375 protein-coding genes, 5 tRNA genes, 1 pseudogene and 2 riboswitches (2 of these 383 only partly in view) are annotated in these 461,373 nt (G+C 48.4%); of the genes and pseudogenes, 265 read left to right on the forward strand and 116 right to left on the reverse strand.

Annotated elements, in window-relative coordinates; genetic code table 11:
• The 6 genes from ACFQ3W_RS00815 to ACFQ3W_RS00840 form a co-directional block, all read left to right on the forward strand.
• Positions 1-1,776, forward strand: partial view of a 5'-nucleotidase C-terminal domain-containing protein gene (locus tag ACFQ3W_RS00815; protein WP_379315635.1) — the 3' portion only. The gene continues 363 nt to the left of window position 1, outside the view; the window shows 1,776 of its 2,139 coding nt (coding positions 364-2,139); the start codon falls outside the window, past its left edge; its stop codon occupies positions 1,774-1,776.
• Between the two features lie 203 nt (positions 1,777-1,979).
• Positions 1,980-2,156 (forward strand): hypothetical protein, encoded by a 177-nt coding sequence (locus ACFQ3W_RS00820; RefSeq protein WP_379315637.1) that lies wholly within the window; start codon positions 1,980-1,982, stop codon positions 2,154-2,156.
• 338 nt (positions 2,157-2,494) lie between these two features.
• Entirely contained in the window at positions 2,495-3,010 is a 516-nt protein-coding gene (locus ACFQ3W_RS00825; RefSeq protein ID WP_379315639.1) for a hypothetical protein, read from the forward strand.
• Between the two features lie 521 nt (positions 3,011-3,531).
• Positions 3,532-4,446, forward strand: a complete 915-nt coding sequence (locus ACFQ3W_RS00830) for a hypothetical protein (RefSeq protein ID WP_379315641.1) — start codon at positions 3,532-3,534, stop codon at positions 4,444-4,446.
• An 87-nt stretch (positions 4,447-4,533) separates the two neighbouring features.
• Positions 4,534-5,058, forward strand: a complete 525-nt coding sequence (locus ACFQ3W_RS00835; RefSeq protein WP_379315643.1) for a GNAT family N-acetyltransferase — start codon at positions 4,534-4,536, stop codon at positions 5,056-5,058.
• Between the two features lie 28 nt (positions 5,059-5,086).
• Positions 5,087-5,755: a nucleotidyltransferase domain-containing protein gene (locus ACFQ3W_RS00840; RefSeq protein ID WP_379315645.1), complete on the forward strand. Its 669-nt coding sequence runs from the start codon at positions 5,087-5,089 to the stop codon at positions 5,753-5,755.
• Positions 5,756-5,866: 111 nt separating this feature from the next.
• Here ACFQ3W_RS00840 and ACFQ3W_RS00845 read toward each other — a convergent pair whose 3' ends face one another.
• The 3 genes from ACFQ3W_RS00845 to ACFQ3W_RS00855 form a co-directional block, all read right to left on the reverse strand.
• Positions 5,867-6,760: a hypothetical protein gene (locus ACFQ3W_RS00845; protein WP_379315647.1), complete on the reverse strand. Its 894-nt coding sequence runs from the start codon at positions 6,758-6,760 to the stop codon at positions 5,867-5,869.
• Positions 6,761-6,851: 91 nt separating this feature from the next.
• The gene (locus tag ACFQ3W_RS00850; protein ID WP_379315649.1) at positions 6,852-8,246 is read right to left on the reverse strand and encodes a sensor histidine kinase; all 1,395 of its coding nucleotides are present in this window, start codon (positions 8,244-8,246) and stop codon (positions 6,852-6,854) included.
• Positions 8,243-8,896, reverse strand: coding sequence for a response regulator transcription factor (locus ACFQ3W_RS00855; RefSeq protein WP_379315651.1), 654 nt, complete (start codon positions 8,894-8,896; stop codon positions 8,243-8,245). The genes ACFQ3W_RS00850 and ACFQ3W_RS00855 overlap by 4 nt, the downstream gene beginning before the upstream one ends.
• A gap of 587 nt (positions 8,897-9,483) precedes the next feature.
• Between ACFQ3W_RS00855 and ACFQ3W_RS00860 the strand changes: the two genes are divergently transcribed.
• Positions 9,484-17,532, forward strand: coding sequence for a right-handed parallel beta-helix repeat-containing protein (locus ACFQ3W_RS00860; RefSeq protein WP_379315653.1), 8,049 nt, complete (start codon positions 9,484-9,486; stop codon positions 17,530-17,532).
• Between the two features lie 487 nt (positions 17,533-18,019).
• Here the strand turns inward: ACFQ3W_RS00860 and ACFQ3W_RS00865 are convergent, their stop codons facing one another.
• Positions 18,020-19,243: an ROK family transcriptional regulator gene (locus tag ACFQ3W_RS00865; protein ID WP_379315655.1), complete on the reverse strand. Its 1,224-nt coding sequence runs from the start codon at positions 19,241-19,243 to the stop codon at positions 18,020-18,022.
• Between the two features lie 399 nt (positions 19,244-19,642).
• On the opposite strand from ACFQ3W_RS00865, the gene ACFQ3W_RS00870 reads away from it, so the two are divergent.
• The 8 genes from ACFQ3W_RS00870 to ACFQ3W_RS00915 all read left to right on the forward strand — a co-directional run bounded on the left by ACFQ3W_RS00870 (position 19,643) and on the right by ACFQ3W_RS00915 (position 29,100).
• On the forward strand, positions 19,643-21,283 hold the full coding sequence (locus ACFQ3W_RS00870; RefSeq protein WP_379315657.1) for a peptide ABC transporter substrate-binding protein: 1,641 nt from the start codon (positions 19,643-19,645) through the stop codon (positions 21,281-21,283).
• Between the two features lie 91 nt (positions 21,284-21,374).
• A complete protein-coding gene (locus ACFQ3W_RS26045) occupies positions 21,375-22,313 on the forward strand; it encodes an ABC transporter permease (RefSeq protein ID WP_449290204.1) in 939 nt (312 codons plus the stop codon).
• Between the two features lie 7 nt (positions 22,314-22,320).
• Positions 22,321-23,247, forward strand: coding sequence for an ABC transporter permease (locus ACFQ3W_RS00890; protein WP_379315659.1), 927 nt, complete (start codon positions 22,321-22,323; stop codon positions 23,245-23,247).
• A 12-nt stretch (positions 23,248-23,259) separates the two neighbouring features.
• On the forward strand, positions 23,260-24,282 hold the full coding sequence (locus ACFQ3W_RS00895; RefSeq protein ID WP_379315661.1) for an ABC transporter ATP-binding protein: 1,023 nt from the start codon (positions 23,260-23,262) through the stop codon (positions 24,280-24,282).
• Positions 24,275-25,252, forward strand: a complete 978-nt coding sequence (locus tag ACFQ3W_RS00900; RefSeq protein ID WP_379315663.1) for an ABC transporter ATP-binding protein — start codon at positions 24,275-24,277, stop codon at positions 25,250-25,252. The genes ACFQ3W_RS00895 and ACFQ3W_RS00900 overlap by 8 nt, the downstream gene beginning before the upstream one ends.
• A gap of 22 nt (positions 25,253-25,274) precedes the next feature.
• A complete protein-coding gene (locus tag ACFQ3W_RS00905; RefSeq protein ID WP_379315665.1) occupies positions 25,275-27,809 on the forward strand; it encodes a transglutaminase domain-containing protein in 2,535 nt (844 codons plus the stop codon).
• A 163-nt stretch (positions 27,810-27,972) separates the two neighbouring features.
• A complete protein-coding gene (gene rbr / locus ACFQ3W_RS00910; RefSeq protein WP_379315667.1) occupies positions 27,973-28,536 on the forward strand; it encodes a rubrerythrin in 564 nt (187 codons plus the stop codon).
• Between the two features lie 48 nt (positions 28,537-28,584).
• Positions 28,585-29,100, forward strand: coding sequence for a GNAT family N-acetyltransferase (locus ACFQ3W_RS00915; RefSeq protein ID WP_379315669.1), 516 nt, complete (start codon positions 28,585-28,587; stop codon positions 29,098-29,100).
• Between the two features lie 60 nt (positions 29,101-29,160).
• Here ACFQ3W_RS00915 and ACFQ3W_RS00920 read toward each other — a convergent pair whose 3' ends face one another.
• The 9 genes from ACFQ3W_RS00920 to ACFQ3W_RS00960 all read right to left on the reverse strand — a co-directional run bounded on the left by ACFQ3W_RS00920 (position 29,161) and on the right by ACFQ3W_RS00960 (position 42,293).
• Positions 29,161-30,516 carry a DegT/DnrJ/EryC1/StrS family aminotransferase gene (locus ACFQ3W_RS00920; protein WP_379315671.1) on the reverse strand — a complete coding sequence of 452 codons (1,356 nt, stop codon included), beginning with the start codon at positions 30,514-30,516 and terminating at the stop codon, positions 29,161-29,163.
• Positions 30,517-30,881: 365 nt separating this feature from the next.
• On the reverse strand, positions 30,882-31,796 hold the full coding sequence (locus ACFQ3W_RS00925) for a Gfo/Idh/MocA family protein (RefSeq protein WP_379315673.1): 915 nt from the start codon (positions 31,794-31,796) through the stop codon (positions 30,882-30,884).
• Positions 31,793-33,043 (reverse strand): DegT/DnrJ/EryC1/StrS family aminotransferase, encoded by a 1,251-nt coding sequence (locus ACFQ3W_RS00930; RefSeq protein ID WP_379315675.1) that lies wholly within the window; start codon positions 33,041-33,043, stop codon positions 31,793-31,795. Before ACFQ3W_RS00930 ends, ACFQ3W_RS00925 begins: the two co-directional genes overlap by 4 nt.
• A gap of 2 nt (positions 33,044-33,045) precedes the next feature.
• The gene (locus ACFQ3W_RS00935; protein ID WP_379315677.1) at positions 33,046-34,800 is read right to left on the reverse strand and encodes a hypothetical protein; all 1,755 of its coding nucleotides are present in this window, start codon (positions 34,798-34,800) and stop codon (positions 33,046-33,048) included.
• Positions 34,801-34,863: 63 nt separating this feature from the next.
• Entirely contained in the window at positions 34,864-36,480 is a 1,617-nt protein-coding gene (locus ACFQ3W_RS00940; protein ID WP_379315679.1) for an ABC transporter substrate-binding protein, read from the reverse strand.
• A gap of 98 nt (positions 36,481-36,578) precedes the next feature.
• Positions 36,579-37,448, reverse strand: a complete 870-nt coding sequence (locus ACFQ3W_RS00945) for a carbohydrate ABC transporter permease (RefSeq protein WP_379315681.1) — start codon at positions 37,446-37,448, stop codon at positions 36,579-36,581.
• Positions 37,449-37,481: 33 nt separating this feature from the next.
• Positions 37,482-38,426, reverse strand: a complete 945-nt coding sequence (locus ACFQ3W_RS00950) for an ABC transporter permease (protein ID WP_379315683.1) — start codon at positions 38,424-38,426, stop codon at positions 37,482-37,484.
• A gap of 28 nt (positions 38,427-38,454) precedes the next feature.
• Positions 38,455-40,125: a hypothetical protein gene (locus ACFQ3W_RS00955; protein ID WP_379315685.1), complete on the reverse strand. Its 1,671-nt coding sequence runs from the start codon at positions 40,123-40,125 to the stop codon at positions 38,455-38,457.
• Between the two features lie 785 nt (positions 40,126-40,910).
• The gene (locus tag ACFQ3W_RS00960; protein WP_379315687.1) at positions 40,911-42,293 is read right to left on the reverse strand and encodes an extracellular solute-binding protein; all 1,383 of its coding nucleotides are present in this window, start codon (positions 42,291-42,293) and stop codon (positions 40,911-40,913) included.
• 193 nt (positions 42,294-42,486) lie between these two features.
• Here ACFQ3W_RS00960 and ACFQ3W_RS00965 point away from each other — a divergent pair, with 193 nt between their 5' ends.
• Together ACFQ3W_RS00965 and ACFQ3W_RS00970 are read left to right on the forward strand one after the other, a co-directional pair.
• A complete protein-coding gene (locus tag ACFQ3W_RS00965) occupies positions 42,487-43,362 on the forward strand; it encodes a dihydrodipicolinate synthase family protein (RefSeq protein WP_379315689.1) in 876 nt (291 codons plus the stop codon).
• Entirely contained in the window at positions 43,362-44,015 is a 654-nt protein-coding gene (locus ACFQ3W_RS00970) for a cyclase family protein (RefSeq protein ID WP_379315691.1), read from the forward strand. The genes ACFQ3W_RS00965 and ACFQ3W_RS00970 overlap by 1 nt, the downstream gene beginning before the upstream one ends.
• 16 nt (positions 44,016-44,031) lie before the next feature.
• On the opposite strand, the gene ACFQ3W_RS00975 is transcribed toward ACFQ3W_RS00970, so the two are convergent.
• Positions 44,032-44,796: an IclR family transcriptional regulator gene (locus tag ACFQ3W_RS00975; RefSeq protein WP_379315693.1), complete on the reverse strand. Its 765-nt coding sequence runs from the start codon at positions 44,794-44,796 to the stop codon at positions 44,032-44,034.
• A 201-nt stretch (positions 44,797-44,997) separates the two neighbouring features.
• Between ACFQ3W_RS00975 and ACFQ3W_RS00980 the strand changes: the two genes are divergently transcribed.
• The 11 genes from ACFQ3W_RS00980 to ACFQ3W_RS01030 all read left to right on the forward strand — a co-directional run bounded on the left by ACFQ3W_RS00980 (position 44,998) and on the right by ACFQ3W_RS01030 (position 57,861).
• Positions 44,998-46,878, forward strand: a complete 1,881-nt coding sequence (locus tag ACFQ3W_RS00980; RefSeq protein WP_379315695.1) for a beta-N-acetylhexosaminidase — start codon at positions 44,998-45,000, stop codon at positions 46,876-46,878.
• 224 nt (positions 46,879-47,102) lie between these two features.
• Positions 47,103-48,422, forward strand: coding sequence for a M20 family metallopeptidase (locus tag ACFQ3W_RS00985; RefSeq protein ID WP_379315697.1), 1,320 nt, complete (start codon positions 47,103-47,105; stop codon positions 48,420-48,422).
• Positions 48,423-48,450: 28 nt separating this feature from the next.
• Complete coding sequence (locus ACFQ3W_RS00990; protein WP_379315699.1) at positions 48,451-48,825, forward strand: Rid family detoxifying hydrolase; 375 nt, start codon at positions 48,451-48,453, stop codon at positions 48,823-48,825.
• Positions 48,797-49,597 (forward strand): SDR family NAD(P)-dependent oxidoreductase, encoded by an 801-nt coding sequence (locus ACFQ3W_RS00995; protein WP_379315701.1) that lies wholly within the window; start codon positions 48,797-48,799, stop codon positions 49,595-49,597. Before ACFQ3W_RS00990 ends, ACFQ3W_RS00995 begins: the two co-directional genes overlap by 29 nt.
• A 17-nt stretch (positions 49,598-49,614) precedes the next feature.
• A complete protein-coding gene (locus tag ACFQ3W_RS01000; protein ID WP_379315703.1) occupies positions 49,615-50,718 on the forward strand; it encodes an alanine racemase in 1,104 nt (367 codons plus the stop codon).
• Between the two features lie 11 nt (positions 50,719-50,729).
• The gene (locus tag ACFQ3W_RS01005; RefSeq protein ID WP_379315705.1) at positions 50,730-51,761 is read left to right on the forward strand and encodes a zinc-dependent alcohol dehydrogenase; all 1,032 of its coding nucleotides are present in this window, start codon (positions 50,730-50,732) and stop codon (positions 51,759-51,761) included.
• Positions 51,762-51,824: 63 nt separating this feature from the next.
• Positions 51,825-52,730 carry a fumarylacetoacetate hydrolase family protein gene (locus ACFQ3W_RS01010; protein WP_379315707.1) on the forward strand — a complete coding sequence of 302 codons (906 nt, stop codon included), beginning with the start codon at positions 51,825-51,827 and terminating at the stop codon, positions 52,728-52,730.
• Between the two features lie 22 nt (positions 52,731-52,752).
• Entirely contained in the window at positions 52,753-53,640 is an 888-nt protein-coding gene (locus ACFQ3W_RS01015) for an SMP-30/gluconolactonase/LRE family protein (protein WP_379315709.1), read from the forward strand.
• A gap of 586 nt (positions 53,641-54,226) precedes the next feature.
• Positions 54,227-55,483: a helix-turn-helix domain-containing protein gene (locus ACFQ3W_RS01020; protein ID WP_379315711.1), complete on the forward strand. Its 1,257-nt coding sequence runs from the start codon at positions 54,227-54,229 to the stop codon at positions 55,481-55,483.
• A 78-nt stretch (positions 55,484-55,561) separates the two neighbouring features.
• Positions 55,562-56,704 carry a hypothetical protein gene (locus tag ACFQ3W_RS01025; RefSeq protein ID WP_379315713.1) on the forward strand — a complete coding sequence of 381 codons (1,143 nt, stop codon included), beginning with the start codon at positions 55,562-55,564 and terminating at the stop codon, positions 56,702-56,704.
• Between the two features lie 2 nt (positions 56,705-56,706).
• Positions 56,707-57,861: a hypothetical protein gene (locus tag ACFQ3W_RS01030; RefSeq protein ID WP_379315715.1), complete on the forward strand. Its 1,155-nt coding sequence runs from the start codon at positions 56,707-56,709 to the stop codon at positions 57,859-57,861.
• A gap of 379 nt (positions 57,862-58,240) precedes the next feature.
• Here ACFQ3W_RS01030 and ACFQ3W_RS01035 read toward each other — a convergent pair whose 3' ends face one another.
• Together ACFQ3W_RS01035 and ACFQ3W_RS01040 are read right to left on the reverse strand one after the other, a co-directional pair.
• Positions 58,241-60,016, reverse strand: a complete 1,776-nt coding sequence (locus tag ACFQ3W_RS01035; RefSeq protein ID WP_379315717.1) for an oleate hydratase — start codon at positions 60,014-60,016, stop codon at positions 58,241-58,243.
• A 120-nt stretch (positions 60,017-60,136) separates the two neighbouring features.
• Positions 60,137-60,712: a TetR/AcrR family transcriptional regulator gene (locus tag ACFQ3W_RS01040; RefSeq protein ID WP_379315719.1), complete on the reverse strand. Its 576-nt coding sequence runs from the start codon at positions 60,710-60,712 to the stop codon at positions 60,137-60,139.
• A gap of 127 nt (positions 60,713-60,839) precedes the next feature.
• On the opposite strand from ACFQ3W_RS01040, the gene ACFQ3W_RS01045 reads away from it, so the two are divergent.
• Positions 60,840-61,739: a MerR family transcriptional regulator gene (locus tag ACFQ3W_RS01045; protein ID WP_379315721.1), complete on the forward strand. Its 900-nt coding sequence runs from the start codon at positions 60,840-60,842 to the stop codon at positions 61,737-61,739.
• Positions 61,740-61,798: 59 nt separating this feature from the next.
• Here the strand turns inward: ACFQ3W_RS01045 and ACFQ3W_RS01050 are convergent, their stop codons facing one another.
• Entirely contained in the window at positions 61,799-62,302 is a 504-nt protein-coding gene (locus ACFQ3W_RS01050) for a hypothetical protein (RefSeq protein ID WP_379315723.1), read from the reverse strand.
• A gap of 111 nt (positions 62,303-62,413) precedes the next feature.
• On the opposite strand from ACFQ3W_RS01050, the gene ACFQ3W_RS01055 reads away from it, so the two are divergent.
• Together ACFQ3W_RS01055 and ACFQ3W_RS01060 are read left to right on the forward strand one after the other, a co-directional pair.
• Entirely contained in the window at positions 62,414-63,007 is a 594-nt protein-coding gene (locus tag ACFQ3W_RS01055) for a GNAT family N-acetyltransferase (protein WP_379315724.1), read from the forward strand.
• A gap of 14 nt (positions 63,008-63,021) precedes the next feature.
• Entirely contained in the window at positions 63,022-63,537 is a 516-nt protein-coding gene (locus tag ACFQ3W_RS01060) for a hypothetical protein (protein ID WP_379315726.1), read from the forward strand.
• 66 nt (positions 63,538-63,603) lie between these two features.
• Here ACFQ3W_RS01060 and ACFQ3W_RS01065 read toward each other — a convergent pair whose 3' ends face one another.
• A complete protein-coding gene (locus ACFQ3W_RS01065; protein ID WP_379315728.1) occupies positions 63,604-64,089 on the reverse strand; it encodes a hypothetical protein in 486 nt (161 codons plus the stop codon).
• Between the two features lie 167 nt (positions 64,090-64,256).
• On the opposite strand from ACFQ3W_RS01065, the gene ACFQ3W_RS01070 reads away from it, so the two are divergent.
• The 13 genes from ACFQ3W_RS01070 (at position 64,257) to ACFQ3W_RS01130 (ending at position 85,623) form a co-directional block, all read left to right on the forward strand.
• Positions 64,257-65,981, forward strand: a complete 1,725-nt coding sequence (locus ACFQ3W_RS01070; protein WP_379315730.1) for a histidine kinase N-terminal 7TM domain-containing protein — start codon at positions 64,257-64,259, stop codon at positions 65,979-65,981.
• Between the two features lie 36 nt (positions 65,982-66,017).
• A complete protein-coding gene (locus tag ACFQ3W_RS01075; protein WP_379315732.1) occupies positions 66,018-67,115 on the forward strand; it encodes a response regulator in 1,098 nt (365 codons plus the stop codon).
• A gap of 484 nt (positions 67,116-67,599) precedes the next feature.
• Entirely contained in the window at positions 67,600-71,208 is a 3,609-nt protein-coding gene (locus ACFQ3W_RS01080) for an S-layer homology domain-containing protein (RefSeq protein WP_379315734.1), read from the forward strand.
• A 321-nt stretch (positions 71,209-71,529) separates the two neighbouring features.
• Entirely contained in the window at positions 71,530-72,900 is a 1,371-nt protein-coding gene (locus ACFQ3W_RS01085; RefSeq protein ID WP_379315736.1) for an ABC transporter substrate-binding protein, read from the forward strand.
• Between the two features lie 312 nt (positions 72,901-73,212).
• A complete protein-coding gene (locus ACFQ3W_RS01090; protein ID WP_379316357.1) occupies positions 73,213-76,206 on the forward strand; it encodes an extracellular solute-binding protein in 2,994 nt (997 codons plus the stop codon).
• A complete protein-coding gene (locus ACFQ3W_RS01095; protein ID WP_379315738.1) occupies positions 76,203-77,114 on the forward strand; it encodes a carbohydrate ABC transporter permease in 912 nt (303 codons plus the stop codon). The genes ACFQ3W_RS01090 and ACFQ3W_RS01095 overlap by 4 nt, the downstream gene beginning before the upstream one ends.
• A gap of 71 nt (positions 77,115-77,185) precedes the next feature.
• Entirely contained in the window at positions 77,186-78,034 is an 849-nt protein-coding gene (locus ACFQ3W_RS01100; protein ID WP_379316359.1) for a carbohydrate ABC transporter permease, read from the forward strand.
• Positions 78,035-78,045: 11 nt separating this feature from the next.
• Positions 78,046-79,578, forward strand: a complete 1,533-nt coding sequence (locus ACFQ3W_RS01105) for an SMP-30/gluconolactonase/LRE family protein (RefSeq protein WP_379315740.1) — start codon at positions 78,046-78,048, stop codon at positions 79,576-79,578.
• Entirely contained in the window at positions 79,575-80,195 is a 621-nt protein-coding gene (locus ACFQ3W_RS01110) for a Yip1 family protein (protein ID WP_379315742.1), read from the forward strand. The genes ACFQ3W_RS01105 and ACFQ3W_RS01110 overlap by 4 nt, the downstream gene beginning before the upstream one ends.
• A gap of 12 nt (positions 80,196-80,207) precedes the next feature.
• On the forward strand, positions 80,208-82,787 hold the full coding sequence (locus ACFQ3W_RS01115) for a DUF5696 domain-containing protein (RefSeq protein WP_379315744.1): 2,580 nt from the start codon (positions 80,208-80,210) through the stop codon (positions 82,785-82,787).
• Positions 82,784-83,683, forward strand: a complete 900-nt coding sequence (locus ACFQ3W_RS01120) for a carbohydrate ABC transporter permease (RefSeq protein ID WP_379315746.1) — start codon at positions 82,784-82,786, stop codon at positions 83,681-83,683. Before ACFQ3W_RS01115 ends, ACFQ3W_RS01120 begins: the two co-directional genes overlap by 4 nt.
• Before the next feature lie 16 nt (positions 83,684-83,699).
• Positions 83,700-84,695: a carbohydrate ABC transporter permease gene (locus tag ACFQ3W_RS01125; RefSeq protein ID WP_379315748.1), complete on the forward strand. Its 996-nt coding sequence runs from the start codon at positions 83,700-83,702 to the stop codon at positions 84,693-84,695.
• A gap of 418 nt (positions 84,696-85,113) precedes the next feature.
• Positions 85,114-85,623, forward strand: coding sequence for an AAA family ATPase (locus ACFQ3W_RS01130; protein WP_379315750.1), 510 nt, complete (start codon positions 85,114-85,116; stop codon positions 85,621-85,623).
• Here the strand turns inward: ACFQ3W_RS01130 and ACFQ3W_RS01135 are convergent.
• Positions 85,610-86,977: an MATE family efflux transporter gene (locus ACFQ3W_RS01135; RefSeq protein WP_379315752.1), complete on the reverse strand. Its 1,368-nt coding sequence runs from the start codon at positions 86,975-86,977 to the stop codon at positions 85,610-85,612. The two genes, ACFQ3W_RS01130 and ACFQ3W_RS01135, sit on opposite strands and share 14 nt — an antisense overlap.
• Before the next feature lie 91 nt (positions 86,978-87,068).
• The gene (locus tag ACFQ3W_RS01140) at positions 87,069-87,635 is read right to left on the reverse strand and encodes a TetR/AcrR family transcriptional regulator (RefSeq protein ID WP_379315754.1); all 567 of its coding nucleotides are present in this window, start codon (positions 87,633-87,635) and stop codon (positions 87,069-87,071) included.
• A 173-nt stretch (positions 87,636-87,808) separates the two neighbouring features.
• Here ACFQ3W_RS01140 and ACFQ3W_RS01145 point away from each other — a divergent pair, with 173 nt between their 5' ends.
• The 3 genes from ACFQ3W_RS01145 (at position 87,809) to putP (ending at position 91,132) form a co-directional block, all read left to right on the forward strand.
• Positions 87,809-88,234 (forward strand): MarR family winged helix-turn-helix transcriptional regulator, encoded by a 426-nt coding sequence (locus ACFQ3W_RS01145; RefSeq protein ID WP_379315756.1) that lies wholly within the window; start codon positions 87,809-87,811, stop codon positions 88,232-88,234.
• A 12-nt stretch (positions 88,235-88,246) separates the two neighbouring features.
• Positions 88,247-89,491 (forward strand): MFS transporter, encoded by a 1,245-nt coding sequence (locus ACFQ3W_RS01150; protein WP_379315758.1) that lies wholly within the window; start codon positions 88,247-88,249, stop codon positions 89,489-89,491.
• Positions 89,492-89,599: 108 nt separating this feature from the next.
• On the forward strand, positions 89,600-91,132 hold the full coding sequence (gene putP / locus ACFQ3W_RS01155) for a sodium/proline symporter PutP (protein ID WP_379315760.1): 1,533 nt from the start codon (positions 89,600-89,602) through the stop codon (positions 91,130-91,132).
• A gap of 465 nt (positions 91,133-91,597) precedes the next feature.
• Here the strand turns inward: putP and ACFQ3W_RS01160 are convergent, their stop codons facing one another.
• Both ACFQ3W_RS01160 and ACFQ3W_RS01165 read right to left on the reverse strand, forming a co-directional pair.
• Positions 91,598-92,221 carry a hypothetical protein gene (locus ACFQ3W_RS01160; protein ID WP_379315762.1) on the reverse strand — a complete coding sequence of 208 codons (624 nt, stop codon included), beginning with the start codon at positions 92,219-92,221 and terminating at the stop codon, positions 91,598-91,600.
• 32 nt (positions 92,222-92,253) lie between these two features.
• Positions 92,254-92,670 carry a hypothetical protein gene (locus ACFQ3W_RS01165; RefSeq protein WP_379315764.1) on the reverse strand — a complete coding sequence of 139 codons (417 nt, stop codon included), beginning with the start codon at positions 92,668-92,670 and terminating at the stop codon, positions 92,254-92,256.
• A 279-nt stretch (positions 92,671-92,949) separates the two neighbouring features.
• Here ACFQ3W_RS01165 and ACFQ3W_RS01170 point away from each other — a divergent pair, with 279 nt between their 5' ends.
• Entirely contained in the window at positions 92,950-96,015 is a 3,066-nt protein-coding gene (locus tag ACFQ3W_RS01170; RefSeq protein WP_379315766.1) for a hybrid sensor histidine kinase/response regulator, read from the forward strand.
• Positions 96,016-96,269: 254 nt separating this feature from the next.
• Here ACFQ3W_RS01170 and ACFQ3W_RS01175 read toward each other — a convergent pair whose 3' ends face one another.
• Complete coding sequence (locus tag ACFQ3W_RS01175; RefSeq protein WP_379315768.1) at positions 96,270-96,812, reverse strand: GNAT family N-acetyltransferase; 543 nt, start codon at positions 96,810-96,812, stop codon at positions 96,270-96,272.
• 294 nt (positions 96,813-97,106) lie between these two features.
• Here ACFQ3W_RS01175 and ACFQ3W_RS01180 point away from each other — a divergent pair, with 294 nt between their 5' ends.
• From ACFQ3W_RS01180 to ssuE, 10 genes are all read left to right on the forward strand, one after another.
• A complete protein-coding gene (locus tag ACFQ3W_RS01180; protein WP_379315770.1) occupies positions 97,107-97,985 on the forward strand; it encodes a LysR family transcriptional regulator in 879 nt (292 codons plus the stop codon).
• A gap of 142 nt (positions 97,986-98,127) precedes the next feature.
• Positions 98,128-98,958 (forward strand): transporter substrate-binding domain-containing protein, encoded by an 831-nt coding sequence (locus ACFQ3W_RS01185; RefSeq protein ID WP_379315772.1) that lies wholly within the window; start codon positions 98,128-98,130, stop codon positions 98,956-98,958.
• 33 nt (positions 98,959-98,991) lie between these two features.
• Complete coding sequence (locus ACFQ3W_RS01190) at positions 98,992-99,774, forward strand: amino acid ABC transporter permease (RefSeq protein WP_379315774.1); 783 nt, start codon at positions 98,992-98,994, stop codon at positions 99,772-99,774.
• Positions 99,771-100,481, forward strand: coding sequence for an amino acid ABC transporter permease (locus ACFQ3W_RS01195; RefSeq protein WP_379315776.1), 711 nt, complete (start codon positions 99,771-99,773; stop codon positions 100,479-100,481). The genes ACFQ3W_RS01190 and ACFQ3W_RS01195 overlap by 4 nt, the downstream gene beginning before the upstream one ends.
• Entirely contained in the window at positions 100,478-101,230 is a 753-nt protein-coding gene (locus ACFQ3W_RS01200; protein ID WP_379315778.1) for an amino acid ABC transporter ATP-binding protein, read from the forward strand. Before ACFQ3W_RS01195 ends, ACFQ3W_RS01200 begins: the two co-directional genes overlap by 4 nt.
• 13 nt (positions 101,231-101,243) lie before the next feature.
• Positions 101,244-102,275, forward strand: a complete 1,032-nt coding sequence (locus ACFQ3W_RS01205) for an LLM class flavin-dependent oxidoreductase (protein ID WP_379315780.1) — start codon at positions 101,244-101,246, stop codon at positions 102,273-102,275.
• 11 nt (positions 102,276-102,286) lie between these two features.
• The gene (locus tag ACFQ3W_RS01210) at positions 102,287-103,471 is read left to right on the forward strand and encodes a M20 peptidase aminoacylase family protein (protein ID WP_379315782.1); all 1,185 of its coding nucleotides are present in this window, start codon (positions 102,287-102,289) and stop codon (positions 103,469-103,471) included.
• A 5-nt stretch (positions 103,472-103,476) separates the two neighbouring features.
• Positions 103,477-103,941: a DinB family protein gene (locus ACFQ3W_RS01215; protein ID WP_379315784.1), complete on the forward strand. Its 465-nt coding sequence runs from the start codon at positions 103,477-103,479 to the stop codon at positions 103,939-103,941.
• A gap of 34 nt (positions 103,942-103,975) precedes the next feature.
• Complete coding sequence (locus ACFQ3W_RS01220; protein WP_379315786.1) at positions 103,976-105,316, forward strand: LLM class flavin-dependent oxidoreductase; 1,341 nt, start codon at positions 103,976-103,978, stop codon at positions 105,314-105,316.
• Between the two features lie 47 nt (positions 105,317-105,363).
• Positions 105,364-105,936, forward strand: a complete 573-nt coding sequence (gene ssuE, locus ACFQ3W_RS01225) for an NADPH-dependent FMN reductase (protein ID WP_379315788.1) — start codon at positions 105,364-105,366, stop codon at positions 105,934-105,936.
• A gap of 44 nt (positions 105,937-105,980) precedes the next feature.
• Here the strand turns inward: ssuE and ACFQ3W_RS01230 are convergent, their stop codons facing one another.
• The 3 genes from ACFQ3W_RS01230 to ACFQ3W_RS01240 all read right to left on the reverse strand — a co-directional run bounded on the left by ACFQ3W_RS01230 (position 105,981) and on the right by ACFQ3W_RS01240 (position 110,204).
• Positions 105,981-106,451 carry a hypothetical protein gene (locus ACFQ3W_RS01230; protein WP_379315790.1) on the reverse strand — a complete coding sequence of 157 codons (471 nt, stop codon included), beginning with the start codon at positions 106,449-106,451 and terminating at the stop codon, positions 105,981-105,983.
• Between the two features lie 212 nt (positions 106,452-106,663).
• On the reverse strand, positions 106,664-108,439 hold the full coding sequence (locus ACFQ3W_RS01235; RefSeq protein WP_379315792.1) for an ABC transporter ATP-binding protein: 1,776 nt from the start codon (positions 108,437-108,439) through the stop codon (positions 106,664-106,666).
• A complete protein-coding gene (locus ACFQ3W_RS01240) occupies positions 108,426-110,204 on the reverse strand; it encodes an ABC transporter ATP-binding protein (protein WP_379315794.1) in 1,779 nt (592 codons plus the stop codon). The genes ACFQ3W_RS01235 and ACFQ3W_RS01240 overlap by 14 nt, the downstream gene beginning before the upstream one ends.
• Positions 110,205-110,498: 294 nt before the next feature.
• Between ACFQ3W_RS01240 and ACFQ3W_RS01245 the strand changes: the two genes are divergently transcribed.
• A complete protein-coding gene (locus ACFQ3W_RS01245) occupies positions 110,499-111,605 on the forward strand; it encodes a glycerol dehydrogenase (protein ID WP_379315797.1) in 1,107 nt (368 codons plus the stop codon).
• Between the two features lie 422 nt (positions 111,606-112,027).
• Here the strand turns inward: ACFQ3W_RS01245 and ACFQ3W_RS01250 are convergent, their stop codons facing one another.
• Together ACFQ3W_RS01250 and ACFQ3W_RS01255 are read right to left on the reverse strand one after the other, a co-directional pair.
• Entirely contained in the window at positions 112,028-113,173 is a 1,146-nt protein-coding gene (locus ACFQ3W_RS01250; RefSeq protein ID WP_379315799.1) for a VanZ family protein, read from the reverse strand.
• Positions 113,174-113,326: 153 nt separating this feature from the next.
• Complete coding sequence (locus tag ACFQ3W_RS01255) at positions 113,327-114,067, reverse strand: hypothetical protein (RefSeq protein ID WP_379315801.1); 741 nt, start codon at positions 114,065-114,067, stop codon at positions 113,327-113,329.
• Between the two features lie 164 nt (positions 114,068-114,231).
• Here ACFQ3W_RS01255 and ACFQ3W_RS01260 point away from each other — a divergent pair, with 164 nt between their 5' ends.
• The 13 genes from ACFQ3W_RS01260 (at position 114,232) to ACFQ3W_RS01320 (ending at position 127,351) form a co-directional block, all read left to right on the forward strand.
• Complete coding sequence (locus ACFQ3W_RS01260; RefSeq protein ID WP_379315803.1) at positions 114,232-115,293, forward strand: suppressor of fused domain protein; 1,062 nt, start codon at positions 114,232-114,234, stop codon at positions 115,291-115,293.
• Positions 115,294-115,336: 43 nt separating this feature from the next.
• Positions 115,337-116,014 carry a hypothetical protein gene (locus ACFQ3W_RS01265; protein WP_379315805.1) on the forward strand — a complete coding sequence of 226 codons (678 nt, stop codon included), beginning with the start codon at positions 115,337-115,339 and terminating at the stop codon, positions 116,012-116,014.
• A 44-nt stretch (positions 116,015-116,058) separates the two neighbouring features.
• The gene (locus tag ACFQ3W_RS01270; protein ID WP_379315807.1) at positions 116,059-117,243 is read left to right on the forward strand and encodes a DUF4272 domain-containing protein; all 1,185 of its coding nucleotides are present in this window, start codon (positions 116,059-116,061) and stop codon (positions 117,241-117,243) included.
• Between the two features lie 14 nt (positions 117,244-117,257).
• Positions 117,258-118,028, forward strand: a complete 771-nt coding sequence (locus tag ACFQ3W_RS01275; RefSeq protein WP_379315809.1) for a YoaP domain-containing protein — start codon at positions 117,258-117,260, stop codon at positions 118,026-118,028.
• 70 nt (positions 118,029-118,098) lie between these two features.
• Positions 118,099-118,506 (forward strand): hypothetical protein, encoded by a 408-nt coding sequence (locus ACFQ3W_RS01280; protein WP_379315811.1) that lies wholly within the window; start codon positions 118,099-118,101, stop codon positions 118,504-118,506.
• Between the two features lie 47 nt (positions 118,507-118,553).
• Positions 118,554-118,928 (forward strand): VOC family protein, encoded by a 375-nt coding sequence (locus ACFQ3W_RS01285; protein WP_379315813.1) that lies wholly within the window; start codon positions 118,554-118,556, stop codon positions 118,926-118,928.
• A gap of 107 nt (positions 118,929-119,035) precedes the next feature.
• Entirely contained in the window at positions 119,036-121,816 is a 2,781-nt protein-coding gene (locus tag ACFQ3W_RS01290) for a cation-translocating P-type ATPase (protein WP_379315815.1), read from the forward strand.
• A 19-nt stretch (positions 121,817-121,835) separates the two neighbouring features.
• On the forward strand, positions 121,836-122,486 hold the full coding sequence (locus ACFQ3W_RS01295) for a potassium channel family protein (protein WP_379315817.1): 651 nt from the start codon (positions 121,836-121,838) through the stop codon (positions 122,484-122,486).
• 17 nt (positions 122,487-122,503) lie between these two features.
• A complete protein-coding gene (locus ACFQ3W_RS01300; RefSeq protein WP_379315819.1) occupies positions 122,504-123,178 on the forward strand; it encodes a potassium channel family protein in 675 nt (224 codons plus the stop codon).
• Between the two features lie 138 nt (positions 123,179-123,316).
• Positions 123,317-123,823 (forward strand): phosphohydrolase, encoded by a 507-nt coding sequence (locus ACFQ3W_RS01305; protein ID WP_379315821.1) that lies wholly within the window; start codon positions 123,317-123,319, stop codon positions 123,821-123,823.
• A gap of 83 nt (positions 123,824-123,906) precedes the next feature.
• The gene (locus tag ACFQ3W_RS01310) at positions 123,907-124,674 is read left to right on the forward strand and encodes a putative ABC transporter permease (protein WP_379315823.1); all 768 of its coding nucleotides are present in this window, start codon (positions 123,907-123,909) and stop codon (positions 124,672-124,674) included.
• A 292-nt stretch (positions 124,675-124,966) separates the two neighbouring features.
• The gene (locus tag ACFQ3W_RS01315) at positions 124,967-126,667 is read left to right on the forward strand and encodes a methyl-accepting chemotaxis protein (RefSeq protein WP_379315825.1); all 1,701 of its coding nucleotides are present in this window, start codon (positions 124,967-124,969) and stop codon (positions 126,665-126,667) included.
• A 99-nt stretch (positions 126,668-126,766) separates the two neighbouring features.
• Positions 126,767-127,351, forward strand: coding sequence for a TetR/AcrR family transcriptional regulator (locus ACFQ3W_RS01320; protein WP_379315827.1), 585 nt, complete (start codon positions 126,767-126,769; stop codon positions 127,349-127,351).
• Between the two features lie 354 nt (positions 127,352-127,705).
• On the opposite strand, the gene ACFQ3W_RS01325 is transcribed toward ACFQ3W_RS01320, so the two are convergent.
• The gene (locus ACFQ3W_RS01325; RefSeq protein ID WP_379315830.1) at positions 127,706-129,619 is read right to left on the reverse strand and encodes an FAD-dependent oxidoreductase; all 1,914 of its coding nucleotides are present in this window, start codon (positions 129,617-129,619) and stop codon (positions 127,706-127,708) included.
• Between the two features lie 223 nt (positions 129,620-129,842).
• Here ACFQ3W_RS01325 and ACFQ3W_RS01330 point away from each other — a divergent pair, with 223 nt between their 5' ends.
• The 5 genes from ACFQ3W_RS01330 to ACFQ3W_RS01350 all read left to right on the forward strand — a co-directional run bounded on the left by ACFQ3W_RS01330 (position 129,843) and on the right by ACFQ3W_RS01350 (position 137,383).
• Positions 129,843-130,262, forward strand: coding sequence for an NUDIX domain-containing protein (locus ACFQ3W_RS01330; RefSeq protein WP_379315832.1), 420 nt, complete (start codon positions 129,843-129,845; stop codon positions 130,260-130,262).
• Positions 130,263-130,426: 164 nt separating this feature from the next.
• Positions 130,427-130,894 (forward strand): hypothetical protein, encoded by a 468-nt coding sequence (locus ACFQ3W_RS01335; RefSeq protein WP_379315834.1) that lies wholly within the window; start codon positions 130,427-130,429, stop codon positions 130,892-130,894.
• A gap of 30 nt (positions 130,895-130,924) precedes the next feature.
• A complete protein-coding gene (locus tag ACFQ3W_RS01340; protein WP_379315836.1) occupies positions 130,925-131,755 on the forward strand; it encodes an MBL fold metallo-hydrolase in 831 nt (276 codons plus the stop codon).
• A 303-nt stretch (positions 131,756-132,058) separates the two neighbouring features.
• Complete coding sequence (locus tag ACFQ3W_RS01345; protein ID WP_379315838.1) at positions 132,059-136,903, forward strand: S8 family serine peptidase; 4,845 nt, start codon at positions 132,059-132,061, stop codon at positions 136,901-136,903.
• 132 nt (positions 136,904-137,035) lie between these two features.
• Positions 137,036-137,383, forward strand: a complete 348-nt coding sequence (locus ACFQ3W_RS01350) for a hypothetical protein (RefSeq protein ID WP_379315840.1) — start codon at positions 137,036-137,038, stop codon at positions 137,381-137,383.
• A gap of 21 nt (positions 137,384-137,404) precedes the next feature.
• Here the strand turns inward: ACFQ3W_RS01350 and ACFQ3W_RS01355 are convergent, their stop codons facing one another.
• Positions 137,405-137,938 carry a chromate transporter gene (locus ACFQ3W_RS01355; protein ID WP_379315841.1) on the reverse strand — a complete coding sequence of 178 codons (534 nt, stop codon included), beginning with the start codon at positions 137,936-137,938 and terminating at the stop codon, positions 137,405-137,407.
• Between the two features lie 13 nt (positions 137,939-137,951).
• The gene (locus ACFQ3W_RS01360; RefSeq protein ID WP_379315843.1) at positions 137,952-138,587 is read right to left on the reverse strand and encodes a chromate transporter; all 636 of its coding nucleotides are present in this window, start codon (positions 138,585-138,587) and stop codon (positions 137,952-137,954) included.
• Between the two features lie 258 nt (positions 138,588-138,845).
• On the opposite strand from ACFQ3W_RS01360, the gene ACFQ3W_RS01365 reads away from it, so the two are divergent.
• Positions 138,846-140,048, forward strand: coding sequence for an ROK family protein (locus ACFQ3W_RS01365; protein ID WP_379315845.1), 1,203 nt, complete (start codon positions 138,846-138,848; stop codon positions 140,046-140,048).
• A gap of 925 nt (positions 140,049-140,973) precedes the next feature.
• On the opposite strand, the gene ACFQ3W_RS01370 is transcribed toward ACFQ3W_RS01365, so the two are convergent.
• Both ACFQ3W_RS01370 and ACFQ3W_RS01375 read right to left on the reverse strand, forming a co-directional pair.
• Positions 140,974-141,630: a transcriptional regulator gene (locus tag ACFQ3W_RS01370; protein ID WP_379315847.1), complete on the reverse strand. Its 657-nt coding sequence runs from the start codon at positions 141,628-141,630 to the stop codon at positions 140,974-140,976.
• A gap of 170 nt (positions 141,631-141,800) precedes the next feature.
• A complete protein-coding gene (locus ACFQ3W_RS01375; protein ID WP_379315849.1) occupies positions 141,801-142,394 on the reverse strand; it encodes an NAD(P)H-dependent oxidoreductase in 594 nt (197 codons plus the stop codon).
• Positions 142,395-142,625: 231 nt separating this feature from the next.
• Here ACFQ3W_RS01375 and ACFQ3W_RS01380 point away from each other — a divergent pair, with 231 nt between their 5' ends.
• From ACFQ3W_RS01380 to ACFQ3W_RS01395, 4 genes are all read left to right on the forward strand, one after another.
• Positions 142,626-143,237, forward strand: a complete 612-nt coding sequence (locus ACFQ3W_RS01380; RefSeq protein ID WP_379315851.1) for a TetR/AcrR family transcriptional regulator — start codon at positions 142,626-142,628, stop codon at positions 143,235-143,237.
• Positions 143,238-143,309: 72 nt separating this feature from the next.
• Entirely contained in the window at positions 143,310-143,570 is a 261-nt protein-coding gene (locus ACFQ3W_RS01385) for a zinc ribbon domain-containing protein (protein WP_379315853.1), read from the forward strand.
• Complete coding sequence (locus ACFQ3W_RS01390) at positions 143,567-143,827, forward strand: TfoX/Sxy family protein (RefSeq protein WP_379315855.1); 261 nt, start codon at positions 143,567-143,569, stop codon at positions 143,825-143,827. The genes ACFQ3W_RS01385 and ACFQ3W_RS01390 overlap by 4 nt, the downstream gene beginning before the upstream one ends.
• Before the next feature lie 135 nt (positions 143,828-143,962).
• Positions 143,963-145,243 carry a hypothetical protein gene (locus ACFQ3W_RS01395; protein ID WP_379315857.1) on the forward strand — a complete coding sequence of 427 codons (1,281 nt, stop codon included), beginning with the start codon at positions 143,963-143,965 and terminating at the stop codon, positions 145,241-145,243.
• Between the two features lie 374 nt (positions 145,244-145,617).
• On the opposite strand, the gene ACFQ3W_RS01400 is transcribed toward ACFQ3W_RS01395, so the two are convergent.
• From ACFQ3W_RS01400 to ACFQ3W_RS01425, 6 genes are all read right to left on the reverse strand, one after another.
• The gene (locus ACFQ3W_RS01400; RefSeq protein WP_379315859.1) at positions 145,618-146,439 is read right to left on the reverse strand and encodes a methyltransferase domain-containing protein; all 822 of its coding nucleotides are present in this window, start codon (positions 146,437-146,439) and stop codon (positions 145,618-145,620) included.
• A 520-nt stretch (positions 146,440-146,959) separates the two neighbouring features.
• Positions 146,960-147,217 carry a hypothetical protein gene (locus tag ACFQ3W_RS01405; RefSeq protein WP_379315861.1) on the reverse strand — a complete coding sequence of 86 codons (258 nt, stop codon included), beginning with the start codon at positions 147,215-147,217 and terminating at the stop codon, positions 146,960-146,962.
• A 16-nt stretch (positions 147,218-147,233) separates the two neighbouring features.
• Positions 147,234-147,890 carry a YitT family protein gene (locus ACFQ3W_RS01410; RefSeq protein ID WP_379315863.1) on the reverse strand — a complete coding sequence of 219 codons (657 nt, stop codon included), beginning with the start codon at positions 147,888-147,890 and terminating at the stop codon, positions 147,234-147,236.
• 186 nt (positions 147,891-148,076) lie between these two features.
• The gene (locus ACFQ3W_RS01415; RefSeq protein WP_379315864.1) at positions 148,077-148,889 is read right to left on the reverse strand and encodes an ABC transporter ATP-binding protein; all 813 of its coding nucleotides are present in this window, start codon (positions 148,887-148,889) and stop codon (positions 148,077-148,079) included.
• 28 nt (positions 148,890-148,917) lie between these two features.
• Positions 148,918-149,679, reverse strand: a complete 762-nt coding sequence (gene ssuC, locus ACFQ3W_RS01420; RefSeq protein WP_379315866.1) for an aliphatic sulfonate ABC transporter permease SsuC — start codon at positions 149,677-149,679, stop codon at positions 148,918-148,920.
• An 8-nt stretch (positions 149,680-149,687) separates the two neighbouring features.
• The gene (locus tag ACFQ3W_RS01425) at positions 149,688-150,683 is read right to left on the reverse strand and encodes a sulfonate ABC transporter substrate-binding protein (RefSeq protein WP_379315868.1); all 996 of its coding nucleotides are present in this window, start codon (positions 150,681-150,683) and stop codon (positions 149,688-149,690) included.
• Between the two features lie 256 nt (positions 150,684-150,939).
• Between ACFQ3W_RS01425 and ACFQ3W_RS01430 the strand changes: the two genes are divergently transcribed.
• The 5 genes from ACFQ3W_RS01430 to ACFQ3W_RS01450 all read left to right on the forward strand — a co-directional run bounded on the left by ACFQ3W_RS01430 (position 150,940) and on the right by ACFQ3W_RS01450 (position 157,920).
• Positions 150,940-152,259 (forward strand): ATP-binding protein, encoded by a 1,320-nt coding sequence (locus ACFQ3W_RS01430; RefSeq protein WP_379315870.1) that lies wholly within the window; start codon positions 150,940-150,942, stop codon positions 152,257-152,259.
• An 89-nt stretch (positions 152,260-152,348) separates the two neighbouring features.
• The gene (gene htpG, locus ACFQ3W_RS01435) at positions 152,349-154,226 is read left to right on the forward strand and encodes a molecular chaperone HtpG (protein WP_379315872.1); all 1,878 of its coding nucleotides are present in this window, start codon (positions 152,349-152,351) and stop codon (positions 154,224-154,226) included.
• 108 nt (positions 154,227-154,334) lie between these two features.
• On the forward strand, positions 154,335-155,807 hold the full coding sequence (locus tag ACFQ3W_RS01440; protein ID WP_379315874.1) for an aminotransferase-like domain-containing protein: 1,473 nt from the start codon (positions 154,335-154,337) through the stop codon (positions 155,805-155,807).
• Complete coding sequence (locus tag ACFQ3W_RS01445) at positions 155,804-156,730, forward strand: D-alanine--D-alanine ligase (RefSeq protein ID WP_379315876.1); 927 nt, start codon at positions 155,804-155,806, stop codon at positions 156,728-156,730. Before ACFQ3W_RS01440 ends, ACFQ3W_RS01445 begins: the two co-directional genes overlap by 4 nt.
• Entirely contained in the window at positions 156,727-157,920 is a 1,194-nt protein-coding gene (locus tag ACFQ3W_RS01450) for a pyridoxal phosphate-dependent aminotransferase (protein WP_379315878.1), read from the forward strand. Before ACFQ3W_RS01445 ends, ACFQ3W_RS01450 begins: the two co-directional genes overlap by 4 nt.
• A 554-nt stretch (positions 157,921-158,474) precedes the next feature.
• On the opposite strand, the gene ACFQ3W_RS01455 is transcribed toward ACFQ3W_RS01450, so the two are convergent.
• The 3 genes from ACFQ3W_RS01455 to ACFQ3W_RS01465 all read right to left on the reverse strand — a co-directional run bounded on the left by ACFQ3W_RS01455 (position 158,475) and on the right by ACFQ3W_RS01465 (position 161,195).
• Positions 158,475-158,663, reverse strand: a complete 189-nt coding sequence (locus ACFQ3W_RS01455; protein ID WP_379315880.1) for a hypothetical protein — start codon at positions 158,661-158,663, stop codon at positions 158,475-158,477.
• Positions 158,653-159,786: an alanine dehydrogenase gene (gene ald / locus ACFQ3W_RS01460; protein ID WP_379315882.1), complete on the reverse strand. Its 1,134-nt coding sequence runs from the start codon at positions 159,784-159,786 to the stop codon at positions 158,653-158,655. The genes ACFQ3W_RS01455 and ald overlap by 11 nt, the downstream gene beginning before the upstream one ends.
• A 176-nt stretch (positions 159,787-159,962) precedes the next feature.
• Complete coding sequence (locus tag ACFQ3W_RS01465; protein WP_379315884.1) at positions 159,963-161,195, reverse strand: PucR family transcriptional regulator; 1,233 nt, start codon at positions 161,193-161,195, stop codon at positions 159,963-159,965.
• 298 nt (positions 161,196-161,493) lie between these two features.
• Between ACFQ3W_RS01465 and ACFQ3W_RS01470 the strand changes: the two genes are divergently transcribed.
• Positions 161,494-162,870: an MATE family efflux transporter gene (locus tag ACFQ3W_RS01470; RefSeq protein ID WP_379315886.1), complete on the forward strand. Its 1,377-nt coding sequence runs from the start codon at positions 161,494-161,496 to the stop codon at positions 162,868-162,870.
• Positions 162,871-162,955: 85 nt separating this feature from the next.
• On the opposite strand, the gene ACFQ3W_RS01475 is transcribed toward ACFQ3W_RS01470, so the two are convergent.
• Positions 162,956-163,885 carry an S-layer homology domain-containing protein gene (locus tag ACFQ3W_RS01475; RefSeq protein WP_379315888.1) on the reverse strand — a complete coding sequence of 310 codons (930 nt, stop codon included), beginning with the start codon at positions 163,883-163,885 and terminating at the stop codon, positions 162,956-162,958.
• Positions 163,886-164,125: 240 nt separating this feature from the next.
• Here ACFQ3W_RS01475 and ACFQ3W_RS01480 point away from each other — a divergent pair, with 240 nt between their 5' ends.
• Together ACFQ3W_RS01480 and ACFQ3W_RS01485 are read left to right on the forward strand one after the other, a co-directional pair.
• Positions 164,126-165,082, forward strand: coding sequence for an alpha/beta fold hydrolase (locus tag ACFQ3W_RS01480; RefSeq protein WP_379315890.1), 957 nt, complete (start codon positions 164,126-164,128; stop codon positions 165,080-165,082).
• 46 nt (positions 165,083-165,128) lie between these two features.
• Positions 165,129-166,721 (forward strand): amidohydrolase, encoded by a 1,593-nt coding sequence (locus ACFQ3W_RS01485; RefSeq protein ID WP_379315892.1) that lies wholly within the window; start codon positions 165,129-165,131, stop codon positions 166,719-166,721.
• A gap of 339 nt (positions 166,722-167,060) precedes the next feature.
• On the opposite strand, the gene ACFQ3W_RS01490 is transcribed toward ACFQ3W_RS01485, so the two are convergent.
• The 4 genes from ACFQ3W_RS01490 to ACFQ3W_RS01505 all read right to left on the reverse strand — a co-directional run bounded on the left by ACFQ3W_RS01490 (position 167,061) and on the right by ACFQ3W_RS01505 (position 171,744).
• Positions 167,061-168,917: a methyl-accepting chemotaxis protein gene (locus ACFQ3W_RS01490; RefSeq protein WP_379315894.1), complete on the reverse strand. Its 1,857-nt coding sequence runs from the start codon at positions 168,915-168,917 to the stop codon at positions 167,061-167,063.
• A 220-nt stretch (positions 168,918-169,137) separates the two neighbouring features.
• Positions 169,138-170,499, reverse strand: a complete 1,362-nt coding sequence (locus ACFQ3W_RS01495; RefSeq protein ID WP_379315896.1) for a sensor histidine kinase — start codon at positions 170,497-170,499, stop codon at positions 169,138-169,140.
• On the reverse strand, positions 170,486-171,220 hold the full coding sequence (locus ACFQ3W_RS01500) for a response regulator transcription factor (protein ID WP_379315898.1): 735 nt from the start codon (positions 171,218-171,220) through the stop codon (positions 170,486-170,488). Before ACFQ3W_RS01500 ends, ACFQ3W_RS01495 begins: the two co-directional genes overlap by 14 nt.
• 131 nt (positions 171,221-171,351) lie before the next feature.
• Positions 171,352-171,744 carry a hypothetical protein gene (locus ACFQ3W_RS01505; RefSeq protein WP_379315900.1) on the reverse strand — a complete coding sequence of 131 codons (393 nt, stop codon included), beginning with the start codon at positions 171,742-171,744 and terminating at the stop codon, positions 171,352-171,354.
• Positions 171,745-171,929: 185 nt separating this feature from the next.
• Between ACFQ3W_RS01505 and ACFQ3W_RS01510 the strand changes: the two genes are divergently transcribed.
• Positions 171,930-172,436, forward strand: a complete 507-nt coding sequence (locus tag ACFQ3W_RS01510) for a CYTH domain-containing protein (RefSeq protein WP_379315902.1) — start codon at positions 171,930-171,932, stop codon at positions 172,434-172,436.
• A 105-nt stretch (positions 172,437-172,541) separates the two neighbouring features.
• On the opposite strand, the gene ACFQ3W_RS01515 is transcribed toward ACFQ3W_RS01510, so the two are convergent.
• On the reverse strand, positions 172,542-173,270 hold the full coding sequence (locus tag ACFQ3W_RS01515; RefSeq protein WP_379315904.1) for an SGNH/GDSL hydrolase family protein: 729 nt from the start codon (positions 173,268-173,270) through the stop codon (positions 172,542-172,544).
• A 240-nt stretch (positions 173,271-173,510) separates the two neighbouring features.
• On the opposite strand from ACFQ3W_RS01515, the gene ACFQ3W_RS01520 reads away from it, so the two are divergent.
• From ACFQ3W_RS01520 to ACFQ3W_RS01550, 7 genes are all read left to right on the forward strand, one after another.
• Positions 173,511-174,494, forward strand: coding sequence for a Gfo/Idh/MocA family protein (locus tag ACFQ3W_RS01520; RefSeq protein ID WP_379316361.1), 984 nt, complete (start codon positions 173,511-173,513; stop codon positions 174,492-174,494).
• Positions 174,495-175,075: 581 nt separating this feature from the next.
• Complete coding sequence (locus ACFQ3W_RS01525; protein ID WP_379315906.1) at positions 175,076-176,062, forward strand: sugar-binding protein; 987 nt, start codon at positions 175,076-175,078, stop codon at positions 176,060-176,062.
• The gene (locus ACFQ3W_RS01530; protein WP_379315908.1) at positions 176,059-177,498 is read left to right on the forward strand and encodes a sensor histidine kinase; all 1,440 of its coding nucleotides are present in this window, start codon (positions 176,059-176,061) and stop codon (positions 177,496-177,498) included. The genes ACFQ3W_RS01525 and ACFQ3W_RS01530 overlap by 4 nt, the downstream gene beginning before the upstream one ends.
• Before the next feature lie 24 nt (positions 177,499-177,522).
• Positions 177,523-179,088: a helix-turn-helix domain-containing protein gene (locus ACFQ3W_RS01535; protein ID WP_379315910.1), complete on the forward strand. Its 1,566-nt coding sequence runs from the start codon at positions 177,523-177,525 to the stop codon at positions 179,086-179,088.
• A gap of 233 nt (positions 179,089-179,321) precedes the next feature.
• On the forward strand, positions 179,322-180,422 hold the full coding sequence (gene xylF / locus ACFQ3W_RS01540) for a D-xylose ABC transporter substrate-binding protein (RefSeq protein ID WP_379315912.1): 1,101 nt from the start codon (positions 179,322-179,324) through the stop codon (positions 180,420-180,422).
• A 114-nt stretch (positions 180,423-180,536) separates the two neighbouring features.
• Entirely contained in the window at positions 180,537-182,048 is a 1,512-nt protein-coding gene (locus tag ACFQ3W_RS01545; protein WP_379315914.1) for a xylose ABC transporter ATP-binding protein, read from the forward strand.
• 2 nt (positions 182,049-182,050) lie between these two features.
• Positions 182,051-183,244 (forward strand): sugar ABC transporter permease, encoded by a 1,194-nt coding sequence (locus ACFQ3W_RS01550; RefSeq protein ID WP_379315916.1) that lies wholly within the window; start codon positions 182,051-182,053, stop codon positions 183,242-183,244.
• A 510-nt stretch (positions 183,245-183,754) separates the two neighbouring features.
• Here ACFQ3W_RS01550 and ACFQ3W_RS01555 read toward each other — a convergent pair.
• Together ACFQ3W_RS01555 and glgP are read right to left on the reverse strand one after the other, a co-directional pair.
• Complete coding sequence (locus ACFQ3W_RS01555) at positions 183,755-184,918, reverse strand: phosphodiester glycosidase family protein (protein WP_379315918.1); 1,164 nt, start codon at positions 184,916-184,918, stop codon at positions 183,755-183,757.
• Between the two features lie 216 nt (positions 184,919-185,134).
• Positions 185,135-186,751, reverse strand: coding sequence for an alpha-glucan family phosphorylase (gene glgP / locus ACFQ3W_RS01560; protein ID WP_379315919.1), 1,617 nt, complete (start codon positions 186,749-186,751; stop codon positions 185,135-185,137).
• Positions 186,752-187,132: 381 nt separating this feature from the next.
• Here glgP and ACFQ3W_RS01565 point away from each other — a divergent pair, with 381 nt between their 5' ends.
• From ACFQ3W_RS01565 to ACFQ3W_RS01585, 5 genes are all read left to right on the forward strand, one after another.
• Positions 187,133-188,101 carry an SIS domain-containing protein gene (locus ACFQ3W_RS01565; protein ID WP_379315921.1) on the forward strand — a complete coding sequence of 323 codons (969 nt, stop codon included), beginning with the start codon at positions 187,133-187,135 and terminating at the stop codon, positions 188,099-188,101.
• A 62-nt stretch (positions 188,102-188,163) separates the two neighbouring features.
• On the forward strand, positions 188,164-188,979 hold the full coding sequence (locus ACFQ3W_RS01570; RefSeq protein WP_379315923.1) for a fructoselysine 6-kinase: 816 nt from the start codon (positions 188,164-188,166) through the stop codon (positions 188,977-188,979).
• A gap of 95 nt (positions 188,980-189,074) precedes the next feature.
• Positions 189,075-189,788: a GntR family transcriptional regulator gene (locus ACFQ3W_RS01575; protein ID WP_379315925.1), complete on the forward strand. Its 714-nt coding sequence runs from the start codon at positions 189,075-189,077 to the stop codon at positions 189,786-189,788.
• A gap of 197 nt (positions 189,789-189,985) precedes the next feature.
• Entirely contained in the window at positions 189,986-191,575 is a 1,590-nt protein-coding gene (locus ACFQ3W_RS01580) for an amidohydrolase (RefSeq protein ID WP_379315927.1), read from the forward strand.
• Between the two features lie 69 nt (positions 191,576-191,644).
• On the forward strand, positions 191,645-193,075 hold the full coding sequence (locus ACFQ3W_RS01585; RefSeq protein ID WP_379315929.1) for a YfcC family protein: 1,431 nt from the start codon (positions 191,645-191,647) through the stop codon (positions 193,073-193,075).
• 60 nt (positions 193,076-193,135) lie between these two features.
• Here ACFQ3W_RS01585 and ACFQ3W_RS01590 read toward each other — a convergent pair whose 3' ends face one another.
• Positions 193,136-193,708 carry a DUF1273 domain-containing protein gene (locus ACFQ3W_RS01590; protein ID WP_379315931.1) on the reverse strand — a complete coding sequence of 191 codons (573 nt, stop codon included), beginning with the start codon at positions 193,706-193,708 and terminating at the stop codon, positions 193,136-193,138.
• Between the two features lie 265 nt (positions 193,709-193,973).
• Between ACFQ3W_RS01590 and ACFQ3W_RS01595 the strand changes: the two genes are divergently transcribed.
• Positions 193,974-194,825 carry a DUF6612 family protein gene (locus tag ACFQ3W_RS01595; RefSeq protein WP_379315933.1) on the forward strand — a complete coding sequence of 284 codons (852 nt, stop codon included), beginning with the start codon at positions 193,974-193,976 and terminating at the stop codon, positions 194,823-194,825.
• 377 nt (positions 194,826-195,202) lie between these two features.
• Here ACFQ3W_RS01595 and ACFQ3W_RS01600 read toward each other — a convergent pair whose 3' ends face one another.
• Entirely contained in the window at positions 195,203-195,709 is a 507-nt protein-coding gene (locus ACFQ3W_RS01600) for a hypothetical protein (RefSeq protein WP_379315935.1), read from the reverse strand.
• 169 nt (positions 195,710-195,878) lie between these two features.
• Here ACFQ3W_RS01600 and ACFQ3W_RS01605 point away from each other — a divergent pair, with 169 nt between their 5' ends.
• The 6 genes from ACFQ3W_RS01605 (at position 195,879) to ACFQ3W_RS01630 (ending at position 205,277) form a co-directional block, all read left to right on the forward strand.
• A complete protein-coding gene (locus tag ACFQ3W_RS01605) occupies positions 195,879-196,289 on the forward strand; it encodes a MerR family transcriptional regulator (RefSeq protein WP_379315937.1) in 411 nt (136 codons plus the stop codon).
• Complete coding sequence (locus tag ACFQ3W_RS01610; protein ID WP_379315939.1) at positions 196,286-197,206, forward strand: DMT family transporter; 921 nt, start codon at positions 196,286-196,288, stop codon at positions 197,204-197,206. The genes ACFQ3W_RS01605 and ACFQ3W_RS01610 overlap by 4 nt, the downstream gene beginning before the upstream one ends.
• 103 nt (positions 197,207-197,309) lie before the next feature.
• Positions 197,310-197,930: an SGNH/GDSL hydrolase family protein gene (locus tag ACFQ3W_RS01615; RefSeq protein WP_379315941.1), complete on the forward strand. Its 621-nt coding sequence runs from the start codon at positions 197,310-197,312 to the stop codon at positions 197,928-197,930.
• A gap of 532 nt (positions 197,931-198,462) precedes the next feature.
• On the forward strand, positions 198,463-200,778 hold the full coding sequence (locus ACFQ3W_RS01620; RefSeq protein WP_379315943.1) for a glycoside hydrolase family 3 N-terminal domain-containing protein: 2,316 nt from the start codon (positions 198,463-198,465) through the stop codon (positions 200,776-200,778).
• Positions 200,775-203,933, forward strand: coding sequence for an alpha-mannosidase (locus ACFQ3W_RS01625; RefSeq protein WP_379315945.1), 3,159 nt, complete (start codon positions 200,775-200,777; stop codon positions 203,931-203,933). The genes ACFQ3W_RS01620 and ACFQ3W_RS01625 overlap by 4 nt, the downstream gene beginning before the upstream one ends.
• Positions 203,934-203,957: 24 nt before the next feature.
• A complete protein-coding gene (locus tag ACFQ3W_RS01630) occupies positions 203,958-205,277 on the forward strand; it encodes a glycoside hydrolase family 125 protein (protein WP_379315947.1) in 1,320 nt (439 codons plus the stop codon).
• A 171-nt stretch (positions 205,278-205,448) separates the two neighbouring features.
• Here the strand turns inward: ACFQ3W_RS01630 and ACFQ3W_RS01635 are convergent, their stop codons facing one another.
• Positions 205,449-206,486: a LacI family DNA-binding transcriptional regulator gene (locus ACFQ3W_RS01635; protein ID WP_379315949.1), complete on the reverse strand. Its 1,038-nt coding sequence runs from the start codon at positions 206,484-206,486 to the stop codon at positions 205,449-205,451.
• Positions 206,487-206,698: 212 nt separating this feature from the next.
• Here ACFQ3W_RS01635 and ACFQ3W_RS01640 point away from each other — a divergent pair, with 212 nt between their 5' ends.
• Entirely contained in the window at positions 206,699-208,111 is a 1,413-nt protein-coding gene (locus tag ACFQ3W_RS01640; RefSeq protein WP_379316363.1) for an alpha-L-fucosidase, read from the forward strand.
• A gap of 431 nt (positions 208,112-208,542) precedes the next feature.
• Here ACFQ3W_RS01640 and ACFQ3W_RS01645 read toward each other — a convergent pair whose 3' ends face one another.
• Entirely contained in the window at positions 208,543-210,855 is a 2,313-nt protein-coding gene (locus ACFQ3W_RS01645) for an AraC family transcriptional regulator (RefSeq protein WP_379315951.1), read from the reverse strand.
• 548 nt (positions 210,856-211,403) lie between these two features.
• On the opposite strand from ACFQ3W_RS01645, the gene ACFQ3W_RS01650 reads away from it, so the two are divergent.
• The 8 genes from ACFQ3W_RS01650 (at position 211,404) to ACFQ3W_RS01685 (ending at position 222,204) form a co-directional block, all read left to right on the forward strand.
• The gene (locus ACFQ3W_RS01650; RefSeq protein ID WP_379315953.1) at positions 211,404-212,342 is read left to right on the forward strand and encodes an ABC transporter permease; all 939 of its coding nucleotides are present in this window, start codon (positions 211,404-211,406) and stop codon (positions 212,340-212,342) included.
• A gap of 19 nt (positions 212,343-212,361) precedes the next feature.
• A complete protein-coding gene (locus tag ACFQ3W_RS01655) occupies positions 212,362-213,267 on the forward strand; it encodes a carbohydrate ABC transporter permease (protein WP_379315955.1) in 906 nt (301 codons plus the stop codon).
• 40 nt (positions 213,268-213,307) lie between these two features.
• Positions 213,308-214,942, forward strand: coding sequence for an extracellular solute-binding protein (locus tag ACFQ3W_RS01660; RefSeq protein WP_379315957.1), 1,635 nt, complete (start codon positions 213,308-213,310; stop codon positions 214,940-214,942).
• Positions 214,943-215,057: 115 nt separating this feature from the next.
• Positions 215,058-216,086, forward strand: coding sequence for a carbohydrate-binding family 9-like protein (locus ACFQ3W_RS01665; protein ID WP_379315959.1), 1,029 nt, complete (start codon positions 215,058-215,060; stop codon positions 216,084-216,086).
• Between the two features lie 5 nt (positions 216,087-216,091).
• Entirely contained in the window at positions 216,092-218,704 is a 2,613-nt protein-coding gene (locus ACFQ3W_RS01670) for a transglutaminase domain-containing protein (protein WP_379315961.1), read from the forward strand.
• Between the two features lie 19 nt (positions 218,705-218,723).
• On the forward strand, positions 218,724-219,764 hold the full coding sequence (locus tag ACFQ3W_RS01675; RefSeq protein WP_379315963.1) for a glycoside hydrolase family 18 protein: 1,041 nt from the start codon (positions 218,724-218,726) through the stop codon (positions 219,762-219,764).
• 231 nt (positions 219,765-219,995) lie between these two features.
• On the forward strand, positions 219,996-220,811 hold the full coding sequence (locus ACFQ3W_RS01680; RefSeq protein WP_379315965.1) for a DUF6492 family protein: 816 nt from the start codon (positions 219,996-219,998) through the stop codon (positions 220,809-220,811).
• Positions 220,812-220,824: 13 nt separating this feature from the next.
• Entirely contained in the window at positions 220,825-222,204 is a 1,380-nt protein-coding gene (locus ACFQ3W_RS01685) for a sugar phosphate nucleotidyltransferase (RefSeq protein ID WP_379315967.1), read from the forward strand.
• A gap of 258 nt (positions 222,205-222,462) precedes the next feature.
• Here the strand turns inward: ACFQ3W_RS01685 and ACFQ3W_RS01690 are convergent, their stop codons facing one another.
• Together ACFQ3W_RS01690 and ACFQ3W_RS01695 are read right to left on the reverse strand one after the other, a co-directional pair.
• Entirely contained in the window at positions 222,463-223,467 is a 1,005-nt protein-coding gene (locus ACFQ3W_RS01690) for a CobW family GTP-binding protein (RefSeq protein WP_379315969.1), read from the reverse strand.
• 239 nt (positions 223,468-223,706) lie between these two features.
• Positions 223,707-223,919, reverse strand: coding sequence for a hypothetical protein (locus ACFQ3W_RS01695; protein WP_379315971.1), 213 nt, complete (start codon positions 223,917-223,919; stop codon positions 223,707-223,709).
• Positions 223,920-224,098: 179 nt separating this feature from the next.
• Here ACFQ3W_RS01695 and ACFQ3W_RS01700 point away from each other — a divergent pair, with 179 nt between their 5' ends.
• From ACFQ3W_RS01700 to ACFQ3W_RS01710, 3 genes are all read left to right on the forward strand, one after another.
• Positions 224,099-224,443, forward strand: a complete 345-nt coding sequence (locus ACFQ3W_RS01700) for a sigma-70 family RNA polymerase sigma factor (RefSeq protein ID WP_379315973.1) — start codon at positions 224,099-224,101, stop codon at positions 224,441-224,443.
• Positions 224,392-224,613, forward strand: a complete 222-nt coding sequence (locus ACFQ3W_RS01705) for a hypothetical protein (RefSeq protein WP_379315975.1) — start codon at positions 224,392-224,394, stop codon at positions 224,611-224,613. Before ACFQ3W_RS01700 ends, ACFQ3W_RS01705 begins: the two co-directional genes overlap by 52 nt.
• A gap of 92 nt (positions 224,614-224,705) precedes the next feature.
• Positions 224,706-225,131, forward strand: a complete 426-nt coding sequence (locus ACFQ3W_RS01710; protein WP_379315977.1) for a hypothetical protein — start codon at positions 224,706-224,708, stop codon at positions 225,129-225,131.
• A gap of 48 nt (positions 225,132-225,179) precedes the next feature.
• On the opposite strand, the gene ACFQ3W_RS01715 is transcribed toward ACFQ3W_RS01710, so the two are convergent.
• Genes ACFQ3W_RS01715 through ACFQ3W_RS01725 form a run of 3 tightly spaced genes read right to left on the reverse strand, consistent with a single transcriptional unit; the run spans position 225,180 to position 226,806 of the window.
• On the reverse strand, positions 225,180-225,749 hold the full coding sequence (locus ACFQ3W_RS01715; RefSeq protein WP_379315979.1) for a DUF4825 domain-containing protein: 570 nt from the start codon (positions 225,747-225,749) through the stop codon (positions 225,180-225,182).
• Complete coding sequence (locus ACFQ3W_RS01720; protein ID WP_379315981.1) at positions 225,746-226,432, reverse strand: permease prefix domain 1-containing protein; 687 nt, start codon at positions 226,430-226,432, stop codon at positions 225,746-225,748. The genes ACFQ3W_RS01715 and ACFQ3W_RS01720 overlap by 4 nt, the downstream gene beginning before the upstream one ends.
• Positions 226,432-226,806 (reverse strand): PadR family transcriptional regulator, encoded by a 375-nt coding sequence (locus ACFQ3W_RS01725; protein WP_379316365.1) that lies wholly within the window; start codon positions 226,804-226,806, stop codon positions 226,432-226,434. Before ACFQ3W_RS01725 ends, ACFQ3W_RS01720 begins: the two co-directional genes overlap by 1 nt.
• 165 nt (positions 226,807-226,971) lie before the next feature.
• On the opposite strand from ACFQ3W_RS01725, the gene ACFQ3W_RS01730 reads away from it, so the two are divergent.
• From ACFQ3W_RS01730 to ACFQ3W_RS01775, 10 genes are all read left to right on the forward strand, one after another.
• Positions 226,972-227,388 (forward strand): hypothetical protein, encoded by a 417-nt coding sequence (locus tag ACFQ3W_RS01730; protein WP_379315983.1) that lies wholly within the window; start codon positions 226,972-226,974, stop codon positions 227,386-227,388.
• Between the two features lie 137 nt (positions 227,389-227,525).
• Positions 227,526-228,413: an ArsR/SmtB family transcription factor gene (locus tag ACFQ3W_RS01735; protein ID WP_379315985.1), complete on the forward strand. Its 888-nt coding sequence runs from the start codon at positions 227,526-227,528 to the stop codon at positions 228,411-228,413.
• Between the two features lie 217 nt (positions 228,414-228,630).
• Positions 228,631-229,962 carry an ABC transporter substrate-binding protein gene (locus tag ACFQ3W_RS01740; RefSeq protein ID WP_379315987.1) on the forward strand — a complete coding sequence of 444 codons (1,332 nt, stop codon included), beginning with the start codon at positions 228,631-228,633 and terminating at the stop codon, positions 229,960-229,962.
• A gap of 78 nt (positions 229,963-230,040) precedes the next feature.
• Positions 230,041-230,922 carry a carbohydrate ABC transporter permease gene (locus ACFQ3W_RS01745; RefSeq protein ID WP_379315989.1) on the forward strand — a complete coding sequence of 294 codons (882 nt, stop codon included), beginning with the start codon at positions 230,041-230,043 and terminating at the stop codon, positions 230,920-230,922.
• Positions 230,923-230,938: 16 nt separating this feature from the next.
• Positions 230,939-231,778, forward strand: coding sequence for a carbohydrate ABC transporter permease (locus ACFQ3W_RS01750; RefSeq protein ID WP_379315990.1), 840 nt, complete (start codon positions 230,939-230,941; stop codon positions 231,776-231,778).
• A 14-nt stretch (positions 231,779-231,792) separates the two neighbouring features.
• Complete coding sequence (locus tag ACFQ3W_RS01755) at positions 231,793-234,534, forward strand: glycoside hydrolase family 2 protein (RefSeq protein WP_379315992.1); 2,742 nt, start codon at positions 231,793-231,795, stop codon at positions 234,532-234,534.
• Positions 234,535-234,952: 418 nt separating this feature from the next.
• Positions 234,953-236,383, forward strand: coding sequence for an ABC transporter substrate-binding protein (locus ACFQ3W_RS01760; protein WP_379315994.1), 1,431 nt, complete (start codon positions 234,953-234,955; stop codon positions 236,381-236,383).
• A gap of 167 nt (positions 236,384-236,550) precedes the next feature.
• Positions 236,551-237,612: a carbohydrate ABC transporter permease gene (locus ACFQ3W_RS01765; RefSeq protein WP_379315996.1), complete on the forward strand. Its 1,062-nt coding sequence runs from the start codon at positions 236,551-236,553 to the stop codon at positions 237,610-237,612.
• Positions 237,613-237,616: 4 nt separating this feature from the next.
• Complete coding sequence (locus ACFQ3W_RS01770) at positions 237,617-238,729, forward strand: carbohydrate ABC transporter permease (RefSeq protein ID WP_379315997.1); 1,113 nt, start codon at positions 237,617-237,619, stop codon at positions 238,727-238,729.
• A gap of 254 nt (positions 238,730-238,983) precedes the next feature.
• Positions 238,984-239,181, forward strand: coding sequence for a hypothetical protein (locus ACFQ3W_RS01775; RefSeq protein WP_379315999.1), 198 nt, complete (start codon positions 238,984-238,986; stop codon positions 239,179-239,181).
• Positions 239,182-239,302: 121 nt separating this feature from the next.
• On the opposite strand, the gene ACFQ3W_RS01780 is transcribed toward ACFQ3W_RS01775, so the two are convergent.
• From ACFQ3W_RS01780 to ACFQ3W_RS01790, 3 genes are read right to left on the reverse strand one after another with little or no spacing between them, the layout of a single operon-like run.
• The gene (locus tag ACFQ3W_RS01780; protein WP_379316001.1) at positions 239,303-239,845 is read right to left on the reverse strand and encodes a phage tail protein; all 543 of its coding nucleotides are present in this window, start codon (positions 239,843-239,845) and stop codon (positions 239,303-239,305) included.
• Positions 239,846-239,865: 20 nt separating this feature from the next.
• Complete coding sequence (locus ACFQ3W_RS01785; RefSeq protein ID WP_379316003.1) at positions 239,866-240,363, reverse strand: phage tail protein; 498 nt, start codon at positions 240,361-240,363, stop codon at positions 239,866-239,868.
• Between the two features lie 20 nt (positions 240,364-240,383).
• Entirely contained in the window at positions 240,384-240,884 is a 501-nt protein-coding gene (locus tag ACFQ3W_RS01790) for a phage tail protein (protein ID WP_379316005.1), read from the reverse strand.
• A 416-nt stretch (positions 240,885-241,300) separates the two neighbouring features.
• Between ACFQ3W_RS01790 and ACFQ3W_RS01795 the strand changes: the two genes are divergently transcribed.
• Both ACFQ3W_RS01795 and ACFQ3W_RS01800 read left to right on the forward strand, forming a co-directional pair.
• Complete coding sequence (locus ACFQ3W_RS01795; RefSeq protein WP_379316008.1) at positions 241,301-245,692, forward strand: cadherin-like beta sandwich domain-containing protein; 4,392 nt, start codon at positions 241,301-241,303, stop codon at positions 245,690-245,692.
• 354 nt (positions 245,693-246,046) lie between these two features.
• Positions 246,047-247,402, forward strand: a complete 1,356-nt coding sequence (locus ACFQ3W_RS01800; protein WP_379316010.1) for an amidohydrolase family protein — start codon at positions 246,047-246,049, stop codon at positions 247,400-247,402.
• 70 nt (positions 247,403-247,472) lie between these two features.
• Here ACFQ3W_RS01800 and ACFQ3W_RS01805 read toward each other — a convergent pair whose 3' ends face one another.
• The 5 genes from ACFQ3W_RS01805 to ACFQ3W_RS01825 form a co-directional block, all read right to left on the reverse strand.
• On the reverse strand, positions 247,473-249,059 hold the full coding sequence (locus ACFQ3W_RS01805) for a response regulator transcription factor (protein ID WP_379316012.1): 1,587 nt from the start codon (positions 249,057-249,059) through the stop codon (positions 247,473-247,475).
• Entirely contained in the window at positions 249,037-250,857 is a 1,821-nt protein-coding gene (locus ACFQ3W_RS01810) for a sensor histidine kinase (protein ID WP_379316014.1), read from the reverse strand. The genes ACFQ3W_RS01805 and ACFQ3W_RS01810 overlap by 23 nt, the downstream gene beginning before the upstream one ends.
• Positions 250,858-250,971: 114 nt before the next feature.
• A complete protein-coding gene (locus tag ACFQ3W_RS01815) occupies positions 250,972-252,660 on the reverse strand; it encodes a hypothetical protein (protein ID WP_379316016.1) in 1,689 nt (562 codons plus the stop codon).
• A gap of 71 nt (positions 252,661-252,731) precedes the next feature.
• Complete coding sequence (locus ACFQ3W_RS01820; protein WP_379316018.1) at positions 252,732-253,628, reverse strand: carbohydrate ABC transporter permease; 897 nt, start codon at positions 253,626-253,628, stop codon at positions 252,732-252,734.
• Position 253,629: 1 nt separating this feature from the next.
• The gene (locus tag ACFQ3W_RS01825) at positions 253,630-254,523 is read right to left on the reverse strand and encodes an ABC transporter permease (RefSeq protein ID WP_379316020.1); all 894 of its coding nucleotides are present in this window, start codon (positions 254,521-254,523) and stop codon (positions 253,630-253,632) included.
• A gap of 133 nt (positions 254,524-254,656) precedes the next feature.
• Between ACFQ3W_RS01825 and ACFQ3W_RS01830 the strand changes: the two genes are divergently transcribed.
• The 5 genes from ACFQ3W_RS01830 (at position 254,657) to ACFQ3W_RS01850 (ending at position 259,134) form a co-directional block, all read left to right on the forward strand.
• Positions 254,657-255,142, forward strand: coding sequence for a low molecular weight protein-tyrosine-phosphatase (locus tag ACFQ3W_RS01830; RefSeq protein WP_379316022.1), 486 nt, complete (start codon positions 254,657-254,659; stop codon positions 255,140-255,142).
• Positions 255,143-255,644: 502 nt separating this feature from the next.
• On the forward strand, positions 255,645-256,271 hold the full coding sequence (locus ACFQ3W_RS01835; RefSeq protein WP_379316024.1) for a hypothetical protein: 627 nt from the start codon (positions 255,645-255,647) through the stop codon (positions 256,269-256,271).
• A 305-nt stretch (positions 256,272-256,576) separates the two neighbouring features.
• Positions 256,577-257,290, forward strand: a complete 714-nt coding sequence (locus ACFQ3W_RS01840) for an ABC transporter permease (RefSeq protein WP_379316367.1) — start codon at positions 256,577-256,579, stop codon at positions 257,288-257,290.
• Positions 257,287-258,087: an ABC transporter permease gene (locus tag ACFQ3W_RS01845; protein WP_379316026.1), complete on the forward strand. Its 801-nt coding sequence runs from the start codon at positions 257,287-257,289 to the stop codon at positions 258,085-258,087. The genes ACFQ3W_RS01840 and ACFQ3W_RS01845 overlap by 4 nt, the downstream gene beginning before the upstream one ends.
• 21 nt (positions 258,088-258,108) lie before the next feature.
• Positions 258,109-259,134 (forward strand): ABC transporter ATP-binding protein, encoded by a 1,026-nt coding sequence (locus tag ACFQ3W_RS01850; protein ID WP_379316369.1) that lies wholly within the window; start codon positions 258,109-258,111, stop codon positions 259,132-259,134.
• Between the two features lie 373 nt (positions 259,135-259,507).
• Here the strand turns inward: ACFQ3W_RS01850 and ACFQ3W_RS01855 are convergent, their stop codons facing one another.
• The gene (locus ACFQ3W_RS01855; protein WP_379316028.1) at positions 259,508-265,048 is read right to left on the reverse strand and encodes a S8 family serine peptidase; all 5,541 of its coding nucleotides are present in this window, start codon (positions 265,046-265,048) and stop codon (positions 259,508-259,510) included.
• A 546-nt stretch (positions 265,049-265,594) separates the two neighbouring features.
• A riboswitch (glycine riboswitch) is annotated at positions 265,595-265,703 on the forward strand.
• 214 nt (positions 265,704-265,917) lie between these two features.
• Between ACFQ3W_RS01855 and sdaAB the strand changes: the two genes are divergently transcribed.
• From sdaAB to ACFQ3W_RS01905, 10 genes are all read left to right on the forward strand, one after another.
• On the forward strand, positions 265,918-266,583 hold the full coding sequence (gene sdaAB / locus ACFQ3W_RS01860; RefSeq protein ID WP_379316030.1) for an L-serine ammonia-lyase, iron-sulfur-dependent subunit beta: 666 nt from the start codon (positions 265,918-265,920) through the stop codon (positions 266,581-266,583).
• Positions 266,584-266,651: 68 nt separating this feature from the next.
• Positions 266,652-267,533, forward strand: coding sequence for an L-serine ammonia-lyase, iron-sulfur-dependent, subunit alpha (gene sdaAA / locus ACFQ3W_RS01865; RefSeq protein WP_379316032.1), 882 nt, complete (start codon positions 266,652-266,654; stop codon positions 267,531-267,533).
• 416 nt (positions 267,534-267,949) lie between these two features.
• Positions 267,950-268,639, forward strand: a complete 690-nt coding sequence (locus tag ACFQ3W_RS01870; RefSeq protein WP_379316034.1) for a response regulator transcription factor — start codon at positions 267,950-267,952, stop codon at positions 268,637-268,639.
• Positions 268,636-269,667 carry a sensor histidine kinase gene (locus tag ACFQ3W_RS01875; RefSeq protein ID WP_379316036.1) on the forward strand — a complete coding sequence of 344 codons (1,032 nt, stop codon included), beginning with the start codon at positions 268,636-268,638 and terminating at the stop codon, positions 269,665-269,667. The genes ACFQ3W_RS01870 and ACFQ3W_RS01875 overlap by 4 nt, the downstream gene beginning before the upstream one ends.
• Before the next feature lie 108 nt (positions 269,668-269,775).
• The gene (locus tag ACFQ3W_RS01880; protein WP_379316038.1) at positions 269,776-270,471 is read left to right on the forward strand and encodes an ABC transporter ATP-binding protein; all 696 of its coding nucleotides are present in this window, start codon (positions 269,776-269,778) and stop codon (positions 270,469-270,471) included.
• Entirely contained in the window at positions 270,468-272,990 is a 2,523-nt protein-coding gene (locus ACFQ3W_RS01885; protein WP_379316040.1) for an ABC transporter permease, read from the forward strand. The genes ACFQ3W_RS01880 and ACFQ3W_RS01885 overlap by 4 nt, the downstream gene beginning before the upstream one ends.
• Before the next feature lie 218 nt (positions 272,991-273,208).
• Positions 273,209-274,549, forward strand: coding sequence for an S-layer homology domain-containing protein (locus ACFQ3W_RS01890; RefSeq protein ID WP_379316042.1), 1,341 nt, complete (start codon positions 273,209-273,211; stop codon positions 274,547-274,549).
• A gap of 144 nt (positions 274,550-274,693) precedes the next feature.
• Positions 274,694-275,980, forward strand: coding sequence for a LysM peptidoglycan-binding domain-containing protein (locus ACFQ3W_RS01895; protein WP_379316044.1), 1,287 nt, complete (start codon positions 274,694-274,696; stop codon positions 275,978-275,980).
• Positions 275,981-276,084: 104 nt separating this feature from the next.
• Positions 276,085-276,258: riboswitch (FMN riboswitch) on the forward strand.
• 125 nt (positions 276,259-276,383) lie between these two features.
• Complete coding sequence (locus ACFQ3W_RS01900) at positions 276,384-277,451, forward strand: DMT family transporter (RefSeq protein ID WP_379316046.1); 1,068 nt, start codon at positions 276,384-276,386, stop codon at positions 277,449-277,451.
• Positions 277,452-277,735: 284 nt separating this feature from the next.
• Positions 277,736-278,890: a GGDEF domain-containing protein gene (locus tag ACFQ3W_RS01905; RefSeq protein ID WP_379316047.1), complete on the forward strand. Its 1,155-nt coding sequence runs from the start codon at positions 277,736-277,738 to the stop codon at positions 278,888-278,890.
• A 315-nt stretch (positions 278,891-279,205) separates the two neighbouring features.
• Here ACFQ3W_RS01905 and ACFQ3W_RS01910 read toward each other — a convergent pair.
• Positions 279,206-281,329: pseudogene (locus ACFQ3W_RS01910) on the reverse strand (glycoside hydrolase family 52 protein).
• A gap of 181 nt (positions 281,330-281,510) precedes the next feature.
• Between ACFQ3W_RS01910 and ACFQ3W_RS01915 the strand changes: the two are divergent.
• From ACFQ3W_RS01915 to ACFQ3W_RS01955, 9 genes are all read left to right on the forward strand, one after another.
• Positions 281,511-282,395, forward strand: a complete 885-nt coding sequence (locus ACFQ3W_RS01915; protein ID WP_379316370.1) for an AraC family transcriptional regulator — start codon at positions 281,511-281,513, stop codon at positions 282,393-282,395.
• A gap of 63 nt (positions 282,396-282,458) precedes the next feature.
• Complete coding sequence (locus ACFQ3W_RS01920) at positions 282,459-283,985, forward strand: glycoside hydrolase family 43 protein (RefSeq protein WP_379316049.1); 1,527 nt, start codon at positions 282,459-282,461, stop codon at positions 283,983-283,985.
• A gap of 413 nt (positions 283,986-284,398) precedes the next feature.
• On the forward strand, positions 284,399-286,117 hold the full coding sequence (locus ACFQ3W_RS01925; protein WP_379316372.1) for a GDSL-type esterase/lipase family protein: 1,719 nt from the start codon (positions 284,399-284,401) through the stop codon (positions 286,115-286,117).
• A 168-nt stretch (positions 286,118-286,285) separates the two neighbouring features.
• Positions 286,286-291,460: a choice-of-anchor I family protein gene (locus ACFQ3W_RS01930; protein ID WP_379316374.1), complete on the forward strand. Its 5,175-nt coding sequence runs from the start codon at positions 286,286-286,288 to the stop codon at positions 291,458-291,460.
• Between the two features lie 216 nt (positions 291,461-291,676).
• Positions 291,677-292,207: a GNAT family N-acetyltransferase gene (locus tag ACFQ3W_RS01935; RefSeq protein WP_379316051.1), complete on the forward strand. Its 531-nt coding sequence runs from the start codon at positions 291,677-291,679 to the stop codon at positions 292,205-292,207.
• 195 nt (positions 292,208-292,402) lie between these two features.
• A complete protein-coding gene (locus ACFQ3W_RS01940; RefSeq protein WP_379316053.1) occupies positions 292,403-293,173 on the forward strand; it encodes an amino acid ABC transporter substrate-binding protein in 771 nt (256 codons plus the stop codon).
• Between the two features lie 104 nt (positions 293,174-293,277).
• The gene (locus tag ACFQ3W_RS01945) at positions 293,278-293,937 is read left to right on the forward strand and encodes an amino acid ABC transporter permease (RefSeq protein WP_379316055.1); all 660 of its coding nucleotides are present in this window, start codon (positions 293,278-293,280) and stop codon (positions 293,935-293,937) included.
• A 14-nt stretch (positions 293,938-293,951) separates the two neighbouring features.
• Positions 293,952-294,695, forward strand: a complete 744-nt coding sequence (locus ACFQ3W_RS01950; protein ID WP_379316057.1) for an amino acid ABC transporter ATP-binding protein — start codon at positions 293,952-293,954, stop codon at positions 294,693-294,695.
• 45 nt (positions 294,696-294,740) lie between these two features.
• Complete coding sequence (locus tag ACFQ3W_RS01955) at positions 294,741-295,937, forward strand: SGNH/GDSL hydrolase family protein (RefSeq protein WP_379316059.1); 1,197 nt, start codon at positions 294,741-294,743, stop codon at positions 295,935-295,937.
• A 421-nt stretch (positions 295,938-296,358) separates the two neighbouring features.
• On the opposite strand, the gene ACFQ3W_RS01960 is transcribed toward ACFQ3W_RS01955, so the two are convergent.
• Positions 296,359-297,993, reverse strand: coding sequence for a response regulator transcription factor (locus tag ACFQ3W_RS01960; protein WP_379316061.1), 1,635 nt, complete (start codon positions 297,991-297,993; stop codon positions 296,359-296,361).
• Positions 297,990-299,807 (reverse strand): cache domain-containing sensor histidine kinase, encoded by a 1,818-nt coding sequence (locus ACFQ3W_RS01965; protein ID WP_379316063.1) that lies wholly within the window; start codon positions 299,805-299,807, stop codon positions 297,990-297,992. The genes ACFQ3W_RS01960 and ACFQ3W_RS01965 overlap by 4 nt, the downstream gene beginning before the upstream one ends.
• A 156-nt stretch (positions 299,808-299,963) precedes the next feature.
• Between ACFQ3W_RS01965 and ACFQ3W_RS01970 the strand changes: the two genes are divergently transcribed.
• From ACFQ3W_RS01970 to ACFQ3W_RS01985, 4 genes are all read left to right on the forward strand, one after another.
• Positions 299,964-300,821 (forward strand): carbohydrate ABC transporter permease, encoded by an 858-nt coding sequence (locus tag ACFQ3W_RS01970; RefSeq protein WP_379316376.1) that lies wholly within the window; start codon positions 299,964-299,966, stop codon positions 300,819-300,821.
• A complete protein-coding gene (locus ACFQ3W_RS01975; protein WP_379316065.1) occupies positions 300,821-301,651 on the forward strand; it encodes a carbohydrate ABC transporter permease in 831 nt (276 codons plus the stop codon). Before ACFQ3W_RS01970 ends, ACFQ3W_RS01975 begins: the two co-directional genes overlap by 1 nt.
• Positions 301,652-301,710: 59 nt before the next feature.
• Entirely contained in the window at positions 301,711-303,027 is a 1,317-nt protein-coding gene (locus ACFQ3W_RS01980) for an ABC transporter substrate-binding protein (RefSeq protein WP_379316067.1), read from the forward strand.
• Between the two features lie 140 nt (positions 303,028-303,167).
• A complete protein-coding gene (locus ACFQ3W_RS01985; protein ID WP_379316069.1) occupies positions 303,168-305,192 on the forward strand; it encodes a beta-galactosidase in 2,025 nt (674 codons plus the stop codon).
• A 32-nt stretch (positions 305,193-305,224) separates the two neighbouring features.
• Here the strand turns inward: ACFQ3W_RS01985 and ACFQ3W_RS01990 are convergent, their stop codons facing one another.
• From ACFQ3W_RS01990 to ACFQ3W_RS02000, 3 genes are read right to left on the reverse strand one after another with little or no spacing between them, the layout of a single operon-like run.
• Entirely contained in the window at positions 305,225-306,337 is a 1,113-nt protein-coding gene (locus tag ACFQ3W_RS01990; RefSeq protein WP_379316071.1) for a Ger(x)C family spore germination protein, read from the reverse strand.
• On the reverse strand, positions 306,324-307,421 hold the full coding sequence (locus ACFQ3W_RS01995) for a GerAB/ArcD/ProY family transporter (protein WP_379316073.1): 1,098 nt from the start codon (positions 307,419-307,421) through the stop codon (positions 306,324-306,326). The genes ACFQ3W_RS01990 and ACFQ3W_RS01995 overlap by 14 nt, the downstream gene beginning before the upstream one ends.
• Before the next feature lies 1 nt (position 307,422).
• Entirely contained in the window at positions 307,423-308,913 is a 1,491-nt protein-coding gene (locus ACFQ3W_RS02000) for a spore germination protein (protein WP_379316075.1), read from the reverse strand.
• On the opposite strand from ACFQ3W_RS02000, the gene ACFQ3W_RS02005 reads away from it, so the two are divergent.
• Positions 308,912-309,061 carry a hypothetical protein gene (locus tag ACFQ3W_RS02005; protein ID WP_379316076.1) on the forward strand — a complete coding sequence of 50 codons (150 nt, stop codon included), beginning with the start codon at positions 308,912-308,914 and terminating at the stop codon, positions 309,059-309,061. The genes ACFQ3W_RS02000 and ACFQ3W_RS02005 overlap by 2 nt on opposite strands.
• Positions 309,062-309,399: 338 nt before the next feature.
• On the opposite strand, the gene ACFQ3W_RS02010 is transcribed toward ACFQ3W_RS02005, so the two are convergent.
• Entirely contained in the window at positions 309,400-310,125 is a 726-nt protein-coding gene (locus tag ACFQ3W_RS02010; protein ID WP_379316078.1) for an HAD family hydrolase, read from the reverse strand.
• Positions 310,126-310,384: 259 nt separating this feature from the next.
• Here ACFQ3W_RS02010 and ACFQ3W_RS02015 point away from each other — a divergent pair, with 259 nt between their 5' ends.
• Positions 310,385-310,561 carry a hypothetical protein gene (locus ACFQ3W_RS02015; RefSeq protein ID WP_379316080.1) on the forward strand — a complete coding sequence of 59 codons (177 nt, stop codon included), beginning with the start codon at positions 310,385-310,387 and terminating at the stop codon, positions 310,559-310,561.
• Positions 310,562-310,587: 26 nt separating this feature from the next.
• Here the strand turns inward: ACFQ3W_RS02015 and ACFQ3W_RS02020 are convergent, their stop codons facing one another.
• Positions 310,588-311,511, reverse strand: a complete 924-nt coding sequence (locus tag ACFQ3W_RS02020) for an AEC family transporter (protein ID WP_379316082.1) — start codon at positions 311,509-311,511, stop codon at positions 310,588-310,590.
• A gap of 138 nt (positions 311,512-311,649) precedes the next feature.
• Between ACFQ3W_RS02020 and ACFQ3W_RS02025 the strand changes: the two genes are divergently transcribed.
• Complete coding sequence (locus ACFQ3W_RS02025; RefSeq protein WP_379316084.1) at positions 311,650-312,495, forward strand: GNAT family N-acetyltransferase; 846 nt, start codon at positions 311,650-311,652, stop codon at positions 312,493-312,495.
• Positions 312,496-312,937: 442 nt separating this feature from the next.
• Here ACFQ3W_RS02025 and ACFQ3W_RS02030 read toward each other — a convergent pair whose 3' ends face one another.
• Together ACFQ3W_RS02030 and ACFQ3W_RS02035 are read right to left on the reverse strand one after the other, a co-directional pair.
• The gene (locus ACFQ3W_RS02030) at positions 312,938-313,387 is read right to left on the reverse strand and encodes a threonine/serine exporter family protein (protein WP_379316086.1); all 450 of its coding nucleotides are present in this window, start codon (positions 313,385-313,387) and stop codon (positions 312,938-312,940) included.
• Positions 313,388-313,417: 30 nt separating this feature from the next.
• A complete protein-coding gene (locus ACFQ3W_RS02035; protein WP_379316088.1) occupies positions 313,418-314,176 on the reverse strand; it encodes a threonine/serine exporter family protein in 759 nt (252 codons plus the stop codon).
• A 212-nt stretch (positions 314,177-314,388) separates the two neighbouring features.
• Between ACFQ3W_RS02035 and ACFQ3W_RS02040 the strand changes: the two genes are divergently transcribed.
• Both ACFQ3W_RS02040 and ACFQ3W_RS02045 read left to right on the forward strand, forming a co-directional pair.
• Positions 314,389-315,459: a GGDEF domain-containing protein gene (locus ACFQ3W_RS02040; protein WP_379316090.1), complete on the forward strand. Its 1,071-nt coding sequence runs from the start codon at positions 314,389-314,391 to the stop codon at positions 315,457-315,459.
• A gap of 142 nt (positions 315,460-315,601) precedes the next feature.
• Positions 315,602-317,587, forward strand: a complete 1,986-nt coding sequence (locus ACFQ3W_RS02045) for a methyl-accepting chemotaxis protein (protein ID WP_379316092.1) — start codon at positions 315,602-315,604, stop codon at positions 317,585-317,587.
• 276 nt (positions 317,588-317,863) lie between these two features.
• Here ACFQ3W_RS02045 and ACFQ3W_RS02050 read toward each other — a convergent pair whose 3' ends face one another.
• Positions 317,864-318,079 (reverse strand): hypothetical protein, encoded by a 216-nt coding sequence (locus tag ACFQ3W_RS02050; RefSeq protein WP_379316094.1) that lies wholly within the window; start codon positions 318,077-318,079, stop codon positions 317,864-317,866.
• A 184-nt stretch (positions 318,080-318,263) separates the two neighbouring features.
• Between ACFQ3W_RS02050 and ACFQ3W_RS02055 the strand changes: the two genes are divergently transcribed.
• From ACFQ3W_RS02055 to ACFQ3W_RS02065, 3 genes are all read left to right on the forward strand, one after another.
• The gene (locus ACFQ3W_RS02055; protein ID WP_379316096.1) at positions 318,264-319,268 is read left to right on the forward strand and encodes a LacI family DNA-binding transcriptional regulator; all 1,005 of its coding nucleotides are present in this window, start codon (positions 318,264-318,266) and stop codon (positions 319,266-319,268) included.
• Positions 319,269-319,360: 92 nt separating this feature from the next.
• On the forward strand, positions 319,361-322,585 hold the full coding sequence (locus ACFQ3W_RS02060) for a cellobiose phosphorylase (RefSeq protein ID WP_379316098.1): 3,225 nt from the start codon (positions 319,361-319,363) through the stop codon (positions 322,583-322,585).
• Positions 322,586-322,855: 270 nt separating this feature from the next.
• Positions 322,856-324,766, forward strand: a complete 1,911-nt coding sequence (locus tag ACFQ3W_RS02065; protein WP_379316100.1) for an ATP-binding protein — start codon at positions 322,856-322,858, stop codon at positions 324,764-324,766.
• Positions 324,767-324,800: 34 nt separating this feature from the next.
• Here the strand turns inward: ACFQ3W_RS02065 and ACFQ3W_RS02070 are convergent, their stop codons facing one another.
• The gene (locus ACFQ3W_RS02070) at positions 324,801-325,043 is read right to left on the reverse strand and encodes an NHLP leader peptide family RiPP precursor (protein ID WP_379316102.1); all 243 of its coding nucleotides are present in this window, start codon (positions 325,041-325,043) and stop codon (positions 324,801-324,803) included.
• A 68-nt stretch (positions 325,044-325,111) separates the two neighbouring features.
• Positions 325,112-326,053, reverse strand: coding sequence for a hypothetical protein (locus ACFQ3W_RS02075; protein WP_379316104.1), 942 nt, complete (start codon positions 326,051-326,053; stop codon positions 325,112-325,114).
• Between the two features lie 104 nt (positions 326,054-326,157).
• Between ACFQ3W_RS02075 and ACFQ3W_RS02080 the strand changes: the two genes are divergently transcribed.
• A complete protein-coding gene (locus ACFQ3W_RS02080) occupies positions 326,158-327,009 on the forward strand; it encodes an SDR family oxidoreductase (protein WP_379316106.1) in 852 nt (283 codons plus the stop codon).
• 473 nt (positions 327,010-327,482) lie between these two features.
• On the opposite strand, the gene ACFQ3W_RS02085 is transcribed toward ACFQ3W_RS02080, so the two are convergent.
• The 5 genes from ACFQ3W_RS02085 to ytaF form a co-directional block, all read right to left on the reverse strand.
• Complete coding sequence (locus tag ACFQ3W_RS02085) at positions 327,483-328,718, reverse strand: M24 family metallopeptidase (RefSeq protein ID WP_379316108.1); 1,236 nt, start codon at positions 328,716-328,718, stop codon at positions 327,483-327,485.
• A 27-nt stretch (positions 328,719-328,745) separates the two neighbouring features.
• Positions 328,746-329,390, reverse strand: coding sequence for an amino acid ABC transporter permease (locus tag ACFQ3W_RS02090; RefSeq protein ID WP_379316110.1), 645 nt, complete (start codon positions 329,388-329,390; stop codon positions 328,746-328,748).
• A gap of 32 nt (positions 329,391-329,422) precedes the next feature.
• On the reverse strand, positions 329,423-330,295 hold the full coding sequence (locus tag ACFQ3W_RS02095) for a transporter substrate-binding domain-containing protein (RefSeq protein WP_379316112.1): 873 nt from the start codon (positions 330,293-330,295) through the stop codon (positions 329,423-329,425).
• A gap of 44 nt (positions 330,296-330,339) precedes the next feature.
• Positions 330,340-330,939 carry a TetR/AcrR family transcriptional regulator gene (locus ACFQ3W_RS02100; RefSeq protein ID WP_379316114.1) on the reverse strand — a complete coding sequence of 200 codons (600 nt, stop codon included), beginning with the start codon at positions 330,937-330,939 and terminating at the stop codon, positions 330,340-330,342.
• 235 nt (positions 330,940-331,174) lie between these two features.
• Positions 331,175-331,786, reverse strand: a complete 612-nt coding sequence (ytaF, locus tag ACFQ3W_RS02105) for a sporulation membrane protein YtaF (RefSeq protein ID WP_379316116.1) — start codon at positions 331,784-331,786, stop codon at positions 331,175-331,177.
• A 181-nt stretch (positions 331,787-331,967) separates the two neighbouring features.
• Between ytaF and ACFQ3W_RS02110 the strand changes: the two genes are divergently transcribed.
• Positions 331,968-332,180, forward strand: a complete 213-nt coding sequence (locus ACFQ3W_RS02110) for a twin-arginine translocase TatA/TatE family subunit (protein ID WP_379316118.1) — start codon at positions 331,968-331,970, stop codon at positions 332,178-332,180.
• A gap of 151 nt (positions 332,181-332,331) precedes the next feature.
• Here ACFQ3W_RS02110 and ACFQ3W_RS02115 read toward each other — a convergent pair whose 3' ends face one another.
• Positions 332,332-333,306: an MraY family glycosyltransferase gene (locus tag ACFQ3W_RS02115; protein WP_379316120.1), complete on the reverse strand. Its 975-nt coding sequence runs from the start codon at positions 333,304-333,306 to the stop codon at positions 332,332-332,334.
• A 203-nt stretch (positions 333,307-333,509) separates the two neighbouring features.
• Here ACFQ3W_RS02115 and ACFQ3W_RS02120 point away from each other — a divergent pair, with 203 nt between their 5' ends.
• The 3 genes from ACFQ3W_RS02120 (at position 333,510) to thpR (ending at position 335,584) form a co-directional block, all read left to right on the forward strand.
• A complete protein-coding gene (locus ACFQ3W_RS02120; protein ID WP_379316122.1) occupies positions 333,510-333,890 on the forward strand; it encodes a DivIVA domain-containing protein in 381 nt (126 codons plus the stop codon).
• 509 nt (positions 333,891-334,399) lie between these two features.
• The gene (locus ACFQ3W_RS02125; RefSeq protein WP_379316124.1) at positions 334,400-334,864 is read left to right on the forward strand and encodes a Dps family protein; all 465 of its coding nucleotides are present in this window, start codon (positions 334,400-334,402) and stop codon (positions 334,862-334,864) included.
• A gap of 156 nt (positions 334,865-335,020) precedes the next feature.
• On the forward strand, positions 335,021-335,584 hold the full coding sequence (gene thpR, locus ACFQ3W_RS02130; protein WP_379316126.1) for an RNA 2',3'-cyclic phosphodiesterase: 564 nt from the start codon (positions 335,021-335,023) through the stop codon (positions 335,582-335,584).
• A gap of 6 nt (positions 335,585-335,590) precedes the next feature.
• Here the strand turns inward: thpR and ACFQ3W_RS02135 are convergent, their stop codons facing one another.
• On the reverse strand, positions 335,591-336,772 hold the full coding sequence (locus tag ACFQ3W_RS02135; RefSeq protein ID WP_379316128.1) for an MGDG synthase family glycosyltransferase: 1,182 nt from the start codon (positions 336,770-336,772) through the stop codon (positions 335,591-335,593).
• Positions 336,773-337,209: 437 nt separating this feature from the next.
• Here ACFQ3W_RS02135 and ACFQ3W_RS02140 point away from each other — a divergent pair, with 437 nt between their 5' ends.
• The 5 genes from ACFQ3W_RS02140 (at position 337,210) to ACFQ3W_RS02160 (ending at position 347,158) form a co-directional block, all read left to right on the forward strand.
• Positions 337,210-337,800: a TetR/AcrR family transcriptional regulator gene (locus ACFQ3W_RS02140; protein ID WP_379316378.1), complete on the forward strand. Its 591-nt coding sequence runs from the start codon at positions 337,210-337,212 to the stop codon at positions 337,798-337,800.
• A 48-nt stretch (positions 337,801-337,848) separates the two neighbouring features.
• Positions 337,849-340,125: a YhgE/Pip family protein gene (locus tag ACFQ3W_RS02145; RefSeq protein ID WP_379316130.1), complete on the forward strand. Its 2,277-nt coding sequence runs from the start codon at positions 337,849-337,851 to the stop codon at positions 340,123-340,125.
• Between the two features lie 579 nt (positions 340,126-340,704).
• Positions 340,705-345,300 carry a glutamate synthase large subunit gene (gene gltB, locus ACFQ3W_RS02150; protein WP_379316380.1) on the forward strand — a complete coding sequence of 1,532 codons (4,596 nt, stop codon included), beginning with the start codon at positions 340,705-340,707 and terminating at the stop codon, positions 345,298-345,300.
• Positions 345,301-345,468: 168 nt separating this feature from the next.
• Positions 345,469-346,389, forward strand: a complete 921-nt coding sequence (locus ACFQ3W_RS02155; RefSeq protein WP_379316132.1) for an ABC transporter ATP-binding protein — start codon at positions 345,469-345,471, stop codon at positions 346,387-346,389.
• Positions 346,373-347,158, forward strand: a complete 786-nt coding sequence (locus ACFQ3W_RS02160; RefSeq protein ID WP_379316134.1) for an ABC transporter permease — start codon at positions 346,373-346,375, stop codon at positions 347,156-347,158. Before ACFQ3W_RS02155 ends, ACFQ3W_RS02160 begins: the two co-directional genes overlap by 17 nt.
• Before the next feature lie 71 nt (positions 347,159-347,229).
• Here the strand turns inward: ACFQ3W_RS02160 and ACFQ3W_RS02165 are convergent, their stop codons facing one another.
• Together ACFQ3W_RS02165 and ACFQ3W_RS02170 are read right to left on the reverse strand one after the other, a co-directional pair.
• Positions 347,230-347,652: a bactofilin family protein gene (locus ACFQ3W_RS02165; RefSeq protein ID WP_379316136.1), complete on the reverse strand. Its 423-nt coding sequence runs from the start codon at positions 347,650-347,652 to the stop codon at positions 347,230-347,232.
• 39 nt (positions 347,653-347,691) lie between these two features.
• Complete coding sequence (locus ACFQ3W_RS02170; protein WP_449290205.1) at positions 347,692-348,633, reverse strand: peptidoglycan DD-metalloendopeptidase family protein; 942 nt, start codon at positions 348,631-348,633, stop codon at positions 347,692-347,694.
• Positions 348,634-348,847: 214 nt separating this feature from the next.
• On the opposite strand from ACFQ3W_RS02170, the gene cls reads away from it, so the two are divergent.
• Entirely contained in the window at positions 348,848-350,278 is a 1,431-nt protein-coding gene (gene cls / locus ACFQ3W_RS02175; RefSeq protein WP_379316140.1) for a cardiolipin synthase, read from the forward strand.
• Between the two features lie 33 nt (positions 350,279-350,311).
• Here the strand turns inward: cls and ligD are convergent, their stop codons facing one another.
• Complete coding sequence (gene ligD / locus ACFQ3W_RS02180; protein WP_379316142.1) at positions 350,312-351,196, reverse strand: non-homologous end-joining DNA ligase; 885 nt, start codon at positions 351,194-351,196, stop codon at positions 350,312-350,314.
• Positions 351,197-351,298: 102 nt separating this feature from the next.
• On the opposite strand from ligD, the gene ACFQ3W_RS02185 reads away from it, so the two are divergent.
• A complete protein-coding gene (locus tag ACFQ3W_RS02185; RefSeq protein WP_379316144.1) occupies positions 351,299-352,246 on the forward strand; it encodes an ATP-dependent DNA ligase in 948 nt (315 codons plus the stop codon).
• 10 nt (positions 352,247-352,256) lie between these two features.
• On the opposite strand, the gene ku is transcribed toward ACFQ3W_RS02185, so the two are convergent.
• Complete coding sequence (ku, locus tag ACFQ3W_RS02190) at positions 352,257-353,183, reverse strand: non-homologous end joining protein Ku (protein WP_379316146.1); 927 nt, start codon at positions 353,181-353,183, stop codon at positions 352,257-352,259.
• 229 nt (positions 353,184-353,412) lie between these two features.
• Between ku and tsaE the strand changes: the two genes are divergently transcribed.
• The 4 genes from tsaE to tsaD are packed head-to-tail and all read left to right on the forward strand — an operon-like array spanning position 353,413 to position 356,247.
• Entirely contained in the window at positions 353,413-353,814 is a 402-nt protein-coding gene (gene tsaE / locus ACFQ3W_RS02195; protein ID WP_379316382.1) for a tRNA (adenosine(37)-N6)-threonylcarbamoyltransferase complex ATPase subunit type 1 TsaE, read from the forward strand.
• A gap of 2 nt (positions 353,815-353,816) precedes the next feature.
• Positions 353,817-354,674 carry a tRNA (adenosine(37)-N6)-threonylcarbamoyltransferase complex dimerization subunit type 1 TsaB gene (gene tsaB, locus ACFQ3W_RS02200; RefSeq protein ID WP_379316148.1) on the forward strand — a complete coding sequence of 286 codons (858 nt, stop codon included), beginning with the start codon at positions 353,817-353,819 and terminating at the stop codon, positions 354,672-354,674.
• 14 nt (positions 354,675-354,688) lie between these two features.
• Positions 354,689-355,213, forward strand: a complete 525-nt coding sequence (gene rimI / locus ACFQ3W_RS02205; RefSeq protein ID WP_379316150.1) for a ribosomal protein S18-alanine N-acetyltransferase — start codon at positions 354,689-354,691, stop codon at positions 355,211-355,213.
• Positions 355,210-356,247, forward strand: coding sequence for a tRNA (adenosine(37)-N6)-threonylcarbamoyltransferase complex transferase subunit TsaD (tsaD, locus tag ACFQ3W_RS02210; protein WP_379316152.1), 1,038 nt, complete (start codon positions 355,210-355,212; stop codon positions 356,245-356,247). Before rimI ends, tsaD begins: the two co-directional genes overlap by 4 nt.
• A 363-nt stretch (positions 356,248-356,610) precedes the next feature.
• Here the strand turns inward: tsaD and ACFQ3W_RS02215 are convergent, their stop codons facing one another.
• Entirely contained in the window at positions 356,611-357,021 is a 411-nt protein-coding gene (locus ACFQ3W_RS02215; RefSeq protein WP_379316154.1) for a bactofilin family protein, read from the reverse strand.
• A complete protein-coding gene (locus tag ACFQ3W_RS02220) occupies positions 357,018-358,034 on the reverse strand; it encodes a peptidoglycan DD-metalloendopeptidase family protein (protein ID WP_379316155.1) in 1,017 nt (338 codons plus the stop codon). The genes ACFQ3W_RS02215 and ACFQ3W_RS02220 overlap by 4 nt, the downstream gene beginning before the upstream one ends.
• Before the next feature lie 204 nt (positions 358,035-358,238).
• Here ACFQ3W_RS02220 and ACFQ3W_RS02225 point away from each other — a divergent pair, with 204 nt between their 5' ends.
• Genes ACFQ3W_RS02225 through ACFQ3W_RS02235 form a run of 3 tightly spaced genes read left to right on the forward strand, consistent with a single transcriptional unit; the run spans position 358,239 to position 360,093 of the window.
• Entirely contained in the window at positions 358,239-359,042 is an 804-nt protein-coding gene (locus tag ACFQ3W_RS02225) for an aminoglycoside N(3)-acetyltransferase (RefSeq protein ID WP_379316157.1), read from the forward strand.
• A gap of 37 nt (positions 359,043-359,079) precedes the next feature.
• Positions 359,080-359,562: a hypothetical protein gene (locus ACFQ3W_RS02230; protein ID WP_379316158.1), complete on the forward strand. Its 483-nt coding sequence runs from the start codon at positions 359,080-359,082 to the stop codon at positions 359,560-359,562.
• 12 nt (positions 359,563-359,574) lie between these two features.
• Complete coding sequence (locus ACFQ3W_RS02235) at positions 359,575-360,093, forward strand: hypothetical protein (protein WP_379316160.1); 519 nt, start codon at positions 359,575-359,577, stop codon at positions 360,091-360,093.
• 366 nt (positions 360,094-360,459) lie between these two features.
• On the opposite strand, the gene ACFQ3W_RS02240 is transcribed toward ACFQ3W_RS02235, so the two are convergent.
• Positions 360,460-362,430, reverse strand: a complete 1,971-nt coding sequence (locus tag ACFQ3W_RS02240; protein WP_379316162.1) for an ABC-F family ATP-binding cassette domain-containing protein — start codon at positions 362,428-362,430, stop codon at positions 360,460-360,462.
• A 205-nt stretch (positions 362,431-362,635) separates the two neighbouring features.
• Here ACFQ3W_RS02240 and ACFQ3W_RS02245 point away from each other — a divergent pair, with 205 nt between their 5' ends.
• The 31 genes from ACFQ3W_RS02245 to ACFQ3W_RS02395 all read left to right on the forward strand — a co-directional run bounded on the left by ACFQ3W_RS02245 (position 362,636) and on the right by ACFQ3W_RS02395 (position 392,774).
• On the forward strand, positions 362,636-363,346 hold the full coding sequence (locus ACFQ3W_RS02245) for a 5-formyltetrahydrofolate cyclo-ligase (protein WP_379316164.1): 711 nt from the start codon (positions 362,636-362,638) through the stop codon (positions 363,344-363,346).
• A gap of 20 nt (positions 363,347-363,366) precedes the next feature.
• Positions 363,367-363,831 (forward strand): cyclic pyranopterin monophosphate synthase MoaC, encoded by a 465-nt coding sequence (gene moaC / locus ACFQ3W_RS02250; protein WP_379316166.1) that lies wholly within the window; start codon positions 363,367-363,369, stop codon positions 363,829-363,831.
• A gap of 42 nt (positions 363,832-363,873) precedes the next feature.
• Positions 363,874-364,359 carry a MogA/MoaB family molybdenum cofactor biosynthesis protein gene (locus ACFQ3W_RS02255; RefSeq protein WP_379316168.1) on the forward strand — a complete coding sequence of 162 codons (486 nt, stop codon included), beginning with the start codon at positions 363,874-363,876 and terminating at the stop codon, positions 364,357-364,359.
• A 147-nt stretch (positions 364,360-364,506) separates the two neighbouring features.
• Positions 364,507-364,725 (forward strand): twin-arginine translocase TatA/TatE family subunit, encoded by a 219-nt coding sequence (locus tag ACFQ3W_RS02260; RefSeq protein ID WP_379316170.1) that lies wholly within the window; start codon positions 364,507-364,509, stop codon positions 364,723-364,725.
• A gap of 94 nt (positions 364,726-364,819) precedes the next feature.
• On the forward strand, positions 364,820-365,566 hold the full coding sequence (tatC, locus tag ACFQ3W_RS02265; RefSeq protein WP_379316172.1) for a twin-arginine translocase subunit TatC: 747 nt from the start codon (positions 364,820-364,822) through the stop codon (positions 365,564-365,566).
• 14 nt (positions 365,567-365,580) lie between these two features.
• Entirely contained in the window at positions 365,581-366,060 is a 480-nt protein-coding gene (locus tag ACFQ3W_RS02270; protein ID WP_379316174.1) for a hypothetical protein, read from the forward strand.
• A gap of 215 nt (positions 366,061-366,275) precedes the next feature.
• Complete coding sequence (groES, locus tag ACFQ3W_RS02275) at positions 366,276-366,557, forward strand: co-chaperone GroES (RefSeq protein WP_379316176.1); 282 nt, start codon at positions 366,276-366,278, stop codon at positions 366,555-366,557.
• A gap of 48 nt (positions 366,558-366,605) precedes the next feature.
• Entirely contained in the window at positions 366,606-368,234 is a 1,629-nt protein-coding gene (gene groL / locus ACFQ3W_RS02280) for a chaperonin GroEL (RefSeq protein ID WP_379316178.1), read from the forward strand.
• A gap of 525 nt (positions 368,235-368,759) precedes the next feature.
• Positions 368,760-369,341, forward strand: a complete 582-nt coding sequence (locus tag ACFQ3W_RS02285; RefSeq protein ID WP_379316180.1) for a class I SAM-dependent methyltransferase — start codon at positions 368,760-368,762, stop codon at positions 369,339-369,341.
• Positions 369,338-370,006, forward strand: coding sequence for a phosphatase PAP2 family protein (locus tag ACFQ3W_RS02290; RefSeq protein ID WP_379316182.1), 669 nt, complete (start codon positions 369,338-369,340; stop codon positions 370,004-370,006). Before ACFQ3W_RS02285 ends, ACFQ3W_RS02290 begins: the two co-directional genes overlap by 4 nt.
• Entirely contained in the window at positions 369,984-370,670 is a 687-nt protein-coding gene (locus ACFQ3W_RS02295) for a response regulator transcription factor (RefSeq protein WP_379316384.1), read from the forward strand. The genes ACFQ3W_RS02290 and ACFQ3W_RS02295 overlap by 23 nt, the downstream gene beginning before the upstream one ends.
• Complete coding sequence (locus tag ACFQ3W_RS02300) at positions 370,660-371,724, forward strand: sensor histidine kinase (RefSeq protein WP_379316184.1); 1,065 nt, start codon at positions 370,660-370,662, stop codon at positions 371,722-371,724. The genes ACFQ3W_RS02295 and ACFQ3W_RS02300 overlap by 11 nt, the downstream gene beginning before the upstream one ends.
• 93 nt (positions 371,725-371,817) lie before the next feature.
• Complete coding sequence (locus tag ACFQ3W_RS02305; protein ID WP_379316186.1) at positions 371,818-372,150, forward strand: MmcQ/YjbR family DNA-binding protein; 333 nt, start codon at positions 371,818-371,820, stop codon at positions 372,148-372,150.
• 150 nt (positions 372,151-372,300) lie between these two features.
• On the forward strand, positions 372,301-373,674 hold the full coding sequence (locus ACFQ3W_RS02310; protein ID WP_449290206.1) for an ABC transporter substrate-binding protein: 1,374 nt from the start codon (positions 372,301-372,303) through the stop codon (positions 373,672-373,674).
• A 104-nt stretch (positions 373,675-373,778) separates the two neighbouring features.
• Positions 373,779-374,660 carry a carbohydrate ABC transporter permease gene (locus tag ACFQ3W_RS02315; protein WP_379316188.1) on the forward strand — a complete coding sequence of 294 codons (882 nt, stop codon included), beginning with the start codon at positions 373,779-373,781 and terminating at the stop codon, positions 374,658-374,660.
• Positions 374,660-375,484, forward strand: a complete 825-nt coding sequence (locus ACFQ3W_RS02320; RefSeq protein ID WP_379316190.1) for a carbohydrate ABC transporter permease — start codon at positions 374,660-374,662, stop codon at positions 375,482-375,484. Before ACFQ3W_RS02315 ends, ACFQ3W_RS02320 begins: the two co-directional genes overlap by 1 nt.
• A 76-nt stretch (positions 375,485-375,560) precedes the next feature.
• On the forward strand, positions 375,561-376,550 hold the full coding sequence (locus ACFQ3W_RS02325; protein WP_379316192.1) for a LacI family DNA-binding transcriptional regulator: 990 nt from the start codon (positions 375,561-375,563) through the stop codon (positions 376,548-376,550).
• A 147-nt stretch (positions 376,551-376,697) separates the two neighbouring features.
• Positions 376,698-378,176, forward strand: coding sequence for a serine hydrolase domain-containing protein (locus tag ACFQ3W_RS02330; RefSeq protein ID WP_379316194.1), 1,479 nt, complete (start codon positions 376,698-376,700; stop codon positions 378,174-378,176).
• 9 nt (positions 378,177-378,185) lie between these two features.
• Complete coding sequence (locus tag ACFQ3W_RS02335) at positions 378,186-379,118, forward strand: alpha/beta hydrolase (RefSeq protein WP_379316388.1); 933 nt, start codon at positions 378,186-378,188, stop codon at positions 379,116-379,118.
• Positions 379,119-379,142: 24 nt separating this feature from the next.
• Entirely contained in the window at positions 379,143-380,099 is a 957-nt protein-coding gene (locus tag ACFQ3W_RS02340) for a carbohydrate kinase family protein (RefSeq protein WP_379316195.1), read from the forward strand.
• A gap of 10 nt (positions 380,100-380,109) precedes the next feature.
• Positions 380,110-381,573, forward strand: a complete 1,464-nt coding sequence (gene gtfA, locus ACFQ3W_RS02345; protein ID WP_379316197.1) for a sucrose phosphorylase — start codon at positions 380,110-380,112, stop codon at positions 381,571-381,573.
• Between the two features lie 36 nt (positions 381,574-381,609).
• Positions 381,610-382,416 carry an alpha/beta hydrolase gene (locus tag ACFQ3W_RS02350; protein WP_379316390.1) on the forward strand — a complete coding sequence of 269 codons (807 nt, stop codon included), beginning with the start codon at positions 381,610-381,612 and terminating at the stop codon, positions 382,414-382,416.
• Positions 382,417-382,535: 119 nt separating this feature from the next.
• Positions 382,536-384,269, forward strand: coding sequence for a sensor histidine kinase (locus tag ACFQ3W_RS02355; RefSeq protein ID WP_379316392.1), 1,734 nt, complete (start codon positions 382,536-382,538; stop codon positions 384,267-384,269).
• A gap of 1 nt (position 384,270) precedes the next feature.
• Positions 384,271-385,869, forward strand: a complete 1,599-nt coding sequence (locus ACFQ3W_RS02360; protein ID WP_379316199.1) for a helix-turn-helix domain-containing protein — start codon at positions 384,271-384,273, stop codon at positions 385,867-385,869.
• 118 nt (positions 385,870-385,987) lie between these two features.
• The gene (locus ACFQ3W_RS02365; protein WP_379316201.1) at positions 385,988-387,532 is read left to right on the forward strand and encodes an ABC transporter substrate-binding protein; all 1,545 of its coding nucleotides are present in this window, start codon (positions 385,988-385,990) and stop codon (positions 387,530-387,532) included.
• A 26-nt stretch (positions 387,533-387,558) separates the two neighbouring features.
• Positions 387,559-388,479, forward strand: a complete 921-nt coding sequence (locus ACFQ3W_RS02370; RefSeq protein ID WP_379316203.1) for an ABC transporter permease — start codon at positions 387,559-387,561, stop codon at positions 388,477-388,479.
• Between the two features lie 11 nt (positions 388,480-388,490).
• A complete protein-coding gene (locus ACFQ3W_RS02375; RefSeq protein WP_379316205.1) occupies positions 388,491-389,384 on the forward strand; it encodes a carbohydrate ABC transporter permease in 894 nt (297 codons plus the stop codon).
• A 21-nt stretch (positions 389,385-389,405) separates the two neighbouring features.
• Positions 389,406-390,212 (forward strand): Nif3-like dinuclear metal center hexameric protein, encoded by an 807-nt coding sequence (locus tag ACFQ3W_RS02380; RefSeq protein WP_379316207.1) that lies wholly within the window; start codon positions 389,406-389,408, stop codon positions 390,210-390,212.
• A gap of 718 nt (positions 390,213-390,930) precedes the next feature.
• Complete coding sequence (locus ACFQ3W_RS02385; protein ID WP_379316208.1) at positions 390,931-391,110, forward strand: hypothetical protein; 180 nt, start codon at positions 390,931-390,933, stop codon at positions 391,108-391,110.
• A 285-nt stretch (positions 391,111-391,395) separates the two neighbouring features.
• Entirely contained in the window at positions 391,396-392,277 is an 882-nt protein-coding gene (locus ACFQ3W_RS02390; RefSeq protein ID WP_379316210.1) for a glycosyltransferase family 2 protein, read from the forward strand.
• A 56-nt stretch (positions 392,278-392,333) separates the two neighbouring features.
• Positions 392,334-392,774 (forward strand): 2-oxoglutarate dehydrogenase E1, encoded by a 441-nt coding sequence (locus ACFQ3W_RS02395; protein ID WP_379316212.1) that lies wholly within the window; start codon positions 392,334-392,336, stop codon positions 392,772-392,774.
• Positions 392,775-392,839: 65 nt separating this feature from the next.
• Here the strand turns inward: ACFQ3W_RS02395 and ACFQ3W_RS02400 are convergent, their stop codons facing one another.
• Positions 392,840-393,019: a YjfB family protein gene (locus tag ACFQ3W_RS02400; RefSeq protein WP_379316214.1), complete on the reverse strand. Its 180-nt coding sequence runs from the start codon at positions 393,017-393,019 to the stop codon at positions 392,840-392,842.
• A gap of 164 nt (positions 393,020-393,183) precedes the next feature.
• Here ACFQ3W_RS02400 and ACFQ3W_RS02405 point away from each other — a divergent pair, with 164 nt between their 5' ends.
• Positions 393,184-394,509: a glycosyltransferase family 2 protein gene (locus ACFQ3W_RS02405; protein ID WP_379316216.1), complete on the forward strand. Its 1,326-nt coding sequence runs from the start codon at positions 393,184-393,186 to the stop codon at positions 394,507-394,509.
• A 309-nt stretch (positions 394,510-394,818) separates the two neighbouring features.
• Positions 394,819-397,722: a family 10 glycosylhydrolase gene (locus tag ACFQ3W_RS02410; RefSeq protein ID WP_379316218.1), complete on the forward strand. Its 2,904-nt coding sequence runs from the start codon at positions 394,819-394,821 to the stop codon at positions 397,720-397,722.
• A 203-nt stretch (positions 397,723-397,925) separates the two neighbouring features.
• On the opposite strand, the gene ACFQ3W_RS02415 is transcribed toward ACFQ3W_RS02410, so the two are convergent.
• Both ACFQ3W_RS02415 and ACFQ3W_RS02420 read right to left on the reverse strand, forming a co-directional pair.
• Positions 397,926-400,232, reverse strand: a complete 2,307-nt coding sequence (locus ACFQ3W_RS02415) for a poly(ethylene terephthalate) hydrolase family protein (protein WP_379316220.1) — start codon at positions 400,230-400,232, stop codon at positions 397,926-397,928.
• Between the two features lie 76 nt (positions 400,233-400,308).
• A complete protein-coding gene (locus tag ACFQ3W_RS02420) occupies positions 400,309-401,655 on the reverse strand; it encodes an amino acid permease (RefSeq protein WP_379316222.1) in 1,347 nt (448 codons plus the stop codon).
• A gap of 222 nt (positions 401,656-401,877) precedes the next feature.
• Here ACFQ3W_RS02420 and ACFQ3W_RS02425 point away from each other — a divergent pair, with 222 nt between their 5' ends.
• Positions 401,878-403,134, forward strand: a complete 1,257-nt coding sequence (locus tag ACFQ3W_RS02425; protein ID WP_379316394.1) for an MDR family MFS transporter — start codon at positions 401,878-401,880, stop codon at positions 403,132-403,134.
• Between the two features lie 102 nt (positions 403,135-403,236).
• Here the strand turns inward: ACFQ3W_RS02425 and ACFQ3W_RS02430 are convergent, their stop codons facing one another.
• The 3 genes from ACFQ3W_RS02430 to ACFQ3W_RS02440 form a co-directional block, all read right to left on the reverse strand.
• Positions 403,237-405,159: an FAD-dependent oxidoreductase gene (locus ACFQ3W_RS02430; protein WP_379316224.1), complete on the reverse strand. Its 1,923-nt coding sequence runs from the start codon at positions 405,157-405,159 to the stop codon at positions 403,237-403,239.
• A gap of 316 nt (positions 405,160-405,475) precedes the next feature.
• Complete coding sequence (locus ACFQ3W_RS02435) at positions 405,476-407,038, reverse strand: MurR/RpiR family transcriptional regulator (protein ID WP_379316226.1); 1,563 nt, start codon at positions 407,036-407,038, stop codon at positions 405,476-405,478.
• A 98-nt stretch (positions 407,039-407,136) separates the two neighbouring features.
• The gene (locus ACFQ3W_RS02440) at positions 407,137-407,700 is read right to left on the reverse strand and encodes a hypothetical protein (protein ID WP_379316228.1); all 564 of its coding nucleotides are present in this window, start codon (positions 407,698-407,700) and stop codon (positions 407,137-407,139) included.
• Between the two features lie 111 nt (positions 407,701-407,811).
• Between ACFQ3W_RS02440 and ACFQ3W_RS02445 the strand changes: the two genes are divergently transcribed.
• Positions 407,812-408,402, forward strand: a complete 591-nt coding sequence (locus ACFQ3W_RS02445; protein ID WP_379316229.1) for a TetR/AcrR family transcriptional regulator — start codon at positions 407,812-407,814, stop codon at positions 408,400-408,402.
• A 10-nt stretch (positions 408,403-408,412) separates the two neighbouring features.
• Here the strand turns inward: ACFQ3W_RS02445 and ACFQ3W_RS02450 are convergent, their stop codons facing one another.
• Entirely contained in the window at positions 408,413-409,267 is an 855-nt protein-coding gene (locus tag ACFQ3W_RS02450) for an ABC transporter permease (protein ID WP_379316231.1), read from the reverse strand.
• On the reverse strand, positions 409,267-410,181 hold the full coding sequence (locus ACFQ3W_RS02455) for an ABC transporter ATP-binding protein (RefSeq protein ID WP_379316233.1): 915 nt from the start codon (positions 410,179-410,181) through the stop codon (positions 409,267-409,269). Before ACFQ3W_RS02455 ends, ACFQ3W_RS02450 begins: the two co-directional genes overlap by 1 nt.
• A gap of 243 nt (positions 410,182-410,424) precedes the next feature.
• Here ACFQ3W_RS02455 and ACFQ3W_RS02460 point away from each other — a divergent pair, with 243 nt between their 5' ends.
• The 14 genes from ACFQ3W_RS02460 (at position 410,425) to ACFQ3W_RS02525 (ending at position 422,055) form a co-directional block, all read left to right on the forward strand.
• Positions 410,425-411,711 (forward strand): hypothetical protein, encoded by a 1,287-nt coding sequence (locus ACFQ3W_RS02460; RefSeq protein ID WP_379316235.1) that lies wholly within the window; start codon positions 410,425-410,427, stop codon positions 411,709-411,711.
• A 116-nt stretch (positions 411,712-411,827) separates the two neighbouring features.
• Positions 411,828-412,964, forward strand: coding sequence for an outer membrane lipoprotein-sorting protein (locus ACFQ3W_RS02465; protein ID WP_379316237.1), 1,137 nt, complete (start codon positions 411,828-411,830; stop codon positions 412,962-412,964).
• A 204-nt stretch (positions 412,965-413,168) separates the two neighbouring features.
• Positions 413,169-414,350 carry an alanine racemase gene (gene alr, locus ACFQ3W_RS02470; RefSeq protein WP_379316239.1) on the forward strand — a complete coding sequence of 394 codons (1,182 nt, stop codon included), beginning with the start codon at positions 413,169-413,171 and terminating at the stop codon, positions 414,348-414,350.
• A 253-nt stretch (positions 414,351-414,603) separates the two neighbouring features.
• Positions 414,604-414,885, forward strand: coding sequence for a CopG family ribbon-helix-helix protein (locus ACFQ3W_RS02475; protein ID WP_379316241.1), 282 nt, complete (start codon positions 414,604-414,606; stop codon positions 414,883-414,885).
• A gap of 3 nt (positions 414,886-414,888) precedes the next feature.
• Positions 414,889-415,239 carry a type II toxin-antitoxin system PemK/MazF family toxin gene (locus ACFQ3W_RS02480; RefSeq protein ID WP_059046614.1) on the forward strand — a complete coding sequence of 117 codons (351 nt, stop codon included), beginning with the start codon at positions 414,889-414,891 and terminating at the stop codon, positions 415,237-415,239.
• A gap of 409 nt (positions 415,240-415,648) precedes the next feature.
• Positions 415,649-416,194, forward strand: coding sequence for an RNA polymerase sigma factor SigY (gene sigY, locus ACFQ3W_RS02485; RefSeq protein ID WP_379316243.1), 546 nt, complete (start codon positions 415,649-415,651; stop codon positions 416,192-416,194).
• Positions 416,181-416,507: a YxlC family protein gene (locus ACFQ3W_RS02490; RefSeq protein ID WP_379316245.1), complete on the forward strand. Its 327-nt coding sequence runs from the start codon at positions 416,181-416,183 to the stop codon at positions 416,505-416,507. Before sigY ends, ACFQ3W_RS02490 begins: the two co-directional genes overlap by 14 nt.
• Entirely contained in the window at positions 416,504-416,731 is a 228-nt protein-coding gene (locus tag ACFQ3W_RS02495) for a transcriptional regulator (RefSeq protein ID WP_379316247.1), read from the forward strand. The genes ACFQ3W_RS02490 and ACFQ3W_RS02495 overlap by 4 nt, the downstream gene beginning before the upstream one ends.
• Before the next feature lies 1 nt (position 416,732).
• Positions 416,733-416,945, forward strand: coding sequence for a PLD nuclease N-terminal domain-containing protein (locus ACFQ3W_RS02500; RefSeq protein WP_379316249.1), 213 nt, complete (start codon positions 416,733-416,735; stop codon positions 416,943-416,945).
• A 48-nt stretch (positions 416,946-416,993) separates the two neighbouring features.
• On the forward strand, positions 416,994-417,884 hold the full coding sequence (locus ACFQ3W_RS02505) for an ABC transporter ATP-binding protein (RefSeq protein WP_379316396.1): 891 nt from the start codon (positions 416,994-416,996) through the stop codon (positions 417,882-417,884).
• Positions 417,881-418,660 carry an ABC transporter permease gene (locus ACFQ3W_RS02510; RefSeq protein ID WP_379316251.1) on the forward strand — a complete coding sequence of 260 codons (780 nt, stop codon included), beginning with the start codon at positions 417,881-417,883 and terminating at the stop codon, positions 418,658-418,660. The genes ACFQ3W_RS02505 and ACFQ3W_RS02510 overlap by 4 nt, the downstream gene beginning before the upstream one ends.
• A 134-nt stretch (positions 418,661-418,794) precedes the next feature.
• Positions 418,795-419,082: a hypothetical protein gene (locus tag ACFQ3W_RS02515; RefSeq protein WP_379316253.1), complete on the forward strand. Its 288-nt coding sequence runs from the start codon at positions 418,795-418,797 to the stop codon at positions 419,080-419,082.
• Positions 419,083-419,325: 243 nt separating this feature from the next.
• A complete protein-coding gene (locus ACFQ3W_RS02520; protein WP_379316255.1) occupies positions 419,326-419,679 on the forward strand; it encodes a DUF4190 domain-containing protein in 354 nt (117 codons plus the stop codon).
• A 132-nt stretch (positions 419,680-419,811) separates the two neighbouring features.
• Positions 419,812-422,055 (forward strand): Tex family protein, encoded by a 2,244-nt coding sequence (locus ACFQ3W_RS02525; protein ID WP_379316257.1) that lies wholly within the window; start codon positions 419,812-419,814, stop codon positions 422,053-422,055.
• Between the two features lie 555 nt (positions 422,056-422,610).
• Here the strand turns inward: ACFQ3W_RS02525 and cmpA are convergent.
• The 3 genes from cmpA to ACFQ3W_RS02540 form a co-directional block, all read right to left on the reverse strand.
• On the reverse strand, positions 422,611-422,748 hold the full coding sequence (cmpA, locus tag ACFQ3W_RS02530) for a cortex morphogenetic protein CmpA (protein WP_379316259.1): 138 nt from the start codon (positions 422,746-422,748) through the stop codon (positions 422,611-422,613).
• 395 nt (positions 422,749-423,143) lie between these two features.
• A complete protein-coding gene (locus tag ACFQ3W_RS02535) occupies positions 423,144-423,491 on the reverse strand; it encodes a hydrolase/acyltransferase (protein ID WP_379316261.1) in 348 nt (115 codons plus the stop codon).
• 128 nt (positions 423,492-423,619) lie between these two features.
• Positions 423,620-429,514, reverse strand: a complete 5,895-nt coding sequence (locus ACFQ3W_RS02540; RefSeq protein WP_379316263.1) for an endo-beta-N-acetylglucosaminidase — start codon at positions 429,512-429,514, stop codon at positions 423,620-423,622.
• Between the two features lie 383 nt (positions 429,515-429,897).
• Between ACFQ3W_RS02540 and ACFQ3W_RS02545 the strand changes: the two genes are divergently transcribed.
• Together ACFQ3W_RS02545 and ACFQ3W_RS02550 are read left to right on the forward strand one after the other, a co-directional pair.
• Positions 429,898-430,374, forward strand: coding sequence for a SprT family protein (locus ACFQ3W_RS02545; protein WP_379316265.1), 477 nt, complete (start codon positions 429,898-429,900; stop codon positions 430,372-430,374).
• Between the two features lie 56 nt (positions 430,375-430,430).
• A complete protein-coding gene (locus ACFQ3W_RS02550) occupies positions 430,431-430,670 on the forward strand; it encodes a hypothetical protein (RefSeq protein ID WP_379316267.1) in 240 nt (79 codons plus the stop codon).
• Here ACFQ3W_RS02550 and ACFQ3W_RS02555 read toward each other — a convergent pair.
• Both ACFQ3W_RS02555 and ACFQ3W_RS02560 read right to left on the reverse strand, forming a co-directional pair.
• A complete protein-coding gene (locus tag ACFQ3W_RS02555) occupies positions 430,616-431,176 on the reverse strand; it encodes an ArsR/SmtB family transcription factor (RefSeq protein WP_379316269.1) in 561 nt (186 codons plus the stop codon). The genes ACFQ3W_RS02550 and ACFQ3W_RS02555 overlap by 55 nt on opposite strands.
• A gap of 101 nt (positions 431,177-431,277) precedes the next feature.
• The gene (locus ACFQ3W_RS02560) at positions 431,278-432,543 is read right to left on the reverse strand and encodes an MFS transporter (RefSeq protein WP_379316271.1); all 1,266 of its coding nucleotides are present in this window, start codon (positions 432,541-432,543) and stop codon (positions 431,278-431,280) included.
• Positions 432,544-432,760: 217 nt separating this feature from the next.
• Here ACFQ3W_RS02560 and ACFQ3W_RS02565 point away from each other — a divergent pair.
• From ACFQ3W_RS02565 to ACFQ3W_RS02580, 4 genes are all read left to right on the forward strand, one after another.
• Positions 432,761-432,836, forward strand: a tRNA-Asn gene (locus tag ACFQ3W_RS02565).
• A gap of 7 nt (positions 432,837-432,843) precedes the next feature.
• Positions 432,844-432,932, forward strand: a tRNA-Ser gene (locus ACFQ3W_RS02570).
• A 205-nt stretch (positions 432,933-433,137) separates the two neighbouring features.
• Positions 433,138-433,212 (forward strand) — tRNA-Glu (locus tag ACFQ3W_RS02575).
• A gap of 46 nt (positions 433,213-433,258) precedes the next feature.
• Positions 433,259-433,341: transfer RNA gene (locus ACFQ3W_RS02580), tRNA-Leu, on the forward strand.
• Positions 433,342-433,443: 102 nt separating this feature from the next.
• Here ACFQ3W_RS02580 and ACFQ3W_RS02585 read toward each other — a convergent pair.
• Positions 433,444-434,295, reverse strand: coding sequence for a Cof-type HAD-IIB family hydrolase (locus tag ACFQ3W_RS02585; RefSeq protein ID WP_379316273.1), 852 nt, complete (start codon positions 434,293-434,295; stop codon positions 433,444-433,446).
• Between the two features lie 187 nt (positions 434,296-434,482).
• Between ACFQ3W_RS02585 and ACFQ3W_RS02590 the strand changes: the two genes are divergently transcribed.
• Both ACFQ3W_RS02590 and ACFQ3W_RS02595 read left to right on the forward strand, forming a co-directional pair.
• Positions 434,483-434,812: an AzlD domain-containing protein gene (locus ACFQ3W_RS02590; RefSeq protein WP_379316275.1), complete on the forward strand. Its 330-nt coding sequence runs from the start codon at positions 434,483-434,485 to the stop codon at positions 434,810-434,812.
• An 11-nt stretch (positions 434,813-434,823) separates the two neighbouring features.
• Positions 434,824-435,555 carry an AzlC family ABC transporter permease gene (locus ACFQ3W_RS02595; protein WP_379316277.1) on the forward strand — a complete coding sequence of 244 codons (732 nt, stop codon included), beginning with the start codon at positions 434,824-434,826 and terminating at the stop codon, positions 435,553-435,555.
• Between the two features lie 8 nt (positions 435,556-435,563).
• On the opposite strand, the gene ACFQ3W_RS02600 is transcribed toward ACFQ3W_RS02595, so the two are convergent.
• Positions 435,564-436,190: a PAS domain-containing protein gene (locus tag ACFQ3W_RS02600; RefSeq protein WP_379316279.1), complete on the reverse strand. Its 627-nt coding sequence runs from the start codon at positions 436,188-436,190 to the stop codon at positions 435,564-435,566.
• 257 nt (positions 436,191-436,447) lie between these two features.
• Here ACFQ3W_RS02600 and ACFQ3W_RS02605 point away from each other — a divergent pair, with 257 nt between their 5' ends.
• The 4 genes from ACFQ3W_RS02605 (at position 436,448) to ACFQ3W_RS02620 (ending at position 439,175) form a co-directional block, all read left to right on the forward strand.
• On the forward strand, positions 436,448-436,768 hold the full coding sequence (locus tag ACFQ3W_RS02605) for a helix-turn-helix domain-containing protein (RefSeq protein ID WP_379316398.1): 321 nt from the start codon (positions 436,448-436,450) through the stop codon (positions 436,766-436,768).
• Between the two features lie 59 nt (positions 436,769-436,827).
• Positions 436,828-436,910 (forward strand) — tRNA-Leu (locus ACFQ3W_RS02610).
• Positions 436,911-437,076: 166 nt separating this feature from the next.
• Positions 437,077-437,457, forward strand: coding sequence for a BlaI/MecI/CopY family transcriptional regulator (locus ACFQ3W_RS02615; protein ID WP_379316281.1), 381 nt, complete (start codon positions 437,077-437,079; stop codon positions 437,455-437,457).
• Positions 437,454-439,175 (forward strand): M56 family metallopeptidase, encoded by a 1,722-nt coding sequence (locus ACFQ3W_RS02620; RefSeq protein WP_379316283.1) that lies wholly within the window; start codon positions 437,454-437,456, stop codon positions 439,173-439,175. Before ACFQ3W_RS02615 ends, ACFQ3W_RS02620 begins: the two co-directional genes overlap by 4 nt.
• A 121-nt stretch (positions 439,176-439,296) precedes the next feature.
• On the opposite strand, the gene ACFQ3W_RS02625 is transcribed toward ACFQ3W_RS02620, so the two are convergent.
• The 4 genes from ACFQ3W_RS02625 to ACFQ3W_RS02640 form a co-directional block, all read right to left on the reverse strand.
• A complete protein-coding gene (locus ACFQ3W_RS02625; RefSeq protein WP_379316285.1) occupies positions 439,297-440,379 on the reverse strand; it encodes an outer membrane lipoprotein-sorting protein in 1,083 nt (360 codons plus the stop codon).
• Positions 440,369-441,865: a HAMP domain-containing sensor histidine kinase gene (locus tag ACFQ3W_RS02630; protein ID WP_379316287.1), complete on the reverse strand. Its 1,497-nt coding sequence runs from the start codon at positions 441,863-441,865 to the stop codon at positions 440,369-440,371. The genes ACFQ3W_RS02625 and ACFQ3W_RS02630 overlap by 11 nt, the downstream gene beginning before the upstream one ends.
• Positions 441,862-442,599, reverse strand: coding sequence for a response regulator transcription factor (locus ACFQ3W_RS02635; protein WP_379316289.1), 738 nt, complete (start codon positions 442,597-442,599; stop codon positions 441,862-441,864). Before ACFQ3W_RS02635 ends, ACFQ3W_RS02630 begins: the two co-directional genes overlap by 4 nt.
• A gap of 163 nt (positions 442,600-442,762) precedes the next feature.
• Positions 442,763-444,106: an Nramp family divalent metal transporter gene (locus ACFQ3W_RS02640; protein ID WP_379316400.1), complete on the reverse strand. Its 1,344-nt coding sequence runs from the start codon at positions 444,104-444,106 to the stop codon at positions 442,763-442,765.
• A 335-nt stretch (positions 444,107-444,441) separates the two neighbouring features.
• Between ACFQ3W_RS02640 and ACFQ3W_RS02645 the strand changes: the two genes are divergently transcribed.
• The 12 genes from ACFQ3W_RS02645 to ACFQ3W_RS02700 all read left to right on the forward strand — a co-directional run bounded on the left by ACFQ3W_RS02645 (position 444,442) and on the right by ACFQ3W_RS02700 (position 455,997).
• A complete protein-coding gene (locus ACFQ3W_RS02645; protein ID WP_379316290.1) occupies positions 444,442-444,720 on the forward strand; it encodes a hypothetical protein in 279 nt (92 codons plus the stop codon).
• A gap of 182 nt (positions 444,721-444,902) precedes the next feature.
• On the forward strand, positions 444,903-445,307 hold the full coding sequence (locus tag ACFQ3W_RS02650) for a thiol-disulfide oxidoreductase DCC family protein (RefSeq protein WP_379316292.1): 405 nt from the start codon (positions 444,903-444,905) through the stop codon (positions 445,305-445,307).
• A 149-nt stretch (positions 445,308-445,456) separates the two neighbouring features.
• Positions 445,457-446,608 carry a hypothetical protein gene (locus tag ACFQ3W_RS02655; RefSeq protein WP_379316294.1) on the forward strand — a complete coding sequence of 384 codons (1,152 nt, stop codon included), beginning with the start codon at positions 445,457-445,459 and terminating at the stop codon, positions 446,606-446,608.
• Positions 446,605-447,855: a CpaF family protein gene (locus ACFQ3W_RS02660; RefSeq protein WP_379316296.1), complete on the forward strand. Its 1,251-nt coding sequence runs from the start codon at positions 446,605-446,607 to the stop codon at positions 447,853-447,855. The genes ACFQ3W_RS02655 and ACFQ3W_RS02660 overlap by 4 nt, the downstream gene beginning before the upstream one ends.
• Positions 447,846-448,649 (forward strand): type II secretion system F family protein, encoded by an 804-nt coding sequence (locus tag ACFQ3W_RS02665; RefSeq protein ID WP_379316298.1) that lies wholly within the window; start codon positions 447,846-447,848, stop codon positions 448,647-448,649. The genes ACFQ3W_RS02660 and ACFQ3W_RS02665 overlap by 10 nt, the downstream gene beginning before the upstream one ends.
• A gap of 16 nt (positions 448,650-448,665) precedes the next feature.
• Complete coding sequence (locus ACFQ3W_RS02670; protein WP_379316299.1) at positions 448,666-449,544, forward strand: type II secretion system F family protein; 879 nt, start codon at positions 448,666-448,668, stop codon at positions 449,542-449,544.
• Between the two features lie 33 nt (positions 449,545-449,577).
• A complete protein-coding gene (locus tag ACFQ3W_RS02675) occupies positions 449,578-449,772 on the forward strand; it encodes a Flp1 family type IVb pilin (RefSeq protein ID WP_379316301.1) in 195 nt (64 codons plus the stop codon).
• Between the two features lie 2 nt (positions 449,773-449,774).
• On the forward strand, positions 449,775-450,431 hold the full coding sequence (locus tag ACFQ3W_RS02680) for a TadE/TadG family type IV pilus assembly protein (protein ID WP_379316303.1): 657 nt from the start codon (positions 449,775-449,777) through the stop codon (positions 450,429-450,431).
• A 112-nt stretch (positions 450,432-450,543) separates the two neighbouring features.
• Positions 450,544-452,769, forward strand: a complete 2,226-nt coding sequence (locus ACFQ3W_RS02685; RefSeq protein ID WP_379316305.1) for a TadE/TadG family type IV pilus assembly protein — start codon at positions 450,544-450,546, stop codon at positions 452,767-452,769.
• Complete coding sequence (locus ACFQ3W_RS02690; RefSeq protein ID WP_379316307.1) at positions 452,738-453,754, forward strand: TadE/TadG family type IV pilus assembly protein; 1,017 nt, start codon at positions 452,738-452,740, stop codon at positions 453,752-453,754. Before ACFQ3W_RS02685 ends, ACFQ3W_RS02690 begins: the two co-directional genes overlap by 32 nt.
• Positions 453,755-453,767: 13 nt before the next feature.
• Positions 453,768-454,277, forward strand: a complete 510-nt coding sequence (locus ACFQ3W_RS02695; protein ID WP_379316309.1) for an A24 family peptidase — start codon at positions 453,768-453,770, stop codon at positions 454,275-454,277.
• Positions 454,278-454,293: 16 nt separating this feature from the next.
• Positions 454,294-455,997, forward strand: coding sequence for a DUF6382 domain-containing protein (locus tag ACFQ3W_RS02700; RefSeq protein ID WP_379316311.1), 1,704 nt, complete (start codon positions 454,294-454,296; stop codon positions 455,995-455,997).
• 88 nt (positions 455,998-456,085) lie between these two features.
• Here the strand turns inward: ACFQ3W_RS02700 and ACFQ3W_RS02705 are convergent, their stop codons facing one another.
• Positions 456,086-457,027, reverse strand: a complete 942-nt coding sequence (locus ACFQ3W_RS02705; RefSeq protein WP_379316313.1) for a TIGR01777 family oxidoreductase — start codon at positions 457,025-457,027, stop codon at positions 456,086-456,088.
• A 35-nt stretch (positions 457,028-457,062) separates the two neighbouring features.
• Positions 457,063-457,530 carry a DUF2621 domain-containing protein gene (locus tag ACFQ3W_RS02710; protein WP_379316315.1) on the reverse strand — a complete coding sequence of 156 codons (468 nt, stop codon included), beginning with the start codon at positions 457,528-457,530 and terminating at the stop codon, positions 457,063-457,065.
• 167 nt (positions 457,531-457,697) lie between these two features.
• Here ACFQ3W_RS02710 and ACFQ3W_RS02715 point away from each other — a divergent pair, with 167 nt between their 5' ends.
• From ACFQ3W_RS02715 to ACFQ3W_RS02725, 3 genes are all read left to right on the forward strand, one after another.
• Positions 457,698-458,810 (forward strand): deoxyribonuclease IV, encoded by a 1,113-nt coding sequence (locus ACFQ3W_RS02715; protein ID WP_379316402.1) that lies wholly within the window; start codon positions 457,698-457,700, stop codon positions 458,808-458,810.
• 42 nt (positions 458,811-458,852) lie between these two features.
• Positions 458,853-459,752, forward strand: a complete 900-nt coding sequence (purU, locus tag ACFQ3W_RS02720) for a formyltetrahydrofolate deformylase (protein WP_379316317.1) — start codon at positions 458,853-458,855, stop codon at positions 459,750-459,752.
• 165 nt (positions 459,753-459,917) lie between these two features.
• Positions 459,918-461,373: the 5' portion of a DUF7408 domain-containing protein gene (locus tag ACFQ3W_RS02725; RefSeq protein WP_379316319.1), read on the forward strand. It continues 917 nt past the right edge of the window; only the first 1,456 of its 2,373 coding nucleotides appear in the window; the start codon lies at positions 459,918-459,920; its stop codon lies off the right edge, out of view.

Here is a 461,373-nt window from a genome sequence, read left to right on the forward strand (position 1 = left end):
GCCTACATGGTGGGGAACCACGAGTTTGACGAGGGCGACAAACGCCTGGCTGAATTGATTGATATGGCCAAATTCCCCATTCTGTCGGGTAACATTAAACCGAATTCGAAAACCCCGCTATATGGAAAACTGAACAAGCCATACATGATCAAAGAGGTAAATGGTCAAAAGGTGGCCATCATCGGTGTCATCAAAATCGATAAAACGAAAGGCTCATCCCTGGTGAGCGACGACGTGGACTTTATTAAGGAAGTCGATTTTGTAAAGTCGACCGTTGAAGAAGTGAAGAAGCAGGGCATCAATAAAATCATTTTGCTCAGCCATTTGGGTTATGATTTCGACCAAGTGATGGCAGCTCAAACCACCGACATCGACTTGATTGTAGGTGGAGATACGCATAACCTGCTGGACTCTTCGGGCGAAGCAAAAGCGCTGGGCTTGCCTGTAACCGGTGAATATCCAACGGTGGTTAAGAACGCGAATGCGAAAGACACCTACATTGTGCAAGCCTGGGAATATGCCAATGTATTGGGCAAGATTGACGTGAAATTTAATGAGCAAGGCGAAGTCATTAGTGCCGTAGGGGGACCGATTGCTCCTGTGGGAGGCCCATATCAAATCAACAAGGACAAAAAATGGGTTGATGCCGACGAAGCCACATCGGCTAAAATCAAGGATGCTATCACAAAAAGCAAAATTCTCGTAGAGGGAAAAGCAAATCCTGCGGTTGAGGACATTATTAAGCCTTACCGGGAGGCCGTAAAGGCCAAAATGGCGGAAGAAATCGGCTCGGTTCAGGAAACCTTGTCCAATGAGCGCATACCTAAGCCTTTTACAGATGCAAAAGACGCTAACGGCAGCTTTGCCGCTCAAGTGGTTGCGGACTCTTTTCTTTACAACGTGCCAAACGCTGACGTGGCCATTCAAAATGCCGGTGGTGTTAGAGAAAACTTCCTGCAGGGCAAATATACCATGGCCGATGCCTACACGATGCTGCCTTTTTCTAATACCATTACCACGCTTAAAATAACCGGCGAAGAAATTTGCAATGTCCTGGATGAAGCCATTCGTTATTCACAAGGCGTTTCGCAATCAACAGGTTCGTTCCCGTATTCCTCATACTTGAGATATGACGTTTACTTGAATGCGGGCGATGGCGTCAAGAGCGCATACAATGTTGAAATCAAAGACAAGAAGACCGGCAAATGGTCGCCTATTGATATGAAAAAGAAATATGTCGTAGTAACCAACTCCTTCACGGCACTCGGCAAGGACGGCTACGTCACTTTTGCCAAGGCCATTGAAAAAGACCCTAACGCGAAAGATGAAACGCACGTTGAATATGCGGTACCACTTGTGGAGCTGTTCACTAAACATCTTAAAGGCGGGGAGCTTGCTAAACCGGATACCGACGACTACAGCATTAAATCGGTCAAAGAATGGAAGCCGGAAATGGCAAAACCAGCCGAAACCGAAACTCCGGCCGTCGAGCCTATTGTAAAGCCTGCAAGACCCACTGTAAAACCTGCCGAGCCAAAGGTTACTGCGGATAGTGCAAAGACGGATAAAGAGATTAAAAAGACGAATGCAGCAGGAACAAAGGCTAACACCAAAAGTACAAAGACTTACACGGTAGTCAAGGGAGACTCCCTTACGAAAATAGCTGAGAAAGCTTTTAACGATACCAAGCAGTGGAGAAAGATTTATGAGTTAAACAAGGGTACCATCAAGAATCCGAACTTCATTTATCCGGGGCAAGTAATTGTGATTCAGTAGGTTTTATCGAAAAATCCCGCTTCTTCAGTGAAGAGAAGCGGGATTTTTATGCGCTTTTGAAATTTGATACATACTTTATACCATGAATCAGGAATAACCAGAGCAGCAAGTTGAATGAAGTGCCTTCAGTCATCCCTAAAATAGATCCTATGTTATAATGAGCGAAAGTACTTATCTAAGTCCAAGATTAGGGTGGTGAAGAGATGGAAGTAGATCGGGAAGAATTGGATACTTCATTCTTGGAAGAAGATGCAGATTTAATCCGACAAGTTGAGCACAGCCGTGAAGATCGTAAACTTGGACGTCTATATGGAAAAGAAGCTGGGCTTGAATACTTGCGTAACAAGGTGAAGGATTTCGAGCATGGACAAAATATATAGCGTTTACTGGACGCAAACCGCTTTAGATGAATTTGAAGTTGATACGGAAGCAGCAAGTGTGTAGGTCTTCGGTATTAAGCACAAGCGTGAAAATGTTTATTGGAAGCGTGGTAAAAAATGAACTAAACAACGACATGTATTGAACTCCTCCTTCGTGGTGGAGTGAATTATGATTAAATTCCGCTTTTCGTTATATCGAGAAGCGGAATTTTTTTGTTATAAATCATCCGTGACTCTATCAGGCGGAATCCATAAATAAAAATCGATGGGAAAGGTTAAACTTGGTAAAATTGGTAATGTAAACTCAACTTTTATTGAATCCAAAGGAGAGATGTGCATTGACTAGAGTAATGAAAATCGCACTGTCATTGATCATTTTTCTAGGAATAGGATCGGCCATATTCTTATACTTCTTCCCCTTCGCCAAGGAAATCGATGTTGATCGTCCTGCCGTATTTTTTTACGAACAAAAGCCCTCTTCCCTCGAGCACATATCCATCCATATATCTGGAACATTATATCGCCCATTTCTAAGGCAGCATAAATTTGTCGGTTCCATTAGAATTGACGGGTTTGACGTAACGAAAGAATATGATCCGTTTGACACCTATGTTCTTGAAAGAAAGAAAGGAATAAATTCTGGAAATCTGGTGTATTTGAAGTCTAAAAAACATAGGGACATTTTGATGGCAGGTATGATTTGGTTCGATGACGACTTCAAAGAGATAAGCATCTGGTGGAATAACAAAAATCTGCACCAATTTATCGTTACTGCAGATTCCTATAAAGAGGCGCTAATTGTGCAGCAAAAGATGAGGGAAGTGTTTGGTTCGTCTTTTGTGCCGAAGATATAGCCTAAGTAGCTCCTTTAATCACGAAAGTAGACTACTTACATGTTAGGGGCCTGTGAGTAAATAATAGCCAAGCCACCAATTGCGAGTCTTGAACGGTTGGAAGGTATTTCAGAGGTTAAGCGTAGATAGCCAGGTAGTAGGCCTGGAAGTGCATATTATCTGGATCTGTCGAAACTTAGTTCAGCCTTATGATGTTGTATTTTATGCCAAAATAGAAGAAGAGGCCCAATGTAATAAAGCATCCTGCGATTAATAACACAAGGACAACTATTGACTTATCGGTAAAGGTCAAATTTTTTTTCATTATTTCTAACTCCTTAAAAAATGGAATATTTTCCGGCTAGCAACCAATTATAACGTAATATTAATATATACACTAATATATGGTTGTTAAGATCACTAATTTACACTTTCTCTAGGTTCACTTTAGCCACTTTGGAAGGGATTGGGTTCTAAGTTGTCGAATATAGGCTCATCTATGTTAACGGGAAGCAATGTTGATGTAACTTGGGGGAGCGAAAATGTACAATATAAAAAATAAAAAGGCATCTAAGGTCGAGGCTTTTACGTTTGCAGAACTGGGAATGCTGGAAAATGACATCGAGGAGATTCTCAGAAATAGTATTGACATCCTTTGCGATGATGAGGAGTCGATGCTTATCGTTGGACGTCAGGTCAAGAATGAAAGTCTTGGAAGAAGCGATCTAACAGCCGTTGATAATAACGGAAGTATTGTATTGATCGAAATCAAGCGGGATCGAAAAGATATCCAAAATCGCAAAGAGGCATTTGAATTTCAAGCTATCCGATATGCGGCAAGTTATGCAACAATCGCAGATGTTGACGACCTTGTGAAGAAGGTCTATGCCCCTTACATAGAAAAATACCGGAATGAATTTGAGCTTGGTGAGCTGACCTCATATGAGCTTGGACTTAGAAAGTTAAATGAGTTTTTGAAAGCCAATGGGGCTGAGAATCGTTTTAATCAAAAACAAAAGATTATCCTTGTAGCTTCAGAATATGATGATCAGACATTATCCGCCGTGGCTTGGCTAAATAGCAATAATGTTGACATAAGCTGTGTAAAACGTACGCCTTATAAAATAAATGACGGACTATTCTTAAATCCTGAAAAGTTGCTGCCGCTAACCAACTATGAAGATTACTACGTTAATTTGATGGAGAAAACTGCTCCTGGAATAAAACAGCACAAGGACATAAAAAGACGGACATTGCCTAAAATTGATGAAATGCTTCAATGGGGTGTTGTTAAAGAGGGGGATATTATTGCAGCAAAAGGTAGAGAAGATGAGGGGATCTTACAAGGTAACGGAAATGTACTCGTAAATGGAAAAGAGAAATCTTTGCTTGCTTGGCTTAAAGAGGTATTTGGCTGGTCCAATATAGCAACGTACGATTTTTCAGTGTTAAAATAAAATGGAAAAACTCTTTCTCAAATTCGAGAGGACTATATGAATCAGCAAGTTGCTGAAATGGCAGAAGAATTGTGAGGTATGGTAAATATGGATCAACTTTTGTTGATTAAGCCAAAATTAGCACTTGAAGCGGAAATAGAAGAATATAAGAGAGAGCATTTTGAAAAAGGTGAATATGAATTGCATGGTAGTGCTCTTCTGGATAAGCTTTCATTTGAGAAATGGCTTGAACTGGTAGAGAATAATTCCTATGAAAATACAGTTCATCCAGATTGGGTGGTATCCTCCACATTCCTTGTTATACGAAAAAGTGACAATAGAATTGTGGGAATGCTGGATATTCGGCATTCTTTGAACGAATTCCTCAAAAATTACGGTGGACATATAGGCTACGGTGTGCGACCAACGGAAAGGCGCAAAGGTTACGCCACACAAATGCTTAAGCAAGGATTGGAGTTTTGCAAAACAATAGGATTGGAAAAAGTGATGCTCGCTTGCTATAAAGACAATTTAGCTTCGAGCAGAACTATTATCAAATGTGGCGGTACATTAGAAAGAGAATTTGCCCATTCAGATGGTAAAACGGTGCAAGTGTTTTGGATTATGTTATAGATTAAAAATACAATTTCGAGGTGAGAAGATGAGCTTTTCTATAGAGGATTGGATAGATGAACTTGTTTCGAAGATAAAAGATGAATTTGGCGATAGAGTAGCTTTTATCGGTTTGCAAGGGAGCTACCAACGGAAAGAAGCCAGTGACAGCAGTGATATAGATATTGTTATGATCCTGGACGAGCTGGCAATGAGTGATTTGAAAAAGTATCGAGCTATCATCTCCCAAATGCCTTATAAGGAAAAAGCTTGCGGATTTATTTCTGGGAGAAATGAAATTTTATGCTGGGAAAAATCTGATTTATTTCAATTCTATCATGATACCCAGCCCATCTACGGCAGTTTAGACGATTTGCTGTCGCTGATCGACAAAGCGGATATTAAGCGCGCTATAAAAATAGGTGCGTGCAACCTGTACCATGCGTGCTGCCACAACTTCATTTATGATAACAGCTCGGAAATGTTAGCGGCACTCTACAAGTCGGCCTTTTTTATTTTGCAGGCCAAGTATTTTGATGAAACGAACCAATACCTTAGCAGTAAGGCAGAAATGATGACACATGTAGAGGGCATAGATAAAGAGATTTTGAAGATTTGCATGGATAGAAACAGGCTAACTGTAATGGATGAAGCGGACTTGGGCCCATATTATGAAAAAATGTTCTCTTGGAGCAGTGATCTTATTCAAGTCTATTGATGAGGGGAGTTTGAAGAGGAAAGGCGTACTATGATCTTCAAAGAGGATAGCTGGCTATACGAAAGCCCAGGCTGTCATGTTGTTATGTGGCAGCCTGAACTATAAATTATTTTAATTGCCTGATGTTATTGTAAGAGAAGGAGCCTGATTTCTACTGTCAGAGGGCGCTGATTTCTGTCTCTGTGCGTCTCTATCCTTAATCTCTTGTTCAATTCTTTCAATGGTTTTCAGCGTATACTGATATTCCGCATTATAGCTGACTGCAAGCAAAGCCTTGTCGTATCTTGAGAAAGTCATCGAGGCAACCTCACCATTTTCGCCCTTGATATTGAATGTGATATCAGGGTCGTTATTGCTGTAGCCCTGGCAGTTGTATGCAACCGATGCGACAGCGCCGTGAACGACATTGAGCTTCTCGGCAGTTTTCTTTGCCAGAGCCGCATATTCCTGCGGGTTCTTGGCAAGTGCTGCATCATAAGCTACGGAAACATTTTTGTCCAGCGTTCTGCTGCGGGTCACAGAGAACAGATCACCTGTTACGGAATCGACCTCAAAGCTGTAACTGCGCTTACCGTTTATCAGAACATCGGCGTACCATGTCGAACGGGGAATACTGTCGGTTGCTGACTGATAACCCATTTCCACCACCTGCCCCTTCAGGCTTAGGCCATATACGCTCCACAGGGCCTGTGCTCCAATCTCGGCAGCATCTTTCTTTGCCATGTCCTTGCTAGTCGGTGTTTGATTGCGATAATACTCAAGGTCAATGTTCCTTACCGTATAATTGGCTTTTTTGTAGCCTTCCGGCAGGCTGTTCTTCGCTGTATTGGATGATTGATTCACGTAACTTACGTAGCTTGTGGGAACCGTATTCGTCTTGTTATATTCCGCCGCTGTGGATACCTGTGTAAATCCCTGAAACATCATTGTGCTGGTCCCGATGATCAGCGTGGCTGCTAAAACAGACTTTTTAACATGTTTACCTTCCGATCTGTTTGTTTTCATCTGAATCTCTCCTTTATTGTTTTATAGTTTATTTGTGATCACAGGATCTAGTATATGGGCCCTGAATTATAGAATCGTAACCAAGTTATTATTAAGTTGTAAAAGTTATTTTTGCCGTTGTCCCTTCGCCGGGACGGCTGCTAAAGCTCAGCTCCGCCTCGTGGCTCGAAGCTATCTGCTTGCAAAGAGCAAGTCCCAATCCGGCACCGCCGTCGCTCCGGTTCCGCGATTTTTCTCCCCGGTAGAAGGGTTCCGTGATTTGCGAAAGTATATCGGGAGTCATACCTTTCCCGTTGTCCCGGACACTGATCGTTTTCCTTTCGGCTTCCATGGCCGCACTTACCATAATATGTCCACCCTTACCGCACGCCTTTATCGCGTTGTCAATCAGATTGATTAACATGCTTTCCATCAGGCAGGAGTCTCCACGGATGGTCTCTATTTCACTGCTGAATTCGATTTGAATATCGTTTCCCGCAAGCTTGCCGTTCAGCGTTTGACGGACCGTCTCAAAGAGGCTGTATACCTTCAATTCTTCACAGTTTATCTGATTGTTCTGCAAATCTGCCAGTTTCAGCAATTGAAACGCTACCGTCTGCAGTCGGCGGCTTTCGGACATAATATAATTCAGTGCCGAAAGTCTGTCGTCCTCAGACAAAACGGCTTTTTGCATGTATTCTGCATATCCGTAGATTGCTGTCAGCGGCGTGCGGAGCTCGTGAGCGAAATTATCGACGAACTGCTGCTTTTTATCTGCGGCGTCCTTCAGCTCCGTCATCTGGCGCTGGATTTCCTCCGCCATGTGATTGAAACTCTGCGACATTTTTGCAAGCTCGTCATGTCCGGATACCGGAAGTCTTGTTTGATACGCTCCATCCGCGATATCCTTGGAGGTCTGGGATATCTGCTTAAGAGGCCTGAATATCCGGTTCAGCACGAGAAGAAGGCCGAAAGCGAACAGAATGGAGAGAACAAATCCCGCGAAGAATAATATGTTTTTCAAGCGGCTCCATGAGTTTATGGCTTCCGTCGTATCGTAAGAATAAACCAGTGTGTAGGAAGCATATGGGGCAGGAAATTTTCCTGAGACGATAACATAAGTTTTATCTTCAACTTTCCGTATCGTTGCCAGGCGATTACCGTTGCCTGGCGGCTCCAGGGAATTGTTCCGAAGCACAGTCGCGTCTTTACTGGAATAGACAAGTTGATTATTTTTGTAAAATGCGAGTCCCGCCTTGTTATCCCCGGACAGGTAGCTGTAAGGCTGAAGCAGTGAATTTAAAGAACCGTCTATGTCGGTTCCACGACCTTGCACGGCTTGGAGATCCTTTATCAGGGCGGACGCTATAAAATAGTGTTCGCTAAGACTCCTATCCTCCGCACGATTCACCGTATCCCTGAACATTGCGACAGAAACAATGAAGATTCCGAGGTTAAAGAAGAAGAGAAAAAGAGCTAGAGTTGTTAAAAAAGTCCGCTGCTTCATCGGCCTGCCTCCAGACGGTAACCCAGCTTGTACACGGTTTTTATCCGATCTTCCCAGCCCAGCTTTTTCCGCAGCTTTTGGATATGTACGTCCACGGTCCTAGTGTCTCCTTCAAAATCGTAACCCCAAACCAACTCCAGCAGTTTTTCTCTTGAGAGCGCAATATTGCGGTTGTTCACAAGAACCTCCAGCAATTCATATTCCTTTGGGGTACATTCTACCAGCTGCCCGTTATGGAATACCTGATGGCTACTAAAATCAATTTTTACGTTTCCTGCTTCAAAACAACTTGCTGTTTTCTGCGTCCGCCTTAAGACTGCTTCCACACGAGCCAGCAATTCCAGCATTTCAAAAGGTTTTGTCAGGTAATCATCCGCTCCCATTGAAAAGCCCTTGATGCGTTCAGGTAAACTATTTCGTGCTGTCAGGAAGATCGTGGGCGTTCCATTCGCTTTTTTGAAAACCTCAAACCCGTCAAGTTCGGGAAGCATGATATCTAAAATCATCAGGTCGTAGGTATGGCATTGCATTTCGGAAACCGCAGTTTTCCCATCAAAAACCGAGGTGCAGCGATGCCCCACAAGCTGCAAATTTCTTTTAACCAGCTCATTGATTGATATTTCATCCTCAACAATCAAGATAGATGCCAATTGATCACCTCCTCATTTCTAACAATATTATCAATGCTTTGTTATGAAGTTGTATCCTAGATTCTCAAAAACTCATAACGAGGATAGCGTTTCGATTCCCAAGCTGAAATAGATTTCCTAACGGCATCCATCGCTTCATTCGTCATCAAAGCAAAGTAACTAACCATAGTACCGTGTGGCAGTAGAGCTCGTACTTCTCATTATAGTGCTCAAAGGTGCGAAGGCGGTCATAGATGCTGTCCAATTCTTGGCGGAGTTCTGCATTGACACCTCCACATTCCCGATGCTATATTATCCTTAATATTCACTATTAAAAAATACTTTTCAGTATCTTGAAAGGGACTCACTCGAACTCTCTGCAAACCCCACACCACCTTCCGAAAGGGGGAATCGATAATACCTTCGAGCGTTTGATCCACGATCGTCCGAGCAATCTCTTCTATTTAACCCAAGACAATCACCACTCAACACACTCCAACACCTTTGCATTTCACCCATTTTCTCACAGAGTTACTCCTTCAAATCATACCTCAAAGCCCATACTCACTTTCCATATCATTTCATTTCACTCAATCAGGAGGTCCTTGATGAAGAAAACGATCAGCGTTTGTTTGGCAACGATATTGATGGTTATGTCTTTGATTAGTGCTGTGCCGCAAGGGATTGCGCTGGCAGATGGCGCAGGCGGGGGGACGACGTATTACGTTTCCACGGATGGAGATGACGCCAATTCGGGAACCTCGGATGCTCCGTTTAAGACGTTTGCTAAAGGGGGTTCGCAGTTGCAGCCCGGCGATACGCTGTTGATTAAGGCGGGCAATTACTCTGAGGCGCTTGTGTTGAATGGTTTAAAAGGAAGTGCGGATGCGCCGATTACCATTCGCGGGGAAGCAGGAACGAATATCACGGCTGGCGCTTATGTGAACTCGCCGTTTTGGAAGAACTTTGCGCTTAGCGTGGCGAATAGCGAGTATGTGAATATTAGCAATATTCGCTTTACTTTCAGCGGGACGCCCGAAACGGGGGACAGCTACACGGTCGGAGTGAGCGGTGCGAAAAATGTGAAGCTGCAAAATAACCATTTTGCAGCGGACGGCCCGGCTTATGCGGTTTTTTATCTCGATACGAATAATGAAAACTTGATCCTGGATGGCAACTATGTCGAAGGGTCTGACAATGCTTTTTACGGCTACGGGATTCATGATACGACGATTACCAACAATATTTTTACGCAGTGGTGGACTTTCCATTTTGAATCCAGCACCTCTACCCATAACACGATTAGCAATAATGTGTTTGCCGGGGCGGGGGAGCATTTTTATGGGGGGACTTACGAGAACAGCATTATTACGAACAATATTTTCTTGGGGAACCCGAAGATGAGTTTGGGAACAGGCAATACGGTTGGGTATAACAGTGTGACCGACGGCAGCCTGAAAACGTCCGCCACGGATGTGGTGGGTACGGCCGCGGATACGTTTGTGTCGGCGACGGATTACCATCTCAAGGAGGGCAGTCCGAGCATTGATGCCGGTACCGAGATCGGCCTGCCGCCAGTTGATCGTGACGGGAAAACGAGAATCGGTCCTGCCGATATTGGCGCGTACACGTATGGTAAGTTTTTTTACCTGGATGCGAGTGCTCCATCTGGCGGGGACGGTTTGAGTGAGGCTACCGCGTTTAACAACCTTTCGGATGCAGGCGCCGCGATTGTACCTGGTGCGACATTACTCGTCAAACCGGGCAGTTACACGGGGAATCTCGCGATTACGGGGACCGGAGCTGCGGATACCAAATCCATCACGATTCAAAAGCTAGGCGATGGGGTGGCCAGCATCGATGGTGGTGCAGGTCCTGCAATTACGCTAAAAGATATCGCCAACGTAAACATTGCCGGGCTAACGCTGGCAAGCCGCGGAAATACGGCGCTTCTCGTAGACGGCGCTATGCATAGCGAGATCTCACAATCCACCGTGACTTCAGCCACCTACGGCATTGAAATCACCGGTCATACCCAGGGCTCGAAGTTCCATAACCTCGCCTTCCAGAAGCCGGATCAAACCGGGATTTTGTTGAGGAATTCCACGGGGAATGAGATTTACAACAATATTTTTGACAACACCCAAGGCATCTTGAACGAAGGAGGCAGCTTTACCGATACGCGGATCATGAACAATGTGATGATTTCGCATGGCAGTGAGGGAGCCAACATCGTCCTGAAGGGGACGAATAATACGGGCAACACGATTGCGAACAATATTTTTAGAGCGGAAGGCCCGACGGCCATTGCGACGGTGAGCTCGGCGGTGTACTTTAATGAGCCCGGAACTAATAACATCGTGGACTACAACTTATATGACAGCACAAGTACAGGTTTATCTAACGGAGCACCGGAGAATGAGCCGTACAGCGTATACGGTGATCCCAAGTTTGTGAGCGATTCGGACTATCATCTGCAGCTCGGAAGCGCGGCCATCGACAAGGGGAGGAATGTGAATGCTCCTGCGTTGGACCGCGACGGGCGGATTCGATTCGGGGCCACGGATATCGGCGCTTACGAATATGTCGGGAATTCCACGGTTTTTCGGGTGGTGGGTCAGTCTCCGCAAGGCAACGGGATCAAGATCGATTCGGTGATCAACGTGACCCTGTCCGAAAAAACGAGCGATAACCAAGGCAATATTTCGAGCAATATCTCCGTGACGACCGTCGTAGATGGAAAAACGGTAAACGTCCCCGGCAGCTTCAGCACGGCCGACGAGGGAGAAGGGACGAAGATTACGTTTACGCCGGCGGCAAAACTGAATTATGACTCCACCTATACGGTAACGGTCAAAAAAGACCTGATGAGCACGAACGGGAATTATCTCCCGGCCGACGTGGCGTGGCAATTCAGCACGGAAGCCTTCATTATGAACGAATACTACATTTCTCCGAACGGCAGCGATTCGAATCTTGGCACGATCGACAGCCCGAAGAAGACGGTATCAACATCCCTGATCGCCAAGCTGAAGGCGGGGGATACGGTTTATTTTAGGGAAGGAACTTACAACGGCATTATTGTTTTGCAGACGTTCTCGGGTACGGCGGACAAACCGATCACCTTCAAAAGCTACCAGAATGAAAAGGTCGTCCTAACGTCGGATCACCCGGATTACATCATCTACCTGGGACACAGCCAGCACATCCGCATTGAAGGGCTGACCTTTGCCCCGAACGCCTCGCAGAACGGATCGCGCGGCACTGCCTTGCGGATCGATAACCATACAAAGGGCCGGCAGGCGAGCTCGGACATCGTCGTAACCGGCAACAGTTTTGAGAACTGCGGCACGGCGATTGCCACGCGAGATTTGGTGAATGTCGGGTTCGGCGATTTCGAGTTTTCGAACAATGAGATCATTTCCGACGACGGCTGGGGACTGTATTTCCAGGAGGTCCGCGAAAAGCCGGGCAGCTACGGCAAAATTTTCAACAACGTCATTTACGGCGCAAACCGCAGCTTGAATTTATGGGGCAAAAGCTCCAATCTCTTGTTTTACAACAATACTTTTGCCGATAAGTACGATCCGGCGGGCGGAAGCGGCAGATATGATCTTTACCCGGTACAGGGCACCTATGACAGCGCAGCAAATCCGATAAACATTTCCACGGACCTGGTGTTCAAAAATAACATCTTCACCAAACCGATCCGTACACAGCTGGAGGGCGGCAAATCGATTATCGACGCGGCGCAAAATGTAGTCTTCGACCACAATGTGTACTCGATCGCCGGAACGCAAAGAGTCACCTACAACGGGGGAGGCGAAGGCCCCGTCCTGACGCTGGCGCAATTGCAGAGCGGAACGGCCTGGGCCAACCAGGGCAGACCGCTTGAGACGAACGGGAAGTTTGGCGATGTCGCTTTTGTGGATGTGCTGAGCGACGCCAGAATTATTTTTCCGACCAATCCTGCCATTGGTACAGCTACGACCACCATTATCCCCGGGGTGGAGGCTCCGGCCACCGATATCAACGGGAATGCCAGAGCGAAGAATGAAGCCGGCGCTTACGCTTACGACGAGACATTTGCTTTTGTCGGAAAAAATACCGGACCCGCCGACGGCTCTCCGCTGCACCCGTATCCGTCCATCGAGGCTGCGGTGAAGGCCGGGGCCAAGAGCATTCAGGTGATGGACGGCAGCTACGACGCCGACGAGAGCATCGATATGGCGGCATCGGCCGGAGCGGGAGATGTGAAGGTCATGCCGTATAACGGCGAGGTGACCTTGAACGGCGAGTTGAGCATCAAAGGCTCGGCGGAAAAAGCCATTTCCATAGAGCGGCTTACTCTGGTCGGGAACGTGGCGTTGTCCGGGAAGAGGGTGACGGTGAGTGGCAACCGAATCAAAGGCGACTTAGCTTTGAGCCAGGCGGATGGAGCTGTGGTGACGGGCAACGTTTTTGCTCCGAAGGCGGCGGATGCAGTTCAGCTCAGCGGCAGTGTGAACAGCTTGATCACTAATAACGTCATTTCGGAACGTCAGACGGCTATTCGTTTCGCAGCTTCATCTACAGCGAACAAAATCTATAACAACACACTGTATGGTAACGGCCAAGACGCTGTTTTTAGCGGCGATTCCACCGGGAATATTTTTAAAAACAACATTTTCTCCACGCGCTTAAGCAGCTACGCCAATAATGAATTTGACTACAATCTGTACAATGCGGACACGATTGCCAAGGCGGATTTGGATGCCATTACAGCAGACCTGCATGCCGTTAAAGCTCCCGCTGGATTCATCAACGCCAAGGCGAAGGATTACAGGCTTTACAAGCTGAGTCCAGCCGTAGGCGCAGGCATTACGGATAACGATACGCCGGCCAAGGATATCAACGGAATTTCCAGAAAAAATCCCCCGGACATCGGTGCCTATGCCGCAGTCGCCGTGGATGTGAGCTACTACGTCGATGCGGTGAACGGCGATGATAGCCGCGCAGGAACGGCGGAAGCTCCGTTTAAGACGATCGGTGTCGCGCTGCAGGCGCTGCGGAACGGGGAGGGCGTGGTGGTCAAGGCGGGAACCTACCATGAAAACATCGCGCTTGCGGACCGGGCGGGAAGCGAAGCGGACAGCTATGTGATCAAAGCGGATGGAGCCGTTATTGTGGACGGCAGCATTACTTTGGAAGGCGCAACCGGAGTGACGTTAGACGGTTTTATGGTAAATGCCGGCGACGGAAACACGGCCGTCACTTTAAAGGCTTCTCCGAAAGCGGCTTTGAAGAATTTGACCATCAGCCAGGCAAAAATCGGCATAAGTGCTTTGGACAGTCCAGAATTGTCCTTGAGCAAGATAAGCATCAGCCAGGTCGAAAAGGGCATTGTGCTGGATGGCGCGGGTAAGGTCAGCCCGGTAACGGTATCGCGGACGAAGGTTGACCAGGCGAGCGTCACCGCGATTGAAGCGGCAAACCAAGTTGCTTTGAACCTGACCAGCAGCTTGATTACCCATTCAGGTAAAGGCGTGGTCGGAACGGGCGGGTCCCGGTTCACCCTCATGAACAATACCTTCTACGACAATAGCGGATATAGCGTTCAGATCTCAGGAGCAGAGGGAAATGGCGACAATCCGGTTATCGTTAACAATATCTTTTCACGCAGCGCTAGAGGGCAAGGGGTATTCACCCGCATCGACACGAGTGGAAGCTTCTTCGCCAACTATAACCTGTACGACGCTGCGGCGGATGAGGACATTATTCGGTTGAACGGCAGCGGTCAGTCCTTGGCGGAAGCAGCTGCCAACGGAATGGAGACCAAGGGGCTCCTCGGAGCGCCTATGTTCAAGGATGCGTCAAACGGTGATTTCAGTCTGGCCAAAGGAAGTCCTGCCGCGAGAAAAGGGACGAAATCCATTAACGTGAAGGCAGCCGACGATTCGCAAAAAGAACTCCCGGCTCCTTCCGCAGATTACGCAGGAACGCCGTACAGCGCTTTAGGGCAGGACATCGGCGCATATTATTCGCCTTACAGCATGAGAACGATTCATCTGGCCGGTGACAATGCGGGCTCGGTGAATGGCGATGGTTCGGCGGAGCATCCGTTCCGGACCTTTGCGCAAGCGATTAACGCCGCCGATTCTGGCGACACGATTATTGTTCATAAGGGCATATACAAGGGCCGCTATGATATCAACAACAAGCACGGTGCTCCTGATGCACCGATTATCATCAAGGCTAGCACCAATCCGAACGATCCGCTGGACCTTGTGAACGCGGCGCTACCCGGGCCTATTTTTACAGGAAAAACGAATTACGAAGACCGTAATGAAGAAGCGAAAGACGAGGTTATGACGAAAATTACGAACAGCTCTTACCTTACTTTTGAAGGGCTGAATATTACGGGCTTCCGAGGCGCCGGGATCTGGGCGATGGACAGTGACCATCTGGTGCTGAAAAACCTGAAAATATGGGATATCGACACGCCGCAGGACATCACCTCTGGTGTGGAAGGCCTGCTGATTAGCGGCACGACCGATTCTTTATTCAAAGACATACAGATCTGGGATATCGGCCAGACCCGCAAAAGCCAGGCGGACCACGGGGCGTATATCGGCCACAGCTCCAATCTGGTGTTTGACGGCATGAAAATCTCCAATTCACCGGGCGGAGGCATCCAGTTCTATGCCGGCGACAATTACGACATTCATTCGACCGATATTGTGATCAAGAACAGCGTGTTTTCCGAATCGAAATACGGCTTGATCCTGGTCGGCATCCAAGACTTCACGGTGACGAACAACACGTTCCATAACAGCTGGGAAAACGATTTGTACCTGGATTGGAACGTAAGGGGGAACCTGTTCCAGAACAATGTTTTTTACAATGATCGGACGAAGGAATACGACTCGGTTTACGGTAAAGTGAAGCCAGTCATTATCGGTTATCAGTACAATGTGATTCGAACCAATCCCGACCAAACCAAGACTCACATGGTCGTGGACAATACGTTCCGGAACAATCTGTATGATTACAGAAAATTCCCTGCGAACGCACAGTTCGTCGCTGACGTGATGCCGATTGAGCAGTTTATAGCCACCGAAAACGCCGCAGAAACCAACAACCGTTACACCAACATGTACAATGGAAAAATGAGCTTTAAAGGCTCGTTTCAGGATGCGGCAGATGACTATGTAAGAGCGCAGCAAATCTTTGACGATATTCTGGACGTGAAGAGCGGCAGCGCCAGTATTGACAAAGGGGTTAGCGAGAACGCGCCGACCATTGATATTTTGGGACGCAGCCGAGTGAATGCGCCTGATTTGGGGGCGTATGAGTATATTCCCGGCGGGACCAATGGTGGTGGTAATGGAAACGGGAACGGTAACGGCGGTGGCAGTGACAACGGCAGTGGTAATAGCAGCGGCGCTGGCAGTAGCAATAGCGGGAATAACAGCAATGGCGGCGAAAACAGCGATACTAACGATACCAACAGCACCACGCTGGTTCAGAATGGAAAATTAGACGAGAGCGGCGCCGTCCATGCGGAAGTTACATCAGACCAACTCGCCGACTTATTTGGCAAGGCGAAAGAGGATGCTCGCGGGACCAAGGCCATCACGTTAAAAGTGGCAAAGGCCGACGGAGCCGTGAAATACGTGCAAAAGCTCCCCGTTAATGCGCTCACCCAAGCCAAGGGAGACAAGAGAATCACCATTGAAACACCGATCAGTACCCTCACGGTTCCTTCAAACATGCTGACTCCGAATTCCATAGGAAATGCTGCTAAAGTAGAACTGAGCATTGGACGCGCGGATAAGTCGAAGCTCAGTAAAGAACTGCAAGCACAAATAGGGGATAAACCCGTGATCGAGCTGATCCTCCTGGGCGATGGAAAACCGGTAGCCTGGAACAATTCAGAAGCTCCGGTAACCGTAGCTATGGACTATGCTCTACCCACCTATGAACGCGTAGATGTAGAGTATATCGTCGTCTGGCATGTGGATGACCAGGGCCATGTATCAGCAGTGCCAAGCGGACGGTATGACCATGCATCCGGCAAAATCACGTTTACCACGACCCATTTCAGCAAGTATGCCGCCGCCTTTGTGCACAAGGCATTCAAGGATACCGCGAAATACGCATGGGCGGAGAAACAAATGAATGTCCTGGCCTCAAAAGGAATCATTAACGGCACATCCGACACCACGTTTGCTCCGGGCGCGAACGTCACGAGAGCCGACTTTATCAAGCTGCTGGTGAGCGGACTTGGACTTACCGCGAAGGTGGATTCCAACTTTAGTGATGTCAGCCCAACGGATTACTACTATGAGTCGGCAGGCATCGCGAAAAAATTAGGCATCACGGGCGGAATCGATGGAAGCCGCTTTAACCCTCGAGCCTACATCACAAGGCAGGATATGATGGTGATGGTCCATCAAGCGCTCATCGCCGCGGGTAAGCTGTCCGAGAATGACGAAACCGTCGATGTGCTTGCCAAATACAGCGACACTTCCAAGATAGCACCTTATGCAACCGGCAGTGTGGCCGCCCTAGTAAAAGAAGGCATCGTCAAAGGCAGCGGCAACCGCATCAACCCGCTGGGTCATGCGACACGGGCTGAAATCGCAGCGCTCATCTATACGGTGTATAACAAGTAATAGGTGAAATGCGAGTTCTGTTCCATTTTAGACATCCATACACGCGATTAATCGGGTAGGGCTAGCTTAAGGGATCAGAATAGCTGCATTTTATACATCTAATTCCTGGGATTTATCCAGATTTGAGTATTTAATTGTAAAAAGTGCATCTAAAATGGTTAAAAGCGAAGAGGAGTGTAAATTTACCTCGATTTAACTGCACTTTCTGCATTTATTTACGCGGTGGACGCCCAAACACTAAAAATAAATGTACAAAATACATTTAAACACCAGCCCGTACACGCACCAGCCCATGCACCACCCCACACACCGTACCGCCCTACCCGCCACGCATGTCGCGACGCGATCCTCCCAGAGGATGGCAATATATGAGTTCCATGCACGCATGATTTTCCAACATAGAAAAGGTAAAAAAAGCCCCGGATATTCGCTGAATATCCAGGGCTTTTACCATTAACGGCCACTTTGCATCAAGCTGACTTAGGATTTATTTTGATAGGTCCGATTGGCACAGCTTATTGAATATGAAATCTCTAGAGAGTGCGAAAAGGCCGTAAATCCCCGAGTTTTCTTCCAGTTCAGCAGGTACTACGTCAATCGGCATAAAAGCATTTTCCTTCACGATCCGGTTGATGTTCGGAAGCATCTGAGAATTAAATACCGAATACTCTCCTCCGAAAATGACTAAATCGCAATTGAGGAGGCAGACGATATTGGAAATCGTTCCTCCGATGATTACGGATATGTCTTCTATGCATTGCGTCAGGAAAGGATCGCCGCTTTGCCAAACCTTAACCAGGTCTTTGAAATTGAACGTATCCAGCGTTTTTCCCAGAGCAGCAAAGGCATCTTCTGTTTTTTTGGGGCTATCCTGTTTAACTCTGGTTGTCAGCGCGTTTATATTGGTCGATCCGCCCAAATTGTTGAAGGCGTATTTCCGCGCTTGTTTTATGTCATTTTCTATGGTGATTTCATGAGCTATTTCCCCCGCACTGTTGGAGGTCCCACCGTAAATCGAGCCATTCAGGATCAAGCCGGCGCCAAGTCCCAAACCGCCGCTGATGTATACTAAGTCCTTTGAAGCCTTCCCCGCGCCATAGGTGAATTCGCCAAGCGCCGCGGCGTTTACGTCATTGGACACAAGCACCGAGGTTTCGAAGTGGGACTCCAATTGCTGCGAAAGGTCACCCATGTTCCAGTTCGCAAAGTTAGCGTTGGCAAGAAAGCTTCGGCTTTCAGGATTATAGATACCGGGACAGGAAATCGCGATGATCGCCAGGTCGCTATGGGTCAAGTTGCTGGACGAAATCAGGAAATTGACTGCGTTAAGCACCAGTTCCAATCTGGCAGGGTAGGACGAGGAACCGGGGATGTTCATAGTAATCTTATTCAGTATTTTCCCATCCAGATCAGCCAGCACAAACAGGGGATCTTCAAATTTCAACTCGATGGAGATTATGTACTGATACGTGTTGCTGAACTTCAGTAAAATCGGCTTTCGGCCGCCGGAGGCCATGGAGACCCCTGTACCGACCTCTTGAATGATTCCTTTGCTTAACAAGGACGCAATATTTTCTGTTACAGCGGCTTTGCTGATGCGTAACTCCCGTGCTAGCTCGGCCCTTGATATGAGCTGCTTACTATATATTTTGTCCAATATGATTCTTTGATTGATCGACCGGATGTGAGTTTGGTCTACAGCATATTTCATTATATAATACCCACTTTATAATAAAGTTAGTAAACTTTGTGAACTTACTCCAATATAGCATAGCGGATTTCCAATTACAATGTAATACATAAAGCATATTGATGTCACAAATAAAGAAATTTAATATGCATACTGTGGTAAGAACTCCTCAATGATTGATAAAAGACCAATAGAGCAAATAAACGGCTACGCTGCAGGCTTTTTGTCCGTTGTGAGTTGGAGCTCCATTAGAAAAAGATGGGCTTTTCCGGCAGAGTTTAATGGTTTGACAATTTCAAAAATCCATAGTAATGTATTTGCAACTTAGTAAGTTCGGAAAGTAAACAAACTAACACCAGTTGTCAATTTGCTTCATATATATTGCTTAATCATTTTAAGATGGAGAGGAAGAGGTGTGTTATGAAAATTTGGAAACTGGTTGTGTTGTCCATGGTCTTAATTGTGGGGATGACGGGCTGTAATTTTAGCTCCTCGGCCCCAAGCGCAGACACAGGCTCGAACACAAGCAAGAACTCGGACAAGGCATCAAATGAGGGCACCATCACAGTCTATGATACGAATGAAATCAGAACGATGGTGCAGTGGGCCGCTTCAGACAGCAATTCCTTTACGATTCTGAACAACGTGTCCGAAGGACTTTACCGGCTGAATGCCAAACATGAACCGGAGCCAGCCTTGGCTGAAAGCTACAAAGTATCGGACGATAAGCTGACTTACACCTTTACCCTAAGAAAGGACCTGAAGTGGAGCAACGGCACCCCGCTTACCGCGAAAGATTTCGTGTACGCCTGGCTTAAACAGATGAGCGTCGACGCTACCAACGGATATTCCTTCATCATGACGGATTATATCGTAAACGGCGCCGAGTATTTGGACAACAAGGCTGATGCGGCTTCCGTTGGTGTAAAAGCGATCAACGATACTACGCTGGAAGTTAAACTCAAACAGCCTACCCCTTATTTTGTCAGATTGACGGTTCTCCCGATGTTCTTCCCTCTGAATGAGGAATTTGTGAAATCCCAGGGCGACCAGTACGGGCTGAAAGCAGAAAACATGATTTACTGCGGACCTTATGTCCTGGCCACTTATGATCCCGCAAGCGGCAGCACTTTGAAAAAGAATGACAGCTACTGGGATGCAGCAAACGTCAAAGTGCCAAACGTGAGTGTCCGCATTATCAAGGATCAAGCCACTGCACTGAACGCTTACAAATCCGGACAACTTTCCAGAGTTACTCTTTCCTCCTCAGATGTACCTTCTATGAAATCGAACCCGGAATTCAATTCTACCAGTGAATTCAGAACGACCTATATTCAGTACAATTTGAAAGATAATGCTCTTACCAACAAAAACATCCGTCTTGCCCTTGGATACGCGATTGACCGCGTAACCCTCGCAGATAAGATTCTGGGTGACGGTTCCGCACCGGCTCCAGGCCTCATTGCAAATTCCATGTACGGTGACGGCACGAAGTCCTTCCGGGATTTGAACGGCAATTTGACTACCTTTGATGCTGCAAAAGCGAAGGAATACTGGGACAAGGGAACGGCCGAGCTTGGCAAGGCGCCTTCTCTGACGTTACTTACGGAGGATGACTCCGTTACGAAAACGGTAGCTACCTATGTACAGGATCAGTTCAAGCAAGTTCTGGGCGTTGATGTGAAAATCGACTCCAAGACGAAAAAAGCAAAGAATCAGTTGATGGACGACAACAATTATCAAATGGCCATCACCGCCTGGGGAGCCGACTATGACGACGCCATGACGTATTTGGATCTTTGGACCAACGGCACGCCATACCGCGGTAATTACACGAGCGAAACATATAACGGCCTGATTGCCGATGCGAAACAGCAGAAGGATGATGCGAAACGCCTTCAGGATATGCTGGATGCGGAAAAGACACTGCTGACCGATGATGCGGTAGTATCACCGCTGTTCTACAGAGGTTTTGCTTATCTGACGAAGCCGAATGTGGAGAATTTGGTGACTCATCCTTTCGGAACGCCGATTGAGTTTAAATACGCTTCCTTAAAGTAGCATTACAAAAATAGAGGGACAGAACAAAACCTCGGGTGGATGGAATAGAGTCCTCCCGAGGTTTGTCATAGAAGCAAGGAGGATGCATGGAATGGCCTCGTATATAGGCAAACGGATTTTGTACCTGATGATTACGCTGCTGATCATCCTTACCGCCACATTTTTTCTGATGAAAAAGCTGCCCGGCACTCCCTTTGACTCGGAGCGTTTCGCCTTATTATCGCAAGTTCAGCAAACGCAGTTTCTGGAAAAATACGGATTGAACGATCCGGTGATCGTGCAATACGGAAAATATATTTTAAATGTTTTCAAAGGTGATTTGGGGACCTCCTTTTTCTATTCGGGCAGCCCGGTGACCGGTGTTATTTTGGGCCGGATCGGCCCATCTGCTCTGATCGGGACTCAAGCGATTCTGCTCGGGCTTTCCGTCGGGCTGGTGCTCGGCATCGTCGCCGCATGGTGGCATAACAAAGCAATAGATTATCTTACGATGATATTGGCGGTTTTGGGGGTTTCGGTCCCGAATTTCGTGGTAGCCGCATTGCTGCAGTATTTCATCGGCCTCAAATGGGGGATTCTTCCTGTTGCCTTCTGGGAGAGCTGGGAGAACTCCATTCTGCCTTCCATTGCTTTGTCTTTTGGGGTTACGGCCATGATTGCGCGGTTTATGAGAACGGAAATGCTGGATGTGCTGTCACAAGACTATATAGTAACTGCAAGGGCAAAAGGGCTCAGCCAATTTAAAGTGGTCATGCAGCATGCCGTGCGGAACTCTATCATCCCGGTCGTTACCATCCTGGGTCCGATTATTGTCAATCTGCTGACGGGTTCCCTGGCCGTAGAAAATATTTACAGCATCCCGGGGATCGGGAGCCTTTTCGTCGATTCTATTAAAACCAATGATTATTCCACGATCATGGGGATCACTGTTTTTTATAGTGCGTTTTATATTTTTGTCGTCATGATTGTAGACATTTTATATTCGATCATTGATCCAAGAATTCGTCTTGCGGCAGGAAAGGGGGACTAATGGTCATATGGCACAAAAAATAGATATCCCTCTGGAGCTTTTTGAAAAAGCGGTAGTGGGCGAGGATGAGAAGGAGCATATTGCCAGTCCCAATTTGACGGCATTTCAGGACGGCTGGCTTCGGTTGAAAAAAAATAAGGCCGCTGTCGTAAGCTTGGCGGTGTTAATCGTTATTTTCCTGCTCGCGATTTTCGGCCCGATATTTTCGAAGTATTCTTACTTTGTCACCGACTACCAGCATACTTTTCAAAAGCCAACGATGGCGCATCCCTTCGGAACGGACCAGTTTGGGCGGGATCAATGGGCTCGTATCTGGCAGGGGACGCGGATATCGCTGCTGATTGCTACTGCGGCGGCCTTCATTGACCTGTTCATAGGGGTTACTTTTGGCGCGGTGTCGGCTTTGTTTGGCGGCAAAGTAGATGCTGTCATGCAGCGGATTATCGAAATTCTTGTAGGAATTCCCCAACTGATCATTGTCATTTTGCTGATGATGGTGATGCCTGCGGGAGTTTGGACGGTGGTGCTGGCGCTCTCCATCACCGGCTGGGTCAATATGGCACGGCTTGTGCGGGCGCAGATTCTCAAGCTGAAAAATCTGGAGTTCGTCATGGCTGCCCGGATTTTGGGCACCAGCAGCAAGGGGATCATCCTGAAGCATTTAATCCCCAACACTGTCGGAGTCATTGTCATTAATGTCATGTTTACGATTCCTTCTGCGATTTTTACCGAAGCTTTCTTAAGCTTTATCGGCATTGGTCTTGCGGAGCCGAAGGCCTCGCTGGGCGTTTTGATTAACAACGGATATCAGGTCCTTCAGAATTATCCGCATCTGCTGATCTTTCCTGCGGTAATCATTGTATTGATTATGGTTTGCTTCAGTATTTTGGGCGATGGGCTTCGCGATGCGCTGGATCCCAGAATGAGACGGTAAGGAGGCTGCAAAATGGGGAATCTGTTGAAAGTTGAAAATTTGAATATAGACATTGAGACGCAGCACGGAAAAGTGAAGGCGGTCCGCGGGGTGGACTTCACCTTGAAAAAGGGCGAAACCTTGGCCATTGTCGGCGAATCCGGCTCCGGGAAATCCATTATGATGCGGGGGATTATGGGGCTGCTGCCCTCCAATGGCAAAATCGCCGAAGGCTCCGTATATCTTGAAGATAAATGCCTTTCCGAACTCAATGAGCATCAGATGCGGAAAATTCGCGGCTGCGACATTTCCATGATATTTCAGGATCCGATGACTTCGCTCAATCCGACCATGTCTATTGGAAAGCAGATCGTTGAAGTGCTGCATGAGCACCGCCGTGACCTTTCGAAGAAGCAGTTAAAGGAGATCGCGATCAAGCAAATCGAGCTGGTAGGCATATCCAATCCCGAAACCAGATTCAATCAATATCCGCATCAACTGTCCGGGGGTATGAGACAGCGCGTCATCATTGCCATCGCATTGGCCTGCAGCCCCAAGGTGCTGATTGCCGACGAGCCCACCACCGCGTTAGATGTAACCATTCAGTCGCAGATTCTGGACTTGATGAAAGACTTGCAGGGGAAAATAGACACCTCCATCATCATCATCACCCATAATTTAGGGGTCGTTGCTAACATTGCCGACCGTGTCGCCGTCATGTATGGCGGCAAGCTGGTGGAGATCGGCAGCGCGCGGGAGCTGTTCTATGAAACCGCCCACCCTTATACCAAGGGACTTCTGGCTTCTATCCCGAAAATGCATGAATCCGACCAGCAGCTGTCGTCCATTCCCGGCACGCCGCCCGATCTGATGGACCCGCCGGCAGGTTGTCCTTTCGCAGCGCGATGTGAAAAGACCATGAAGGTGTGTCAGCAATATATGCCGGAGTATACAGAGCTTTCGAATACACATCATGCAGCCTGCTGGCTGCTGGACGACCGTGCAAAGGCAAAAGTACAGGCACAGGCTGCAAAAGGCGGTGAAATGTATGTCTGATAAAGAGGTACTGCTGCAGGTAAAAAACCTGAAAAAATATTTTAACGTAGGCAAAAATAAGCTGCTAAAAGCGGTGGATGACGTCAGCTTCGATATTTACAAGGGCGAAACCTTTGGGCTGGTTGGCGAATCCGGCTGCGGCAAATCCACATTGGGACGCACCGTGATTAGGCTTTATGAAACAAGCGGCGGAACCGTTGAATTTGAAGGAACGGATGTGCACGGCAATCTGAATACGGCGCAAAGACACGGGCTTTCTCGGCGTATGCAAATGATATTTCAAGATCCCTACGCTTCATTAAACCCCCGGATGAAAGTCATGGACATCATTGCGGAGGGAATTGATGCCCATGGACTGGCAAAATCCGCCGAGGAGCGTACCCGGATGGTGGTGGAGCTTCTGGAGACCGTAGGCCTAAGCCGTGAACATGCCAACCGATTCCCGCATGAGTTCTCCGGCGGGCAAAGACAGCGCATAGGCATTGCCCGCGCACTCGCGGTCAATCCGGATTTTATCATTGCGGATGAAGCGATTTCGGCACTGGACGTTTCCATTCAGGCTCAGGTGATCAATCTTTTGAAGGTGCTGCAGGAGAAACGGAATTTGACCTATCTTTTTATCGCGCATGATCTGTCCATGGTCAAGCATATCAGCGACCGTGTAGGCGTCATGTATCTGGGCAGCATGGTAGAGCTGGCTACCAGCAGCGAATTGTTTGAGCATCCGATGCATCCTTACACGGAGGCGCTGATTTCGGCGATCCCTCTTCCTGACCCGGATTTGGAGAAGTCGCGCAGCCGTATCGTGGTGGAAGGCTCGATTCCAAGCCCCATAAATTTAGCTGACAATTGCCGTTTCTGCACACGTTGTCCCAAAGCGATGGATATCTGCAGAAAGCAGGCGCCGGAAATGAAGGAGCAAAGACCCGGGCACTGGGTTGCTTGCCATTACGTTGAGCAGATGAAATAAGGCCTAAATTGGAGGGAAACGAATGCTGCTTTCGAAAACCTTGCGAAATGCAATTCATGATAGATTTATAGAAAACATGCCGCCGCGGCTGCTTAACAGAGAAATTCAGGGCCGGCTGCAAGAATGCAATGAAGATGTACGGACGATGATGGAGTTTTTTTATAGTACGATGCCGGCGTCTGATATCGGGGATTACGATTTTTCGCTATATCTGAAATTTGCGGAATTCGGCCTGTTTCTTGCCGACAACTCTCCATGGAACAAGCAGATTCCGGAGGAAATTTTCTTTAATTTTGTACTGCACTACCGGATCAACAACGAGGGAATTGAAGATTGCCGGCCCTTTTTTTATGGTGCCCTCAAGGAAAGAATCAGCGGGAAAAGCATGAAGGAAGCTGCGCTTGAGGTGAACATCTGGTGCGCCGAGCATGTGACTTATCAGGCTACGGACCAAAGAACCGCTTCTCCGTTGACCGCACTCAGATCCTCTTACGGAAGATGCGGGGAGGAGTCGACATTGGTAGTCACCGCCATGCGCAGCGTAGGTATTCCCGCACGTCAGGTATACACGCCAAGATGGGCCCATTGCGATGATAATCATGCCTGGGTGGAAGTGTGGTGCGATGGGGACTGGTACTATTTGGGGGCCTGTGAGCCGGAGCCCGTCCTGAACAGAGGATGGTTTAACAATGCCTCTGCACGGGCCATGCTGGTGGACGGCAAGGCTTTTCTTCCGGTTGAGGGAGAAGAGGTCATTGCCCAAAACGGACAAACCCTTATTTTAAATGAGTTAAGCCGTTATGCAGACTCCAGACGTTTCACCGTGACCTTAAAAGATTCGCAGCCCGTCTCTGACGTTACCGTGCATTTTGAGATGCTGAACGGCTCGGAGTTTTTCCCGCTTGCGTCCATAACGACTGATGAGGCAGGGCGTGCGGGGCTCACCCTTGGCCTGGGAAGCATCCATATTCACGCTGTGAAGGACTCCCGCTTTGTTGAAGCCCTTGTTCATACGGGGGACACGGATTCTTTCACGCTCGATTTCTCAAAGGCTAAGCCATACGAACCGGAGCATCAGGAAGATTTCAACTTTATTGCGCCGAAGGACAGCACGAGAAACAGTATGCCACTTTCGGAAGAGCAAAAAGAGCTGCGCAGCCGGGTGCTAAGAGGTGCGGATTGTAAGCGCAAAGCGTATGCCAAAGGATTTTATCAGCAGGAAGAGGCGGAGAAGCTGGCTGCCGAGTTCAGTCGTCCGCAGGACGCTTTGCGCATTCTGAAAGAGGCCGAAGGAAACTTCCGGGAGATTGCTGATTTTCTTGCCATGGATTTCGGTGCAGGGAGCAAGGAGCTGCAATTGCGAATGCTTGAAGCCCTGCCGAAAAAAGACTACAGGGACGTACAGTGCAGCGTTCTTGCCGAACATTTCGGATCGGGGCTGGAATATCAAAAGGATTATCCTTTGGACATATTCGTGCCCTATATCCTGTCGCCCCGGGCGTATTTTGAACAGCTTACCCCTTACCGCAGACTCCTCTCCTCCGTCTTTGATGAACAGACAAAGGAAGATTTCCGGACATTGCCGCAGCGGGCATGGGCGTATGTTTCAAAATTTGAATCGGGCTCGGGCCGGGATCATGAGCGGTTGTTCGGAACCCCTGAAGGTATTCTTCGCAGCGGACTTGCGGGAGCAATGGGGCAGAAGGTCCTGTTTGTAGCGATTTGCCGAACACTTGGCATTCCTGCCCGTATCGATCCGGTCGATCTGACGGCTCAGTATTATGAGGATGGCAGCTTCAGAATCGTTGGCGACTGTTCAGATAAAGGCAAAGGACACGCCGGACTTATCCTGATGGGCGGCGCGGAAAAGTGGTTCTATTTGAACAACTGGGCCATTGCTGTTTTAAAGGATGGCTCGTACCAAACCCTGGAGCTTGCCGATTATCCTTGGAACGACGGGAAGCTTGAGCTTTCACTTCAGCCGGGCAGCTATCGGCTGATCACCTCCAACAGAACGCCAAACGGCAATCAGTTTGCGAGGAAATATGTTTTTCAGCTTGAAGCGGGCGAAACTAAAACCTTGGTCATCTCATTGCGTGAGGTCGAGATTTCGGATTTGGTGACCGATATATCCTATGCGCCTTTCGAGCTGTACGATGAAAACCATGTCGCGATTTCAACGGAAGCCGTGTGCGGGGACAGAGATGCCGTGCTTGTCTGGCTGGAAGAGGGGCATGAGCCAACAGAGCATGTTCTAAATGAATTTATTCAGGCGCAGGATGTGCTGGGCAAAGCGGACTGTGAAATTATTTTTATCATACGCGATCAACAAGCACTGGATAACGAAACCTTTAAGAAGGCGTGCATGGCGATCCCTCGGGCAAAGGTATATTATTCCGATTTTTCCGATACAGCAGTAACTATAGCGCGCAGAATGTATGTTGACCCGGACAATCTGCCGCTTACCGTAGTGTCACGAGGCGGCCGCGGCATCTACGCCTGCAGCGGTTATAACGTGGGTATTGTCGGGCTGATGATAAAAATCATTAATTTGTAGTAAAGTGCAAAAAATGAAAGAGGTGTAGCAGACGGTTGCTATACCTCTTTTATATTTAAATCTATGACATATTTGCTTTCGTTGCTTCCAAATCATTCTATAGAATTAAGGAGGAAGGTTGTACGGAAACAACGAAATCAATCGGAAAACGGAGGAAATGGACATGTCAAATGAAGAAAAACAAGCCGCACAGAATTCCTATGCAGGCACGAAGACTGAAAAAAACTTGATGGAAGCTTTTGCCGGGGAAAGTCAGGCCAGAAATAAATACACTTACTTTGCATCGGTGGCTCAGCGGGAGGGCTATGACCAACTGGCCGAGATATTCCTAAAGACCGCTCGCAACGAACAGGAGCACGCTCGCGTCTGGTTTGAAGAGCTGGGTAATCTGGGCTCTACAGCTGAAAACCTGCTGCACGCTGCCGAAGGGGAAAATTACGAGTGGACGGATATGTACGACCGCTTTGCTAAAGAAGCCGAAGAGGAAGGCTTTAAGAAGCTGGCTGCCAACTTCCGTAGAGTGGCTGCGATCGAAAAGGCTCATGAAGAGCGCTATCGTGCTTTGCTGAACAATGTAGAAATGCAGCAAGTGTTTGAAAAGGGCGAAGAAACGATGTGGGAATGCCGGGTTTGCGGTCATCTGGTGATGGGCAAAAAAGCGCCAAAGGTATGTCCGGTCTGCATGAGCTCGCAAAGCTTTTTTGAAGTGAGAAAAGAGAACTATTAAATATTAACTCGCTATGCTCTCGGATTTTGTAAGAGAGGGGGAGTTAAGATGGACATCATCCAGACGAATCGGTTGGTTTTTCGAGAATTCGCGCAAGCCGATCTTGAACCATTGTTTCTTCTTTTAAGCGACCCCACGGTGATGAAGTATTGCTCAGGGCCTATGGATTTGACCGGTGCAACGAAATGGTTGAATGCAGCCATGGCATGCTATAAACAATATGGTTATGACTACTGGGCCGTATATGAAAAGAATACAGGCGATTTTATAGGCCAAATAGGGATATTAAACCAGCAAATTGCCGGTAAATACGAGGATTGTTTGGCGTTTATGATCGGACAGAAATATTGGAATAAAGGGTACGCCACCGAAGGGGCTTTGGCTTGTATTGATTATGCTTTTGGCCCATTAAAGCTTGATAGACTCATAGCGACCGTTGAACCGGAAAACCTGCCGTCCATCAGGGTATTGAAGAAAATCGGAATGAAGTTTGATGGGGAGACAACCTATGCTGATAAAAAAGCGTATGTTTATTCCATCCAAAAGGGTGAGTTCCGAGAATAGTAAATTAAAAAAGTGTCCTCTAGCCAGCACATGGCTCTAAGGGACACTTTTTGTTTTGGATCAATCCGCCTTCACGGATTTGCGAGGCTTAAACATATTCCACCCGCCCATCGTGGCAGGGTTGCCCGGATCGTCTGCCAGCAGATCTTGGTAATGAGTTGCAACTTTGCGGAAGGCGAGAGCGTACTGCTCGATGACTTCCGGGCGGTAATGCTTGAACCATGGTATGCTGTACACCTTGGCGGAAATGCTGCTGCTAACCGGTAGGCCAGAATCCATATTCCGTACATCGTGCGGGGAATTGGCGATTCGGGTTGGCCTTCCATGCCCGTAAATATCTGCATCCTTGAACAAGGGGTGAGTATGCAGCGGCAGGTTGCAGCCCGGAAAGCAGTCCTCGACGCCCTCGGCTCTGACTGCCTCGCAGAAGCGAGAAACGGACAAGCCGCCAAGCTCCTCGGAGCGGTAGTGCCCGTGGGCAGCATACCAACCTCCCATCAGGTTGCCGGAATCTTTAACGGTGCGATGCGCACGCAGTCCCGGAACGTCCTCCAGCAGATCCCAAAAGTAGTTCATCGCCCGGCGGATTTCAGCCTGTCGTTCCTCATAATGATGCAGCTGTACGCGTCCCACCGCCGAGCTTAACTGATGCATCCTGTATTTGTATCCGCCGAGCGGCAAGCCGATGAAAGGCCGGAGCGCTTCGGACTGGATTCGGTCATTGAAGCGCTCGTAGTGGCCGAGGGCAATCGCTCTCTCATAGATTTCCCGGTCATTCGTCACCAGCATGCCCGCTTCGCCGACGGCCAGGGATTTCCCGGCCATGAGGGACATGGCGCCGACATGCCCGATCGTTCCGAGCTGTCGTCCCTTGTAGATGCCGCCGTGTGCATGCGATACATCTTCAATTACCTTAATGCCATGCCGCTCAGCAATTTCCATAATCGGGTCCATATCGGCGGGATGCCCGAAGTAGTGAACGACGATGATTGCTTTCGTTCTGTCGGTGATCCGATGCTCAATGTCTTCGGGATCAAGGCATAATGTAACCGGATCGATATCCGCGAATACGATCGTCGCTCCCAGCGAATAAGCTGGGACGCCGGAAGCCCAATAGGTGATGCTAGGGCAAATGATTTCATCACCGAGCCCTACGCCGCAGCCGTACATGGCTGCCTGAAGAGACGCCGTCCCGTTATTGAAGCCGAGCGCGTAGCTGGTCCCCAGCCACTCACGGAAATCGGCTTCGAATTGTTCGGTGACATCGGTCCCGGACATGGCTCCCCTGCGTAAAACCTCCAAGGCCGCTTCCTCATCTTCCTGCGTAATGATCGGCCAGGTAAACATATTTCCGGGCGGCTCGGTTACGGATTTGGGACCGCCTAGAAATGCCAACTGCTCAGTGTTAACGGACATGAGCAATACCTCCATCGATTTTTTAAAGATTATTGGTACCCATGCTGTGGGTGCGGCATCATTTGATGATCAAAATGAAAAATAGGTACATAAAATGGACTTATTTCAGAAAAAAGGGTGCTCAAGCTGAAAATAGGGGAATTTAATGTACCTATTTTCCATCGAAAACACCCAAATAGCGATTTTTCCAGCCCCAGCACGAAAATAAGACCACAGAATTCCCTTATTTTTTAGGGAAGAGGCTAAAATGCATAAATAAGGCCATAAAATTCCCTTATGGGATCGCCTTATTGACACCCATACGGGCTAGATGTGGCACGCTAAAATGGTGAACCTACGCTACGGTCGGTCGAATATCGTTTGCCTTACAATCTAACCGCTGTCCCCGTTTCCCGGCTCATATTCGCACACTCCATAAACCGAATGATTTCCCACGTTTCCTCATGATCAATCGCGGCCTCGCCGGTTTGAAAAAGGTGCATGACCTTCTCAAGCATCGACACGTAAAACGGCTTCGGATGGTCGCTGAGATTGGCATAGCGCGTCGACTTATCCCCGTGCACTAAAGCGCCAAATTTGTAGTTGCCTTTGCGGTTGCCGCGAACCGTTCCAATCCTACCGTCCGCCCACGTTCCGATGACGAAATCAAAGTCATCATTGGTGAACGTTCTGACGGAGACGCAGCCTTTTCCAAGCACGCGATAAAGCATTTCCACCATATGAACGCCGTACCAGAACAGTCCCGGCTGGGTAGGTTCAATCGCCATAGGGCCATAACAATCGGCGCCGATGATGGATTCCCCCTGCTTCATCTCCTGCAATTGCTCGGATAAAGCTTCTCCGAAGCGGAGCGAGGAACAGCTCATGAAAGGGACTCGGTACTTTTCTGCGAGCTCGAACATTTCCGTGGCTTCCCGAGTACTTAGTGCCAGAGGTTTATCGACGAACACCGGTTTTCCGTAAGGGGCGATACGTTTGAACTGCTCCAGATGGACCCGTGCATCCACTGATTCCAGTAAAATCGCGTCGCATTCTTCGGCAACCTCCTCCTCGGAGTGAGCCAACCGAACCTGATAATCGCGAACCAGTTCGTCGGTAAAGCCTTGGATTCTTCCGTAGCTCAACTCAAAATCAGAGGAGGGGACGCCCGGATAAGCGACCTGAATCGTTCCCCCCTCGATGTGATGCGGATGCTGAGGATCGTTCAAGATGGCGGTAAATTCCGTAACGTGCGAGGTGTCCAGCCCGATGATTCCTATTTTCAGCGGTGGTATGCTCAAGATTTCGTCACTCCAGCCGTCATAAAATATGCCGCGACCTTTCGGATGGACGCAATAATATCCTCGATGTCGGACTCCGTGTAAAACTCGCTAATTCCAAAACGAACAGAGGATTTCAAAATTCGCTCGGCCTCCGGACAAATCCCTTCCTCGTAGGAAACCTCCGATAGGCTGAAGGGATAATGAGTTCCCGGATAAGCCTCTTTTTTCTGGAACAAAGGCTGCATATACACCGGCTGCGGAATATAGCCCCGCACGCTCGAGATCCCCTCCGCATTAAGTGCTGCCACAAATTCATCCACGGTTCCGTTCAGCATTTTCATATCCAAGCGGAAAAGAAAAAACCAGAAAGAACTCGTTCCTCCATCTGTAATTTGCGGCGGGTAAACCCCTGGAATTCCTGTCAGGCCGTCGATCAGCATTGTTCCGTAGTCACGCCGTTTCTCGCAGATCCAAGGGAGTTTATCCAACTGGGCGATGCCTACAGCGCCTTGAAGCTCTGTCATTCGGTAGTTGGGCGCAATATGATGAATGTCACGGGCGACGATATGATCGAAGCGCTGATAGTTTTTATCGGCAAAAGCATGGACAACAGCATAATCCTCGTCATCTCCCGAATTCACGGTGACCATACCGCCATCCCCGGTGGAAATATGCTTGAAATCATTCGTGCTGAAGCATCCGTAATCGCCGAAGGTGCCGACCAGCTTGCCTTTGTACATACTCAAATAACTCTGCGCGCAATCTTCGATTACTTTTAACCCATATTTACGGGCAATGGTCATAATAGCATCCATATCGCAGGGGTTTCCGGCTAGATGGACTACCACTATCGCTTTGGTCCGTTCCGTGATACACGCCTCAACCGAAGCCGGGTCGAGATTGTACGTGTTTGGAAGCACATCGGCAAAAACGGGAATCGCATTTTGATACAAAATGCCAATAACCGTGCCCTGATCAGTGATCGGGCTGGTGATGACTTCATCTCCGGCCGTCACGCCGGCCGCCCCCAAGGCGACGTGTATTGCCGCGGTTCCCGAGGAGGTAGCTACGCTGTACTTTACGCCATACATCTCATTAAACTTTTGCAGGAACTGCTTCACCTTTTGACCATAATGATAGAAAAGAGTATCCTGCTCGATCGCCTCGCGAAGCTCTTTCAATTCCGCCTCTCCGAACCTTTTGCCTGATCCAAATGGAGTCGCTTTGACCTTAGGTCCGCCATGAATGGCTAATTTCTCCACCATATTCACCTCTTTGGAATCAATCTGTGAAACACATACAAGTCCGCGTTCACCGCAAAATAAAGCTTTCCGCTATGGATCACGGCGGCCCTTACAAAGCCCGGCAATGTGCAGACAAATCGCGATACACCGGTATCTACATCTACTTCCCAGTATTGGTCGCCGCAAAAAGCGCCCGCCGTCTGCGAATCAATTGCTACCAGCCACTGACAGCTGTTCTCCACGGAAGCGGTATGGATGAATGATCGGGATTCCCGGTCAAAAATACAAATTCGCGCTCCAACCCCGCAAGCAACTTTACCTCCAAGGGCAACGATCGCATTCCCAGCTTCCTGTTCTTCGGGAAAAATCTCCTCATGGACCAGCCCCTTGCCCGGGGCCCATATGCCGAACCGGCATGGCACAGCTCGATGGGGCAGCCCGCTCGCGCCGCCATTCGTCGTAAAATAGATGAATTTATCATCGGAGGCAACGCCTGCGATTTGCTGCTGTGGAACAGGATCAAGCCAGCATTCGACCTCAAACGTAACGGGATCAACACGCGACAAGCCGCCGCCGTACACTCCGTATTTCGCGGACCACCCGGTCCAAAAGCCACCGTCCGGGCCAATAACGCTTCGGCCTTCCGGACGAATCAGCTCAGGGCCGACAGAACGCAGCGTTTGCGGGTTGAGGTTGTTCAGTTGGTCCCAAGGCTTAGCCGGGTCATAAACGACATGATCGCCGCCTACATAGGAGCTCAGGAACAAGCAGTCCCGAATGAACTGCACACCGTATACTTCACCGCCGGCATCGCAAACCGAAGGGGAATTCCAAAACGTTCCGCCTACCGGATCAAAGCTGAAGATCGTCTGACCGAACCCGCTTGAACCCCACAAAAGCTCTTTACCATCCGACTGCAGAGTAAAAATGGCGGTTGGGGGAGCTTCGACAGGGATGGGCTTTAGCACAACAACGACTGTATCTTCATTACCTTCTGAATGGTGTTCGGGTGTCGCCACAATGAAATATTCCTGCCCTCTTACTCCCGCAAGCCGGTTATCGGCTAATTGCCGAACGGGGATGGATTGCCCGTTCGGCAGCGTCACCGTTAGCCGGGGAATGAGCTGTGCCGGAATAGTTTCAGTCAGAGGTTGGAGGGTGGCGGCATCATAATAAATGAGTCTGCCGTTGTCACCGTTCTCCGCACAGATCAACTCGGAAGTCACCCATTTGATCTGTGACCCTGGAGCACCGAAATCGACAAACTCGCCGCTTTCGATTCGGTAAGCCTTCATCCCGCAGGTATCGAAGCCATAGTTCACGAGAATATATCCGGGTGCTTCTCCCCAAACCGGGCGGCTGTACTGGTTCCCCGTATTAGCAGATACTTTGCCGAGATTGTTCAAAGTGTGGTTAACCGGGTCGTATTGGAGCAAGGAACATCCCGGGTAGGTGCCCCCGTAAACTTTTCCGTCCGAACCCAGTGTCATTCCCCAGAAATAAGCCTCCCCCTGCGGTTCAAGCGTCTCGCTCCACTTACGTGCCCGCAAATCCAAAACATGCAAATAAGCTTGATCCACACAGGTGCCGACGACGAGCTTCTCATTGTGCCAGTTTACCAGGCCCCAGGCTCCCGGGCCTTTAGGAAGCTTGATGCTTTCGCCTTCACCGGACTCCGTGTCGATAAAGAGGATACTTCCGGTCTCGCCCATGGCGTAATTGGAGAGCACCAGCTTCTCCCGTCCGTCCAAAGGATCGGTTATGACCATAGTTGCCAAAATATTAAAATTGCGACAGGGCTGCCCTAAATGTACGTATGATGGCTCAGTCACTTGGAACCTCTATTTGCTCATATTTTTATAGCCAACCAGTTCTTTACCCTTCAGGCTTTCGTTCATTTCCTTGATGATGTCAGAGCCGCCGCTCTTCATAAAGGTGTCGACCATCTTATCCCAGTCCGATATCGGCGTTTCGCCCATGATCATCTTCACCTGCGTATCGGTGGCTTTAGTTGCCGCATCGTTGCCTTTTGCGCTGTTCAGTGTGGCGGAGTATCCGTAATAGCTTGGGTCCACATACGATTCGTACTGTGCGTACTGTTCTTCAAGCTGTTTGATGAGTGGTTTTAAAAGTGGGTTCTTTTGCGTATCGGCATATTTGTTGTCCAGCACGCTTGGAGCCCACATGACGGAATCCGGAAGGTAGGTGAAGGGCATCAGGCCTTGATCCGGTTGAGAGAAGGTAACTACGCTGTTTTCATACTTATAGCCAACGCCAGCTTTGCCGGAACGGAAATCAAAAATTTCGTTGTCCGGGTTTTGTTGGTCAACCGGAATAAAGGTACGCCCGTAATCGATCATGGACAGGATCCGGTCGATCTTGCCTTCATCACCTTTCAGCTTTCCGTTCAATACGGTAATCCGGTAGTATCCACGCTGGGCGGTGTAGCCTTGGGAACCATCCGGCGCTTTAAAAGGAGGGATCGAGGAGAGCTTGGCATTTGGCGCAATGGAGAGCAGGGAGTTCGCTAAGTTTTCGTCCATCCCGCGAATGCCGGCCACATAGATCCCGGCTTTGTTATTGTAGAAGTCGGTCTGCCCGACCTCGAAGCTTGCATTGGCGCCGAAGCCCTTGGTAATCGCCCCTTGTTTGTACAAATCGGCAAACAGCTGTACAACCTCTTTGCGGGCATCCGTAATATAACCCGGGATGAAATTGCCGTCCTTATCTTTGTGATACCAGGAATCTCTTTCCCAATATGCGCCCATGCCATAGTTCGGATGGCCGCCCGGATTCATGACGAGACCGTAAGTGTCGTTTTTGCCGTTCTTGTCGGGGTCATCCTTGGTGAAAGCGAGGGCCACCTTGCCAAGCTCTTCATAGCTGGTAGGCATTTTAAGTCCGAGATTATCAAGCCAGTCTTGACGAATCGCCCAGTTCCAAACGGGAGTGTTGGGGTAGTAGCGCGGAATTCCCCAAATCGTGCCATCCTTGGTTGTTACGGCTTCCCAAACTTCCTTAGGAACCATCGCCAGGGTAGGGTACTTTTGAATATAATCGTTCAGCTTCAGGAACGCCCCTTGCTCGGCCCACTTTTGCAGAGAGCCGGCAGCCATGTATTCTTCAATGCCTAAGACGTCGGGCATGTCGCCGCCGGCAATGGTGGCAGACATTTTCTCAAGATAACCGTCATAAGGCACGATTGTCGTTTTGTAATCGACGTTGAACTTCTCGTTGATCAACTTAATGCCGGGTCCGTCGGTAGGCGGAATTTTTCCGTACGTGAAATCCATCATCGTAATGGTGTATTTTTTGTTTTTATCCCCGTTTGCTGAAGGATCGGAGGACTTGTTAGAAGGGGAGCTCTCGGAATTTTTTTCGCCTGAGGAACACGCGGCTGTTGCCAAAACAAAAACCAAAGCGAGCGTACCGAACAACACTTTTCTGAGATTTCTCATCAATTGATCCCCTCCATAAAATAAGTATCGATTGGCGTTACAAGCACCTTGCTGAAAAAGCATCTTTCTCTAAAAGACAACGCTGGTTTGTGAATGGATCATCCTTTTACAGATCCGAGCATCACCCCTTTGGCAAAGTGCTTTTGCAGAAACGGATAAATGACAAGTATAGGGAGCGTAGTGACGAGTACGGCCGCCATTTGAACGGTTTGCGCCGGAGGCGGGTCCCGCAGCAAGCTGGACAGCAAGTTGTTGTCAGGCGGCGAGACGATGACCATCTGCCGAAGAACGACCTGAATCGTCCACTTGGTTGTGTCGTTGATATACAAAATGACGTTAAAGTAAGCGTTCCAAGCATCGACGGCATAGAAAAGGGTAAATGCGGCTAAAGCCGGTTTAGAAAGAGGGAGGGCAATACGCCCAAAAATCTGCAGTTCATTGGCCCCGTCGATCTTGGCCGCTTCGAAAATTTCCCGGGGCAGCTCTTGAAAAAATTGCCGGATGACAATGAGATTAAATGTGCTGATCGCCCCAGGCAATATGAGCGCCCAGTAGGTGTCGATTAATCCAAGCGATTTTACCATTAGGTAACCTGGGATGAGGCCGGGGGAAAACAATAGCGTGAATACGACCATTCTGATCACGAATTTAGAGCCGGTAAAGCGGAATGTAGCAGCGAACGCCATCGTAGTCGTCATGAACAGGTTGAAGAAGGTAATGACCGCAGTTAGACAGACGCTGACGATCATAGCTCGGCTGAAGGTTGGCGTTGAGAAGATGTAGCGGTACGCGCCGAGATCCCAATTGGAGGGCCATAATATAATATTTTTCTTCAGATAATCATCCATGGTGGAAAAGGAGACGGAGAAAATGTAGAGCAGCGGAAAAATCATACATAGGGCGACGATGACCAGCAGAAGGTAATTGAAAAAGTCAAACCACCTGTCTGCTCTCGTTTTGAAGAGCATAGCGAACACTCCTTTTTCGCAAATGGCTGTAGTTTAAAATAATCCTTCATGCCCAAACTTCTTGACGATCTTATTGGCGCCCAGGACTAGTACGAAACCGACAATGCCCTTAAACAGGCCAACCGCCGTACTAAAGCTGAAGTCGCTCTGCTTAATCCCTTTTTCGTAGACAAAGGTATCCAGCACGTCACCGATTTCTTTGTTGAAGGGATTGAGCATTAGAAAGATTTGTTCGAAGCCGGAATCAAGGACGGAACCCAGACGCATAATGAGCAAAATCGTGATGGTACCGCCGATGGACGGGAGGATAATGTGACGGATTCTTTTCCAGCGGTTGGCTCCGTCAATCGTTGCCGCCTCCAGCAGCTCATGATTGATCGAAGCGAGCGCAGCGAGGAAAATAATCGTGGACCATCCGGTTTCTTTCCAAATGAGCTCCACGATGACGATCGGGACGAACAGCTCCGACTTCGACATGAACGAAACCCAGTTAAAGCCTAAGCTCTGGAGGACCTGATTGATCAGCCCTTCAGGCTCGAGGAAGATCATGGCGATGCTGATAATAACAACCCAAGAGAAGAAGTGGGGCAAATATACGATGGATTGAATGATGCGTTTGATTTTTTCGTGGGCCACCTCGTTCAGCATAATGGCAAGGATGATCGGGGCGGGGAAGACGAACACGATCTGCATGAAGGAAATGTACAGCGTGTTTCGGAGGACGCGCAGGACTTCGCTATCCTCAAAGATTCGCTTGAAGTTATCCAGGCCGATAAAATCGCTGGCCCAGATGCCCTTGAAAGGGTTATAGTCCTGGAAGGCGATGACATTGCCGAAAATAGGTATGATCTTAAAGGCTAGAAAATAAATCAGACCGGGCAGCAGCAGGATGAACAGATAACGCTCGTGCCAAAGCTTGGTACGCAGCGATCTATGAATATTCACCCGGCTTGCCGGTTTAACTTCGAGTGGTTCCATCGCTTCTTTCGGCATTGTACCTCTCCTTTCACCCTACGATATATTTTTGGCAGATGACTCCAAATTTGGTCTCATAAGTCCCGTCAGATGAAGGCTCGGCGTCCGTCACGGGGATGTATACGGCTGTAGGAAAGGATAGGTGAGCCCCCTCCAGCACAGGGTGTCCGTCGTTGTCCACTCCGGCGATCCATACATTTCGGCGAGATCTTTCCCACTCGTTAATTTCGGCGATGGTCCACAGGGCGAACCCGCGCTTCTTGGCTCCGTTTACGACTTCCCGTACCGCCTGCCTTACGGATTCATGGGTGTGAATGTGGGCCTGGTGAAAAAGAAAGTGGGCGACGCCTTCGTTTTGCTGCACCGTATCGAGAAACGGCTCGGCTACGGTTGCGTCATACAATTCGGGATGGTTTAAGTCTTGGCTGAGGAAGCCGATTTCGAGTACGTCGTAGAAGCGATTGTCTTCGGTGAAGTCGCTGATTGGGAAGTAAGGGTGGCATGTGCCGAAGAGAAATCCGATGTTGCCTTTCTTGCTGGGTCCCCTTGTTTGATCTGCTTCAATACGATAGCGCTCACACCACCGGAACAATTCTCCCCAGCCCTCGAAGCAGGTGTAATGATTTTTGTTGGAGGGAATTCGCCCGATCTGGGCAGAACGCCTGAGCCACAAGCTTTGCTTGCGGAAGGCCTCTTCCTCCCAGATTCCGCCGTCCATTTCCAAAGCGTTGTAATGGAGAGCTAGATCGTGGCCGTCTTCTTTAACCTGATCATAGATCGGTGCGGAGTATCCTGGTTCCAGCATGCACCATGTTGTCTGGATGCCGATTTCGCGCAGCAACTGCAGCGTGGCCTTGGCATGATCATCTACGTTCAGGTCGCTGTCATGGGAAATGGCTAGCACAGCCGGAACCCCTTCAGGCCAATATCCGAGGAAGGGGAGGGCTTTACCCTTGGCGACACTAACGGAAACCAAATGTCCAATTAGTGCGTCTCTCCACCAATCCGCATAGGGGAAGGCGTAGTAATTCATCCCTGTTTCGGTAGTCTGACGATCGTATTTCCAGTCCATTGCGCAGCGGTCATCCGCTTTTAAAATACCCTCTCGGGTAGGGATTGTTCCATCTTGCGCTTCCGGGCCGTCATCGTATACGGGTCCTGTGCCTTGCTGCAAGCTAACGACGGAAGCGGCGATATTGACCGACCAGCGCTCAATCGTTCCCCGGCCGACCTTAATCGATAATAATGCGGGGCCGGATTCCTTTCCTGCGGGTTCTTCTTGATGAAGCAGCCCTGTCTGTACGACGTTTGTACTCCCATTGTTATTAGGACTTGGACTCCATGGATGAGCCGACAGGAAACGAAGCGGATGGCTAAACTGCGGAAGCACTGCATATCCGGCGCCAAGCAGACCTTCCTCGTAAAACCCGAGCTCGCGGGCCAGGATGTTCAGGCCTCCGTAAGATATAACGGTTCCGCCTTCCTCTGCGTACAGCTTCAGCTTGCGGCCGTTTTCCTCGTTTTCTTCGCATATCGCAGCGATGAGCAGATCCGGTTTATAAGCTAAAGCTTCATCCAATGTGTCGAAACTCTTGAAAGGAAGCCGAAGTTGTTGTAGAATCTCCTCAACATAACCTTCGAAAGCGTTTACACCGTATCTCCACCGTCGCAGCCGAACGGACCGCTCATTTACAATTGCCAATCTGCTTATTTCCACCTGATCTCACTCCCCTCTGAATGAATGAATTTGTCAACTGTGCGTCATGTAATCTAACAATTTGTCGATTTTCGCGTTAGACAATATAACACCGATTACTGTAAAATTGGTATAGGTTTAGTATAGGTCCCATTATATCATGACGATATTGTGAAAAGTCAATATTTAATGTTAATGAAATTTACATTAAAATAATAAATGAGCCTGTGAACAAACCTATCCGAGCACAAATAATGAGTTAAATGTAAAAAGTGCATTTAAAAGTAGCTCATATCGAGTTTTTTGACTTGTTAAGCTCAAATAGATGTACTATTTACATCTATTTTCTTCAAAACGTGGGAATAGGTCGAAATAACTGTACTAAATACATCTAAACCACCAGTTATTTACCACCGCAGCTGCAGTAAACCGCACGCTGTACGCTACACGCAACGCAGAACACATCACGCAACACACAACAGCACACAGGGAGTAATGGCAACAACACACGATACGCAACACACAATACCCGGCATGCAACACTCAACAGAACGCAATACACGGCCACACGACACGCGCTTCACAACACACACATGCACATAACACTAAAAACAAACGCACAGCATCGCATAACACAGAGAACATTCAAGACCATCGCCAGCGTCGCATCTATCATCTGAAAATATGAACCCCGAGCAGTCTAGCAAACGGAGGAGGAAACGCACACGGCGGCTCCAAACAAAGAAGAAACCGCAAGCAATAAATTGCTCTGCGGTTTCTATTAAGCGATATTAGCGGCTTTCGGCGAATATCTGGTTTAATCTAGCGGTTAGCTCATCAGGAGTCTCGAACCCTGCCCAGAACTTCACCATCTCTTGAGAAATGCGCCGTTCCGTAGAATTCGGCAGCATTTCGTTCATGAAGTAGGACGGCTCCAGGTTATCCTGGTTCAGGCCCAGAGCACGAAGCTCTAAATCCGTCCATACTTCTTCGTTTATCTGATGATAAACGGACAGGAACTTCGCTTCTCTCGCCATTCGCAGCTGAAAATCCATGCGCAGCGAGAATTGCGCGAACAGCTTGGCCAATTTTAGATTGCCACTGGTTTGGGGAATCATCATCCCGTTGGCGATCGTAAGATTGCCTTTTGCCGCCTTCGGGCTTTTGGGCAGGGGAATGACCGTAACCGGGAAATGCTCGTTGCGCATGCTTGTCGTCAGCGTTGTCGTTAGGAACATGCCGAGCCGCCCCTCGTCGAACAGCTGCGCCAGCAAATCCCAATCATTCATGGCGATGATCGGGCTTATGCCGTCCTGGTAAATGAGCTTCAACGCAAACTTCAAAAACTCCGGCAGCCCATACGTATTTAACCTGCCAGATGGCTCCTGGCGGAGCAAACAGCCATATTTTCTAGCGAGCACAGGCCAGCGATACAAGGAGGTGGACAACCCAAAGCCGTAGATATCTTTTAAACCGTCCCCATTAGAGTCAAGGGTCATTGCCTTGCCAGCCGCTGTGAACTGCTCCCAGTTCCAGTCCTTTTTTGGAACGTCCAGCCCGTAATCCGCAAATAGCTTCGGATTGCAGGCCAGAAATACGGGCGAATAAGTTAGCGGAACGGCATACAAACGTTTTTGACGGCTGAATACGCTGATTAATTGCTCATTCTGAATATTTTGCTCGGGTAAAACGTCATCAAGCTCTACGTATTCCTCCAGAGGAAGACGTTCCATATCGCTATCACTCATAATGACGAGGTCCGCACGAATGCCGAAACCGGATAAATCCTTTAGCACCTGTTCGTTGCCCAGATCGGTTTTAAATTGACGGAATTCCACATTGGGATAATGTTCCTTGAACATGTCGATCAAGATGGGGAGGGCCTTAATCACGTAAGAGGAATGCTGTGGGCAAATAATGTTGAGCACATTGGTTTCGTACTTCGTAATGTCGAGATCCTTAGGAACCATCGTTCCTCGGCCGACCATTTTGATGAGAATCCCTTCACTCGTCAATAAGTCCAACGCCTGGCGCAATGAATTCCTGCTGATGTTGTAAATCTGGCAAAGCTCTTTCTCGGGAGGAAGAAACTGACCCGGCTTTAGAAAGCCTGATAGAATCTCCATCCGTAAAATATCCGCCATTTCGATATATCGAAAATTTTTCTTGATCAAACAAGATCCCTCCATACTCATCCCAGAAATATTCCCAGATAAGTTATTATAATATGCCCAGCGTTTTTGGTACAGGTTTGGGACAATAATCCTTCACTCCGCATTGACACTAGCAAGAATTGGATGCTATATTTGTTGATATTCAGCTGATTGAAATTATTTTCAGTATTCGGAAATAGGGAGGGGCTTTGCAATGAAAATGAAGGGGAATATACCTGTCATACCTACGCCATTTTCGGGCGGCAAAATCGACTATTCTGGCTTTGAAAAGCTCATCGGGTACACGTCAGACTACATGGATGGTTATGTCATCGGGGGGAGCACTGGGGAATCGCCGGCGCTGTCTACGCAGGAACGAATTGAAATCGCGGAGTTTTTTGCGCGGTCTGTGCCAGATAAACACAATGTGATTGGCCTCGGCCACACTCATTTGGGAGAAGCTGTCCAGATCGGGAAAGCGGCGGCAGATGCAGGAATTCGTACGGCGCTGGTGCCTAGTCCTTATTATTTTCCAAACTCGCTGGAGATGGTGAAGGAATACATCGGGGAGCTTGCCGAAAGAACCGGGCTGCAGATTGTTTTCTATGACAATCCGGTCACGACAAAAACGTTCTATACCGCTCAGCAGCTCATGGAACTGGCGGCGGCTGTTTCGGCGATTAAGGCGATCAAGATGACTGATCACAATATGGGCAAAATCCGCACGTTAAAGCGGGACACTGCGCTTTCGGTATTTGGCGGAGACGATATTATCTGTTTTCGGGCAATTGAGGCGGGCGTAGACGGGAACATGATTATCGCCCCGATTATTTTTCCGAAGGAATTCAAGGAAGGCTGGGACCTGTACCAGGCCGGAAAGCGGGAGGAGAGCTTCGCGGTATTTTCGCGTAACATTTTGCCGTTTATTCACATGTTTGGGCCAGGCGACGAAATCCCTACGACGAAAGCTTTGTATCATCATCTTGGTCTATTCGAGAGCGCCGAGACGCGCTTGCCGCTGCTTCCCGCGGATGAGAACAGGGTGAGAGAAACGCTGCTAGGATATGAAAACAGTTTGAGGATCTCGTGATGCAACAATGGCTTGACCTGACCGGAAAGCTGGAAAACGGCATGTGGAATTACGGCGAACCTTTTCCAGAGATTGCAGTAGAGCAGGCTGCCCATCTTACATCCGACGGATATGAAGGCCATGCTTTCCATCTGCATTCCCTTGCCGGGACGTACCTTGAGACTTCGAATCATCTATTCCTGGGACGGGAGAAGATCGGCGATGTGGGGTTGGACCGGCTGATGCTTCGGGCATGGGTGGCCCAGCTGCCGGATAAGCAGCTTTTTGAGCCAATTACTGCGGATGAGCTGCAGCAGGCGGTTGGCGAGGTCCTGTCACCGGGAGACGCGTTGCTCATTGCCACAGGCTGGGATGCCTATTGGAATTTGCCCGGATATATCGAATCAAGTCCTTATTTTGAATCAGAGGCGATGGACTGGATTATTTCTCGTGATATCAGCCTGCTTGGACTTGATATTACTTCTATCGAGGACCCGCGCAAACCAGGCGGGAAAATGACGTTATTGCAGCGCTATTATGCCAAGGATCGGCTGATGGTCGCGCCTCTGGTGAATTTGCGTGAAGCCGGGGAGGGCCCATGGACACTGCTGGCGCTGCCGCTCCATATTCCAAATGTGTGTGCAGCGCCGGCGAGGGTGATGCTGTTCCGATGATGAGCCACCTTGTTTATCAAGGGTTATAGCCCAGCTTTTTGGACACGGCCAGCGCTTTTTCCCGAAGCTGGGAGCCATAATCATCATATGAGGCGCTTGGCAGTTCATCTCTTAATGCAGTGATGCCTAAGGCGCCAACGGTTTTGCCTTTATGGTCGAAGATCGGGGCAGCCAGGCAGCGGATCCCTACTTCACCTTCTTCGTCCTCAACGGCATACCCTTTCTCCCGCACACTTGCCAGAAACGACTTTAAAATATCGGGTGATGTCATGGTACGGTCCGTTGTCTTGGACATTCCGTGCTTTTGAATCGCGCGATCCAGCACCTCCTCCGTTAAATAGGCGGCGAGCACTTTGCCGACACCGGAGTTGTGCAGGAATTGGCTCTGCCCGATTTCCGTGTTGAACTGAACGAAGCCGGGACCGCGCAGCTTATCGATGTAAAGTGCTTTGCCATCCTCAAGCATCGCTAAGTGCACGGTAAATTTCATATTTGTGGCGATCCATTCTATTTCCGGTCTGGCGGCCTGACGTATATCCAGCTTGGATAACCGCTCCAGTCCAACGTTGTATAGCTTCAGCGTAAGCTGATATTTGCCTTCCTCTGTCTTGATCACATACCCCAGGTTTTCCAACTCGCTTAGAATCGTGAAAATAGACGATTTTGGCAAACCGTTTCGTTCATAAATATCGGTAATCCCAAGCGCCTCCTTGGAGGAGGCCAACATTTCGATGATCGCCATCCCTTTGGCCAGGGCGGGAACGCTATATTGTTTTTTCATAGAGTCACCTCGTCACACCTTTTCAATATACTGAAACAATTATCGACCCACTAATTAAAGCATAAACTTAAGCAAGTAGCAATCATGATCCGTTTTGACTATATAAGTTGAACTAATGATTGTACAGATAGGGGCAGGCGGTTCAACCTATATAGTTGTCTAGTAAGAAATAGGTTCCGATCGATATAAGGAGGGGTGTGCATGAAACTGAGCTTTGTCGGTGATTTGGACGGGGTGCGCGAAGGACTTGCGGCGTTGGCGGGTGAAGCGGGGATTGAGCTTTCCCCTGAGGGGCGTGTAGTTGAGGTGGTCCGCCATTCAGAACCGAGGATCATCGTAGAGGCCGATGGGGAAAAACTGCTGATTCAATATAATAGAAGGATTCATTTTTTTCGCGCTATCGGTTTGCTTGTAGAAAACCTGAGAGAGAAGGATACATTTGATATCGAGGAAAAGCCTCAGTTCGATATGAACGGGCCGATGTTCGACGTTTCCCAGGGAGGGGCCGTGCTTCGGACGGAGTCGGTGAAGGCTTTTTTGCGCAAGATGGCACTGATGGGTCTAGATATGATCATGCTCTATGCCGAGGACAGCTTTGATGTCAAAGAGCAGCCATTCTTCGGCTATATGCGGGGACGTTATTCCCAGGCCGAAATCAAAGAGATGGATGACTACGCCTACCAATTCGGCATCGAGGTGATCCCCTGCATTCAGACGCTCAGCCATCTGGCGGACGTCCTGAAATGGCATGCCTTCGGCGATATTCGCGATGACCATGAGACTTTGTTGGTCGGCCACGAGCGCACCTATGAGTTCATCGAGCAAATGATCGTGGCTGCATCAACACCGGTTCGCTCCAAACGGATCCATATCGGCATGGATGAGGCATGGCGGCTTGGACTGGGCGAGTATCTGGTGCAAAACGGGCTGCACTCGAAATTTGATATCATGAATGCTCACCTGAAAAGGGTTATGGAAATCGTAGAGCGGCTGGGGTTATCTCCTATGATGTGGAGTGATATGTATTTTCGCGCCGGGTCGGCCGTGGGCGATTACTATGATAAGGATTGCGTCATCTCGGATGAAGTTATTCAGGGGATGCCGAAGAACATCCAGTATGTTTACTGGGACTATTACCACTACGATGAGGAATTTTACGAGGATTGGATTCGCAGGCACAAGCGATTCGGCTCGACGCCAATTTTTGCCGGAGGGATCTGGAACTGGAAGGGCTTCGTCCTCAACTACGGCGCTACCATCGATTCTACCAATGCAGCGCTGAACGTGTGCAAACGCGAAGGAGTAAGAGAAGTCATTGCCACGCTATGGGGGGATGACGGAACGGAGTGCGATTGGTTCTCCGCGCTGCTTGGGCTGCAGCTATTTGCAGAGCACGGGTATGCAGAGGTGTTGGACGATGCCAAGCTGAGCCGGCGTTTCCGCTATTGTACGGGGGCTAGCATGGACGATTTCATGGCGATCAAAAACGTCGATGAACCGCCGGGCATCAAGCCGGGCAACCATGAGACGTACAACCCGTCCCGCTATATGCTTTGGCAAAACGTGATGATGGGCCTGTTCGATGAGAACCTGCGCGGTCTGGAGGTAGCTGCCCATTATGCAGAAATGGAGCGGGAAATGGCAGTGTATGCGGTGCGCAATGGGGAGTACGGCTTTGTGTTTGAAGTGTTGAAGCGGCTGTGCAGCGTGCTTGCCCTGAAGGCGGATGCGGGCGTCCGGATTACGGATGCTTATCGGAGCGGGAACAAACAGGAGCTGGCGTATATGGCCGAGGACGTGCTTCCGGAAATCCGGCGTAGGGTCGAAGCGCTTCATGCCTATCATTTTGAACGCTGGCACAAAGTCAACAAGCCGTTCGGCTGGGATATTATCGATTTGCGTTATGGCGGACTCCTGATGAGTCTGGGCACGGCCATCGCGCGGATATCCGCGTATCTTGCTGGAAACGTGGAGCGTTTGGAGGAGCTTGAAGAGAAACGGCTGCCGTTTCAAGGACAGGAGGGCCTGGTGGACTGCTATTTATATAAAAATATGCCGACGCCAAGCCGGATTTCTCAGTAACTATATAGGTTGAACTAAAGAAATGCGGAATCCAGGCAGGAGGGAGAAATGATTCTGAAGAAGCGAAGCGTTCGCCTTTGTTCCCGGATTTCCACCACTATTTAATCTTAACCATAGAAATCCGGGAACAACAGCGATCGTAAGAACATTTCACCCGTCTGCCCTTAACCGTACAATTATTAGTTCAACTTATATAGGAGTGTACTGCGGAGGAGGTGGCTGCTGTGGAAAAAAAAGAACCGAATCTGCCATTACTGATTCGGGACTGGGTGGAGCGTCATCGCGGAGAAATGGTAGATATGCTGTCCGAGCTCATTCGCTTTGATACGGTGAACCGCGTCGTTACCGGCACCGAAAAAGAGTGCCAGCAAGCGTTGTATCGCTTGCTGAAGGAGCTTGGAATGGAAGCGGAGCTGTACATTCCTGAAGAGACCGCCGGCTTTCATGATCACCCGGCCTATTATCCGGGAAAGGACTACAGCGATCGACCGAATGTGAGCGCTGTGTGGCGCGGAACTGGCGGCGGGAAATCGTTGCTGTTCTCCGGGCACATCGATACCGCGGCGGTGGCTCCGGGCTGGTCGTCGAGTCCCTTTGATCCGATTGTCACGGACAATAAGCTGTATGGCCTCGGAGCCTACGATATGAAGGGTGGCCTGGTCGCCGCCGTCATGGCTGTGAAGTGCTTGATGGAGCTTGGTATCAAGCAGCGGGGCGATGTGCTGATCGAGTCTGTCATCGATGAGGAATTCGGCGGGGCGAATGGCACGGTGGCAGGGCGTGCCCGCGGCATTGCTGCCGATGCGGTGATCATCCCCGAGCCGACAAATTTGGCGTTGTATCCGGCGACCCGGGGCGGCGCGTTATGGCGCGTTACCTTCCGGGGAACGACCGGGCTGTCGTTCAGCGGCGAGGTCACACGCAATCCGGCTAATGATGCGGCGAGGTTCATCGTGTTTTTGGAGCAGTACGAGCGGGAGCGGGCTCGTGAGGCGGGACCTGCCCCGTGGTACGCGGACTGCAAGGAGCCGCTTCCGATCATCGTGACCCGGCTGGAGGCGGGAGATTTAAGCTCTCCGCTATGCGACGTCGGCCCCGTGGAATGTCATGTAGACATCTGGGTGGAATGTTATCCCGGCGTGGACGAAGAAGGGCTGCGCGAGGAACTGTTAGCAGGTTATGAGCGGTTCTGCGGCCGCAGCTATGGAGATGATTTGGCAAGGCCCGAGTTTCGACGGATGATCCGCTTTTTGCCGGGCAGCTCGGTAACGCCGGATTTTCCGCTGTTACGGCTGCTGGTTGAGGAAATCGAGGCGGCGACGGGACAAAAAGCGGAGGTGACGGGAGCGCCGTTTGCTTGCGATGCCTTTGTGTTTAACGAATACAGCGCCTCTCCGGCGCTGATATTGGGGCCGTCGGGAGGTAATGCGCACGCACCGGGAGAGTTCGTGGACCTGGACAGCATGGCTGCTCTGATCGAGATCTATGCCGGGGCTATCCTTCGCTGGTGCGAACCGGCTACAGCGCTACCCCGTAACAATTGAGAAGAATTTTTAGTGAGGTGAGCCTAAAGTGAGAAAAGCGGTTAGTACGAATTACGCATCCATAGGCAGCGGTCCGTATTCCCAGGGAATCGCCGCCGGGAATATGCTGTTTGTTTCCGGTCAGGGGCCGCTGGCTCCGGATGGACGCATCGTGAGCGGGGACATCGAAGCGGAAACGAGGCTGACGATGGACAATATCCAAGCGATCGTGGAGGCGGGAGGCTGCACGATGGACGACGTCGTCAAGGTTACGGTCTTTTTGGCGGACTTGTCCGATTTTGACCGGTTTAACGAGGTTTATAAAACGTATTTCAAAGCGCCTTATCCTGCGCGTACCTGCGTGGAGGCTGGCTTGGACGGAATCAAGGTCGAGATTGACGCTATCGCCTGTAAGCCGGATTAACGGGAAGGAAGTGCTAATGATGCAGCGTTTTTCAGGTCGTACGGCGCTGGTAACAGGAGCCGGGCAGGGAATCGGGTTTTCGATTGCGGAACGGTTTGCCGCAGAAGGGGCGCATGTCGTATTGGCGGACATTCAAGAGCCACTGTTATTAGATGCGGAGGAGCGGCTGAAGTCGAGCGGTTACTCCGTATCACGCCGGAGGCTAGATGTATCCCAACCCGATCAGGTCGATCAGGTGGTCGAAAGCATTGCCCAGGAGCGGGGGACTATCGATATTTTGGCTAACAATGCCGGGATCGCCTGGGAGGAGCCGTTTCTTGAGATCAAGGACGACAACTGGCGAAAAATGCTCGACGTCAATCTGAACGGGATGTTTTATGTGGCGCAGCGGACAGCTCGTCATATGAAGGATCATGGTGGCGGGGTCATTATCAATATGGCCTCCACCAACGGGTTGGTCGGGGAGGCCAAATATGCGCACTATAACGCCTCCAAGGGCGGGATCGTTTTGCTGACCCGGACGATGGCGCTTGAACTGGGGCCGGTGGGGATTCGCGTGAACGCCGTGTGCCCCGGCTATATCCAGACGCCGATGTCGGAGGCCATCGATGATCCGGAATTCGTCAGCGGCTACGTGAAACACCATATCCCGTTGGGCCGCGTAGGAAAACCACAGGACGTCTCCGGGGTATTCGCCTTTCTTGCTTCGGATGATGCGGCTTTTATTCACGGCGAATGCATCGTCGTGGACGGAGGCCAGCTCGCATTTTAATGGGAGGGGAACGAAGCGTGCAAAACAAATACGATTTGGATACGCCCTGCATTATCGTTGATCGGGTTAAAATGCTAGAGAATATCCACCGTTATCAAGCGATAGCAAATGAAGCCGGAATTACGCTACGGCCGCATGCCAAAACGCATAAAACTCCGCAAATCGCCCGCTTGCAGATCGAGGCTGGAGCGGTCGGGGTCACGGTAGCGAAGCTCGGAGAAGCCGAGGTGATGGCGGACGGCGGGATTCGCAATATCCTGATTGCATATCCCATCGTAGGCAGCGCGAAGTTGGAGCGATTAATCAGGCTTGCGCAGCGTGTAGAACTTACCGTAGCCTGCGATAGCTATGAGGTCGCCGCTGCCATATCCGAAGCAGCCCTTAAAGCTGGCACAGTGATCAATGTCTGGATTGAGATCGACCCGGGGTACGGCCGGGTAGGCGTTCAGCCGGAGGAGGCTTTGCTGCAACTTGCCCAATCACTAAAGCCGCTTATAGGCATACGAGTGACGGGCGTGATGGAGTTTGCCGGCCATTCTTATGACGCGCAAACGGACGAAGCACGTGTAGAGATCGCGGCGCATGAAGCGGCCATTGCTGCGCGTTCGGCGGAAACCCTGCGCAGCTTAGGTTTTCCAATTGAAACGGTCAGCGGGGGTTCGACGCCGGTCAGCCGCTTTGCCTCCAGCATGAAAGGGATCACGGAAATCCGCCCCGGTACATATGTATTCGGAGATTTAACGCAGGTAAAGGCGGGGGCATTATCCATAGAGCAATGTGCGCTAACGGTCCTGGCCACCGTGATCAGCCGGCCTGCCCCGGACCGGGCGGTTATCGACGCAGGAACCAAAGTGTTCACGATGGATGGTGAAGAGTCTGTGATTGGGACTGGTAGGGGTTATGTTGTTGGTCACCCTGACATTACCGTGTCCTGGTTCAATGAGGAGCATGGGGTGCTGACTTTGCCGCCTTCGGAACAGGGGCTTCGTGTTGGCGACAAGCTGGAGATCATTCCCGTACATTGCTGCGCTGTCGTAAATATGCTGGACGAACTTCATGTAACAGAGGACAATCAGGTTCAGGAAGTGTGGCCGATTGCCGCCAGAGGAAAGGTAAAATAGGGGGGATCTACGTGAAAGCATTGATGTACACGGGGCCTGAGAAAATGGAGCTGACGGATGTACCGATTCCAGTTCCCGACCGGGGAGAGGTACTAATCAAAGTAGCTTATTCCGGGATTTGCGGCTCCGAGCTAAGTGGTTATTTGGGTCACAATGCGCTGCGCAAGCCGCCGCTGATTTTTGGCCATGAATTTTCCGGCACCATCGTTGATCCCGGCAGTGGAGGTGAGCTTCCTTGCGGCCTCCGCGAAGGGATGCGTGTAACTGCGAATCCATTAATTACATGCGGCAAATGCTCATATTGTATGAACGGTGTAGAATCTCTATGTCCTGACCGCAAGCTGTTAAGCGCGGCACTGCCGGGCAGCAATGCGGAGTACGTAAAGGTGCCAGCCGAATTCGTCCACCCGCTGCCTGATCACGTTACGCTGGAAAATGGCGCATTAACCGAGCCGGCCGCTTGCGGCGTACGCGTTGCGGAATTGACTGCGGCCGGGCCAGAGGATACCGTGCTGGTGGCAGGGATGGGCCCGATTGGTTTGTTTGCGCTGCAAGCGGTGCTGCTGCGGGGCAGCAAAAGGGTTATCGCGATGGATCTTAGCGAGGAGCGACTGGCTTTTGCCTCTTCTTTGGGAGCGGATGTCATAAATCCGCGCGAGCACCATGTACAAGAACGTATCATGGAGCTGACGCACGGCAAAGGGGTCCAGGCTGCGATTGACGCGGTTGGAGCTTCCATTACACGCCAGCAGTGCGTTTCCTCTGTATCTAATGGAGGCAAGGTCGTGTTCACTGGACTGCATCAGGCGGAAACCGCTTTGGATTTTAATGATGTCGTACGGCGGGAAATCAAAATATTCGGTTCGTTCGCCTACTCCAAAAGCAACTTTCAACAGGCATTAGAATGGATATCCGCCGGGAAAATCGGCTTGGCAGATCGAATTACGATAGCCCCTCTAAGCGAAGGGGCACACTGGTTCGAGACTTTGACCCGCAATTCCAGTGCCGCCATTAAGGTGCTTCTGAAAGTCAGCGAGCTATAGACCGGTGCCGGTCAATTTACTCTCAGAATACGAAATTTTTCGATTATTGAAAGGGGTATTCATATGAAGCTACTCACTTATCTCAAGGATCAACAGTATCGATTAGGCATCCGCTCAGACAAAGGGGTACTCGACGTAGCCTATTTTGCCGAGCAATTATCGGTACAGGACGTTCCGCAGACCATTCATGATGTGATCGAAAACGGCGCATCTGCCATCGACGCCCTTCATGCGCTCGCGAACCAAGCTGAAGCTGCTCAGGATACGTTATCCTCCGGTTGGCTGAACGAGGAGGATCTACAATTCGGACCTTGCGTGACGAATCCGGGGAAAATCATTTGCGTTGGCCTCAATTACCGCAAGCATGCCGAGGAAACCGGCTCTCCGATCCCTGGGTCCCCGATCCTGTTTAACAAATTCAACAACACCCTAGCGGGGCATATGGAAGACATTGCCCTCCCAAAGCCGTCGGAGAAGGTCGATTATGAGGCGGAGCTTACTATTGTTATAGGCAAGACGGCGAAGGATGTTTCTAAGGAAGAAGCGCTAGATTACGTCTTTGGGTACTGCAACGCGAATGACTTATCCGCACGGGATTTACAAATGCGCACTTCGCAGTGGCTGCTGGGTAAATCCTGCGATGGTTTTGCACCTTTGGGGCCATATCTGGTTACGGCAGACGAGGTTGGTGATCCGAACAATCTGGGCATCAAGGCGATGGTAAACGGTGAACTGCGGCAAAACTCCAATACAAACGACATGATTTTTTACTGTGATGAAATTGTAAGTTATATTTCTCAGCATCTCACACTGCAGCCGGGGGATGTCATACTGACGGGAACCCCGGAAGGCGTTGTGTTGGGGTATCCACCTGAACAGCAGGTTTACTTGAAAGACGGGGATGTCGTTACCATCGAAATTGAGAAGCTGGGTTCATTAACCAACCGTCTGGTTGCGGAAAAGAATTGATCGATCCGAGGGAGGAATTGACGTGGTGAACCAACAACCGGAAGTGCTGGCGGTTGAGCCGGCGCTGCTTGGTGAAGGGCCGCTTTGGCTGCCAGAAAGCAAACAGCTCGTCTGGGTTGATATTGAGGGTAAGTGCATCCATATGCTCTCTCCCGGCACAGGGGCACAACGAGTCATAATGGTGGGCGAGCGGATCAGCGCGATCGTTCCCGCGGAGGATGGTCGGCTGGTTTGTGCGTTGCAGAGCGGCTTCTATTTTCTGGATTTGCAGAAAGAGGGATTGGAATGGATTGCTGACCCTGAATCCGATCAGCCTGGTAATCGCTTCAACGATGGAAAATGCGATCCGGCGGGACGCTTCTGGGCCGGGACGATGCCTCTTGAAGGCAATGAGCCCGTTGGTTCGCTCTATCGCCTGGACCAAGACGGAAGCGTCCGTCGCATGCTGAGCGAAGTTCGCTGCTCTAATGGCCTTGCTTGGAACCCGGATGCCGCGGCCATGTACTTTATCGACACCTACACGAGGCGAATCGATCGATTTGATTATGATGCCCGGACCGGAAGCATCGGTAACCGGCGCGCTGTGGTGCATATTCCGCCCGAGCAGGGACTTCCCGACGGGATGACGATTGACGCCGAAGGCATGCTGTGGGTAGCATTTTGGGGCGGTTCCTGCGTGGCTCGCTTGAACCCCGGTTCAGGCGAGTGGTTGCAGAGGGTTGAACTGCCGGTTTCCCAAGTTACCTCCTGCTGCTTCGGCGGCGATGGGCTGGAAGAGCTCTATATCACATCGGCCAGAACCGGACTAAGTGAGGAGCAATTGCAGAAGGAGCCGCTGGCCGGCAGCGTGTTCAGATGTATTCCAGGGGTGCGGGGACTTCCGGCAAATGTGTATAAGCTGCAAGCGTAACTCTTGAGGGTGAATACTTTACCGATTGGCACGAATTGGAAAGAATTTGGCACGAAACGGTAGTGATAAGCGAGTGCTCGCTAGATTTTAAATGTATTTTATACATTTATTTTTCGCCTCCCCCGGGTAATCGAAAAAGTAAATGCAAAAAGTGCAGCTAAATCGGCCTGATAGGCCGACTAAAGCGGAATAGGCTACTTTTAGATGTACATTTTACAACTACTGCTGAGGAATTGGAGAAATCGGGCGAAATAGCTGCACTTTTTACATCTACTCGGCAGGGCGGACGCGAACGCGGGCGCAGGCGCGAGAGGGAAGAAGTTTACGAATGGCGCCGTTCAAGCGTGATGGAGGATTTACGTTCGGTGGGGCGAATCTGTGACTTTAGGTGCATTTGCGAGAAAGAATGACGAATCCAGACGCCCTGCGGGCGTTCTTTTTTTTGTCAAAAAAGGCTGCCCTCCATTAGTATTCACTATGGAAAAAGCAGGAATTGGCGCAGGGAAGGTGAAGATGTTAAGCGAGAAGCATCTGAGTCGGGGCTAACGTTGCTAGCGTTGGAATTTACGAGCATTGAGGTGATTGCATGGATATCAAACCACATATTAGGTCGGCATTGGAGCATATCGAAAGCCATCTCTACGAACCGCTGAACATCGATAGCATTTCCCGGGCGGGCATGGTTTCCGCAATGCAGCTTTACCGGGATTTTTATAATATAACGGGACACTCCGTGAAGGAATATATGCGAAAACGCCGATTATCCAACGCGTTGGCGCTCCTGAAGCATTCGGACCAGACGATAGCCGATATCGCTTATACTTGCGGATACAGCTCTCAGCAGGCGTTCTGCAAATGCGTCAAATCCTCCACCGGGCAAACGCCGCTGGAATACAGGGAGAGTGACTGCTTCTACTATTTTCCCAAGTTTGACGGGGGCACTTTGCATCAGATCCATGTCGCAGCCGAGCAAATCCCGGAAACGACCCTTGTCAGGTTTGACCATCATCAGTATCGCGGAATCGAAGATCGAGCCGTGAAGTATTTGTTCTCGCTTCTGCCGGATTATAGCGGCCGGATCTTTGGCAGAAACGGAAAGCAGGAGGGCTCCCGATTTTATTATGAGCTGTATTTGACGGATGCCGAGAGGTACGTGGAGAATTTGCAAAACAGCAAGTTTGACTATATAGGAACAAGGCCCGCATACTCGGCAACTTTAGCGGCGGCGCCCGCCCAAAACGACGACAACCGAATCAACGCGGCATGGGACTACTTATATACGGATTGGTTGAAAACGAGCATGTTCGAACAGGCGGATCTGCCTTATTTTGAGGAATACATACATAAGAACGGAACTATTAAGAAGCTGGTATTGTACTTGCCTGTGGTAAGACGGAACGATTACGACAAAATTCGAATCAGAGACTGCGAAGGGATGGTTTTTCTGGTGTCCCGACAAAGGGGTAAAAATGCGGAAGAGCTGGCCTCCAAAGCAGTCATGGATTTCCTAAGCAGCCACTATCCGTATCTGGTGAAGAGTGCAACAATATTTTATGTCGTCAAAAAAGATCTCGAGTGCATTTGCGGCGTAAAGCTGGAACAAGAGCTGCGTCTCCCCCAAGGCAAGGAACTTGAAATGTTGCATCTACCCGGTGGGCGCTATGCGATTCTTGAGGGCAGCTGCTGCAGCGACAGCAGCATTTTTGAAACGATTTTACTTTCCTGGGTGACGGAGATGGGGATTGAAAGGGAGCCGGCGGCGGAGGTATTCACCCTATACGAAACGGATGGCGGTTTTGAACAAGAGAATATTAAAACGCTACTCTTTTGCAAGCTCCAATGATGTTATAAATGGATAATACAACAATAGACCCTTCTGGTAGATTGAAGGTATCAAATGAAAAGTGAGGAGAGTGTAAAAATGAGCGCTGAGCATAAGCCGATTTCTGAACAGCCCCAGCCTCCGGAAAGCTATAGCCCAAAGGGGAAGCCCGCTATTTTGAGTATGGCAGCGTATATGCAGGGGATGAACTATCCCGATAAGAAATTGATCGAAGGAATGGCGAGCATCAAAACCCAGGACCCTGCGGTGCAAGAAAACTTTCATTTCTGTGCTTGCATGCGTTCCTGTATGCAGTATTTATGCAAAGACCCTTCGTACGACTTTATCTTTTTTGCCGGGCTAACCGGGGCGTTATTCTTCAACATATGGGATAAAAAAGAGCCATGGACCTATATGGAATCGGTTACAGGCGGCAGGTTCCCCGAAAACAACCGGGCGATTGAGCTTGCCTTTCATGCCGTTGGATATGCTTGTGAAATTATTGACGATGTACAGGGGATTCAGCAAAATAAAGACCATTATATTCAAAAGATTATCGCTTCTATTAACGAAGGTTATCCGGTATTTACCTATGGAATCGTTGGACCTCCAACCTGTTCGATGATTACGGGCTATGAGAAAAACGGTCAAATTCTGCTTGGCTGGAGCGCATTCCAGGAGGATGACAGTCAATATTTTTCAAAAGAAGCTGGCCTTGATGAATCGACGAAGCTAGTCTTTTTCACTAGAAAAACATATGAAATCGATAGGAATGAGCAAGCTGTATCCGCTCTAAAGCAAATTGCGTCCGTATCCAGCATGCGTCAAACAGAGCAATTTGCTTATGGAGCAGACGCCTATACGGAGTGGGCGAACGCCCTGCTTCGTGATGAGGATTTTACGGCGGATTGCACGGAATATTTAGATCAGGTGACGGATGCCCACTGCGGGCAGAAAAACATCGTTATGACCGGCCGCGAATACGGCGCTGCCTTCTTAAGCAGACTGCTGCCTTATGTCCCACAATATAAAGAGCAAATCGAAAAGGCGTGTGCACTTTGCAATGCGGAAAAAGAAATTTTGAGCAGGTTCTGGCAGCTTGAACCGGGATTCTTCTTCGACAGTAAGCAACTTCTGAACCCTGAATATCGCAGACAGCAAGCTGACATTATTTTGGCGGCTCGTGATGTGTTTGTCCAAATGACGGAAGTCCTTAATAGGCTTGATTGCATAGGAGGGTAAGTATGAATTTCGCAAAAAAGCCAGCTGCGTACCGCGACCTATCGGAGGGAATTAGTCCAAAGCCGCTTCAGAGAAACCAAGGTTCAGAGGGCTACTCCCCCAAGGAGATGCCGCTCATACTCAGTAAAGCGAAGGAGGCAAGTCTTAATATGCCTGTTAGTGAGGTACTGGTTGAAGAAGTCACCCCCTTTTGTACGATTGTTGATCGAAGCGAGATGAAGATCGTAGGCGTGAAGGTTGAGCTTAACCCTTACAGCGATTATGATGCGATCTCCATCGTCCAGAAATATATTAAGGACGGAACCTGCAAGCTGCTTGAGGATTTGCTGGAAACGAAGACAATGACAAAGGGGGAGTATATCGCGGCGGTCATAGAGGCCAAGTCGGGCATTGATTACACCTATATTATTGGAGTAGAAGTCAATAGCTTTGATAACCTGCCAGCCTATTTACCTCCAGGTACGACGATATTCACCTGCCCTCCCGCGCGTTACGGCAAGGTTGTGCGAAATGCGAGCGACCCGGGCGAAAAGCACCCGCAGGCCAAGCAAGCCATTTGCTATCTGTCTTCTTCGGAGTTTCGTGGCAGTACCGGTTATGCCTATGACATGGAGTCTGTATCCTTCAGAGTCTTTGATGAGGCTAGCGAGATGATTTTCGCTTATGAACCCGTGAAGAAACCAGCAAGCGACGAGGAGAAATTTGCCCAGGTTAGCTATGAGGTTGTGATGCTGCCGGAGATCAAGGTCATTGGCTGTTTTGGCGAGGGAATTGATTGTATGTGGAATCTCTTTAATATCGAGAACGATATCGATTGGAAAGCCGCGGGATGTCTCAATGAAAAGCAATACATCTCCTTTGGCTGCAAGGATGACCAGGGCCAGGATACGACGATTTTTGGCAGACCGGTTGCCAGCTTTGAAAATGTACCCGGTGCCTTGTCCGCTAGAGTGATGCCTTCCGGTTTATGGCTGAAGCTCTACCAGAAACAGATCAACAATGACGATACCTCCATCTTTTTTGAAGGCTCCAAAGAGGTCGTTTTCTTTAACAAGCATCCGGAGTTCGAAGAGGATTATTCGGAGCGAGGTTTCGTGTATGTGGCGCAGTACGAGCAGGGCGGGTATATTTTGTTTCCTGTTAGACTGAAGAAGTGATAATAGATCATACCAAGAAAGCCGAAGAGACTCCTGAATAGCTGCATTTCCTACATCTAATTTTGGACTTTATCGCCCTTTGATTCATTTAATTGTAAAAAATGCATCTAAATTGGCATAAAACGAAGGGAGAGGGGAAATTGCCTCGATTTAAATGTACTTTTTACATTTATTTACTCGGGGGACGCTCAAATGGTTAAAATAAATGTACTAAATACATTTAAACAACCATGCTGCTGATACGGCAACGACTGCTGGGGAAGATATTACGGGCGGTTATGCCGCCTAACAACAACATTATCCAACTAAAACAGGCCTGTAAAGTTTTTGTGCAAGCTTAATCCACCGCACAGAAAACCTTACAGGCCTTTTAGATTGGCTAAATCAGCTTATATCTCTCCAGCAGCTCCTCAATAACCGTGCCGGACACTTTCTTGAGCGCCTTCTTCTCAATCAGGTTAGCGATAAAAGGCAGCTTGATATCGGTCAGCTTTCTACCGTCGAGCATTTTGGCGGTAGAATCGAGCAGCACCCGGACATCGTAGCAGGAGCCGAATACTTCGGGAACGCCCCGGTCTACGTCAAGCAGGGTATAGACGGCTTCCATCGCGGTTCTGACCGAATATTCGGTGGTGAACACCGTATCGCGCACCGTATTGGAGAATTGTCCAATGAAGGCGAAGTTCACGCAGCCGTCGGGAACGACCTGCGGACGGTCTCCCTCCGTTCTTGGCATGAAGAAGGCAGTGATATACGGCATCATGCAAGGAATGCAGTGCGCACCCGTTTTGGCCATTTCCGGAATTTCCGCTACAGGCACGCCCATATGATACAGCCATTCCTGCACGATTTCCGTACCGGTGCATTCCTTCATCGGCTTCTTCACATAATCCCCGGGCACGTCGGTGTACAGCCCATAGACCCATACGACAAGCTGATTTTTCGGCTGCTCCTTGAAATGCGGCTGGCGGTTAAGAGTGTAGCTCATGAGCCAGCTCGAATCCTTGACGGTGATGATCCCGCCAGTAACGACTTTACCGGAGAACGGGTCGCGTTTGCACATTTTTTCAATATATTTCGGAATTCGATCATCGAGTGTAGTCACTGTGGCCGATTCCCAGTTGGTCGCATGGATGTTGCTGCAGAATTTTTCAGGACGGCCGAAGGATGGATCCTGTTTGGCGATGTTTTTCCACAGCTGCCAGCAGCCGCCTTCGCCTGGCTGGGTATTCATGACCGGCGCATGGTCGTCGTCGCCCAGCGAGGAGTTTTCGGTGCAGCTTCCGTTCGTGACAAACACGAGGTCATCCTCGATCAGATCAATCGTTTCTTCCTTGCCGCCGCGCTTGAACACAATTTGTCGGGCAATCTTTTTCCCCCCGGTAATCTCAAAAATGACGTTGGTCACCTGGGTATCATACTGGAAGTTGACGCCATGCGCTTCGAGGTATTTCACCATCGGCAATATCAGCGATTCGTACTGATTGTATTTGGTGAATTTCAGCGCGGAGAAATCGGGCAATCCGCCGATATGGTGGATAAAGCGCTGAATGTACAGCTTCATCTCCAGAGCGCTGTGCCATTTTTCAAAAGCAAACATCGTTTGCCAATACAGCCAGAAGTTCGATGCGTAAAATTCGTCGTCAAACACATCGTTGATCGTTTTATCGTATAAATCCTCGTCTTTGGTAAAAAACAGCTTGATAATCTGCATGGCTGCTTTATCAGAAAGTGCAAATTTTCCATCGGTGTGGGTATCTTCCCCTCGGTTTACGGAAGCGCGCATCAGCGAATAGTTGGGATCATGCTTATTGAGCCGATAAAATTCATCGAGTACGGATACGCCTTCTGTTTCAATGGAGGGAATGGAGCGGAACAGGTCCCATAGGCATTCAAAGTGATTTTCCATCTCGCGGCCGCCGCGGATGATGAAGCCCTTTTGCGCGTCATTTATCCCGTCACAGGCACCGCCGGGAAGCTTCATTTCTTCGAGAATATGAATGCGTTCGCCTTTCATTTGACCGTCACGAACGAGGAAACAAGCTGCTGCCAATGAGGCAAGCCCGCTGCCCACCAGGTAAGCGGATTTCTTCTCTACGCCTTTCGGTTTTTCCGGTCGGGCAAAGGCTTCATAGTTTCCGTTGGAATAATACATATCTAATCCCTCCAGTATTTGTTCGTCTACTGGAAGTATAGATCGTTCATATGGCTGTCGAAATAGACAATGAAGGCGCTGTGCCTAAACTTTAGACACAACGCCCTTATTGTCTAATTTTTATACAAGGTGGTTTCGATGATCCAGTCCATATTTTTCGAGGGCTCTTCGGATATCTCCATGGATCAGCACACTGAGCCGGTCGATCGTTTTTTGCGGATCATCCTTCATCCCGCGCTTAATCCAGTCCAGCATAAGACCGACAAACGCAAATTTATAGAAGTCGGCAACGAATTTTTTGTCTTCCTCCCTAACCGATAAATCGGTCGATTGTTCATCCACTACGCCCATGAGAAGATCATATGTGACGTCATAGAGGTAACGTTCCAATTGGTCGCGGCTCATCGAGTGGTACACATTGATGACAAGCGAACGATTGCGCAGGACGTATTCAAAAATGTGCAGAAAACCTTGCTGCCAGGTATCGTAGGTTTTTTTGCCATCTAGCGCGGTTGTTGCCTCTGTGAAAAACACCCATTCGACCAAGTCATAAATATCTTGGAAATGGTAGTAAAAGGTCTGCCGATTGACCCCACAGTCTTCCACAATATCGATGACCGTAATTTTATCGAGAGGTTTTTCGCTTAGAAGCCTTTTTAAGGAAGCGGCCAGAGCCTTTTTCGTGATTTGTGCCATAGGATCACCCAGATCACTTAGTTTTTTAAATTATGATACCATATTATTTCAAAAAAACATTGACCCTCACGCCACGTCATAGTGCAATCTATACATAGAGTTTGACGTCAAACTTGGAGGTGCAACGATGAGAACCGTAAAAGAAGTTTCCGATTTAACCGGAATTAGTGTGCGCGCACTGCATTATTACGATGAAATCAGTCTGCTGAAACCAAGCAAAATTACCGATGCAGGCTACAGACTTTATGACGATGAAGCTCTGGAGGCCTTGCAGCAGATTATGTTTTTTCGAGAGCTGGATCTGCCCCTGAAGGAAGTGCAGGACATGATGACCAGTCCTTACTTTGACAAAGAGAAGGCTTTGGAAAACCATAAAAAGCTGCTCATTTTAAAACGGAACCGGTTGGACGATCTTATAGAGCTCGTCAATCAAACCTTAAAAGGAGAAAACAACATGAGTTTTAAAGAATTTGATATGAGTAAATATTTTGAAGCCTTGGAACAGTTCAAGCAGGAGCATACCGATCAAGTGATTCAGTATTTTGGCGGGGTAGAACAATTCGATGAAATACTGAATGAGCAAAAATCGAAGGAAGCCTCCATTGCTCAAATGGCGGTCAAGGAATTCGGAAGCATCGAAAAATACACGGAAACGATGAAGAAAAATATAAGCAGACTTCCAGCGATCATGGAGAAATCGGAGCAGTTTAAACAAGAGATGCTGGAGGAATCTCTCCGAAAAAGCAATGAGCTGCACCAGAAGCTAACCGCTGACTTAAGTAAAGATCCAACCTCCGAGGAGATCCAACAAATCGTTGAGAAGATCGTGAACCTGAGCAAGGAAAACTACCAATTCCTCAGCATGGAGATGGGGGACAACCACTGGGGACTGATGGCGGAGCTTTTTTTAACAAACCCCACGCATATTGAAGTTACAGACAAGAAATATGGACCGGGTGCTGCCAAGTTTATTGGGGGTGCACTCCAATATTACAGCGAAAACGAAAATCGTGAAACATCGCGTTGAAATGGATAAGTGGGATATTAGGAAGAGATGTTTATGGGCACCTCTTCCTTTCTTTTGCCCTAATCTATGTATTTTCCACCAAATATCGTACCTCCCGATTTATCATAGGACGCACTATGCTTTTCAGCTTCATGTAAAAAATCTTGATTGCGAAAGTGCTCGTAGTAATATTCTTTCATCGTAATTAAGTCTTTCTTATATTTCTCGACTTCCATGGCACATACACGCATCAATAATAGTCGGTCTAACGATACCATTAGTAAGTTCCCTTCATCTATGGCATCCTTGAGGAAAAAATTATAGTCTAGCAGAGCAATGCTTCTCCAGATTTCAAATTCGCCAATGACCATACCCAAATCGCCATAAATATCTTTTCGCTGATCTGGATACTTTTCAGCAAGAGCAAGGTAATCTTCGCTGGATATTATCAGATCAATATCTGCACCTGATTTTCGCATTCCGTAATACTCCATAGCCATGCCGCCAATTACGATAGGCTTCTTATTAAACAACAAACCATTGTCTTTTAAACTTGATTCTATTTTATCAATTACCTGATTCATAAATATTCCTCCTTTCGTTTCCTATTATACTCCTCATTGCTAAGTATGAGATTGTGGAGGTAAAATATGGGATGGCCCGACACTAAAAAAACAGCACGGGAGGGTTCTTAAATGGATATCAAATTGAGACTTGAAGAAGAAAAAGATTGGCGAGAGGTGGAGCATCTCACTCGGGAAGCATTCTGGAAAAAAGAGAAAGCGGCCGAAAAAGGGATTGGGTGCAATGAGCACTATCTCGTACATACGCTAAGAACATCGAAGGAATTTGTACCAGAGCTTGATTTTGTGGCAGAGATAGACGGACGTTTGGTAGGTAACGTCATGTATAGCATGGCTTATGTCGAGCGGCCGGATGGCACGCGTCATGACGTACTTAGTTTTGGCCCGCTTAGTGTTTTGCCTGAGTATCAGAACCAGGGCGTGGGTAGCGCCTTAATGCGTCATTCTCTAAAAATGGCGGCTAAGCTAGGATACGGCTCGGTTCTTATTTTTGGACACCCGACGTATTATCCGAGATTTGGCTTTAAAGAAGCTGAAGAGTTTGGGATTACTACCAGCTGGGGAGATAATTCCCCTGCCTTTATGGCCATGGAATTGATCGAGGGCGATTTGAACGGCGTGACGGGGAAATTTTATGGGTCTCCGCTGTTCAATGTGGATGACGAGAAGGCCGTAGAGTTCGATAAGCTTTTTCCTAATAAGTGACGGAGGTTTTGATCGTGAAGTACAGAAACTTAGTAAAGTGGGCAGGCTTATTGGCCATGGTGCTTACTGTCACTATAGGCTTTGGAGATTTCGCTTCTTCGGTAGATGCGAAACCCCAAAAACAATCGGTTACGATGAAAACAAGTACGATCGGTAAAGTGAAGTATTATCTGGTGAACGATGAAAACGATTTGCGGGCCATCGGTAAAGGCAATTATCCTCTTTCCGCCAATTACATGCTTAACCATGATATTAAGCTAACAAAAGAGTGGGTTCCGATCGGCAGCGAAGAGCATCCTTTCACCGGCAAATTTGAAGGAGATGGGCATGTCATCGATAAATTACATATTAAAAGTGGTAAAGTGAAATATGCCGGATTGTTCGGATGGGTTGAAGGAGCTACTATTCACAATGTAACGTTAACGCATCTAAACATTTCAGCAAAAGCCGGCGGAGCAAAAAAATCTGCGGGTGCCATAGTTGCCATTGCATTAGACAGCAAAGTTTCCGACTGCACGATTAAAAAGTAAGCCATTTATGATTTCGTATGCAGCAGAAAAGGTCGCTCCTTTCTCAAGGGGCGACCTTTTCCAATACTAAAACATCGGCGTAATTTTACCGGTAAATTTATCGACGTCATACCAGTTAAAGGTTGCGGTATGCCCTACCCCCGTCGCCGGATCATCGATGACGGCCTCATAAACATGAACCGTGTATGTAGTTTGTGTCTCATGATCCACCTCTACGGTGTATACGGGGGCGAAGGGACCATACTTATCATCTACCAACTTCATAGCTTGAGCAGCAGTCACTTTCGGGGATGGCTGCTTTCCTATGTATAGATTGTCTCCGTATAATCCGACTTGCTTTCCGATGGCGGTGCCGGTACTTTTTATCGGTACATACGTCGTGCCTTTGTAAATAAACGCATCCGCCGAGGTTTTCTTCGCTCCGTCCATATAGATGGCGAGCTTCTTGGCCACCACGTTAATGTTCACTCCCGTTGCCGCAAAGGCGGTGGCTCCTGTAAGCATCGTGCCGATCATGGCTCCGATCAGGATGCCTTTCACTTTATCATTCACTAGTAAACTCCTCCCTATTTGTTTCTGCCTATGACTTGGCTTGTTAATACGAAGTATATGAAAACTTTCTTTCGCAGAATATGAGAAAAGTCCAGCATTCAAACCCTATTCCGGGCTGCCGATATAGTAAGGGTCAATACAAATTATTAATACGAGGCGAAAAGCTGATGAATGTAACACTTATCGTACTTACAGCGTTGCTTTCAGCGACCGTGATATGCGCGGTTTATTTGATTTCATACGCATCCAAGAGGCGAAATATGCCGGGAGCGAAACCTTTTATCCTGTTGATGATTGCAGCCATCATGTATAGCGGCGCCTACATGGGCGAGGTATGCTCGGGTGATTTGGAATCTGCAAAGTTCTGGTTTTATCTGGAGCATATACCCATTCCCATTCAGCATTATTTATGGATGATTATGAGTCTGGAGTACTGTAAGGTGTCCAGGAAAAGTTTAAATATAGCAAAATACTTCGGACTATACCATCCCATCCTGTATCTCCTCATCTTTTTCACAAATCATTTGCACCATGCCTACATCGGATCGTACAGCTATCAGAGTAATGGGTTTTTCCATGTGATTGTTTCTGCGAAGGGGCCTTTATTTGCCTTGATGATTGCTTCCGGCACGTTGATTGGAATAGCAACCACGGCTTTCTATATTAGAGGTCTCATCAAATCCTCAAACATTCACAAGTATGGATACGTCATTATGATGATCGCATCCGTATTCCCATGGATCGCCGTATACTTGGGCGCAGCTAACGAGAACTACCTCGGCATAGATTACTTCCCTGTAGTTTCCGTCATTTCAGGGATTTTATATCTACTTGGCATTTTTAAGTTTAATATGTTCAATGTCATTCCCCTAGCTACGGAGATTGTTTTTCGTCAGTCCAAGGAGGGGGTTATGATTGTTGATATGGCGGGGAATATCGTGGATATCAATGATGCAATGACCCGTTTGTATCCGGAGATGAAAGGTCTTAATTCCAACTACGTACTTAACGATTTTGTGCGGAAGCACCCGGAGCTGCATAGGTTGAGCGAGGGTGACGCGGGCTTCCAATATCAGGTCGAGCAGCAAGGCTGCGAGCGGCACTATTCTGTTCAGGTCACTCCCATTGTGATGGAGGACGGGGTTGAGGCGGGAAAAATCGTAACCCTGAGTGATATATCGGTTTATGTGGAAAACCAGAGAATCTTGGAATCCGTTGCTACGGATGCCATCCAAAAAGCAGAGACGAATGAGGTCTCCTTTTTACAGGCGCAGATAAAACCTCATTTTATTAACAATATCCTCAGTGTAATAGGATCAATGATTACGAGAGACCCCCGCGGGGCGCGAGAGCTTATCGGCAATTTGGGAGAGTATCTGGCCAACTGCTATTATTTTGACAGCTCATCCCCATTTGTCCAACTTGAACAGGAGCTTGAAACGATAAACACCTATGTGACGATTGAAAAAGCCAGATTCGGCGAGAGATTGAACTATCATGTTTCCTGTGAAAAGATTCCGAATATCCCCATACCCAGACTTATTCTACAGCCGCTAATCGAAAATGCCATTCGGCATGGCATCCTGAAGAAAGCAGAAGGAGGAAATGTGTGGCTATCCATCGTCCTCGAAGAGACATCGCTCTCTTTTGAAATCAGGGATGATGGGGTGGGCATGTCGGATGAGAAGTTGGCCGAAATATGGGGAGAGGTAAGGACAAATCACGGAATAGGCATCTCAAATATCCATAGAAGACTTGCAAAATACTACGGGAATGGTTTAAAAATATTCAGCGTGAAAGGGCAGGGAACCACAGTGGCTTTTACCATCCCTTTGGAGAGTCAGTATTCGAATGAGGGGCTGTCAGAATCCTGTCAGAAACCAACTTTATAATAAAATATGATCTTCGATGAACGGGGGGTGAGGGATATGGTTCGAGCTATCGTAGTTGATGATGAATGGTATAACCTTGAGGAGACGAGCGAATACATTGAACAGACGAGCTTGTTTGAAGTTGCCGGCAAGTATCAGAACCCTTTGAAAGCGCTGGAGGAGGCCGCGAAGCTTTCGCCAGCTGTAGCGTTTATCGATATTGAGCTTCCGGAGATGGATGGAATTACCCTTGCCGAAAAACTGCTGGAGCTTCACTCTTCGATGATCATTGTATTCATAACCAGCTATAATCAGTACGCTGTTCAAGCCTTTGATTTGAATGCGATCGACTACATTTTAAAGCCAATTAAGAGGGAACGCTTTAACCGAATGGTGGAAAAGATTAAAAATGAACTCGGCGTTAGTACGAGAAATACGATACATACCTTGAATATGAAGTGCTTCAGCGCCCTGAACGTGGCCATCGGAGATAACCTCGTGAAATGGGAAAGAGCCAAGGCTGAGGAGCTGTTTGCTTACCTTCTGATGCACCACGGCAGTTATATTCATAAGGAAAAAATCATTGAGGAGCTTTGGCCCGGATACGAACCGGAAAAGGCGCTGCAAATTTTGCAGACTTCTGTCTGTAAAATCAGAAATTTGTTTGCTTCCATTAAAAATATACTGCATTTGGATTATAGCAGCAGCCGGTACGGATTGTTTGTGGACGGAGGGGAATGCGACCTTTTCCAGGTTGAAGAGGCACTCCATCGGTTTAAGGCTAGTGAAGCATCTACCTATGCTGCTGTGGAAGAAGCATCCGTTTTGTATGGAAAGGGCTTTTTGGCGGAAGAAGGATATTTATGGGCTGTGGAAAAAGATAGACAGCTTCAAGAAAGCATCGTTACCGCACTGCATGACATATCAAACTTTTATGATGAAGAAGGAATCATCGACAAGGCTATAAAGGTTTTGAAAATGGTGGTGAAGCTCGCTCCTTACGATGAAGAGGCCAATTGCCGAATGATCAAGCTGTATCTCGAATCCGGGGATATGCAGGCGGCTCTTCAACATTATGAATGGCTGGAGAATATTTTAAGCAAGGAATATGATACGGCACCCTCTGAGAAAATCAGAGCTTTGCTGACTCACTGACGGTGGGCCTGTTGTAGCCCGAATTTGCGGGGTGTGGCTAACCAAGATAGCACAATTTTTGAGTCCCGGCGATGAAAGCATCATTGCCGGGACTCTTTTTAACGCCTTCTTCCGGCCACCTCGCACGTAGTAATTGCATTTTGTACATTTAAACCTTGTCATTATAGGATGCACAATATGCATTTAGTGGTGTAATTCACGCCGCAACAGCCACACCCTTACGCTATGATCCTTCCATAAAAACAAGATCTGTCAGAATCCTGTCAGAGTCCCTATTTATAATAGGATTTGATGGATGGATAGGGAACGCTTCAAACAGAATGTCGAGCAGATGAAGTCAAATTGCACGTTTGAACGAAAAGTGCGGCAAAAGGGGGCCAATTGCGTTGTAAGAAATTTTAGTTTTTTTATGGAAGTCTATGAGAATAGTTGTGAAATTCGTAACGAATAATGACACGAACAAAAAATGAGGAGGAGTCAGAAATTGAGTAGATCAAGGTCTAGAGGTAAGCTGCGTTTCCTGTCGCTGTCATTGGCGGTTATCCTTGCGATCATGTCTCTGCCTTTCGGGATACACCAGGCAAAGGCTGAACCAGCGACAACGAATATTCCTGTCGGAGGACACCCCCGTGCGGTAGCGGTGAATCCTGTCACCAACAAAATCTACGTGGTTATTCAAGGTGACCAGGGTAAAGTGGCGGTGCTCGATGGAGCGGATAACACAACGACAATGGTTGACGTTGGGGCTAGTCCGGTTGATATTGCCATCAACGTAAGAACAAATAAAATCTGTGTGGTGAATCAAGGCAGCAATAATGTAACTGTAATTGACGGGACGGATAACAAGACGGAAACGGTGCAGGTTGGAGAGAATCCCGTTGCGGTAGCGATAAATTCCATTACAGACAAAATCTATGTAGCCAATTCGATTAGCAACAACATAACGGTTATTAGCGGCACTAACCATTCGACGGAAACCGTTAGCGCAGGAATTCAGCCTTTTGCATTGGCCGTAAACCCGTTGACAGATACCATTTATGCAGTGAATTCCGGCAGCGATAACGTAACCGTGATCAATGGAATAAATAACACTACATCTACCGTAAAGGTAGGATCATTTCCACTTGGTGTAGCTGTGAATTCAGCTACGAATAAAATTTATGTGGCTGATTTAGGTGAAACAAACGTAACGGTGATTGACGGTAATAGTAACTTGACTCAGACCATTGATATAGGTGTATCGCCTTACGGATTGAAATCCAATCCCACAACAAACAAAATTTACGTCTCCCACTTTTACGATAATGACTTCACAGTTATCAATCAGGATGGAAGTCACTCAGACATTTCAATGGGACATACAAATCTTCCGGGAAGTGTTCCTCCAAGCCTGACCGTAAACCCGATGACTAACCGGGTCTATGGGACCAATCTGGCAACGGGTGAAATAGCGGTGATTGACGGGATTAGCAACACAGCCACAAACATCAACGCAGGAGGAAAAACACCGTCAGCCATAGGGGTGAACCCTATTACGAAAAAAGTATATGTTGCTAATTACGAAAGCCAAAATGTAACCGTGTTTCAAGACACTGCCCCATCCACTGTGCCCCCGCTTATTACTCAGCCTAGCATCTTACCTGAGGGTACCAGAGGGACGAGCTATAACGGCGGTGCAATGAACGCTTCCGGCGGAGTTCCACCGTACAATTGGAGCGCCACCGGGCTTCCTGAGGGTCTTGGTGTAAACCCGGTGACGGGCGAAGTATATGGCACGCCGACGACACCAGGAATCTTCAATGTCGACTTTACAGTGGAGGACGGCACTGGGATGATTGCCATCATGAAACTTCCCATAACCATTAATCAAGCCAATGCAGCAGCACCTTTCATTGAGGTTTTTGGGCCTCAAGGCCCCGGAATCTACACGAAACATCCCTCGATCGATTTGAAATTTTCTGAAAGTGTGACGCCTGTCGCAGGAGGGAAAATTAACGTTACTGTTAGCGGAGCTGTGTATTCAGCTGACGTACTAAGCTCCTCGCAACAAGTCAGTGATAATCCGTTTATCAATTTCCGCGATTTTAAGGACAGCAGCGGAAATGAACTTGTCCTTGATTATGGTAAGCAGTATCACGTAAATGTACCTTACGGTGTTTTTAAGGATGCGGATGGTAATGGCACACCGGAAATAAGCTGGACATTTTTCACGCCCGCAAATCCCGATTCCCCAACACTGTATCCCTATGGTTTGAAACTAGTTAAAGGAAAGGAAGCAAGTTTTACTATATTTCTTGGTCAGGGCAGCAGTGGGGCTACCTCAGCCCAAATATCTAGTATAGATCAAGGAAAAATCGTATCCATTACTCCGACGACCTTAAATAGTACCGAGGGGACAGCAGGTCTCATAAAAGTCACTGGCTTGTCGGAAGGGATGACGAACATCAATGTATTTTTTGGTGGCCCGGGTAAACCGATAATTACCTTTCCGGTAACTGTCGAGGTCATCTCTCCCATATGGCCTATAGGCAGCAGTATGACCGCTGCAAGCATCAGTTCAGCGGAGGTTACTCTTCATTGGACGGAAGCGTTGGATCCAACAGGCGTCACTGGCTATAAGCTGTTTCGGAATGGAGTAGAGGTGGCCGTGGTACCTGGTAATGTCAACAGTTATAAAGTAACCGGACTTTCAAGTGCTACAGCCTATACTTTTCAGGTGCAGGCTGTAAATACCGCCGGTGGTTGGACGACGAATGGGCCATCGGCACTGGTTACTACCCTACCATCCGTGAGTCCTGGCGGTAATCCAGGAGGAAATTCCTCTGACAATAATTCTGCCGGTGGCTCGACTAACACTCCTGCCAGCAGCGGTACGGCTGTAACACCAGCAGTGCCATCTACCGTAACCCTGGGGGCGGGGGAGTCTAAGCAAGCCTTGAATGCGAAGATCGATACCCGAAAAGGCGTTGCCACGGCAATCCTTGAAGCAGATGCATTAAATAAAGTCTTTGACAAGGCTGAAGCAGACAGCCATGGTTTGAAGAAAATACAGGTTCAGATGCCGAAAGTGCAGGGAGCAAATACCTATGCGTTGGAGGTGCCAGCAGCAGCACTTGCTGGAGAGAACCTAAACAGAAGGATAGAGTTTACAAGTGACCTTGGCGGCATAACCTTACCCGGGAACATGTTAAAGGATACGAAGCTGGATAGCGCAGAAAATGTCGGAATCAGCATGGAGAAAGCAGATATGTCGAAGCTTCCGCAGGATGTGCAGAATGCTGTCGGCTCACGGCCGGCCATCAAGCTGAAGCTTACAGCGGGTCAAAAAACGATGGAGTGGAATAACCCGGATGCACAGGTAACAATATCGATCCCTTATACCCCGACAGCCAAAGAACTCGCCGATCCTGACCACATCGTTGCCGGATACATTGACGGAGACGGTCATTGGAATACCATTCCGAGTGGAAGATATGATGCAAAAACCGGCAAGCTGACGTTTTCAACGACACATCTCGGCCTTTATGCTGTAGGTTATCAAAACAAGACCTTTGACGATCTATTAAGCGTGGCATGGGCGAAAGATGATATTGAGGTACTTGCATCCAAGGGTATATTAAGAGGAGTATCGGATACAGAATATGCTCCCAAGAGCCATATCACCCGTGCAGATTTTCTATTCTCTCTAATCAAAGCTTTGGGTATAGACGCCAAAATAGACTCGAATTTTGAGGATATAGGCAATAATGCTTATTACTACAGGGAAATCGCTATAGCCAAAAAGCTTGGCATCGCCACCGGCGATGGGAGCAATCAATTTAACCCGGATGAGAGTATTTCAAGACAGGACATGATGGTGCTCACCGCAAAGGCCTTAATGAAGCTGGACAAGCTTGGACAGAAGAACCTAGCTACCTCGAACCTGGAGCATTTTGCCGACAAGTCGCTTGTGGCCGGCTATGCGGTAGACAGTGTGGCTTCGCTTGTAAAAGAAGGTCTAATTAACGGGGATAAAGACAAGTTAAATCCTCAGGGCTTGACCACCAGAGCGGAGGCGGCAGTATTTTTGCATAGAATATATAATATGCTTTGAGTCATAGTCTTTGTTCCCTAACAAAAACTAACAAACAGAAGAGCCTGCGGTTAGTGGTATAAAGAACATAGTCACTATATTCAGCGGACATTTGGAGTCCCAGCGATGAAACGTTCATCGCGGGGGCTCTTTTTCATAAATACGGATATGTTAGCATGAAAATATATTTGTTAGCATAATTATTTGTTGACGAATACAATGCATGACAGTATATTATTTTGCAAACGAAAGATTACAAATGGTGGTGATAAATCCAAAATAAATATTCAATAACAAATTATAGTTAATAGCATACTTTAGAAATTAAAGGGAGGTTTCGTAATGAGGAAATTGAAAGGGCTTTCTTTAGTGCTATTTTGTTTCATTTTTCTATTTTCTGCTTGCAGTGGAGGCAGCAACTCGGCCAAAACTGTGACGGAGCCATCACCGCCTTCGGAGGCTAACACGACCACTAAGACGCCGGAAAAAACCGAACCCGAACAGACAGAAGCTCCTCCGGTGGATCTGGGAGGACGGGTGATCAAGGTGGCCGCTTGGTGGGACTTGAAACCGGCAGGGACGACGGCAGGTGAGAAAGCGCGCCTTGAAAAGATCGCCGAGGTAGAAAAGAAATATAACTGCAAATTTGAATTCGTGAACGTGCCATTTAAGGAATACATGAATAAATTTACGACGAGCGTACTCGCTGGCGAGCCATTTGCCGACATCGTTCAGATGGAATATAAATCGGCGCTGCCTGCCATTATAAAAGGCCAACTGCTTCCGATCAGCGAGTTCACTACGGAAAAGAGCAACATTAACAACAAGGGAGATTTGATAACGAAATCCCCATCGATCGGCGGCGGAGAATACGCCTTTGACAACCCGGGAACGATCGGTCTTGGGCTTCACTACAATCGTGATTTGTTCAAGAAGCTGGGATTGCCGGATCTGCAAGAGCTTTATAACAAGGGCGAGTGGAATTGGGAGAAGCTTCTGGAAATCGCTAAACAAGCCACCAAAGATACGGATAACGACGGAAAAACGGATGTTTGGGGTTACTCCGGCTGGGCGATCGATGCGATCAAACATTTTACGGCAGCCAACGGCGGGAAACTCGTCGATGACGAGAATAGCAAAGAGATGCTGTCCGACCCACGCACGATTCAAGCTGCGGAATTTGTGAACCGTCTGTATAACGTTGACAAGGTGGTCAGAGTGAAAACCGGCAACAAAACGAATTGGGAAGAAACGAATACCTTCAAAGACGGAAATGTGGCCATGTTCACGGCGGCGGAGTGGCAGCTTAAGGACTTGACCTTCGAGGTTGGCATCGTACCGATTCCAAATGGACCGCAAGGCTCCCCGAAGCAAACCTACGCGAACACAGCTCAAGCCTCTAAATTCATCCCGAAAGGGGTCAAGGATCCAGCCGCGGTGTATCAGGCTTATGAAGAAACCTTTAATATCCCGCCAACCGAGGAATACCCGGGGCAGGATTATCTTGAAAGCATTTACACCAACCAGGAAGACATCGACATGATTCGTGAGCATATTGCAGGAACGGGGGTCATAACGATTGACGAAGCTTATGCCGGTTATCCTACAGGCGCTTTTGTAGAAGACATTATTGTTAAAAATCAGTCCGTCACCGCTACGGCGGAAAAATACAAGCAGCAGGCGCAAGCAGCGGTCGATAAGCTGGGCAAGTAACCGGCCATATAAGTTGAACTAATGAAAAGAGCGGAAAACAGGCAAGAAGGGGAAATGATTCTGAAGAAGCGAAGCGTTCGCCTTTGTTCCCGGATTTCTACTCTGCTTAGTTTAATCATAGAAATCCGGGAACAACAGCGATCGTAAGAACATTTCACCCGGTTGCCTCTATCCGTACAATCATTTGTTCAACTTATGTAGACTACTGCAAGCTTCAATAGACACGGAGACGGGGACGTAAGCAACAGCCGCGTCCTTTTCCTGTATTTAACGCCGGAGTAGCGAGGGGGATGAACATTGTCAGAAATCCAGATGCTGATCAAGGAGCGGGGCTGGCTGCTGTTTATGGCATTCGCAGTTCTGGCGGTGGTAGGACTGTGGATTTACGGCGGAATTTCAGGCGATTCCAGGCTCACAAAGGGCAAGGGTCAAGCTGTAAAAGAGCTTCCGGTTATTAAGCTGGTGACTGGGGTGAAGGGGAAATCCACCGCTCCTCCCTATGCGGAGTATTTGGCCGGGTTTACCGGAAAAGCCGCTCTAACCCGCACCGAAAAGCAAATCGTTATTCAAGCCAAAGATTACAGTCTCACTACTGAAGACGCCGAGGTAAGACAACTTCAAAATTATGAGGGTATGGAGGGAACCTCCGTTTTTACCGGTGAAAAAGGGGAAGTCGAATGGACAGTAACCGTGGCGGAGGCGGGCTTATATAATCTATCCGTGCTTTATTATCCGGTGGAAGGTAAAAGCTCCTCCATAGAGCGAGCTTTGAAAATTGACGGTAGCCTACCCTTTGAGGAGGCCGAGTATTTACAATTCGACCGCATTTGGGACAACGAGAAGCCCAAGATCGAACAGGATAATCAGGGGAACGACCTCAGGCCGAAGCAGGTGGAGCGGCCGGTATGGCGGGAGGCTATTCTAAAAGATTCGGGAGGATACGTCACGGAGCCTTTTGGGTTCTATTTGACTGAGGGAGAGCACAAGCTTACCCTGGCTGCATCCCGCGAGCCGATGGTGATTCACCGCTTGAAGCTGTTCCGGCATTCAGAGACCCTATCGTACGAACAGGCTAAGGAGCGGTATGAAGCGGAAGAAATTAAAGAGACGAAGGGGCAGTTGGTGGTCGTCCAAGGCGAAGAAGCCATCGCCAAGTCGTCGCCGACCTTGTATCCGCTTAGCGAGCGATCAAGTCCTGGGGTTACCCCATATAGCGCATCAAAAGTTCGAGTTAACACGATTGGCGGCTACAACTGGCGGCTGCCGGGACAGTGGATTGAATGGGAGGCGGAGGTACCCGAAACCGGCTTATACAGCATCGCGCTCAGGTCGCAGCAAAATTTCGTGCGCGGCATTTATGCGACCCGCAAGCTGACGATTGATGGTGAGATGCCTTTTGAAGAGATGAACAGGGTTCCGTTTCGCTACAAAAGCGGCTACCGGGTTGATGTCCTGGGGAAGAGTGCAGTGGATGGTGCTGATGCAACCGGCGATGGAGCCTACCTATTCAAGCTGGAAAAAGGCAAGCATACGTTGCGACTGGAAGCGACACTCGGTGAATTTGCTCCGCTCATAAGGCAGGTGGAGGACAGCTTGTTGAACTTAAATGCGATGTACCGAAAAATATTGATGATTACCGGCACCAAGCCGGATGAATTCCGGGATTACCGCGTGGAACAGCGCATTCCCGAGCTGTTGGAGGTGTTTCAGGCGGAGAGCGAGCGACTTCGCGCAGTAGGTGTCAGGCTCGTGGAGCTGTCGGGGCAATCCAGCGACCAGGAGGCGCTGCTCAAAACGATGGCGATCCAGCTGGAAGAGATGGTGCAGGAGCCGGATACGATTCCGCGAAGGTTGGGAGCTTACAAGACGAACACCGGGGGCTTGGGCACCTGGCTGCAGCAGGCCAGGGAGCAGCCGCTGGAGATCGATGAAATCTATATCGCATCTCCCGGAGTGAAGCTGCCGAGCGGAGGACTTAGCGGTGGAGACAAGGTCGTGCACGAGATGTCCACCTTTGTGTCCTCGTTCTTCATCGACTATAACCGGATTGGCAACGTAACGGACGAGAAAAATCAGCGGACTGTGACGGTATGGATCGGCAGTGGACGCGACCAGGCCAATGCGATCAAAGCGATGATCGATGAAACCTTTACGCCGCAGACCGGCATCAATGTCAACTTGAAGCTGGTCAACATGGGGACGATCCTTCCCGCAACGCTGGCCGGACAAGGGCCGGATGTGGCGATGCAGATCGGTAACGATCTGCCGGTCAATTTCGCCATGCGAAGGGCAGCAGCGGATTTGACGCAGTTCAGCGGCTATGACGAAGCAGCCGCGCGTTTCCGTGAGAGTGCTATCGTACCCTACAAATATCGCGGCGGTGTGTACGCCCTACCGGAAACACAGACGTTCAACATGCTGTTTTACCGGAAGGATGTACTGGCCGAGCTTGGTCTTGAAGTGCCGAATACCTGGGAAGATGTGGCTAATCTGCTCGCTGTTTTGAACAAAAATCATATGGGCTTCGGGCTGCCGGTCGTGGCTCAGGCCCCGAATCAGTGGACGACGCTTCCGCCAAACTCCATGTATGCCACCCTGCTGATGCAGCGCGGCGGCCAGTTCTACCGCAAGGATGACACGGAATCCGATCTCGATTCCAAAACAGGCATTGAGGCGTTCAAGCAATGGACGGAGTATTACACGGATTACAAGCTGGAGCGCGAGTATGATTTCGCCAACCGCTTTCGTACCGGACAGATGCCGATTGGCATCGCCGATTACACCACATACAACCAACTGTCCGTATTTGCACCGGAAATTCGGGGAATGTGGGGATTTGCACCCGTACCCGGAACGGTTAAGGAGGACGGCAGTATCGACCGCACCGTACCTTCTGGAGGCAGTGGCGTGATGATGCTGCAGAACGCGAAGGACAAGGAAGCGGCATGGGAGTTTATGAAGTGGTGGACGAGCGACGAGACGCAAACGAGCTATGGCCGCGAAATGGAAGGCTTGATGGGCGCAGCCGCCCGTTACCCGACGGCGAATATCAACGCATTGGAGCGCCTGCCCTGGCCGGTGAGTGATTTCGAAAGTCTGGAGGAGCAGTTTAAATGGGTGGAAGGCATTCCCGAGGTGCCTGGCGGTTATTCCACAGGAAGACATCTGTTCAACGCTTTTTACCGGGCGGTCGTCGGCGGGATTGAACCGCGCGAAGCGATCATGGACTCGGTGCAGTACATCCATGATGAAATCCGCAACAAGCAGGAAGAATTCGGACGGCTGCGGGAACAGGGGGGATCATGATGCATAATGCGTGGTGGACTTTAAAGTGGCGGGAAATGAAGGCCAGCAAGCACTCTTACTTTTTGCTGGCGCCATATATGGTTTTGTTCATGCTGTTTACGGTGCTTCCTGTCATCATCTCCATTATCCTCAGCTTTACGTATTTCAATATGCTGGAATTCCCCCGGTTTGTCGGTTGGCAAAATTATACCCGGCTGTTCCTGGAAGACGATATTTTTCTGACCGCGATGAAAAATACGCTGATGTTTGCGGCGATCACCGGCCCTGTCAGCTACCTCGCCTGCTTTATATTTGCATGGATTATCAACGAGCTCAGCCCGAAGGTTCGGGCGTTCATGACCTTGGTGTTTTACGCACCTTCCATTTCGGGGAACGTGTATTTCATTTGGTTGATCATTTTCTCTGGGGACCGTTACGGGATAGCCAACGGCCTCCTGCTTAAGCTTGGAGTCATTCTGGAACCCATCCTTTGGCTGAAGACCGAAAGCTACATTATGCCGATCATCATTCTCGTCCAGCTGTGGCTGAGCCTGGGCACGGGCTTTCTGGCCTTTATCGCCGGGCTGCAAACGGTCGACACGACACTCTACGAGGCCGGCGCTGTGGACGGTATTCGCAATCGCTGGCAGGAGCTGTGGTACATTACGCTGCCGTCCATGCGGCCTCAGCTCATGTTCGGGGCGGTTATTCAGCTGACAACGTCGTTTGCCGTTGCCGATGTGTCGATTGCGCTGGCCGGTTTTCCAAGCGTCAATTATGCGGCCGAAACGATTGTGACCCACCTCATCGATTATGGGACGACCCGGTTCGAGATGGGCTTTGCTTCTGCCATTGCGACCGTTCTGTTCGTTTTAATGGTCGGTATGAATCTGATCGTCCAGAAACTTTTGCACAAGGTGGGTGAGTGAACTTGAAGGTCGAGACCAACATTCCCGGGCGGGGGCGAACACTTTCATGGAGCCTGCGGCTACGGCTGCGCATGACCAAGAAGCGGGTCAACCGCTCATTTGCCGGCACCTTGTTCCTGTTTTTGCTGCTGGCGGTGTTCGGCACGTTCATGGCCCTGCCGCTGGTGTACGCGATCAATAATGCGTTTAAGCCGCTTGACGAAATCTTCCTGTTTCCGCCGACGCTGTTCGTCCGCAACCCGACATGGAACAACTTTATTGAGCTTATGAACCTGCTGAGCCAGTCGTGGGTGCCGTTTTCCCGCTACATTTTCAATACGGTATTTATTACCGGAGGGGGCATCGTCGGCCATGTCATCCTGGCTTCGGCGGCGGCTTACCCGCTAGCTAAACACAAGTTTCCCGGGAAAAAGCTGCTGTTCACGATCGTCGTGCTGTCGCTTATGTTTACGCCAGTCGTGACGCAGACGCCGAACTACATGATTCTGTCCTGGCTTGGCATGATCGATACGTACTGGGCGGTCATCATTCCGGCATTCGCCTATTCGCTTGGCCTGTATTTGATGAAGCAGTTCATGGAGCAAATTCCGGATGCCTTGCTGGAAGCCGCCAAGATCGACGGGGCGAGCGAGTATCGGATTTTCTGGTCGATCGTCATGCCGAACGTCAAACCAGCCTGGCTGACGCTGATTATTTTGCTATTCCAGATGCTCTGGGGGACGGACGGCAACGGGTTTATTTACAGTGAACAGCTCAAGACGCTCCATTATGCCGCAAACCAGATCATTCTGGGCGGGATTGCCCGGGCCGGGGCGGGGGCGGCGGTTGCGCTCATTCTGATGAGTGTACCGATTACGCTGTTTTTGTTTTCGCAGAGCCGGATGATTGAAACGATGGCCACCTCGGGCATGAAGGATTAGGAGGGAAGCGCATGACATTGAAAAAGTGGATCATCTCCATGATTGTTGCAACACTTTCCCTGCTGCCCGCCACTGAAATTTTCGCTTCATCACTTGAGGCTTCAACAAGAGTCCAAGTGGATGGCGATGCGCCCGCTTTTCCTGATTCAGCTAATCCCGCGCCGCCCGCTCCCGGCAAGGCTCCGTACGAAAGCTACAACTACAACTTTTGGAAGGAAGCGGTGCCGATGCCGGCGGCCTATTTGCCGAGCCGTTACATTACAGGCAAGGAGCTGGGGGTCGGGGATTTTCTGGAGCCGGCGGACTTGCATATTTCGGTGAAAGGCATGCTCTATGTGCTGGATACCGGGCATCAGCGGATCGTGCAGGTGAATCAGGATTGGACGGAGGCCAAGGCCATTTCCTCCTTTGACAATGAGGGCAAGCAGGACGGTTTCGCCAACCCTTCAGGAATTTTCACCGATAACGAAGAGCGGATTTACGTAGCCGACACCGATCACCAACGGGTCGTGGTTTTAAGCCCGGAGGGAAAGCTGGTTCAAATCATTCAAAAACCGCAGTCCGAGGTGCTCCCGGAAGGCTTCAAGTTCGATCCACTCAAGGTGACGGTCGATGCGGCGGGGCGAGTTTATGTGGTGGCGCGCGGGGTATACGAAGGCATTATGCAGTTCGATGAGCAGGGGGCTTTTCTCGGCTATGTCGGCACAATCAAGGTGAAACGAAATTACGCTGACTATTTTTGGCGGCTCGTGTCCACGAAAGCGCAGCGAGCGCAGATGTCTCTTTTTATCCCGACTGAGTTTTCCAATCTGGATATCGACCACAAGGGCTTTGTATATGCGACCAATATCGATATCGGGTCCAAGGAGCCGATTAAACGGCTGAATCCGTCCGGCGAGGATGTGCTCAAGCGGTTCGGGTACTATGAGGTGGCCGGAGATATCTACTACCGAAGAACAGTAGGGCCTTCCAAATTTGTGGACATCAATGTGCTGGGGGACGGGATGTACAGTGCGCTGGATTCCACGCAGGGACGGGTGTTTACCTATGACGAATCCGGCACCCTTCTTTATATTTATGGGGGGCACGGAAATCAGCTTGGTCTGTTCAAGACGCCGGCAGCGATCGATCATGTTGGGGAAAGACAGCTCGTGCTTGACCGGGGAAAGGGGAATATCGTCGTGTTCGAACCTACGGCATTCGGTCTTAACGTTAACCAGGCTGTTCGGCACCATTACCGAGGTGAGGACACGGAGGCGGAATCCTACTGGGACCGAGTTCTCCAGCTGAATTCCAATTACGACCTCGCCTATTCAGGGATCGGCAAAGCGAAGCTGATGCAGAAGCAGAACAAGGAAGCGCTAACGTATTTCAAGCTCGGCATGGATCGAAAAAACTATTCGGTTGCTTATAAAAGATACCGCCGTGAAGTGATGAAGGAGCACTTCGGCGCGGTAATGTCACTGCTTGTAACAGCCGCATTGGCCTTTGCCGCATATAGGGCTATTAGACACTGGAGGCATAGGGGGGACCTCAGGCCATGAAGCGGGACGATCTAAAATTTCCTCTCCATGTCATCGTGCATCCGTTCGACGGCTTTTGGGATATGAAATATGAGAAAAGAGGCAAGCTGCGCGTGGCGCTTGGTATTGTAGCCCTGCTGGTTCTCGCGATCATTGTGCAAAAACAATTTGCCGGTTTTCTCGTAAATTTCAGCGACCCGCGCCGGTTGAACAGCTTAGGCGAGCTCGTTTTTGTCGTACTGCCGTTTCTGCTGTGGTGTATTTCGAACTGGTCGGTCACGACGCTAATGGGAGGCGAAGGCAAGTTCAAAGAGATTGTGATGGCGACCTCATACGCGCTCGTTCCGATGGTGCTGATCTACCCGCCCATGACGCTGGTCAGCCGGTTTATGGTACAGGAGGAGACCGCTTTTTATTATTTGCTGAACACGGTCGCCGTCATCTGGTTTCTCGGTCTCCTGTTCGTCGGCATCATGACCGTCCATCAGTATACGGCGGCCAAGACGATCCTGACGATGTTGCTAACGGTGATCGTGATGGGCATCATCGTTTTCCTGGGTACGCTCATTTTCAGCATGCTGCAGCAAATCTACGAGTTTGTTGCCAACATTTATCGAGAAATCATTTTTCGGGTATAGGGGGCGGATCGTGTGAAAAAGCGGCCACGAAAAGGGATCATTTTGCTGCTTGCCTGTGCCGCCGTTTTGGTTCTCGCGGGAGGATTGGTGCTCTTTGGCCGAGGGGCGCCGGCGGTTGACCCGTCCGTTTACCGTAAGGCTGCTGCCGCACCGGAGGCTGGAAAGAAACTGGCACCGCTGAAGGATGAAACGGCAGGCGTCTCCGGGATGAAGCTGGTGGCGCAGAATGAAGCTTTGGCACTGTACTATAACGAAAAAACAGCCGAAGTGGCCCTTTCAGAGAACAAGAGCGGAGAGATCTGGTACAGCAACCCCGCAGCTCGGGGCGACGATAAAATCGCTTCCCCGTTTGAAAAGGAGGTACTCTCCTCTCAGCTCGGCGTTTCCTTTCGTGATGAAATCGGGACGCTGGAAACTTATTGGAGTCAGCCCTGGAGTGTGGCAAGCGGCAATTTTTCGGCGGAAAGCCTGGAGAACGGGATACGGGTGACGTATACGCTGGGAGATGTATCGCTTGGTATCGATGCCCTGCCCAAATACATTACAAAAGCAAGGTTGAAGGAAAAGGTGCTCAGCAAGCTGAAAGGGAACTTGGCCACATACGTGGAAGCCCGCTATTATCCGGCCAAGAACAATCCGGACCTGCTGGAACGGCTTGACGAACAAGTGAAGAAACCGCTGGTGCTGAAAAAAATGCTGGCCGCGTTCGAGGAAGCCGGATACACGGCGGAGGACTTGGCCGCGGATAATGAGCAGAGCGGCACTCAAGCTGGCGTCGGCTCGGGCAAGCCAAACTTCACGGTGGCGCTCGAGTACCGGCTGGATGGAGATTCACTAGTCGTATCGGTCCCGCTCGGCCAGGTCAAGGAAAGCGAGAAGCATCGCATCCGCAGTATTGATCTGCTGCGCTTCTTCGGCGCTGCGGGCGTGAAGGATGAAGGATACATGCTGGTGCCTGACGGAACCGGGGCCCTGATCCGGCTGAATAACGGCAAAGTCAAGGAGGAGCAATACGTGCAGCGGGTGTACGGCGATGATCCGAACGATAACAGCCGGAGCCGGGGGCAGGTAGCCCGGAAGGCATCCATGCCGGTGTTTGGCATGAAGGCCGGGGACACGGGATGGTTGGCGGTGATTGAGGAAGGAGATGCGATGGCGAGCATTACCGCGGACATTAGCGGCAAGCAAAATTCCTATAACTACGTGTTCAGCAGCTTTAGCGTACGCGGGGAGGATGAGCTTGAGCTTTACACGGGGGATAAAATTCAGGAAATCCAATTGCTGAATGATCAGTTATACAGAGGCAACCTGACGGTGCGTTATCGCTTTTTGACCGGCGAGGATGCGAGCTACTCGGGCATGGCGCGGGCGTATCGGGAGCAACTCGCGGAGAGCGGCAAGCTTCGGCCTTTGGAACCGGGGGCTGATTTGCCATTTTACGTAGACGTACTGGGCAGCATCGACAAGCAGAGGTCTTTGCTTGGCGTTCCTTATGATGCGGTGGTGTCGATGACGAGCTTCCAGGAAGCTGAACAAATGGCGCGAAAGCTGGCTGATGACGGCGTATCCAATGTGCGGATGCGTTATCTCGGTTGGTTCGGCAAGGGCGTCCATCACAAGCCGCCGGTAAAGGCGAAGCCGGATCGGGTGCTCGGCAGCGGCGATGAGCTTAAGAAGCTGGCCGCACAGCTTGCCGAGCAAGGGGGCGGGCTGTACCCGGATGTGGCGTTCCAGCACATTTACCGGGATGACGGCAATTTTCATCCTTCCTCGGATGCATCCCGTTTTGTGACCCGCGAAGTCGCAAAGCTGTATCCTTACGACCGTAATATGAACCGGATGGATTCTTATTACGGTTCATATACGCTGCTGTCGCCCGCGAAGCTTCCTTACTATGTAGGAAGGTTTGCAAGGAGCTACGACAGCTACGGAATCCATGCCCTGTCACTGCGTGATCTCGGGGGTGTGCTCAACTCTGATTACAGGGTGCAGCGGGTGGTGTTTCGGGAGGAAGCCAAGGCCATCGTTACAAAGCAGCTTGAAGCGCTGGGGCGCGCCTATCCCGATTTGATGGCGTCTGAAGCAAATGCCTACAGCTGGCCTTACGCCAAGCATATTGTCGATGCGCCAACGTCGAGCAGCCGGTTCAGTATCACGGATGAAGAGGTGCCTTTTTATCAAATGGTCATACACGGGTATCTCGATTATGCGGGAGAGGCGCTGAACCTTGGAGACGAGCAAAGCTTGCGGCAGCGGCTGCTGACCTCAGTGGAGCTTGGAGATGCCCCACATTTTTTGTGGTCCTGGAAGCCCTCCTCGGAGCTTAAGTTTACGCGGTTCGATGCGCTGTACTCGTCCGCCTACAGCGACTGGTACGAGGAGGCTGTGGCTTATTACAACAAAGTAAATAAGGTGCTTGGTCCGCTTCGCACTCGCCAGATGGTTGAGCACATTCGCCATCCGAACGGGGTTGTCGAGGTGGGATATGAGGGCGGGAAGTCGGTGCTGATCAACTACACGAACGAGGCCGCCGTAGTGAATGGGGTTCGAGTGGAGGCGCTGGATTTTGTAATGGGGGGTGACGGGGCATGAAAGTGAAGCTGTCTTTATCGCACAAAAGATCCATGCTCGGCCTCCTATTCATCGCGCCGTGGCTGATCGGTTTTATCTTTTTATTTGCAGGGCCGCTCGCCCAGTCGATCCGCTTCAGCTTTAACAAGCTGGTGGTGTCTCCGGCGGGATTCGAACTGCAAAGCGTCGGCTGGAACAATTTCACCGATGCCCTGTTTGTCGATGCGAACTTTAATCGTATCTTGACCGAGTCGATCGTCGGCATGGCGGTGGATGTGCCGCTGATCCTGTTCTTCAGCCTGTTCTCAGCCGTCCTGCTGAACCAAAAATTTCGCGGCAGGGGAGTTGCGCGAGCGATCTTTTTTCTCCCGGTCATACTTGCGTCGGGAGCGATTGCGGCGGCGGAAAGCTCAGGCCTGATCAATCTCGTCGGCAATGCACAGGTAGCGGAGGAACTGGGGCAGGCATCCTCGCAGTTTAATGTGCGCTCCATGGTGATGATTTTGTCGGAGGCGGGATTCCCGCTCGGGTTTATCGATTATATTGTGGGAGCGGTTATGCGCATTTATGAAATCATCAGTCATTCGGGTGTGCAGATTTTGATTTTTCTGGCGGCACTGCAGTCCGTCCCTGGGTCGATGTACGAGGTGGCCCGCATCGAGGGGGCGACCGCTTATGAAACGTTCTGGAAGGTGACGTTCCCGATGGTCAGTCCGTTAATCCTGACGAACATCATCTATACGATCATCGATTCGTTCTCGGACAGTGAGGTAACCCGATTGATCTATGAAACGGCGTTTAAGACGCAAAACTTCGGACTTAGCTCTGCTATGGCTTGGCTGTATACGATAGTTGTCAGTTTATTGCTCGTTGTCATGGGCTACATCGTGTCGCGAAAAACGTTCTATCATAACTAGTAAGGGGGCTTGAGGGATGGCAAGCATCTGGAACCCGGTGGATGAAGCGGCTCATAACCGATTAAGTCGGGTAAGAAATAAAATGGCAGCCTGGCTCTGGTCTTTTTGCCGTTTTTTGCTCATCATTGGGATTGCGTTTGTGATCATTTATCCGTTATTAATGAAGTTTTCGGTTGCGTTCAAAGCGAAGGAGGACATTTACAACCCGACGATTTACATGATTCCGGTGCATTTCACGCTGGACAATATCAAACTGGCGCTCGATTTGCTGGACTATTGGCCGCTGCTGCTCAACACGTTTGTTTACGTGTCCATAACGATGCTGCTGACGACGATGTCGACTGCACTAGCGGGCTACGGCTTTGCCCGGTTCAACTTTCCGGGGAGCAGCCTTCTGTTCGGGCTTGTGATCCTGACGATTCTCATCCCGACGAGCACGCTGATGGTGCCGATGTACCTGCATTTCAGAAGCTTTGATGTGCTGGGATTAGTCCACCTGTTTACGGGTAAGGAAGGCATAAACCTGCTAAACAGCTATTGGCCGTCGATCATTACCTCAGCTACGGCGACGGGACTTAAGGCGGGCTTGTTCATTTATATTTTTCGCCAGTTCTTCCGGGGAATTCCGAAGGAGATTGAGGAGGCGGCGCTCATTGACGGGGCGGGAGGCATTAAAACGTTCTTCTTGATCATGCTGCCGAATGCAATTCCACCGCTGATTACGGTGACGTTGTTCTCGTTCGTGTGGCAGTACAACGACACATTCTATACTTCGCTGTTCATGAGCGAAAGCGCACTCATGCCGCTCAAAATCGCTTCTTTACCGGCCGATGCCAGCCAATTCCTGCCTACTCTCATGGGACTTGGCGATACCGCCAAATCGGACCCGAACTACGTTGCGCTCGTGGTGGATACCGGCATTTTGCTGGCGATTCTGCCGCTCATCATCCTGTACTTGTTCGTGCAGCGCCATTTTGTGGAGAGCGTCGAACGGACCGGGGTGGTGGGATAGCGATGGGATAGCCCATGCAGGTTTGGGATAGCCCGTCATTAGTACTCGTGCGGCGATTAAGGGTAAAAAACGGCCTTATTTCAGGGATTTTATGGTTTTATTTTAAAATAAGGGAAATTTTTGGACTTATTTCCGGTAACTGAGCCCCAAAACCTCGTTATTCCAGGGGCAAACCGGAAATAAGTCCTTTTTTTACCCCTATTCCGTATCAAAAGGGCTATAAACCTAAAATAAGGCCGAAAAGTACCCTTATTTTTTTGTGAGGCGGCAGACACTGAAAAAGCTTCTGCTCTATCGTCCTAGTTGGATATGTAGTAGCAGCCTAACTTGTACATTGTAAATCGACACCAGCAAAACGTTCATTCATAATTATAGCTGAAAGACAGCCAATGAACTGAGGAGGCAGTGAGACGCGAGCATGAAGAAGCTTATTATGATTAACGGTACAATGGGTGTCGGTAAGAGCGAGGTCAGCAGACAACTGCTCAAGATAATGACGCCTGGTGTATGGCTGGACGGTGACTGGTGCTGGAACATGAACCCGTTTGTCGTCTCGGATGAAAACAAAGAGATGGTGCTGGATAACATCTGCTATTTGCTCAAAGCATTTTTGCAGAATACAGGCTACGAGTATATTATTTTCTGCTGGGTCATTCACCAAGAGGACATTTTCGATCAATTATTGACGCGTCTTATAGAAGTGGAATTTGAACTCTATAAAATTTCGCTGATTTGCTCTAAGAAGGCGCTGACCTCCCGGCTGCAAAACGATGTGAACGCTGGAATCCGCACCCCGGATGTGATAGAAAGAAGCATCCCTCGGCTTGCTTTATACCGTCATATGGACACGCATAAAATTGATGTTAGCGATATTACGGCGGAACAGGCGGCGCAAGAAATTAAGCAGTTTTTGCTTAACCAAGCTTAAGGTTCACTGGGCCATTGGGTAGTCCATCATCTCGATGTTTATTAGCACGAAGGAGCAACACCCTAGCTAGAAAAGCTGCGGTGACAGCTGCAACCCCGTGGCTCAACAGCACCGCCCACCATACGCCGTTTAGTCCCAGTGTGGTATGGGAGAGTAGGTCGGCGAGGGGCATTCTAACCAGAATGTAGTAAAAAATCATCAAATACATGCCCATGCCCGGTTTTCCGAGTCCGTTGATCGTTCCCGTAAAGCAGCTCGTTGTCGTGTTGAGGATGTAACCGACACTAACAATTAGAAAATAGGTTTTTACAATAGAAGCGGCTTCGGTACTATTCAAGAACAGATGCGAGAGATTTCCGGAAAAGACGACGACGAAGAGAGACAGAACAACGAGTAAACCTGTGCTGTAAATTAAGGAGGTTTTCAAATATTCCTTTGCCCGGTCAAGCCGTCCTGCACCCACACACTGCCCGATAATGGCGGTAATCGCCATGTTTAGAGCCATAGCCGGATAGAACAGAATCGTTTCCAGCTTACCGGTAATCCCGTAGGCTGCGATGGAGGTTACGCCAAAACCGCTGACGATAGAAGTCAAGACACTGGTGCTTAGTGCAGGGATACTTTGTTGAATAACGGAGGGGAGGGCTTTGCTGAGCAAAGCCTTTTCTTCTACCCAATGCACAAAAGAAAAGCTGAAGCTAAACAGTTTTTTTCGAGCGATATAGCAGACCATTAGAATTAAAGCAATAAATTGGGACAGAAGCGTCGCTACGGCCGCACCTCGAAATCCCATCATATGAATAAAAAACGGATCCAATACCGTGTTCAGAATGGTACAGGAAAGAATCGCGAGCACTTGGAATTTCGTATTTCCATAGCTGCGCAAAACGGCGGTAAAGTACAAGTACAGATAGACAGCGATAAAGCCAAGCATATATAGGGAGATATAGTCTTTTGCCATCGGAAAAATTGATGCCGGCGTCTTCAGCAGCTTGAGAATCTCATCCATGCCAAATTCACAGATGACCGTAAGCACTAAGCTAAAAATGACAGAGCTGATCAACGAAGTCGATAATATAGTTTTTGCTTTTAGGTCATCCTTGGCCCCGATCGCCTGAGACAATAAGATCGCGAGCCCATTGGTTGCTCCCATCCCGATAGAGGTGAGCAGTAAGATAATCGGCGTAGCATTGGTCAGCGCCGCCATCGCATTTTCCCCGAGTAAATTGCCGATCCATATGCTGTCCACCAGATTGTAAGCCATATTCAGCAGCATGGCGATCATGAGAGGGACGGCCATTTGGAGCAGTCCTGTGCTCGTTTTTCCGTTTACAAAGTCAATTTTTGCGTTCATCAATCATCTTTCCTTTCATATAAAGTGAATGAATATCATTCATTTGTAGTTCAAATATTACCCCTGCCCATTTACGGACAGGGGTTCTATATTAATGCAACAATTGCAGAAGAAATGCTCGGATCCGCTCAATCTTTTCCTCGCCGGTTAGATCCTCCCGCAGCAAAATGCCTAGCTGACCGTATGTACAGAAGCTTGCCGCAGTTTCCGCATCGGCTATATGAAGCTGCCCCGCATCGATTTCCCGCTGAATTTGCTCGGTGATGAGAGGGACGAGCTTGCTGCAAATTTTCATCGAGAGTTGGTCATGAATTTTGTGGCTGTTTGCGCCATGAAATACTTTGTAATAAAAGCTGTTATCCTGCTCGGTCTCCATGAAGGTGGGGGTGTCGAACAATTTCTGCTTTAATGTTTTGTTCAGGTCGCTCAGGAAGGGCCGCATCTCGTTGACCTGTTGTTCGGAGTAATAGTCTACCGCAGAGTCAAAAAGCTCTTCCTTGGATTTGAAATAACGGTAGCACAGCCCCTGCGCAATGCCGATTTTTGCCGCAATATCGCTGATGGACGTTTTGTCATATCCATTCAAGTAGAAAAGTTCAATAGCCGTATCCATAATTTCCTGTCTTCGTACTTCGGGTTCCTTCGTAATGCGAGTCATGGTTTTTCCTCCTCACTCGTACAGTGAATATATTAGTTGGGGTGTTAGGATTTGTCAATGAATAATATTCATTCAGTATTGTTTCCCACCCCAAGCACACTTGACAAAAAACGACAAAATCATATACTAGTAAATAATTAACTAGTATACTAATTAATATTTCGAGGTGCTTTATGAATTCAGATCAGTTAATCCATTTGCTTTATCAAACAACGCGTGCGATTTCTCAGGGGTTAAATCAAGCTCTTACGGATCATGGACTGTATAGTTCGGAATGGTCCGTGATTAAGGCCATCAAAGAAAAAGGCACGATTTCGCAAATTATGTTGGCGAATTATTTAAATATTGAACCGGCGGCTATATCTAAAACCCTTGTCAAATTGGAGGAAAAAGGATTCGTCGAGAGGGGAACTGGAAGTGATAAGCGCGAAAAAAAGGTATTTCTAACGGAGAAGGGGCAAAGCGAGTTTCCTGTTTGGGAAAAGGTTGTGGAGAAACACAGACAAGCTATTCTTGCGGATTTATCTGAAGAAAAACAAAACCAGCTATATGAGATGGTGCAGTCCATTTATGTGAACACGCAAAAGTATAAAGACTAAGGGGACTTCATTTTGACGAAGAAGAATGCATCTTTGATAAATGTTAACGAAAAGCTGTGGACCAAAGACTTTATCTTGCTTACCATTTCCAACACTTTTTTGTTCAGTGGATTTCATATTTTTCTACCTACACTTCCGATCTATGTTCTAAAACAAGGCGGGTCCAGCACCGATGTAGGTTTATTATCTGCCATTTTTGTTTTCTCGGCCATATTAATTCGTTTTCTCACGGATTTTGGAATCAGAAAATGGGGTAAAAAATACTACTTATACGTCGGGTGCATACTTTGCTTTATAGCGAGTCTAAGTTATATTTTAGCGACATCGGTTCCCCGGTTGCTTTCCTTACGGGTCGTTCATGGCTTAGGCTTTGGTATAGCTACCACTTTATACGCTACTATTGTGTCTGATATCCTTCCAAAGTGGCGGCGTGGTGAAGGCATGGGCTATTTTGGTCTAGGAACAACGCTTGCCATGGCTGTGGCTCCAGGCCTCGGTGTATGGATTGTTGACAACTTTTCCTTTAGCACTCTATTTATTGTAGCCACGCTCAGCCAGGTGATTGGGCTTGGTTGTTTGTTAATGTGCTCCATTTCCAATGATCGGACCGTCCGCTCAAATCCTAAGGATAAATCATCTATATTGGACAAGCTGGTTGATAAGCGGCTTCTATTTCAAGCCTTTCTTACCTTACTGTTCGGTGTTTGTATCGGTGGAGTTCTAAACTTCATTGCTTTGCTAGCTAAGGAAGCCCATATCGCTAATTCAGGGTATTTTTTCTTGGTATGCACCGTATGCATCTGTTTGTCGCGTATTGTGACTGGAAGAGTATTTGATAGTAAGGGTCCAGCCTGGGTGATCACCCCTGGTGCCATATTATTTCTGCTGGGCTTCATCGTGCTGGCGAAAAGCAAGAGTATGGGCTCTTTCCTCACGGCTTCTGCTTTTTACGGTTTTGGCTATGGCACGATTTTCCCGGCCCTTCAAACCTGGATGTTTAACCTGGTTCCCGCATCCAAACGCAGTGCGGCAAGCTCAACTTTTTATAATATGGTTGACGTCGGCAATGGAATTGGCTCCGTCGGTTTAGGCATGCTAGCCGGAAAGCTGGGATACGCCTCGGTTTATGCGTGTTCCTCCATCATCATGTTTGTTTTTTTAGTCAGCTATATTTATTTCGTAGTCATCTGGAGAAAAAAGCAAGACTCCGCTAATGATCAGCGCTCGAAAGTAGTGAAGATAGAGGAGCTTAATTAGCTTTCGAACTAAATCGTCTGAGTATGCTCGTCCAGCTCTGTTGAGAAATCAATAGAGCTTTTTTTAACTGCATTTTATCCTTTACTCCTTTAAGTCTTTTATAGTATAATGCGGTACTATAGCAAAGCAAAGACAACTAGAAGGGGATGCATCGCTATACAACTTCAACTTTTGTTATCTGTTCTGGTCTATATGCTGGGGCTTTTGTGGATCGGTTATTACTCTTATAAAAAAACGACGAACTTGTCGGACTACGTACTTGGCGGAAGAAATATGGGACCTGCGGTAACGGCGTTAAGTGCAGGTGCCTCGGATATGAGCGGTTGGCTCCTTATGGGGCTGCCTGGAGCGATGTATGTGCAGGGACTTAGCGCAGGGTGGATTGTTGTTGGACTAACGCTGGGGGCTTTTGCTAACTGGACGTTTGTTGCTCCGCGGTTAAGGGTTTATACCGAAATAGCTCATAACTCGATGACGATTCCTTCTTTCTTGGAAAACCGCTTCGGCGACGGGACGCGAATCTTGCGATTAACCTCAGCCCTCGTCATTATTGTGTTCTTTACCATCTACATTTCGTCGGGTTTTGTATCGGGTGGAGTTCTCTTTGAGACGACGTTTCATTTGGATTATCATTATGGCTTATGGATTATAGCCGTCGTAGTTATCGCTTATACGTTGTTCGGCGGGTTTATGGCTGTCAGCTTAACCGACTTCGTGCAGGGAATTATCATGGTAGTGGCACTGGTCTTGGTACCCTTGGTTACGGTCATCGAGGTTGGCGGTATCGGACCAACAATAAGCGAAATACACGCGATTAATCCGGCGATGTTTGATGTATTAAAAGGGACTAGCTTCCTCGGGATTATCTCTTTTATGGCTTGGGGTCTTGGTTATTTTGGACAGCCGCACATCATCGTGCGCTTTATGGCCATCTCATCTATTCAGGAAATTCGTAAAGCTCGCCGAATTGGCATGAACTGGATGGTCTTCTCTGTAGTGGGGGCGATGCTCACCGGTTTTGTCGGAGCGGCTTACATGTCCAGCAAAGGAACGAACTTGGCCGATCCGGAGACGATTTTCATTGAGCTTAGTAAAATTTTGTTCCACCCGATCATTACCGGCTTTTTGCTATCTGCCTTGCTGGCGGCGGTGATGAGTACGATTTCCTCTCAGCTGCTTGTTACGGCCAGTTCACTGTCGGAGGACTTGTACAAGCTCTTGTTCCGCCGCTCGGCATCTGACCGAGAAGCAACCTTGGTAAGCCGCCTTGCCGTGCTCGTTGTTTCGCTGATTTCTCTTGGCATGGCGTATACGAAGGATGATACGATTTTGGATCTGGTTGCTTATGCATGGGCTGGTTTCGGGGCCTCCTTCGGGCCTTTGGTTTTGCTGAGCCTGTATTGGAAGCGGCTGACCCGTTGGGGGGCATTATCCGGGATGATTTCCGGCGCGGTGACGGTCTTGATCTGGGCTAACGTTCCAGCCTTGACCGGAACGCTCTATGAGATGATTCCTGGTTTCGCCGTCAACCTAGCCGTCGCCTATATCGTCAGTGTTCTGTCACCGGCTCCATCTCAAGGGGTGAGGCAGCTATTTGAAACCTATGAGCAGCATTTGCAGAGCGGCCGGAATAAAGCTTGATTTCGAGCAAAGCCGAGTGGTCTTTCCCTAATCTCTTTGGGGGAGATCTCCCGGCTTTTTTTACAAATTAGAATCTCAGGTAGGGAGCGCTCTTTAACAATATCCGGGGTGGAAATCCAAGCTTTTTCTTAAGCGGCCAATAAGGGGAAGCACTTTGTAAAATAACACCAAATGTGTAGATCAACAACAAGTGTGAAAAGTGAGGTGCCGTCAGGACCTCCTATGATCGCAGAACTTAATAAATGTATTTTGTACAGTTAAACATCGGCTTGCCCGGAGACTTAACCATTTAGATGTAAAAAGTGCAGCTAAAAAGAGCAAAATAACCCTCTCAAGCCAATTTGACCCGTTTTAGATGTAGGAAATGCAGTTAAATCTCAAAAATCCGCAATTTGCCCAAAAATAGCTGCACAAAATGCATTTAGTGCCAATTCTTCTAAGAAGATACGTCGATGGACATTTTTCTTAAATGGAGTTAATCGCAATACTTTCTACAACAGCACCCACCAGCATTAGTAAAATTCCGCCAAGAAATGCGACCTTTTCCCCGGTTGACGGATGGATATCCTTGAATTTTCGCGTGACCGTCGTTTTTCCGCTGGTCCGTACCGTAGCGATTTGAGCAGCGGCGCAAGTGACAACCAACTGTCCTAACATTTCCCACAGTCCAGCTCGATGCGCAAGGTCAAACGTGCGCGTGAATCTGCCAAGCAGGGGGACGGCTTCGCTCGTCACGGAGAAAGACCACGTTCCAAGGACTATGGCGTTGATGCAAATAAACATGAAAAAGGCGGTGTAGCCGATAGATAGGTAGTTCTTTTCCCCGTCTTTCTTCTTCGCAAATAAACTGCCTAGCAGGATCACCAACACCGACAGCTGATTATAAAAAAAGATTTGTAACGTGAGGATTAACGTATTATCGGAGTTTTCCCAGTTTTGTAGCGGATTTTTGTTTTTCAACAGCCCTTCGGGAAGAAGGTAATAACTGATGGTCATGACGCCGAAAAACAGAATGAAGAATAAAATAAGTGCAACTATGATTCTTACCCCCACACGCTCGCTGCTTAGTCTTTCACGAAGGTATTTCATCGCTTTGCTTTCCTCCTTATTTCCTCAGCTAGCTACATTTCTTTTTGATACTTGCCCATAAAATATAGCGTTAGGATGTAATAGGCCAAAAAAACAGCTACTACCGTCATGGTGACCCATAGAGGCGCCGAAATGAGGATCGTAATGTACGCGATGACCATGATCAGCCACTGGGTAATGTCCCCGGCTTTCGCTTTGGCTCGTTGGCGAATCATCGTATTTCGCTCGTCATTTTCTTCGATTATTTTTATTTTCTCGAGTTCAGGGTTATTACGCTCGATTCGTCTCATCAACAGATTGGCAATTCCCATGCCAAACAAACCCGCCCCGACACCGATTACCACGCCGGATATCGTCTTCATGTCCTCGCTTCTAAACAAGAAGCTTGCAGCAATGAGGCAAATTCCTATAACAACCGTAGCGACATTAACGAAATTTTTCTTTTTCACGGTGGTTCCCCCTATAGTGAATACATTAAATTTAATGGAAAGTTAACTTTACATCCATAAAATAGCACAAAGTCGTATTGATGTAAAGTAAACTTTCCATAGGATTTCTATGCGCGGATTGAACTTTTCATGCTCCTTAAGATATACTTGTCAATGATTTAGTAGGGTCCAGGATTTGGATACACCCCTGCATAAGAGCTTGAGGTAAGGAGTCGGGTTGTTTTGATTAAGGTGGTTAGCAAAACCGCAAAATGGAAAATGATAGCTTTGTTGTGCCTAATGGTTATAACACTATTTGTGTTTCGAATAATTTGGATTACAGCGTTTCAAAGCTCAGACCAGCCGTATGCATCAAATGGACAACTGGATTTGCGAGCTTGGAACGCTGTTGATCATCGGACGATATCCCTGGATGGCGAATGGGAGTTTTATCCTCATACTTGGCTTATGGGTAGCGAACATCCGGGAGCTCGATATGAACAAAAGCCAGCCTTCCTGCAGGTTCCTGGAAATTGGAATAAATTAATGAAGCCGGGGAAGGGCAGTCCCTACGGTTACGGTTCTTATCGACTGCGTATTTCCGTTAATCCGGAGCAGCGGATCAATTACAGCCTTCGAATCCCCAGCGTTCGGAGTTCGTCCTCGTTATACGTGAACGGGCGTTTGCTATATGCATCGGGGAAACCAGGAGATAGTAAAGAAAAATATGTACCTCTTAACCTTCCTTATACATCAACCTTCACGGCAGATGATAGCGGCAATATAGATATTGTTATTGAAGCGGCAAATTATGAGGATCCTCGGGAAAGCGGGATTGTTCGTTCGATTAAGTTCGGAACTGAAAAAGCGATCACTCGGGAGGCGCAGCTGTCCATAGCCATGCAGCAGCTGGCTGCGGTAGTTTTTCTGATGCATGCTGGGTATGCTTTCATCCTTTATATAGTAGGTAACAGGGACAAAAGATTGCTTTATTTTTCCCTGCTGGGCGCTAGCGCCATGATGATGCAGCTGCTTGGCAGCGATGAGAAACTGTTGTCCTTCTGGCTACCGATCAATTATGAGTGGGGATTTAAGCTAGTCCACCTTTCGATGATTGGCATTGCGTATTCGCTGCTTCAATGCATCAAGCATCAACTCCCGAAATTGATCCGGAGGGCGTTCCCTTGGTTTGCTGTGATTTGTGCTGTGGCTGGTCTATTCGCTGCACTCTTACCTGTACGTTACTTGGTAGGGGTGCAACCAGCATATGGGCTGCTTATGGGGGCCTCGATTCTCATAACCATCGTCTCCATGCTGCGTACGTCTATCAAGGGTATTCAGGAAAATGCATGGCTGCTGCTGTCCTTGATCGCATTTACAAGCAACTTTGCTTGGTGGGCTTACTTTCTTGCGAGTGGTATTAAGGTGGTTTATTACCCGTTTGATCTGATCGTATCTATGGCCTGTTTTGTTGCGGTTTGGTTTAGAGAGTATTTTCAGGTGCATTCCGAGACTAAGCGGCTCGCCTCGAAGCTGCAAAAAGCGGACAAGCTGAAGGATGAGTTTCTGGCGAATACGTCCCATGAGCTCCGAAATCCGCTCCATAGCATACTCAACATTTCGCAAGCGGTTCTGGAAAGAGAACAGAAGTCTCTTCATGAGAGCAGCATCAAGGATCTGGGGATCGTGCTGACGGTAGGGCGACGTATGTCGCTCATGTTGAATGATCTACTGGATGCGATGAGCCTGAAGGAAGGAAATCCTCATCTGCAGCTTCGCCATTTTTCCCTCCAAACCATTGTTACTGGCGTCATGGATATGCTTCGCTTTATGACGGAAGGCAAAGCGGTTCAGCTTGTAAACCGGATTCCTGAACATTTTCCGCTGGTTGTAGCCGATGAGAACCGGGTGATCCAAATCCTGTTCAACTTGATTCACAATGCGCTGAAATTTACAGACGAAGGTGAAGTTTCGATAGCGGGATACGTCAAAGACGGCCTGGCACATATCGTCGTTGCGGATACGGGGATAGGCATGGATAAAGAGACGATCCGGCGCGTGTTCGAGCCATATGAACAGGCAGAGGCTGGAAAAACAATGGTCGAAGGGGGATTTGGACTTGGTTTAAGCATTAGCAAAAAATTGGTGGAACTGCACGGAGGAACATTACGGGTGGAATCCGCTCCAGGCGAAGGCTCCGAGTTCGTTTTTACGCTGCAGCTCGTGGAGGAGGCGGCTTCTTTCCCGCAGGAAGGAACCGTTACAGGGCAGCTTGCTGCGAAGGCCATCGAGGAATCGGCTGCGGCTCAGGCGGATTATAAAGCGGGGATTGAGCCGATATCCGAGGGCGATTCATTGTCTCTTTCAGCGGAACGGCCTAGAATCCTGATCGTGGACGACGATCCTGTAAACCTGAAGGTATTAGAATCGCTGCTCTCCCTGGAGCAATACGATATCATGACAGTCACAAGCGGCAAGAAAGCGCTGGAGACGCTGGATCTTAAGGAATGGGATTTGCTTATTTCCGATGTGATGATGCCGCAAATGTCCGGTTACGAGTTGACCCGTAAAATCCGCCAGCGATTCACCGTGACGGAGCTGCCAATCCTGCTGCTAACGGCAAGAAGCCAGCCGGAGGATATCGAAAACGGATTCCTGGTGGGAGCTAATGATTATGTCACCAAGCCGGTAGATGCGCTTGAAATCAGATCGCGGGTCAAAGCGCTAACCGGCGTGAAGCAATCGGTAAACGAGCTGCTGCGAATGGAAGCGGCGTGGCTTCAGGCGCAGATTCAGCCGCATTTCCTGTTTAACACGCTGAGTGCAGTTGCTGCGCTGAGCGAAGTCGATTTGGATCAGATGCGCCACCTGCTGGACGTGTTCGGCGATTTTTTGCGAGACAAATTTAAGCTGCAAAATAAAGATGAACTGGCGCCCATCGAGGAGGAGCTGAGCATTGTCCGCTCCTACCTGTATATCGAGCAGGTGCGGTTTGATGACAGGCTGAAGGTAGTATGGGAAATCGATGAATGCAAGGAATTAAAAATCCCGCTGCTCACCATTCAACCCCTCGTTGAAAATGCCGTAAGACATGGTGTGATGAAGCGTTCCCGGGGCGGAACCATTGCGATTCGGATATCCGACCACGGGGCGTATGCTGAAATTACGGTTGAGGATGACGGCGTGGGGATGGAGGAGGCGGTATGGCGAAGACTTCTGCAAAACAGATCGGACAGCCGCTCAGGCGTCGGCCTGCTGAACACGGATCTTCGGCTCAAACGTCGCTATGGCAAGGGGCTGCAAATTAGAAGCGAGCCGGGGCAAGGAACATCGATCTCGTTTATCGTGAACAAACCAGTAGGATAGGGCCATAAATTGGACAAGTGTCCCTGACCATTAGCCCACGATAGGCATATTAGAGGCGTTAATGCGCGCTCGCACAGCGTGTTGAGCGGTTGGAACGCCAAATTCGACGGATTAATCGTCTGGATCAAAGAGTAAGACAATCATTTAACTCTCCGTCATCGAAAAATGGGTTTGACAGACTAAAGTCTGCAGACCCATTTTTTTGTTTATGGTCATGGTCAAGCCCATCCAATATTAGGCTGCTTACAAATATACTAAATGGCGTTTTGCAGCAGCAGCGATCCCGGCAGTTCAATGCGATAGCCTTTAACAAGCGTTTCTCCATTGGTTGTATCCGTTTCATAGGCTCGCTCAAACCCCAGCTTTTCATACAGCTTCACAGCCGCCGCCATCATGTCGGAGGTATGAAGATTTAGTGTGGTTGCGCCAAGCCGAACAGATTTGCGGGCTGCTTCCTGAATGAGAAGTTTAGCTATTCCGCGTCCGCGGGTGTATGGAGATACAGCAAGGAGACGGATGATGGGGGAGTCGATGCCCATTTCCGGTTTACCATATGCAGCTTCCGAGGAGAGAAACAACTGAACGCTGCCGACAATCTCACCCCCGAGCTCTGCCACAATCCGGGCGTATGGGGCGTTCCCAAATACGGAGTTCCGAATTGCATCGCGATATTCCTCCCAGCGAGGCCTTGGCATTTCAAATGCATACTGTTGATAAGCCTCCAATATGAGTTTTGCAATAGCCTCCCGCTCCTCGCTCCGAGCCTCACGTATGATGACTTCTTGAACTGCGTTCATGTTTTCTCACTCCTTCTTTGGTATATAGGTTTCTGAGGATTTAACCCACTTTCTGAGGTAAGGTGTGATTAGTATACCAGTTAAATAATACTAAACACATCGGAAAACAAAATTTTCGATAAACTTATCAAAAATGTCTATATTAAGGCTTCCATGAAAGATATCAGTAAAGGGCGAGCCGAATATTGGATTGACAAAAACTTAGTGTCTGCCTAAGATAAGGATAATTTATCCTTAATTAAAACAATTATTAATAATCGGAATAATAGGATTTATGCTATAGGAGGTGTTCCTTTGAACATAGATAACATCGAAGCCTTTGTTTACATCAACCATTACGGCAGCTTTAACAAGGCCGCGGAAGTCCTTTTTCTCTCGCAGCCGACAGTAACCGCCCGCATTCAGTCGTTAGAGCGCGAGCTTGACTGCAGAGTGTTCGATCGTCTGGGGAAGCAGATTCATCTGACGGACAAAGGCAGGCAGTTCCTTCCCTATGCCCAGCAAATCCTCCAGACCTATCAGAAAGGGAGGCATCATCTTCATGCCAAAAGAGCCATGCCCAATGAAGTAAGAATCGGCAGCACTGTTTCGGTATCCAATTATTTGATGCCTCAATTGCTTATGGTTTTAAGCCAGCGTTTTCCCAAGATCAATTTCAAATTAACGACAGCTCCCACAGACATCCTTGCTGCAAAACTATCCGCCAAGGATATTGATTTGGCTTTCGTCCGCAAGCTAATGAATCCGGCGTTCCAGTCCTATCCTTTCTATGAGGACCCCATCCGCCTTTATGTTTATAAGGATCACCCTCTAGCCTCTGCCGGAAGGGCATCGATTCGTGAGATTCGGAAGGAGCCGCTGGTATTCTTCGAATGCGGGTCACTGGATTGGCTGCGGATTCACCGGGGATTTGAGACGTTGGAGCAGCCTCCGAATATCGTGTTTCAGGTAGATAATGCCGAAACCGCGAAGAAGCTTGTGCTGGGGCGGGCGGGAATCTGTTTTCTGCCCGGGCTGTGCGCCCGCGAGGAAGTTGAGAATGAAAGGCTCATTCCGGTCGATATTACAGAGACGTCAGGCGTTTCATTACAGACCGACCTAATCTCCCTTGCTGGCGAAAGCAGCGAGTTTATTGAAACTTTACTGGAGATGAGAGATAGCTTTTCCTATTAATGAAATGCATTAATGTATAGAAAAACTCTATTAGACGGGGATGCAAAATCCTTGTAAAGTAAATGACAACATAATTCTGACTAAGCACATTGGAATTATAAAAATAAAATGTGGGAGATTTAGAGAAAGGGGAGAGTTCAACATGAAAAAGTCATTTGCCATTGCTATGGCATTCCTTCTGACGGGGGTGATTGCTGGCTGCGGAAGCGGCGCAAAGGACGGTGAGGGAGCCCAGGCAAGTACGGCCAGTGCAGCTCAAGGAGAGGTCAAAAAAATCATCGTGGGTACAGGAACCGGATTTCCGAAGGTTTGCTTTATTGACGAAAACGGTAAGCTGACCGGATTCGATGTCGAGCTCGTCCGGATCATTGATGAACGTCTCCCGGAATATGAATTCGACATCCAAACCCAGGAGTTTTCTAATCTGCTGCTGAGCCTGGAGACGAAGAAAATCGACTTTGTAGCTCACGAGATGGAAGAGAACCCGGAAAGATCAGCAAAGTATTTGTTCAATAAGGAGCCTTACGCCCACTGGAGAAATAAAATTATCGTCGCTAAGGACAACAATACGATTCATTCTCTGGACGACCTAAAGGGGAAAAAAGTACTAACCAGTGCCACCAGTGCACAGGCTCAAATTCTGGAAAGCTACAATAAGGAGCACGACAACGCCATTAACATTGTCTATCAAAACGGCGCGGCCAACGATACTGTAAGCCAACTGACGACCGGCCGCGTGGATGCGACGCTGGGTGCGGACTTCTCCTTGTCGCTCATCGATCCACAGGGGAAGCTGAAGATCACAGGAGAGGACCTCTCGGAGGCCGACATCTTGTTCGTATTCCGCAAAGATGATCCGGAAGAGCAGAAGCTGGCCGATGCGATCGACGGCGTTTTGAAGGAGCTGAAATCCGACGGCACACTCGGCAAGTTGAGCAAGGAATGGCTAGGTTCCGATTTCACCGCAGATTAATGGAGAAAAACGGGTAGAGGGGGGGAGGAATATATGGGAGCACCGTTCGATTTCTCATTTGTGGTGGACTCTTTTTCAAAGCTTGCTTCAACCATGGGCATTACCTTGCTGATTGTGGCAAGCTCGTTGATCTTGGGGGTGATCGTCGGGTTTCTTATCGCTCTTCCCCGTTTGTACCGGATTCCGGTGCTGAATGCGTTCTTCAAAGTGTACGTTTCATTTTTTCGGGGAACGCCCATTTTGATTCAACTGTTTTTATTTTATTACGGTCTGCCGGAAATGTTTAAGCTGGTTCACATCGACATCACCCGTGCGCCAGTACTTTTCTTCGTTATCCTGACCTATGGGCTCCATACCGGCGCTTTTATGTCGGAAACGATCCGGGCATCGGTAACTGCGGTTGATCGTGGGCAAGTGGAGGCCGCCTATGCCATTGGTATGAACAGGTATCAGGCGTTTACCCGTATTGTACTGCCCCAAGCCTTGGCGGTTGCTGTTCCAGTATTCTCCAATCAGGTTATTGCCCTGCTGAAGGATACTTCGCTGGCTTTTACGTTAGGCGTGATGGAGATGACAGGAAAAGCGCAGACGCTTGGCACCGTGACTCAACATTTTATCGAGGCCTATATCGCTTTGGCTTTTCTATATTTAATCGTCAGCTTCATCCTGGAGAGACTGCTGAAGCTGGCGGAATTGCGGCTCTTGAAGCATGAGCCAGCGGAAACAGTGGCGAGAAAGCAGTTCAGTTTGGGGAGAAAATGGTTCTACAACCGTCTGGCAGGCGTGGAAACCGATAAGGGAGGCGTAAATCTGTGAAAATAGACCCTTCATTCCTCTGGACAGCTTTTGTGAAATTGCTGGCAGCGGTTCCGACCACGCTTCTTATTACCGCCGTGTCTGTGACGGCTGGCTTTGTCATCGGTCTGATTGTGGCTATCGTTCGAATTTATAAAGTTCCGGTACTTAGCCAGATTGCAGCCGCGTACGTCACTTTTATCCGCGGTACGCCCATGATTACGCATTTGTTGCTCATATATTTCGGCCTACCGGCGCTTCTTGATGCGATATCCACTCAATTAGGCTTGGGCTTTAGATCGGCCTCAATTCCGATGATCACCTTTGCTTTTATATCATTCTCTATTACGGCTGGGGCTTATATGGCCGAGGTGATCCGTTCCGGGCTGCTTGCGGTTAGCCGTGGACAGTTGGAAGCCGCCTATTCGATAGGCATGACTACGACTCAGGCTCTGCGGCGGATTGTGTTTCCCCAGGCATTGGCCGCGAGCCTCCCGAACCTGTCGAATTCCGTCATCGGCATGCTGCACGGCTCCACGCTTGCTTTTACCGTTTCCGTTGTCGAGATTAACGCCAAGGCGCAAATTGTGGCGTCCACCAACTGGAAGTTTTTCGAGGCGTATTTGGCGGCTGCGGTTATTTACTGGGGACTCACGCTTCTGATCGAAAAGGTAACGGCGCTGCTGGAGAAACGAATCAATCTATACAATCGGGGGGGAGTGGCATGATCAAGCTGAGCCATATTTCAAAGTCTTTCGGACGGAATCAGGTGCTGAAGTCGATCGACCTGACTGTGAACAAAGGGGAGGTTGTGGTGATTCTTGGACCAAGCGGATCTGGAAAAACCACGCTGCTTAGGTGCCTGAATTATTTAGAGAAGCCCAGCGGCGGCGAAATTGCGATCGGTGATTTTAAACTGAACTGCAAGCAGGCGACCAAGAAAGAAATCCATACCCTTCGCCAAAAGTCGGCCATGGTGTTTCAGCAATACAATCTATTCAGGCACAAAACTGCCTTGGAGAATGTTATGGAAGGCCTAGTTATAGTGAAGAAGCTTCCGAGGGAGGAGGCCAGAGAACGAAGCGCTGCTTTGTTGGAAAAAGTGGGCCTTGCGGATAAGCTGGACGCCTATCCGAGCCAGCTCTCGGGTGGACAGCAGCAGCGGGTGGGAATCGCCCGGGCCCTGGCGCTCGAGCCGGAAGTGATTTTGTTTGACGAGCCCACGTCGGCTTTGGACCCGGAGCTTGTCGGGGAGGTCCTGGAAGTAATTCGCAAGATTGCGAATGAAGGCATTACGATGATCGTCGTGACCCATGAGATCAGCTTTGCGCAGGACGTGGCCAATCATGCTGTGTTTATGGACGGGGGGATTATTGTAGAGGAAGGTCCTCCGGCCGAACTGATCTACCATCCCCGCGAGGAGCGGACGAGACAGTTTCTGAAGCGGATTACGCCGGAACTCAATTTTAGCATTTAGGAGGCCATCACATATGGGTATTACCATAAGCATACTGGATCAAAGCCCGATTTATCCCGGGGAGACGGGGGAGGAAGCATTGGCACACACGGTGGCGCTGGCCCAAGCCGCAGAGGCGCTTGGCTTTCGGCGGTTTTGGGTGTCGGAGCATCACGACTCGGATCAAGTTGCGGGGTCCTCACCGGAAGTTCTCATCTCTTATTTGCTGGCCAAAACCAAATCTATTCGAATCGGTTCCGGAGGCGTTATGCTTCAGCACTACAGTCCCTACAAGGTTGCGGAAAATTTTAACGTGCTGGCTTCTCTTGCTCCCGGACGTGTAGATTTAGGGATCGGGCGCGCTCCTGGAGGGCTGCCGCGCAGCACGCAGGCGCTCCAGCGGGGGACACAGGACCAAGCCTCATTGACGGATAAAACGGTGGAGCTCGTGAATTATGTTCATAACAACCTGGAGGAAGACCATCCGCTTTCGGGTTTGCGTGCTACCCCGCTGCCTGCGCAGGTACCAGAGCTGTACATACTCGGGGCCAGTGTCGGGAGTGCCGAAATCGCTGCCGGACTGGGTCTCCCTTATGTGTTTTCCTTATTTATCAACGGGGACGAATCCGCAGCAATGGAGGCCATTAGGGCGTATCGCCGTGCTTTTGATTCTTCTCATGGGACGAAGCCTCAAGTCATCCTGGCGCTTTCGGTTATTGTAGCGGCGTCAGAGGAGGAAGCAGCCGAGCTTGCGGGATCGCAAAAAGTAGTGAAAGTTCATTTGGCGAGCGGGAAGATCTTGACGTTAGGGACGCGGGAGCAGGCGGAAGAATACGGACGTCAGGCCGGGGAGCCTTATACGATCGAGGAGCAGGAGCCCTTTATTACCAAGGGCACCAAGGAGTCCGTCCGCCGGAGGCTGCTTGAACTGCAGCAGGCATCCGGTGTCGATGAGTTTGTCATCACCTGCAATATCCAGCCCTTTGACAAGCGGGTGCGCTCTTATGAGCTGCTGAACGAAGCTTTGGCGGAGGTGCCTGCGGAAGTAGCCGCGGAAAAAGTATAGGGGGTCTAAGCATGCCAAGTCCTACGTTTAGTTTATTTGCTGGCGGGACCGGAGTTGAACGGTTTATCGAATACCGGCGCGAGCTGCATCGGTTCCCGGAGTTGTCGAATGAGGAATTCGAAACGACCCGCCGGATTCTCGGCTGGCTCAAGGAAGCTGAAATCCGGATTTTGGACTATCCGCTCACAACCGGGGTGATTGCCGAAGTCGGAGGTCTTCGGGAAGGGCCGGTGATCGCTCTAAGAGCTGACATCGATGCACTTCCGGTCCTGGAGGAGACCGGATTGCCCTTTGCATCCACGGCTCCTGGCAAGATGCATGCCTGCGGGCACGATTTTCACACCGCAGCCCTGATTGGAACGGCCTATGCATTAAAGGAACGGGAAGCTCAGCTTAAGGGAACCGTCCGGCTGATTTTCCAGCCGGCGGAGGAAAAAGCCAAGGGCGCGAGACAGGTGATCGACAGCGGCGCGCTGGATGGGGTGCAGGCCATATTCGGCATGCACAATAAGCCGGATCTTCCCGTCGGAACGATCGGCATTAAGAGCGGTCCGCTGATGGCGGCCGCCGACGGCTTCGTCGTGGAGGTGGCCGGCAAGGGAACGCACGCGGCCGTTCCGGAAGCCGGCCTTGATCCGATTGTGACGGCCTCGCATATCATTACGGCGCTTCAATCGATTGTGAGCCGGAATGTAAGCTCCCTGGAGAGTGCCGTCATCAGCGTGACGAAGCTGCACAGCGGAACGGCATGGAACGTGGTTCCCGACAAGGCGCTGCTAGAGGGAACGATTCGCACCTTTAGCGAGGAGGTGCGGCGGGAGGTGCTGGATCGCTTCACTCAAATCGTGGAGGGCATAGCGGCGGCATTTGCGACGACGGCCTCCATCCGCTGGATCGAGGGTCCTCCGCCGGTCAACAACGACCCTGTGCTGGCTGATCTCGGGTTTGCGGCGGCCGGGGCCACTGGTTATAAGGCTGTTGCCCCAATTCCTTCACCTGCTGGTGAGGATTTTGCAGTATATCAGCGGGAGATTCCCGGACTGTTCGTTTTTATGGGGACGGCGGGTCCGCAGGAGTGGCATCACCCTGCCTTCGACGTCGATGAGCAGGCGATTCCGGTCAGCATCGCCTTTTTCACGGAGCTGGCAGAACTTGCGCTGGAGCATTACAGCTTAAACGGAGGTGAGTCTTCATAGCCGCCATGAAATCCTATATTGAAGATTTTTTAAACACCCATGGGCTGCTGGTTGCGGCCGTCGATGGCTTAAGCGAGGAGCAGGCAAGATGGAAGCAGAAGCCGGAGGTATGGAGCGTGCAGGAGGTGCTCGCACATCTGGTGGACCACAGCATTGTGACCTCGTTCCGAATTCGGGACATTCTTGCGGGCACCACGGTTCAGCTGCCGGCGTTCCAGCAGGATGCGTGGGTGAGCGGGCAATATGCCAACGACGGGAACGTGTCCGATATTCTCCAAGCATTTCACGCGCTGCTGCAGTACAACGGGTTGCTGCTCCGTCGCTTAACCGCTGCCGATAAGGCAAAAACCGGCGTTAATTTTAAAGGTGAGACCGTCAGCATAACGGATCTCATCGGCGCATTTATACGTCACGTGCACCGTCATCTGGATCAAATCGAACGCATTAAACAAGCTGCCATGTTGGCGTAATAAAATTTCGTTAACGGATAAGGGGGATAAAAAAATGGCGAAGCCAAGACGATTGAAATTGGGGGCTATTTTGCACGGTGTGGGCGGCGGAACCTCCATGTGGCGGCATCCGGACGCAAAGCCTGATGCTAGCGTAAATTTTGACGTTTACAAACGGTGGGTGCAAAAAGCGGAAGAAGGCAGGATGGATCTGATCTTTATTGCGGACGGTCTCTATATTAATGAAAAATCGATTCCTCATTTTTTGAACCGGTTTGAACCGATTACCCTGCTCAGCGCCCTGGCTGGGGTCAGCCAGCATATCGGTCTTGTTGGAACCTTATCCACCTCTTATAGCGAGCCCTTTACTGTGGCCCGGCAGTTCGCCTCGCTGGATGTGATCAGCGGAGGCCGCGCCGGGTGGAATGTCGTGACGTCCCCGCTTGAAGGCTCGGCTTTGAACTATGGGAAAAAGGAGCATCCGGATCATGACAAGCGCTACCGGATCGCAAGCGAATTTCTTGATGTCGCCCGGGGCCTTTGGGACTCCTGGGAAGACGATGCGTTCGTGCGAAACAAAGAAACCGGCGTATTTTTCGATCCACAAAAAATGCATGCGCTGAACCACAATGGCGAGTTTTTTTCGGTAAAAGGGCCTTTGAACATTGCCCGTTCCAAGCAGGGGCAGCCGGTTATCTTCCAGGCCGGAGCCTCCGAGGTGGGCAAAAATTACGCCTCGAAGTATGCGGATGCCGTATTTACAGGACACGAGACAATAGAAGAGGCAGCCCGGTTCTATCAGGATGTTAAGTCGCGTGCCGCATCGTTTGGCCGGAACCCGAGCGAGGTGTTAATCTTTCCGGGCATCAGCCCTATTATCGGTCGTACTCCAGAGGAGGCGGAGCAAAAATATCAGGAGGTGGCCAGTTTGGTCACTATCGAGAACGCCCTGGATTATTTAGGAAGATTTTTTGAGCATCACGACTTCTCCCAATATCCGCTGGATGATCCTTTCCCTGAACTGGGAGACCTCGGGAAGAACAGCTTCCAGAGCGGCACGGACAAAATCAAAAAAGACGCGCAGGAGAAGGGACTGACGCTTAGACAAGTAGCGCTCCAGGCAGCTACTCCGCGCAGCAGCTTTATCGGCACGCCCGAACAGGTGGCAGATCAAGTTCAGGCTTGGTTCGAGGCGGAAGCCGCCGACGGATTTATGATTGCCGCCGCTGTTCCTCACGGCCTGGAGGAATTTGTCGATCAGGTTGTGCCTATTTTGCAGGAGAGAGGAATATATAGAAAAGAGTATGAGAGTGACACACTTCGCGGTAATTTGGGATTAGCGAAGCCGGAGAACCGCTACACGCTTCATAAGAAAACGGTAAGCGCCGGCTTATAAAGGCACGGACGTATGGATATACGTGACGATCATGAAAGGAGGACAGTATGGCAAATATCGCAATAATTATAGGGAGTCCGAACGGAGGATCGCGTTTATACGGATTGACGGAGTTTGCGGGAGAGCGTTTGGCGGAAGCCGGCTTCACTTTGGAATGGATCGCCGCGACAGATCTTCCAGCAGAGGATTTGCTACAGGCTGATTTCGGGAGTCCAGCTATTAAGCGGATCATTGCTTCCGTGGAGGAGGCTGATGCCGTCATCATCGCCAGTCCGGTTTTCAAAGCTGCTTATTCGGGGGCTCTAAAGACCATTTTGGATGTGATCCCGCAAAAGGGGCTGCAAGGTAAGGTAGTGCTTCCGCTGTTCATCGGAGGGACTATCGCGCATTTTCTGGCTGTTGACTATGCACTGAAGCCGGTTGTGGCGGCACTGGGAGGAACTCACATTTTGGGCGGTGTGTTTGCTGTAGATGAATGGGTCACCAGACGGGAAGGCGGCGGATTCGAGCTGACAGAACTGCTGCAAGAACGATTGGACGTTGCAATAAACGAACTTATTGCAGTGCTAACCCAAGATACACGGATTGGACGGGGAGACCGGGAAGAACGGACAATTTAGACGCTATGAAGGCTCTATGCAACATATGTTTGTTTTGGGTATCCTTACGGTTTGTCAGTAGCAAATCCGTTATATTGAACATCTACAGCTCCTTCCGAGGAATGAAATTGGACGGTATATTTACCAGCGCGCACACCTTGCGGGTAATCAGTGGCGCTATACCAAATATCTTGTGAATTGCCTAAGAGCGTTTTTGAATAATATTCTTTGCCGGACTCATGTCTTAAAGTAATCGTAACTGATTTCGAATCTTTATTGTGAAACCACATTTTCACATATCCAAAACCGCCAGGCACACTAAATGCAGATTGAGTGGAATTATTAGCTGCAACACTGCCGTCCCACTTATTTCCGTATTCCACTGACCTAACCATTCCACCTGCGATATTGGGTGCTTTTGCTGCAGGAAGGTTATCCGTTACCCTTGCAGAGTCTCCGCTTGAAGCAAAGTTAATGGACGTTGCAAACACGGCAACTGCTGCAATGACTATTGAAACCGCTAATATTTTTTTCATTTTTTACCTCATTAATGTTATTCAGGAAATATGATCATATATATAGACAACGGATACATCAGGAAAGTTACGGAGCTTTTTGAGAAAATATCCAAAAAATTGTAATTAGAGTACTTTTAGAAACATTTGAAAAATGGTCGATATATTAAAGGGGCTTACCTCTGTCATCTTTGATGACTTTAGGTACAGCCCCTTTTTGAACTTTATTTTTTTTAAGCTTCCATCTTCTGCGCAGAGTAGAGCCGATAATAAAGTCCACGCCGGGCCATCAGCTCGTCGTGGGAGCCGCATTCCGCAATGCCTTTGTCGGACACGTACATGATGCGGTCGCAGTTCTTTACGGTGGACAGCCGGTGCGCGATGATGAACGAGGTCCGGCCCTTCAACAGCTCGTTTAAGCCCTGCTGCAGCAACCGTTCAGTTTTTGCGTCAATCGACGAGGTCGCTTCGTCCAAAATCAGAATGCGCGGGTCGGCCAATAACGTCCGGGCAAAAGAGATCAGCTGCCGCTGCCCCTGGGACAGCTTCGAGCCGCGTTCGTTGACCTCCGTCATATAGCCTTCGTCAAACTCACGGATAAACTCGTCGGCACATACCGTTTTTGCAGCAGCCACGATTTCCGCTTCGGTGGCGTCCAGCCGCCCGTAACGAATATTGTCCAGGATCGAGCCGGAGAAAATAAAGCTGTCCTGCAGCATGATGCCCATTTGGCTGCGCAGCGATTTTAGCGTGACCTCCGAGATGTCGTGACCGTCGATTAGAATTTTGCCGCCGGTCAGGTTATAAAACCGCGAAATTAGGTTGACGACCGTGGTTTTGCCAGCCCCTGTCGGTCCAACGAGCGCGATGCTTTCTCCTGCCTTGACCTCGAACGAGAGATTCTCAAGAACGTTGACTCCTTCGTCATAACCAAAGGTCACATCGTCGAAGGCTACATCACCCTGAACAGGCGGAAGCTCCTTCGCTCCTGGGATATCGCTGACGGTAACCGGCTCATCGAGCGTTTCGAAAATCCGCTCCAGATAAGAGACAGCGTTGATGAAGCTGTTGTACAAGTTCGAAAGGTTCAGGATCGGCTGCCAGAAGCGCGCCGCGTAGCTGCTCATTGCCAGAATGACACCAAAGGTGACATCCTTCGGATCGAGCGCGAGCAGACCGACTAAATAAATCATCGTTGTAACGATCGTCGCCAGATTGTCGACCGTGAACGGAATCAAAGCGTTGTAGCGTAGAGCATGCATCCATGCCCCCCGGTAATTACCGGCAAGACGGGTAAAGATGCCTTCATTGCGCTGCTCGCGAGAGAAAATTTGCGTCACGCCGATGCCGCTGATGCTTTCCTGCAAATAAGCATTCATATTTGAGTTTTTATTGGATACGGCCTGCCACGCCCGCCGCTGCCGGGTCTTGATTAGCAGCATGATTCCAAGGAATACCGGCAGACCTGCAATAATGATAAGCGAAAGCCGGACATCTACGGCGAACATGAACGCAGCGATAAAGATCAAGTTTAATAATTCAAGTATGAAGTTGATAATACCGTTGGATAACACATCGGAAACGGAATTGACATAGTTCACGACCCGGATCAGAATTTTGCCCTGCGGTCGGTCGTCATAATATTTGAACGGAAGCTCCTGCAAATGCTTGAACAAATCCGTCCGAATGTCGAAAATGATGTCCTGCCCAACGCTAGTCATAATGCGCGAACGGATCGTTGCCAAAACAACGCTGATCACGATCGTTGCCAGCATTAGCGCTGACCAGCCTACTAGCGCTCCTACCGCTTTTTCAGGAATGGTTACGTCGACGACATGCTGCAAAATCAAAGGTGCAGATAGCGCGACAGCCGCTGAAATCATGCTGAGCAAAAACGCCACGATCATCGGCTTCTTCTGCCGCTTAATGTAAACCATGGCTCGGCGGAAGTGTTTTATATCAAAAGGCGACTCCAGATTTTCATCGACGTCGAATTTATTTCTGGCCATGTTCGGTCACCTGCCCTCTGCCAATACCCTCATTCTGAAGCATAAACACATCGTAGTAATAACCGCGCTTCGCCAGCAGCTCGGCGTGGGTACCTTCCTCGATCAGGCGGCCGTTATCCAAAATAAGGATACGGTCGGCTTTAGCGGTGGTGGATACACGCTGCGCGATGATGATTTTCGTGCAAGGATAATCGAGCTCATTCAAGCTTTTCTGGATATGCTCCTCGGTTTCCAAATCGACCGCAGATGTCGTATCGTCCAGGATCAGAATTGGCCGCCGGACCGCCATAGCCCGGGCCAATGCAATGCGCTGTTTCTGTCCGCCGGACAGGCCGACGCCGCGTTCCCCAACAATCGTGTCATACCCTTCGGGCATCTTCGTAATAAATTCATGCGCAGCCGCGAGCTGGGCATATTCCTCCGTCTTCTCCTCCGGAAGATCGGGGTCGCCAAAGGCAACGTTCCCGTCAATCGTATCGGAGAACAAGAGGACATCCTGGGTCGCTACGCCGATATTTCCCCGCAGCTCGTCAAGCTCCAGCTTGCGTACATCGACGCCATCCACCAGCACCTGCCCCTTTGTCACGTCGTAAAAACGAGGGATGAGGTTGACGAGCGTTGTTTTGCCCGACCCTGTTGACCCCATAATAGCGACGGTCTCTCCGGGCTTAATCGTAAAGCTCACATCGTCGAGCACTGTTGCGCTTTCATACTTGAAGCTGACGTGATCGAACGCGATCCGGCCTTCGTAGCGGCGTTTCTCTACAGCGTTATGCTCGTTGGCGATATTAGGCCGCGCGTAATAGATTTCGACGATTTTGGTCAAGCTTGCAAAAAAGCGCTGAATATCGTTGATGATGATCCCAATGTTGCGCATCGGGTTGGAAATGGCCCATATCAGTGATGAGAAAGCCGAAAATTCACCGAAGGTGATCCGGCCCTTCATGACGAATATACCGCCGGCCAGCATCAGAATAACGTTGAAGGCTTGAGCGAACGTTTCCAGGTAAGGAAAATAGTCAAGCCATACGAGAGCCGCCGTTTTGTTTGCTTTGGAGTAGTTGATGTTCTTGTCGGTGAACTTCTCGATTTCGTATTCCTCGCGGGCGAATGCCTTAACGACACGGTTTCCTGCAATGTTCTCCTGCGTCGTCGAGTTCAGCTGAGACAGCCGCTCGCGCAGATCGACATACATCGGCCGAACGCGTTTGGCAAATATGTATGCGACCACAAAGATGGGCGGTGATAGGATAAGCAGCCACAGCGTTAGTTCAACATCGATGGTGAAAAAATAGATCACAGCGGCCACGAAGATCGTCAGCGATTCGATGATCGTTTTGATAATCCATGCCATCGAGTGCCGTACCATGTCCAGATCGCCTGTCATCTTGGTCATGAGGTCGCCGGTACGGTTGTGGTCGTAATACTTCATATCCTGCCCTTGGATCTTGTTGTACAGGAAAATACGGATACGATACATCATGTTCTGCGAGGATTGCTCGTATTGCATCGTTGTTACATAAGATAAACCCGTGCGCAGCAAGGAAAATGCGATCATGCCCAGGCAGAGCATAATAAGCAATCCCCGCTCCTGTGTCAAATTTTGCAGCGCGTTGTCGCCAGTAATGAAGGTGTCGACAATACGCTGACCGATGTACGGGTTTACAATCGTGAGCGACGAGCACACCACGGATAGGAAGAGCGCTGTAACATACCTTGTTCGGTCTCCCTCCAGGTTCTGCCATAGCCATTTTAGTTCAAACATCTGATCTGATCACCTGTTTCTGTTTGTACTTGCACTCTCGGTTGAAATGAAATTTTATCCATCCAACGACAAACGTGATTATACCATAATAAACGTTTCGTGAAGATTAAGGTTTAGCATCTTTCTTGTTACATACAATTGAACTTTTTTGTCACATTATAAACATTTCAAATCGTTATTATTGTTAGTCTTGAGGAAACCCCTTGACGGTGCTATATGAGGGATTTAACGTTAATTTTAAATGGAAAAAGTATGAGAAAAAGATGGTGTTTCATTACGCGAAGGAGTGAGGATATGAACGAGAGAATTTTCATCAGCCCGGCAAAATACGTCCAAGGCAAAAACGTGCTCGACAAAGCCGGCTTATATATGAAAGGTTTGGGAAACAAAGCTCTGATTATCGCTGATGATTTCGTTTGGAGTATGGTGGGAGACCGGGTGTCGGCCAGCCTGGAAGCCGAAGGCATTACAGTACATAAAGCCAAATTTGAGGGGGAGAGCTCACCCGAAGAAATCAAGCGTATTGCGGACGGGGCTCGCAGCGAGAACATAGATCTGGTGGTGGGATTAGGAGGAGGAAAGACGCTTGACACCGCGAAGGCGGTTAATCATTGGTTGAACGCAGCATGTGCTATCCTACCGACCACCGCATCTACCGACGCGCCGACCAGCGCGATTTCGGTGCTATACACGCCGGAGGGAGCCTTCGACCAATATACATATTATCGGAAAAACCCCGAGCTGATTTTGGTGGATACCAAAATCATTGCTGGTGCGCCGCCGCTGATGCTGGCCTCCGGGATCGCCGATGCGATGGCGACATGGATTGAATGCCGCGCCGTGATCGAAGCCCGCTCTCAAACGCTCGCGGGTGGATTGCCAACCCTTGCCGCTGAAGCTATCGCGCGAAAATGCGAGGAGACGCTGTTCGACTACGGCCTTCTCGCTTATGAATCCGTTAAGCGCAAGGTGGTGACTCCCGCACTGGAGGCGGTCATCGAAGCCAATACGCTGCTGAGCGGGCTGGGCTTTGAGAGCGGCGGCTTGGCAGTAGCCCATGCTATTCATAACGGCTTCTCGGTGCTCGAAGGAGAGATTAGACGGCTTACCCATGGGCAAAAGGTCGCCTTTGGTGTATTGGTGCAGCTTGCGCTCGAGCAGCGCCCTCAGGCGGAAATCGAGCGTTACATCGATTTCTTCCTGCAGCTTGAGCTTCCGGTTACGCTGGAGGATCTGAAGCTGGGTGGCGCACCAAGGGAAGATCTGTATCACGCCGCCCAAGCGGCAACCAAACCGAGTGAAACCTCGCAGCGCCTTGCGTTTCCGATCACGGCGGAGGACATGCTGGATGCGATTCTGGCGGCGGACCAGTATTCTTTAGCCTACAAACGAAGAAGATAAGAGAGCAATTCCGCCCTTCGTAAGTTATTAAAAGGTCTGACTCAGGAGGATCACTCCGGAGTCAGACCTTTTTTTGACAAATCAGAAAGTAGATAATAACTGGGTAAATGAACCTTGCAGACGATCAGCAAAAGAGTAATACGGGCGAGTGAAACATGGGTGTCGGCCAAAATGGGCTGATATCCTCGTAGTTCCCTTGGCCTTCTCACCCGTAGTAATTGCATTTTATGCAGTTAATCCTTGTCATTATGGCAGTCTTAGAAACCTAGTTGTAAAAAGTGCAGTTAAAAGAGGGGGAATCGCCTCTTCTGTGCGGTTGGCCCATTTTAGTTGTAGGTTTTACAGTTAAAATCCAGAAATCCGCAGTTTGCCCGAAAATAGATGTATAAAATGCAGTTAGTGGTGTAGAAGTCTTTGCCAACTCAAAGGACGTCGTCAGGCGATTTTTCCCTATCGTTTTGATTGTCTTCTGTATGTGTTTTTGGCTTCCAGCTGATCTTTTGCGCTGTATGACTCAGCTTTTCATAGAACAGAAGGGAGTCCTTCCGAAAAATGTGAATCACGATGTGGATGAAGAACCAACCATATAGAATAAGCTGGGCGAGTACGTAGGCGTATCCTAGAAGGTAATGCTCGCTGAAAATGCCGGGCATGAAGCGAATGAAGCCAAATACAACCCAATACAACAAGCCATACCGGACGACCAGTGCCCGTAACGAAGGATTCTCATGTTCAGGCTCGCTTACGACCCGAATCCGAACGACCCATTTTCCCAGCGTCTGACCGTGCGTGAAATACGGTATGAGAATGAAATAAATGCCGGTCGAAATCCAGAAATCCCCGGGGATTCCGAAAAGATAGATTATGGATTGCAGCGGAGCCCACGCGCATCCGTCGATCAGAAGGGCAACACCCCGTCTAGTAAAGCTGACCCTCTTAGCCTCCACATCCACATTTTCGTCCAGTCGTTCAATTCTCGGCAGCAGCCCGGACAGCCATTCGGCAAACAGAATTCCCAGCATTCCGCCTAGCGTGTTCATCAGGAGATCATCTACATCGAAAACCCGGTAAGGATGGTCGTAAAATCCGAAAATCGCCGTGACCTGAGTAATCTCAAAGAACAATGAGAGGAAAAAGGAGCACAGTGTCGCGCGAACCCATTTTGCTCGAAAATAGTAGCGGAGGATCATCCCGAAAGGAACCGTCAGCAAGATGTTGAATACGACCTGGAGAAAAGCTCGCTCTTTGAGTAGATGCAAGTAAGTGGACGGATGACTTGCGGACACGGAGGTTTCTCTCATGATGTCGGCAATGAAATGAAGCGGTATCCATTGCAGGGCGCCGCCGTGCAGCGGGGCATTATGCCTTGACGCAGGTAGCGGCAGCAGCACAAGGAACAGGGCATTCATCAGGTATAACAAGAAAAGATAGAGTACCAAAGCCCGAATTTTATTAACATATCCGTATTTACGGTACTGCACGAGCAGAAAAGGCAGCGTAAACAGCAGCGCCGCAAATGGAAATGATAGAAATGCATATTTGATTGGAAACAGATACGAGGTAAGCATAAATAACACACCTGCCATAAACAAGATGAACGCTAAAAATTGATTCTATAAAATAACGGATTACCCGTCAAAAAAGTTACTTTTCATTAAATCACTGCCAGAAATAAGAGGGGCCGTGCCTTGTTCACACGGTCCTCTGGCTTCCCGGATAGATCACTTGATTTCGACTTGCTTGGCTAATTTCTCGAACTCTTTCAGCTGCGGGGTTACCTGCGCTGTGATCTTCTTCAAATATTGAATCGTTTGCTGTCTGGCGCGTTCCTTGGTTTTCGTCTCCCCTGGGATATCCCAGCATTCCTTGCTGATTGAACCCTTCTGGTATTTCACATAAAATAAGGTACCTTTTTTCCAGGAGTTGACCATATCCTTGGGAGTACCCATGACATACAGCGTTTCCTTGCCGTCCTTATAAGTAAAAGCGTAATCCGGATCGGACAAAGCGCGCTGCGCGAGGTAGCCGCTTTGGAGCTGATTATCCTTGAACTTACCGTTCATAAATAACTTAACAGTAACTCTTTGGTAGGTATCGGTCACTTTTTCGGTGTAGATGCCTTTGAACATCATGTCCTTGCTCCAGGTTCCGTCGAAAGCCACCTCGTGTGTGCTCCCTTGATCGTCCACGTATTCGTTGACGAATTTGCCTTCCCCAGAGCGCTGACCATTCGCGAAATGCCCGGTATACTGCTTCTTTGCTCCCCAGGAAATCGTGCCTTCTCCATGAGGTTTGCCGTTTAGCACTTCACCTATGTAGCTTGCACCCCCGGATAGCTGAATCTGCTCCTTAGCAGCTTCCGCACGGGCAACTGGTGCATTCATCATTGCAGCGGCTACGAGCGTGAATGTAAGAACGGCTGGCATCACGATCGCTGCTGCTTTTTTTACTAGCTTTTTCATTATTTCTCCTTCTCTGATCCAGTGTTCAGGTAAAACTTGCCATGACCATTATACAACGTGATGGGGAAATCGGAAGTCGATACTTTTGTCACTATAAGTCCCGGCCCATCCATGATACCATTACAGTTAATTATTGGTTTTAGTACATAGAAGGAGTGAATGGAATGAGTGAAGAAGTAGAGGCACGTGGATGGGATGCAATAGACCAGGAGATGGAAAGGCTGTATGGGACCCAGGAGCCTAAACATTACGGAACGATTATTCCTTATGCACTGGGTGGCAATGATCCGCTGAATGGAATCAGCGCTTACAAGGTGGAGACACCAGTCCCACATTGGCACTTCGTCACCTATGGCTTCAGCGAGCTTTATGAGAAGGAGTCGGAGGATCTGGAGTACAGCGGCTACGGATTTGAATTGACGTTCCGATTAAACCGGGGACCGGATGAGGAAGAACCACCGGCATGGGCACTCAATTTGCTGCAAAATATGGGCAGATACGTGTTCCGCAGCGGAAACGTCTTCCAATCGGGCGATTATCTCGATGCTAACGGTCCGATCTGTCTGAATGCGGATACCGCGCTAACAGCGCTCGCTTTTACTGAGGATCCCGACCTTCCGACGATCGATACGCCAAACGGAAAGGTGCAATTTATCCAAATGGTGGGGATCACCAAAGATGAGCTACAGGCGATGCAAACGTGGAATACACTGGGGCTGCTTGAGGTTTGCCAGCCTTACATGCCTTATTACATAACTGATTTGACTCGTGTTTCACTTTTGGAAACGCCTGCTGTTGCCGAAGCGGTGAATGCAGGCCGGGAAAGAGACGGCTCGAATACCGGATTTTTATTTGTAGATCAGCTTGCCTGGGAGCCGGAGAAGAAATCCTTGTTCAAGAAAACGCCAGCGAAGCTCACGCTGGGAGCAAAGCAGGCAGACATCGTTGGAAAGCTGCTGCGCGGGCGCCTTTTAAAAGGGAAAGACCTGACTCTTGTTAGTTCCGGTTTGCGGGTTGTTTTTGAACCTGGAGAGCAAGCCGGGTGGAAAACGGAAGCGGAAGAAGTCCATATCACGCTGCATGATGCGGCGGCTGCCGAGCTATCCCAAAAGCTGCTGCCTAAGGCTGGTGCCTTTGAAGTTGCTTCCTTACCAGGTGCTGTTATTGAAGTTGTAAAGACCCACATCAAGGATAATGAGGGGAACGTAGTCGAGACCATTGGTTAATAACCAAAAGGGGGACATTAGCCTGCCTGAAAGGATGAGAGGTTTGGACCAACAGGAGTATGCACGGTATTTACTTGGACTTTTAGGAGAAAGCGCCGAGGAGGGCGAGAAAATCGATGAAGATCGATTCTACGGCTACTTCCAATGCTACATGCCTAGCGGGAAAGGTGTAGAGCGAACATTTGAACCGCTCGCAAATGGCGGCGAGTACTTGAATAGAATTCGGCCCATTTATGAAATGCTGGATCCGCGAGATTTCGAAGGGGATACGGTCCCGGGATACTTTAATGGAGAAACAGAGGAGCTTTCTGAGGAGAAGCTGAAGGAACTTGGCGAAAATTTGCTTGGCAGGCTTATCGCACTGTTTTCCGAACATACCCAGGAGGAGCCGGATGAGGCTGCTGAATATCTGAAAAGCATTTCGAATATAACGGTCCTCCCCAAAGAGAAAATTGAAGCTTACCGAGATGATCAGGAAGAGTCGGTCTATGAAGAATTAAGTGATCTCATCAGCGACTGCACCGATTACGATGAGCCCATCAGCATACTAAGAGAAGCCTATTATTCCATTGCCTGCGATTATTGGGTCTCCTACTATTTGCAATGGCCCCAGTACGAAGAGCTGAAGGATTCTGACCCGCTGGCTCCTTATTTTGAATTGTACCGATGCGGTTATAGCGTATCCTTTAATGAGCAAGCATTGTACATTGGTAGGCTCTAAAGACAATAGAGTGCGTTAGGAATGAACGGCGCCGGAAGGAGTAAATGATGAAAAATTGCGCTTTATACAGTTCAACCTTTGATCTGGATCAAGTGGTGGAACGGATTAAATCGATTTATCCGAATGACAAGGTAACGGTGAACGAGTCAAAAACTAAAATTCAAATCACGAGCGGCGGCTGGTTCAGTAAAAAAGTCAAAGGCTTCAATATCATGACCAGCCGGACGGAGCCCGAGGAATTCACCGCGATGATTCAGGGTATGGGCAACTTCTTCCGCCAGATTCCGGCGGAGAACGAGTCGGTTCATGAGAAGCTGCTGATTAAGATCAGCACACTCAACATGGTCATCGGCGTTGAGACGGAGGAGGACATTTCGGACAAGTTTTTTGCCGAGTTGTTGTCGATCATTGAGCCGCTGGATGGGCTGGTGTTCTGGGGCGGCGGTGCTTTGCTGGACCCTAGCGGCAGACTGCTGCTCGACGTGAACGGGCGCTCCGAGGTGGAGGATTACAATGTCACGGCTCACGTCAGCTATTTGCATGAGGAAGATGCGGAAACGGAATCCGGTAAAGCGCGCAAGCTTCGTTCGGAGCGCTTGATATCGGCCAAAGGCATCTCCAAAATGCCACCGATGGCCGGATACATCGGCGATGAAGCGGCGAAGGGCATTCGATCCTTGGACGAAGTCGCAAAGCGGACGGTAGCGTTATGCATCATCGCACTGAAGGGTGAATGTGTCTGCTCCGGTGAAACCGTAGAAGATACCAAGCGGTTGGTAGGCAACGTCACAGAGCGTTACGGGGCGGCGGGTTTCTTTTCGCCAAAGGAAAGGGAGTTTCTAAGTAACGATGAGGCTGGGGATAATGAGGCGATACCGTTCTCCTGGTGTTACGAAGGATATTGGACGCTGCTGTGGGCGCTCGGCCATGTCGAGGAGCTGGATGATCCGGTTGGCTTGTGTGATGTCGCGCTTGCGGTGTCCAAACTGCAGCAGTTCGATAATTTCGAAGAGTTTCTTGCAGGCTCGCGGCTGCGGAGTAACCAGGAAATTCTGGATGAAGCCGATTTGATCTATCGTTACGATTGGCTCTGTGTGGATAGCCGGATTCACAGCGAGGATGCGCCTGGGAATTTGGAAGGTGGCGTTGTATACGAACGGCATCGTGCGCTGAATTGGCTCATCGGTTATATGGGGCAGGAGTGGGACGAGGTTCGTACGGATACGTAAAGGAGGTAAGCAGCATGGACATTATTACGGTGACCCGGGAAAATCTAGAGCAGGAGCATATTTGCTGTGCAATTTCCAGTAATGAGGACTGTCAGGTCGCTTCGAAAAAGTCGTGGCTGGCTGAGCGCTTTGACGAAGGTCTCGTCTTCAAAAAAGGGAATGTCCGGGGCAAATGCTTCATCGAATATATCCCGGCCGAAAACGCCTGGTGCCCCATTGAAGCGGACGGATATATGTACATCAACTGCTTTTGGGTTTCCGGACAGTATAAAGGTCAAGGAAATTCGAATTTGCTGCTGAACGCGTGCATTGAGGACAGTAAGGCCAAGGGCAAACACGGGCTTGTCATATTATCGTCATCACGAAAAATGCCCTATCTTTCGGATCCCAAGCATTTGCGGTACAAGGACTTTGAGCTTGCGGATACGGCTGAGCCTTATTTTGAGCTGCTTTATTTGCCCTTTGATAAGTCTGCACCTGTACCGCGCTTTATGAAGCATGTGAAATCTCCGGCGATTCAGGATGAAGGCTTTGTGCTGTTTTATGCCGACCAGTGCCCGTTTACCGCCAAATATGTACCGCTGATTGAAGGGATCGCCAAAGCCAAGGGGGTTCCCTTCAAGGCCGTTCACATCGAGACAACAAATCAGGCTAAGCAGGCCCCTGCACCAACAACGACCTACAGCCTTTTTTACAATGGACGGTTTGTCACTCATGAAATTTTGTCAGAGAAAAAGTTTGAGAAGATCCTGGCGGAAATCGTGACAGATTCGAAAACTATATAGTAGGAAAAAATTGCCTGTGATACAGTGTGGGTATACATACAAATTCAAGAAAACTACATTGGAGGACAAGATGGACCCGATAAAATATGAAGTTCAACAGCAGCCGCAACCCCAATCCCAATACCAATCCCAATACCAATCCCAATACCAATCTCAATACCAATACCAAACTCAATTCAATCCACAACCCCAGAATGCTGCTGACAGGTATGTCTTTGCAGTTACATCATTTATCGTATCGCTCATCAGTATATTTATGTTTGTTGGTATGTTGGCAATGAGTGTGAACGACATGAGCGATGCAGCTGTCGGATTAATATTCGTAGCAAACCTGTTTTTCCTGGTTCTTGGAATCATATTCGGTGCGATGTCACTAAAATCAACGAGAGGCAAAGGACTGGGGATTTCGGGCTTCGTCGTCAGCTTGATTGTATTAGTATTATTGCTCTTACTCCTGCTGATCGGCAGTATGGTGTAGGTTAGTGCACTCCTTAGGACCTGAAAATTAGGAGGTACATTAACATTATGAAAAGGGTCATGATGCAAGTTTATGTAAAGAATAGCTGCGAGGCTGTAGGACTGTATTTAAAAGCATTTAATGCCACCTTGGGCTTTAATGTAAAAAGCTCTGATGAAACATATTATCATGCCGAGCTGGATATTTGTGGTCATACCTTAGCAATAGCTGAGGCGAATGACGGCATGGATGAAAGAATTACTGGCAACACCATGCAGTTCTGCTTTCATTATGGTGAAGGCAATGAGGAACAGGTTAAAAGGGCTTATGAGATTCTTAAAGAAGACAGTGAGATCCTCTTTCCGTTAGGTCCTTGTGATTTTAGTTCATTGTGTGCAGATTTTATTGATAAGTTTGGTGTCAGATGGTGTCTTTTTGTATAACTGATTCTACTTGGTTAAAAGCAAGGGCAAACGTTTAAATAATAATTAGGACCACTAATTCGTCCGTCAGTATGGATACTCCATATGGAAAGAAGAGTCCGATTATTATGGAACAAATTCATAAGCTTTCGGTCGCTCAGGTCTTTGAAGCGTTTAACGTAACCACTAAGGGGCTAACGGCCGCCCAGGCTCAAGAGAAACAACAGATTTATGGAAAAAACGTCATCGATGAGAAGAAAAAGCAGTCGCTGCTGCTAAATTTTCTTAAAAATTTTACCAACCTCATGGCCATTTTGCTGTGGGTTGGCGGTATTATTGCCCTGTTTGCGGACATGCTCCAATTGGCGGTAGCCATTTGGCTCGTAAATGTCATCAACGGGGTTTTTAGCTTTTGGCAGGAGCACCGGGCCAGCAAGGCAACGGAAGCTTTGAAAAATATGCTGCCTTCTTATGCCCGGGTTATTCGTGACAATACGGAACAAAAAATTTTGGCCGAGGATTTAGTGGTTGGCGATTTGATGCTGCTTGAGGAAGGGGACAAAATTTCCGCGGATGCGCGTTTGGTCGATTGTAGTGATCTGCAAGTGAATCAATCCACGCTTACGGGAGAATCGAATCCTGTTCGTAAGATAAAAGAAGCTGTGCTTAGAGACGACTTAACACAAGCGGAAACCCCTAACCTGATTTTTGCGGGAACCACCGTTTCAGGCGGGAACGGCAAAGCGGTTGTTATGGAAATCGGGGCAGGAACAGAATTCGGGAAAATTGCTAATTTAACGCAAAATATGGGCGAAGAAACAAGCCCGCTGCAAAAAGAACTGGACCGCTTAACGAAACAAATTTCAATCATTGCCATCACTTTTGGGGTTGTTTTCCTGCTCGCCGCCATGCTGCTTGTAAAACAGACCTTTGCTTCATCGTTTATTTTTGCTTTAGGCATGATCGTCGCCTTCATTCCGGAGGGCTTACTGCCTACGGTGACCCTGGCGCTAGCCATGGCCGTGCAGCGGATGTCGAAACGCAATGCACTCGTTAAGAAGCTGTCTTCCGTTGAAGCACTTGGGAGCACATCTGTAATTTGTACGGATAAAACGGGGACCTTGACGCAAAACGAAATGACCGTGAATCACCTTTGGCTCGCAAAGCAGCAATATGAAGTCACCGGTGTCGGTTATGGACCGGAGGGAAGTATACTTCGTGAAGGCAAAACCGTTACGGCCAATGACAATTTGGACATCAAGCTGCTGCTGACGGCCGCTGCCTTATGCAGTAACGCCCGCATTTTACCCCCTAATGAACAATCTGCCCGTTACACCGTGCTTGGCGACCCAACGGAGGCTTGCCTTGGTGTCGTAGCGCAAAAAGCCGGTATCGATATGCAGCACCAAGCTGCCACAACACCCCGCTTAAGAGAATTGCCATTTGATTCCCGTCGTAAAAGAATGTCAACGATTCATCGACTTTTACAGCCTATAGAAGGAGCCCACAGTATTGCCTACATCAAGGGGGCTCCAAAGGAAGTTATGGAATTGAGCCGGTCCATTCGGATTAACGGTGAAGTCAAACCGCTGACGGATGAGCTGCGGAGAGAAATTATGGTTGCCAACGATGGCTATGCCAGAGACGGATTACGTGTCTTGGCCGTAGCCTACCGCCTGCTTCAGGAGGAAGACCGGCTGCCAGCAGCTATGAGCGCTTATACCCCTGAACTGATCGAACAAAATTTGGTTTTTGTCGGCTTAGTCGTCATGGCCGATCCACCTCGGCCGGAAGTGAAGGAAGCGGTATGCAAGTGCCGTCAGGCCGGGATACGAATCATTATGATTACCGGCGACTACGGCTTGACTGCAGAGAGTATTGCCAAGCGGATTGGTATCGTCACCGGACCAAAACCACGGGTTATATCCGGCGTGGAATTGGAAAAGCTCTCTGACGAGCAGCTCAAGCAATATTTGAAGGATGAAATCATATTTGCCCGGGTGGCGCCTGAACAGAAGCTGCGGATTGTTTCGAACCTACAGGAAATGGGCGAAATCGTGGCCGTAACCGGCGATGGCGTTAATGACGCTCCAGCCCTGAAAAAGGCGGATATCGGCGTGGCGATGGGTATCGCCGGAACCGATGTCGCCAAAGAGTCCGCTGACATGATCCTCACGGACGACAACTTTGCCTCGATCGTACATGCCATTGAAGAAGGGCGTGCCGTTTATAGCAATATCCGCAAATTTTTGCTGTACATCCTTAATTCGAACATGCCGGAGGCTGTACCTTCTGCGTTGTTCTTGTTTTCACGAGGGGCTATCCCTTTGCCGTTGACCGTGATGCAGATTTTAAGTATCGATCTGGGCACGGATATGCTGCCTGCACTGGGGTTAGGGACGGAAAAACCGGAGAAGGACATTATGAACAGGCCGCCGCGCAATCCTAAGGAGACATTGCTGAACAAGAAATTGTTGATCAAAGCGTTTCTGTGGTATGGCTTACTGGGGTCCATCACTTCGGCGGTTTCCTATTTCTTTGTCAATGTACAAAATGGGTGGCCTCGTGTGCCGCTGGCTGATGGATCAGACCCGATCTACATCAAGGCGACCACCATGGCGCTCGCCGCCATCGTATTCAGCCAAATCGGAGCTGTGTTTAATTGCCGTACCGAAAGACAATCCGTCTTTAAGGTAGGGCTGCTTAGCAATCACCAAATCAATTTTGGCATTGCTTTTGAAATTGCTTTAATCGTGATTCTGGTTTATTGTGCACCGCTGCAAGCTGTTTTCCATACGGGAGCGCTGGATGTATCCGATTGGTTATTCCTGTGTATTTGGCCACCGGTCGTTCTGCTTCTGGAAGAGGCAAGAAAAGCATGGGCTAGAAAAAAATCTTTAGAATCATGAAGAAAACAAGGTGAGAGGAATGAAAATCATTGTAGTGGGCTGCGGGAGAATGGGGACGGGACTATCCCTAAATCTCGCAAAGAAGGGACATCACATCACGGTGATTGACTCCAACCCTGAGGCATTTGAAACCTTGGGCGTACATTTTACGGGTGACAAGATTGCCGGCAATGGCTTCGACCGGGAGGTGCTTACCGAGGCCAAAATCGATCAGGTGGATGCAGTAGTATGCTGCACCAAAAGCGATGAAGCGAATGCCGTCATAGCAAGGGTAGCTCGGAATGTATACCACGTTCCTTGTGTAATCGCTCGGCTGTATGACCCGCTCAAGGCGGATATTTACCAGCGGCTCGGTATCCAAACGATCTCGACCACATCTTGGGGGATTGAAAAGGCGGCGGAAATCATTACGTATAACCAATTTGACAGTGTATTCCGGATCGGTAACGGTGATGTCGATTTGCTGCGTATCGAGGTTCCCTCCGGTTTAGTAGGGCATACCGTTGATGATGTCACGGCGCTGGGCGAGATTCAGGTTGTCTCTATCAGTCGCGCAAACCGAACTTTTATTCCTACCCTAGGCACAATTCTCGAAGAAGGAGACATTCTATATATTTCCACTATCGCATCAGCAACTAAAAAACTAAAATCCATGCTGGCTTTAGCATAGAAAAGGGGGAATAGAAGGTGAAAATCATCATTATTGGTGGAGGTCAAGTGGGAGCCTATCTTTCTTCTTTGCTATGTTCGAATGGTCATGATTTACGGATTATTGAACATCGGAAGGCGGTCTATGACAGTCTGCTAAAGCAATTGCCGGCTGAGTTGGTCTTGTTCGGAAACGGCTCAGATCCCGCCATCTTGGAGAAAGCGGGGATTACCTCAGCCGATGTGGTGGCAGCGGTTACGGATGCGGATGAGATCAACCTTGTTGTCTCGACACTTGCCAAGATGGAATTTGGCGTTCCACGGGTGGTTGCCCTCGTCAACAATCCGAACAATTCTTGGCTGTACAATAGTGGAATGGGCGTCGACGTAGGAGTGAATCAGGCGGAAGTTATGGCCCATATCGTGGTTGAGGAAATGAGCTTAAACGATATGTTTACCATTCTAAAGCTCAGCCGCGGGAACTACTCGATTATTCAAATGCAGGTTCACCAAAATGCCAAAGCTGTCGCTCGGTGTCTGAAGGAGCTGCCTCTTTCCAGAGATATGCTGCTGATCGCAATTATGCGCGGAGAAGCTCTTATTATTCCGAAAGGAGATACCCCCATTTTGGCGGGCGATGAAATACTGGCTTTGGCGGATGAGGCGGGACGCTGCACGCTGGAGGAAATATTAAGCGAACCGCGGAACGTCTAGGCACCTACACTAAGTACGATGGTAACGATGGACTGAAGCGGGGGAGACCTCGCTTTCTTTTTTTTGCGGGAGTTGGAAATTAAGAACTTAAAATGAGTATAATGAAGGAAAATGCAGCCTAATAAAGGAGTTTGACGAATGTTATTGAAATCCAGCTTGGAGCAGGAGTCCTGTGCGGTTAGGGAGTACTTGGAATGTGTCCGCGACCTGATTGATCATGAATTGGTCCGATCGATGAAGGAGTACATTCAGCATAGTGATATTGACTGCTTCGAGCACAGCCTTTATGTGTCGTTCAGCAGCTTCCGTTTGTGCAAATGGCTTGGCTTTGACTACCGTTCGGCGGCTCGAGGGGGACTGCTTCACGACTTTTTTCTGTACGACTGGCATCAAAGCAAGCCTTATGAAGGCTGGCACGGTATCATGCACCCTCGAATCGCATTGGAAAACGGGAACCGGCATTTTCATTTGAATAAGCGGGAACAGGATGTCATTCGCAAGCATATGTGGCCATTGACCTTAACGCCTCCAAGATATAAAGAAGCCTGGATAGTCATGTTAGTAGACAAATATTGCGCGCTTATGGAAATTTTCAAGTTTGGGAAGAGAAGAAGCTTGCGCCGCATTCAAAGCCTGATCGCCTAAAATATGTTTGATGTCACTGCATTACGTAGGGTGACCCTCTAAAATAGGAGTGTCATTCTGTGCGAATGGAGTAGTGATGGTTTATGCTGATAGTTGAGTGGTTTTTGTGGCTTGTGGCCTACAGTTTTATCGGCTGGGTGTACGAATCTACCCTATGCTCTATTACAGGAAAAAGATTGGTCAATCGTGGATTTCTCAATGGTCCCTTGTGTCCTGTATACGGCTTTGGAGCCCTGGTCACGCTTCTGTTCCTCGATCAGAGGGTAGATAACATTGTACTGCTGTTCATCGCAGGGATGTTCTTGACTTGCACCGTAGAATATATCACTGCTGTGCTGCTGGAAAAGCTGTTTCACGCCAAATGGTGGGATTATTCATACATGCGGTTCAACATCCAAGGGCGAGTCAGTCTACTGGGGGCTATCGTTTTCGGGCTGTTGGCCGTGCTGCTTATCAAGGTCGTTCATCCGTTTGTTGGAGGGCTGATCAGCAGACTGCCAAGTGCGGTTCAAATCGGCATGTCCATGATTTTATTTGTCATAATAATGATTGATTTATATATTACTGTGCGGCATATTCTGGAGCTGAACGGCAGGCTCCGGGAAATTCAATTGGCGATCAACGGTTATTTAGGACAATATGCTAAACGGGCGGAAGAACTGAAAAAATCGCTCATGGATAACTTTGAAGAAAGTAAATTTTACAGTGAGCATGTCAAAACTTTGTTTCATCAAAATCGGTTTCAGAATCGGCGGATCTTAAGAGCGTTTCCTAAATTAAGATCGATCAAGTATGACGATGCCTGGCAAAAGCTCAAAGATACGCTGCTGCGTGCAAACGATAAGGATTAAAGGCGAGCTGACAGATTTATCTGTCAGCTTTTTCGTTGTTACAACGCCGCCTTTTAGAGGGCTAAAAAATATTTCAACCTGTACGACTTTTTTACTAAATGTGTGTCGAAAATTGAAGAATTGTGTTGTTTTTAGTGTTATTATAGGGCTAATTGGAAAAAGAAAAATTGGGGGAAAGTGGAGAATAAAGAGGAAGAAGGGGAAAAAGGAAGAGGGTAAATGAGGAAGTAGGAACTAGGAATTTTTTTATACTTCAACAATGTGAAAAATAATACAAAGGTGGCGTTTTAAAATGCTAAGGTCATTAACAGGAAGAATTTTAGCGATCATTATCGTGTTGATTACAGTATGCGCCGTTTCATTTACGGTAGTCTCTTATTATGAGATTCAAAAATCGGTAACCCGCCAAATGAAAAGCGATGGAACAACTCTCGTTACAAATATAAAGCGAGATATCATCAAGGATAAAATATCGAATCCGGCGGATTTGCAAAAGATCTTCCAAACGATTAAGCAAGAAAGCGAAGGAAATATCACTTATATATCACTTTCCGATGTAAACTCCAAAGTTATCGTTTCGGACAACTGTGTAGCGCAGCAGAATGGGAGCGGCAGTAGTACGGACGCCACAGCCTCCGCCTCGAAGTCAAAGGGGGGCGATGTATCCGATGTGGTCCAAAAGCAGCAGACGAAAGGCAGCATTTTAAAAACGTCTACCGGCGAAAAGGTGTATAACATATCTACAGACTTTACATACAACAAGGAGCTAACTGGGGCCTTAAACGTAGGAATTTCTCTTAAAAGCATGTACAGCGAAGTCCAGCAGTCTCTAATTCAAACAATCGTCATTTCGCTAATCATCTTGGTTTTTGCCGTCGGCATCGGAATTTTCATGGCTGGAAGAATGACCAAGCCGCTGTCTCACATGTCAGAACGGATCAAAGCTTTTGCCAAGGGGGATTTTACCGCCGAGTTTATACATCATAGAAAAGATGAGATCGGAGCGATGTCGGCCGACTTAAGTCATATGCAGCAGACCTTGGGAGGAATGGTGAATCATATAAAGAGCAACGCCAATCAGGTATCCACGAGCTCTCAAAAGCTAGCAACAATGATTAATGAAACGTCATGCTCGGCGGAAGAAATTTCCAAGGCGACGGATGCCGTGGCCGCAGGGGCCAGTGATCTGGCTAACAATTCACAGGAAGGTTTGGAGAAACTAAATCGACTGGCTGGTGAAATTGTGAGGTTGTCAGAGCGTGCCGATCGGATGAAAGAAAGCATCGAACAGACGCGGAATGCCAATCACACCAGCTTATCCAGTATGAAGAATTTACAGCAGGCAATTAGCGATAATGCTGAGGTTACATCGAAAATCAAAGAACAAGTTAAGGATCTTAGCACGAAGTCCGAAGCGATCACACAGATTACTACTGTCATTAACGCCATTGCTACCCAAACAAATCTACTGGCTCTAAACGCCATGATTGAAAGCGCACGGGCAGGAGAGCAAGGAAGAGGATTCGCTGTCGTGGCGGAGGAAATTAGAAAATTGTCCGAGCAAACGACAGATTCCATCCAAGGTATTGAACAAATTGTACAGGAAGTAAGCTGTGCCATCGAGAAAACACAGGGCTATATGGAGCAAGGTACGGAGGTTATAGCCAGAACGACTGCTGTGTCCAAGGAAACGGGCAAAGCCTTTGAGATGATTGACCAAAGTGTAGGACATATTATTTCTGAAATTCACGAAATGGTAGAAGGTGTGAATCAGGTCAACCATGACAAGAATGAAGTGATCGGTACGATTGACAGTATTTCGTCGATAGCCCAAGAAACTACGGCATCTACTGAAGAAATTTCGGCATCGATTGAACAACAGCTGGCCAGTATGAAAGAGGTATCTCAATTTGCGGACGAGCTAAAATCGATTGCATCCGAGCTTCACCGATTAATCGGTCAGTTTAAATTGAGTCAGGGGGAAGTAGCATAGTCTCTGAAAACTTGCGTGCCGTTCATCCATCCGTTAAACTTGAATGTGGAAAAGTTATTATTTTCACATAAAAAATGGAATCGATGAAGGAAGAGAACTATGACATTGAAGAAGCGGGAACAGCAATCGCTGCTTACCAAGGAGAAGATACTTCGCAACTCTATTGAGCTGATTTCTACCTATGGCTACAACGACGTAACCGTCTCGCAAATCTGCAAGGTAAGTCAGGTCGCCAAAGGCTCCTTCTATACGCATTTCAGCTCCAAAAGCGATATAGCGATTGAAATTTTGAAGGATATTAACGTGCAGTTGTTCAGCGACTTAAACGTGAAACCAGATGAACCGGCCGAGCAGCAGCTTCGAATTTATGCGGAGCATTATTTTAAAACGGTATTGCATTGCGGCCCTGCCATGTCGAGAGAAATTTTCAGAATTATTTATACTGTACAGTTCACAAGTAAACAGGTGCATTCTGATTTGCATAACAGCTACATTGAGGATTGCATCCGGCTCGGTCAGGAGCAAGGGACGTTTCGGTCTGATCTGGACGCCGGGAAAATCGGCTTTTACTGGTCTGACGGTAATTTAGGGCTGGTGCGATTATGGATTAACGATGTGGAGAACTACGATTTAATGAAAGAGGGGATGGAGTTCTTTGACTTCATTCTTAGGGCGCTTCGGTAATTAGTAATTGTAAAAGGCGTGCTATCACAGGTAGCACGCCTTTTAGCTACATATCTATGCTGCTGTAGAAATTATTCATTACTCCACCATTCCTCACTATGGGGCAAATATCCCAAGCAGCCATTGGTGTATCCGTTTAGAAAAAGGTAAGGCGAGTGTGCTCGTTCTGATGCCTCAAGAGCAATCTCGCAGAAAATTTCATCTGGCACCCCACACAAGCAACCGTTGTTCAAAAGAAAAAAAATGAATTACTCCTTCTTGAACCTGTACCGGCTCTAACTCAAGTATGCAAAATTCAGGCAAAAAAAAGCAGCGATATCTCATTTCTAAGATATCGCCACAAATATTGAGTCCTTATTTTGCGGCAGACGCGTTCTCACCGGCAATCCGTCCGGAGTTCATCGCGAAAGCCATCGTTATGCCTTCCACATCTGGATAAGTATTGTCGTACATTCCGCCGGCGTCGTTGCCGACAGCGTACAGTCCAGGAACCACTTTTCCTTCAGGAGTAATGGCTTGAAGGTCTTCATTGACGCGTACACCACCGATGGAACCGTAAGTGGAGCCGCTGACGCGGATCGCGTAGAATGGTCCCTTTTCCACCTTAAATTGCAGGTAAGCCATATCTTTGTAATATTGGGTATCTAACTTAGTTTCTACCGCTTGATTGTATTTATCTACCGATTTTTTCAGCTTCGCGGCATTCATTCCGGTAACGTCAGCCAGATCATCCAGCGTTTTACCGGTTTTGACGACGCCGGATTTAGCGAAGATTTCGAGGTCCGCTTGCAGATCTTTGATCGGAGCGGTTTTCAGTTGGTTCACATCGTACCGCCCTTTTGAGAACAAGCCGGCTCCATTCACTTGGTATGCGCCAGGCAGGTTGGTGCCTTCTTTGGTCAGCTTATCGACAGTCGCTTGGTCGAGTATGGAGTAATATTCACCGCCTACAGAGTAAGCAGCATTCCCCCACAGTACGTTATCGTAAACGACGCCTTCATCGACGAACCGGGTTCCTTCCTTGTTCACCCAGAACAGCGGAAGATCTTTTACCTTAAAGGTTGGACGTCCGTTGTAATTATCAAAGATTCCTTTGGATCCCGAAAGGTCACCAAGGTGGATTTGGATGACGCCGCTTCCGATTTCGTCAGCACCGGCAGCCCAACCCATTTTAACGCCTTCTCCTTTGTTGCCCCAACCGAAATAGTTGTAGTAGTTGACGCCCGTTTTTTGCTTGAACATTTCTTCATTTCCACCAAAGCCGCCGCAGGCCAGAATCACATTTTTGGCGTTTACGGTCAGTGTGCTTCCGTCTTCTCTCGTCGCCTTGACACCGGTCACGCGTCCGGTGCTGTCCTGAACCAGGGATTGGCCGGTTGTGTTAAAGTAAACTTTAACCCCGAGCTCCTTTTGCATCCGGGCATGCAGCTTTGCGAAGTCTTCCTTGGAGTTGGTCCACAGATGGTAAGTCTTTGGCGAATTCAAGTGTATCTTTTGGTTGACGCCAAGGCTAAGCTTGAGGCCGATGCCGTTATTGCGGAGCCAATCGATCGTGCTTCCCGATTTTTCCAGAATCGCTTTTAACAGCGCGGCATTGCTGCGGTAATGGTTGTATTTTTCCAAGTAGTTGAAGAGGTATTCCGTCGTGACGGTTTCGCCTGCTTCCTTCTGGAGGGAGGTTTCCGTACCGGCAATTCCCATCGCGTAATTAAGCAATCCGCCCATTGCGGATGTTTTCTCTATAACGACGACTTTGGCGCCGCCTTGTGCGGCTGCCAGTGCTGCGGCTGTACCGGATGTACCGCCACCAACGACAACGACATCTGCTGATGCGGTTTCATCTTGCCCTTTCGTTGTTACCTTTTGCAGGTCGGAAGGCTTCAAGCCTGTCTGTGCCAAAGCGGCTTTGGCTGCAGCAATGACAGCGGCTGAAGTATGGGATGCACCGGCAACGGCATCCGGCTCAACGTCCTGCTTGGCAAGAATTTGCTCTTGAAGTTTTTTGGCGGCAGCGCCCCCAACTCCCGGTGTTTCTTTGTCAGCCTGGATGACGACGTTCGTGATTTTGCTGCCATCCACCGTCAGAGTTACTTTGACATCTCCCCCAAAGCCTTTTTCCGTGGCGGTACCCGTTTTAGTGCTTGACGCTTGGGCCAAATCATCAGATTTAGCGTACGTCGTTGCTGCGTAGCCTCCGATTTGGGCGCCTCCAAGAATAAGCGAAGCACCGAGGAGGCCTACAGTAAGCGGTCTCAAGAATGATTTCATAGCCTAAAACTCCTCTTCTTAATTTTAACCGAGTTCATCGACCAAAGTCACTGACCGCGGTCAATTATATAGTAAACCTTTTCACATGCGATATGAGTGAATAAATTCACAAATTCAAAAAAATAGTTACGCCTTATAATAGAAGAGCAGCAAGACGGTTGTACAAAAAGTGTATCAGCCTCATGCCTGCGATTTTATATTGGAAAGGTACAGGTGAACGGGAATGGAATCTACAGTGAAAAATCCGCGGCTTGGAGTTGGTGCCGTCATTTTAAACGATAACCACGAAATTTTGTTGGTGCTGCGAAACAGGGAGCCTGAAAAGGACACATGGAGCATTCCGGGCGGGAAAATTGAACTTTATGAAACGTTGGAAGAGGGCGTCGTTCGCGAAATTAAGGAGGAAGTGAACCTGGAGGTTGAAGTAAAAGAGTTGCTCTGTCTAGCGCAAACGATTCGGCCCGAGAATGCGGAGCATTGGGTGTCGGCAATTTATGAAGTTTCTATTAGAGGCGGAGAGCTTCGCAACATGGAGGAGGGGGGTGCCATCGGGGCGGTACAATGGTTTCCGCTTGACCGGCTTCCGGTGAACCTTGCGTGTTTTACGGTACCGGCGATTGAGAAGCTGGCGTTAAGAGAGTAATTTTTTAAACAATAAATAAGTAAATTGGCGAGATGGTAAGCATTTTTGGACGGATTTGCGACTTGCGTTAATCATGATAATCGTATTACTGTTATCCCAAAAGAAATATTTCGAGGGTGATTCAAGGGACCAACGAGCGGAAGAGGAAAAGAACGGGCTCAGCATTGTCCATTCAACTTACCATGGTTTTACCGATCATAAATCTTGTAGGGGTATATTTGTCTAGTTTCTTAAATAAGCATGTATTTAAAAATGAGCTGGTAACAGCTGCTTTTTTCTTCGGGGTTACCGTTTTGGCGATTTTGACGCTGATTTACTTTGGCCATGCCAGCATCGTTTTATCGCTAATTGTTTTAGGCGTCATTACCTCGGCGATGCTCGGCGTGAACACCATGCTGATCAGTCTGATTCCTCATTATTTTAATAAAACCGGCAAAGTTTCTACGGTATCAGGCATGTTAAACTCTACCACCTATATAGGCAGCGCGGCATCAAGTTACGGAATTGGGGCTGTGGCACAGCATTTCGGTTGGGGGTTTACCCGGATCTCCTGGGGTGTGCTTGCTTTTTTGGGAGCAGGGATATGCCTATTTGCCAGCAGGAAGTGGCAGCAATTTTCGAAAAGCAGGTAAGCTACAAGACCAAATAAGGGAGGGTATTGTATGAACATTCAGTATTTAGGAACCGCCGCGTATGAGGGGTGGCCGGCGCTATTTTGCAAATGCGAAGCGTGTGAAGAGGCCAGAATGGCCGGGGGAAGGAATATTCGGACTCGATCCCAAGCGGTCATTGACGGTACATTGCTCATCGATATGCCGCCTGATACATACTACCATGCATTAACCTACAATATCGACTTATCGGCGATCGGCCATCTGCTGATAACCCACTCCCACGAGGATCATTTCTATCCGTCCGATATGATCGCGAAGGCGGAGCCGTATGCTTTTGACGGGAGTGCACCTTCCTTGCAGGTATACGGAAACGAGGCGATTGTTAAAATGCTGGAGCAAGCGCTGGATAGCAGCGGACTTGACGACGTACGGAAGTTCATTACCCCGGTGTACCTTAAGCCTTTTGTTCCAGTAGAGATTGGTGAATATGTGGTGACACCTTTGCTGGCCGATCATATGCCTCAGGAAAAATGCTATATCTATATCATTGAAAAAGACGGAAAACGTCTGCTGTACGGGCATGATACCGGCGTATTTCCGGAGGCCACGTTCGAGTATATCAAAGGTCGTCGATTTGACTTGGTCAGCCTGGACTGCACCTTTGGGCCAACGCTGTGGGAGCACGGAGGACATATGGGATTACCGAACAATTTGGCGGTAAAGCAGCGCATGGAGCAAATGGGGAGCGCGGATGGGCAGACTCAATTCGTGATTAATCATTTTTCCCATAACAGCAAAGTCATTCACGATCAGCTTGTGCCTCATGCGGAGAAGCATGGTATTATCACCGCCTACGATGGGATGATGCTTTGCGTTTAACTGCCACAAACAAAAACTAGTTGCACATCAAAGGACCTGGCGATGATTTTTCGCCAGGTTTTTCTTTTTGCTCAGCAAGTATATTTGATAGGTTTGATAATACCGTTTCTTTAAAACTATCCTGTCTCCCTTTCCCCAAGCTTCCTCCTTCCTTGTTATATGAATGTAAAAAAAGACTCTTCCTTTTTTAAAAAAATCATGATTTTTGTAAATCCAATTGGAATTAATTGAGAGCCCAAAAATAAATATAATATGTCAGCTTGGTTCACGGCTGAAACAAAATAGAGTGAAGGAGATGGGAGTTTGAGTAGTGGAAGTAGGAAAATCATCGCCGGTTTATTAAGCTTCTTGTTAGCCTTTACGTTGCTTCTTCCTGCTGCGGGGGCTAATGATAATGCCACGCAGGAAAGCGGCGGTGCCAAAAGCATTGTTTCCAGGCTCGATCAGCAGGTTTTATCGGCCAAGACGCTGGAAACGGCGGGGGAAATCGATGTACAAAGCAAGCATCATGCTGCAGGGTCAAACTCGTCAAAAAGCCCCCTGACCAGCGAAAAGCCATTTACCATGGAACCTCAGGAATCCTCTCTATCATCAGAAAGTACACCGCAGAGCTATGTTCCTCTCTCCGACAGTACTGAGTCTATATCCGTCATTGTAGAGCTTGAGAAAGAGCCCGTAAAAGTATTTGAGGCAAACGAAAGCAAAAAGCGGAGCATAAATTCTATCACTTCGCATAAGCAGAGCTTAAAACTGGAGCAGCAATCGTTCAAACAGCAGGCGACAAGCAAGCTGGGGGTAAAAATCAGCCGCGAATATTCCGAAATTTTCAACGGATATTCCTTAACTATTGCGGCGGACCGTGTGAACGACTTGCTGCAGCTTCCCGGCGTCAAGGCCGTATATCCGAACAGCACGGTCTATGCGACTGCGGATTCGCAGGCGTCCGACACGCCTGAAGATAGCGTCCCGTTTATCGGCAGCCGGGATTTGTGGAATAAAGGGATCAAAGGGCAAGGCATTAAAGTCGGGGTTATTGATACCGGCGTCGCCAAGGATCATCCTGATCTGGCAGGGGCGATTCCATCCGGTGACTGGGGTTATGACTTCGTAAACGATGATTCCGAGCCCTATGAAACGACGAAGGAAGATTACTATAAAGCGAAAGAGAAAGACCCGACACTGCCGGAGGTCAATGATAAAGGGAAACCTTACTGGACCTCACATGGTAGCCATGTATCCGGCATCGTGGGAGGACGCAGCGTCGGTGCAGCCGGTCAGCCCGGGGTTGTAGGCGTAGCACCGGAAACGGAAATTCACGCTTACAAAGTGCTTGGTCCATATGGAAGCGGCTCGACGGAAGACGTGATCGCAGGCATTGAAAAGGCGGTCACGGACGGCATGGATGTGATTAACCTTTCGCTCGGTTCCGAAGGCAACAATCAGCAATCGGCCGACTCCGTTGCGGTGAACAATGCTGTGAAAGCAGGAGTGATCGCATCCGTATCGAGCGGCAATTCGGGCCCTGCCGAAGCGACGGTGGGCGATCCGGGAACCTCCGAGCTGGCCATTACGGTCGGCGCTTCCAAGCCGCCATTAGTCACGCCTATCATGAAGGTAACTGAAATGGACGGCGAGCAATTTTATACGGACTCTTTTGATAAATCGACGGGAATTGAGACGTTAACGGATTCCTACCCGCTGGTGGATGTCGGTTTAGGGAAGCCGGCCGACTATGCGGGCAAGGACCTCACTGGAAAAATTGCATTCATCAAGCGCGGGGAAATCTCTTTTGCGGATAAAGCGAAAAATGTGATGGCTTCAGGCGCTGCAGGCGCCATTGTATACAACAACGCTCCCGAAGCTTTGGAAAGCGGGACGTTAGGTGACGCCGTAGTGACGATTCCAATCTATGCCCTTTCCGGCGTCTATGGGGAAAAGATCAAGGCTGCGCTAAGCCAGAAGCCGCTGTCTGTAACATTCAGCAAAACGATCGAGCAGGACATTATGGGAGCCTTCAGCTCGCGTGGACCGGCTAAGCCCGCCTATGACATTAAACCGGATATTTCTGCGCCGGGGATCAGTATTCGTTCGAGTGTACCTGAGTATGAAGGCTGGTATAAAGCTCAGAACGGTACGAGTATGGCTGCCCCGCACGTAGCGGGAGCTGTCGCATTGCTGAAACAGTATTATCCCGAGCTTGAACCGTACGAAATTAAAGCCTTGTTGATGAACAATGCGAAAAAGCTGGTGGATCGGAACGGCAATCGCTATACCCACATGGATCAAGGGGCTGGCCGGATTGCACTGGATCAAGTGATTCAAGCAAAAGCGATCGCGATGACTGAGGACACGACGAGTGCGGTGAATGGAAACATGCCGACGCCTTATTTTACGGGCAGCCTTTCGTTCGGATATGTCAGTATCGGCTCGTCCGCACAGCGTCAAGTTGTCGTGAAGGGTATCGATGGGCAGGCATCGAAATACAGCGTTACTACCAAATGGTTTGGCGAGACGCCGCTTGAACTGTCCGTCTCGAAAAATGAAGTATTAGTTGGTGCTAAGGGACAGGATTCGTTTACCGTTACCGTAAACGTTCCGGCACAAGCAGCGGGGCAGCGGTATGAAGGGGAGCTTATCCTTACCGAGACAGGATCCGGTCATGTCTTGAGCATGCCGATTTCGGTGTATGCCGGGGAGGCCCCGCATGTAGACATCGTAACGGATTTGCAGGTTAAGCCTAATGCATTTTCGCCCAACGGGGACGGCTCTTCCGACACGTCCGACATTACTTTTAAAATCAATGAATACACGAACTATTTCTCGCTCGATGTCTATTCTTTAGGTGGAAAATGGTTAGGATCAATCATGGAGGAAATAGATGGGGTTAAAGCAGGAAGTTATATAATACGAGGCTGGAAAGTTTCGGGGCTTCCTGACGGTGGTTATCTGCTGGTTCCATGGGTAGGAAATAGTCCAGTTGATTCCGTACCTATTGAAAATCAGCTCACCAAGTTCATTATAGATACGGAAGCCCCGGTTTCGCAGCTCAGCAACCCGGCCGTTTCCGTAGCCTATGGCCAAGGGACGATTTCCGGGCAGGTCACCAAGGATACGCTAATCGATTTACTCGTGTCGGAAAAGGGCCTAAGAATTAGCGATGTGATTGGTGTTGCCGCATTGGTCGATGCGAATGGCGACGGGAATCAGGAACAGGTTGACGGGACTATTGACGATACCGGACATTTCACCATCAACGTGCCGGTTGCTCCAGGGGATAACACCTATGAGGTGTATGTCTACGATCTGGCGGGGAATGGTTTGCTCACCCCGGCTCATACCGTAAATTACAAATATACGATAAGCAGCTATGTTGCTCCTTCCGTGAAGCCGGACAAAGTACGTCCGAATCAACCGTTTACGGTCGATGCAGCTTTCTCTGTAACAGATGAGGTATACTCGGCTAAATTCGACTTGCTGTACAGCAAAAAACTCGGGAATGCCTCCGTCACGCCGAGCCCAGAGCTCAGCAAGCATCAAGCAGAGGGAGCGCCGGGTAAGCCGCTCACCGTTACGGAAACCGTATATGAGCAAACGGCAGATATGACGCGGCACTCGTACTTTATAAGCCTGAACGATACGGCAGGCTACAAGGGCAGCGGCTCTCTGGCTACCTTCTCCTTTGCCGGGGCACCGATGGGCCAGTATTCTTTTGAAATTGCGAATTTAGTGCTGCTTGGAAGAGACGGGCATGAGGTTCCAGTGGATTTGAAGCCGAGCGTTCAGGTTGATGTTCGCGAGCAACCCGTGCTGCGCGCTGAGCCGAAAGCTTTATCGTTGCTGGAAGGCGCCAGCGGGAAATTGACCGTAAGCTACACCGGAGAGGATGGATCGAAATCCGACGTTACGGATGCGGTTTACTATACAGTGAAAAATCCACAAATTGCGACGGTGTTGAAAGGTGTAGTCACTGGTAAGGGGGCCGGTAGCACCTCGGTCGAGATCACCTATAAAAACCTTACGGAAACCGTGAATGTGACGGTAACGAAAGCAGTGACTCCACCAGGTGGAGGCGGTGGCGGAAGCAGCAGTGGCGGTAGCTCATCGACCCCGACTCCAAAGGTGACGACCCCACTGTCAAGCGGAGCTGTGAAGACGGAAATCAAGAAAAATGAGCCGACGGTTGTTACTTTGCCAAACGGCTTTACGTTAACGATTCCAGCAGGTGCGATCAGTCCGGCAGAGGCCGTCTATGTGCAGGTCACGCCAGCCAGCGAAGCCGAAGCGAAAATGTTAGTTTCGAGCTTGAAGCTCGGGCTGCCTAATAAGACGTTTGGCACCTATTATGATATCGCCGTGCTGGATAAAGCCGGCAAGGTAATAGAAAATGCTTCGTTAAGCCAGCCAGGCACCGCTTCCATTCCTTTGGAGGCTTTGGCTGCAGGGCAAACGAACGGGGAAAAGATCAGCTTGTTTAAAGTTGGAACGGGCGAGAAGCTGACTCAGCATATCGGACGATTGGTTGCAAACAAGGTTATAGCCCAAGTCAACAGCTTTAGCCGATATATGTACATGGCTAAGGACATCTCGTTCTCCGATGTGACGAAGGCGAATTTCCCGTGGGCCGTGAATCAAATCGAAGTGCTGGCGTCTAAAGACATTATCACCGGGACCGATGCCAACTTGTTCGCGCCGAATACCCAAGTGACCCGGGCCGAGTTCATTTCCCTGCTGGTCTGGACGCTGGAGCTGAAGGCCGATAAGAGCGAAACGGCCAAGGTGAAATTCAGCGATGTTCCGGCGGGAAGCTGGTACGAGGAAGCGGTTCAAATCGCTGCGGCAAAAGGGCTGATCGGCGGCTACGAGGGCGGCAAGTTTGCGCCGAATAAGCCGATTACCCGCGCCGAAATGGCGGTCGTGCTGTCCAAAGCGCTGAGCGCTTCGGGCGGATCGCAAGCGGCTACGACTACGGCTGCCAGCTTTGCCGACCAGTCTCAAATCCCGGCCTGGGCGAAGGAAGCTATCGCCAAAGTGACGGGACTCGGTACGATGCAGGGCCGGGCGGATAACCGGTTCGACCCGCACGAGGTTACAACCCGGGCAGAAGCGGCTGTCGTCATGTATCGTATTTTTAAAGGAACGCAAAAATAGATCTTTAGTTTTTAAAGCAGCTGTCGGTGGTGGTTTTGCCGACAGTTGCTTTTTTGCATGTTCGCCTCGCGAAGGGGTGGTCGTAAATAAGCTTTTCCTTCATATACATGGGGGGAAGGAGCGTGAAAACGGATGGACAAAAAAGTGAAGCGATACTATCAACTGAAGCAGCAGCAAAAGGAGACGGAGCAGGAGCTTGCGGTGCTGCGCGAAGAAATTCTTAGCCATTGTGGCGCCTTAGGAGTAACCGAGCTTGAAATCGGCAGCTACCGGGTGCGAGCGATCCGCCAGGAACGTAAGGAATATGACGATCAGCTCCTCTATGAGGCACTGCCTGAGCCGGGCCTATGGCGGTTAGCCTCCAGAGCAGATACCGGCAAGGTCGCCGGTCTGATCAAGCTTGGCGTCCTCTCTGAGGAAATGGTCAAGGAAGCCGTATCGGTTAAGCCAATTACCTTGCTGCAGATCGAAAGAAAGTAGAGGGATGCTTTGGGCTGGTCGCTAAAACACCACTATCCCTGCACAGGCGGATAGGAGGATCACAAGCAATGGATGCACTTTATATTTGACGATCGATAGAAAAGCTGCGGCGGCGATCACAAGGGTAATGAGCGTTGTCCAATTGAAAATGTTGCCCGAGGGGCTGGGAAAGCCAAAATGGATGGCCGCATAAACAATAAGTCCGGTAACTACCGGCCGTAAACCATAGAAAGAGGATTTAACCCAGAAGTTCGTATGGATCCGGTAAAAAAACGCGGCGATCAAAATGACCACTATGAGGGAAGGAAGCACAATCCCGCTCGTTGCGACAATAGCACCCGGCCAGCCGGCAATATGAAAACCGATGAGAGTGGCGCTGTTAGTAGCGATTGACCCGGGGGATATGCTGGACAAGGCAACAATATGTTGAAATTCCTCCGCTGGGAGCCAGCCGTGGCTGTTCACTTCATACTGAATCATGGAGATGACGGCATACCCACCCCCGAAGGACAGGAAGCCGATCTTAAGAAATGAGAAAAACAACTGCCATAGCAACACGTTTCCACCTCTAAATGTAATATTCAATGATGCCCGCATTGGAATTGTCTGCGGGTTGTTCTTTTTCCGTCACAATTTTCAACCCCAACCACTTCTTGACCCGCACGATGATAATCCCTAGGACAAGACCGATCAGTATCAAAAAAATCGGATTCCAGCCCGTGAGCAGCAATACGGCGAGTGAACCGACAGCTACAGCGACGGTGGAACGGTCGAATAAGGCGCTTTTGCCCATTTTATAAGCCGCGACAGCAATTAACCCGATGACAGCGCCGTGGATTCCCTTGAGAGCCGCTTGAATTTTTGGTTCGCTTTGCAGATGTGTATAAGCAAGACTTAATCCGAATAGCAGCAAAAAGGTAGGCAGCGTAATGCCTAGGACTGCAATGATGGCACCGGGGATTTTTCCCAATCGATAACCGATGAATGCCGAGGCGTTGACTCCCACACCACCAGGAGCGGATCCGGATATGGATAGCAGATCACTTACTTCATGCTCATCCATCCATCGCCGCTTCTCCACGACTTCACGTTCGATGACCGCCATCATCGCATACCCGCCTCCAAAGGTAGAGGGGCCGATTTTGAAAAATACCCAAAACAAATTCCATAGCAGAATCATTTTATTTTTAAGTCCGTTTTCCATCTCATTCTCTCCCTGAGCGATGCAGTGTTACGGATTAAGTATAGCATCTTTTTTTCAAAATGAAATTAACTTAACCGTAGAACATCGTTAAACTTGTCAGTAAAGGTGATGAAGAGGGTGATTACTTTAGAATATATAGGGGAAATGGCGCTGTTTATTCCATATAGAAAAAAAGTAATGCTGGTCAATTGCAGTACAAATCGCTATAATGAAAACGAATATCCGATAAGAATAATGTGATATAAATGGGGCGATCCGATGAATAAGCCTGGTATAGCCGTATTTACAACCAAAAAAGCGATTTATGAGCGAGTCGCCCGTCAATCCGGCAGCATTTCCAAAGCAAAGCTGATGGAAGAGTTTATGCTGACGAGCAGCAGTTTGACAAGGCTATTGGAAGAGTTAACGAATGAGGGCTGGATTCGGGAGGCTGGCCTGGGGCCATCCACCGGCGGAAGAAAACCGTATCTGTACCAGGTTAATCCGCTGCACCGGGTTATTTTTGGGCTGGAGATTTCTCGCTTGTATTCTGCACTGGGCTTATACGATATGGAGTTGAATCCTTTGGCGTTCTGCAGATGGAGCATGGATGAGGGGATGACCCCAAGACGGCTGGTCCAGTACGTGAGCGGAAAAATCAGCTCGATGCTGGAAGAGCATGGACTGGATCGGGAGAAGGTGGCGGGAATAGGCGTTGGAGCCGTTGGGCCCTTAGATCGGGGGAAAGGGCTGATATTGAACCCGCTCTATTTTTCGGCGGAGGGCTGGCTGAATATCCCGATTTGCGAATGGCTGGAGCAGGAAACCGGGATTGTGGCCACGCTCGAAAACGGTGCGAACACCGCCTTAATGGGCGAGCATTGGGCTTTGCGCGATGACAGCATTCAGCATATGCTGTATGTTCATGCGGGGACAGGGCTCCGCTCCGCCATGATGTCCAACGGTCAGTTGGTGCACGGCGCAGTCGATATGGAGGGCTCTATCGGCCAGATGATTATCCAAACAGACGGACCCCGGCTTCATGATGCGGGAAACTATGGGGCGCTCGAAGCGTTTGCCTCCGTGCAGGCCTTGGAGAAACAGGTGCGAGCTCAGCGGAAAATGGGGCGTCGTCCGTGGCCCGATGCGGAAGTGCAGCACCCCGAGGCGATTCATTTTGATATGATGGTGGAGGCGCTGAACCGGGGAGAACCGTTCATACGTGAGATTTTTGATCAATCGGCGGCTTATATGGGTATCGGCCTGGCTAACTTAATCAACATTCTGCATCCTGAAGCCGTCATTTTAGGCGGAGCCTTGATGAACGCGCACCCCAGCTACTATGAGACCGCGATTTCCGTCGCGCAAAAAAATATCTACTACTTCCCCGAATACCAGCCGGTTTTCTCCAAAGGACTTTTGCAGGAAAATGCGGTAGCCACCGGCGCAGCTGTGCTTGTATTCAAAAGCCTAAGCCTGTAGGACACCAGCTTCATAGCCAACGAACTCATTGCTGGTGACTGCGTCCTCTTACTGCGCCAACGAACTCATTGCCGGTGACTGCGTTCTCTTACTACGCCAACGAACTCATTGCCACTCACTGCGTTCTCTTATTGCGCTAACGAACTGAATAGCGCTTATTTGAGGAAAAAACGGACTTTGGTTGATCTAACGAACTCCAGCGGCCTTATTTGGCCAAAAAGCAGCAAAAAAGTAGTCAAATGCCGCAAATAACGTTACTGGAGTTCGTTAGAATTTTTAAAAGGCACTTTCGCCCCAAATAGCGCTTAATGGGTTCGTTAGCCGGACGAACGCTGCACATTATGGCTTGGCTCGCTGGGACTTAATTTCGCTGAGTCATTCCTATGTATGACTTAACTCGCTAAACCTATTTTCGCTGAGTCATCAAACAAACGTACGCATGTATATTTAGACTCACTGAGACTAGTTTCTATTATTCCGATTAGATAGGAACCTGTGGACTTTTGTTACTTCATGCGAGACGACAGAAGAGGGAGAAAATCTGGCCTCAAGACCAGAAGTCTCCCTCAGTTGCTCTAACGAACTGAATAGCGCTTATTTGTGGAAAAATGGGGCCTTGGCAAATCTAACGAACTCCAGCGGTCTTATTTGACCCCAAAGCAGCAGAAAAGTAGTCAAATGCCGCAAATAGCGTTACTGGAGTTCGTTAGAATTTTAAAAAGGCACTTTCTCCCCAAATAGCGCTTAATGGGTTCGTTAGCCGGACAAATGAATGTTATACTTGCAAGGCTTCGCTTACCAGGGCTAGCTTCGCTGAGTCGTTAGTCGAGCGGCACGCATGCATTACTTAACTACTAAAGCAAGCGTCAAGCTGGGCTCAACACGGTGAGTATGGGCTCGCTCGGATTGTTCGAACACAAGCTGCTCAATAACTTCGTAGGACGTAGGTGCGGTAACGATGCTTTCCGCTAGCTACCTCCAATAACTCAAGCTCCACCAGTCTGTACAAAATACGCCGTGCATGTTGATCGGTCACCCTCAGGTGCCTGGACATATCCGGTGGTGCAAAGGGGCGAAGCACCCTTCTCGCGTAACGAAGGGCTTCTGCTTCAAGCCAGTTCAACTCCTGCGGCACCTCGGTCGTCACAAATTTTCCGATAAAAGCCAGCACTAACTGCTGACAGCGTTTAGGCTCATCTGTAATCGAAGGGTATGCGATGGGGAGAAACTGCCAATCGTCTAAAGCCAGCAAGCAATGGCGCCAGCACAGATCCTTGAAACGCCTCACATCCAGATCTCTGGCATGCGGCCCGTAGCCTTGAATTTCGATGCCTCCTTTCACATTGCCGCCCGGCAGGTAGGCAAGATCCAAATACCGATAGCCGTTGTTGAAATCACGCACTTCCCATTCGGGATACAGGTGATTGAAATTTTTGACCACAGGGAACCAGATCGTACGCAAAAATTCTAATGTACCGTGGCCCAACCCTTTTTGCAGCAGCTCCAATCTTCTAGGGTTTTGCTCCTCAGCTAACTGTAGACTCAGCCAATCCTCATAAGCTTCTTCGAATATAGTAATCATCCTCACCTCAATCCCCAAATAGTCGTTGGTTGCACAAACAAAAAGCCGCCTCGACCTGACTGACCCATTGAAGGTGCAGCATAAGTCAAAGCGGCGTGTGCTTCACAGCCGATTCATTAAGTTTTATTATAGCTGGATTTTTAGGGAAATACCAAATATGCTCGAAAAAATCAACGCAGGCTGCTGCCCAGTTTTTTCACTTGACTCAGCCATTTTGTGCGTTGCTCGGCTGAGGATGTTTTTACCGGACTGATCTCGGTAACTCGTACTGGCTGTATGCCGCAAAATTTCAAAATGTTGCGTTTCATAACTAGATGGCCAGCGCGCCAATAAACCAAGCGATAGTACCAGGCGGGGGTATCCATCGTTACAATTAGACGGGCCGTTTTCCCTGTGAGCAGCTTATCCCAGAGTGGGGAGTTTTCACGGTACTTAAAGGCAAATCCCGGCAAAAAGACTCGGTCGATAAAGCCTTTTAAAATCGCCGGCATCGCCCCCCACCATGTCGGATAAACGAACACAAGATGATCCGCCCAGCGAATAAGCTCCTGCGCCTCCTTCAGTCCATCCTCCAGCTCCGTTCGCTGACGGTAACCATACTGCAAAATCGGGTTGAACTGCAGCCGACTTAAATCAATACTGCGAACCTCCACAGAGTCTTGCTCTTGAGCTCCCTCAGCATAAGCGTCTGCTAAAGCCAAGCAGAAGCTTTGCGGGTCAGGGTGTCCGTTGATTATCAGAATTTTTCGATTTGCACTCATCATAAGCTCCTCCCTAATATGTATTGAGTGTTCTATCCTCAGAATATACGGTAAACGACTAAAAAGATATCACCAAGGTGGCTAAGAGACTATGCTGAAATGAAGGTCCCCCCTAAAATTTGATCATGTTGCCCGAGCTTTATAGCCAACGTTATGCTCTTGAAAGCAATACTTGACATCTTTTATTAGGAGTATTATATTGAGTTTAAAGTCAATGAGTTTGGAGTCAACAAAATGAACAATAATCAACCCAAAGCTAAAACACAGCGTCAGCTGCAAAAGGAGCAAACAAGAAAGCAGCTTATTGAAGCGGGGCTTGAGCAATTTGCCCTTAAGGGCCTGACGACCACCAGAACCGCCGACATCGCAAATGCTGCAAAAGTGTCGCACGGAACGGTGTTTGCGCACTTTCCGACTCAGGAAGCTTTGCTGGAAGCAGTTATGGAGGAATTTGGAGCAAGAGTGTCGGCAAGACTTCATGAATTGGCCACTGGCAACAGCAGTTTGAGGGACGTGCTTAAAGCACACCTCATTGGACTGGCCGAGTTTGAGGCCTTTTACACTCGCTTGGTCATTGAGGGAAGGCTGCTGCCGGAGAGTGCTCGGAACGTCTTTGTCATGATTCAGTCCACGATTTCTTTCCACATCAGTCAAGCGGCTGAGCGGGAAATGAAGGCAGGGGTGATCGTTTCATGTCCGCTGCACCTGCTGTTTAACACATGGATTGGATTGGTCCATTATTATTTGGCCAACGACGACCTTTTTGCCCCGGGTGCTTCTGTATTGAATCGTTATGGAGAAGAGCTGTTAGAGCATTTTTTACATTTGATCACGGCTCAAACATGAATCAACTCCGCTCGCTGGCTTGGCAGGAAAAGAAACTTAACTTAATTTCATTAAAAAAGGAGCTGTATCACCATGAAAGTATGTATTGCATGCGGAATGCCAATGAACGAACCTGCTGATTTTGCGATGAGTGACTCTGAAAAAGACTATTGCGTGCATTGCGCGCGGCCGGACGGTTCAATGCAATCCTATGAAGAGAAAATGGACTCTTTAACAGGATTTATCGTTAGAACACAGGGCCTGGACCGAGACGCGGCAAAAGAGGCTGCCCGGAAAATGATGTCCCGGCTGCCAGCTTGGCGGGAGAGTGCTGCGGAAGGTAAAAGATCATGACGAGGCAGCTAATGCTGCATGATCTTCCCAACATTAGCAAGGTGATTAAGAGTAGGCTGTTGAAGGCGGGCATAAATACGCCATCGCAGCTGTTAGCCATCGGCAGCCAAGAGGCTTTTTTGAGGCTAAAGCTTCAGGATCCTAGTTGCTGTGTTAATATGCTCTACGCCCTGGAAGGAGCTATTGAAGGAATACGTTGGCACCATCTGTCTGATGAGAAAAAGCGGGAGCTCAAGGCGTTTTATAAGTCATTTTAATTTTCGGTAAAATGTGCTATGAGTTGGGAAGTTACTATTTTCACATGGAAGCATGCGGACAGCTACTCGACATCTTACAAAAACTTACACAATTGATTTTCGTCTGCGACATGACCGCTTAGGAGATGAACCAACTTGGGGAAAGTGGGCAGAATTAAAGCGGAGTCCTTTGACCTTATGCAGTATTTTTATCGAACCGTACACGAACCGCTGATTCATGGACTAATTACTTTTTATGGACACTTGGATGAAGCGGCCTTCATCGAAGCTGTAACTTTATCCGGTCAAGCAATCCCGTTGATACGTTGTACTTTTGAAATGGGGGGCGGGCGTCCTTACTGGAAGGATCGGGGCTTTACGGGCAAGGACATCGTTCATGTAATGGAGAGCCAGGCAACTTACTTGGAGAATGAGGTCCCAGAATGGTTAGCTGCATCCATAGATATTCACAACGAGCCGCAGCTCAAAATTGTTCTCATCAAAGGTCCTGAAACGGATACCCTATGCATCATCATGAATCACATGGTGTGTGATGGTGCTGGCTTTAAGCAATACATCTATCTGCTCGGTGAACTGTACACGGCATGCTGCGGGGAGGCGGGGGATTTGCTGCGGGTCCGTCCCGATACCACCGCTTATTCACGCGGAACGGGGCAGCTTTTTTCTGGCTTGCGCTGTTACGAAAAGATAGGCCTGCTGTTTGCAGAATATGATCTATCTAAACAAAAGAAGCAGGCGACTGTACATATGGAAGGGGATAGCGGCAATCCCTTCTTTGTTATGCGCCGTATGGATCCGGCAGACTTTTGCCGATTGAAAGAGCGGGCGAAGAGGAAGGACGCGACGATCAACGACATGATCTTGACCTCCTATGCCAGAGCCTTGAGCAGAGAAACGGGAGCGGAGCAAATTGTCATTCCATGCCCCGTCGATCTGCGGAAGTTTATTCCCTCTGGAGGAAATCCCGGCATATGCAACCTGACGAGTAATTTTATTTGCGACGTAACCGTTTGGCGGGGTGATTTGTTTGAAATGACCTTGGAGCAGGTGTCGAGCCAGATGAAGGTGCAGAAGGAGAGTCCCAGCTGTCTGAAATCGGTCATCATGCTGGAAATGTTTTTTCATCTTCTGCCGTTTCGGGTCATTCGAAAGGTATTCGGCAAGCTTTTTACGATCCCTGTCACTTCATATACCAACTTGGGCGTGATTGATAAACGTGTGCTTCGGTTTGGACAAATCGGCATTGCCGATGCTGTGCTAACCGGTGCGATCAAATACGCGCCTTATTTTCAGATCGCCGTGTCAACCTATGACGATGCTTGCACGCTGAGCTGTAATTTACATAGCACTCCCCATGATCAGGTGCGGATTGAACGTTTTTTGGAGGGGATGATTAGTGAATTGCTGGAGCAGTAGCTTGAGGGAGCCTAAGGTGGCACCATAGCACCGTTATCAGGGCGAACGGGGACTCTCGGCTGGTTCTTTTCCCAGGAAGGGGGCCATTAGGCGTTCTCTATTTGGTCTACATTCGCTCTAACGAACTCAATAAGCGCTATTTGGTGGAAATGCGTGGATTTAAAATTGTAACGAACTCCAGAAACGTTATTTGAGGCAAAACGCGGTGTTTTCTCTGATTTTCGCCCAAATAAGGCCGCTGGAGTTCGTTAGAATTGTCCAGGGCCTGATTTTCCGTAAATAAGCGTTATACAGTTCGTTAGAGCACGTAAGGAAGGGTGCAATGCAATTCGTTCGTTAATGCTGACATCGGCACTCTACAAATTGATTCAATCTCAGTTTATTTTCTTTGCGATAATCTTCGACATGGCATGCTGGTGGGGGATACCCGAGGAATTGCAATCAAAGATAATCTCCGAGCTGTCCCAAATCAGCCAGTCGGTATAATGAGAAAGTAATTCGCCGGACGACCACATATATGAATGCGGCTCATTTTCAGGAGGCGGAGCGATAAAAGGCTTTTGTACAAATGCATTAAAGACATGAACGCCATTAACATTTGTAAACTGCTTATAGTTGCTAAATATCTCATTGCGATACTCCGGTTTGATATAGTGCAGCACGCCGCTAGAATGTAAAATATCGAAGCTTGTGTCCAAACGAAAATCCATGATATCTGCTTTAAATACACGTACGTGAACTTTCGCCCGATCTGCTAGTCTTTTTGTTTTATCTAAGCCCGCGTCGGTTATATCAAATGCTGTGACATCGTATCCGTTTCTGGCAAAAAATACAGCATCTTTTCCTTCTCCGCAGCCAATATCGAGTAATTTGAGCGGACGAGTAGGCGGTATGCACTGGAGAACCTGATAACATGAGGAATTAGGCTCCACACCCCAGTAGTAGTCGGAGCCTTGGTATTGTTCCTCATAAATCGTCACCTGCTCTGACCTAGGAACATACCCTAACATTTTATCGACGCTAATGCCCAATATGCTCGACAGCTGCGGAAGCAAACTGATATCCGGCATTGTTACGGCATTTTCCCATTTGGATACGGCTTGAAAGCTAACGCCTAGGATTTGAGCGAGTTCGTCTTGAGTAAGCCCCTTCTCTTTGCGATATCTGCTTATGTTTCTAGCCAGATGTTCCTTCATTCAACTCACTCCTTCTGTAGCCTTATTTTAGGAGTTGATTATGTTATGGGCAATAACCTGATTCTAGAATTGTTCAGTACATTCAACCAGCAGTTGATACAGTAGGTCTCACCTTGCGAGCCACGTTGGCTCTAACTTGTGTATCTGTCTTTCGGAACTAAATTTTCGCCAACCTCGATCTATCTCGAATGTCTTGATCTCGTTTTCTCCGCCACCTTGCAGATTCTTAGCCTAAGCAAAGTCCTCTCTCTGTGCTGAAGGTCCTTACTTGATTCTCCGTCCCGCTCTAACGAACTCAATAAGCGCTATTTGGTGGAAATGCGTGGATTTAAAATTGTAACGAACTCCAGAAACGTTATTTGAGGCAAAACGCGGTGTTTTCTCTGATTTTCGCCCAAATAAGGCCGCTGGAGTTCGTTAGAATTGTCCAGGGCCTGATTTGGCGAAAATAAGCGCTATACAGTTCGTTAGAGCACGAAGGGATGGGTGAGAAGGGAGTTGTGGATGCCGGATGGCCCATTCAAACAAGACTTTGAGCGTCCCGCTGCCCCAGCGCCGCTCTGGGCACATTTGCCACCCACTCCAGCACTGCTCCAGGTACATTTGTCATCCGCTCCGGCGCCGCTCTGGCCCATTTGCAACCACCCCAGCGACGTTCGGTCGCTTTTGCCCAGTTGCTCCAGCGCTTGCTGGGTCGCTCCTGACCCCGACCGGCGTATTGGTTCGGCCTGTCGTCATTAGGCCCTGCCCGGGCGCATTTGCCTACCACGCCTTCCAAGCCCTGCTCCCAATCCTCACTTCCTCCGCCACGCCAACGGATAAAATAGCCTTTTCATCAAAAAGGCTTGCGAATACAGCAGGTTGATCACCCGGGTGGCCAGCCATTGGCACAGGATCGCTTGGATGATGATTTTCCAATCAATGACGTAGGCCGTGATCAGAAAGATGCCCCCGTTCATCAGGAACAGGGAGGTTCCCGGGTTGATCCGCCGGTATTTGGAAATCGCCAGTGCGACAAAGCCGATTCCGCCATTTGAGACCCTTTGCCGCAGCAGGATTGCGATGCCGATGCCTAGAAACAGGGAGCCCATCAATAGGTTTACCCATACGTTTGAAAAGGGCGTGTCCACATATACCTCAAAAAAATTAACGGAAACCGAGGTCATCGTAATGACCATGATCGTTCCAACAGCACTGAATTTCCCCAGGTAGTGTACGGCGAACAGCAGGAATGTGAAGTTCGTAAGCCATAATCCAAGGCTCATCGGAAGATCGAGCCAATAATGCAGCAGCACCGCAAGACCGGCCCCACCGCCCGAAGGGATGGAATGCGGGAACAGAAACACCCCCATGGCAAACCCTTGGATGATGGAACCGGCGATGATCAGGGGGATTTTGGTGAGCGAGCGGCGGATGCGATATCGTCTTAAGGCCGGGGAAGCGATTTTCACGGAAGATCATCCTTCATTGGAATGGAGTGGCAGGCTAGTCCTGCTTATACAACTTATGCTTTCGGGAAGATCGCCATGCCACATTTATAGCCCCTAGGCTACAGACAGGTGTGATTAAGCAGCTCCGCAAAAAATGTACCTTCCGCCAAACAGAAATCGAAGGCGAAAGGTACGGGTTAAAAAAATTTAATCCACATTGCTGACCCGAACACTCGGAACTGCATGAAAGGGGCGGCCCGTCTCTTCCTCAAGGCCGCGCCCCTGGGCTGCACGCGGAAGCTCCAAAATTTGCTCCAGAATAAAATTGACGATTGAAGCGAATGTGGATTGGTCCCTTTTTCTAGGCCGCTTCAGCGGAATGGGGATGTTCTGTGTAATCTTGCCTTCATGCAGTAGAACTACACGATCAGCAAGGGAAACGGCTTCCTCGACATCATGGGTGACGAGCAGCGAGGTAAATCGCTGAAATGACCAGATTTCTTCAATCAGGCTCTGCATTTCGATTCGCGTCAGCGCATCCAGTGCACCCAGCGGCTCATCGAGCAGCAGCAGGCTCGGCTTATGAATGAGCGCCCGGGCCAAGGCGACTCTTTGCTTCTGACCGCCGGAGAGCTTCGCGGGCCATTCGTCCTTTTTATGATCCAGTCCTACCTGTCGCAACACCGCCTCTGCTTCCTCACGGTGGTCTCCCTTGAGTCCCAAGCTCACATTGTCGAGCACGCGTTTCCACGGTAAAAGTCGTCCATCCTGGAACATCATGCAGGCCTCGCGGTTAAGACCGGTAAGCGGCTTTCCTTCAAGCCGGATTTCCCCGCCGCTCGGTTGTTCAAGCCCGGCCAAAAGGCGGAGCAGAGTGCTTTTACCGCAGCCACTTTTGCCAACGATCGCGATAAACTCTCCTTTATGAATCTGAAGATTTAAACGATCCAGCACCGCCGTAGGGTGATAGCTTTTCTGCAAATTTACCAATTCCAAATGCGATGTTTTTACAACTTTCATGCTGTTGACCACTCCCTTCGTTTCCCTACTAAGAAACGTTCTCGTAGCTCGGATGCCATTTCAGCCATCTTCGCTCGAGCAAACGGGCGATTACATCCGACAGCTTACCCAGCAGCGCATATAACAAAATGCTCAGTACGATGACGTCCATTTGCATAAACTCCCTTGCATTCATGGCCATGTAGCCGATGCCCGAGGTCGAGGAAATCGTCTCGGCGACGATCAGGGTAATCCACATGATCCCAAGGGAGAAGCGGATTCCGACTAATACTGAAGAGAGGGCTCCGGGAAAAATAATGTGCAAAAAGAGGGGGATTCCTTTCAATCCGTACATTCTCCCCATCTCAATCAGCCCTTGATCGACCGACTTGATGCCATGAAATGTATTCAGGTATACCGGGAAAAGCACCCCTAAAGCGACCAGAAATATTTTGGCCTCTTCTCCAATGCCGAACCAAAGAATAACAAGCGGAATTAGAGCAAGGTGTGGAATGTTTCTCAGCATTTGGACTGAGGTGTCGAGCAGCATCTCCGACGTCCTGAACAACCCGTTGAACAAGCCAAGTAGAAACCCGATTGCACCGCCAATCAAAAAGCCGGCTGAAGCCCGCCAAAGGCTGATCCAAACATGTTGAGCCAGCTCACCGGTCTGTAGGAGATGGACAGCTGCCCAGTATACGTCAGTGGGAGCGGGGAGAATTTTACTCGAAACTACGCCAAGCTTGGTGAAAAGCTGCCATCCGATGAGCAGCAAAATCGGAATGCCCCAGGGAATGATTTTTTTAATCACCGAACGCTTCACCGCTTCTCATCCTTTTTATCCACATGATAGATTTGCTCTGCGACGTTCACCTTTTTCGGGATCATCTTCAGGTCATAGAACGTGTCGGCAATTTGCTGCTGTTCCTGAATGATCTCGTCGTCTAAATCCACCAGTCCGTATTCTCTTCGCTCCACCGCAAGCTTCATCGACGCCTTGTCGATACCCAAAGCTGTGGATAGCATTTCCGTCAGTTCTTCGGGGTGCTGGTTTGCCCAATCTGAAACGTTTTGGATTTCCTCGATGATTATTTTGATGATGTCACCATGCTCCTTCGCGAATTTTTCCGAGGCAAGAAAAAGGTCGCGGTCGGTCGCCAGGCCTTCCCCGCTCGTAAGTATTCGGGCTTTCGCGGTTATTTCCGCATCGGCGGTGAAGGGGTCCCACACAACCCAGGCGTCAATTTTTCCTTGCTCAAAGGCGACTCGCGCGTCTCCCGGCGACAAATACGCCGGCTTAATGTCTTCCAGTCCCAGCCCCGCTTTCTTCAGTGCCTTTACGAGTAAGTAATGAGAGCTCGAACCCTTGGCAAACCCGATTGTTTTTCCTTTCAAATCCTCGAGCGTACGTATGGGGGAGTTTTCTTTGACCAGGACTGCGGAGCCGTCAGATTTTGGTTTGCCAACTGCCGTATATACGAGGGAGGAACCGGCGGCCTGTGCAAATATCGGAGGCGAATCCCCCGTTCTTCCGAAATCAAGGCTTCCTGCGTTTAATGATTCAAGGATCGGCGGTCCCGCCTGGAATTGCACCCACTCCACGGAAAAACCAAGTGGCTGGAGTTTCTTTTCCAAAGTGCCTTTGTTTTTCAAAATAATGAGCGGACCGTTTTTTTGATAACCGATGCGGACAGTTTGCTTCACATCCTTGCTGGTCGACTTGGAGTTTGCCATGGGGGAACAAGCGGACAAAAGCAGAGTTATGATGACCAGCAGCAAACCGCAAAAGGATGGGCCGAACTTTTTCTTGCTCAATGCTGTTACACTTCCCTTCAAAAAATGAGAATTGCCGTAAGAAGGCCGTAAACCGTGTGCGGACGATGAACTGGCTCCTCTTATAGGGTATGCGTCATAGGAAATTAGGTACCCGTCTAGATGAGTTAGGGCCAGAAAACAGAATGCACAAAAATCGGAGTATAAAAACTTAATCATTTCATCTTGCTGAAAAAGGGTTTATTGAAATAAATATGGAATAAACAGGGGAGAGAATGCCGTACAAAGGGGGACACGAATGTATTTTCTCAAGGAAATCATTCTTCAGCTTTTTTTCGGCTTAATGCCGCTTGTCATGTTCAACATCTACTATCGGGATCAGCCTCGGAATTATTCGCAAAAATTTATTGTCATCACCAGCATGCTATGCTTATTTTTTTCGATGACCTTTGGGGCGAGCGCCGTTAGCGGGTATTTTTATGACATTAGATACATCATTATGTTTTTCGGGATGATTTTCGGGGGCATTCATACAGGTCTGATCCTGCTTGCAGAGTTCGTATTGTACCGGCTGTACCTGGGGGGAGAAGGCATGTGGGTCGCGATGGCTATATTGACCGTGACGTTCCCTCTTTCAATCCTGTTGTACAGGCTGTATGAACGGGCAAAAAGGAAACTGATAATTACAATTACTGCTGGTGCTTTTTTTTCTTTCGTCCCCATCGTGTTCGTGTATATGTACAACCCTCAGTCGATATTGGATCACCTGGTATTTCATATTTTTGTCGTTCCTATACAGAATTTGTTAGGGTGCTGGCTGCTCATTTCTTTGTTTAACAAAGCGGTCTTAGACAAGCAGCTCTTTATTGAATACGCGCAAAATGAACGGGTCAAAGCGATCGGGCATGTCGCCGCCTCGCTCGTCCATGAGGTGCGCAATCCGCTAACAGCGATCAAAGGGTTTCTGACGCTGATGCGTGGAAGCCGCCTTGAGCCGGGGAAGACCGAGCGCTATATTGACATTTGCATGAGCGAAATCGAGCGTACGGAATACATATTATCCGAGTATTTATCCATTTCCAAGCCAAATAGCGATGAGCAGGTGCCTTCGGATTTACAGGCCATTTTACATATCACTAGAGACGTCATGAACCCTTATGCCAACCTGAACAATGTTGTTCTGGAAATCGAAAGCCCACCCGAGCCAGTATGGATATTGGCCAATCCTGATAGAATGAAACAGGTACTTGTCAATTTCATTAAAAATGCTGTAGAGGCCTGTGCGGATACACCTCACGGCGACGGAAGGGTGGCCTTAAATCTGCAGATCAGTACCCGGAAAGTTACGCTAAAGATAAGTGACAATGGCGTGGGGATGACCCAGGAACAGCTCAATCACTTGGGCTCGATTTATTTCTCTACGAAATCCAGCGGTACCGGATTAGGAATGACATTTTCTTATCAAGCCGTCCATACCTTTGGAGGCACCATTTCCGTAGAAAGCACTCAGGGGGCCGGTACAGAATTTACGATTAAGCTCCCTTTATATCGCAAAAAGGAACAAGGTGAACCATGGCGGAGCGGCGTTCATATTGACATTAAAAATAAGGATATATAATATAAAAAATAGAGATTAGCACTCTTATTAATGGAGTGCTAACAAACTGATATTGATCCAGATGTATTTCGTGAAAGGAGATCCGTTACATGGCCAAACAACAGTTTAAAGCGGAATCGAAAAGATTGCTGGAGATGATGATTAACTCCATCTATACGCAGCGCGAGATTTTCCTGCGGGAGCTGATTTCTAACGCCAGCGACGCCATCGATAAAATCTACTACCGGGCGTTAACTGACGATAAGCTGGTATTTAACAAGGACGACTACTTTATTAAAATTACCGTCGACAAGGATAGCCGGACGCTGACGATTACAGATACCGGGATCGGCATGACGAAGGAAGAGCTAGAAAACAACCTGGGGGTTATTGCCAAAAGTGGCTCGCTCGCGTTTAAGAACGATAACGAGGCGAAGGACGGCTACAATATTATCGGGCAATTTGGCGTCGGATTCTACTCGGCCTTCATGGTAGCTGATGACGTGACGGTGATCAGCCGCGCGCTCAGCAGTGACGAAGCGTACAAGTGGGAGTCAACGGGTGCAGACGGTTACACGATCGAACCGTGCGAGAAGGATTCGGTCGGCACGGAAATCATTTTGAAAATAAAGCAAAACACCGAAGATGATACGTACGAAGAGTACTTAGAAGAATATCGTTTGAAGTCCATTATTAAGAAGTATTCGGATTTCATCCGTTACCCGATCAAGATGGATGTGACGGAGCATCGTCCGCAGGAAGGCAGTGAGGGCGAATTTGAGGAATACAAGGAAGAGCAAACCGTCAACAGCATGGTGCCGATCTGGCGGAAGAACAAATCCGAGCTGACACCGGAGGATTACGAGAACTTCTATATGGAGAAACGCTATGGCTTCGACAAGCCGGTGTCCCATATCCACATTAAAGCCGACGGCGCGGTAGTGTACAACGCGATCCTCTACATTCCGGAGAAAACGCCGTTCGATTATTACACCAAGGAATATGAAAAAGGGCTGGAGCTGTACTCCAATGGCGTGCTGATCATGAACAAATGCGCAGACCTGCTGCCGGATTACTTCAGCTTCGTTAAAGGGATGGTCGATTCGGAGGATTTGTCGCTGAACATTTCGCGGGAAATGCTTCAGCATGACCGTCAGCTTAAGCTCATTGCAAAGAACATTCAAAGTAAGATCAAGAGCCAGCTGCAGACGCTGCTTAAGGACGAACGGGAAAAATACGAGCAGTTTTATGCGTCCTTCAGCCGTCAATTGAAATTCGGCGTGTACAATGACTACGGCATGAACAAGGATGTGCTGCAGGATCTGCTGCTGTTCACCTCCTCGAAGGAGAAAAAGCTCGTCACTTTGGACGAATACGTCTCCAGAATGCCGGAGGATCAAAAATACATTTATTACGCCGCTGGCGAATCGGTAGAACGGCTGGAAAAACTGCCGCAAACCGAGCTTGTGGCCGACAAAGGCTACGAAATTCTTTACTTAACCGATGACATCGACGAATTCGCCATCAAGATAATCATGAACTACAAGGATAAAGAATTTAAGTCGGTATCGAGCGGCGATCTCGGCATCGAAGCTGATGCGTCCGATGTGGATACCAAGGCCGAAGAGGATAACAAAGAGCTGTTTACAGCAATGAAAGAGCTGCTCTCCGGCAAAGTGAAGGACGTAAAAGCGTCGAAACGCTTGAAATCCCATCCGGTCTGCTTAACCACCGAAGGTGAAATCTCGATCGAGATGGAAAAAGTGCTGAACGCGATGCCAAGCGGGCAGGAAGTCAAGGCGGACAAGGTGCTGGAAATCAACGTGCATCATGACGTGTTCCAATCCTTGAAGAATGCACATGGCAGCGACAAGGAGAAGCTGAGCTTGTACACGAACCTGCTGTACAATCAGGCGCTGTTGATCGAAGGCTTGCCGGTTACCGATCCGGTTGAGTTCACAAATAACATCTGTAAAGTGATGGTATAAGAGTAAGCTGTCCACCCCGGAACCACCCCCTGAACAAAAATTCAGGGCGGTGGTTCTTTTATTTTTCACCCAATCTGTGCCATCATGAGGATGGGGGCGATGTAAGGTATGTTTGATGATTTCAAGCTTGTAGAGGACCGTCCGGTCTATATCCAGGTGAAAGATTACATGAAATGGCTGATCACGAAAGGAGCGCTGCAGGTTGGCGAACGGCTGCCTTCGACGAGAGAGCTCGGCCTCCTGCTGGGCGTAAGCCGCAACAGCATTATAGCGGCATATGAGGCGCTTGAGGAAGAAGGGCTCACCTATGTGATTCAGGGCAAAGGCAGCTTCATCGCAGCCTCCGTTCCTACCTCGAACACCGTTTCACCTTGGCAATTGGACTGGAAGTCCCGCATGAACGAGCAAGCGTGTCTCGCGGTCGAATTGGACCGCATGAAGCATGGCATCCGGGCGACCAAAGGTACGATCTCTTTTACCAGTATTGCTCCCGACGAAACGCTGTTTGACCTGGATAACGTCAAGCGTGCGTTTCTTGACCGGATGGCCGTTGAAGGCAACATTTTATTGAATTATGGATATGCCAAAGGCTATAAGCCGCTTATTGACTATTTGCTGAAATATATGGAGCGCAAGGGTGTCGACCTTCAGGGCAAGGATATGCTGATTACCAGCGGTTTTACAGAGGGTCTGGATATTGTGCTGTCGGCAATTCGCAAAAAGAAGCACGGTTCCGTGCTCTGCGAAAACCCGACGCATCAGACCGCCATCAAAAATTTCAAGATTCACGGCTTTGACATTACCGGCATCCCGATGGAGCACGATGGAATCGATCTGGGCAAGCTGGAGCAGGCGCTGCTTGAGCGGCCTTATGATTGCGCGTACCTGATTCCTTCCTATCATAATCCGACCGGGATCGTCACCTCTGCCGAGAAAAGGCTGACTTTGATGCAGCTGTTGAGCCGCTACCGCGTTCCCGTTATTGAGGATGGCTTCAACGAGGAGCTGCGTTACTCGGGCTCCCATGTCGCCCCTTTGGCGGCATTGGCCGGGCAGGGGAACAGCGTCATTTATCTGGGCAGCTTCTCCAAGGTGCTGTTTCCGGGAATTCGGGTCGGATGGGTGCTGGCGGACCGGGAGCTGATCGATGTGCTGGAGAGTGTGAAGCGCGCTCGCAGCATTCATACGTCGACGCTCGACCAGTCGCTGCTTTACCAGTATCTTTATAACGGGAATTTTGAGAAGTATTTGAAAAAAGCGCGGGCGGAATATAAACGCAAGTACGAATGGACCAAGGAATGCTGTGAAAAATATATCCCGTTTCAGCGGCTGTCGGGAAGCGGGGGATTGCACCTGTTCGTCGAGTTTACGCCGGAACTGGATACCCGCGAACTGCTGGAAGCGTGCTCCCGGCAGGGGGTTATTTTTACGCCGGGCGATATGTTTTATACGAACGGAAAAGGCTGGCACACGATGCGGATCGGCTTTTCCAGAGTGAGTGAAGAGGATATTGAAAACGGAATACGAATTATCGGCGAAACGGCCGTAAATATGATAGCCAAAGGGAGAGAGCGGAAATGAAAATCGGCGTAATTATGGGTGGCGTATCTTCGGAACGCGAAATTTCACTGCAAACGGGGAAAGAGATGGCGGCTAACCTGGACCGGAACAAATATGAGGTTGTGCCGATTGATATTCAGGAACCGTCGGAAATTATCGAAAAGGTGAAGGGTATTGATTTCGCACTTTTGGCGCTGCACGGCGTCTTCGGAGAGGACGGAACGGTTCAAGGCGTCCTGGAGACGTTAGGCATCCCTTACTCCGGCAGCGGGGTATTGTCCAGCAGTCTGTGTATGGATAAGGAGCTGACGAAACGCGTGGTGCGGGGCGAAGGCGTTCCGACGCCGGAATGGTGCGTGATTAGTCGCGGTCAGGTTCACTGGGAGGAACAACTCCGAGGGCTGGCATATCCGCTGTTTGTGAAGCCGAATACCGGTGGTTCGAGTATCGGCGTACGGCGGGTCGACAACGAAGGAGAGCTTCGCTCGGCGCTGGAGGAAGCGTTCCGCTGGGATACATCGGTCGTCGTTGAATCGATGGTTCGAGGACAGGAGATCACCTGCCCTATTTTGGACGGGAAGCTGCTGCCGATCCTCGGCATTGAGGCTGTGGAATCGGACTGGTTCGATTATAGCTCCAAATATAACGATGGCGGAGCTGAGGAGAAGCCGATCACTCTGCCGTCAGAAGTGGAAGCACGCGTCAGTGAAGCAGCGTTGGCCTGCTACCGAGTGCTGAAATGCAGCGTTTATGCACGGATCGACATGATCGTGAAGGACGGCGTGCCTTACGTGCTGGAGGTCAATACGCTGCCGGGCATGACGCGCAACAGCCTGCTGCCGAGAAGCGCGGCGGCGGCCGGGATATCCTACAGCGAGCTGCTGGATCGGATGATTCAGCTTTCTCTTGAGGGGCGTTCTCGGGGCAAGGTGGTGGTATCATGACGACGCGCGATTGGATCGCTCCACGGGTTCGGGAGATTCCACCTTCAGGAATCCGAAGATTTTTTGAGCTAAGTCATGGATCGCAGGATACGATATCGCTCGGGGTAGGCGAGCCGGATTTCGCTACACCGGAGCCGGTGCGTGCCGCCTGCATTCGGGCGCTGAATGAGGGGAAAACAGGGTATACGCCCAATGCGGGGCTTCCGGAGCTTAGAGAAGCGATATCGGAATATTTGGATGCCGGGTTCGATCTGCGTTACGACCCGCAGGGAGAAATTATAGTCACGGTAGGCAGCAGCGAAGCAGTCGATTTGGCGCTTCGGGCCTGCCTTGTGCCGGGGGATGAAATCCTCGTTCCTGCGCCGGGCTATATTGCTTACGGGCCGATTGCCCACTTATGCGGTGGGAAAGTGGTTGAGGTGGAAACTACGGCAGAGCAGAAATTCAAGTTGACTGCCGATGCCCTGTCGGAGCATATTACACCACGTTCCAAGGTGCTGCTCGTCAATTACCCGGGAAATCCGACAGGGTCCGTGATGACGGAGGAGGACTGGCAGCCGATCGCGAAGCTCGCAATTGAGCACGATCTTATCGTCATCTCCGATGAGATTTACGCTGAACTGACGTATGGTCGGCGGCACGTCAGCATCGCCTCGCTGCCCGGTATGAAGGAGCGGACCATCGTGATCAGCGGCTTCTCGAAGGCGTTTGCCATGACTGGCTGGCGGATCGGGTACGTCTGCGGCAACCGGGAGTTGCTGCATGAGATGCTGAAAATTCACCAGTACATCGCGATGTGCGCGCCGGTTCTTGGTCAAATCGCAGCACTTGAGTCGCTGCGCTGCGGCATGGAGGCGAAGGACCGCATGATGGAGATATTCGATCGGCGCAGACATATGTTTGTACAGGGCTTAAGGGACATCGGCCTTCCCTGCCATGAGCCGCAGGGTGCCTTCTATGCGTTTCCGTCCATCGCCCATACGGGACTCAGCTCCGAGGTGTTCGCCCGTCTTCTGCTGGAGGAGGCTGGCGTAGGCGCCGTCCCGGGCCATGTGTTTGGGACCGGGGGCGAAGGGCATCTGCGTTTCTCCTACGCGGCATCTACGGAAAATCTGAACATCGCGCTGGAGCGGATGGAGCGCTTCCTGAGCGAACTGAGCCCGGTGGCGTCAGCGGCGGGTGTGATGTGACTGCGGAGCTGGATGAAGCCGAGCTGCTACAAGTGGGGGGAGAAACACCTAATTCGCTGTCACACGTAGAACTCACTGTTACCAGCAGGACTAACTAAGTGTATTTAGTACATTTAAATATCGCCCTGTTGGAAAATCGAAGCATTTAATTGTAAAAAGTGCAGTTAAAGGGAGCGAAATAACCCTATAAACCCATATATGTCCATTTTAGTTGTGCGTTTTGCAATTAAAGTCTAGAAATTCGAATTCCAAGTGGAAATAGGTGTACTAAATACATTTAGTTGTAAGTACTAAGGGAGCAAAAACCTAAGTGGAGTAACGCAATTACCAAAAGTAAACCGAATCTGCCCACTACGCTCCCTGTGCTTTCTTTTTGGTTCCTTTGGGCTGTCGACAGCTTAAACTTAGCTAAATAGGCACAGTTGGGGATAAAGACCGTAGTAATGCACACTATCCATACTTTTTGACATACTATTCACAATATAGTGGATAAACCTGTGGATATATCATTTTTAAATGAAGTAGTACACAATCAGGTGCATACAAAGTGCTAACTAAGTGTCAGTCAAGTGCATACAAAGTGTCAACCAAGTGGCCAGCAAGTCCCCGAACAAGTCACCACCAGGATAAGCCCCAGGCAGGTTAACTCGTGTAAAAGGCTCCTGATTGTGAAACAAAAAAGCGAGGACAGCAGCCCATTGGATGGGTGCCTTATCCTCGCTGAAAAACTGCTTAATTTCCATAGCTTCCGCTTAATTCAAGCGCCTGTTCCACGGGTACATAGTCGAAATGAAGGTCCTTCGCGACGGACGCATACGTGATGGCCCCGTTGGCGACATTCACCCCGGAGCGCAGCGCCGACCGCTCCCGCAGCGCCGCATACAAGCCTTTCGAGGCAATCTCCAGCGCATAAGGGAGCGTAGCGTTGACCAATGCCAGCGTTGACGTTCTTGGTACAGCGCCTGGCATATTTGCAACAGCATAGTGAACAACGCCGTGCTTCACATAGGTTGGGTCGGAATGCGTCGTGATTCGGTCGACGGTTTCGAAGATACCGCCTTGATCGATGGCTACATCGACGATGACCGAGCCCGGGCGCATCGCTTGGACCATGCTTTCCTTCACGAGCTTCGGTGCTTTTGCGCCTGGTATGAGGACCGCCCCAATGACGAGGTCGGAATGCTCAACAGCTTCGGCAATGTGTTGCGGATTGGACATTAATGTCTGCAGGCTCGCGCCAAAAATGTCATCCAACTGGCGCAGCCGATCCGGGTTCAGATCGATGATCGTTACATCAGCGCCAAGACCGACGGCGACTTTTGCCGCGTTTGTCCCCACAACGCCCCCGCCGATAATCGTTACTTTTCCACGCTTCACGCCAGGAACGCCGCCAAGCAGAATTCCCTTACCGCCATGCGGCTTCTCCAAAAACTGCGCCCCAATTTGCACCGACATCCGGCCAGCTACCTCGCTCATTGGCGTAAGCAGGGGCAGTGTTTTGTTAACCTCCACGGTTTCGTAAGCGATCGCCGTGACTCCTTTATCCTTAAGCGCCGCCGTCAGCTCCGGCTCTGGCGCCAGGTGCAAATACGTAAACAGAATCAGTCCTTGGCGAAAATAATCATATTCTGCGGGCTGCGGCTCCTTTACCTTCATAACCATGTCAGCCGCCCACGCCTCCGCAGCTTGACCGACCAGCTTAGCGCCAGCGACTGCATACTCCGTATCCTCAAAACCGCTGCCAGTTCCGGCGTTTTTTTCAATCCATACTTCGTGCCCGGCATGGACGAGAGAGAACACGCCTGAGGGAGTGAGAGCCACCCGATTTTCATTATTTTTAATTTCTTTAGGTACTCCGATGATCATGCCATTTTCCTCCTTGTCAGTAAATCTGACGTAAACATCACAATGAATCTCTGAATAATAGCTAGTTACAGGACTGACTGTTAACTAATCTGACACAAGTATAGGACAGGAAAAGCCAGTTTAGTTTGTGTGGAACGAAGAAAAAAGGCAGCAGGATTTGTGAAAATCCACAAACCTCAGCCGTCTCCGAATTTTTCTGCCTTTAAATCCAAATAGAGCGTAACCTTCTGATCCATATCGGTTAAGTCGATGCCCCCAACTTCACTAATCCGTTTTAGTCTGTAGTTCAGCGTATTCATATGAATATGCAGGGCATCGGCGGCTGTTTTAACGTTGCTGTCATGGGCCAAAAAGACAGTTAGCGTATGGAGCAACTCGCTATGATGCTCCAAGTCATAAGCCCGCAACCTGGCTACGCACTCATTATTTGAGCCATGCTTGCGAGACTCCTGCCATAGCAGTGGCAGGTACCGATAGAAGCCGAGATCCGCATAATAGACGACCCCTGCGGTCTCTTCTTGAAACCGCTGCTTAATTTGCAGTAGCAGCAGCGCTTCCTGGTAGCTGGCCTCCAGCTTGCTATAGTCGTTGTAAAGGCCACCGCTGGCCAGCCCGCGATATTCCTCCTTGAAGAATGCCTGCAAGTTTCGGTTCATAGCCTCCAAGCGTAGGACGACATCGGTCCTCGTTTTGTAAACGAGAGGGGTGCAAAGTAGAACCAATTCGCTTTTGTCCACGGCTCGAAATACGATACGAAAGTGGGCCTCGGCAGAAAATCTCTCAAGCACTTGCTGCTGCCGGCGCTCCTTCACATCGGAAGCAAACTGTAGGACGACCACGTGAAAAAGCGAGGGGAGCGTGATACCGATTTTGGCGGCTTTTTCGCGAACAAGGCTTTCCGTCTGAAGGTGACCGGTCAAAAGCTGCCAGAACAAATCGGCCTGAGCTCCCTCATCCTTGTGACGCTGCATTTGCCATTGAGCCATCCTTACACGTGCAGCTGCGGCCGCCTGCTTTAACACACCCATTTCTTCCTCAGTAAATGGGCCTTCAGCCTCAACAACCCAAATGTAGCCCAGCACTCCTGTGTTAGACCGAATCGCGATAGCAACGCGTTCGCTTAAGCCGATTTCCTTCATAGCAGGTACGCGAATCGGATCCTCACTTTCAAGCAGCCTTGCAATCACGCCGCTATGCCATAGGCTGCTGATCACCGTATCCGGCACGCGGCGTCCGACAATGGTTGCCAGCCTGGCGGGGTCGGTTTCCGGCTCGTGTGAGCTATAGGCGACAAGTCGGTGATTGGCATCCTCAACCGTCACAGGGCGCCCTAGAACATCACTCAACTTTTCAGCCAGCATTTCCAAATTGTCAGCGTAAAGCTCAAATATATTGTGTTTTTGCCGCATGGGCATGACCCCCGTATTCTAGCCTGTATACCAGTGATGTATGACATTTTACAAATAATTCGTCTCTTAATTCGCAATCTTAGTAGAAATTTCCTGCTTGTTAAGGTGCGGAATTGGTTAAAATTGGTGGCATTTTGTTAATTTCATATATATGTTATGTCGGTACGAAGCGGAATTGCCGCTTTGACGAGCAAACCAATCCTGTCATGGATTGCTGAAATAATCATTGAGGAATACAATGGAAAAGTATGGAATCTAATCATTCTAATCTGCTGACATGAAAAAGAAGGGTACCCGCATGAGCTTGCTATTTGTGCGTGAAAAGGAGTTTTATCAAAGCTTTTTTAGGCTGACTGTCGTGATCGCTTTGCAAAATATCATTTCCTATGGCGTGAATTTATCCGACAACTTGATGCTAGGCGGGTACAGCGAGTCGGCTTTGTCTGGCGTAGCTTTAGCGAACCAGATTCAATTTTTGCTGCAAATGCTCGTCACGGGGGCGAGCGAAGGGCTCGTTATTTTATCGTCAAGGTTTTGGGGAGCAGGGGATAATGCCTCCATTAAGAAGGTGGCCAGCATCGGGATGCGCATTTCGCTGGTGCTTAGCCTAGTGCTTTGGCTGCTCATTTTTCTGTTTCCTCACGGCTGCTTGTCTTTGTTTACGAACGACGAAGGCGCCATCGACGAGGGAGTAAAATATTTGAATATCATCGGCTTCTCATACCTATTTTTTGCCATCACAAGAGTCTTTATTGCCTCCTTACGCAGCGTTGAAACGGTAAAAATCGGCTTCACCATCTCGCTTTCCACCCTCGTCATCAATGTGTGTCTGAACTATTTGTTCATTTACGGCCATTTTGGTTTTCCAAGCTGGGGCGTTCGCGGTTCGGCGGTAGCCACATTGACGGCCAGAATCATTGAATGTCTTATCGTACTGATTTATTTAAAAAGGTTTGATCGCAAAATAAGATTTTCCGTCAGCGACTTCTTGCATTTTGATATGGACTTGTTCCGTCAATACATCAAGGTGGGGTCGCCTATATTAATGTCCAATGCCCTATGGGGGCTGGCGATGGCGGTGCAAACGAGCATTCTCGGGCATATGGGCGCGGCGGCGATCGCCGCTAACAGCATTGCGACAACGATTTACCAGATCGTGTCTGTGTTCACTTATGCTTCCGCCAGTGCCACCTCGGTCCTTATTGGCAAGACAATCGGCAGTGGACGTTCGGACAAAATCAAGCCTTATGCAAAAACGCTGCAGGTGCTATATTGTATCATCGGGGTATGTACGGGCGCGGTTTTATTTTTAGCCAAGGATGTCATTTTGGAGCTCTATTCGATCTCTCCGGAGGCAAAGGCGCTTGCGCTGCAATTTATGACGGTACTTTCGATAACGGCCATAGGAACCGCTTATCAAGTACCGACACTGACTGGAATCGTTCGCGCCGGAGGCGATACCCGCTTCGTGTTGTACAACGAGCTTGTTTTCATGTGGCTGATCGTTCTTCCGGCCACGGCGCTGAGCGCGGTTGTGCTGCATCTTTCGCCGCTCATTACGTTCATTTGCCTGAAATCGGACCAAATCTTAAAATGCTTTGTTGCCGCTATTAAGGTAAATCGGTTCCGCTGGATTCGGAGCTTTGAGCCGACGGTGGATGAAAAAACTTGTTAATCGCTCACAAAAAGAAGCTGCTGCACATCCTTGTAACGAAAGATGTGCAGCAGCTTTGTTTTTTTGGTTTAACTCAAGGCCCCAGTTACTTCGTTTCTTCACCGAGCACTGGCTGGTAATTGGACGGAATGTACGTCTCGGCTTTGACCTCTGAAATGACCTGAGGATAGATTCCTTTCCCGGGTGAAACAATCCGGTAGTTGATGACCGCTTTTCCGTCCTTATATTCAATGCTCGACACTTCCATACCGTAGCCCGGATGCGGAGCCATGGCGGAGATCGTAACTTTTAAAATATCCCCACCGCTCATTTTTTCGCTGGTCAATCCAACATCGTAAAGCTTGCTGCGAATAGGCTGCTCAGAAGCGTTGCCCTTCAGAAAGTTAGCCGTTCTTTCCAACATGTCAGCAGCCTCGCTGTGGGTAATAGAATCGTTTGGCCGGAAGTTTTTGTTCTTATCTAGCTGGGCGATACCCGCATTCAGCAGCTTTTGAATGCTGTCCATATAAGCCGAATTGATCCCCTTGCTGTCCTTAATATCGACATACATCATCGTCCAGGCGTAATCGCCTTTTGCAGCAATTGCTTTATACAGCCAATGGCTGAATTGCTCTCTCGAAACCTTCGCCGATGGGTTGATGTCCTTCGGGATATCAAGCCCGTAATAGTTGGCGATGACGAAGGCTTGAGCATACCAGGCGTTATCCTTCACTTTCTTAAAAGTATCACTAGCCTTGGGCTCCTTGACGAATCGCACATGATCGAGGTTTAGGCCGACCGTTTTCACGATTTGCGAAATGGCCGAAGCGCTCGTAATGTTATGAGTGGACTTGAGCTGCCCGAAGTGATTGCCTTTAAAATGTTCGGAATTCGCTGTCCCTTGGAACATCTTTTGCTCGGAGCCGCCTTTAGCAGCTTTAGTGGCCAACGCGCTGCCGCTGAACGTCATGCCGATAATAATGACCATAAGCAGAGTCAGCTTGGAAACTTTGATGAGCAGTTTAGTTTGTTTCATCACTATACCTCCTATTCAGCATTATCATTTTCTTCAGATTTTTTGACGTACTATAGAAGCAGGATGTTTCACTTATTTTTAAAATATTCTGTAATAGGTAGGCTGGTAACGAGATAAGGAGATGGCGCCGATTTCGGACTTGTTTTTCTCGAGGTAAATTCGCACGCGCGTGTTGTCGCCGTGTTCTTGAAAGCGATATACTGTGAGCATATGACTTATGCCTGGAAAGGGGAAACACAAATGCCAATCATCGATATGAAGCTGGACGATTTACGAAAATATCAGGGGATTAACCCGAAACCGCAGGATTTTGACGAGTATTGGGCAACGGCTTTGGAAGAAATGCGGGCCGTCGATCCCCAGCTTGAACTCGTTAAAGCGGAATTTCAAGTGCCCGGTGTGGAATGCTATCATCTATATTTTACCGGAGTAAAGGGAGCTAGAATTCACGCCAAATATGTTCGTCCAGCAGCTCCCGGACCTCATCCGGCAGTCCTTCTATTTCACGGGTATACGGGGAATTCGGGGGATTGGATCGAAAAGCTCAGCTTTGCATCGCTTGGCTACTCCGTGATCGCCATGGACTGTCGCGGTCAAGGCGGACGCTCCGAGGATGTCGGCGGAACGCCGGGAAATACATTTCACGGCCACATTATACGTGGACTCGACAGCGACCCGCAAAACCTGCTGTTCCGACACATTTTCCTTGACACGGCACAGCTTGCCGGAATCGTGATGGATTTGCCGGAGGTGGATTCAAAGCGCGTCGGGGTAACGGGCTGGTCGCAGGGCGGCGGCTTAACACTTGCTTGTGCCTCACTCGAGCCTCGGGTTAAGCTGGCAGCTCCGGTTTATCCCTTTTTGTCCGATTACCGCAGAGTGTGGGAGATGGATTTAGACAAGAACGCTTATGAGGAGCTCCGCACCTATTTCCGCCTGTTTGATCCGCAGCACGAGAAGGAAGAGGGGGTATTTGCGAAGCTGGGTTATATCGATGTGCATCACCTGGCGAGCCGGATCGAAGCCACCGTTCTCATGGGCACCGGGTTAATGGACGAAATCTGTCCGCCATCCACTCAGTTCGCTGCCTACAACGCGATTAAAGCTCCAAAATCGATGGAGATTTTCCCGGATTTCGGTCACGAGGGCTTGCCGGGGATGTCCGATAAGATAGTGCAGTTCTTGCTTGGCCTATAAGTCTTGTCAGTGATAGCTTAAACGTAAAAGAACAGGAGAGGATACCGTGCCGGGAACACTGTTTATCAACGGGCAATTTTCATTTGGCCCAGCCGAAATGCATCCGGACGCGGTCTACGTGGAGGATGGCATCATTCGTGCTGTCGGCAGCGTGCAGGAACTGAAGCTGCAGCTCGCCCAAAAAGATTACCGGACGGTGGATTGGGAAGGGGCTTTCGTGCTCCCTGGGCTTGCAGATTCGCATATGCATTTATCGATGCATGGGATGAAGCTTGAAATGCTCGATTTTACGGATGTATCTTCTAAAGAGGAAATGCTTCGGCTGGTCCGTGAACGTGCGGAAGCTACGCCACCCGGAGAATGGCTGCTTGGCCTCAATTGGAATGAAAATAATTTTACACTCGCTGAGGCGCCAAATATCGACGAGTTGGACGCCGTGAGCGATCGCCATCCGATTTTTCTTACCCGTACTTGTTTCCATGCCTACCTGGCTAATTCGGAAGCCTTCCGCAGAGCGGGCGTGACGCAGAATACGCCGGACCCGGAATCGGGCGCTTACGGTCGTGACAGGGATGGAAAGCTGAACGGATGGGTGTATGAGGAAGCCTCCGTTCCGTTTCAACAGGCGCAGCCCGAACCTGATTACGCCGCGAAAAAGGCGGCGATCCGCCGTGCCTGGCTCGATGCGCTTCGCCTCGGGCTGACCGCAGCCCATACCGAGGATCTGCGGTTCCTCGGCAGCATCGATACGATGCTGCGTATATGCCGGGAGCTGCGGGAGGAAGGGATAGCGTTTCGCACCCATCAGCTGCTGTACTATCCCTTTCTAAAGGAGGCGGAGGCTCTTGGGCTTCGGGGAGGCGAAGGTGACGACTGGATGCGCATCGGTGCGGTCAAGGTGTTTGCAGATGGGGCGATCGGAGGCCGTACGGCGCTTCTGAAGGAGCCGTATAGCGATGCCCCGGAAACCCGGGGAATGGCGGTTCAAACGATGGAAAGTTTAACGGGTATATTCGGGAAGGCCCGCCGCTTGGGATTTCCCGTTGCCGTACATGCCATCGGAGACGGCGGCGCCGATTTGACGCTGAAGGCGATGGAATCCGTCCCGCTTGAGTCCGGCATTTTGCTACCGGACCGGCTGATCCATGCTCAAGTGCTGGATGCGGATCTGGTACGGCGTATGACGAACCTGCGCCTTGCCATTGATATCCAGCCAAGATTCGTGGCGAGTGATTTTCCGTGGGTGCTTGAGCGTGTAGGCGAGGAGCGAACGGCATACTTGTATGCATGGAAGACGCTGTTGGATGCCGGATTAAAATGTGCGGGCGGCAGCGATGCACCGATTGAACCGCTGAACCCTTTCTTGGGGATGCATGCAGCCGTTACTCGCTGTAAGCCGGGAGAAGCTCATGAGGGGTATCTACCTAAGGAGAATCTTACCATAAGAGAGGCGCTCGATTTGTTTACGCGAGGGAGCGCCAATGCGGCGGGAGAAGAAACGGAGCGCGGTGCGATCCAGGTTGGCAAGCGAGGGGATTTTACCGTCATTGATCGGAATATCACTGGCAATCCGGAACAATTGCTGCGAGCCAAAGTCCGGATGACCGTAGTAAACGGGGAGATTGCTTACTCAGGGTGATGCTTGTGGCAGTGGCTGTTGCAGTTGTGTCACTCTACCCTTAGGCGTTTAATTGTATTTAGTACAGCTAATTTGGCAACTTTTATTGCTTTGGAGAGAGTAGATGTAAAAAGTGCAGTTAAATTACCTTGGCGTGACGATCGGCGCGTTATGGGCAGCAAATAGATGTACATTATGCAGCTAATCCAGATGAAACTGGGGAATTAAGCGATTTAGATGTACAATTTACACTTAGGCGCTGCATTGAGTGATCATAACAAACGGAAAAGAAGCCGCAGGGGGGAGGACCTTGCGGCTTCTTCGTTTGCTGGCTGCCAGTAATCATAATCCTAGAGTTATTTATATAGTAAAGCCAGCGGTAATTTCACTCAGCTTTTTGGCCATGTTGGACAATTTGTCCGCGGTGCCGTCGATTTCATTCATGGTGCTAAGCTGCTCTTGAATGCTTGCGCTGATTTGCTCTGTGCCATCGGCAATTTCACCTGTGGAGGTGGCGATGTTCTGGATGGCCTTCTCCATTTCTCTGGTGCTCAGGGCTTGACGGTTATTGTCATCATCAATCTGATCGATTTGGCCGACGATCTCCTGGATGCTATTCAAAATCCGGCCAATGCTGTTCTTGGCCTCCTCAGCTTTTTTCACCCCAAGTAAAACCTTCTCGGCAACTTCTTCGGTAGACTGAACGGCCGTCGTTGACTTCCGCTGATTTTCGGTAATGACCCGGGCGATTTGCTGGGCGGCGACATTGCTTTCGTCAGCCAGCTTGCGGATCTCATCGGCTACGACGGAGAAGCCTCGGCCGGCCTCGCCCGCTCGAGCGGCCTCGATCGCGGCATTTAGCGCCAGCAAGTTTGTTTGCGACGAGATTCCGGCGATAAGCTCGGTGATTTCACCGATTTTTTTGGAGGAATTGTTCAGGTCGTGAATCGTATCGGACACCAGTTGAGACGTCGCTTTGATATCCGTAATGGAAGCTTCTATTTCCGTTATTCTGGCTGCTCCGTCCTCAGCCGCCTGCTTGACTTTTTTGCTGTTCTCCGCCGTTTTCTTGCTGGCGATGGCCGTGGATTCGGAGAACTGGGCCATCTCGGCCAAGCTTGCCGAGGTTTGCTCGGAGACGGCGGCGTTCTCGGAAGTGCTTGATGTGATTTGCTGTACGGTTGCTGATATTCCTTCCAAAGAAGCGCTAGTGGCGCCTGTTGCTCTACTGAGTACTTCACTGGCGGAATAAATCGTCCCGGCAGAGGCGATCATTTCTCCAATAATGGAGTGCAGCCTGGAGATAAAGTCATCAAAGCTCTGACTGAGCTCGCCTAACTCGTCCTTGCTTTGATAGCCGATCCGGCCCGTCAGGTCCCCGTTGCTATCCGAGATTTCCCGCAGCTTAGTAGTGACTCTCGTGATTGGATTCACAACGTTTCGTACGATAAAGATAGACAGTATCGCCGTAATGACTGCGCAGACGGCCAGTAGAATCAATAGGCTAATCAATGTCGATCGATACACGACCTTACTGTCGTCATAGGTTTGCTGCGCCATTTTAACATGCTGCTGGATCCAGCTGTCCATGGATTGAATCAATGCGAGCTTGGCTTTGTCGAGTGCAGAAACTTCTTCGGGAGGCCCGCCTTTACGTTCGGTTTCAGTGCTGCCGGCTTCAGCAGAGGCTGTACTGCTAGCCGTATCCGAGGTTGTACTTGTCGAACCCGCAGCAGTGGTATTCCCTGCTACTGCTGAGGCATTCTGATCCGCAGAAACTGCAGCTCCGTTTTGTTCCGGGCCTGTCATGCCTGATTTGAATTGTTCCAAAAAGTTGTTCAACGCAGTCGTGTATGCCTCGTATTTCGTCATAACGTTTTTTACCGCTGCATTGGCCGTTTCATCGCTGTAACCTGCCAAACTTTTCTTGATTGTCTCCTGAGAAGTAGCAATCTGTTTTTGAATGCTGGTGCGCTCCGTATCATCGGATGCGTCCATGTAGGTACTGGCTAAAGTTCGCGTCGTTTCCATTTTGGACTTGATATCTTCTAAATTTACGATCGGTATAAGCCGGGAGTTGTTGAGTTCTTCAAGCTTCGCATTGACGTTCGAAATCTGTCTCATACCGACGACGCCGATAATCAGCAAAAAGGCAAAAAAGCTAAAGACCAATAAACGGATTTTGGGTGCAATTTTCATGTTCTGGATGAGTCGCAAGTTGTTGTCCCCCTATGTATTGAATTGTCGTAAAGTTGCTATAGTGGTAGTGTAAAGCGGGTCACTTAATTCAATATGAGGGTTGGCTGAATATTTGCTGAAAGCGATAAAAACTGCAGGATAAAGGAGAGAGGGGTGCAACGCAAAAAAAAGGGCCAGCCTGACAATGTCAAGCTGAACCTAATATGAGGGATGTTTTACCTAGCTAATAGCGGTTTGTTTATGAATTCGGTGGCATGGCATCATTTCGATAGTGATATTTGACAACGGTAAAGCAGGCACCGCCCCAATCCGAGGGCGAATAGGATATGTTTCCGTTCATCTTCAAGGCGATCTGCCGGCAAATTTCAAGACCCAGACCGGTGACGCCGCGGGCTCCCGTGTAGAACCGTTTGAAAACCGCTTCACGCTCCTCCTCGCTCAGCCCCGGACCGTCATCCTCTACAGAAATCGTCCATTCCGTGTCGGGGTCGGCTCCTTGATGAACTCTAAGCACAACCCGTTTCGTCGTATGGCGTACCGCGTTTTGCAGGAGGTTGATCATGATGCGAAACACCTGCTCGGCAGGGACTTTGGCCTTGAAGGACTTTCCGTCTACGGACATCTCAAGCTGCCTTTCTTTGGCGGCCGGCATAAGCAACTGAATGGCCTCCTCCGCCATTTCGTGCAGATCAACCTCCGTTAGCGGCCACTGATCATCGACGGCTTCCAGGCGGGATAGCTGCAGGAGCTTCTCCACCATGTCGATAAGGCGTCTGGACTGATTCGTAATGATCTTAAGCCCTTCCTCCTGCGTAACCACCTGATCCTGGATCGCATACACGTACCCCTGAATAGACATTAGGGGAGTTCGAAGCTCGTGCGATACATTTTGCAAAAATTCGATTTGACTTCGCTGGTGCAGTTCAATCCGGTCGGACATCATCTGAAAGGTATGACTTAACTCCCCGATTTCGCTATTATCGGATTTCGGAAAATCCGTCAGACCTTTGATCGAAAGACGATTGGGCTCGTACCGGCTTACCGCCTCCTTCAAGCGGTTGAGCGGTCGAACAACACGGGACACGACGAGCAGCCCGATCCCCAAAATAACGAGGAAGCTGGCTCCAATCGACAACAAGGTCGTGTTCATCAGCGGTACGTAAATCGCTCTAAGCGAGGACAGCGGGGAATAGATAAAAATGTGATAAGGCATACGCGGCAATGGCTCGTTCGTGTAGAGCACCTTATGACCATTGATTTGAGTAATGCCTTCCCGGTCTCTCGGAATGGTTTTTAACGTTTTGCCTTCCAGCACCGAATCACTTGCATCTATAATCAATTGCTTGTTGTCGAGCACCATATAATCCGCGTACAACAGCAGTCCTTTGACGACATATTTGAATTTTTTACTATCCAGCCGCTCCAGATCTCCGTCGCTTAGCATGTGAACGGCTCTTTCTGCCTGAACATGGAGCTGCGCCCTCGCCTGGTTGACCAAAATCCCATCCATAAATCGTACGAACATGGCAACGGTAATTCCGACGGTAACCAACATGGAAATGAACAGCGATAGAAGCACTTTGCTCTTAATGGTACGCATGTTCAGACTCTCTCACCGTAGCTTTGTAGCCGAATCCCCAAACGGTATCGATCATTAGAGTGGCCTCTTTCTCCACCAGTTTTTTTCGTATACGCTTGACCAGATCATCAACGACCCTAACGTCTCCCAAAAAATCGTAGTTCCACACCTGCTGGATAATGTGCTCACGGCTGAACGGGCGGTCCAGATGGCTTGCCAGAAAAGCGAGCAGTTCAAACTCTCTTTGGGTTAAATTGACCTCCTTGCCCTCAACCGTAACCTGGCGATACTCTTCGGATACGGCGGCATTTCCCGCTAAATATGTATGATGATCGGATTGCGATTCCTGATTTTTTCGAGCTCCTTGTTCCGAGGCTCCGGCTTGAACCAAACGCAGCAAGGCCTTAACCCGGCCTACCAGCTCTCTTGGGTTGAACGGCTTGCTTAGAAAATCGCTGCAGCCCATCTCCAGCCCCTGTATTCGGTCTATCTCTTCTCCGCGAGCGGAGATCATCATGATCGGCATTTCTGTAAAAGTCCGCAATTGTCTTAATAGAGATAAGCCGTCAATTCCGGGCATCATGATGTCTAGAATGAGACAGTCCGGGCGATGATCGCGGATATGCTGGATCAAGGTTTGTCCATTATTGAAAGAGGTCACTTCGTACCCTTCCTTTTTCAAATATTCCGAGATCAGCTGCAGAATAAATAAATCATCATCTACGATTACAATTTTGCTCATGAGCTCTGCCCCCCTTGCTCTCTCTAAAATACCAAAATGGACAAGAGACGGAAACCACATTCGGTCCCGTCTCTTTTAAATTTAGGTCACGAAATGACCATTTGTCGTTATGAAGTTCTTATATGCGGATCTTATTTTTTCTTAGTAGTTGGTTTAGTAGCTGGTTTGGTGGTTGCTTTCTTCACGTCGGCTTTTTTAGCGTCGGCTTTCTTTTCAGCCTTCTTCGCTGTAACTACGGTTTTATGTGCTGCTACCTTTTTGGCAACAGTTTTTTTATGCAGAGCAACCTTATGGATTTTGTTAGCCTTTTTCGTTGTAGCTACTTTGAAGTTTTTCACAACTGGTTTGTCCACTATTTTTTTTACCGGAGCGGCAACCTTAACTGCCTTAGTTACAGCCACGGTTTTTGAAACTGGTGTGGCTGCTTTAGCAGGAGCGGATGCTGCAAAAGCACTTGTTGAGCCTCCGAGCACACTAACTACAGTAAGTACGGCTGCTGCATTTTTAACCCATTTGTTCATCATCTTAATCACTTCTCCTTTCGAATTACTTATATCGTAACAAGAGAATATGTGATATTTTGGGATAGAATATGGGAAAACCATATGAATTTGATGACTAATCTGTAACTAGAGAATGCGAATATTGCCCCGTTGAAGCAAACAGGACGCTGGTATTCAATATAAAAAGAAACGAGGAGGATCATAACATGTCGCTAGAAATAGAACGTAAATTTTTACTACCGGAATTTCCGGACGGGCTCATTGAAGAGGGGAAAATCATTATCCAATCAGAGCAACTGATCGATCAAACGTATTTAGCCTTGCATGAGGATCAGGAGCTCAGGGTTCGCAAAATCAAGGACCTGCAAAGCGGGACAGTCGAGTATACCCATACGTTTAAAAAGGGCTTTGGCCTAGCCCGCGAGGAGGTGGAAGTGTCCATCTCAGCGGGGATTTACGAGGAAATCACGGGGATACATAAGGCAGTTCCACTAACGAAGCGGCGAGTTACGGCGCGGTGGAACGGGATCGTTATAGAAATCGACTGTTATGATCAAATCCAACTGATGGTGCTGGAGGTCGAGTTTAAATCCGAAGCAGAGGCGTTGGCTTTTGAACCGCCGGGGTGGTTTGGACCCGATATTAGTACAGAGAAACAGTACAGCAACAAAAAAGTATGGCGGGATTTGCAGCAAAGTCATGGTGCTAAGTAAGTCTAATTTAAAAGAGTAGTCATTAACGCAAAAACACAAGAGACCTACAAGGTCTCTTGTGTTTATAAGTCACATTTATGGCATAGATGGCTGATCTCGAAATTGTTAATCGAATGCCAAGCTACCGTTATCCCGCAAGAGGAACTGATAATTGTTTCGTATGAATTCCAGCACTTTGTCGCATATAATCCGGTGGCCGTCCCGGTTTGGATGGATGCCATCTGAGCAAAGGAACTTCGTGAAATCGGGATGCTCTAGAAAAGCGCCGCGCACATCGATATACTTCGTTTTGGTAAGCTCAGATACTTTCAGAATGGTAGAATTGTATCTTTCCTGCCACCAATAAATTTTCGTGACACTCCCGAGCCATTTCATAATGTTCTTTTCCGCTTCCGGATCGTTTCTGCTCACCCATTTGAAATAGCTGTCGGCATTTAAAGGGGGAAGACTCATCAGAATCGGCGTTATTTGCTGGTTCTTCAAGAACTGGATCGCTTCCGTCAGCATCTTCTCAAATACATTAAAATCGGTTTTCGGGCTGTGTTCTGCGTCGGGATTGTCAGCAATTTCGTTCCAATTGAAATCGCAATCGTTCCCGCCGTACTCGATCAGGACGATATTTGGCTTATCCTTCACGATATCTTTCTTTAGATTGCCTAGTCCCTTAATCAGAGTGTTGCCGAATCTTGCCGTGTTGTGAACCGCTCCTATAAGCTTCTTCTGGAGTAAAGAAACATAATTGTCTTCCAAAATGACGTATTTACTTCTGACTTCATCATAAATGACGCCCTTGGATATGGAGTCTCCGCTAATCATATACTTGATATCGTTCATGAATAAGCTCTTGCTGTCCTCGCTCACAGTCTCACCTCTTTCATAGCCTCGAAACCTTTCGTAAAGGAAGGTTATACGCTGCATGTTTGTTATTTCTATTGTAGTTTAGTTCTCTCGCGAAACGCAAGTAAACTTCATGCATGATGGGGGATTCTTTTATTGCTCAGAAGTGGACAACAGGCAGGGGGAATGAGAGAATACGAATAGATCATTCAATACAAGGGGGATGACGTAACGTTGATCAGATTCGGCATCATTGGAACTAATTGGATAACAGAACGATTTATACAGGCTGCCCTGGAAACGGAGCAATTTGTTTTGACAGCGGTTTACTCCCGTTCGGAGGACAAGGGAAAAGAGTTTGCTGGCAAATTTGGCGACCCGCAAGTATTCACCGACCTTGAGACTTTTGCTTCCAGCGAGGATATGGATGCCGTTTATATTGCAAGTCCGAACTCCCTTCATGCGGAGCAAGCGATTCTTATGATGGATCACGGGAAGCATGTGCTCTGTGAGAAGCCGATGGCTTCCAACCCTACTGAAGTCAAGCGAATGATCGAAGCCGCCCGCCGGAACGACGTTCTGCTGATGGAAGCGCTCAAATCCACGCTAATGCCGAATTTCCATGCGGTACGTGACAATTTGTATAAAATAGGCCGGGTGCGGCGCTATTTTTCCGGTTATTGTCAGTATTCATCCCGCTTTGACGCTTTTAAGCAAGGAAAGGTGCTGAACGCGTTTAATCCGGCATTTTCCAACGGGGCGTTAATGGATCTTGGCATTTACTGCATCTACCCGATGGTAACGCTGTTTGGTAAACCGGAATCAGTTCAGGCGTCAGCCATTATGCTGTCCTCAGGCGTTGACGGGGAAGGCAGCCTGCTTGTGCGTTACCCCGATATGGACGGCGTCATTATGTACTCGAAAATTACCGATTCGTATTTACCGACGGAGATTCAGGGTGAAAACGGAACGATTGTTATCGATAAAGTGAACCAGCCTTATGATGTGAAAATACTTTACCGCGACGGCACAACTGAAGAGTTAACGAAGTCTCAGCCTCAGGAATCGATGTATTACGAAGCTCTGGAATTTATTGAGCTCTTCTTAAGCGGGCAGCGGGAAAGTGCGATAAACTCGCATGCGCATTCTCTCGCAGTGGCCGAGGTCATGGAGGAGGCAAGACGACAGTTCGGATTGCGGTTCCCTGCAGACGAGGTTTAATTTGATATATCAGGTTAAAGTTGAAAAGGCTGCCGAAGGGCAGTCTTTTTTTAACCTTTTTTAACATGTCGGAAAGTATAAAAATCTGGGGGAAGAATCTTGAAACCATGTATGTGGGGGACATGCTCCTCGCTTACCGACCTTGCAGACGATCAGCAAAGGAGAAAAGTAGCATATGGCGAGTGAAAAATGAATGTCAGTTGAAATGGGCTGACCTCCTCAAGTATTGTAACTGGCCTTCTCGAACGTAGTAATTGCATTTTGTACATTTAAATCTTGTCATTATGGCAGCCTTAGAAAAGTAGTTGTATAAAGTGCAGTTAAAAGTGGAGGAATCGTCTTTTCTGCCCGGTTTGGGCGATTTTAGATGCAGGTTTTGCAGTTAAAATTCAGAAATCCGCAATTTGCCCCAAAATAGATGTACTAAATGCATTTAGTGGTGTGGGTTCACGCTGCAACAGCTTTCCAACGGTTGTCAGAATGACTAATTGTCCCGGCAGGTCTAGCGACACGGTTTGGACAAATTTCCTGTTGCAACCGTTTTCAATGGAAGGTAGGATAGTCCATGGGGTGAGGCATAAATGAAGGACAAAAAATGGCTGATTGCGATTACTGTGTGCATTCTCATACTGGCTTATTTATTTATCGGATTTGCGCACTACTCCGGGAAGGCCGGGAGCATCGTCAAGGAGCTCCAGGGGCATCCGGATGAAGGCGAGCATCGTTATCATATCGTATTGATTGAACAGGAACGTTATCATCCTTACTGGGAAATGGTTGAGAAAGGGGCCGAGCAGGCCGCCAAAAACTACGGAATCGATATTGAATTCACCGGACCGGTTCGAAACAACATGGAGGAGCAGCTGAGCCTGATGGAAAAAGCAATCGCCGCTCGGGTGGATGCGATTATCGTTCAGGGGCTGAACGACGAGAACTTTACCCCGGTCATCAATAAAGCAGTGAAACGCGGCATTCCCGTCATTACGATCGATACCGATGCTCCGAGGAGCAAACGGCTCGCCTATGTGGGGACCGACAATGTGGCCGCCGGGGAGCGGCTTGGCAAGCTCGTTGTAGAGACGAGCGGCGGATCAGGAAACATCGGAGTCATTATCGGGAGCGAGTTGGCCGAAAATCAGCTGCAGCGCCTGGAAGGGCTAAAAAAGGTTGTGGAGCAGCATCAACACTTGCAAATCGTGGACGTGCGAACCTCCAACATTTCACATATGGAAGCGATTCAGCAAGCGGCCAATATGCTCCGGATGCACCCGAAAATCAATATTATGGTCGGTACCAGTGCGACGGACGCGCTCGGCGTGCTTCAAGCGGCCAGGAGTTTAAAGATCAATGATCTCACGATTATCGGATTCGATAATCAGAAGGAAATGCTCGCCGCGATCCGCCGTGGAGAGATCAAGGCGACCGTCGCGCAGCAGCCTTATTTGATGGGAAGCACGGCCGTTCGGCTCGTGTACGAGCATTTTCAAGGGAAAGCCCTTCGTTCCGAATATTTCACGGGGGTCAAAGTACTGGATAGGACCAACGCGCAGGAGGGAGAAAGCCTGTGAGTATTCGTCGAAAGCTGTTCATCTTTATTCCGCTGCTCGTACTGGTGATGAGCTCAGTTTCTTTTTTTCTGTATGAGACGAGTAAAAATGTGCAGGAAAGCTACCACCTGATGATGGAGCGGATTTTGCTGTATAAGGAAGTATCGTACGAGGTCGGGGAGAATATGCGGTCGATGAACCGGTTCATTATGCAGATGGACACCGACAGCCTGCCGGAGGTAGTTAAGCATCTGAATGCGGTGAAGCGTCTTCGGGCGGAGTTGAACGGACTGGAAACGATCGGCAGCAGCGATTTGCCCTTAAAGAATTACCGGAACATTATCGACACTTTTTTAGAGCAGTCCGAGGGAATGATTCAACAGATCAAATATGAGGATTCCAATACGATGGCGGGGGAATACATCGAAGCTGAACAGACGCAGCGGTTTATTCGGGAGGAAGCTCAGGAGCTCGTTGATCTTGAGCTGGAGCAGTACAAGCCGATCTATCAGGAAATGATGTTTACGACGGGCAAGCTGAATGAATTGGGGATTCTACTGGTCATAACGGCTGCATTGTTTAGTATCCTGCTGGCTCTTTGGCTCTCGCACAGTATTACGAATCCGATTCGCCGCCTTGTGGCAACAGCGAAGCAAATATCTAAAGGGCGTATGGATACGAAAGCGCCTGAAAGCGACAGCAACGACGAGATCAGCATCCTGTGCCGGGCCTTCAACGGCATGATCGACAACATTCAGGGGCTGATGGCTGAAAATATCAACAGTCTGGAGAAGGATCGACTCGTTAAGGAGTTGGAGCTCAAAACGCTGCAAAGCCAGATCAATCCGCACTTTTTATTCAATACGCTCAATTCCATCTCCAAACTGGCTTATATCGAAGGGGCCGAGCAAACCAGCGATTTGGCCGTTTCTGTCTCCCGGCTGCTCAGATACAATTTGCAAAAGCTCGATCAGGCCGTGCCGCTAAGAGAAGAGGTCGAGCACGTAAATGAATATATGAACATTCAAAAAGCCCGGTTTCGCGACCGTATTCGGTTTGTGACGCGGATCGACGAGGAGGCACTGGATAGCATTGTTCCCTGCCTGACTCTGCAGCCCATTCTGGAGAACGCCTTCGTCCATGGGATCGAGCATATGGAGGAGGGCGCTGTGCTTGAACTGAATATCGACCGCACGGAGGCGGACGAAGTGGTGATTGAAATTTGCGACAACGGCGTCGGGATGAATCAGGAGACGGTCGATATGCTGCTGCAGTCCATTCGTGAGGAGAAGCCGAGGTTTGCCAGGAAGGGTAAATCGACCGGGCTGGGTACGCATAATGTGTTTAAAAGATTGCACTTGTTTTTTGACGGACAGCAAAAAATCGAAATCGACAGTAAAGAGGGAGCCGGGACAACCGTGCGGTTTACGCTACCTTTTCGTACGGATATTTTGTAATTCTATAGATGGGGGAATGAAGACATGTATACGCTGCTGATCGCGGATGACGAAGCGCTCGAACGGGAAGGGATCGAACTGATGATCCGGCACATGATGCCTGATACGTTCAAATTCCTTCATGCGGAAAACGGCCGGCGGGCGATACAGCTTGCGGAGGAGGAGCGTCCGGATTTTATATTTATGGACATCAAAATGCCAGGGATCCAAGGGCTGGAGGCGGTCCGGGAAATCCTGAACAAAAACCCGGGAACACCGATCGTCCTCATCACGGCTCATGACTATTTCGGCTATGCCAAGGAAGGGCTGGCGCTGGGTGTGCGCGAATATTTGCTGAAGCCAGCCAGACGGGACGAAGTACTGAACGTGCTCAAGACGTTGATTGCCGAAGCGGAGGAATCGAAGCGTGCCCGAAATGAGCGGCTCGTTATTCAGGAGAAGCTGTCCCAGCTCATGCCGCTGGCGGAAAACGAGCTGTCCTTGATGCTAATGCTGGAATGCGTTCAGGAGGTGGACCTTTCGCAGCTGGCAAACTTGCTCAATTTGGAATGGCATAAAGGCTACGCGATAGTGCTGTCTTTTTCTCGGCAATCCTCTAAAGAGTGGGCGGACTTTCAACTCCTAAAAAAAGATATTTACGATGCCGTCAAGCAGTGGGCCAAGCCCAGCTTGTCCTGTATCGTCAGCCCGGTTGTTGGACACCAGATGGCCTTGTTCGTTCCTTTCCCGCCGGGCAGACCGAACTATACACAGCGCGTCATGGCTATGGAATGGGGAGAACGGCTGCGGGGGCTGACCATGGAACGCTTCCAGCTCCCGCTTTCGGTCGGTATCGGTTCGATCCGGGAAGGGTGGGATGGCTTAAGCCGCTCCTATCGGGAGGCGGTCCGCGTCTGCGCGGATGACACTGATTTTGCCAATGTCCGGCATTATGACGACATTACCGAAAGCTCGGGGCAGCTGCCATCTTCCTTGGATGAAGAGAAGAGGCTGCTCGATGCGATTTTGCGTCATGACAAGCAGGAAGCGGCAGATCGGTTTAATGTGCTGTTTGAACGGCTGGAGCAAACCTCGGCACATCATTTTCCCCGATTGCGTGGGGATGTGATCGGGCTGCTCATGTTCATTGGACGGGGCGCCCAAATAGGAGACGGAGCGGAACTGATCACCGCTTTAGGCGGTCTGGAGGACACCGGCTCCTTGCGTGAAGGTGGTCAGCGCTGGCTGGGCAGCTTGATTGACAAACTGAGGGAGGAGAAGGAACGGAGCCGCTCCCATGTGCTGCAGCGCGCCCTGCTCTTCATCGCTCAGGGATACAAAGAGGATATTTCGATGGAGCAAACGGCCGAGCACGTAAATTTGAGCCCGCACTATTTTAGTAAACTGTTCAAGCAGCAAACCGGGGAAACGTTTATCGACTATATTACTCGGCTGCGGATCGATAAGGCAAAGGCACTGATCGCGGAGGGGAGCCTTAGTTTAAAGGAAATTTGCTATGAGGTCGGCTATAAGGACCCTAATTACTTTAGCCGGGTTTTCAAAAAGGCGATGGGGATCACCCCAAGCGAATATCGCCAGCAAATTGAATAACAGTTATTATTTAAGAGTCCTTGTTATTAAACAAGGACTTTTTTGTGCTGCAACAACAAAAAAGTCCTGTGAAAACGGGTGTGATGTTTTTCATTACAAAGGTGCGCAATCAAATGAAGGTCCATAACATAGAAGTGCTGGGAATCGCCCCTCCGAAAGCGCTGTAACGATGCTAAGATTTCAATGTAAGCGCAATCAACCTTATTAAACAAGTGAAAAGGGGCGAATGAAGAGTGAGAAAAAAAGGTCATATTTTACGGTTAAGTTTAGCCGCTGTTTTATTGGCATCCTCCCTGGCAGGTTGCGGCATTGTGTCGGACGGAAGCAGCAGTAATGCGAAAAATAATGCAGGAGGCAAGGCAGCCGGTAATGACGATGGCAAAATCGTCATCGGCATGTCGATGGATACCCTGAAGGAAGAACGGTGGCAAAAGGACCGCGACATTTTCACGAGTCGGGTTCAAGAGCTCGGTGGTGAGGTGAAGGTGCTCGCGGCTAATGGCGACGACGCAACTCAGCTGAGCCAAGCGGAGCAGCTCATTTCCCAAGGTGTCGACGTTCTGGTCGTTATAGCACACAACGCGGAAGCTACAGCGCCGATCGTTGAGAAAGCCCATAAGGAAGGCATCAAGGTTATCGCTTATGACCGCTTAATTAACAATTCAGATGTAGACTATTACATCTCGTTCGATAATGTTCGTGTCGGTGAGCTTCAAGCCAAAGCCGTACTCGACAAAGCGCCGAAGGGCAACATCGTTTATATCGGCGGCGCGGACACCGACAACAATGCGCACATGTTTAAGGAAGGCGCGATGAACGTTTTGAAACCGCTTCAAGATAAAGGCGATATCAAGATCGTATACGACCAGTTCTCGAAGGACTGGAAGCCGGAAGAAGCGTTGAAGAACATGGAAAATGCCTTGACCGCTAACAAAAACGATGTACAGGGTGTCGTTGCAGCAAATGACGGTACTGCTGGTGGGGCGATTCAAGCCTTGACCGCGCAAGGCATGGCTGGCAAAATCCCGGTATCCGGGCAGGATGCGGATTTGGCCGCCGTTCAGCGGATTGCTGAAGGAACGCAGCTAATGACGGTTTACAAGCCAATCAAGACGATTGCAACAACGGCAGCTGATATGGCCGTATCCGCCGCAAAAGGCGAGGAAGTGAAAGCGGATAAAAAGGTAAACAACGGCAAAATTGACGTTCCTTCCGTTCTGCTTGACCCAATTCCAGTAGACAAAGGAAACCTGGATACCCTCATCAAGGACGGCTTCCACAAGCTGGAGGATGTCTACAAGAACGTTCCGAAGGATCAATGGCCGAAGCAATAAGGTAGTGTATTAAGGCGGGAGTGCGAAAGCTGGAGGTTACTGAAGTTGGAAAATAACCTTCCGGAGGTTCGCACTTCTGCCGATTCTCGGGCTTAAGGAGGAGAGAACAAGCCTATGCATGTGTTAGAGATGGTGAATATCAGCAAGGAGTTTCCGGGCGTCAAAGCCCTTGATGGCGTAAATTTAAAGCTCAACAAAGGTGAAATCCATGCGCTTTGCGGTGAGAACGGCGCGGGTAAATCGACGTTGATGAAGGTACTAAGCGGCTTATACCCGGCGGGCACTTACGGTGGAGATATAGTTATCGGCGGCGAAAAAATGCAGTTCCAAAACATTACGGATGCGGAAAAGGCCGGCATCACGATCATCCACCAGGAGCTTGCGCTGGTGAAGGATATGACGGTGGGTGAGAACATTTTTCTAGGCTCGGAGCCGAAAAAGCACGGGGTTATTCAGTGGGATGAGCTTTACCACAATGCGGCGCTGTGGCTCAAGAGAGTGGGGCTGCATATATCCCCGGATACGAAAATCGGCACCCTTGGCATCGGACAGCAGCAGTTAGTGGAAATTGCCAAGGCGCTTTCCAAGCATACGAAAATCTTGATCCTCGATGAACCGACGGCTGCCTTAACGGAAAGCGAAGTAGCGATTTTGATGGATATCTTGAATCAGCTGCGCAGCGAAGGAGTATCCTGCATTTATATTTCGCACAAAATGCCGGAGGTATTTGCACTGGCGGACTCGATCACGGTGCTTCGGGACGGACGTACGATAGCAACGCTAGATCGTAAGGAAACGAATGATGACCAGGTCGTGTCGCTCATGGTCGGCCGGGAGCTGACCGAACGGTATCCGCGCGTGGAGCATACCCCAAAGGAAACCGTGCTGGAGGTACGAAATTACAACGTTTGGCACCCGGAGAAGCGCAGTCAATTGGTCATTCATGACGCGAGCTTCAAGCTTCGCAAAGGAGAAATTTTGGGTATCGCCGGATTGATGGGCGCCGGCCGGACCGAGCTGGTAAGCAGTCTTTTTGGAGCTTATGGCGGACGTTCATCGGGAGAGGTGCTCCTTGAAGGAAAACCGGTGCGGATTCGTTCTGTCGCCGATGCGATCAAAGCGGGGATTGCCTTGGTTACCGAGGACCGCAAGCGTCAGGGGCTGGTTATGGGCATGGACGTCAAAACCAACACCACGATGGCGACGATGAGTAAGATCGCGAAGCTCGGCGTCATTAATGATAACGAGGAGATCAAGTGGGGAATGCGGTATGTGCATGATCTGAAGACGAAAACCACCTCGCTCGAAACGCCTGTTGGAACGCTGTCGGGGGGCAATCAGCAAAAGGTTGTCATCGGCAAATGGCTGATGTCCGATCCGAAGATTCTCATCATGGATGAACCGACCCGGGGGATCGACGTCGGGGCGAAATATGAAATATATCATTTGATGAATGAGCTCGTCGAACAAGGGGTGGCGATCATAATGATCTCCTCGGAGCTTCCGGAGGTGCTTGGGATGAGCGACCGGATTCTGGTGATGAGCGAAGGTAAGCTTGTCCGGGAGTTCGACTACCGTGAAGCGACACAAGAAAATATTATGCAAGCCGCAACAGGAGGGAAATAAAAATGGAGCTTCAAAAACAACTTCAAAATGAAAAGGCCGCCCCAGAAGGAAAACCGTCGCTTTGGAGCAGCCTGTTTGGAAAAATGGACGTTCGCGCCTATACGATGGTCGGAGCCTTGGTGCTCATTTGGGTACTGTTCGGTCTGCTTGATCCTACGTTTTTAACCGCACGGAACTTGTCCAATCTGTTTACACAAATGTCTGTAACGTCCATACTGGCCATAGGCATGGTGCTGGTTATCGTAGCCGGGCACATCGACCTTTCAGTCGGTTCCATCGTCGGGTTGACCGGCGGGGTCGCCGCTATTTTAAGTAACTGGATGGGTCTTCCGGCAATCGTCGTTATTCTGGGTACACTCGCGGCTGGGGCCATCCTCGGTATGCTGCAGGGCTGGCTCGTCGCTTACAAAATGATTCCGGCCTTTATCGTTACGCTTGGCGGGATGATGGTATTTCGCGGGGCGCTCATGGGGGTTACCAACTCGATGACCATTCCGGTATCCGATTCGGTGCTGGCGCTGCTCGGTAACGCCTACTTCGCGCAAGGCTTTGGGATTATTATCGCTGTGCTTGCCATCGGTCTGATCGTTTGGAGCACACTCAAAAAACGTCGTTCCCGCCAAAAATATGGTTTTGAGGTAGCTCCGCTCGGCGTGGATATTATTAAAGTAGCAGCGCTCTCGCTGTTAGTTGTGCTGTTTGTGTTCGTGATGAACGCTTATAAAGGGATTCCGTTCCCGATCATTTTCGTTATTGTGTTGGCTGCTATCTTTTATTTCTTATCGACGAAAACGACCTTTGGCCGCCACATATATGCAATCGGTGGGAATATCGAAGCCGCCCGTCTGTCCGGGATCAACATCCGCCGCAAAACGATGATGATCTTCCTGCTCAGCGGTTTGCTCGCTTCGATCGCTGCGATTGTGCTCACTTCCCGTCTTGCTTCGGCTACGATTACCGCCGGGAACATGGCGGAAATGGATGCGATTGCCGCTTGCGTCATCGGCGGAACCTCGCTCATGGGCGGCGCCGGAACCGTGCTTGGCGCACTGATCGGTGCTCTCGTCATGACGTCATTGGACAATGGCATGTCGTTGATGGGCATGGAGTCGTTCTGGCAGTACGTCGTTAAAGGATCTATCCTTGTCTTCGCCGTTTGGCTGGACATTTCGGGACGCCGTAAAGGCGCGAAATAAGCTTAAGCGTGTGTGCGTGCCAAGGCCCGGATGGCTTCGGCGCTCGTACAAATAGCAGACGGCACTTCTGCCGGAGATGCAAATCTCCCGTAGAAGTGTCGTCTGTTGTCTGTTGTCTTTATGCGGAGGTGATGGTTATGTATGGTGCTGTTGCTGTGTGTTGCTGCGTCTATTTTGTAAGTCTATGGATGGGGTGCGTCACTTTTTCTGAGTAGTTGCATTTTCTACATCTATTTTCAGCCGCTTGCCCCGATCCGTTCGATTAGCTGCATAAAGTACATTTAAAAGTGCCTTCAAGGTGGGAGTCAGCACATTTCTTCTGTTTTAGTTGTATGTTTTACATTTAAAACAGGAGAAACGGCAAACCGCCTGAAATTAGCTGCACTTTCTGCATTTATTCCGGTTTAGGGTTAGGGGGCTTCAAGGCGAAAGACGTTTTGGGCACCGCGATTATGTGGGTTTTCGCACAGTATCTAGGTTTTCGCTCCCGTATCCGGGTTTGTGCCGTCATCACTGATACTTGATGATAATCGCATTGCTGATTTGGCGGCCCGGGGTTGTCAAATATTTACCATTGTAATACAAGCCGCTGGAGGCTCCGCCGTCAAGATTCATCGCTTGGTAAGCTCCGGCCTGCTTCATGATTTGTGCGAGTTGTGGAATCGTAGCTCCGCCGGTTGTCAGCAAAATCAGCTTATGATCCTGAGTAATGCCCAGTGCGCTACGTGCTCCGCCGCCTGTCAAAATTTTCGGGTCTCGGAAGCCTTCGCCCTGCACATCGATAGCCACTTTTCCGTTAACCACAAGGCGTGGCCCAGCCTGCAATCCGCCTTCAATCGTCCCTTGATCAAACCGGTCGGTGAAGTCCGTCCCTGAAATCAGCTCGGTCAGCATATTTTTATCGAAAGTAAAAATCGTTCTCTTGTCACCGGAGGCCTTCTTCTTAAGCTCTCCGCCGCGAACGATATAGCCGTAAGGAGCTTTGTAGGCATCCTTCGTATAAGCATTGAAAAAAGTTCCGTTGATCGCTACCTTGGCTTGATACCGCTTGGCTAGTCCACTTAAATTTTCAACCTTGCCGACGGTGTCTCCGGCGAGAGCGACGTCAAGTTGAATTTTAGGATGCAGCAGGGAGACCGTGACCATCTGCACCGGGAAACTGCGGCTGCCAATTTTAAATGTTTTATGCTCACTGACGATCGGGTTAGTATCGGTTAAATCCTTTCCCCGCCCAGTGAAAGGCAGGTTTAACATATTGTCGCCATGCTTAAAGCTGACGGAAGAGGTCGGCTTGTTCCACGTTACAGACCAGTTTAATGCTTCGCTAACCGGCTGCAGCGGAATGTAAGTTGCGCCAGCCTCGCGGAAAGGTGCGCCCGTTATCGTTTTGACCTGATCATTGATCTGCAGGCTCTTTTTCCCTAATACCATCGTAAGGTGGACATCACCTTTAACAATATCGACCTTCTTTTCAGCCGCGTGCCACTCTACTGCCACATCATCAAATCCGTTTATTGCCCGGACCGGGACATAGGCTAATGAATTGTTTTTGGCATCCAAAAGTACCATGTCTTTAGAAGTAGATGCCGCCGAGGTGGAAATAGGGAGGATGAGGCAAAGAAAAGCGATGAATACCAGCAGTATGCTCTTTTTGAGGTGTATTTTGCTAGTCATGTAGTACAGTCTCCTTCTTCCGATGTAGTCGATGCATATTTTTATATATTTGTAATATCGGTAGAAAGTAGGAGGTTTTGAACAAAGTTAAGTAAAAAGAACTGCAACTATAGTCCTTAAAATGTGCCGAAAGCATAAAAAAGCGCGAAATGCAGAGAAGCTTCACTCACTCCCCTGCACTCGCGCTTTAGTAAAGTATTCGATTAGTCCGTATCGTTATTTCTTGATATACATCTTCTGATAATATTCTTCCAACATCCGTTTTGTGGAGAACGTCTCCCGAGTGGTTTCTATGCTTCTTCGCATCATATGAACCCACTTGGCTCGGTCATCATAGTAGGTCGGCAACACGCGGTTCAACAAAGTGTCGTATAGGGCTTCGCTGTCGTGACGGTCGAGCACCTCAAAGTCGGTCGTTTCGAAGCCGTCTCCGATTTGCCAGCCATTTTCTCCGTCAATGCATGCCTCTGGCCACCAACCGTCCAGGATCGAGCAGTTGAGTACGCCATTCATGGCTGCTTTCATGCCGGACGTACCGCTTGCTTCGAGTGGTCTGCGCGGGTTGTTCAGCCAAATATCCGAGCCGCGGGTCAGCATGGCGCCGATCTTCATGTCGTAGTTTTCCAGGAAAACTACGCTCTTTGGATATTTTTTCATCATAGCTACGAGGTTGCTGACGATCTTTTTGCCCGTGTCATCCAGCGGATGCGCTTTGCCGGAGAACACGATTTGAATTTTACCCGTCTTAAGATATGGTTCGATAATTTCCGGCTTGGAGAAAATAAGGTCGCTGCGTTTATAAGGTGCAGCTCTGCGCGAGAAGCCGATCAGCAAATTATCGGCACTGAGCTGGATACCTGAGCGTTCTTTAATGAAATCGATCAGCTCGCGTTTGATGTCCATATGGGTAGCCCATAAATCGCCGTTCTCTTCATAAGCCCAGGTCATTCGCTCATCAACCCAAGTCGGGGTATGAATAGCGTTGGTGATGCCGATAATTTCGGATCGTCCGGAAACGTCCTTCCACATTTTATTGGAAGTGTCGGCATGAAGCGCAGCGACGCCGTTGGATATCCGGGAGAGACGAAGTCCGGCGACGGTCATATTAAACGGATTGCCGCCGATACGTTCCATTTGCTCACAGGTTAAACCGTTGAATGCGGACATATACTCCAGCCGCTCCAGCGGATGCGTTTCGTTGCCCTCCTTGATCGGGGTGTGGGTAGTGAACACTACCTCTTCGCGGGTCGCCCGCCAGGCTTCCTCAAAGGTGCTGCCGGAGCACATTTTCTCGTGGATCAGCTCTGTAGCGGCCAAAGCGGCGTGCCCTTCATTAAAGTGGTACACATCGATCGGAATTTGCAGCGCACGCATCGCTTTGACTCCGCCGATGCCGAGCACGATTTCCTGGGCAATCCGTTCTTCACCGAACCAGCCATACAGCTGCCCGGTAATCCATGCGTCGCCGTTCTCGGGAATGTCCGTATCCAGTAAATAGAGCGGATTGTTCCCAAATTTCTCAGTTTTCCAAACCTTACATACCACATTTGTGTTTCTGATTCTAACAGTAACCTTCACATTTGTATCTTCAAGGAAATCATATACATAATTGTGATACGTATCGTAAGGTTTGCCTTCGGCATCAATTCGTTGATCGGTATAGCCCTGCTTCCATTTGATGCCGATGCCGACGATCGGCGCGTTGATATCTTTAGCGCCCTTAATATAGTCCCCGGCTAAAATGCCTAATCCTCCGGCATACATTTTAAAATCGGAATGTAGTCCGTACTCCATGCTGAAATAAGCTACTGTGGGCAATTTTTGTTCGTTCATAGGAATAACCTCCTTGTACCTTTTCCTGAGAATGACATCGGCCGCCCCGGGTCCAGTACTAGGCATCAGTGCAAACGTTTGTGCAATGAAGCGGAGCATGCCAATGTGAAAACGATTTCAAAGATTATTCTAGCACATATTATGCAGTATGGTGCAAAAAATTGCACGTAAAATAGACGAAAATCGAAAAAAAATGGAGTTCGCCATCTTTTTTTCACAAATTATTGCAATAAATGGGACAAACGTTTGCATCATAATAACGGATAACCTAATATCGGAGATTGATGATTTTCCGCTTGACGTCCTAAATGAAAGCGGTTATATTTGAAATGTAGATAATACGTTATATAACGTTATATAAAAACAAAAGGAGAGAACAACATGAACGTATCTAAAGTGATCAGCACGATTAACGAACAGACTCAAAACGGCATTACCGAAGTTTACCTCGTCGCCTGCGGTGGCTCCCTCGTTGATATGTACCCATCCAAGTACTTTTTGGATAGCGAGGCGCAAAAAATTGTACCCGGCATGTACACGGCCAATGAATTCGTTCATTCCCTGCCAAAACGCCTTAACAAGGATTCCGTCGTAATCGTTTGCTCGCATGGCGGCAACACACCTGAATCGGTCGAAGCGGCGAAAGTGGCCAAAGAGCGCGGCGCGCATACCATTGGTTTGACTCATAATAAGGAAGCCAACCTGCTGAAATACTCCGATCACCAGTTCGTGTATGAGTGGGGTGAGGATAGCGATGTGAAAAACAACCCGATGGCGATCATCATGGAATTGTCGGTGGAAATTTTGAAGGTGACCGAAGGTTATGCCCATTACGATGCTTTCCAAGGCGGCATTGAAAAAATCAACGGCATCATTACCGAAGGTAAAAAGCTTGTAGCTGCTCGCGCGAAGGCATTTGCGGATAAATACCGTACGGAAGGCCTGTTTTACATCCTTTCCAGCGGCGCCTCTTATGGACATGCTTACGGTTTTGCGATCTGCTCTTTGATGGAAATGCAGTGGCTGAATGCCGCTTCGATCCATTCCGGCGAATACTTCCACGGTCCGTTCGAAGTGACCGATAAAGAAACACCGTTTATCTTGATGATGAACGAAGGACGGACTCGTGCCCTGGATGAACGCGCTCTGACTTTCCTGCAGAAATATGCGGAAAAGGTTGAAGTCGTTGATGCCAAAGAGCTTGGTATCGGTACGATTGCCGATGAAGTCGTTGAGTTCTTTAACCCGATCCTGTTCTACAGCATCATGTGCGTATATCGTGAAGCTTTGGCAGACGTTCGCAATCATCCGCTCGAAACGAGACGTTACATGGGGAAAGTTGCTTATTAATCCGAAGTATTCTATACAAATTTTTCAGCCAGTCTAAATCTTGCGAAGAGCAGGTGAACAAAATGAAGGTATTAGGTATTGGCGATAATGTAGTGGACAAGTACGTGCATATTAAAACGATGTATCCCGGCGGCAATGCGCTGAACTTCAGCGTATTTGCCAAGAAACTTGGGGCGGAAGCCGCCTTTGTAGGTGTTTTCGGTGACGACCGTGAAGCTGAACACGTGGAGAAAACCGTTCGCGAGCTTGGCATAGACATTTCCCGGTGTCGCCATTATCACGGTGAAAACGGTTGTGCACGGGTGACGCTTGAAGATGGAGACAGAGTATTTCTCGGCAGCAACGAGGGCGGAGTGACGAGACTCAACCCGCTGAAGCTGGACGATGAGGATCGCGCATATATTCGCTCTTTCGATATTATGCATACCGGCTTGTACAGCCATACCGGGCATATCCTGCCGGAGCTTCGTACACTGGGCGTGCCGATCTCCTTCGACTTCTCCGACGATTTTGAGGAAGAGCAAGTAGATCGATTCATTCCTTACGCTGACTTCGCGTTCTTCTCCTGCAGCCATATGTCGGATGAAGCGACGATGGAGTATATCCGCTCCAAATGGCAAAGAGAAGGGCAATTAATTGCAGCTACCCGCGGAAGCGACCGTTCTATGATCTATGACGGGCACCAGTATTACTTCCACGTTCCGGAACTCGTCGAGGCGGTAGATACGATGGGAGCAGGCGATTCCTACATTACGGCGTTTCTGCTGAGCTATCTCAAAGATCGTGGCATCCAGAAGGCGATGGAGGAAGGCTCCACATTTGCGGCACAAAGCTGCCTTGTAGAAGGGTCATTCGGCTTTGGCGTAGTTTATGAGTGATTCAACGAAAGAAAAATCGACGCTTGCTTGTATAAACGCTAAACGTTTGATACTCTTTGAGGGAAGACTATAACGTTTTATCGAGCGAGGTAATTATGTTAAATTCAGATCATCCCGAACCACTATATATTCAATTGAAAAAAGCGATTCAATCTGCGATTTTTAACGGCGTATACCAGCAGGGAGAAAAAATACCGACAGAGCTGGAGCTAAGCGACCAATATAACGTCAGCCGGATTACGGTCCGCAAGGCGGTGGAGGAGCTTGCCCAGGAAGGGTATCTTACGAAGCGACAAGGCAAAGGCACGTTTGTAAGCCATGTGAAAATCGGCCGAAAAATAGAGCATTTGGTAGGCTTTACAGCTGCCTGTAAAGCAAATGGGTTTACTTCTCACAGCACGGTGACTCACCGGGAAGTCATTGAACCGGATGCCGAACTGCAGGGCGCACTGCGCCTGGAGAAAACGGAGAAGGCCATATATATTCAGCGCAAAAGATATTGCGGGGATAGTCCGCTTATGCTGGAGAACAACTATTATCCGCAAAAACGATTCTCCTTCTTAATGGAGGAATCGCTGGAAGGATCGCTGTATGATCTGCTAAGAGACAAGTACGGGATTGATCCGAATCAGCCAGGGGAATCGATTCTTGAAATCGTTCTCGCCGACGAGCAGAAGGCAAAGCTGCTCGAAACGGAGATTGGCAAGCCGTTGTTCTACATGAGAACAATCATCTTTGATCAACACGGATTGCCGGTTCATGTTGGCAAGCAATATATGATGGGTGACCGCTATCAATTTACCCTTTAATTGATCTGTCCTTTTACAGAGAGATTCCGCTTTAACCTGTGCCTTTTATCACGGTTCAAGGGAGCGGTATACCTTATGATATAACGTTATAAGACGTATTTGTAGAAGGATAGAACATTTTCTTTACTGAAACCGATTGCATGATGATTTATGTGTTCGAGAATTTATTTGAAGTAGAAATAAAAGGAGGGATGATTTTGAACGCAACGAGCAATACCTTTGCTGACATTGTGCTCATTTCAAACGCTGTATTTACGGGAACGGAGGATGAGGCCAGACCGGGATTTGTAGCCATAACCGGTGAATTGATTAGCGCCGTGGGGACTAAATCGGATTCCGTAAATTGGATCGGACCTATGACGAAGGTTTATGAGCTTGGAGACGGGCTTGTTATGCCGGGCATTCATGACAACCACGTTTTTTTTACCGGCTATATGTCGATGCATCGCGGTTTGGACTTAACGAATACGAGTTCCCCCCAGGAAGCTTTGGATTTATTGATTGCGTACGCCGAGGGCCTGCCTAAGGGAGAAAATGTATACGCTTTCGGTTGGGGGCTGGACACGTGGGAAGGGCCACCTGACCAAGCATTACTGGATGAGGCTTTTCCGGACCGAGCTGTCATTGCTATTAATCGCACCAAGAGCTATTGCTGGATGAATCAGAAGGCCACCCAAAAATACGGGTTTGTGCCGGATCAATGCAGCGCAGAGGCTCGCGCGTTATTGCTGAGAGATATGTTGAACGATCAAAAGTTGGTGCAAAGCGAGTTCCTGGACTTTTGCCGCATGCTGGCTGAACGCGGAGTTACATCCATCAAGGATATTGGCTTTGATGATTACGTGGGAATGCTGCCTGTTTTAAGCAGTTTAGACGAGAGTCGGCAGCTTCCGCTGCGCGTTCATTTCGCGCTTGAGCCGGTACTGGATCCGATAAATATCCCGGTTGGAATGCAGTACAAAGACCGTTACAACGGCGACCAACTTCGGTTTCAAGGCTTCAAAATCATGGTGGATGGGGTAGTTGCTGATCATACAGGAGATATGCTGGAGCCATACGCGGATATGCCGGGAGTGACGAATTTGCGGCCGGTTGATTATGAGGCGATTGAGGCTGCGGTGTTGGAAGCTGACGAACAGGGCCTTAAATGTACCTTGTGCGCTGAAGGCGATGCGGCGATCCGCCGGGTAGTATCGATATTCGAAAAATGCCGCAAGCATGGCGGTGACCGTGATATTCGGCATTCCATCTGTGATCTCGAGTATCCGCATCCGGACGATTTGAAGCGAATGGCCGATTTAGAAATTTTCGCCGAAGTGTACGCGCAGGTTCTGCTGCTGAACCCTTCTCATGAGCTGGCTTATATGGCCGATGCCGTAGGCAGAGAGAAAGAGCGGCTGTTCTACAATTATAAAGGCATGCTGGATGCCGGCGTAACGGTAACGATTGGAACAGATCTGCCGCTCTTCCTTACGAGTGTTCCTGATTCGCTATATGCCGCAACCGCCCGTTTATTTCCAGATGAATCACCTGCAGGGGGGTGGTATCCTGATAGAGGAATGCCGGCTTCGGAAGTGCTGAAGGCATGGACCATAAACGGCGCGAAGCATTGCTATATGGAGGACAAGACAGGAACGTTAACGCCCGGGAAATATGCCGACATCGCTGTCTTTGAACGTAACCTGCTGCAAACCGCTGCCTCAGAGCTGAGAAGTTCAAAAGCAATCTTAACGATCGCCGGTGGTTCAATCACCAATGATAGAGTATCTTCATCCAGAGAAAACTAATAGCTTATTAATGACGTCATATAACGATATATGGAAAATCATACAAATCCGGAATGAGGGGAAAATGTTATGGAAGCCGAAAAGAAAAGATGGAAATGGTCCCTGCCCCATAGTTATACGCTGATTTTTGGCATCATCATTCTTATGGCTGCGTTAACCTGGATTGTCCCAAGCGGACAGTTTGACCACAAAGATGTAACGGTGGACGGGATGACCAAATCGGCGATTGTGCCGGGCACTTATCATACCGTACCGAAAACCAGCGAAGCCGGCAGCCTGCGTGCAGGAATCCAGCAAATATTAAGCGCACCGATGGAAGGCGTCATCAATGCGGCGGACGTCGTCGCATTTGTGCTGATCGTCGGCGGTGCCTTCGGCATCATTCTGCAAACCGGTGCGATTGACCGGGCGCTGGTGGCGCTGGCGAGACGGCTGAAAAATAAAGGGATTCTCGTCATCCCGATCGCGATGCTCATCTTCAGCCTTGGTGGCTCCACGTTCGGGATGAGTGAGGAAACGATCCCGCTCTATGCCATTTTCATATCGCTGATGTTCGCGCTTGGTTTTGACTCGATGACCGCGATTCTGATTCTGTTCCTGGGTACCCAAATCGGCTATGTCGGCTCTACGACCAACCCGTTTTCCGTTCTTATTGCCCAGGGTGTGGCGGGAGTTGAAGGCAACCCTCAGCTGTGGCTGCGTTTTATTGAATGGATTGTGTTTACAGGCGTATCGATCGCGTTCACAATGTGGTATGCGCACCGGGTGAAGAAGCATCCGGAGAAATCGGTCGTCTTTAAGAATGACCAGTTGAACCGTTCTCTTTTCCTAAAAGAAGATACCGGTGAAGCGGTCGTATTCTCCTTCCGGGACAAGCTGATTATCGGTGGGTTCGTGGCTACTCTAGGCCTGATCGTCTGGGGAATTCTGAGCAAAGGCTGGTACATGACGGAAATCGGTGCAGTATTCCTTGCGCTGGGGTTGTTTGCGGGGATCGTATCAAAAATGAACCAGCGCGAGCTGGCAGAAAGCTTCGTTAAAGGCTGTGGCGAGTTTGTCTACGCTGCCGTAATCATCGGTTTGGCCCGCGGTATACTAGTGATTGCGGAGAATGGAATGATCATCGATACCATTCTCAATTCCTTAGCAGACCTGCTGAAGGGCCTGCCAAGCTACGCCTTCACTACGATCATGCTGCTTGTTCATAACGTCATAACGTTCCTCGTGCCGTCCTCTTCCGGTGAGGCTGCGTTGACGATGCCCGTACTCGCGCCTTTGGGCGATCTGGTCGGAATCAACCGCGAAGCTATCGTTACGGCTTACCAGTTCGGTAACGGACTGACCAACCTGATCTCTCCGACTGGCGGCGTACTGCTCGCTGGACTGGCGATCGCTCGTATAAACTTTGGCCAATGGATCAAGGTTATTATCAAGTTCTTCTTCGTGCTGTGGATTATCGCAGCCATCTTTGCAGCGATTTCCGCTTCGGTAGGAATGTAAGGATAAGGTGTGAAAACAGAAATACCGCTTGCTCCGGATGCAGGCGGTATTTCTCTTGTATCAAGAATCTATGTAATCATTAGTATACTCTGGCTGCTCCTCATCCGCGATCGCTTGAATTTCCTCGGAGCCGATGTTCAGGTATACATAATCCGCTTCCGCTTGCTTCTTCAAGGCGCGTTCCTTAAAAAATTTCGGGCTGGCTTCGCCATTATCTTCGTCATATACCAAGAGAATGCCATCCGTTTTCCGAAACAGCAGCTCGTCACGGGCGGAAAACTGCCATCTGCCAACGTAAGGCTGTTTGCTGGCTGACGCATAGTAGTCGACTTGGCGGAGGAGCTGGTGGTAGTATTCCTTTTTCTCTTCATTCCATTTATCCTCTTGCTGGCTGTAAGCGGTAATGATTGAGCATTTGACATCGGGATACCGTTTCTTTAGGGACAACACGGCTTCAATGGCCCATAGATCAACGCCGTATTGACCGGGAGTGATTACCCATTCGAGCCCGTCTTCTAAGAGAGGAATGAGCCGGGCGGCAATCGCCTGACGAATATATGGAATTCCTTTGTGTTTGTTGCTGAATATGCCAAGCTCATGGGCGCGATAACCGGTAACTAGCAAATTTTTCAAGTGGAAAACTCCTTTGGTGATTTCGATGAGCTCTTTTGTTCATTATAAACTTGTTTGCTGGATTGGGGGTAGTTTGAAGGACGGAGAAGTCAGTAGCTGCAAGTGTGTTCGCGTTTTCACAATAAGTAAATAAGTACCAAAAAATAGGTCTAAGAGCCTAAATAAATAGGACCTTGAGTGTTACTAAATTGGACTATTTTACCTGTCAGTCTTACTAGACATTGGTTAATATGATGAAGAATACATAATTTAGGAGGACAACGTAGTGAAGAAATTTACCTTAGTGCTGCTTGGTCTGATCTTGGCCATGAGCATGACCGCATGTGGGAAGGAAAAGGCTAACGGGGGAGATTCAAAAGCGGCTAATGCCCAAACTGAAACGAAGGCAGCAGAATCGACATCGATGACCGTCGATGAACTGATCAAGAAAACTACCGAAGCCAGCAATGGAATGAAAAGCTATTCCATGGATATGAACATGAACGAAAACATTTCCGTGAAGCAGGGAGATCAACAGCAGGATCAAAAGATTGAGATGAAGATGAAAATCGACGCCATGAAAGATCCTATGCAAATGTACTCCGAGACGAACATGTCGGCTCCGGGGAGCGCAAGTCAAAACATTAAGATGTACATCACCAAGGAAGGGATTTTTGCCAACCAAACGGGAACCTGGACGAAGCTGCCTGACAGCCAGAAAGATCAGTTGTTAGCGAGCATGGATCAAAGCTCTAACCCAGGAAATCAATTGGAGAAGCTTAAAACGATTGCCAAAGATGCTAAAGTATCTGAGGAAGGCAACGAATACCTCCTTACAGCGGATTTATCCGGCGACGGTGTAAAGGATTTTGCAAAATCATTGATGAACCAATCTGGAAACAGCAATCCACAAGCGGCTCAAATGCTGGATCAAATGAATATTAAGAACATTAAAATCAACTACAACGTAAACAAAGACAACTTCTTCCTAACCAAAGCCAATGTAGAAATGACGATGGAAATGGAAGCCGAAGGTCAAAAAGTGACTATGGAAATGAAGATGGACACCACGGTCTCCAAACATAACGAAATTAAAGAAATCAAAGTACCGCAAGACGTGCTTGACAGCGCGAAGTAAGCTTTGGTTTTGAAAGACATTAAACCGCTAAGCCTGGTCTGTGCTAGGATTAGCGGTTTAATTATGTGCAATAATGGTAACGGTTACAAAATGTAAAGTCTATTGTCCATGAATCGCGTAAAGCGTAAATACAGTATAGAACACAGCATAAAACATTCCCAGCGCAATGATGCAAAGAAAAGCATTGCCATTCGAATTGCTTCCCGGTTGCCGCATGAGGATCAGCTCCTTTACATTCACTTATACTTAAATTGTGAACATTCTGTGTCTGATCTAATTATTGAACATTTTGTGTCCAAATACAAACATTTTTTTGCGTGCAACGGGAACAAATGGTAAATAAATTAAAAAAATGGGCGTTAAAGGGCCGCAAACACCTACCCCTTTTGCGGTTTAAACCCTTCCTCCTCCAGATATTGCCCGGCCTCCTCGCGTGTATCGAATACCATTTCAAGACTTAGTCCCGAGTAGATGTACCATAAGTCATCCTCACATTTTAGGGTTAGTATCTGCCCCTTGGAGTCAATCCAGGTTCCGCCGGGAGAAAGGCTTGTCATTTTGTTCATGGTTTCGGCTTCCAAAACAGCCTCAGAGTCTTGCGATCCTCCTGATGAAAGCGACCGAATCGATAGTTCCACCAGCGAACGCAGTTGATCGGCGGAGTAGTCACGAATATTGACAAAACCCTTATCATCAACGTCATAACCTGACAGCAGACCGGCGTAAACGTAACCGTTCCCATTCGGATGTAGATGGTAAACGACGGTTTTTTTATCGTGCACGCTTTGTTCATAGTGAAAGTTGACACGGCCAAGGGATACGTTCCGCCGTTCGAGCTCCGGAAAGGACTCCAGAATTTCAAGTTTTTGCGCAAAAGTTAGCATGCTTTTTCATCAGCCTTTCGATCGAATTAAAGCCTGTAGTTGGCGTACAAGCCATCCTGATTACGCCTGTGATTATAACATAGTCGAAGGAGCGAACCAAAGATACTTGACTTAGAGTTTACTCTAGGAATTACACTGAATTTAAATTAAAAATTTAAGGATGGTGAATATGGTATCTATTCGTAAGGCTTCGGAAGCGTCGGGGGTTAGCTCCTATACATTAAGGTACTACGAAAAGATCGGGCTGCTGCCTTCGCCCAAACGTACGGATGATGGACGACGCTGTTATACGGAACAAGATATTCGGTTTATTTCTTTTTTGAAAAACCTGAAGAAGACAGGAATGTCTTTGGAGGAGATTCAAGAGTTTGTCAAAGATGGCTGCATTCAGGAGGCCATAAATTCAGGAGTAAATCCGACACAGTTGACGCCATCGATCAGCAAACGCATCGATCTATTAACAAAGCACTTGGAACAGATGGAAATGAAGAAGAAAGAGCTGGAGGAAGTGATTATGGCAACGAAGGATAAATTAGACACCTACTACTCGCTTTTGGGGGAGAAGGAGGAAGAGCTGTGAAACATCTAAAAATATATTTGATGCTGCTCGGATTTTCGATTTTTACCGGTGTCACCTTCAATCTGGCGAAGTATACCGTGGGTTTCTTCTCTCCTTCCTCCGCTGCAGCTTGGCGGTTTGGTCTGGCCGGTGCTGTGATGCTGCTTATCCTCGTTTTCAGAGAGGGAATTCATCTAAAGATTCTAAAGGGGAACGCCGCCCCTTATACTTTGCTTGGGCTGGTGGGGATCTTTGGCTTTAATACGCTGTTTTTTGCAGGCTTGAAGTATACTTCGCCGGTAAACGGATCGCTCATTATGGGGCTGAACCCGCTCTTAACGACCATTTTCTCCCGAATGATTCTGAAAGACAAAATATCCTCGAGACAGATCGTCGGCATTGTCCTGGCGTTCATTGGTGTATTTCTGGTTATTACGCAAGGTTCACTGGAAGTGATTCGTACGTTGTCGATATCCGGCGGGGATATATTGATCTTGGGAGGAAATATTTGTTGGGCGCTATATGGAGTGCTTGGACGCCGCTATGTTAAGCAGGGGACTGCTATGTCGACAACAACATACACGATGCTGGTCGGCGCAGTAGCTTTGATAATCGTTTCATTATTTTCGTCAAACCCGGTGCCTGTACCTGACATCCCGCTTGAGGCATGGGGAGCTATCGCTTTTATGGCGCTTTTTACAAGCGTGTTAGGATACCTCTGGTGGAATCAAGGGATAAAGGAGATCGGGGCTGCAAAAACATCCCTTTTTTTCAACCTGGTACCTGTAGTAACGATGACTAATTCATTTGTGATGGGAACGCCGATCACGCTATTTCAATGGATTGGAGCTATATTCGTTATATCCGGTGTAGTTGCAGCATCCGGGATAATAGTCTTCACGAACATGAATGCCGAAAGGCAGCCTGTGGTGAAATAATAATTTGAAGATTTAGGTAAGAGAGTTGACTCCTATAACCGTTATGGAAAAATATACATTATAATAGAAGCGCAACTAATCATGGATCGGAGGAGTCAGCGGTATGGGGTTTAAAGAAAATGATGTTATTCTGTTTCAAGGAGACAGCATTACGGATTGGGGACGAAATTATCAGGATGGGGCATCGCTTGGTGTAGGGTATCCCTTAATCGTTGCTTCGCGTCTAGGTTACTTATACCCGGAGAAGAAGCTGACGTTCCTGAATCGCGGTATTAGCGGAAATCGGGTTAAGGATTTGCAAAATCGCTGGGACGAAGATTGCCTTGACTTAAAACCCAATTGGGTATCTATATTTATCGGAATCAATGATACGTGGCGTCGGTTTGACCAAGGCGAAGAGACGACGGCGGAACAGTATGAAGCTGCGTACCGTAACATCTTGGAGCGCACGACGGCGAAGCTGGATGCTCGTCTGGTGATGATGGAGCCATTCGTTTTACCAGTTCCGGAGGACCGCAGACAATGGCGTGGCGACCTCGATCCGAAGATAACGGTTGTTCGTGATTTGGCGCGCGAGTTCGGCGCGTTGCTCGTGCCGCTCGACGGTTTGTTCGCCGCAGCTTCAGTGAAGGCCGAGCCGTCCTACTGGGCACCGGATGGAGTCCATCCATCGCCGGCCGGACATGGCCTAATTGCCGATGCTTGGATCAGAACGGTCCTTTAGTTCGCATGAATATAAGAAAATAACGTAATGCCGACAAAACGGCAGTGTTGCGAGGTGCTTTCGAGAGGGAGCTATCGTGATACTGTCGTTTTTTTGAACACTAAATGCATTTTGTACAGTTAAGTATCGCCATATTGGAACCTTCGAGCATTTAGGTGCAGAAAGTGCAGCTAAATGGGGCGGAAAAGCCCTGCAAAGCCCAATTGCCTAATTTTAGATGTACGTAATGCAGTTAAAATTCAAGAGTTTCCAATTTGCCCGAAAATAGTTGTACTAAATACATTTAAGAGTAATCTCATTCCTTTATTCGATACAGGGGAGCACCCGAATGAAACCGGAGCAGCAGGGTGATTGACAGCTTTGAGTAAAAGAAAGTAGACTTAGGTTTAGATAACGTTATTTTAAATTACATAACAAAAATAACGATTTAGGGAGTGGCTAAACCAGCTCATGTAACACCAAACATGAATAGTTTTGTGAGCGCTTAACGAACTAAGAAAGATTACACACAACCGCAAGGAGGCTTATGCGCATGGATTACAAAAACCCGTCATTACCCATTAGCAAACGAGTCGAGGATCTGCTGGGGCGGATGACGCTGGAGGAGAAAATCGGACAATTGGTTCAGCCGTTTGGCTGGAAGATGTACAGCAGAAAAGCAGATGGCACAGTGGAGGTTACAGAGGAATTCATACAGGAGCTGGCTCAAGGTGGCTTAGGCTCCTTATATGGAACGCTGCGGGCTGATCCATGGACGGAGGTGACGTTAAAAACCGGCCTCTCCCCTAGGGAAGGAGCTGCTGCGGTCAATACGATTCAACGATATGCCATGGAGCACACCAGACTCGGTATCCCGATTCTATTTGGGGAGGAATGCTCTCACGGACATATGGCGATCGGGGCGACGGTATTTCCTGTGCCACTTACAGTAGGGAGCACATGGAATACGGAGCTGTACGAAAAAATGTGTAAGGCTGTTGCAGTAGAAACGCGGGCCCAAGGGGGAACCGCAACCTATTCGCCGGTGCTCGACGTTGTTCGAGACCCGCGCTGGGGACGTACCGAAGAAACGTACAGCGAGGACGCCTATTTAAACGGTGAGTTGGCCGTGGCGGCGGTTAAGGGTTTGCAGGGGGATAACATCGCATCCGAGGAAAGCCTGATTGCAACACTGAAGCACTTTGTAGGCTACGGCAGCTCGGAGGGGGGACGTAATGGAGCTCCTGCCCACTTGGGACTCCGCGAGCTTCATGAGGTGGACCTGCTTCCGTTCAAAAAAGCGGTGGAAGCCGGCGCTTGCTCGGTTATGACGGCCTACAACGAGATCGATGGCGTACCTTGTACGTCCAGCCGTTATCTGCTTAATGACGTGCTCCGTGAAAAATGGGGCTTCGACGGTTTTGTCATCACCGATTGCGGAGCCGTCAATATGCTTAAGGACGGACACAACACGGCTAGCAGTGAAGCGGAAGCTGTTGCTCAGTCGCTGCAGGCCGGAGTCGATATGGAGATGTCCGGCGTGATGTTCCGTGCTCATATGGAAACAGCGATACAGCATAGCTTAATCAGCATGGACGAGCTGGATCAAGCGGTTAGCCGGATGCTGGAAATGAAGTTCCGGCTTGGCCTTTTTGAACGGCCGTATGCTGATCCTGATCGGGCGGAACGCGTGATCGGAAGCGAGGAGCATGTGCGGCTGGCCCGTCAAGTCGCGGCTGAAGGCATCGTACTTCTCAAAAATGTACAAGGAACTCTACCGCTTGATCCGCAGGCAATCAGTACGGTCGCTGTAATCGGACCTAACGCGAATGCCCCTTATAACCAGCTCGGCGACTATACATCACCGCAGCCACCGGGCCAGGTTGTGACGGTGCTGGAAGGGATTCGCCGCCGGATGGGTCGGGACGAGAGCCGTGTATTGTACGCTCCGGGCTGTCGGATCAAGGGAGATTCCAAGGATGGCTTCGAGAACGCCCTGCAATGTGCAGCAAAAGCGGATGTGGTTGTCATGGCGATCGGAGGATCGAGTGCGCGTGATTTTGGCGAGGGCACGATCGACCTGCGTACCGGCGCGTCTGTCGTTACAGGGAACGACTGGAGCGATATGGAGTGCGGAGAAGGCATTGACCGAGCTACGCTGACCTTGATGGGCGTGCAATTGGAACTGGTCAAGGAAGTCCATAAGCTCGGCAAGCCTGTTATCGTGGTATATATTAACGGCCGGCCGATTACTGAGCCTTGGATCGATGAGCATGTTGAGGCCATTCTGGAAGCCTGGTATCCGGGGCAGGAGGGTGGCAATGCGATTGCCGACGTTTTGTTCGGAGACGTCAATCCTTCCGGTCGATTGACTTTATCTATTCCGAAGGAAGTCGGCCAGCTGCCAGTTTACTATAACGGTCGGAGAACCCGGGGCAAGCGTTATTTGGAGACGGACCTTGCGCCAAGGTATCCTTTCGGATATGGCCTGAGCTATACGGAATTTAAATATGAAAACCTCCGAGTTGAACCGGAGATGATTCACCCGGATGGGGAAGCGACCGTCAGTGTCGATATTACAAACATCGGAAGCTGTGATGGCACGGAGGTTGTCCAGCTCTACGTTTCCGACCTAACAGCCTCGGTTACGCGGCCGGCTTTAACGCTAAAAGGATTTCGCAAGGTACCGCTTAATGCGGGAGAAACCCAGACTGTGACGTTTGTCGTCGGCCCGGAGCATTTGCAGTTGATCGGAATGGAGCTTGAATCGGCAGTCGAGCCAGGGGAATTCCGCTTAATGGTGGGTCCAAACTGTACTGAAGGCCAAACAGCAAGTCTATGGGTCAAAGAACGGGGGGATGAGGCGTGATTCGTATCGATCGGTTTATTAAATTTTTAGCCCAGCACGAGTGGCTCGAAGTGATTGAGCTGCCGGAATGGGAAATGCAAAGAGCCCGGTATATCGGTCCGGGTGTTTACGAATATATGGAAGCGAAGCCGACGCTCCAGAGGGTAGAGCGGCTATCCAGCACGCAGGGAACAACGTACTTTCTGAAGAAGACGTTGGATATCCCGGAGCACTGGGGTTTGGAGGAAGTGGCGCTAGTCTTCGAGGCGGGCGGTGAAGCTCTGCTGCGCATTAACGGTGAGGAGAGTCACGGTCTCGACCGCAATCACATGTTTGTTCCGCTGCGGCTGGAAAAAGTAGGGCAGCGTCCACTGCTGGAAATCGAGCTGTTCGACCCGATTCCCGAGCCTGTGGACCCGCTGAACCAGCAGGCGGTTATTAATCCGCCGATCAGCGGCATCAGCAGCAGACTGGTTCGTGTCAACGGACCAGTACGCAGCTTGAAGCATACCGTGGCCGTGGCGAACATGGCTGCGGGGCTGCTTCCGGAGCAGGACATGCGCCGGATTCGTACCGAGCAGGCGCTGACAAAGGCGATGGATGCGCTGTATGGCGCTGCGCGCAGCGTGCTTGAGGACGCAGAGCTTGTCCAGGAGACGGAGCGTAGGCTTGAAGCGGCCGTCAAGGAGCAGATGCCGGAAGATTCTGTCCCCGGCATCATGCACATGGTAGGCCAGTCGCATATTGATGTAGCCTGGCTGTGGCCGGTCCGGGAGACAGTTCGCAAAGTAAGCCGGACCTTCTCGACGGTTTGCGCGCTTATGGACCAGTATCCGGACTTTAAATATTCGCAAAGCCAACCCCAGCTGTATGCGTTCGCGAAAGAGCATTACCCGGATTTGTTCGAGAAGATTAAAGCGCGCGCTAAGGAAGGCCGGTGGGAGCTCGTCGGCGGGATGTGGGTTGAACCGGACCTCAATTTGCCAAGCGGCGAGTCTCTGGTACGGCAAATTTTATACGGTCAGCGTTTCTATGAGCAGGAGTTCGGCAAACGTTCGGGAATCGAATGGCTGCCGGATACGTTCGGCTACTGCGCTTCGCTGCCGCAAATTCTCAAGCTGGCCGGAATCGAGTATTTTATGACAACCAAGCTTGGCTGGAACGATACGAACAAATTCCCCTACGATCTGTTCCACTGGGTTGGTATCGACGGTACAGCGATTCTTGCATATCAAAACCATGGCGTCAACGAGCATACCCACCCGAAGGATGTGCAGGAGCATTGGAAATCGTTTGGACAGAAGGATGTTCATCAGGAACTGATGCTGCTCTATGGCCATGGGGACGGCGGTGGTGGTGTAACCGAGGAAATGGTTGAGTTTGTGGAGCGCGCCAGCTTAATGCCGGGGCAGCCTCTAAGCCGCTTTGCGACAGCAGCCGATTTCTTCGAAGGGGTGAAACGCCAAAATCCGAAGCTGCCAAAATGGCATGGCGACTTGTATTTGGAGCTTCACCGCGGCACTTATACGACTCATGCGCATAACAAGCGCAATAACCGGAAAGCGGAGGTGCTTTACCGTGAAGCGGAAATATGGAGCAACTTCCCTGATTTAGGTCGTACGGCCGACCAAGAGGTTCAGGCTTCACTAAATGATGGCTGGAAGCTGATGCTGCTCAATCAGTTCCATGACATTATTCCCGGAACCGCTATTCCGGAGGTGTACGAGACATCGGCAAAAGAATATAAAGAAATTTTCCGCCTGGGTAATCAGGCGTTAAACCGTTCGCTGTTAAATGCAGCTGCGGAGGTTTCCACCGACGGCGTAGAGGGTCAGCCTTGCATCGTATTCAACAGCCTGGGCTGGGAGCGGGATGAAATCATCGAACTCGGCAGCGATACCGGATTGCCGCTTGAGGAGCTTGCGGCTTACGATGAGTGCGGGCAGCTGGAATGCGATCTGCTGACGGATGCAGCCGATCCGCTAAAGCATTTGCTAGCGATTCGGGTGCCAGGGGTACCGGCTTTCGGCTGCAAGACGATATGGCTGCGCTCAGCTGAGAAATCCGAGAAAACTGGAGCCGCTATGGGTAGCAGCACAAAGCACGAGGTAGGCTCTGTGCCGCACGAATGGGAAACAGAATTTTACCTGCTGAGTTTTAATGAAAAAGGCGAAATTATACGCTGGTTCGATAAATGCTCCGGCCGTGAGCTGATCGCTGAAGGTGGGAAAGCAAATGAACTGCAATTTTTCCATGATACTCCGACATATTGGGATGCCTGGGATATTGATCCTCGCTATGAAGATCAACGTGCAGGAGCTGTAGAGCTGATCAGCAGTGAGGTCGTGGTTCGGGGCAAGACGCAGGATGTACTTCGATTCCACTGGAAGCTGAACGAGTCGGAGATTGAACAGGAGGTTGTGCTGTATCATCACCGGCGCCGCGTCGATTTTCGCACGAAGGTGAACTGGCGGGAGGGCCATAAGCTGCTGAAGGTTGCCTTCCCGGTAGATATTGTCGCGGACAAGGCCACCTATGAGATTCCGTTTGGTTCGCTAGAGCGTCCAACCCATCGCAATACGAGTTGGGAGCAGGCCCAGTTTGAAGTGTGCGGACACCGGTGGGCCGACCTATCGGAAGGCGGATACGGTATAAGCCTGCTTAATGATTGCAAGTATGGCTACGACATCAAGGAAGGAGTCATGCGTCTATCGCTGTTGCGAGCACCGACATGGCCGGACAAAGGGGCAGATCAAGGCGAGCATCAATTTACCTATTCGCTTTATCCGCATGCCGGGGACTGGCGGGGTGCCCATGTTGTACGGGAGGCTGTCGAGCTTAACCATCCAGCCAGCTTTTTGCTAACAGAGAATCCGCAAAATGGAACACTTCCGGCAGTTCATTCGTGGCTAAAGCTTGATGCCGAGCATGTCGTTCTTGAGACGGTGAAGCCTGCCGAGGATGGCAGCGGGACGATTTTGCGGTTTTATGAATCATCTGGCAGCAGGGAGAAGGTTAGTGTGCAGTGGCCGACCTCAAACATGAAGGCCTACATCGTAGGGCTGTTGGAGGACGAGAAAGAGGAAATTCTCGTGCAGGATGGCAATTTTGAGCTTGTGTTCAAACCGTATGAGATCAAGTCCGTAAAAATCAGCGTGCAATCAAATACACGATAAGAATCGGTTCAGGGAGGAACATGCATGGAAAACTTCAAGCTGCCTCATATATCCATACCTAAATTCGAGCTGCCGGCAGCAGTAAAGCGGGTACTTGAGGAGGCGGAGGACAAGCTGGCGCACAGACCCAAGCTACTTCGCCAATTCAAAAATTGCTTTCCCAACACGCTGGAAACTACAACCAAGCTGATGGAGGACGGAACGACCTTCGTCATTACCGGAGACATTCCGGCCATGTGGCTGCGTGATTCCGTGGAGCAGGTCATGCATTATGTGCCGCTGGCCAAGGAAGATCAGCAGCTTCAGCGAATCATTGGTGGGTTGATCAAGCGTCATATGATGTATGCGGAACACGATGCTTACGCCAATGCCTTTAATGAGACGGCTAATGGTTGGCACTGGGATGCTTGCGATGAAACAGACATGTCGGCATGGGTTTGGGAACGAAAATTTGAGCTGGATTCCCTGTGTTTTACGATTCGCCTCGCCTATAAATATTGGAAAGAGACCGGATTGACGGACATCTTTGATGAACGGTTTAAAAAGGTAATGATATCTATCGTCAGACTTTGGAAAACGGAGCAGCGCCACTTCGAAGAATCGAGCTACCGGTTTCAGCGCCGTAATTGCCCAAGCATAGATACGCTGCGGAATAGTGGACTCGGGATGCCGGTGAATTATACGGGGATGATCTGGTCAGGCTTCCGGCCGAGCGATGACGCCTGTGATTTTCACTACAATATCCCGTCCAACATGTTCGCCGTCGTTTGCCTGCGGCAGATGCAAGAAATGGCGAGATGGGTATTTCGCGATGAAGCCCTCGTTCGCGAAATGTCCGTTCTTGAAGAGGACATTAACCATGGGATTTCCCTGTACGGGAAGTATAACCATCCGCAATATGGCCTGATATACGCGTATGAAACGGACGGCTACGGCAACTATTGCTTGATGGATGATGCGGGAACGCCTAGTCTATTGTCAATTCCGTATCTTGGATACACCGGTGTGGATGATGAGGTCTATCAAAACACCCGCCGGTTCATCTTAAGCAAGGATAATCCTTATTATTATGAAGGAAAGTCAGCCAAAGGCATCGGTAGTCCACACACTCCACCGGGATACATCTGGCATATGGCTTTATCCATGCAAGGATTGACTGCATCTAGCGATGAGGAGATGCTGGAGATGATCGCACTACTGGAAGCCACCGATGCTGGTACTGGCTACATGCATGAAGGCTTTCAGGCGGACAACCCGGCAGAGTTTACGCGGCCTTGGTTCGCCTGGTCCAACAGCTTGTTCTCCCAATTGGTGTATCAGGCTATGCTGAAAGAAATTATATAATTCGATTCTGGCACGCTTCACAAAACAGCAAGAGGATTCGAAATCCTCTTGCTGTTTTTTTGAGCAGATAAGAAGAATGGGGGCCTATGCAGCAACAACGATATGCGCCTAACTGCATTTTGTACATTTATTTTATCGTCTTCCCCAGGACGGGGAGACGAGTAAGAAAACTCAGGTCGACGACCGGGGAATCAAATTTGTCGACAAGTGAATCGTCTCTACCGGGGCTCCCGGGCGTTCAATACGGCGCAGTAGTGTTTCAAGCGCCCGTTGGCCCAGTTCTTCCTTACAAAGATTGACCGTCGTGAGCTTCGGTGAGATCAAGGCGGAAGTCTCAACGTTATCGATGCCGGCAACCCGGAAACGGTCCGGTACTGGGAACCCTTCAGCCTGAAGCTTTCGCATCCAGCAAATGGCGATATCGTCATTTGCTCCGATCCAGGCATCAGGCTTATCTTCGTCTTTGAAGCCCGTCAGCCGCTCAAATACGGATTGTTCCCAGCCGGTTCCGCCATAGGGTATTTTCCATTCAGTCAGCTTGGTCTTCGGATCCCCTAGGCTGTCTACGGCAAGTTTTGCTCCCGTAAGACGGTCTGCAAAGCTTGATGACCACACTTCATCGTTTAGAAAGACGATATTTTTGCATTTTTGCGCTAGGAGATGTCTCGTAATTTTCAGTCCGGCTTCGATATTGTCGTTGTTCACTTTATCGCACGAAACCAGTGGATCAACATGATCGACAAGAACGTATGGACATTCGGTCCTGGAGATGAGCTGAACCAGCGGATGAGGAAAAGTACCAATCATCACGATCCCGGCGCACCGGGACCAGTCAATATGAGGAGCAATCGCCTTCTGTGGAGATATTGAAGCTGGCTGAGTGCCGATCTCCGGCGAGACGATAATATACTGCAATCCCAGCTTGCCGCAGCTTTGGAGAAGTCCGTTCAACACACGTTGCCAGTATGAGGGGTTATCCGCATGGATTTGACTAATACAAATCAGGATATAGGAGCTGGACGGTTCAGATTTATGGACAGAGACATCCTGAACGGAAGAATTCTGGTAGCCAAGTGTCCGGGCCAGATCAATAACACGCTGGCGAGTAGCGGCGCTGACCCCCGGTTTTCCGCTTAGGGCGCGGGAAACGGCGTATTTGGATAAGCCGAGTTGATCGGCTAGTATTTGAATAGAAATTTTACGTGACATAGGTGCTCCCTTGGTCAAATTGTTTTCATAACGAAATAACAAACCTAGTATGTGTCAAAATTGTCGTACAGTCAAGCACTGCAAGGAATACATACTCCTTGATTATTGAAAATATCGTCAACCTGAATTAAAGTTATCCTAATGATCCTAACAATAAAGCGCTTCAATTAGGAACAGATGCTAAATCATGAATTGGTTTGGAGGAAACAATGATGAGTGAATCGGAACAACAACCTCAAATGGATGTAGAAACAGCAAACGCCGCTGAAGAAGTACAAGATGGGGTTCACAATTTCAGTGCTGAGAAGGATTGGGTCAAACCGGAAGATCCGTTGATCTTGGAGCGTCTTGAGTGGTTCAAGGACCAGAAGCTCGGGCTTATGATGCATTGGGGTCCATATTCTCAGCTTGGTTTGGTGGAATCTTGGGCACTTAGCGATGAAGACGGAACCTGGTCCCGCGATGATATTGACTGGACCGATGATATGGAGCATTTTAAAAGCGAATACTTCGATTTGAACCGTACGTTTAATCCGATCCGATTCCAACCGGAGAAATGGGCGGAGTTAGCTGCAGAAGGCGGTTTTAAATATTTGACATTTACCACCAAGCACCATGATGGTTTCTGCATGTGGGATACTCATACGACCGATTACCGGATTACCGGTCCGGATACGCCGTTCCACCGTCACAAACATGCAGATATTTGCAAAAATCTGTTTGATGCGTTCCGCGCCAAGGGACTAGCCATTTCGGCTTATTTCTCCAAGGCAGATTGGAATACGCCGTACTATTGGGCACCAGGTATGGAGCGCGGTAGTTTTATGTGGCGGGGACCTTCTTACGATCCGACCAAATATCCATGGCTGTGGGAAAAATTCGTAGAGTTTACCCATAACCAAATTGAGGAGCTGCTTAGCCGTTACGGGCGTATCGACGTACTTTGGCTAGATGCCGGCTGGGTCCGCGGAGGAGAACGTCATCAGGACATCCGGTTAGGTGAAATTGTTGACCGGATGCGTCGCGAGCATCAACCATGGCTTCTCTCGGCAGATCGGACGGTGGGCGGTCCTTACGAAAACATTGTAACTCCGGAACAGACGATTCCGGCAGGGCCGATGAACATACCGTGGGAAAGCTGCATCACGATGGGGAATTCATTCTCATTTAATTATGAGGACAATTACAAATCAACCCGGAAAGTGGTCAATATATTGATGGAAATCGTATCTAAAGGCGGTAACCTGGCGCTCAACGTTGGGCCTCAGCCGGACGGTAGATTGCCTCGGGGAGCTATTCGCTTGATGAAGGAGCTGGGTGTCTGGCTGAAGCAGTATGGTGACGCCGTTTATGGAACACGTCCAGCCGATCCTTACTTTAAGGAGGGTTATGCCTTTACCCGGAAAGGTGACGAGGTGTATTGCTTCCGGCTGTATGAATCGGAAGACACTGAGATTAAAACTGAGCTTCAGATTCCGTATACCGGCAAAGTGGAAGCTGTCCAGTGGTTTGACAATGAGGAATCGCTGAGCTTTACGCATGCTGACGGTATGCTGAAGGTTTCCTTACCGCAGCAAGCGCTCGCAGGACCAGCTCCGATCGCTCATGTTGTACGTATTAAGTAAGTAACCGAACAAATCATATAGAAGATTACACAACACCTAGCGGGTAAAGTACCGCTAGGTGTTGCTTATTTCGGCGCAACTCGATCAGTACGCATCGGTGTCTAACTGTGTTTTGTCCAGCTATTTTTGCGACGCTACCAGGATAAGAGAAAAGTAAATGCATAAAGTGCAGCTAATTACTAGCGGATGGTGAAAGGGACAAGAACTAAAAGGAGGTGTCCAAGAGTAAAACGACCACTAGCCCGCGGTCGATCTCCACTGAAAGTACGGCTAAAGAACGGTGAGATTTTGAAAAAGCTGCAGGGAGCAAGGAGTAGAACAGAAGAGGGAATGGGTATGGGGTTTCACCCCATACCCATTCCCTCCCATCACTCCATGTAGAAGTCTAAGCCAACTCAAAGGACGCTGCCAGGCATTTTTCTTATGAATCTTTACAGCTCGCTGTGTGTAAGATCCTCAGAAACGTCGTCACCTTCCGCATGTGAATACAGCTTGCGGTATTGGCCGGGGGTAAGCCCTGTTTCTTTCTTGAATTTACGAATGAAGTTAGGAGTATCCAGATATCCAACTCTTTGAATAATATCCTTCAGCGGATCATTGGTCGTAACCAGTTCGTTAATGACGGCGTTCATCCGTTTTTGCCAAATATATTGGACGAAGTTGATCCCCATTTGTTCTTTGAAAAACCGACTGAAATAAGAGACCGAAATGGAGTATTTGCAGGCTACCATTTCAAGGCTCAAGGAATGATCCATATAATGACTGTCAATATAGGTGATGACCTGTTCAATCAGCGAATGCTCCTCCGTTTTCTCCTTACGTTCGACGATCGCACAAAGGCGGGAAGCAAGGCTAAGGAAATGCAGCTTCAATTCCTCTAATGAATTGGAGGCATCATACATGGAGATATCGGCAGTTAAATTGTCAATGCCCAGTTCCAGCCCGGTTTTAAGCATTGTATTCAAAATGTCAAAATATACACATCGTTTGAGCTTTACAGATAGATCCGGATTTTGAAAATAGTTCATTCCTTCGCTAATCGTTTGGGCTGCGACTTCGTAGCTTCCCTGCTTAAGACTCTGGGACAACTTGAGCAGCAGGCTGCTTGGAACCCACAAGGTCTCTCCTGGAGTCGAAGTCAAGCTCTCGAAGAAAGTAATGCTTCCATGGCCGGAAAACATGCGAGACTCAAAAGCGGAGCAAGCTTCAATAAAGGATTGGTTGAGCTGATCCGGATCTGGATAGCAGGCGCCAACGCCAATGACCGGATCTAACCTGAAGAGACCGACGATATTGTCATGTACCTTCTGGACAATCCCGTGATATTGGTCGATGTCCGACATTCCCTCCAGCAAATCAAAATTGACAATCAACGCCATCTGACTAGGCTTAGGAAGCTCGACACCGTATACACAGGCGGCAAGTTCCGGAAACTCCACCTTTGCAAGCTGTTCGATCATCGTCTGCCAATCATGGGCGTCCAAATGATCTTCTGGAACGGAATCTCGGCCAATCATCATTGCAAAGTGATAGGCCTTATCGAAACGAATATCGAACGACCCTTGAAGCTCCTTGGATATGCTGAGAGCGTTTCCATATTTGAGGAGCATCAGTAAAAATTGGTTTCTCGCATAGGGCTCTTGGAGGTCTGCTCTTGAGCTGTATTCCTGCAAAGCCGTACGGATGCGGGCAAGCTCATCGCCTGCCATATGTGGTTCCGCCTGCACTCCGCCTACCTTCGACTTCGAATTGGCAAACTCGACAAGATCAATAATGGGGTGAAACTGTTTCCGAGCTAAAATGATGGCCACCGCTGCACCACAAACAGCGACGATCGAGAACATTAGTAACATTAAATTACGGATGTGTAGCACATTGCTTAAAAATTGCGAGCTAGGCATCAATGTGACATAATCCCATCCGTTTCGATACGATTTGACTGAGACGACGGAATGGGGCTCCCCATTGAGCTTAACACTGTGTATGCCGGTTGAAAGATCACATAAGGAGCGCAGTGTCCCGGAGTCTAAAGGCTTCTCTAGATTGCTATTGGAGGCTAAAACCAGCCCTCTGTTATCGAATATATAAGAAGAACCTTGATAGTTTCCAATAATAGAGTCGATTAGTCCGGTAAGCTCCGATTCCCTAATCAGATACATAATCGTTCCGTAAGGATTCGGATTGTTCGGAGTTATGGGCTCAAGATAGGCCAGTACATTTTCTGTTCCTGATGTTGTCGGATTTCTACCAATAAGCGTGGTAGGACGGACGACCGGGTATTTTACCGTATTCAAATCTTTGACGATTTCGTCGGGTTTCCAGCCCTTAAAGTTGTATTTATTGTTGAATACATTGAGGCCTGTCATGCCGGCGCTGGAGTAAATACTCTCATCATTATGGAAGAATAAAAACATTTCACTGACAATCGGGCTTGTCGCCTTGTATTTTTTTAAAGCGGTAATAGCCTCAAGGCTGTAGTAAGGATCATGAACGCGATACTTCGCGAGCTGTTCATCGTAGGCTACCTGGGATGCTGTGTCACTAAGCTGTTTCATGTGGCTGTCTATGATAGTCTTGGCTTGAAACAATTGGTTGAAATGCGATTGTTCAATTTCAGACCGTAGATCGCTAACAGCACTGTTGTAGATAATCACTGATAAAAGAACCAGCGGGACCAGCAGCATGAACAAGTAAGACAAGATGTATTTTATAAAAAGTTTCGACTTGAAATAATTCAGCTTCACCTTTATAGCCGCCCCCTGTCTCTCTATATTTGATTAAAACTGTAATCGAGTTTACCTGATAAAGCAAGGAGATATGTCGTATCGTTGTCCTTTGATAATTATAGAATGTGTCAAAATTGCTGCCTTAACAATATGCGATTTTTGCTCCTTAAAACTGCGCCTTACTCCGCTTGGAACTGAAACGACCTGCTGCTTAACCATTACGGCATTGCAAGCCGATTGTCGTTCATCTCATTCCGTAAAAAACTACACATTCTAATACGCCTAAGTTCATTAATAACAGCAAAACTTATGTAACATTATGTACCATGGAATTTGTAAAATCTGCATTAACGAATTGTAAGCGGAACCAAAACGACATATTTACGAGTTGTTGATTGGTGGGTTACACTGCGAGTGTCATCTGAAAGCGGAAAAATACCCGATCAACTGAAAAGTCGGGCAAAAAGCTTTTTCCCGTGTTAAAAAATGTGACATCTTTCTGAAGCCATACTGGTTTACAAAGAGGGAAGGGAGTGAAGTGGATGAAAGAGGGTACACAAGCAGCTATGAATTTGAACTTAGTACCTACGAGGAAAAAGAAAGGGGATTTGTGGAAAAAGATCATTCGGAATTGGCAACTGTATATTTTCATATTACCGGCTTTCCTAAGCATTATCATTTTCAGCTATATACCAATGTACGGAATTCTCATCGCATTTAACAACTATGTTCCGACAGATGGGATTTTGGGCAGCCATTGGGTAGGTTTTGAACATTTTACTCGATTTTTTAATTCCTATTACTTCTGGGATTTGTTGTGGAACACGCTGAGCATTAGTCTTTACGGACTAGCTATCGGCTTTCCGCTTCCGATTATCCTGGCGCTATCCTTCAATGAAGTGAAGGACGGATTTTTCAAACGGACGGTTCAAACCGTTACTTATGCGCCGCACTTTATTTCGATGGTCGTTATGGCCGGGATGATTATTACATTCCTGTCGCCATCCTCCGGGATGATTGTTCATATGATAGAAGCCTTCGGGATAACTCCTCCGAACTTTCTAACCGATCCCCGGTGGTTTAAGACCATTTATGTACTTTCCGATGTTTGGCAAAGTACAGGCTGGGGAACAATCATTTACCTGGCAGCATTGACCGGCGTTGACCCAGGACTGCATGAAGCGGCTGTTCTGGACGGTGCCACCCGGTTGCAGCGGATTCGGCACATCAATATTCCAACGATTATTCCAACAATTACCATTCTCCTGATTTTGAATATGGGTAGCTTGCTGGGGGTAGGCTTTGAAAAAATTCTCTTGCTGCAAAACCCGCTAAACATGGAATCATCCGACGTGATCTCAACGTTCGTGTACCGTTCCGGTTTGGTAAACGCCCAATACAGCTTCTCCACGGCAGTAGGTTTGTTCAACTCCGTTGTCAACGCTATTCTGCTCGTTTTGGTGAACCAGATTGTGCGGCGAACCAGTGAGAACAGCCTATGGTAGAAGAAGGGAGTGGTAACTTGTGGCTGCGGTAGTAAAAGAAACAAGCAAAGATAAGGTATTTCTTATATGTAACTATATTTATTTGGTTCTTGCGTTTATCATTGTCGCTTATCCTGTGCTGTATATCATCAGCGCTTCCATAAGTAATCCGAAGTTTGTCTCATCTGGAGAGATGTGGCTCTTACCGAAGGGAATTACGTTTGAGGGTTATCAAAGGGTATTTCGGGATCCCTCCATCTGGAGAGGCTACGGAAACACAATTCTTTATGTAGCCATCGGTACTTTCGTCAACCTGGCCGTGACGCTGCCGGCTGCTTATTCGCTTAGCCGGAGGGACTTTGTCGGACGGAACGTAATTATGGGGATTTTCATGGTTACGATGTTTTTTGGAGGCGGTTTGGTACCAAGCTATTTGTTGATCAAAAACTTGGGACTCGTCAACAGCATGTGGGCGCTCATACTTCCTGGAGCAACTTCCATCTATAACTTGATTATTTGCCGGACATTCTTCCAATCCTCGATTCCTAAGGAACTAGAGGAGGCGGCCGAAATTGATGGCTGCAGTAATTTCCGACTTTTCTTCAGCATCGTGCTTCCTCTATCAATGTCGATCATCGCGGTTATGGCCCTGTTCTTTGGGGTCGGACACTGGAACAATTACTTCTCGGCGATGATTTATTTGAACGATGAAGCAAAATATCCACTGCAACTGGTACTCCGGCAAATTCTGGTCTTGCAGGAAATGTCGGCACAGGCAGGCGGAATCAGCGCGAGCCAAGCTACGGCTATGAATAATAAAGCAGAAGTCGCCGCGCTCGTGAAGTATGCTGTTATCATTGTGTCTACGCTGCCTATTATTATTATCTATCCGTTCTTGCAGCGCTATTTTGTCCAAGGTGTCATGATCGGTTCCATTAAGGGATGATCTTGCCATAAATTTAACATCAAAAGGGGAGGTTTGTTTCATGCAGAAAAAGCTTCAAAAACGAGGGGCCATCTTGCTAAGTATCATCATGTTATTCTCCATACTTACCGCTTGCGGCTCGTCGGACAAATCGTCATCGGGGAATAAAGCTTCAGGAAACACAGCAAGCAATTCCACCAATGCAGCGTCGGATGTGAAGAAAGACGGCTTTCCAATCGTAAGTAAACCAATTACTCTCACTATGCTGGCGCAAAGCGCAAACATGGGCGATTGGAGCAAAATGCCTGTAGTTCAAGAAATGGAAAAATTGTCAAACGTTAAGATTGAGTTCCAAACGGTTCCGATTGACAGCTTTGCTACAAAGAAAAACTTGGTATTTGCCAGCGGCGACTTGCCTGATATGATTTATGCTGCTGACCTGAAACCAGCTGAACAGGTAACCTACGGTACCCAAGGTGCCATTATCCCTTTGGAAAACCTGATTGATAACTATGCGCCAAACCTGAAGAAACTTTTAGATGAGAACCCGAACTGGCGCAAAAACATTACGACCTCAGATGGTCACATTTATTCCCTGCCGTTTTTCGATTCAGCCGCTGTTTGGTACCGCGGACCGATGTGGTATAACGGTAAATTCTTGAAAGCTTTGAACGCTACTGAACCTAAAACAACAGAAGAATTGTATACTTACCTGAAGCGTGTTAAAACCGAAGACCCTAACGGCAACGGTAAAGCAGATGAAATTCCACTTTGCTCTGTTAAACTGGATGACTTGCGGATGTTCTTCCTTGGATTCTGGGGCATCTACAACGAAGAATACTATGCTGACAAAGACGGAAAAGTGCATTACACACCACAAGAAGAAGGATATAAAGGTTATCTGACTTTCTTGAACCGCTTGTGGAAAGAAGACCTGCTTGACCATGAAACCTTCTCGCAAAACGATGATCAAAAGAAAGCAAAAGGTAAAGAAAACCGCCTTGCTCTGTTCAGTGACTACATGGCTTACTTCACACTTGGCGGCGAGCAAAGCACGAGCGACCCTATGATGACTCCGGTAAGCAGTGAAATTGCTGGAACTCCAGTATACGGTAAACATCCAGGTATGTCGGCAAACGGTGCATTCGCCATCACGAAGCACAATCCGAACCCTGAAGCAACAATGCGTTGGATTGACTATCAATTTGGCTACGACGGCGCAACGCTTTGGAATCAAGGACCTGAAGGCAACATGTGGAAATACAAAGACAAAGCTACTCATACAAAAGAATGGCTTCCAGTACCAGGTGGCGGCGATCGCGAAGAATATCGCGCAACGATCACTCCAAACTATGGTATCTTGACTCCAGGTGTTAACCTGAAAGAAATGACCAACGGTCTCAGAACTCCATTTGACGACTGGATCGACAAACAAAACCAAGAGAAACTAGTTCCAATTGGTAAAGTTCCAATGCCAAACGTATATTTGTCCAACGATGAACAATCGCAAGTTACAGCTCTCTTGTCTGACTTGGAAACTTACACGAAACAAATGGAAGCTAAATTTGTAACCGGTCAAGAACCACTTTCCAACTGGGATAAATATGTTGCCCAGCTGAAGAAAATGGGCAGCGATGAAATCGTTAAGATTTATCAATCAGCCTATGACCGTTGGAACCAAGAAGGAACAAAATAATCAATTCGCATTAAGAATTGCTGAGCGAAGAAGCAGAAGTTGGAAGCGACGATTTTCGCCGCTTCCTTCTTTTTTAGGGTGGGAATAACATTCATCTATCAAAGGAGGTAAATAAGTGAACAGAAGTGAAGTTCCGGAACCTAACATTAGATATTCGCCTAAATCATATTATTGTAAACGAGCTTGTAGCCAGCTTGTGCTTGATGGACGGCTGGATAAGCCTTTTTGGGATAAGGCGGATTGGACGGATGACTTCGTCGATATCGAAGGCGATCTACGCCCGATGCCGTCTAAACGTACTCGGGTTAAAATGCTGTGGGATGATGAGTACTTTTATGTAGGTGCGGAATTAATAGAAGACCAAATTTGGGCGACACTGACGGAACGGGATTCGGTCATCTTTTACGATAACGATTTTGAAATCTTTATCGATCCAGACGGAGACACCCACCAATATTATGAATTTGAAATCAATGCGCTCAATACGGTATGGGATTTGCTGCTTGTTCAGCCTTATCGTGACGGAGGTCCGCCAATCAACGGCTGGGACATTCAGGGCCTTAAGACAGCTGTACACATTGACGGAGAGCTAAACCATCCTGGGGCGGATAACCGAAAATGGAGCGTCGAGGTCGCCATGCCTTGGGCCGCGTTACGGGAATGTGCTCCTGACGGGCGTCCTCCAGTGAAAGGTGAATTTTGGCGCGTTAATTTCTCGCGGGTGGAGTGGCAGACAGAGGTCATTGATGGCAAATACGTCAAAGTAACCAATCCGGAAACGGGGAAGCCATTTCCTGAGGATAACTGGGTATGGTCGCCTCAAGGCATTATTAATATGCATTATCCTGAGTTATGGGGTTATGTTGTTTTTACGGATGAGGATAAACCAAGTGCTTTTGAGCTACCGAAGGACGAATTCGTCAAATGGGAGCTGCGTAGGTTGTATTACCGGGAACGCAATCATTATGCCCGTTCGGGCGAGTATACAACGGATCTGGAATGGTTGATGGGTGAAGACCAAGAGACATGGAGCATCCGGCCAGCCCTGGAAATTACAAGTAAAATGTTTCAAATATCCGCGCCGGCAGCAGATGGAACGGGTACTTTCTATATTAGAGAAGACGGAAAATTGTGGAGGGAGTAAACCTAATGAACGTGGGGAACTCGGCATTTTCGTTGGATAATCGTGAGCTTGCGTTAATTGAACGGAAGTTTGAAGAGAAGAAGAAAATAGGCAAGGCACGGGAAAAAGAGCTGTTCGGTGTGTTTGCAGAGAATCTAACCGAGGAAGAATCGCTAGCGCTAAAGTTTCTGTATGCCTACATGCCTTTAAATGATATGGCTGATTATGATGGTTCTCTATTTCTAACCCATGTCCGCCGTTCGCTGGAAACAAGAAAGCAGATGCCTTGGGGCAAGCGGATTCCGGATCATCTATTTCTATACTTTGTGCTGCCCTACCGAGTAAACAATGAAAATATTGAAGATTACCGCGGGGTCATCTATGACGAGCTTGCGGAGCGTACAAAACATTTGCCGATGGCGGACGCCATTTTGGAGGCGAACTATTGGTGCCACGAAAAAGCAACCTACATCGGCAGTGATATGCGGACCCTCTCGCCGCTCAGTATGATTCGAAATGCGCGTGGTCGCTGCGGGGAAGAATCGACGCTCGCAGTATCAGCGCTGCGGAGCATCGGGATCCCTGCGCGGCAGTGCTATACCCCAAGATGGGCGCATTGCGACGATAACCATGCCTGGGTGGAAGCATGGGCTGATGGCAAATGGTATTTTATCGGTGCCTGTGAACCCGAGCCACGCCTGAACCAAGGCTGGTTCAGCGGTCCGGCACGGCGGGCGATGCTTGTGCATACGCGGGTGCCGGCAGGCTATAGCGGCCCGGAAACCATTACTTCACATGATGAATGGCATACGGAGATTAATTTGCTGGAAAACTATGCCCCAACTAGGGTCCTGAAGGTTGTTGTGCGTGATGGGAAGGGCGGACTGGCTGGCGGAGCCCGGGTTCTGTTCCAGCTATATAACTATGCAGAGCTATATCCCCTTGCGGAAGTAGAGACGGATGAACACGGCGAGGCTCAGTTCAAAACCGGTTATGGCGATTTGGTCATTCGCGCCGTTAAAGACGGGATTTGGGGACAAAAGGCTATCTCGGCTCGGGACGGAGAAGAGATTGAAATCGTACTGGACCAAAACGCTCAGCCCACTCAACCGGAGGATTTCGATATGGTGCCTCCGCCGGAAATTCCTGATCCTAATTTGGAGCCATTATCCAAAGAGCATATGCAAAGGCATGAAGAGAAGGTCACAGCCGGGGTAAATATCCGCAAAGCTTATGAGGAAACTTTTATGAGCGAGAAAGATGCAGCTGAGCTTGCCGAAGCTCTCGGACTGGATTCGGGCCGAGTATGGAAAGTGCTTGGCTCCGCCCGCGGCAACAGCCGGGAAATTGCCGCTTTCCTCAAAGCGCGGACACCGGAGTATGGAGAGTGGCCGCTAGTTCTCCTCGAAAGCATGGAGGAGAAAGATATGATCGATGCGGTCATAAGCACGCTGGACGATCATTTAATAGGTTCCCTGAAATGGCGGGACTTGATTGACCGAGATACCTTTACCCATTATGTGCTTTGTCCGCGCGTACAGTATGAAATGATCGCCCCTTACCGCCAAATTTTGCAATCCAGCTTTACGAAGGCGGAGGCTGAGTGTTACCGTGCTAACCCATCAGAGCTTGTAGAGCTGCTGAAAAACGAGTGGGAGATTCGAGACGATCTGACTCATTTGCGCGGGAAAGCCACGCCGCGAGGAACTTTCCAGTTAAGAAAAGGCGATCTTTCCTCCGTCGAAATTTTGTTTGTCGCACTTTGCCGCAGCTTAGGCATCCCGGCCCGACTGCATCCGAGCGAACAAAAGCCGCAATACTTGGCGGAGCAGGGCTGGCAAAATGCCGTGATTCGGGAGATTAAATCCGCAGCTCACCGGGAAACCGGCAAGTTGCAGCTGATTCTTGATCCCGAGGCTAGAGCTGACGCTCCGGCGGCGGCTTATGAGCAAAATTTTACTATCGCGAGACTTGAAAACGGAGTATATAAAACGCTGCTCTATGAGTTTGGCAAGACGGATGTTTATGATGAACCGTTTGAAGTGGAACCTGGAGACTACCGCGTGACAACGGGAATACGGCAGAAGGACGGAACGGTTCTCGGAAAATGGCATTACACGACCATTCGTCCTGACGAGGAGTCAAAGCTAACGCTAACCTTCCGGGAGCCATCGGAGCATATCCCCGTACTTGGAACGGCCGATTTGTCTTCGCCGCTCCAGTTACCAGACGGAGCGGCGAAATCATTGGGCGAGCTGGCCGGAACGAAGGGCGCTATTGTTGCCTGGCTTGAGCCAGACCGTGAACCTTCCAAACATTTGCTTCGGGAAGCCGGCGAGCTGGCTGAATCCATTGAGGCGATGGGGATTCCCGTTATTTTTGCGATTGGTGACGACAAATGGACGGCCTCATTTAACCCAGCTGCCTATGTAAACCTACCGAATGGTGTACAATTTGTCCGGGATTCATCCTATTGCGCGCTACATTCCATTGCTTCGGTAACCCCGCTTGGCGTAAACGGGTTCCCGCATCTGTTCGTTTTGGATGGCGATGGATGTATTCGCTACAAGGAATCGGGCTACAAACCTGGCAGCGGGAAGGAAGCCTTGAAGGTTCTAAGCGATATTGAAAAAGAGTAAACAGGGGAGAGATGACTATATGAACCAAAAATACAAGGTGGTCGGATATGTAGGCGATAAAGACTTGCCTGCTCTGACTAAGGAAGACCTGCTGAAGCTGACGCATATCAATATCGCTTTTGGAGAAGTCAAGGCCGACCGCATCAGTACGGCGAAGCTGAACAATCTGGCGTGCGTGGAGGAGCTTAAGCGCGAGAACCCCGAGTTGACGGTTTTGCTGTCTGTTGGCGGGTGGAGCTCCGGCGGCTTCTCGGAGGCAGCTTCGTCGGAAGCCGGCAGAAGTGCCATGGCGGAATCTGCGCGGCAGTTGTTAGCAGACTTTCCGCTCGACGGAATCGACCTGGACTGGGAGTACCCATGTTACGCTGAAGCAGGAATTGGGGCAAGCCCGAAAGACAAAACGAACTTCACGCTGCTGCTAAAGGAGCTCCGGGAAGCACTCGATCGCAAGGGCGAACAGGATGGACGCCACTATTTATTGACCATCGCGGCAGGTGCCGATCAATATTACATTGACGGTACCGAGATGGATAAAGTGCAGCAGTATTTGGACTACGTTCAGCTGATGACCTACGATATGCGCGGGGGATTTCAGGTCCTTACGGGACACCATACGAATTTGTATACACCTGCAGGTGATTTGTTCCGGATCAGTGTGGACGCTTCGGTCCGCATGTTTATGAATGCGGGTGTTCCTAAAGAGAAAATCGTTATTGGGGCAGCCTTCTACTCGCGTATGTGGAAGGGGACGCCGGACGTGAATCACGGTCTTTACCAAATGGCTGGCACCTCGGGTGGGTATGGACCGGATTTTACGGCGCTTGCGGCTGAGTATATTAACAAGAACGGGTACACCCGATACTGGGATGAGGATGCGAAAGCTCCATATCTGTTCGATGGCAGCACGTTTATTTCCTATGATGACGAGGAGTCGATTCGCTGCAAATGTGATTATGTTCTGGAGCGGGGACTGGCTGGAGTTATGTTCTGGGAATACGGCTGTGACTGGACCCATAAACTGCTTGAGTCGATTCATCAAGGCCTAGCTGCCGGTAGATAGAGACACAAAACAACACCTCATCAAAAAGAGCACCTATCAAAAAAAGACGACACTCATTCACGAGCTTCCGAATGAAATGTCGTCTTTTTGCTTGCCAAATCTGATCAAAAACCGACCCAAAATGCAGCATATGCAATAACAATAAGTTAATCCCGAGTAAATGCCCGGGCAAAACTTCTTTGCACACATACTATGAACAAGACCTATTACTTAATGCAGGGAGTTGAGGAGATGCCAGTTACACGAAGAGTAAGGGTGAACAGCGCTTCTAAAATCGATATTCTTATACCTGCTATAGAAAAGGATCTGGGGACCCTACCTTACGTAATTGATAACATTAGGCGTTATTTACAGCATCCTATCGGGCACATATTTATTGTTTCGCCTGCCAGCAACAAGATCAGAAAGCTCTGTTCCAGCAAAAACTGCGTTTTTGTGGATGAGCGAACCGTCCTTCCTATCACCAAAAAGGATATACACTATCAGTCGTCCCGTTGGAACCGATCAGGCTGGTTGTATCAGCAGCTGCTCAAAATGAATGGAGATCACATTGTGAAAGCACAGCATTTTCTAGTGATAGATGCCGACACTGTGCTGATTAAGCCCCATACATTTTTGAGTGATGGCAAAACGGTATTTTACTGCCGCGATTGGAGTCAGCCGGAATATTTCAACACTTACCACAAGCTGCTGGGGAAGAAAGCTCCGCGCCCCCGGTCTTTTGTCACCCATTATATGCTCTTTGAGAAATCGAAGCTGTCTGCTTTAAAAAAGAGAATCGAAGCAGTTCATCAGCTTCCGTGGTACAGGGCGATTATCCGAAGTATTAATATGAAGAAGCAGTTTGGTTTTTCCGAATATGAAACCTACGCCAATTATTTGTACAGCTTGAATCCGGGCCGCATGATTCTTAAAAGCTCCAGGAATAAAAGCTTGAATAACAAAGCTTCTTCTTTAAAAAACCATCAAATTCTTAAACTGGCACACAAATATCGGTCCCTTTCCTTCCATAAACGTAAAATCTATAGCCAAGCTCCTCGTGCCTAAGGAGGAATCATCCGTGCATATCATACTGCTCAGCGGCGGTGCTGGTAAAAGGCTCTGGCCGCTCTCGAACGAGCTTCGTTCCAAGCTGTTTATCAAGATTCTCCCCTCGCCCGCAGGTGGACTTGAATCGATGATCGGCAGAGTATGTCGCCAGCTTGAAAGCTTGCGCCTACTGGATTCAACCCTCATTATTTCACATCAGGAACAGGCTAACATCACAGCTCTCCATACCAAAGGTCTGACTCCGGTTATCGGGGAACCCTTTAAACGGGGAACTTTTACAGCGGCGGCCTTGGCGGCTTTATATTTGCAATCCTCCGGTATGGCTAAAGATGATGATACCATTTGTATAGCGCCAGCAGATGTGTTTGTAGGGGAGGATTTTTTCAGCAGCTTCAAACGACTACCAGATATTTTAGACGAGGCAGATGCCGATATAGCTTTACTTGGGACAAGGCCTACACATGCTTCAGACCAGTACGGATACGTCCTTCCTGTTGAATTTGAGCATCAGAATGGATATTCACCTGTCGCTCAATTCATAGAGAAACCGGAAATCAGAGTAGCTGAGACGCTGCTGCAGCGAGGGGCGCTATGGAATTGCGGAGTGTACGCTTTCTCGCTATCGTTTATGCTGTCCCAGATCAAAGAAGCCGGACTCCCCACTCATTATGATGAATTGCTTGCTAAATATGAACACCTGCCTGAACGCAGCTTTGATAAGCAGGTTGCAGAGCGAACGAAGCGGGCTGTCGTCCTTCCTTATCAAGGAGCATGGCAGGATATCGGGAGCTGGGAAGCTCTATCCGCCCAGTTGGATTCAAATGTATTCGGACAAGGCACAATATCCGGTCAATCCTCGAATTCCCACATCATTAACGAACTTACCCTTCCGCTCCATGTCATCGGAGTTCCGGATATTATCGCTGCAGCAAGCCCGGATGGCATTCTCATTGCGAACAAAAAGAATTCAAATAATATCAAAGACCAACTAGGCAGTCTGCCGCTGCAAGCCATGTACGGAGAAGCAACCTGGGGCAGCTATCGAGTCGTTGACAGGTTCACAACCGAGGAGGATGCAACCGTTACGGTTGTGAACGTTACGGTTCTTCCCGGCAAGAACATCGGGCTTCGTCAGCACCGCTCTGGACATAAAGCATGGACTGTGCTTACAGGCAGTGGTCAGGTGCTCATGGATGGACAGATCAAGCAGGTTACTTCGGGCATGCAGTTCGCAATGACCTTGGAGGTGGATGGCTTCTATTCTATCCTGGCTGAAACCCGGATGGTTGTCCTTGAAGTGCGAATTGACGGGCCGGAGGGTGAGGACCGTGTGATTTTTGAAGCAGAGGATTGGGAGAAGATTATAGAACGTGCCAAGCTCCAAACGTGATGAGCCGCTTGCTGTAACTGCATTTACTGCAGCTATTTCTGGGCAATATGTGTTTTTTTGGATTTTAGCTGCAAAATGTGCATTTAAATTGAGCCAATTTGAATTTTATGGGTTATTTTGCTCCTTTTAGATGCACTTTTTGCATTTAGCTCTCTCAGTTCGCTTAAAGACTTATTTGGATAATGACCGCCCGGTGGGGAACAGGCCGATCCATGACCGGACAGCCCTCACCGAGCGGTGATATCGTTATCCAGCGGCTTAGCCAGCAACGCAGCCCGCAAACTGCTCTGCGAACCAGTTCTCGTCCAGATTTCGGCCGATTACGACAAATTCGCTGCGCCGGGGCTCGTCCTGTTTCCAAGCACGATCAGGGTAAGAGCTAAACAGCATATGGATGCCTTGGAATACGACACGTTGTTTGACGCCCTTGATATTTAGCACGCCTTTATAGCGGAATGTATCCATGCCGTGCTCAACCAGCCAGGCTTGCAGGAAACGTTCGACTTTTTCAAGATCGAGAGGTCGCTCCTCACGGAAAAAGACGGACATCACTTCGTCGTCATGATCATGATCCTCTTCCTCCAGAAAGTCCGGATCCAGCTCCAGCTTCTTGTCCAAATCAAACGCACCGATACCGAGAATCCGGTCGATGTCGATATTCGACTGATGCGTCCGATACAGCTTGGCCGCCGGGTTCATCATATGTAGGCGATGCTCCAGCTTTTGAAGCTCCTCCTCAGTGACGAGGTCGGTTTTGTTCACTAGCAGAACGTCGGCAAAAGCGACTTGCTCCTGTGCTTCATGCCCATCGTCCAGGTGCTGCTCCGCATGCTTGGCATCAACGACGGTGACGATCGCATCCAGCTTAAAGGAATTCGCGATTTCTTCATCGAGGAAAAATGTCTGGGCTACCGGCGCGGGATCGGCTAGCCCGGTAGTTTCGATCAGCACGCGGTCGAAGTCAGCCGTACGGCCGCTGCTTTTTCCTAGTTTGGCGTCCATTAAATCATTTAAAATCCGCACGAGATCCCCCCGTACCGTACAGCAGATGCAGCCATTGTTCATCTCGAAAATCTCTTCGTCGGCTCCGACAACAAGTTGATTGTCGATACCGACCTCGCCGTATTCATTGACGATGACGGCGATTTTCTGACCATGGTTCGCTGTAAGTACATGGTTCAGTAGGGTGGTTTTGCCCGCACCGAGAAAACCGGTAAGTACCGTCACGGGAATGCGGGGATCAGCCTCAGGGATTGCTGACATAGGATATCACACTCCATGTAAATAGATAAAGTAGATGGTAAAAAACTGTCACTAAATCGTAAATATTACGATTTGATACTGATTATGAACTTTTTTCATCGATTTGTCAAAGGGTGTTCTAAAACGGGCACAGCAGGAATATGTATAAATAAGGGGCGGTTATACCCGCCCCTCTGTACAACCTTTCAACAGATGCTGCTTGTGGTAAGTCTTGCATTTACAATTTTCATAGAGCGGGCTCATTTTTTTGATGTAGCTGTAGCTGTCGTTGCCTGCTCTCCGTCTGAAAGCTCGTCAAGGTGATGAACCTCTTCAGAAAGGGTGCGTAAAGAAGCCTCCATTTTGTCTAGCTTTTCGCCTACGGTCTGCAGAACGTACTTGATCAAGATGAAGCAAAGCGTAACAGGAAACCCTACATTGGCAACCATTGACACAATATCCGTCACCTGCATGCTTATTACCTCCTTCGCTTATTGGGCCCTTCACTATATAGGGCAAATCCAAGGATACTTAAACAACCAATAATTAGAAAAAATGTTATAATAATCAGTACTTATAATAATTATGGTTGTAAATTGTTCCTCTGAATTTCCCTAAACATAGAAGATGAAAATGGAAGGGGGAGGTAGTTTTGAAAGAACAGCAAACCGTGTACGAGCAATATCGAAAGGAAGTTTATCGGATCGCCTGGAGGGTTCAATACAAAGCCAAAGCTGTAAGAAAGCGGGAGTGTTCATTCAATGGAGTCGAGCCAGCCGTAACCTGCTTCACCTCATCTTCTGATAACAAAATCGTTGTGAGACAGTTGATTAATGCCCTTCCCTCCTCGACGGGTAAAACGATCATTTACAAGCTATATCTGCAGGACAAAACAGAGGGGGAAGTGGCCCGTGAGCTGAATATGAGTCAGCAAGGGGTGAACAAATGGAAGCGAAAGATGATCAAAGAGTTGTCCCGGATGATGATGAGTTCCTGAATTTGCTCCATAAGGCTAAACAAAATGACGCGGAGTCGACGTTAAGGCTGATTGAGCTGTTTAAGGGTGACATTTTGCATATAAGCAAGTATATTCATATGGCCGAAGAAGATGCTGTTTCCGATATCATTCTGGAGTTTCTGGAGATGATTAAGGAGCAGAAGGATTAGTAGAGAAGTCCCCTGGGATCAGGGGACTTTTATATGGGTAAAGACATCGGCGTTATTAACATACGCTTACAAACTAAAGCGAGGTAATTATAATGACAAGACGATCAAAATATATATTTGGCGGTATAGGCGTTATACTTATGCTGGCAATTATTGTTGTGCTAAAGCTGTTTATTAATCCTATACCTCAAGAACACAGGAAACTTATCGAATCTCATGGATGGAGTATTGAAGGGATAAAAGAAAATCGAGTGAGTGTTCATCTCCCTATTCCATCAGAGGTAGAGGCTTCGTATCGAAATTTAGGCATTAATTTAGAGGTAGCGAAGAATGGAACTGAAATTTTTAGATCCAGGTATAAATTAAGAGAAGCTTGCTCCAAAGAGAAGATTGATGCGGTTGTATATTTCAATGATGTTAAAATATTGGGATCGTATTTTCTGCTGACTGAGCGTGACCCTGGTTATGCCCGAATGGAAAATATCGATGACTTCAGAAGAAATCATGGATGCCAATGAAATTAAAGGCTAGGCAACTGCCGAGCCCTTAATTTATCGGTGCCATCGTTACAAAGGCTTTGCCTGATGAAACAAGCTGTCCATGGCCTTTGATACATAGGACTCATTCGCCAGCTTCGATTGAACCTCTCTTTTCCAGACCGTTTGGTTATCGTCTAAGGTCTCCCATGCTGCGCCGTACCATTTCTCCACATCAGAGCGCTTCACTTTATAGGTCACATCCTCGAAGTAATAAATAACGGCTTCTAGGTTGTCGATATACCGGAAGGCAGCGGTAGCGCTGTAAATTAGACTTGTCTCCTCCTGCTGCTGTTTTTTTGTACTATAGGAGCCTTCCATATTTAACTGCACGGTTAGCGCATCCGAATCAAGCTTATACGTCTTTATAGGGCCTAACGGGAGCGAAGAAAAAACACCGGCGACTTTGGGGAAGCTGCCCATATACTTGGTTTTGGACTTTTCGGTCCGTTTGATGTCATGCGTCAGGGGACTTAACTGTTCATGGTTATACTGATCTTCTTGTGCTTTCATATGAGGAATGGCGGCCCCCTCTACCCAGCCAAATAAAAGCAGTCCGAATATCAACAGACCGATAATCCAAATATTTCGCATTTTCATTGCCCGAATTCCTCCGTTACAGCCTCGTGCTTCTGCATCAGTCGAACCGAGGCTTGAAGCATAAGCGGGATGAAGATGGTCAGAAAGGGCTTGGCAAACTTAATGCCTATTTGGGCGAATTGATAGGGGCCGTCTATTTTGATCTGACGGTTAAACCAAATGTTGCTTCCAAAATCAAGTGCCGCAAGCGCAAGTAAGAAGATAAGGATAAAAAGTCCCCAAACGAGCCAGCCCCATCGGGAAATCTGCTTGGCGTTCTTCAGATTGCGCTGCTTAGTATAATTCCAGGCTTCTTTTTTCCAAATACTCTTCAGGACCAGATAAATAATAGCGATGACCAGAACAACTGCCAGCAGCTGGTAGCTAAGCAGCGATTGATCAATGAGCCTCGTCGGAATCGTAAAAATCCAAAGTATGAGCGAATATAGTAACGCGGTTTGTACGAGCTCCAGACGATAGCGGCTTATGTAGATGTTCCGGTGATCGTCGATCAATCCATCCACACTGGTAAGGCTGGCTGTTGCCTGCCGGACTGCCTCATCATATTTCATACCGCTCGTCGTAAGATCCGCGACCTTGGCTTCAAGATTACCGAGGATTTCATCTTTCATCTCGCGAATTTGCGGGGTTAGCGTATATTTTGCGAACAAGCGATCCACATGCTTTTGCAATGGATTCATCATTATCCCTCCTGTTTCTCGATTAAGAGATCTATCAGCACACGCGCTGTCTTCCAGGCTGACAAACTGGTGCGGTAAGTGTCGGTCCCCGCAGGTGTAATCCGGTAATATTTGCGCCGCCCTCCCTGGCTTTCCTCACCCCAGTAGGACTCTATTAGGCGCTGCGACTCCAGCCGCTTGAGGCTGGTATATAGTGAAGGCTCCTTCAGCTCATACTGACCTTGACTAATACTGGAAATGGCCTTCATGATCTCGTATCCGTAATTATCCCCCTCCAGCAACACGCGAAGAATAATCGTATCGATATGGCCGCGAATCAAGTCACGGCTGATACTGCTGCTTTCATTCAAAGAATTCACCTCGTTATGTTCATGCATAAAGACAATTACAATGTACGCCATATTACTATGTGTGTCAATGTAATCTTGTTTTTACTATGTAACGGTAGTTCAGTACAAGCTTTCCCCAGGGGCTATAATAGAATAAGATAAACATTGCATATCTTTATAGTTATGAACGAGAATAGGACGGGTGGAGAAGAAATGTCAAAATTCATGGATGCACTTTCCGCCATTGGATATAAAAATATATTAGTCGCTATATTGATCGCTGTGGTGGGCGCAGCTACGGCTATTTATATGTTTCGCGAGGTGCTACGCGCTCTTCATCCGGCTCAGAACGCCCGTCCAAACGGTAAACAGGGCAGCGCCATGGGGCAAACTTCCAATGGTTGCCGCCCGGATGCGGTGATTTTAACCTCTAAGCTAAGTGACCTAAGCAACGCCGAATTCGACCGTTTGCTTGAGCTCTATTTTAGGGACCAGGCTCAAGCTGCAGATGGTGGCAGTACTGATGGAGTCGATATGGTGATCATAGACCGTTACTGGCACAAGGAAGCGATTGAACAGAAGCTGTTGGCATGGGGGAAATGGAAACCTGCCCCTGAAAGGAAAAAGTGAAGATTCGGCGAAAGAAAATGGCCTATAACATGATCGGTACAGCTTAGCCAGTTTTAAAAGGGGCATTTTTCTGTTATTATTATATATAAAGTTGTAATAAAACGGAGGTGTTTGTCATAAAAGTTCTGCAACTATCTATGGATGAAGCGGTTGAAATTAGCAAAGTGATTGCTAACGAACACCGTATGAACATCTTGAAAATATTAAGCACGGGTCCACATAACGTAAATGAACTTTCGGAAAAGCTGGGCCTACCATTCTCCACGACGGCCGTTAATGTCAAGAAGCTGGAGGATGTAAATCTTATTGTTACTGAACTGGTGCCTGGGCGGGGAACACAGAAGGTGAACTCCAAAAATTACGACCGGATTATTATAGATTTGTTCTCAAGTGATACGGCACAGGATAAAAACGTCATTACGATCGACATGCCAATCGGAGAATACGTGGACTGTCAAGCAGAACCAAGCTGCGGACTGGTTAGTGAAACCGACTATATCGGCATTCAAGACGATCCGCGGTCCTTCTATGAGCCAAGAAGAAGGGAAGCACAGCTGCTATACTTCCGGGTTGGCTACGTGGAGTATCGCTATCCCAACCGGATTCCATACGGGAACACTGCCACGGAAATTCAGTTCAGCGCGGAGCTTTGCTCGGAAGCGCCCTATCACAAGCTGGATTGGCCATCGGACATTACGGTCTATGTGAATGACAAGGAAATAGGCACATGGACATCACCGGGCGATTTTGGGGGGGAACGGGGGTTCAATACTCCGGAGTGGTGGCAAATCTATTTCACGCAGTATGGACTGCTGAAGCATTGGAAAATTAACGCCGAGGGCTGCTTTATTGATGGGGTCAAGTTTTCCGATGTGACCATAGGTGACCTAAATCTGAACGAACGGCCGTTCATTTCCTTGCGGTTTGAGGTCAAAAAGGATGCGGTTAATGCCGGGGGGCTCAACTTATTCGGCACGAACTTCGGAAATTATCGGCAGGGTATCATCATGAATGTGTACTATTGATGTTTTTGTTACAATAAAACATATGACAAAACACAGGAGAGTCTCCTTTTCTCGCTGGTTTTGTCTTTTTTTTGCTGTAAATTCACCGAAAAATGGCTAGTCTTACGTTTAAAAAACATTTTTTTATTTTTTATTACGAATTATATTGATATATAACAAATAAAGGAGTTATAATAAACCTGTCAATAAAATCTTTTGTATAAGGAGGATAAGCTAGATGAAGAAAGCTATGTCGCTTGTGGTTCTTGTACTCATGGTTTTTGCTTTAGCAATGAGCGGATGTTCAGGGGGGAACAATTCGGCACAGAAAAATGAAGGCGCTTCCAAAGATGGTGGTGGAACGACCAGCAGCACTGCCGGAAGCAACACAGGCAGCAAAGATGTGATCAAACTGAATTACTGGGTGCCTTTTAGCGGTTCAGATGGGGAATACATGGAGAGCATGGTGAAGAAATTCAATGAATCGCAAAAAGAAATCCAAGTCGAGTTCATGAACAACAACTGGGAAAATTACTATCCGAAGCTCCTGTCCTCGCTTGCATCAAACTCCGCACCGGATGTCGCGGTATCTCACGTCTCTCACCTGGCTGAACTAATTCCTACCGGCATGCTTGAGCCGCTTGACGATTTGGCCAAACAAGCCGGTCTCGATTGGTCTACCTATGGGAAAAATCAAGAAACTTCCGTCATCCGAGATGGCCAGCATATTGCCGTTCCGCTGGATACTCACGCACTAATTATGTTCTATAACAAAAAATATCTCGGAGATGCAGGTCTGCTGAATGCAGATGGAACCATCAAGATGGAACCCGGGGCAGAAGGCTTCACGAAAATGCTGGAAACGTTGAAGCAAAAACTTCCGTCCGATGTCTCGCCAATGGTTATTGGGACGAACAACGTCTTTACGTATTGGACTTGGTACGCCCTTGTACAGCAGCAAGGCGGAACTTATATGAAGGATGGTAAACCGACCATCGATACGCCTGAAGGCAAAACGGCGATGAATTTGCTGAAGAGCTGGATCGATAAAGGGCTGATGCTGCCTGATATCGGAGACAACAGCTATGATATGTTTAAAACTTCGAAAGCCGCCGTCACTTTTACGGGCGTTTGGGCAACCGGCAACTTTGAAAGTGAAAAATCGTTGGACGCGGTAGCAGCTCCGTTCCCGCAGATCTATTCTCAGCCTGCCACTTGGGGTGATTCGCATACGATCATCGTTCCGAAGCAGGACAATAAGGATAAGGAACTAGCGGCTGTTAAATTTGCCAACTGGTTGGCAGACAACGGCGTGATGTGGGCAAAAGCGGGCCACGTTCCATCGAAGCCGGCCGTACTGGAGTCGGCAGAGTTTAAGGCGATGCCTTATCGCTCAGGTTATGCCACCAAGGTTATGGCCGACGTGAAATACATGCCTGATACGCCAAAGCTTAGCGCTGTCAATGATACGGTTCTTGAGTCACTAGTGGAAATCAACTACGGTCACAAATCTGTAGATGAAGGATTGGCTGATGCACAGAAAAATGCTGAAAAAGTGATGAGCCGATAATCTAGCAAGTGGGGAGGATACTGGGTATTCATGCGGATATCCAGTATCTTCGCTCCATTTGAAGGAGTGAGATCAATTTTGAGATCCGGAAGCCATAGCTTTAAAAAATACTTGACTGCGCTGGCCTTTTTAGCCCCTTTTCTGCTGCTCTATCTATCGTTTTGGATATACCCGATCATTAAGGGATTTCTGACGAGCCTGACCTCCGGCAGCTTGGGAGCCAAGAAAACCTTCATAGGGCTGGATAATTACCGGTACATGCTGAGTGATGACAAGTTCTGGAGCGCATTTTGGAACACGCTTTATTTTATCTTGATTTCGACTCCATCCATCGTCATCCTGGGTCTTGCCATGGCGATATTGATCAATATGAAGTTGAGGGGCAGAACCCTTCTTAGAACCATCTATTTCATGCCTTACATGCTCTCCGTATCTGTTGTAGGGAGTATATGGGTGTTTATTTTGCAGTCCAGAACCGGACTGATTGCGGAAACGTTAAATTCATTAGGAACGACGATGAAAATTTCCTGGTTCGGCAGCTGGGGGATGGGGTGGTTATCCATCCTGATCGCTACGCTGTGGTGGACGGTCGGATTCAACATGATCCTTTTTCTGGCCGGACTGCAGGAAATTCCGGAAGATTTATATGAAGCAGCATCTATTGATGGTGCGGGCCGCTGGGCACAATTTCGTTTTATTACCATGCCTTCGCTGAGGGGAGTAACGGCACTGGTTATTCTTCTGCAGACGATTGCCTCCTTTAAACTATTTGGTCAAACCTGGCTCATTACCAAGGGCGGCCCGGGTACGTCTACGACACCTCTAGTCCACTACATTTACCAAATTGCCTTTCGCCAGTGGGATACGGGCTACGCCGCAGCGGTATCTTTCATCCTGTTTTTCCTGATTGCGATCGTTTCCTTGATTCAATACAAACTGATGATGAGTAGAAACCATTAAAGAGGTGATAAAAAGCATGGGTCACGTAAAACGAATCATTGACGCTAATTTTTGGGCTTATCTGATCGGGTATGCTTTAGCCCTCATTATGGTCGCTCCATTGCTTTGGATGATCATTGCTGCATTTAAGCAGCCTGGGTCAACGGTCACTGTGCTGGGGGAACTGTTTACGACGAAATTTTCGCTCGATAGCTTTATTCAAGTGTTAAAACCGGACGGAACCGCAATGATGTGGAGATGGACCTTAAACAGTGTCATTGTAGGGATTGTACAGACAGGCGTTACAGTATTATTCAGCTCGTGGGCCGCTTTTGCCGTGTCCAGAATCGATTTTAAGGGAAAGACGTTTGTATTTGCTCTCATCTTGGCGGGGATGATGGTCCCCGTTGAATCGATTGTTGTTCCTTTGTTTGATATGATCAAGGGCTTGGGCTGGACGAACAGCTACAATGCTTTGATTTGGCCTGGCATGATGCTGCCGCTCGCCTTCCTTATTCTGAAGCAATTTATCGACCAACTTCCGAACGAACTGCTTGAGGCGGCAAAAATAGACGGTGCGAATATGTTCACAATCTGGTGGAGAATGATTTGGCCGTTATCTACTAGTTCGATGGCAGCGGTGAGTATATTCATTTTTATCCAGTCGTGGAACAACCTGCTCTGGCCATTGCTCGTCGCTCAGAAAACGTCTATGATGACGCTTCCTGTAGGGATTCCTACATTCCAAAGTATTTTTGCCACAGATCTGGCCGTGCCAATGGCCTCAAATGTTCTTGCGAGCATTCCTGCGATTCTCGTCTTCCTGTTGTTCCAGCGGCACATTATTAAAGGGATTTCAATGACAGGGATCAAGTAATGGAGGAGAAGGATATGAGAGAGAAACATGGCTTAAACGGATGGTGGAAGTTTCAAGTTGACCCTAAGGATCAAGGAGAAAGAGAAGCTTGGTACAAGAATGGACTGGCCGAAGTGCGGCAGGTAGAAGTTCCTCATATCTGGCAGCGTGAGGAGGAATATGTGCAATATTGCGGAACCGGATGGTATGAGAAGCAATTTGCCCCTATGGAGATACCACCGGGTAAGCATGTGTATTTGTGCTTTGGAGCGGTGGATTTTCAAGCCAGAGTATGGCTGAACGGCAGTTTTATCGGTGAGCATGAGGGCGGCTTTACCCCTTTTGAATTTGATGTGACGACTTACATGAATAAAGGAGATATGAATCGTCTGACGGTTCGGGTGTTTGATCCACAGGATAATGCGGAAATTCCGATTGGCAAGCAGGGCAGTTGGTACACGCGCATTAGCGGGATTTGGCAGGACGTTGCTCTGGAGCTGCGTTCGGAATGTTTTATCCGGCATGTTCATATTTTACCGAATATTGATGAAGGGCACGTGGAAACGCGACTTGTACTATCTGCCGACCCTCGGGAAGCCTTAACCATAGAGTACGCGGTAATGGATCATGGAAATCCGCAGCATAAGCAGCCCATTATACACGAAGTGATAAGCGGGGCTGAAAGGAAAGCGCAGCATATCATTCCTATTCAGGATGAGATTCTTTGGACTCCTGAGCATCCTCATCTTTATGACTTGATCGCGACAGTCAGGGATGAGGGCGGTGCGGTCATTGATGAAATCAGCACATATTTTGGCATGAGAAAGATAGAGTATAAGGACGGAGAGCTGCTGCTCAATAACAGACCTCTTTATATAAGGGGGGCGCTCGATCAAGGGTTTTACCCGGATACGATTTACACCGCACCATCGGAGGAATGGATTCAGAAGGAAATTAGCTTAGCCAAGCAAATGGGGTTTAACCTGCTGCGCAAGCATATCAAGGTGGAAATTCCCAGCTATCTTTACTGGGCCGATCGTATGGGGATGCTGATTTGGGCGGAAACCCCGAATGTGGTGAAATGGTCCGAGCAAAGCAGACAAAGATTTCATAACGAGCTTGTGGGTATGATCGACCGCGACTTCAATCACCCTTCGATTGTCATCTGGTCTTTGTATAACGAAGAATGGGGTCTCGAATGGGACTTGGCCAATGATACCGAGAAGCAGGAGCATGTGAAGAAGTTGTATGACGAGATCAAGCAGCTTGACCCAACGCGGCTCATTTGCGATAACTCCGGCTGGATTCATGTGAAGACGGACATTAACGACTACCACCGTTATTTCGTACTTCCCGAGCAGGCGGAGGAATGGAAGTCCGACATTGACGATTATATGGTTGGCAATCCCGAAAAAAACTTTGTTGCAGGCCACGAGCCGCAGGGTCAGCCGATCATCGTCTCCGAGTTTGGCGTATGGGGTTTACCCAGCCTTCAAAAAATGTTCGAGTACTATGGCGGAATGCCTTCATGGTTTCAAAATTTGGGCGATGACACACACCGTGAAGATTTCAAGAGCCCACTCATGGCACTGGCTAATTTTGAGAAGTATCAATTGAAACGAATATTCGGAGATTTTGAACAATTGTCAATCTGCTCTCAGCGGAGAATGCTCCGGGCTGTCAAACAGTTGATTGAAGAGATGCGCAAGCGTCCGCAAATTAGCGGTTACGTCGTGACCGAATTTACGGATATCGAATGGGAAACCAACGGTTGGATGGATTATAATCGTAACTTAAAAGCCGGGTTTGACCGAGCGTCGAATTTTAACGGAAGCCTGATCGTTATGGCGGATCAAGTGAAGCGGAACCTCTGGTCTGGAGAGGAGCAGGCTTGGGATGCGGTCATCGTCAATAATGACTTACGAAATTTAGATGGGGTACTGCATTGGAAAATTGCAAATACAGATGTACGGGGCAGCATCGCAATTCATGAGGGTGAGAAGGGCTTTGTCAGACTGACGGATGCTATTAAATTTGCTGTTCCTCCGGTGCCGAAGGCTTCATTTTTCACTTTAAAGCTAACATTGGAGTTAGACGGCGAAGTGGTCGCTTCGAACGAGGAGGAATTGACGCTCACGCCGAAAGTTCAAATGCCTCCGCTCCTCGTATGTGCGTATGGGATGGACAGCCGGTTCAAATCCTCCCTTGAGACCAATGGGCTAATCGTGGTGGATCAGCTTGAAGCCCCGGCGTTGGTCATTACTTCGCGGCTGGATGATACGGTGCTGGATTATTACCGGAACGGCGGACATGTCCTGTTTCTTGCGGAGGAAGGCGATTCTCTTCCTGAGAAAGGACAGTTTACGTTTCGGGAGCTTACTGAGGGTGAAAGTTGGGATCGAACATCTTCATTTAATTACGTGGATTCGAGTTATTTCGATGACCTTCCGGTGCATCCTGAAATGGGCTGGGAAATGGAAGGGCTATTCCCGGAGTACATCGTGCCTTTAAGCAATTATAATAAGCTGGGCGGGACGGTAGGCCGGGTCGTCTATATGTTCGGGAATGAAGGCATTGTGGAGACTAGTCAGGTGATTTCGGGGTATTTTCAAGGGTGGATCGGACAGGCCGGAGCATCTATGCTCATCCAAAGAAGCGCAGAAGGTAGTCTTACCCTAACGACCTGGAAGCTGAAGGATCATTATGGAAAACATCCGATCGCTACACAGGTGATTCATTCATTGATTGCGAAGTGTACGGTGAAAGAAGAGGCTTGAATTAGAGATAAATAGTAAGTTTACGCCCCTTGGATAGGGGGAATGGAGGCCTGGACATGAAGTCCGGGCCTTTTGTATGCGTGGAGGATTCGGTTTGTGCTCATGGTAGGAACATAGGTACAAAAAATGGCCTTATTTTGAGAAAAACGAGCATTTACGGATAAATAAGGGAATTTTATGTACCTATTTTTTGATAATAGCGGCAAAATGGTTATTTTTTCGGCTCCAGTAACGAAATAAGACCAAAAAATTCCCTTATTTTATTCAAAAGGGCTCAAAAGTGAGAAATAGGGCCAAAAAATTCCCTTATTTTCGCGGCAGTCCGGGGCTATTAGCAAAGATACAAGAATAGATCAAATTGGCAGCGCATACAAGAAAGATGAGACCTTTTTCTAAAAAATCGAAGGGGATGTAAGCGATGAAAAAAGGAGCCAGACGTCTTTCGCTGCTGCTGGTGTGCTGTTTAACCTTCATCATGGCGCTTAGCGCTTGCGGCGGTGGCAATAACGCGGCAAATCCGGAGCCCAAGGCCGCTGAAACTAATCAGCAAAAGGCAAACACAGACGAGAGTCAACCGACCAAAGAAAACAGCACAAAGTCGGAAACTGCAACCGGGTCACCGCTGGAGCTGGCGCTAAAAGGGGAGTACAAAGGCACCAAGGTGACGATGTTCGGACCGTTTTCGGATGCCGACCAAGTCAAGTTCGAAAACAGCATTAAAGATTTTGAAAGCAAGACAGGGATTGATATCCAGTACGAGGGCTCCAAAGAATTTGAGGCGACGATCAACATCCGGGTGGATGGCGGGAACGCGCCGGACATTGCAGACTTTCCGCAGCCAGGACTGCTCGCCTCGGTGGCTAAAACCGGGAAGGTCATCGATTTAACGAAAATCTTGGATCAGGCCAAGCTGAAGGCGAATTACAACCAAAGCTGGCTCGACATGGCGACGATGGACGGAAAAGGCGGAAAAATCATGGCTGGCGTCTGGAACCGCAGCAACGTCAAGAGCCTTGTGTGGTATCCGAAAAAAGCCTTTGAGGAGGCCGGATATAAGGTTCCGCAAACCTGGGAAGAACTCATGGCCCTGACGGAGCAAATTGCCAAAGACGGCGATGCGGCTTGGGGCATCGGGATCGAAAGTGGGGCGGCGACCGGCTGGACGGCTACGGACTGGATTGAAGACATTATGCTTCGAACGACCTCCCCCGAAAACTACGATAAATGGGTGAAAGGGGAGCTGCCGTTTACGTCTCCGGAAGTAAAGCATGCCGTAGAAGTCATGTCAAAAATCTGGATGAACCCGGATTATGTTTACGGAGGCACGAAGTCGATTGTAACCACCGCTTTTGGCGATGCTCCGGCTCCGATGTTTGAAAATCCGCCGAAGGTTTGGCTGCACCGCCAAGCCAATTTCATCACGAGCTTCTTCCCGGAAACCGCCAAGGTGGGCGAGGATTACGATTGGTTCTACTTGCCGCCGATCGACGAAAAGTATGGCAAACCCGTCTTGGTAGCTGGTGATATCTACGCGATGTTTAACGACCGGCCGGAGGTTCGCGCCGTCATAGAGTTTTTCTCGACCGGAGAATCGATCAAAACCTGGGTGCAGTCCGGCGGCGTGATTGCGCCGATGAAGGACGCTTCCCTCGACTGGTACACGACCGATGCCGACCGGCGGATGGCGAAACTCGTGCAGGATGCCTCGACGCTCCGCTTCGACGGCTCCGATCTGATGCCCGGTAAAGTCGGCGCCGGCACGTTCTGGAAGGGCATGACCGACTATGTTAGTGGAACTGCTAACTTAGATCAGGCTCTGAAGCAAATTCAAGCCGGCTGGAACAATTAAAGCAAGCAAAGGTCATGCAGCTGGGTAAAAAGTAAACCGCACAAGTTTTTTGGGGGGGGGGTGAGCCGATGCAAGCCAAAGGCAAGCGGCCCCTTTTTTTACATTGTACGTACACCACTTTCTATGAAGGAAGGAGCATCAAACTCATGGATACTCAAGCGAGGCGTATGGTAAGCGTTAGAGCCGGGCTGATCTCTGCTGTCGTGCTGGTCGCAAACGTTGTTGTTCACGGCTCCATCTTTATGTTTTTCCGCGATTCGGCGTTGAGCCCGCTGCTTACAGCAGTTCTTGCTGTACTCTGGGGTGTCCTCGGAGTGTACTCGCTCTATTACACCCTTACTTGGGCAGTGGAGCAATATCCTGAGCATGTTCGAAAAAGAGTACTCCCCTACGTGTTCATCGGGCCGGCGGTCGTGCTGCTCGGCTGGCTGCTTGTGCTCCCTGCGGTTCGGACGCTGTACTTAAGCTTCTTCAACGCCTCGTCTGAAACGTTTGTCGGTCTGGCCAACTATGCGGCGATCTTCACCGACCGCCTGATGGCGACGGCGCTGCGCAACAATCTGCTGTGGGTGTTCGTGGGGACGCTGGCTTGTGTCGCTTTGGGCCTCCTGATCGCGATCCTTGCGGACCGGAGCAGCTATGAAAAAGTCGCCAAATCGATCATTTTCATGCCGATGGCGATTTCCTTTGTCGCGGCGGGGGTCATCTGGAAATTCGTCTATTACTACCAACCGGGTGAGCGGCAGATTGGTCTGCTTAATGCGATCGTTACGGCGCTTGGCGGCGAGGCGCAGGCTTGGACGAGCATGATCCAGCCATGGAACAATTTTTTCCTTATCCTCATCCTGATCTGGATGCAAACCGGCTTTGCGATGGTCATTTTTTCGGCGGCGATCAAAGGCGTTCCCGAGGATATATTGGAAGCTGCACGGGTGGATGGGGCCGGTGAGGTGAGCATCTTTTTCCGGATTATGATTCCGTATATTCAAACGACGATTCTGACCGTCACGACGACGATCATCGTGTTTACGCTCAAAATTTTCGATGTGGTCATGGTCATGACAGGCGGGCAATACGGAACGGAAGTGGTGGCGACCCAGTTTTATCGGCAGTTTTTCATGTATCGCAATTTCGGATACGGATCGACGCTGGCCATCGTGCTGCTGATCGCCGTTTTGCCGGTCATCCTGATCAATGTGCGGCAGTTCCGCAAGCAAGGGGGATTTTAAGCTGATGAGCGAGAAATACGTCAAACCTGGGCGGCGAGGTGCAAAACGCGGTAAACTGATCGTCAATCTTTCCCTCGGCGTTATTTGCTTAATATGGCTCATCCCCACATTAGGTTTGTTCCTTTCCTCCTTTCGTCCGGCGGCGGACATTTTGCAATCGGGCTGGTGGAACGTATTTCCGCATCGGGAATGGAAGAGTGGGGAAACGATTCAGTTGCCCAAGGGGATCGACTTGCGGGAACCGATTGTGGTGAACGGCAAAATGTACAGCGACGAGCAGCTCAAAGCCGGGGCAGCCACGAAGGACGGGCACCGTCTACTTTGGGAAAATCGCCGTGCGCGCACAATAAACGTGCAGGAGCAGGGCTGGGTATTGCTGCCAAAGCTGACGCTGGACAATTACCAAAATGTGCTGTCCGGCAAAACGTATAAGCTCAAGCAGGCGGACGGCAGCGAAAAGGTGGAAAAAGGCACCGGCTTGTCCCGGGCGTTCTGGAACACGCTGACCATTGCCGTGCCGTCGACAGTGATTCCGATACTTATTGCTTCCTTTGCCGCCTATGCTTTTTCATGGCTGCGGTTTCCGGGGCGGAGAACGCTGTTTGTCATCATCATCGCCATGCTGGTCATCCCGCTGCAGGTAGCGCTTATTCCGGTGCTGAAGGATTACACCTCGCTTGGGCTGAACGGCAGCTACTTAGGGATATGGCTGGCCCATACCGCATTTGGCCTACCGCTCGTTACCTACTTCATGTACAACTTTATCAGCCAACTGCCGAAGGATCTGTTTGAATCGGCCTTTATGGACGGGGCGAGCCATTTTACGATCTTTTCCCGCTTGATCCTTCCCTTGTCGGTTCCTGCGCTTGCATCCATCGGCATCTTTCAGTTCCTTTGGGTATGGAACGATTATTTGGTTTCGCTCATTTTCATCGGCAATCAACCGGATGTTCAAGTCATGTCAATGAAAATTGCAGATCTTGTCGGCTCCCGAGGCAACGATTGGCATTTACTTACCTCGGCAGCATTTATATCGATGCTGATGCCGCTTGCGATTTTTTTCCTGCTGCAAAAATATTTTGTCCGAGGCTTGATGGGAGGATCGATCAAGGGATAAAGCAGAAAGAAATTGGCCGGCAGAAGACGGGTTGTGATGATATGTGGTTCATGCGGCCTTTTCCACCTGTGGAGGAGGTCTTTTTTTCGTTCTTAGCATATGGCTAAAAAAATCAGCTGGAAAAAAGAAATAAAGGTGTTTTGTACCCTTACGCCGCAAGAATAAAGGTAGTATGATTTGTAAGGAAGCAAAAATCAAGTTTCCAAAAATGGATTATATTGGTCTAAAGTAGAAAGACAAGGAGTGAAATGTTTATGTACATGGACAGTCTGGAGCTTGCCAAACAGCGCGCTGAGGATCTCCGTAAAGAAATAGAGAAATGTAATAGGGGAGAACGGATGAGGCTTATACGAAAAATGAAGTCTTTGTCGATGCAAAAGCAGGCATTGCCAGGAAAGAAGCGATTCTCTCTTTTGAAGCCGATCCTCATGATATTCAGGAGGCTGCTGTAACCGAAAAATTCGGACAGCGGCCTCTTTTTTTTGGAAGCATTCTGTTCCAAGTGAGAAAAGCCCAACCGCATGGGCCGGGCTCTGCAATCTAAATAAATGTTAAGAGGAAGTAAGGGGCAGGTTAGCCTCTCGACGGGAATTCTCCTTGCAGGCAAATGATAAAGTTTAGAGCTAAAAAAGGCTGCATATTATTGTGCGGTTGGCTTCCGCCGGCAGGATCAAGGGCTGCAGGATTAAGCTTGGCATTGACGGCTGCATCATATAACGGCTCCTGCTTTTCTTTGCCTGGTCGACCTATTTTGGGTGTTTCCGCCCATACGTGATTATCCGGCTGGTTACTTGAGCCGGGAGCAGCAACGGCTTGCGCAACATGGGTATGCGTAGGGATTTCGTTGATGAGGAGTGTGACGGACTCGGTTCCAACTTGTTCACCCAAGCTTCGCGGTGTAAGACCAGCGCCGTCCCCCTGGTGCATCGGGGCCCTTCCCATCAAATTTGGAAGTGCAAAATTAGTCTTGCCGTCCCCACCATATTGAACGCCCAGGATGGAGAAGAGGGCCGTATTTTGCACGATGGGTAACAACTGGCCATTGCAAAATGCCCAACCTGCGGGAGGATAATTTCCTGCGAAAATTCTAATTTCACCTGTGTATGCCTCGGACATTCATATCCATCTCCTTTGTATCAACTTCGTGGGGGGAAAATTCCCGTGATAGCGATGCAGAACTGAAGTGCCAAAAAAGGCTGCATGTTAGGATGCGCTGCAGAGTTGCCTGCAGATGAAATAGCGCTAATGTCCATCTTTACGATGGATGATGCGGAGCCAAATTGGTTCGGCTGGTTGGCCCATGCATTACCGGCGGGAGCAACGGCAACTGGAGGATTGGCGGATGCACTTACTTGGTGAGAGTGGGCCGGGATTTCGTTAAGGGTAAGCGTATGATTTTCCTCCCCACCGGCTTGTCCAAGAAAATGTGATGTAGAAGTATGAATTGGGACCCGTCCGCGCAGATTCGGCAAAGCAAATGTAGATGTTCCGTTCCCACCATAGGCAGTGCCGAGTAATGCAAACAAAGCCTGGTTGGTGTTAATTTGCAACAATTGTCCTTCACATGGAGCCCAGCCTTTGGGGGTGTAACCGATTGGAAAAAGTCTGATTTCTGCTAAATAGGGTTCGGGCATCTTAAGAACCTCCTTTGTAATTAGTTAGGACTCGGATATTCACCATATAGAGAAATAATGAAAGAAATTGTTGTAGAGGGCATCATGTTGTCATGGGGTTGATTCCCGCCTGCCAGCCCTACAAGCTGCGGATTCATGTTAACTAGCGTCCCGCCTGTAGTGAAGCTGGTCGTGGGAGAAGAAGACCAAATCTTGTTGTCTGGGGAAACCGGACTTTCCGGAACGGTTGTTGCATTAGGAATATGGGAATGTCTAGGCATTTGGTTCAAGATTAACGTTACTTGCTCAAACCCACCTTTGCTTCCTTGCGGATAGCTTGGACTTGGGTGAATCGGAATACGTCCCTGCAAGTCGGGAAGAGCAAAATTAGTCATCCCATCCCCTCCGTAAGTTGTTCCCAGTAAAGAGAAAAGAGCATCGAATTCCGCTATGCTAAGCAGCTGACCATTGCAGAAAGCCCACCCCGAGGGGGCATAGTTGCCAGCAAACATTCGAATTTCACCAAGATAAGGCTCAATCATGAGTTATCACCTCTATAAAGTTTGTTTAAATATACCATTCAAGCTGAGGGTAGTTTGAGTATTCTGGGATGAGGAAGTTGGCAATGTTGCAGATCTGGTAGAAGTTGGGTACCTAGTCCTTGATACCGATATTCCTGAGGCAGAGATAGGTCATCGAGGTGCAAATATTGTGAGGCTAATAAAAAATGGACTGTCTTCCAAAGTTACTACTGGCGTAAGAAGTATCTACCTCCCCGACAAGATATGTGGTTTTTCATACTTATTTTCAAATATATCATAATATCATGGCCAATTTTAGAATTATTTGATGATAATAGGATTTTTCTCCTATATAATGGTCATGACAACTTGGGAATGGAAAGAAGATGATGGGTACAAATGAAGACTTTTAGTCCTATTTTTAGAGGGGGGATGTTATGAATGGAAAAAGGAGATTGAACAACGCAGGGGGCCTACATAAGTTTCGCTCGCTGTTTTTATTGTGGCTTGGCTTAGTGATCGGTCTGACTGGCGGTATAGGGAATTGGACTTGGATTCAAGACGCCAAGGCGGCAGGGGCATGGGAAATGCGCAGTTCTAATACGAACGTTGATCTGTTTGGCGTCGCTTATGGGAATGGACACTGGGTTGCAGTATCTAAAACCAGCTACATTACTTCAACCGACGGGATTACCTGGACGAAAAAATATCTGAATAACGGGTATCTATTTGATGTTATTTTTGCAAACAATCGGTGGATTGCTGTCGGAGAGAACAGTGTCCTGCCTGCAGGTGGGCTTGTCATTACTTCCGAAGACGGGGAAAACTGGAGTGAGCAAAGGTCCGTATCGGATAATCAGCTTGACGGAATCGCCTATAACGGATCACTTTTTGTTGTTGTAGGGGAAAACGGAACGCTTCTTACTTCCCCGGACGGGGTTTCCTGGACGGATCGTAGTGCATCGTCTGGTTTTGGAAACGCATCTATGTACAGGGTAGCTTACGGAAACGGGATGTTCGTTGCTGTAGGTGACAAAGGCGCTATTTACACCTCCCCTGATGGAATGGTATGGACCTCAAAAGTATCAGGCACAGCTGACTTTCTCTACGGGGTGGACTATGGCAATGGAAAGTTTGTTGCTGTAGGCGGAAAGGCCCTCCTCACATCTTCGGATAACGGAGCTACGTGGAAGGCCGTATCTACCGATGTGAATTTCCTGGACGGAGTAACATTTGGCGGAAATAAATTTTTGGTTGTTGGCGACGGCGGCTACATCATAAGTTCAAATAATGGCGATGAATGGACGACTGAATATGCGGACGGAGCGTCGGAATTTTTAGATGCTTCTTTTGGAGGAGGAAGATTTGTTGCCGTCGGTATGGGCGGTGCGCTTGTAACGTATTTTTCATCGGGGGAGAACCGGTTGAGCGATTTGAAAGTGAGCCACGGAACATTGGCTCCGTCCTTTTCCCCTGGAGTGAATAGTTACTCTTCTTTCGTAAGTCATTCGGTCTCGATGCTCGAAGTTACACCGACTTTGGTTGATCCATCAGCGACCATAAAGATCAATGGGGCTGCGGTACCGGATCAAATCGCGAAGCAGGTTCCGCTAGCCGTCGGAGTAAATAACATCCAGGTTGATGTTACGGCGCAAAATGGAGATCTCAAAAGCTATACTATTACAGTATCTCGAGCGGTACCATCTAACAACGCATTGCTAAGTAATTTGGGGATCAGCTCAGGGCCTTTTGAAGAAGAGGCCTTCGATTCGAATTCGTTCAATTACTCCGCGAAGGTAAACAACAGCACAGCTTCCATTACGGTCACACCGACGGCTTCAGATCCGGGAGCGAAAATCAAGGTGAAGGACGCCGAGGTAACCAGTGGGGCCACATCTCCAGCGATTGCATTGCATACCGGCGAGAACGTGATCCCTGTAGTTGTAACGGCTGAGGATGGAACATCGACGAAGACGTATACGATTACTGTAACGAGGGCTAAGTCAAGCAATGCCGATTTAAGTAGCCTGTCAACCAGCTCCGGGGCACTAAATCCGGTATTTCAATCGGGAACGCAGACGTATACAGTGGATGTACTCAATAACATAACATCCATTGCTGTAAGTCCAGTGGCGGCCGATTTGGCCGTGAACAAGATAACCGTAAACGCTACAGAGGTAGCAAGTGGAGCGACATCGCAGGCGATTGCCTTGTCTACTGGGGAGAATGTGATAACCGTTGAAGTTAACGCTGAGGATGGAGTAACGACAAAGACATACACGTTAAAGGTAACGCGGGCAAAATCGGGCAATGCCGATTTGAGCAGCTTGACCCTAAGCGCCGGAGCGCTTAATCCCGATTTTTCATCAGGTCGAACAGACTACACGGTAAACGTAGATCATAGCGTGACATCGATTGCCGTGACACCAACCACGGCGGACAGTATGGCGACGGTCAGGGTAAACGGTGCCGATGCGACGAGCGGGACAGCCTCGCAGCAAATTCAACTGAATGTTGGAGACAATACGATCTCCATTGAAGTTACTGCAGAGGATGGAACAACTAAAACCTACAAGGTAACGGTGTTCAGAGCGAAATCCAACGATGCCACGTTAAGAGGCTTGGCACTTAGTGAAGGCACTCTGAACCCGGTATTTGAGCCGGAGAAGCTATCGTACGGTGCCAATGTGCCCAATACTACGGAATCCATTACCGTAACACCAGCGTTGGCGGAGGGGGCGGCAACAGTTACGGTAGCCGGAGAGGTCGTTAGTAACGGTAACGCATCACAGCCGATTAAGCTCAAGGTCGGGTCGAATATCGTCCCGATCATTGTAACCGCAGCGAACGGAATAACAACCCGGACGTATACGATCGAGGTGACGAGAGCGGCCTCAAGTAACGCTTTGCTGAGCAAGCTGGAGCTGAGAGGAGCAGCGCTGTCGCCAAGCTTTTCACCGGACCATGGCGATTATACAGCTTCTGTAACCAATGTCGTATATGCCGTTTATGTCACTCCTACACTGGCCGACGTAACGGCCCATTTAAAAATCAATAACCAAACGATAAACAGCGGTGAAGAAATCGAAATCCCGTTAATTGTAGGAGATAACCTGGTTGCGATTGAAATAACGGCCGCAGATAGAACCCTAAATACTTATATTTTGAAAATAGCCCGGGCGGATTTGCCAAGCAATGCGGATTTAATCAGCTTGACGCTAAGCGCCGGAACATTGAGTCCGGCCTTTGATCCAGGGATAACGCGTTATGCCACATCTGTGGCAAATACGGTGGACAGTATAAGCTTTGTCCCAACGTTGGCTGACTCTTCTGCTTCACTTACCGTCAATGGACATCCGGCAACAAACGGAACTCCCATCACTGTGGGAATAAAGGTTGGGGACAATCCGATCGTCATCCGGGTAAAGGCTTTGCGTGGCGAGACGAAGGAATACGTCATTACCGTAACACGCTCCGCGCCGCAGGGTGGCGGTGATCAAGGCAACGGGAACGGAGGTACGGGAGGCAGCGGAGGCGGAATGAGCGGCAATCCTTCGAGCGGCGCACCGACGACTTCACCGAAGCAGCCTACGGATCAAGATGAGTTAAGCTTTATCGATGATCAAGGAAACAAGTGGGCCAGTGGCCGAGTAAAAACTGAGAACGGTTTGAAATCGACGGACGCGGTCGCAGATGATTTGGCTATGTTGAAAAAGGCGAGCTCGGCGCAGACAGGAGTTACCTTTTATGCCCCGGTTCTAAACAAATCGGATGCGGTTGGCTTCGAGTTCGGCGCTTCGCTGCTGGAGACGCTCGCTGCAAAGAAGGCAGTTGTCAGCGTAGCTTCGGAGTTTGGAAAATACAATCTTCCGATACAGCTTGTCGATTGGAAGGGCGCCATCAGTTCACTCGGGAATAACGTTTCTCTGAAGGATGTCAAGGTACGTCTGGAAATGAAACGCATTCCGGGACAAAATACGGCGGCGGGCCGCTCGTTAACAGAGACGGTTCCATGGGTCGACTTTTCGCTGATGCTTTCGAGCGGAGGGCAGACCAGAGAAATTCAAGCGTTCAACGGGTATGTGCAGCGGGAAATTTACGTGAATAAAGGGACGAACCGCAGCCATCTTACTACCAGTGTGCTTGTGATGCAGGATGGAAGCTTGCGGCATGTTCCAACCGTCGTCAAGGAAGAAAATGATCGGTATGTGGCGGTTATTAACAGTTTGACGAACGGTAAATACACCGTCATCGACAACCGTAAAACATTTGAAGATGTTAAAGGGCATTGGGCGCAAAAGAGTATTGAAAATCTCGCTTCGCGTCTCATCGTTAGGGGGGTGAGTACAGCCAACTTTGCCCCGAATCAGTCCATTTCGCGTGCAGGATTTATTTCGATGCTCGTCCGTGCGCTCGGTCTGCAATCTTCGGACCACTTAGCCACTTTTACCGACGTCAAGGAAAGCGGCTGGTACCATGATGCTGTTATGATTGGGGTTTCTTACGGGTTAGTTCAAGGATATGACAACGGTCAATTCCGTCCGGAGAACCCAATCACTCGGCAGGAAGCGATGGCCATCATGGTCAAAGCGCTGAAGCTTACGGGGCATGAAGTTCGTCTAACCCCTGAAGAGACGGAGGCCTTGCTGTCCACTTTCAGGGATCGGTCGGAAATTCGTCCTTGGGCGCGGGAAGCTACCGCCTTACAAATTCGTGAAGGCATTGTTGTCGGGGACCAGGGCAAGCTGATGCCAAACCAAGCAATGACCCGAGCTGAAACGGCCCTGATGGTGGAGCGCGTGCTGCGTGCAGCGGGTTTAATAGATTAAAGCATTGTACAGTTTCCAAATGATTATGGAATGTAAAAACTATAGGAAGAACTAACTTTAAAGCCGGTCGCCTTCTTCATTGAAGAGGGTAATCGGCTTTTTAGGTGAGTTTTGTTTAATGTAGTGTGTCTTTTATATATGGATAGTCTCCCCACACCAATTTCTTCGAAACCTTCATAACCCAGTTCTATTAATCAATGTGGCACTTCATTTTTTGTTTACTTATTATTATATATTATCTATAATTTATATAGCGCCTTGCATAATTAAATCATTGTACAATACATTACCAGGCGCAATATTCTATCAGCTTTATTAGGTAGATCGAATCTTTGGCAAAGGAGAGGAAGTAGATTGCGTACGCGTCGCTTAATTAAGAACGGTTGTGTGTTAACGATGGACAGATCTATCGGAAACTTCCAGAAAGCCGACATCTTAATAGAAGATTCCGTGATTGTGAAGATTCAAGCCAACCTTGATGTATCGGATAGTGAGGTCATCGATGCCTCGGACATGATTGTAATGCCAGGATTGGTGGATACCCATCGTCATGTCTGGGAGTCCTTATTGCGAACTATTGGTGCAGATTGGTCGCTTCCGGTCTATTTACAAAATATTTATTATGGCGGACTCGGCAGCAAATTGCGACCCGCGGACAGCTATGCCGCCAATTTACTGGGAGCTCTGGAAGCGCTCAACGCCGGTGTGACGACCGTCTTGGATTGGACGATGATTTATTCGCCCGATCATGCCGACGCATTGATTCGCGGCTTGCAGGATTCCGGCATTCGCGGCGTATTTGCCTACGGAGCCTCCGGTGAAACCGAATATTGGAGCCGCGACAGCCAAAAGACATTCACGGAAGATTTGCACCGCGTCAAAAGGGAGTACTTTACCTCCGATGATCAACTGTTAACGATGGGGTTAGCAATAAGAGGGCCGGAATTTAGCAGTTGGGAGGCTTCGGTCCGGGAAATCAACCTCGCCCGAGAGCTGGATGCGCTATGCTCCATGCATATTGGCTTTGGCAGTTGGGGGCCGCATGACCGCTCCGTTGAGAAGCTTTATAAAGCCGGCCTGCTGGGTCCCGACTTGAATATGGTGCATGCCAACACTATGGGCTATGATGAATATAAGCTGCTTGCCGATGCGGGAGCATCGGTATCCGTAACGCCGGAAGTGGAAATGATGATGGGACATGGGTATCCTGCCACGGGACGCTTTCTTGAGAACGGCGGAACACCCGCCCTTGGCGTGGATGTCGTAACATCAACCGGAGGGGACATGTTTACGCAAATGAAATTCGCGCTGCAGGCGGAACGGGCAAGAGTGAACCAGGAAATTCTGGCCAAGGGAGACATGCCCGGAGAATTAAACTTGAAGGCCGGGCAAGTTTTGCATTTTGCTACCTCGGCGGGAGCCAAAGCCTTGAGACTGGATCATAAAACCGGCACCTTGACTCCGGGAAAAGAAGCCGATCTTATTTTCATTCGGACGACGGACCTCAACATGTTCCCTGTTTCTGATCCAATTGGCGCCGTCGCACAATTTGCCAATCCAGGCAACGTGGATTCCGTGTTTGTGGCCGGTCGTCCGGTTAAACGGCACGGGCAGCTTCTCAATGTCGACTTGAACCACATTCGCAATCTTGCAAATGCAAGCAAAGAACATCTATTGTCTTCATTTTCCGGCGATGCAAGCTTCAAATGAGCTAACATTATATTGCTGCGCCGGTCGCTCTCTTCATTGGAAGATGGCGGCCGGCGTTTTTTATGCATAGCTAATGGTAGTCCCTGAATTCCTGGGGCGTGCAGCCGACCATCTTCTTGAACAGATACGTGAAATACGCCGAGGTTTGGATGCCTACCCGGTCCGCCACCTCGTATACCTTGATATTAGGATCCTGAAGCAGTTCCTTGGCATGCTGAATCCGCGTTTCCTGGACATATTCGGATATCGTCTTACCCATCTCCTTCTTAAACAATACGCTCAAATAACTGGCGTTTAAGTTAAATTGCTTGCCAAGCTGCTTAACCGTCCAGTTCTCCTGAACCCGTTCTTCGATAAAAGCGGCGACCTTGCGGATGAGAAGGCGCTGTTGGTTGAGGTGTTCTTTTACTTCCACCGTCATATAACGGTCCACGTATTCCATCAGGATTTCCAGAATTAGCTCTGTACTGCTGCAATCCAGCATTCGTCTCCACATGACGATATTCATTTCCTTATCCGCTTCATTATTTCGCTTCAAGGAACGGATTAATTCACTAAGAAAGCTCATGCCGAACGCCTGAACATATGAAAATGAATTTTGGGCCGACAACAGGTCAAACAGGCGGTTCATCTCATCATGGACTTTTGCCGCATCCCCGGACTCCATTAGTTGGATGATGTTTGGCGTAAACTCCTCACGCAGACGATAATCGTCCAATTTCTCCGTGTCTATGGCCTCCCCGCGAACGATTTGTCCGTCATCCATCAGCCTGGCCTGCGCCATCATGAATTTGACTTCACGGTAAAAGTTCGGCACTTCGTTCCACCCGCAGCCCGTGCGGCTGCAGCCGATGGTTACCGTTGAGCCGTGCTGATGCAGCATCATTTCCTGGATAAACTGCAGCTGCTTTTCAATTTTAGTTTTTTCCTCAACGGTTGGATTTATCTGCAAGGCTACGACTTCGTCTGGAGACGTCTGCGCGAGCCATACCGAGGACAGGTCGGACAAACCGACATCAACGGTTTTTTTAAAGCCCGCACCTAAATAAATTCTTTCCTCTGCTTTTTTACCCAGGTTCAAGAAATGATCGAGTCCAAAAATGACCATCCTGAGTTCCCGGATTTCTGCAGGAAGCTCCATCAGGTTGCCCCAAGAGGTCAGCATTTCACCCGTTGGTGCGATTCCGGCGATCAGGTCATTAATGAAACGTTCCTTGACAAGCCGAAGGCTGCCCGAAACTTTTTTCTTGAGATTGTCGGTTTGTTCCGCCAGTCTCCGCATTTTCTCCAGCGTATCCCGCATCATGACTAGACGTCCCGTAATTTCTTCCGGCTTCAGCGGTTTGAGTACGTATCCTTGCGCTCCCACATGAATCGCATCTTGGACGAACTCGAACTCGTTATAAGCGCTGATCATCAGTACCTGAAGATGGGGATATATCGTCTTGGCCCTCGAGACCAGTTCAATGCCATTCATACCGGGCATGGACACATCAGATATCAATACATCAAAGGGCAACTCGGTGAGGACGTCCAGCGCTTCCTCGCCCGATTCCCTCGTCACCGGGGATTCATATCCAAGATCCTGCCACTTGATAAAGTTCACCAATCCTTGAATATTGGAAGGTTCATCATCAACGATCATTACTTTCAGCATCTTTGTTGATCCTCCTCATGGTTGGGGGGACGGAGCACACCGGAATAACGATGGAGACCTGAGTCCATTCCCCGGCCTCGCTGTCCATAGCGAAGGTTGCTTCATCTCCAAAATAGAGAGAGAGCCGTTCCTTAATATTGGCTGTTCCAAAGCCATTGCCACTTCCTACATGCGTTCCCGCTTCAATGGCACTTAAGGTGTCTCTGGTGATTCCTTGCCCATTGTCGAACACGGACATGATGATACAGCCGTCATCCTGCTGCACGGAGATTTTGATGAGCGATTCCTTCTTGCGCGTGATGGCGCCATGGGAATAGCAGTTTTCCACAATCGGCTGCAGCAGCATTTTGATCGTGTAAAAGTCAAGCACCTGTTCGTCCAGTTCCCACTTGATCCGCACCTTTCCCGGAAATCGAAGCTGCTGGACTTCCAGATATGCTTTGACATGCTCAATCTCTTCACGGATGGGGATGACGCTGACCTGATTGTTCAAAGCCAGCCGGTAAAAGGTCGTCAGCGAGTCAATAATCCGGACTTGCTCCTCATCCTGAGCATCCAGCGCTCGCCAGCGCAGCAGACTGAGCGAATTGTATATAAAATGAGGATTGATTTGAGCCTGCATCGCCTTGAATGCCTGCTCTCTTTCCATCAAGCTTGTTCTCGTAATATCTTCGACCAGGATACCGAGCCGCTCCGACATGAGATTGAACATATTTTCCAGTCCCCCAAGCTCATCATGGACCTTGTTGTGGATCGTCACGTCAAATTCACCGCGCGACAGGTCGCTCATACGAATGCCCAATCTGTGAATGCGAACTACGATGTTTTTGACAATGGTCATGACGAGAAACACCGACAGCAGCAGCAAAGCCACCGTCGTTCCGGCAATCAGGCAAAGAAGGGTACGGCTTTGTGTATCCATATATTTCATATGCGTTAACGCTACCACATACCAATCGGATGAGATCGGTTCGATAGTCATCAGCTTTTGGGTATGCGTCAAATCGTAAATGGGGGATTTGTCATCTTGAATCGTTTCATAATCTTCCGGCCAATCCTTGGATATAATGCGGCTGCCGACCCGTTCCTTCTCGGTCGAAGCCAGGATCCGCTTGGATTCGTCCACGATATACAGGCTTCCGCCATCATTAAACGGGTATTTCAGCAGGTCGCCGAAAACGACGTTATAATTCAGCAAAATATAGACCATTCCTACCGGCTTTCCCGCACTGTTCAAAATTTTACTGGTGAGAACGATCTGACTTGGATTGTTGGGGGCATTGCTCCACAAAAGAAGTGTGGGCGCTGCTATCGTTTTCTTGTACCACGTACGTTCATCGATCCCCGAGAGCATTCTGTCTTCCGGCTGCCACAAGAGCTGTCCGTCCTGAACGAGCGTATTGTTCGTATGATAGATCCGAAAATCCACAATGCCTGGCAAGTATCTGCTCGTGATTAGAAAATTGCGGTCCAAATAATTGACTGTATCCATAATTTGCGTCATGTCGTCATATTCCCGTCCGAGGCGGGCGATCATTTCACTATCGGTAGCCGTTCGAATGGCCAGCAACTCATAGCTTTGTTTACTGTAATCCACATTGATGGCCGTCTGTTTGACGGAATCGTCAACGGTGGTGACATAGCTGTTGTGAAAGCTGTGAATCACGATAATCAGAGTTATACTGACTAAAATCAAACTGGGGACCAGCAAAATCAAGCTATGCAGGGCCAAAATTTTTCGTCGAAGATTCATCCGTCCGGTTAAGCGAATAATCCATTTTTCGAGCCAAAGTCTCAAGCTGCCGCACTCCTTCCTGCACCACAAAAAAAGTGTACCATATGCACGTTGGGCCGGCTCAATAAATAGGAAGCCCCTTCAAAAAAGGGGCTTCGCTTCTGTATTTTGCCCGTATTATTTGCTTTGGGCGTCAAGTTGTTCGTGCCATTCTGTCTTCAGTTCGCTCCAGTGAGCGCGTTTTTCCAAGGCGGATTGGAAATCATTCCAGGCGGACTCGAACTCCTTATCATTCTTGGCCATGATCAGCTTCGCTTTGTACTCGGTACGTACAGCTTCGAGTTCAGGCAAATATTTTTCCCAAAGGCCGCCCGATTTCGCTTTGACCATATCATACGGTTGAGATACGCGGATCGCACCCATCTTACCGATCTTCTCCGTGAAATCAATCGTTTTATGCTTTCCTTTCGGATCGTTGGCCATGTAGTAGTTCCACCAAGGATACCATTCGGCACTGTAAGAAGATGCCTGCCAAAGCTGCGGCGTAGTGCTTGCTGCTTTCGCCCCGTCCCCGGAGTTGCGAGGGGTCTCGTAATCTTTGTTGATATACTTCCATTCTCCTAGCGGCTTATCTACCCAATCCCAGAACACGCCGGCCGGGCCTTCGTTGATGACTTGCTGCTGTTCGGCTTTCGGCTGCAAAGCATAATCCATAAATTTGAGGATTGCGTCCAGATTTTTCGTCTTCTTGCTGATATAAACATCATACTGCGGGGCCGGATTGGTGATCTGATTGTAGCCGACATGGTCGACTCCGTCCACTTTCGGAAAAGGAATGGCATCATAGTACCATGCAGGTTCCGTTGGTCCGTCCAGCACTTCCCAGAGCGATTGATCCATATTGAAGAAGCCGCCTGCATTCATGGCGATGCGTCCGGATTTGTTTTTCTCCTTGTACCGTTCCTTTTTGTCCGTCATCACTTCATGATCTATCAGGCCCTCGTTATACATTTTGTTCATCCATTGGTAAGCCGTCTTATACTGTGGATCGTCGTAAAAGAAGACGTAATCGCCGCCTTTTTTCTCAACAGGAATGACGCCGCTGGCCGAAGCTGTTGTCACACCAAAGGTGCTTAGAATGACATTTTCATCTTGGGTGGCCGAATCCGACAGGAAACTTAGCGGAATCATTTTATTTCCATTGGCATCCTTTTGCTCCGAGGCCAGCTTCAAATATTTCTCCACACCGTCCAGCGTTTTGAGATCAGCCTCCGTCATGCCGACTTTTTGCAGCACATCCGTCCGCACGAACCATGCCTGAGAAGCCCAGCCCGGCCAAGGATTATCCGGATGTTGGTCATACCAGGTTGGAATGGACCAGATATGTCCGTCCTTATCTTTCATCGCGTCGACAAATTGCTTTGGAATAGAGGCAAGGCCGGGATACTTATCCGGCATATTGAAATACTGCTCCAGCGGAAGAATCAAAGTGGACCGAACCATGGAATTATCCACGACAGTGTCGCGCGGGAAAATCGCCGCATCGTCAAAGCCGCCCGTGTTCAGTTTTAAATTCAGGGCCGTCTTGGCGTCCCCTTGGGTGGATTCCAGTTGGACATCCAGATTTGGCTCATGCTCCCGCCAATACTTTTGTACCATGCTGTCATTGTTGATCGTTGCCGTCCAGCCCAGCCACAGCTTGAAGGATTTGGAACCGCTGCTGGCGGAGGCGTCTTTGCCCGAGTTGCTTTGAACCGCATTTCCGCTATTTGCGTTGCTGCCGCTCCCGCATGCGGTCATAAAAGCCATCAAAAGCACAACGGACAGAACCGCAAACTTTTTCGTCACATTTTTGCGTGAATTCAAATTCATTTCCCCCTTCGTTTTTATGGAGTAAAAAAACTTTTTGAAACGTCGGTTGCTTTATGATTGACATATCACCCCTTAACGGAGCCAATGAGCACTCCCTTGACGAAATACTTCTGAAGAAACGGATATACACAAAGGATCGGGAGCGCGCTGACCATGACGGTTGCCATCTTGACGGACATCAACGTAACATTGGAAAGCATGCTGCCCCGAGCGAGTTGTTCAATGTTGCTGTTCGAACCGAGGACCGCAGACAGGTCAGAGGCCGATAACAGCTGCTGCAAAAAGGTTTGTACCGGAATCAAGTTCTGATCGGTCACATAGAAAGCCCCGGAAAACCAGTCATTCCAGTGGCCCACGGCAGTGAACAAAGAAAGCGCCGCAAGCATTGGTTTGGACAGGGGCAGGATGACGGAGAACAGAATCCGAAAAGGAGTGGCTCCATCCATTTCGGCAGATTCGATCAGCGCCCACGGGATTCCCTGTATGAACTTCAGCATGACAAACATATTCCAGGCGGAAAAGGCACTTGGTACGATGTATACCCAAAACGAATTTAGCAAGTTTAAATGATACAATTGAATAAACAACGGAATTAACCCGCCGCTGAACAGCATCGTGATCAGTACATAGGTGAGCAAAGCGCCGCGAAACGGCATCAGGTTATAGGACAATCCGTAAGCTGCCAGCAGAGTGACTAGCATGCCGATAAAGGTCCCTACGAGAGTACGGGCAATCGTAATTAGATAGGCATGGCGAATGACGGAGTTGCCGATTACGACCTTGTAGTTGTCCAAAGTAAATGCCCGCGGCCACAGGTAAACTCCGCCTTTGGCGGCGTCGCTGCCCACATTCAGCGAAATCGCCAGCATGTACATAAACGGATAAATTACTGAAACGCATAGGAGAAGCAATAAAATGACGATGATCGACTGACTGATTTTTTCTTTGCTTAATGTGCTCATTCTACCAAAGTCCCTCCTCGTTCACTTTTCTGGACAACTGATTTGTAGAGACAACGAGAATAAGACTGATCAGCGAAGACAGCAGACCTACGGCAGTAGCCATTCCAAAGTATCCTTGCTGCAAGCCGCTGCGCAGAATGTAGGTATCGAGTACATCCGCTACCGGCTGGTTGGCCGCGTTCATGAGCGGATAGATTTGGTCCATCCCTACGGCGATCAGACTCGGCATGCTCAGAATCAAGATGATGGAAATGGTTGGCTTAATTCCCGGCAGTGTAATATGGCGCATCTGCGCCCATTTTCCGGCGCCTTCCACTTTGGCCGCCTCATAGAGCTGGGGATCGATGGCGGTGATAGCAGCCAGATACAAAATGGTGTTCCAGCCTATTTCCTTCCACAAGCTGCTTACGACGATGATCGGGCGGAACCATGTTGTAGAGCCTAAGAAGAATATCGGATCCCCGCCGAGCTTGACAATTATCGCATTGACCAGTCCGCCATCCATCGTTAGAAAGGATTGCAGAATATAAGCGACCACGATCCAAGAGAAAAAGTGAGGGAGATAGCTGACGGATTGAACAAATCGCTTGAACCCGTTGTGTCTCAATTCATTGATTAGCAGAGCCAGAATAATCGGAGCAGGAAAGCCGAAAATAAATTTCAGGACAGCGATATAAATCGTATTTCGCACCACCAGCCAAAACTGGTCATCCTGCAAGAAAGAAAAGTTTTCTGTTCCTACCCACGGGCTGTTCCACATCGTCGTTCCTAGATGGAAATTTTTGAAAGCTACCTGAATGCCTGCCATCGGAATGTAGTTGAACAGGAGCAGCAGGACTACAGCAGGCAAAATCATGAGGTACTGCCAGCGGTATTTCGCAAGTTTAGTAAACACTCTATCACCTCTTGGTGATCATTATAGAATGGTCGTGTAAGCGTAACCAGATAACAACGATTGGATTTATATCGTTTTGATTGGTTGTTCTGCATCAAATCTTATTGTAGTATCTGCTAAAAGGAGTGGTTACATGGAAGACAAGAAAACCATTAGCGTATTATTTGTTTGCTTGGGAAACATCTGCCGCTCGCCCATGGCTGAGGCGGTTTTTCGGCAGCAGGTTGTCCGGGAAAATCTCGTTTCGCGGTTTCATATCGATTCCGCAGGAATCGGCAACTGGCATACGGGCAATCCTCCTCATCACGGTACCCGCGGCATTTTGGATCAATACGAAATACCCTATGAGGGAATTCGGGCCAGGCAGGTGGCACAGGAGGATTTTTCCCGATTCAACTATATCGTGGCGATGGATCGGCAGAATGAGCGGGATTTGAAGTCGCTGGCACAGCAGACGGATGGCGGCAAAATTATCAAGCTGCTCGATCTAGTTCCGGAGCTACAGGGTCAGGAGGTTCCGGACCCGTATTACACCGGGAACTTTGACGAGGTGTACGAGTTGGTAGTGAAGGGATGCCAGGCCCTGCTGGAGACGATTCGGCAGCGGGAAGCTTTTTGAAGCAAATGAAAGCAATATAGTTGTATTTTCTACATCGATAACAGATACCCCCATCGATTGTCCCATCTGGGGGTAGCATTTTATCACAATCGCCGAGTCGGTTCTTTTTGCGGATTAACGTCTTCGCCGCATGAATCGCATACCCGCCATGCATTGTCTCTTCAAACGGAGCGCCTCCCGGCTTTCGTGAATATGGTTTCGCAGGCCATTAGGGATGACCGGTTGTTTTTCCGCGTGCAATAAGAAATTTAAAAATAACTAAGTGGAAGGTGACGGAAAAATGCGGGATATGGATATTTCAAAATTAAGCCGCTCGGCAAATAACTTGGAACAAATGAAGTTCATTCGGACATCAGCCTCTATGAAGCCACATTCGGAACCCGAGATCGTATTGCTTATGCGCAGCGCCAGAAATCTTTTTTTAAAGAGCCTGAATGAAGGCAAGATTCAAATCAAAAGCGATAGGGAATGGATTTTACGTTAAAGCGTAGGAGGAACCGATATGATGTCGACAGTGTGGGACAGCGAGGAATTTCGAGCGAAACTGCTCGAGGCCAAAAATCACTTGAGAAATTTGGCGGGAGATCAAGAGCGCACGAAATGGAAAGAGCTGTACGCTATGGGGATCATTACGCCTTTACTGGATGAAGTAGGTGCTGATCCAGCGGTTATCGTGGGCGGTCAAGCCGTTGAATTGTACACTTCGGGAAGCTATAAAACCGCGGATATCGATCTTGTTATGATTCGAGATGATCTGGCTCGTGAGTTATTTGAACTTATGGGATTTGAAAAAACTTTCGACCGAAGACATTACTATGTGAAAGAATTGGATATGCCTATTGAAATATTTAGCGATACTTTAGCTGGCTCAAAAGATAAAGTCGTTAAATTGACGACCCCCGAAGGGTATTGTTATGTTATTGGAATCGAAGACTTGGTGCTCGACCGGCTGAAAGCTGCTTTGTACTGGAACGATAGGCGCAGCGAGGAGTGGGCGATTTATTTGTTGTCGGCTCAAATGGACCAAATAGATATGGATTACTTGGTAGAGGCTGCCATACGGGAGGATTCTGATCTGGCAGCAAAACTGAAAAAAACCTTGTCATGGATAGAAGAAAACAATCGGTAGCTTCCTTTCCGATATGACATAACAGACCATGCCAATTCATTCGCACGGATCTGTGAGAGGCTCATGCAAATACGCATGGGCTTTTCGTTTTCTTCACGGCAACCAAAAATTAATAAATGTATTATTGCCAACATCAGGAAATTGAGGTATGATGATATCCTTCTCGCAAAATCGCCTTGTCTGAAGTGGATGGGTTCGCCGTCTAACATGCTTATCGGAGGTGCGTTGTTTTGTCGTATCGCAGACTTTATTTCACACTGGCTTCCAAAGCCTATGCCCGCAATTTACAGTACCGTAGTGCCCATATGGTGCACAATCTCGCAAGCGTGATGTTCGGATTTATGTACGCATGCATCTGGATCGGGCTGGGGCAGGAGTACAAGCTGGGAGAATACGGAACGGAGGGGATGGTGAGCTATATCGCTTTCACCCAATCCGCTCTTTGGATCTCCAGCTTCGTCACGAACGGGCTCGGTATACCGCAGTCGGTCAGGACCGGGCAAATTGCGCTTGACCTGATGCGTCCCGTGCATCTGTTTAGCCACATGATGGCTAGGGAATGGGGGCAAATCGCCTACCAGTTCGTTTACAAATCCGTGCCAATTTACCTCGTTTATTTCTTCATTTTTTCACTCCATGTTCCAAGTCAAGGAATCACTTATTTCTACATCGTCATTGGTCTTGTCGGTTCCGCCTACTTATCCATTTGCATGAATTATTTGATTGGGGCGAGCGCCCTTTGGACAACGGAGTCATCCTGGCTTTATTGGACGAATCATGCGCTGATCAATCTGCTTGCCGGTTTTTTCATTCCGCTCGAATGGCTTCCCGGGTGGCTTGAAAAAATCGCCTGGCTATCGCCTTATCCCTATTTGCTCTATGTTCCCACCACGATTTATCTGGGATCCGGAAGCGACGCCCGCCTATGGGGGACGTTATTATGGTGCATATTCATGACGTTGATCTGTCTTCTAGCAACCCGGGTACTCCGGCGGAAAGTGGAGGTGCAGGGGGGATGAAGCCAAAGTCATGGTTCCACTTGTATAAGCTGCTGGTTCGCATGAGCATCAAAAGCCGAATGCAGTACAAATTCAATTTTATTCTTTCCTCGGTATTGGCTGCGGTCATTCAGATTGCTGAATTTTTGATGATCGCCATCGTACTGAACAAGTTCGGCGCAATTCAAGGCTGGTCACTTTATGAAATTGGTTATCTCTTTGCCGTCATTAGCTTGTCCAAAACGTTGTACCGTACGTTTGCTGATGAGGTACATCATTTGGAAAAATACCTCATCAGCGGTGAGCTCGATCAGCTCCTGACCCGGCCGATGCCGCTTCTGCTTGCCTTAATGCCGCAAAACTTCCGGATTATGCTCGGCGAAGTGCTGCAGGGCGGTTTTATTCTTTGCTGGTCCCTCGGCGGGATGATTCATGCCGGTCAGGTAGGCTGGAACGCGGTGGCTGAAACGCTGTGGATCATTTTTACCGGAGCCGTCATTTTGTTTTCCATTGGTCTGGCTACCTCGACGCTTGGCTTTTGGACGACCCGGACGAGCGAGCTGCAAAACATCACGGAGGATGCCGCCCGTACGGCGGCGCAGTACCCGCTCACCCTGTATCCCAAATGGATGTCGTCTTTGCTGCTTTTTGTCATCCCGGTCGGATTCGTGAATTATGTGCCTTCGCTGTACATTTTGCGCGGGGAGCTGGGGGCATGGGTTCTTGCCGCCACCGGGGGAGTGGCCCTCGTCTGCCTTGCGGCCAGCCTGCGTTTTTGGCAATTTGGCGTAACCAAGTACCAGAGTACGGGAAGCTAAAAAGGGGAGATGATACCGATGATGATTGAAGCCCGTCATTTATGCAAGGAATTTAAAACAGCTGTTGTGCGTGAGGGACGTTTCGCCGGTATTCGTACGTTATTTTCGCGAGAGTACCGGGTGAAGGAGGCTGTGCAAGACATCAGCTTTCAGGTGGAACGCGGTGAATTTGTGGGCTACATTGGGCCAAATGGGGCGGGCAAGTCAACCACGATTAAAATGCTCACCGGCATACTCCATCCAACCTCGGGTGAAGTAAGACTAGGTGGGGTCAACCCGCATCGTGAACGGCAAAAGGCGGTGCGGCAGCTTGGGGTCGTGTTCGGACAGCGCAGCCAGCTGTGGTGGGATTTGCCTGTCAGGGATTCGTATGACATTTTAGCGGAGATGTATGGGGTGAGCGCTCATGAAAAAAAGCAAAGGCTCGACCAGTTTGCCGAGCTGCTGAATCTGCATGAGTTCTGGATGACTCCGGTACGAAAGCTGTCGCTCGGTCAGCGGATGCGTGCGGATATTGCGGCTTCGATGCTGCATGACCCGGAGCTCTTATTTCTCGATGAGCCGACGATCGGGCTGGACGTTCATGCCAAACGCCGGATAAGACAGTTTCTGCAAACGATCAACCGGGAATTTGGCAAAACGATCATTCTGACGACTCACGATATGGACGATATTGAAGAGTTATGCGGCCGTGTCATGGTCATTGATCACGGGACGTTGACATACGACGGAACCATTCCGTACCTCCGCGATAAAATCGGTTTGCCAACGGTAATCCGCGTGAAGTTCAGAGGTGCTTTTCATGTGCCGAAGGAGCTTCTTGGCCAGAGTGTAGCCATCGAAAAGAGTGCCGGTATTATGGGTTTGCCGCTTCCATCATTCCGGGTAAAAGAGCTGGATGATCAAACCGTTACCGTTGAGGCGAATCGGCAATCCGTGAATACGATGGACCTGATCAGAACATTAGGCATGTGGGGAGAAATCGACGATATTGCTATGGAGGAGCCGGGGTTTGAAGAGGTGATCCGCAGCTTTTCGGCTTCTTAAGTTGGCAGATCGACATTTTACATGAATGTGTTCCTTATGACTTTTCTCCCTCGTTAGCCGAAGGGAAAAAAATTAGTTGTATTTGTGACATCTAAATTCGCTTTTGAGGTCTGTTCTTAACGAGTAGATGTATAAAGTACATTTAAAATGGACCGAAATGGGCTTTGGCCTGCAAAAGGGTTCATTTAGATGTAGGAAGTACATTTAGATCATCAAAACTGGAAAATGTGCTGAGATTAAATGCACTTTTTGCATTTATTCGGTCTGAGGAGGAGGGACAAGAAAGCCCCCGGCAGCGAACTGCTGGGGGCTTTCGGTTTCTTCTTGTGGTTTATAGCTTTAGTCAGGGTTACATCCGATAGCCGTTTATACGCTACTTGATGATGATCGTATGAACGGCGGTGCTTACAGCGCCGTCATCGTCCGTTACCGTCAGCGTAACGGTGTACGAACCGATATTATCGAAACGATGCTTCACTTTGGCGCCGGAATCGCTATCGCCATCACCGAAATCCCAGCGGTAGCTGACGATCGTTCCGTCTTGGTCAGAAGAACGTCTGGCGTCAAATTCGATATTCTTTTTCTTTTTGCCTTGGTTATCCGCTTTTATGATAGCTGTAGGGGCTACATTTTTATCACCCGGATCAGTTCCAGGATCTCCGCCCGGTGCGGTTACAAACAAGCGTCCTGGAGCTTCAAGCTCCGCCTTATTGCCAGCTTCATCTTGAACGGTGACAACGATCAACCCACCGTCAAGCACGAGGGAAGCAGGCGTCGGATAGGTTCCTTCATAGTGACCCGGAGCCGTTTCAGTCATTGGAATGCCATTTCCACGGCCTCCTGTCAAAGACAATGGTAATTCAATCCGGAATGCTGCTGTGAGTCCAGGCAGACTGTCAAAGGACACTTTGAGCTGCTCTCCTGCGGTTAATCGAACATCCTCGGCAGGAGTCAGGTTCGTAATTGCCGGAAGCTCCTGATCTACATAAACGGCGCGGGTTACCGTCGTTTCGTTGCCAGCTTCGTCCGTAGCGGTGACGGCGATGTGGTTCTCACCGGCACTCACAAGCAGACGATAAGCAAAGGAACCGCCACTTCCCAGTGTTACCTGCTGGCCGTTTACGGTTAGCGAGCGTAGGAACTCGTCGGAAGTAGTACCCGTTACGTTAACAACCTCGGAATTTGTACGGGTTCCGTCCACCGGTGTAATTACTTCCAGCGTAGGTGCCACGTTATCAAGCTTAACCGTGATCGGCAGAGAGCGATCGGATGCTTTGCCGTTAACGAGGATCTCAACGCTCAGTTCATTTACACCAGCATGAAGCTCGGTTGGAATGCTGAACTGTCCGTTCTGCACGGTGCCCGTCCCGGCCGCTTCCGTTCCATTGTAGAGCTTCACGGTAGCGTCATTTGCCGGTGATGTTCCTGTAACCGTGATATTCGTTTGATTCGTTACCGAGCCGGACTTCGGAGAAGTAATCACCGGGGCACCGACTGGATAACGCACTACGGCGCGAATCATGAAGTTGCCTTCTTCTTTAGCTGTCAGGCTCCAAACACCGCTGGCGCGTTGCCAGCTCCGAAGCGCATTTGTACCATTGGTATCAGTGGCCAGACCAGGTGCCGCTGTGCCAGCTTGAGTCTGAATGTAGACGATATAGAAATCGCCTTTAACTGTTACAGGCTCCGGCAATTCAACCGTCGTCCATTGATTGTTGCGAAGCGCTGTGCCATTGAACGGACCGGCTAGCTGGCGTCCTGGCGACCCATCTGGACCGGATGCATCAAATACGGCGTATTGGAAAGCAGTGCCACCTGGTACAGGCCATTCCGTGTTCCAGAACCGGAACGACGCGCCTGTTACTTGGGAAGCCTCGGACTCAGGCGTCATACGAACCGCCCAGGCATTGTTAGCAGCATTGAAGGAGAAAGCATTCTCCGGCGTGCCGTCATCGTATCCGATTTCACCCGGGAAACCGATGAACGGTTTAAGCTGAACCGGGGTTTCTGCTGTGCCATTCCCCGGAACGGTCACTGTCAGCGTTTTGCCGTAATAATCTTTGGCAGCCACGGACAAGGTGTATGTTCCTTCCAGCACCTCCAGCGTAAAGGAGCCGTCTGCACCGCTTTGTTTAGGAGCAATGGTGGCGTCCTCAACGACAGTGACGGTTGCTCCTGCAATGGGTTCACCGCTGCGTTCATCGGTGATGGTTCCGACAATTTGGCCTTTTGGAATTGCCTGTAAGTTAAAGTTAGCTTTTGTATTCACCTTGTCAGAAATAGTGACTGGAAGCGTCTGCGGATAATAGCCATAAGCTTCCGCTTTCAGCGTGAAGTTCCCAGCTGCATGGTTCAGGCTGTAGCGACCTGTAGCTGGATCGGTTTTTACGGAACGTCCCGTTTCGAGGACGGTAACGGTGGCGCTGGCCGGCAGACTGCTGACTCCGATATCATCGGTTTTTGCTGTCGTATCTACCGCTTCGTTAAATTCGCTTTTGCTCGTTTGGGTCAGCTTGAATGCAGGGCCTTGCTCGGCCGGTTTCGATTTGTTTACATCGATTTCGGTGATCATATTCTTGGTAACTGCCTTCTGCGGTGCACTTGCGTTCAGTACTTGAACATTATCGATGTACCAGCCCGCTTTAACCACGCTGCTATCGGAGGTTAAACGGAAACGAACCTGCACTTGCTTTCCGGCATAAGCATCCAGATTGTAATAAACAGGGCTCCATTGTTTGCCGTTTGTGCTATGCGAGAATTTCCCGAGCTCGGTCCAAGTAGCGCCGCCATCAGAGGTCAGTTCCACATATCCATAATCATAACCGCCTTCAATTTCAAACCATTGGTCGAAGGCCAGAGTGACGTTGTTTGCTGTCGCCAGATTGATGACCGGGGACACTAAAGAATAATTTGCGCTGCCCTCGTACGTACCATCGAGGTCCGTTCCCCACACATTCGTTCCGGAGACCGCATTGCTTGGACCTGGGGCTTTAGGAACTCCACGTTCCCATTCATCTTTTGTTCCGCTATGTGTCCAGCCGTTGTCGCTGTCACCTTCAAAGTCATCACTGAACAAGCTGGCAGGTCGCGAGATTGTAAGTGCGACTTCTCTGGATTTCGCGCTTTCGTTGCCGCTATAATCCGTAGCCGTTACTGCATAATGATACGTTGTATCGTTTTGCGTATTTGCATCCGTTAAGGTAGTTGCTGTAGTCGTTCCGATTGCTTCGTAACCCGATCCGGAAGTTGTGGAGCGATATACGGTATACTGCTTCACATCTTCATCGGCGGACGGAGACCAGGACAGAACCGCACTGCCGGCAAAGTTGACAGACCCGGTCAAATCTCCGGGAGCCGCCGGGGCAACCGCATCTGGAGCTTGCAGTGTGATATCGTCAAGGTACCAGCCAGCTTTTTGAACCGAATTGTCGCTAGTCAAATTGAATTGTACATACACGCGCTGGCCAGCAAATGGTCGCAAATCAATGTACTGCGTTTTCCAACCCTCACTCGTTCCTGTGAAGGTGGCATAAGGAGTAAAGGCGTATTGACTGCTTTCTGAGGCGATATACACTGTGCCTTTATCGACATTGTTTTCCAAGTCGTACCATTGTTTGAAGGAGAGCAAAGCTCCTTTCGGACTGTTGGTTAAATCAATCGGCGGTGCAAGCAAGAAGGAATTAGCCGCAGAGGAATAAGTGCCGGTAAGGTTGGTGGCGAACACCTTCTCGCCGGAATGGGCGCTTCCCGGTCCGCTAACCGGTTTGCCCCATGCCCAGGTATTGCCGGTGCCTCCAGTAGTGAAACCGGTGCTGTCCGTTTCAAAGTTTTGTGTGTAGCCAGGCTTTACTCCAGATGAAACCTCCAAGGAGTAAGGTTTGCTATCAAAGCCGTTGTTTCCAAAATCATTGACTCGAATGTAATATTCAAGCCCTGTGGTGCTTAACAGGAACGCAGGAACAGTAGCTTCATAGATACCGTCTTTGCTCGTGCCTGAAACCCGTTTTGTCGGTAAAAGTAGATAATGGCTGTTTCCTTTTTCACGAGCGTAAAACTCTACAGAAGTCACCGCAACGTCGTCGCTCACATGAGCGGTAAGCGTTACGTCAAAGCCTTCATAAACGAAAGCTGGGGAGGTATGCTCGAGTACGGGTTCTTGTAAATCTTCTCCGGCGGTAACTACTTTTCCTGAAACGGTGCCTAAGCCTTGAAGCACGGAGCTCACCGCATCAAAGGCATTGATGATGCCGTGGCCATAACCGTTGTTTGGCGAATTCGGATATTGCGAATCGGTACGCGGCGTAGCCGTGCTAGAAATAATGTCCTCTAATTGATCTACAGTCAAGGAGCTGTTGGCCTGCAGCAGTAGCGCCGCTAGTGCGGTTGTATGCGGGCCGGCCATCGAGGTGCCATTCCAACCGCCTTCATAGATCCCGCCTGGAACGGAGGAACGGATGTTCACACCGGGAGCGGAAACCTCCGGCTTGGTTTCGTTATACGGCGATGGACCGCGAAGAGAGAAATCAGCCAGGTTTCGGTTAATATCGGTCGCGCCTGTGGCATACGATTCGGGATAGTTGGCCGGATTGGCTACGGAGCCGGGACCTCCCGGATTATTCTCATCCACGTTGCCTGCCGAGAATTCAGGAAAAATCTGTGCGTCTCTCCAGGCTTGAACGACGGGGCGATACCATTCGTCAAGTCCTGGCCCCCCACCCCAGGAGTTGTTGACGACATCGGGAGCGAGCTCCGGATGGAGGTTCCCGTTTTTGTCAACCGGGGCCAGCAACCATTGACCGCCGTCCAAAATGATAGCATCGGTCGTGGACGGGTTGAAAATGCGAACTGCAATCCATTTTGCACCGGGCGCTACGCCGATTTGGTTCGAACCGTTTGGTTCTGAACCAACCATAGTTCCCATGGTGTGCGTACCGTGTCCATGGGTGTCGGCCGGCAGCGAAGCGTGGCTGTGCGGATCATACCAGCTTAATTCGGGGTTAACAACATTGCCCGAGGCATCAAACCCGCGCCATTTGGCTCGTAAAGCCGGATGTGTATATTCGACGCCTGTATCGAGATTGGCAACCACAATTCCCGTTCCGTCAATGCCTTTTGACCACACCTCAGGGGCATTGATTTGGGCAATGTTCCACTCGATGCTGTTTGGTTTGGTAACAGCAGGGGCTGAGCCGGCAGCATCTTTCGCTCCGGACTTGTCAGCGGCCGGCGGAGTACTCGGCGTGATCGCCGGGGCTGCAGTGGAGCCGGTCGAAGGAGTTACGGCAGGTTTTGCCGCAGAGCCTGCGGTAGGGGCTACAACGGCAGGGCCTGCCGCACGGGTTGCCGTACCCGATTTTGCTGTGCTTTTATCGATTTCTACCTTATGCAAAAACCGTTCTTCGTTCGGTAAAATTTTCTCTACCTCAGGAAGCAGTGCGATTTGGTCAAGCACCTCTTTCGTGCTTGTCACCGCCATGGCATTTACAATAAAGTAGCTTTTGTATTCTTTTACATCCCCTGATTTTTTCGCCTGCTGTAAGTATTGATCCAAGGAAGATTGCGAACTGGATGCCGTCTCGCGCAAGGCGCTAATGACAGAAGTTCGAGCGTTAAGCTTAGCGGCTGCCGGGGTCACTTTCTCTAGCTTAGCTTTTTGCAGCGAAGCTTTGGCTACAGAAGCCGTATTGGCTTGTTCCTTCATTTTGACGAGATAGGTCACATACTCATCCTGCTTGAACTGCTTCGTTAGCTTGGGATCAATTTTGGCTCCGGCGAGTTGAGGCGAACTTGATTTTAGGCTGATTTTGCCTGAAGAACCGGCGTTGTCGGCATAGGTCGCGGGGGCGAAGGTAAGCACAAGGAGGATCGACATACCGAGTGAGAAACGTTTGCGGAATCGACTAAGATTAATCAACTTTTCCACTCCCTTTACTGGGTTTGATGTTACCTTGAATACATCCTCTTGTGACACAACCCGAATCATTTAACGTTTAATCCGGGCCCTTTCAGGGGAACAAAGCCTTGCGTTATGCTTTTTGCAACCACCTCCTTTAAAGGGTATAGTAAACAGTGTGTAGTTTAGATTTATGTTAAGAGATGAACTGACATGGTGGCAGGGAGTTAGAATAAACATGCAATGGACTGGGTAGTGGATCCAAGATGGCATTCAACTTAACATTGAAAACAACCGGATGGCGATCGAGGTACATGTAGTAAAAGGTTACATGGAGTGAACCTTATTTTCTATAAATCATAAAATAAGGGAGAATATGGAGTTTATAGAATCAGTATATATTGTAAAATTATATTAACAAGTAGCAATTTATGAAAAATATACATTTATTCTCATAAAAATAGGCCATAAGGACCAATATTTTGTGTGTTTAATAAATATATGGTGTTAGCTATATTGACATTTGACCTATTTCATTTTACATTATCATCAAAATGATAAATGCGAATGAGGATTGTGGGAGAGTCCGCACGGCAGGTGTGGCACCGAAGGAGCAAAGGGTCGATTTTGCAAATCGACAGATGAATCTCTCAGGTACAAGGACCATGATCTGACGCCACTCTGGAGAGAGCGATTAGCCACCCAAGAGGTACATGTCCGGGTAGATTCAGGACATTAAACTTTCAGGTAACGGGGACAGAGAAAGGGGCAACATGCCTTTTCTCGTCCCTTTTTTGTGTCAGTTTAGATGAACCTTTGGCTGTAAGGTATGCTGAGGGTATTTTATTCACATAACGTATATTAGTAATGAACAACCGGGAGAGATGACGATGCGATTCAAAAATGTGTTTTCAATTATTGGACCAGCGATGATTGGACCTTCCAGCTCGCATACCGCTGGTGCGGTGCGGATCGGACGGTTTGCCAGACAGTTGCTCGCAGAGACGCCGACTAAAGCGCAAATATGCTTTTACGGTTCGTTTGCCGAGACGTATAAAGGGCATGGAACCGATTTGGCTGTCGTTGGAGGGATTTTGGATTATGCAACGGATGATGAAAGAATCCGCAATTCTTTGGAAATGGCAGAGGAGCTAGGGGTAGACGTTCATTTTTCAACAGGCGTTGTTGCTGGCGCGCATCCGAACACCGTGAAGATCACTCTATTTGCGGGTGAAAAGCGGGTAGAAGTGACGGGGGCGTCCATCGGTGGCGGAACGATCGTAATTCGAAGTATTGACGACTTTGAGGTAAAATGTTCGGGAGAATTGCCGACGCTCGTCATTTCTCACGCGGACCGGCAGGGCGTGCTGGCAGGGATTACCGCACTTTTTAGTCGGGAGAATGTCAATATAGGTTACATCATCACCGATCGAAAAGGGAGAACTGGGGAGGCGTTGACCGTCGTGGAGGCGGACATGGTCATTCCGGAGTCGTTAGTTGGAGCGGTCAGCTCGCTGGCTCATGTAAGCCGGGTTGTCATGATTAATCTCACCTGATTTACAGGTTAAGGTACAGAAATACGGCTAAGTTTTTGGTTTGACATTGATGAAAGGAGCGAATCCAGATGCGGTTTCGCAATTTACAAGAGCTAATCGACTTGTGCGACAAGGAGTCCAAGACGATCTCGCAAATCATGCTGCAGGATCAAGCGGAGGAAACGGGTCAATCGATTAATGAGATCATGGCCGCGATGACAGAATATTATCAAATCATGAAGACGGCGGTACACAAAGGCCTGACCGAAAATATCACGTCGACCAGCGGATTAACAGGGGGCGATGCGAAAAAGGTGGAGGAATACCGCCGGAACGCGGAGCCGTCGGTGGGCGATATCGCCTGTCAGGCTATGGCGTACGCCCTGTCGGTATCTGAGGTAAACGCCTCGATGGGGCGGATCGTCGCCACGCCGACCGCAGGCTCCTGCGGCATCATCCCGGGCGCTTTCGTCAGCGCCCAAGAGCGCTTTGGTTGGGACGATGAGCATATGGTTCACGGCTTATTCTGCGCCGGAGCCATCGGTTATGTGATTGCCAACAATTCCTTCATTTCCGGAGCAGAAGGCGGCTGCCAGGCGGAAGTTGGCTCGGCGATCGGCATGGCTGCCGGAGCGATGGTGGAGCTGCGCGAGGGAACGCCGGAACAAGCGGTTCATGCGGTTGGGCTGGCGCTCAAAAATACGCTTGGTCTTATCTGCGATCCGGTTGGCGGCTTGGTCGAAATTCCCTGCATCGTACGCAACGGGTTCGGGGCAGTGAATGCGCTCGCTGCCGCCGACATGGCGCTGGCCGGCGTGCGGAGTGCTATTCCGTCCGACGAGGTCATCGACGTGATGCTTGAGGTAGGCTCCGCCATGCCAAGCCGGCATCGGGAGACTGCACAGGGCGGACTGGCTCAAACGCCGACCGGCCGTAAAATCATGAAAGAGCTGAGAGAGCGGAAAAAGTAAACCTTATAATAATTTAGACACTCTAATTGCTCTATCAGATGGCCCTCTTTTTTTCAAAAGAGGGCCAATTTTTTTAACCTCCTAGAATGTATAATTTCTATAATCGTCAATCGTCGAAGTTACTAATTGCATTTTGTACAGCTAAACATGGGCATACCCGGAGTCTGCAGCATTTAGGTGCAGAAAGTGCAGCTAAAAGAAGCAAAATAACCCCCTCAAGCCGAATTGACCCGTTTTAGCTGTAGGTAATGCAGTTAAAAAACCAAAGTCCGGAATTTTCCCGGAAATAGCTGTACGAAATACATTTAGTTTGTAGATGTTATAAGATCCAAAGTAACGAATCTATTACTCTATCAAAGCCTAATTAGGTATAATGATTCCGATTGAGCAGTTGCTTGGAAGGAAGGTCGGCATACATGACAACTATTCTTATTGTCGAAGACGATATCAGTTTGAATAAAGGAATTGCCCTGACTCTGGCCCAGGACGGGATTACGATTGAGCAGGTCTATGACCTGGCCTCAGCCGAGAATAGATTCAATGCAGGAGGCATCGATTTGGTTGTCCTTGACATCAATTTACCGGATGGGAGCGGCCTTGATTTTTGCGAAAAGATACGGAGGGTGTCCAGAGTCCCTGTTATTTTTTTGACGGCCAATGATTTGGAATCGGATATTGTCATGGGGTTTGAGCTTGGGGGAGACGACTATATTACTAAACCGTTCAGTTTAATGGTGCTGCGGTCCCGGGTGATGGCCGTGCTGCGCCGGAGCGATCCTTCCCATGAAGACAAGCTGACGATTGGCTCGATGACATTTGACTTTGGCAAGATGGAATTTCGCAAGCAGGGACAAAGCATCAATTTGAGCAAAACCGAACAGAAGCTGCTCAAGATGCTGGTGAGCAACCGGGGGCAAATTTTGACGAGAGAGCAGCTCATTAATGCGGTGTGGGTGAATGAGGCCGATTTTGTGGAGGAGAACGCATTAACCGTGACTGTAAAAAGACTGCGTGCCAAGATTGAAGATGATCCGTCAGCACCAAATTATATCAAAACCGTTTACGGCTTGGGTTATATTTGGGCCGAGGAAGGGCCTTGCCAATGAGAAAAGACGGCAATCTTAGCTATAATCGATTTCTCGTCATTAATGCGGCTATATTCTTCGTGCTAGTTGTCGTATATTCCGGGATTATGCTGTATATGACCGCCTATGATAGTAAAGCTGCGTGGATTTCCTTCGCGTTTATCGTCGTATCAGGATTGCTCGGCGGAGCTATGTTTTGGATGCTGAAGCGAAAGATCGGACACATGATCGAGACGGTGGACCATATAGTCGATGGGGCGATTAGCGGGGAGCAGCGACTTACGGGGTATACGGAGACAAACATTTCATCTCTCGAGAATAAGGTGATTCGGTACATCAATCTGGCTAAAACACGTGAAACGAGCATGGGGGCCGAAAAAAGCAAAATCAAGGCGCTGATTTCAGATATCTCCCATCAAACGAAAACGCCGCTTTCCAATATCATTTTGTACAGTGGACTGCTTGAGGAAGGTCCGCTTCAGAACGAGGAAGCCCGTCAATATGCTGCGCAGATCAAAGCGCAATCTGTAAAGCTAGATTGGCTAATTCAATCGCTGATCAAAATGTCTCGCTTGGAAACGGGCGTAATTTCGACCCATGCCGTCAAGCTGCCGATCATTCGCACCATTACGGGAGCACTGTCCCAAGTTTACAGCAAGGCGGAGCGGAAAGGGATCGATATTAGCATTTCATGTGAGGAAAGTCTTCAGGCGAATCATGATCCGAAGTGGACCGGAGAGGCGCTGGTGAATCTGCTGGAGAACGCTGTGAAGTACAGTGAAACCGGAGGTAGGATTCGAATTGCGGCTCAGGCGGGTGAAATATTCATACGTATCGATATTGCCGATACTGGCATCGGGATCGACGAAAGCGAATGGAACGATATTTTTAAGCGTTTCTACCGGAGCAAGCAGGCGGCAAAGTATGATGGCGTTGGCATAGGGCTGTATTTGACCCGGGAAATCATTACCGCTCAAGGGGGATACATTAAAGTTTCCTCCAAGATAGGAGAAGGATCGGTGTTTTCCGTGTTTTTGCCAGCAATTTAAGGAATGTGTCAGAAGTGTTATTATTCGGACACCGGGATGTCAGATTGGTTTGCTACATTAGGTCTGTACAAGAGGTACAGACTTTTTATTTTTTGGGAGGTGGGCTTCATGCCGATCCTGCAAATCGAGAATTTGAAGAAATATTATGGGCGAGACGAAGCTGTTGTTAAGGCGCTGGATGGGGTTTCCCTAAATGTGGAGCAGGGTGAATTCGTTGCGATAGTCGGGACGAGCGGGAGTGGAAAAAGCACCCTGCTACATATGCTGGGCGGGCTCGATCGGGCGACGGAAGGCAAGGTGTATGTGGACGGAAATGATATTTTCAGCATGAATGATGAAAAGCTGACGATTTTTCGCCGCAGATCGGTCGGTTTCGTATTTCAAAGCTACAATCTGATCCCGATTCTTAATGTTTATGAAAATATCGTGCTCCCCATCGAGCTGGACGGAGCCGAGGTGGACAAGCCGTACGTTGACCAGGTCATTGGAGCGCTAGGGCTTACAGATAAGGTCGATTCCTTGCCCTCCAATCTGTCTGGGGGCCAGCAGCAGCGGGTGGCGATCGCCAGAGCGCTTGCGACCAAGCCTTCAATAGTGCTTGCGGATGAACCTACTGGAAACTTGGACAGCAAGACGAGCCAGGAAGTGATGATCCTGATGAAGCAAATGAGCGAAAAATTCAATCAGACCATCGTGATGATTACCCACAATGAAGAAATTGCGCAAACGGCCGACAGGGTTATCCGGATTGAGGACGGCAAAATTGTGAGCCGCTCGGGTGCTGCCGGAGGGAAATCGGAATGATATCCACGAATAATCGAAAACCGATTGCCCGGATCGCCAGCCGTAGCCTCAAAACGAACCGCGCGCGGAATCTTTTTATCATCTGTGCCATCATTTTGACAACCTTGCTCATCACTTCGGTGTTTACCACAGCCTTCAGCATTAATGATTCGATGCAGCGGGCCAAGATGAAGACGGCCGGGAGCGATTTTCATGGCAGCTTCAAATATTTAACGCCGGAGGAATTGAACAAATTAAAACAGCACCCGTCGATCAAGGAATATGGTACATCGACTTTAGTCGGGCGCGCGCTCAATGCCGCTTTCCGTGATACTCCGGTTGAAGTTGACTCGATTGATGAAAGCTCAGCTAAACATAGCTTTGTCAAGTTCTTGGAGGGCGGCCTTCCTACTCAGGAGAACGGAATTGCTATGAGCACATGGGAGCTGGATGCGTTGGGCGTTCCCCACAAATTAGGGGCAAAGGTTAAGCTTGAACTTGATATGGATGTTCAGAAGATATCCAAGGAATTTGAGTTAACCGGGTTTTTCGAGGCGGATGAGCATGTAGCCATGTCCGGTTTGGCATTCTTATCGAAGTCTTTTACACAGCAAAATCTTTCGGATGTAGATCCCGTCCAGTCGAGAAATAAAGGGAGCTATGTCAATACGACAAGACTAGATGTGATGTTTAACAATTCCTGGGGCATCGAGAAAAAGGTTCAAAAGATACTGGCCGACACCGGGCTAAAAGTCCCTTACGGAGTGAACTGGGCTTATACCAGTGTAGCCCTTTCGGACGATATGACGAATGTGATTCCCTTTGCGGTTCTGATCGTGATCATTATGCTGAGCGGATATCTGCTGATTTATAATATTTTCCATATTTCGGTCGTTCGGGATATCAGGTTTTATGGTCTGCTCAAAACGATGGGCACCACCCCGCGGCAACTGAAGCGGATTATTTCGATGCAGGCCAATCGGCTCTATTTAATCGCTTTGCCGTTTGGACTTGCCTTAGGTTACGGGGTTGGCTGCTGGATGATTCCAATGATGTCGAGCTTCTCGGGTGGAGAAACAGAAACGAGCTACTCAATCAATCCGCTCATTTTTATAGGTGCTGCGCTGTTTTCCTATCTCACGGTACGGATCGCTGCGAGCAAGCCCGGCAGAGCGGCTGCCCGAATTTCACCGGTGGAGGCGGTCAAATTTTCGGGGATTGGCAGGCACTCAGGCAGAAGAACAAAGCGGTCCACTCATGGGGCCAAGCTGTCCAGAATGTCCCTTGGAAATCTGCTGCGCTACAAGAAGAAGCTTGTCCTGATGCTAGCCTCATTATCGCTCAGCATTATTTTATTCAGCGTCATTTATACCGTGATTTCATCGTTTAGTGTGAACAAATATTTGAATGCGTTCATTTCAGGAGACTTTGTTGTCAAGGAATCCGCAGGTAGCGGAATTGGCGGAGTTGCAGAGCCGAAAGACGGGCTTTCAGAGGACGTTTGCCGAAAACTTGCTTCGATTCAGGGCGTAAACGCGCTGGACAAGGTGTATTACATGGCGGATACCATGCCAATTACCAGCGAGATCAAGAAGATCCTGCAGCCTTTGGCTGCTGCGGAGGATCCAAACATGCCATATTACAGCCCTACGCTGAATAACGGTAAAGTGCAGCTTCAGCTTCACGGCATCGACCCTGGATGGTATGACGTGATCGAGAACAAGGATATCCTCCTCGGCTCCTTTGACCGGGCCAAATTTGAATCGGGGGATTACGTATTAGTCACGGAACCGACGCTCGAATCGGATCAAGAGGTGAGCTATTTTAAGCCAGGGGATCGGATCAAACTGGATGGAGTGAAAAAGAGCTATGAAGTGATGGCGGTACTGCAGTCGGATGCGCTTTATGCGGCGGGAACCCAAATTTACGACTCGGCCGGTTTCAAGGTGTTCTTCCCGGCCGCGGAGTTAAAAAGTTCGGCGGGAGATCCGCTGATCTTATCGGCGACACTCCATGTTGACCCGGGCAAGCTGAATCAGGTAAAGGACGAGGTACAATCGTTTATGGGTACGAATCGCGGTCTCGTCATGAAATCCCGCGAGGATTACAAACAGGAAATGAACGGATTCATCCGTATATTCAAAACGATTGGCTACGGACTTAGCTTTACGATCGCATTAATCGGCATTTTAAACTATATCAACACGTTCATTACCGGGGTCATCTCACGTCGGAACGAGTTTGCTATTCTGGAGAGCGTCGGTATGACCAAGAAGCAGCTTAGAAAGATGCTCATTTACGAAGGGTTTTACAGCATATTGTTCACCTGTGCCGTTGTGGGTACGGCTGGCATGGCAATCACCTATTTTGTAGCCAAAGGTATATCCGACAACGTCGCCTTCGCCGAGTTTCACATGAACGTACTGCCCATTGCGTCATTCATTCCGCTGCTGATGGCCGTTTCTTTGGCGGTCACCTTGGCTGCGTACAAATGGCTGTCTCGATCTACGATTGTAGAGAGACTACGGGAGATAGAGTGATATAGGTATATAGAATCGCTTCGATGAACCTAAATCATCCGTAATTTAGTTCGACAAGAAGGTGCATAGTCCGGTCTATTTCGGTATCATTCCCGAATTTTCTTAGGCTGGGCGCCAGTCGTTCGACCTATTCACAACCGTTTAGAATTGTGGTTTTCTGAATAATGGCGGTAAATAAACATGTTTACTCGCCATTATATATATTCAGGAGGCTTCAAATGAAAGGACAGGAAATAGGACGTATCGCCAAACAGAATTTACGAATCATGTTATCGTTTTGCTTGTTGGCCGGACTTATCGGGGCGACAGGATCGTTCGGCAGTCCCGGAGGGGTTAACTTGATAGGCGGAGGAAAGGTTGCTGCGGCAGCGGCCCAGAGCCAGGACGACATCCCCGTTTTTAAAGATATTCGCGGACATTGGGCCAAACCTGCCATTGAGTCCATGGTGAGTCAAGGGATATTGGACGGATACCCTGACGGAACGTTTCGGCCTAATGAACCGGTAAAGGTAGATCAGTTTGTTAAAATGCTCATTTTGTCGTACAGCGAGCAGCATCCAAATTTGGAACGGACTTGGCGGGCTTCCTTCCTAGGTTCGTTGACTGAAGAGAATCGAACGATTCTAAAGCAGGACTACCGCTATTTTGACTTTAAGCCGGCGATGACAGGGTACTGGGCAAAGCCGTATATCGATGTTGCAAGCGATTTGAACTTTTTGAATAAAAGCCGATACGACGATTTTCAAACCGATATGACTCGGGAAAATGTAGCTGAGGTCATCTATTACACGCTTCAGGAAACTGAGTTTTTGGAGGACGAGCAGTTTAGCCGTTCCGAGGCCGCGTCCTACGGGGATTTGACCAGCGCTAACGAACGCGAGCAGAAATTCATTGCCGAATCACTGATTAAAGGAATTATGGAGGGCTATCCAGACGGAAACTTTGGGGTGGGGCGTTACGTGACCCGCGCGGAGTCGCTCGTTATTCTGAATCGCCTAACGGATAAAACTCGGCGAATTCCGGTTCAACCACAAGCGGATAAGCTGCAGCGGAGAGTACCAACTGCCGGAGGCGGGCAGAAGATTGTCGCTTTTCCGGATAAAAAAATGTGGGATGCTTATGATATCCTGCTCAAGGCTGGTCAGCTTCGGGGCACCAATTATGACCTGTTTGATACAACGCTACGCCTTTTTAAGGATGAGAAGGAGAAAAAGGCGGTTCAGCAAAGCGGCAATTTGGGTGTAACCGGAGCTGGAACCCAAGCCGCTACTGAGGAAACGGCAATATGGCTGGATCCGACATATAACACCTACGGCATTACGGTGAGACTGCGGGAAGGGGTTATAGCCCGGAACAAGGAGTCTATCGAAATGTTTGCCAATCACTTGTTTACTTATGATGCGATTGCATTTAACCGTTGGTTTGCGGCGATCTGTACGGAAGTCGAGGCAGGAAGGCCGCTGGCCGACAAACAGGCGACGGTGGGCGATTACACCGTGAACGTGCTTGTGAATAATGCTGAGAAGACAGTTGTTTTCTCGATTGCTACAAAGAAATAATCTACAAAAACGCCGCTCTGCTTCCTTCAAAATTATAGGAAGCGGGCGGTATTTTGCTATGAGGCCCCGTTTGCACAAGGGAATAGGCCAAACCTCCCACTTCATAGGATAGTGGTAGCGTAATCCTTTGAAGGAGGGAACGAAATGCAGATTCATGTCGTACAGAGAAATCAAACGATATATTCCATAGCAGAAGCATACAGCATACCTGCTTCCGATATCGTAGAAGCGAATGAGATCCCAAATCCGAATCGTCTCGTCGTTGGACAAACCTTAGTAATACCGATTGTTGGAAGCTACTATTGGGTTCAGCCGGGAGATAGCCTGTGGTCGATTGCAAGGAAATTCAACATGAATTACCAGGAGCTGGCTCGGGTGAACTCAATTTCGGTAGGCCAAACATTGTCCGTGGGCTTTCGGTTGTACATTCCCCCTCGGCCAAGAACGAGAGCGGAGATTAATGCTTACGTGGAGCCCCGGGGAACGACGGTTGCCCCCGCTTTAGAGGAGAGCGCCAGGGAAGCGGCGCCGTATTTAACGTATTTAGCTCCATTCAGCTTTCAGGCTCAGCGGGACGGTTCGCTAAAGGAACCCCTGTTGAATCAGTTCCCGGCCATCGCCAGAAACAACCGCGTCGTGCTAATGATGGTCATTACGAATCAGGAGAACGACCAGTTTAGCAGTGAGCTTGGGAGGATTCTGCTCAACGATATTCCGGTACAAAACCGTTTTTTGGACAATATTGTAGCCACGGCAAAAAAATACGGGTTCCGGGATATCCATTTTGATTTTGAGCATCTAAGACCAGCCGATCGGGAGGCTTACAACACCTTTTTGCGAAAAGCGAAAGCCCGTTTTCAGCAGCAGGGCTGGCTCATGTCTACCGCGCTTGCCCCCAAGACCAGCGCTACGCAGCAGGGGGAGTGGTATGAAGCACACGATTATAAGGCCCAGGGTGAGATCGCCGATTTTGTCGTCATTATGACCTATGAGTGGGGATACAGCGGCGGCCCGGCGCAAGCCGTTTCTCCCATCGGTCCAGTGAGAAGGGTGATTGAATATGCGCTGACGGAAATGCCGGCCTCGAAAATTATGATGGGGCAAAATCTATACGGCTACGATTGGACGCTGCCGTTTGTACAGGGAACCGTAGCGAGGGCGGTGAGCCCGCAGCAGGCGATTCAAATCGCCGCGGATAACAACGTAGCCATCCAGTACAGCCAGAGAGCGCAAGCGCCATTTTTCCGCTACACAGATGGGGCTGGCCGGCAGCATGAGGTATGGTTTGAGGACGCCCGGTCCATCCAGGCGAAGTTTAACCTTATAAAAGAGCTGCGGCTGCGGGGCATAAGCTATTGGAAGCTTGGACTGAGCTTTCCGCAAAACTGGCTGCTTATTGAAAATAACTTTGATGTTGTGAAACGAGCCTAAGCAAAAGAATGAAATGGTGGTTTTCTTGTGAGGTTTGTTATAGAATGAAGTCATCTAAAATCATATTATAATATTAATTTCATCTATTAAAAATTTAAATGAATATGGATCTTCGGGGTTAGGTGAAATTCCTGACCGGCGGTGAGGTTTTCTGATTCCCACAACGGGAATTGGGAGGCTCAAGCCCGCGACTCGCCTTCTTACGGTAATGAAAGGAGGCGACTGACTTGGTGCGATTCCAAGGCCGACGGTTAAAGTCCGGATGGGAGAAGATCAATAGACAGGTTTGAGTGGAATAGTGTGTTCCATACAAACTTATTTGATCAGCCCCCGTAATCGTTGACGCTTGTCAATGACGGGGGTTTTCTACGTAGACCCCATATTCAAGAAGGGGACAATCCACATGAAGCATGCAAGTGTTGGCGGAGAATTAAGAGTAAGTACAAGCGAGGCAACAGCTTTTTCAGGAGCGGTCAAGAGTGAGGCAGCCATTCCGGAGGTGGGCGGAAGTAGAAAAAGTGTGATATCTGCAAGGACCACCCGAAAATCACAATTCAACCGAGGGTTTTGGCTCGTCGTTTTGGGAGCTGCACTTTGGGGCGTGGACCCGCTATTCCGAGTCATTTTGCTGAAGTCTGTAACCTCTTCACAAATTGTGCTCTTGGAGCACCTCATTATCGCCTTGCTAGTATTACCTGCTCTCTGGAAAAACCGAAAAGAGCTGAAAGGACTTAGCTGGCGCCATGGGGGCGCACTGCTCTTTATTTCCTGGGGTGGCTCGGCGATCGCCTCCATATTGTTTACCATGGCGCTCTCAAGCGGCAATTTGAATGCCACGCTGCTCCTCCAAAAGCTGCAACCTCTCTTCGCTATCATCCTGGCTAGTTTGCTGCTGAAGGAAAAACTGCCCCGCAATTTCTTCGGGCTTTTTCTGATAGCACTGGTTGGAACGTATTTGTTAACCTTCGGATTTACAATTCCGATTGGGCACTTTAGCGATTTCGTACAAGTAAGCAGCCTGCTCTCGATGGGGGCTGCAGCTTTGTGGGGCGGCTCAACGGTCATGGGACGTATGTTGGTTGGACGTATGAAATATGAGACTGTGACTTCGCTAAGATACGTTCTCGCGCTCCCACTGCTGTTCGCCATCACTTGGAACGAAGGGGCTGCCTGGAGTCTACCTGCTGGTTCAACCATGTTTGCCGCCTTCACGTTGAATATTATAGGACAGGCGCTGCTTCCCGGACTGCTCAGCCTTCTCGTTTACTATAAAGGCCTGACAACGACCAAGGCGTCAGTCGCTACGTTAGCAGAGCTTAGCTTTCCGATGGTCGGAGTGCTGGTCAATGGAATCGTTTTTCAACAGGTGATCACCGTGGCTCAGATTTGCGGTTTCGTGTTTATTTGGGCGGCTTTGTTCCTTATTTCGAGGCAGGAACAACCGGCTCAGGTTAACGAGCTGGGTGCGTAACACTTCATCTGCTAGAACGTTATGCTTGCTGCAAGAGTAAGCTAAGTAAAAAGCGAGGTTCTCCACTTTTGGCGGAGAGCCTCGCTTTTTGAAAATAAATGTGTCAAATTCCTCGTGAGGAGGGCCATCTCTAGCAATGCTCGACTACCATTGGTTAAGTTTGTATACGTACAATGCAATATCGAAATGAGGGGCAGACGTGATATAATGTTTTAAATTTCAAGCTAGCGTATCTATTACATAAAAGATGGTGAACAAGGGCTATCATGAAAATTTACTTGGATATGAAAACTGTATTTGTTTTGCTCGTACTAGGTCACCTGTTTACCGTTCTCCTCATCAGCGCATACAGGGGCAGATCCTCCAAGGACCCGGCTGTGGATGTGTTTTATGCCGCTAAATGGTTTCAATCTGCAACTTGGGGCATGTTAGTCGTAGGGATCGCAAAAGCTGGGATTGCCAATGTCACACTATTAATAGGAGTCGCTTTAGAAACGATTTCTATATTGATGGTGTTTGACGGATTTGGCACTAGAATCAAAAGGTTTTATACGATTTGTACGACTGTAACGCTTACCGGGTATTTTATTGCCCTACCGCTGAATAATGCGGATAACATCAGGATTGCGATTATTTCGTTTGCACTTGCGATCATGCTGGTATTCCCAGCATACCGTCTCATTAAGTCTGCTTCCAGGTCCGTGTTAAGTTTACTTTTGGGCTACGTATACTTGATTCTTGCAGCAGGGCTTATGTTTCGAACGGGAGTGACCCTTCTTTCTCCGGTTCCTATTAACATGTTTAAACCAGGCCTGCATCAAAGCCTACTGCTCTTGGCACTGTATACGATCATGATACTGGGAAATATGGGGTTTGTCCTGCTTTCAAAGGAGCAGGCCGACAGGGAAATGATCAGGCTGGCCAGTTATGACGATTTGACCGGAGCGCTTAATCGCAGGACTTTTATACATCAAGTTAGGTTAAGCCTTATCACCTGTATGAAAAAAGCAGCCCCCGTGTCATTTATCCTGATGGATATTGATAACTTCAAGACGATTAACGACACCCTCGGGCATGACGCCGGGGACAAGCTGCTGCAAGAATTTGCCGTCAAGGCGCAGGAGCAGCTAAAAGCTGACGATCTGCTCGGCAGGTACGGTGGGGACGAGTTTGCGATTTTTCTACCCGAAGCCGACGAGATCACATCGGATGAATTCATTAGGAAGCTTCGTAAATTGGTGATTGACAATGGCTCAAGCTCAGGTGGCGATATGGCCAATTATACGATCAGCTTTGGAGTTGTAACGGTCATACCAGATTCACATACCATCATAGACAAGCTGTACAAACTAAGTGATGATGCCCTATATACAGCTAAGAATGCCGGGCGAAACCGTGCTTCCCGAAGCCAGGCGATCATGGAGGAGGGCTTATCATAATAAAAAAGCGTAAGCATCCGGGTAAAACCGGCGGCTTGCGCTTTTTTTAATAATGGTTGAACAAAATAAGGGTAAAAAAGTCCCCTATTTCGGCCTTAGAAGAGCATCTTAACAAAATAGGAGACTTTTTGGGACCTATTCTCAGAGAAACCTGCCCAAAAGGCGGTTTACATAGATAAATCATAGAAATAGGTACAAAATTTTCCCTTATTTTATGAACGAGAGGGGGAATTGGCCGAATAAGGCCATAAAATTCCCTTATTCTCTCCACCATGTCCGCCTTCTCCCCGAAATGGGATGCCTACGGCGAAAGCCTTATTTCTCGCTCTCCTCCAGCCACAGAATAGCGGTGACTCCACGTGGATAATAACGGCTGCCGCAAATCGTGCCGGCCATCATTTGGTCGCTCCAGCTCCAATAGGCGTTCTTCTCAGAGATGAGCCATGCGACATGCGCCGCGTCCGAAGCTTTACCCTGCTCATCCCAGGTTAGGCCAAGAATACGGCGGGCGATGAATTGGCACAGGTATATTTTACTCAGCCAGGAATTGTCGCTGGTCGAGGAGAGCTTCCAGCCTCCGTCCGCAAACAGGCATACGCCCGGCTTCAGGACGGTGTGCAAATGTGTTTTTAGCGCGGCAATGTATTCGCCAAATCTTCCAGTTGGATCAAGCGCGTCCTCGCAGCCAGTAAAGAGCGGGAACACCAGCCCTTCGATGGCCGGTATAATTTTCGAATCGTTGTTCTCTTGGATCACGGCCGGGATATAGCCTTCCGGCAGCATATGCTCGCATATAGTATGAGCGCAAAGCTCTGCCTGGCGTCCGGACAGATTAGCTTACTCTTTGAGTCCGCTACCTGCAAGTATTTTCTCCATGGCGACATAGGCGGCCCAGCTTTTGCCTGCGAGGTATATGTTATTGCGAGCCTGTCCGAGCGATACGTCCAGACTGTCATAAGTCGTGATTTCCGCGCCGCCCATCGTACGAGAGCTGTCTAGTCCCATAATACCGGTTCGTTTTGCAGGGTCCGGGTGATCCCGATTCACCATACTCTCCAAGCATTGTTCGAAGATATTCAGGTTGTTCTCCAGCCAAGCTTGATCTCCCGTCTGATTTACATAAACCGCAGCACACAGTACCCAGTTGACGAGCTGTTCATGCGTCATGTGGGAGAAGCAGTCCTTGATAGCGTGCAGCTCATATGCAGAGTAGCCAGGGCGGGAGAACGAATTGGCAACGCCCATGTCATGCGTAAAGCTGATTCCTCCGGGATAAACTGTTTCATTCCCCGGCAGGCGAGCTGTATCCTCGTAGCTGTAGCGGCTCGTGAACAGGTCAAGCTCGTTTTTGACCGTCCAGGGATTCATTTTTAGTTCAAAAAACAGCTGATCCACCGTCAAATCAAACGTATTCATCATCCGGTATTCGCCTTCATTGACGATCCACAGCGCTTTGCCTTCATGCTCCAACAGTTCCGTAGAACCATAATAGCTGCGGATAGCGTGGATGAGCATAAACCGCTGATCCTCGTTCAACTCTGAGGCCATAACCAGTTCATTTGCTTTCCGGGCAACCTCGAGCTTCCGGTCAAATTGCTCAAGCGCGTAAGCCGCTACGTCCTCGATATTGGCAAAATAGCGGGTGTAGTAGTAGGAAGCATCCATTCCGGTTGTCACAAAACCAACGCGATAGAAACAAACTGCAAACCGGTACGTCGCCTTTTCCCCGGCTGGAGTGTCCATGAGCAGCGCGCCGACCGGACCTAACCCAAACCGCAGATTTTCTGCGACTCTAGGCTTCAAAATATCCTCCATCGTAAAAAAGCCGGCGCTCGTCACGCGCGTGTCTGATGTGGCAATCGCCGTATGTCTGCCTTGACCGACACCGCATATACACCCATCTGTCGTATCCTCCAGGCGGCGAACCGAAGTGTACGGATCGATTCCCTGAAAGCCGAAAAACGCTCTGCGTGCTGTTTTTCCACGGGTATTGTCGATCGTCAGCTCCGCAAGGACCGCCGGCATCAGGGCGAAGCGAAGCTGCTCCCCTGTGGCGATTTTCGGGTCCGGAACCGCTTCAAAAGGCGAAATCAGCCGGAAGGTCAAATCGCCTGCTTGCCATTCATCGGTAGCTGCGTCGTACTTGCGTGTGATTACTTCTCTTGAGAAGGGAACGATGAGCTGGTTTGCGTTCGGCTTGTTTTCTGAACCGCCTTCCTCTGTAGTGTATCGATCCCGTTCATCCTGGCCTTCACCGAAAAATGGCAATGCTTGATATCGGTCTATGCCATCCTCCTGCAGGCCGATATATATGTTCTGGTTGGGAGGGCTCCCAAGCTCCAGGTCAAACCCGCCGCTCTTGCCCGGGTATCCTAGCGTGAAGCTGGCGAAGCTGCCCATCGGGGAATGATGAGCGTTGAAAAAAATATTTTTACCCAAGTTGATTACCTCCTGTTATTATAGGTATATATTATGATAAGTTGATTATATCAAGGATGTTTGGGCAGTTATATGTCCAAAGCATTAATTAATTTATCCAAATCAGTCATTTGATATAAGCTTGGGAGACAAGGAGGAGAAGGTTATAAATAAGTCTGATGGACATCAGGTTGTGGAATATATGCTGCCCGATATGGACTCGACATTTCGCATATTTGCGGCTCACTTGCGTACGGTTACCTGTGAGTGGTCCTACCCGGAGCACAGCCATCCGCTATTTGAGGTGAATTTGGTGCTCTCCGGCAGCCAGGAGATGATCGTGAACGGCCAGCGCTATATTCAGAAGCCGGGCGATCTTATGCTGCTGAGTCCGGAGGATGTGCACGAAAGCCGTGCTGCCGGGCCGGAGCGAATGACTTATTATTGCTTGCATTTTAACGTGGATGAACGTCTGCTCCGGGAACTGCTGTTCAGAAGTGACGATTTTCTGTACACGGAGTACAGTCCGCTTACGAGAGCGATTCGCCCGAGCCTGGACAAGCTGATCGAGCTGACCTCGGAAAACGCCGAATTCAGGCTGGCGAACAAAATGCGGACGTTGTCCGTTGTGTTCGAGTTGTTTGCGGGCTTGAGCGAAAATTTGGAGCGGAGCAGAGAAGGGGCTGCCGGCAGCAAAATGAACCGGATTGCCGCAGAAATTGCCGCCGGGCTGGAGAGATATGTCGAGCTTGGGGAGGATTCTTCCGGAGGGGAAGTGATGGAGGGGAGTGAAGGGATAGAATCCGAGGATACATCGCGCGAAACCGTCGCTGCCGTTATCGAAGGTCTGGGATATAGCGCTTCGTCCTGCAACCGCATGTTTCACAATGTTTACGGCATGTCGCCACGGCAATATTTGTCCGCACTGAAGCTGAAGAAGGCCAAGCTTTTGCTCATGGAACCGGACATGTCTGTGGAGGCCGTGTCAGCGCGGCTTGGCTACAAGGATATCGCGCATTTTAGCCGGCAGTTCAAACGCTGGACCGGCGAGCCGCCGGGAAAATTCAGAGGAAAATTTCACATTTGATTTGTTCCGATTGGGTGTAAGATGGTCTTTATCAAAAAACACGGACGAAAGGAATGAATGTACATGCCATACCGTAACCCCGTTATTCCGGGATTTCATCCTGACCCCAGTGTCTGCCGGGTAGGTGAAGATTATTATCTTGTAACGAGTTCTTTTGAATATTTTCCGGGCGTACCGATTTTTCATAGCCGTGATCTGGTGAACTGGCGGCAGATAGGACATGTGCTCGACCGGCCTAGCCAGTTGAACCTGGAGCATGCGCCGAGCTCAAGGGGAATTTATGCCCCAACGATCCGGTATCATCAGGGAACGTTTTATATGACCACGACGAATGTATCGGGCGGGGGCCATTTGCTTGTCCATGCTGATGATCCTGCCGGTCCATGGTCCGATCCGGTTTGGATCGACCAGCCCGGCATTGATCCTGATCTGTTTTTTGACGTAGATGGGACCTTGTATTTCTCCACCGCTTCGGGGGAAGCGCAGACCGGGATTTATCAGAGCATCCTTGATTCGAAAACCGGCAAGCGGCTGACGGAGCCGCGGATTATCTGGAGCGGAACCGGCGGCAAACACCCGGAGGCCCCGCATATTTATTTGATCAATGGCTCGTATTATATCATGCTTGCGGAAGGCGGCACCGAGTACGGACATATGGTCACCATCGCAAGAGGGGAGGGTCCGTCGGGACCGTTCACCGGCTGTCCTCACAATCCAATTCTGTCGCATCGCAGTACAGCCAGCTCGATTCAGGCGACCGGACACGCCGACCTGATCGAAGCCCATAACGGCAGCTGGTGGTCCGTGTGCCTTGGCATCCGTCCGGTTGGTTACCCGAGCCGGCATCATTTAGGCCGGGAGACATTTCTTGCGCCTGTAACGTGGAATGAGAGCGGTTGGCCGGAGGTAGGAAACGGCGGAATGATTGAGGAGGAAATGCAGGTGGCTACACTTCCGCTCCATCCATGGGGAACAGCAGCACCGCAGGGCCGGGAGGATTTTGCGGATCCGTCACTGGCTATGGAATGGAACTTCTTGCGCAATCCGCGGCCCGGAAGTTGGTCCCTTGCGGAACGTCCGGGCTGGCTTACCTTGAACGGTTCACAGGTCACGCTGAATGAAGAGGATGCTCCAGCCTTTGTCGGCAGACGACAGCAGCATTTTGTTTGCCGCGCGGAAACTCTGCTTGAATTTTCTCCGGCTCAAGAGGGAGATGAAGCCGGCTTGACCGTGCTGATGAACCACCGCTTCCACTATGAAATAGCGTTAACTTGGGCTAACGGAGCTCTGTCCCTTATTTTCCGAAGACGATTAGGTTCACTGTGGAAAGTAGAACAGTCGATTCCGTGGTCGGACAGCCGGGTGATCCTTGGAGTACAGGCAAATCATGAACGCTACGTGTTTACCTATCGGACTGCTGAGGGTGAGCATAAACAAGAGGTGCTGGGAGAAGGCGAATGCAGCATGCTAGCAACAGAAGTGGCCGGTGGCTTCACCGGAGTATACTTTGGCCTTTACGCAGTAAGCGGACGAGTAGGTTTGCCTGCTACGGCTTCCTTTGACTGGTTCGACTACAACCCGCACGCATAACGGAAGGAGTCATCCAGGGATAAATTGTAGCAAAAAAGCACCACCTAAATATGTGACCTTGCAGATGATCAGCAAAAGAATAATGTGGTGAGTGAGAAATGGGTGTCAGCCAGGCCGGTCTAACCTCCTCGTGGCTTTCTTCTGGCCTCTTCTGTCCGGTTTGGCCTATTTTAAATGCAGGTTTTGCAGTTAAAATCCAGAAACCCGCAATTTGCCATTTGCCCGAAAATAGTTGTATAAAAATGCATTTAGTGGTGTGAATTCACGCCGCAACAGTAACCAGAGGAAGATGGGGAGGAGTAACTCAAAGGACGCCGTCAGGCGTTTTTCTTACTTTTTGCTATGACGGACCACCTTTATCGAGTACAATAATAGCTAAATTGATATATTTGGAAAGGTGATGACCCGTTTTGATGAATGTAAGCGCTGACCTTCTCTCGATACCGGTCGGCAAACGAATTGTATTTCTCGGCGACAGTATCACGGAGAATGGAACTTACATCCGGGATCTGGACGCTTTTTTTCTAAAACATTTGCCGCAGCATCGGCTGGAGTGGATCAATTTGGGCGTAAGCAGCGAGACGGCGGCCGGAACAAGTGAAGCCAGCCATCCATTTCCTCGCCCTTGTGTGCATGAAAGATTGGAGCGGGCCTTACAGGAAAGTAAGCCGGATTGGGTCTTCATATGCTATGGCATGAATGATGGTATCTATCATCCTTACACTGCGGAACGGTTTGAGGTTTATCGGGAGGGGATGTGCCGTGCCGCCGAAAAGGTTCGCCAAGCCGGTGCGCGGTTGATCTGGATGACGCCGCCGCCGTTTGATATTTCCTCCGTTAATGGAGAAGTGCAGCCGGATGGAGCGGAGGACTACTCCTTCGATAAACCATTTATCAAATACAATGAAGTACTTGGCAGGTATGCGACATGGGTACGGGAATATGCAGATGAGCAAGGTGAAACAGTAGTTGATATTCGCAAGCCTTTGATGGAACTCATTGGGACAAAGAGGGAAGCGAACAGCGATTATCGTTACGGTGACGGCATACATCCTGAAGAGGACGGCCACTGGGTAATAGCGCGGACGACATTAAGTACGGTGTTTCATATTGAGTTGGAGCGGAGTCCGGAGTGGGCCGTACAGAGCCAGGGGGCGTTTATTCATCGGGTAGAGGAAAGAAGAGCTTTGCTGAACGCAGCGTGGCGGGAGCATGTCGGTCATTCCAATCCGAATAAACTTGATGCCCTTCCGCTTCCAGAGGCGCTTGAGCGGGCTGAGCGAATGCTTCCTGCCATTTACCAGGAGGCGGAGCGGGAAGGCGGGACAGAAGCCGCTGTAGTGACGGAGTCATGGAAAGGGTATAGTCGTGTTGATTTTTATCATGTAGGCCGCGAATGCGTGCTGGTTGCCCCGAAAACAGCAGCGCCCGGCCGACCATGGATTTGGCGGTGCGAGTTTTTTGATGCGTTTGCGGATGCGGATATGGCGCTGCTGGAGCAGGGTTGGCATTTGGCTTACTTCCGAATCAGCAACTTGTACGGCTGCTCCTATGCTGTGGAGCAAATGGAGGGCTTCCGCAGCATGCTGACGACAAAGTTTGATCTAAACGCGAAACCGGTTCTATTTGGATTCAGCCGTGGCGGATTGTACGCGCTGCGTTATGCGGCGATGTTCCCGCAGAACGTTGCCGCGATGTATCTCGACGCTCCGGTGGTGGATATTCGCAGTTGGCCGGGCGGAGCCGGGGCCGGGCTGGGCTCAGCGGAGGAGTGGAAGGATTGTCTTAGCGTTTACCGAGTCACGGACGAGGAAAAAAGCGTGCAATCCGAGGAGCAAGGGCAGGACGAGGATCCATTTGCAGAAGAACCCCGTATCCCTGCAGAAGTGACGGAGCGTCTATTGAAGCAGCTTGCTGCACCAGCCGAAGCCGGCGTCCCGATTCTTCTTGTTTCTGGCGATGCCGATCGACATGTTCCTTTTCCGGAAAACGGAGCTGTTCTGAAGCGAACCTATAATGCGCTGGGTGGGAGAATCGACACCATCTTGAAGCCGGGCGGCGACCATCATCCACACAGCCTGCCCGATGTGAGACCTATTGTGGAATTCATACTTAGCCAAGCTTTGAAATAAATAATCGTCATTATTCAAATATTCATATACGGTCGGTACGATCCTCCCATACCCGAGTAGGGCTTAGGGAGGATTTTTACATTTTTACAAATAAAGTGTAATACGTTAACAGTGTCCCGCTAAACTTCTATGGAATATGCGTAAAGAAGTTAGGAGGGCTCACATTTGGTGAAAAAAGTTCAGCGATTAGCATCACTGTTCTTAACTGCATCGATGATTGCCAGTTCTATAGGGGGTGGGACTGCGGCGGCCGAGGAAAGCGTGCTGCAACCGGCTCCATCGGAAGCTGTCATGGTCACCCCGCAGGCTGACCAAGCTCAAGGGGAGAAAACCGCCGCTGCCTTTGGCATTTCGACTCAGGCGCTGCCGGATGCGGAGGTTGGTAAACCTTACACGGCAACGATCGCGGTTTATGGAGGGGAAGCCCCTTATCATTTCACAATGGATCAGCAACCGCCGGGTCTCATGCTGGAGCCAACCATGGGGACTTTGTCTGGCTCGCCAGAGAAAGAAGGCATGTATACATTTGAAGTGACCGTAACGGATAGTGCTGCAGTTCCAAATTCGACTCGGACTAGCCTGGATCTGAAGGTGGCGCCTGCAGCACTCCCTCCATCGCAGCCTCCAGCAGTCGATACACTTCAGCTTCGCAAGATCGCCGCTTATTCGGTAGGCAAGCAAAACGAGGACGGCGGAGTTGCGGAGATCGTTAAATACAATAAGGGTAATCATAAATTTTATCTTGTGAACGGTTCAACCGAACCGGCGAGCATCGACATTGTTCCGTTTCCTGCCGAAGGCGGCACCTTGATAAAGGAGAAGACCATCAACGTGGAAAGCCTTGCGGAAAGCGGTAGTAGCTTTGAATTTGGGGACTTGACCAGTCTCGATATCAATTTGGCAACGAAAAAAATAGCCGCAGCCGTGCAGGAGAAGGATCCGGCCAAAGGTGGCAAAATCCTCGTGCTGGACTATGACGGGAACCTGCTGGAGACGCATGGTGTAGGCATTCAGCCAGACATGGTCAAATTCACAAGCGACGGGCGCTATATTTTGACAGCGGATGAAGGAGAGCCGCGAACAACCGGCGTGGATCCAGAAGGCAGCGTTACGGTTGTGGATACGATGACCGGGCAGGCTTCCAGAGCTGCCTTTGATAATCCTGCACTAATCGCAGATAACGTCCATATTCGCGGAGTCAGCGATGGCCGCGGGATTATCACCGGACCCGGAACGAAGGAGCAGGCCAAGACGGATCTTGAGCCGGAATACATTGCACTCTCCGGAGATGAGAAGACAGCCTACGTTTCCTTGCAGGAGAACAACGCAATTGCAGTGGTAGATATCGCTTTGGCAAAGGTTATCTCCGTTACAGGGCTCGGATACAAGGATTTGAACGATCCGAAAAATGCACTGGATCTGCTCGAAGACGGAAAGTTTAATTTGGAAAATGTTCCGTTTAAGGGCATGTATATGCCGGACGGGATAGCTTCTTATACCATGGGAGGAAGCACTTACCTGTTTACTGCCAATGAGGGAGATAGCACGGATAGGGACGATCGCAAGAATGGCGTAAAGATCTCCAAGCTAACTGGCATCGATCCCGCTTCGGCGGCCGGAGCCTTTTTGAAGGAGAAGGGTTCGGTATACGGCAATGTTGAAGTGGCGACAGACATGGGTCCAGAAGGGGTGTATTTATTCGGAGCGCGCTCCTTCTCCGTTTGGAACGCCGACAATATGCAGCAGATTTATGACAGTGGCAGCGATTTTGAGCGTATTACGGCCGAGCGTTTGCCTAAATATTTTAACTCGAATCACAGCAAAGCGAATTTTGATAAACGGAGCTCCAAAAAAGGGCCGGAGCCCGAATACGTCACATTAGGAAAAGTGGGCGATAAAGTATTTGCTTTTATCGGACTAGAGCGGATCGGTGGAGTTATGGTTTATGATGTGACCGATCCGACAAGCCCGAAGTTCGCTAACTATACGAATACACGGGATTTTAGTGCTGGCATGGAAACGGACACTGGACCGGAAGGACTGGAGTTCATTCCTGCGGCCGACAGCCCGACCGGGCTGCCGCTGCTGCTCGTTGCCAATGAAGTCGGCGGTACGGTGGCCGCGCTGGAGCTGCAAGTGACCAAGGTAAGCCTGGATAAAACGGTATTAACCCTTGAAGCCGGCGAGGCAGCCGAGAAGTTGACGGCTACGGTGACTCCAGTTAGTGGGGGCGGTTCTGCTGATGTCGTTTGGTCTTCTTCTGATGAGGCGGTAGCTGCCGTGGATGCGAAAGGTAACGTTACGCCAAAAGCAGCGGGTAAAGCAGTAATTACCGCGAAAAGTACCGATGGCCTTGGGGAAGCTGCAGCCATCGTGACCGTAAATCCGAAGGCGGACGGTGACACCTGGAAGCTGACGGTGATGCACACAAACGATACGCATGCCCATTTGGATGATGTGGCCCGGCGGGCGACGCTGGTGAAGCAGATTCGCGCCGAAGGGGGCAATCAGCTGTTAGTGGATGCAGGCGATGTTTTCTCCGGGGATCTGTATTTTACGAATTGGCTCGGGTTAGCTGATCTTAAATTTATGAATTTGATGGGCTATGACGCGATGACCTTTGGTAATCATGAGTTTGACCAAGGTACAGAGGCTCTGGCAAATTTCGTGCGGCAAGCTCAATTTCCGCTGCTCAGCTCAAATATCGATTTCAGCAAAGATGGTCATATGGCACCGCTCGTAAAATCGCCAAAGGTGATTGATACTGGTGCTATAAAAACGACAGAGCATGCTGGCGTATATCCATATGTTGTACTTGATGTGAACGGTCACAAGGTTGGAGTTTTCGGAATGACGACGGAAGATACGGCAGAAACCTCCAGCCCGGGGAAAAACGTTGTCTTTAAGGATGCAGCAAAGTCCGCCAAGCAGACGGTGGAAGCAATGGAGCGTGAGGGGCTGAAGACGATCATCGCCCTATCTCATTTGGGATACGCCCGGGATAAGGAATTGGCCGCCTCGGTGGAAGGAATCGATTTAATTGTCGGCGGACATACCCATACGAAGCTGGATGCGCCTCAAATCGTGACCGACAGTATCTGGAACACCCCGACCGTTGTCGTTCAGGCCAACGAGTGGGGCAAATATTTGGGCCGCGTTGATGTTGTTTTTGACAAGCAAGGGGTTGTGCTTACAGGAGAGGGGCAGACGACGGGACGTCTTATTCCGGTTGACAGTAAGGTAGAGGAAGATTCGGAAGCAAAATTCATATTAGATCCATTAAAAAAGCAGCTGGATGAGTTAAAAACAAAGGTTGAAGGTTTTGCAGCTGTTGTTCTTGACGGTGAGCGTAAAAACGTACGTTCAAGGGAGACGAACCTTGGCAACCTGATCGCTGATGGCATGTTGGCAAAAGCTAAGGAGGTTAAAAATGCCGATGTAGCGATTATGAACGGTGGTGGTATTCGGCAATCCATAAATCAGGGAGATATCACCATGGGAGAGATTAGAACGGTGATGCCCTTTGGAAATACGCTTTATGTTCTCGATGTGACCGGAAAGCAGTTGCTAGAAGGCTTGGAAAATGGGATTAGCGGCGCTAAGCTAGCGGACTTACCCGGTAAGTTTCCGCAAATCGCCGGTATGAAGTTTAAGTGGGATCCTAATCAATCGACGGGGAGTCGAGTGTATGATGTGATGATTCAGAAGGGGACAGGATATGTTCCTTTAAGTCTTACGTCTACGTACCGATTGGCGACGAACAGTTTTGTCGCTAACGGTGGGGACGGCTACAAATCGTTTGCCGAAGCGATTTCTAACGGGGCCTACCATGAGGACCTCGGGTACCCTGATTATGAGATTTTTATTGAGCATATCGAGCGTTTGGGCCGCACGGTCGCTCCAATCGTAGAAGGAAGAATCGTGGAACAAGCCAAACCTAGCGGCGGCGCAGGCAACGGCGGCGGATCATCGCCAGGTTCAAGCTCCGGACTGCCAGCTCAAACGGCTGCCCCGAAACCGGAGTCCAAAACGAAAACGCCTGCCGGTCAAGAGGCTGACGTCCTTTCAGGGGAACAGCTTCAGGTCAGCGTCACCAAGGATTCATCCGGCCAGACAGTGAATCAGGTGAGTGTGAAGTCAAGCGATCTTCAGGCTGCATTGACCGCCGCTGCATCAAGCAGCAAAGGCGAGCTAATCGTCGAGATGTCGGAGCTTAAAGGCGGGAACGTGCTTTCTTTGCCAGTCAGCGCGTTATTGGCCGACACTACAGCAGGAACCGAAATCAAGCCAATTGCGCTCATCGTTCGAACCGACCTTGGAGCCTATCGCATCCCGATTGAGGCGATTGCCGCAGCAGCTAAGGAGAGCGGTGCAGCACCAACTGGAGCTCCGTCCACTTTACGTTTGTCCATCGTCCCGGCGAATCCTTCCGATCAGGAAAAGATCGCCAAAGCTGCATCAGCGCAGAGCATTACCTTGCTGGGAACTCTCGAATTCAAACTTCAATTTGTATGGCCAGATGGGCGTTCTCAAGAAATGAGCGAGAACGAGAAGATTAAAGCTCAACGGTTCTATCACATCCCTTCTAATACCATGACGGGTAAAGCAACGATTGTCCGATATGATCACTCCACCCATGAGTTAAGGTTTGTTCCTGCCTTGGTTCAAGGAATCGGACACGGACCATCGCTTCAAATTAAACGGTCTGGGGAGTCTGTGTTTGCCATCATTAATGTTAGTAAAGATTTCCCCGATTTGAAAGGACATTGGGCGAATACGGAGATTGGAGTACTGACGAACAGGTTCATCATTAAAGGTGTCGACGACACGAGCTTTGCTCCCGGCCGGGAGATGAATCGGGCGGAGTTTACAGCGCTGCTGGTTCGTGCGCTGGGGTTGTCGCCTGCAAAGGGGCAAATTTCATTTAGTGACATAAGTACCAGTGATGCGTTGGCGGGTGAAATCGGGGCGGCGGTGCAATACGGTCTTGTCAAAGCCGACAAGGACACCCTCGGGCCGAAGGTAAGCATTACCCGCACGGAGATGGCCACCATGATTGCAAGAGCTATGCGGTTAGCAAAGGCAGAGGTGGGGGACGTACCAGTGAGCGACGCATCCTCGCCCGAAACCAGCTTACCGAAAGATCAGTCGGCTGCACTCGCCCGCTTCTCCGACCGTTCCGTGATCCCGAACGGTGCGGCAACCGATATTGCTTGGCTGGTGGAACAAGGCATTATGAAGGGCGACCAGCGCGGTGCTTTTGTCCCAAATGGACATGTAACGCGGGCACAGTCGGCTGTGATCGTATTAAGGATGCTGCGAAAATTGAATTTTACAAACTAAGCATTAAAGACAATGCGGCACGATACTGGTGAAAAGAAGTGCGAGATGTGAAGGCGATTTCCGCCCATCTCGCACTTTTAGTTTGTGCCAAGTCGTTAGATTCTAAATAGTCCAGTGAGACACAGGGTTGCCATGGCAGCGGAGTTATTTTGCACATGATTAAACTCAAGAATATGCTACGATGAAGGCAAATGAAGCCAGAAAGGGAAGCGGAATATGGATTCGATACATACCGAAAGATTAACGATCAGAAGATTCACACCAGATGACTGGCAAGACCTGCATGAGTACCTGTCGGATGAGGAGGTTGTTAGATTTGAACCGTATGAGCCTTATTCGGAACAGCAGGCAAAAGAAGAAGCAATTCACAGATCAAAGGATGCAGCCTTTTACGCTGTTTGCCTGAAGCAAAGCGGAAAGTTAATCGGAAACCTGTATTTGAGTAAAGGTGACTTCGATACTTATGAGCTTGGATATGTTTTTAACAGTAAATATCAAGGCCAGGGCTATGCTTCGGAAAGCTCAAAGGCCCTACTAGATTATGCGTTCACACAATTGGGTGCGAGACGAGTCATCGCCATGTGCAGTACGCTGAACGAACATTCATGGAGATTGCTCGAGCGGCTGGGACTGCGGCGCGAAGGATTGCTTTTGCAAAATGTATTTTTTAAAACGGATTCCCACGGTGATCCTATTTGGTTTGACACGTATGAATATGCGATCTTGAAGAAGGAATGGGGGATGTGAAGCAGTAAAAAATAGCCGTGAGCAACCATCCACTCAATAAAGTGGGTGGTTTTTTATATGTCTCAATTTCCAAGCAAATCTCTCCAATCTATCGACTCTTCTCTAGTAGTATGGTATCATGATAATCTGATAACGTATTAGCGAACTAAAGCAAACATCCAGAAGATCTGCATATTATTGGGGGAGAGTCAAATTATGAAAAAAATTGCTATATTGTTTTTGGCATTTGGAATGATGCTGGCTGTTCTAGCCGGATGCTCCGGTAGCGGCAAGGATGACAACAAGCTGGTCATCGGCATTGACGATAAGTTTGCACCGATGGGCTTCCGGGATGAAAGCAACAATATCGTAGGTTTTGACATTGACTATGCCAAAGCTGCGGCGGAAAAAATGGGCATGGAAGTTACCTTTCAGCCGATCGACTGGTCTGCGAAAGAGTCCGAGCTGAAAAGCGGCCGAATCGATCTGATTTGGAACGGATATACGATTACGGATGAACGCAAAGGCAAGGTGCTGTTCACTAAGCCATACTTGAAAAACAGCCAGGTCATCGTGACATTGGCGGATTCACCGATTTCATCCATTAACGATCTCGCCGGCAAGGTAGTTGGGCTTCAGTCCCTATCTTCGGCAGCGGACGCCTTAAACGCCAATCCTATAAAAAGCGAAATCAAGACAATATCCGAGTTTCCGGATAACGTGCTTGCGCTAAGCGATTTGAAGACAAAACGGCTGGATGCCGTTGTCATCGATGAGGTCGTCGCCAGATATTATATGTCCAAAGAAGAAGGCACTTTTAAATTGTTGGATGAATCATTGGCTCCAGAAGAATATGGGGTCGGAGTGAAGAAAGGCAATGAGGAGCTGCTGAACAAGCTGCAGAAAGCGCTGGATGAGCTCAATGCGGACGGAACGGCGGCGCAAATTTCGACGAAATGGTTTGGAGAAGATAAAGTTTTGAAGTAGACTAGCGATCAAAAATGGAATATTATGCGAGAACCGGATTGCACCATTCGTCCGGTTTTCAGCTTTTTATTAAACAATTTAGTCATAAATAAGGGGACTTGAAGATGAGCTTGGATTATTTCTTAGGAATACTTGGCCCAATGCTGGAAGGAGCGCAGACGACTTTACTCCTGTTTGTACTATCTATTGTAACGTCGATTCCGCTAGGGTTTGCCTTCACCTACATGGTACGAAGCCGCATAAAGCTGGTCGCCTGGTTCGCAAACGGCTATATTTATATTATGCGCGGCACGCCGCTTTTGCTGCAGATGCTGTTTATTTGTTTCGGATTGCCGGTCATTCCTGTCATCGGGGAGTATCTGGTGATGGATCGGTTTGTTGCGGCCAGTCTGGCTTTCACCCTGAATTACGCAGCCTATTTTGCTGAAATATTCCGGGGGGGGTTGCTGGCGATTGACAAAGGACAATACGAAGCTGCCAAGGTGCTGGGGCTCAGCCGCTGGCATACGACGACACGAATCGTTTTGCCACAAATGGTGCGGATTGCTTTGCCGGCGATATCCAACGAATCGATTACGCTGGTGAAAGACACGGCGCTGCTCTATGCTGTGGCAGTTCCGGAGCTGCTGCATTTCGCGCAAACGGCGGTAAACCGGGATTTCACCATTATGCCGTTTGTGCTGGCCGGACTGATTTATTTGCTGATGACTCTGGTCCTAACGCTGCTGTTTAAGGCGCTGGAGCGAAAGTTTAAATTCGATTAAAGGGCTGAATGGATATGGCAATTATAGAAGTTATGAATTTGAAAAAATCGTTTGGCGCTCTGGAAGTGCTGAAGGATGTCTCCTTCTCCGTGGAGCCGAGCGAGGTTGTCGCCGTCATCGGGCCATCCGGCTCCGGTAAAAGTACGATGCTGCGCAGCATAGCACATTTGGAGGAGGTTGACGGAGGGAGCATCCGCATTAGCGGCGAATACTTAGTACAGAACGGGCAATATGCGAGCAGCTCGAAAGTAAAGCAGATTACCGCCCATATGGGTATGGTGTTCCAGCATTTTAACCTGTTTCCGCATTTGACGGTGCGAAGCAATTTGGAGCTTGCTCCAAAGCTGGTTAGGGGACTGCCGGCGGAAGAGATTCGCAGTAAGGCCTCTGTACTGCTGGAGAAAGTCGGGCTGCTGGACAAGGCCGATGTCTATCCGTCGCATTTGTCGGGCGGACAGAAACAGCGTGTGGCGATTGCCCGGGCACTCATGATGAGCCCGGAAATCCTGCTGTTCGACGAGCCGACCTCCGCACTTGACCCCGAATTGACAGGAGAAGTTCTGCAGGTCATGAAGCAGCTGGCGGAGGAGCGGATGACGATGGTTGTCGTGACGCATGAAATGGGCTTCGCCAGAGAGGTGGCGGATCGGGTCATGTTCATGGCGGACGGGGAATTCATTGAGTCCGGAACGCCGGAGCAGCTGCTGAGCCGTCCGCAGCACGAACGGACGAAAGCTTTTTTGAATCGAGTATTGTAAACTATTCTTTGACACATCTATTTGCTGGTCTTTGGAGGTTTGGACATGGGAGAGCATCAAACGGCAGAACGAAATGAAGGAAAGATTATGGAGCAGTATACTTCGGCAACCTTAATTTCGTCTGCGGCTAACTTTATTATGGATCGGGAAGAAACGTTCACACACACTTATCGGACGTATGTCAAGCTGCGGGAAAACGGACCGCTAAAGCTTAGATTTTGGCACAGCAATGCGGTGGATTCTACCTGGGATAAAGGGGAGATTGCAAGGGCTGGCATGGCGGGCGGACCTTGGGTCATTGAAGCGGCTTTCATCGCGGATGGCGGCAAGGAGCCTGATGGCACTGTAGAAAGCGGCACTCAGGTGGCTGTTACGTTTGGAACCAGCCGGTCCCGCGAGGTCGCCCCCGGCGAAACGTTTTGGAGCGATGACGTGAGCATTGATCTTCCAGAGGGCCATTTTCTGGCTTTTACTTGGACGATCAGAACTGAACAGGCGGGGAAATCCGTACCGTTTAACGTGGAGCAAATGCTGGTTACGGCTTATGATGCTCCTGGGAACCACGCGAATGAGGAATCAGCGGGCTCTTTCACTCTATCGGACAATATGCAGGTGCTTCCTGCATTTATCGGCTACGAGAAACAGGTGGACAAGCGCCTGTTGTTCTTTGGCGATTCCATCACCCAGGGCGTCAGAACGGCCAAGGACGGATATGAATACTGGGCAGCCCGCATTGGGGAAGGCTTGGGCGCGCAGTATGGGGCCTGGAATATCGGCGCGGGCTGGGCCCGGGCCTATGATGCCGCCACGAATACCGCTTGGCTGAACAAGCTGAAGCAGCAGCAGGGACTCTCGAATCAAGAAACGCAAATTGTTCTGGCGCTTGGCGTGAATGATTTGGATATCGGCGAGCGGAGTGCGGAGCAGCTGCTGTCGGATCTGCAGAGCATCATCTCGGTGCTGAAGGAACAGGATGCCTCGACGGAAATTATCCTCTTTACGGTTCCGCCATTTAACTTTGTCGAGCAACGGGAGCAGGAGTGGCGCAAGGTCAACGAGACGATCCGAACAGCTTCACTTCCGGGTGTCAGCCGGGTGTTTGATATTGCGGCGATTCTGTCACAGCCGGCTCCGAATGAGCATCAGGAAAAGCGAGAATATATGAGCAACCAGGACGATCCGCATCCGAATGGACTTGCCGGCAAGACAGTTGCGGAAGCTTTCCTGCAATGGTACCGGTAAAATAAAAATGCAAAAAGCGCGATTGTAGGGGAACGTTCCTGCAGCGCGCTTTTTTAACATGCTAACAAGGATTTATCAAATTTCTGGGGGAGACAACCTCTTTAACAACGTGTGAATAACTAACTGTATTTAGTACATCTAAACATTAGCTTGCTGGAAGTATTGGACATTTAAATGCAAAAAGTGCAGCTAAAAGGAGCAAAATCACCCTGCCAAGCCCAATTGCCCCGTTTTAAATGTAGAAAATACAATTAAAAGATGAAATTTCTGAAATTGCACGGAAATAGCTGCACTAAATACATTTAGCTGTAGAAGGTGGAGGGAGAAGGGGCTAAAATGGGTGCAACCAAAAGCAAAGAATACCCTTCGCATTTTACCTCCTTTGTGCATACTCCCCCATACGCTCCCGCGCAGCGGCCGATTATTTAATCGCCACTTTGCTGCGGTAATCCTTGGGCGAGACACCTTCGATTTTCTTAAACACCTTGCTAAAATATTTGACGTCATGGATCCCGACCATCTCAGCGATTTGCGAAATCTTCAAGTTCGGGTTGAGCATCAGCAGTTTGGCTTTGTCGATTCTATATTTTCCGAGATAGTCGGAGAAATTGTCTCCCAGCTCCTGTTTGAACTTGCGGGAAATATACTCCCGGCTGACGTAAAAATGACGGGCGATCTCCTGGAGCGACAAATCCGATTGATAGTGGTGTTCGATATACTTGATAATTTCCGCCATCGTTTTGTTTTCGGGCGCTTGATGGGTCGATAAAGTTTCGGCTACCCGGTTCAAAAAATGGCCAAACCAGTCACGCCAGGCGTAAAGCGAGAAATGATAGCTGTTCGTGTGAGGAGAGAGATGTTCCTGATCGTCCTGCTCCAGCTTGGTTAGCGCAGCATCAGCCTCTTCACCGAGTATTTCCCGCAGGAGTGCAGTACGGAAGGACAGCATATCGCTCTTCCAGGTATCGAGCAGCTCTGGCGTAACAATGCCTAAACTACTTAGCAGCTCGATCCATTTTTGAACGGCTGAGGCAATTTGTCCTTCGTTACCGCTCATGACTGCCATTTTCCAGTCCTCCTGAACTTTGGCGAAAAGGGTATAGGGACTGCTGCTTCCTGCCCATGGGGTTACAGATGTCAGTGTATGGATAAACTCGTTAGAATGAAAAAGGTTGCGCTTACGTATCGCTGCAGCGGCTTCACTATATTGGATGGGTAGGCTGTTCGGAATTTCCCCTCCCGAGGCGACGCCAAAATGCAATTTGCGCTGCAGCGTATGGTACAGGCCTAGATTGATTTGCGAAATCAGCTCGGTTCCTTGCTCCGGCTCCTTCCACAAGAAAATCAGAATTTCCATAGGTGCGCCCCAATATTTGAACGCAATGCCGCGCTTGTCAGCAAGCAGAAATTCATTGCAGATATTAATCAGCGCAAAAAGAAGCAATTCGCTATCGTGCTTAAATCTTTGCAGTAGAGAAGCGTCCCCGGAGTCGACCTGGATGAGCATAAGACGCGCGGAGCTAACTTCCTGTGGAACGACTCCGTCTGAACGCAGCCGTCTTAAGGCGGATTCTGCAGAGCCGGGATCGTCAATCAGGGAAGAGAGCAGCTTTTCCCCGTATACCGGCTTGATTTCATTCAACTGAATGCTCCTTACATGCTGCTCCATCCGGTGCTGCTCCTCAAGACGCCACTCTTTTACCGCTTTCGCAACGGCTGTGTTAATAGTCTCCGGATCGATCGGTTTAAGGATATAATCAATTCCGCCATGGCGCACCGTGCTTCGTACAAATTCGAAATCGTCATGACCGCTGACGACGATAAATTTAGTGCTTCCGGCATGCTCGTTGACCCATGCCATCAGTTCAAGACCATGTCCTGAATCCATCATCATGTCCATAATGACCAGCTCTGGCTTAAACTTCTGAATCAACTTGATGGCTTCATGGCCACTGCCAGCCTCCTCAATTTCTATAATGTCATGGGACTGCCAATCAACAAGCAGGCGGATCGCTTTTCTGACCCGCGCCTCATCGTCTACGATTAACGCTCTCACTGTTCTTCACTCTCCATTAAGCTCCTGAACTCTAGTGTAATTCTTACTCCGGTCAGTTCCAAATTTTCCACCGTAAGCGCTGCATCATCCCCGCTCACCAGACGAAGCCGCGCCAGGACATTGATCAGACCGATTGAAGGTTTGCGGGGGTCCTGCTGAGCGCTGTCATGAACGAGAGAGCCGGACAGATGGTCCAGGTCTTTTCTAAGCAGTTCCAATCGTTCCTCGGGAATCTGGCTTCCGTTGTTTTGTACGATCATCCGCACGTATCCGTCAGGTTTTCTCTCTGCGACTAGCGAGATCAAGCCATTTGCTTTAGTGCGGTCTATGCCATGCTTAAAATAGTTTTCCATGATCGGCTGAAGGATAATTTTGGGCATCGGCATGGAAAGCAGCCCTTCATCGATTTCGTAATAGAACGCAAACCGATTTTCAAAACGTTCCTTTTGCAGCTCTACATAAGCCTTCACATGCTCAAGCTCGTCTTGTAGGGTGACTGTTCGGTCGTCGTTATGCATACTGTAATGCATCATCTTGGCCAGCGCGGAGATAAGCTTGTAGATTTGAGGAGCCTCCATCTCAAGCGCCAAAGTACCGATGATCTGCAGCGTATTGTTCAGAAAATGCGGGTTGATTTGGGCTTGCAGCGCTCTTAGCTGGTTATTCTTGTTGGATAGCTCCAGCTTATACTCTCGAAGAATCAGGTTGTTGATCGTATCCATCATACTTCCGAATCGATTTGTCAGCAGTCCGATTTCATCGTTCCCGGCCGGCAGCACGTCTACGTTGAGGTTACCCGTCTGTACCTGAGTCATATAACGGGACAAGCGTTTGATCGGAGCCGTAATACGGATCGAAATCAGAATCGTTGCCGTAACAATGATCAATAGTACCAGTCCCAACAGCAGTGTATTGATTTTGGCGGTCTGGTTCGCCTCACGCAGCATGTAGGAAACCGGAATTTGCTTCACAATCGTCCAGTCAGCTCCGATGCTTTGAATTCGCTGGTAAATAAAAACGGAATCATCCTGCTTAAAAGAGCCTTGTTCCTGCTGTAAAGTGGTGTTCTGCTTTTTATACCAGTCGTCTTTGATCGTCGTTCCGATAAGCTCCGATTGACCAGCGTAAACGATATGGCCTTGAGAGTCGATGATATAGATTTTCTCGTGATCCCGGTCGTATAGCTGGTTCATGATATCGTTCAAGGCCGATGCTCTTACATCGATCGACAAGTACCCCAGCGCCTGGTTTAGCGGTATTTTATCTATACGTCTGTGCAAGGAAAACACCTTATCCTCCGTGACCTGGAGAATAGGCGATGTTATGCCGTAGTGGTGGCTTTCATGCGTACTCTCAATAGCTAGCTGCTCTTTGCTGCCAACGATGGCACCGGAATAGGGAACCTCGCTTTGCCAGCGTTTGGGCGTATTTTCTGTAATGAGCGTAGCTTCATTGTTTTTCATTCCGTAAAGATAAACCTGGTAGATGCCCGGCGTTGAATTGTAGATGTAATTCAGTGAGGCATAGATCCGAATATTCGCGGACATATCATCATAGCCGGCGTCCAGCAGCCGGTAAAATTCCGAATCAGAATACACCGTCAGTGAGATCCGATTGATTTCTTTCAAATAGCTGTCAATGTTGCGGTACCCCTGATAGAGCAGATTTTTATTTTCTTCCACCATACGTGTTCTAAGCGATTCTGTTGTGTACGAATAGTTGATAAAAATCGCTGCTGCAATGCAAATTACGGTAGGAATTAGCAAAAATACGATCAATTTGGTGCGGATGCTATTCCATCTTAAGATTCTCATGACTGCCTCTTTCAAATCAATATTTTACACCTTAGTGATCACCTGCGTCGGTGTAATGGAGACCAAATTACCTACATAATAACATCATAAGTCATTTTTCAACAAAGTTAGATAGAGAGGGGAGGGGCAATCGTGAGAAGAAGGAAGTTATCTCAAATGGGGCAGCAGTTGTTTTTTGTCGGTCCGGCTGTCTTGTTTTTCACTGTGGTAATGATTATTCCGTTTTTAATGGGGATGTACTACTCCTTTACGAACTGGGATGGAGTTTCAGGTAATATAAGCTGGGTTGGGTTTGGAAATTTTTCAAAAATATTCACAGATGATCCGGACTTCTGGAAATCATTCTGGTTCACCGTTCGCTTTACGTTACTTGGGATAATCTTGACGAATGTGGTAGGCTTTTTCCTGGCTTATTTTCTCACCAAACCGCTAAAATCACGGAGTGTGCTTCGAACGATATTTTTCATGCCTAACGTCATTGGAGGTTTGCTGCTAGGGTTTATTTGGCAGTTCATCTTCATTAAAGGCTTTGCGACGTTGGGGGAGGTCACCGGCTGGTCGTTCTTCCAGCTTCCTTGGCTTGGGGACGCAACTACAGGATTTTGGGCCATCGTGATGGTTTTTGTATGGCAAAATGCCGGGTATTTGATGGTCATTTATATCGCTTCGCTAAGCAATGTGTCAAAAGAGGTGCTGGAGGCCGCAGAAATTGATGGAGCTACCCATTTTCAGGTGCTGCGCAGTATTATCGCTCCGCTCATCATGCCGGCGGTTACGGTATGTCTGTTCCTGGCCATTTCCTGGTCCTTTAAGCTGTTTGATGTAAACTTGTCTTTGACGAAGGGTGGACCGTTCAAATCGACGGAATCCGTTGCCCTGAATATTTACAACGAGGCATTTTTGAACAACCGATATGGATACGGTACGGCTAAGGCTTTGCTGTTCTTCATTATCGTAGCGGCGATCACCTTGATCCAAGTGCGTATCACGAAGAGCAAGGAGGTTGAGGCCTAATGGGAGCAAAGCTGCGGGGGAGAAATGTAATCACCGAAGTTATCATGATCATTGTGGCGCTGATTTTTCTCGCTCCCTTTTACTTCTTGTTCGTGAACTCGGTGAAGTCCTTTGGTGAAATATTAACCAATGCGGCGAACTGGCCGACAAAATTTAACTGGGACAACTATTCAAAGGCTTGGGAGCTTGCCAGATTTTCGGAGGCTTTTCGGAACTCGCTGATGATTACGGTGGTCAGTGTCATTTTGATCACATTGTTCAGCGCAATGGCTGCTTATCGGATGGTTCGTTCGGACACGAGATTTAACCGGCTTTTGCTGATGCTATTTGTAGCCGCCATGGTCGTTCCGTTTCAAACGATCATGATTCCGGTGCTGAAGGTCGTTAACACCTTAGGTGTAAACAACAGCATGCTTGGCTTACTGCTGACAAATCTCGGATTAAGCCTTCCGCTCGCGGTGTTCCTGTTCCACGGGTTCGTCAAATCGATACCGCTGGAAATTGAAGAAGCCGCAACGGTAGACGGATGCAACCCGATCGGTACCTTTTTCCGAATTGTGCTGCCACTGCTCAGACCGATGATGATGACCATCATCGTGCTGAATGCTCTCGCCATTTGGAATGATTATTTGCTGCCTTCGCTGATTTTGCAAAAACCGGAAATGCGGACGATTCCGCTGGCCACTTATTCATTCTTTGGGCAATATACCAAGCAGTGGGATATGGCTCTGCCAGCTTTAGCTATCGGCATTCTGCCTATCGTCCTGTTCTACTTATTGTTACAGCGTTACATTGTTGAGGGTATCGCGGCAGGCTCGGTCAAGGGGTAACCCCCGGGCCTGACCGTTCCAATATAAAACTAAGAATATACTAGGGGGAATCGGTAGTAATGAATAAAAAACGTTCGATCTCAATCCTATCCGTTCTATTGGTAATGAGTTTGCTTCTGGCTGCATGCGGCGGCGGGAAACTTTCAGGCAACCAAAGCAGCAGCCAAAGCAATAGCCAAAATGAAAGCGCTGCAAACGGTGGCAAAGTAAAAACAGTTAAAATTTTTCAGTTCAAAACAGAAATTGTGGAAGGCTTAAACGAACTGAAGGTGGAGTTTGAGAAAGAACATCCGAACATTAAACTCGACATTCAAACCGTCGGCGGTGGTGCGGATTACGCAGCGGCCCTCAAAACGAAATTTGCTTCCGGTGATGCACCTGATATTTTCTCCAATGGCGGTTACGCGGAACTGGATATGTGGAAGGACAAAATTGAAGATCTGTCCGACCAACCATGGGTGAAGGATCTCGTGCCTTTGGCCGCAGAACCGATGAAAAAAGACGGAAAAGTGTATGGCATGCCTATGAACCTGGAAGGGATCGGCTATGTTTACAACAAAGATTTGTTCGCTAAAGCCGGGATCACAGAAACGCCAAAAACGATTACTGAGCTTGAAGCCGATGCCAAGAAACTGCAAGCCATCGGAGTTACTCCGTTCGGGAACGCTTATCAGGAATGGTGGCTGCTCGGCAACCAAGGCATCAGCGTAGCATTCGCCAGACAAGACAATGTCGATGAATTCATTAAAGGTCTGAATGCTGGAACCGCATCGATCGTGGACAATGAGCAATTCAAAAATTGGAGCAATTTGCTTAAGCTGACTGTAAAATATGGGCAAAAAAATCCGTTGACCACCGATGCCAATACGCATCTGGCTTTGTTCGCTAGCGGTAAGGTAGCGATGATGCAAGAAGGCAACTGGGCTCAAACGCTGGTGGACAACATTACACCGAACATGAATATCGGGATGTTCCCAATGCCTATCGACGATAACGCCGAGAAAAACGACAAGCTGACTGTTGGCATTCCTGCTAACCTCGTTGTCAACAAAGATTCCGCCTCTAAAGAAGAAGCGAAGACATTCTTGAATTGGCTCGTTACTTCCGATATGGGGAAAGAATATATCGCTAAGAAATGGAAGTTCATTCCGGCCCTGAAGACGATTCCGGCAACCTCCGAGGATATCGGTTTACTTGGCGCCGATGTGAAAAAATATGTTGACGAAAACAAAGTATACGGCCTACAATCCTCTAAATTCCCGGACGGCGTAACCCAAGAATTTGCTAGCGCTATCCAACAACTGGTTGGGGATAAAGTGGATGTCAACGGTTGGATGAAAAACATGCAAGCGGCATGGGATAAGCTTAAAAAATAATACAGTGATATACGACTTCTAGCAGCGTCTTAACTATTTTTCAAAAAAACTGCTTCCGTTCATTCGCATTTGTAATATACGAAATGTGGCGGGAGCAGTTTTGTCGTATATCTATAATCGTCAGAGTAAGGATGGATGTTATGGCAAAAATTCAAAAAAGAATGCAAATCGGCGTTGACTATTACCCGGAGCAATGGGATCCCGCTCTATGGGAGGAAGACATTCAGCTAATGAAGGTCACAGGGGTCCGAGTCGTCAGAATGGCGGAATTCGCTTGGAGCCGTATGGAGCCGGAGCCCGGGAGATTCGTGTTTGAATGGCTGGACCAAGTTTTAGATTTGTTCCACAAATACCACATTTCTGTCGTGCTGGGCACTCCGACCAATACACCCCCGCGCTGGCTTACCGAGCTCAAGCCGGATATTTTGCCGGTGCATGCCGATGGCAGCACGGAGCATCCGGGAGTAAGAGGCCATCGTTGTTACAATAGCGAGTCGTTTCGCGAGTACAGTTCGCGCATCATTGAACAAATGACCGGGCGATACGGCAGCCACCCGGCGGTCGTCGGCTGGCAGACGGATAATGAATATTGGGTCATCGATTGCCACTGCGACACCTGCAGCCGTCGTTTCCGGGAATGGGTTCGGGATAAATATGGTTCCTTGAATGCCGTAAACCGCGAGTGGGGGACGGTCGTCTGGAGCGGGGAATACAGCAACTGGGAGCAAATCGGCGTTCCGCATGGAGGCTCAAAATTTCAAAATCCATCCTACTTGCTCGATTTCACGCGGTTTCAGTGGGATTCGATTGAAGATTTTCAGCACAGCCAAATTGAGATTATTCGAAGAAACTGTCCCGGTCAGTGGGTGACCCACAATTTTCATTCATACCCACAGCGGCTTAATCTGTACCAAATCGGGAGAGAGCTGGATGTAGCCTCCTTCGACTACTACCCGAACACCGATCCGGCCAAGCAGGCGACGGGACCCTACAGCGGAGCGTTGTCACTTGATATTACGCGCGGAATCAAGCGGTGCAATTTTTGGATCATGGAGCAGCTAAGCGGCCCACCGGGCTGTTGGTTTCCAATATGGCGCGCCCCCTATCCCGGATTTATCCGCGCATTTGCTTGGCAGGCGATCGCAAAGGGTGCCGATACGGTGGTCCATTTCCGCTGGCGTTCGGCCACGATGGGAGCGGAGCAGTTCTGGCATGGGCTGATCGATCACAGCAATGTACCCGGTCGCCGCTTTACCGAATTTGCCGAGCTTTGTGGTGAAGTCAATGCTCTTTCGGGGAAGCTGCAAGGTACCGCAGCAAATAACGACGTGGCTATTTTGCTATCCCATGAACATTTGGAGGCGCTCCGTATTCAGCCGCAGGCCAATGGCATGGACTATTATGAGAATATTAAGGATTACCACCGTGCTCTGACCAAGCTTGGGATCGGCTGTGATGTGATCGAATGGACGGAACTGCTTGACGGATATAAGTTTGTTTTTGCCCCTAATTTTTACCTTATAAGCACAGAGGTAGCCACGGCATTGGAGCGATTTGCCGCAAACGGCGGAACCGTCATTATCACGAGCCGTTCGGGGGTGAAGCACATGAACAACCAAAATGTCATGTTGCCGCTGCCCGGCTTACTAGCAAACTGTACGGGGATCAAAGTGGAGGAGTACGATCCGATCGGCCTGGATCTTCACCGCGTGGTCGATGAGAATGGACAAACTTATTCTGCTTCGCAATGGTGCGACATTGTAAGTTTACAGGGGGCAGAAGCGATCGCATGGTACGATGAGGATTTTTACAGGGGTACGCCGGCGGTAACGGTAAACCGATTTGGGAAGGGAAAGGTGTACTACCTCGGTACGCATCTCGATGAGCCTTTTCTGAAGAACCTGTTCGGCACGCTTGCGGAGGAGCATAACATCAGCATGTTCCCAAATTTGCCGGAAGGTGTCCAGGTGGCCGTTAGAGCCGGAAAGGACGGCGTTTATTTGTTTGTGCTGAATCTGAGCCGTGAAGCGCATCAGGTGAAGCTGCCAGCTACGTACCACAGCGTACTATACAGTGTAGAAAGAGGAGAAGTGGTTGACTTAGCTCCTTACGGAGTAGATATCCTCGAAATCACGCCCGGGGATGAGGACTCTTTTCACGGCTGAAATTGTTAGGATAATCAAACGGGTCGTACCAATCAGTCAACATAGTTACCATAGTTTTTAATAATAAATGAACATTGAACGTGGATCGGCATTTTGCTATACATGTCATGCCAATCTGTTTTTTTCCATTCGGAGTAGCTCATTTTGTTCCGGACATATTTTCCGATGCCCAGACTGTCGACCCGGTTTTTTTGCATATTATGGATGATTCGCTCTGCAGCATTGGCAATACTTTCATTGATTAGCTGCTCCGCTTTGGCCCGATCGGAAGTGCTGAGACGCAAAGTTCCAATATATTCCATAATGCTAGCCTGCACCTTGACGCCGATATTAACCTGATATTCGCCTTCATCCGTTCGGGACACCTTAATTTTTCGCTTGCTTTTGGATACGTTGAAGGAGACGGACCTTAGTTCGGGATTTTCCGTGGCAATCGTGAACTCCCCTCGGTTAATCGAATGGTACATCAAGGAAAAGATAAATACATCCTCCGGGGATAATTTTGTGATAAACCGGTCCTTCCGAAACAGAGCCACACCGCTCATTTCGATGCCATTTTTTGTTTCACGAATCATGGTGGCAATCGGGTCTTGCCCGTCGTCATTAAGGTCGCGGATAAACTCGTGAAGCAAAATGCGCGGGTAGATTTGTTTGCTGAATTCTTTTTGCAGCAGCTTTTCAATATAATTTGAGGTTTTGGTATGTCTGGGATACTCGTGGCTGATAAGATCTCCTGAATCCCCATCGACAACAACAACGGGAGTCCTTTTGGAGAAGCTAGGGTCCCGCAGGAAAGTGTCCATATGGGTTTGCAGCCCCTGCTGGGCAAGCTTGACGCCAAAGAGGAGCGCCCGGATTTGACCGCTCACGAGAAGTCGGCTCGTTTGCAAGGATAACTTCTTATTGGCTTCCTTGGAGCTATGGGCGACGGTGGATAAGAGCTCATCTGTCGTCCGGCCATCTCTGGCAAACTGGGTTACAAGCGGAATACTGATCGTTACTTTGACATCTCCCTTCGGCGCCAGATCGTAGGCAGCGGATTGGATATATCCGATTCGCTCCAACATATTCTGGTCTTGGCTGCAGCCGGAGAGCAATATGGCGACCAAACCGCATGCCAATCCAAATGGTTTAAGCCGTTTCACTCTTTTCTCTCCCCCTTTGAATGAATAGAAGCAGAATTAGCAGCAGCGGAAGACCGAAGGAGACGAAAATTTCGATAATCGTCGCAGTTCGGAACCAGTTTTCCACTTCGATCAACGTTTTCGGAATATACGTAATAAACATCGTGATCACCATGGTGAGGAAGACGGTTAATTTTCCGGGCAGCCATGGCAATGCCTTGCTGAACACCTCTTGACTCGTCCAGTAGTACATCGCTCCGGTCAGCAGAATTGATAATATAAAGAAGCTGTATAAGAAGTTTTGCATACGCTCGATAAAAGCCAGACTGATATAGGCGTACATGTCCAATATAGGAAAGGCCAGGTGAACCAGCTCGTTCACATTAAAAAAGCCGTAGCATTCCAGTGTGATCAGCAAATAAATGAGGGACGTAAATCCGTTGCCCAGGTGGATGTACTTCAACCAATTATTGTTCTTCTCCGTATAGGGAAATATGAAGAGCACCAGCTCATATCCCATATAAGCCCCGAAAACTCTTATAAAGCCCTCTCTCATATCCGATCCCCCCTGAAACAGAAACGGAGTTAGCCGGACAAAATCAAAGTTCGGCAGCAAATAGACCGCAATCGGAAACTGAAGGACCAGAAAGACCACAAAAAAAACGTTTGCTTTAGACATCGTGTAAAGCCCTTTGATGACTAGCAGGAACACGAGAATGTCTACAACCAGCTTAAGGAGTACATCCGACGTAGAAGGGAAGATGAGCATCTGGTAAATCATTACATATTGTTTGGTGACCAGGCACCCGATCATGCTGAACAGACATCCGAGAAAAAAATATAGCGGATAATAGATAACACGGGGCAGCGAGGATTGCAGTATGTCGAATACGGAGGCCCCGTGCCCCAGCTTGTATACCCAAGTAATCAGCATAATATCGATGGTTACGATCAAAAAAGTGATAAGGAGTGTTACCCAGCCGTTGGTACCAAAGTATTTGGCGGTAGTTCTCGGTAAGGTCAATACGACGACCCCTGTCTGAGTATTGAAAACAAGCAGCGCGATATGCAGGCGGTGCAGCTTTTCCTGGACCAATGTTATCACCTTATTTCTTCATTTTGTTGTAATTTCGGTTAGGTGTTTTGGATTGGGTTGGGCGTTGCTTCAGCATCCAAAATGGCCCCCGGATAAAAATGTCCTTCCAGTCGGACGGTTTGACCGGGGACGCTGGAATGGTATAAGGGGCCCCGAGACTGGTCAGTTTGGACATGTGAATGATGATCAGCGATATCCCTGCAGCAAACCCGAAATTACCAAGCATTCCGGACAGTAGGATTAGTCCGAATCGAATAAGGCGAATTGACCCACTCATCGTGTAACTCGGGATCACAAAGGAAGCGATCGCCGACATGGCTACCGAAATGATTAGGATATTGCTCGTAAATCCCGCTTCAACGGCGGCTGTACCGATGACGATACCGCCAACGATACCGATCGTCTGGCCGATTTTCGAGGGCAGTCTGGCCCCGGCCTCGCGCAGGAGCTCGATTGTCGCTTCCATCAGCAAAGCTTCAAAAATCGGCGGAAAAGGGACGTGGCTGCGCGATTCCGTTAAGGAGGCCAGCAGGTTCTGAGGAATCATTTCATAATGGTACGTCGTCACCGATACATATAAAGAGGTTAATGATATAGTGATGAAAAAGGCAAAATAGCGCAGCAGTCTAAGAAAGGTGCCCACCGCCCAGCGGTTGTAGTAATCATCCGGGGAGGTAAAAAATTCAAAAAACGAAATAGGGCCGACGATAACGGATGGGCTTTGGTCCAGGATCGTAATCACTTTCCCTTCACCCAATTTGGATAAAATCATATCAGGACGCTCCGAGGTAAGAAATAGCGGAAACAGGGAATTCGGGTAGTCATCAATCATTTGAACCAGCATGGCCCCGTCAAAAATTCCACTGTATTCGATGTTACGAATGCGCTCCGTCATGCAATTGACAAATTCCGAATTAGCCAGTCCATCGATGTAGAGCACCGATACACTTGTCTTGAACACTTCGCCGATTTCAAAATGCAGCACCTTCAATCGGTTGCTTTTGATTTTACGACGGATGATGGACAAATTAGTATTTAGCGATTCGACAAACGCGTCATGGGGACCAATAATAACCGATTCCGTCTGCGATGATTCGATGGGCCGGGCTTCCGGCCCAAAGGCGAGTACCATATATACGCCTTGCGGTACAAATACGGCCACAAACCCTTCCAGGATGCCGCGTACCACTGCTTTAGCATCTTCCACCTTCCTGAAATTGGATTGCAGCAGCACATAGTTGAGCTTTTCTGCCGTGATGCTCTCCATGGGACGCAGGACATCCCGTTCAAAGCTGACTTTGTCAATTAAGTGATCGAAATAGATTAAATCGGCCTGGAGAAGCGGCAAAGAACGTCGTGACAGATCCGTGCAGTCGTGAAATTCGTGCAAAATGGTGCCCAGGCTCAGCGGTACCTGCACCTGAGGCTCCGCCTCATGGCGAGGTTTCTGCTTCCGGTGTTTGGATTGAGAGAGCAGGAAGTTTAGAATTCGGGAAAACATGGAAATTCCTCCTGGTGAAGGATTTTGCTTTATTTTGCGTATATATGGCCCATTTATACAATTAGCTAACTTTGGGCATATAAAAAGCGGCTTGCTCCTTTATGATGAAATAGAGCAAACCGCTTGCTATTTATTAAGAAAAACCTAGCCTGCGGCTAGGTCCTTGTCTAACACTATACGTTTGTGTCTTATAACATCTACAACTTAAATGTAATTCGTGCATCTATTTCCGGGCAAATTCCGGATTTTTGTATTTTAACTGCATTTCCTACATCTAAAACGGGTCGATTTAGCTTGGCAGGGTTATTTCGCTCCTTTTAGCTGCACTTTCTGCATCTAAATGCTTAAGGCTCCAGGAAAGTCGATGCTTAACTGTACAAAATGCATTTAATAAGACTACGATCTCAGGAATTCCTTGCGGTACCGCGTTTTTCACTCGTTGATCTGCACATTTGCTGCTAAAAAATTCTATTCTACCAGTTATACTTATTTTTCAACAAGGAGCAGCTTGGCGAGTTCCGTATAGCTGGCCGCCGGCTTATGCGGGCGAAACGCCGATTCAGGCTCGACCTGACGGTGATTGAACCACAGAACATGCCAACCTGCGTCCGCTGCGCCCACGACGTCGTTGCGCCAGGAGTCGCCTACATAATAACAGTCTACTGGAGTTAGCCCGATGCTGTTCGCAACGTGGTCGAATAGGCGCCGGTCCGGTTTGGTCAGCCCCACAGCACCGGAGATAAAAATCAGCTTGGGTGGAATCATCTCATCTATTCTGAGCGCTCGTATTTTACCCCACTGATGGTCCGGAGGCCCGTTCGTAATCAGCCCGACGATGGTGCCCCGAGACTTCAGCTCCTGAATTAATTCACGTGCACCCTCAAACAGTTCAATACTAAATTGCTGCTGCAAATAGGCTGCCTGCATAGCGAACGCCTGGGCCAGAGATAGTTCCACACCGAATTCGTCAAGCGCTCGCACGAATCGCTGGGTCCGCATTTTCTCAAGCTCCGGACCATGCGTCGGGGTGCCGCCGGCCTCGGCGGAAAGAAAATCGCTATAATAGCGCATCCGGTGATAGGCGGCTTCATACGGAAAATCAGCGCCTGTCCCTAGCACGGCTTGTACCGCTTGGCGAAAAGGCTGCAAATGATCATAAAGCGTGTCATCCAAATCGAAAAAGACAGCCATCTTATTTTCAAAAATATTCATGAATATCAATAATCCTCCTTAATCCAGCGCCAAGCGTATTCTTGACTGCTACACAATCTGCTCATATATTTAGGCATTTCCCGAGAATTCCAAGAATTCGGGAGGATGACCGAGGATATTTATGTTTCCTTAGTACCTGGGGCGTCTGTTGCGAAATAATACTAGCATCTCCGTGCAGAGCCATGAATAGCCGGTTTTCCCTTGAGAAGTGAACCTTTTATACTTAAAAGGACTATAAACTAAGAGGAGTGGAACGGCTTTGACTCATGACACAGCAGCTTTAAATCGGCGGAGCGAAATGCTCAAGATACGGATTGGCAAAATGATTGCACGGGAAAATCAGTACGGATTGGGAGATCAGGAGAGCCATTTACTACAGCGTTTTATACGAGAGCTTCACCAAACCGAACACGAACGGAAATCTAGCCATCAATAACCTATTTTTAGCGGCAAAAAAATTATTTACCCCACATACTTCGCTAATGAGATCAGTGCGGTAATCGTTATAATATTAAGAATCGTTGAAATTAAAACGGTTTGTGAAGCAAAATCCGGCTCATTGCCATATTCCTCGGCCAGAATCGTACTATTGACCCCGCTTGGCATACCTGAGGCGATGAGCAGCGCTTGCGCAGGAATCCCCCGAAGTCCTAAAAGCAGAATGATTGCGTAACCGATAAGCGGGGCGACTAACAAGCGCAGAGCAACGCTGATGTAAACGTCCAGCCGATCCAGTCTTAAAGGGTATTTCACGATCTGGGCTCCCAAGGTAAGCAGTGCAATAGCTACCATAGAGTCGGCAATATAGCCTAGAGGTTTCGAGATAAAATAGGGGAGAGGCAAATGCAGCACGTGAAAAACCATGCCCAGGACGAGGGCATAGGGGACCGGCATTTTTAGAAAGCCGATCAATGCTGCCTTCAGCGTTCCTCCGGATTTGGCCCTTTGCACGGACATAACCCCATATGTAAAGGTAACGAGGCTTTGAAAGGTCATGATGAGCGCTTGAAGCGATGAGGCGAGCGGATCCCCTTTGAACGCCAGTTCATTAACCGGTAGTCCGTAGTTCCCCGAATTGTCCAGAATCAGGCTGTTTGTGAAGGCGGCTTTCATTCCGCGGCTGAACTTCAGACGCCGACTGACGAGCATGCTCACACCATACAGCGCCAGAACGTACAAGATATAAAATCCTGTAACACTTCCTAATAGCTCCGGAGACATTTCCGATTGATACATACTTAAGAATACGACGGCCGGTGTCACGTAATAGAAATTAATCTTGGCCAGCGTATATAGATCAAGGCGGAAGGCGCGGTGCATCAAAGCGCCAAATCCAATCAGCACAAAAATAGGCAGGACGACGTCCAATAAAATGTCCCCGATCATCGTGGTGTCACTTCTTTCAGCATGGATGTATTCTGCCTAAAAGGGCAGTCTGCTAGTTATTATATCATGCTCCTTTTGCCTAGGTTGTTGATTGGTGGAATAGTTTGTTACAATTCCAATTTTATAGGGGGCACCTGCATGGATGAACTTTCAATACACAAAAATCCCATACTGGCGGATGTGAAGCGGATTGTCACATTAGAATTAGAGATGACCAAATTCAATAATGAGCGTTCCTTAACGGCCAAGGAACATCATTTAACCGTAAGCCAAGTAGGTAGTACGACACTGCTAATGGACCTTGGAATGCCGGAATCGAGTTATTACAATCGGGTAATAGGCTTTGGACTTTCGGATTTGGAACGACTTTCAGACATTGTAGGGATTTATGAAGCTGTAAATATAGCTCCTTGTTTTGATATGACGCCGGATATGCAGCACAGCCGGGTGGCACAGGCATTATCGGATCATGGATATGTTCCGCAGCTACAGCTCGCTTACCTTCAAGCGGAGCTTTTAAACGCCAAAGATCAAATCTGGCAGGTGAAGGAAAGCCTGGGGAGTACTTTGTCCATCTCCCGGGTGTCATCGCAGTCCGAGGCCAAACAATTCATTGATCTGGTGGCTCGGTCTCATCAAGGCATGGAACTCACTGAAAAACTAATCGAGCAAAAGAGCCGCTATTACTACCGCGATGATTTTCAAAACTTTGTAGCTTACATAGGGCAGGAGCCTGCCGCATTAGCATCTTTGTTTATTCATGGGAATAATGGTTACGCCGCCAACGATTTTACTTTCCCCGCATTCCGGGGCAAAGGTTGCCAAACAGCATTGATCTGCCATCGACTAAGTACGGCGAGTAGGTTAGGGCTGGATAGGGTTTTCGCAGATGTGGAATTTGGAACGACAAGCCATGCCAATATGCTCAAAGCCGGATTTCAAAATGTATTTATTAATACGTTTTGGTTGAAGAACAAATCCTAAGTAAAATACGACGAAAACGAAAAGCCCTGAAAAACGTCCGATGAATTCCAGAGTGTGGCAGGGCTTTAGATCTCCTCCTCTTACTCTTACGGTAGCAGTTACCGTTACCGTTGGGACTTACAAACTAAATGTATTTTCTACAGTTAAATCCCGCCTATTTGGAACCTTTGAGTATTTAAATGCAGAAAGTGCAGTTAAAATCAGCAAAACGGACCTGCCAAGGCAAATTGCATCATTTTAGATGTACGAAATGCAACTAAAATTCCAAAAGCTTCAATTTATGCAGAAATAGATGCATAATACATCTACTAGCGGATAGCGAAGAGACAAGAAGCAAAAGGATGTGATCAAAAGTTAAACTACCCCTAGCCCTCGGTCGATCTCCCCTGAAAGTACGCCTAATAGATCGGCGAGACTCAAAGGACGCCATCAGGCGTTTTTCTTAATGTTTACCGGAGGCAAGCCTCGGCAGTTTAAGTAATAGTTGGTTCATTACCTCGGATAAAACGAGCCCGATGGCGATGGATCCTGAAATAAGGAACGCCTGAGCGGCAAGCTGAAGCGCCAGGTTGTATTCGTTTTCCACGAACCGCCGCATGGCATCGTAAGCCAAACCGCCAGGAACGAGCGGAATGATCCCCGCCACGCTAAATATGATCACTGGCTTTTTATATATTCGGGCAAACAGCTGACTGATCCCTCCAACGATAAAAGTCGCCGCAACGGTGGAAAAAACGGCATCCATACGCGGGTTGAGAATGACATAGACCATCCAGCCGATCATCCCCGATATACCGCATTGGATAAGTGTACGTCTGGGAGCATTAAATAGCATGGCGAATGCTGCAGAAGAAATGAAGCTTGTAATTAGTTGAACCGTAAAAAATCCCACGTTCTTTTCGTCTCCTTCCAAACTATCCGCTCAAAACAGGGTAAACACAACAGCAACCCCGGCGCCGATGGCAAACGCCGTAAGAAAAGCTTCCGCACCGCGCGACAATCCGGAGACGAGATGTCCGGCCATTAGGTCTCTGACGGCATTAGTGATCAGCAGTCCGGGTACAAGTGGCATCACCGAACCGATGATAATCTTATCCAGTTCTTGACCGACGTTCAGCGTTACGAGCAGAACTCCAAGCAAACCAACCAATAAAGACGCCGTGAACTCGGCAAAAAATTTAACTTTAACAAGGTGATGAAATAGTAAAAAACCAGAAAAGCCTAGACCGCCGCACAGGACACCTGGAATAAAATCTGAAGCTCCTCCTCGGTACATTAAAGTGAAGCAGCCGCTGGCAATGGAGGCGGCTGCGATCTGCAACCACATAGGATAAGCTACTTTGGATCTCTCTATGTCTCGAAGCATGGCGTGAGCTTCATCGGCATTCATCTCTCCACGCCCTAATTTTCGAGAAATATCATTAACGGCAGCGACCTTCTGCAAGTCAGTTGTCCGTTCTACAATACGAATTAATTTGGCGGACTCGCCTTCTCCGCACTGGAAAACAATTCCCGTAGGCGTAACATAACTGTCTGACCCTTTAAGCCCCAACGCATCAGCCATCCGAGTCATCGTATCTTCAACACGGTAGGTTTCTGCTCCGCTTTGCAGCATGATTTTCCCTGCCAAAAGGCAAACCTGGATAGGCTCTTGTAGAGCTTCCACTGGTTCGTTATTCATCACCAATTCATCCTTTCACCCTTATGCAGTCATTATAGCATGTGAGGCATTGGAGGCGAAGACGACAAAATCATGTTAAGTGCAATCGAAAAATGTCGAAAATAATCGAAATTTAGCAGAAAATATGATATGTTATATCCATTATTGTGATAGACTTACATAAACGAAATGTGTTTAGCTTCGAATCTACACCTTAGAGAGGTACACTCTAAATGCTGGAAAGCTTACTCAACAATTTCACTTTGCTGACAACGGTACTTTTCTTCGGCCATATGGTAACGAGCAAATATTTTGCGCGTAGAAAACGAACCCCTGTAATCCGAATTCTTATCGGATTTGTATTAGGTCTCTTTGGCGTTGTTCTTATGTATTATACGTTCCCCATTCATGCGAACGCTGTCGCTGATTTCAGGCAACTGCCGATACTCATCTCCGTTTATTTGGGAGGGGGAATTGCCGGTATAGCCTCAACCTTGATCATTGCGGTTTACCGTCTCTTGTTTCTTCACGGCTTTAGTTTGTATTCTTCGATCGCGGCCTTGACGACTCCGATCACACTAGTTATATCCCTCATTTTCCTGCGTTATCGAAGGCTATCCTTAAAGAGATGGACTGCAGCTGTAGCTCTATCCGCCTTAAACACGGCGATATTTTTGTATATTTTGCTCGAGAGCAATTGGCTGGAGCCGGTCTTAATCTTTACGTCAATGTTTATGATTGGGGGATTGTTTACTTATACCCTGCTTAGGCATATGCGGAGTACGGATGATTCCATACGTATGATGCAGGATGCGGCTAACCGTGATTTTTTAACCAGCCTTTATAATTCTCGAGCGTTTGAGGTCATGATGGAACAAAAAGTCGGCTACGCCAATCGTGATAATCTTCCCTTTACCATTCTACTCATCGATATCGATCATTTTAAACTAATTAACGATAACTATGGTCACCCTGCGGGCGATGCGGTCCTGCTGCAATTTGCTGATGTACTTAGAGAGACGTTCAGGCCGAAAGATCGAATCATCCGCAAGGGAGGCGAGGAGTTTGTGGTCATTATAGATCAATGCAATGAACAGCAAATTATTACAATTGGTGAGCGACTTCGGAAAAATGTTGAGGAGCATCCTTTTATGCTTCCGAATGGCACGGAACTGAAATTAACAATCTCAGCCGGAAGTGCGACGTATCCGAGTATTTCGGCAGAAGATCTCTTCAACAAGGCGGATCAGGCGCTTTACAAAGCAAAGGAGGCGGGGAGAAACCGGATCTACCGGGCTTTGTAGTAGCTCTTTAGTTAACGTTCGGGTAACCGTCGCATTGTGTTCGATTATTGTTTTTGAAATCTATTATTCGACAAAGTAGACATCCGATAATGAATGGGATCATCGAAATATATAAATATAAAATTTTTCGGGGGATATCTTTATGAAAAAAACTATGTCATTGACGATCCGCTCAAGAATGATCATTTCCTACCTTGTTGTTCTACTCGTTCCATGCTTAATCATTGGTGGAGTATCTTACTCTAAAGCGAGTAAACAAGTTGAAAGTGAATTAATGCACAGCGCGCAAGAGAACGTGAAAGCGGCTGACTCGATTATTTCGCAGAACATAAAGAACAAGATTACGGATATCGAGTACTTTGGAAATTTGTATACAGCTGATGCGGTCAATGAAGCCGTCGCTACTGGAGATGTGGCGATTAAAGAAAAATTCAAGCAATATTTGGCGATCCATAAAGACGCTCTCGATATTTATATCGGAACAAGCAAGGGTAAAATTTTGCTGGGTTCTAATAATAAGCTTCCTGAAGGATTCGATCCGCGAAAACGGGACTGGTATGTTGGCGCTTTGAAGCAGCCGGGAAAAGTCAACGTTTCATCTATCTTTACTTCGATCGACGGTAATCCGGTGGTTTCTATTTCCAAAACATTGCCGGGTGGTGATGGTGTTGTATCTGTCAATTTGAATTTGTCCGATATATCGGAGATGACTAAATTAAAGGTGGGCAAAGAAGGGTTTATTGTTATTTTCGATAGTGCCAAAAAGGTTTTGAACCACCCTTTAGGGAAAACCGGAGAAGAGCTCAAGGAAGACTTTGTAGGGAAAATGTTTCAATCAGATACCGGTACTTTTGATTACCAGCTTAAAGACAAGCCTTATAAAATGAGCTTCCAGAAAAATGAACTCACCGGCTGGCGCATCGGGGGAACGCTGAGTCAAGGCGAAGTTGCCAAAGAAACATCGGGAATCCGCAATACTGTACTGCTCGTCATGCTCATCTCTATGCTGGGCGCGGGTGTCATTGTATTCATAAACGTTCGTTCGGTCATTAAACCGCTGCAGCGACTAAAGCATTCGACGAAAGTTCTTGGAGCAGGGGATCTTACGGAAAAGCTGGATGGATTCCGTTCGGATGAAATCGGCGAACTGGCCACAAACTTCCAGCTTATGGTCGACAATTTGCGCAGCATGGTTGAAGGCGTTCAGGAGATGACCGAAAGCGTGTCCGCATCCGCAGAGGAACTGTCTGCGGGGGCAGAGCAAACGACAAAAGCGATCGAGCATGTCACAATCGCCATACAAGACGTAGCTGTAGGCAGTGAACAACAGCTGCGCAGTGTGGAAAATGGCATGAGCAGCGTAGACACGATGACCCAGCAGGTCAACTTTGTCTCCGGAAATATCCAGGATATTACACAAACGATGTCGGAAACATCGGATTCTGCAAAACAAGGCACGTTGCTGGTAGACAGTGTACAGCAAAAGATTCAAGGGATACATGAATCCGTTGGAGATCTGTCGAAGGTAGTTGATTCGCTGAATCAGCGGGCAACCCAGATTGGCAGCATAGTCAGTGTTATGGGAGAAATCGCAGTACAGACCAATTTGCTCGCTCTAAACGCTTCCATTGAAGCAGCACGGGCCGGGGAACAAGGCAGAGGTTTCGCCGTCGTTGCCTCTGAAGTGCGCAAGCTTGCGGAAGGCTCCGGGCAATCCGCCGACCAGATCAAAGGTCTGATCGGGCAGATCCAGGTTGAAATGAAGCAGGCGGCAGACACGATGGAGGAAGTAAAAGATAAAGTATCCGAAGGTATTATCGCCGTCGATCAGTCGGGCAAATCCTTCAGCTCGATCAGCGAATCGGTGGTTAGCGCCGCTGAAGTCATGCGTGCGGCGGCAGCAACTATGCAAGGGGTTGCTAATGAAGCCAATGCAGTGGAAGGGGCCATTGACCAAATTCGTAGCCTTTCCGAAGAAGCGGCAGGCAATACGCAGACGATTTCTGCAGCAGCCGAGGAGCAGCTAGCCTCTGTCGAGGAGATAGCGTCCTCCTCAGCCGACCTTAGCAAAATGGCCGAGCAATTGCAGGAATTGGTGGGCCGGTTTAAAGTTTACAAGGATGAGTAATGCGTATAAAACGGCAATAACAAAATTGATCAACGCGCGAAGAATAGATATCGTGGAGCTTACTGTTCTCGTTGAGCCCACTTTAACCTTTTACTAGATGTATTTAGTACAGTTAAATTTCGCTTTATTGCCAGTATTGAGCATTTAAATGCAAAAAGTGCAGCTAAAAGGAACAAAATACCCTTACCGATACAGATTGTTCCAGTTTAGATGCACATTTTGCAGTTAAAATCCAAAAATACACATTCATCCCATAAATAGCTGTACTAAATACACTTACTGATGGACCTCGGCCTCATTTTCGTCATCGTCACCGTCATATCCGTTCAATAAATCCGTACCGTGCATGGCGTCCGGGTCAGGTGCTACAGGGTCAACAGGGCTATTCATTTCGATTTCATCGGCATCGGGCACATCGGGAAGCGTATTAAACCGGTCCAGTTCGTTTTCATCCGTCATTTCCGCCGTCTTTTGTTCGTCTTCAGGAATCACCTGCGAAACAGCTCCTCTCTGGATTTCCACATTTATACAAGGAGTTTACCCTAAAAAAGAGCTTTCAAACGTAAATGAATCGCTCCTTTTTGTTTTTTTATTGACTTTCTTTGGCAACTACGGCTACAATTTTTTCATACAATCTTGGACGGGCTTGTACTTTTCTAACTGAAGGTGAATTGATGTGGTAACCATTTATGATATTGCTGAAAAAACGGGCTTTTCTCCAACGACCGTATCCAAAGTGTTTAACGGGTATGCAGATGTCAGCCAGAAGACGCGCCGAAAAATACTAGATACGGCCGAGCAGCTTGGCTATTTGCCTAATGCACATGCTCGTTCGCTGACAACAAAGCGCTCCTGGACGATTGGGGTGCTTTTTGTTGAGCCATCGGGCGCGGGGATTCTCCATCCTTACTTCGCAGGTGTAATCGAAGGCTTCAAACGTGTGGCTACCTCCAAAGGCTATGACCTGATGTTCATCTCTAAAGATATCGGCGGAAAAAAGAGCGGCTACCTGGAGCACTGTAAAATTCGCGGAGTTGACGGTGTTGTTGTGATTTTACCGGACTATAGGGACCCTTATTATGCAGAGCTGCTGGAATCGAGCATTCCTTGCGTTCTACTGGATCAGGAATCCGTGAGCAAGAGCACAATCTATTCGGATAACGTAGAAGGCAGTAAACGAGCTGTAGAGTATCTTTATGCCTTAGGACACCGGAGAATTGCCCATATTGGCGGGGGACAGTCTTTTGCCGGAGAGAAGCGGATGCAGGGATATTTGCAAGCCATGAAGGAACTGGGTGTTCCAGCCAATCCCGAGTATATTATTCAAGGCAGCTATGACTATACCGTTGAGAGCGGAAAGCACGCCATGGAAGAACTGCTGCGGTGCAAGCAAGTTCCAACGGCGGTATTTGCCGCAGGAGACAACCTGGCTGTCGGCGCGATGATGGCGATCAGAGAGCATGGGTTAAGTGTACCCGGGGACATTTCTATCGTTGGGTTTGATGATATAGAAATGGCAAAATTTTTAACGCCTGCGCTTACAACCGTTCGGCAAAATACATATTTGCTTGGCAGCAGAGCGGCCGACATGTTAATCTATTCCATAGAAGAAGGCGCCAGCAGTCAGTCCGATATGATATCGGTTGAGCTTGTGGTGCGGGACTCTTGTCGTCCGATTTGAGCAGGCTTCTTTTTTTATCACATTTCGAAACCGGTTTCGATTTATTTAAGAAAATATACCATTAACATTGAATCTAGGAGGTAAATGACATTATGCCTAACTATTCCTTCGACCAAAACGCTTTTGTCATCGATCAATTTGATCAAGCCAAGCCGTTCTCCAGCTTTCTCCCAGGCCTTGCCGGTCTAAAGGGGATTCCGATGTGGACGTTCTACGTCAATCGCGGCCAAGCGATTTGCAGTTTCGGCATTCGCGACAAAAACAGCCCGATCATGGAGTTCTCACCGGCGAGTATATCGTACCAATCTGTAGGAATGAAGGGGTTCAGAACTTTTATTAAGGCGGCTGGGAGAAGCGGAATCTATGAGCCTTTCCAAAACGCTATTCCGGATTCGTCTGTAAAACGCACTATGCGTATTTTACCCAATGAATTGATGATTACGGAAGAGTGTGCAGACTCCGGGCTACGTATCAGCATCACTTATTTTCAAATGCCTAATGAAGATTATGCCGCTTTGGTTCGTAAAGTAGAGATTACGAATATTTCAGGGGCTCCGGTGAACCTGGAGATGCTTGACGGGCTACCTGAAATACTTCCGTATGGAACCGAAAATGCCGGTTACAAGGAAATCGGGAACCTGCTGCGAAGCTGGATGCAGGTAGATAACCTGGAACAGGGAATCCCTTATTATCGCCTTCGTTCCAGTACACATGACGAGGCCGAAGTGAGCGAGGTGCTCAGCGGTCATTTTTACATATCATTTGATCGGGATGGGCAGATGCTTCCAACGCTCGTCGATTTTGAGACTATTTTTGGAAGCAACACCTCTCTGGCGTATCCAAACCGGTTTGCCGAACTTCCGCTTGCCCAGCTCACATCTGAGGAACAGTTTCCTGTAAACAAGGTGCCTTGCGGATTTTCAGCATTTACGGCAGAGCTAAACTCTGGTCAAAGCACGAAGCTGTATACCGTAATCGGACACATCGACAGCGTGGAGCGGCTGAATGCAAAAGCGCCGTCCATTGCCGATCCGGAATATATTGAACGTAAATACAAAGAAGCGGGTGAACTAACCTCTTCGTTGACGGCTGACATGACGACCAAGTCGGCGCTTCCGCTTTTTGATGCTTACTGCCAGCAGTGCTATTTGGACAATTTCTTGCGCGGAGGGTATCCCTTCATCTTTGAGAACGGCAAAGACGGATTTGCCATTCATTTGTACTCTCGCAAGCATGGTGATTTGGAGCGGGATTACAACTTTTTCTCCATCGCTCCCGAATATTACTCCCAAGGGAACGGAAACTTTCGGGATGCCAATCAGAATCGGCGCAGCGACATTTATTTCAATCCTAGAATCGGTACATTCAATATCCGCACCTTCTTCAGTCTGATCCAGGCAGACGGTTACAATCCGCTTAGCGTAGAGGGAACCACCTTCCAGGTCCCGGCCGAACGGGCGAAGGAATTAACCTTGTATATAGAATCGGTTGCATCCGGCTGCAGGGAAGAACTGGTCGCACTGTGCCAAAGTAAATTTACACCAGGCAAAATCATCTCTTTCGTGCACCGGCAGAACATCGCCTTAAGTGTGGATGATACGCAGTTTCTCACCGGCATTTTGTCCATGTCGCAGCAGCATATCGAAGCTTCCTTCGGAGAGGGCTACTGGTCCGACCATTGGACTTACAACATGGATCTGATCGACAGCTACCTGGACATTTTCCCGGAGCGTAAGGAATGGCTGCTGTTTGAAGAAAAGGAATACACCTTCTTTGATAGCCCGGTCAGAGTACTCCCACGCAGCGAAAAATATGTGCTTAATAGTCAGGGGCAGGTTCGTCAATACGGGGCTCTTGTAGAGGACGAAGAGAAGATAGAGAGATTTGGGCTGATGATGAAGAGCACAAATTGGCTAAAGACTCAGTATGGAGCAGGTGATATTTACCGTACCAACCTGTTCGTGAAGCTGCTCTCCCTCGCGCTGAACAAATTTGCTACGCTGGACCCTTACGGTATGGGGGTAGAGATGGAGGGGAATAAGCCGGGCTGGAACGATGCGATGAACGGATTGCCGGGCTTGTTCGGATCGGGCATGAGCGAAACGTTTGAGTTGAAGAGAATGCTCCAATTTATGCTTGGTTCTGCACGTGAAGCGGCGGTTAGCTGCACTGCTGCACCAGATGAAATAGCCAGCTTTCTAAGTGAGGTCAGTACTCTTCTTCAGAAGTATATGGTTGGATCGCTTGAGCAGTTCGAGTATTGGGATCAGGTTGCTTTCGCCCGGGAACGCTATCGCGAACAAATCCGCTTTGGTATTTCCGGGACAGAGCGTCAGCTTTCAATGAAAGAGCTAGCAGTGCTATTTGAGCGAATGCTAAACAAGCTGGAGCAAGGAATCAGCCAGGCGATTCAGCTTGGGGACGGACTCACACCGACTTACTTTGTATTTGATGCAGTGGAATATGAGCCTGTACGCAATGAAAAAGGTGCGCCTATAATCGGAGAATATGGTCTGCCGAAGGTTGTCGTGAATAAGTTTTCTGCCCGCCCGCTGCCGTATTTTTTGGAGGGCCCTGCTCGCTGGATGAAGACGATAGGCGATGTGAACGAAGCCAAAGCGGTTTATGATAAAATTCGGTGCAGCGATCTGTTCGATAAACAGATCAAAATGTATAAAACTTCAGTCAGCCTAAGTGAGGAAGGTCATGAGATCGGTCGCATTCGGGCTTTTACGCCGGGGTGGCTGGAACGGGAGTCCGTATTCCTTCATATGAGCTATAAATATTTGCTCGCTCTGCTAAAAAGCGGCCTAACCGAGCAGTTTTTTGCCGAGATCAAAACATCGCTGGTTCCGTTTATGGACCCGGCTGTATATGGCCGAAGTACGCTTGAGAATTCGTCATTTATCGCTTCCAGCGTTAACCCGGATCCGAACACTCACGGCAGAGGGTTTGTAGCCCGGCTAAGCGGATCAACGGCAGAATTTCTTAGCATGTGGATCTTCATGATGGCTGGAAAGCAAATTTTCCGAATGGTTGACGGGGAACTGCGGCTTCAGTTAAACCCCGTACTTCCGGGCTGGATGTTCGATGAACGAGGCGAGGTAACTTTCCGCTTCCTGGGGCAAACAGATGTCACCTATCGAAATCCACGAAAGAAGAGCACGTACGGAGAAGACCCGGCAAGGGTGCAAAAAATGACGGTCTTCAAACATAATGGGGACACCGTAGAAATTAGCAGCTCGCAAATTTGCGGTAAGCTAGCGGAGGAAATTCGCAGCGGTGGAGCCGAACGAATTGAGGTAGAACTAGCCTAATAGTTTCATACAAATACGATTGACAGCGTGATAGGGACTTCGGATTTTGTGCACGGCTTACGGCCTAAAGCATCCGAGGTCTCTTTTTTATTTGCACTTTTCTTATTATTTTGAAAACATGCATAGATTAAAATTGATATAGACGGTAAAATAACTGTTGGTAAGTCAACCTAAAAATATTTATCTTTATTTCCATATAATTGAAGGTTTTAATTGGAATGCATCGAATTGTAACTAAGTAGCTCTTAAATCTTTGGCAGAGGTGCTGTAATGAAGGGTTTTGTAAAAGGTGTGGCTGTTGTATTTGTAATGCTATTGGTTGTTTTCTGTGCATATTTGTTGGAAAACCCTGCTGAAAGACAGAGAAGTGAACAGATCATTAATCACTGGGAGATTTTTTGGACGGATACTTTTAATCCGGCAATGAGCGAGGGTGAGCTGCAAGCACGGAGCGGGTGGGTTAATGTAGATCGGAACTCTCCGGAACCGATAAAGCCATATCCCAATGCTTCTCAATGGATAAAAATCAGCATTCCGCAATTGAAATATAAAAATTCGGCTATTTTTTTCGAAAAAATATATGGCTATCATATCGTCGTTAAGATGGGCGATGAAATATTATATGAGTCAGAGAGAAACTACAATTATGAGATAAATACGATATTGTTGCCTTTGAAATCCAAAGATGCTGATAATACGCTGTATATCGGGATTAATTCGGATAAAAGAATCGGAATCCAAAAAAATATTAAAATCGGAGAATTTAGTCAACTCCAGAATGAGTTTTTCAAAAGCAATATAACCGATTTTATTTTGGGCAGTGCTCTAATATTTATAGCTGCTGTTATGTTGATTTGTACCTTCTTTCTAAAGACTGAAAATTTGAAAAGCTGGGTCTCACTTAATGTTGTTATACTGACGAGCGGAACTATTGTTATAACGTATTCTTCTTTCCTTTACTCACTTTTTGGCAAGTATGGGGCCTTTTTTGTATCACTCTTTGACCTATCCTTATTTATACTTTTGCCTGCATTCACTTATTTCTTCGAGTGTATATTCGGAAGCGGCATGTTTTCTATAATAACAAAGTATCGAAAATTTCAGGTTGTTTACTCTGCTTTTTGTATCGTGCTGATGTTTGCTGACCAGATCGCGGATCATCGTTTTTTTAATATATATAGAATTGCGACAGCAACAGTGCTTGGCGTTATTATGATAGTACAGTTTATTTTACTGGTTACTGTCTCCTCGATTTATACGTTTAGGGGAAATACTGAAGCGATAATCTTCTCGATAGGTTTTGTTATATTTGCTGTTTTAGGATTGGGCGAACTCCTGATGTTCTACTTAAAGTCGGAATATTATGACCTTTTTCTGTGGAAATGGGGAGTGGTTTGCTTCTTGATCTCACTGATTATCATTCTGGGGAAAAAATTTGCGCGAAGCCATGAACAGGTAGTTCAATATTCGAAAGAGTTGGAAATGTTCAATAATGAACTCCAGAGATCCGAGAAAATGGAGATTATCAGTGAATTGGCTGCCTCCGTTGCCCACGAAGTGAGAAACCCGCTGCAAGTTACCAGAGGTTTTTTGCAGCTCCTTGCTGAAAAGCAGCAAAACTCGGATAAAGTATACCTGAATATGGCCTTGGAAGAATTGGATCGAGCCTCCGGAATTATTACCGATTTCTTAACATTTGCCAAACCTGAAGCTGGAAAAGTAACCGTTCTGAACGTGCTGGATGAATTTATCCATATTGAAGGGATTTTAATTCCGCTCGCGAATTTGCAGGGGGGCAAAATATCCGTCCATATTCCAAAAAATATTTATGTAAAAGGAAACTCCTCTAAATTTAAACAGGCATTTATTAATATCATCAAAAACAGTATCGAATCCTTAAGAGGAGAAGGAGAAATCCAGATTTGGGCCTATGAAGAGGATCAGAAGGTTTCCATACACATTAAGGATAATGGCGAAGGGATGGACGCGGATGTACTTGCCAGATTGGGGGAGCCATACTTTTCCAATAAAACAAAGGGTACAGGGCTTGGTCTTATGGTTACGTTTCGCATTATCGAAGTGATGCAGGGAAAAATATCGTTTACTAGTGAAAAAGGAGTAGGCACCGAAGCAATTATCCAGTTTCCATCCGTTAAAATGACGGAAGCCTTACCGGAATAATCGAATCGTTTCCTACCCCTATTTTAGAGGAGGGTTACGCTCCCCAAACTGCATTCGGTTTAACATCAGATGCAACTACGCCTGACGGATTTTGCGGGAGAACAAGGTAGAATTCGTCAGAGTTTTCTTCAACAGCTTTAATCTTGATGTGATCAGGGAAGGATACACCCAATACTTCTTGAATAGCTGCTTTAGGGTCAGCGAGAAGTTTGGCTTTGAAGCTTGGGTCTTGCCATGCTTTTTGAATTACTTGTGATTGAAGAGCTCCTGTTGACATGAAATCACCCTTTCATTTAAAAATGGTTATATTTTCCTTTTTAGTATACCATGGATTAAACTATAAATCTAGGAACGAATCATATTTTTCGATAACCAATATTCCAATCCACCTTGCATCAGCAATTCACGTTCATGACGTAGTTGACCTGCTCCTTGCTGTAAGTTCTGCCGCAAATACTCATGGAAATGATATAAATGCGGAATCATAGATGCTATGTTTGCAAGAGAGTTATGGTTCCCATTAGCCAGTTCGGCGTAACGCGACAAGACGTCCTGTACATATAACGCCTTCGTAATCTCCTCCGAAGTGGGCCTGACACCATTAGGAAGCTGTAACTCCTTTTGAATTGTAGAAATTAAGCAATTATAGCTGCCGTCTTTTAAATCCTTCTCCCAATCCTCCCAATCATCCAGCATCTGCAGCGTAATAAGTACCTTATCAACCGCATTCTCAAAGGTAGAAATGAGGTTTTCACGTCCGGTAAGGAGCAGCGATCCGGCGATACATAGCTTCACAGGTGAAGCCTTGTGGGCCACTAGGACAGGATTTTCCTGAAAGAAATCGCATTCGTTTTCCCGGGTCACAGCGTCCGCCCATTCTGCGGTGTATTTTCGATAGTAGGTCCAAAAAGGGGAGGCCGCAACAAAATAGTTGCTGTACATTTGAGTAAATTCAAATCGGACCAGGTCTGCTAGTGGAAGCTGATACTTACTTTTTTGATCAGGCTCATCCATGAGCTCGTCGATCAAGTGATAGTACATCATGCCTAGAAGGTTGGCGACGGTAAACTGGTGGATATCCTTCAGTTCCGTTCCAGCCGCTTCCTTAAGCCAATACGGCAGCAGGTAGCAAATATAATTCTTGGACCGGTTCTCTTTCAAAGCATGAAATTTATCCAGGTAATCGGCAGCCTGTCCCCGGAAGCGAGTGGGCAGACTGGATAGGATCGATTCGGCGTCGGCGAAAGCTCCTTCTAGATCCTTCTCAAAGCTCGTAAACCAGTTCACGATTTGACCCCCTTTTCATAAAAATACCAATTATAATTATAAAATAGATTTAGACTTTATGGTACTTTTATCCTAAAAAACATACGTAGGCGAAGGAGGAGCATATGAAAGACAAAACCGTCATCATTACAGGAGCCAACTCGGGTATGGGGCTTGCATCGTCTGCCGAACTAGCTCGCCAAGGAGCTTACGTTATAATGGCTTGCCGTAATAAGGAGCGTGGACAGCAGGCTTTGGAGCAGGCGAAACAAATCAGCGGTTCCAACAGGCTAGAGCTAGCTATTTGTGATCTGCAGTCGCTGGATAGTGTACGAGAGTTTGCAGCTTGGTTTAAGGAGCGTTATCCAGTTTTAGATGTGCTGCTAAACAATGCGGGAATTATGTCCTTAAAGCGGCAGATCACCCCGCATGGGTTCGAAGCCCATATGGGGATTAACCATCTGGGACATTTCCTGCTTACCTCGCTACTGATGGAGCCGCTAAAGGCAGCCGAGCAGGGGAGAATCGTGAACGTTTCTTCCGGGGCTTACAAAATCGGCAAGATTCACTACGAAGACATCACACTGGAGCGAGGTTACAACGCGGCTAAAGCTTATGCGCAGTCGAAGCTGGCTAACATTTTGTTTACCAAGGAATTGGCCCGGCGACTTGCATCGACGCAGGTAACTGCTAACTGTCTGCACCCCGGGGCCGTCGCGACAAGCATCGGCGTAGACCGAGCTACGGGGTTCGGGAAATCCGTGATGGCGATGCTGCGACCTTTTTTCCTAACGCCGGAGCAGGGGGCAGCTACAGCAATTTACCTTGCGACCTCCGAGGAAGTGGCCGAGCAAAGCGGCCAATATTTTTACAAAAAGAAGCCGCAGCGGCTAAGCGCCAGAGCGGATGATCCGGAACAAGCGCGGAAGCTGTGGGTATGGAGCGAGCAACAGGTGGGATATAAGGTCCCCCTTTAACCGTATCCGGGGCGAGAAATAAGCTGATTTTTGATTAGCAGAGCAAATGAAATATGCAGATGAACGAGTAAACAATGCTGTAAGGAATTCTGTGGTCGAAGAACTGAATAGATGTATTTTGTGCAGTTAAAAATCGCTTTGGTGGGAGCCTTAAGCATTTAGCTGTAAAAAGTGCAGTTAAAAGGAGCCAAATAACCCTTCCAAGCCAAATGGATCTGTTTTAGATGCACAAAATGCAGTTAAAATTTTAAATTGCACATTTTTCAGAAAAATAGATGTACAAAATACAACTAGCTATGAATGTTGAGAGAGGCATGAGCCCTGAATGTATGAACCCATAAATGCTTGCAATCTGCTCATTTCCTCGCTCAGCGCCAGCGAATGAGTTTGCACACAAAAAACCGTCCGTTATTTTCCCGGACGGTTTTTTGTGCGGTTATGCTTTTTAAATCATTCCTTAGCTTAGCTCTATCTTATAATGCGATGAGATCACGGGAAAGCGAGTTCAGCCGTTCTATACCGTTATCTGTGATGAGTACCATATCTTCAATCATTACGGCACCTACACCGTAACCATAGTATGGGGTTTCTAAACATATAACCATACCCGGCTTGAGAATGGTTTGTTCCGTGCCGCTAACAAAGGGGGCTTCTTCGGTAGACAGCGCTAACCCAATGCTGTGGCCCAGATGGCCGCGGTTGTAATTCGGCAATCCAGAGCGCCGAATTACTTCCATACCGGCTTTAAAGATGTCAGCCATAGGTACGTCAGGCCCGGCTAGTTCCAGCATGCGGTCATGGCCAGGGCGGAGTGCCTCGTAAGCCCGCTTAGCCGCATCGGTCGGCTTGCCGAGGGTGAAGGTGCGGGCGATATCGGAGCCGTAGCCTTGGACATCGACACCGACGTCGAACTTGATCGTATCGCCAGGCGCAGCAGGGTGCGTCCGGAATAGTGACGCCGGTGCAAAATCCGGTCCGACGGAGATCGTCGTGAACCGTTCGGTGAAACCGATGGCCCGGCGGTAGGCCGCGATGTGAAACGCCGCGGCCAGCTCGGCGGCGGTTACGCCGGGCCCGATCTTTGGCAGCACTTCGCCGATGGCCGCCTCGGCGATGGCGCAGCTCTCCCGCAGCCGCTCGATCTCAAATCCGGTCTTGATGGACCGGAGCTCCGTAAAGAGCGGCTGCGCCTCCGCCCAGACAGCCTCTGGCAGGCTGTCTGCGAGCTTAGCGCGGGATGACGGTTTCATCCCGCTCAGCTCGGCCGCGATCCGGCCCGCGGCAGCGCCGCCGGATCCCAGCGCCTCGGCCAGCGCCACCAGCGCGGCTTCCGGCCGAGGCGCATCGGGGCGTTCCCCTAGGTAACGCCCCGGCTGCAGCCCAAATGGATCGTCAAGATCGATCCATTGCGGGTAGGTGCGGATGTCAAAGCCAGGAATGACATCCGGCAGCCCAGAGGCTTCAAATTCGCTCATGAGCAGGATCGATTTCTTCGCCGGGTCGCGGAAAACGACGGCAAAAGCAGCCTCGCTCATCCGAAATGTATAAAGGAACATGCTCGGTTGCCCGGTGAGGTAGTAAAAATTTTCCGCACTGGAAGCGACAAGGGCATCCAGCTGTTCTTTTTCCAACTTTTCTCTAGCTCGTCTTGCGACGTCCTGCAGATGGTAATCTATCGTGTACTGCAGCTTGTCATCCGTGATTTGCACAATGGTTCAGCTCCTTATTCAGGTCGCTTAATAAGCTTTGGATAAGCGTTTTTCAATATGATTCAGCATGACGGAGAGTCCGGTGCTCATGATCCAGTACATCAGCCCAATCGCCAGGAAGAAGGGCATCGCTACATAATATCTTGCGACAAGCAGTTGAGCCGCTCGGAACAGCTCGACCACCGTTACAAGAGATACGAGAGAGGTTTCCTTCAGCATTCCGATAAATGTGTTTCCCAGCGGGGGGATCGCTATTCGAGCAGCTTGTGGCAATATAACATAACGCATCGTCTGCCAGCTTGTCATCCCAAGCGATTGAGCCGCCTCAGTCTGTCCCCGATCCACGGACAAAATCGTAGCTCGGAACGTCTCCGATAAATACGCGCCAATATTAATGCTCATAGAGATATACGCCGACATCATCGGACTAAGCTTGATCCCGAAGTCCGGCAGCCCGTAATACACAATGAAGATCTGCACCATTAACGGGGTGCCGCGAATGATAGAGACGTACACTTTAGCTATACTTTGCAGCACGATATTCCCTTTCAAACGGGCAATTGCAGTGAGTAGTCCGAGAATTAACCCGAAGAACATCGATACGAAGGTAATCTGCAGTGTGTAATAGGCTCCGGTCAGCAGGTATTCAAGGTTGTCCAGCACAAGCTTCATCGGGTATTCCTCCCTTTATCATACAGCCATTCTTAGAAATTCGGGTCGACCCCAAACCATTTATTGTACAGCGTTTTCAGGGTTCCGTCGGTTTTAATTTCCTGCAGCGCCTTGTTGACGGCCGCTTGTAGCTCAGGGCTATTCTTAGGCATGGCTACACCCGCGTAGTCGGATTTCAGAGGCTCTCCAACGGTTTTCAAATCAAGGTGATTTTTCTCAATTAGCGGCTTCAGCGCAAAAACGTTGTTGATCGTAGCATCGATCCGCCCGGTGTTGAGATCCATCAATGCGTTCAAGTTATCGTTGTAGGTGACAATTTCAAAGTCGCCGACCTTAGGAAGCACTTCCTCGCGCAGATAAGTTTCGTCGTTCGTTCCAAGCGCAACGCCGACTTTTTTACCTTTGAAGTCTTCAATTTTCTGAATGCTGCTGTTGTCACCTTTAACGATAATGCTTACGTCATTTTTTACATACGGTTCGGAGAAATCGATCGATTGTTTCCGTTCATCGGTAATGGTCACCTGGCTAACAAGCGCATCGTATTTATCTTTTTGTAGACCCTCGATAAGCCCGGAAAATTCCCCTGTTACAAACTCGGCTTCCACACCGATCCGTTTGGCGATTTCTTTGGAAATATCGGCATCGTAGCCGTCGACTTCATTTTTTTCATTAACAAAGTTGTATGGGGCATACGTACCCATGAGGCCGATCGTGATTTTGCCTTTACTTTTAATTTGCTCCAGCAAATTGCCTTGAGCACTATTGCCTTTTTCCGCTGCGGCATTATTTCCTCCGCTTGCAGCCGGCGTTCCTCCCTGACCATTTCCTCCGCATGCGGACAACAGAAGCGTTAATGCCGCAATAACGGATAAAATCAGCAGTGGTTTTTTCTTTTTCATGTTCATGGTTTCTCTCTCCTCTTTTCTTGTTTGCTGAAAGGTTGGTAATTCTACTCAAGGGGATCTCCCATAAGTCCATAGAATTCAAATTTGGCGACAGCGTAAGCCATCTGCTCGGCGGAGTATTCAGATCGGTAGTCGACATCGTGCTCCGGCCCAAACAGCCATTTTGACATAGTGCCTTCAATCAGTGAAACGAGCAATAGCGAACGCATTGACACACCCTGCGGATCGACAGGAAGCATGCCAAGCTCTGAAGCTCGTCCGATATTATTCTTGAACGCATCGCCGAACGTTTGCCAGGTTTGGGATATAGCCGTCTGAATCGCTGGATCAGCACCTTGACCTTTAAGAAGCAGCAATACCATTAAATGCCGCTCACTTTCGGCAAACTGGAACAATTCCGTTAGCAGACGCCGTGTGGACAATTCCATATCCGTTACTGTTCCCGCCTCACGACGGTAACCTTTAGCAACTGTTGCAACTAGTTTCTCTCGACCATCTTGGATCAGTTCAAGCGTCATCTTCTCTTTGCTCGCAAAATACCAGTAGAACGTACCTTGGGAAACGCCCGCAGACTTAACGATGTCGGATATTTTGGTATTGTGGTATCCTTTGCGGGCAAAACATTCCAAAGCTATCTTTTTCAATTGCTCCCGTCTTTGTATGTCCGTAGTGTTGGCTCCCAGCGATCTTCACCCCTTCCCTAATTGATCCGTCAGTCAGTTAATTCCGACTATTTACATAGTATTAATTAATATTGTGTTTGTCAATCCTCTCTTTTGTGGAACCCGTCGATATATGAAACTCCAAATAACAAAATGCCCGGGTAATAACCCGGGATATGAACATTCTCAAATTGAAATTGAAAGTACGGGTTGTCTTCTAAAACATTTGGTGAATTCCGATCAGAATTAACAGCAGGCCGGATATTATCGTAGCCTGGTTGCCAAATTTCTCCGCAGCGTACTTCTCGCCAAAGCCGGCGCAGAGAGCTAGCAGAATGAAGCTGAAAAAGCCGACGGAAAGGGAAGTGAGCCATACGTTTAGCTGTGTAATACCCGCATTAAAACCGCCTGCCAACGCATTCATAGCAAGTGCAATACCGAGCAGAAACGATTCACCGAGATTGAGTGATTTTGAACTGTCTACATCGGCTTCCTCCGGATTGCGGAGCAGCCGGGTAAGCATCTGGGCATCGTTCTGCGGCGGCAAAGGTTTTTTCTCGGTAAACGGCTGCATCAGTACCCAAATGCCTACGCCTACAATGACGACGGTTCCTAATAGCTGTCCAATCCAGGGATGTATCCACGATGAAATCCAACTGCCGAATAACCCCGACATCAGAGTGGCCAGAAACGAAATAAAAGCAATGGCCAGATTGGAATACCACGGTATACGGATTTTTCGGACCCCATATGCAATCCCGACACCCGCATTATCCAGGTTGGACGCGAGTCCAATGGCAATGACAGCCAACAGACTGTATGAACCCATGATGTTCGCTCCTTTGCGTAATGTGATGACACAGCATATGCCCAGATTCCAATTTTGGTTTCTGACACGGCGGCATTGGTTCGTAGTCGATCTTCTTTTTGGGTTTTTACGATTAGTAGTTTTCTTTACCTGTTAAAAAGTAGTATAATGTCAACAAAGATCTACCCGAGGAGTGATAAATGTGCTTGAAAATTTATTGCGCCCGTCTCATCTATTGTTGCTGGTGATAGCGGCGCTTTTGTTGTTTGGCCCTAGCAAACTCCCGGAACTTGGACGCAGCTTTGGTACGATGTTGAAGGAGTTCAAGAAAGGGGCGCGCGGAGATATTATCGAGGAAGATAAGCCGCAGGAAATCCAAACCCCGGCGTCTGCGGAAACACATAAGTCTTCATAAAAGAAATTCACAGGTTTCCCTTATAGAAAAGCGCGACTAGGCCGGAATGGTTTAAGCTCGCGCTATTATTTTGCCAACAAACAACAAAGAAAGCCTTGAACCGATTGAGCGGATCAAGGCTTTCTTTGATTCAAAACAATATGGAATCTCTTTATACCTGCAGCAGTAGCAATATAATCGATGACAATCCAAGGCAGGTGCTGAGTAAATAAAGGAACATAACCACTTGCTTTTGATTTAGCCCGGCTCGAAGCAGGCGATAGTGAACTTGGCTTGCGTCTGCCTGGTAAATCGATTTACCCTGAATCATCCGTTTAATGACTACGAACAGATTGTCGAAGATTGGCACTCCCAGGGCTAATACCGGAATGAACAGGGACAGGACCGTAGCCTGCTTAAATGCGCCATCAAGTGCAATAACAGCCAGTATAAATCCAAGAAAAGTTGCCCCGGCATCGCCCATAAACACTTTGGCGGGCGCCTTATTATAACGTAAATAGGCAAGAGACACTCCGATCAGGGTAATGGACAATACTGCCGAATTGGTTTGCCCCTTGGCGATCGCAACAACAAACAATGTCCCAGCAGAAATGGCTGACAAACCACCGGCCAGTCCATCAAGTCCATCTGAGAAATTGATGACAGTGGTAACGCCGAATATCCAAAGAATCGTTAAAATAAATTGCATCCAGGCCGGCAACAGGACATATTCGCCACTGAATGGATTGACGAATCCACTAAAAGTGATTCCCGCGGCATACACAAGGATGGCGGCCGATACTTGAACGATCAGCTTGGGAAGTGCCGGGAAGTCTTTGCCCTTCGTTTTGTACCAGTCATCGACCGTTCCGATCGTTAGAAGTAGAACGCCACCGGCGAACAGCGCCCCAGTTTCCCATGAGAAGTTTCTCGTAAACAGCAGGTAAGATATGAAAAAACCGGTAAAGATGGCGTAGCTTGCTGTGAGCGGAATCGGCTTGCGATGGATTTTACGTTCCACGTCAGCTCTAGGCTTGTCCACGAAATCGAGGCGAAACGCCAGCTTTCCCAGCGGGGGAATGAGCAGGTAGACGATAAGAAATGCTAGCAGAAAAGACCATAAGTATAAAATGATAATCACCACCAAAAAGTATAGGACTCATTAAGCCATATTATAAAAAGAAAGCAGAGTCTTGTCGAATACTTATTGCATATGACGAATTTTCAAGCCTACACAAACTAGTGCAAAGGTGAACGAACCTAAGGAAATGTGATACATTATAGAGGGTACGAATATCCTTATTAATGTGTCATAAAAACATGAAAAGTATTGGGTACGGAGGGATATAAATGCAGGATGATTACACGCGTAAGCTTGAGGACCAGAAAAGCTTGTTTAGACAGCTGGGAATTAAGCTGGATGCGCTCTCTATTCATGAAAAAGATTTTGATGTAAAGATGCGGGGGTACGAGAAGGAGGATGTCGACCGTTTTTTGGACGATATCATCGTTGACTATGAACGTTTCTACGATATCTTTACCGATTTACTGGATAAATATAAAGAAATCCAGCGCCGCCAAGCTTATTGGGAAGAGGAGAAGAAAGCTTACGCCCGCAAGCCGCAAATTGATGTGGAGAATTCCGTGGATCGCCGGATCGTTGAGGATGGAATTCGCCAGTTGGAACGGAATTTAGAGCAGTTGAAGCTGCAACTTCGTACAGATCGTTAGTATGAAATGATGAGAACCGATGCTTTATGCACCGGTTCTTTTTGTGCGCTCTTAGACTACAAAGAACTTACTAAATGTATTTTGTACAATTAAAAATTGTCTTGTCCGGAGACCTAAGCACTTAGATGCAAAAAGAGCAGTTAAAAAGAGCAAAATAACCATAACGAGCAAAATTGACTCGGTTTAAATGTAGGAAATGCAGTTAAAATCCAAAAATCCACAATTTGCTTGAAAATAACTGTACATAATACATTTAGCGAAGGGTGCTGATAGAGGCATGAATCTAAATCTGCATATTGATGGAGGGACAAGTGCAAAATAGTGGTCAGAAGCTTGATGAATCGGTTTAGATGCATTCGCTGAAATTTCAATTTCACAAGATCTTCATTTTTAAAGTGTTGTCACAACGGTGTGCAAATGGTAATATATAATCAAGATTTAGATTTAGTCTAAAAATAATTTAAAAGTATTACTTACACATCTTATAGTATTGAAATGGAGGAATTTAAATGACAAATCAAACTTTAACTCAAGTGAATCAAGAACTGCACAAGCAACTGAATCTTCAGGTCGCAAACTGGACCGTAATGTATACGAAGCTGCACAGCTTCCACTGGTTTGTTAAGGGCGAGAACTTCTTCACACTACATGAGAAATTCGAATCCCTGTACAATGAAGCAACAGGATACCTGGATGAACTTGCTGAACGATTGCTGACAATAGATGGGGCCCCTGTAGCTACGCTTCGCGAATCACTCGCTCTTGCAAGCATCTCGGAGGCGACCGGGAAAGAAACCGCTCAAGAAATGGTAGCCTCGGTGATATCCGATTTCGAAGTGATCATCGGCGAATTGAAGGATGCGATGGAAGCTGCAGCAAGAACGGAAGACGAAGCTACCGGCGATCTTCTGCTCGGGATTATGTCGGCGCTGGAGAAACATCGTTGGATGCTGAACGCTTATCTTGGTAAATAATGGACTTTATCAAGATAAAGTGAACAAAGGACCTTCCTTGGGCGAATAAAACCGCTCTTGGTGAGGTCTTTTTTTAGAAGAGTGAGGATGCAGTTGATTGAATAAATGAGTTAGATTTGCTCTGATTAGGGATATATAAATGGAGAGGTGACGGACGTGCTAGGACAAAAGGAGGCATGGCGAATTTTCATCGCTGTACCTATACCACAGGATGTGAAGCATAAAATGCAAGCGTGGTGCAGTGAACGGGAAGAACTGCTGCAATTTCGCAAATGGGTGTATACGGAGGACTATCATATTACAGTTCAGTTTCTTGGGGATATGATGCCGGAGCGATTGGACCAATTAGAAGTAGGTCTAAAACGGGCAATTGAAAATACGCCTGAGTTTTCAATTGAAGCGGCGGGATGTGGCACATTTGGCAGACCTGCTAGTCCAAGTGTGCTTTGGGCCGGGGTGCGTGGGGATATCGCGGCGCTAAGCCGGTTACAACAGAAGGTGACTGAAGCGAATCGTGCCCTCGGATTTGTTCCGGAGGAGCGCCGTTATACCCCGCATATTACGTTGGCCCGTAAATATCGTGAGGATGCCAGACTGAATCTGGAGGTTTTGAATTCAGCACCTGAGTTCGGCTCATGGTTGGTGGATCGTCTGGTCGTTTACCGGACGCATATGCATGAGCGTCCGATGTATGAGGTTGTAAGAACTATTACATTATAGCTGTAGTTAGTTCGCTTGTTGTTTTACTTTCTGGCCGGACTGAGCATGGAGTCGAACCGGACCTATGGTTCCCTGCAACTCCCTGATAACGCTCTGAACGCAGCGGTCCGGCCGGTAAGCGGGGTACAAAGGAGTTAGTTTATTGTTGATTCTAACCGGAGCGCCATGACCATGATCTCGAATAGCTTCAAACCAGTGATCCAACACCTCAGGTGAAGTAAATTCGGTACCGTATCCGTGATTTACGAAATAGTCCTTGTTTTTTTCCTCTTGCCCAGGAAGCGATTCATAAAACAACATCGGGATGCCTTTTGCAAGTCCTTCTGTACAGGTCATTCCACCGGGCTTTGTGATGAGCAAATCGGATGCATCCATCCATTTGCTGACTTCTCTCGTATATCCAAGCACCTTAACGTTAGGATGTTGAAAGGCTGGATGATTGCTTAGCTTTTCAATCAGCTTTTTATTGCTACCCATGCAGCAGACGATTTGAATTTCCTCGCGCCGAGCGGTGAGTTTGCTGATCAGTTCCTCCTTGAACAGAAGACCCCAGCCACCGCCCATAACGAGCACAGTTGGCATGTTTTTTAGACCAAGCTCTTCCCGTACTGCCGAAGGATCTTGTCTGACCCAGAAGTCGGGATGAACGGGAATACCTGTAGCTTCAACAGCGTCCTCTCGAACGCCGCGGCTGATCAACTGATCTCTTACTTCCTCCGTAGATACGAGATAGCGGTCTACACCAGGACTGAGCCACGAGCCGTGTGCATCATAATCGGTAATTACCGTCCAAAGCGGAACGTCGAGACCGGCAGCCTTTAGACGGGAAATGATCGCACTTGGGATAGGGTGAGTACATATTATAAGCTCGGGTCTTAATTGCTCGATGACCTCGGAGGCATGTTGATAGAACATTTTATGAAGAGCCAGGCGGGCCAAGCGTCCGACCGGCTTTTCGTAGTTTTTGCGGTAATACATACCGAACAGAGCCGGACTGGTACTAACTGTTCGGCGATAAGCAGAAATAATCAACGGCGCTACCGTCGGATTTAAAAAAGAACCGAGCTCCATCACTCTCGCCTGGATGTACGGGCATAGCTTCTTTAGTCCTGCAGCCAAAGCATGGCCTGCCTGGGTATGGCCGCTTCCGAATCCTTCCGATAAGATCAGTACTCTTTTCTTTCGCATTAAAGATCACCTGCTTCATCTATAATCCGGTAATGACCGGGATCTATTTTTGAGAACCGCTGATAATCTCAAGTTTGTTAACGCCATTGGAACTCTCTGTTTACCAGTGTATTTCGTTTGCCGTTTGGCGGAAAGAGGCCAAGGACTGGTCTATCTGCTGGACTTAAGTCGGGGAAGCTTGTGAAGCTTTATTTTTGAAGGTTGATTGGCTCACAAAAATGATGTTGAGGGTTCTCATATATTGTAGAAAAATACACAGTTTAAAAGAATTGGACAAGCTTTTGAAAACAAATGAAAAAACTTGAAAAATACATCTTGCATTCTATTTTCGGAAGTGCTAAAGTGATAATTGACCGAATGACCAAAAGTGATTTTTAGTCAGTTAGTCATTTTTGGCCCTCATGTTTTTATTACTGAACGTAAAGGAGGTGCGAATGATGGCATTGGTGGATCGCCGTAAACAAGTAGTCGAAGCAGCGGGAAAGTCTTTCGCGCTATTTGGCTATAAAGCGACGACGATGGACCATGTCGCGAAAATAGCGAATGTGGCCAAAGGGACGATCTACACCTTTTTTTCCAACAAGGAGGAGCTGTTCGACGAAATTCTTCGTTCTGTCATTGTAGAGATGCGGCGGATCATCGAGGAAGAAGTTGATGAGAGCAAGTCTTTTTTCGAAAATCTGCATCGAGCAATGGACTTACTGCTTGAGTTCAGGAAAGAGCATGACCTTCTGATCAAGCTGTCGCAGGAAGTGCGCGATTTTGGTACTCCTAAAGCCCGCGAAGGACTGGAGAGAGTCGAAAACGAGATATTGAATTATCTTGAACGCCAGATTGCTCGTTTTGTGCAGCGCCGAGAAATTGGTGATTATGACCCCAAAATGGTGTCTTTCGTAGTGTTCAAGCTTTACATTGCGCTCACGTCGGATTGGAACAAGCTTTATAAGCCGTTAAGCGAAGTTCAGATTAAGGAGTTTATCCGTAACTTTCTGGCAAGCGGACTGTCCCCGAAAGCAAGTGATAGGTAAGTTCAAAGAGAAGATTATAGATAACTCGGCAAGGAGAGAAAACAAAATATGAAATCATTATCGGTGTTTTTAAAGGATTTGGGGGCTACCTTCAAAAAGCCAAAAGTCTTTATTCCGATTCTTGCTGTGCTGTTCATCCCTGTGTTATATAGCGGGATGTTCCTCGGTGCCTTCTGGGACCCGTATGGCAAAATGAATGAACTGCCTGTTGCGGTCGTTAACCAGGATACAGGAGCGGATTATGAAGGTAAGCAACTAACCGTGGGTAAAGATCTCGTCGATGAGTTGAAGAAGAGCGACGATTTCAATTGGAGATTTGTCTCTCGCAGTGAAGCGGATAAAGGGATCGAGGAAAACAAGTACTACATGACGATTGTGATCCCGGAAAACTTCTCGCAGCAGGCCACTACGTTGATGGATGATAGTCCAAAGCCGGCTGAAATTATTTTCGAGCCTAACGAAGGCTACAACTTCCTGGCCGCGCAAATCGGCGGTACTGCCGTAAAGCAAATTAAAGCGAAAGTGTCCGCCAAGGTAACTGAGGCATATACGGAAACGTTGTTTGACCAAGTTGAGAAAGTCTCCAGCGGCCTCGGTGATGCGGGCGATGGAGCGAATACTCTTAAAGACGGAGCTGTTAAGCTCGATGACGGTGCTCAGAAGCTAAAGGAAAACTTGGCCAAGTTGGTCGATGGCACGACGAAGCTTCAAAACGGTGTAGCTCCGCTGGAAAAAGGAACGGGCGCCCTGAGCAAAGGGGCTAACGACCTGAACAATGGCGCAACCAAGCTGTCCGGCGGCCTTGCTCAACTGGAGCAAGCCGGCAATAAGCTGGAAGCCGGTGCGGTGCAGGCCAATAACGGCGGCAAGCAACTGCAGACCGGATTGCAATCCTCCCTGGAAGGCAGCCAGAAGCTGCAAGCCGGATTGGGAGCATCCGAACAAGGCAGCGCTAAACTGCAAGCCGGATTGGAAGCATCCGAACAAGGTAGCGCCAAGCTGCAAGCTGGACTTGAATCGTCCGTGCAAGGCAGCGCTAAAGTTTCGGAAGGAGCTAAAGGCGTAGCTCAAGGCTTGGATCAATTAACGAAGCTAAGTCCTGATTTGGCGAAGAACCCGGCTGTACAAAAGCTCGTGGCAGCCAGCCAGGCTGTAGCTCAAGGCAGTGAACAGGTGCATCAGGGCAATCAACAACTGCTGAAAGGCAGTCAGGATCTGCATGGTGCACAACAGCAGCTTGTACAAGGCAGCAAAGATTTGCACGGTGCACAGCAGCAGCTCGTGCAAGGCAGCAAGCAGCTGACGGATGGTCAGCAGCAATTGCTGGCCGGAGCTACTCAGTTGACTGCAGGTCATGAGCAGCTCGCTGGCGGTCTGAAATTGTTCAACAGCAAGCTGTCCGAAGCAGCAACTGGCGGCAAACAACTGGCTACTGGCGCAAGCAAGCTGAGTACAGGTGCACAACAGCTGCAAGGCGGTGTTGATAAACTGTCCGGCGGTGTCAGCACTTTGGCCGATGGCTCCAAGAAATTGGATGAAGGAGCCGGAGAGCTGAAAAACGGCATGGATAAATTGACTGACGGTTCTGGTGAATTGGCTACGAAGCTGAACGATGCAGCAGATAAAACATCCAGTGTGAAGAAAACGGATGCTCTGGTCAACATGTTTGCTGAGCCAATTGAAATTAACGAACAGAAGATTAACAGAGTACCGAACTACGGTACTGGCTTCTCGCCTTACTTCTTGTCACTTGGCTTGTTTGTCGGGGCTCTGATCTCAACGCTGGTCGTACCGATCCGTGGATCTTCGGTGGCCCAAGCAACCGGCTGGAACCGTTTTGTAAGCCGTACGCTTGCGTTCACCGGAATGAGCCTTATTCAATCCCTCTTGTCCGTGGTTCTAGTATTGCACGTTTTGGGACTTGAGGTTAAGAGCGTACCGCTCTTCTACCTATTTAGCTTTGTCACCAGTTTGTGTTATATGTTCATCATTCAAGCACTCGTTACTTGGTTGGAAAATCCGGGCCGTTTCTTAGCAATTCTGATGCTCATTTTCCAATTGACGACAAGCGCAGGTACATTCCCGCTGGAACTGATTCCAAACTGGATGAAAGCTTTCAACCCGCTCCTGCCAATGACCTACAGTGTCAGAGGCTACAAAGCGGTTGTATCTACCGGCAACTTCAACGTAGCATGGGAAGATATCGGCATGCTGGCTTCCTTCGGGGTCGTATTCCTGGCAATTACGCTGGTTTACTTCCTGCGTCATGAACGCAGTGAGGACGCTAGTCCAGAAGCAAACCTGAGCGCACAATCTACACATTAAGCACAATATTTTGGGAAAGCGTGAGTATGGGGGGCAACTAGCCCTCACTGCTCACGCTTTTTTTAGATATCAGAAAATAGGAACTCGGAAGGAACGGCTTTCTTTCTGATATAGCAAAAATAACCGTTGCGAATCGCGGTCAGTCTTAGGCGGAATCATTTGAGGTGGAGAATGTATAAATTTTTTCCCTGCCTTCATTACTTTGCCAAGCCAGGCTTAACAAAGTACTTTGGCATGAATTATCATCTAAAGAACAAATCTCTAAAAAGAGAGCGTTTTCTTGCGAAAAATCGGCATTTTCGCCCTTAATTTCGCAATAAAAGTGCAAAAGAAAGAGAATATAATGCAAAAACAGAAGTGACATTTTCCGTTAGAATAATAAGAAAGATTTTTTCCGGGCTCTACGGTTAAGGAAAGATTATCAGGTTCATAAAATGTTTCAATTTCATTTAGCCGCAAGGCGTGCTAAAATGTAGACCAATAAAAACCTTACATGCATTTGTTAGCAGGAGCCAGGCAAAAGGTTTATGTTCGTGTCGTATTTATCGCTATTTTACCTATAGAAAGGTTGCGCATATGATGAAACACACCGTTACACCACCTAAGCAGGGACTTTATGATCCGGCTTTTGAAAAAGATGCTTGCGGCATGGGGTTTGTGGCTCATATTAAAGGTAAGGCCTCACATGATATCGTCAGTCAGGCCTTAACAATGCTGGCGAATATGGAACATCGGGGCGGACAAGGAAGCGAGCCGAATTCCGGTGATGGCGCGGGGATTTTACTGCAGATCCCGCACCGTTTTTTCGTTGGGGAAGCGCAAAAACTTGGGTTTACTTTACCTGAAGCTGGTGAGTATGGAGTAGGTATGCTGTTCCTTCCGCATGATGAGGAACTCCGCAGTAAGCAGGAAGCGAAGCTGGCACAAATCGTCGAAGAAGAAGGACAGCGGTTGATCGGATTCCGGACCGTTCCTACTCGGGACGACATGCTCGGCAAAACGGCGAAGGCTGCCAAGCCGTTCGTTCGTCAAGTATTTATCGGCCGTGCAGAAGGTCTTTCAAACGACCTGGATTTTGAACGCAAATTGTATGTGATCCGCCGTCGGGCTGAACAGACAATTCGTTACAGTGGGGAAGACGGGGGGGACGCTTTTTACGTATCCAGCCTTTCCTGCCGTAAAGTTGTTTATAAAGGAATGCTTACGACGGAGCAAGTTGGTCAGTTTTATTCGGATCTAAACGAAGAGAGCCTGGAATCAGCGATAGCGATGGTTCACTCTCGTTTCAGCACCAATACGTTCCCTAGCTGGGAACGTGCCCATCCGTACCGCTTCATGATTCATAACGGCGAAATTAATACGCTGCGCGGCAACGTAAACTGGATGCGCGCCCGTCAATCGATGTTCAAAACGGACGCATTTGGCGATGACCTGGAGAAGGTCAAGCCTGTCATCAATCCAGACGGATCTGACACGGCGATGTTTGATAATACATTTGAATTTCTATATCTGAGCGGACGCTCCTTGCCTCATGTTGCTATGATGATGGTGCCTGAGCCTTGGGTAGGTCGTGATGATATAGATCAGGATAAGAAAGCATTTTACGAATATCACAGCACGTTGATGGAGCCATGGGACGGGCCTGCAGCGATGGGCTTTACCGACGGCATTCAAATCGGTGCAATTCTTGACCGGAACGGGCTGCGTCCTTCGCGTTATTATGTAACGAAGAACGATTTGATCGTGTTGTCTTCGGAGGTTGGCGTACTTGATATTCCAGCGGAGGATGTTCTGTACAAGGATCGCCTGCGTCCAGGACGTATGCTGCTCGTGGACACCAAGGAAGGTCGCATCATTTCCGATAAGGAAGTCAAGGCAGCTATTGCTGCAGAGCATCCATACCAGGAGTGGCTGGATGAGCACCTGGTGACGCTCGAGGATCTGCCGGAAGCGAAGGAGCTTCCACCGGAAAGCCATGAAGATATTACACGGCGCCAAATGGCGTTTGGTTATACGTACGAGGATTTGCGCAAGGTGCTTGAACCGATGGCCTTGACCGGCGGCGAAAATATCGCTTCGATGGGCTACGACGCGCCGCTTGCCGTATTGTCGGAAAAACCGCAGCGCCTTTACAACTATTTTAAGCAGATGTTTGCGCAGGTCACGAACCCGCCGATCGACGCAATTCGCGAAGAGCTTGTCACTTCGACGGCAACAACGATCGGTCCGGAGCGGAATTTGCTCAATCCGGAGCCAGAAAGCTGTCGGCAAATTCGGCTGGACTCGCCGATCTTGTCCAACGAAGATTTCGCTAAGCTTCGTCACGTGCATCGGCCTGGATTCAAAGCGATTACGATTCCGATCCTGTTCACAGCTTCGGAAGGGGCGGAAGGACTTCGCAAAGCGCTGGATAGTCTGTGTGAAGCGGCCGATCGGGTTATTTCCAAAGGCCATAACATACTCATCTTGTCCGACCGCGGTATGGACAGCGAAAATGCAGCTATTCCGGCGCTGCTGGCGGTTTCCTGCCTGCATCACCACCTGATCCGTGAGGAAACACGGACGAAAGTAAGCATTTTGCTGGAATCTGGAGAACCTCGTGAGGTTCACCACTTTGCGCTGCTGCTTGGCTATGGGGTAAGCGCAGTGAACCCGTACCTTGCCTTTGAAACACTGAAGGATATGATCGCTCAGCGTATGCTGCAAGGGGTTTCCCATGAGAAGGCGATTTACAACTTTATCAAAGCAGCCACCAAGGGCGTCGTAAAAACATTGTCCAAAATGGGCATTTCGACGATCCAGTCATATCGCGGGGCGCAAATTTTCGAAGCGGTTGGTTTACAACCGTCGTTCGTTGATCGTTACTTCACTTGGACGCCGTCTCGTATCGGCGGGATCGGGTTGAGTGAAGTGGCTACCGAGACATTGACCCACCATTTCCGCGCATTTACCGATAAGGACGGAAACGACAAGGTCCTCGATTCCATCGGGGAATATCAATGGCGGAGCGGCGGAGAAGAGCATCTCTTCAATCCGCAAACCGTTCAGTTGCTTCAACAATCCGTACGTACGGGAGACTACGGTTTGTACAAAAAATTCGCTTCGCTCGTTCAGGGTGAAAGCAAGAAATATTTAAATCTGCGTTCCATGCTTGAGCTGAAGCCGGTTGGGCCAAAGGTTCCACTTGAGGAAGTGGAACCGGCATCTTCGATCATGCGCCGCTTCAAGACGGGGGCGATGTCCTTCGGCTCGATCAGTAAGGAAGCGCATGAGACGATCGCAATCGCGATGAACCGCATCGGAGGCAAGAGCAACACCGGTGAAGGCGGGGAGAATCCGGAGCGTTTTGTTCCGGATGCCAACGGTGATTTGCGCCGCAGTGCGATCAAGCAGGTAGCGTCCGGACGCTTTGGTGTTACGTCCAACTACCTGGTTAACGCCGATGAAATTCAAATTAAAATGGCGCAGGGGGCAAAACCGGGCGAAGGCGGACAGCTGCCAGGCCGCAAAGTATATCCTTGGGTTGCCGAGGTTCGCGGTTCAACGCCTGGTGTAGGCTTGATCTCGCCGCCACCGCACCATGACATTTATTCGATTGAAGACTTGGCCGAATTAATCTTCGACCTGAAGAACGCCAATCCGCGGGCACGGATCAACGTTAAGCTCGTATCTGAAGTCGGTGTCGGAACGATTGCTGCCGGTGTAGCCAAAGGCCGGGCCGATGTCATTCTGATTAGCGGCTACGATGGAGGAACGGGGGCTTCCCCGCAAAGTTCGATCCGTCACGCAGGATTGCCTTGGGAGCTCGGACTTGCTGAAACGCATCAGACGCTGATGCTGAACAACCTGCGCGACCGTGTCGTGCTGGAGTCGGACGGCAAAATGCTCAACGGCCGTGACTTGGCTGTCGCTGCCCTGCTCGGAGCTGAAGAGTACGGCTTCTCCACGGCGCCGCTCGTAGCGGTGGGCTGCATTATGATGCGGGTGTGTCAGCTGGACACTTGTCCGGTCGGCGTAGCGACGCAAAATCCGGAGCTGCGGAAAAATTTCGCAGGTGATCCGCAGCACGTCGTCAACTTTATGACCTTTGTGGCAGAAGATTTGCGTGAATGGATGGCTGAACTCGGCTTCCGCTCGCTCAATGAAATGATCGGACGTACAGATTGCCTCGATGCAGTGAAAGTGGCTGATCACTGGAAGAAGAAAGGTGTGGATCTCAGCTCGCTGCTTCATATGCCAGAAGTTCCGGAAGGAAGCAGCCGTTACTGCACGAAACAGCAAAACCATGGCATCGAAGAAACGCTCGATATCACGAAGCTGCTTGACCTTGCCAAACCGGCTCTTGAACGCGGCGAAGCGGTTTCCGCAAGCCTGCCGATCTGCAACGTTAACCGGGCTACCGGCACTTTGCTGGGTAGTGAAGTTACACGGCGTTACGGCGCAGCCGGTTTGCCTGAAGACACGATCACGCTTCATTTTGAGGGCTCGGCGGGCCAAAGCTTTGGAGCTTTTGTGCCGAAAGGCATGACGCTGACCGTAGATGGGGACGCCAACGATTATACCGGTAAGGGCTTGTCCGGCGGTAAATTGATCGTGAAGCCGTCTTCGCGGGCAACCTTTGTCGCCGAGGAGAATATTATCATCGGTAACACATCGTTCTACGGAGCAACGGGGGGAGAAGCTTATATTCGTGGTATTGCCGGCGAACGCTTTGCTGTTCGTAACTCTGGAGCGAACGTTGTCGTGGAAGGCGTAGGCGACCACGGCTGCGAATATATGACTGGCGGACGTGCAGTAGTCCTTGGCCGGACAGGTCGGAACTTTGCAGCCGGGATGTCCGGCGGTATCGCCTATGTTTTGGATGAAGCCGGCGATTTTGCTAGACGCTGCAATCTGGAGATGGTATTGCTCGAATCTATTGAAGATGCGCCTGAAGCGGAAGAGCTTCGGACTATGATTAGTCGTCATGCACTTTACACCGACAGTCCGGTTGGACGCCGTGTACTGGATAACTGGAGCGAATACTTGCCGAAGTTTGTTAAGATCATTCCGAAGGACTACAAACGGATGCTGGAGCAAATTCGCAAGGTGGAAGATCAAGGCTTGACGGGAGAAGCTGCGCTTCTAGCGGCTTTTGAAGCCAATACACGGGAATTGGCCCGGGCCGGTCATTAATATAGCCGAAAAAGACCGATGAAATAACATGGAGATGCGCCTAGCGCGAGTGCAGGGGATGAACTTCCCGGCAGCTCGCGCTTTTTTTTTCGAAAGCTGTCTGCTATTTTTAGGTCAAACAGCTTAATATGGTAAAATGGAGGAAATTGCATACAAGGAGTGGATACGATGGAGATGGCGCAGGAGCAGGGGCCCGTTGTCCAATTGAAGGATGTCAGTAAAAAAATCGGCTCCAAGACGCTGATCGATCGATTGACGCTGGATATTCCGCCCGGTCAGGTGTACGGGTTTTTAGGCCCAAACGGAGCTGGAAAAACGACGACGATCCGCATGATGGTCGGATTAATGTCGATTACGCATGGGGATATTTTAATCCAGGGTTCCAGCATCAAGCATGATTTTGAGCGGGCCATCTCGCATGTTGGGGCGATTGTGGAGAACCCAGAAATGTACAAGTTCCTGACGGGGTATCAGAATTTGCTTCATTATGCCCGGATGTCTCCAGGGGTAACGAAGCAGCGAATTTGGGAAGCGATAGAGCGGGTCGGCATGCAGCACCGGATTCACGATAAAGTGAAAACCTATTCGTTAGGTATGCGACAGCGCCTCGGTGTAGCTCAAGCGATTTTGCATCGTCCTAAGCTGCTTGTGCTGGACGAGCCCACGAACGGTCTTGATCCTCAGGGGATTCGCGAGCTTCGTGATTATCTGCGGGTGCTAGCCAAAGAAGAAGGGACGACCGTTTTTGTCTCCAGCCATCTATTGTCGGAGATGGAGCTGATGTGCGACACGGTAGCTGTAATCCAGCAGGGAAGGCTAATAGATGTAAAAGCACTGCACAGCGAGGGGGAGCAAGAAAGCCTGCATGAAACAGCATTCGAAGTAAGCGACCCAGAGCGTGCTATGGAAGTTGCTGGAGCCGGACGAATTGAAAACAGTCAGCTGATCGTTTCCGCAGATCGGAAAACGGTGGCAGAAATCAATTCCAAGCTAGTGCAGGCGGGCATTTCGGTTTATGAAATCCATACATTAACCCGTTCGCTGGAAGATCAATTTCTGGAGCTTACCGGAGGTGGAGAAATTGAGTAATTTTCTCATGCTCGTCCAAAACGAAAATATGAAAATCTACCGTCGTGTTCGCACATGGATTATGGTCGCGCTACTTATTTTTTTATCGATTGTGTTCGGCTCCTTGTTCTCTCTCGGAGATGATTCATCGTCTCTCAGCGCGTGGGATGCCGTAGACCAGCTGTCCTTTTTGTATTATCTCGTCAGTATTTTCTCGGCGGTTATTGCCGCCGATATCGTGGCCGGTGAATTTACATGGGGGACGATAAAGCTGCTGCTGATCCGCCCGTGGACACGGACGAAGGTACTAACATCCAAGCTGCTTGCAGTATTGATTTTTACCTTGTTCATGACGGTGGTGTTCTTTGCTTCTACGGTGGTGGTAAGTTTTCTGATTTTTCCGAATGTGCCGTCCGATTTGTTTCCCCAAGGATCTAGTCCGTTAAGCTCCATTCTAGAGAATTTGCTCTACAGCTATATAGACTTGCTTGTCATCACGCTGTTCTCCTTCATGCTGTCAACGGTGTTCCGGTCAAGCGGGATCGCGATTGGTTTGTCCATGTTCATATTGTTCGCCGGCAACATTTTCAGCATGCTGTTTAACCCCATACGGTTTCCTTGGGCGAAATATATGCTGTTTACGAACATGAATTTGAGCAAATATCGGGGAGGACAAGTCGGACCAGCCGGGATGACGATGGAGTTTTCCGCAGTAATTCTCGCCGGATACGTCCTACTGTTTCTGGCAATAGCCTGGTTTGTGTTCAAGAAAAGAGATGTAGCTGCCTAACCCAGCTCTGACAAAAAAAGTTCCCGTGTATTAAACAGACGGGAACTTTATATTTTCTTTTTCACGTTGGCTTACCCCGCTTCAGGCTGAGCTGCCTTTTTGTTTTTTGCCTTCGGAGAGACAGAGGAAGCAGAAGAGGGTGAACTGGCTGTCCTCTCCATTTTACTTGAACCATTAAGCTGTCCGCCTTCAGTAATAATTAACTTGGCAACATCAACATTGCCGTCCACCTGTCCGCTGCTAGTAATTGTCAGGCGTCCCTCCGTTGTAATATCGCCGATAACTCTCCCGGCCACGATGATATCGGCTCCTTTAATATTCGATGTGGCTTCTCCGGTTTCACCGACTATCACCTGGCCGAGGCAGTCGATTTCCCCCTGAAATTTTCCATCAACCCGAAGATTCGCCGTACATTCTAATTTTCCCTCTATAAAACTACCCTGGCCGATTAACGTGTCGGTTTGATTAGCCGATAGCCTTTTGTCCTTAAACATCGTTTGGTTCCTCCGTTTCAATGATTAAATCATTCTTCACTAATCCAGATAGGGAAGGGGATTAATCGGACTGCCGCCTTTGACGATTTCAAAATGAAGATGAGGTCCCGTACTTCTTCCCGTATTTCCGAGGGAGCCGATTTTCTGCCCTTTGATGATCGTGTCTCCTTCGGATACTCCGATATCATGCAAATGCAAATACCAGCTTTGCAGTCCTCCAGGGTGCTCAACCACGATGTATTTCCCGTGAGAACCGTCCCTGGCTGTCGTGATCACCTTGCCTGCCCCTGCGGCGTAAATGGGATCCCCGACTTTTCCAGCAATATCAATCCCGGCGTGAAAGGCGGCCCGGCCAGTAAAGGGATCGGTGCGATACCCAAAATTGGAGGTGAGCCTTGTCGACAACGTAGGCCATTCCGATGGGGTGCCGGATAGCGAGTACTCGGTTTGCTTCGCTTTTCTTAGCGTTAGCGGCACATTTTTTTCAATTTCATCCAGCAGATTGCTTATGGCTACAAAGTCGTCCTTCGTTTCCTGAGCTAACACCTCAATTTCATTGTCATGAACGGCGATAAATTCCCCTCCAATGCCTGACGAGTCGTTCCAGGACAAGGTAGACAGTTTGCCAAGCTGCTGCGGGTCGCCATGCTTGTCAATAAACTTCTGAAGTTCGGCTTCGAGCTGCTTCACCTTTTTCATTCGGCCCATCATTTCCTTGGATTGTCCGGAAAGGGCAATCACTTCGTTCTGCAGCCGCTGGATCGCCTCGTTCTTATCGGTTACGACAGCTTCAATCGTGAGGTTCTGGGTCCTTAATCGATCCTCGAGCCTAGAAATGGTCTGCTCCGATTGCATATGCAAGCTAACGATCAGGCCTGAAATCGATAGTAACGCTAGTAAAGGAACAGCGACAACCAGCGGCTTGGACACTTGAATCTGCTTTACGGGCTGGTTGGCATCCCGGAGGACGAGCAATGTCATCCGATTTGGGTTAGGTACACCTATACTCCTCATAGCATCTCCTTTCTACTCTTCGTTGCTATCTATAACTTATCTATTCCTATGACTCTTAAATCATGTCAAAAAAGACACCTGTCTGATATAAATGCCAAGCAAAAACAACGAGTTTTCCTAACCTGAATGAATAAACAGTCTCTTTGATGGTTAAAGCTGATGGAAGGGGAGGCTGAAAATAATGACTTTGCTCGTGATCCTGCTGCTTGCTTACATTTTTCAAATCGGTTCGGTTCTCCTGCTGGAATTCCGACATCCTGATAAGGCGCTGGCATGGATGTTTATTCTATTTCTTGTACCTGTCATCGGCTTTATGTTCTATTTTTTCCTGGCACAAGATTATAGGAAGCGGAAGAAGCTCCGCTATTCAGGAGCAGGCCAACTGCAGGATGTTAAAACGAAGCTTTCGGAACAGTCGCTGATCGTCAAATCCGTTCATGAGCTGCACAATACTGACTTTCAGCGTTATGAGCGTCTATACGGGCTGCTAAGCCATTTTCCGGAAAGTCCTATCACGGGCAACAATGAAACCAGGGTGTTAAGTGAGGGGGAGACTGCTTTTGCAGCCATGCTTGCGGAAATGGAAAAGGCTAAGCATCACATACATATCGAATTTTATATATTTCGGGCTGACGGGATTGGTACCGTCTTTCAAGAGGTAATGATCCGGAAGGCTAGGGAGGGGGTAAAGGTCCGTTTGCTATGCGACGGGCTTGGCAGCCACCAGTTGCCTTCTTCTTTCGTGCACTTACTTCAAAAAGAAGGGGTCGAGGTTTATTTTTTCCTGCCCCCCTTTCTAGCGACCCTGGACCGCCGGGTAAACTATCGCAATCACCGCAAAATCTTAGTAGTGGACGGAACGGTAGGCTTTTTAGGTGGGCTTAACGTCGGGGACGACTATTTGGGCTTGTATGAAAAGATGGGGTATTGGAGAGATACGCACCTGCAGTTGAATGGGGACTCGGCATACTACCTTCAAAAAGCCTTTATAGAAAATTGGCAATCAGCTTCTGGACAAAAAATATACGCTCCTGAGCTGTTTCCGGCACATAGGTGCAAACAGTCAGAGCAGGTTCAAATATTGGCGAGCGGACCGAATCAGCAGGGTAACGACATTCAAAAAATGTATTTTGGGGCGATTGCGGCAGCCAAGCAGCGGGTTTGGATCACCTCCCCCTATTTTATTCCCGATCAAGGGATTTTTACGGCCTTGAGAACGGCCGCGCTGAGCGGTGTTGAAGTGCTGGTCATTATTCCTGACCGCCCCGATAGCCGGTTCGTAAAGCTGGCCTCCTTGTCCTATGTGGAGGAACTGATGACGGCTGGGGTGAAGTTTTACCAGTATAAAAAAGGCTTCATCCATGCCAAGGTGCTGATTATTGACAATTTGCTGGCATCGGTCGGTACAGCGAATATGGATATGCGCAGCTTTTACTACAATTTTGAAATTACGGCGTTAATGTTTGACCGGGAGGCTATTATAAAACTAACCAAGGACTTCGAGGAGGACGTAAGCGAATCAATTCCTATCCATCTCCCCGAATTTTCGCGAAGATCACGACTGCAGAAGGGGGCGGAAATTGTAGCACGGCTGCTTGCTCCTCTGCTATAGCTGCTGGAGTGAAAAGATTAAGAACCTAACGATCTAATGCAAATGCTGTAGGATCAGTTTGACGGACTGGGGAGGGACCGCCTGCAGTAAATCTCCTCTTTCTTTAAGCCGCTTGCCGATATTTAGCAAATTGTAATCGGAAGGCTTGGGGTTCTTACGTACCTCCTCCCAGGTGAGTGGTGTCGATACGCTGGCGGAAGCGCGAGCTCTTGGGGTATATGGGGCGGCTAATGTTTTACCGCCGTAATGCTGGAGATAGTCAAAATAGATTTTGTCACCACGGTCCTTTTTGAGGCGCTCAATAGTAAACAACTGCGGATGCTTCTCTGTAACATAGCGCGCGACGAAATGTCCGATAGATCGAAGCTCATCAAAGGTTACGCCGTATTCGATCGGCACGATAATTTGCACGCCGGTTGCACCGGACGTTTTGGGTACGGAAGCGAGTCCCAGCGAAGATAAAATATCGCCGACTAAGGCGGTCGCCTCCATGATCCGGGGCTCCTCATCCCGGGAAGGGTCAAGGTCGATCATCCATTCGCAGGGCAAACTTTCGCCAACGTAATGCAAAGAAGGATGAAACTCGATACAGGCCAAATTCCCCAGCCAGAGCAGCACAGGCAGCCGATCCAGGACTACGTAGTTGATGTTTTCATGCATCGCCGTTTTGACGAAGTCGGGAAGCGGATCAGGGGCATTTTTTTGATAAAAAAATTTTCCGTGAATCCCGCCTGGATAACGGATGGTCGTCAGCAAACGGTTCTGGCAATATTTTAACAAATAAGGCGAAAGCTCGGCCAGCTTCTCTAAATACATTTGTTTTGTAATTCCCGCTTCAGGCCAGAGAAGCTTGTCCGGATTGGAAATGGTGAGTTCCTTGCCTTCAACGCAAATGGTGCCTTTAATCGTTCTGGGCATCGTTATCGGTACTCCTTTCAGGCGATAGCCGTTCATAAATGTTTAGCTGTTAATCATAGGCTTGCCCGATTCAAAGAAACTATGATGGAGGTCGGAGAGTTCTTGGAATGGAAAACGGTGGTACCTTTTGAGCCGATTCGTGGAGAAGTGATTCCCGAGGGGGATAACTGGGTCGCCCAGGTAAAATGGGACGGCGTACGTATGCTAACTTATTGCGATGGGCTAAAGACTCAATTAATCAACCGGAAGGGCAATGAGCGGACGGCACAGTATCCTGAATTCGTTGAGGTATCGGCGTATTGTCGTGCTAAGACGGTCATTTTGGATGGGGAGATGATCGCGATTGCGGACGGAAAGCCCTCATTCCACGAGATTATGCGACGTGACAGTGTTCGGCGTGAGCAAGGAATCCGTTTTGCTGCGGGGCAGGTTCAGGCCATTTACATGGTTTTTGACATATTATTTGCGGATGGGAAATGGGTTACAGATCAACCTCTTGCTGTACGGCAGCAGCTACTTCATGAGCTAATTATTCCGTCCGATCGGGTGCAGATCGTACCGAATGTGGCGGACGGCTCACGATTGTTCAGTATCATGCAGGAACGGGGCTGGGAAGGTATCGTCTGCAAGAAGCTGGACAGCCCGTACCTAATTGGGGGTAAGGATGGCAGATGGCAGAAGTTTAAGCTGGCTAGGGACCTGTATGCGGCAATTGGTGGTGTAACGCTGCGCGGCGGGACCGTCAACGCCATTTTGCTGGGTATTTATGACAGGGAAGGACGTTTCATTTATATTGGACATGCCGGGACCGGAAAATGGAAAGTTAGCGATTGGCGGGAGCTGACGGAAAAGATAAGCGTACTTACAGTCTCTGAGCGGCCGTTCCATAACATTCCGGAGCGTGTAAAAGGGGCGCTATGGGTCAAACCGGCCTTGACGGTTAAGGTGGAGTATCTGGAGTGGACTCCCGGCGGAACGATGCGCCACCCCATTATTCAGGGATGGGGAAATGTGCCGCCGGAAGCATGTACGGTAACGCAGAATACGTAAGCGGCGCTTTTTATTTTGCCTCTTTTTTTGCAGCAGTTTTCCGTTTTGGCTTTGGAGTGATTGCCACTGTGGGTGCTGCGGGCTCCGCAGCTTCCGCCGTTTCAGCTTTCTTCTTGGCAGCCGGTTTGCGGGTGCGCTTGCTGGCAGCTGGACCTGGATCGGTGGCCACTGGTCTGACCGCTTCGATACTGGCCTGCAGGGCAGCCATCAGATCGATGACATTCGTTTCCGGCTTGGCCGGGGCCAAACGAATCTCTTCACCCGATACCTTTTTCTCGATCAATTGCAGCAGTGCTTCACGATAATCGTCGGTGTATTTGTCCGGCTCAAAGGGAGTCGACAATTGTTCAATAAGCAATTTGGCCATCGTCAGCTCCTTATCGTTGACCGAAATCCCCTCCGGCAGGTTTGGAACCTGGGAAATGGGCCGGATCTCGTCCGGGTAAAAGATCGTTTCCACCGCCAGGCAGCCCTCCATGACCCGGATCGCCGCAAGACTGCTTTTGGAACGAATGGCAATTTTGGCGATGCCGATTTTACCGGATTGCTTCATCGCTTCCAGTAAAAGCTGATACGCATTGGAGCCGGCTTGATCCGGGGATAGGTAGTAGGTTTTCTGAAAATAGATCGGATCGATTTCCGTCAAATCCACAAAATCAAGGATCGTAATGGTCCGCTCGACGTGCTCGGACAGCTGCTCCAGCTCCTCTTTTTCAAAAAGCACATATTTTCCTTTCTCATATTCATATCCGCGGGATATTTGCTCCCAATCGACATCGATGTCGCAAGCCGGGCAGCGCCGTACGTATGATATGGGGCTTCCGCAGGTTTTATGGATATACTTCATGGAAATGTCCTTGTCCTCTGTAGCGGAAAACATTTTCACAGGCACATGCACCAGACCGAAGCTGATGGCGCCTTTCCAGACGGTATGCATAAATTAGCTCCTTTCTTGGGCTTCGAATGATTCCGTATTTCGTATTGATCTCGCATTTATAGTATGGTTTCGATATAATGGGGACATACGTTTTGCATATATTTGATAGGTCAGACGGTACAAATAAAGGTGGTAAATGATCTTGCAATTTGATAAGAGCTCTGCGCAGTTTATATATGAGGCCGAAGGCTTGGAGGAAACGGACAAGCTTGCTGGCTGTCTTGCCCGAATGGCGGTCCCCGGCACGGTTATTGCGTTAGACGGAGACTTAGGCGCGGGAAAAACGGCCTTCTCCCAAAGGTTTGCCAAGCATCTGGGGGTCAAGGACACAGTAAACAGTCCAACCTTTACTCTAATTAAGGAGTACAAGGGAAGGCTGCCACTTTATCATATGGATGTGTATCGCCTGTCACTTGAGGAAGCCGATGAGTTGGGTTTGGATGAGTACTTTTTCGGAGCCGGAGTAACCCTAGTGGAATGGGCGAGTCTCATTGAAGAAATACTTCCTGGAGAGCTGCTGTACATTTATATCGAAACGGTATCTGAGGCGGGGCGGCGCATGTATATTAAGGGCCGTGGAGAGCCTTATGAACACTGGGTGTCAACCTTAAGAGAGAATGGAGTATCCTGAACATGAGCATAAACGAGGAGCATATGCCGCTGCAGCGGCTATTGGCGTTTGATACATCCACGTCATCCCTGGCGGTGGCGGTGATGGAAAATGGCCGGCTGCTGGCGGAACGGAACATTCATGCGGAGCGCAATCACTCGGCCTATTTGGTAACGGCAATCGGGGATTGCCTAAAGGCGGCAGGGCTCGGCAAAGCTGATTTAACCGGCATCGCCGTAGGCATTGGACCGGGTTCCTATACGGGGATCCGGATTGCAGTCACAACAGCCAAAACGCTGGCTTGGGCGATGGGGCTTCCGGTTTTTGGCGTCTCGAGTCTAGCGGCACTGGCGCTTGGTGGCTGGGCTAAAGAAACGAACCAAAATGCTGATAAGCTTGGTGGTACGGCTTATAAAAGGGGAATATCCCTGACTGGGGAACCGGACGTTTCAACGAGCACCGCTGCTATTGGAGATTGGATTGTCCCACTGGTTGACGCACGGCGTGGACAAGCTTATACGGCGTTATTTGAGACCGACGCTAGTGGCGGACTGCCAAAGCGTCTTGAGCCGGATGGAATCCGGCTTATGGTAGATTGGACCGATGCATTGGCGTCGCTTTTACAATCGATCGCGTCTGAGGATAGACCTTCAGCGATCTGGTTTATCGGGGAAACGTCCAAACATGAGGAAGTACTTGAGCATATGCGTACGTCCTTTGGAGTTAGCATTCATATCATTCCTTACGAACTTGAAGGAGTTTGGATGGGACTTGCGGGTACGGAGCGCTCCTTGAATGGTAAGGAGGATGACGTGCATTCCCTTGAGCCAAATTATACGCAGTTGGCCGAGGCGGAAGCCAAGCGGCTTCGTAATGCATAGAGGGGGAACGAAAGATGGTCTCAACGAAAGCGGATGGGCTTGGGCCCGAAGACGTTGTGTTACGCAGCATGACGCTGGAAGATATCCCGAGTATCATGGTCATTGAACATGAGTCCTTCACACTGCCTTGGAGCGAAGACGCATTTCGCAACGAGTTGATACATAACCACTTTGCCCGCTATCAGGTTATGGAATATGATGGAGGGCTGATCGGCTATGCCGGCATGTGGACGATTGTAGATGAGGCTCATGTGACCAATATTGCGATCAGAACCGCTTATCGCGGTCATAAGCTAGGGGAAACACTGCTTTGCCGCATGATGGATTGGGCGGCCGAGCTTGGCATGAACCGGATGACGCTAGAGGTGCGTGTGTCCAATAAAGTAGCCCAGTCTCTGTATGGCAAAATGGGCTTTCAAGCTGCAGGCGTTAGAAAACGGTATTATTCCGATAATCATGAGGATGCGCTCATTATGTGGTGCGATCTGCCGGAGCAGCGGGCGAAAACAGGGACCGAGGAAGGAAGCGAAGGGCATTGAAAAACCTGGAACAGGATTGCTATATTTTAGCGGTGGAAACGAGCTGTGACGAAACTTCGGCCGCTGTCATAAAAAATGGGACAGAGATACTGTCCAATCTAATCGCCAGTCAGATTGAAACTCACCGGGCCTTTGGCGGTGTCGTACCGGAGGTGGCTTCTCGCAAGCATGTGGAGAGCATTACGCTAATGCTGGAGGAGGCTGTCCGGCAGGCCGGAATTCCGCCGGAGCGTCTGTCTGCGATTGCGGTTACGGAAGGACCGGGACTTGTCGGCGCTCTGCTCGTCGGCATCATGGCAGCTAAAAGCCTGGCTTTTGCCCTGGGTAAACCACTGATTGGCGTGCATCATATTGCTGGACATATTTTTGCAAATCGTTTAGTTCAAGAGGTACTGTATCCGTCTATGGCACTTGTTGTGTCCGGGGGACATACTGAGCTGGTGCTGATGGAACGAGAGGGCAGCTTTGAGGTGCTTGGTCAGACTCGCGATGACGCCGTTGGTGAGGCTTATGATAAGGTGGCTCGGTCGCTGGGGTTCCCTTATCCGGGAGGTCCGTTCGTAGACAAGCTAGCTGGTGAGGCAACGGAGGCGGAAAATCTGCCAAGAGCTTGGCTTGAGCCGGGCTCGTATGATTTTAGCTTAAGCGGCCTGAAGTCGGCGGTACTCAATGCCGTAAACCAGCATAAGATGCGCGGAGAGGATGGGTATCAACCAGCGATTGCACGGGGCTTTCAAGAATCGGTCATCGAGGTGCTCGTCGAGAAGGCAATCCGGGCTGTGCGGGCGACCGGTTCACGTCAACTGCTGTTATGCGGCGGGGTAGCTGCCAATCGCGGCCTGCGTACGGCATTAAGCGAGCGCTGTGAGAAGGAGAACATTTTACTCTCGATTCCTCCGTTGACCTACTGTACAGATAATGCAGCGATGATTGGGGCAGCAGCTTATTTAAAATGGAAGAGCGGGGAATTCTCCACGCTGGAGCTAAAGGCTGAGGCTTCTTTATCGCTGGAGGACTGGTCGGTTAAGGCGTAGACGTGACGTAGACTTAGACGTAAGCGTAAGTAAAATCCATGCTGCAATGACCAAAGAGCGGTTTGCCAGGACGAAGACGATTTCTTCCGGCAAGCCGCTCTTTTTTAGATATATAGGTGCGACTAAAATAGGTACAAAAAACGGACTTATTTTTGAAAAATCGGGTATGCTCGCTTATATAGGGGAACTTTATGTACTTATTTAGGGTCAATCATGTCAAAATGGCGGTTTTTCCAGTTCCAGCGCGGAAATAAGACCATAAAATTCCCCTATTTTTCGAGAACGGAGCTGAAATGTGAAAATAGGGCCATAAAACTCCCTTATTAGGCACTCCAGCAAGGCGAGCTGACGTGGCGACACGGCTTATAACTCGGAGCCGGCTGCCGCTTCCGTTGAGGACAAGGTTCCGATCGAAGCGTTCCCCATCTTGCTTGTGCCTTCAAATAGACTGCCTTCCTCGATTGAAAGCGACGATGCAATCAAATTGCCGAACAGCTTTCCTTTGGATGTAATCGAGAGCTTGCTTTTGGCCGTTACATCCCCGTGAACCTCACCCGCAATGATGATATTTCTAGCGATAATGTTGGAATGGACAACCCCTTTTTCTCCGATCGTCACATCGCCTTCGGATTCAATATCTCCCGTCACCTGGCCTTCAATACGAATTCCGGCATCTGATTTCAATTTCCCTTCAAACTGGCTGCCTTCTCCTACCAAGGTATCCGTCGTATCCGGGTCCAATCTCACATTTTTCTGGTTTCTCAGCTTCATCATTCCTCTTCCTTTCCAGGTTTGCTTAAATAGAGCTCCGGATTCACTGTGACTCCGTCTTTAATTACTTCAACATGCAAATGAGGTCCTGTGCTTCTGCCAGTAGATCCTAGTTCTGCAATGGTATCCCCTTGGGCAACACTCTTGTCCGTTGTGACGAGAATTTTCTCCAAATGCATATATATCGTTTTGAGTCCTGAAGGGTGGGTAAGAACGATATAATTGCCGCGAGCATCCGTATGACCGGTTTCGGTTACTTTACCTTCGGCCGCTGCATAAATGGGATCTCCGATCTTGCCACCGATGTCCAAACCGCTATGAAAAGTAAGTCTACCGGTGAACGGATCCCTTCGGTTTCCAAATTCCGAGGTTGTGCGGTCAGAAGTGGTGGGCCAATAAGTAGGCAATATTCGCATTGCCTGTTTGTAGTCCTCTATCGAAATCGACATCTTTTCAAGTCTTTGCTGCAGGTCCGGCATTTGTTCAAGGGATGTGGAGATTTCCTGCTTCGTTTCCTTAATTAACGCTTTGATGTCTTGTTCAGATAAGGGGATCGATTCACCACCAACACCTCCGGCTTCAGAGGAGGGGGCTTTAGCGTTATTAGAGGAAGGGGACTTGACCTGTGAAGGGGTCTTGCTGCCGCCGGTCACCGATTTGAGTTCAGCCTCCAACTGCTCAAGCTCGGATAACTTGGTTTCTATGGTTTTTGATTTTTCTGACAAGTCCATAAGCTCTGCCAAAAGGGAGTCAAGAGCCCTTTCTTTGCCGACAGCGGTGTTGCTTATGGGGCTGGATGAAGTAGCGAGCTTCGCTTCGAGACGTCCGATATGACCCGAATGATAGCGGTTGATAGCGAATAAGATTAACACGGTGCAAAGCAGTACGCTCGCGGTAATTAGAAGGATCAGCAAATGAGCAAAGCGGAATTTGAAACGAAAAACTGGGTTCGTGCCCTCTGGAACAACCAGAAGTGTATATTTTCGATTTATTTTTTTGCGAAATCCAAGCTTCATATTTTCCTCCCAAAACATATTGGTCGCAAGTAAGCCACTGAATTGATTTCGACAGGATATTCCAAATTCCTCTAAGTTCTACAAAACTTCATCTTTATCGTATAAGAAGTCTCGAATAATATGGAAAAGGCAAGGGAATTAAGCGAAAATAGTTTGGTAGAGTATGCGACAGGCAAGTTCTGCCGATAAAGGAGGTTAACAATCATGGAAGAAATCAAAGGGCATTTATATACGGTTGACACGCTGCGTTCTGACTTGGTCGCTTTGGGGGTGCAGCCTGGAAAGACGATAATGGTTCACTCGTCATTCAAGTCGCTTGGACAATGGGTATGTGGTGGGCCAGCAGCTGTCGTTCTTGCTTTAGAGGGGGCAGTTGGCGAAACAGGTACGATCGTCATGCCTACGCAATCGGGCGATTTAAGCGATCCTTCCGGATGGTCGAATCCGCCGGTTCCGGTTGAGTGGTGGGAAACCATTCGCGAGCAAATGCCGGCTTATGATCCTGAACTGACTCTACCGCGCATGATGGGAATTATCCCGGAAACGTTTCGTAAGCAGCACGGTACAATACGGAGCGGACACCCGTTAGTCTCGTTTGCGGCTAGAGGGCTTCATGCGGAAGAAATTATTACCGGGCACAGCTTGGATGACGGGCTTGGGGAATATTCGCCGTTAGGACGAATCTATAGTCTTGGAGGTGATGTCTTGCTGCTCGGCGTAGGGCATGGCAACAATACTTCCCTTCATTTAGCGGAATATCGAGCTTCGTACCCGGCGAAAAAAAGAGTGTTGAATAAAGCTCCTATGCTAGTCAACGGCAGCAAGCGCTGGGTTGACATCTCGGACATTGAATACGATACGGAAGATTTCGAGCGGCTCGGAGCCGATTTCGAGCGGGATATGAGATTAGTTCGGCGAGGAAAAGTCGGCGGAGCCGACGCCATGCTGATGCCGCAACGAGAGCTGGTCGACTATGCGGTCAAGTGGATGGAGCACAACAGAAAATAGTATTTTCATACGAGGCTAGAGGAGAAGGGATATCAATATGGAAAATACGCAAAAAAAACCATTTGCTTGCAAGCTTCTCATTGGACTCCATGGACTGCTTGGAGTTGGAGCTGTTTTTGGTGGTGGGGCTCTAATGCTCGATCCTACCGGGAATTTAATCGGTATGCCGTCAGACATTATGAAAGTGCCACTGTTTCCAAACTATTTCATTCCCGGGCTTATTTTATTATTCATTCTAGGCATCTGCCCACTATTAGTTATGCTTGCGCTGATTAAGAAGTGGGCATGGCCGTGGGGGGAAAAGCTGAACATTTTTAGACAAACACAGCACTGGGCCTGGGCTTTCTCACTTTATATCGGTTTCGCGCTCATCATTTGGATAGTAGTGGAGGTCTACATTATCAACGGCGCTTCATTCATTCATCTGTTCTATACCGGCCTCGGACTAATGATTCAAATGGTTACCCTTCTGCCTTCTGTAAGCGAATATTATCGCAAGGACTCGCATCAGGCGGCGTGAGGGGGAGAGCGAATGCACAACAAGCGACACATTCCGACAATAGGTGCTGGGCATAGACGAATATCCATCATCCTGCTACTTGGTTGCCTAGCTTTGATCATTTCTTTGTTAAGCGGCTGCACAACTGCCACAGATCGGCAAAAAAAGCTTTACGACAATGCTGCAGAGCTCGTCCAGGACGGAGATACATACAGCTACACAAATAGAACCTGGGAAGTACTTGGAGACAATTGCACTCTAACTTTTTCCTCGTTCAACGGAATGGAAACATTATGGCTTATCCATGCAGAGGGCAAGGGCAAGGTCACCTTTGATCATTTGCAGCAGGTGGACCGTGGTAAATTCAAGCTTGTTGTCATTTCTCCATCTAGCCAGGTGAAGACGTTAGCGGAAGGCAGTACGGAGGGGCAGCTGGAGCTGAAAATAACAGAGAAAGGGAGCTACCGGATTAAGGTAGTGGGACGCGGGGCGAAAGGGAAGCTAAAAACGAGCATCCACGCGGATGAAGGGATTCGAGTCGCTATGAAATAAAAAAATGGAAGCCGTAGGAGAGGTATTTGTCAAGCTGTGGACAAGGTTGTCCACAGCTTGTTGACTAACTCCATGAAAAACGAATGAAAGCTTACCCCCACAATTGTAAACTGGATTTACGAAAAAGAGGATAAATGTTTTCAGAAAAATGTGGATAATGTGCATAACTTGGTGGATAAATTTAGGTAAAATTAAGATCCCCCGGTATACCAATAAACAAAACGGCCTTGAAGGCCGTTTTGTTGTGAATTTTGTTCCAAATTATGTGGATAAGCTTGTGCACAAATGCACAGATTGTTTTTGCAATGTAAAATGGCCGATTTCGTGAACAAATACGAAGTATGGTCAAATGTAACTGGCGCTGTGTTATGCCCCAGCAAGCCCTTCCCACTCCTCATAAGCGGCCGTCAACTGCTCTTTATGTCGATCAATAGCGGATTGGCGCTCCTGAACTGCCGTATAATCCTGATATATTTCAGGCAGCGTCAGCTCATTTTCCAAGACTGTGATTTCGGCTTCGATCGTCTGGATCGTCTCCTCAAGCTGCTCTAAGCGTCGCTGACGGTTTCTCTCCTCGCGTTTGGCCTGTTTATCCGCCTCATATGAAGCAGCCCCTGACTTGGACGATGCCTGGTCTGGGACAGCACCGGCTGAAGAGCGATCAGTCGCCCCTGGCTTAGGAGAGCCAGATGCAGCCTTTTCGGCAGCCATTTCTTCAAGCTCCTGCTTTTTCGCCAAATAATCGTCATAATTACCCAGGAAATGTTCTGTTCCCTCCGGATGCAGCTCGACAATGCGCTCTGCCATTTTGTTAAGAAAGTAACGGTCATGGGAAATGAACAAAAGCGTTCCATCATAATCCAGCAGTGCGGATTCCAAGACTTCCTTACTAAACAAATCCAGATGGTTCGTCGGTTCGTCGAGAATGAGGACGTTGGCTTTTTGCAGCATAAGCTTGGCTAGTGCCAACCGAGCTTTTTCTCCCCCGCTTAAGGCGGCCACCTTTTTCAGCACATCTTCGCCACTAAACAGAAAATTACCGAGTACGCTGCGGATCCGGGCCTCTTCAATATGCGGGTATGCACTCCATAGTTCCTCAAGAACCGTGTTGGCCGAGTTCAAATGGGTTTGTTCCTGATCGTAGTAACCGATCTTAACTTTGGAACCCCAGGTCATGGTGCCTGCCGACGGCATAAGATCGCCGGTTAGCATTTTCAGTAGGGTAGATTTACCGATTCCGTTAGGACCGATCAGAGCGACGGTTTCTCCTCTGTAAAGCTGGAACGATACATTCTGAAACAGCGGCTTTGTCTTATCTTCAAAAGTATACGAGAGGCCGCTGACTTGGAGTACGTCCTTTCCGGTCATAACTTCCGCCTCAAAGGAGAAGTTGGCTCGCTTCGGATCTCCGAGTGGCCGATCCATCACTTCCATTTTCTCGAGTGCTTTGCGCCGGCTTTGGGCGCGTTTCGTCGTTGAGGCGCGGACAATATTTTTCTGGATGAAAGATTCCATCCGTGCGATCTCGTCCTGCTGTTTCTCATATTGCTTCATTTGACTTTCATATTCGGCAGCTTTTAGTTCGATGAATCGGCTGTAGTTCCCAGTATACTTACGCGATTGATGCCGCTCGATTTCCACGATGGACGTCACGAGACGATCTAGAAAATAGCGGTCATGCGAAACGACGAGCAGGGCGCCTGAGTAGCTCCGCAAATAGTCTTCGAGCCAGGTGAGCGTTTCAATGTCCAGATGGTTGGTAGGCTCGTCGAGCATAAGCAAATCTGGAGCCTGCAGCAAAATGCGGGCCAAAGCGAGCCGGGTTTTCTGACCGCCGCTTAGCGTAGATATAGGGGTTTCTGGAGCAAAGCTGCCAAACCCCATACCGTGGAGAACGCTGCGAATGCGCGTCTCAATTTCATACCCGCCATGATCCTTAAACCAGTCGGATTTCAAGGCGTAGCGATCAAGCAGTTCCTGGTGGGCTTTTTCATCTGCAGCCAGATCAGGGTCGGCAATCTGCTCCTCCATGCGGCGCAGCTCTCGTTCCGTGTCAAGCAACGGGGCAAAAACAGCCAGCATTTCCTCCCATAGATTGCGATCTGACTGCAACCCGCTATTTTGGGCCAAATAGCCAATCGTCGTTTCCTTGGCTTTAAAAATTTGTCCCCCATCCGGGGTTAATTCTCCGGCTAATATTTGTAGAAAGGTAGATTTGCCTGCACCGTTGACACCCACGAGACCGATGCGGTCACGTTCAAGAACTTGCAGGTTAATTCCCTCTAAAATACTTGTAACACCAAACAATTTACTAATATTCGTAGCTTGAAGCAGCATATCTGGTCGATCCTCCAAAACGATATAAATTTAAGGGTTCATTACTATACAAATTTGGTCAATATGATGAGAAAATGCCATCCTATTTAGTGTACATGAAAAGAACATGAATTGCACAGTAGAATACATAAATAGCGCTCATTTGCAAGCCTTTTGGCTCAGTTTTCATTTTTACTTAACAATGATAAACTAGGAATTAGATTACATGGCGCGATATGCCCCGTGTGAAGCGGACTACCGGCATTTTACGAGAAGAGGGAAGGGGAAGGATATGAGCTTGGTGGATGCGAAGAAAGAGCTGCGTCAGCAAATGCAGGAACGACGTGCCCAAATTCCCGAGGCCTCTCGTACCGAACAGTCGCGTATGGCCAGCTTGTTGGCAGAGAAGGAGATCCTGACCCCCTTGAGACAAAAGCGTGGCGGCCGACTTACTCTATTCTGCTATGTCTCCTTTCGCGACGAGCCGGACACACGTCTTTTAATTCGCAGTTGCCTGAATCATGGTGACCGGTTGCTTGTACCTAAAATAAGTGCTAATCGCTCGCTTTCGCTTTACGAAATTGCGGGAGAAGCGGACCTTACTCCTGGGACCTGGGGAATTTTGGAGCCGAAAGACAGTGCTAAATTATTCCCGCCTTCTCAATACGCTCAAATTGATGTGGTTGTCGTGCCTGGACTTGCTTATGATACAAGCGGCGGCCGGATCGGCTTTGGGGCAGGGTATTATGACCGATTTGTTTCGGAGTTGAACGCGCAAAGTGGCGGAAGTAGTAGGACGCTGTTTGCCGGATTGGCTTTACGGGAGCAGGTTATTTCACAAGCGATACCGATGGAAAGACATGATATTCGGCTCAATGTATTGTTTACAGCTGATGGCATGATTTTTATGAATGAAAGTAGTGTGAAGCTAAAGTGAATTCGGACTCTAATCAAGAGATGACGCATTTTAATGAGCAAGGTAGGGCCCGGATGGTTGATATTTCGGGGAAAGTACCTTCGGTACGCGTCGCTGTTGCCGAAACCATGATTACGATGCAGCCCTCTACGCTGGAGGCTATACAGCATGGACGAGTCGGAAAAGGCGATGTACTTGCCGTTGCTCAGGTTGCCGGGATTCAAGGAGCCAAGCGAACCTCCGATTGGATACCTATGTGTCACCCGCTGCAGTTGACCGGCGTAAACATCGTCTTTTCGGATAACGGGCGAGACGAGCTGTACATTGAGGCGACCGTTAAGACTGAGGGTAAAACCGGAGTCGAAATGGAGGCGCTCACGGCGGTATCGGCTGCAGCGCTTACTGTTTATGATATGTGCAAGGCGCTGCAAAAAGATATGGTGATCGGCCCAACGCAGCTTCGATCCAAGACGGGTGGGAAGAGCGGGGAATATATCCGTTCTTAAATTATAAATTGGAGTTCCTATATGGATGAGGAGGGTGTCTTCGTGGTTTGGAAAACAGCGATCCTTACAGCAAGCGATAAAGGGGCCAGAGGCGAACGTGAAGATACGAGCGCCCAGGTTATCCGTGAACTGGTTGAAGAGGAATTGGGCGGCGAAATTGTGGAATACCGAATTGTGCCCGATGAACCGGATGAAATTATTGCAGCCTTAATTGAAATGACTGACTTTTTTCACGCCGATTTGGTTCTTACTACCGGGGGAACAGAACTAGCTATCCGGGATGTGACTCCGGAGGCGACACGGCGGGTCATCGAGCGGGAAGTTCCGGGAATGGCTGAAGCAATGCGGTATACGGTGATGCAAAAGAACCCAGCGGCTATGCTCTTCCGTGGTATCGTAGGCATTCGCGGCCGTACGCTAATCGTCAATTTACCGGGAACTCCAAAGGGCGTTCATGAGAATCTGGCCGCGATTATGGAGCAGCTCCCGGAAGCACTACTGATGGTGACTGGACAATTTCGTTTGTAATTCGGCTTCGATTTCTCTGATTTTGCGAAATTATTAAAATAAATAGACTGTAACTGTGATTTTCGTTATGGTATGATGTGGGCGAACGAGAAAATTATGCTAGCCCCCTTTCCTATTTATTTTTGCGTGAAGAAAGGAGAATAGGCCGTGAGTGCAGGCGGATTTTTATTGATTGTGATAGCGGCTTTACTGCTGTTCGGACCGAATAAACTGCCAGATCTCGGACGGGCTGTGGGCCGAACGTTTCGTGAGTTTAAAGAAGCGACCCGGGACATTGTGGAGGACCAGCCTGAAGTGAAACGCGCGGACGTGGCAGCGGTACAAGTTGAGGCCCCTAAGTCGGATCACCGCCGGTTGCCGGAATAAACTCGGATAAGACTATCGCTTCGTGAGAACCTCATCCCTCCTTCCGGAGGGATTTTGTTTGTATGGACAAAAGGTGGCGAAAGGAGGTTGCTTGATGGCTGAGGAGCAGGAAAAGAAACAGAATATTTTGGATCATTTATCTGAGTTGCGCCGCCGATTAATGCTTGTGTGCATCGTTTTTACGGCTGTGCTCGTCGGAGCTTTTTTCGTAGTCGACCCGATATACCACTACTTAACGATGAATGTGGTTTCCGGCGTTCGCATTGAACTAAATGCTTTCTCGTTTTGGGATGGCGTCGGAGTATACATGAAAATCGCTATGCTCGTGGCGCTTGGAATCACACTCCCCTTTTTACTGTTCCAGGTTTGGGCATTTGTCAGCCCCGGGCTGAGGCCGCAGGAACGCAAGGCTACTTTAAAATACATTCCGTATGTGTTTGTTTGTTTTCTGATCGGGATCGCATTTGGTTACTTTGTCGTCTTTCCGCTAGCGATGACGTTTACGGGCTCGATTAACAAACAACTGGGCCTTGTTGAAACCTACGGAATGGCGGACTATTTTAAGTTTTTAATTAACATCGTACTGCCGATTTCTTTGCTATTCGAGTTGCCGATCGTCATATTGTTTCTGACGCAGCTTCGAATTCTAACTCCAATGCGACTTCGGAAAATGCGCAGAATTGCTTATTTCGTGCTTGTGGTCATTTCTGTGATGATCACGCCAGCGGATTTCTTTTCGGCGTTTCTGGTGCTCGTCCCGCTAATTATTTTGTATGAGCTCAGCGTGATGCTATCGAGCCGGGTGTACCGAAAGCAGCTCGCGGCTGATTATCAGCATTAGGAGGATATTTCCAGGTGAGTTCATTTTATTATATTGCCGCCAACCGGGAACTTCCGACAGGCTCGTTCGGAAAAAACTTCAAGAGAATGACGATGAAGGACTATCTTACAAATGTGAATCCTGCCGCGAAGGATCAATTTCAAATGCAGGTCTTACTGGAGAAATACCCGGAAGGCGATAGGCTTGTAGAAATATATGATACGGAAGTGGATGCGGCCGGATTGTATGTAACAGGGCCTTTTTCGGGTCAGGAAACCTCGGACCTCGTATTCTACGATACTAGCAAGAAGTGCCTTGCCGAATTGTTCGATTATCTACACCGCAATATGGAAGCTGGAGAAGAAGTCGAGCTATATTCCTGCTGGGCGTTCGGATTGGAGCGTTTCTCGGAATCTCCCATAAGGGAACATAACTTTGAGATAGAATTATCTTCATTTCAATTGGGGAATGAGTTTGAATGGAAAAAGCGCCAATATATCAGAGTAAGAAAGTAACCGTCCGGAATAATTGATATGACGATAGGATAGAATGGAAATGGCGCTTGGGTAGAACTAGACCAGGAATAGAAAAAAAATGCATAAAGGAACTTGAAATCTCTACGCAAGTTGAGTAATATAAAAGTGGTTGTTAGCACTTTGGCATATCGAGTGCTAATACATACAATATAACTAACTCATAACACAACATATTTAAAGGAGGCTGTTTTTTCATGATCAAACCTTTAGGTGAACGCGTTCTGGTACAACCGATCGAACAAGAGGAGACTACAGCATTTGGCATCGTGCTTCCGGATACGGCGAAAGAAAAGCCGCAAGAAGGCAAAGTCATCGCTGTTGGCAGCGGAGCTTTGAAGGATGGAGTACGCGTTCCGCTGGAAGTTAAAGAAGGCGACCGTGTTTTGTTCTCCAAATATGCCGGTACTGAAGTGAAATACGAAGGTAAAGAGTATTTGATTATGAAAGAAAGCGACATTCACGCGATTATCGGCTAAGCTTAGCCGAGACATATCCATTTTAATTATTTGGGAGGTAATTTCACTATGGCAAAAGAAATCAAATTTTCTGAAGACGCCCGCCATGCGATGCTGCGTGGGGTTGACGCATTGGCTAATGCAGTAAAAGTTACGCTCGGTCCTAAAGGCCGCAACGTTGTACTTGAGAAGAAATTTGGCAGCCCGCTCATCACCAATGACGGTGTGACGATCGCTAAAGAAATCGAATTGGAAAATGCTTTTGAAAATATGGGCGCACAGCTCGTTAAAGAAGTTGCTACAAAAACGAACGACGTTGCCGGTGACGGTACAACGACAGCTACGGTTCTGGCTCAAGCCCTGATCCGTGAAGGACTGAAAAACGTAACTGCAGGCGCTAGCCCAATCGGACTTCGCAAAGGGATCGACAAAGCGGTTCGTGCTGCTGTAGCAGAACTGAAAGACATCTCCAAAGCTATCGAAGGCAAACAGTCAATTGCTCAAGTTGCAGCAATTTCCGCAGCTGACGAAGAAGTTGGCGAATTGATCGCAGAAGCTATGGAAAAAGTGGGTAAAGACGGCGTTATCACCGTTGAAGAATCCCGCGGCTTTGCAACGGAGCTTGAAGTGGTTGAAGGGATGCAATTCGACCGCGGTTATGTATCTCCTTACATGATCACCGATACGGACAAAATGGAAGCCGTACTCGATAATCCATATATCCTGATTACTGACAAAAAGATCAGCAGCACGCAAGAAATCCTGCCGATCCTGGAGAAAATCGTGCAACAATCCAGACCGCTGCTCATCATCGCTGAAGACATCGAAGGCGAAGCACAAGCTATGCTGATCGTGAACAAACTGCGTGGTACGTTTAGTGCAGTAGCTGTTAAAGCTCCTGGTTTCGGTGACCGCCGTGAAGCAATGCTGCAAGATATCGCTGCATTGACAGGCGGCCAAGTAATCACTGAGAAACTCGGCCTTGACCTAAAGAGCACAACCGTTGATCAACTTGGTAACGCACGTCAAGTTATCGTTACGAAAGAAAATACGACGATCGTGGACGGCAGTGGCGACAAAGACGACATCAATGCTCGCGTAAATCAAATCCGCGCTCAACTGGAAGAAACGACTTCCGAATTTGACAAAGAAAAACTGCAAGAACGTCTGGCTAAACTGGCTGGCGGCGTAGCGGTTATCAAAGTCGGCGCAGCTACGGAAACTGAGCTGAAAGAACGCAAACTGCGCATCGAAGATGCTTTGAATGCAACTCGTGCTGCTGTTGAAGAAGGTATCGTATCCGGCGGCGGCGTAGCCCTCGTGAACGTATACAATGCAGTTGCTGCTGTAGAAGCTGTTGGCGACGAAAAAACCGGCGTAAACATCGTGCTTCGCGCGCTTGAAGAACCGGTTCGTACGATTGCAGCCAATGCTGGTGAGGAAGGCTCCGTGATCGTGGATCGCCTGAAGAAGGAAAAAGTAGGTATCGGCTACAACGCGGCTACCGGCGAATGGGTGAACATGATTGAAGCAGGTATCGTTGACCCTGCGAAAGTTACTCGTTCCGCACTGCAACACGCTGCATCCGTTGCTGGTTTGTTCCTGACGACAGAAGCTGTCATCGCTGACAAACCGGAACCAGAAAAATCAGCTGCTCCTGACATGGGCGGTATGGGTGGAATGGGCGGCATGATGTAATAAAGGGTCTAAAAACCCTATAATACCGCATAGTGAAAGGCTCCCGAGAGGGGGCCTTTTTCAATAAAATCACGACAAAATCATAGAACTTACTAGATGTATTTTGTACAGTTAAAACATCGACTTTCCCGGAGCCTTAAGCATTTAGATGCAGAAAGTACAGCTAAAAGGAGCAAAATAACTCTGCCAAGCCCAATTGGCTCGTTTTAGATGTAGGAAATGCAGTTAACATCCGAAAATCCGGAATTTGCCAGGAAATAGCTGCGCGAATTACATTTATTTGTAGATGTTACAATTTTCTTCCTCGTGCTCAAACGTATGGGGTGAGCCAAGGACCTAGCCGCAGGCTAGGTTTTTTTCTTAGCGGCCTGAAGAGCCGGAGGGGATGGCTCCTTTGGCTTTCAATTTTCAGCAGGTTCCACATTTAAGATCTTCAGATTTAATTCAGAATTTCCTTCCCTTTATCTACAGATTTATCAACTATGCTTGAAAACATCAGATGAGGGAGAGGAGCCTGTCACGATTATGGATATCAAAACATGGGTCGAAGAAAAGTCGGTTTTTCTTTATAAATTTTTACGTTCACCGAAGCAAGTCGGCAGTATAACCCCAAGCTCGAGAGATTTGGCTATGGCTATGCTGGAGCCGATTGAATGGCAAAGAACCTACGCCATTGCGGAACTGGGAGTAGGCACCGGGGCAATTACCAGGTTTATCCCGAGTGCGGCAAGACCAGAAACCAAGGTGATCTTGTTTGAAAAAGATGCATATCTACGCCGCAGATTATCAGCCCGCTATCCGGACTACGCATGTTATGCGGATTGTCTCCTGCTTGAGGATTCGCTGGAGCAAGAAGGAATAGAGCAGCTGGATTGCATGATTAGCGGGCTACCCTTTTTCAATTTCCATCAAAAGGTACGGGATCAGCTTATTGAGCAGATTGTAGCCTCACTTAAGGAGGATGGGCTATTTATTGCTTTTCAGTATTCACAGCAGATGAAAAGGCAGTTGATGGAGCATTTTGAAATCGAAGCGATCCGTTTCGTTCCTCTGAATATCCCCCCAGCGTTCGTATATATTTGCCGAAAGAAAAGGAAGGCGTTATGAGTTCTAAACTTAAGGCGTATACTCCACTATTATGGGTATTGGTCATCCCGGTACTAAACCTTCTTTATGCGCCGCTTAATCATGGAAAAGGAACTGTGAGCAGCCTGATGACAGATTTGGATAAACAGATTCCATTTATACCGGCCTTTATTGTTCCGTATCTATTGTGGTACCCTTTTATCATCATCATGCTGATTATTTTTTGTGCAAATAATAAACGGGTCTACTATCGAACGCTGCTCACTCAATGTCTCGGTTTGATTTCATGTTACCTCATTTATGTACTATTTCAGACCACAGTGCCTCGTCCGTCCATTCCTGATTATGGAGTGCTATACAAGCTTGTTGGTTTCGTTTACAATACGGACGAACCGTTCAATTGCTTTCCCAGTATTCATGTGCTGACCAGCTATTTAATGATCAAGGGTGTATCCCTTTGTCCCCATTTTTCGAAGCTCGTCAGATTAGTGGTCTTCGCTTGTTCATGGTCCATTATTTGCTCTACCTTTTTTGTGAAGCAGCATGTTTTGCTGGATGCCGCTGGTGCGATCGCCTTGGTGGAAATGCTGTGGTTTGCAGTTGGCCGGCTGTCGCCATTCAAAGAGATGAGCATGCAAAAGGGAGTTAGTCCAAGTGAAAAAAATGAATATTTTGATCGTCGATGATGATCAGGAGATCAGGGATGTGCTGCATGTCTACTTGCGGAATGAAGGTTATCATGTGGCGGAGGCAGTCGATGGATTGCAGGCTCTGCACATTTTACAGCAGGAAGAGATCCATTTGATTATTCTGGATGTAATGATGCCTAATATGGATGGTATCGCAGCATGCCTGCAAATCCGGGAGAAATCTGACATCCCGATTATCATGCTTTCGGCTAAAGAAGAATCCCTTGATAAAATTACCGGCCTGTCCACCGGGGCGGACGATTATGTGACGAAGCCATTCCATCCGCTGGAGCTTATAGCCAGAGTAAAGGCGCAACTGAGAAGGCAGAATTTCCTCATCCATCAACAAGGCAGTGCATCGGAAATTCTTATTGATGAGCTGGTCATCAACAAAGATCAGCATATGGTTACCGTGCGCGGCAATCCGGTAGCTCTGACTCCGATTGAGTTCTCTATTCTGGAACTGCTCTCGCTTCACCGAGGACAAGTATTTAGTGTCGAAAAGATTCACCAGTGCGTGTGGAAGGACCAGACCCCCTTTTTTTCGGATAATACCGTTATGGTGCACGTCCGGAACATCCGCGAAAAGATTGAAATCAATCCAAGATCGCCTCAATACATTAAAACCGTATGGGGAGTGGGGTATAAAATTGAAAAGTAAATTCTTCAGCACCATTACTGGAATTAATAATATCCGTATGCGGATGATCTGGTCATTTCTTTTAAGTACAATTTTTGCGTTCACTATTTCGGCATTCATCCCGAGCGTTTTTGATAATTACTACTTGGACCTTCCTTTTTGGCTTCTGAGTTTTCTCATTCCGTTTCTTTGCAGCTTCTTTTTTCTAACCAGGCATATAATCCGCTATGTGTTGACCTTGGCGGCGGGACTTGATGTCATTGCACAAGGAAAATTGCATTACCGGGTACCGGTAACCCGAAGAGATGAGTTGGGGAACGTTGCCGTTAATATTAATGCGATGGCTGAGAAGCTCGAAGCACAAATCAACAGGGAGCGAATGCTGGAGAAAGCCAAGCTGGAATTAATCACAGGCGTCTCTCACGACTTGAGGACGCCTCTTACGAGCATTATCGGTTATCTGGACCTGCTGAAGGACAAGGCTTACCGGGACGAGGAGGAGCATGACCGTTTTGTCAGCAACACCTATAACAAATCGCTGCAGCTGAAGTCATTGATTGGCGATTTGTTTGAATACACCAGGTTAACGATTCACGAAGTGAAGCTTGAGAAAGAGACGATTAACCTGCGTGAGCTGTTGGTTCAGTTGCTGGTTGAAATGGAGCCGATCGCGAAGGAAAATCAACTCATGCTGGAAACCTCAATCTCGAATGGACGCATTATGGCTGAGGTGGATCCCGAGATGATCAGAAGATCCATTGATAATCTTTTGATGAACGCGCTTAAGTTCTCTGTAAGACCCGGACTGATTCGCGTAATGCTGTGCCAATATGAAGGGATGGCGCGAATTACCGTTGAGAACGAGGGAGCACCGATCACGAAGGAGCAGGAGGAGCGGCTACTGGAGCGATTTTATAAAGCCGATGATGCCAGAAGCCAGCAGAACATTCAAACGGGGAGCGGTTTAGGTTTATCGATTGCTAAAAGCATTGCTGAACTCCACGGGGGGGCGCTGGAGCATGAGCACTTGAACGGGCATTTTCGGTTTCATATTATTTTGCCCTTATTTGATTGAGATATCGAAACATAGGACGAAGAGAAATTTTATGGTAGAATCAAGGTGCTTTTTGAAACAAGTTCATGATGTATGCTGGAGGAGAGGCAAGTTATGAAGAGTAGAAAGGAAGCTATTGATTACTGCTTGGGTTTGGGAAATACATATGAAGACTACCCGTTTCGCGATAAAAATTGGACATTAATGCGACAAGTTGAAAACAATAAGGTGTTTGCGTGGATTTTTGAAAAAGACGACCATACTTGGATCAATGTGAAGTGTGAGCCGGGTTCTCTGATTTTCTGGCGTCAGCTTTACACTTCGGTAGTTCCGGCATTTCATCTTAATAAAGAACATTGGAATTCAATAATTCTTGACGGCAGCATTCCAGAGAAGGAAATATTCGAAATGATAAGACAAAGTTATCTATTAACTAAAGGAAAGTAAACCGAGAAAACTTAAATTTTCTGGCGACTGTGCTAAGGGTGAAACTGAATTACAAAAATTATGATAACCGGTTGACATATTATATGTCAACCGGTTATCATAAGGGTGTGCAATGATTGAATGCGCATACAAAATGAGGGTTAGGGGGAAATGGTCTTGAAAAAAATGAAAGGGTTCAAATTGACGATTTGCCTGGTATTGTTGCTTTCTATGTTGGCAGCATGTTCGAAGGGCAACGACGCAAGCAGCAAAACTCCAGCCAACGGAAACAAACAAGGCGGAGAACAGACGCAACAGGCGGAAAAAGAAGTAAAGCTTACCTTCTTTAACACCTCGGCTGAAGTCAACGAGGTTTTCGAAAAGCTTTTCAAATCGTATCATGAGCTTCACCCGAACGTGACCGTTGAATTGATACCGACGCCGATCGGCGGCGCACAGATTGAGAAATTTCAATCTTTGTTGGCTTCGGGAAATCCGGCTACCATTGCAAACCTCGATGCTGGAACCATTCTGCAATACAAAGATTCATTCTTGAATCTAGATTCGGAAAAAGCTAAATATGAAGGACTTACCAAACCCGGGGCCGTTGAGGGGGCACTGCTGGACGGAAAATTCCTCGGTATCCCGTGGACTGCGCAAGGTTACGGATTACTGTATAACAAACGCGCGGTAGAAGAAGCCCTCGGAGGAACATTCGATCCGGCTTCCATCAAAACCCGCGATGATTTGGAAGCCGTATTCAAGAAAATCCAAGCCTCCGGCAAAGCTCCGGTGATGATTCATGGGGCGGACTGGTCATTGGGAGCGCATTACTTAGGATTGACCTATTCCTTACAATCGGATAAAGTCGACGAAAACCGCAAATTCGTGGAATCTCTGGAAAGCGGTAACACCAAGTTGGCCGACAATTCGCAATTCAACGGATTGATGGATACCTTCGACTTGCTCAAAAAGTATAATGCCCGTCAGAAAGACCCACTCGTGGCGGACTATAACAAAGACAGTGCCGATTTCGCTAAGGGAGAAGCCGCCTTCTACTTTATGGGCGATTGGACATGGGCCGTTATTGGCCCGCTTGAAGGCCGCGACAAAGAATTTGGGGTAATTCCGGTACCGATCAGCAATAATCCTGACGATTATGGCAACTCCCAAATTGCCTACAGTGAACCGAAACTATTCGCTATCGATAATTCAGGATCTACGCCGGAGCAACAAAAGGCTGCGAAGGAGTTTATCGAGTGGATGGTAACGAGCCAAGAGGGACAAGATGCGATCATTTCACAGATGGGCCTGTCCATGCCATATAAGGATGTAAAAGTAAAAGGAACTAACATCATCTCCGATGCGGTTTCTAAATATGTGGATCAAGGCAAAGTGATGAATATCGGCGTGATCAATTACCTTCCTCAAGACTATTGGTCCAAGACTGGCGCATCGATGCAAAAGTACCTTGTTGGGAAAACAGATCGCAAAGGGCTTGCGGAAGAGGTTCAGCAGTATTGGGAATATCAAGGCAGAAAATAGAAATTCGACGTTAGGATAGGTAAAGGGTGGGACTGAGGCCTTGCCTCAGCCCATCTCTCTTATTCACGGGAAATCAAATACCGGTTTCTTAAAGGGGCGGCATCATGAAAAAGAAAAAAATATTAGGCAATGTCGGGACGTTTTTTCTTTTCGGCGGACCTTCGATCTTTGCTTTCGCCGCCGTGGTCATCATTCCATTCTTTGTCGGGTTATATCTGACATTTACGAACTGGGATGTTCGAACGGCAAACAGTGAGTTAATCGGATTTGCGAATTACTTTGAAGTGTTTAACGACAAAGTATTTTGGGGCCAGTTGTGGTTTACACTCAAATATGTGTTCTTTACGGTATTGATCGCCAATGGGGTGGCGTTCTTCATTGCGCTGGCATTGACCGCCGGAGCAAAGGGGGAGCAATGGCTGCGAACGGGCTTCTTTACGCCGAATCTGATCGGCGGGATCGTCCTTGGTTACTTGTGGCAAACGTTATTCTCACAAGTGCTCCCCTATCTTGGTAGCAAATATGGATGGTCGTTGTTCGCATCGTCCTGGCTGACGGAAACAAATACCGCGTTTTGGGCGCTCGTCATCGCGACGTCCTGGCAGTTGATCGGCTATCTAATGATCATCTATATCGCTGGATTTTCCGGCGTACCGAACGATGTGTTGGAAGCCGCAAGCATCGACGGAGCTGACAGATCTTCGATCATTCGAAAGATCATTTTGCCGCTTTCCATACCGGCTACCGTCATTTGCATTTTCATCTCCATATCGCGTTCATTCCTGACATACGATATCAACTTGGCTTTAACCAAGGGAGGACCTTTTAACTCCACCGAGCTTGCAACTTACCATATCGTGCAAAAAGCCTTTTTGTCGAACCAGTACGGGATAGGTCAGGCGGAAGCTGTGGTCTTGTTCGCAGTAGTAGCGCTCATCGCGCTTACGCAATCTTACCTGCTCAAGAAACTGGAGGTGGAATCGTAATGAATGCCCGACCTGTCACAACGGCGGTAAAAACAGCGCTTCTTTACTTATTACTTATTGTCTTTCTGACTCCGTTCCTGATGATTGTCATGAACTCATTCAAATCGACCCAACAGTTTGTTGAAAATCCGTTATCTTTGCCTACAAGCTTTCATTTTGGAAATTACGAGAGCGCGTATGAAAAAATGGATTTCGTGCACGGCTTTATGAATTCCTTGATCATTACCGTCGTTGCGGTAGCTATCATTCTAATTTTTTCGGCGATGACGGGGTATTTGTTCGTACGTTTCAAATGGAAGGTAAACTCGATCATTTTCTTCGTGATGTTGGCTTCCTTGACCCTGCCGTTTCAGGTACTGATGATTCCGCTTGTAATGCTGTATGGAAATATGGATATGCTGGACTCGAAAATTACTCTATTATTTATGTATTTGGGGTTCGGCGTCCCGTTCGGGGTATTTACGTTTCATGGTTTCATCAAAGGCGTTCCCTTCGAATTGGAGGAATCGGCTTTCATCGAGGGAAGCTCGAGATTGCGGACTTTCTTCCAGATCGTGCTGCCTTTGCTAAAGCCCGTATTCGTAACGCTCATCGTATTGGATGTGCTCTGGATCTGGAACGACTACCTGCTGCCCAGTTTAGTTTTGCTGTCTCCGGAGCACAAAACGTTGCCATTATCGACGTACAATTTTTTCTCGTCCTATTCTGTGGACTTTGCGCCACTTATGGCCGGACTGATCATGACCATTATTCCGGTATTAGTGCTGTACTTGTTCCTTCAGAAACAAATCATCAAAGGAATCACGGAAGGGGCCCTCAAGTAACCCTTTGGCAATGTTTGGCTGAAAAAGCTGATTAAAACGGGTATAATTGTGTTAAAAAACGGCAAGGTGGTATTTCATGCCTAGAATTGAAGATGTGGCAGAAAAAGCCGGGGTTTCCGTAACCACGGTCTCCCGTGTATTGAACAACCGGGGATATATCAGCGAGAAGACGCGTAATAAAGTATATCAGGTGATGAAAGAGCTGAACTATCAACCCAATGAAATGGCGCGTGCCTTGTTTCGGAGAAAATCGAACATGATCGGATTGATTATTCCAGCGGTATCTCATCCTTTTTTTAGCGAACTGGCTTATTATCTGGAGTATTATGCCGATCAACAAGGATACAAGCTGCTGCTCTGCAACTCGAACCGAAATATAGCCAAAGAGCGTAAATATATCGAAATGCTCAAGAAAAATCAAGTTGATGCGATCATTATGGGCAGCTCGGTATTGGATATCGAGCATTATCAAAATTTGGATTTGCCGATCGTCTCCTTTGACCGAACCGTGGCTGAAAACATTCCGATTGTTACTTCGGATAATCTCATGGGGGGAAAACTTGCCACGAGATTGTTGATCGAAAAGGGCTGCAAACATCCTGCATATATTTATCGTGGAATCGGCGGACCGCATCATCGGGCCTTGTTGGCTAGTGCGAGGGCACAAGGGTATGACGAGGAGTTGGCTGTTGCCGGCATAGAGCCGATACACCTGCAATTGGACATAAGCGACGATGATCAGCCCGGCAACCCTAGCGAAGTTGTTCATTTCCTGGCCGAGCACCCGGAAATCGACGGCGTATTCGCCAGCAGCGACGTCATTGCTGCCGAGGTCATTCAGGCCTGTCATCAGTTAAACAAAAATATTCCGAAAGATATAAAAATCATCGGATACGACGACGTTAAAATCGCATCTCTGGTTTCGCCTCAGCTGACCACTATAAGGCAGCCGATTCGCGAAATGGGGGAATGCACCATCGAATTAGTCGTTAAGCAGCTAGAGGGGGGAGAAGTACCCCAAATCAATTCCTTCCCAGTCGCTTTGATTGAGCGTGAAACGACTTGAGAAGGCGCAGCTCATATCGGTCATAACACCTGGTATGAATTAGTATAAAAATGAACAGACGAAGCCGCAACTTACGTCAGCGCGGCTTTTATGTCATTCGATATGTCAACCGGTTGATATAAAAATGGATTAGGAAAGGAAGAATCAATGACAGTCACGAGCTCATTAAAGCGAAGTATTCCGGAGCAGCAAGGCGTTTCCTCTTCCGGTATCTTGTCTTTCCTGGAGGAGATCGAGCAGCGAGAGCTTGAGCTTCACGGCTTCATGCTTTTACGGCACGGTCATGTCCTGGCCGAAGGTTGGTGGAAACCGTTTCGCCCGGAAATTCCCCATGCCCTCTATTCTCTAACCAAAAGCTTTACGTCGATCGCGGCGGGTTTTGCTGTGGAGGAGGGTTTACTCTCGTTGGATCAGCGTGTGTTGGCGTATTTTCCAGAGTTGGATATCCCTGCGATACGCGAAAACATAGGAGATATGAAAATAAAGCATTTATTGACGATGACGACCGGGCATGAAGAAGATACGGCGAGATTCGGAGCCACACCGGACTTTCTCCAGCACATAACGAAAGCGCGGGTCGGCGACAGAAGCGACCTGGACTATGTCAGAGGGTTTATGGAACTTCCCGTTACGAGGGCTCCCGGCACCTTTTTCCTCTATAACAGCGGGGCGAGCCATGTGTTGGGTTCGATCATAGAACGCATTACGGGAAGTCGGTTAGCCGATTATTTGCAGACTCGCTTGTTTGAACCTTTGGGCATCGCACCGCCGATGTGGGAGCAGGCCCCTCATGGAGGGAATACGGGGGGATGGGGACTTAAGCTAAGCACTCAAGACATAGCTAAGTTTGGTCAGTTCCTTTTGAATAAAGGTGTATGGAACGGGCAAAGGCTGATCTCCTCCGACTGGATTGAACAAGCCAGCTTGCATCAGGTTGATAATAAACCGATCGAAACTGAAGCAGGACAACCGGTGAATATAGACTGGGTCCAGGGTTATGGATACCAGCTTTGGAGATGCCGTCATAACGCCTATCGGGGAGACGGGGCGTTTGGCCAATATTGCATCGTCATGCCTGACCAAGATGCCGTTATCGCGATAAACGGTGGGTTGCAAGATATGCAAGGGGTTATGGATGCGGTATGGAAAAACCTGCTGCCTTCCATGAATGAACCTTGTCCTGCGTATGATTCGGCCAAACATGACCGGTTAATCGATAAGCTGGCTTCTTTGGAGATCGGAAAACAAAGCCATGTGGAGAGTTTGCCGTGGACAACATCCAAGAAAAGCTTTCGAATTCAAGAAAATGAACAGGGCTTGCAAAACGTCTCGTTTACGTTTACAGGAAACCAATGCATTTTTGATTGGTTGGACAACCAAGGCGAGCATCAACTTATTGCGGGAGTTGACGAATGGAACGCGTTTAACCTGCTGGGTGGAAAAAAAGTAACGGTCAAAGGCGTTTGGCTGGATCGAACTCGTTTTGTCCTCTACACCTACCAGATCGATTCGCCGCATCATGATCGCCTCGTCTTCTATTTTCAAGGGAACACGGTAAACATTCAACATGAGCATTTAAGCTTCGTCCCCCTGAAACACGAATTTATCGGCGTTGAGGAGAAATGAGAGATGAATATGAACTTCATTAGTAGGGTAAATCAGGAATTGAAACAGGGGCTGACGTTGTCGCCGCCTTTTCATTTACCCGAGGATTTGATGCAAGCGCGAACGATTCCTCCCATTAGTACAACAAGATCCGAACGGGTGCGAATTACGGATCGATATATCGTTGGAGCTGGCGGACAAGACATGTTATTACGGGTGTATGAGCCGATCAATAGGGACGGGGAAGTGCTGCCGGCGCTTCTATGGTCCCATGGTGGGGGATATGTATTAGGTTATCCTGGCGTTGATGACGGGGTATGCCAAAGCTTTGTGGAGGCAGCGGGCTGCGTCGTCTTTTCCCCGGATTATCGTCTGGCTCCGGAACATCCTTTTCCAGCGGGGATCGAGGACTGCTATGCGGCGTTGGTTTGGATTGCCGAAAATGCAGCCGAACTCCATATCGACATCAATCGGATCGCGATCGGCGGTCCCAGCGCCGGAGGAGGACTGACGGCCGCATTGGCACTTCTGGCCCGAGACCGCAGCGGTCCTGCAATCTGTTTTCAAATGCCGCTTTATCCGATGATCGATGATCGCAATATCACTCCATCCAGCCATGAAATCACCAATCCCGCTGTCTGGAACAGAGCCAATAACCTGGCGGCTTGGAAAATGTATTTGGGCGAGCATGCGAACGGCGAAATATCTCCCTATGCGGCGCCAAGCCGGGCCCAAAGCCTGGCCGGGCTCCCTCCGACATACACTTGCGTAGGTCAGCTTGATCCGTTCCGGGATGAGACGATCGAATACGTCGCCCGGCTTGCACGGGACGGTGTTGACGTGGAATTTTCGTTGTACCCGGGAGCTTATCACGGGTTCGAGCACACGGTTCCCGACGCGGAAATCAGCCGGTGCGCCAAAGATGGGTATTTTAATGCAATAGCAAGGGCCTTTCGGCGTTGACCAACATATCAAGGGGGAAATTGGATGATTTATCTCGATGAGAGATTCACATTTGAGGATACGTCGAACGATCTCTTGACGGTCGGCGAGTTGCTGGTGGACATGATATCCAATGAGTACGGTGATGGATTGCAGAGCGATGGGTACACCCGTTTTTTTGGCGGTTCCCCCTCCAACATTGCAATTAATGTGAACAAGCTGGGAATTCGGGCCCAAATCTCTTCGGCCGTAGGAGAAGACGGATTGGGAACGTTTTTAATGAATCGGTTAAAAGCTGCGGGCATGAGCACGGAGGGAATCCAGCGGGTTGATGCCTCAACGAGCCTGGTCGTGTTAACCAAAAGCCAGGCTTCGCCTATCCCCATTTTTTACCGGGATGCGGATTTTCGATTGACCTTCGATGCCAATCTGGAACGTGCCCTGAAAAATTCCAAGGTCGTTCACTTCTCATGCTGGCCAATTTCGCAGGAGCCTTCCCGGCACACCATCGAAAGAGTGATTGAAGAAGCAAAAAATCGCGGTCTATTGATTGGGTTCGATCCGAACTATCATCGGATGATATGGCAGCCTGGCGAAAATGGAGCGGAGTTCGTCAAATCGATGATATCCAGAGTGGATATCGTCAAACCTTCGGAGGATGATGCCGAGCGCTTATTTGGAAAAGATGAGCCGTTTAATCAAGTCAAAAAGTTTTTAGATTTAGGAGCAAAGTTGGTCATTATGACCTTGGGCAAACAGGGGGCCATCGTCTCCAACGGATACGAGACGGTTACTTTTCAGTCGCTCGCCACAGAGGTCGTCGATACTACCGGGGCCGGCGATGCGTTTTGGTCCGGATTCTACGCGGCCTTGATCCAAGGATATACGGTCAGGGAAGCGTTGAATTTGGGGTTTGCCGTCAGCGCCTACAAGTTGAGATATACGGGCGCCGTGGTAGATTTGCCGAAGCTTGAATCCATCAAGGAACAGTTCGGATTATAGGAGGATAAACATGGCGCTAAAAAATAAGGTTCAATTAATCACGTATCCCGATTCCATGGGCGGAAACCTGAAAACGTTAAATGAAATGCTGTTAAAGCATTTCGCCGATATTTTTACGGGTGGTGTTCATATTCTGCCCCCCTTTCCTTCGTCCGGGGATCGCGGGTTCGCGCCGCTCACCTATCTGGAGATCGAACCGAGCTTCGGGACGTGGGAGGACATTCGCGCCATCGGCGACAATTTTGATGTCCTCGTCGATTTAATGGTAAATCACATTTCCAAGCAGTCGCCGTATTTTCAGGACTTTCTGACCAAGGGCCGGGCTTCCGAGCATGCTGATTTGTTTCTGACGCTGGATAAAGTGTGGGAAGACGGGGAGCCGGTTCAAGAGGACATCGACAAAATGTTTTTGCGCCGCGCTTTGCCATATTCAACCTTCAACATCGGCGGCAAGGAAGAGAAGGTGTGGACGACGTTTGGCAAGACGGACCCTTCAGAGCAAATCGACCTGGATATTCATTCACCGAAGACGCAGCGACTTTTGCGCTCGTTCTTTGAAAATTTTAAAAAGCAAAACGTTAAAATCGTTAGGCTGGACGCTGTCGGATATGTCATCAAGAAGCTGGGTACAAGCTGCTTTTTCGTGGAGCCGGAAATCTATGAGTTCCTTGACGGGATTAAAGAGTTGGCTGATTCGCTCGACATAGAACTGCTGCCGGAAGTCCATGCGCATTATTCCACGCAATTTAAGCTGGCGGAACATGGCTTTTGGATATACGATTTTATTTTGCCATATCGCATCCTCGAAGCGCTCGTCACGAAAGATGCCTCAGAACTGCGAGCTTATCTGAAGGTTCGGCCGCATAAACAATTCACCATGTTGGATTGTCATGACGGGATTCCCGTTAAGCCGGATCTCGACGACCTCATTGACTCCGAATCGGCACGCAGGTTGGTTGATGTTTGCGTGGAAAGAGGGGCCAATCTCAGCCTGATCTTGTCCGACGAACATAAGGCCGAGGATGGCTTTGACGTCCACCAAATACGCTGCACCTATTACAGCGCGCTGGGTGAAGATGACGACGCATACCTCGCTGCGCGAGCGATTCAGCTCTTTACCCCTGGAATTCCTCAGGTATACTATACAGGCTTGCTTGCTGGAGCGAACGATACGGATCGCGTGAAGTTGACGGGAGAAGGGCGAGAGATCAACCGGCACAACTATACGATAGAGGAAATTGATCGTGCGTTGGAGAAGAAAGTCGTGCAAAGACTTTTGAAGCTGATTCGTTTTCGCAATACTTACGCAGCCTTTGATGGAGAGTTTCGCGTACTGGAGTCGCCGGGGAGTGGAATTCAGCTCGTTTGGAGCAAGGACGATACGCGTTGCCTGCTCAAGGTGAATTTGAATACGAGCGAATCGGTTATCGAATACGTCGACGCAGACGGCCGTTTGGTAGATTACCGAATTTGAGTTTATTGAAGACGAAGGAGGAGTAAAATCGTGGCAATGTTGCATATCCAGTTTTTTTCACAATGCATGAAAAGAGAAATTTCGCTGAGTGCGCTGATTCCTTTGGACACTCTGCCGATTCCAGGTGAACCTGTGGTAGAGGAAGTCCGTCCTTTGAAGGCGTTGTATCTGCTGCACGGATATTCCGGCAGTCATACGGACTGGATTCATTTTTCCCGAATTCGGGAACTGTCCGACAAATATAAAATCGCCGTATTTATGCCCTCTGGGGAGAACAACTTTTACCTGGACGATGAGGATAAAGGTCAGCTTTACGGGGAATTCTTGGGTAAGGAACTGGTTGATTTTACTCGCTCGATGTTTCCATTGTCCACGAACCGTGAAGATACCATTATAGGTGGACTCTCTATGGGAGGGTACGGAGCGATTAGGAACGGGTTGAAATATGCCGGCCAATTTGGTCGGATCATAGCCTTGTCGTCGGCGCTTATTACTTACAACATAGCTGGTCTGGCCCCAGGCTATCAGGATCTCATCGCCGATTACAATTACTATAAGAGAGTTTTCGGCGATCTGGACCGGCTTCTTGGAAGCGACAGAGATCCGGAAGCGCTGGCCAAGCAACTGAAGGAAACGGGCTCCTCCTTCCCGAGCATCTACATGGCTTGCGGGACCGATGATTTTTTGCTTGACGTAAACCAGAAGTTCCATGATTATTTAATCCAGGAGGACATTCCTCATTTTTATAAAGAGAGTGCAGGAACACACGACTGGAATTTTTGGAATGAATATATAGGGCCTGCCATCGAGTGGGCTATCACCGATGCAAAATCGACCAACTGAACTCAGTTTCTGCTATAATAATCTGCCCCTGATGAGACCATGCGGCATTTGCCCAGGTACGCTTTCATCAGGGGCGTCTCATATTCGGACCATAGCCAAATAAAGGAAGAGGACACTTGATGAAATCCCGAGGATTGTTTACTAGAAAGAGCATCGTGTTCAAATTATTCGTTCAATTAACGATCATCTTGGCTATTTTGTTTTCAGTTTTGCTACTCAGCAACATTTATTCGCTGGAAGTGGTTCGAACCCAATCCCTTAGTAACTCGCAAAATACGCTGGAAATATACGTCGAGAATATACGCAGCAAGCTAAACCTCTATTCTAAAGACCTTACCGAGGTTTTCGAAAACAATATCGACGCAGCCATGGAATACGACCACCTAAGCGAGAGCAGCCGATATTTTAGAGAAATGCAGTTGCTGGATGCCATAAGAGCCAAAATGTCCAGCAGCGACTCCAGTGACGGGGTGTTCATCAAATTACCTGAAGGCGCAGTTACGCTTGTCCAATTTGGAAACCGGTTCCATTGGAAGGATAAGCTGAATATCGAGGACTTTTTGCACAGGCATGTTTTTCTCCCCGATCCGAGCCTAACCATCGATGAATGGACGGATTTCGAGGTTCAAGGGGCACATTATTTGTTCCGTTTTATTACCTATGGGAATGTCAGTTTTGGAACGTTTGTCAAAGCCGATTCCCTATTAGCTATCGCCAGCAGGGAAGGGCATGAACTAGGTCCTTATATACTTAGTACCCGGGAAGGTGGCGTTCTTGCTTCGACGGATCCGAGTCTGTTGGAAAAATCATCATCGTTCCGAGATTTGCGGGAACGCTATAAGAAAAGCCACCTGTTCATTTCGGAACCGATTGCCGAATTTGGTGGAATCACTAAAATGATGGCTAAACAAAGCATCTTCTCCGGGCTAAAGCTGATTCAATGGTTCATTATTTCTTTGGCCGTTATCTCGATTGTGGCGATTCCGCTGGTGTTGAAGTTTTTGGCGAGGGATATTTTGCAGCCGGTACTGGAATTGGTGAAAGCAGCGAAAGAAGTTGAGAAGGGGAGAGTGGATTTCCCGGAACCCTCTGAACATTATTCCGTCGAGTTTATGAAGCTGTTTCATTCATTCGATTCTATGGTTCACGAAATTACGGATTTGAAAATCCACACATACGAGGAAAAAATCGAGCGGAGCCGCATGGAATTGAAATACCTGCAAATGCAGATCAGGCCCCACTTTTTTCTCAATGCGATATCCACGATTAACAGTTTGACGTACCAAAACAAAAATGAGGAAATCCGGAAACTGATTCAATTCTTATCCAGGCACTTGAGGTACATGTTTAAGGAGGGGCTCGTCCTCGTTCCGCTCGAAGAAGAAATGAAACACGTGGCCAATTACGTGAGTATGCAGGAAATCCGCTACCCGGACCAGATCTTTTACATGACGGATATCGATTTCTCCACAACGCGTATCCATATCCCTCAATTTATGATACAAACCTTTGTCGAAAACATATTTAAGCATGCTTTGACTTACGGCGATATGCTTTCCATCTTTATCCGTACCGGTCTGGAAAAAAGGGAGGACAAGCTGTTCCTCAAAGTAGTGATTGAGGATAACGGCGGTGGCTTTCCGCCTGCCGTCCTGCAGGCCGCCGAGCTTTCGAGCATGGAGCCGATCGAAGCAAGCGGTCATGTCGGTATTGCGAATATCCGCCGCACGCTTCAATTGCTGTATAAGCGCGAGGACTTGCTGAAACTATCTAACGCGGAGCCGCTGGGAGCCAAGGTAGAGCTTTGGGTTCCGATCCAGGCCGAACAAGGAAATGATATCTTAAAGGGGTGAAATGATGCGCTGCTTACTGATCGATGACGATGTACCTACTGTCGAGGTTCTTCGTGATATCGTTCGCTGGAACGATTACGGCATCTCACAGGTGGTGGCAGCATACAACATTTTGGAGGCCAAAACCTGCTTTGATGACGGCGCGCCCGATCTAATAATTTGCGATATCGAGATGCCCCGAGGATCGGGTATAGAAATGATTCAATGGGTGCGGGAGCAAGGGTACGACTGTGCTTTTATTTTTTTTACGTGCCATGAGAGCTTCGAATTCGCATCGACCGCCTTAACGTATAATGCGGATTCCTATTTGATCAAACCGCTCGACGAGCGCAAGCTGGAGGAAGCACTGCTTCGTTCGGTCGAGGCGCTCAAGCGAAGAAGAACGCTCGGAGAATACAGCAAACACGGGTTGACCTGGTTAAGAAACAAAGATTTGGTGGAGAAAAGCTTCTGGAGCGACGTATTGACCTCTACTCTCTCGACGCGGCCGGATCTTATCCAGGAAGAAATACTCAGAAGGGACTTGCCTTTCTCCGCGAATCAAAAATTTACTTTGGTTCTTATCAGCGTCGCGGCATCCGAAATCGATGAACACTGGAATGCCAGTGTATTTTACTACGCCTTGTCCAATCTGGGCTCGGAGGTTATGTTCGATCGGCCTAATCCAGACCGTGTAATCCCCTATAAACAGAATAATCAGATTTACCATGCGATTATCATCGACGGCGGAACGGATGCACAAAAACTGAAAGCAAACGGCGAGCGGCTCGTCCGGCTGTGCAGACAATATCTGAAATGCGTGGCCACCTGCTACATTAGCGAAGAGAAGAACATTTCAGAATTGGCACAGTGCAAAGCGGAACTGGAACAAACGAACATGTCAAATCTGATCTTCAGGGGAATAGTACATTTTCAAAACGACCGATTCCAATACGATACGACGGAGACTTATGCGCTCGATACCCAACTGTATACGATGCTTTTTGCCCAGAAAGACAAATTGCAAATTGTAAATCGTCTGAAGAATACGCTGGAGCGGCTTGCCGCTCAAAACAAACTGGATGCGGTTACGCTGCATTTAGTACGCGAAGATTTTCTCCAAGTGGTTTATGCATTTCTGGCTCAAAACAATATTCAGGCCCACCGGCTGTTCTCCGATGATGTCGCAGAACGTTTACTCCAAAGGTCCGATCACAGTGTTTTCGATTTCATGAAGTGGGCGCATCTCATTACAGAAAAAACGATTGAAACCCTCAAGGAAACGCTGCAATCTGAAGGTGTTGTCGAGCGGGCGAAACGGTTTATCCACGAAAATTATCATTGGGATATGAGCCGCGATGACGTGGCGGCCAGCGTTTTTTTGACGCCGGATTATTTGTCCAAAACCTTCAAAAACGAAACGGGGATGTCGATCATCGAATATTTGAATGCACATCGAATCGAAATGGCCAAGCGCATGCTGGTGGAACGACCGGTGAGCATCGGGGCGGTCGCGACGGAAACCGGCTTCGATAACCTTTCGTATTTCTCCACGGTGTTTAAAAAGCTGACGGGAGAGACTCCAAACGCCTATCGCGCAAAGCATAAGCCGGATCATTGAGAAGCTCAGGCAACTGAGCTTTTTTTTGAAAAAAGATGTCGGATTATTTAAAGAGAGGCTTCGTTCAAAACGATAAACTAAACACGAAGACAAATACGAATGGGGGAACGAAGCAAATATGAAGAGAAAAAAGGGAATTATTTTGTTGTTGTCCGTCATGCTGTGCAGTTCGATTTTAGCGGCTTGCGGCAAAGATTCGGGCGAGACCAAGGCAAACTCGGGCGATGCCACGAGCGCCAAAGTGGAGAAAATCGTGTTCGCCATGCCATCCTTTAACCGAATTCCCGATGATATGAAGCGGATTACGGATGCCATCAATAAGATCACGATTCCTAAGATCGGCGTAGAGATCGATTACAAATTGTACGGTCCGGTCGATTACGCTCAGAAGGTAAATCTGGCGCTGCAGAGCGGCGAGCAGATGGATTTGTTCACAACGCTCGGGCAATTTACCAGCTACGTATCCAAGAATCAACTTTATCCGCTGGAGGAATTGCTCCCCAAATACGGGAAAGAATTGACCGCCACTCTGGATAAGGACTTCGGCCCGGACATGCTGAAGGCGACCACCATGAACGGCCATATTTACGGCATCCCTGTTAATAAGGGCATGTCGATCCCCACGAATTTCGTTTACAACGCTGACATGCTGAAAGAAGCAGGGTTTACCGCAGACGATATCCGCACGGCCGACGATTTGCCGGCGATCTTAGAAGCGGTTAAGCAAAAGCACCCGGATGTGGTTCCATTCGGCCCGATCAATGTTAATCCCAGCGATACCTCGCTCCTGTTGCTGTTAAAAGGCTCGCATCAAGTCGACTTTTTGTCAGACACCACCGGGATCGGCGTCGTTATCGGCGACGAGGGCAAAGTGCGCAACTTCTACGATACCGACGTGTTCAAAGACGGCGCCAAGATGATGAGAGATTGGTTCAATAAAGGCTATCTGGAGAAGGATGCGGCCACTACTTCAATCGCAGCTTCTGACATGATCACTTCCGGACGCGGCTTTTCCTTCATGGGCGGATACAGCGGTTTGGAAGCAGCTAAGGCATTAAGCGCCCAGACGGGAAAAAATCTGGAGATGAAGCGGATAGCTCCTTACTATTTTGAAACCGGGGCAGTGAATATGGTCAGCTGGATGGTATCGAGCACGTCGAAGGCTCCTGAAGCGGCAGTGAAATTTTTGAACCTGCTGTACACCGATCAGAAGTTGATCAACACAATCCTCTATGGGATCGAAGGCGAAGATTATGTAAAAGTCGACGAGCATCACGTGAAATATCCGGAAGGCAAGGATGCGAACACCGTCGCTTACACGGCTATGCTCAGTACCGGCATCGTCGGCTCCGAATCGTTGCAATATCAATTGGAAGGCGTCAATTGGTCTGACGTGGAATTGAAGCTGAAGGAAAACAAAGAGACACAGAAATCCCCGTATTTCGGCTTTATTTTTGATCCAAGCAAGGTGAAAACGCAGATGAGTGCCGTCACAAACGTCGTCAATCAGTATTTGCCAGGACTCATGTGCGGCGTACTCGATCCCGACACGACTATTCCGAAGTTTGTGAAGGCCTTGAATGATGCAGGTGCCGAGGATATTATCCGCAGCAAGCAGGAGCAGCTCGATCAATGGATCGCCGCTCAGAATAACGGAAAATAAAACCGATTTTAAGGGAGAAAACCGCTATGATGATCAAGAAATCCAGGGGGCTAAAAAAGACACTTCCGCTTCTGATTTTAGCCGCTCCAGGGCTGCTATATTTTATCTTGAACAGCTACATTCCCATGGCCGGTGTATTCATTGCCTTTAAAAACATCGATTATGCCAAGGGCATTTTCCGAAGCGATTGGATCGGGTTCGACAATTTCAAGTTTCTGTTTCAGACCTCCGATGCTTGGACTATGACCAGAAACACTTTATTGTACAACGTTGCTTTCATCGTGCTTGGAACTATACTTTCAATTTTCATTGCCATTATGATGTCGGAACTGCTCAGCAAAGCTTACTCCAAGCTGTTTCAGTCGGGGCTTGTGCTGCCGAATCTGATTTCGATGGTTGTACTGTCTTACCTGGTTTTCGCATTCCTGAATGCGGATAGCGGATTCATTAACCATTCCATCCTTCGCCCGCTAGGCCTTTCGGAGATCAATTGGTATTCTGAGCCGAAGTATTGGCCTTTCCTGCTCGTTATCATTCAAATGTGGAAGTCGGCGGGCTATGGATCCATCGTGTATATCGCATTTATCGCAGGGATTGACAAGAGCGTTTATGAAGCCGCGAAAATCGACGGCGCCGGCAAGCTTAAACAGATTTGGACCATCACCCTGCCGCTTCTAAAGCCTACCGTCGTCATTCTTACCTTGATGTCGATCGGTCGGATCTTCAATTCGGACTTCGGTTTGTTCTATCAGGTTCCGATGAACGCAGGGGCTTTATACAGTACGACGCAAACGATTGACACCTATGTGTACCGTGCGCTCATGCAGGTCAATGACATTGGGATGTCTGCCGCTGCCGGGTTGTACCAATCGCTGGTCGGTTTCGTCTTGGTCATGCTGGCGAATGCGATCGTTAAACGGATAAACGCGGAAAACGCGTTGTTTTAGGAGGAAACGCCATGATTCAAACGAAAGGCGAAAGAATTTTCACTGGGTTTTCTGCAGTCGTAATGGTGCTGCTTACGGTATTTGCTTTTGTACCCTTCATCTTGATCCTGGTCGCTTCATTTACGGATGAATCGGCGTTGATTCGGGACGGGTACAGCTTTTTTCCGGATAAACTGAGTCTGGATGCTTATGCTTATATGGTATCCTCGGCTTCGACTTTCCTTAGGTCGTACGGCGTGTCTTTTCTCGTTACGATCCTCGGAACGGCTGGTGGGCTCCTGATCTCGAGCATGCTGGCATACCCGATGTCCAGGAAAGATTTCAAATATCGCAACGCATTAGCATTTATCGTTTTCTTTACGATGCTGTTTAGTGGAGGAATCGTCCCTTCTTATATCATGTGGACCAAATATCTGCATATCAAGGATACGCTGGCGGCCCTCATCGTCCCCAATTTGTTGACTAACGGTTTTTATGTGCTGTTGATACGCAATTACTACCAAAATAACGTGCCTGCCGAATTGACCGAAGCTGCTCAAATTGACGGGGCGTCCGAGATGCGGACTTTTTTCCGAATTATGCTGCCTTTATCCGTCCCGGTCATGGCCACCGTCGGGTTGTTCATGGGACTGGCTTATTGGAACGATTGGATCAATGCGCTTTATTTTATTACGAAGCCGGAATATTACGGTATTCAAAATATGCTGATCCGTTTGATGAACAATATTCAGTTTCTGAAATCCGGTCAGGCGAGCAGTGTGCTTGGGGCGGGTACGGTTGAGCTTCCGAGCACAGCCATCCGCATGGCCATGGCGGTGATCGGTATACTGCCGATCGTGATCGTGCTGCCGTTCCTGCAGAAGTATTTGACTAAAGGAGTCGTCATCGGCGCCGTTAAAGGATAAAGCAGAAAGGAGACTATGCCCATGAAAGTACAGGAAGTCATTAATCGAATTCTGGAAGATTCCTGCGGTGATAAACGTGTCGAAAACACTTTCGACCGGTTGGCGTCGGGCGACCCGAACCAGGAAGTAACGGGGATCATAACGAGCTTTATGGCGACTGTTGACGTCATTAGGGAGGCGATTGCGCTTGGGGCGAACCTGATTATTACGCACGAACCCACCTATTTTACCGGTAACGACGAACTCGAGTGGCTTCGGCAGGACCCGGTTTATCTCGCCAAGAAGAAGCTGATCGACGATCACGGCATCGCCATATGGCGTTATCATGATCATATGCACATGGCTGAAACAGATCGGATATATGACGGGCTTATTCAACAACTCGGATGGAAAGACCGACTTGCTGAGGAGAGTAAGCCTTGGGTTTATGTTATAGACCGGACAACGGTCGAAGAATTGGCGGATTTCCTGAAGCGGAAATTGTCTATCGACGTGCTTCAACTGGTGGGCCGCCCGGAAATGCCGTGCTCTCGCATCGGGGTTTTGGTCGGCGGCGGGAGCCTGGGACTTGGAAGAGAGCAGATGCCGATGGAACTGATGCGGGATCAGGATCTGGACGTCATGATCTGCGGTGAGATTCTGGAATGGACGCTGTGCGCCTACGTCAATGACGCCGCGATGCTGGGGATGAACAAGTCGATGCTGGTCGTTGGACATGAGCGCAGCGAGGAATGGGGGATGAAGCACATGGCGGATTGGCTGCAGCCGCTTGTGAGCGGCATTCCGGTCGCGTTTGTTGATGCGAAGGAGCCTTTCCGATATTTGTAGGATCTCCCATCGAAAAAAGAGACGCGTCAAGGCCAGCCAGGTACCTGGCTGCCTTTTTTTCAGCGTGCACTACGAATGATTGGCGACTGACTATTAGAACTGAATGTCTGTTGTGTGGCCAGGTAGTGGTCACCAAGAGCAACCATCACAACAGCCGCGTATACATGGTTTCGTATATGAGTTCATCTCATTTGCCGCTCATTTGGAGCGGGCCGTGCGAATCTAATTGTATTTAGTACAACTAGATTTGCGTTATCGCGAGGAACAGGCAAGCTAAATGCAAAAAGTACATTTAAATGGGCACCGTAGGCCGGTAAACTTACTTTGAGCTTCGTTTAGGTGTACAAAATGCAACTAAAATAGAAAAAATGGGGATTTTGAGCAAAATAGCTGCACTTTTTGCAATTAGATGCCGTGTTTCACAAAATAACCGATACAATAGCCTAGTACACTGGCAAAAATAATACTATAGAATGCTAGTTCAAGTATCTTCGTCCATACAGGAGCAGTTTGTCGATCACTTATGTATCTCATCCTAAAATCACCTCACTGTGATCAGTATGAATTAATGTAATAATATCCCACAAATGAGAATTTATCATCTTGTTCAATGTCTATTTGTTGTAAGTTTCCAAACTTCCTAAAGATAAGCCGTCTTTTTGTCGAAATTATTAATATAGAGCAAACCATTGTCGTTTGACGAAGGGGGGTATACTTGATGGACAAAATGATGGTACATAAACTGTTAGATGAAGTGACGAGCGAACTGCTCTCCCAAAACAAAGAAGCTTTAGAAGGAGAGGGGATTTTAGCGGCTAATGTAGAATTGGCTGTTCGGTTGTCGGCGATTACGACGATCAAGATCCTCGAAAAGCTGGAGCTTGTTGAAAAGGGCTGAAAACAACCACAAGTACCTATAATTCACCTAACCAATCTACAGCAATTTTGATAGCTGCCCTTCTGATATATGCCTTGGGGGTGGCTTTTTTCTTTTTGAGCGCATGTTGCTGCTGTTATGCTTTCTATATTCTATATTCCGTGTTTCTGATAGAGTATTGGGCATAATCTCGTTATATGTGGCTCATGGAAGATAGCCTTATTTAAGGGAGCCCTATCGATCGTCCAAACGGCACAAATCTTTCTCTCATACTTTATCCTATATTAATATTCAGGAGGGGATTTTGTGCCGCGAGTTTCAGTTATTATGCCTGTTTATAACAATGCGAAATTTGTTCAGGGGGCCATCCACAGCATTTTAGTGCAAACGTATACGGATTTTGAGTTGATTGTGATAGACGATGGTTCTACGGACGGTTCAGCCTATCTTATTTCACAAATAGCGGATCCTAGAGTTAAAAAAGTTTATCATCCCGAAAACAGAGGTTTGGTGTCCTCGCTTAACGAGGGCTTGAGTATGGCCACCGGCGAGTATATCGCCCGAATGGACAGCGATGATCTGTCCACCCCAGATCGGCTAGGCATACAAGTAACGTTTATGGACCAAAATCCGTCTATAGAGCTTAGCGGCGCAGCCTTTACGACCTCTATCGGAGGTAGACCTAAGGTGAACCCGATCCATCACGATGAAATCAGAACCTGGCTTCTGTTCCACTGCTGCATTTGTCACCCGACTGTTATTATGCGCAATAGTATGGTTCAACGTCTTGGCGTCCGTTTTGACAACAACTACCCCCATGCGGAAGATTACGAGCTTTGGAATCGCCTTGCTCCGCAGATTCAAACAGCGAACCTTCCCATCAATTTGTTGTACTATCGCTTGCACAGCGGTCAGGTGTCAAATAGATTCAAAGCAATTCAGAATGATTCCGCTCGCAAGGTTCGGCAAAGACAATTTTCACAGCTAGGCTTGCAGCTTTCGGATCAGGAGAATCAAATGATGCTTGATTTCATGGAGTTCAAAATCAATGCCGGGGATTATAATAATTATGCAAGAGCCCTTGGATTTGCAAATTGGGTTCTTGAACAGAACCGAAAATATCAAGTATACAATCAAGAGATGCTGAACTTAGCTTTTTCCAGATGCATATCAAATCTGCCCTATTAACTTAACGGCTAATGGTTAGTAGCGGGTACTATTTAGTTCTATGAGGAGGCGTTTGCATGCGCTGCATTACGATCCGGCAGCCTTGGGCAACCTTGATAGCGATCCAAGAGAAAAGGTTTGAAACGCGGGGATGGGTGACCCGTTATCGCGGGGAGCTCGCGATTCATGCCGGGAAACAGCTCGATAAGGCGATTTGCCAAAAGGAGCCGATTCGTTCAATACTAGCAGCCTATGGTTTGACAATTGATGGTCTACCGACAGGTGCGTTTGTGGCAGTTTGCAGGCTTGTGGCATGCCAACCGGTGCTGGAAAACGATGGAGAGACTGCGATTTTAGGCCACAGTGAAAGAATCATAACCGGTCAGGAATATGGTTTCGGTGATTTTGCTACAGGGCGATTTGCCTGGGAATTGACGGAAATTCGCAAGCTTCAGGAGCCGGTTCCAGCCATAGGAAAGCAGGGTTTATGGAACTGGGATGGAAAATTGCTGCTATAAAAAAACGTTACAAATCTAAGAAGTGCCCGTAGAAGAATAGCTTCTGCGGGCCCCCACTTTTTAGACTACACTCTAATATCAAGATTTTTTCCGAGATTAGGATGAACTGAACTTTTTTCCACCATTTGAACGAGATTTTGACCTTGTGTTTCAGCTTGGTTCTTCGCCATGCTTAGAACCTGTATTCCCACGGCCTGGGAAAGCGCTGCTTGACTCATAGATGTAGATGCTGCTGCGATATCCATCTTGTCACCACCTCCTAACCGTTCTATCGGCATTTATAGACATATTTATAAATTGGGCCATAATTATCGCACCGGTTAAAACATCCAGTTTATTTGTAAGCAGTCATAATTTAAAGTTATTATTACATAAATCTATTCTCACTTTGATAGAACAGAGGCACAGCATGAAACGGCGCTATGACAATCCCAAAACTTACTATATTTCTGTGAATGAAAAATACAATTTCAGCCATATCGTAGCTCTTCTGTGGATGTTATTTTCCATAGTGCTGTCGATTCCTTGGCTAAACGACTTTGCCCGTTATATTTCATGGCCTGCGGCGGTCCTGATTATCTCGGGGATTTCGTATATTCCCGGCTATATGAACGCCTTTATGGTATCCAGCCTTCTGCTCGACCGGCAGCCTCCACTAATGCAGAGCAACCCCAAGCTGCCGATTACCGTGCTAATTGCTTGCCACAATGAGGAGAAAAGCATTCATACTACGTTGTCGTATGTTGTTAAGCAGGAGTATGAAGGCCGAATTGAAGTGATCGTTATCGACAATAATTCATCTGATCGAACGGCTGAAGCTGCAAAAGCTGCGGGAGAGGAACTCGGTATCGATCTGCGAGTGGTTGAAGAGAAGACGCCAGGGAAAAATCATGCTCTCAACCGGGCTCTAAGCCTGGTGAACACAGAGCTGATGATTACGCTCGATGCCGACACGCTGCTTCACAAATGGGCGCTTAAGCACATTGTTTCCCGCATGGCCTCAGCTCCGCCGGAGGTTTGCGCCGTTGCCGGAGCGGTGCTCGTCCGCAACAGCCGCAATAATTTTTTTGCCAAGGTTCAGGAATGGGATTATTTCCTCGGCATCGCCAGCATTAAACGGCTGCAGGGTATGTTCCAGGGAACCCTGGTCGCGCAAGGCGCTTTCTCTCTCTACAAAACGGAGGCAGTACGCGCTGTAAACGGATGGCCGGATGCGATCGGCGAGGACATCGTCTTAACTTGGAACTTCCTCGCTAAAGGATGGAAGGTTTATTTCGAACCGCTGGCAGTTGCTTTTACGGACGTACCCGAATCTTTTCGACATCTGGTCCGACAACGGAGCCGCTGGGCCCGAGGTATGATCGAGGCGCTGAAAATCGTCAAGCCGTGGCAGCAGCCCTCTAAATATACGAAATATTTGACCGGCTGCAATTTGCTTATGCCTTATCTGGACGTGGTATATACGTTTTGTTGGCTCCCAGGACTTGTTCTCGCGTTCTTCGGTATATTTTGGATCGTCGGACCGACGACGTTGTTCGTTCTGCCGCTTACCTTTGCACAAAACTATATTTTGTACCGATTTCAGAAGCAGGTGTTCCGAACGCTTAACCTGCGTATCCGCAAGAATCTTAGAGGCTTCTTCGCTTATGTCCTGGTCTATCAAATGATTATGAGCCCGGTTTCCGTGTATGGCTATATTCAGGAGGTATTGCAACGGAAGCGGGTGTGGAAGTAAGAAGAATGAAGAAAAGCCCTCTCAAGCTCTCGTTTAATTCACGAAGAGTTGGAGAGGGCTTCTTTTTTTTCGGTAGAGCCTGATTCTAAGAAAAGCTACATGAAGAATAAATTTTTAAAAAACTATTGCAATGTGAAATAAAATTTCAATATGATAGAGGGGAAAGAAAAATAAAATCGTGTCCTGTTATAACGTATAAATTTGGTCGGGACCTGAAGGGAGATGGATGAACTCGGCGTGGTGACTTGGGTGTTTGCTTTAGCAGCAAGACGAAGCCTACCAATCATGGGAAAAGGAGTGAATTGATGAATGACAGTGACAACGGTACGCCATCGTACTGGAAGTAAGTCAAGCCTATGTTTCGTATTAGCACTAACTCTCCTGCTCGGTTCGGCTTTTTCAGGGTGGGGCAGCCAGGCAGCAAAGGTATACGCTGATTCAAACTCTGCTGATGCTTTCGTCGTAGAAGACTTCGAAGCCACGAACAATCTGGCGGCAACTGCGGTCCGAGGAAAAGCAAATCTGGACCTGGCGGGGAGGCCGGATACGATCTTTTCCGGGTATCATGCAGCTAAATTATCCTATGACTTTACCGGAAGCGAATCAGGCACTTCGGCTGCCTATCTGAACTTCAAAGACCCGGACGGAACCGTTGGACGAAGCGTGCCGGGTTCGCCGAAAGCCTTCGGTTTATGGGTATACGGCGACGGCGGCAACCACTGGCTTCGGGCACAGTTGCAGGACGGCTCAGGTGCAAAGCAAACGGTAGACCTTACCGGAACGTCGGGCTTCAGCTGGAAAGGCTGGAAGTACATCAAAATTGCTGTTCCCTCTACGATCCAGACTCCTCTGAAAATCAATCAAATTTACATCGCAGAACTGAAAGATACGAATAAAAATAGCGGGACGGTTTACTTTGACAAGCTGACCGCCTTTTACACGGATTCACAAATTTATGGTCTCGAGATGGGCGGTTTGACACCAATGGGTGTTGGAGAAACGACTCAGCCCCAAATTTTTGCAACTTATGAGAATCAAACAGAGCCGATCCAGATACCCTCTGGCGTAAAATTGACAAGCAGCGACGAAAGAATCGCCACGGTGACGGGGGTGACCTATGACACCATTCAATCGGTAGCGCCGGGGACGGTGACGATTACGGCTGAGTATAATGATGCGCCGAAGGTCCATTACGAGCTAAAGATTACGTCTGATGTCCCGGTTGCTAGCCAGCTCCTTGTTGCCGGCCCGGTTCATTTGGAAACGAGCGAAGCCGGTAAGATGAGGACTAATGTGGTCTATCCCGGTTCAGGTCAAGGCGCATTAAGCGACCCTATCCTTGTAACGGATGGAGTCAGCTATGTCAGCGATCAGCCGAATATGGTCTCGGTAGATCAGGCGGGTAGCATAAAGGCCCTCTCTAAAGGGACGGCAACGATAAATGTGCAGTACCGCGGAATCTCCGCGCAGCATACCGTAACGGTAACGGACCCGGTACCGGTGTTGCAAAGCATTCAGCTTAAAGGGCTGTCCTCGGTCACGATCGGTGACCGCTTTGAAACGGTCGTTTCCGCCACCTATTCCTGGATGGAACAGCCTGTAACGATTACGGAAGGCGTGACTTACATCAGTAGCAATCCGGAGGTCGCTTCAGTGGATAGTAAGGGGGGTGTCACCGGTTTGAAGGTAGGTTCATCCAGAATTACGGCATCTTATCAAGGAAAAACAAGCTCCATTTACATCACAGTAAACGAACCGGCGCAGTATCCGAAGGCCGAGATGAGAGCGGCTTGGATTGCAACCGTGGACAACATCGATTGGCCGGCCAAAGGTGTGACCGATCCGGAGCAGCAGAAGCAGCAGTTTATAGAGTTGCTGGATCAGCTAAAAGCTGCCGGAATGAACGCGGTCATCATGCAGATCAAGCCGACGGCAGATGCCTTCTACCCGTCGAAGTATGGTCCTTGGTCCGAGTGGCTGACGGGCGTGCAAGGAAAGGATCCGGGCTACGATCCGCTGGCATTCCTGCTTCAGGAAACCCATAAGCGCAACATGGAGTTCCATGCTTGGTTCAACCCGTATCGAATCAGCATTCAAGGAGACATAGGCAAGCTGGTAGCGGATCATCCGGCCAGACAGCATCCGGAGTGGGTGGAGGCTTATGGCGGCAAACTGTACTTCAATCCGGGTATTCCGGAAGCACAGCAATTTATTATCGACGGCGTTATGGAGGTAGTCAAAAACTATGACATCGATGCCGTACACTTTGACGATTATTTTTATCCTTACCCTGTAGCGGGGGTCGACTTCCCGGATCAAGACACCTTTGAGCAGTATAAAGGAAACTTCACCAATAAGAGTGACTGGAGAAGAAATAACGTCAACGAGTTCATTCAAAAGGTAAGCGCTTCTATTAAGGAAGAGAAAAGCTATGTTAAGTTTGGGATCAGCCCGTTTGGCATCTGGAAAAATAAATCCAGCGATCCGGCTGGCTCCGAGACCAATGGGCTCGAAAGCTACAATGCCATTTTTGCCGATTCGAAAAAATGGGTGGAGGAAGGATGGATCGATTACATCACGCCGCAAATCTATTGGAATATCGGCTACTCCGCTGCCGCCTACGATAAGCTGATAGAGTGGTGGAGCAACACGGTGTCCGGCCATCCTGTTCATCTTTACAGCGGGCAGGCCGTTTACCGGATCGGTTCGAACGCAGATTGGTCGAATCCGGACGAAATGCCGAACCAGGTGAACTATAACCGGAACTTCGAGGCGGTTAAAGGCAGCATGTATTTTAGCAGCAAATGGTTTGCCGAGAACCCGCTTGGATTCACCGACCGGTTGAAAAATGACCTGTATCGTTATCCTGCTCTGGTTCCAGCGATGCCATGGATCGATTCTCAGGCTCCGGAGGCGCCTAAGAAGATGAAGGCCCACAAAGCGCCCGAAGGTGTCAGACTTAGCTGGAAGTCGTCCGGCGACGAGACCTACTATGCCATTTACCGGTTTGAAGGGCAAGATGAAGGAAGCATTCAGGAGCCGTCAAATCTGCTGGGAACGTTCCGAAAAACAGACGGCGTAACGCAGGTCTGGATCGATAAGTCAGCTGTCCGGGGCAAAACGTACACCTATGTCGTTACAGCGGTGGACCGTCTGCATAATGAGAGTGAGCCTAGCAAGTCCGTGACGATTAAGCTGAAGCTAAAGAATTAATTTATTCTTCAGGTTTCAATAATGTTCTTTTAAGGAACGGACGCTATATTAAAGATACTCCCTCTTCTTAATTGATAGATATGAAGAAACCATTCCCTTACGGGATGGTTTCTTCGGTTTTTTTCATTCGAGACGCAAGATAAACCGAAAAACGCTTATTCCAAATCCTAGAGAGGATGAATGTGGAATAAGCGTTTTTTGTGTTAATACATGCCGATATCGTCAAGCATTACTTTTTCAGGGCTGTCGCCATTCAAATAGAAGGATAGCTTCTGGATGCCTGTAAATGGGTCAAAACGGCTATTGCCCCCTGTAAAGGCCGTTAGCGGCAGCCTGTAGGTTTGAAATACGACCTCGGTAGGCTGCTTGTATTTTCCGTCCGAGAGGTGTTCATCAAACCAGGGATGTATGGTAAAGTCAGTAGCGGGCAAAGGGACAACTGGCATAAAGCGGGATAAGGGGAGGCGTACGCTCACACCTTTGCCGTCCACAAGCTCTACATCTACATGAACCGGGGCGGCTTGATCCGAAGCAACACTATCATGAAGCTCAAAGCTTCGGTCCGCCATGGAGAAGGACAAAATGTTGGCTTGACCGGCGGGAGGCAAAGGTGCCCCATGCTCCCATTGTAAAGAGTAAGCGGCTTTGTCCGTCTTCCCGCTTTGCTCTAGCACGATGCCGCGGTTGGATTTGCTTGAATTGCCACGATTTCGGGCCTCTTCTTCCTTCCATGTGAGCCCGTTACCACCAGCTTTTCCGTTTCCGGGAATCGTTGTTCGATTCAAATCTTCATCGTACCGCGCCCAGGCTCCAAACTCACCGCTTTCGAAGCGGTTATAGTAATCCGTAACCGGAAGCCAGGCGAGGCCGGATCGATAATCACGCATCAGCGGAAGAAAATGCTCATCCCGGTGAAGTGATTCCTCCAAGAAGGCGGAAATATACAGCTTGGCAATTTCCCGCTGTTCTGTAGCGGACAGCATGCCTTTACGGCTGAGCAGGATGCCTTTCGGCAAGCTTACGTCGCGGCCCCCCCAGCTACTGTTGAACTGGCTGTGGTTAGCATCGGCGATGTACAGTGATGCTTTGAACCGGGAAGAGCCTGGAGAAAAGGTTGTACGGCTGTACTGCCGGTCCCCGTCAAAATCGCTAACGTCCCCGTCTCTCGCGCCCTGAAGCGTTAAATAGTTAACATCCTTCAGGCTAGTAAGCTTTCCGTCAACCATTTTATCTGTAGGTGCAATCGCCACTACCGATTGGATGTGATATTGTTCCAGATTGTCCAGCATAGCGTCTTTACCGAACCAATCCTTGTAATCGGCTGCCATTGCTACGGCCTGACCACCACGAGAGTGACCGATCAAGGCAATATTGCTAAAATCAACTTTTTCGTAAAAAAGGTTGCCGGGCTCTTTCGCAAACTGCCCGATTTGCTGTAGGTGCTTAAGCAGCAACCAAGCCCGCACCTTCATGTCATTGTCTGGAATCCCGGTCCATACGGAATAATTGAGAAAATTTTCGTCCACCGATACGGCGATGAATCCCCGGCTGGCCAGCAGTCGCCCTAAATAACCGTACCCGTCGTCGGAGTAATCCTCCATCAGGTGGTTGCCATGCACGATAAGGACCAACGGAAATGGGCCTTGCTTACCGCTGGCTTCCGCAGAATCAGGCATCCACACGCGGCCATTTAAAGGCAGGGTATGCTGATCAAAGCCCCAATACATCTTACGAAACTGCGGCCATTTTTTAATGTATTCTGAGGCATCCACGGGCATGGAAAACACTGCGGCATCTTTGCCATACTCCGGCTGCCAGAAATTTTTCCCGCTCCCGTATTGGAAGGTGGCTACATGGTACGGACCAGCCTTAGTAGGGTTGTCGCTTAACTTGGGAATCGTTAGCTCCAGTTCATCCGCACTGTCACGATCTGTCAGATCTGTTTGAAAGACCGATCTTGATGAAGATATGGATTCAGTATGATCTACTGCAACCAGAATTCCCGCGGCCAACATGAGAGCAGCTAAAGCTCCCACCTTGGCTCGCATTTGAAACTTCCGGCTCGTAAGTATACCAGCGAGCAGCCCGCAGATTATCCCGGCCACTGTCAAGATACCCGCGACAATCATAGCGGCTGTCCATGAGACTTCATTGAAGTAAAAAATTACAAAAATGATGAATGCATCATAGATCACGGTTCCGACAAATAGGCGAGGAACCGGAAGTCCAACTAAGGCAAACAGCACAGCGATAATATTAGCAATGAGGAACATTGACATCGTACCGACAAAGAGATATTGCACAACGTCGGCACCGACACCAAGGCCTGAAGGCATACCTAAAGCGAGCATTATAAACGCGAACATGCCGGCCCCCCAGGGACCGGCAATAGCAGTACGCCAAAAGGCGGTATCATATCGGTAAGTTCCGCGGACCCGACGGGCCAGCTTGGAGCGAAAAGTCGGTTTGACTTTGGCAGATTCGGTCTGCAGCTGAATCTGTAGTTCCATAAAATCCTCCATCTATATAACGGCTTCTCTTTATTGTAGCATGCTATATTCAAAGGAGGAACAGGTGAATCCAGGTTTATCGGCGACTGCTTTGCTTAAATCGAATAGATGACCAGACGATCAGCACAATGAGCACGCCGATGCAAACGGCGATACTGATGCGATTTTGCGCGTCGAACAGAAATAGCAACGCGATAACGGACAAGCAAAACACCGTCAGGATCGTAAGGTAAGGGTAGCCCCATACTTTAAACCCCGGTTCGACAGGGTAGCTTTTGCGAAGCTTCACTTGAGCTAGGCAAATTGTGATCCACACAAGCAGCACGACAAAGCCCGGAACCGCCATAAGCAGCCTGAACAAGCCGGCCTGATTCAGGTAGGCCAACGTCGAACCGAGGATGAGGATGGCTCCGCTCAGCTTGAGGCTATTGACCGGAACTCCCTTTGCAGAAATTCGAGCGAGTGAAGCCGGAGCTTCGCCTCCGGTGGCCATGGAGTGAAGCATACGAGTAGCCCCGTAAATACCGGAATTTGCCGCAGACAATACCGCTGTAATCAAGATGAAATTCATAAGATGCGCCGCCCCCTGCAAACCGACAGTGGTTAGTACTTGCACAAAGGGGCTTGTCTCTCCATTAAGACTATTCCAGGGAATCAAACCGCAAATGATGAGAATCGGCAGTGTGTAAAACAGAATGACCCGCAGAATAAAGCTTTTTACGACCCTAGGAAGCACCTTTTCGGCATCTTGAGTTTCCGAAAGTGTAAGCCCGATTAACTCAGAGCCGCCGTATGAGAACATAACGACGAGCAACGCCGAGAAGATGGCTGTCCATCCATTGGGGAAGAAACCACCGTAGGCTGTGAAATTGTGCAGGAAAGGCGCTTCAGTACCGGGAATGAAGCCAAACAGAAGACCGGCACCCAGCACGATAAAAACGATGATCATAGCAATTTTAATACCGGCTAGCCAAAATTCAAATTCTCCGTAGCCGCCGACACTCATCATATTGATCGCTATAATAAAGGCTGCACTAGCCAAACTAAGCATCCATAGAGGTACATCTGGAAGCCAAAACTGCAGAAAGCTCCCGGCTGCGATCACTTCAATGACACAGACAGCCAGCCACATAAAGCAGTACAGCCAACCGATAATGAAGGAGATTCGCTCGCCGAATGCTTTACGAATAAAATCCTTCATATTCAGGCCGGGGTAAACAGTAGCCATCTCGGCGATGGCCCCCATCACGACAAGGAGCAATAGACCGGCAAAAGCATAGGAGAAAATAACGCCGGGTCCGGCCAAGCTTACCGTTTCGGCGCTGCCTTTAAAGATACCTGTTCCAATAACACCGCCCATCGCCATAAAGCTGATGTGCCGTGGAAGCAATTTTTTTTGTAATGAGGTTTCGTTTGATTTCACTGTTTGTAGGGCCCCCTGAACACACAAGATAGTCAACAAGTTGTATTGACTTATATTACACCAAATCCTCGATGAGAGGAACAATAACGCTTTGATTTATTGTATCCTGTTTTGGAATATCCGCTTTGTAGCGCGCAACTTTGAATGTTCTTGACAAAATTTTACTTCCCGGTTTTAATTATGTAATGGTTTTGACTCTCACGTGTAGCGGAGGCGAACGACATAAATCAACTTCTTAAAAATATCCACCCTTTATCCTGGACGATTATAATAGGTACGATTTTTGGCCGCATGGCCACGTCCATGAGTATTCCTTTTTTGTCGATTTACCTCATTAAAACGATGGGAGCAACGCCTGCCGAGACGGGGATCGTGGTTGCCGTCAGCTCGCTGATCGGCGTGTTCGCCAGTTTCTACGGGGGATACATTTCCGATGTTATTGGGCGAAAGAAAGTGCTTTATATATCCATCTTCGGTTGGGTACTCGTGTTCGTCGGGTTTGCCTTGGCGGATAAAATCTGGATTTTCTTCCTTATGAATGCATTAAACGGTTTGTGCAGGGCACTGTTCGAACCGACCTCGCGTGCGCTGCTTGCCGATATTACGCCGCAGGAGAGCAAAATGCTCGTGTTCAATCTGCGTTACGCAGCCATTAATTTAGGTGTTGTGGCCGGGCCTATTTTGGGGCTGCAGCTAGGAGCTTCGGAATCGGGAACGGCCTTTTACTTCGCCGGCTTGGTGTATTTATGCTACGGGCTGGTTCTGGTCCTGCAGTTTCTGATTCATAAAGGGATCGGTACAGCCGATCAGGAAACTGGTGAGCAGCTAACACTGCAAGGAGCGCTGCAGGTGACCGGGAAAGATCGCACATTTGTATATGTACTGATCGGCATGATTTTTTGTGTGCTGGGGTACGGGCATTTCAGTTCTACGCTGGCACAGTACATGGAGATGAGCCCGGAAATCACGGATGGAGCCAAGTGGTTTGGATACATGCTGTCCCTTAATGCCATCGTAGTGCTGACCGTTCAATTCCCCGTTGTTCGCTTAGCCAGCCGATTTTCTCCCATTGTGCTGCTCATCGCGGGTAATCTGTTTGTTGCCTGCAGTTTGTTGCTCTTTGGCATGTTTCATACCATTTGGGCGTTTATGGTTGGAGTGGTTGTGTTTACGATTGGGGAAGTGCTGATGTTTACGATGACCGATGTGCTGATTGATCGCATTGCCAAGCCGGAGCTGAGAGGCACTTATTTCGGGGTATTCGGCTTCAACAATTTGGGCAATGTGATTGCGCCGCTGTTGGGCGGATTTTTGCTCGATGCGTTCGGTGCGTCTTCCGCGCTGCTGATTTTTACGATCCTTGCGCTCACGACCGCCTGCGGCACTCCTTTCCTGCTGATTGCGAATCGCCATTTAAGAACAGCTCAAGTCGGGGCAGACCATTCATCGCAAACAGAGAAGACCCAAAGCTGCACTTAAGTGAAAAGGGAGAAAAAGGCCTATATACAACAAAGGCCGATGGAGCAAATAGTGCTCCATCGGCTTTTGCGTTCCACTTAAAGTTTGTTCGCTCTAACCCGATTATTTCATGGAGCTTGCAGCGGCATATCCGCCTAGACGACCTGAGTTGAAGGCAAAGGATAAGGTTAGTCCTTCAAACGTTGGGTAAGAATCACCATAAAGCCCGCCAGCGTCACAACCAACGGCATATAGGCCGGAGATTGGTTTGAACTGCCCGTTCATGACTTGAAGGGAACCGTTAACTCGAATTCCGCCGATGGAATCTTCCACTAAAGCGGCAGCTTGCACAGCGTAAAATGGTCCTTTTTCAACTGAATATTTCATGTAGGCCGGATTTTTCAGGAATTCGGAGTCTTTTCCGCTCTTCACGGATTTACTGTAATCGGCAGCCGCACCTACCAGGTTTGCAGCATCAACGCCCATGTTCTTAGCCAATTCTTCGATCGTATTACCTTTGAATGCTGCGCCGGCTTTGATCGTTTTATCCATGGAGTCGTAAAGGTCCTTCATTGGAGCAACTTTTCCGGTAGAGGTCTTCGTATCAACCCCTGCACCTACGAGATACGTTTTCTCGAAGGAGTTTGTCAGATCGGAGCCTTGCTCGGATAGTTGTTTCATCGTTGCATCATCCAGGACCACGTAGTATTCGCCGCCTTGAGCTACGGCAGCATTACCCCAGAGTGCGAAGTCGTAGACAACGCCTTCATCGACGAAGCGTTTGCCTTCGCGGTTAACCCACATTAGCGGCAGGTTGAGCAGTTGACCGGTTGAGCCTTGCCAAACCGACGGGTCTTTACTAGGAATGAGCGCTGAGTGTACAGCTACGGCATTGATGTTGAAATCGTCGGCACCAACCGCTTGTGCCATCGTTAAGCCGTCACCGGTATTGTTGGCATAAGCCATCGTTGTGTAGTTGCTGACGTTCAAGTACTTTTTAATCATGGCGTCACTTCCGGCATATCCGCCTGTCGCCAAAACAACCTTTTTCGCATGAACGGTTAACTTGCCTCCGTCTGCCTTTTGAGCGATAACACCGATAATGTTGCCTGCTTGGTCTTTGATCAGCTCTTTGCCGGCGGTGTTCGTCAGCAGCGTACCGCCCATTTCCTTCAGCTTGGCATACATATTGTCAAAAGCCTTATTCTTGTCCACATATTTATGGTAAGTGACCGGCAGGCCGATGTGGGACTTTTGAGTGTTCTCCATCAGTTTGGTTTCCGTTCCATATTTAGCTAACCAATCGATGGTCGATGCCGATTGCTCTAGAATGTTTCTGGTTAATTCCCCATTGCTCAAATAGTGGGTATATTTCGTTAAATAATCGAAGGCTTGATCGACCGTGTAGGTTTCTCCAGCTTTTTTCTGTTGATCACTTTGAATTGCGAGCAGACCTTCTGCCAAGAAACGACCTGCTCCACCTGGCGTAGCTGCTTTTTCCAGAACTACGACCTTCGCGCCCTTTTCGGCTGCGGCCAGTGCGGCGGCTGTACCTGAGGCACCTCCACCGACAACAACAACGTCGGTCGTCATTTCTTCATTTTTAGCTACGACAGTTGCTTTTTTCGCTTTTTTCAAAGCATCTACATTGCCACCGGCTTGTTTTACTGCGGCTGCTACAGCCTCCAGCATCGATTTCGAGGAAGAGGTAGCGCCGGATACAACATCGACGTTCAAATGCTGTGCACTGAGAATCTCGTCAGCAATCTTCTTCAAAGCCGGTTTCCCCAAACCTTCCGTTTCGGATTCTTCTACAACGGTAATATCTGTAATGGCATTGCTGGTAAAAGTAACCTTGACTTTAAGATCGCCGTTGCGGGCCTTAACTGTAGAGGTATACGTCCCTGCTTTGTAGCTTGGGCTTGCCTTACTTGCAGCACCGACAGCGCTATTTTGGAAGTTGCCAAAGTAGCAGCCCAAAAAGACCAGGGTGAAGACAAGAAACATGATACCAGGTCTGGCGATTTTCCTAATGTGTCTTTGCATGATCAAATCTCCCTCTTGTAATTTTTTTCACAATATTAGGTTGGGGGCAACCTCAGCCATACTCTAGCACAAGGGAAATAAGAAAAGAATACCATTGCACACTATGTAATCGCTTTCTCTAAAATCAAAAAAAGTTCCATCCTTAAAACATCTTGTTACAGATCAAACCGTTCATTTCAGCTTTTTTTCACCTAAATCAATCAAAAATAGGTGGATAAACAAGCTAATCAGGGAACGTAGCTCATAAATTTGTCGTCATATGAAGGGCGTTTCAAAATGGAAAATTCGTTCCGATCAAGGAACAAATTGTTACGCCTCATTCCAATATTTCCTGCTCCGTAAAAAACATCTTGGCCAGCGTTTCGATCAAGTATACGACCGGTAATTGCGTCGAGAAATCGTCGACAGAACTGCTCATATTTTTGGCATGGAAAAGATGGTAGGGTAAAGTAAAATCGGCGAGTTTAGATAACGTTGAGCTTCTGTTGTTCGTGACGATGACACTCGTCCCTCCGCTTTCCTGAACCTTACGCACAAAGTTAATCATTGCTTCGGATTCTCCGCTAAAACTAAACAGAATATATACTTCCTTGACCGTCTGATGTATCGCATTTACACACCTTTGATCTAGATAACTGGCATGTTTGCCGGCTGCCACGAAATACATCGCCGCATAGTAGGCTATACTTCCAGATGCTCTATCACCAGAGCAATAAATCCGATCGGCCCCGGACAGCAAAGCAGCAGCGATGTGAATTTGCTCTTGGTAGGCCGTGGTATTAAATTCGTTTAGGAAGCTCATAAACAACTGGGAACGATCCTCGGAGCCTATCAAAGCTCCGGCTTGGTCCAGTTCTTGCTGGATATGATGCTTAAACTCCTTAAAGCCACCAAAGCCAAGCTTATGGCAAAATCGCAGAACGGAAGGAGGGGACGCATGCACCTCGGCAGCAAACTCTCTGATGGTTAGATAAGGGATTAATGGTTTGTTGCAAATCGTATAATGATACATTTTCTGCTCATGTTCGCTAAGATCATATGCTGTTTCTATAATATCTGATGAATGGAAGTGATCATGTCCCTCTTGAATCGGATTGTGTTTGGCGAAGGAGGCAGCTATTGTACTGCCCAAGGATTCGATCAGATAAACAGCGGGCAGCTGCGTAGAGAAACTATCCACTACATTGTCCATGTCCTCGTGACCTATTAAAGTGGGAACCGTTTTTTGTAGGCTTCTGGCGTAATAGACATTGTATGCAACCGTCAAATCCGCCATTTTGGCTAGTGAAGAATAGTTGCTGTTCGTAATGAGGAGAGTTTGACCGCCGCTATTTTTGATTTTTTCAACGAGTTCGATGAAGATTTCAGACTCGCCACTCACGCAGAATAGGATAAACAGATCGGAGGACAGACGGGTTGCCGACAAAGCCACCTGCTCATCCAAATAAGCGGCAAACAGCCCGGAAGCGGAGAAATGAGCCGCTGCATAGTAGGCGATGCTGCCGGTGGGGCCGGCTCCAAGACAGAAGACCTTGTCCCGCTGTTGAATCATTTGTATGGCCTTGTTCAGCTTCTCAGTGAACAAGGGCGTCTTCACTTTGGCCAGAAAATCTTGAAACAGACCGATCTTGTCGTCGGAATAAGAGATTTTGCTTTGCTGCTCATTGCTCAGCATTTGTTTGAAATACACCTTAAACTCTACAAACCCGCTGCAGCCTATTTTTTCGCAGAAACGCAGGACGCTGGTTGGCGAGGAATGGACCTTAGCGGCAAATTCACGGATCGTCATGTAAGGGATCGTATTCTTGTGATTTAAAATATAACGGTACATGTCCAATTCCACTTCGTTGAAAGAACGGATTTGTTTCGGTGTAAACATTAGATTCCCCCCTGGCTTTATCGCTGAATATCATAAGTCAAATTGCAAGGGGGAATCTATTTGCTATCTCACAATGTCCTCGGGAGAAGAGCTTTTTACTACCAAATCTTTTGCTGGGAACGCTCAGACTGCGCCTTTGGCCAAATAAAGTAGCTCGCGGTGATGATCAGGTCGATTCCGAGAACCAGAGCCCATATTTTGAGCACTCCGACCAATGCTTCGGTACGGCTGGCATCATTGATCAAATAGATCATGCCTAACAGCAAAAGCGCACCGATAATATAGGCGATGATGTGTCGGATGAATCCTTTCAAATAATTTCTTGCGTACTCCAGCCCGTACCGCTTAATCGGTTTAGCTTCCGTCTGTTTGGCCACATAGTACCGGAACCGCTGATCCGCCCAGTCGATCATGCTTTTTCCATAAGCAATCGATACGCCGATGTAAACCGCTGCAATGGCATGGGCCGTCGTTGCCTTCGCTCCGTTATACAGGTCCACGCCGGTGATAATGAATAGAATTAGATCGACGATCGGCGTCAAGGCGAGCAGCACTAGCCCTAATTTCGGCTTTCTAAACAGATAACGAACGGATAAGCCGGCGATGATGACCACCCAGAAGGCGATTTCACAGGCTACAATTAACCAGGCGACAAAATTCATAAGTCCTCCTTAGTAATAGTAATTCGAGGAGTATTATAGCATTCGAATTTAATTAATACAACTGTACTAAAATAAATTGTGTTGCTGTCCCGAGCCTGATAAACTAAACGTATGCCTAAACTAATAGATCATGAACAAAGAAAAAAACAGATTGCTGAAGCGACGTGGCGAGTTATTTTGGAACAGGGAATGGAAGGAGCGACTGTGCGAAATATTGCCAAAGAGGCAGATATATCGCCGGGCTCGCTTCGGCATGACTTTGCCTCCCAGGAGGACTTGCTGCTGTATGCGATGAACCTGGTGAAAGAGAATGCGGCGGCCCGGATCGAGAGCGTTGCCATGCAGGATATGCCGCCAAGGGAGATCGCACTCGGGATACTGCTTGAATTGGTGCCTACGAATGAGGAAACTAGGGCGGAAATGGAGGTTTGGTTTGCGTTTACGGCTTATTTCAGGAAGAAGAGGCTGAGTTTTGATGCGCAGCATGACGGAATTTACATGGGGGTTCAGCATATCATTCGGCAGTTGGATCGGCTGCATTTGCTAAAGAAAGGTGTTAACAAGGACATGGAGGCGGAGATGCTCTACGCCATGATAGACGGACTTGCACTCCATGCCTTGCTGGACCCGCAGCGATTAAACAAAGAAAAAATCACTAATTTGTTGAATCATTATTTGGATTCTATTTGCCATTTCGAATAATGAAGCTAAACTATTTGCTTTTTCTCATCATATTTAACAGGGAGAGACCAAAGAAGAGAACGGTCGTGCCCACCAAAATGGCGATGCTAAGCCAGGAATGGACCGTGTAATCGCCAAATTTATAGACGACGCCCATATTTTGAATAAAATCCTGTTCCACCCCTGCTGGGGCACTGCCAAAGGAGACTTCCATCGGACGATCCATCAGTACACTCCGGAGAAGTACGCCGGCATGGGACACCGGAAAAATCTTAACGACAAACTGGACAGCTTCAGGCAAAGTGCCAATGGGTATGTATATCCCGGTCAAGAAACCGATAAGTGTTCCAAGCACCGTGCTTGCGGCCGCAAAAGCGTTCTGGCTCTTGATTAAGGTCGTAATAAAGAAGACGATGGAGCTGCTCGCTAGAACAGAAAGTAGAATAAGGCCGATGACTTTAAGAATAGATACTAGCGGGAGCAGCTCGCCTCCAGACATTACGATGTACAACTCGCCCAGTACAAAGGTTATGAGACTCATAATGACTCCGATGCTGAAAGAGCTAAGAATGTAACCGCCCGTCAAATCTCTTCGGCTGATGGGGGAGGTCGTAAAATCCTTTAATATTTTGCGCGAACGGTCCTCCACCATGATGCCAAAGGCACCCATCGTCGAGGTAATAGAGATAACTGCCAGAATGCCGGAGATTATCCAGCTGTTGATGAGGAAGGATACCCCCTCAATGTTAGGAAGGCCTTTGGCGATCGTATCTCCCAGGAACAAAACATATAGTCCAAGAATGATAAGAACACCCAAGAGCGAGAAGAAGACAGCTGCACGGTCTCTGAAAAATATTTTTAGGTTTCTGCTGGCAATACTGATCATCAGCTTCTTACCTCCGCTCCGGTCAGGTTAATAAATACATCATCCATGGTGCCGTTGACGACTTCGATGTTGGTGATGTTGCCTTTACATTTGTCGATGATCGGGATCGCGTCCACCGTACTGTCTAGTTTAATTCGGAACATATCGTCTATTTTATCAAAAGGGATGCCTTCGTTTTGCAGCAATTCGGTCAATTCGTCCGCTCTTGCCGGCGTAATCTTGAGATAGTCGAGCGCGTACCGTTTCTTGAGCTCTAGCGGAGTTCCTTTGGCTAATACCTGCCCATGGTCGATAATCGTTACATAATCCGCTTGCACGGCTTCCTCCATGTAATGCGTCGTGAGGAAAACCGTCATGCCCTGTTCCCGCTTTAGCTTTAGGATCATTTCCCAGACGCTTTTCCGGGTTTGCGGGTCAAGACCTGTTGTAGGCTCATCCAGAAAAAGCACCTTGGGGGTGTTGATCAACGCTCTGGCGATGTCAGCTCGTCTACGCTGCCCTCCAGACAGCTTGCCGTAGGGACGATTCAGAAATTCCGTTACATTAGCGGTTTCCGCAGCCACTTTGATAGCCGCCTTTAACTCCTGCCGCCCCAGCTTGTAAAAGCTTCCGCGTACATACAAATTTTCTTCTACCGTAAGCAGCGGATCAAGAAGACTATCCTGGAACACGATGCCTATAGATGAACGAATCTGCTCATCCTCCTGCCCCAAACGAAACCCGTTAATCATCACTTCTCCCTCGTCCTGCTTCAGCTGCGTGGAAATCATATCGATGGTCGTTGATTTTCCGGCTCCGTTCGGACCAAGAAAGGCAAACAGACTGCCTTCTTCAACGTAGAAATCGATTTGCTTAACTGCCTGCAGCGCTCCAAACGCTTTCCTTAAATTCGTTACTTCAATCATGTGACTCATGGGGTTCACCCGCCTTTTGTTCTTTATTTCTGTTGAATAATTCGAATCTGCCTGATGAAATGTTAATTTATAAATACGCACTGTATAGGCACGATTTGTGACTTACCATAGCATGGTTGTTTTTGAGTGTGCAATATCATTTCGGGTAAATTGTATTATCATTTAGGTAAAATGCACCAATATGTCATTGAATCTGTCTACAAGCGATCTATAAAATATAATACTAGGGAGGGCGTTCATAATATGGATACTAGAATAGCTGAATGGGTGGATCAGGCAAAAGTAAAATTCGGGTTATCGGCTTATGTGCTTAATAGCTGCAAAATCCACCGAAGAGTCGAACTTGTGAATCAAACCGTCTATTATTTGACGATGGAATGGTGGCCTAGTGCCGTTGCTGAACCTCAGGAGGAAGGCTACAATCCCGAAGGAACTGCGGTTATAAAATTGGATTTGAACCGCCTCAAATGGGCGAGCGTCATCTTTGTCGGCGGACAATCTTATGCGGATACGATTACGTTTGAAAGAACGGATTTAGATCGCATAATCCCATGGATTGAACAAGAAACGGGGCTAACGTACGGAAAGCAGTTTAAACTTATGAATCAGAAGGAAGACGGGTTTACTTTTCAGGAGTGCCTGGATGGTATTCCGGTGTCGCCCACAGGTCTGATCGAAGTGAAGTTTGATCTGGAGGGGAAACTCACATTTTACTCGGCTCAAGGAAGTATGCTTGCAAGAGATAAGGTGGAGGCGAAGGCTGAGGACTATTCTCTGTCGCTCGATCAAGTAGAAGGGATAGCGAAGCAGCAATTCAAGCTTGTAGAATTCCCAGCCATTGAGAAAAACCAATATATTCCCGTGTATGGAATAGAAGAAATTTATGTGACGAATGATCTGACAGGAACGATTCCTTTTGAATTTATAGTTGATAACAGAGCACGCAAAAAAATGGACAAAGTGCTTCGTTGGACAACAGCTCTCGGTTCCCCGTTTCTGGGAGTTCCACTGAATCTTGTAGAGGAAGAAGTTACTCCCGAGCAGGCTTTTTCCCTTGAACCGCATCCAGATACATATCCGATTACGGCTATAGAGCAGGAGCGGTGTATCGATGCAGTAAGGGACTTTTTGCGCCAAGTGTATCCAGATGATTCCGAAAAATGGGTTTTACATATGCTGTACCGTGATCACGGGTATATTGATGCCAAGTTAATGCTAAACAATCCAGGTGGAGATCAAGGGCTACATCAAGGAAAAATGCTCGTTATCCTAGACAGGGACAAATTTAACGTTTTGAATTACATGGATAACCGTTCTTTCCTCAGTGATGTCTACCAGGAGCTTCAGGCTGCTGCTCCGACAACCGTAAATCGGGACGACGCCTTTGAGAAAATCAAGCCTCTGATCGAATTAAAGTCGGTTTACGTATATGATTTTGAGCAGGAAAAATATATATTATGCGAAAAAATTGACTGCCAATACGGTGTTCATGCCGCGACGGGAGAAATTGTTTCATTAAATGACTTATAGAATTAGTGTAGGCAACCGTGTCGGCTGACAAGCTGGAGCTAGTCTGCATAATCGGCCAAGTTCCCTCATAGACATGTTATCAGTTTAGGAAATCAAACTGCAGAGGGGATGATCACATGCGCCTTTTCACGAGGACGCTGATACTCGTGCTAGCTGTAAGCTTTGTGCTGGCTGCATGCGGGAAAAAGGACGCCGCCGGCGTCGTCAAGGATTTGGACAAAGTTGTCGCGGGGTTAGAGAGCTATCAGGGAACAGGCACGATGACGCTCTATACGGGCGACAAGCCACAGGAGTATAGGGTGGAGGTCTGGTATCAAAATCCGTCCTTCTACCGCATTGCCCTGACAAATGCACAGAAGGATGTTACACAAATCGTGCTTCGTAATGAGCAAGGTGTTTACGTACTGACCCCGAGTCTGAACAAAAGCTTCCGGTTCCAGAGCGATTGGCCGGAAAATCAAGGCCAGGTTTACTTGTATCAGACGTTGGCCCGAAGCATTCTGAGCGATAGCACCCGTCAATTTGATAGCGACAAGGATAGCTATATCTTTGAAGTAGCGGCAAACTATAACTCCCACGCTCTTGTACGGCAAAAAATCTGGCTTGCAAAAAGCAACTATGCGCCTAAACAAGTGCAGGTGTCGGATGCCGAAGCGAAGGTCGTCGTCGAGGTCAAATTCGATAAGTTTGATTTTAATCCGAACTTTGAGAAAAACTCCTTCGATATGCAACGTAATCTAGATGCAGCAGCGCAGGACTCCCAAGGGACGCTGTTAGAAGTAGATGAAAACGGTATGCTCGTGGAGAAGCCATCTGAGGGCAGTGAAGCTGGCCAAAAGAGTGAAGAGGCGACGGGCGCTCCATCCAGCGGCGAAGCGGAAGGAACCAAGAAACCATCCGCGCCTAAATTGTCCGAGCCATTTGGGGTAATCAATCCTACCTACTTGCCGGAAGGAGTGAAACTTAAGGACGATAAGGCTATCGAGGGAAGCGAGCGCAGTGCAGTTCTTCTTCGCTTCGACGGTACCTATCAATTTACATTGTCGGAGTCGCGCTCGCCGGATCGTACAGCTTCGCTTGTTCCCGGAGAAACGGTCTTTATGGGATTTACGGTGGGGCATCTTACCGGTGATGATCTGCAGACTTTAACCTGGACGATGGACGGTTTGGAATTCCGCATCACTAGTGAGGACCTTCCTGTGAATGAAATGGTGAAAATCGCCGCTTCTATGCAGAACGAAACGGGTAAATAATGAAAAATAGGCGGATTGCGCTTGCTCCGGAAAGATTATTTATTTAACCGGGCACGTCTATCCGCCTATTTTTTTTACTCTGGCTCTGCCCTTGCCTGAATTGGGTTCTTTTGCAGAATTGACAGCCGCTCCCCGGGACATTACCATAAGTGTAATGCTCAGGATGTATTTGGGCTTTCAATCTTTGGAGAAGGTGACCTAGAAGTGCAAGTGAAGTATCGACCTACCCATGCAGAAATTGATTTGGATATGCTTGACGTCAATTACACAGCGTTGCGGAGTAGACTGCCGCAAGACATGAAATTGCTGGCATGTGTGAAAGCTAATGCTTATGGACACGGTGCTGTCCCTGTGGCAAGAGAATTGGAGCGAGTTGGAGCGGATTATCTGAGTGTAGCTTTTTTGGATGAGGCTCTGGAGCTTAGAAACGCCGGGATTAAGCTTCCTATTCTTGTTTTAGGCTATACGCCACCGCACGGCGTTCACGCTGCGTGGGAACATAACATTACGCTAAACGTATTCAGCGATGAAGTGCTTGAGGCAATCCGCTCTTTGGATCCGTCTACGTTCCCGCATAAGCTCAAGATCCATATCAAGATTGACTCCGGAATGGGGCGTGTAGGCCTGCTGCCTGGAGATGGGGTGGTTGCCTTCGTGCGCAAGGCAATGGAGATCCCGCAGGTGGAAGTGGAAGGTATGTTTACCCACTATGCAACTGCGGACGAAGAAGACAAAAACTATACATTGGAACAGTATAGACGGTTTCAGGGAGTGGTGGATGCGCTGCGGGAGCATGAAATTTCGATCCCAATCATACATACGGGTAACAGCGCCATCGCTATTGACTTACCGGAGTTATCTATGCAAATGGTAAGAATCGGCATCGCACTATATGGCTTATACCCGTCCGATCAAGTTCGGAAGGATGAGGTGGAGCTTCATCCGATCATGTCCCTTAAAACGGAAGTGGTTTGGGTAAAAACGTTGCCGCCCCATTCCGCCATCAGTTACGGGGCAAGATATATCACCGAAGGGGAAGAGCGAATCGGTACCCTTCCGATCGGATATGCCGACGGATATTCTCGGATGCTTGGCGGGAAGGCGCAAGTACTGATACGCGGACGCCGCGTCCCGGTTGTCGGAACCATCTGTATGGACCAATGTATGGTGTCGCTTCAAGCTTTGGCTGAGGAAGCTGAAGAAATTCAAGTCGGCGAGGAGGTTGTGCTCATCGGTCAGCAGTCCGGCGAAGAGATAACGGCGGGCGAGCTGGCATCCGCGCTTGGCACGATCCACTATGAACTGGTTTGCATGTTGGCCCACCGCGTTCCCCGGGTTTACAAGCGCAAGGGAGAGCCCGATGTGTTAGTAAATCCACTGCTGTAAAGACAGCCATCAACTATAGCAGACAAAATTCAACAAAACTTTTCCCTGACTAGAAGGATTTTATGTCGAGACTATCGAATACAAGACATGGAAATGATCAGATATGTACGGCGCTGTCATTTTTGTTTATAATGAAATGCAGCATACTTGATATACTCTCGGCATATATTTCTTTTGTATAAATTTCCTTGAATAATGATATACTTAAGGATATGAAATCAGGGTCGACAAGGTTTTGGGGGTGGAAGTAAAGATGGCCAATATGCACAACACCAAAAGAATCATGATCAGTTTACCGGATCATCTTTTGCAGGAAGTGGATGGAATCGTTGCTATGGAGAACTCCAATCGCAGTGAGTTAATCAGGCAGGCCATGAAGCTGTATCTTAGTGAGCGGAAGAAACGCTTCATCCGTGAATCGATGCAGCGTGGATATATGGAGATGGCGAAAATCAATCTGTCCATGGCCTCCGAAGCGTTCCACGCGGAAGAAGATGCAGACATCACTCTGGACCGCCTAGTAAGCGGGGTGTAAACATTGATCGTAAAGCGCGGCGACGTATTTTTTGCAGATCTCTCCCCTGTGGTCGGTTCTGAGCAGGGAGGGGTAAGACCGGTGCTTATCATCCAGAATGATATCGGCAATCGATTCAGCCCAACGGCTATTGTTGCGGCAATAACTGCGCAAATCCAAAAGGCGAAGCTGCCTACGCATGTGGAAATTGATGCGGCTACACACGGATTTGACAGGGATTCCGTCATTTTGTTGGAGCAAATTAGAACGATCGACAAGCAAAGACTAACCGATAAAATTACGCATTTGGACGATGAGACGATGAAAAAAGTCAACGATTCGCTGCTGATTAGTCTCGGTTTAATCGATTTTTAATAGGTCGACAGCGCAGGGAGCCTGCGGTCGACAGGACGCTTCGGAAAATTCCGGGGCGTCTTTTTTTCATGGACAGGAATGCTCAAATTGTTTGGTGTAAATGTATTTTGTACAGCTATTTCATCGCGCCTCCCGGGGTTATGAGAAAGTAGATGTAAAAAGTACACTTAAAATGGCTCTGTAGGCCGGTAGATACGGTAATGGTTACTTTTAGATGTACTTTTTACAACTACCTCTGAATAATTGGATGTTTTAGGGGAAATAGATGTACTTTTTACATCTAGCGTCGTGAGGACTGAGTTCATTAAAAGGCTTATGGTGTGAAAATAATAAGTTGTGAATCGAAATGAACGATTTTCGCTTGAGAAACGTCACATGTACAGAGTGAATGAGAAGGGGCTGTATCCGTTTGGATCAGGATGAAGAGAAAAGACTGATCAGCGAAGCAATCCGTGGCAAGGATGAAGCATTTGCTGAGCTTTTTCAGGAGCACTATTCATTTTTAAACAAATACTTGATGAAGCTTACGCTGCAGCCGGAGCTTGCTGAGGATTTGACTCAGGAGACCATGATGAAGGCTTACATTCAAATAAATCGCTTTGAAGGAAAGTCAAAATTCTCTACATGGCTGATTTCCATCGCCTCTCGCCTGTATATGGATCAGAAGCGAAAGGAACATAGGGATCGCAAGCAGATGCAGCAGCTTATGGCTGAGACATGGCGGAAGCTGAAATGGGAAATGTCGGTGGGCGGGCATGAATGGTCTATCTATTTAGAGTTGTTCGCGAAGCTGGAGCCGGAGACCAAAGTTCCGATCCTGCTTAGGCACTATTACGGTTTCACTTATTCAGAAATTGCAGACATCCTTCATTTGAAAGAGGGAACCGTTAAGACTCGAGTACATTACGGTTTGGAGCGAATCCGGAAGGAGTGGTCTCAAGATGAAACACAATGAACGGGAATGGGAAAGTCTGCTTATAAATGATCTTCAAAGGTTAGAAGTACTGCACGAAACGAAGGTTCCTTCGAAAGAGGAACTCATGCTTAAGGTACAGCAGATGAAATTGGAGCGTCAAAAAGCACTAAAGCGAGAGCTGATCATCTTTGCATTTACAGCGGTTATGATATTGGCATGCTACGGGGCAATCGTCCTCAGTTTGAAAATAGCCTTCTATTGGATTCAGGGGATTGCGCTTATTTTAACTCCAAGCCTGCTGCTTGTCATGAGAAAGCGTCGGAAATTCATGGACGGAGTGAGTGAGGAATGAGTGAAATTTCCAAACAAATCATTGTCTTGCTCTGTTTCGCCCCTTTTATGCTGACGCAAAGCCTCCTTTTATTTCGAGATGCTCAGAAGAAAGGAGCTTATCCCTGGCTGTGGGGGCTATGGGGGCTCATCCAGCTGCCGATGCCTACGATTTTTTACTATTTCTTTGTGGTGAGACCTTACCGTAAGAGACTAAGACAAGGCGTATATCGAAAGGAGGATTAAAATGACTCAGATCTGGCAAATTGTGCTCCCGCTAATCGTATTGCAGTTTCTGTTGATGGTGACAGCTCTTATTACTTGCGTGAAAGAAGCCAATACAAGAGGTCCCAAATGGCTATGGATTTGCCTCATTTTGTTCGTCGGGATTTTCGGACCGATTGCGTTTTTCGTTTTCGGACGAAATCCGTATGGAAAAGCGCCTCATGATTCAGAATGATGATTCAGATGTAATAGATTGGCAAGAAAAAGAGGGGATTCGGACATGCTGCTAACTGTAAAACAATTGACGAAAAGGTATAATCAGCACCCTGTGGTCGACCGGCTGGATTTGAAAATCGGGACTAACCAGTGCGTAGCATTGCTTGGACCTAATGGCGCCGGGAAAACAACTACGCTGCAGATGTTGTCGGGCCTGCTTGCGCCGAGCGAAGGAGAAATTACGTTCTCAGAACAGGCAGATGGACCGGATCGGCCTTTCATCGGTTATCTGCCCCAGCAACCTTCATTCTTTCCATGGATGAGCGCGATGGAGCTGTTGCAATTTGTCGGGCGGCTGACTCATATACCAAGCAGGGATCTGAAGAAAAAATGCGAGGAGATGCTGCATTACGTTGGTCTGAAGAACCATGCAAACCGGCGAATCGGGGGATTTTCAGGCGGGATGAAGCAGAGACTGGGGCTAGCGCAAGCGCTGCTTCATGATCCGAAACTGCTTATTTTGGATGAGCCTGTATCCGCGCTCGATCCATCGGGCCGGCAGGATGTATTGAAGATGATGCTGGAACTAAAGCAGCGAATGGCAATTTTATTCTCTACGCATGTACTTCATGATGCTGAGCAGGTGTGCGACGAAGTAGTTATGATGAAGCTCGGGCGCGTGCAGTGGTCCGGAGCTCTTACTGACTTACAGCGCAGTTATCCTACAGAGAAGTATGTACTCAGTACGGAAGAAGGATTGAAAAATTGGATTATTGGAAAAGATTATGTGAAGGAGCTCCAAATCCTTTCTCCGACCACTGCTGAATTTAAGCTGAACTATCCTGCCGATCGTAATCGGCTCTTAACCGATGCAATCGACAGCGGGCTGATGATTCGTCATTTTGAGGAAAAAAGACCTTCGCTTGAGGATGCATATATGGAGGTGATGGGATCATGAGTACTTTCTTCACATTGCTTGGCAAAGAGTGGCTGGAAGCATGGAGGGATAAACGCCTCCTGTGGCTGCCGATCGTGATGATGCTCCTGGCCATAGCTCAGCCAATCACTTACTATTTTATGCCACAAATTTTGGATATGGCAGGGAACCTGCCTCCAGGCTCCGTCATCCAGATTCCTACACCATCAGGCGAAGAGGTGCTTAACAGTACATTATCCCAATTTGGAGTAATGGGGACTGCGATTATCGTACTTAGCGTTATGGGGAGCATCTCACAAGAGCGGAGTAGCGGTGTTTTAGCGTTAATCATGTCACGGCAGGTACTGCCCCTGCAATATATCGGCAGCAAATGGCTGACGCATGCAGGTATAATTTGGTCGTCCTTTGCACTAGCGTATAGTTTAGCTGCTTATTATGTGGTCATACTGTTTAAACCGATTCCTGTGAGTCGTATATTGGCAGGCTTGTTAACATACAGCATCTGGATTTTGTTCGTTATGACGGTTACGCTGTGCATGGGGGCATTGTTCCGCAAGACGGCAGGTATTGCCGGTACAAGCTTGCTTATTTTAGGAGGCTTCTCACTCGCGAACACTTTGTTTCCAAAGGTGATGTCCTGGTCGCCGGCGAGTGCGCTAAGTCAGGCTAGCAGCTTTTTAATAAACGGGAAGGGAACTGACTCCTTCAGCGTCATGCTTTGCTTAAGCCTTGGGTTCATTTTCTGCATATTCGCTGGAACGGTCCTTGCGTTTAAACACTACGACAGTTATAGCTAATGCCTTGTTGCTGCTAGACTGAATTTGTTTTAACCCAGAGCATAATTTTGATAGAATCTTAAAATTTTGCTATTTCAAGCTGCAACGCTTTCTAGTACGATGAAGACAATCTACATTAAAGGAGATGGCTGCTTATGACCGATCATTTTGAAATGTATGATGATCCTTTCAAGATGTTGATTCTGCTTGCTACATTTGTTGCAGATCAGCAAGGTTTGGAACTTGACTATGAGAATGTCCCAAGCTATGAAAACGACAAATTTTTACTGGAAAACGGAAAATTTCTGTATAAGAAAGATCAGGTGGAAATCACTTGGTTTCAATTCTTGGGGCGGGACATCCAAAGCAATAAGGATTTGACCCGCAGCGAGTATAACCGGATGTTTGTCGATTGTATGGCTTCGGTATATGGCGTAGCTTGATCGATGACCTTTAATCATGATTCAGAGAAACGGCTGGATAGGTGGGGAACCTTAGTCCAGCCGTTTTTGCTTTCATGTGATTTAATGAGGATGAGGACGGGGACACATGACATACGTCACATTTTTTTCAGAAAAAAGTTCCAATGTTAATTTTAGGGTAAAATTGTGATGGCACCACGACGCTAAATAAAGTACAATTATTTTAACTAATGAAGTATCTATTACTGGGGAGGACCTTTTTTCATGGATCAACTACCTTCTGAAACACCATACCAATATTCGACATTCAACAACTATCCGCCGAACCAGCCGCAACTGCCGCCTAAGACAAATGGTAAATCGATTGCTTCGCTGGTGCTCGGGATTTTATCGATTATGCTGCCGTACATTGGCTTTATTCTGGGGATTGTAGCCATCGTATTCTCAACCATTTCCTTCAAGGAGCTCAAGAAATCGAACGATCAAGGGAAAGGAATGAGCATTGCGGGGCTGGTTTGTGGCATTGTTGGAACCGTGCTGTATGGATTGATCATACTGTTTGTTATTATCGCTTTGCTTGCATACTCTGCATCTAATAATGTTTATACCAATTTCTAATGATGGTTTGGCCATATGATCAAGTCTAGGGACACCGTTGCCGGTATGGAGCGGTGTTTTTAGCTATTTCAGAGGCTTTACGACCTGCTGCTGGAAAAGGAAGGCGAAGTTTGTGATAATAGAAACAATAGCATGTTTGGAGGGATTCCATTGTCGCAAACCGATACGAACGAAGCCAAAGACCAAAACGCTGTAGATCCTGGGGAACAGGAACGTATTATAAAACAAATTGCTAAAGAGCTCAGTTTATCCTTAAAACAGGTACGGACAACGATAGGGCTGCTTGATGAGGGAAACACGATACCGTTTATCGCCCGTTACCGGAAGGAAATGACCGGAGAGCTGGACGAGAATCAGCTGCGTGATATTGAGGAGCGTACGCAGTACCTGCGCAACCTGGAGGAACGGAAACGGGAAGTGGTCCGAATCATCGAGGAGCAAGGGAAAATGACGGACGAGCTTAAGACGGCGATTTCTCAAGCGGTCAAGCTGCAGGAAGTGGAGGATTTGTATCGTCCGTACCGGCAAAAGCGAAAAACCCGGGCCAGTGTTGCCAAGGAAAAGGGACTGGAGCCTCTGGCCGAGTGGCTGCTATCCCAGCCTAAACAGGGTGACCCAATGGCTGAAGCAGCGAAGTATGTCAAGCCGGACGCGGAGCAGCCGGTGGCTACGGCCGAGGAAGCGCTGCAGGGGGCAATGGATATCGTAGCTGAAACAATCGCCGACGATGCCAATACGCGTGCCTGGGTCCGCACCTATACGATGGATCACGGAATGATGGTGTCGGAAGCGAAGACGCCCGAAGAGGAATCCGTATATGAGATGTATTATAACTATCGGGAGGCGGCCAAAAAAATGCCGTCCCACCGCATCCTGGCGATGAATCGCGGTGAGCGGGAGAACGTCCTGAAGGTAACGCTTGAAGTTGAGGCGGAGCCGATTTGCCGTCATATTGCAGGCAAGGTTATCAAGGGCCGCTCCGCCACAGAAAACGTGCTGCAGGCAGTCATTGACGATGCCTACAAGCGGCTGATAGCTCCTTCGATTGAACGTGAAGTGCGCGCGGAATTGACAGAGAAGGCGGAGAGCCAAGCCATTTCCATCTTTGCGGGCAATTTGCGGAGCCTGCTGCTGCAGCCGCCGGTTCGCGGCAAAAACGTGCTTGGCGTGGACCCGGCGTACCGCACCGGCTGCAAGCTTGCCGTTGTAGACGACACCGGCAAGCTGCTGGAGGTCGCCGTGACCTATCCAACGCCGCCGAACAACAAGAAGCGGGAAGCGGCGGCCAAGTTTCACGAGCTGATCGACAAGTACGAAGTGGAGCTGATCGTCATCGGCAACGGCACCGCATCACGGGAGACGGAGCAGTTCGTGGCCGAGGTGATCGCTGAGCACCAAAACCGGGAGCTCGCCTATTTGATCGTGAACGAGGCGGGGGCCAGCGTCTACTCGGCTTCCAAGCTGGCACAGGAGGAGTTCCCGGATCTGGACGTTGCCGAGCGGAGTGCCGCGTCCATTGCGCGGCGGCTGCAGGACCCGCTGGCCGAGCTTGTTAAGATCGAGCCGAAGGCGATCGGTGTCGGTCAGTATCAGCATGACGTCTCGCAGAAGCATTTGGACGAAAGCTTGAAAAATGTCGTCGAATCCGCGGTTAACCATGTAGGTGTAGATGTCAATACGGCCTCGCCTGCATTACTATCTTACGTATCGGGCGTTAACGCCACGACAGCGAAAAACATCGTTAAATTTCGTGAAGAGAACGGTCGCTTCAAAAGTCGGAAGCAGTTGCAAAAGGTACCGCGGCTTGGTGCCAAAACGTTCGAGCAGTGTGTCGGCTTTATGCGGATCGACGGTGGGGATCACCCACTCGATAAAACGCCGATTCACCCGGAGTCGTACGACGTTGTCAATCGGCTGTTTCAGGAATTGGGCTTTAGCCTGGACCAGCTTGGCTCCAAGGAGCTGAATGATAAGCTGGCGGCCCTTGACCCCGAGCAGTTGGCCTCTCGTCTGGATGTTGGAGTGCCGACGCTTCGCGACATTTTGGACAGCCTGATGCGACCGGGCCGGGACCCTCGCGAGGAGCTGCCGCTGCCGATTTTCCGTACCGATGTACTGAAAATTGAAGACTTAACCCCGGGGATGGAACTGCAGGGTACCGTACGCAATGTTATCGACTTTGGGGCGTTCGTTGATATCGGCATCAAGAACGACGGCCTTGTCCACATTTCACAGCTTAGTAACGGCTACGTCAAACATCCGATGGATGTCGTATCTGTTGGAGATAATGTCACGGTGTGGGTACTGAACATAGACGTGAAGAAAGGCCGCGTGGGGCTGACCATGCGCAAGCCAGCCGGGGTAGAAGCTAAATAATCGGCCTTATCCGAAAATTGACGGATGCCAATAGCAGGAGTCGGAGTGCTTGCTTGGTACACAAAGCATTCCGGCTCCTTGTGCTAATAAGAAAAACGCCTATCGACGTATATCCAAGGAAACCAGACCGCGTTTAGCGGTAGTTTTTTTGCGTTTGGTCACCTCAATCTAGGTTCTTGCCTCTCTCGCCATCCACAACTAGATGTATTTAGTACAGCTATTTCTGAGGAAAGTGTAGTTTTTTGGATTTTAGCTGCAAAATGTACATCTAAATTGGATTGATTTGTACTAGGAGGGCATTTTTGTTTCTTTTAGCTGTACTTTTTACATTTAAATGCTCAATATTTCCAAGAAGGCGCTGATTAACTGTACTAAATGCAGTTAGTTAGTTTATGGAAACAGCAAACCATCAGCGTCTATCGATGTACTTTCTAAAGAGCCGGACCGCGATTAGCGGTAGTTTTTCTTGCGATTATAGAATCATTCAGCTTCGCTTAAAGTTTTTAAATTCTTTAACCTTAAAAAAGCCCGCTTTCGCGGGCTATGAACAAGTTGTTACTGCAAACTGCTTGTATCGCTATGGCTATTCCTGCGGCTGTAGTAAAAAAACCAACAATCGTTGAGAAGTCGGATTTGACGGCGATCTCTCTTGATAAAGGCACGCATGATTTGATTGCTGAGCCAACTAGGCAAATGTAATCTCCTCCTCCGGCAATCACAATGGTATGTTAGAGTATGGGGGAATCCCCCAACGCGTGCAGGTCCACCGGAAAAGGAAGCTAAAATTTCGGCTTTTGATCACGAAGCTGATGCGAGGAAGATGATTCGGCGTCGAATCTTGCATTTACCCTCGAAGTCCGGTGCTCATGTAGGCTTTACCTACACTCCGCTCCTCCTTCTTCGGGTGCATGCAACCTTCTTGGTGCTGAAAAGCCGAATTTTTAGCCTCTATTGAAGGAAGCTAAAATTTCGGCTTTTGATCACGAAGCTGATGCGAGGAAGATGATTCGACGTCGAATCTTGCAATTACCCTCGAAGTCCGGTGCTCATGTAGGCTTTACCTACACTCCGCTCCTCCTTCTTCGGGTTTATGCCTCTTCTTCGTACCATTGCTCAAGCTGAGCCTGAAGGGCTCGAATTTCTGTTAGCAGAGCGACTAGGGGGTAATTTTCCTCTTGGATTGAGGAGAAGGCGGATTCCAATTCATTAATATAGTCCAGACCGCTGATTGTTTGCAGTGATTCCTGCAGCAGGTCTAACGCTTCGCATTCGGCAATCGCTTTGGGCAAAGGTGGTACGCCATCCGCCGTCAATTTGCTAATTTCCTTATTAAGACGTAAGTTCAAAGCGCTAAGCTGGTAGGCGTAGTCGCCAGGCATTTCAACAAATTTTAGTTCCTGATCATGCTGTAAAATGACATATTTCATCGTAGGCATCGCAAAAGTTCTCCTTTTTTATCTATCCTACTTGACAGTGTAGCTTAAGCCGAAGTTAAAATTCAAGTAATATGTAAAGAAGCGTTTCGCTCCAATAGTCTGTGGGCGAAACGCTTCTTCTGCTGGGTTTACTTCAAATAATTCAGTACAAATTGTGCGGTTTCGGCTCTTGTAGCCGTGTCGTTAGGGGCAAACTCTCCCCCGGACCGGCCTTGAACCAGACCTAATGCCGCCGCTTCTTTCACACTTTCCAATGCCCACGAAGCTATATTCGATTCATCGCTGAAGGAAATGTCGGCTTGGGAAGGCAGTGTTCCTTTCTCCATCTTATGGGCGCGCATCAGGATCAGCACGAGCTCCTGACGGGTGATCATGTCATTCGGTTCAAAATGTTCCGTTGTCCGGCCGGTGATCAGTCCCGCTTTAACCATTTTGGCCAGGCCATCTTGATACCAAGCATCGGCTGCCACGTCCGTAAAGGAGAGCTCGCCTTTTTCCTTCAGTTTCAATGTGCTCGATACAAGCTCTACGAATTCCGCTCTGGTGATCATTCGGTCTGGCTGATATTCATTCGCGGAAACGCCCTGGGTCAGATGCTTGGCTGCCAGTTGTTGAATCGCATTTGATGCCCAATGACTTGGCAGAACGTCGGTGAATTTCGCGGTGTATTCAAGCAGCGCATAGGTTCCGCCCTGCTGAACCTCAGCCTCCATATAATCTCCGGCAAGGACTCCTCCCAAATAGGTTAAGGTCCCGTCAGCCTCTACTTTGTACATGCCGAGCAATCCGGAGTTCAAAGACGCATCAATAGGCATTTTCACCTTCATCGGTTTTGCCGCTTCGGAAAGCGGATGAGACTTGCCATCGCCGGTAACGATGCTGAGATCAAGCGCAACCGCATTGCCTTTGAGATCTACGTTTGCGTTTGATTTTATTGCCGCTTCGTTCACTGTTCTCGGATTTACCGTAACTTGCAGCTTGCTGCCAGCGAGCTGCTCTTTGTCTGCGGAATCCTTCCATTGCTTCAGAGCATCTGGTGCGATATCAATCGTTATTTTACCTGTTTGAATTTGCAGTGTCTTTTCTCCAAGCAGTTCGCCAGCATTCATCGGCAGTTCAATGTTTTTCACCGCTGGATCGACTTTAATGACGACATCATTGTTCTCTGCAGGCTTGGTCAGATCCCCTGTGGAAACCACCGCTTTGCTAGGGTCGACTGGTTTCTGGTTCGTTGGGGTCACAATCGGTGCTGAACCTGATGTTGATCCTGAGTTCGAGCCGGTATCCGTCGGTGGGGTCACCGGAACATACGTGACAAGGATATCATTTTTGGCTTTCACCAGATTGTCATAAGCCTGGGTTAGCAGACTAGCGTCGGCATCAGGCGTCAGCTTCTTGGCTTCGGTGTAAGCGACGCTGGCTTTCAAGGCCGCAATCGAATTTGCCGTATATTTGGCGTTGCCCACGAGGGCGTCGATGTCCGCCAGAAGCGTCTGCAATTTGCTCCATTCCGCAGCACTTCCTTGTTCAACGGCAAACACGATTTCATTGCTTGTTGTAGACGCGGTGAATGCCTGGCCGTTTGCAGTAACCGTATTGGTTACGGTAACTTTGTAACGTCCTGCGTCGGCTGCTGCTACATTTTGCAGATTTAGGCTTGCGCCGGTCGCATTCCCGAGCGGGCTTCCGTCTTTGTACCATTCATAGCTCAGTGCTCCCGAGCCCGTCGCTTCAACCGTAAAGTTTACGTTATCGCCGATATTTGCCGGGTTTTTCGTCACATCGAAACGTCCGATGACCGGCTGATCAACCACAATGCCGGCCGGAGCTACCGCCAAGGTCAGTTCGTTGCTCGTAAGGGTGGAAGGCTGAATCCCCGCTTTACCGGTCAGTACGACGCGGAATTTCTTGCCGTTATCCTCTGTCTTGGCTGTAAAGCTGTAAACCGATGAGGTTACCGTAGTACGGTTCCAAGTATCCTCTGCAGGAGCCTTCACTTCCCAAATCATGGAATCTACGCCGCCATCCGCTGCAACCTGAAGATCGACTTGATTGCCTTCGTTTACCGTTTTGGCGGACTCAAGGTTCTTAGTGAACACCATTGTTTTTGTTGGGTCAATAACCCAACGGGCTTTTAACGTTAAATTGTCCGTTACCGTATCTGTAGCGAAACCCCATTTGTGGTTGCCCGCATACCATCCGTCAAACACGTAGCCTTCTTTGGCAACGTCTGCAGGCGCGTCTATTTTGGAACCGAGCGCTACATTGGTGATTGGTGCAGGCGCGTTCGAACCGCCGTCAGCATCGAAGGTTACTGTGAACAGTCCATTGTAGCTGTAGCCGTTATATTTGACGCTGCTTGGATACGGGTAAGGCACATTTGCCCATAGTTCCAGTTCGGTCAGTATAGCCATAGAGCTCTCGGCTTTTGTTACTTCAAATTTGACGTATCTTCCCATGATCGGCGAGGTGAAAGTGTGCTTGAAGGCTTGCAGCGTATTGCCGGTAAAAGGGCTGTCGATCGTCGTGTAATCAGTACCGTTCTGGGAATAGCTTAGAGTGAAATCAGTTGGTGTGTCGTCATAAGCAAACATATTGAAGGTTGTCATCTCAACCTCTTTGCCGAAATCCAGAATAACATTGCATGGGAAATCATAGGCCATTGAGTACGAGTTTTGAGATACGTCTCCATCTGTGAGATAGGACAAATCACTCAAGTCACCGCTTACCGTGCTTGTACGGGCCGCATTTTCGTATTTGGTAATCGTAACCGCCTGGCCAGGCTTGACCTGTTGCTTGATCTGATCGGCGAACAGTCTTGCGGGCTGTCCCTCTGCCATATCAAGCTGGGTACCTGACAAATCCAGAACGATCAGTTCTGGGAATGCCGTTTTGTCTCCGTACACCAGATTTTTTATTTTCGAATTGGATGCATCGAGTAATTGAAGCTTGCTGCTTCCTGAAATATTTAATTCCTGCAGATCTGTAATACCGCTGAAGGCTTGGCTCGTTATTATCTGTAAGTTTGCGTTGTTTGAGAGATCAATGCTTGTAACCTTGGAAGGGAAATCAGATTCGCTTACTTTCTCAAGCTTCGTGTTGGACAAATTTACGCCTGTAATTTCAGTGATAAGCTTTAGTCCCGTCAAATCTTTGATATCTCTGTTGGACAAATCAAGCATCCCGGTAATCTTCGCTAGATCGCTCATCTTAGTGTACCCTTGTTCTTTCAAGGCGTTCAGCAGTGCTGCATCCGGGAACATGCTGGAATTGAGCTCGGAGTCCCTCACGACTAATGGAGTTGACTTGTTGCCGGCGTAGTCTTCCATGACAAGTGTAATCATACTTGTAGTGGACGCAGGCGTTATTGATAAGGAGGCCTTAACAGAGCGGCCGCGCACAATATATGGTTTATTACCAGATGAGTAGGTGGTATCGAATTGCATTGGCACCCCATTCTCATAGACGTACAGATAACGCCAGTCTCTGGTGTTCGGCATCGGCAAGTTCAGCGTGTTGCCGTTCCAGGACCAAGCCTCCGCATAAGGTTCAATCGTCTTGTCGATAAAATTCCCGCTCTTTGCAACCGGGCTTTGACTGCCCACGGCTATGCTGACAATATAATCATCCCCGTTGACCGGCATGCCCGTAAACACAGCAGATGTCGATCCGGCCGGGACAGTTTGAGTAGCGGATACCGGTGTGCCCGTTGTAATCCAGTTCAACGATTTTACGCTTACAGTTATCGGGTCAGATTCCACCGAAGGGTTTGTCCAAGATACGGCGAGTTCTCCGTTTTCCTTGGAATCGGCTTTGATGTTGGATACGGCTGCGTCCAGGTTGAAAGGCACTGATGCAGCCGTACCTTCACGGCCATCCGCTCCTACCGGGACAACCTTCACTAAACCTGATCGAGCCGGCAGTTTTTTGATATAGAAAGATTTATCATATTTGCCGCCAACGAACACATCATTGACGTAGACATTATAATTTTTAACTTGTGAATAATCCGTGTTCAGGTTCCAATTGATGACCATTTCGTTGGTATCGGTGAACGTGTTGGTCAAGGCAAGGCCTGTCGGAGCGGCGGGAACAACGGCTGATCCGTCATAAATCCGAATTTGCCCGACATTCATTTGATAGTTCGTAACCGCGCTGCCGTTCGGAGCAAAAACAAGGCCAAAAGCGGCGATTTCCTTGCCAGCGTATGCGCTGAGATCCAGCTCTTTCGTCGTCCAGCCCGCAGTCTTGCTGCCGTCGGTTACGGGCACTTTGACAACTGTATCCGGTTGGTCTTTAAAGATCAGTCCGATAGACATCGAAGAGGCGTCAGCAGCCGAAGGTTTGTTGTATGTAATTGATAGTTTGGAGGCTACATTCACGCTCAGATCAGTCTTGTACAAACGCAGGAAATTCTCTGCATCGAGATTGCCGCTTACAGCAAGCGAGCTCCCTCCGTCATATCCGCCGATTTGTTCATACGAGAAGGAAGGGTCCTTTTTGTATTTCGGACCGTAATCAAGATCGACTGTTAAACGGCTGCCCGTTGTATCTTGCCACCACTGCCACGTTACCGGCACATCCTGCAAGCTCATATTTGACCACTCGTCGTTGTTAGATATCGCGCCAGCTTTGTAATAAGACAAGCCGTGTCCAGTGTTGAAATTGGTATAGAAATTGGTGTTCCCAATAACGGAGCGCTCAGTGATGGCAGATGCAATACCCGGCCAACTGGAAGTATCAGACGACTGAGGGTTTATACTCATGCCCGTCCACCATTGCTGCTCCCTTTTTATAGTCTCCCATTGGTAATCATTATTCGCCCGGTCATTGGACGGCCAAGGCTGATCATCATGATAGCCGGCATGAACAAAATCGGCCCCAAGCGTCGCTATGCTGACAAGCGGCACACCATTGGCATCCAGCTTGCTTTTGAGGGGACCGACGTTTCCATCGAATCTGTCGCGTCCTGCTTCAAGACCCGCGAAGCCGACATCATAAATGGAGTAGTGGGTTCCGGAAGCTGCATTCAGCTGTTCGAGATAATTTTTGGAGCTGGTAATCTGGGACGAACCCATGCCGTAATCAAAGAAAAAGGAGTCGGAGACCGCCTCTCCCTTGTTCTTGTCATACAGAAACGAGCTATTATTATCGTTGAAGTATCTTGCATATACAGTACTGCCCTTGGAGGTGCTCAGGGAGTCATACCATTGCACGTATAACCCGCCTTTTTTCAGCGCTTTTATAAATTCAATATAATCCGGAATATCGCTCGTTTGAACGTTGGGACCTGATTCTTCCTGATTGATGAAATATCCGTCGTAGCCGAAGTATTTAGCCATTTCAATCATTTTCTTGGCAACAGGAAACTCTCCGTTCCCATCTTTAACAAGCATCTGTTTATAAGTCTGCTGTCCGCGGTCATTGTTGGAGAAAAAGATGCCGGCCAGGGATAATACACCGTTCTTGTGAGCGGCATCCGTGTAAGTCGGGTTCGGGATATTCATCATGCCGAATTCGAACCATTTCTGTTTCCAGTCTGATTGCGCCGTATCATCGTAATATTCAGGCGGTGTATAGGCCGTAGCCGTTCCGTGCCAAGGAGACCAATAGTCCACATACTGCCAGAATCCAAAGTGGTATTGGGCAAATTTGTTCGTGTAAGCCGCATTTTCGATAAATGCATTACCATAATCGCCACTAACGTTCGTCATTTTTACGTTCGGATTCAGGTTGGGTTTAGCCTGTGTAGCGGTGAGCGGATCGATTCTTTTCTGCAAAGGAACGAAGGATCGCAGCATCTCTGCGTTACGGTCCGTTTCCGGGCTCCAGTCCAGAATATGGCCGCTTGTGTAACCGTGCACGCTTGGTTGATTTACACCGTGCGAGGCTTCTCCTTTAAAGGGCCATGTATCTCCGGCATGAACTTGAAGTGGGATGCCTGTTGAAACCAGCGTAAAAACTAATAATACAGCGGCAGCTTTTGAAAACGCTTTCTTTTTGAGGTTCAAATGCATTTTCATTTGTCAACTCCTTTGTTGGAAAAATGATGCTGCTTTAATAATGTGACCCGACGGGCTGTGTTTTTTTCCAGCTTATGTATCTCACCTCCCCCCTCGGGCAGGATATATTTGCCTTTCAATATATCTCATGAAACCCCTTACAAATAGAGGGGAAATTAAAGATACCGTAGACAAATTAAAGAAACAGTATGGGGTTCGTCTAGTTGCAGAAGTGTAAAAAAAGCCAAAAAAGGGAGGAAACACTGCAAAAAGATTTGGTTGCTTGTTTCATTGAGATCCTGCTTGACAGCAGTATGTAAGAGGAAGTTAAAATTTAAGTGTAACGCATAGATTTGAACAGTAGAAAGTGAGACGGTTTCAATAAACACTAGAGGGGGAGTCCGTTGAATAATGAGCAGCTGCAAGCCTGGGTCGAGAAAATTTCACTTCGCTCCTTCGGAGTCCCTTTCCGGCACCAGGCTAGATATAATCGCCGTTTACGGTCAACCGGAGGCCGTTATTTTATGAAAACTCATGATATAGAAATCAATCCGAGCCAGCTTGAGACGTTCGGAGAAGAGGAAGTGGAGCGGATCATCAAGCATGAACTGTGTCACTATCACTTGCATTTGTCGGGGCGGGGCTATCGGCATCGCGACCAAGATTTTAAAAGCTTGCTGAACAAAGTGGGCGGAAGCAGGTACTGCCTCACATTGCCGGAGCGTCAAGAGCGGAAAACACTGCCTTACCGTTATAAGCTGGTCTGTACGAACTGCGGAATGGAATATCTTCGTAAGCGCCGAATGGATCCAAGTCGGTATCGGTGCGGGAAATGCGCGAGCCGCCTGAAATTGATAACTTTAGGCTCGAAGGACGGCTAAAGCAGGCTGTAATGTGCTATACTTAGATCATGAAACCCATAAGGAGTGATAATAGCATGGCCCAATCCAAAGCTAAAAAAATGCGATTGAAGTTGATCCGAGAAGGCAAACGCAGCCCGGAATTAAGCCGCAGCCCATTCGCCTTTGCGGACCTGAGATCACGAACGACCAAAACGAAGGCTGAGCAACTGAACAGCAAAAAATATAAGAACCACGGTTCCGAATATGGAGACGATGGTTCTTATTTTTTTTTGGAGGAATCATCGCTTTTGGAGATGGTAAAAAAAACTTCGTAACTTTCTGAATCTGGAGACTTATTCGCATCCCGATGCTGTTCGCAAAAGTCATAAATCCACTGAAACAGTTCGTCAGCCTGTTTTTTGCTTAAAAAGACATTGGTGTTTGTCAGTTGGGTTGATGGGGTATCCGCCTGGGCTGCCTTCATAAATCTTTTTTTATTTTCTTCATAAAACGTGTTCAGCAGCTTCTCGGTGTGGGATTGAAAGACCTGCTTTACCGGTTCATCAAGCTCTTTTTTTGTAATATGAATATGGCCTTTAAAAGGCTCGTAATATTTGGCGGTAATCCCGTTTACGAGCTTGGTGTCCACCAGCTTGAGAAGTCCGATCTTCTCCAATTTCTTTGCATGGTAATACACCTTCGCAGGCACCTCATGCATTGCATCTGCAACTTCCTTCATCGTCGCCGGACGATCAAATTTATAAAACTCCTCAAGGATTTGTAAGCGGTAGGGGTCCGAGTAAATCCGGATTTCCTCTAATGTTTTTAATTCTATCTTCATTTACCTGCACTCCAATGAGCAAATTTGATGGGGCATTATAACGTTTCCATTTAGTAAGTATAGCTCATCTCTTGGAATGCGGAAAGCCGCCTATCATTTTCTCATATTTCCCTAAAGTCACGTTGTTTCAGCAAATAAAAGATAGGCAGGATCATGAGAATGCCAAACGTTAAATAGAGCACATGGACCTGCATCCATTCGCCCATCACGCCAGCCAAGGCGCTACCGATCGGAATCGCACAGGTGCACACCATATTGAGTAGCGCGCCGACTCTTCCAAGGAGCTCTTTCGGAACAGCTTCCATGAAAAACGTGGAGGCGGGGGTATTGGTCAAAGAAATAGCTAACCCCATACCGAAGGTGAACAGCGCAGCTACGTAAACGGGATGAATCGGCAATATAGCAGGAACATACAGCAAAGCGTAATTGATACCTAATAGCAGGTAACCGGTTATGATCAGCCGACTTTTTTTGTAGGCACTTCCTTTTTTGCTGATCCATAAGCCGCTCACAATCATTCCACTGATTAAACATATTCCCAGAAGACTAAGACTGCTAGGACCGGATTTTAAAATTTCATTTACATAAACGGCGTTCAAAACGTTAAATGGCGTAAGGCAAAGGTTCACGTATGCTGCAGATATCATGATTGTCATAATAATGGTGTTGGAGCGTAGGTACTTTAGGCCTTCCTTGAGTTCTTGTAAAAAAGAGGAGGAGGTTTTTCTCGAAGCGATGTGGGATTCTGTCACACCACGAATGAGAACAATGAGGCCGGCAGCTACGATAAAGGTGAGCCCATCAATCAGGATCGCAGTGGATATTCCCCATAAAGCGATGATTCCACCGGCAACGGCCATTCCGGAAAGTTCGGCGATTCTAGAGGCAGAGGAGCTGATAGAATTGCCGCTTAAAAGCTTTTCTTTAGGCAAAAGCCACGGAACCAGCGCCATCTCGGCCGGAGTTGCAAAGCATTCAAACGTGGAAATGAGCAGGGTGAAAATGTACAAGTGCCATGGAGCCAAGAGGCCTTTCCAGAATAAAAGAGCTGTGGCGATAACGATAATCCCTCGACCTGCATAAGTCAGAATAATAACATTCCGTTTAGGCCAGCGATCCACCAGCGTGCCTGCAAAAAAACCGAACAGAATGCTAGGTACATAATTTAAAGCGAACAGTGTACCCATTAAAATTTTAGAGCCGGTCAGCATATATACCATCCAGCTGTACGCGATGGAGTCGATGGAGTCCCCAAACCGGGAAACCATTCTGGCTAGCAAAAGGTACATGAACGGCTTGCTGACGGACAGTTCTCTGAGACCAGCGAATCCTTTTCTTTTGGCCATTATCGGTTCCATTTCACTCATAGCAATCACCTTCAAAATTTATTATACGTTAAAATAATTTTAACGTTAAGTTTATTTTACAGATATTTTTGGAAGATGCAATGCTTTTTTTGGCCGCTTGTGCTTAGTGGATGCTTCAGGGCTGGAGAAAGAAGGAAGCGCAAACACCTGCCAGTTATATTGACTTTCACGCGTAATCGTGATAAATTAATTTATGTTCTTAATAAGTTGTAAACGTTCCCTGATAGCTCAGTTGGTAGAGCACTCGACTGTTAATCGAGTTGTCACAGGTTCGAGTCCTGTTCGGGGAGCCATTTTCTTGGAGAGATACCCAAGTGGCTATAAGGGGACCCTCTGCTAAGGGGTTAGACTGCGTAAGCGGTGCGAGGGTTCGAATCCCTCTCTCTCCGTATTGAATATACTTCTTAGCAAGTAATGAGAATCCTTGATGGATGGTTCGTCGGAGCAGCGATAGATCAGAAAAGCCTGAACCCGTAAACAGGGTTTATTTTTTTGCCAAAAATTAATAGTAAAAATAGAATAAAAAACTGTTGCTTTGCCCATAGGTTTTTGTTATACTCAATCTTGTCGCCGCTTCAGAGCGGAGTTGATTATGGCCCGTTGGTCAAGTGGTTAAGACACCTCCCTTTCACGGAGGTAACAGGGGTTCGAGTCCCCTACGGGTCACCATTTTTTTAAATCGTTCGGGATAGTAATCCCATCGATAACTGAATATGCGGTCGTGGTGGAATGGCAGACACGCTATCTTGAGGGGGTAGTGGGAGAAATCCCGTGGAGGTTCGAGTCCTCTCGACCGCATCCTAAATTAGAAGAACCTTGCTAAATGCAAGGTTCTTTCTGTATCAAGTCTTTCTATTAAGACGCTTTTGGACCGAATGGTCAAGCTAAATAAATGCAACGTTACAGGTCGAGCAGAGTGTTTATGGCATAAGCCACACCGTGCTCGTTGTTGGTGCGGGTAACGAGTGAGCTGAGCTGTTTTATTTCATCTACAGCGTTGCCCATCGCGACCTTAGTACCGGCAATTTGAAACATCGAAACATCATTGTAGCTATCCCCTATCACTACCGTTTCTTTCATGTCCACCCCTAAATGGCTGGCAAGAAAACGAAGTGCGCTGCCTTTATCAGTTTCCGTGGAGATGATCTCAATCGTATGATCGGCAGAGGCCGTTGTATGCACATGGGGGCGCCTATTAAAGTGCTCCCTGATTTGTCCAAGCTTCGCTTCATCAAACGTATATACCAGTAGCTTATAGACGGTCATGCCGCTTTCCGTAATCTCCATCGGGTTTTCAATTTGCTGAAATCCGAATTGGACAAATTGAAGCTGTGCACTTTTCCATAACCGATCACGATCCACCTGTGGATTGGCACTAACCAAAACGTCCATCTCGGCGAGCAGTTTTTGTTCATAGTCTGAAGAGGTATATATCGCATCCGGGCAAAAAATTTCAAAATACACATTTTGCTCCACTAAATAGCGAATTGCTTCGTCTGCAATGTCTTCGGATATCGGAGTTTCCCGAAGCAGACGCTGCTGTGCGTCGTAAACCGCAGCACCGTTAAAAGCGATAATTGGTATATCTATATTTCCAAGCAGGCCTTTCGCATCAAAGCTGGCTCTTCCTGTACATAGGGTGACAAAATGATGCTTGGCAAGGGCCCCTCGGATCGATTCAAGCCCTTCAGGGCTTGGTTTACTTTCCGATGTCAGTAATGTTCCGTCTAGATCGACTGCAATTAGTTTCATTCTCGTATCCTCCTACTCAAATGCATTTAACTGCATTTTTTCTATGTTGTTATAGCGTTTTGTTTGCATAATTAAGTATAAATTATGAAATGCATTTCAGGTCAATAAGGCAGACCTGTGTTACAATTTAACAAGCTGTTACATAAGTTCCACATATGTACTTAACAAATATACGTTAGGACAAGGAATGAGAGAAGTGGCAACGAAGCTTTGGATTATTATACTTATTGGTGTGGGAACCTATTTATTGCGTGCCGGATCCCTAGTATTAGGAAGCCGGATTAAATGGTCGGAACGTACAAAAGAATGGCTGTCCTACGTATCTCCGGCTGTTCTTGGAGCTTTGCTGGGTCCACTTCTTCTGCTGCAAGATGGCCAGTGGATTCCTCTTTCCGATAATAAAATGCTTATCGCGGCTGTACCTACAATGCTAATTGCCTGGTGGTCCCAGCGCCTGCTATTGACCGTAGCGGCTGGCATCATATTTTATGCAGCCGCATATTACTTGCTTGGATAGGAGATAGGATAATGAGTAGAAGGGACGAAATGCGGCTGGCGCTCCGGGACGCATTCCCTATTATGATTGCATATTTTCCGTTGTCCATGACCTATGGGGTTCTAGCTGCAGCAGGTTCTCTTTCGCCGCTGCTCACGATCTTTAGCTCGGTTTGGATTTATTCGGGTGGAGCTCAATTCATGCTGCTCGGGATGTTTGCGGCAGCTTCCGCTCCAGTGATGATCGTTACAACGATTTTATTAGTGAGCATGCGGCACGTACTTTATGGGGCTACAATGGGACCTTACGTTGCAAATTGGAAAGAATCCTTGAAGTGGGCGGTCGCTTATGGACTAACGGATGAAGGATTTGCTGTGAGCTCTAGCAAAGCGGCTCGTGAGGGAGGGCTGGCACCAGCCTATTATCTAACTTTTGCGTTTGCCGGGTATGGATCTTGGGTAGCTGGAACAGTCGCCGGAACCGGCTTAGGCGGATTGGTTACATCCGAGCTGGCAACGATTCTTGGATTCGCTCTGCCAGCTCTGTTCTTGGCGCTGCTGTTAGGAGGCGACCGGACTTTGCCTTCTATGGCTGCGGCATGCAGCGGAGCTATACTGGCTACTTTAGCAGGTATGTTTAATCTGGGTGGAGCAGGTTTAGTTATTGGTGGGCTGATAGGCGCAACTATAGGTCAGCAGTTGAAATATCGCCTTCAAAAATATTCTACCGTGAGATCGGCGGAGGCTTCGGGTAAAACATCGTGATTTTTCTCTTACTCACAACCTTCAGAATGGTCTAGAATAGCTGAGTATTTAGGATATAGGACGCGGATACACTTGGGGCAAATGTCATGTGTAAACTCTGCTCGGGTTTGCTTCTTGAGATAAGCTTCGGGGGAATTCCATTTGTTGTTTTCATCTTTAATGCTTTTGCAGACAGCGCAGATGGGAAGCAATTCACCGGCTAGACTGATTTGGGACAAGGAATGCTCTAAATGCGCTTCCTTCTCTTTATAGCAAGTGATATCGGTATACACCAATACGATACCGCCAACGGTCCCTGTATTCAGAAATATTGGGGTTATCTCCGCCAAAAACCATCGTACTCCCTGGGGGGAGTGTATATGAAATTCTGTTGCATAAGAATCATTATTTCCTAACAGCATGGAGCCAAATTGCTCAAGAAATTGCTGGGCATTGTTACTTCCGTTTGCTGCTAAGGAATCCAAATATTCAATGAAGTTGGCTCCAGGTTCATCCCATAGCGGATTATGCCCGTATTCGAACGTTTTGGTAGCCCAACTGTGGTTCACGGCGGCAATTGTCCCATCCGGAACAATAATCGCTACACTGGATTGAAGGGAATCGAAAGCTTCTTTCCACAAAGATATCTCTTTCACGTGACACGCTCCTGCATTTAAAATGGGGGCGAGAGGCTATGATAAAATATAGGGTGTCATAATTTTCCTATATTTTTAATCCACCTAGGCGCTCAAATATGAATTATCCAGATAAGAATAATTTCATTCTATTATATACGTACTTACGTATTTAAACAACACAAAAATACTTATTTACGTCATATTTTGCTTAAAGGAAGGTTGGAGAGAAGTTGTCCATATACGAACGTATTGAATTGCTGATTCAAAATCAAGGAATGACCAAAAAAGCATTTTGTTTGGAGCTTAATATAAGTACAGGAAATTTGGGTGACTGGAAACGGGGGAAATCAACGCCTAGTACGAATAAGCTGATCGAAATCGCGGCTTTTTTTGATGTAAGCTTGGACTGGCTGATGACCGGTCGGGAAAAGGAGCTCATTTGTACTGGACAGCGTAAGGCGGAGTATGTGGTTCGAGAGCGCGAGGATCAGGACTGGGAAATCTTTATTCAAACTTTGAACGAATCGGAAAAAAGATTCATTCGCGAGTATATCGAGTTTACACGGTATAAAAAGCTGAAGTCCCAAGGTAAATAATACCACTTTACATTTTGTAACCCGGACGATATAATAAAAAATGTTCGTTTCAAAAATTTGCGGTCGTGGTGGAATGGCAGACACGCTATCTTGAGGGGGTAGTGGGGGAAACCCCGTGGAGGTTCGAGTCCTCTCGACCGCATCAAAACGTTTGACTAACATATTGATAAGCCCTATCGGGCAACTAGCGGCTGTGTTTTTCGTACCTGAAAAGCACAGCCGTTTTTTTTGATGCTAGGTAATTGACTCTTGGACTACATATTGTTATTATAAATTTAGCCTACATTGTGTATGTATAAGGAGGAGGAATGATTCAAACAGTATCCGATTCCGAATTGGAATTAATGAAAATTATTTGGGCGAATGACGGTACAGCCTTATACGCTGAAATTATGGATGAATTGGATTCAAAAGGTAATGCATGGCAAAAGAACACCGTTATTACCTTGCTATCCCGCTTGGTAGATAAAGGATTGCTGAAAACAAGCAAGATTGGCCGCCGTAACGAATATCGTGCCGTATTTACTGAGAGGGAATATCAGGCTGCACAAACTCAAAACTTCCTTGACAAGCTCTATGAGGGAAGCGCAAAGGGACTTGTACTGACCTTGATTCAAAAGGAAATGATTTCTCCGGATGATTACGAAGATTTGAAAAGGTTTTGGAAAGAGGGCAGTAAACATTTATGAATGACCTACTCAAAACGATTGTGTCGTTATCTATTTCCGGGGCTATCGTGGCTCTTGTCCTTTTGCTCTGTAGGCCTCTTTACAGAAACCGGATTAGCAGGACATGGCAGTACTATATTTGGTTGGTCGTAATTGCCCGCCTGCTGTTACCCTTTACACCGGAATCAAGTCCTGTTGGAGATTTTCTGCAAAAGGCTGACAATACTATTTCGGCCCAATTACAACAAATTCATACCATTTCCTCAACTTCAGATCCCACCGCAGATGCGATCGGTGCCGATGACATAACACAAAATCAGCCTCAGTCAATGAGCAAACAGCAAGAAAACACCCCTGTGCTACTTCTAACTATCCTTGAACATAACCTTTGGACGGTCTGGCTAGCCATCGTCCTTACTCTTCTCATTCGTAAAATTACAATGTATCAGAGCTTTGTGCGACATGTTAAAGCTGGACGGGTAAAGGTATTCGATGAGAACCTTTTGAACCGTTTGACAGAAGTTTGCGAACAAAACCGTGTAAAAAGGGCAATTGAGCTTTACACGAATGAGATGATCTCATCTCCTATGCTGATAGGTGCTTTCCATCCCTTTATTGTATTGCCACATAAGGATATTCCAGATCGCGATATTCAATACATTATGCTTCATGAATTAACACACTATAGACGGCTGGATGTGCTATATAAATGGCTGGTTCAGATTACAATCTGTATTCATTGGTTTAACCCACTGGTTTATTTCATGAGTCGTGAAATTAGTCGAAGCTGTGAGCTTTCCTGTGATGAAGCCATTATAAAAAAACAGAACGCAGATGGGAAACAGGCCTATGGAGATACTTTGCTAAACGCTGTGAAAATGGATGGCAACTTTAAGAAATCCGTTGCTTCTGTTACTTTCAGCGAAAGCAAAATGCTGCTAAAAGAAAGGTTAGGTGCCATAATGAGTTATAAAAAGAAGTCAAAATTGGCAATTGCAATGACCCTTGTCCTAACGCTATGTGTCAGTGTTGGTGCTACTGCGGTAGGTGCTTATGCACATCAATCCAAATTGATCCCTTTACCCAAAGATACTACCTCTGTTGCAAAAAATACGGTTCAAGTAAATGTTGAACACAGCAATATTATTTTGATGCCATCAGTAGATAGCAAATTTCATTATGATTACGATCATTCGATCTATGAAATAGATACTAAAACAAATAAAGGTTCCATCAAAATTACCGTTAAGCCTCAAAGGGGTAAATTAGATGAATTTGATTGGACAGAGGACCAAAGAATAATAATTTATGTGCCAGAACATTCATTTGATAAAGTATCTGTTAACGGAAAGGCTGCCGGTATTTCGGTTCTCGCCTTAAACACAAATTTGGATTTGGTAAACAGCAGTGGTGCCATGAGTATTTACATACCGCAAGGTTTTGATAAAAATGTAAGCTTTTCTACAACCAAAGGCAGCGGTGCATTGAGAATATCCGAGAGTGCAACAGATTACACCATAAAAGTAGCGAATGATAATATACAGAATAGCGCCATTGCTGCAAAATCTGAATTTCCGACATATCAGTATAACAAGCCATATATGTACAAAGACGGAGACGGCCAAGCGACCATCAATTTAGATATTCAAGAAAGCTCATTTTTAATCGAAAAATATTCGGGCAGTGCGGAAGACCTTTTAAGCACGCATTTTGATATGGTACTTACAAATATAAAATAATTTTGCCTCACAAATGCATGTAAAAGTTCGTCATCAACAGGTATACAAAATGTAAAGAAGCGCGAGTAAGAGGTCTAAGCCTCATAGACTCGCGCTTTTTAATGCAAAGGAATGATTAGTTTTATTCCTTAGGTGTTAACTGCAGCTGCTCAGCTAGCTTGAGGGCTTCGTCCAGTTTCAAATCGGGGTGCACAAGCTGCAAGGAGTAACGCAGACCATCTTCATCCCAAAAAATAAAGCGTATATCTGTCTCATATTGCCCCTTTTGACCATGGACTTTGACTGGTTTTGTTTCAATTAGCCCTGAATCATCGGTAATTTCTTGATTGTCTTTCGGGGTAGGAAATATGGATAAGCTTACATAAGGAGTGCCGTTCTTAGTGTAGTTTAAGGCAACTTCATTTCGATTCAGGCTACCCTTAAGCTCATCCAGTTCAATGCTTTCTAGCTCAAGGTTCTTGTTGTTCCAATAGTAGAAAGGTTTCTCCAATGCCTTGACCGCGTCAGGTAAAGTGACCTTTTTTGCTGTTGGGCCCGACGGCAGCATCTTTACATCGCTTGGCAGCTGTAGACGAAAATTAGCATTACTGAATTTCGGAGCATCGTTGAATTCCGTAATTTCGGTTTCAATCTTGGAGTCGCCTGATTCGCTGATCGACTTAAGATCGATCCAGGTTTTCTTATCTATCCATATCTCCATAGCTCCGATGATGGTCCCTTTCTTATTCGGCACTAATTTGATATGGTACGTATCTCTCCCGGCGATTTTTTCACTGCCTTCATTTTCGATGGTATGCGTCTTACGCGTTAAATCAAGAACCTTTAGCATTTGATCCTTCGCAGACATGACACTCATACCTGCTTCAGTTGGGGTTTCCATAACCATAGCCGTCTTCTTTTCAGGCTGGTACATGATGATCTGTTTGCCATCATTTACGACAATGGAGTGATCCCCAGCGCTTGTGTTTTCGATTCGGGATCGTCCGTTGGCGCGGTCAAATGCTTGCGTGAACGTGCTGTCTTCAACAAGCTTGCCTTTCTCATATACGCGCATGCTTCCTTTCGATTCGTACGATACCGGATTTTTATCGGCAGACACCGCCTTGGTGACGATTTCTTCAGCGGACAGCTTTGATCCAGGAGCGCAGCCCGAAATTAAAGCCGTTCCTACGATAAGTGTGCAAATCAACAGTTTAATTTTCATTTTGTTCTACCTGCCTTTTTATTTTTGGAAGCTGACATACCGCGAGCATCCCGCAGCCTTCAGAAGAATATAGAGCGAAGGTGCCTCCATGCCGCTTGGCGATCATTTGTACAATACTAAGACCCAGTCCCGAGCTCGCCCGGTCTTTCTGCGTTCTTGAGGCTGTGCCCTGATAAAAGGGTTCGTACATTTTTTCTAAAATATTTTCTGGGATTACCGGACCCTCATTTTGCACCAGGATCCAGATCGACGGTTCTATTGGCTGTTCAAGTCCAGAAAACTTTGTAGGGAAAACCCAGTTGGGCAGCGCCATATTCGCATCCTGAGCATGGAGCCAAATCCGCCCATCTGAGCCAGCGTATTTCAAGGCATTGTTCATGAGATTATCTACGAGTCTGGTCATCTGCCGGGGTTCAACCATACAACTTCCAGTCACCCAGGCAGAGGTCTGAAGATGGATACTCTTACTCTCACAGATGGCCCCATAGCCGGATTCCAGCATCTCAAAAAATTCATCGCCATCCACCGGCACGAAATCCGGTGGGTGATTCATAGATTGCAGCGAAGTATATACCGATAAATCATCAATCATCTGCCGCATCTGTTCAACTTTTGAGAAAAGGATAGCTGTGTATTCTTTCCGTTCCTTTTCTTGCAGCTCGGGTGATTCAGACAAAGCTTCAGCATATGCCCGGATTGAGGTTAACGGCGTCTTTAAATCGTGGGATAATGAGGCCACCATATAATTGTTAGCTTGTTGCTGGCGCTGCACTTCATCCCTGCCTTCCACAATCTGCCGCTTCATCTCCTCAAACTGATCGATTACATCGCCGATCTCTCCCTTTATCCGTTTATGTTCATCGGCAGGGGAGGAAGGAACATTCCGAGCAAAGCTTTGCATTCGCCGGGTTAACAAGCCAAGCGGCCTGTTCAGCTTGCGATTGAGCAAAATAACAATAGCGGCATAAAGGAAGGCCACAAAAATCAGCAGCAGTGAAACAATAAGTCCCGTCCTTGAGCGAACGCCGCTTATCCATGCCTCGCGAGCGATCGTTATTTTATAGATGCCTATAAGTTCTCCATCCGAAAATACCGGCTTCTTCAGCGAAAAAGCCCTGCTGCTCTCCTGAATATCGTATAAATCCGTAAAAAGTCTTTCCTGATTAACCGGAAACAACCATGTAGCATCATCCTGATCGACCGAGGAGAAAAGAGTAACGCCATCGCTGCGATATAAGTCGATCTGGACGGAGGGACTTGTAAGTGCCCGAATAGAAGCGTATTGGGCGGACGGCTGAACCCGGTATAGCTGAGAGGATTGCAGCTTGTCCTCGATATTGGCAAACTGCCTGGCTACTGTCAATGTCTCGGCTACGTCTTTTTGCTCGTAAAAATTTCCGAGAAGAATATAGAGAAGGTACAAGGCGATTAGAGGGAGCAGCATCACCGTTAGAAAGCTTAGCAGCAACCAAGTTTTTATTTTCATGTCAGTCGTTCCCCAATGAATCGATATCCGCTCCCCCAAACGGTTTGTATGAACATGGGCTCGCGTGAATTTTCCTGCAGCTTGCTGCGCAGCGATTTGATGTGCACCGTTACCGTGTTGTTTCCCTCCGTATCGACTTGTTCCCATACATGCTCATATAATTCTTTTTTGGTAAACAAGCGATCCGGATGGGAGGCAAGCAGGTAAAGGAGGGACCACTCCTTAGCTGTCAAAGGCAGTTCTTCATCGTTCAGAGCAGCTCGTCGATGGGAAGCATCAAGGGCGAGACCTCCACGGTAGCTCCACACATTCGCGATGTCTGCAGATTCGCCTTGGTGATATCTACGGTAACGCCGAAGATGGGATCTGATACGCGCAGACAGTTCAGTTAAACTAAAAGGCTTGGTGATATAATCATCGGCCCCGAGTTCAAGTCCTTCAACCTTAGCCTGATCCTCCTGACGAGCGCTCATCAGCAGGAGTGGCACTTCACTGGTAAGGCGAATGTTGCGGCACAGATCAAACCCGTCCATCTCCGGGAGCATAATATCAACTACAGCTAGATCGGGAGACAAATCCTGAAATTCTTGCCAACCCTCAAGCCCGGTTGATGCCCAAGTGCAGGTGTAACCTTCTCTTCGCAAGTGGTCAATAACAATCCGTGCGATTTGCGGATCATCTTCAACGACTAGTATAGTAGCTGTATCTTTCTCCTGTGGCTGCTGTGGTGCCATTCTTGTAGCTCCCCTCTCCTCGGTGTTTATTATAAGCCTGAGATTCGCAGGCCCTCGGTCATTTAATAATAACTTTATAATTAATGAGAAACTTGTGTTTGCGCAACAAAAAAAGACACCCTCACCTAATTTTTTATAGGTCGGGGGTGTCTGTATTTTATTTTTATGAGGCGATCGTCTGCACTAGCAGGTATATGTTAAGCAGTACGATAATACCTGCTACGAACCAAGCTAACATGTTAATCCATAGCTTGTTCGCGAATTCGCCCATTTTTGTCTTGCTGGACGTAAATTTTACAAGAGGAATTACAGCAAACGGCAGCTGCAAAGATAAAATAACTTGACTGAAAATAAGCAGATCCTGAGTACCTCGTTCACCATATATCGCAGTAACGATCACTGCGGGGATAATGGCAATCAAACGTGTGATGAGCCGGCGGAGCCAAGGGGTAAGCCGTATGTTGACGAAGCCTTCCATCACGATTTGACCGGCAAGTGTTCCCGTTAGAGTCGAGTTTTGGCCCGAGGCCAGCAGTGCAATAGCGAACATGACGCTGGCTAAGGTTGTGCCTACGATTGGGGTGAGCATATGATAAGCCTCAGAAATATCTGCGACCTGTGTCAAGCCTGCATGATGAAAGGTTGCAGCCGAAACGATTAAAATCGCCGAGTTAATAAAAAGAGCGAATGTTAGTGCGATCGTCGAATCCCAGGTTGCATATTTGATGGCCTGCCGTTTTCCAGCCGGGGTTTGCTCATATTTCCGCGTTTGTACAATCGAAGAATGCAGGTATAGATTATGCGGCATGACCGTCGCTCCGATAATGCCGATAGCAATATACAGCATTTCTGGATTGCTCAAAATTTTTAAGCTTGGCGCATAGCCCTGAGCCACTTCACTCATATTAGGTTTAGCCAGAAAAAGATCCACGCCGAAGCAAATGCCGATCGTCGCAATTAGGACGACAACGAAAATTTCCAGAACACGAAATCCTTTGTGCTGCAATAGCAAAATAAGCAATACGTCAACAGCCGTAATTAGCACGCCATATATAATCGGAAGGCCAAACAATAAGTTCAGAGCAATCGCGGCTCCAATCACTTCGGCTAAATCTGTAGCAGCAATGGCTAATTCACACAGCAGCCACAACATGATGACGACGGGCTTGGAATAACTGTCGCGACAAGCCTGCGCCAAATCCTTTCCAGTGACTATCCCGAGTTTCCCGGACAGGGCCTGCAGCAAAACAGCCATCAGGTTGGAAATCAAAATAACGGAAAGCAGCGCATAGCCGAATCTTGAGCCGCCTTCGATATCGGTAGCCCAGTTTCCGGGGTCCATATAGCCAACGGCTACCAAATAGCCGGGGCCGGCAAAAGCAAGAAATTTTCTAAACCAGGAGCCATTAGATGGAAAAGCAACAGAGCGGTGCGCTTCCGGAAGGGAAGGTTGCTCATTTTCAATTTTCCATGGTCTTTGAGAAGCTCCAGTTTCATTTTGGATCATATTCATCGTCATCACCCTCTCGTGCAAAGCTGCTAAAAATAATGTATGTTTCAAAATTGTAATTGAGCATGGTTCTCAATCAAATTTTGTATCTATCCTCCTTTATTGTACACCTACAAGAGTTTTTGTCTAGGGAAACTTTTTTGTGAAAATAATAACTTATTGGATCAAATTAGGAATGAAATCGCCTTATTTTGTGTATCCTGACTAAATACAGGGAAAATGACGATGGTACAAGTACTATAGCGGCTTTTCAAGTTGACATGACGCAGAAAATTATTTAATATGACTAAGTACTAAATCAGGAATGAAATTTGATAATACGGGTGATAACCATGTCTTACAGACCGAATGTTGTAAATGTGACCAAGGCCGGAAGTAACGAAAATGATGGGTTGTATGAATTTATCGTTAAAATGGCTGACGGTACGGCTTGTCGTGTGTTTTACCACCGTTTTCCAAAATGGCGGTTATCGAACGTCAGCCGGCTGCAGAAGACGCCTTGTCCGGTCTGCCGAAAGGACTTTATTTGCCAGTGCATGGATAAGTTTTCAGCGGATATTCACCGTCAGATGGAAGAAGGACAATGGCTTGACAATCTTGTCGGCAAATAACTTGATCTTGAAGCTGACGACAATCGGCACGGGGATAATTCCCCGTGCTTTTTCTTTTGGGGAATATAGCATTTGTTAGTAGCGATGGCGGGATGAAAGGTGCTAAGCTTGAGATAAGACTCGTCATAAGCTGTTCATCTACTAAGTAATTCGCTTCATTATATGGATGGGGGATCATGGATATGAAACAAAAACATAACGATCAATATCCCATCGTGCTTTTTGACGGAGTGTGTCATCTTTGCCAGGGAGCCATAAAATTCATCATAAAGCGAGATGATCGTGGTCGGTTTCGCTTTGCGGCGCTTCAATCGGAAGCGGGGCGACAGCAGCTTCAAGGTAAGACCCTGGTAGAGGACACAATAGTCCTCGTGGAAAACGATAGATGTTACACTCGTTCAACTGCAGCGCTGCGCATCGTCAGAAAATTACGATTTCCTTGGCCCCTATTGTATTTTTTTATCATTATTCCCCCTGTTGTGCGGGATGGAGTATATCGATTTATCGCTGCTCACAGGTACCGCTGGTTTGGGAAAGATGAAACATGCCTCGTACCGACTAAAGAAATTATGAACCGCTTTTTGTAAACGTAAATAGGTCTTGCTGAATCTCCAAAACTGTGATATTCTTACTGTAAATTTTAGGAATACCGGAACGGTAGCACCGTCCTTGATCCGATTATATCGGATTTTGGGCGGTGCTTTTTTGTTTCCGGAAGGTGAAGGAGGGAAGGAACGTGATCCCTGTCAGACTTGTACTGGCTTCACGGGACGAGCAGTACATTGAGCTTTTTCTGCATTATGTGCATAACAGCGAATTTGATCGCAATCTCGTTGTGACAGCATTTAGTCTTGAAGAGGCTTTTCATAAGTATATGGAGAGTTCGGGAGAATCGGTTGATGCTGTGTTATGCGAAGAAGCTTTTCTAGAGCAAGGTGTGATGGATAAGAGACAGCGAATCATTTGGATGTGCCTTACCGAAGGCAGCGGAGCAAATTTTGCAGGATACCAAGTGTTTAAGTATCAGCCTTTGCATGAGCTGTTGTCCACAGTTTTAGAGCAAATCCAGTCCACCAATGAAGTAAGACTTCCTGACATTGGGCGAGCGATGGTGATTGGGGTGTATTCTGCAGTCGGCGGATGCGGTAAAACGATAGTTGCCCTGAACATGGCTAAACAGCTGGCGGCCGAGGGAAGGAAAGTATTTTATCTGAATCTGGAAACGTTTGTTAGCAGTATTTTATTCGCCGAACAAGGGCTGCCGGAGGGGCGAGGCGCAGGGATGGCTCGGCTTTTATACGACTTAAAGGCGACAGCTGACCGAAAGGAGCCCATGCGTCAACCTATTTCTACTTATACTTTAAGACACCCTTTATTTCATGGAGATATGCTTGGTCCAGTGGATAATATCAATGAATTGCTTGAAATGGAATCCCACGATACGAAGGAACTCATCGATTATATTGCCGGAAGCGGGGTTTACGACATGGTGATCGTTGATGGGGACTCTTATTTAAACGCTAGGACGGAAGGGGTATTGGAGAACGCGGACAAAGTGGTCTGGATTGTCACGGACGATGGGGAGGTGATGCGAAAAACCGGTACAGCATTGACTCACCTGGAGCGACATCATCCCTCTTTATATCATTCCATGATGAATAAGGTGGTTTTTGCACTAAACCGATGCTCCGGAGAAAGTCTGAACGGAGTGCCTAGGCCGGATCTAACGATTCGGGCAGCTTTATCCCTTATTCCTCCCCGTGGGGCGGGAGGTAGGCAGGATGCGATGATGTACTCCCCCGTTTATCAACGAGACATCCTTAGACTCTGCCGAGAGCTTCTTAGCGGAAATGTCGCTGATTCTGGAGCCCGGGAGGGTGTGCGGTGAGTGAGGATATTTTCAAAGCGCTGCGAAACGAAATACGCTCTGGCCTTGATGTAACGTCAGCATTTAAGGATGAGCAGCTGCTGGATTATATTGAACGGTATGTTCTTGAAGACGAACGTTTAACCGACTTGACTGCAAGTGAGAGGAGAAGGTGGGTTCGCCGGTTGTATGATTCGTTCCGAGGTCTTGATGTACTGCAGCCGCTTGTTGACGATCGGTCCATTACCGAAATCATGATCAATGGTCATGAGGAGATTTTCGTTGAACAGGACGGGCAAGTCCGCCAGCTTCCAATTCGTTTTGAGTCAAAGGAGCGGCTCGAGGATATTATTCAAGGAATCGTCTCCGGCGTGAATCGTGTAGTCAATGAATCTTCACCTATTGTAGACGCTAGACTTCGAGACGGATCCCGCGTAAATATCGTACTGCCACCGATCGCTTTAAAAGGACCGACCTTGACGATCCGGAAGTTTCCAGAACACCCGCTGACGATGGAGCAGCTTGTTGCGAAAGGGGCTCTTGGCGAGGAAGCCGCATTATTTTTGCAAACTCTCGTTCGGAGTAAATACAACATTTTTATAAGCGGAGGTACCGGGTCCGGAAAAACGACATTTCTCAATGCCTTGTCGCAATTTATCCCAGCCGACGAGCGGGTGATTACGATTGAAGATTCGGCAGAGCTGCAAATCGTCACCGTTCCAAATCTAGTATCGCTGGAAACTCGGAACGCCAACACGGAGGGGAAAGGGGAAATTACCGTACGCGACTTGATTCGTTCATCGCTGAGGATGCGCCCCAACCGTATTGTCGTCGGTGAGGTTCGGGGCAAGGAAGCGCTGGATATGCTACAGGCGATGAACACGGGGCATGATGGAAGCCTATCAACGGGACATGGAAACAGTACCGCGGATATGATCAGCCGGCTTGAAACGATGGTCCTTAGCGGTGCGGACCTGCCGATCGGTGTTGTACGTCAGCAAATTGCCTCGTCCATTGATATTTTTGTTCATCTTTCTCGTCTTCGTGATCGCTCAAGGCGTGTAATTGAGATTTCTGAAGTCGTCGGCATAAAAGAGGGGGAAGTCGTTCTGAGTCCGCTATTTATGTTTCAGGAGGAAGAGGAACTTGACGGTAGGATCATAGGGCGACTTAAGAATATGGGGACAGGACTGATTGGCACTGAAAAGCTGCAAGCAGCGGGATTATGGAACGGCTCCCTCGGAAAAGAGGTGAAGCCATGTTTATAAGGAAAGGAAGCTCCTCTGAACCACCCGTAGCTGCAGGAGCAGCCATCCCAAAGCTCCCAGATTATCAAGTATATATTTTGTCTCGCAGGCAAAAAAATACGTCCATGCTTGTTGCGGGTTTAGCCCTGTTTGCGGTGGGATACATCTTTTTTCATTCCTGGATCATCGCGTTGCTCCTTACTGGAGGGGCAGCTTTTGCTCCAAAGTATTGGAGCCATTACTTGCTGAGGAGAAGGAGAGAGGCGTTAAGCTTGCATTTTAAGCAGGCTTTGTACTCCTTGGCATCTTCGCTCGCTGCGGGACGTTCAGTGGAGAATGGGTTTCGTGCAGCAATTGCGGATTTAAGGCTGCTTTATCCAGATGGAGATAACGATTTGATTAAAGAGCTAGGCATTATTTGCACTCGTATGGAGTACGGTCAGCCGGTTGAAGAGGCGCTATTGGATTTCAGCCGCCGTGCCGGGATGGAGGATATCAGTAATTTTGCCGATGTGTTTACGACCTGCAAACGTACGGGAGGAGATCTCGTAGAGATCGTCCGGAGAACCTCTGCAGTCATTAGTGAGAAGCTGGAAATTAGTCAGGAGATCAGCGTCATGATCGCTCAAAAGCGGTTTGAGGCTAAGGCAATGCTCGCTGCTCCCGTACTTTTCCTTTTATTCATGGAGGTTACTTCGCCGGAATATATGGAGCCGCTGCATAGCGGGTTAGGTCAGATCGTATCGGCTGTTGCCTTGCTGCTTTTCGCGGGTTGCGGGTGGCTGATGCTGAAGATTACGGATATTCGAATTTAGAGGGGGCTTTATGGGAATGTTCCATTTCATATGGGGTACCGTATTGCTGACCTTGTTGGGAGTTTGGGCATATTTATTTCACGTATCTCAAAATAAGTATAGCGGCTATAGGAAACTTTCCATGAATGGGGTACGTTTACAGCGGATTTCTCCGCCCATGCTTTTTCTTCTAGAACGGATCAGAGTGTCCCAGCGGTTTCCAAAGGTATTTTTTAAAGTACACCGTGCGGTTCAAAAAATTTGCGGGGATCGCCGTAGCGGTGAATTTACGTTGTTGTTTCTAGCTGAAACCTTATCATACACCTGGCTGCTGCTGACCGCCGGCTGCGCTTTATCGCTGTTAATGAACGGTGACTACACCGGGCTCGTGCTGGGTGCCTTATTGGCTGTTCTTCTCCCAGCTGCGCTAATGAATGATCTTCATCGAAAGGTAGTGAAGCGTGAGCAGCAGGTCATTTTGGAGCTTCCGGAGCTGTTGAATAAAATCGTGCTGCTCGTCGGTGCGGGCTCTACGGTTCAGCAGGCGATAAAGCTCTGCTTGGAGCGCAAACGGGACCAAGAGGATCATCCCCTATACAGGGAGATGTTCCAAATGCTTCGTGAGTGGGAGGGGGGAGATTCCTTTCAACAGGCGATGGAGGGGTTCAGTAAACGTTGTGGGATTCAGGAGGTATCGGCATTTACCACCGCCGTGCTGCTGAACTTCCGCCGTGGCGGCAACGATTTTGCCCTTGCCTTGCGGGATCTTTCACGGTCGCTGTGGGAGAAGCGCAAAGCTGTAAGTAAAACGTTAGGAGAACAGGCCTCTTCTAAGCTGGTTTTTCCGATGGTGCTGTTATTTATGGTCGTGCTCATTCTCGTTGGCGCACCGGCCTTTATGATCATGGATTTATAAAAATGAAGAAAAGACGGTTAGGAGGAATATACGATGTTAACTGTAATTCGCAAGGAATTGAAGGGCTTTTGGCGCAATGAGGAAGGCCTTGGCATGCTCGAAATGATTCTGATTATCGCGGTCATCGTGATTATCGCGGTTATTTTCCGAAATCAACTGAAGGAAATCGTGTCTAGCCTGCTTGGGAAGGCGAAGTCAAAGACGGAAAATTTCATGGATGGGCAATAGAGGTGCGCTTTATCCGGGATTCAAGAGGTGCCTTTACGCTGGAGGCTTCGCTGGTTTTTCCGATGCTTTTTTATACGGTATTGATTTTACTATTTTTCTGCCTGTATCTGTATCAAAGCACTCTCCTTGGCCAAGCAGCCGCTGTCGCCGCCGAACGAACTGCCTATACGTGGGATAACAGCCAGCGTGATGATGTAACAGGCGCATATGTAGAAAATAAATACGATTCCCTGTACTGGAGACTCAAGGATGACGGTATGCTGCAAATCATTTTTGGATGGAGCGGACAAAACGGTACCGAACAGATAAGCTTGCCGTCAAATGAAGCTCCCTCCGGTTCGCTGCCGCAACAAAAGCTGGCCCGAACCGGAGGCAAGCTCCCCAGCAGTATGCAGGGGGCGATGCGGTATGACAACCAGCTCCTTTTGCGCAAAGTGACGGTTGGACTGGAACGCATTGTAGCGTTGCGTCCCTTGGAACGGTGGATGGGAGAAGCGAAGCAGAGCGCTCGTTCGGATGCGTATGTGGTGGAGCCGGTGGAATGGATTCGAAATGTCAACTTAGCGCGCTACTACGGTGCAAAATTTACGGGCAGAGCCAAGGGGCAGAAGATGGACAAGCAGGAGGCAGGAAACGCCTTGAAATTATTTGGTAAATAAGTGGTGGCAATCTATAGTTTTGTCTTCAGTGCCCCGATAGGGCACTGAAGAATTTCACAGCAGGCTAGGCGAATTAGCTTATTATTCATTGGATAGAAAGGGGGATGTTAAGTTGTTTGAACCGGATCGCTCGGAGCGGGGGGCCGTATCCATATTTTTTATCGTCATTTTTGCTGCAGTGTTTGCGTTTGTAGCGATTTTTATCGACTTTGCCAGAATGTTTGCTTTACAGGCGAAAGCCGAAGCTCTGGCCCATGCGGCATCCAGGTCAGTCATGTCCTCCTTTGACCAGAAGCTGGTGGAAAAGTACGGATTGTTTGCGTATGGAGAGACCGACGAAAATTACATCATGTCCAAAGTTCTTAATGAACAATTTGAACTGGTAAGGCGAAGCGATGATCTGCCGCTGCTCGGAGCAAAGCTCGATTCCTCGTCGGTGGAGCTGCTGCAACCGATAGGCATTTATTCCGTTTTCGAGCGGCAAATCAATGAGCAGATGAAGTATAGGGCTCCAATTGACCTAACCATTGAAATATTAAATCGGTTCAAGCCGATGTCTCAGGTTATGAAGGAGGCTTCGAATACGGTAGATTTGCTCGGTAAGCTGCAGAAATTGTACGAGCAGCGGGAGGCAAAGCTGGATGAAATGCTGGAACAACAACGGCAGGCCGCTAAGTTGATAGAGCCTTTCTCCTCCCTGCTGCCCCGAACCGTCTCATTTATCGGGGACCAATCTCTTGGCGGGACTATTTCAACGGCAGCAGATGCAGCTGGGCAATATGCCGACTACGAGCGCAAGGTCGAAGAGGATATGCAAAAAGATTTTCTGGATCGCCTCTATTCGATGGAGATCAGCGAGTATCGTTCAGGGGCTTCCAAAGTCTTTGATGATTTGAGCAGTAGTAGTCGGACAGCAGAAGAACGACACAGTCAACTTTTGAAGCAAGCAGGTGGGCTCCTTGAGGAAGCACGTCAGATTAATGAACAAATGAGAAGGACGATTGAGGAAGCGGAACGAAGAGAAGCGCAGAACGGATATAACGAAGTTGCGGCAGGCCCGAGTACAAAGGGCGCCAATCAAGTGGGCAGCAGCGGTGAAATCGCAAAAATTCGGGAACAAAGCACGTCGATTCTTCTACCGGAAGCCTTATTCGATGATTTGACGAAGGACATTGCGGGGCAAGGCACTGCCTATGGGCGGTTTCAAACGGAGATCAGCTCCCTTTTGTTCCAACAGGGGGCTGTCCTTTCGGCCGCGGCTTCTGTCGGCTCATTTAAATCCGCTGTACCCCGGTCAAGCAGAGAAGCGGATGCGTACCTACGACAGTATTCCGACCACGGACCCGGGAACGTGATCAATGCCAATGCCAGCAAATTGGAAGCCCCTCGCTCCTATGATAAGGAGCGTAAAGCTACGGAACGCGCTGCTAAAGCTAAGCTGACGGAAGCAGCAGGTCTCCTGAAGCAGATTTCGCAAATGCAGGAAAAGCTGAAAAGCTATCAAGGCCAGTTTGATCAACTGAACACATTTTATGAAGAGAATCGGGCAAAGAACAGGGGAGTTTCAGGTGGGGAGCTAGGGCCAACGGTCTCTGGCAGCGATCCTTATCAAGCAGGAGATTCAGCAATGAAGGGAATGGATGCCCTGTACGGAGGCTTGTCCGAGTTCATGAAAGGGATGTCGGATAACGTTTTCCAATCTGAATATATCGTCAGCCATTACAAGTTTTTCGATGTAAATGCTTTAGAGGCGGTAGTGAAGAAAACGGGATCGCAAACGGCGGAGGGTCAATCCCTTATTGATAAATTTGCCCCCGGAAATCAAGAGGTCGAATACATTTTGTATGGCACAAATAATCCCGGCGGTAATATCGCGGCTGCTTTTGGCGAGATTTTTACGATGCGCCTAGCAATTCGAACGATGGAGGGGCTCATCAAAAACGGAAACAAGGGGCATCCCCTGCTGGTATTAGCCGCAGCGCTGCTGTATGGGGTAGAGCACGCGCTTAAGGATATGCTCACACTTATTCATGAGGGTAAGATCATGCTCAGCGATTACCTTAAAGTGGAGCTTACATACCGTGACCATCTTCGAATGTTTTTACTCTTGCATGGGAAAAGCGACGGCAGACTATCGCGAATGCTGGCCGTCATACGAAAAAATACCGGGATCAATACAGACGAACGGGCTACATATATGAGGGGAAAGGTTACAGTGGCTATGCCCTTATGGTTTTTGCCGGGTGTCGCCAAAATGATGGGATCTTCAGGGGTGCTTAAAGGAAAGGTGGAGGGAAGCCGGTATTATGCTGTCAAACAAGCGGACTTCTCTTATTGAAATAACGAAGCTGAAGATGTTCAAGCGCTTTAGGGGCGAGAAAACAAAGGGCAGCATTGTGCTGGAAGCGGCTTTGGTAATGCCGGTGTTTGTGATTGTGCTGTTTTGGTTTATCTACATGGTTCATATGACACTGCTAACCGTTCAATTACACTTTGTTGCCTCCAGTGCCGTCAAGCAGGTATCAGCGCATTTATATCCGGTAGCGATATCGATTACTGGACAGAACCCTAGTGCGGAGCAAAATGCAGGTTCGGGTAGCGGCGATCCTTTCAACTGGACCATGCCGTCACTGTCTTTATCGGAATGGGCTGAACAGTATGCATCCTCTCTTCCTCAGCCGATTTCTAGTTGGGTGATCCAGGCTGCTAGGAAGGGGGAGGAGCCGCTGCAGGATGTAAAGAACAGCTTGGTGGAGAGCGCTCTTGATCCGGTTGTAAAACCGCTGCTTAGGCCCTTTTTGAAGGGGACTCTCTTGAATGAGGAGCAGCTACATGTCAGCCGGGTGACTGTTCCAGATTTGAAGACCGGGAGCAATCCTTATTTTGGCGTGGAGATCGGCTATAAGCTGCCGATGAAGATCCCATTCACGACCAAGCATATTGTGCTCCAGACGAGGGCGGAGGAGCGAGTTTGGATTGGCGACACCGGGGAACTTAAATCACGTGGTCAAGGAAGCTCTTCCTCCGGGCAGTCGGCGGTCATACTTTCCAAGCCTGATCCAGCATATGCCGGGCACCGTGCAACGGTAAAGGCCAGGGTAGCGGCAGGATCAACTGCCAAATTAACCGTGTATTACAAGAGTGGTGTAAGTCAGGCTAAATATTTAGGCGAAGCGGTTGCCGGAAATGACGGAACCGTAGCATGGAATTGGTTGGTCGGGGGGAATACCACGCCGGGGACGTGGACGTTTGTCATTGAAACGGGGGACGGTTCGCAAACGACTGCCGAATTTAACGTGGTGAGTCCGTCAGACCGCAAATAAAGGAGTAGTGCGAATGATTCCTTGGGAATATTGGGGTTGCTTTTTAATGCTCGGAGCGGCATTTGTAACAGATATAAAATCGATGAAAATACCCAATGCAATTACAATGACCGGAGTGGCTGCCGGTTTATGCTATCATTCGATAACATCAGGCGGAAGCGGTGCATTATTCGCTATCAAAGGAGCAGGAATAGGTTTTGCCCTGATGTTTGTGTTGTATTTACTGCGAGCGGTTGGTGGCGGAGACGTGAAGCTATTTGCCGGAATTGGAGCATGGCTGGGGACTGGGCTCACATTATCTACCATGATGTATTCGATTTTCGCGGCAGGATGCATTGGACTCATCATAATTATCTGGCGGAGGGAAGCTTTAACAAGGGTGCGGAGAGTTGCCCATACTGTACTTGGAGCAGTTATTCTACGGAGTGTAGCACCTATTAAGACAGCTGCCCAAGGTCAGCTGCAGTTTCCGTTTATGCTTGCGGTGCTGCCGGGTGCCATAATGTCAGTTTACTATTTTTGAAAGGAGTGACCGTTTCATGCCGGATCTATATGCCGATTTTGTCAGAAACGGCGGGACTTACATGATTTTGAGAGCGGCAGGCGAAGAGCTGCATTCCGAGCATTTGAATCGGGTGCAGCGAGCGATGCTGGCTTCAGTCTCTGTTCCTAATCTACTAAGGCTTGATATCCGGGAAGTCGATTTTGAAGTGAGTCTGCACTATGATATTACCGGCAAAAGAATGCTGTCTCACAGCTTAAGAAGCGACAAAATCGGTATGCCGGAATTTTATAGCCTTCTGCTTCAAATCGTTACGATGCTTGATGAGTGCAAACGGTACATGCTGTTCCCGGCTAATTTTTTACTGGATGAAGAGCATATTTTTGTTGAGGACATGTTATCCTGCGGAATTTTGTATTTTACGTATGTGCCGCTAAAAGAACCGATGGAGGATCGCCCTCTGTCTCAATCCCTGCTGATGCTGACAACTCGCTTGTTGACCAGTGTATCGCGAGTGGAAGGCGAGGGAATCCAGCACATAGTAAAGTTTTGCGGGGAAGAGCAGTTTTCGCTGCCAGAACTGAAGAGGATGCTGCTGCAGTTGCTTTCTGCAGGTCCGTCAATAGAGGATGAGTACAGCAGCTCCCGGCATGTCGAGACGGGAAAAAAGCGGTCCGACATGAGGCTTGAGCAACCCGCTATTGAATATGGGAGATCGAAGCCGAATATGAAGTCAGATACTTGGGGAGCTTCGTCCGGAGCCATTGTCAACGAGTACCTGCCGTCAAACCAACCGATCAGTACAAATATAGATAATTGGAGTGAAGGCGGGGCGAAGCCAGAACGCGAACATTGGCCTGGGGTGGAGGATGACACCGTACAGAAGGTATCCATTAAGCCGACATATTACATCCTAGGGGCGTTACTGATAGACGCGCTTTGTTGGAAGTATCTTTACCTCGATCACCCTGGAAGCATAATGAAATATATCTCTTTGGCGATAACGTTTTTGCTCGCAATTGCCGTATATATGCTTTGGAGCGGAAGATTGCATATTCTTGGATTTGGTGGAAGTCAGGGTTCCTCCTCTATGGTGAACCAAGAGCATGAGGAGTCTACTTCTATCGAGCATTTGGGGCATTCGTCTATAAACAGTTTTGACGGCTTTGATAATTTGAGGTATCTGGGACAGGAAGAGAAATGGGGGAAAGAGGAACGCTCCAAGACTCTCTCCGATCCATTGGATCCCCCCCTTGTCTCGAGATCCTACGAACTGCGTCACATACCGGAGAAGGAAGAGATTAAGGAATCGGTAGAGTATCAGGAACAAGGATTGTCTATCAGCCGATCGGCCCCACCGCAACCAGCTACAGTACTGCTGCAAAAAGCGCTGCCGTCAGAGCGTCCTGGTCAGGAGCGAGAGGAAGGCTATTTTCTGGACAGATATACTGCCGCCGGGATTGGGCCTGAGCGTATTCCTCTTAAGGCTGGCAGCTTTGTCATCGGCCGCTCGGAGGAGATCGTCCAGTATGTGGAGAGCACCCATGGCGTGTCTCGTGCCCATGTCGAGATTATGAACCGCAGGGAAGGTTGCAGCCTGAAAGATTTGGGCTCCCGGAACGGGACGCTCTTAAATGGAGAGCAGATGGCCCCGTATAAAGAATACCCCATCGAACAGGGAGATGTATTTAGACTGGCGGACGTTTCTTTCAAAATCGGTAAAGAACCGGCTCAGGCATAGCTGTGGGGAGATATATCATAAAATTAATAAGCCCGGGTCCTTTAATTACACGAAGAGACTCCGGGCTATTCTGCATATTGAAGGCAGTTTATTGTTGTAATTGCCTTACAGCTTGCTCCAACTCGGGGTAAGAAAAGGCGAAGCCTGCTTTCAACACCGACGAAGGGAGCACCTTTTGACCTTCCAGCAGAAGACTGGACATTTCGCCTAACGCTCCCTTGAGCAGAAATGAGGGTAGTGGAAACCAGAAAGGGCGGCGGTATATGCGGCTGATCATACGTCCAAACTCCTCATTGCTAACCGGATGAGGGCTTACTGCATTAACCGGGCCGCTGAGGCTCGGCTGCGAGATGCAGAAGTCGATGATTGAGACGAGATCCTGAATGTGAATCCATGGCACCCACTGCTTTCCGCTGCCTATTTTGCCGCCAACGCCAAGCAGAAAAGGTAAGCGCATCAGCGGATAGGCTCCGCCATCATTGCTGAGAACGACACCGGTTCGCAGCTTAATAAGCCGAATACCGGAAAAGCCTTGCTCTGCTGCGTCTTCCCACTGAGTGGTTACGCTGGTTAGAAAGTCGGCATTCTCTGCGGTAATCCTTATCCGGGTCGTTTCATCAAATTGCTCCGTCAGGGAGGTTCCGTAAATCCCGACAGCGGATGCTTGCACAACGACGTTCGGCTTATGGTTCAGTGACTGTATAACCAGCGCAGCCGCGTTTGTTGTATCAATACGGGAGCCCAGAATGCAACGTTTTCCTTTCGCGGTCCACCGCTGATTCAGAGTAGCCCCCGCAAGATTAACGACAACATTAACGCCTTCTAATAGGGAGGTATCTTCCTTCAGTTCCTCCCAGCTTATATACAGTAGGTTATCGGTTGGATTGGATGCAGAAGGGAAATCAGCTTCATTTAACCTTGCTCCCTTTGGGTTACGAGTAATAACGACGACTTTGTGCCCTTGTTTTAGCCAAAAGGAAGTAAGGGCCTGCCCGATCAACCCGGTTCCCCCAAAAATAGCAGCTTTCACAAAGATGACGCCCCCTTCTTCTCCTGACAGTACAACTATTTATTCAATAAGTGCCGGTAGGGTTGGTAATCGATCTTGTTTTTCTCCAAAAAGTTGACCAGAAATTTGTTGTCGCGCTTTGGCGTAGCTATGATGTAACCCTTAATGCAGTGATCCTGGGTCACGGCGTCCGCGTTTTCCTCCAGCGCGATTCTGCCGATCTCGGCGGCAATCGAATGCTTGGCGACGTCCCGAAACGGGCCTGGTACAGGGGCGACAAGTTTGTCCAGAAACGCTTTGGCGTCATCAGTCCATAGGTGACGGCTTTGCTCAACCCAATGATTTTGCCAGTCCAGCTTGGACTTACCGTCGGCTTTGGGTAGCACTTTCAAAAATTTACGGAACATGAAAAATCCGCCAATCGACATCAAACCGAGTAAGACAAAGCCCCAAAAGGCAATCGAATTCATAAACCAGCGATTAGGGCCCTCAGCGGCCAAAATAAAAAATACGATGCGAAGCATTTACTCCATCACCTCAAATATGTAATCTCCATGGCTCATTCCTACAATTTGCAAGTTTAAAAAATGAAATAATTCGTTACAAATTATACCTTATTTCTAGATTTATTTCAGCAATCAAGCTAAAATAGGTTTGTTTAGCGATTTACTGTCTAAAAGGGGGAAAAATGATGCTAAAAATAGGTTCCCATGTTTCGTTCTCGGACAAAGGGCTCATTAGCGCCACAGCCGAAGCGACGTCCTATGGCTCCAGCTCGTTCATGATATACACCGGGGCTCCGCAAAACACGCGGCGCAAGCCCATCGAATCGATGAATATTGAAGAAGGAAAAGCAGCGATGCTGCAGGCGGGGATCGACGAAATTGTCGTTCACGCTCCATACATTATCAATCTCGGCTCTTACAAGTCGAACACCTATCAGCTTGCCGTGGATTTTCTGCAGGAGGAAATTCGCCGTACGCATGCGCTTGGTGTGCGCAACATCGTACTTCATCCTGGCGCATTTACGGACAAGGATGCCGAATTCGGCGTTGCCAGAATTGCTGAAGGGCTCAATGAAGTACTCAATGGGACGGATGAAACGGACGTTTGCATAGCGCTTGAAACGATGGCCGGGAAAGGAACGGAGATCGGCCGCAGCTTTGAGGAAATCGCGCAAATTATCGAGAAAGTGCAGCATAACGATCGGCTTACCATTTGTATGGATACGTGCCATATCCATGATGCCGGTTATGATATCGTTAACGACCTGGATGGCGTTCTGCGCAAGTTCGATGACCTCATCGGGCTGAAACGGATTGAAGTCGTTCATATTAACGACAGCAAAAACCCGGCAGGCGCGCAAAAAGACCGCCACACCCCGATCGGTTCAGGCTGGCTCGGATTCGATACGATCAACCGGGTTGTTCACCATGAGGCGCTTCAGGGGCGTCCGTTCATTCTCGAAACTCCATGGGTCGGCAAAGATGCGAAAACCCAGCGCCCGATGTATGAGGTGGAAATCGCCTTGCTGCGCGGGGATGTTGAAGAACGCTTTGGCGGGACGTTTATGTCTGAGGTGGAGCAGCTAGGGGCATTTTTTGCCAAGCAGGACATTGATCCGCGCTCATACGTACTGGATACTTGGAGTTTGCTGAAGAATGACGCCAAGGCGAAAAAAGCGGATCCGCGGGAACCGATGGAGCGGTTATATGATATGGCTGCGGAAGCCGGCTTGTTCCCGGAGCATACGGAAGAGCAGATCAATCAGCGGCTGATTGGATGGTTTGCCAGCGCACGCTAATTTAGATAGAGGATGAAATCGAACAGCAAGGGGATAGAATGGATGGAGATGTACTTGAAAACGGGCAGACAACCTGTAAAGCCTTATGAAAACAATCGCGCACGCATGCTGATTTCCTGTCCGGACGGGCCTGGAATCGTAGCGGCGGTATCCCGTTTTTTGCATGAACACGGGGCAAATATCGTTCAGTCGGACCAGTATACGATGGACCCCGAGGGCGGCATGTTTTTTATGCGCATTGAGTTTGACCTTGAGGAACTGGATACTCATCTTGCCAGCTTAAAGGCGGATTTCGCAGATATCGCTGACAAGTTTGAGATGCAGTGGAACATTTATCAGCTCAGCCGTAAAAAGAAGCTCGCGATCTTCGTATCCAAGGAAGACCACTGTCTCGTTGAGCTGCTGTGGCAATGGCAGGCCGGTGATCTTGATGCCGAAATTTCCATGGTGATCAGCAATCACCCTGATATGAAGGAGTATGTTGAGTCCTTTGGAATTCCGTATTACCATACTCCGGTCACGCCGGAGACAAAGCAAGAAGCGGTGCAAAAGCAGCTCGAAATAGTGGGAGACAAGGTTGACTTGATCATTCTGGCAAGGTACATGCAGATCGTCCCTCCCGCATTAATTGAGCCATACCGTAACCGGATCATTAATATTCACCATTCATTCCTGCCCGCTTTTGTTGGCGGCAAGCCGTATGCCCAAGCTTACGAGCGGGGTGTAAAAATCATCGGCGCCACCGCTCACTATGTGACCGAGGAGCTGGACGGGGGCCCGATCATCGAGCAGGACGTGCAGCGTGTCAGTCACCGGGACGATGTAAACGAGCTGAAACGGATCGGTCGCACGATCGAACGGGTTGTGTTAGCCAGAGCCGTGAAATGGCACATCGAAGATCGGATTTTGGTACATCAGAACAAAACCGTCGTTTTTAATTAATATGAATCAGCTAAAAATAAAAAAAACGTCAGTGCAGTTAATAACAAAGTTGCGCTGGCGTTTTTTGTATATTTCATTCTAAAAAAGTAACTTTTTCACGGCTATATCACGTTATAATGACGAGAGAATCCATATTTGACGGTAAACTGGAAAGGAGAGGACCAGGTGTTTATTCATACAAAACGGATCGCACCAATCATGATGCTCTTTACGGCGCTTGTCACGTGTTTCGTTGGTGCAATTCCTCAGTCCGTGCATGCAGCGGACAAGCCGTCCATTACCATGGAGAGCGACCTTGGATTTGGCGGAAATACCAAGTTGGGCGAATGGGGTCCGCTGACCCTTACTTTAACAAGCGATACCGACATTTCCGGGGAGGTCGTTGTTCAGACGCCGGTTCCTTATACCGAGAGCAGCGTAACTCATGTAAAAGCAATAGATTTGCCGGCAGGTACGCCTAAGAAAGTTACATTTGGCGTGAGGGGAAACCGTTTTGACAAATTCAACACGACAATTCGTTTCTATAAGGGGACTGTGGAATCCGGGGAACTGATTTCTTTTTCCAAAGGAACTCCTTATTTGGAGTCCACCCCTGAAGACGGTACGCTGATCGGAGTTTTGGCTTCTGACCCGGACAGTCTGAATTTCCTAAGAACTCTCAATAGTGCAGGCGGAAATTTATCAATTGTCACTTTGAAAAAAGAACAGGTTCCTGAGGACGGCACAGTTATGTCTTCCTTGGATTTTCTTTTCATAAACGATTACTCCGTGGACACGCTTAGTGACGGGCAAAGGAAGGCCATTCGCTCCTGGATCAAGAATGGAGGAACGCTCGTCTTTAGCGGTGGGCCGGGTTATCCCAAAAGTGTAAAGGGATTTGAGGATTTGTCCCCGGTTGACTATGCAGGCAATACGTACGTTTCTGAATTGCCTGGACTTACAAAAATCAGCGGGAAAAAGCTCACTATAGATCATCCATTCCCCGTTTCTGCGGCCAAGCTGAAGGAGGGGGCCACGGCTATCGCGAGGTTTGATGCTAAGCCGCTCATCGCCTCCCGGGTTGAAGGAAAAGGAAAGGTTGTTTATGCGGCCTATGATATTGCGATGGAGCCGCTGAACGGATGGGGCGGTCATCCTGAGGTATGGAGCACGGCCCTTGACCTCAATCTGTCGAATTCCACTGGCAAGTATGCTGGAAGTAACAGCGATCTATTTTCCGGGGTTATGCATTTGCTCGATTACTTTCCGTCCATGACCGTTCCTCCGTTCTCGCTGCTTATGTGGCTATTGCTTGGTTATGCTGTGCTCGTCGCTCCCTTGCTGTATTACGTACTGAAAAAACTGGACAAGCGGGAGTGGGCATGGGCTTTAATACCCCTTATTGCAATTGTGGCAAGCGGTGGCATTTATATGGCCGGAACGACAGGAAAGACATCAATTCAAACACATACGTTTAACATTATGGAGCTGGACGGAAAAGGACAGGCTGTTCGAAAGACAGCCTCGGCGTTATTCGTGCCGCGAGGCGGAAACTACACTGTTGAATTATCAGCCGGAACGTACTTGTCAATAGAACGGGAGGACGGGCTATTAACAGGTGGACAAAATCTGGAACCGAGCA

The organism is Paenibacillus puldeungensis (assembly GCF_042678945.1).
Lineage (GTDB): Bacteria > Bacillota > Bacilli > Paenibacillales > Paenibacillaceae > Fontibacillus > Fontibacillus puldeungensis.

Coding starts and splice junctions, on each gene's coding strand:
- ACFQ3W_RS00820 (WP_379315637.1), top strand. CDS start 1,980: ATGGAAGTAGATCGGGAAGAATTGGATACTTCATTCTTGGAAGAAGAT.
- ACFQ3W_RS00830 (WP_379315641.1), top strand. CDS start 3,532: ATGTACAATATAAAAAATAAAAAGGCATCTAAGGTCGAGGCTTTTACG.
- ACFQ3W_RS00835 (WP_379315643.1), top strand. CDS start 4,534: ATGGATCAACTTTTGTTGATTAAGCCAAAATTAGCACTTGAAGCGGAA.
- ACFQ3W_RS00840 (WP_379315645.1), top strand. CDS start 5,087: ATGAGCTTTTCTATAGAGGATTGGATAGATGAACTTGTTTCGAAGATA.
- ACFQ3W_RS00845 (WP_379315647.1), bottom strand. CDS start 6,760: ATGAAAACAAACAGATCGGAAGGTAAACATGTTAAAAAGTCTGTTTTA.
- ACFQ3W_RS00850 (WP_379315649.1), bottom strand. CDS start 8,246: ATGAAGCAGCGGACTTTTTTAACAACTCTAGCTCTTTTTCTCTTCTTC.
- ACFQ3W_RS00860 (WP_379315653.1), top strand. CDS start 9,484: ATGAAGAAAACGATCAGCGTTTGTTTGGCAACGATATTGATGGTTATG.
- ACFQ3W_RS00865 (WP_379315655.1), bottom strand. CDS start 19,243: ATGAAATATGCTGTAGACCAAACTCACATCCGGTCGATCAATCAAAGA.
- ACFQ3W_RS00870 (WP_379315657.1), top strand. CDS start 19,643: ATGAAAATTTGGAAACTGGTTGTGTTGTCCATGGTCTTAATTGTGGGG.
- ACFQ3W_RS26045 (WP_449290204.1), top strand. CDS start 21,375: ATGGCCTCGTATATAGGCAAACGGATTTTGTACCTGATGATTACGCTG.
- ACFQ3W_RS00890 (WP_379315659.1), top strand. CDS start 22,321: ATGGCACAAAAAATAGATATCCCTCTGGAGCTTTTTGAAAAAGCGGTA.
- ACFQ3W_RS00895 (WP_379315661.1), top strand. CDS start 23,260: ATGGGGAATCTGTTGAAAGTTGAAAATTTGAATATAGACATTGAGACG.
- ACFQ3W_RS00900 (WP_379315663.1), top strand. CDS start 24,275: ATGTCTGATAAAGAGGTACTGCTGCAGGTAAAAAACCTGAAAAAATAT.
- ACFQ3W_RS00905 (WP_379315665.1), top strand. CDS start 25,275: ATGCTGCTTTCGAAAACCTTGCGAAATGCAATTCATGATAGATTTATA.
- rbr (WP_379315667.1), top strand. CDS start 27,973: ATGTCAAATGAAGAAAAACAAGCCGCACAGAATTCCTATGCAGGCACG.
- ACFQ3W_RS00915 (WP_379315669.1), top strand. CDS start 28,585: ATGGACATCATCCAGACGAATCGGTTGGTTTTTCGAGAATTCGCGCAA.
- ACFQ3W_RS00920 (WP_379315671.1), bottom strand. CDS start 30,516: ATGTCCGTTAACACTGAGCAGTTGGCATTTCTAGGCGGTCCCAAATCC.
- ACFQ3W_RS00930 (WP_379315675.1), bottom strand. CDS start 33,043: ATGGTGGAGAAATTAGCCATTCATGGCGGACCTAAGGTCAAAGCGACT.
- ACFQ3W_RS00940 (WP_379315679.1), bottom strand. CDS start 36,480: ATGAGAAATCTCAGAAAAGTGTTGTTCGGTACGCTCGCTTTGGTTTTT.
- ACFQ3W_RS00945 (WP_379315681.1), bottom strand. CDS start 37,448: ATGCTCTTCAAAACGAGAGCAGACAGGTGGTTTGACTTTTTCAATTAC.
- ACFQ3W_RS00950 (WP_379315683.1), bottom strand. CDS start 38,426: ATGGAACCACTCGAAGTTAAACCGGCAAGCCGGGTGAATATTCATAGA.
- ACFQ3W_RS00965 (WP_379315689.1), top strand. CDS start 42,487: ATGAAAATGAAGGGGAATATACCTGTCATACCTACGCCATTTTCGGGC.
- ACFQ3W_RS00970 (WP_379315691.1), top strand. CDS start 43,362: ATGCAACAATGGCTTGACCTGACCGGAAAGCTGGAAAACGGCATGTGG.
- ACFQ3W_RS00975 (WP_379315693.1), bottom strand. CDS start 44,796: ATGAAAAAACAATATAGCGTTCCCGCCCTGGCCAAAGGGATGGCGATC.
- ACFQ3W_RS00980 (WP_379315695.1), top strand. CDS start 44,998: ATGAAACTGAGCTTTGTCGGTGATTTGGACGGGGTGCGCGAAGGACTT.
- ACFQ3W_RS01010 (WP_379315707.1), top strand. CDS start 51,825: ATGAAGCTACTCACTTATCTCAAGGATCAACAGTATCGATTAGGCATC.
- ACFQ3W_RS01020 (WP_379315711.1), top strand. CDS start 54,227: ATGGATATCAAACCACATATTAGGTCGGCATTGGAGCATATCGAAAGC.
- ACFQ3W_RS01025 (WP_379315713.1), top strand. CDS start 55,562: ATGAGCGCTGAGCATAAGCCGATTTCTGAACAGCCCCAGCCTCCGGAA.
- ACFQ3W_RS01030 (WP_379315715.1), top strand. CDS start 56,707: ATGAATTTCGCAAAAAAGCCAGCTGCGTACCGCGACCTATCGGAGGGA.
- ACFQ3W_RS01035 (WP_379315717.1), bottom strand. CDS start 60,016: ATGTATTATTCCAACGGAAACTATGAAGCCTTTGCCCGACCGGAAAAA.
- ACFQ3W_RS01040 (WP_379315719.1), bottom strand. CDS start 60,712: ATGGCACAAATCACGAAAAAGGCTCTGGCCGCTTCCTTAAAAAGGCTT.
- ACFQ3W_RS01045 (WP_379315721.1), top strand. CDS start 60,840: ATGAGAACCGTAAAAGAAGTTTCCGATTTAACCGGAATTAGTGTGCGC.
- ACFQ3W_RS01050 (WP_379315723.1), bottom strand. CDS start 62,302: ATGAATCAGGTAATTGATAAAATAGAATCAAGTTTAAAAGACAATGGT.
- ACFQ3W_RS01055 (WP_379315724.1), top strand. CDS start 62,414: ATGGATATCAAATTGAGACTTGAAGAAGAAAAAGATTGGCGAGAGGTG.
- ACFQ3W_RS01070 (WP_379315730.1), top strand. CDS start 64,257: ATGAATGTAACACTTATCGTACTTACAGCGTTGCTTTCAGCGACCGTG.
- ACFQ3W_RS01075 (WP_379315732.1), top strand. CDS start 66,018: ATGGTTCGAGCTATCGTAGTTGATGATGAATGGTATAACCTTGAGGAG.
- ACFQ3W_RS01085 (WP_379315736.1), top strand. CDS start 71,530: ATGAGGAAATTGAAAGGGCTTTCTTTAGTGCTATTTTGTTTCATTTTT.
- ACFQ3W_RS01090 (WP_379316357.1), top strand. CDS start 73,213: ATGCTGATCAAGGAGCGGGGCTGGCTGCTGTTTATGGCATTCGCAGTT.
- ACFQ3W_RS01095 (WP_379315738.1), top strand. CDS start 76,203: ATGATGCATAATGCGTGGTGGACTTTAAAGTGGCGGGAAATGAAGGCC.
- ACFQ3W_RS01100 (WP_379316359.1), top strand. CDS start 77,186: ATGACCAAGAAGCGGGTCAACCGCTCATTTGCCGGCACCTTGTTCCTG.
- ACFQ3W_RS01105 (WP_379315740.1), top strand. CDS start 78,046: ATGACATTGAAAAAGTGGATCATCTCCATGATTGTTGCAACACTTTCC.
- ACFQ3W_RS01110 (WP_379315742.1), top strand. CDS start 79,575: ATGAAGCGGGACGATCTAAAATTTCCTCTCCATGTCATCGTGCATCCG.
- ACFQ3W_RS01120 (WP_379315746.1), top strand. CDS start 82,784: ATGAAAGTGAAGCTGTCTTTATCGCACAAAAGATCCATGCTCGGCCTC.
- ACFQ3W_RS01125 (WP_379315748.1), top strand. CDS start 83,700: ATGGCAAGCATCTGGAACCCGGTGGATGAAGCGGCTCATAACCGATTA.
- ACFQ3W_RS01130 (WP_379315750.1), top strand. CDS start 85,114: ATGAAGAAGCTTATTATGATTAACGGTACAATGGGTGTCGGTAAGAGC.
- ACFQ3W_RS01135 (WP_379315752.1), bottom strand. CDS start 86,977: ATGAACGCAAAAATTGACTTTGTAAACGGAAAAACGAGCACAGGACTG.
- ACFQ3W_RS01140 (WP_379315754.1), bottom strand. CDS start 87,635: ATGACTCGCATTACGAAGGAACCCGAAGTACGAAGACAGGAAATTATG.
- ACFQ3W_RS01145 (WP_379315756.1), top strand. CDS start 87,809: ATGAATTCAGATCAGTTAATCCATTTGCTTTATCAAACAACGCGTGCG.
- putP (WP_379315760.1), top strand. CDS start 89,600: ATGCGGTACTATAGCAAAGCAAAGACAACTAGAAGGGGATGCATCGCT.
- ACFQ3W_RS01160 (WP_379315762.1), bottom strand. CDS start 92,221: ATGAAATACCTTCGTGAAAGACTAAGCAGCGAGCGTGTGGGGGTAAGA.
- ACFQ3W_RS01170 (WP_379315766.1), top strand. CDS start 92,950: ATGGTTATAACACTATTTGTGTTTCGAATAATTTGGATTACAGCGTTT.
- ACFQ3W_RS01175 (WP_379315768.1), bottom strand. CDS start 96,812: ATGAACGCAGTTCAAGAAGTCATCATACGTGAGGCTCGGAGCGAGGAG.
- ACFQ3W_RS01185 (WP_379315772.1), top strand. CDS start 98,128: ATGAAAAAGTCATTTGCCATTGCTATGGCATTCCTTCTGACGGGGGTG.
- ACFQ3W_RS01190 (WP_379315774.1), top strand. CDS start 98,992: ATGGGAGCACCGTTCGATTTCTCATTTGTGGTGGACTCTTTTTCAAAG.
- ACFQ3W_RS01200 (WP_379315778.1), top strand. CDS start 100,478: ATGATCAAGCTGAGCCATATTTCAAAGTCTTTCGGACGGAATCAGGTG.
- ACFQ3W_RS01205 (WP_379315780.1), top strand. CDS start 101,244: ATGGGTATTACCATAAGCATACTGGATCAAAGCCCGATTTATCCCGGG.
- ACFQ3W_RS01210 (WP_379315782.1), top strand. CDS start 102,287: ATGCCAAGTCCTACGTTTAGTTTATTTGCTGGCGGGACCGGAGTTGAA.
- ACFQ3W_RS01215 (WP_379315784.1), top strand. CDS start 103,477: ATGAAATCCTATATTGAAGATTTTTTAAACACCCATGGGCTGCTGGTT.
- ACFQ3W_RS01220 (WP_379315786.1), top strand. CDS start 103,976: ATGGCGAAGCCAAGACGATTGAAATTGGGGGCTATTTTGCACGGTGTG.
- ssuE (WP_379315788.1), top strand. CDS start 105,364: ATGGCAAATATCGCAATAATTATAGGGAGTCCGAACGGAGGATCGCGT.
- ACFQ3W_RS01230 (WP_379315790.1), bottom strand. CDS start 106,451: ATGAAAAAAATATTAGCGGTTTCAATAGTCATTGCAGCAGTTGCCGTG.
- ACFQ3W_RS01235 (WP_379315792.1), bottom strand. CDS start 108,439: ATGGCCAGAAATAAATTCGACGTCGATGAAAATCTGGAGTCGCCTTTT.
- ACFQ3W_RS01240 (WP_379315794.1), bottom strand. CDS start 110,204: ATGTTTGAACTAAAATGGCTATGGCAGAACCTGGAGGGAGACCGAACA.
- ACFQ3W_RS01245 (WP_379315797.1), top strand. CDS start 110,499: ATGAACGAGAGAATTTTCATCAGCCCGGCAAAATACGTCCAAGGCAAA.
- ACFQ3W_RS01250 (WP_379315799.1), bottom strand. CDS start 113,173: ATGCTTACCTCGTATCTGTTTCCAATCAAATATGCATTTCTATCATTT.
- ACFQ3W_RS01255 (WP_379315801.1), bottom strand. CDS start 114,067: ATGAAAAAGCTAGTAAAAAAAGCAGCAGCGATCGTGATGCCAGCCGTT.
- ACFQ3W_RS01260 (WP_379315803.1), top strand. CDS start 114,232: ATGAGTGAAGAAGTAGAGGCACGTGGATGGGATGCAATAGACCAGGAG.
- ACFQ3W_RS01270 (WP_379315807.1), top strand. CDS start 116,059: ATGATGAAAAATTGCGCTTTATACAGTTCAACCTTTGATCTGGATCAA.
- ACFQ3W_RS01275 (WP_379315809.1), top strand. CDS start 117,258: ATGGACATTATTACGGTGACCCGGGAAAATCTAGAGCAGGAGCATATT.
- ACFQ3W_RS01280 (WP_379315811.1), top strand. CDS start 118,099: ATGGACCCGATAAAATATGAAGTTCAACAGCAGCCGCAACCCCAATCC.
- ACFQ3W_RS01285 (WP_379315813.1), top strand. CDS start 118,554: ATGAAAAGGGTCATGATGCAAGTTTATGTAAAGAATAGCTGCGAGGCT.
- ACFQ3W_RS01290 (WP_379315815.1), top strand. CDS start 119,036: ATGGAACAAATTCATAAGCTTTCGGTCGCTCAGGTCTTTGAAGCGTTT.
- ACFQ3W_RS01295 (WP_379315817.1), top strand. CDS start 121,836: ATGAAAATCATTGTAGTGGGCTGCGGGAGAATGGGGACGGGACTATCC.
- ACFQ3W_RS01305 (WP_379315821.1), top strand. CDS start 123,317: ATGTTATTGAAATCCAGCTTGGAGCAGGAGTCCTGTGCGGTTAGGGAG.
- ACFQ3W_RS01310 (WP_379315823.1), top strand. CDS start 123,907: ATGCTGATAGTTGAGTGGTTTTTGTGGCTTGTGGCCTACAGTTTTATC.
- ACFQ3W_RS01315 (WP_379315825.1), top strand. CDS start 124,967: ATGCTAAGGTCATTAACAGGAAGAATTTTAGCGATCATTATCGTGTTG.
- ACFQ3W_RS01320 (WP_379315827.1), top strand. CDS start 126,767: ATGACATTGAAGAAGCGGGAACAGCAATCGCTGCTTACCAAGGAGAAG.
- ACFQ3W_RS01325 (WP_379315830.1), bottom strand. CDS start 129,619: ATGAAATCATTCTTGAGACCGCTTACTGTAGGCCTCCTCGGTGCTTCG.
- ACFQ3W_RS01330 (WP_379315832.1), top strand. CDS start 129,843: ATGGAATCTACAGTGAAAAATCCGCGGCTTGGAGTTGGTGCCGTCATT.
- ACFQ3W_RS01340 (WP_379315836.1), top strand. CDS start 130,925: ATGAACATTCAGTATTTAGGAACCGCCGCGTATGAGGGGTGGCCGGCG.
- ACFQ3W_RS01350 (WP_379315840.1), top strand. CDS start 137,036: ATGGACAAAAAAGTGAAGCGATACTATCAACTGAAGCAGCAGCAAAAG.
- ACFQ3W_RS01360 (WP_379315843.1), bottom strand. CDS start 138,587: ATGGAAAACGGACTTAAAAATAAAATGATTCTGCTATGGAATTTGTTT.
- ACFQ3W_RS01365 (WP_379315845.1), top strand. CDS start 138,846: ATGAATAAGCCTGGTATAGCCGTATTTACAACCAAAAAAGCGATTTAT.
- ACFQ3W_RS01370 (WP_379315847.1), bottom strand. CDS start 141,630: ATGATTACTATATTCGAAGAAGCTTATGAGGATTGGCTGAGTCTACAG.
- ACFQ3W_RS01375 (WP_379315849.1), bottom strand. CDS start 142,394: ATGATGAGTGCAAATCGAAAAATTCTGATAATCAACGGACACCCTGAC.
- ACFQ3W_RS01380 (WP_379315851.1), top strand. CDS start 142,626: ATGAACAATAATCAACCCAAAGCTAAAACACAGCGTCAGCTGCAAAAG.
- ACFQ3W_RS01385 (WP_379315853.1), top strand. CDS start 143,310: ATGAAAGTATGTATTGCATGCGGAATGCCAATGAACGAACCTGCTGAT.
- ACFQ3W_RS01390 (WP_379315855.1), top strand. CDS start 143,567: ATGACGAGGCAGCTAATGCTGCATGATCTTCCCAACATTAGCAAGGTG.
- ACFQ3W_RS01400 (WP_379315859.1), bottom strand. CDS start 146,439: ATGAAGGAACATCTGGCTAGAAACATAAGCAGATATCGCAAAGAGAAG.
- ACFQ3W_RS01415 (WP_379315864.1), bottom strand. CDS start 148,889: ATGAAAGTTGTAAAAACATCGCATTTGGAATTGGTAAATTTGCAGAAA.
- ACFQ3W_RS01430 (WP_379315870.1), top strand. CDS start 150,940: ATGTATTTTCTCAAGGAAATCATTCTTCAGCTTTTTTTCGGCTTAATG.
- htpG (WP_379315872.1), top strand. CDS start 152,349: ATGGCCAAACAACAGTTTAAAGCGGAATCGAAAAGATTGCTGGAGATG.
- ACFQ3W_RS01440 (WP_379315874.1), top strand. CDS start 154,335: ATGTTTGATGATTTCAAGCTTGTAGAGGACCGTCCGGTCTATATCCAG.
- ACFQ3W_RS01445 (WP_379315876.1), top strand. CDS start 155,804: ATGAAAATCGGCGTAATTATGGGTGGCGTATCTTCGGAACGCGAAATT.
- ACFQ3W_RS01450 (WP_379315878.1), top strand. CDS start 156,727: ATGACGACGCGCGATTGGATCGCTCCACGGGTTCGGGAGATTCCACCT.
- ACFQ3W_RS01455 (WP_379315880.1), bottom strand. CDS start 158,663: ATGGAAATTAAGCAGTTTTTCAGCGAGGATAAGGCACCCATCCAATGG.
- ald (WP_379315882.1), bottom strand. CDS start 159,786: ATGATCATCGGAGTACCTAAAGAAATTAAAAATAATGAAAATCGGGTG.
- ACFQ3W_RS01465 (WP_379315884.1), bottom strand. CDS start 161,195: ATGCGGCAAAAACACAATATATTTGAGCTTTACGCTGACAATTTGGAA.
- ACFQ3W_RS01470 (WP_379315886.1), top strand. CDS start 161,494: ATGAGCTTGCTATTTGTGCGTGAAAAGGAGTTTTATCAAAGCTTTTTT.
- ACFQ3W_RS01475 (WP_379315888.1), bottom strand. CDS start 163,885: ATGAAACAAACTAAACTGCTCATCAAAGTTTCCAAGCTGACTCTGCTT.
- ACFQ3W_RS01480 (WP_379315890.1), top strand. CDS start 164,126: ATGCCAATCATCGATATGAAGCTGGACGATTTACGAAAATATCAGGGG.
- ACFQ3W_RS01495 (WP_379315896.1), bottom strand. CDS start 170,499: ATGCGTACCATTAAGAGCAAAGTGCTTCTATCGCTGTTCATTTCCATG.
- ACFQ3W_RS01500 (WP_379315898.1), bottom strand. CDS start 171,220: ATGAGCAAAATTGTAATCGTAGATGATGATTTATTTATTCTGCAGCTG.
- ACFQ3W_RS01505 (WP_379315900.1), bottom strand. CDS start 171,744: ATGATGAACAAATGGGTTAAAAATGCAGCAGCCGTACTTACTGTAGTT.
- ACFQ3W_RS01510 (WP_379315902.1), top strand. CDS start 171,930: ATGTCGCTAGAAATAGAACGTAAATTTTTACTACCGGAATTTCCGGAC.
- ACFQ3W_RS01515 (WP_379315904.1), bottom strand. CDS start 173,270: ATGAACGATATCAAGTATATGATTAGCGGAGACTCCATATCCAAGGGC.
- ACFQ3W_RS01525 (WP_379315906.1), top strand. CDS start 175,076: ATGAAGGACAAAAAATGGCTGATTGCGATTACTGTGTGCATTCTCATA.
- ACFQ3W_RS01535 (WP_379315910.1), top strand. CDS start 177,523: ATGTATACGCTGCTGATCGCGGATGACGAAGCGCTCGAACGGGAAGGG.
- ACFQ3W_RS01545 (WP_379315914.1), top strand. CDS start 180,537: ATGCATGTGTTAGAGATGGTGAATATCAGCAAGGAGTTTCCGGGCGTC.
- ACFQ3W_RS01550 (WP_379315916.1), top strand. CDS start 182,051: ATGGAGCTTCAAAAACAACTTCAAAATGAAAAGGCCGCCCCAGAAGGA.
- ACFQ3W_RS01555 (WP_379315918.1), bottom strand. CDS start 184,918: ATGACTAGCAAAATACACCTCAAAAAGAGCATACTGCTGGTATTCATC.
- glgP (WP_379315919.1), bottom strand. CDS start 186,751: ATGAACGAACAAAAATTGCCCACAGTAGCTTATTTCAGCATGGAGTAC.
- ACFQ3W_RS01565 (WP_379315921.1), top strand. CDS start 187,133: ATGAACGTATCTAAAGTGATCAGCACGATTAACGAACAGACTCAAAAC.
- ACFQ3W_RS01570 (WP_379315923.1), top strand. CDS start 188,164: ATGAAGGTATTAGGTATTGGCGATAATGTAGTGGACAAGTACGTGCAT.
- ACFQ3W_RS01575 (WP_379315925.1), top strand. CDS start 189,075: ATGTTAAATTCAGATCATCCCGAACCACTATATATTCAATTGAAAAAA.
- ACFQ3W_RS01585 (WP_379315929.1), top strand. CDS start 191,645: ATGGAAGCCGAAAAGAAAAGATGGAAATGGTCCCTGCCCCATAGTTAT.
- ACFQ3W_RS01600 (WP_379315935.1), bottom strand. CDS start 195,709: ATGCTAACTTTTGCGCAAAAACTTGAAATTCTGGAGTCCTTTCCGGAG.
- ACFQ3W_RS01605 (WP_379315937.1), top strand. CDS start 195,879: ATGGTATCTATTCGTAAGGCTTCGGAAGCGTCGGGGGTTAGCTCCTAT.
- ACFQ3W_RS01615 (WP_379315941.1), top strand. CDS start 197,310: ATGGGGTTTAAAGAAAATGATGTTATTCTGTTTCAAGGAGACAGCATT.
- ACFQ3W_RS01620 (WP_379315943.1), top strand. CDS start 198,463: ATGGATTACAAAAACCCGTCATTACCCATTAGCAAACGAGTCGAGGAT.
- ACFQ3W_RS01630 (WP_379315947.1), top strand. CDS start 203,958: ATGGAAAACTTCAAGCTGCCTCATATATCCATACCTAAATTCGAGCTG.
- ACFQ3W_RS01635 (WP_379315949.1), bottom strand. CDS start 206,486: ATGTCACGTAAAATTTCTATTCAAATACTAGCCGATCAACTCGGCTTA.
- ACFQ3W_RS01640 (WP_379316363.1), top strand. CDS start 206,699: ATGAGTGAATCGGAACAACAACCTCAAATGGATGTAGAAACAGCAAAC.
- ACFQ3W_RS01650 (WP_379315953.1), top strand. CDS start 211,404: ATGAATTTGAACTTAGTACCTACGAGGAAAAAGAAAGGGGATTTGTGG.
- ACFQ3W_RS01660 (WP_379315957.1), top strand. CDS start 213,308: ATGCAGAAAAAGCTTCAAAAACGAGGGGCCATCTTGCTAAGTATCATC.
- ACFQ3W_RS01670 (WP_379315961.1), top strand. CDS start 216,092: ATGAACGTGGGGAACTCGGCATTTTCGTTGGATAATCGTGAGCTTGCG.
- ACFQ3W_RS01675 (WP_379315963.1), top strand. CDS start 218,724: ATGAACCAAAAATACAAGGTGGTCGGATATGTAGGCGATAAAGACTTG.
- ACFQ3W_RS01680 (WP_379315965.1), top strand. CDS start 219,996: ATGCCAGTTACACGAAGAGTAAGGGTGAACAGCGCTTCTAAAATCGAT.
- ACFQ3W_RS01690 (WP_379315969.1), bottom strand. CDS start 223,467: ATGTCAGCAATCCCTGAGGCTGATCCCCGCATTCCCGTGACGGTACTT.
- ACFQ3W_RS01695 (WP_379315971.1), bottom strand. CDS start 223,919: ATGCAGGTGACGGATATTGTGTCAATGGTTGCCAATGTAGGGTTTCCT.
- ACFQ3W_RS01705 (WP_379315975.1), top strand. CDS start 224,392: ATGGAAGCGAAAGATGATCAAAGAGTTGTCCCGGATGATGATGAGTTC.
- ACFQ3W_RS01710 (WP_379315977.1), top strand. CDS start 224,706: ATGACAAGACGATCAAAATATATATTTGGCGGTATAGGCGTTATACTT.
- ACFQ3W_RS01715 (WP_379315979.1), bottom strand. CDS start 225,749: ATGAAAATGCGAAATATTTGGATTATCGGTCTGTTGATATTCGGACTG.
- ACFQ3W_RS01720 (WP_379315981.1), bottom strand. CDS start 226,432: ATGATGAATCCATTGCAAAAGCATGTGGATCGCTTGTTCGCAAAATAT.
- ACFQ3W_RS01725 (WP_379316365.1), bottom strand. CDS start 226,806: ATGCATGAACATAACGAGGTGAATTCTTTGAATGAAAGCAGCAGTATC.
- ACFQ3W_RS01730 (WP_379315983.1), top strand. CDS start 226,972: ATGTCAAAATTCATGGATGCACTTTCCGCCATTGGATATAAAAATATA.
- ACFQ3W_RS01735 (WP_379315985.1), top strand. CDS start 227,526: ATGGATGAAGCGGTTGAAATTAGCAAAGTGATTGCTAACGAACACCGT.
- ACFQ3W_RS01740 (WP_379315987.1), top strand. CDS start 228,631: ATGAAGAAAGCTATGTCGCTTGTGGTTCTTGTACTCATGGTTTTTGCT.
- ACFQ3W_RS01750 (WP_379315990.1), top strand. CDS start 230,939: ATGGGTCACGTAAAACGAATCATTGACGCTAATTTTTGGGCTTATCTG.
- ACFQ3W_RS01755 (WP_379315992.1), top strand. CDS start 231,793: ATGAGAGAGAAACATGGCTTAAACGGATGGTGGAAGTTTCAAGTTGAC.
- ACFQ3W_RS01760 (WP_379315994.1), top strand. CDS start 234,953: ATGAAAAAAGGAGCCAGACGTCTTTCGCTGCTGCTGGTGTGCTGTTTA.
- ACFQ3W_RS01765 (WP_379315996.1), top strand. CDS start 236,551: ATGGTAAGCGTTAGAGCCGGGCTGATCTCTGCTGTCGTGCTGGTCGCA.
- ACFQ3W_RS01770 (WP_379315997.1), top strand. CDS start 237,617: ATGAGCGAGAAATACGTCAAACCTGGGCGGCGAGGTGCAAAACGCGGT.
- ACFQ3W_RS01775 (WP_379315999.1), top strand. CDS start 238,984: ATGTACATGGACAGTCTGGAGCTTGCCAAACAGCGCGCTGAGGATCTC.
- ACFQ3W_RS01780 (WP_379316001.1), bottom strand. CDS start 239,845: ATGTCCGAGGCATACACAGGTGAAATTAGAATTTTCGCAGGAAATTAT.
- ACFQ3W_RS01785 (WP_379316003.1), bottom strand. CDS start 240,363: ATGCCCGAACCCTATTTAGCAGAAATCAGACTTTTTCCAATCGGTTAC.
- ACFQ3W_RS01790 (WP_379316005.1), bottom strand. CDS start 240,884: ATGATTGAGCCTTATCTTGGTGAAATTCGAATGTTTGCTGGCAACTAT.
- ACFQ3W_RS01795 (WP_379316008.1), top strand. CDS start 241,301: ATGAATGGAAAAAGGAGATTGAACAACGCAGGGGGCCTACATAAGTTT.
- ACFQ3W_RS01805 (WP_379316012.1), bottom strand. CDS start 249,059: ATGCTGAAAGTAATGATCGTTGATGATGAACCTTCCAATATTCAAGGA.
- ACFQ3W_RS01820 (WP_379316018.1), bottom strand. CDS start 253,628: ATGAGCACATTAAGCAAAGAAAAAATCAGTCAGTCGATCATCGTCATT.
- ACFQ3W_RS01830 (WP_379316022.1), top strand. CDS start 254,657: ATGGAAGACAAGAAAACCATTAGCGTATTATTTGTTTGCTTGGGAAAC.
- ACFQ3W_RS01835 (WP_379316024.1), top strand. CDS start 255,645: ATGATGTCGACAGTGTGGGACAGCGAGGAATTTCGAGCGAAACTGCTC.
- ACFQ3W_RS01840 (WP_379316367.1), top strand. CDS start 256,577: ATGGTGCACAATCTCGCAAGCGTGATGTTCGGATTTATGTACGCATGC.
- ACFQ3W_RS01845 (WP_379316026.1), top strand. CDS start 257,287: ATGAAGCCAAAGTCATGGTTCCACTTGTATAAGCTGCTGGTTCGCATG.
- ACFQ3W_RS01850 (WP_379316369.1), top strand. CDS start 258,109: ATGATTGAAGCCCGTCATTTATGCAAGGAATTTAAAACAGCTGTTGTG.
- sdaAB (WP_379316030.1), top strand. CDS start 265,918: ATGCGATTCAAAAATGTGTTTTCAATTATTGGACCAGCGATGATTGGA.
- sdaAA (WP_379316032.1), top strand. CDS start 266,652: ATGCGGTTTCGCAATTTACAAGAGCTAATCGACTTGTGCGACAAGGAG.
- ACFQ3W_RS01870 (WP_379316034.1), top strand. CDS start 267,950: ATGACAACTATTCTTATTGTCGAAGACGATATCAGTTTGAATAAAGGA.
- ACFQ3W_RS01875 (WP_379316036.1), top strand. CDS start 268,636: ATGAGAAAAGACGGCAATCTTAGCTATAATCGATTTCTCGTCATTAAT.
- ACFQ3W_RS01880 (WP_379316038.1), top strand. CDS start 269,776: ATGCCGATCCTGCAAATCGAGAATTTGAAGAAATATTATGGGCGAGAC.
- ACFQ3W_RS01885 (WP_379316040.1), top strand. CDS start 270,468: ATGATATCCACGAATAATCGAAAACCGATTGCCCGGATCGCCAGCCGT.
- ACFQ3W_RS01890 (WP_379316042.1), top strand. CDS start 273,209: ATGAAAGGACAGGAAATAGGACGTATCGCCAAACAGAATTTACGAATC.
- ACFQ3W_RS01895 (WP_379316044.1), top strand. CDS start 274,694: ATGCAGATTCATGTCGTACAGAGAAATCAAACGATATATTCCATAGCA.
- ACFQ3W_RS01900 (WP_379316046.1), top strand. CDS start 276,384: ATGAAGCATGCAAGTGTTGGCGGAGAATTAAGAGTAAGTACAAGCGAG.
- ACFQ3W_RS01905 (WP_379316047.1), top strand. CDS start 277,736: ATGAAAACTGTATTTGTTTTGCTCGTACTAGGTCACCTGTTTACCGTT.
- ACFQ3W_RS01915 (WP_379316370.1), top strand. CDS start 281,511: ATGCTGCCCGATATGGACTCGACATTTCGCATATTTGCGGCTCACTTG.
- ACFQ3W_RS01920 (WP_379316049.1), top strand. CDS start 282,459: ATGCCATACCGTAACCCCGTTATTCCGGGATTTCATCCTGACCCCAGT.
- ACFQ3W_RS01925 (WP_379316372.1), top strand. CDS start 284,399: ATGAATGTAAGCGCTGACCTTCTCTCGATACCGGTCGGCAAACGAATT.
- ACFQ3W_RS01935 (WP_379316051.1), top strand. CDS start 291,677: ATGGATTCGATACATACCGAAAGATTAACGATCAGAAGATTCACACCA.
- ACFQ3W_RS01940 (WP_379316053.1), top strand. CDS start 292,403: ATGAAAAAAATTGCTATATTGTTTTTGGCATTTGGAATGATGCTGGCT.
- ACFQ3W_RS01945 (WP_379316055.1), top strand. CDS start 293,278: ATGAGCTTGGATTATTTCTTAGGAATACTTGGCCCAATGCTGGAAGGA.
- ACFQ3W_RS01950 (WP_379316057.1), top strand. CDS start 293,952: ATGGCAATTATAGAAGTTATGAATTTGAAAAAATCGTTTGGCGCTCTG.
- ACFQ3W_RS01955 (WP_379316059.1), top strand. CDS start 294,741: ATGGGAGAGCATCAAACGGCAGAACGAAATGAAGGAAAGATTATGGAG.
- ACFQ3W_RS01965 (WP_379316063.1), bottom strand. CDS start 299,807: ATGAGAATCTTAAGATGGAATAGCATCCGCACCAAATTGATCGTATTT.
- ACFQ3W_RS01970 (WP_379316376.1), top strand. CDS start 299,964: ATGGGGCAGCAGTTGTTTTTTGTCGGTCCGGCTGTCTTGTTTTTCACT.
- ACFQ3W_RS01975 (WP_379316065.1), top strand. CDS start 300,821: ATGGGAGCAAAGCTGCGGGGGAGAAATGTAATCACCGAAGTTATCATG.
- ACFQ3W_RS01980 (WP_379316067.1), top strand. CDS start 301,711: ATGAATAAAAAACGTTCGATCTCAATCCTATCCGTTCTATTGGTAATG.
- ACFQ3W_RS01985 (WP_379316069.1), top strand. CDS start 303,168: ATGGCAAAAATTCAAAAAAGAATGCAAATCGGCGTTGACTATTACCCG.
- ACFQ3W_RS02005 (WP_379316076.1), top strand. CDS start 308,912: ATGGAAATTCCTCCTGGTGAAGGATTTTGCTTTATTTTGCGTATATAT.
- ACFQ3W_RS02000 (WP_379316075.1), bottom strand. CDS start 308,913: ATGTTTTCCCGAATTCTAAACTTCCTGCTCTCTCAATCCAAACACCGG.
- ACFQ3W_RS02010 (WP_379316078.1), bottom strand. CDS start 310,125: ATGAATATTTTTGAAAATAAGATGGCTGTCTTTTTCGATTTGGATGAC.
- ACFQ3W_RS02020 (WP_379316082.1), bottom strand. CDS start 311,511: ATGATCGGGGACATTTTATTGGACGTCGTCCTGCCTATTTTTGTGCTG.
- ACFQ3W_RS02025 (WP_379316084.1), top strand. CDS start 311,650: ATGGATGAACTTTCAATACACAAAAATCCCATACTGGCGGATGTGAAG.
- ACFQ3W_RS02035 (WP_379316088.1), bottom strand. CDS start 314,176: ATGAATAACGAACCAGTGGAAGCTCTACAAGAGCCTATCCAGGTTTGC.
- ACFQ3W_RS02040 (WP_379316090.1), top strand. CDS start 314,389: ATGCTGGAAAGCTTACTCAACAATTTCACTTTGCTGACAACGGTACTT.
- ACFQ3W_RS02045 (WP_379316092.1), top strand. CDS start 315,602: ATGAAAAAAACTATGTCATTGACGATCCGCTCAAGAATGATCATTTCC.
- ACFQ3W_RS02060 (WP_379316098.1), top strand. CDS start 319,361: ATGCCTAACTATTCCTTCGACCAAAACGCTTTTGTCATCGATCAATTT.
- ACFQ3W_RS02065 (WP_379316100.1), top strand. CDS start 322,856: ATGAAGGGTTTTGTAAAAGGTGTGGCTGTTGTATTTGTAATGCTATTG.
- ACFQ3W_RS02070 (WP_379316102.1), bottom strand. CDS start 325,043: ATGTCAACAGGAGCTCTTCAATCACAAGTAATTCAAAAAGCATGGCAA.
- ACFQ3W_RS02080 (WP_379316106.1), top strand. CDS start 326,158: ATGAAAGACAAAACCGTCATCATTACAGGAGCCAACTCGGGTATGGGG.
- ACFQ3W_RS02090 (WP_379316110.1), bottom strand. CDS start 329,390: ATGAAGCTTGTGCTGGACAACCTTGAATACCTGCTGACCGGAGCCTAT.
- ACFQ3W_RS02095 (WP_379316112.1), bottom strand. CDS start 330,295: ATGAACATGAAAAAGAAAAAACCACTGCTGATTTTATCCGTTATTGCG.
- ytaF (WP_379316116.1), bottom strand. CDS start 331,786: ATGGGTTCATACAGTCTGTTGGCTGTCATTGCCATTGGACTCGCGTCC.
- ACFQ3W_RS02120 (WP_379316122.1), top strand. CDS start 333,510: ATGCAGGATGATTACACGCGTAAGCTTGAGGACCAGAAAAGCTTGTTT.
- ACFQ3W_RS02125 (WP_379316124.1), top strand. CDS start 334,400: ATGACAAATCAAACTTTAACTCAAGTGAATCAAGAACTGCACAAGCAA.
- ACFQ3W_RS02135 (WP_379316128.1), bottom strand. CDS start 336,772: ATGCGAAAGAAAAGAGTACTGATCTTATCGGAAGGATTCGGAAGCGGC.
- ACFQ3W_RS02140 (WP_379316378.1), top strand. CDS start 337,210: ATGGCATTGGTGGATCGCCGTAAACAAGTAGTCGAAGCAGCGGGAAAG.
- ACFQ3W_RS02145 (WP_379316130.1), top strand. CDS start 337,849: ATGAAATCATTATCGGTGTTTTTAAAGGATTTGGGGGCTACCTTCAAA.
- gltB (WP_379316380.1), top strand. CDS start 340,705: ATGAAACACACCGTTACACCACCTAAGCAGGGACTTTATGATCCGGCT.
- ACFQ3W_RS02155 (WP_379316132.1), top strand. CDS start 345,469: ATGGAGATGGCGCAGGAGCAGGGGCCCGTTGTCCAATTGAAGGATGTC.
- ACFQ3W_RS02165 (WP_379316136.1), bottom strand. CDS start 347,652: ATGTTTAAGGACAAAAGGCTATCGGCTAATCAAACCGACACGTTAATC.
- ACFQ3W_RS02170 (WP_449290205.1), bottom strand. CDS start 348,633: ATGACATTGCTCGTCCTCCGGGATGCCAACCAGCCCGTAAAGCAGATT.
- cls (WP_379316140.1), top strand. CDS start 348,848: ATGACTTTGCTCGTGATCCTGCTGCTTGCTTACATTTTTCAAATCGGT.
- ligD (WP_379316142.1), bottom strand. CDS start 351,196: ATGCCCAGAACGATTAAAGGCACCATTTGCGTTGAAGGCAAGGAACTC.
- ku (WP_379316146.1), bottom strand. CDS start 353,183: ATGCATACCGTCTGGAAAGGCGCCATCAGCTTCGGTCTGGTGCATGTG.
- tsaE (WP_379316382.1), top strand. CDS start 353,413: ATGGCGGTCCCCGGCACGGTTATTGCGTTAGACGGAGACTTAGGCGCG.
- tsaB (WP_379316148.1), top strand. CDS start 353,817: ATGAGCATAAACGAGGAGCATATGCCGCTGCAGCGGCTATTGGCGTTT.
- rimI (WP_379316150.1), top strand. CDS start 354,689: ATGGTCTCAACGAAAGCGGATGGGCTTGGGCCCGAAGACGTTGTGTTA.
- ACFQ3W_RS02215 (WP_379316154.1), bottom strand. CDS start 357,021: ATGATGAAGCTGAGAAACCAGAAAAATGTGAGATTGGACCCGGATACG.
- ACFQ3W_RS02220 (WP_379316155.1), bottom strand. CDS start 358,034: ATGAAGCTTGGATTTCGCAAAAAAATAAATCGAAAATATACACTTCTG.
- ACFQ3W_RS02225 (WP_379316157.1), top strand. CDS start 358,239: ATGGAAGAAATCAAAGGGCATTTATATACGGTTGACACGCTGCGTTCT.
- ACFQ3W_RS02230 (WP_379316158.1), top strand. CDS start 359,080: ATGGAAAATACGCAAAAAAAACCATTTGCTTGCAAGCTTCTCATTGGA.
- ACFQ3W_RS02235 (WP_379316160.1), top strand. CDS start 359,575: ATGCACAACAAGCGACACATTCCGACAATAGGTGCTGGGCATAGACGA.
- ACFQ3W_RS02240 (WP_379316162.1), bottom strand. CDS start 362,430: ATGCTGCTTCAAGCTACGAATATTAGTAAATTGTTTGGTGTTACAAGT.
- ACFQ3W_RS02245 (WP_379316164.1), top strand. CDS start 362,636: ATGGCGCGATATGCCCCGTGTGAAGCGGACTACCGGCATTTTACGAGA.
- moaC (WP_379316166.1), top strand. CDS start 363,367: ATGACGCATTTTAATGAGCAAGGTAGGGCCCGGATGGTTGATATTTCG.
- tatC (WP_379316172.1), top strand. CDS start 364,820: ATGGCTGAGGAGCAGGAAAAGAAACAGAATATTTTGGATCATTTATCT.
- groES (WP_379316176.1), top strand. CDS start 366,276: ATGATCAAACCTTTAGGTGAACGCGTTCTGGTACAACCGATCGAACAA.
- groL (WP_379316178.1), top strand. CDS start 366,606: ATGGCAAAAGAAATCAAATTTTCTGAAGACGCCCGCCATGCGATGCTG.
- ACFQ3W_RS02285 (WP_379316180.1), top strand. CDS start 368,760: ATGGATATCAAAACATGGGTCGAAGAAAAGTCGGTTTTTCTTTATAAA.
- ACFQ3W_RS02290 (WP_379316182.1), top strand. CDS start 369,338: ATGAGTTCTAAACTTAAGGCGTATACTCCACTATTATGGGTATTGGTC.
- ACFQ3W_RS02295 (WP_379316384.1), top strand. CDS start 369,984: ATGAATATTTTGATCGTCGATGATGATCAGGAGATCAGGGATGTGCTG.
- ACFQ3W_RS02305 (WP_379316186.1), top strand. CDS start 371,818: ATGAAGAGTAGAAAGGAAGCTATTGATTACTGCTTGGGTTTGGGAAAT.
- ACFQ3W_RS02310 (WP_449290206.1), top strand. CDS start 372,301: ATGGTCTTGAAAAAAATGAAAGGGTTCAAATTGACGATTTGCCTGGTA.
- ACFQ3W_RS02315 (WP_379316188.1), top strand. CDS start 373,779: ATGAAAAAGAAAAAAATATTAGGCAATGTCGGGACGTTTTTTCTTTTC.
- ACFQ3W_RS02320 (WP_379316190.1), top strand. CDS start 374,660: ATGAATGCCCGACCTGTCACAACGGCGGTAAAAACAGCGCTTCTTTAC.
- ACFQ3W_RS02325 (WP_379316192.1), top strand. CDS start 375,561: ATGCCTAGAATTGAAGATGTGGCAGAAAAAGCCGGGGTTTCCGTAACC.
- ACFQ3W_RS02330 (WP_379316194.1), top strand. CDS start 376,698: ATGACAGTCACGAGCTCATTAAAGCGAAGTATTCCGGAGCAGCAAGGC.
- ACFQ3W_RS02335 (WP_379316388.1), top strand. CDS start 378,186: ATGAACTTCATTAGTAGGGTAAATCAGGAATTGAAACAGGGGCTGACG.
- ACFQ3W_RS02340 (WP_379316195.1), top strand. CDS start 379,143: ATGATTTATCTCGATGAGAGATTCACATTTGAGGATACGTCGAACGAT.
- gtfA (WP_379316197.1), top strand. CDS start 380,110: ATGGCGCTAAAAAATAAGGTTCAATTAATCACGTATCCCGATTCCATG.
- ACFQ3W_RS02350 (WP_379316390.1), top strand. CDS start 381,610: ATGTTGCATATCCAGTTTTTTTCACAATGCATGAAAAGAGAAATTTCG.
- ACFQ3W_RS02355 (WP_379316392.1), top strand. CDS start 382,536: ATGAAATCCCGAGGATTGTTTACTAGAAAGAGCATCGTGTTCAAATTA.
- ACFQ3W_RS02360 (WP_379316199.1), top strand. CDS start 384,271: ATGATGCGCTGCTTACTGATCGATGACGATGTACCTACTGTCGAGGTT.
- ACFQ3W_RS02365 (WP_379316201.1), top strand. CDS start 385,988: ATGAAGAGAAAAAAGGGAATTATTTTGTTGTTGTCCGTCATGCTGTGC.
- ACFQ3W_RS02370 (WP_379316203.1), top strand. CDS start 387,559: ATGATGATCAAGAAATCCAGGGGGCTAAAAAAGACACTTCCGCTTCTG.
- ACFQ3W_RS02375 (WP_379316205.1), top strand. CDS start 388,491: ATGATTCAAACGAAAGGCGAAAGAATTTTCACTGGGTTTTCTGCAGTC.
- ACFQ3W_RS02380 (WP_379316207.1), top strand. CDS start 389,406: ATGAAAGTACAGGAAGTCATTAATCGAATTCTGGAAGATTCCTGCGGT.
- ACFQ3W_RS02385 (WP_379316208.1), top strand. CDS start 390,931: ATGGACAAAATGATGGTACATAAACTGTTAGATGAAGTGACGAGCGAA.
- ACFQ3W_RS02395 (WP_379316212.1), top strand. CDS start 392,334: ATGCGCTGCATTACGATCCGGCAGCCTTGGGCAACCTTGATAGCGATC.
- ACFQ3W_RS02400 (WP_379316214.1), bottom strand. CDS start 393,019: ATGGATATCGCAGCAGCATCTACATCTATGAGTCAAGCAGCGCTTTCC.
- ACFQ3W_RS02405 (WP_379316216.1), top strand. CDS start 393,184: ATGAAACGGCGCTATGACAATCCCAAAACTTACTATATTTCTGTGAAT.
- ACFQ3W_RS02410 (WP_379316218.1), top strand. CDS start 394,819: ATGACAGTGACAACGGTACGCCATCGTACTGGAAGTAAGTCAAGCCTA.
- ACFQ3W_RS02415 (WP_379316220.1), bottom strand. CDS start 400,232: ATGGAACTACAGATTCAGCTGCAGACCGAATCTGCCAAAGTCAAACCG.
- ACFQ3W_RS02430 (WP_379316224.1), bottom strand. CDS start 405,159: ATGCAAAGACACATTAGGAAAATCGCCAGACCTGGTATCATGTTTCTT.
- ACFQ3W_RS02435 (WP_379316226.1), bottom strand. CDS start 407,038: ATGTTTACACCGAAACAAATCCGTTCTTTCAACGAAGTGGAATTGGAC.
- ACFQ3W_RS02440 (WP_379316228.1), bottom strand. CDS start 407,700: ATGAATTTTGTCGCCTGGTTAATTGTAGCCTGTGAAATCGCCTTCTGG.
- ACFQ3W_RS02445 (WP_379316229.1), top strand. CDS start 407,812: ATGCCTAAACTAATAGATCATGAACAAAGAAAAAAACAGATTGCTGAA.
- ACFQ3W_RS02450 (WP_379316231.1), bottom strand. CDS start 409,267: ATGATCAGTATTGCCAGCAGAAACCTAAAAATATTTTTCAGAGACCGT.
- ACFQ3W_RS02455 (WP_379316233.1), bottom strand. CDS start 410,181: ATGAGTCACATGATTGAAGTAACGAATTTAAGGAAAGCGTTTGGAGCG.
- ACFQ3W_RS02460 (WP_379316235.1), top strand. CDS start 410,425: ATGGATACTAGAATAGCTGAATGGGTGGATCAGGCAAAAGTAAAATTC.
- ACFQ3W_RS02465 (WP_379316237.1), top strand. CDS start 411,828: ATGCGCCTTTTCACGAGGACGCTGATACTCGTGCTAGCTGTAAGCTTT.
- ACFQ3W_RS02475 (WP_379316241.1), top strand. CDS start 414,604: ATGGCCAATATGCACAACACCAAAAGAATCATGATCAGTTTACCGGAT.
- ACFQ3W_RS02490 (WP_379316245.1), top strand. CDS start 416,181: ATGAAACACAATGAACGGGAATGGGAAAGTCTGCTTATAAATGATCTT.
- ACFQ3W_RS02495 (WP_379316247.1), top strand. CDS start 416,504: ATGAGTGAAATTTCCAAACAAATCATTGTCTTGCTCTGTTTCGCCCCT.
- ACFQ3W_RS02500 (WP_379316249.1), top strand. CDS start 416,733: ATGACTCAGATCTGGCAAATTGTGCTCCCGCTAATCGTATTGCAGTTT.
- ACFQ3W_RS02510 (WP_379316251.1), top strand. CDS start 417,881: ATGAGTACTTTCTTCACATTGCTTGGCAAAGAGTGGCTGGAAGCATGG.
- ACFQ3W_RS02515 (WP_379316253.1), top strand. CDS start 418,795: ATGACCGATCATTTTGAAATGTATGATGATCCTTTCAAGATGTTGATT.
- ACFQ3W_RS02520 (WP_379316255.1), top strand. CDS start 419,326: ATGGATCAACTACCTTCTGAAACACCATACCAATATTCGACATTCAAC.
- ACFQ3W_RS02525 (WP_379316257.1), top strand. CDS start 419,812: ATGTTTGGAGGGATTCCATTGTCGCAAACCGATACGAACGAAGCCAAA.
- ACFQ3W_RS02535 (WP_379316261.1), bottom strand. CDS start 423,491: ATGCCTACGATGAAATATGTCATTTTACAGCATGATCAGGAACTAAAA.
- ACFQ3W_RS02540 (WP_379316263.1), bottom strand. CDS start 429,514: ATGAAAATGCATTTGAACCTCAAAAAGAAAGCGTTTTCAAAAGCTGCC.
- ACFQ3W_RS02550 (WP_379316267.1), top strand. CDS start 430,431: ATGGCCCAATCCAAAGCTAAAAAAATGCGATTGAAGTTGATCCGAGAA.
- ACFQ3W_RS02555 (WP_379316269.1), bottom strand. CDS start 431,176: ATGAAGATAGAATTAAAAACATTAGAGGAAATCCGGATTTACTCGGAC.
- ACFQ3W_RS02560 (WP_379316271.1), bottom strand. CDS start 432,543: ATGAGTGAAATGGAACCGATAATGGCCAAAAGAAAAGGATTCGCTGGT.
- ACFQ3W_RS02585 (WP_379316273.1), bottom strand. CDS start 434,295: ATGAAACTAATTGCAGTCGATCTAGACGGAACATTACTGACATCGGAA.
- ACFQ3W_RS02590 (WP_379316275.1), top strand. CDS start 434,483: ATGAGAGAAGTGGCAACGAAGCTTTGGATTATTATACTTATTGGTGTG.
- ACFQ3W_RS02595 (WP_379316277.1), top strand. CDS start 434,824: ATGAGTAGAAGGGACGAAATGCGGCTGGCGCTCCGGGACGCATTCCCT.
- ACFQ3W_RS02605 (WP_379316398.1), top strand. CDS start 436,448: ATGACCAAAAAAGCATTTTGTTTGGAGCTTAATATAAGTACAGGAAAT.
- ACFQ3W_RS02615 (WP_379316281.1), top strand. CDS start 437,077: ATGATTCAAACAGTATCCGATTCCGAATTGGAATTAATGAAAATTATT.
- ACFQ3W_RS02620 (WP_379316283.1), top strand. CDS start 437,454: ATGAATGACCTACTCAAAACGATTGTGTCGTTATCTATTTCCGGGGCT.
- ACFQ3W_RS02625 (WP_379316285.1), bottom strand. CDS start 440,379: ATGAAAATTAAACTGTTGATTTGCACACTTATCGTAGGAACGGCTTTA.
- ACFQ3W_RS02630 (WP_379316287.1), bottom strand. CDS start 441,865: ATGAAAATAAAAACTTGGTTGCTGCTAAGCTTTCTAACGGTGATGCTG.
- ACFQ3W_RS02635 (WP_379316289.1), bottom strand. CDS start 442,599: ATGGCACCACAGCAGCCACAGGAGAAAGATACAGCTACTATACTAGTC.
- ACFQ3W_RS02640 (WP_379316400.1), bottom strand. CDS start 444,106: ATGATCCAAAATGAAACTGGAGCTTCTCAAAGACCATGGAAAATTGAA.
- ACFQ3W_RS02645 (WP_379316290.1), top strand. CDS start 444,442: ATGTCTTACAGACCGAATGTTGTAAATGTGACCAAGGCCGGAAGTAAC.
- ACFQ3W_RS02650 (WP_379316292.1), top strand. CDS start 444,903: ATGAAACAAAAACATAACGATCAATATCCCATCGTGCTTTTTGACGGA.
- ACFQ3W_RS02665 (WP_379316298.1), top strand. CDS start 447,846: ATGTTTATAAGGAAAGGAAGCTCCTCTGAACCACCCGTAGCTGCAGGA.
- ACFQ3W_RS02670 (WP_379316299.1), top strand. CDS start 448,666: ATGTTCCATTTCATATGGGGTACCGTATTGCTGACCTTGTTGGGAGTT.
- ACFQ3W_RS02675 (WP_379316301.1), top strand. CDS start 449,578: ATGTTAACTGTAATTCGCAAGGAATTGAAGGGCTTTTGGCGCAATGAG.
- ACFQ3W_RS02690 (WP_379316307.1), top strand. CDS start 452,738: ATGCTGTCAAACAAGCGGACTTCTCTTATTGAAATAACGAAGCTGAAG.
- ACFQ3W_RS02695 (WP_379316309.1), top strand. CDS start 453,768: ATGATTCCTTGGGAATATTGGGGTTGCTTTTTAATGCTCGGAGCGGCA.
- ACFQ3W_RS02700 (WP_379316311.1), top strand. CDS start 454,294: ATGCCGGATCTATATGCCGATTTTGTCAGAAACGGCGGGACTTACATG.
- ACFQ3W_RS02710 (WP_379316315.1), bottom strand. CDS start 457,530: ATGCTTCGCATCGTATTTTTTATTTTGGCCGCTGAGGGCCCTAATCGC.
- ACFQ3W_RS02715 (WP_379316402.1), top strand. CDS start 457,698: ATGCTAAAAATAGGTTCCCATGTTTCGTTCTCGGACAAAGGGCTCATT.
- purU (WP_379316317.1), top strand. CDS start 458,853: ATGGAGATGTACTTGAAAACGGGCAGACAACCTGTAAAGCCTTATGAA.